The organism is Kutzneria sp. CA-103260, assembly GCF_018263855.1.
GTDB lineage: Bacteria > Actinomycetota > Actinomycetes > Mycobacteriales > Pseudonocardiaceae > Kutzneria.
The window spans coordinates 8,936,827-9,392,004 of sequence record NZ_CP073318.1 but is presented as its reverse complement, the minus strand read 5'-3'; the positions used below and the strand labels follow the sequence as shown (position 1 = coordinate 9,392,004).

441 protein-coding genes, 6 tRNA genes, 3 rRNA genes and 2 pseudogenes (2 of these 452 cut by a window edge) are annotated in these 455,178 nt (G+C 69.7%); 194 read left to right on the top strand and 258 right to left on the bottom strand.

Features of this window, described 5'->3' with window-relative positions:
• Both JJ691_RS41815 and JJ691_RS41810 read right to left on the bottom strand, forming a co-directional pair.
• A protein-coding gene (locus JJ691_RS41815; protein ID WP_249227363.1) for a GntR family transcriptional regulator crosses the window boundary here: on the bottom strand, positions 1-582 show its 5' portion. The gene continues 183 nt to the left of window position 1, outside the view; 582 of the gene's 765 nt are visible here — the first part of the coding sequence; the start codon lies at positions 580-582; its stop codon lies beyond the left edge, outside the window.
• A 149-nt stretch (positions 583-731) separates the two neighbouring features.
• Positions 732-881 (bottom strand): hypothetical protein, encoded by a 150-nt coding sequence (locus JJ691_RS41810; RefSeq protein ID WP_211764979.1) that lies wholly within the window; start codon positions 879-881, stop codon positions 732-734.
• Positions 882-976: 95 nt separating this feature from the next.
• Here JJ691_RS41810 and JJ691_RS41805 point away from each other — a divergent pair, with 95 nt between their 5' ends.
• Positions 977-1,186 carry a hypothetical protein gene (locus JJ691_RS41805; protein WP_211764978.1) on the top strand — a complete coding sequence of 70 codons (210 nt, stop codon included), beginning with the start codon at positions 977-979 and terminating at the stop codon, positions 1,184-1,186.
• An 18-nt stretch (positions 1,187-1,204) separates the two neighbouring features.
• On the opposite strand, the gene JJ691_RS41800 is transcribed toward JJ691_RS41805, so the two are convergent.
• A complete protein-coding gene (locus JJ691_RS41800; RefSeq protein WP_249227362.1) occupies positions 1,205-2,149 on the bottom strand; it encodes an NAD(P)-dependent oxidoreductase in 945 nt (314 codons plus the stop codon).
• Positions 2,146-2,985: a GntR family transcriptional regulator gene (locus JJ691_RS41795; protein ID WP_211764977.1), complete on the bottom strand. Its 840-nt coding sequence runs from the start codon at positions 2,983-2,985 to the stop codon at positions 2,146-2,148. The genes JJ691_RS41800 and JJ691_RS41795 overlap by 4 nt, the downstream gene beginning before the upstream one ends.
• 893 nt (positions 2,986-3,878) lie before the next feature.
• Between JJ691_RS41795 and JJ691_RS41790 the strand changes: the two genes are divergently transcribed.
• The 16 genes from JJ691_RS41790 (at position 3,879) to JJ691_RS41715 (ending at position 15,410) form a co-directional block, all read left to right on the top strand.
• Positions 3,879-4,190 (top strand): hypothetical protein, encoded by a 312-nt coding sequence (locus JJ691_RS41790; RefSeq protein ID WP_211764976.1) that lies wholly within the window; start codon positions 3,879-3,881, stop codon positions 4,188-4,190.
• The gene (locus tag JJ691_RS41785) at positions 4,190-4,654 is read left to right on the top strand and encodes a DUF3307 domain-containing protein (RefSeq protein ID WP_211764975.1); all 465 of its coding nucleotides are present in this window, start codon (positions 4,190-4,192) and stop codon (positions 4,652-4,654) included. The genes JJ691_RS41790 and JJ691_RS41785 overlap by 1 nt, the downstream gene beginning before the upstream one ends.
• Positions 4,654-5,097 carry an RRQRL motif-containing zinc-binding protein gene (locus JJ691_RS41780; protein ID WP_211764974.1) on the top strand — a complete coding sequence of 148 codons (444 nt, stop codon included), beginning with the start codon at positions 4,654-4,656 and terminating at the stop codon, positions 5,095-5,097. The genes JJ691_RS41785 and JJ691_RS41780 overlap by 1 nt, the downstream gene beginning before the upstream one ends.
• Positions 5,094-5,261, top strand: a complete 168-nt coding sequence (locus tag JJ691_RS41775) for a hypothetical protein (RefSeq protein WP_211764973.1) — start codon at positions 5,094-5,096, stop codon at positions 5,259-5,261. Before JJ691_RS41780 ends, JJ691_RS41775 begins: the two co-directional genes overlap by 4 nt.
• Positions 5,262-5,371: 110 nt before the next feature.
• Positions 5,372-5,617 (top strand): hypothetical protein, encoded by a 246-nt coding sequence (locus JJ691_RS41770; protein ID WP_211764972.1) that lies wholly within the window; start codon positions 5,372-5,374, stop codon positions 5,615-5,617.
• Positions 5,614-5,874: a hypothetical protein gene (locus JJ691_RS41765; protein ID WP_211764971.1), complete on the top strand. Its 261-nt coding sequence runs from the start codon at positions 5,614-5,616 to the stop codon at positions 5,872-5,874. Before JJ691_RS41770 ends, JJ691_RS41765 begins: the two co-directional genes overlap by 4 nt.
• Positions 5,871-6,200: a hypothetical protein gene (locus tag JJ691_RS41760; RefSeq protein ID WP_211764970.1), complete on the top strand. Its 330-nt coding sequence runs from the start codon at positions 5,871-5,873 to the stop codon at positions 6,198-6,200. Before JJ691_RS41765 ends, JJ691_RS41760 begins: the two co-directional genes overlap by 4 nt.
• A complete protein-coding gene (locus JJ691_RS41755) occupies positions 6,197-6,568 on the top strand; it encodes a hypothetical protein (protein ID WP_211764969.1) in 372 nt (123 codons plus the stop codon). Before JJ691_RS41760 ends, JJ691_RS41755 begins: the two co-directional genes overlap by 4 nt.
• Positions 6,565-7,473, top strand: coding sequence for an ABC transporter permease (locus JJ691_RS41750; RefSeq protein ID WP_211764968.1), 909 nt, complete (start codon positions 6,565-6,567; stop codon positions 7,471-7,473). The genes JJ691_RS41755 and JJ691_RS41750 overlap by 4 nt, the downstream gene beginning before the upstream one ends.
• Before the next feature lie 11 nt (positions 7,474-7,484).
• Positions 7,485-9,704: a hypothetical protein gene (locus tag JJ691_RS41745; RefSeq protein WP_211764967.1), complete on the top strand. Its 2,220-nt coding sequence runs from the start codon at positions 7,485-7,487 to the stop codon at positions 9,702-9,704.
• Positions 9,705-10,043: 339 nt separating this feature from the next.
• On the top strand, positions 10,044-11,261 hold the full coding sequence (locus JJ691_RS41740; RefSeq protein ID WP_211764966.1) for a hypothetical protein: 1,218 nt from the start codon (positions 10,044-10,046) through the stop codon (positions 11,259-11,261).
• 89 nt (positions 11,262-11,350) lie between these two features.
• Positions 11,351-11,794, top strand: coding sequence for an NUDIX domain-containing protein (locus JJ691_RS41735; RefSeq protein ID WP_211764965.1), 444 nt, complete (start codon positions 11,351-11,353; stop codon positions 11,792-11,794).
• Between the two features lie 123 nt (positions 11,795-11,917).
• Positions 11,918-12,373 carry a DUF2742 domain-containing protein gene (locus tag JJ691_RS41730; RefSeq protein ID WP_306291338.1) on the top strand — a complete coding sequence of 152 codons (456 nt, stop codon included), beginning with the start codon at positions 11,918-11,920 and terminating at the stop codon, positions 12,371-12,373.
• Positions 12,374-12,401: 28 nt separating this feature from the next.
• Positions 12,402-13,670, top strand: a complete 1,269-nt coding sequence (locus JJ691_RS41725; protein ID WP_211764963.1) for a DUF3631 domain-containing protein — start codon at positions 12,402-12,404, stop codon at positions 13,668-13,670.
• A 172-nt stretch (positions 13,671-13,842) separates the two neighbouring features.
• Positions 13,843-14,031 (top strand): helix-turn-helix transcriptional regulator, encoded by a 189-nt coding sequence (locus JJ691_RS41720; protein ID WP_211764962.1) that lies wholly within the window; start codon positions 13,843-13,845, stop codon positions 14,029-14,031.
• Positions 14,031-15,410 carry a tyrosine-type recombinase/integrase gene (locus JJ691_RS41715; RefSeq protein ID WP_211764961.1) on the top strand — a complete coding sequence of 460 codons (1,380 nt, stop codon included), beginning with the start codon at positions 14,031-14,033 and terminating at the stop codon, positions 15,408-15,410. The genes JJ691_RS41720 and JJ691_RS41715 overlap by 1 nt, the downstream gene beginning before the upstream one ends.
• 122 nt (positions 15,411-15,532) lie before the next feature.
• On the opposite strand, the gene JJ691_RS41710 is transcribed toward JJ691_RS41715, so the two are convergent.
• A tRNA-Tyr gene (locus JJ691_RS41710) sits at positions 15,533-15,613 on the bottom strand.
• Between the two features lie 130 nt (positions 15,614-15,743).
• On the opposite strand from JJ691_RS41710, the gene JJ691_RS41705 reads away from it, so the two are divergent.
• Together JJ691_RS41705 and rfbA are read left to right on the top strand one after the other, a co-directional pair.
• A complete protein-coding gene (locus JJ691_RS41705) occupies positions 15,744-16,235 on the top strand; it encodes a YajQ family cyclic di-GMP-binding protein (protein ID WP_211764960.1) in 492 nt (163 codons plus the stop codon).
• 12 nt (positions 16,236-16,247) lie between these two features.
• Positions 16,248-17,135, top strand: coding sequence for a glucose-1-phosphate thymidylyltransferase RfbA (gene rfbA, locus JJ691_RS41700; protein ID WP_211764959.1), 888 nt, complete (start codon positions 16,248-16,250; stop codon positions 17,133-17,135).
• Positions 17,136-17,263: 128 nt separating this feature from the next.
• Here the strand turns inward: rfbA and htpX are convergent, their stop codons facing one another.
• The 4 genes from htpX to JJ691_RS41680 are packed head-to-tail and all read right to left on the bottom strand — an operon-like array spanning position 17,264 to position 19,768.
• Positions 17,264-18,130, bottom strand: coding sequence for a zinc metalloprotease HtpX (htpX, locus tag JJ691_RS41695; RefSeq protein WP_211764958.1), 867 nt, complete (start codon positions 18,128-18,130; stop codon positions 17,264-17,266).
• A 5-nt stretch (positions 18,131-18,135) separates the two neighbouring features.
• On the bottom strand, positions 18,136-18,768 hold the full coding sequence (locus JJ691_RS41690) for a 4Fe-4S binding protein (RefSeq protein WP_249227361.1): 633 nt from the start codon (positions 18,766-18,768) through the stop codon (positions 18,136-18,138).
• Positions 18,765-19,346: an NADH-quinone oxidoreductase subunit C gene (locus JJ691_RS41685; RefSeq protein ID WP_249227360.1), complete on the bottom strand. Its 582-nt coding sequence runs from the start codon at positions 19,344-19,346 to the stop codon at positions 18,765-18,767. The genes JJ691_RS41690 and JJ691_RS41685 overlap by 4 nt, the downstream gene beginning before the upstream one ends.
• Positions 19,343-19,768, bottom strand: a complete 426-nt coding sequence (locus JJ691_RS41680) for an NADH-quinone oxidoreductase subunit B (protein WP_249227359.1) — start codon at positions 19,766-19,768, stop codon at positions 19,343-19,345. Before JJ691_RS41680 ends, JJ691_RS41685 begins: the two co-directional genes overlap by 4 nt.
• Positions 19,769-19,826: 58 nt before the next feature.
• Here JJ691_RS41680 and JJ691_RS41675 point away from each other — a divergent pair, with 58 nt between their 5' ends.
• Positions 19,827-20,210: a hypothetical protein gene (locus JJ691_RS41675; protein ID WP_211772279.1), complete on the top strand. Its 384-nt coding sequence runs from the start codon at positions 19,827-19,829 to the stop codon at positions 20,208-20,210.
• Between the two features lie 108 nt (positions 20,211-20,318).
• Positions 20,319-21,767: a hypothetical protein gene (locus tag JJ691_RS41670; protein ID WP_249227358.1), complete on the top strand. Its 1,449-nt coding sequence runs from the start codon at positions 20,319-20,321 to the stop codon at positions 21,765-21,767.
• Positions 21,768-21,807: 40 nt separating this feature from the next.
• Here JJ691_RS41670 and JJ691_RS41665 read toward each other — a convergent pair whose 3' ends face one another.
• From JJ691_RS41665 to ddaH, 3 genes are all read right to left on the bottom strand, one after another.
• Entirely contained in the window at positions 21,808-22,524 is a 717-nt protein-coding gene (locus JJ691_RS41665; protein WP_211764956.1) for a polysaccharide deacetylase family protein, read from the bottom strand.
• A 36-nt stretch (positions 22,525-22,560) separates the two neighbouring features.
• On the bottom strand, positions 22,561-22,863 hold the full coding sequence (locus JJ691_RS41660) for a HEAT repeat domain-containing protein (RefSeq protein ID WP_211764955.1): 303 nt from the start codon (positions 22,861-22,863) through the stop codon (positions 22,561-22,563).
• Between the two features lie 72 nt (positions 22,864-22,935).
• Positions 22,936-23,805 (bottom strand): dimethylargininase, encoded by an 870-nt coding sequence (gene ddaH, locus JJ691_RS41655; protein WP_211764954.1) that lies wholly within the window; start codon positions 23,803-23,805, stop codon positions 22,936-22,938.
• 75 nt (positions 23,806-23,880) lie between these two features.
• On the opposite strand from ddaH, the gene JJ691_RS41650 reads away from it, so the two are divergent.
• The 4 genes from JJ691_RS41650 to JJ691_RS41635 all read left to right on the top strand — a co-directional run bounded on the left by JJ691_RS41650 (position 23,881) and on the right by JJ691_RS41635 (position 28,369).
• Positions 23,881-24,327: an Lrp/AsnC family transcriptional regulator gene (locus tag JJ691_RS41650; RefSeq protein WP_211764953.1), complete on the top strand. Its 447-nt coding sequence runs from the start codon at positions 23,881-23,883 to the stop codon at positions 24,325-24,327.
• Between the two features lie 9 nt (positions 24,328-24,336).
• Complete coding sequence (locus JJ691_RS41645) at positions 24,337-25,083, top strand: enoyl-CoA hydratase (RefSeq protein ID WP_211764952.1); 747 nt, start codon at positions 24,337-24,339, stop codon at positions 25,081-25,083.
• A gap of 252 nt (positions 25,084-25,335) precedes the next feature.
• Positions 25,336-27,219, top strand: a complete 1,884-nt coding sequence (locus JJ691_RS41640) for a 2-oxoacid:acceptor oxidoreductase subunit alpha (protein ID WP_211764951.1) — start codon at positions 25,336-25,338, stop codon at positions 27,217-27,219.
• A gap of 76 nt (positions 27,220-27,295) precedes the next feature.
• A complete protein-coding gene (locus JJ691_RS41635; protein WP_211764950.1) occupies positions 27,296-28,369 on the top strand; it encodes a 2-oxoacid:ferredoxin oxidoreductase subunit beta in 1,074 nt (357 codons plus the stop codon).
• A gap of 58 nt (positions 28,370-28,427) precedes the next feature.
• On the opposite strand, the gene JJ691_RS41630 is transcribed toward JJ691_RS41635, so the two are convergent.
• Both JJ691_RS41630 and JJ691_RS41625 read right to left on the bottom strand, forming a co-directional pair.
• The gene (locus JJ691_RS41630) at positions 28,428-30,410 is read right to left on the bottom strand and encodes a sunset domain-containing protein (protein WP_442912805.1); all 1,983 of its coding nucleotides are present in this window, start codon (positions 30,408-30,410) and stop codon (positions 28,428-28,430) included.
• 112 nt (positions 30,411-30,522) lie between these two features.
• Positions 30,523-31,545: a polyprenyl synthetase family protein gene (locus JJ691_RS41625; RefSeq protein ID WP_442912519.1), complete on the bottom strand. Its 1,023-nt coding sequence runs from the start codon at positions 31,543-31,545 to the stop codon at positions 30,523-30,525.
• A 276-nt stretch (positions 31,546-31,821) separates the two neighbouring features.
• Between JJ691_RS41625 and JJ691_RS41620 the strand changes: the two genes are divergently transcribed.
• Positions 31,822-32,106: a helix-turn-helix domain-containing protein gene (locus JJ691_RS41620; RefSeq protein ID WP_211764948.1), complete on the top strand. Its 285-nt coding sequence runs from the start codon at positions 31,822-31,824 to the stop codon at positions 32,104-32,106.
• Positions 32,107-32,170: 64 nt separating this feature from the next.
• Here the strand turns inward: JJ691_RS41620 and nuoN are convergent, their stop codons facing one another.
• From nuoN to JJ691_RS41545, 15 genes are all read right to left on the bottom strand, one after another.
• Positions 32,171-33,691 carry an NADH-quinone oxidoreductase subunit NuoN gene (gene nuoN / locus JJ691_RS41615; protein WP_211764947.1) on the bottom strand — a complete coding sequence of 507 codons (1,521 nt, stop codon included), beginning with the start codon at positions 33,689-33,691 and terminating at the stop codon, positions 32,171-32,173.
• 1 nt (position 33,692) lies between these two features.
• Complete coding sequence (locus JJ691_RS41610) at positions 33,693-35,261, bottom strand: NADH-quinone oxidoreductase subunit M (RefSeq protein WP_211764946.1); 1,569 nt, start codon at positions 35,259-35,261, stop codon at positions 33,693-33,695.
• Entirely contained in the window at positions 35,261-37,246 is a 1,986-nt protein-coding gene (gene nuoL, locus JJ691_RS41605) for an NADH-quinone oxidoreductase subunit L (protein WP_211764945.1), read from the bottom strand. The genes JJ691_RS41610 and nuoL overlap by 1 nt, the downstream gene beginning before the upstream one ends.
• A gap of 16 nt (positions 37,247-37,262) precedes the next feature.
• Positions 37,263-37,562, bottom strand: a complete 300-nt coding sequence (gene nuoK / locus JJ691_RS41600) for an NADH-quinone oxidoreductase subunit NuoK (protein WP_043721411.1) — start codon at positions 37,560-37,562, stop codon at positions 37,263-37,265.
• Positions 37,559-38,386 carry an NADH-quinone oxidoreductase subunit J gene (locus JJ691_RS41595; protein ID WP_211772054.1) on the bottom strand — a complete coding sequence of 276 codons (828 nt, stop codon included), beginning with the start codon at positions 38,384-38,386 and terminating at the stop codon, positions 37,559-37,561. Before JJ691_RS41595 ends, nuoK begins: the two co-directional genes overlap by 4 nt.
• A gap of 20 nt (positions 38,387-38,406) precedes the next feature.
• Positions 38,407-38,931: an NADH-quinone oxidoreductase subunit NuoI gene (gene nuoI, locus JJ691_RS41590; RefSeq protein WP_211764944.1), complete on the bottom strand. Its 525-nt coding sequence runs from the start codon at positions 38,929-38,931 to the stop codon at positions 38,407-38,409.
• Positions 38,918-40,267 (bottom strand): NADH-quinone oxidoreductase subunit NuoH, encoded by a 1,350-nt coding sequence (gene nuoH, locus JJ691_RS41585; RefSeq protein WP_211764943.1) that lies wholly within the window; start codon positions 40,265-40,267, stop codon positions 38,918-38,920. The genes nuoI and nuoH overlap by 14 nt, the downstream gene beginning before the upstream one ends.
• Positions 40,264-42,744, bottom strand: a complete 2,481-nt coding sequence (locus JJ691_RS41580) for an NADH-quinone oxidoreductase subunit G (protein WP_211764942.1) — start codon at positions 42,742-42,744, stop codon at positions 40,264-40,266. Before JJ691_RS41580 ends, nuoH begins: the two co-directional genes overlap by 4 nt.
• A gap of 3 nt (positions 42,745-42,747) precedes the next feature.
• Positions 42,748-44,049 (bottom strand): NADH-quinone oxidoreductase subunit NuoF, encoded by a 1,302-nt coding sequence (nuoF, locus tag JJ691_RS41575; RefSeq protein WP_211764941.1) that lies wholly within the window; start codon positions 44,047-44,049, stop codon positions 42,748-42,750.
• Positions 44,050-44,059: 10 nt separating this feature from the next.
• Entirely contained in the window at positions 44,060-44,794 is a 735-nt protein-coding gene (gene nuoE / locus JJ691_RS41570) for an NADH-quinone oxidoreductase subunit NuoE (RefSeq protein ID WP_211764940.1), read from the bottom strand.
• Entirely contained in the window at positions 44,791-46,113 is a 1,323-nt protein-coding gene (locus JJ691_RS41565) for an NADH-quinone oxidoreductase subunit D (protein ID WP_211764939.1), read from the bottom strand. Before JJ691_RS41565 ends, nuoE begins: the two co-directional genes overlap by 4 nt.
• Complete coding sequence (locus JJ691_RS41560) at positions 46,110-46,874, bottom strand: NADH-quinone oxidoreductase subunit C (protein WP_211764938.1); 765 nt, start codon at positions 46,872-46,874, stop codon at positions 46,110-46,112. Before JJ691_RS41560 ends, JJ691_RS41565 begins: the two co-directional genes overlap by 4 nt.
• Positions 46,875-46,883: 9 nt before the next feature.
• A complete protein-coding gene (locus tag JJ691_RS41555) occupies positions 46,884-47,495 on the bottom strand; it encodes a NuoB/complex I 20 kDa subunit family protein (RefSeq protein ID WP_249227357.1) in 612 nt (203 codons plus the stop codon).
• A 16-nt stretch (positions 47,496-47,511) separates the two neighbouring features.
• Positions 47,512-47,913: an NADH-quinone oxidoreductase subunit A gene (locus tag JJ691_RS41550; protein ID WP_211764937.1), complete on the bottom strand. Its 402-nt coding sequence runs from the start codon at positions 47,911-47,913 to the stop codon at positions 47,512-47,514.
• Positions 47,914-48,342: 429 nt separating this feature from the next.
• Complete coding sequence (locus JJ691_RS41545; RefSeq protein WP_211764936.1) at positions 48,343-49,623, bottom strand: geranylgeranyl reductase family protein; 1,281 nt, start codon at positions 49,621-49,623, stop codon at positions 48,343-48,345.
• Between the two features lie 139 nt (positions 49,624-49,762).
• Between JJ691_RS41545 and JJ691_RS41540 the strand changes: the two genes are divergently transcribed.
• On the top strand, positions 49,763-50,716 hold the full coding sequence (locus tag JJ691_RS41540; RefSeq protein ID WP_211764935.1) for a hypothetical protein: 954 nt from the start codon (positions 49,763-49,765) through the stop codon (positions 50,714-50,716).
• A gap of 251 nt (positions 50,717-50,967) precedes the next feature.
• Here JJ691_RS41540 and JJ691_RS41535 read toward each other — a convergent pair whose 3' ends face one another.
• Genes JJ691_RS41535 through JJ691_RS41525 form a run of 3 tightly spaced genes read right to left on the bottom strand, consistent with a single transcriptional unit; the run spans position 50,968 to position 53,899 of the window.
• Positions 50,968-51,660, bottom strand: a complete 693-nt coding sequence (locus JJ691_RS41535; protein WP_211764934.1) for a demethylmenaquinone methyltransferase — start codon at positions 51,658-51,660, stop codon at positions 50,968-50,970.
• Between the two features lie 14 nt (positions 51,661-51,674).
• The gene (locus JJ691_RS41530) at positions 51,675-52,784 is read right to left on the bottom strand and encodes a glycosyltransferase (RefSeq protein ID WP_211764933.1); all 1,110 of its coding nucleotides are present in this window, start codon (positions 52,782-52,784) and stop codon (positions 51,675-51,677) included.
• Positions 52,775-53,899 (bottom strand): glycosyltransferase family 4 protein, encoded by a 1,125-nt coding sequence (locus JJ691_RS41525; protein ID WP_211764932.1) that lies wholly within the window; start codon positions 53,897-53,899, stop codon positions 52,775-52,777. Before JJ691_RS41525 ends, JJ691_RS41530 begins: the two co-directional genes overlap by 10 nt.
• Positions 53,900-54,076: 177 nt before the next feature.
• Between JJ691_RS41525 and JJ691_RS41520 the strand changes: the two genes are divergently transcribed.
• On the top strand, positions 54,077-54,946 hold the full coding sequence (locus tag JJ691_RS41520) for an inositol monophosphatase family protein (protein WP_211764931.1): 870 nt from the start codon (positions 54,077-54,079) through the stop codon (positions 54,944-54,946).
• On the opposite strand, the gene JJ691_RS41515 is transcribed toward JJ691_RS41520, so the two are convergent.
• Complete coding sequence (locus tag JJ691_RS41515; protein WP_249227356.1) at positions 54,879-55,385, bottom strand: DUF3592 domain-containing protein; 507 nt, start codon at positions 55,383-55,385, stop codon at positions 54,879-54,881. The two genes, JJ691_RS41520 and JJ691_RS41515, sit on opposite strands and share 68 nt — an antisense overlap.
• 66 nt (positions 55,386-55,451) lie before the next feature.
• Here JJ691_RS41515 and JJ691_RS41510 point away from each other — a divergent pair, with 66 nt between their 5' ends.
• Entirely contained in the window at positions 55,452-56,687 is a 1,236-nt protein-coding gene (locus tag JJ691_RS41510; RefSeq protein ID WP_249227355.1) for an isochorismate synthase, read from the top strand.
• On the opposite strand, the gene JJ691_RS41505 is transcribed toward JJ691_RS41510, so the two are convergent.
• From JJ691_RS41505 to menD, 3 genes are all read right to left on the bottom strand, one after another.
• Complete coding sequence (locus JJ691_RS41505; RefSeq protein ID WP_211764930.1) at positions 56,684-58,096, bottom strand: alpha/beta hydrolase; 1,413 nt, start codon at positions 58,094-58,096, stop codon at positions 56,684-56,686. The two genes, JJ691_RS41510 and JJ691_RS41505, sit on opposite strands and share 4 nt — an antisense overlap.
• Positions 58,097-58,375: 279 nt before the next feature.
• Positions 58,376-59,860, bottom strand: coding sequence for a M1 family metallopeptidase (locus JJ691_RS41500; RefSeq protein WP_249227354.1), 1,485 nt, complete (start codon positions 59,858-59,860; stop codon positions 58,376-58,378).
• Positions 59,861-59,951: 91 nt separating this feature from the next.
• Positions 59,952-61,595, bottom strand: coding sequence for a 2-succinyl-5-enolpyruvyl-6-hydroxy-3-cyclohexene-1-carboxylic-acid synthase (gene menD, locus JJ691_RS41495; protein WP_211764929.1), 1,644 nt, complete (start codon positions 61,593-61,595; stop codon positions 59,952-59,954).
• A gap of 18 nt (positions 61,596-61,613) precedes the next feature.
• On the opposite strand from menD, the gene JJ691_RS41490 reads away from it, so the two are divergent.
• From JJ691_RS41490 to JJ691_RS41475, 4 genes are all read left to right on the top strand, one after another.
• The gene (locus tag JJ691_RS41490; RefSeq protein ID WP_211764928.1) at positions 61,614-62,525 is read left to right on the top strand and encodes a 1,4-dihydroxy-2-naphthoyl-CoA synthase; all 912 of its coding nucleotides are present in this window, start codon (positions 61,614-61,616) and stop codon (positions 62,523-62,525) included.
• A 2-nt stretch (positions 62,526-62,527) separates the two neighbouring features.
• A complete protein-coding gene (gene menE, locus JJ691_RS41485) occupies positions 62,528-63,688 on the top strand; it encodes an o-succinylbenzoate--CoA ligase (protein WP_211764927.1) in 1,161 nt (386 codons plus the stop codon).
• A gap of 128 nt (positions 63,689-63,816) precedes the next feature.
• Positions 63,817-64,779 (top strand): hypothetical protein, encoded by a 963-nt coding sequence (locus JJ691_RS41480; protein WP_211764926.1) that lies wholly within the window; start codon positions 63,817-63,819, stop codon positions 64,777-64,779.
• 44 nt (positions 64,780-64,823) lie between these two features.
• On the top strand, positions 64,824-65,702 hold the full coding sequence (locus JJ691_RS41475) for a 1,4-dihydroxy-2-naphthoate polyprenyltransferase (protein ID WP_211764925.1): 879 nt from the start codon (positions 64,824-64,826) through the stop codon (positions 65,700-65,702).
• 57 nt (positions 65,703-65,759) lie between these two features.
• Here JJ691_RS41475 and JJ691_RS41470 read toward each other — a convergent pair whose 3' ends face one another.
• Genes JJ691_RS41470 through JJ691_RS41460 form a run of 3 tightly spaced genes read right to left on the bottom strand, consistent with a single transcriptional unit; the run spans position 65,760 to position 68,368 of the window.
• Positions 65,760-66,704 carry a Gfo/Idh/MocA family protein gene (locus JJ691_RS41470; protein WP_256449447.1) on the bottom strand — a complete coding sequence of 315 codons (945 nt, stop codon included), beginning with the start codon at positions 66,702-66,704 and terminating at the stop codon, positions 65,760-65,762.
• A 28-nt stretch (positions 66,705-66,732) separates the two neighbouring features.
• Complete coding sequence (locus JJ691_RS41465; protein WP_211764923.1) at positions 66,733-67,401, bottom strand: DUF899 family protein; 669 nt, start codon at positions 67,399-67,401, stop codon at positions 66,733-66,735.
• 1 nt (position 67,402) lies between these two features.
• The gene (locus tag JJ691_RS41460) at positions 67,403-68,368 is read right to left on the bottom strand and encodes a TIGR03086 family metal-binding protein (protein WP_211764922.1); all 966 of its coding nucleotides are present in this window, start codon (positions 68,366-68,368) and stop codon (positions 67,403-67,405) included.
• A gap of 87 nt (positions 68,369-68,455) precedes the next feature.
• On the opposite strand from JJ691_RS41460, the gene JJ691_RS41455 reads away from it, so the two are divergent.
• Positions 68,456-68,782: an ArsR/SmtB family transcription factor gene (locus JJ691_RS41455; protein ID WP_211764921.1), complete on the top strand. Its 327-nt coding sequence runs from the start codon at positions 68,456-68,458 to the stop codon at positions 68,780-68,782.
• Positions 68,779-69,231, top strand: a complete 453-nt coding sequence (locus JJ691_RS41450) for an SRPBCC family protein (RefSeq protein ID WP_211764920.1) — start codon at positions 68,779-68,781, stop codon at positions 69,229-69,231. The genes JJ691_RS41455 and JJ691_RS41450 overlap by 4 nt, the downstream gene beginning before the upstream one ends.
• 9 nt (positions 69,232-69,240) lie before the next feature.
• Here the strand turns inward: JJ691_RS41450 and JJ691_RS41445 are convergent, their stop codons facing one another.
• Entirely contained in the window at positions 69,241-69,906 is a 666-nt protein-coding gene (locus tag JJ691_RS41445; RefSeq protein ID WP_211764919.1) for a GAF domain-containing protein, read from the bottom strand.
• 348 nt (positions 69,907-70,254) lie between these two features.
• Here JJ691_RS41445 and JJ691_RS41440 point away from each other — a divergent pair, with 348 nt between their 5' ends.
• Positions 70,255-71,019 (top strand): STAS domain-containing protein, encoded by a 765-nt coding sequence (locus JJ691_RS41440; RefSeq protein WP_211764918.1) that lies wholly within the window; start codon positions 70,255-70,257, stop codon positions 71,017-71,019.
• 30 nt (positions 71,020-71,049) lie between these two features.
• Here the strand turns inward: JJ691_RS41440 and JJ691_RS41435 are convergent, their stop codons facing one another.
• The 3 genes from JJ691_RS41435 to JJ691_RS41425 are packed head-to-tail and all read right to left on the bottom strand — an operon-like array spanning position 71,050 to position 72,859.
• Positions 71,050-72,126 carry a PLP-dependent cysteine synthase family protein gene (locus JJ691_RS41435; RefSeq protein ID WP_211764917.1) on the bottom strand — a complete coding sequence of 359 codons (1,077 nt, stop codon included), beginning with the start codon at positions 72,124-72,126 and terminating at the stop codon, positions 71,050-71,052.
• On the bottom strand, positions 72,123-72,380 hold the full coding sequence (locus JJ691_RS41430; RefSeq protein ID WP_249227352.1) for a DUF4229 domain-containing protein: 258 nt from the start codon (positions 72,378-72,380) through the stop codon (positions 72,123-72,125). Before JJ691_RS41430 ends, JJ691_RS41435 begins: the two co-directional genes overlap by 4 nt.
• Positions 72,381-72,391: 11 nt before the next feature.
• Positions 72,392-72,859, bottom strand: coding sequence for an Lrp/AsnC family transcriptional regulator (locus JJ691_RS41425; protein ID WP_211764916.1), 468 nt, complete (start codon positions 72,857-72,859; stop codon positions 72,392-72,394).
• Positions 72,860-73,097: 238 nt separating this feature from the next.
• Here JJ691_RS41425 and JJ691_RS41420 point away from each other — a divergent pair, with 238 nt between their 5' ends.
• Together JJ691_RS41420 and JJ691_RS41415 are read left to right on the top strand one after the other, a co-directional pair.
• Positions 73,098-73,331 carry a BldC family transcriptional regulator gene (locus JJ691_RS41420; RefSeq protein WP_043721356.1) on the top strand — a complete coding sequence of 78 codons (234 nt, stop codon included), beginning with the start codon at positions 73,098-73,100 and terminating at the stop codon, positions 73,329-73,331.
• A 62-nt stretch (positions 73,332-73,393) separates the two neighbouring features.
• The gene (locus tag JJ691_RS41415; protein WP_211764915.1) at positions 73,394-73,585 is read left to right on the top strand and encodes a hypothetical protein; all 192 of its coding nucleotides are present in this window, start codon (positions 73,394-73,396) and stop codon (positions 73,583-73,585) included.
• Positions 73,586-73,795: 210 nt separating this feature from the next.
• Here JJ691_RS41415 and JJ691_RS41410 read toward each other — a convergent pair whose 3' ends face one another.
• From JJ691_RS41410 to JJ691_RS41395, 4 genes are all read right to left on the bottom strand, one after another.
• Complete coding sequence (locus JJ691_RS41410; RefSeq protein ID WP_211764914.1) at positions 73,796-75,094, bottom strand: MinD/ParA family ATP-binding protein; 1,299 nt, start codon at positions 75,092-75,094, stop codon at positions 73,796-73,798.
• 87 nt (positions 75,095-75,181) lie between these two features.
• A complete protein-coding gene (gene ccsB / locus JJ691_RS41405) occupies positions 75,182-76,141 on the bottom strand; it encodes a c-type cytochrome biogenesis protein CcsB (protein WP_211764913.1) in 960 nt (319 codons plus the stop codon).
• Positions 76,141-77,649: a cytochrome c biogenesis protein ResB gene (gene resB / locus JJ691_RS41400; RefSeq protein WP_211772049.1), complete on the bottom strand. Its 1,509-nt coding sequence runs from the start codon at positions 77,647-77,649 to the stop codon at positions 76,141-76,143. The genes ccsB and resB overlap by 1 nt, the downstream gene beginning before the upstream one ends.
• 64 nt (positions 77,650-77,713) lie before the next feature.
• Entirely contained in the window at positions 77,714-78,493 is a 780-nt protein-coding gene (locus tag JJ691_RS41395; protein WP_211764912.1) for a cytochrome c biogenesis CcdA family protein, read from the bottom strand.
• Between the two features lie 107 nt (positions 78,494-78,600).
• On the opposite strand from JJ691_RS41395, the gene JJ691_RS41390 reads away from it, so the two are divergent.
• Positions 78,601-79,113 carry a DUF1990 family protein gene (locus JJ691_RS41390; RefSeq protein WP_249227351.1) on the top strand — a complete coding sequence of 171 codons (513 nt, stop codon included), beginning with the start codon at positions 78,601-78,603 and terminating at the stop codon, positions 79,111-79,113.
• A gap of 79 nt (positions 79,114-79,192) precedes the next feature.
• On the opposite strand, the gene JJ691_RS41385 is transcribed toward JJ691_RS41390, so the two are convergent.
• The 12 genes from JJ691_RS41385 to JJ691_RS41330 form a co-directional block, all read right to left on the bottom strand.
• Positions 79,193-81,232 carry a phosphocholine-specific phospholipase C gene (locus JJ691_RS41385; RefSeq protein ID WP_211764911.1) on the bottom strand — a complete coding sequence of 680 codons (2,040 nt, stop codon included), beginning with the start codon at positions 81,230-81,232 and terminating at the stop codon, positions 79,193-79,195.
• Positions 81,233-81,336: 104 nt separating this feature from the next.
• Positions 81,337-81,918, bottom strand: coding sequence for a TlpA family protein disulfide reductase (locus JJ691_RS41380; protein WP_211764910.1), 582 nt, complete (start codon positions 81,916-81,918; stop codon positions 81,337-81,339).
• Entirely contained in the window at positions 81,915-82,520 is a 606-nt protein-coding gene (locus JJ691_RS41375) for a histidine phosphatase family protein (RefSeq protein WP_211772047.1), read from the bottom strand. The genes JJ691_RS41380 and JJ691_RS41375 overlap by 4 nt, the downstream gene beginning before the upstream one ends.
• Positions 82,521-82,694: 174 nt before the next feature.
• On the bottom strand, positions 82,695-84,017 hold the full coding sequence (gene hemL / locus JJ691_RS41370) for a glutamate-1-semialdehyde 2,1-aminomutase (RefSeq protein ID WP_249227350.1): 1,323 nt from the start codon (positions 84,015-84,017) through the stop codon (positions 82,695-82,697).
• A 72-nt stretch (positions 84,018-84,089) separates the two neighbouring features.
• Entirely contained in the window at positions 84,090-85,580 is a 1,491-nt protein-coding gene (locus JJ691_RS41365; protein WP_211764909.1) for a sensor histidine kinase, read from the bottom strand.
• Positions 85,577-86,281, bottom strand: a complete 705-nt coding sequence (locus JJ691_RS41360) for a response regulator transcription factor (RefSeq protein WP_211764908.1) — start codon at positions 86,279-86,281, stop codon at positions 85,577-85,579. Before JJ691_RS41360 ends, JJ691_RS41365 begins: the two co-directional genes overlap by 4 nt.
• A gap of 41 nt (positions 86,282-86,322) precedes the next feature.
• Positions 86,323-87,969 (bottom strand): efflux RND transporter periplasmic adaptor subunit, encoded by a 1,647-nt coding sequence (locus JJ691_RS41355; protein WP_211764907.1) that lies wholly within the window; start codon positions 87,967-87,969, stop codon positions 86,323-86,325.
• A 55-nt stretch (positions 87,970-88,024) separates the two neighbouring features.
• On the bottom strand, positions 88,025-88,885 hold the full coding sequence (locus tag JJ691_RS41350) for a DUF5666 domain-containing protein (protein ID WP_211764906.1): 861 nt from the start codon (positions 88,883-88,885) through the stop codon (positions 88,025-88,027).
• Positions 88,886-88,899: 14 nt separating this feature from the next.
• Positions 88,900-90,057 carry an ABC transporter permease gene (locus tag JJ691_RS41345; RefSeq protein ID WP_249227349.1) on the bottom strand — a complete coding sequence of 386 codons (1,158 nt, stop codon included), beginning with the start codon at positions 90,055-90,057 and terminating at the stop codon, positions 88,900-88,902.
• A gap of 68 nt (positions 90,058-90,125) precedes the next feature.
• Positions 90,126-90,857 carry an ABC transporter ATP-binding protein gene (locus JJ691_RS41340; protein WP_211764904.1) on the bottom strand — a complete coding sequence of 244 codons (732 nt, stop codon included), beginning with the start codon at positions 90,855-90,857 and terminating at the stop codon, positions 90,126-90,128.
• A gap of 15 nt (positions 90,858-90,872) precedes the next feature.
• On the bottom strand, positions 90,873-92,201 hold the full coding sequence (locus JJ691_RS41335; protein ID WP_211764903.1) for an efflux RND transporter periplasmic adaptor subunit: 1,329 nt from the start codon (positions 92,199-92,201) through the stop codon (positions 90,873-90,875).
• Positions 92,202-92,344: 143 nt separating this feature from the next.
• On the bottom strand, positions 92,345-93,505 hold the full coding sequence (locus JJ691_RS41330; RefSeq protein WP_211764902.1) for a substrate-binding domain-containing protein: 1,161 nt from the start codon (positions 93,503-93,505) through the stop codon (positions 92,345-92,347).
• Between the two features lie 99 nt (positions 93,506-93,604).
• On the opposite strand from JJ691_RS41330, the gene JJ691_RS41325 reads away from it, so the two are divergent.
• Positions 93,605-94,231, top strand: a complete 627-nt coding sequence (locus tag JJ691_RS41325) for a TetR/AcrR family transcriptional regulator (RefSeq protein ID WP_211764901.1) — start codon at positions 93,605-93,607, stop codon at positions 94,229-94,231.
• A 90-nt stretch (positions 94,232-94,321) separates the two neighbouring features.
• Here the strand turns inward: JJ691_RS41325 and JJ691_RS41320 are convergent, their stop codons facing one another.
• From JJ691_RS41320 to JJ691_RS41260, 13 genes are all read right to left on the bottom strand, one after another.
• Complete coding sequence (locus JJ691_RS41320) at positions 94,322-94,642, bottom strand: hypothetical protein (protein ID WP_211764900.1); 321 nt, start codon at positions 94,640-94,642, stop codon at positions 94,322-94,324.
• 283 nt (positions 94,643-94,925) lie between these two features.
• Positions 94,926-95,342 carry a DUF3093 family protein gene (locus JJ691_RS41315; RefSeq protein ID WP_249227348.1) on the bottom strand — a complete coding sequence of 139 codons (417 nt, stop codon included), beginning with the start codon at positions 95,340-95,342 and terminating at the stop codon, positions 94,926-94,928.
• A complete protein-coding gene (locus JJ691_RS41310; protein ID WP_211764899.1) occupies positions 95,339-95,791 on the bottom strand; it encodes a hypothetical protein in 453 nt (150 codons plus the stop codon). The genes JJ691_RS41315 and JJ691_RS41310 overlap by 4 nt, the downstream gene beginning before the upstream one ends.
• Before the next feature lie 129 nt (positions 95,792-95,920).
• Positions 95,921-96,436 (bottom strand): hypothetical protein, encoded by a 516-nt coding sequence (locus JJ691_RS41305; protein ID WP_211764898.1) that lies wholly within the window; start codon positions 96,434-96,436, stop codon positions 95,921-95,923.
• Complete coding sequence (hemB, locus tag JJ691_RS41300; RefSeq protein ID WP_211764897.1) at positions 96,433-97,407, bottom strand: porphobilinogen synthase; 975 nt, start codon at positions 97,405-97,407, stop codon at positions 96,433-96,435. The genes JJ691_RS41305 and hemB overlap by 4 nt, the downstream gene beginning before the upstream one ends.
• Positions 97,408-97,500: 93 nt before the next feature.
• Positions 97,501-99,033 carry a uroporphyrinogen-III synthase gene (locus tag JJ691_RS41295; RefSeq protein WP_211764896.1) on the bottom strand — a complete coding sequence of 511 codons (1,533 nt, stop codon included), beginning with the start codon at positions 99,031-99,033 and terminating at the stop codon, positions 97,501-97,503.
• A gap of 14 nt (positions 99,034-99,047) precedes the next feature.
• Positions 99,048-99,986, bottom strand: coding sequence for a hydroxymethylbilane synthase (hemC, locus tag JJ691_RS41290; protein WP_211764895.1), 939 nt, complete (start codon positions 99,984-99,986; stop codon positions 99,048-99,050).
• The gene (locus JJ691_RS41285; RefSeq protein ID WP_211764894.1) at positions 99,983-101,311 is read right to left on the bottom strand and encodes a glutamyl-tRNA reductase; all 1,329 of its coding nucleotides are present in this window, start codon (positions 101,309-101,311) and stop codon (positions 99,983-99,985) included. The genes hemC and JJ691_RS41285 overlap by 4 nt, the downstream gene beginning before the upstream one ends.
• A gap of 43 nt (positions 101,312-101,354) precedes the next feature.
• Positions 101,355-102,077 (bottom strand): redox-sensing transcriptional repressor Rex, encoded by a 723-nt coding sequence (locus JJ691_RS41280; protein ID WP_249228337.1) that lies wholly within the window; start codon positions 102,075-102,077, stop codon positions 101,355-101,357.
• A 147-nt stretch (positions 102,078-102,224) separates the two neighbouring features.
• A complete protein-coding gene (locus tag JJ691_RS41275) occupies positions 102,225-103,742 on the bottom strand; it encodes a molybdopterin-dependent oxidoreductase (protein WP_211772043.1) in 1,518 nt (505 codons plus the stop codon).
• Positions 103,743-103,866: 124 nt separating this feature from the next.
• Positions 103,867-105,081, bottom strand: a complete 1,215-nt coding sequence (locus JJ691_RS41270; RefSeq protein ID WP_211764893.1) for a cytochrome P450 family protein — start codon at positions 105,079-105,081, stop codon at positions 103,867-103,869.
• 87 nt (positions 105,082-105,168) lie between these two features.
• A complete protein-coding gene (locus JJ691_RS41265) occupies positions 105,169-105,408 on the bottom strand; it encodes a glutaredoxin family protein (protein WP_211764892.1) in 240 nt (79 codons plus the stop codon).
• A 14-nt stretch (positions 105,409-105,422) separates the two neighbouring features.
• Entirely contained in the window at positions 105,423-106,907 is a 1,485-nt protein-coding gene (locus JJ691_RS41260) for an AMP-binding protein (RefSeq protein WP_211764891.1), read from the bottom strand.
• Positions 106,908-107,074: 167 nt separating this feature from the next.
• On the opposite strand from JJ691_RS41260, the gene JJ691_RS41255 reads away from it, so the two are divergent.
• The 3 genes from JJ691_RS41255 to JJ691_RS41245 all read left to right on the top strand — a co-directional run bounded on the left by JJ691_RS41255 (position 107,075) and on the right by JJ691_RS41245 (position 109,759).
• A complete protein-coding gene (locus JJ691_RS41255; protein ID WP_211764890.1) occupies positions 107,075-107,677 on the top strand; it encodes a sigma-70 family RNA polymerase sigma factor in 603 nt (200 codons plus the stop codon).
• 100 nt (positions 107,678-107,777) lie between these two features.
• Positions 107,778-108,806 (top strand): DUF5667 domain-containing protein, encoded by a 1,029-nt coding sequence (locus tag JJ691_RS41250; RefSeq protein ID WP_211764889.1) that lies wholly within the window; start codon positions 107,778-107,780, stop codon positions 108,804-108,806.
• 98 nt (positions 108,807-108,904) lie between these two features.
• Positions 108,905-109,759 carry an HAD family hydrolase gene (locus tag JJ691_RS41245; protein WP_211772042.1) on the top strand — a complete coding sequence of 285 codons (855 nt, stop codon included), beginning with the start codon at positions 108,905-108,907 and terminating at the stop codon, positions 109,757-109,759.
• A gap of 427 nt (positions 109,760-110,186) precedes the next feature.
• On the opposite strand, the gene JJ691_RS41240 is transcribed toward JJ691_RS41245, so the two are convergent.
• Positions 110,187-110,645 carry a YbjQ family protein gene (locus JJ691_RS41240; RefSeq protein ID WP_211764888.1) on the bottom strand — a complete coding sequence of 153 codons (459 nt, stop codon included), beginning with the start codon at positions 110,643-110,645 and terminating at the stop codon, positions 110,187-110,189.
• Between the two features lie 71 nt (positions 110,646-110,716).
• Here JJ691_RS41240 and JJ691_RS41235 point away from each other — a divergent pair, with 71 nt between their 5' ends.
• Positions 110,717-111,676 (top strand): FAD-dependent oxidoreductase, encoded by a 960-nt coding sequence (locus JJ691_RS41235; RefSeq protein WP_249227347.1) that lies wholly within the window; start codon positions 110,717-110,719, stop codon positions 111,674-111,676.
• A gap of 216 nt (positions 111,677-111,892) precedes the next feature.
• Here JJ691_RS41235 and JJ691_RS41230 read toward each other — a convergent pair whose 3' ends face one another.
• The 6 genes from JJ691_RS41230 to proC all read right to left on the bottom strand — a co-directional run bounded on the left by JJ691_RS41230 (position 111,893) and on the right by proC (position 116,266).
• Entirely contained in the window at positions 111,893-112,381 is a 489-nt protein-coding gene (locus tag JJ691_RS41230) for a hypothetical protein (protein WP_211764887.1), read from the bottom strand.
• A 57-nt stretch (positions 112,382-112,438) separates the two neighbouring features.
• Positions 112,439-113,416 carry a lysophospholipid acyltransferase family protein gene (locus JJ691_RS41225; protein WP_211764886.1) on the bottom strand — a complete coding sequence of 326 codons (978 nt, stop codon included), beginning with the start codon at positions 113,414-113,416 and terminating at the stop codon, positions 112,439-112,441.
• A gap of 17 nt (positions 113,417-113,433) precedes the next feature.
• Positions 113,434-114,477, bottom strand: a complete 1,044-nt coding sequence (locus tag JJ691_RS41220; protein WP_211764885.1) for an NAD-dependent epimerase/dehydratase family protein — start codon at positions 114,475-114,477, stop codon at positions 113,434-113,436.
• Positions 114,478-114,679: 202 nt separating this feature from the next.
• On the bottom strand, positions 114,680-114,781 hold the full coding sequence (locus JJ691_RS41215) for a 30S ribosomal protein bS22 (RefSeq protein WP_015105422.1): 102 nt from the start codon (positions 114,779-114,781) through the stop codon (positions 114,680-114,682).
• A 182-nt stretch (positions 114,782-114,963) separates the two neighbouring features.
• Entirely contained in the window at positions 114,964-115,182 is a 219-nt protein-coding gene (locus JJ691_RS41210) for a helix-turn-helix domain-containing protein (RefSeq protein ID WP_211764884.1), read from the bottom strand.
• 274 nt (positions 115,183-115,456) lie between these two features.
• Positions 115,457-116,266: a pyrroline-5-carboxylate reductase gene (proC, locus tag JJ691_RS41205; RefSeq protein WP_211764883.1), complete on the bottom strand. Its 810-nt coding sequence runs from the start codon at positions 116,264-116,266 to the stop codon at positions 115,457-115,459.
• Between the two features lie 111 nt (positions 116,267-116,377).
• Here proC and JJ691_RS41200 point away from each other — a divergent pair, with 111 nt between their 5' ends.
• Together JJ691_RS41200 and JJ691_RS41195 are read left to right on the top strand one after the other, a co-directional pair.
• The gene (locus tag JJ691_RS41200) at positions 116,378-116,782 is read left to right on the top strand and encodes a YciI family protein (RefSeq protein WP_211764882.1); all 405 of its coding nucleotides are present in this window, start codon (positions 116,378-116,380) and stop codon (positions 116,780-116,782) included.
• Positions 116,779-117,924, top strand: a complete 1,146-nt coding sequence (locus JJ691_RS41195) for an RNA polymerase sigma factor (RefSeq protein WP_211764881.1) — start codon at positions 116,779-116,781, stop codon at positions 117,922-117,924. Before JJ691_RS41200 ends, JJ691_RS41195 begins: the two co-directional genes overlap by 4 nt.
• Positions 117,925-117,952: 28 nt before the next feature.
• Here the strand turns inward: JJ691_RS41195 and JJ691_RS41190 are convergent, their stop codons facing one another.
• From JJ691_RS41190 to JJ691_RS41150, 9 genes are all read right to left on the bottom strand, one after another.
• On the bottom strand, positions 117,953-118,786 hold the full coding sequence (locus JJ691_RS41190) for a glutamate ABC transporter substrate-binding protein (RefSeq protein ID WP_211764880.1): 834 nt from the start codon (positions 118,784-118,786) through the stop codon (positions 117,953-117,955).
• Positions 118,787-119,035: 249 nt separating this feature from the next.
• Entirely contained in the window at positions 119,036-119,881 is an 846-nt protein-coding gene (locus JJ691_RS41185; RefSeq protein WP_211764879.1) for a thioesterase family protein, read from the bottom strand.
• Positions 119,878-120,804, bottom strand: coding sequence for a proline dehydrogenase family protein (locus tag JJ691_RS41180; protein ID WP_211764878.1), 927 nt, complete (start codon positions 120,802-120,804; stop codon positions 119,878-119,880). Before JJ691_RS41180 ends, JJ691_RS41185 begins: the two co-directional genes overlap by 4 nt.
• A 49-nt stretch (positions 120,805-120,853) precedes the next feature.
• A complete protein-coding gene (locus tag JJ691_RS41175; RefSeq protein WP_211764877.1) occupies positions 120,854-121,645 on the bottom strand; it encodes a sugar phosphate isomerase/epimerase family protein in 792 nt (263 codons plus the stop codon).
• A complete protein-coding gene (locus JJ691_RS41170; RefSeq protein ID WP_211764876.1) occupies positions 121,646-122,905 on the bottom strand; it encodes a hypothetical protein in 1,260 nt (419 codons plus the stop codon).
• The gene (locus tag JJ691_RS41165) at positions 122,902-123,888 is read right to left on the bottom strand and encodes a Ppx/GppA phosphatase family protein (protein WP_211764875.1); all 987 of its coding nucleotides are present in this window, start codon (positions 123,886-123,888) and stop codon (positions 122,902-122,904) included. The genes JJ691_RS41170 and JJ691_RS41165 overlap by 4 nt, the downstream gene beginning before the upstream one ends.
• A gap of 85 nt (positions 123,889-123,973) precedes the next feature.
• Positions 123,974-124,654, bottom strand: a complete 681-nt coding sequence (locus tag JJ691_RS41160) for a response regulator transcription factor (protein WP_211764874.1) — start codon at positions 124,652-124,654, stop codon at positions 123,974-123,976.
• Entirely contained in the window at positions 124,651-125,928 is a 1,278-nt protein-coding gene (locus tag JJ691_RS41155; RefSeq protein ID WP_211764873.1) for a sensor histidine kinase, read from the bottom strand. Before JJ691_RS41155 ends, JJ691_RS41160 begins: the two co-directional genes overlap by 4 nt.
• 210 nt (positions 125,929-126,138) lie before the next feature.
• Positions 126,139-127,008 (bottom strand): oxidoreductase, encoded by an 870-nt coding sequence (locus JJ691_RS41150; protein WP_211764872.1) that lies wholly within the window; start codon positions 127,006-127,008, stop codon positions 126,139-126,141.
• Between the two features lie 77 nt (positions 127,009-127,085).
• On the opposite strand from JJ691_RS41150, the gene JJ691_RS41145 reads away from it, so the two are divergent.
• The gene (locus JJ691_RS41145) at positions 127,086-127,730 is read left to right on the top strand and encodes a helix-turn-helix transcriptional regulator (RefSeq protein WP_211764871.1); all 645 of its coding nucleotides are present in this window, start codon (positions 127,086-127,088) and stop codon (positions 127,728-127,730) included.
• Between the two features lie 34 nt (positions 127,731-127,764).
• Here the strand turns inward: JJ691_RS41145 and JJ691_RS41140 are convergent, their stop codons facing one another.
• The gene (locus JJ691_RS41140) at positions 127,765-128,502 is read right to left on the bottom strand and encodes a phosphoglyceromutase (RefSeq protein WP_211764870.1); all 738 of its coding nucleotides are present in this window, start codon (positions 128,500-128,502) and stop codon (positions 127,765-127,767) included.
• 72 nt (positions 128,503-128,574) lie between these two features.
• Between JJ691_RS41140 and JJ691_RS41135 the strand changes: the two genes are divergently transcribed.
• Positions 128,575-129,759 (top strand): hypothetical protein, encoded by a 1,185-nt coding sequence (locus tag JJ691_RS41135; protein ID WP_211764869.1) that lies wholly within the window; start codon positions 128,575-128,577, stop codon positions 129,757-129,759.
• 3 nt (positions 129,760-129,762) lie between these two features.
• Here JJ691_RS41135 and JJ691_RS41130 read toward each other — a convergent pair whose 3' ends face one another.
• On the bottom strand, positions 129,763-129,963 hold the full coding sequence (locus tag JJ691_RS41130; RefSeq protein ID WP_211764868.1) for a hypothetical protein: 201 nt from the start codon (positions 129,961-129,963) through the stop codon (positions 129,763-129,765).
• Between the two features lie 420 nt (positions 129,964-130,383).
• On the opposite strand from JJ691_RS41130, the gene JJ691_RS41125 reads away from it, so the two are divergent.
• The 4 genes from JJ691_RS41125 (at position 130,384) to JJ691_RS41110 (ending at position 133,121) form a co-directional block, all read left to right on the top strand.
• Positions 130,384-130,575, top strand: coding sequence for a hypothetical protein (locus JJ691_RS41125; RefSeq protein ID WP_211764867.1), 192 nt, complete (start codon positions 130,384-130,386; stop codon positions 130,573-130,575).
• A 3-nt stretch (positions 130,576-130,578) separates the two neighbouring features.
• Positions 130,579-130,983, top strand: coding sequence for a PIN domain-containing protein (locus JJ691_RS41120; RefSeq protein ID WP_249228336.1), 405 nt, complete (start codon positions 130,579-130,581; stop codon positions 130,981-130,983).
• A gap of 185 nt (positions 130,984-131,168) precedes the next feature.
• Positions 131,169-131,402 (top strand): hypothetical protein, encoded by a 234-nt coding sequence (locus tag JJ691_RS41115; protein ID WP_211764865.1) that lies wholly within the window; start codon positions 131,169-131,171, stop codon positions 131,400-131,402.
• A gap of 621 nt (positions 131,403-132,023) precedes the next feature.
• A complete protein-coding gene (locus JJ691_RS41110; RefSeq protein ID WP_211764864.1) occupies positions 132,024-133,121 on the top strand; it encodes a DNA-methyltransferase in 1,098 nt (365 codons plus the stop codon).
• A gap of 340 nt (positions 133,122-133,461) precedes the next feature.
• On the opposite strand, the gene JJ691_RS41105 is transcribed toward JJ691_RS41110, so the two are convergent.
• A complete protein-coding gene (locus JJ691_RS41105) occupies positions 133,462-134,154 on the bottom strand; it encodes a hypothetical protein (protein ID WP_211764863.1) in 693 nt (230 codons plus the stop codon).
• A gap of 1,754 nt (positions 134,155-135,908) precedes the next feature.
• On the opposite strand from JJ691_RS41105, the gene JJ691_RS41100 reads away from it, so the two are divergent.
• The gene (locus JJ691_RS41100) at positions 135,909-136,382 is read left to right on the top strand and encodes an HDIG domain-containing metalloprotein (protein ID WP_442912804.1); all 474 of its coding nucleotides are present in this window, start codon (positions 135,909-135,911) and stop codon (positions 136,380-136,382) included.
• Here JJ691_RS41100 and JJ691_RS41095 read toward each other — a convergent pair.
• Both JJ691_RS41095 and JJ691_RS41090 read right to left on the bottom strand, forming a co-directional pair.
• Positions 136,370-136,840: an NUDIX hydrolase gene (locus JJ691_RS41095; protein ID WP_211764861.1), complete on the bottom strand. Its 471-nt coding sequence runs from the start codon at positions 136,838-136,840 to the stop codon at positions 136,370-136,372. The genes JJ691_RS41100 and JJ691_RS41095 overlap by 13 nt on opposite strands.
• A gap of 9 nt (positions 136,841-136,849) precedes the next feature.
• On the bottom strand, positions 136,850-137,599 hold the full coding sequence (locus JJ691_RS41090) for a DUF5919 domain-containing protein (protein ID WP_211764860.1): 750 nt from the start codon (positions 137,597-137,599) through the stop codon (positions 136,850-136,852).
• Between the two features lie 201 nt (positions 137,600-137,800).
• On the opposite strand from JJ691_RS41090, the gene JJ691_RS41085 reads away from it, so the two are divergent.
• Genes JJ691_RS41085 through JJ691_RS41075 form a run of 3 tightly spaced genes read left to right on the top strand, consistent with a single transcriptional unit; the run spans position 137,801 to position 138,430 of the window.
• The gene (locus JJ691_RS41085) at positions 137,801-138,037 is read left to right on the top strand and encodes a hypothetical protein (protein WP_249227345.1); all 237 of its coding nucleotides are present in this window, start codon (positions 137,801-137,803) and stop codon (positions 138,035-138,037) included.
• On the top strand, positions 138,021-138,260 hold the full coding sequence (locus JJ691_RS41080; RefSeq protein ID WP_211764859.1) for a hypothetical protein: 240 nt from the start codon (positions 138,021-138,023) through the stop codon (positions 138,258-138,260). Before JJ691_RS41085 ends, JJ691_RS41080 begins: the two co-directional genes overlap by 17 nt.
• Positions 138,257-138,430, top strand: coding sequence for a hypothetical protein (locus JJ691_RS41075; RefSeq protein ID WP_211764858.1), 174 nt, complete (start codon positions 138,257-138,259; stop codon positions 138,428-138,430). Before JJ691_RS41080 ends, JJ691_RS41075 begins: the two co-directional genes overlap by 4 nt.
• 350 nt (positions 138,431-138,780) lie before the next feature.
• On the opposite strand, the gene JJ691_RS41070 is transcribed toward JJ691_RS41075, so the two are convergent.
• A complete protein-coding gene (locus JJ691_RS41070) occupies positions 138,781-139,137 on the bottom strand; it encodes a GntR family transcriptional regulator (protein WP_211764857.1) in 357 nt (118 codons plus the stop codon).
• 130 nt (positions 139,138-139,267) lie between these two features.
• Between JJ691_RS41070 and JJ691_RS41065 the strand changes: the two genes are divergently transcribed.
• The 11 genes from JJ691_RS41065 (at position 139,268) to JJ691_RS41015 (ending at position 146,356) form a co-directional block, all read left to right on the top strand.
• Positions 139,268-139,624: a hypothetical protein gene (locus JJ691_RS41065; protein WP_211764856.1), complete on the top strand. Its 357-nt coding sequence runs from the start codon at positions 139,268-139,270 to the stop codon at positions 139,622-139,624.
• 262 nt (positions 139,625-139,886) lie between these two features.
• Complete coding sequence (locus JJ691_RS41060) at positions 139,887-140,150, top strand: hypothetical protein (protein ID WP_211764855.1); 264 nt, start codon at positions 139,887-139,889, stop codon at positions 140,148-140,150.
• A gap of 1 nt (position 140,151) precedes the next feature.
• A complete protein-coding gene (locus JJ691_RS41055; RefSeq protein WP_211764854.1) occupies positions 140,152-140,337 on the top strand; it encodes a hypothetical protein in 186 nt (61 codons plus the stop codon).
• Between the two features lie 178 nt (positions 140,338-140,515).
• Positions 140,516-141,778, top strand: coding sequence for an FtsK/SpoIIIE domain-containing protein (locus JJ691_RS41050; RefSeq protein ID WP_306291337.1), 1,263 nt, complete (start codon positions 140,516-140,518; stop codon positions 141,776-141,778).
• The gene (locus JJ691_RS41045) at positions 141,778-142,041 is read left to right on the top strand and encodes a hypothetical protein (protein ID WP_211764852.1); all 264 of its coding nucleotides are present in this window, start codon (positions 141,778-141,780) and stop codon (positions 142,039-142,041) included. Before JJ691_RS41050 ends, JJ691_RS41045 begins: the two co-directional genes overlap by 1 nt.
• Positions 142,038-142,226, top strand: coding sequence for a hypothetical protein (locus tag JJ691_RS41040; RefSeq protein ID WP_211764851.1), 189 nt, complete (start codon positions 142,038-142,040; stop codon positions 142,224-142,226). Before JJ691_RS41045 ends, JJ691_RS41040 begins: the two co-directional genes overlap by 4 nt.
• A 73-nt stretch (positions 142,227-142,299) precedes the next feature.
• Positions 142,300-142,653 (top strand): hypothetical protein, encoded by a 354-nt coding sequence (locus JJ691_RS41035; RefSeq protein ID WP_211764850.1) that lies wholly within the window; start codon positions 142,300-142,302, stop codon positions 142,651-142,653.
• Positions 142,654-142,687: 34 nt separating this feature from the next.
• Positions 142,688-143,323 carry a DUF2637 domain-containing protein gene (locus JJ691_RS41030; protein WP_211764849.1) on the top strand — a complete coding sequence of 212 codons (636 nt, stop codon included), beginning with the start codon at positions 142,688-142,690 and terminating at the stop codon, positions 143,321-143,323.
• A gap of 90 nt (positions 143,324-143,413) precedes the next feature.
• Positions 143,414-144,739: a replication initiator gene (locus JJ691_RS41025; RefSeq protein WP_442912803.1), complete on the top strand. Its 1,326-nt coding sequence runs from the start codon at positions 143,414-143,416 to the stop codon at positions 144,737-144,739.
• Between the two features lie 4 nt (positions 144,740-144,743).
• Complete coding sequence (locus JJ691_RS41020) at positions 144,744-144,950, top strand: helix-turn-helix transcriptional regulator (protein WP_249227343.1); 207 nt, start codon at positions 144,744-144,746, stop codon at positions 144,948-144,950.
• Complete coding sequence (locus tag JJ691_RS41015; RefSeq protein WP_211764848.1) at positions 144,947-146,356, top strand: tyrosine-type recombinase/integrase; 1,410 nt, start codon at positions 144,947-144,949, stop codon at positions 146,354-146,356. Before JJ691_RS41020 ends, JJ691_RS41015 begins: the two co-directional genes overlap by 4 nt.
• A 223-nt stretch (positions 146,357-146,579) precedes the next feature.
• Here JJ691_RS41015 and JJ691_RS41010 read toward each other — a convergent pair whose 3' ends face one another.
• The 6 genes from JJ691_RS41010 to JJ691_RS40985 all read right to left on the bottom strand — a co-directional run bounded on the left by JJ691_RS41010 (position 146,580) and on the right by JJ691_RS40985 (position 153,515).
• Positions 146,580-148,151 carry a 4-coumarate--CoA ligase family protein gene (locus JJ691_RS41010; RefSeq protein ID WP_211764847.1) on the bottom strand — a complete coding sequence of 524 codons (1,572 nt, stop codon included), beginning with the start codon at positions 148,149-148,151 and terminating at the stop codon, positions 146,580-146,582.
• Positions 148,152-148,547: 396 nt separating this feature from the next.
• Positions 148,548-149,330, bottom strand: a complete 783-nt coding sequence (locus JJ691_RS41005; protein WP_211764846.1) for a DUF4349 domain-containing protein — start codon at positions 149,328-149,330, stop codon at positions 148,548-148,550.
• Positions 149,331-149,520: 190 nt separating this feature from the next.
• Positions 149,521-150,036, bottom strand: a complete 516-nt coding sequence (locus tag JJ691_RS41000; protein WP_211772037.1) for a YbjN domain-containing protein — start codon at positions 150,034-150,036, stop codon at positions 149,521-149,523.
• A gap of 8 nt (positions 150,037-150,044) precedes the next feature.
• Positions 150,045-151,331, bottom strand: a complete 1,287-nt coding sequence (gene mshA, locus JJ691_RS40995; RefSeq protein ID WP_211764845.1) for a D-inositol-3-phosphate glycosyltransferase — start codon at positions 151,329-151,331, stop codon at positions 150,045-150,047.
• Position 151,332: 1 nt separating this feature from the next.
• A complete protein-coding gene (locus tag JJ691_RS40990) occupies positions 151,333-152,142 on the bottom strand; it encodes an alpha/beta fold hydrolase (RefSeq protein WP_249227341.1) in 810 nt (269 codons plus the stop codon).
• Between the two features lie 185 nt (positions 152,143-152,327).
• On the bottom strand, positions 152,328-153,515 hold the full coding sequence (locus tag JJ691_RS40985) for a L,D-transpeptidase (RefSeq protein WP_211764844.1): 1,188 nt from the start codon (positions 153,513-153,515) through the stop codon (positions 152,328-152,330).
• Positions 153,516-153,642: 127 nt separating this feature from the next.
• Between JJ691_RS40985 and JJ691_RS40980 the strand changes: the two genes are divergently transcribed.
• A complete protein-coding gene (locus JJ691_RS40980; RefSeq protein WP_211764843.1) occupies positions 153,643-154,380 on the top strand; it encodes an SDR family NAD(P)-dependent oxidoreductase in 738 nt (245 codons plus the stop codon).
• Between the two features lie 10 nt (positions 154,381-154,390).
• Here the strand turns inward: JJ691_RS40980 and JJ691_RS40975 are convergent, their stop codons facing one another.
• Together JJ691_RS40975 and JJ691_RS40970 are read right to left on the bottom strand one after the other, a co-directional pair.
• The gene (locus JJ691_RS40975; protein WP_211764842.1) at positions 154,391-155,398 is read right to left on the bottom strand and encodes a hypothetical protein; all 1,008 of its coding nucleotides are present in this window, start codon (positions 155,396-155,398) and stop codon (positions 154,391-154,393) included.
• A gap of 110 nt (positions 155,399-155,508) precedes the next feature.
• Positions 155,509-156,639: a UDP-N-acetylmuramate dehydrogenase gene (locus tag JJ691_RS40970; protein ID WP_211764841.1), complete on the bottom strand. Its 1,131-nt coding sequence runs from the start codon at positions 156,637-156,639 to the stop codon at positions 155,509-155,511.
• Between JJ691_RS40970 and JJ691_RS40965 the strand changes: the two genes are divergently transcribed.
• From JJ691_RS40965 to purU, 4 genes are read left to right on the top strand one after another with little or no spacing between them, the layout of a single operon-like run.
• On the top strand, positions 156,626-157,135 hold the full coding sequence (locus JJ691_RS40965; RefSeq protein ID WP_211764840.1) for a DUF2505 domain-containing protein: 510 nt from the start codon (positions 156,626-156,628) through the stop codon (positions 157,133-157,135). The two genes, JJ691_RS40970 and JJ691_RS40965, sit on opposite strands and share 14 nt — an antisense overlap.
• Positions 157,136-157,143: 8 nt before the next feature.
• Positions 157,144-157,968, top strand: coding sequence for a class I SAM-dependent methyltransferase (locus tag JJ691_RS40960; RefSeq protein WP_211764839.1), 825 nt, complete (start codon positions 157,144-157,146; stop codon positions 157,966-157,968).
• Between the two features lie 10 nt (positions 157,969-157,978).
• A complete protein-coding gene (locus JJ691_RS40955) occupies positions 157,979-158,689 on the top strand; it encodes a maleylpyruvate isomerase family mycothiol-dependent enzyme (protein WP_211764838.1) in 711 nt (236 codons plus the stop codon).
• A gap of 21 nt (positions 158,690-158,710) precedes the next feature.
• Positions 158,711-159,586 carry a formyltetrahydrofolate deformylase gene (gene purU, locus JJ691_RS40950; protein WP_211764837.1) on the top strand — a complete coding sequence of 292 codons (876 nt, stop codon included), beginning with the start codon at positions 158,711-158,713 and terminating at the stop codon, positions 159,584-159,586.
• A gap of 10 nt (positions 159,587-159,596) precedes the next feature.
• Here the strand turns inward: purU and JJ691_RS40945 are convergent, their stop codons facing one another.
• The 5 genes from JJ691_RS40945 to JJ691_RS40925 form a co-directional block, all read right to left on the bottom strand.
• Complete coding sequence (locus JJ691_RS40945; RefSeq protein ID WP_211764836.1) at positions 159,597-160,148, bottom strand: YbaK/EbsC family protein; 552 nt, start codon at positions 160,146-160,148, stop codon at positions 159,597-159,599.
• Between the two features lie 9 nt (positions 160,149-160,157).
• Entirely contained in the window at positions 160,158-160,916 is a 759-nt protein-coding gene (locus tag JJ691_RS40940) for an alpha/beta fold hydrolase (RefSeq protein WP_249227339.1), read from the bottom strand.
• On the bottom strand, positions 160,913-161,209 hold the full coding sequence (locus JJ691_RS40935) for a DUF2516 family protein (RefSeq protein WP_256449316.1): 297 nt from the start codon (positions 161,207-161,209) through the stop codon (positions 160,913-160,915). The genes JJ691_RS40940 and JJ691_RS40935 overlap by 4 nt, the downstream gene beginning before the upstream one ends.
• A gap of 87 nt (positions 161,210-161,296) precedes the next feature.
• Positions 161,297-161,923, bottom strand: coding sequence for a hypothetical protein (locus JJ691_RS40930; RefSeq protein ID WP_211764835.1), 627 nt, complete (start codon positions 161,921-161,923; stop codon positions 161,297-161,299).
• Between the two features lie 5 nt (positions 161,924-161,928).
• Positions 161,929-162,342 (bottom strand): helix-turn-helix domain-containing protein, encoded by a 414-nt coding sequence (locus tag JJ691_RS40925; RefSeq protein WP_211764834.1) that lies wholly within the window; start codon positions 162,340-162,342, stop codon positions 161,929-161,931.
• A 107-nt stretch (positions 162,343-162,449) separates the two neighbouring features.
• Between JJ691_RS40925 and JJ691_RS40920 the strand changes: the two genes are divergently transcribed.
• The 3 genes from JJ691_RS40920 (at position 162,450) to JJ691_RS40910 (ending at position 166,191) form a co-directional block, all read left to right on the top strand.
• Complete coding sequence (locus JJ691_RS40920) at positions 162,450-163,601, top strand: methyltransferase domain-containing protein (RefSeq protein ID WP_249227338.1); 1,152 nt, start codon at positions 162,450-162,452, stop codon at positions 163,599-163,601.
• Positions 163,602-163,646: 45 nt separating this feature from the next.
• Positions 163,647-164,090: an RpiB/LacA/LacB family sugar-phosphate isomerase gene (locus JJ691_RS40915; protein WP_211764833.1), complete on the top strand. Its 444-nt coding sequence runs from the start codon at positions 163,647-163,649 to the stop codon at positions 164,088-164,090.
• Between the two features lie 94 nt (positions 164,091-164,184).
• Positions 164,185-166,191: an NACHT domain-containing protein gene (locus JJ691_RS40910; RefSeq protein ID WP_211764832.1), complete on the top strand. Its 2,007-nt coding sequence runs from the start codon at positions 164,185-164,187 to the stop codon at positions 166,189-166,191.
• Between the two features lie 74 nt (positions 166,192-166,265).
• Here JJ691_RS40910 and JJ691_RS40905 read toward each other — a convergent pair whose 3' ends face one another.
• From JJ691_RS40905 to JJ691_RS40895, 3 genes are read right to left on the bottom strand one after another with little or no spacing between them, the layout of a single operon-like run.
• Positions 166,266-168,605, bottom strand: a complete 2,340-nt coding sequence (locus JJ691_RS40905; RefSeq protein WP_211764831.1) for an FtsX-like permease family protein — start codon at positions 168,603-168,605, stop codon at positions 166,266-166,268.
• The gene (locus JJ691_RS40900) at positions 168,602-169,300 is read right to left on the bottom strand and encodes an ABC transporter ATP-binding protein (protein WP_211764830.1); all 699 of its coding nucleotides are present in this window, start codon (positions 169,298-169,300) and stop codon (positions 168,602-168,604) included. The genes JJ691_RS40905 and JJ691_RS40900 overlap by 4 nt, the downstream gene beginning before the upstream one ends.
• Positions 169,297-169,818: a PadR family transcriptional regulator gene (locus tag JJ691_RS40895; RefSeq protein WP_211764829.1), complete on the bottom strand. Its 522-nt coding sequence runs from the start codon at positions 169,816-169,818 to the stop codon at positions 169,297-169,299. The genes JJ691_RS40900 and JJ691_RS40895 overlap by 4 nt, the downstream gene beginning before the upstream one ends.
• Positions 169,819-169,975: 157 nt before the next feature.
• Here JJ691_RS40895 and JJ691_RS40890 point away from each other — a divergent pair, with 157 nt between their 5' ends.
• Positions 169,976-170,509 (top strand): CGNR zinc finger domain-containing protein, encoded by a 534-nt coding sequence (locus JJ691_RS40890; protein WP_211772032.1) that lies wholly within the window; start codon positions 169,976-169,978, stop codon positions 170,507-170,509.
• A gap of 232 nt (positions 170,510-170,741) precedes the next feature.
• Here the strand turns inward: JJ691_RS40890 and JJ691_RS40885 are convergent, their stop codons facing one another.
• Complete coding sequence (locus JJ691_RS40885) at positions 170,742-171,941, bottom strand: DUF445 domain-containing protein (protein WP_211772031.1); 1,200 nt, start codon at positions 171,939-171,941, stop codon at positions 170,742-170,744.
• Between the two features lie 153 nt (positions 171,942-172,094).
• Here JJ691_RS40885 and JJ691_RS40880 point away from each other — a divergent pair, with 153 nt between their 5' ends.
• Positions 172,095-173,258, top strand: a complete 1,164-nt coding sequence (locus JJ691_RS40880) for a pyridoxal phosphate-dependent aminotransferase (RefSeq protein WP_211764828.1) — start codon at positions 172,095-172,097, stop codon at positions 173,256-173,258.
• A gap of 237 nt (positions 173,259-173,495) precedes the next feature.
• Here the strand turns inward: JJ691_RS40880 and JJ691_RS40875 are convergent, their stop codons facing one another.
• Positions 173,496-174,077: an RNA polymerase sigma factor gene (locus JJ691_RS40875; RefSeq protein WP_211764827.1), complete on the bottom strand. Its 582-nt coding sequence runs from the start codon at positions 174,075-174,077 to the stop codon at positions 173,496-173,498.
• A gap of 283 nt (positions 174,078-174,360) precedes the next feature.
• On the opposite strand from JJ691_RS40875, the gene JJ691_RS40870 reads away from it, so the two are divergent.
• The gene (locus JJ691_RS40870; protein WP_211764826.1) at positions 174,361-175,203 is read left to right on the top strand and encodes a hypothetical protein; all 843 of its coding nucleotides are present in this window, start codon (positions 174,361-174,363) and stop codon (positions 175,201-175,203) included.
• Between the two features lie 639 nt (positions 175,204-175,842).
• On the opposite strand, the gene JJ691_RS40865 is transcribed toward JJ691_RS40870, so the two are convergent.
• The 15 genes and pseudogenes from JJ691_RS40865 to JJ691_RS40800 all read right to left on the bottom strand — a co-directional run bounded on the left by JJ691_RS40865 (position 175,843) and on the right by JJ691_RS40800 (position 189,554).
• Positions 175,843-177,189, bottom strand: a complete 1,347-nt coding sequence (locus JJ691_RS40865; protein WP_442912802.1) for a glutamate-1-semialdehyde 2,1-aminomutase — start codon at positions 177,187-177,189, stop codon at positions 175,843-175,845.
• A gap of 93 nt (positions 177,190-177,282) precedes the next feature.
• Positions 177,283-177,738 (bottom strand): annotated as a pseudogene (locus JJ691_RS53495) (GNAT family N-acetyltransferase); the annotation flags it as partial.
• A 336-nt stretch (positions 177,739-178,074) separates the two neighbouring features.
• The gene (locus JJ691_RS40860) at positions 178,075-179,202 is read right to left on the bottom strand and encodes a glycosyltransferase (RefSeq protein ID WP_211764824.1); all 1,128 of its coding nucleotides are present in this window, start codon (positions 179,200-179,202) and stop codon (positions 178,075-178,077) included.
• 10 nt (positions 179,203-179,212) lie between these two features.
• Complete coding sequence (locus JJ691_RS40855; protein ID WP_211764823.1) at positions 179,213-179,968, bottom strand: WecB/TagA/CpsF family glycosyltransferase; 756 nt, start codon at positions 179,966-179,968, stop codon at positions 179,213-179,215.
• 75 nt (positions 179,969-180,043) lie between these two features.
• Entirely contained in the window at positions 180,044-181,507 is a 1,464-nt protein-coding gene (locus JJ691_RS40850; protein WP_211764822.1) for an oligosaccharide flippase family protein, read from the bottom strand.
• Entirely contained in the window at positions 181,504-182,322 is an 819-nt protein-coding gene (locus tag JJ691_RS40845) for a glycosyltransferase family 2 protein (RefSeq protein WP_211764821.1), read from the bottom strand. Before JJ691_RS40845 ends, JJ691_RS40850 begins: the two co-directional genes overlap by 4 nt.
• Positions 182,319-183,272, bottom strand: a complete 954-nt coding sequence (locus tag JJ691_RS40840; RefSeq protein ID WP_211764820.1) for a glycosyltransferase — start codon at positions 183,270-183,272, stop codon at positions 182,319-182,321. Before JJ691_RS40840 ends, JJ691_RS40845 begins: the two co-directional genes overlap by 4 nt.
• Complete coding sequence (locus tag JJ691_RS40835; protein WP_211764819.1) at positions 183,269-184,594, bottom strand: O-antigen ligase family protein; 1,326 nt, start codon at positions 184,592-184,594, stop codon at positions 183,269-183,271. The genes JJ691_RS40840 and JJ691_RS40835 overlap by 4 nt, the downstream gene beginning before the upstream one ends.
• Positions 184,591-185,394: a Wzz/FepE/Etk N-terminal domain-containing protein gene (locus JJ691_RS40830; protein ID WP_211764818.1), complete on the bottom strand. Its 804-nt coding sequence runs from the start codon at positions 185,392-185,394 to the stop codon at positions 184,591-184,593. Before JJ691_RS40830 ends, JJ691_RS40835 begins: the two co-directional genes overlap by 4 nt.
• A 58-nt stretch (positions 185,395-185,452) precedes the next feature.
• Positions 185,453-186,409, bottom strand: a complete 957-nt coding sequence (locus tag JJ691_RS40825; protein ID WP_211764817.1) for a glycosyltransferase family 2 protein — start codon at positions 186,407-186,409, stop codon at positions 185,453-185,455.
• Between the two features lie 142 nt (positions 186,410-186,551).
• Positions 186,552-187,328 (bottom strand): glucose-1-phosphate cytidylyltransferase, encoded by a 777-nt coding sequence (locus tag JJ691_RS40820; protein ID WP_211764816.1) that lies wholly within the window; start codon positions 187,326-187,328, stop codon positions 186,552-186,554.
• Between the two features lie 34 nt (positions 187,329-187,362).
• On the bottom strand, positions 187,363-188,883 hold the full coding sequence (locus tag JJ691_RS40815) for a sugar transferase (protein ID WP_211772030.1): 1,521 nt from the start codon (positions 188,881-188,883) through the stop codon (positions 187,363-187,365).
• Positions 188,884-189,287: 404 nt separating this feature from the next.
• Positions 189,288-189,361 (bottom strand) — tRNA-Phe (locus JJ691_RS40810).
• 30 nt (positions 189,362-189,391) lie between these two features.
• Positions 189,392-189,465: transfer RNA gene (locus JJ691_RS40805), tRNA-Asp, on the bottom strand.
• 16 nt (positions 189,466-189,481) lie between these two features.
• A tRNA-Glu gene (locus JJ691_RS40800) sits at positions 189,482-189,554 on the bottom strand.
• 534 nt (positions 189,555-190,088) lie between these two features.
• Here JJ691_RS40800 and JJ691_RS40795 point away from each other — a divergent pair.
• Positions 190,089-191,033, top strand: coding sequence for a DUF222 domain-containing protein (locus JJ691_RS40795; RefSeq protein ID WP_211764815.1), 945 nt, complete (start codon positions 190,089-190,091; stop codon positions 191,031-191,033).
• A gap of 111 nt (positions 191,034-191,144) precedes the next feature.
• Here the strand turns inward: JJ691_RS40795 and JJ691_RS40790 are convergent, their stop codons facing one another.
• Positions 191,145-191,384 carry a hypothetical protein gene (locus JJ691_RS40790; protein ID WP_211764814.1) on the bottom strand — a complete coding sequence of 80 codons (240 nt, stop codon included), beginning with the start codon at positions 191,382-191,384 and terminating at the stop codon, positions 191,145-191,147.
• Between the two features lie 1,843 nt (positions 191,385-193,227).
• On the opposite strand from JJ691_RS40790, the gene JJ691_RS40785 reads away from it, so the two are divergent.
• The 5 genes from JJ691_RS40785 (at position 193,228) to JJ691_RS40765 (ending at position 199,191) form a co-directional block, all read left to right on the top strand.
• Positions 193,228-193,545 carry a hypothetical protein gene (locus tag JJ691_RS40785; protein WP_211764813.1) on the top strand — a complete coding sequence of 106 codons (318 nt, stop codon included), beginning with the start codon at positions 193,228-193,230 and terminating at the stop codon, positions 193,543-193,545.
• A gap of 78 nt (positions 193,546-193,623) precedes the next feature.
• The gene (locus JJ691_RS40780; RefSeq protein WP_211764812.1) at positions 193,624-195,285 is read left to right on the top strand and encodes an NAD-binding protein; all 1,662 of its coding nucleotides are present in this window, start codon (positions 193,624-193,626) and stop codon (positions 195,283-195,285) included.
• Positions 195,286-195,524: 239 nt separating this feature from the next.
• Positions 195,525-196,688: a L,D-transpeptidase gene (locus tag JJ691_RS40775; RefSeq protein ID WP_211764811.1), complete on the top strand. Its 1,164-nt coding sequence runs from the start codon at positions 195,525-195,527 to the stop codon at positions 196,686-196,688.
• A gap of 234 nt (positions 196,689-196,922) precedes the next feature.
• Complete coding sequence (locus tag JJ691_RS40770; protein WP_211764810.1) at positions 196,923-197,924, top strand: YbaB/EbfC family nucleoid-associated protein; 1,002 nt, start codon at positions 196,923-196,925, stop codon at positions 197,922-197,924.
• Between the two features lies 1 nt (position 197,925).
• Complete coding sequence (locus tag JJ691_RS40765; RefSeq protein ID WP_211764809.1) at positions 197,926-199,191, top strand: ADP-ribosylglycohydrolase family protein; 1,266 nt, start codon at positions 197,926-197,928, stop codon at positions 199,189-199,191.
• 102 nt (positions 199,192-199,293) lie between these two features.
• Here the strand turns inward: JJ691_RS40765 and mihF are convergent, their stop codons facing one another.
• A complete protein-coding gene (gene mihF / locus JJ691_RS40760; protein WP_184868828.1) occupies positions 199,294-199,605 on the bottom strand; it encodes an integration host factor, actinobacterial type in 312 nt (103 codons plus the stop codon).
• A 176-nt stretch (positions 199,606-199,781) separates the two neighbouring features.
• Complete coding sequence (locus tag JJ691_RS40755; protein ID WP_211764808.1) at positions 199,782-200,045, bottom strand: hypothetical protein; 264 nt, start codon at positions 200,043-200,045, stop codon at positions 199,782-199,784.
• A 41-nt stretch (positions 200,046-200,086) separates the two neighbouring features.
• On the opposite strand from JJ691_RS40755, the gene JJ691_RS40750 reads away from it, so the two are divergent.
• From JJ691_RS40750 to JJ691_RS40695, 12 genes are all read left to right on the top strand, one after another.
• Positions 200,087-201,379, top strand: coding sequence for an O-acetylhomoserine aminocarboxypropyltransferase/cysteine synthase family protein (locus JJ691_RS40750; protein WP_211764807.1), 1,293 nt, complete (start codon positions 200,087-200,089; stop codon positions 201,377-201,379).
• Positions 201,376-201,855 (top strand): CoA-binding protein, encoded by a 480-nt coding sequence (locus JJ691_RS40745; protein ID WP_211764806.1) that lies wholly within the window; start codon positions 201,376-201,378, stop codon positions 201,853-201,855. Before JJ691_RS40750 ends, JJ691_RS40745 begins: the two co-directional genes overlap by 4 nt.
• A gap of 348 nt (positions 201,856-202,203) precedes the next feature.
• Complete coding sequence (locus JJ691_RS40740; RefSeq protein ID WP_249227336.1) at positions 202,204-203,349, top strand: L,D-transpeptidase; 1,146 nt, start codon at positions 202,204-202,206, stop codon at positions 203,347-203,349.
• A gap of 475 nt (positions 203,350-203,824) precedes the next feature.
• Positions 203,825-204,100, top strand: coding sequence for a hypothetical protein (locus JJ691_RS40735; RefSeq protein WP_442912511.1), 276 nt, complete (start codon positions 203,825-203,827; stop codon positions 204,098-204,100).
• Between the two features lie 10 nt (positions 204,101-204,110).
• Entirely contained in the window at positions 204,111-205,928 is a 1,818-nt protein-coding gene (glmS, locus tag JJ691_RS40730) for a glutamine--fructose-6-phosphate transaminase (isomerizing) (RefSeq protein WP_211764804.1), read from the top strand.
• Positions 205,929-205,968: 40 nt separating this feature from the next.
• Positions 205,969-207,270, top strand: coding sequence for a DUF2786 domain-containing protein (locus tag JJ691_RS52695; RefSeq protein ID WP_249227335.1), 1,302 nt, complete (start codon positions 205,969-205,971; stop codon positions 207,268-207,270).
• Positions 207,271-207,312: 42 nt separating this feature from the next.
• Complete coding sequence (locus JJ691_RS40720) at positions 207,313-207,666, top strand: nucleotide pyrophosphohydrolase (protein WP_249227334.1); 354 nt, start codon at positions 207,313-207,315, stop codon at positions 207,664-207,666.
• A gap of 318 nt (positions 207,667-207,984) precedes the next feature.
• Positions 207,985-214,653, top strand: a complete 6,669-nt coding sequence (locus tag JJ691_RS40715; protein WP_211764803.1) for a type I polyketide synthase — start codon at positions 207,985-207,987, stop codon at positions 214,651-214,653.
• Positions 214,654-214,658: 5 nt separating this feature from the next.
• Positions 214,659-218,705 carry a beta-ketoacyl synthase N-terminal-like domain-containing protein gene (locus tag JJ691_RS40710; protein ID WP_211764802.1) on the top strand — a complete coding sequence of 1,349 codons (4,047 nt, stop codon included), beginning with the start codon at positions 214,659-214,661 and terminating at the stop codon, positions 218,703-218,705.
• Entirely contained in the window at positions 218,702-219,004 is a 303-nt protein-coding gene (locus tag JJ691_RS40705) for a phosphopantetheine-binding protein (RefSeq protein WP_211764801.1), read from the top strand. The genes JJ691_RS40710 and JJ691_RS40705 overlap by 4 nt, the downstream gene beginning before the upstream one ends.
• A gap of 1 nt (position 219,005) precedes the next feature.
• Positions 219,006-219,857 carry an alpha/beta fold hydrolase gene (locus tag JJ691_RS40700; protein ID WP_211764800.1) on the top strand — a complete coding sequence of 284 codons (852 nt, stop codon included), beginning with the start codon at positions 219,006-219,008 and terminating at the stop codon, positions 219,855-219,857.
• Positions 219,854-221,029 (top strand): glycosyltransferase, encoded by a 1,176-nt coding sequence (locus JJ691_RS40695; RefSeq protein WP_211764799.1) that lies wholly within the window; start codon positions 219,854-219,856, stop codon positions 221,027-221,029. Before JJ691_RS40700 ends, JJ691_RS40695 begins: the two co-directional genes overlap by 4 nt.
• Here the strand turns inward: JJ691_RS40695 and JJ691_RS40690 are convergent.
• Positions 220,912-222,762 carry an AfsR/SARP family transcriptional regulator gene (locus JJ691_RS40690; protein ID WP_211764798.1) on the bottom strand — a complete coding sequence of 617 codons (1,851 nt, stop codon included), beginning with the start codon at positions 222,760-222,762 and terminating at the stop codon, positions 220,912-220,914. The two genes, JJ691_RS40695 and JJ691_RS40690, sit on opposite strands and share 118 nt — an antisense overlap.
• Positions 222,763-222,995: 233 nt before the next feature.
• On the opposite strand from JJ691_RS40690, the gene JJ691_RS40685 reads away from it, so the two are divergent.
• Positions 222,996-223,439, top strand: a complete 444-nt coding sequence (locus tag JJ691_RS40685; RefSeq protein WP_211764797.1) for an SRPBCC family protein — start codon at positions 222,996-222,998, stop codon at positions 223,437-223,439.
• Between the two features lie 182 nt (positions 223,440-223,621).
• On the top strand, positions 223,622-225,706 hold the full coding sequence (locus tag JJ691_RS40680; RefSeq protein WP_211764796.1) for a putative bifunctional diguanylate cyclase/phosphodiesterase: 2,085 nt from the start codon (positions 223,622-223,624) through the stop codon (positions 225,704-225,706).
• Between the two features lie 13 nt (positions 225,707-225,719).
• Here the strand turns inward: JJ691_RS40680 and JJ691_RS40675 are convergent, their stop codons facing one another.
• The 15 genes from JJ691_RS40675 to JJ691_RS40605 form a co-directional block, all read right to left on the bottom strand.
• Entirely contained in the window at positions 225,720-226,280 is a 561-nt protein-coding gene (locus JJ691_RS40675; RefSeq protein WP_211764795.1) for a hypothetical protein, read from the bottom strand.
• Between the two features lie 62 nt (positions 226,281-226,342).
• Entirely contained in the window at positions 226,343-227,404 is a 1,062-nt protein-coding gene (locus JJ691_RS40670) for an alpha/beta hydrolase (protein ID WP_211764794.1), read from the bottom strand.
• An 80-nt stretch (positions 227,405-227,484) separates the two neighbouring features.
• On the bottom strand, positions 227,485-230,730 hold the full coding sequence (locus tag JJ691_RS40665) for a S8 family serine peptidase (protein ID WP_211764793.1): 3,246 nt from the start codon (positions 230,728-230,730) through the stop codon (positions 227,485-227,487).
• A 60-nt stretch (positions 230,731-230,790) separates the two neighbouring features.
• The gene (locus tag JJ691_RS40660) at positions 230,791-232,041 is read right to left on the bottom strand and encodes an MFS transporter (RefSeq protein ID WP_211764792.1); all 1,251 of its coding nucleotides are present in this window, start codon (positions 232,039-232,041) and stop codon (positions 230,791-230,793) included.
• Positions 232,042-232,160: 119 nt separating this feature from the next.
• Positions 232,161-233,669, bottom strand: a complete 1,509-nt coding sequence (locus JJ691_RS40655; RefSeq protein ID WP_211764791.1) for an LCP family protein — start codon at positions 233,667-233,669, stop codon at positions 232,161-232,163.
• Positions 233,670-233,832: 163 nt separating this feature from the next.
• Positions 233,833-234,747, bottom strand: coding sequence for a hypothetical protein (locus tag JJ691_RS40650; RefSeq protein WP_211764790.1), 915 nt, complete (start codon positions 234,745-234,747; stop codon positions 233,833-233,835).
• A 30-nt stretch (positions 234,748-234,777) separates the two neighbouring features.
• Positions 234,778-235,488 carry a polysaccharide deacetylase family protein gene (locus JJ691_RS40645; RefSeq protein WP_249227333.1) on the bottom strand — a complete coding sequence of 237 codons (711 nt, stop codon included), beginning with the start codon at positions 235,486-235,488 and terminating at the stop codon, positions 234,778-234,780.
• A complete protein-coding gene (locus tag JJ691_RS40640; RefSeq protein ID WP_211764789.1) occupies positions 235,485-237,194 on the bottom strand; it encodes an MGDG synthase family glycosyltransferase in 1,710 nt (569 codons plus the stop codon). The genes JJ691_RS40645 and JJ691_RS40640 overlap by 4 nt, the downstream gene beginning before the upstream one ends.
• 91 nt (positions 237,195-237,285) lie before the next feature.
• A complete protein-coding gene (locus JJ691_RS40635; protein WP_211764788.1) occupies positions 237,286-238,140 on the bottom strand; it encodes an alpha/beta hydrolase in 855 nt (284 codons plus the stop codon).
• Positions 238,141-238,198: 58 nt separating this feature from the next.
• Entirely contained in the window at positions 238,199-240,949 is a 2,751-nt protein-coding gene (locus JJ691_RS40630; protein ID WP_211764787.1) for a helix-turn-helix transcriptional regulator, read from the bottom strand.
• 125 nt (positions 240,950-241,074) lie between these two features.
• The gene (locus JJ691_RS40625; protein ID WP_211764786.1) at positions 241,075-241,620 is read right to left on the bottom strand and encodes a type VII secretion system-associated protein; all 546 of its coding nucleotides are present in this window, start codon (positions 241,618-241,620) and stop codon (positions 241,075-241,077) included.
• Complete coding sequence (locus JJ691_RS40620) at positions 241,617-242,072, bottom strand: hypothetical protein (RefSeq protein WP_211764785.1); 456 nt, start codon at positions 242,070-242,072, stop codon at positions 241,617-241,619. The genes JJ691_RS40625 and JJ691_RS40620 overlap by 4 nt, the downstream gene beginning before the upstream one ends.
• 9 nt (positions 242,073-242,081) lie before the next feature.
• Complete coding sequence (locus JJ691_RS40615; RefSeq protein ID WP_211764784.1) at positions 242,082-244,196, bottom strand: putative T7SS-secreted protein; 2,115 nt, start codon at positions 244,194-244,196, stop codon at positions 242,082-242,084.
• Positions 244,197-244,200: 4 nt separating this feature from the next.
• On the bottom strand, positions 244,201-244,773 hold the full coding sequence (locus JJ691_RS40610; protein WP_211764783.1) for a hypothetical protein: 573 nt from the start codon (positions 244,771-244,773) through the stop codon (positions 244,201-244,203).
• Positions 244,770-245,075, bottom strand: a complete 306-nt coding sequence (locus tag JJ691_RS40605) for an SseB family protein (protein WP_211764782.1) — start codon at positions 245,073-245,075, stop codon at positions 244,770-244,772. The genes JJ691_RS40610 and JJ691_RS40605 overlap by 4 nt, the downstream gene beginning before the upstream one ends.
• Positions 245,076-245,236: 161 nt before the next feature.
• Here JJ691_RS40605 and JJ691_RS40600 point away from each other — a divergent pair.
• Positions 245,237-245,309, top strand: a tRNA-Lys gene (locus JJ691_RS40600).
• A gap of 36 nt (positions 245,310-245,345) precedes the next feature.
• On the opposite strand, the gene JJ691_RS40595 is transcribed toward JJ691_RS40600, so the two are convergent.
• From JJ691_RS40595 to JJ691_RS40585, 3 genes and pseudogenes are all read right to left on the bottom strand, one after another.
• A complete protein-coding gene (locus tag JJ691_RS40595) occupies positions 245,346-245,540 on the bottom strand; it encodes a hypothetical protein (RefSeq protein WP_211764781.1) in 195 nt (64 codons plus the stop codon).
• A 37-nt stretch (positions 245,541-245,577) separates the two neighbouring features.
• Positions 245,578-245,769 (bottom strand): annotated as a pseudogene (locus JJ691_RS53490) (GH25 family lysozyme); the annotation flags it as partial.
• A 79-nt stretch (positions 245,770-245,848) separates the two neighbouring features.
• The gene (locus JJ691_RS40585) at positions 245,849-246,163 is read right to left on the bottom strand and encodes a hypothetical protein (protein WP_211764780.1); all 315 of its coding nucleotides are present in this window, start codon (positions 246,161-246,163) and stop codon (positions 245,849-245,851) included.
• Between the two features lie 335 nt (positions 246,164-246,498).
• On the opposite strand from JJ691_RS40585, the gene JJ691_RS40580 reads away from it, so the two are divergent.
• On the top strand, positions 246,499-246,714 hold the full coding sequence (locus JJ691_RS40580; RefSeq protein WP_211764779.1) for a hypothetical protein: 216 nt from the start codon (positions 246,499-246,501) through the stop codon (positions 246,712-246,714).
• On the opposite strand, the gene JJ691_RS40575 is transcribed toward JJ691_RS40580, so the two are convergent.
• The gene (locus JJ691_RS40575) at positions 246,669-246,950 is read right to left on the bottom strand and encodes a hypothetical protein (protein WP_211764778.1); all 282 of its coding nucleotides are present in this window, start codon (positions 246,948-246,950) and stop codon (positions 246,669-246,671) included. The genes JJ691_RS40580 and JJ691_RS40575 overlap by 46 nt on opposite strands.
• Positions 246,951-247,093: 143 nt before the next feature.
• Between JJ691_RS40575 and JJ691_RS40570 the strand changes: the two genes are divergently transcribed.
• Both JJ691_RS40570 and JJ691_RS40565 read left to right on the top strand, forming a co-directional pair.
• Entirely contained in the window at positions 247,094-247,432 is a 339-nt protein-coding gene (locus JJ691_RS40570; RefSeq protein WP_211764777.1) for a hypothetical protein, read from the top strand.
• Between the two features lie 174 nt (positions 247,433-247,606).
• Positions 247,607-248,572, top strand: a complete 966-nt coding sequence (locus JJ691_RS40565; protein WP_211764776.1) for a helix-turn-helix transcriptional regulator — start codon at positions 247,607-247,609, stop codon at positions 248,570-248,572.
• 97 nt (positions 248,573-248,669) lie between these two features.
• Here JJ691_RS40565 and JJ691_RS40560 read toward each other — a convergent pair whose 3' ends face one another.
• Positions 248,670-249,584, bottom strand: a complete 915-nt coding sequence (locus JJ691_RS40560) for an SDR family oxidoreductase (RefSeq protein WP_211764775.1) — start codon at positions 249,582-249,584, stop codon at positions 248,670-248,672.
• 163 nt (positions 249,585-249,747) lie between these two features.
• On the opposite strand from JJ691_RS40560, the gene recD2 reads away from it, so the two are divergent.
• On the top strand, positions 249,748-251,928 hold the full coding sequence (recD2, locus tag JJ691_RS40555; protein ID WP_211764774.1) for an SF1B family DNA helicase RecD2: 2,181 nt from the start codon (positions 249,748-249,750) through the stop codon (positions 251,926-251,928).
• A gap of 139 nt (positions 251,929-252,067) precedes the next feature.
• Here the strand turns inward: recD2 and JJ691_RS40550 are convergent, their stop codons facing one another.
• Positions 252,068-254,278, bottom strand: coding sequence for an ATP-binding protein (locus tag JJ691_RS40550; RefSeq protein ID WP_211764773.1), 2,211 nt, complete (start codon positions 254,276-254,278; stop codon positions 252,068-252,070).
• 83 nt (positions 254,279-254,361) lie between these two features.
• On the opposite strand from JJ691_RS40550, the gene JJ691_RS40545 reads away from it, so the two are divergent.
• The 10 genes from JJ691_RS40545 to JJ691_RS40500 all read left to right on the top strand — a co-directional run bounded on the left by JJ691_RS40545 (position 254,362) and on the right by JJ691_RS40500 (position 269,445).
• Complete coding sequence (locus tag JJ691_RS40545; RefSeq protein ID WP_211764772.1) at positions 254,362-255,531, top strand: ROK family protein; 1,170 nt, start codon at positions 254,362-254,364, stop codon at positions 255,529-255,531.
• A gap of 172 nt (positions 255,532-255,703) precedes the next feature.
• The gene (locus tag JJ691_RS40540) at positions 255,704-257,122 is read left to right on the top strand and encodes an aldehyde dehydrogenase family protein (RefSeq protein WP_211764771.1); all 1,419 of its coding nucleotides are present in this window, start codon (positions 255,704-255,706) and stop codon (positions 257,120-257,122) included.
• On the top strand, positions 257,119-257,769 hold the full coding sequence (locus JJ691_RS40535) for a ThuA domain-containing protein (protein WP_249227332.1): 651 nt from the start codon (positions 257,119-257,121) through the stop codon (positions 257,767-257,769). The genes JJ691_RS40540 and JJ691_RS40535 overlap by 4 nt, the downstream gene beginning before the upstream one ends.
• A 20-nt stretch (positions 257,770-257,789) precedes the next feature.
• Entirely contained in the window at positions 257,790-259,085 is a 1,296-nt protein-coding gene (locus JJ691_RS40530) for an ABC transporter substrate-binding protein (protein ID WP_211764770.1), read from the top strand.
• Positions 259,085-259,957, top strand: a complete 873-nt coding sequence (locus tag JJ691_RS40525; protein WP_211764769.1) for a carbohydrate ABC transporter permease — start codon at positions 259,085-259,087, stop codon at positions 259,955-259,957. Before JJ691_RS40530 ends, JJ691_RS40525 begins: the two co-directional genes overlap by 1 nt.
• Positions 259,954-260,790, top strand: a complete 837-nt coding sequence (locus tag JJ691_RS40520) for a carbohydrate ABC transporter permease (RefSeq protein WP_211764768.1) — start codon at positions 259,954-259,956, stop codon at positions 260,788-260,790. Before JJ691_RS40525 ends, JJ691_RS40520 begins: the two co-directional genes overlap by 4 nt.
• Positions 260,791-260,799: 9 nt before the next feature.
• On the top strand, positions 260,800-262,560 hold the full coding sequence (locus JJ691_RS40515; protein ID WP_211764767.1) for a helicase-associated domain-containing protein: 1,761 nt from the start codon (positions 260,800-260,802) through the stop codon (positions 262,558-262,560).
• A complete protein-coding gene (locus JJ691_RS40510) occupies positions 262,557-263,483 on the top strand; it encodes an endonuclease/exonuclease/phosphatase family protein (RefSeq protein WP_211764766.1) in 927 nt (308 codons plus the stop codon). Before JJ691_RS40515 ends, JJ691_RS40510 begins: the two co-directional genes overlap by 4 nt.
• 82 nt (positions 263,484-263,565) lie before the next feature.
• A complete protein-coding gene (locus JJ691_RS40505; RefSeq protein WP_211764765.1) occupies positions 263,566-265,617 on the top strand; it encodes a DNA gyrase/topoisomerase IV subunit B in 2,052 nt (683 codons plus the stop codon).
• 39 nt (positions 265,618-265,656) lie between these two features.
• Complete coding sequence (locus JJ691_RS40500) at positions 265,657-269,445, top strand: DNA topoisomerase (ATP-hydrolyzing) (protein ID WP_211764764.1); 3,789 nt, start codon at positions 265,657-265,659, stop codon at positions 269,443-269,445.
• 49 nt (positions 269,446-269,494) lie between these two features.
• Here the strand turns inward: JJ691_RS40500 and JJ691_RS40495 are convergent, their stop codons facing one another.
• The 3 genes from JJ691_RS40495 to JJ691_RS40485 form a co-directional block, all read right to left on the bottom strand.
• Entirely contained in the window at positions 269,495-269,989 is a 495-nt protein-coding gene (locus JJ691_RS40495) for a hypothetical protein (protein ID WP_211764763.1), read from the bottom strand.
• A gap of 127 nt (positions 269,990-270,116) precedes the next feature.
• On the bottom strand, positions 270,117-271,301 hold the full coding sequence (locus JJ691_RS40490) for an FAD-dependent oxidoreductase (RefSeq protein WP_211764762.1): 1,185 nt from the start codon (positions 271,299-271,301) through the stop codon (positions 270,117-270,119).
• Complete coding sequence (locus JJ691_RS40485; protein WP_249227331.1) at positions 271,298-271,891, bottom strand: PadR family transcriptional regulator; 594 nt, start codon at positions 271,889-271,891, stop codon at positions 271,298-271,300. The genes JJ691_RS40490 and JJ691_RS40485 overlap by 4 nt, the downstream gene beginning before the upstream one ends.
• Positions 271,892-272,084: 193 nt before the next feature.
• On the opposite strand from JJ691_RS40485, the gene lysA reads away from it, so the two are divergent.
• Both lysA and JJ691_RS40475 read left to right on the top strand, forming a co-directional pair.
• Entirely contained in the window at positions 272,085-273,422 is a 1,338-nt protein-coding gene (gene lysA / locus JJ691_RS40480; protein ID WP_211764760.1) for a diaminopimelate decarboxylase, read from the top strand.
• Positions 273,423-273,701: 279 nt separating this feature from the next.
• A complete protein-coding gene (locus JJ691_RS40475) occupies positions 273,702-274,214 on the top strand; it encodes a macro domain-containing protein (protein WP_211764759.1) in 513 nt (170 codons plus the stop codon).
• Here JJ691_RS40475 and JJ691_RS40470 read toward each other — a convergent pair.
• A complete protein-coding gene (locus JJ691_RS40470; RefSeq protein ID WP_211772278.1) occupies positions 274,172-274,393 on the bottom strand; it encodes a hypothetical protein in 222 nt (73 codons plus the stop codon). The genes JJ691_RS40475 and JJ691_RS40470 overlap by 43 nt on opposite strands.
• Positions 274,394-274,712: 319 nt before the next feature.
• Positions 274,713-275,960 (bottom strand): ATP-binding protein, encoded by a 1,248-nt coding sequence (locus JJ691_RS40460; RefSeq protein ID WP_211764758.1) that lies wholly within the window; start codon positions 275,958-275,960, stop codon positions 274,713-274,715.
• Between the two features lie 164 nt (positions 275,961-276,124).
• On the opposite strand from JJ691_RS40460, the gene dusB reads away from it, so the two are divergent.
• The 5 genes from dusB (at position 276,125) to phoU (ending at position 282,430) form a co-directional block, all read left to right on the top strand.
• On the top strand, positions 276,125-277,252 hold the full coding sequence (gene dusB / locus JJ691_RS40455; RefSeq protein WP_211764757.1) for a tRNA dihydrouridine synthase DusB: 1,128 nt from the start codon (positions 276,125-276,127) through the stop codon (positions 277,250-277,252).
• Positions 277,253-277,289: 37 nt separating this feature from the next.
• On the top strand, positions 277,290-277,727 hold the full coding sequence (locus JJ691_RS40450) for a hypothetical protein (RefSeq protein ID WP_211764756.1): 438 nt from the start codon (positions 277,290-277,292) through the stop codon (positions 277,725-277,727).
• Between the two features lie 145 nt (positions 277,728-277,872).
• Entirely contained in the window at positions 277,873-278,700 is an 828-nt protein-coding gene (locus tag JJ691_RS40445) for a GGDEF domain-containing protein (RefSeq protein WP_442912510.1), read from the top strand.
• A 1,237-nt stretch (positions 278,701-279,937) separates the two neighbouring features.
• A complete protein-coding gene (locus JJ691_RS40440) occupies positions 279,938-281,677 on the top strand; it encodes an LCP family protein (protein WP_211764754.1) in 1,740 nt (579 codons plus the stop codon).
• Between the two features lie 84 nt (positions 281,678-281,761).
• Positions 281,762-282,430, top strand: a complete 669-nt coding sequence (gene phoU / locus JJ691_RS40435) for a phosphate signaling complex protein PhoU (protein ID WP_211764753.1) — start codon at positions 281,762-281,764, stop codon at positions 282,428-282,430.
• A gap of 65 nt (positions 282,431-282,495) precedes the next feature.
• Here phoU and pstB read toward each other — a convergent pair whose 3' ends face one another.
• The 6 genes from pstB to JJ691_RS40405 form a co-directional block, all read right to left on the bottom strand.
• On the bottom strand, positions 282,496-283,272 hold the full coding sequence (gene pstB, locus JJ691_RS40430) for a phosphate ABC transporter ATP-binding protein PstB (RefSeq protein ID WP_211764752.1): 777 nt from the start codon (positions 283,270-283,272) through the stop codon (positions 282,496-282,498).
• Between the two features lie 8 nt (positions 283,273-283,280).
• Positions 283,281-284,192, bottom strand: a complete 912-nt coding sequence (pstA, locus tag JJ691_RS40425; protein WP_211764751.1) for a phosphate ABC transporter permease PstA — start codon at positions 284,190-284,192, stop codon at positions 283,281-283,283.
• Positions 284,189-285,154 carry a phosphate ABC transporter permease subunit PstC gene (gene pstC, locus JJ691_RS40420; RefSeq protein WP_211764750.1) on the bottom strand — a complete coding sequence of 322 codons (966 nt, stop codon included), beginning with the start codon at positions 285,152-285,154 and terminating at the stop codon, positions 284,189-284,191. The genes pstA and pstC overlap by 4 nt, the downstream gene beginning before the upstream one ends.
• Positions 285,155-285,254: 100 nt before the next feature.
• A complete protein-coding gene (gene pstS / locus JJ691_RS40415; protein WP_211772024.1) occupies positions 285,255-286,376 on the bottom strand; it encodes a phosphate ABC transporter substrate-binding protein PstS in 1,122 nt (373 codons plus the stop codon).
• A 223-nt stretch (positions 286,377-286,599) separates the two neighbouring features.
• Complete coding sequence (mshD, locus tag JJ691_RS40410; RefSeq protein WP_211764749.1) at positions 286,600-287,481, bottom strand: mycothiol synthase; 882 nt, start codon at positions 287,479-287,481, stop codon at positions 286,600-286,602.
• Positions 287,482-287,499: 18 nt separating this feature from the next.
• The gene (locus JJ691_RS40405; protein ID WP_211764748.1) at positions 287,500-288,264 is read right to left on the bottom strand and encodes a winged helix-turn-helix transcriptional regulator; all 765 of its coding nucleotides are present in this window, start codon (positions 288,262-288,264) and stop codon (positions 287,500-287,502) included.
• Between the two features lie 178 nt (positions 288,265-288,442).
• On the opposite strand from JJ691_RS40405, the gene JJ691_RS40400 reads away from it, so the two are divergent.
• Positions 288,443-289,309, top strand: coding sequence for an LmeA family phospholipid-binding protein (locus JJ691_RS40400; protein WP_211764747.1), 867 nt, complete (start codon positions 288,443-288,445; stop codon positions 289,307-289,309).
• Positions 289,306-289,719, top strand: coding sequence for a TlpA family protein disulfide reductase (locus JJ691_RS40395; protein WP_211764746.1), 414 nt, complete (start codon positions 289,306-289,308; stop codon positions 289,717-289,719). The genes JJ691_RS40400 and JJ691_RS40395 overlap by 4 nt, the downstream gene beginning before the upstream one ends.
• A gap of 23 nt (positions 289,720-289,742) precedes the next feature.
• Here JJ691_RS40395 and JJ691_RS40390 read toward each other — a convergent pair whose 3' ends face one another.
• Positions 289,743-290,699, bottom strand: coding sequence for an Imm1 family immunity protein (locus tag JJ691_RS40390; protein WP_211764745.1), 957 nt, complete (start codon positions 290,697-290,699; stop codon positions 289,743-289,745).
• Between JJ691_RS40390 and JJ691_RS52985 the strand changes: the two genes are divergently transcribed.
• The 9 genes from JJ691_RS52985 to JJ691_RS40355 all read left to right on the top strand — a co-directional run bounded on the left by JJ691_RS52985 (position 290,660) and on the right by JJ691_RS40355 (position 297,725).
• On the top strand, positions 290,660-290,791 hold the full coding sequence (locus JJ691_RS52985) for a hypothetical protein (protein WP_256449453.1): 132 nt from the start codon (positions 290,660-290,662) through the stop codon (positions 290,789-290,791). The genes JJ691_RS40390 and JJ691_RS52985 overlap by 40 nt on opposite strands.
• A 257-nt stretch (positions 290,792-291,048) precedes the next feature.
• A complete protein-coding gene (locus tag JJ691_RS53485; RefSeq protein WP_442912801.1) occupies positions 291,049-291,123 on the top strand; it encodes a putative leader peptide in 75 nt (24 codons plus the stop codon).
• Positions 291,124-291,202: 79 nt separating this feature from the next.
• Entirely contained in the window at positions 291,203-291,631 is a 429-nt protein-coding gene (locus JJ691_RS40385; RefSeq protein ID WP_211764744.1) for a DUF4395 domain-containing protein, read from the top strand.
• 36 nt (positions 291,632-291,667) lie between these two features.
• On the top strand, positions 291,668-292,510 hold the full coding sequence (locus JJ691_RS40380; RefSeq protein ID WP_211764743.1) for a sulfurtransferase: 843 nt from the start codon (positions 291,668-291,670) through the stop codon (positions 292,508-292,510).
• 2 nt (positions 292,511-292,512) lie between these two features.
• Positions 292,513-292,824, top strand: coding sequence for a DUF1416 domain-containing protein (locus JJ691_RS40375; protein ID WP_211764742.1), 312 nt, complete (start codon positions 292,513-292,515; stop codon positions 292,822-292,824).
• Positions 292,825-292,988: 164 nt separating this feature from the next.
• Positions 292,989-293,618 (top strand): FABP family protein, encoded by a 630-nt coding sequence (locus tag JJ691_RS40370; protein ID WP_211764741.1) that lies wholly within the window; start codon positions 292,989-292,991, stop codon positions 293,616-293,618.
• Between the two features lie 3 nt (positions 293,619-293,621).
• Positions 293,622-294,233 (top strand): 5-oxoprolinase subunit PxpB, encoded by a 612-nt coding sequence (gene pxpB / locus JJ691_RS40365; protein WP_211764740.1) that lies wholly within the window; start codon positions 293,622-293,624, stop codon positions 294,231-294,233.
• Entirely contained in the window at positions 294,230-295,096 is an 867-nt protein-coding gene (locus JJ691_RS40360; protein WP_211764739.1) for a biotin-dependent carboxyltransferase family protein, read from the top strand. The genes pxpB and JJ691_RS40360 overlap by 4 nt, the downstream gene beginning before the upstream one ends.
• A gap of 61 nt (positions 295,097-295,157) precedes the next feature.
• Positions 295,158-297,725 carry a glycosyl hydrolase family 18 protein gene (locus tag JJ691_RS40355; protein WP_211764738.1) on the top strand — a complete coding sequence of 856 codons (2,568 nt, stop codon included), beginning with the start codon at positions 295,158-295,160 and terminating at the stop codon, positions 297,723-297,725.
• Between the two features lie 134 nt (positions 297,726-297,859).
• On the opposite strand, the gene JJ691_RS40350 is transcribed toward JJ691_RS40355, so the two are convergent.
• The gene (locus tag JJ691_RS40350) at positions 297,860-298,702 is read right to left on the bottom strand and encodes an aminodeoxychorismate lyase (RefSeq protein WP_211764737.1); all 843 of its coding nucleotides are present in this window, start codon (positions 298,700-298,702) and stop codon (positions 297,860-297,862) included.
• A gap of 41 nt (positions 298,703-298,743) precedes the next feature.
• Here JJ691_RS40350 and JJ691_RS40345 point away from each other — a divergent pair, with 41 nt between their 5' ends.
• From JJ691_RS40345 to JJ691_RS40330, 4 genes are all read left to right on the top strand, one after another.
• Positions 298,744-299,190 (top strand): Fur family transcriptional regulator, encoded by a 447-nt coding sequence (locus tag JJ691_RS40345; RefSeq protein WP_249227329.1) that lies wholly within the window; start codon positions 298,744-298,746, stop codon positions 299,188-299,190.
• On the top strand, positions 299,187-300,194 hold the full coding sequence (gene ygfZ / locus JJ691_RS40340; protein ID WP_249227328.1) for a CAF17-like 4Fe-4S cluster assembly/insertion protein YgfZ: 1,008 nt from the start codon (positions 299,187-299,189) through the stop codon (positions 300,192-300,194). The genes JJ691_RS40345 and ygfZ overlap by 4 nt, the downstream gene beginning before the upstream one ends.
• Positions 300,195-300,406: 212 nt before the next feature.
• Positions 300,407-301,261, top strand: a complete 855-nt coding sequence (locus tag JJ691_RS40335; RefSeq protein ID WP_211764735.1) for a 3-keto-5-aminohexanoate cleavage protein — start codon at positions 300,407-300,409, stop codon at positions 301,259-301,261.
• 52 nt (positions 301,262-301,313) lie between these two features.
• On the top strand, positions 301,314-301,883 hold the full coding sequence (locus tag JJ691_RS40330) for an RsiG family protein (RefSeq protein ID WP_211764734.1): 570 nt from the start codon (positions 301,314-301,316) through the stop codon (positions 301,881-301,883).
• A 169-nt stretch (positions 301,884-302,052) separates the two neighbouring features.
• Here the strand turns inward: JJ691_RS40330 and JJ691_RS40325 are convergent, their stop codons facing one another.
• Complete coding sequence (locus JJ691_RS40325) at positions 302,053-302,946, bottom strand: hypothetical protein (RefSeq protein ID WP_211764733.1); 894 nt, start codon at positions 302,944-302,946, stop codon at positions 302,053-302,055.
• Between the two features lie 184 nt (positions 302,947-303,130).
• On the opposite strand from JJ691_RS40325, the gene JJ691_RS40320 reads away from it, so the two are divergent.
• Positions 303,131-303,319: a DUF3073 domain-containing protein gene (locus tag JJ691_RS40320; RefSeq protein WP_211764732.1), complete on the top strand. Its 189-nt coding sequence runs from the start codon at positions 303,131-303,133 to the stop codon at positions 303,317-303,319.
• Between the two features lie 63 nt (positions 303,320-303,382).
• Here JJ691_RS40320 and JJ691_RS40315 read toward each other — a convergent pair whose 3' ends face one another.
• Positions 303,383-303,808, bottom strand: coding sequence for a hypothetical protein (locus tag JJ691_RS40315; protein WP_211764731.1), 426 nt, complete (start codon positions 303,806-303,808; stop codon positions 303,383-303,385).
• A gap of 50 nt (positions 303,809-303,858) precedes the next feature.
• Between JJ691_RS40315 and JJ691_RS40310 the strand changes: the two genes are divergently transcribed.
• Positions 303,859-305,076: an ATP-binding protein gene (locus JJ691_RS40310; protein WP_211764730.1), complete on the top strand. Its 1,218-nt coding sequence runs from the start codon at positions 303,859-303,861 to the stop codon at positions 305,074-305,076.
• Here JJ691_RS40310 and iolD read toward each other — a convergent pair.
• The 9 genes from iolD to JJ691_RS40265 are packed head-to-tail and all read right to left on the bottom strand — an operon-like array spanning position 305,070 to position 314,405.
• Positions 305,070-306,917: a 3D-(3,5/4)-trihydroxycyclohexane-1,2-dione acylhydrolase (decyclizing) gene (gene iolD, locus JJ691_RS40305; protein WP_211764729.1), complete on the bottom strand. Its 1,848-nt coding sequence runs from the start codon at positions 306,915-306,917 to the stop codon at positions 305,070-305,072. The two genes, JJ691_RS40310 and iolD, sit on opposite strands and share 7 nt — an antisense overlap.
• The gene (gene iolB / locus JJ691_RS40300) at positions 306,914-307,801 is read right to left on the bottom strand and encodes a 5-deoxy-glucuronate isomerase (protein WP_211764728.1); all 888 of its coding nucleotides are present in this window, start codon (positions 307,799-307,801) and stop codon (positions 306,914-306,916) included. The genes iolD and iolB overlap by 4 nt, the downstream gene beginning before the upstream one ends.
• Positions 307,798-308,721, bottom strand: a complete 924-nt coding sequence (locus JJ691_RS40295) for a Cgl0159 family (beta/alpha)8-fold protein (protein ID WP_211764727.1) — start codon at positions 308,719-308,721, stop codon at positions 307,798-307,800. The genes iolB and JJ691_RS40295 overlap by 4 nt, the downstream gene beginning before the upstream one ends.
• Entirely contained in the window at positions 308,711-309,658 is a 948-nt protein-coding gene (gene iolC / locus JJ691_RS40290) for a 5-dehydro-2-deoxygluconokinase (protein WP_211764726.1), read from the bottom strand. Before iolC ends, JJ691_RS40295 begins: the two co-directional genes overlap by 11 nt.
• Positions 309,655-310,434 carry an ATP-binding cassette domain-containing protein gene (locus JJ691_RS40285; RefSeq protein WP_211764725.1) on the bottom strand — a complete coding sequence of 260 codons (780 nt, stop codon included), beginning with the start codon at positions 310,432-310,434 and terminating at the stop codon, positions 309,655-309,657. The genes iolC and JJ691_RS40285 overlap by 4 nt, the downstream gene beginning before the upstream one ends.
• Positions 310,431-311,477, bottom strand: coding sequence for an ABC transporter permease (locus JJ691_RS40280; RefSeq protein ID WP_211764724.1), 1,047 nt, complete (start codon positions 311,475-311,477; stop codon positions 310,431-310,433). Before JJ691_RS40280 ends, JJ691_RS40285 begins: the two co-directional genes overlap by 4 nt.
• On the bottom strand, positions 311,474-312,472 hold the full coding sequence (locus tag JJ691_RS40275; protein ID WP_211764723.1) for a sugar ABC transporter substrate-binding protein: 999 nt from the start codon (positions 312,470-312,472) through the stop codon (positions 311,474-311,476). The genes JJ691_RS40280 and JJ691_RS40275 overlap by 4 nt, the downstream gene beginning before the upstream one ends.
• 29 nt (positions 312,473-312,501) lie before the next feature.
• Positions 312,502-313,395 carry a TIM barrel protein gene (locus JJ691_RS40270; RefSeq protein ID WP_442912800.1) on the bottom strand — a complete coding sequence of 298 codons (894 nt, stop codon included), beginning with the start codon at positions 313,393-313,395 and terminating at the stop codon, positions 312,502-312,504.
• A 5-nt stretch (positions 313,396-313,400) separates the two neighbouring features.
• Positions 313,401-314,405 carry a Gfo/Idh/MocA family protein gene (locus JJ691_RS40265; RefSeq protein ID WP_211764722.1) on the bottom strand — a complete coding sequence of 335 codons (1,005 nt, stop codon included), beginning with the start codon at positions 314,403-314,405 and terminating at the stop codon, positions 313,401-313,403.
• Positions 314,406-314,531: 126 nt separating this feature from the next.
• Between JJ691_RS40265 and JJ691_RS40260 the strand changes: the two genes are divergently transcribed.
• From JJ691_RS40260 to JJ691_RS40245, 4 genes are all read left to right on the top strand, one after another.
• On the top strand, positions 314,532-315,536 hold the full coding sequence (locus tag JJ691_RS40260; protein WP_211764721.1) for a LacI family DNA-binding transcriptional regulator: 1,005 nt from the start codon (positions 314,532-314,534) through the stop codon (positions 315,534-315,536).
• A complete protein-coding gene (locus tag JJ691_RS40255; protein WP_211764720.1) occupies positions 315,533-317,020 on the top strand; it encodes a CoA-acylating methylmalonate-semialdehyde dehydrogenase in 1,488 nt (495 codons plus the stop codon). Before JJ691_RS40260 ends, JJ691_RS40255 begins: the two co-directional genes overlap by 4 nt.
• 120 nt (positions 317,021-317,140) lie before the next feature.
• Positions 317,141-318,796, top strand: a complete 1,656-nt coding sequence (locus tag JJ691_RS40250; protein WP_211764719.1) for a plasmid pRiA4b ORF-3 family protein — start codon at positions 317,141-317,143, stop codon at positions 318,794-318,796.
• 23 nt (positions 318,797-318,819) lie between these two features.
• Complete coding sequence (locus JJ691_RS40245; RefSeq protein WP_211764718.1) at positions 318,820-320,340, top strand: hypothetical protein; 1,521 nt, start codon at positions 318,820-318,822, stop codon at positions 320,338-320,340.
• 79 nt (positions 320,341-320,419) lie between these two features.
• Here the strand turns inward: JJ691_RS40245 and arfB are convergent, their stop codons facing one another.
• The 5 genes from arfB to JJ691_RS40220 all read right to left on the bottom strand — a co-directional run bounded on the left by arfB (position 320,420) and on the right by JJ691_RS40220 (position 324,439).
• Positions 320,420-320,848 (bottom strand): alternative ribosome rescue aminoacyl-tRNA hydrolase ArfB, encoded by a 429-nt coding sequence (gene arfB, locus JJ691_RS40240; RefSeq protein WP_211764717.1) that lies wholly within the window; start codon positions 320,846-320,848, stop codon positions 320,420-320,422.
• 39 nt (positions 320,849-320,887) lie between these two features.
• Positions 320,888-321,958 carry a phosphoribosylformylglycinamidine cyclo-ligase gene (gene purM, locus JJ691_RS40235; RefSeq protein WP_249227326.1) on the bottom strand — a complete coding sequence of 357 codons (1,071 nt, stop codon included), beginning with the start codon at positions 321,956-321,958 and terminating at the stop codon, positions 320,888-320,890.
• A gap of 34 nt (positions 321,959-321,992) precedes the next feature.
• Positions 321,993-323,507, bottom strand: a complete 1,515-nt coding sequence (purF, locus tag JJ691_RS40230) for an amidophosphoribosyltransferase (protein WP_211764715.1) — start codon at positions 323,505-323,507, stop codon at positions 321,993-321,995.
• 119 nt (positions 323,508-323,626) lie between these two features.
• On the bottom strand, positions 323,627-323,980 hold the full coding sequence (locus JJ691_RS40225) for a hypothetical protein (protein ID WP_211764714.1): 354 nt from the start codon (positions 323,978-323,980) through the stop codon (positions 323,627-323,629).
• A 108-nt stretch (positions 323,981-324,088) separates the two neighbouring features.
• Positions 324,089-324,439, bottom strand: a complete 351-nt coding sequence (locus JJ691_RS40220) for a sterol carrier family protein (RefSeq protein ID WP_211772021.1) — start codon at positions 324,437-324,439, stop codon at positions 324,089-324,091.
• Between the two features lie 141 nt (positions 324,440-324,580).
• On the opposite strand from JJ691_RS40220, the gene JJ691_RS40215 reads away from it, so the two are divergent.
• The 3 genes from JJ691_RS40215 (at position 324,581) to JJ691_RS40205 (ending at position 329,026) form a co-directional block, all read left to right on the top strand.
• On the top strand, positions 324,581-327,232 hold the full coding sequence (locus JJ691_RS40215; RefSeq protein ID WP_211764713.1) for a glycoside hydrolase family 2 protein: 2,652 nt from the start codon (positions 324,581-324,583) through the stop codon (positions 327,230-327,232).
• Between the two features lie 139 nt (positions 327,233-327,371).
• A complete protein-coding gene (locus JJ691_RS40210) occupies positions 327,372-327,956 on the top strand; it encodes a type VII secretion system-associated protein (protein ID WP_211764712.1) in 585 nt (194 codons plus the stop codon).
• Positions 327,957-327,976: 20 nt separating this feature from the next.
• Positions 327,977-329,026, top strand: a complete 1,050-nt coding sequence (locus JJ691_RS40205; RefSeq protein WP_249227324.1) for a glucose 1-dehydrogenase — start codon at positions 327,977-327,979, stop codon at positions 329,024-329,026.
• Here the strand turns inward: JJ691_RS40205 and JJ691_RS40200 are convergent, their stop codons facing one another.
• The 3 genes from JJ691_RS40200 to JJ691_RS40190 form a co-directional block, all read right to left on the bottom strand.
• On the bottom strand, positions 329,027-331,135 hold the full coding sequence (locus JJ691_RS40200) for a putative bifunctional diguanylate cyclase/phosphodiesterase (protein WP_249227323.1): 2,109 nt from the start codon (positions 331,133-331,135) through the stop codon (positions 329,027-329,029). It lies immediately after the preceding gene.
• 41 nt (positions 331,136-331,176) lie between these two features.
• Positions 331,177-331,971: an SAM-dependent methyltransferase gene (locus JJ691_RS40195; protein ID WP_211764710.1), complete on the bottom strand. Its 795-nt coding sequence runs from the start codon at positions 331,969-331,971 to the stop codon at positions 331,177-331,179.
• A 241-nt stretch (positions 331,972-332,212) separates the two neighbouring features.
• On the bottom strand, positions 332,213-333,097 hold the full coding sequence (locus JJ691_RS40190) for a LysR family transcriptional regulator (protein ID WP_211764709.1): 885 nt from the start codon (positions 333,095-333,097) through the stop codon (positions 332,213-332,215).
• A gap of 104 nt (positions 333,098-333,201) precedes the next feature.
• On the opposite strand from JJ691_RS40190, the gene JJ691_RS40185 reads away from it, so the two are divergent.
• Positions 333,202-334,062 (top strand): aldo/keto reductase, encoded by an 861-nt coding sequence (locus JJ691_RS40185; protein WP_211764708.1) that lies wholly within the window; start codon positions 333,202-333,204, stop codon positions 334,060-334,062.
• Here JJ691_RS40185 and JJ691_RS40180 read toward each other — a convergent pair.
• Complete coding sequence (locus tag JJ691_RS40180; RefSeq protein ID WP_211764707.1) at positions 334,059-336,410, bottom strand: CapA family protein; 2,352 nt, start codon at positions 336,408-336,410, stop codon at positions 334,059-334,061. The genes JJ691_RS40185 and JJ691_RS40180 overlap by 4 nt on opposite strands.
• Positions 336,411-336,479: 69 nt before the next feature.
• On the bottom strand, positions 336,480-337,880 hold the full coding sequence (locus JJ691_RS40175; RefSeq protein WP_211764706.1) for a glutamate decarboxylase: 1,401 nt from the start codon (positions 337,878-337,880) through the stop codon (positions 336,480-336,482).
• A 108-nt stretch (positions 337,881-337,988) separates the two neighbouring features.
• Here JJ691_RS40175 and JJ691_RS40170 point away from each other — a divergent pair, with 108 nt between their 5' ends.
• Both JJ691_RS40170 and JJ691_RS40165 read left to right on the top strand, forming a co-directional pair.
• Positions 337,989-338,804, top strand: coding sequence for a lysozyme (locus JJ691_RS40170; RefSeq protein ID WP_249227322.1), 816 nt, complete (start codon positions 337,989-337,991; stop codon positions 338,802-338,804).
• Between the two features lie 246 nt (positions 338,805-339,050).
• Positions 339,051-339,908 (top strand): lysozyme, encoded by an 858-nt coding sequence (locus tag JJ691_RS40165; protein WP_211764705.1) that lies wholly within the window; start codon positions 339,051-339,053, stop codon positions 339,906-339,908.
• A 54-nt stretch (positions 339,909-339,962) separates the two neighbouring features.
• On the opposite strand, the gene speB is transcribed toward JJ691_RS40165, so the two are convergent.
• The 4 genes from speB to purS form a co-directional block, all read right to left on the bottom strand.
• On the bottom strand, positions 339,963-340,973 hold the full coding sequence (gene speB, locus JJ691_RS40160; protein ID WP_211764704.1) for an agmatinase: 1,011 nt from the start codon (positions 340,971-340,973) through the stop codon (positions 339,963-339,965).
• A gap of 178 nt (positions 340,974-341,151) precedes the next feature.
• Positions 341,152-343,443, bottom strand: coding sequence for a phosphoribosylformylglycinamidine synthase subunit PurL (gene purL / locus JJ691_RS40155; RefSeq protein ID WP_249227321.1), 2,292 nt, complete (start codon positions 343,441-343,443; stop codon positions 341,152-341,154).
• Positions 343,440-344,117 (bottom strand): phosphoribosylformylglycinamidine synthase subunit PurQ, encoded by a 678-nt coding sequence (purQ, locus tag JJ691_RS40150; RefSeq protein WP_211764703.1) that lies wholly within the window; start codon positions 344,115-344,117, stop codon positions 343,440-343,442. Before purQ ends, purL begins: the two co-directional genes overlap by 4 nt.
• Positions 344,114-344,353, bottom strand: a complete 240-nt coding sequence (gene purS / locus JJ691_RS40145) for a phosphoribosylformylglycinamidine synthase subunit PurS (RefSeq protein WP_116172073.1) — start codon at positions 344,351-344,353, stop codon at positions 344,114-344,116. Before purS ends, purQ begins: the two co-directional genes overlap by 4 nt.
• Before the next feature lie 189 nt (positions 344,354-344,542).
• Between purS and JJ691_RS40140 the strand changes: the two genes are divergently transcribed.
• On the top strand, positions 344,543-345,541 hold the full coding sequence (locus JJ691_RS40140) for an NAD-dependent epimerase/dehydratase family protein (protein ID WP_211764702.1): 999 nt from the start codon (positions 344,543-344,545) through the stop codon (positions 345,539-345,541).
• A 31-nt stretch (positions 345,542-345,572) separates the two neighbouring features.
• On the top strand, positions 345,573-346,214 hold the full coding sequence (locus JJ691_RS40135; protein ID WP_211764701.1) for an MBL fold metallo-hydrolase: 642 nt from the start codon (positions 345,573-345,575) through the stop codon (positions 346,212-346,214).
• Here JJ691_RS40135 and JJ691_RS40130 read toward each other — a convergent pair.
• Entirely contained in the window at positions 346,185-346,898 is a 714-nt protein-coding gene (locus JJ691_RS40130; protein WP_249227320.1) for a DUF2334 domain-containing protein, read from the bottom strand. The genes JJ691_RS40135 and JJ691_RS40130 overlap by 30 nt on opposite strands.
• A gap of 65 nt (positions 346,899-346,963) precedes the next feature.
• Positions 346,964-347,833 carry a phosphoribosylaminoimidazolesuccinocarboxamide synthase gene (locus tag JJ691_RS40125; protein ID WP_211764700.1) on the bottom strand — a complete coding sequence of 290 codons (870 nt, stop codon included), beginning with the start codon at positions 347,831-347,833 and terminating at the stop codon, positions 346,964-346,966.
• 94 nt (positions 347,834-347,927) lie between these two features.
• Here JJ691_RS40125 and JJ691_RS40120 point away from each other — a divergent pair, with 94 nt between their 5' ends.
• From JJ691_RS40120 to JJ691_RS40110, 3 genes are all read left to right on the top strand, one after another.
• Positions 347,928-348,452 (top strand): hypothetical protein, encoded by a 525-nt coding sequence (locus JJ691_RS40120; RefSeq protein ID WP_211764699.1) that lies wholly within the window; start codon positions 347,928-347,930, stop codon positions 348,450-348,452.
• Positions 348,449-348,886 (top strand): hypothetical protein, encoded by a 438-nt coding sequence (locus JJ691_RS40115; RefSeq protein WP_211764698.1) that lies wholly within the window; start codon positions 348,449-348,451, stop codon positions 348,884-348,886. Before JJ691_RS40120 ends, JJ691_RS40115 begins: the two co-directional genes overlap by 4 nt.
• Positions 348,887-348,975: 89 nt before the next feature.
• Positions 348,976-349,413, top strand: a complete 438-nt coding sequence (locus tag JJ691_RS40110) for a hypothetical protein (RefSeq protein ID WP_211764697.1) — start codon at positions 348,976-348,978, stop codon at positions 349,411-349,413.
• Here JJ691_RS40110 and JJ691_RS40105 read toward each other — a convergent pair.
• Genes JJ691_RS40105 through JJ691_RS40085 form a run of 5 tightly spaced genes read right to left on the bottom strand, consistent with a single transcriptional unit; the run spans position 349,388 to position 353,526 of the window.
• Positions 349,388-350,230 carry an MOSC domain-containing protein gene (locus JJ691_RS40105; protein WP_249227319.1) on the bottom strand — a complete coding sequence of 281 codons (843 nt, stop codon included), beginning with the start codon at positions 350,228-350,230 and terminating at the stop codon, positions 349,388-349,390. The two genes, JJ691_RS40110 and JJ691_RS40105, sit on opposite strands and share 26 nt — an antisense overlap.
• Positions 350,227-351,660 carry an adenylosuccinate lyase gene (purB, locus tag JJ691_RS40100; RefSeq protein ID WP_211764696.1) on the bottom strand — a complete coding sequence of 478 codons (1,434 nt, stop codon included), beginning with the start codon at positions 351,658-351,660 and terminating at the stop codon, positions 350,227-350,229. Before purB ends, JJ691_RS40105 begins: the two co-directional genes overlap by 4 nt.
• Before the next feature lie 11 nt (positions 351,661-351,671).
• Positions 351,672-352,253: a TetR/AcrR family transcriptional regulator gene (locus JJ691_RS40095; protein WP_211764695.1), complete on the bottom strand. Its 582-nt coding sequence runs from the start codon at positions 352,251-352,253 to the stop codon at positions 351,672-351,674.
• Positions 352,254-352,274: 21 nt separating this feature from the next.
• Positions 352,275-352,985, bottom strand: a complete 711-nt coding sequence (locus tag JJ691_RS40090) for a hypothetical protein (protein ID WP_211764694.1) — start codon at positions 352,983-352,985, stop codon at positions 352,275-352,277.
• 22 nt (positions 352,986-353,007) lie between these two features.
• Entirely contained in the window at positions 353,008-353,526 is a 519-nt protein-coding gene (locus tag JJ691_RS40085; protein ID WP_211764693.1) for a SigE family RNA polymerase sigma factor, read from the bottom strand.
• Positions 353,527-353,640: 114 nt separating this feature from the next.
• Here JJ691_RS40085 and JJ691_RS40080 point away from each other — a divergent pair, with 114 nt between their 5' ends.
• Positions 353,641-354,678 (top strand): threonine aldolase family protein, encoded by a 1,038-nt coding sequence (locus JJ691_RS40080; RefSeq protein WP_211764692.1) that lies wholly within the window; start codon positions 353,641-353,643, stop codon positions 354,676-354,678.
• Positions 354,675-355,280 carry an HAD family hydrolase gene (locus tag JJ691_RS40075; RefSeq protein ID WP_249227318.1) on the top strand — a complete coding sequence of 202 codons (606 nt, stop codon included), beginning with the start codon at positions 354,675-354,677 and terminating at the stop codon, positions 355,278-355,280. Before JJ691_RS40080 ends, JJ691_RS40075 begins: the two co-directional genes overlap by 4 nt.
• On the opposite strand, the gene JJ691_RS40070 is transcribed toward JJ691_RS40075, so the two are convergent.
• The 9 genes from JJ691_RS40070 to purD form a co-directional block, all read right to left on the bottom strand.
• A complete protein-coding gene (locus JJ691_RS40070) occupies positions 355,258-355,419 on the bottom strand; it encodes a hypothetical protein (RefSeq protein WP_211764691.1) in 162 nt (53 codons plus the stop codon). The two genes, JJ691_RS40075 and JJ691_RS40070, sit on opposite strands and share 23 nt — an antisense overlap.
• Before the next feature lie 272 nt (positions 355,420-355,691).
• Positions 355,692-356,846: a pyridoxal phosphate-dependent aminotransferase gene (locus JJ691_RS40065; RefSeq protein WP_211764690.1), complete on the bottom strand. Its 1,155-nt coding sequence runs from the start codon at positions 356,844-356,846 to the stop codon at positions 355,692-355,694.
• 9 nt (positions 356,847-356,855) lie between these two features.
• Complete coding sequence (locus tag JJ691_RS40060; protein WP_211764689.1) at positions 356,856-358,004, bottom strand: transglycosylase SLT domain-containing protein; 1,149 nt, start codon at positions 358,002-358,004, stop codon at positions 356,856-356,858.
• Entirely contained in the window at positions 358,001-358,306 is a 306-nt protein-coding gene (locus JJ691_RS40055) for a hypothetical protein (protein ID WP_211764688.1), read from the bottom strand. Before JJ691_RS40055 ends, JJ691_RS40060 begins: the two co-directional genes overlap by 4 nt.
• Positions 358,307-358,376: 70 nt before the next feature.
• Positions 358,377-359,141: an ESX secretion-associated protein EspG gene (locus tag JJ691_RS40050; protein WP_211764687.1), complete on the bottom strand. Its 765-nt coding sequence runs from the start codon at positions 359,139-359,141 to the stop codon at positions 358,377-358,379.
• 6 nt (positions 359,142-359,147) lie between these two features.
• Positions 359,148-360,332, bottom strand: coding sequence for a hypothetical protein (locus JJ691_RS40045; protein WP_211764686.1), 1,185 nt, complete (start codon positions 360,330-360,332; stop codon positions 359,148-359,150).
• Positions 360,333-360,345: 13 nt separating this feature from the next.
• Positions 360,346-360,921 carry a DUF3558 domain-containing protein gene (locus JJ691_RS40040; RefSeq protein WP_211764685.1) on the bottom strand — a complete coding sequence of 192 codons (576 nt, stop codon included), beginning with the start codon at positions 360,919-360,921 and terminating at the stop codon, positions 360,346-360,348.
• Between the two features lie 23 nt (positions 360,922-360,944).
• On the bottom strand, positions 360,945-361,355 hold the full coding sequence (locus tag JJ691_RS40035; protein WP_211764684.1) for a hypothetical protein: 411 nt from the start codon (positions 361,353-361,355) through the stop codon (positions 360,945-360,947).
• A gap of 108 nt (positions 361,356-361,463) precedes the next feature.
• Positions 361,464-362,723 carry a phosphoribosylamine--glycine ligase gene (purD, locus tag JJ691_RS40030; RefSeq protein ID WP_211764683.1) on the bottom strand — a complete coding sequence of 420 codons (1,260 nt, stop codon included), beginning with the start codon at positions 362,721-362,723 and terminating at the stop codon, positions 361,464-361,466.
• 79 nt (positions 362,724-362,802) lie between these two features.
• Between purD and JJ691_RS40025 the strand changes: the two genes are divergently transcribed.
• The gene (locus JJ691_RS40025; RefSeq protein WP_249227317.1) at positions 362,803-364,053 is read left to right on the top strand and encodes a cation:proton antiporter; all 1,251 of its coding nucleotides are present in this window, start codon (positions 362,803-362,805) and stop codon (positions 364,051-364,053) included.
• 33 nt (positions 364,054-364,086) lie between these two features.
• Here the strand turns inward: JJ691_RS40025 and JJ691_RS40020 are convergent, their stop codons facing one another.
• The 6 genes from JJ691_RS40020 to JJ691_RS53480 form a co-directional block, all read right to left on the bottom strand.
• Entirely contained in the window at positions 364,087-364,995 is a 909-nt protein-coding gene (locus JJ691_RS40020; RefSeq protein WP_211764681.1) for a zinc-binding dehydrogenase, read from the bottom strand.
• Between the two features lie 69 nt (positions 364,996-365,064).
• On the bottom strand, positions 365,065-366,201 hold the full coding sequence (locus tag JJ691_RS40015; protein ID WP_211764680.1) for an LLM class flavin-dependent oxidoreductase: 1,137 nt from the start codon (positions 366,199-366,201) through the stop codon (positions 365,065-365,067).
• A gap of 2 nt (positions 366,202-366,203) precedes the next feature.
• On the bottom strand, positions 366,204-367,166 hold the full coding sequence (locus tag JJ691_RS40010) for an ABC transporter substrate-binding protein (protein WP_211764679.1): 963 nt from the start codon (positions 367,164-367,166) through the stop codon (positions 366,204-366,206).
• Entirely contained in the window at positions 367,153-367,857 is a 705-nt protein-coding gene (locus JJ691_RS40005) for an ABC transporter ATP-binding protein (protein ID WP_211764678.1), read from the bottom strand. The genes JJ691_RS40010 and JJ691_RS40005 overlap by 14 nt, the downstream gene beginning before the upstream one ends.
• Entirely contained in the window at positions 367,839-368,666 is an 828-nt protein-coding gene (locus JJ691_RS40000; RefSeq protein WP_249228335.1) for an ABC transporter permease, read from the bottom strand. The genes JJ691_RS40005 and JJ691_RS40000 overlap by 19 nt, the downstream gene beginning before the upstream one ends.
• Before the next feature lie 65 nt (positions 368,667-368,731).
• Positions 368,732-368,806 carry a putative leader peptide gene (locus JJ691_RS53480; RefSeq protein ID WP_376776002.1) on the bottom strand — a complete coding sequence of 25 codons (75 nt, stop codon included), beginning with the start codon at positions 368,804-368,806 and terminating at the stop codon, positions 368,732-368,734.
• A gap of 93 nt (positions 368,807-368,899) precedes the next feature.
• Here JJ691_RS53480 and JJ691_RS39995 point away from each other — a divergent pair, with 93 nt between their 5' ends.
• Complete coding sequence (locus JJ691_RS39995) at positions 368,900-370,429, top strand: cation:proton antiporter (protein ID WP_211764677.1); 1,530 nt, start codon at positions 368,900-368,902, stop codon at positions 370,427-370,429.
• A gap of 3 nt (positions 370,430-370,432) precedes the next feature.
• Positions 370,433-370,996, top strand: a complete 564-nt coding sequence (locus JJ691_RS39990) for a Uma2 family endonuclease (protein WP_211764676.1) — start codon at positions 370,433-370,435, stop codon at positions 370,994-370,996.
• Between the two features lie 21 nt (positions 370,997-371,017).
• Here the strand turns inward: JJ691_RS39990 and JJ691_RS39985 are convergent, their stop codons facing one another.
• Positions 371,018-372,307, bottom strand: a complete 1,290-nt coding sequence (locus JJ691_RS39985; protein ID WP_211764675.1) for an adenylosuccinate synthase — start codon at positions 372,305-372,307, stop codon at positions 371,018-371,020.
• 68 nt (positions 372,308-372,375) lie between these two features.
• Between JJ691_RS39985 and JJ691_RS39980 the strand changes: the two genes are divergently transcribed.
• Both JJ691_RS39980 and JJ691_RS39975 read left to right on the top strand, forming a co-directional pair.
• Positions 372,376-373,059, top strand: coding sequence for a hypothetical protein (locus tag JJ691_RS39980; protein WP_211764674.1), 684 nt, complete (start codon positions 372,376-372,378; stop codon positions 373,057-373,059).
• Positions 373,056-373,301 carry a hypothetical protein gene (locus JJ691_RS39975; RefSeq protein WP_249227316.1) on the top strand — a complete coding sequence of 82 codons (246 nt, stop codon included), beginning with the start codon at positions 373,056-373,058 and terminating at the stop codon, positions 373,299-373,301. The genes JJ691_RS39980 and JJ691_RS39975 overlap by 4 nt, the downstream gene beginning before the upstream one ends.
• A gap of 81 nt (positions 373,302-373,382) precedes the next feature.
• Here the strand turns inward: JJ691_RS39975 and JJ691_RS39970 are convergent, their stop codons facing one another.
• Both JJ691_RS39970 and JJ691_RS39965 read right to left on the bottom strand, forming a co-directional pair.
• Positions 373,383-374,456, bottom strand: coding sequence for an FUSC family protein (locus JJ691_RS39970; protein ID WP_249227315.1), 1,074 nt, complete (start codon positions 374,454-374,456; stop codon positions 373,383-373,385).
• Between the two features lie 6 nt (positions 374,457-374,462).
• The gene (locus JJ691_RS39965; protein ID WP_211764673.1) at positions 374,463-374,879 is read right to left on the bottom strand and encodes a DUF3151 domain-containing protein; all 417 of its coding nucleotides are present in this window, start codon (positions 374,877-374,879) and stop codon (positions 374,463-374,465) included.
• 294 nt (positions 374,880-375,173) lie between these two features.
• On the opposite strand from JJ691_RS39965, the gene JJ691_RS39960 reads away from it, so the two are divergent.
• Both JJ691_RS39960 and JJ691_RS39955 read left to right on the top strand, forming a co-directional pair.
• Entirely contained in the window at positions 375,174-376,316 is a 1,143-nt protein-coding gene (locus tag JJ691_RS39960) for a hypothetical protein (protein ID WP_211764672.1), read from the top strand.
• Between the two features lie 510 nt (positions 376,317-376,826).
• Entirely contained in the window at positions 376,827-379,541 is a 2,715-nt protein-coding gene (locus JJ691_RS39955; RefSeq protein ID WP_211764671.1) for an AfsR/SARP family transcriptional regulator, read from the top strand.
• Between the two features lie 10 nt (positions 379,542-379,551).
• Here JJ691_RS39955 and fbaA read toward each other — a convergent pair whose 3' ends face one another.
• The 3 genes from fbaA to JJ691_RS39940 all read right to left on the bottom strand — a co-directional run bounded on the left by fbaA (position 379,552) and on the right by JJ691_RS39940 (position 383,446).
• Positions 379,552-380,583 carry a class II fructose-bisphosphate aldolase gene (gene fbaA / locus JJ691_RS39950; protein WP_211764670.1) on the bottom strand — a complete coding sequence of 344 codons (1,032 nt, stop codon included), beginning with the start codon at positions 380,581-380,583 and terminating at the stop codon, positions 379,552-379,554.
• 131 nt (positions 380,584-380,714) lie between these two features.
• The gene (locus tag JJ691_RS39945) at positions 380,715-381,938 is read right to left on the bottom strand and encodes a GGDEF domain-containing protein (protein ID WP_211764669.1); all 1,224 of its coding nucleotides are present in this window, start codon (positions 381,936-381,938) and stop codon (positions 380,715-380,717) included.
• A gap of 272 nt (positions 381,939-382,210) precedes the next feature.
• On the bottom strand, positions 382,211-383,446 hold the full coding sequence (locus JJ691_RS39940; RefSeq protein WP_211764668.1) for an MFS transporter: 1,236 nt from the start codon (positions 383,444-383,446) through the stop codon (positions 382,211-382,213).
• A gap of 528 nt (positions 383,447-383,974) precedes the next feature.
• On the opposite strand from JJ691_RS39940, the gene JJ691_RS39935 reads away from it, so the two are divergent.
• On the top strand, positions 383,975-384,898 hold the full coding sequence (locus JJ691_RS39935) for an SDR family oxidoreductase (protein WP_211764667.1): 924 nt from the start codon (positions 383,975-383,977) through the stop codon (positions 384,896-384,898).
• A gap of 141 nt (positions 384,899-385,039) precedes the next feature.
• Here JJ691_RS39935 and JJ691_RS39930 read toward each other — a convergent pair whose 3' ends face one another.
• A complete protein-coding gene (locus JJ691_RS39930; protein ID WP_211764666.1) occupies positions 385,040-385,321 on the bottom strand; it encodes a YciI family protein in 282 nt (93 codons plus the stop codon).
• Positions 385,322-385,385: 64 nt separating this feature from the next.
• Between JJ691_RS39930 and JJ691_RS39925 the strand changes: the two genes are divergently transcribed.
• Complete coding sequence (locus JJ691_RS39925; RefSeq protein WP_249227314.1) at positions 385,386-385,943, top strand: SigE family RNA polymerase sigma factor; 558 nt, start codon at positions 385,386-385,388, stop codon at positions 385,941-385,943.
• Here JJ691_RS39925 and JJ691_RS39920 read toward each other — a convergent pair.
• Complete coding sequence (locus JJ691_RS39920; protein WP_211764664.1) at positions 385,940-386,704, bottom strand: DeoR/GlpR family DNA-binding transcription regulator; 765 nt, start codon at positions 386,702-386,704, stop codon at positions 385,940-385,942. The two genes, JJ691_RS39925 and JJ691_RS39920, sit on opposite strands and share 4 nt — an antisense overlap.
• 75 nt (positions 386,705-386,779) lie before the next feature.
• Here JJ691_RS39920 and JJ691_RS39915 point away from each other — a divergent pair, with 75 nt between their 5' ends.
• From JJ691_RS39915 to JJ691_RS39880, 8 genes are all read left to right on the top strand, one after another.
• Complete coding sequence (locus JJ691_RS39915) at positions 386,780-387,667, top strand: SIS domain-containing protein (protein WP_249227313.1); 888 nt, start codon at positions 386,780-386,782, stop codon at positions 387,665-387,667.
• Positions 387,668-387,682: 15 nt separating this feature from the next.
• Positions 387,683-388,603: an ROK family protein gene (locus tag JJ691_RS39910; RefSeq protein ID WP_256449315.1), complete on the top strand. Its 921-nt coding sequence runs from the start codon at positions 387,683-387,685 to the stop codon at positions 388,601-388,603.
• 3 nt (positions 388,604-388,606) lie between these two features.
• Positions 388,607-389,749 carry an N-acetylglucosamine-6-phosphate deacetylase gene (nagA, locus tag JJ691_RS39905; protein WP_249227312.1) on the top strand — a complete coding sequence of 381 codons (1,143 nt, stop codon included), beginning with the start codon at positions 388,607-388,609 and terminating at the stop codon, positions 389,747-389,749.
• Positions 389,746-390,582 (top strand): class II fructose-bisphosphate aldolase, encoded by an 837-nt coding sequence (locus JJ691_RS39900; RefSeq protein WP_211764662.1) that lies wholly within the window; start codon positions 389,746-389,748, stop codon positions 390,580-390,582. The genes nagA and JJ691_RS39900 overlap by 4 nt, the downstream gene beginning before the upstream one ends.
• Positions 390,583-390,592: 10 nt before the next feature.
• The gene (locus tag JJ691_RS39895; RefSeq protein WP_211764661.1) at positions 390,593-391,342 is read left to right on the top strand and encodes a hypothetical protein; all 750 of its coding nucleotides are present in this window, start codon (positions 390,593-390,595) and stop codon (positions 391,340-391,342) included.
• Positions 391,343-391,379: 37 nt separating this feature from the next.
• On the top strand, positions 391,380-392,135 hold the full coding sequence (locus JJ691_RS39890; RefSeq protein ID WP_249227311.1) for a DedA family protein: 756 nt from the start codon (positions 391,380-391,382) through the stop codon (positions 392,133-392,135).
• A 108-nt stretch (positions 392,136-392,243) separates the two neighbouring features.
• Complete coding sequence (locus tag JJ691_RS39885) at positions 392,244-393,620, top strand: FAD-dependent monooxygenase (RefSeq protein WP_211764660.1); 1,377 nt, start codon at positions 392,244-392,246, stop codon at positions 393,618-393,620.
• Entirely contained in the window at positions 393,593-394,204 is a 612-nt protein-coding gene (locus JJ691_RS39880; RefSeq protein WP_211764659.1) for a TetR/AcrR family transcriptional regulator, read from the top strand. The genes JJ691_RS39885 and JJ691_RS39880 overlap by 28 nt, the downstream gene beginning before the upstream one ends.
• Here JJ691_RS39880 and JJ691_RS39875 read toward each other — a convergent pair.
• On the bottom strand, positions 394,194-395,576 hold the full coding sequence (locus tag JJ691_RS39875) for an FAD-binding oxidoreductase (protein ID WP_211764658.1): 1,383 nt from the start codon (positions 395,574-395,576) through the stop codon (positions 394,194-394,196). The two genes, JJ691_RS39880 and JJ691_RS39875, sit on opposite strands and share 11 nt — an antisense overlap.
• A gap of 135 nt (positions 395,577-395,711) precedes the next feature.
• Between JJ691_RS39875 and JJ691_RS39870 the strand changes: the two genes are divergently transcribed.
• The 5 genes from JJ691_RS39870 to JJ691_RS39850 all read left to right on the top strand — a co-directional run bounded on the left by JJ691_RS39870 (position 395,712) and on the right by JJ691_RS39850 (position 400,365).
• The gene (locus tag JJ691_RS39870) at positions 395,712-396,209 is read left to right on the top strand and encodes a MarR family winged helix-turn-helix transcriptional regulator (RefSeq protein ID WP_211764657.1); all 498 of its coding nucleotides are present in this window, start codon (positions 395,712-395,714) and stop codon (positions 396,207-396,209) included.
• On the top strand, positions 396,206-398,803 hold the full coding sequence (locus tag JJ691_RS39865) for an MFS transporter (protein WP_211764656.1): 2,598 nt from the start codon (positions 396,206-396,208) through the stop codon (positions 398,801-398,803). Before JJ691_RS39870 ends, JJ691_RS39865 begins: the two co-directional genes overlap by 4 nt.
• Before the next feature lie 76 nt (positions 398,804-398,879).
• Positions 398,880-399,533: a DedA family protein gene (locus tag JJ691_RS39860; protein ID WP_249227310.1), complete on the top strand. Its 654-nt coding sequence runs from the start codon at positions 398,880-398,882 to the stop codon at positions 399,531-399,533.
• A 41-nt stretch (positions 399,534-399,574) separates the two neighbouring features.
• Positions 399,575-400,024 (top strand): MarR family winged helix-turn-helix transcriptional regulator, encoded by a 450-nt coding sequence (locus tag JJ691_RS39855; protein ID WP_211764655.1) that lies wholly within the window; start codon positions 399,575-399,577, stop codon positions 400,022-400,024.
• Entirely contained in the window at positions 400,021-400,365 is a 345-nt protein-coding gene (locus JJ691_RS39850; protein ID WP_211764654.1) for a hypothetical protein, read from the top strand. The genes JJ691_RS39855 and JJ691_RS39850 overlap by 4 nt, the downstream gene beginning before the upstream one ends.
• Here JJ691_RS39850 and JJ691_RS39845 read toward each other — a convergent pair.
• The 6 genes from JJ691_RS39845 to JJ691_RS39820 are packed head-to-tail and all read right to left on the bottom strand — an operon-like array spanning position 400,348 to position 405,048.
• Positions 400,348-400,737 carry a CoA-binding protein gene (locus JJ691_RS39845; RefSeq protein WP_211764653.1) on the bottom strand — a complete coding sequence of 130 codons (390 nt, stop codon included), beginning with the start codon at positions 400,735-400,737 and terminating at the stop codon, positions 400,348-400,350. The genes JJ691_RS39850 and JJ691_RS39845 overlap by 18 nt on opposite strands.
• Positions 400,734-401,360, bottom strand: a complete 627-nt coding sequence (locus tag JJ691_RS39840; RefSeq protein ID WP_211764652.1) for a nucleoside/nucleotide kinase family protein — start codon at positions 401,358-401,360, stop codon at positions 400,734-400,736. Before JJ691_RS39840 ends, JJ691_RS39845 begins: the two co-directional genes overlap by 4 nt.
• Complete coding sequence (locus JJ691_RS39835) at positions 401,354-402,190, bottom strand: PfkB family carbohydrate kinase (RefSeq protein WP_211772007.1); 837 nt, start codon at positions 402,188-402,190, stop codon at positions 401,354-401,356. Before JJ691_RS39835 ends, JJ691_RS39840 begins: the two co-directional genes overlap by 7 nt.
• Positions 402,191-402,195: 5 nt before the next feature.
• On the bottom strand, positions 402,196-403,059 hold the full coding sequence (locus JJ691_RS39830; RefSeq protein ID WP_211764651.1) for an ATP-binding cassette domain-containing protein: 864 nt from the start codon (positions 403,057-403,059) through the stop codon (positions 402,196-402,198).
• Positions 403,056-404,036 (bottom strand): ABC transporter permease, encoded by a 981-nt coding sequence (locus JJ691_RS39825; RefSeq protein ID WP_211764650.1) that lies wholly within the window; start codon positions 404,034-404,036, stop codon positions 403,056-403,058. Before JJ691_RS39825 ends, JJ691_RS39830 begins: the two co-directional genes overlap by 4 nt.
• Before the next feature lies 1 nt (position 404,037).
• A complete protein-coding gene (locus JJ691_RS39820; protein ID WP_211764649.1) occupies positions 404,038-405,048 on the bottom strand; it encodes a substrate-binding domain-containing protein in 1,011 nt (336 codons plus the stop codon).
• 127 nt (positions 405,049-405,175) lie between these two features.
• Between JJ691_RS39820 and JJ691_RS39815 the strand changes: the two genes are divergently transcribed.
• Positions 405,176-406,177 (top strand): LacI family DNA-binding transcriptional regulator, encoded by a 1,002-nt coding sequence (locus JJ691_RS39815; RefSeq protein ID WP_211764648.1) that lies wholly within the window; start codon positions 405,176-405,178, stop codon positions 406,175-406,177.
• A gap of 130 nt (positions 406,178-406,307) precedes the next feature.
• On the opposite strand, the gene JJ691_RS39810 is transcribed toward JJ691_RS39815, so the two are convergent.
• On the bottom strand, positions 406,308-407,144 hold the full coding sequence (locus tag JJ691_RS39810; RefSeq protein ID WP_211764647.1) for an NmrA family NAD(P)-binding protein: 837 nt from the start codon (positions 407,142-407,144) through the stop codon (positions 406,308-406,310).
• 695 nt (positions 407,145-407,839) lie between these two features.
• On the opposite strand from JJ691_RS39810, the gene JJ691_RS39805 reads away from it, so the two are divergent.
• From JJ691_RS39805 to JJ691_RS39790, 4 genes are read left to right on the top strand one after another with little or no spacing between them, the layout of a single operon-like run.
• A complete protein-coding gene (locus tag JJ691_RS39805; RefSeq protein WP_211764646.1) occupies positions 407,840-408,277 on the top strand; it encodes an XRE family transcriptional regulator in 438 nt (145 codons plus the stop codon).
• 56 nt (positions 408,278-408,333) lie between these two features.
• The gene (locus tag JJ691_RS39800) at positions 408,334-408,840 is read left to right on the top strand and encodes a hypothetical protein (RefSeq protein WP_211764645.1); all 507 of its coding nucleotides are present in this window, start codon (positions 408,334-408,336) and stop codon (positions 408,838-408,840) included.
• Complete coding sequence (locus JJ691_RS39795) at positions 408,833-410,044, top strand: MAB_1171c family putative transporter (protein ID WP_211764644.1); 1,212 nt, start codon at positions 408,833-408,835, stop codon at positions 410,042-410,044. The genes JJ691_RS39800 and JJ691_RS39795 overlap by 8 nt, the downstream gene beginning before the upstream one ends.
• A 52-nt stretch (positions 410,045-410,096) precedes the next feature.
• Entirely contained in the window at positions 410,097-411,332 is a 1,236-nt protein-coding gene (locus JJ691_RS39790) for an amidohydrolase family protein (RefSeq protein ID WP_249227309.1), read from the top strand.
• Positions 411,333-411,430: 98 nt separating this feature from the next.
• Here the strand turns inward: JJ691_RS39790 and JJ691_RS39785 are convergent, their stop codons facing one another.
• From JJ691_RS39785 to JJ691_RS39760, 6 genes are all read right to left on the bottom strand, one after another.
• Positions 411,431-412,474 (bottom strand): glycoside hydrolase family 76 protein, encoded by a 1,044-nt coding sequence (locus JJ691_RS39785; RefSeq protein ID WP_211772005.1) that lies wholly within the window; start codon positions 412,472-412,474, stop codon positions 411,431-411,433.
• A gap of 81 nt (positions 412,475-412,555) precedes the next feature.
• Positions 412,556-413,212 carry a TrmH family RNA methyltransferase gene (locus JJ691_RS39780; protein WP_211764643.1) on the bottom strand — a complete coding sequence of 219 codons (657 nt, stop codon included), beginning with the start codon at positions 413,210-413,212 and terminating at the stop codon, positions 412,556-412,558.
• The gene (locus JJ691_RS39775) at positions 413,209-413,727 is read right to left on the bottom strand and encodes a LemA family protein (protein ID WP_211764642.1); all 519 of its coding nucleotides are present in this window, start codon (positions 413,725-413,727) and stop codon (positions 413,209-413,211) included. The genes JJ691_RS39780 and JJ691_RS39775 overlap by 4 nt, the downstream gene beginning before the upstream one ends.
• A 9-nt stretch (positions 413,728-413,736) precedes the next feature.
• On the bottom strand, positions 413,737-414,288 hold the full coding sequence (gene pyrE / locus JJ691_RS39770; RefSeq protein ID WP_249227308.1) for an orotate phosphoribosyltransferase: 552 nt from the start codon (positions 414,286-414,288) through the stop codon (positions 413,737-413,739).
• A 14-nt stretch (positions 414,289-414,302) separates the two neighbouring features.
• The gene (locus JJ691_RS39765) at positions 414,303-415,082 is read right to left on the bottom strand and encodes an SDR family NAD(P)-dependent oxidoreductase (RefSeq protein ID WP_211764640.1); all 780 of its coding nucleotides are present in this window, start codon (positions 415,080-415,082) and stop codon (positions 414,303-414,305) included.
• A gap of 52 nt (positions 415,083-415,134) precedes the next feature.
• The gene (locus tag JJ691_RS39760) at positions 415,135-415,848 is read right to left on the bottom strand and encodes a hypothetical protein (RefSeq protein WP_211772004.1); all 714 of its coding nucleotides are present in this window, start codon (positions 415,846-415,848) and stop codon (positions 415,135-415,137) included.
• 77 nt (positions 415,849-415,925) lie between these two features.
• Here JJ691_RS39760 and JJ691_RS39755 point away from each other — a divergent pair, with 77 nt between their 5' ends.
• The gene (locus tag JJ691_RS39755) at positions 415,926-417,116 is read left to right on the top strand and encodes a cytochrome P450 (RefSeq protein ID WP_211764639.1); all 1,191 of its coding nucleotides are present in this window, start codon (positions 415,926-415,928) and stop codon (positions 417,114-417,116) included.
• Here the strand turns inward: JJ691_RS39755 and clpB are convergent.
• The 4 genes from clpB to JJ691_RS39735 form a co-directional block, all read right to left on the bottom strand.
• A complete protein-coding gene (gene clpB / locus JJ691_RS39750; protein ID WP_211764638.1) occupies positions 417,106-419,697 on the bottom strand; it encodes an ATP-dependent chaperone ClpB in 2,592 nt (863 codons plus the stop codon). The genes JJ691_RS39755 and clpB overlap by 11 nt on opposite strands.
• 232 nt (positions 419,698-419,929) lie before the next feature.
• Positions 419,930-420,379 (bottom strand): MarR family winged helix-turn-helix transcriptional regulator, encoded by a 450-nt coding sequence (locus JJ691_RS39745; RefSeq protein WP_211764637.1) that lies wholly within the window; start codon positions 420,377-420,379, stop codon positions 419,930-419,932.
• Positions 420,379-420,828, bottom strand: coding sequence for a MarR family winged helix-turn-helix transcriptional regulator (locus tag JJ691_RS39740; RefSeq protein ID WP_211764636.1), 450 nt, complete (start codon positions 420,826-420,828; stop codon positions 420,379-420,381). Before JJ691_RS39740 ends, JJ691_RS39745 begins: the two co-directional genes overlap by 1 nt.
• A gap of 62 nt (positions 420,829-420,890) precedes the next feature.
• Positions 420,891-421,634 (bottom strand): pyridoxamine 5'-phosphate oxidase family protein, encoded by a 744-nt coding sequence (locus tag JJ691_RS39735; protein ID WP_249227307.1) that lies wholly within the window; start codon positions 421,632-421,634, stop codon positions 420,891-420,893.
• Between the two features lie 302 nt (positions 421,635-421,936).
• On the opposite strand from JJ691_RS39735, the gene JJ691_RS39730 reads away from it, so the two are divergent.
• On the top strand, positions 421,937-423,040 hold the full coding sequence (locus JJ691_RS39730; RefSeq protein WP_249227306.1) for an FAD-binding oxidoreductase: 1,104 nt from the start codon (positions 421,937-421,939) through the stop codon (positions 423,038-423,040).
• Between the two features lie 101 nt (positions 423,041-423,141).
• On the opposite strand, the gene JJ691_RS39725 is transcribed toward JJ691_RS39730, so the two are convergent.
• Genes JJ691_RS39725 through dnaK form a run of 4 tightly spaced genes read right to left on the bottom strand, consistent with a single transcriptional unit; the run spans position 423,142 to position 427,219 of the window.
• Positions 423,142-423,570, bottom strand: coding sequence for a heat shock protein transcriptional repressor HspR (locus tag JJ691_RS39725; protein ID WP_211764633.1), 429 nt, complete (start codon positions 423,568-423,570; stop codon positions 423,142-423,144).
• The gene (gene dnaJ / locus JJ691_RS39720) at positions 423,570-424,751 is read right to left on the bottom strand and encodes a molecular chaperone DnaJ (RefSeq protein ID WP_211764632.1); all 1,182 of its coding nucleotides are present in this window, start codon (positions 424,749-424,751) and stop codon (positions 423,570-423,572) included. The genes JJ691_RS39725 and dnaJ overlap by 1 nt, the downstream gene beginning before the upstream one ends.
• A 24-nt stretch (positions 424,752-424,775) precedes the next feature.
• Positions 424,776-425,372 (bottom strand): nucleotide exchange factor GrpE, encoded by a 597-nt coding sequence (grpE, locus tag JJ691_RS39715; protein WP_211764631.1) that lies wholly within the window; start codon positions 425,370-425,372, stop codon positions 424,776-424,778.
• Positions 425,369-427,219 carry a molecular chaperone DnaK gene (dnaK, locus tag JJ691_RS39710; RefSeq protein WP_211764630.1) on the bottom strand — a complete coding sequence of 617 codons (1,851 nt, stop codon included), beginning with the start codon at positions 427,217-427,219 and terminating at the stop codon, positions 425,369-425,371. The genes grpE and dnaK overlap by 4 nt, the downstream gene beginning before the upstream one ends.
• A 232-nt stretch (positions 427,220-427,451) precedes the next feature.
• Here dnaK and JJ691_RS39705 point away from each other — a divergent pair, with 232 nt between their 5' ends.
• Positions 427,452-429,659 (top strand): (Fe-S)-binding protein, encoded by a 2,208-nt coding sequence (locus JJ691_RS39705; protein ID WP_211764629.1) that lies wholly within the window; start codon positions 427,452-427,454, stop codon positions 429,657-429,659.
• Between the two features lie 55 nt (positions 429,660-429,714).
• Here the strand turns inward: JJ691_RS39705 and JJ691_RS39700 are convergent, their stop codons facing one another.
• Positions 429,715-430,740: an LPXTG cell wall anchor domain-containing protein gene (locus JJ691_RS39700; protein WP_211764628.1), complete on the bottom strand. Its 1,026-nt coding sequence runs from the start codon at positions 430,738-430,740 to the stop codon at positions 429,715-429,717.
• A 175-nt stretch (positions 430,741-430,915) separates the two neighbouring features.
• On the opposite strand from JJ691_RS39700, the gene JJ691_RS39695 reads away from it, so the two are divergent.
• Positions 430,916-431,899 (top strand): cation diffusion facilitator family transporter, encoded by a 984-nt coding sequence (locus JJ691_RS39695; RefSeq protein ID WP_211764627.1) that lies wholly within the window; start codon positions 430,916-430,918, stop codon positions 431,897-431,899.
• On the opposite strand, the gene dcd is transcribed toward JJ691_RS39695, so the two are convergent.
• Positions 431,896-432,477: a dCTP deaminase gene (dcd, locus tag JJ691_RS39690; RefSeq protein ID WP_211764626.1), complete on the bottom strand. Its 582-nt coding sequence runs from the start codon at positions 432,475-432,477 to the stop codon at positions 431,896-431,898. The two genes, JJ691_RS39695 and dcd, sit on opposite strands and share 4 nt — an antisense overlap.
• A gap of 69 nt (positions 432,478-432,546) precedes the next feature.
• On the opposite strand from dcd, the gene JJ691_RS39685 reads away from it, so the two are divergent.
• Positions 432,547-432,617 (top strand) — tRNA-Gly (locus JJ691_RS39685).
• Positions 432,618-433,005: 388 nt separating this feature from the next.
• On the opposite strand, the gene JJ691_RS39680 is transcribed toward JJ691_RS39685, so the two are convergent.
• The gene (locus tag JJ691_RS39680; RefSeq protein WP_211764625.1) at positions 433,006-433,872 is read right to left on the bottom strand and encodes a LysR family transcriptional regulator; all 867 of its coding nucleotides are present in this window, start codon (positions 433,870-433,872) and stop codon (positions 433,006-433,008) included.
• A 126-nt stretch (positions 433,873-433,998) separates the two neighbouring features.
• Between JJ691_RS39680 and JJ691_RS39675 the strand changes: the two genes are divergently transcribed.
• The gene (locus JJ691_RS39675) at positions 433,999-434,601 is read left to right on the top strand and encodes an ester cyclase (protein ID WP_211764624.1); all 603 of its coding nucleotides are present in this window, start codon (positions 433,999-434,001) and stop codon (positions 434,599-434,601) included.
• A gap of 16 nt (positions 434,602-434,617) precedes the next feature.
• Positions 434,618-435,688 carry a hypothetical protein gene (locus JJ691_RS39670; RefSeq protein ID WP_211764623.1) on the top strand — a complete coding sequence of 357 codons (1,071 nt, stop codon included), beginning with the start codon at positions 434,618-434,620 and terminating at the stop codon, positions 435,686-435,688.
• Here the strand turns inward: JJ691_RS39670 and JJ691_RS39665 are convergent.
• From JJ691_RS39665 to JJ691_RS39655, 3 genes are all read right to left on the bottom strand, one after another.
• The gene (locus JJ691_RS39665; RefSeq protein ID WP_211764622.1) at positions 435,685-436,047 is read right to left on the bottom strand and encodes a VOC family protein; all 363 of its coding nucleotides are present in this window, start codon (positions 436,045-436,047) and stop codon (positions 435,685-435,687) included. The two genes, JJ691_RS39670 and JJ691_RS39665, sit on opposite strands and share 4 nt — an antisense overlap.
• Before the next feature lie 183 nt (positions 436,048-436,230).
• Positions 436,231-436,962, bottom strand: coding sequence for a VOC family protein (locus tag JJ691_RS39660; RefSeq protein ID WP_211764621.1), 732 nt, complete (start codon positions 436,960-436,962; stop codon positions 436,231-436,233).
• Positions 436,963-436,993: 31 nt separating this feature from the next.
• Positions 436,994-438,370, bottom strand: a complete 1,377-nt coding sequence (locus tag JJ691_RS39655; RefSeq protein ID WP_249227305.1) for a sugar porter family MFS transporter — start codon at positions 438,368-438,370, stop codon at positions 436,994-436,996.
• A 309-nt stretch (positions 438,371-438,679) separates the two neighbouring features.
• Between JJ691_RS39655 and JJ691_RS39650 the strand changes: the two genes are divergently transcribed.
• The 3 genes from JJ691_RS39650 to JJ691_RS39640 all read left to right on the top strand — a co-directional run bounded on the left by JJ691_RS39650 (position 438,680) and on the right by JJ691_RS39640 (position 441,943).
• The gene (locus tag JJ691_RS39650) at positions 438,680-439,381 is read left to right on the top strand and encodes a response regulator transcription factor (protein WP_211764619.1); all 702 of its coding nucleotides are present in this window, start codon (positions 438,680-438,682) and stop codon (positions 439,379-439,381) included.
• A gap of 10 nt (positions 439,382-439,391) precedes the next feature.
• Positions 439,392-440,018 (top strand): LysE family translocator, encoded by a 627-nt coding sequence (locus JJ691_RS39645; RefSeq protein WP_211764618.1) that lies wholly within the window; start codon positions 439,392-439,394, stop codon positions 440,016-440,018.
• Positions 440,019-440,107: 89 nt separating this feature from the next.
• Positions 440,108-441,943: an acyl-CoA dehydrogenase gene (locus JJ691_RS39640; protein WP_211764617.1), complete on the top strand. Its 1,836-nt coding sequence runs from the start codon at positions 440,108-440,110 to the stop codon at positions 441,941-441,943.
• A 58-nt stretch (positions 441,944-442,001) separates the two neighbouring features.
• Here JJ691_RS39640 and JJ691_RS39635 read toward each other — a convergent pair whose 3' ends face one another.
• Positions 442,002-442,139: a hypothetical protein gene (locus JJ691_RS39635; RefSeq protein WP_211764616.1), complete on the bottom strand. Its 138-nt coding sequence runs from the start codon at positions 442,137-442,139 to the stop codon at positions 442,002-442,004.
• Positions 442,140-442,277: 138 nt separating this feature from the next.
• Between JJ691_RS39635 and JJ691_RS39630 the strand changes: the two genes are divergently transcribed.
• On the top strand, positions 442,278-442,616 hold the full coding sequence (locus JJ691_RS39630; RefSeq protein WP_211764615.1) for a PLDc N-terminal domain-containing protein: 339 nt from the start codon (positions 442,278-442,280) through the stop codon (positions 442,614-442,616).
• Here the strand turns inward: JJ691_RS39630 and JJ691_RS39625 are convergent.
• The 9 genes from JJ691_RS39625 to JJ691_RS39585 form a co-directional block, all read right to left on the bottom strand.
• On the bottom strand, positions 442,613-442,906 hold the full coding sequence (locus JJ691_RS39625; protein WP_442912799.1) for a GroES family chaperonin: 294 nt from the start codon (positions 442,904-442,906) through the stop codon (positions 442,613-442,615). The two genes, JJ691_RS39630 and JJ691_RS39625, sit on opposite strands and share 4 nt — an antisense overlap.
• Positions 442,907-442,943: 37 nt before the next feature.
• Positions 442,944-444,791 (bottom strand): NHL domain-containing thioredoxin family protein, encoded by a 1,848-nt coding sequence (locus JJ691_RS39620; protein ID WP_442912509.1) that lies wholly within the window; start codon positions 444,789-444,791, stop codon positions 442,944-442,946.
• Between the two features lie 61 nt (positions 444,792-444,852).
• The gene (locus JJ691_RS39615) at positions 444,853-445,227 is read right to left on the bottom strand and encodes an NTP pyrophosphohydrolase (RefSeq protein WP_211764612.1); all 375 of its coding nucleotides are present in this window, start codon (positions 445,225-445,227) and stop codon (positions 444,853-444,855) included.
• Positions 445,228-445,310: 83 nt separating this feature from the next.
• Positions 445,311-445,427, bottom strand: a 5S ribosomal RNA gene (rrf, locus tag JJ691_RS39610).
• A 102-nt stretch (positions 445,428-445,529) separates the two neighbouring features.
• Positions 445,530-448,644: ribosomal RNA gene (locus tag JJ691_RS39605) — 23S ribosomal RNA — on the bottom strand.
• 353 nt (positions 448,645-448,997) lie between these two features.
• A 16S ribosomal RNA gene (locus JJ691_RS39600) occupies positions 448,998-450,514 on the bottom strand.
• Together the 16S, 23S and 5S rRNA genes form the textbook arrangement of a ribosomal RNA operon.
• A gap of 504 nt (positions 450,515-451,018) precedes the next feature.
• Positions 451,019-451,618, bottom strand: coding sequence for a hypothetical protein (locus tag JJ691_RS39595; protein WP_211764611.1), 600 nt, complete (start codon positions 451,616-451,618; stop codon positions 451,019-451,021).
• A gap of 291 nt (positions 451,619-451,909) precedes the next feature.
• On the bottom strand, positions 451,910-452,056 hold the full coding sequence (locus tag JJ691_RS39590; RefSeq protein ID WP_211764610.1) for a hypothetical protein: 147 nt from the start codon (positions 452,054-452,056) through the stop codon (positions 451,910-451,912).
• A gap of 178 nt (positions 452,057-452,234) precedes the next feature.
• Positions 452,235-453,428 (bottom strand): AAA family ATPase, encoded by a 1,194-nt coding sequence (locus tag JJ691_RS39585; protein WP_211764609.1) that lies wholly within the window; start codon positions 453,426-453,428, stop codon positions 452,235-452,237.
• Positions 453,429-453,552: 124 nt separating this feature from the next.
• Here JJ691_RS39585 and JJ691_RS39580 point away from each other — a divergent pair, with 124 nt between their 5' ends.
• Both JJ691_RS39580 and JJ691_RS39575 read left to right on the top strand, forming a co-directional pair.
• Positions 453,553-454,377 (top strand): transcriptional regulator, encoded by an 825-nt coding sequence (locus tag JJ691_RS39580; RefSeq protein WP_211764608.1) that lies wholly within the window; start codon positions 453,553-453,555, stop codon positions 454,375-454,377.
• 52 nt (positions 454,378-454,429) lie between these two features.
• Positions 454,430-455,178: the 5' portion of an APC family permease gene (locus tag JJ691_RS39575; RefSeq protein WP_249227304.1), read on the top strand. It continues 1,054 nt past the right edge of the window; only the first 749 of its 1,803 coding nucleotides appear in the window; it begins with the start codon at positions 454,430-454,432; its stop codon lies off the right edge, out of view.

The window sequence follows — 455,178 nt, the reverse complement described above, 5'->3', positions numbered from 1 at the left end:
CTCGAACGGGGCGAACTCGTGGCCAGCGTCTTCCAGACGGGCGTACGCGCCGCCAGGTCCGGTGTTGGTCTCCTCGATCAGCGTCCCGCGCGTGAACTGGCGCGGCAGCCGGGACACCGCGAGCTGGACGGCCAATCCGTCGGCGCGCATGACGCGGTCCCGGACGGTGACCTCGGTGCCGGGGTCGATGCCCAGTAGTTCGGCGGTGCGTTCGTCGGCCGACTCGAACCGAATCTTGACCGTCGTGGACGGCGTGAACCCGCCGGCTGCGGCGTCGCCGAGGAACGCACCCTTGTTCTCCTGCCGGGCGGCCTTGGACAACCGGCTCCGGGACAAGCGTTGCACCGTGCGCGGCGGAGTCACGAACACGCCCCGGCCATGCTGGGCGTACACGACACCTTCGGCGCGCAGCAGTCCAACGGCGTCGCGGATGGTCGGGCGGCTGACGTCGTAGGTGGCGGTGAGGTCCTGCTCGCTGGGTAGCTGAGCACCGGGCGCGTACTCGCCGCTGTTGATCCTCTCGCGGATGTCGGCCGCGATCTGCCGGTATGCGGGCACACCGGACCGCTTGTCGATGACCACGGTGGCACCTCCCTGGTCAGCATGTCTGGACGTCCTCACAAGCCTACGTCTACCCGCGACATGCGGGTTGACGCGTCTTGACCGGTTTCGGGCATGGTGCCAAGCTGGTCAGAACTTGTAAAGACGAGTACACGTTCTGACAAGTGGAGTCAGACATGGATGCCGGAGCTGGGGCCGTACTGGTCGTGATGGGCATGGCCGCCCTGATCGCGGTTGTTGGCGCGCTGGTCGAGTTCGGCCGCCGACGGCGCGAACGCCGACAGGTCGTGTCTGCCCAGCTCAGCAAGGTGAAACGGCACCGCGTGGCACCCACCAAAGCAGCCGCCGACCCGGGGTGCGGCTCCCCGGACGCCTCCGGGTCGGCGGCACCCCACCACGACCACAGGGACGCGCGATGAGCCACGACCAGGTGCAGACCGAGCAGCGAGCGCGGCAGCAGCGGGCGCTGACGCACTTTCACTTCGCCATGGCGTACTTGTCCGTCGGCGACGTGCCCTCTGCGGACGACTACTTGCTAGACGTGCGGTCCCGCGACGGCGACGAGATGTACCGGTCCGTTCTCGACATGATCGCCATCCACACGAACACGCCTTTGGAACCGTGACGAGCAGTCACGGTGTGATCATCGCGAAAAGGCGACGTTCGACGGCGTTTCCCCGCGAGCGAGCATGGCGACTTGCTTGGCAGCGACTTCGTAGCAGAGCCGGTTAGTCCCCGGGACGGTTCGCGCAGAGTGCGGGCTGACGATGATGCCCGGGCAGCTCCACAGCGGGTGGTCCGCCGGCAAGGGCTCAGGGTCGGAGACGTCGAGCGCGGCGCGCACGCGCTGAGTGCTCAGCTCCGCAACCAAGGCATTGGTGTCGACGATGCGGCCCCGGCCGGCGTTGACCAGCAGTGCGCCGTCCGGCATTGCGGCCAGGATCTTGGCGTTGATCAGGCCCTCGGTATCGGGGGTGAGCGGGCAGATGACGACCACGATGTCGTGCTCGCTGACAAGGTCGGGAAGGTCGTCGACTCCGTGCACGCCGGTGCGGGCGGTCCGACCAACCAGGGTGGCGGTCGCACCGAACGGCGGAAGCAACTGGGCAACCGCCAATCCAATCGCGCCGGCACCGAGTACGAGCACTCGTTTGCCGCTCAGCGTCTCAAAGTCTGTACCGGGAAGCCGGTGAGCCCAGGTGCCTTGGTCCTGGTAGCGAATCAGCGCAGGCCAGCGACGATAGGTAGTCAAAATCGCCGAGAGGATCCACTCGCTGACCGGGGCGGCATGGGCGCCCCGGGCGTTCGCCAGCATCACGCCGGGCGGGACATGCGGACTCCACTCGTCGATCCCGGCGCTGAGCAGCTGCACGAGCCGGAGGTTCAGCAACTGCTTGACCAGTGGGATCGGGCGTTCGCTGCCACGGTAAGGCGGCAGGAAGACTTCGGCGGTGCGCTGCTGGTCAGACAGGCCTGCGGCGGTCGGGTCGTATGGGACGACTTCGATGCCGGGCACCTGGCTAAGCAGGCTGACGCCGACCTGGTCATCCGCCTCGCCGCTGACCAGCACGCGCAACATGGTGCTCATGCCGTCACGGTAGCCAGCAGCTGCTCAGCCTGTTCCTGCAACGGTCGAGCGTTTGCGGAGTTGCTGATGATCGTGTGCTCGATCGCCGGCTCAAACGCCAGGTTGAGGCCCTTGACGTAATCGTCCCAGTTCGCGAGCTTGGAGGCGTCGCGCGCTGCTCCGCGATGCCGGATATACCGGCGCATGGACTCGGCGTCGCAGCGGACCCAGATTACGTGCAGGTCGGCACCCAGGCGAGCAAGGTTGGCGGCAGTCCGGTCACACCAGGTGCGGTCCGCAAGTTCGAGCGCAAACGGCGCGGTGACGATGGCAGAGGTCCCGCATTCGACGTTCTCCATCATGCCGGCGATCAGCGCTTCATACTCGGCGGGCCGGATGGACTCCCGGTAGAGCGTCGACTCCCGATCGTGCGGTGACTTGCCAAGCAGCTCCAACGCCTGCTCCACCACCGGACGCGTAGTGGTGTCCTTGTCGAGCATCGGCCAGTGCGTAAGCCTCGCCAGAATCCTGCCCAGCTCCGTCTTTCCGCTTCCCGCGTAGCCGCCAACGAGCAACACCTTCGGCCTGCTGGGAACGCTGAGATGGACACGTGGCGGGAAGTTGACGATGCGGCCCGCCCGTGGCTTGCTGATGATCAGCTCATCGTCCGCGAGTATGTCCATCGCGCGACTGATCATCGCTGGCGACACACCCCACTCAGCCGCGAGTTCCTTCGACGTTGGTAGCGGCTGACGGTGAGCGAGCCGACCAGCCTCAATCTCCGTCCGGACGTGGTGCGCGATGGCAGCCGCGGTTGGCTTCGCGGACCTTGGGACGTCCCCGAGGTTCGAATCCATCTGAGCCAGCGCTCCCTTCAGTAGCGAGTCAACTTGACCCAAACCGTACCAGGTGGGTCGCAGATCAGGCCAGGTCAAGCCTGCCTACATGGTCATTTTGCAGGGCAAACGCGACCAGTTTCACAACCACTGTTGACTCAAGTTGACTCGCGTTGGTACGTTCTGACTCACGTTGAACCGGAGTGAACCGGATCACCTCACTGGAGGAGATCCACCGCCCCGGCCGTTCTTTGAGAACTGCATACGTTCCTGGATTCAGCGACTGGGCATAGGGGCTGACAACGGGGACGGACCGCACGGCGAACACGGCCGGCGACCACACCGAGTGGCCCGCCGCTGTACTCGCTAGGTCCGTCTAAACCGGAGGGACATCCCGACACGTTCGGGCCGGTCCCACAAGGTGCTTAAGCCTTGCCGCACAGAGCTTTCTGTGCGTTGACAAGCGGTTGCCCAACTCGCTGCGTGTGCATGGTCCCGACGGGAAACCGTCGCGACACCCCAACCCGTGCGCCTGTCCGAAGTGGACGTATCGCAGCTGTTCTTTGAGACCTCCATAGCGTTCAAGCGGCCTGCCCGTCAGTCCCGCCAGCCGCCCCCACCTCGGGGGCAGCCGCCCCCATCTCGGGGGCTGGCTGTTCAGCCTCCACCGTGCACGTAGGGGCTGGCGGGCCGCCGCTCCAGCCGCGATTGCGGCTGGCTCTCCGGTGAGCCGAACCGGCGGCAACTACCGCCGGAGAGCACTCCAACACCAGACGCACCCGTTGGGTGCCGTTCCTCCGCACCACACCCGCCCTCGCGGGTCGCCCGCCGGCTCGCCGGCCGGGACTGCGGAGGTTCGGGAACCAACGGCACCGCCCGGTTCCTGTCCCCTTCGACGCAAGGAGCTCCAACCCATGCACGCCAACGACTTCCCCGGCATCGACGACATCGCCGAGCCGACCGACGCCGACATCGCCGCCATCGACGACTCCGGCACCCTGACCACCCTGGACGCCGAGTTCCACCACCTGATCAGCCACCCGAAGCTGTCCGCCGAGTTCGCCCAGCTGCACGAGCCGCAGCCGGTGAAGACCACCGCACTGCTGGACGGCTCCGCCCGCGCCCGCCGTGACCGCCGCATCGCCAACCGCGCCCTGGACAACACCGTCCGCGTGCTCAACGTCCACCACGAGCCGCCCGCCGTGACCGGTGAGGCGGCCGCCTGATGAACATCACCGCCGCTGTCACCTTCGCCGTGGTGCTGGTCGCCCTGCTGGTGACCCACAACGTGGCCGACCACTGGATCCAGACCCATCACCAGGCCTGCACGAAGGGCATGGAGGGCTGGGTTGGCCGGTGGTCCTGCGTCCGTCACGTGGCCACCTACACTGCCGCCACGGCCGGCGTGGTCGCCGTGCTGGCCGCGCTGCACCTGGCCGAGGTCACCCCACTCGGGTTCGTGCTCGGTCAGGTCGTGTCCGCCGTGACGCACTACTGGGCCGACCGGCGCAAGCCGCTGCTGGTGCTGGCCGTGCTGGTCGGCAAGCGCGACTACTACCACTTCGGCGCACCCCGCCCGGGCCACGACGACAACCCCGGCGTCGGCACCGGGGCCTACACCCTTGACCAGGCCTGGCACTGGCTGTGGCTGCTGGTCGCCGCGCTGCTCACGGCGCTGGTCGGTGCGTGATGGCCCGCAAGGTCCACCCCATCGTGCAGATGCCGGTGGCGTGGTCGCCGTATCCGGAGTTCACCCACGGCACCGAGGGCGGCTTACCGCTGCTCCCGTACGGGTGGGCACCCCCGACGCTGCTGGCCACGTTCCGGCAGCTGCGAGCGATGGACCTGCGACCCGACGGCGCTGACCCGGTCGCAATGCTCTACGGCTACAGCAAGCGTGGCGGCCGGCAGTGGTTCGCCAAGCTCTACCTGATCGCCGCGGCGAAGCCCGTGCGGCCGATGACTCCGGCCCGCTGGCACGCGCTGAACCTGGCCAACCTCGCCCGCCGCGAGTGCCCGGGCTGCCACCGCGCCCGCGACTACGTCATCCCACCCACGTTCGGCAAGTGCTTCCCCTGCGTGGAAGCCGCCGAGAACCCTTCCACCACAACAGATTCAGGAGTTGCAGCATGAGCGGCAAGTGCAGGTGTGGAGACACCGCCACCCACGCCTACGGCTCGCTGAGCGTCTGCGCCGGCTGCTACCAGACGCACGCGGCCATCGACGACAGCCCCAACCGCATCCCGCGTGACTACGACTGGTCGACCGAGATGGACGCCCGCCAGCTCAACGACTGAGTGCCCCGGCCCGGCAGTCCTCCGGCCAAGAAGTGCCTGCCGGACCGGGGTTCTCACACCCCCACCGATCACCTGATCAGAAGGGACACCTAGTGTCTCGCACCCTCGTCATGCCCACGACGCCTGTCCGGTCGGACGGCCTGTGGTGGGGCACCTGCCCCCGCTGCCTGGAGATCCACTACACGCTGACCACGGACGGCCTGTTGCCGGAGCACCCGGTGCCCGGCTGTGGCCCCGGCCGGCCGACCTGCGTCGGCTCCTACGCGCTGCCGCTGCCGGGCAGCGTCGAGCCGGCCCAGACCTGCTTCAACGCCACCGGCAACTACGGCGTCGTGCAGATGGGAGCGGCCGCGTGAACACCCGCGCATCCTTCGCCGGCCTGACCACCCCGGCCGTGATCGTCTACGGCTTGCTGACCCTGCTGACGCTGCTGGTGCGGGCGCTGACCACCGGCGCGGCGCTGGCCACCGAGCTGGGGGAGCGGTTCGTGCAGGCCGGTGAAGCCGCCTGCGCCGCCGCCAAAGCCTCCGGCGCCCGCCCACCCCAGTCGCAACCCGGGTTCCACGGCACCACGACGCGCGCCTACAACGCCGCGGCTGGGGGTGCCCGATGACCCCACACACCATGCTGCCGGTCCTGCTGGTGGCCGGTCTGGTCGTGCTCGTGCTGGTCGTGGTCGTCCGGCTGGTGTGGCGACGTGCCCGCGCCGCGGCGATGCGGTCGATCGTGACCGGCCGGTCCGGCGGTGGCTCGCTGCTGGGCACGCTGCTGGTCGCCGCCGTGGTGGTCGGTGTGCAGTGGGCGGTGGCCGTCCACGACCCCAACCCTCGGGTGCTGCTGGCCGTGTTGGCCGTGCCCGCGCTGTTCGCCGGAGCCTCGCTGGCCCGGCTGGTGTCCGGCTCGACCGTCCGTAGTGGACGGAAGGGGGCGCGGCGATGACTGGGCTCAAGCTCGCTGCTGCCGGTGTCCTGGTTGCTCTCGCCGTCGGCGGGGCCGCGAACAGCTGCGCCGTGCTCGACGCAGCCACGCCGACGCCGGCCGCACCGACCACGACCGGGGGCAAGCCGACCTGCACGCAGGCCAACAGCTTCGTCGACTTCTTCACCCGTGACTGCGTCGAGCCGGCACCGGACCCGGCCAAGCCTTACCCGACTACCGAGTTGGACAAGAGCGACGGCGGCCAGGTGCCGGAGTTCCTGCCTGGCGGGTACGAGGCCTTGTGTGACCCCGCCACCGGCTCCATTCAGGAGCTCCGTCCCGACACCCCGGACACCCGGGCCAAAGCCGCTAAGGAGTGTGCCCGATGAGCAGCGCCTTCCCGCGCCCGGTTGACGAGTTGGTGCCCGCCGTCCAGAAGTGGGCCACCGAGCTGGGACAGCTCCCGTCCCGCAACAAGATCAAGCAGCGGTTCCGGATCGGTGCGGACAAGGCCAACGCGGTGTTGGCGGTCCTGTCCGAGACCGGGTTCGATCCCACCGGCCCGACCGGGCACGCCGGTCCGGCTGCAACCGCAGGGGCGGGGCTGCACCTGGTCCCGTCGCCGGCCGACACCGAGCCGACCGCCGACGCCGGCCATGGTGAAACCGAGCCTGACTCGGATCTCTCTCCGGTTGCAGCCGAGACGGAGCCCGCCGCCTCGGCCGAGCCCGACCCGGTCACCGACACCCCATCCACCCCCGAGGCCGTGCCGGTGGCCGATGGGCAGGTCAGCGACGCCACAGACCCGGGTGTCACGTCCCCTCCCACCACGGCGCGACCGGGCGGCAAGGGCAGGAAGTGGCTGCGCCAACTCGCGCTGCTGCCCATGGCGCTGTCCGCGTTCGTGGCCATCTGGGGCGGCTGGGTCGGACTCGGCGAGATGACCGGGTTCGGCATCATCCACCCCCTGCCCGGCATCGCCGATTCGGTCCAGCTCAACAGCGCGATCACGCTCCCGCTGGGCGTGGAGGCCTACGCCGCCTACGCCATGCGCGTCTGGCTGGCCCGGATCGGCAGCAAGCGGGCCCAGAAGTTCGCCCGCGCCTCCGCGATCGGCTCGCTGGTCCTCGGCGGACTCGGACAGGTCACCTACCACCTGATGTCCGCCTCCGGGATCACCCAAGCCCCATGGGAGATCACCACGTTCGTCGCCTGCCTGCCCGTGGTCGTGCTCGGCTTCGGCGCGGCGCTGGCCCACCTGCAACACGACACCACCGAGACCACCCAGCAGTAAGGACACCCGCGATGAGCACCACCACCGTGACCGGGTTCCCGACCCCGGACGACAACGACACCCCGGACAACGTCCGGGTGCTGCGGCCGCAGGTCAGCGGTGCCGCAGACCCGGGCAAGGCACTGGCCCCGAAAATCTACGACGCTGAGGTCGTCGACGAGACCGCCGACGCCGAGACCGCCACGGACACCGCGTCGGGCGGGACGCTGGAGACCCGCCCGGCCGGCACCATGGTCGCCCGCCAGGACAAGACCCGGGCCGGTGACCCGCTGGGCAAGGCCGCCGCCCGCGTGGTCGGCCGCGCACTGTGGCAGTTCGGCAAGGGCCACGTGCACTGGGGCCGCCAAGCGTGGGCCGGCATGACGTTCGCCGTGATGCGCGAGCAGATCGCCACCGCCAAGGCCACAGGCAACCAGGAGGCGCTGCGGGAGTGGGTGGATCGCTTGGAGCACGCCAAGGCCGCGCGACGCGCCCGGTTGGTCGGTGCCCCGGCCGCGATCGCCGCCGCCGTGCGGGCGGTGCTGCTGACCGTGGTCATCCTCGCCGGTCTGCTGCTGCTGTCCGGGATCGCCTTGACTCTGTGGGCTGATTGGACCTGGGAGGACTGGTACACCGTGTTCATCGTGACCGGCGGGCACGTCGTGGTGCTCTCGGTCATGTCCGCGCTGATCGCCGGGCTGGTCGCCGCGCCGGTCACGTGGGCGATCGCCGCCTACCGCACGGGCGGGCGGGGCGAGCTGCCGCAGTGGGCGGTCTCTCCGGCCAAGCGTGAGGCTGAGTCCGCCATCGTCACCCCGGTCGGCATCGCCCAGGCGTTGGCGCACCTGGGAATTCCCGCGCTGTCCAAGGCCATCAAGGACGGCTGGTCGGTGCAGTTCTCCACGCCTCCGGTGCGGGTGAACAACCGCGGCTACCAGTGCGTGTTCTCCCTGCCCATGGGCGTCACCGCTGACATGGTCATCAACAAGCGGGAAGTGTTGGCCCGCAACCTCAATCGCGCCGTGATGGAAGTCTGGCCGACCGAGTCCGAGCAGGCCGGTTACCTCGACTTGTGGGTGTCCGACCCCGGCTCTGCCGGCAAGGGAGCGCCGGAGTACCCGCTGCTGCACGCCGGCACCTGCGACATCTTCGCCGGAGTCCCGCTCGGTGTGTCCCAGCGGGGCGACCAGATCAGCCCCGCGCTGGTCGAGGCCAACATCGTGTTCGGCGGCATGATGGGCCAAGGCAAGTCCAACGCGGCCCGGGTCAAGATGGCCGGCGCGGCGTTGGACCCGTTGGCCGAGCTGTGGGTGTACGTGTTCGCCGGCAACGGCGACTTCGACGCCTACCAGCCCCGGCTGTCCCGCTACGAGCGCGGCACTGGCGACGACGTGGCCGCCGCCGCACTGGACGCCTTGAAGGAGCTGTACGAGGAGGTCGGCCGGCGTGAGGCGCGGCTGGCCGAGCTGGGGGCGAAGAAGGTCACCCGGGGCGTGGCCGAGAAACACCACGACCTACGGCCGATCGTCGCGCTGTTCTCCGAGTGCCATGAGCTGTTCGGGCACCCGGAGTACGGCAAGGAAGCCGCGGACTACGCGGTGCAGACCCTGCGTCGCGCCCGCAAGACCGCCATCATCCTCGGCTTCGACACCCAGTCGTCGAGGGCGGACGCGATCCCGCCGAAGATCGTGGAGTTGGTCAAGCTCAACGCCTGCTTCGCCGTGAAGACGTGGCGCAGCAACGACGGCTTCCTGGGTGACGGCTCGTTCCAGGCCGGGATCCGGGCGACCGAGCTGCGCCCCGGCAAGGACCGAGGCACCTCGGTGCTCACCGGCGCGACCGAGGAGCGGTTCGAAATCCTGTCCTGGTACTACATCCCAGCCGACGACGAGTCCGGTTGGGACGCCGCCACGGACCTGATCGCACGGGCGATGCAGACCGTGCACCACTCGGTGCCGCTCGGTGTGACGCGGGCGGAGCGGCCGGCGATCGAGCAGGCCGACCACCTGGCCGACATCAACGCGGTGATGCGCGGGGAGAAGCGCGTCCGCACGCAGATCGTGCTGTCCCGGCTGGCCGAGCTGCACCCCGGCGTGTACGAGGGCTGGTCGTTCGGCGACCTCGCCGAGGCGTTGTCCGAGCACGGCATCGAGCCGCGCAAGTCCGACGGCGTCAAGGTCGTGCGGCTGGAAGACGTCCGCGATGCGCTCACGCAGCGTGACACTCGTGAGAGTGACGGCGAAGGGATCTAGTCAGGGACCACGCAGGGTGGCAGGGACCTCTCCCTCATGGGGTCCCTGCCGCCGGGTCCCTGCCCTCACCAGCGACGACACCGTTCAGGGATCCTTTGCAACGTAGGTCTGCGACCTGCGAAAACACCCCGATTCCAGCAGGGTGCGACTCGTCTGCCGGGTCCCTCCCTGGCGCCCGCGCACCCACAGGTGGCTACACGCGGTTACTTCTCGGCGGGGTGTCGGGTGCTCATCCCAGACAGCTTTTCCCGCACCCGTGTTGGCGCTGCGGTCGACCAGGGCGGGCAGGAAACCCTTGCCCGGCAAGGGGACGTGACAACTCCACAGAGGAGCCACGCCATGTGCAGGACAGGAGGCCGCCGCTGCCCCGGCAGCAGCGGCAAGGCGAAGAGCAAGCTGCGCCAACAGATCCACCGCGCCCGCCGCGCGGTCGACACCGCCCGCGCGGCCGGCGACACCGCCGCCGTGGCCGCTGGTGAAGCGCGGATCGAGGCAGCCACGGCCGCGTTGACCAAGCTCAAGGAGCACGACAAGCGGGAGCGGGAATCCGCTGCCCAGCGCGGGGACCTGACACCGCCCCCGACCACGCGCCACCACGACACCGAGCACGTCACGGTGGTCAACACCGCCTACGGCGGCACCGTCGGCATCCAGGCCGGAGTGGTGATCGGTGGCGTCACGACCAGGGGAGGCGTCCACATCGGACCCGGCGGGATCACCGTCGCCCCCGGTCAGCCGGGGGACGTGACGGGAAACCACACGGTCATCAACACCAACCACGGCGGCACCGTCGGCATCCAGGCCGGAGTGGTGAAGGGCGCAGTCACAGTCACGGCAGGAGGCGTCCATATGGGATCCGGCAACCGCAACGACAACACAGAGCCATTCGGCGACATCACCCGCAACACCGGCATCGTCATCGGATCCAGCAGCGGCTTCACCTTCAACCACGCCAGCAGCGACCACGACACCGAACACCAGGACGCGATGGACGCCGACCGGGCCGAACGCAAGGCAGCCAAGCAGGCACGCAAGCAAGAAAAGGAGGCACGACGCCAGGCCAAACAGGCACGACGCGCCGCCATGGGGGACGTGACCGACAACGCCGGCAGCACCGTCCGGTTCGGCGACATTACCGACAACACCGGCGTCGTCATCGGCGTCAACAACAGCAGTTTCCGCATCACCCCCAACACCGGCCCCGCCGCCGACGCCCAGCAGTCGACCCCACGACGCGACGCCAGCAAGGAGCAGGCCAAGGCCGAGAAGAAGGCCAGGAAGGCCCAGCAGGGCCGGCGAGTCAGCGGCGGCTTCGGCGACGTCACCGTCGGCTACAACCAGGGCAGCGGGGTCATGCAGGGCAACGGCTACACCGTGATCGGCGGCAGCGTCTACCGCCACCCCGGCCGAACGGTGACCGTCCGCGGCACCGAGGTCACCGACGCCGCCACCGGCCAGCGGATCGAGCCGACCCGCACCCTGCCCAACCCGCGCGGCGGCCACTCCGTGAGCTACCGCGACGGGGTTCTGTACGTCAACGGCGAACGCATCGACTAGCCGCCCGCCGGATTTTCCCAGCACAGCAAGGGGACGTGACACGTCCCCTGACTTCGCCGTGCCCTCCAACAGGAAGAGAGCAGTCCACCGTGGACTACATCGACACCGCCGACGCCGTCATGTTCGCCTACGACTACCAGCACACCGTGCGGGTACTGACCATCCTGCGACGCTGGGACCCCTACCAGGGCCGCCGCGCGCTGCCGGGCGGCCACGTCGACCCCGGCGAGGACACCCGCGTCGCCGCCGCCCGCGAGCTGGCCGAGGAGACCAGCCTCATCCTCCCGGACGAGGCGCTGACCCAGGTCGGCGTCTACAACGCGCCCGGGCGTGATCCGCGGGGCCCGTATCGCACCTTCGCCTACACCGCACTGCTGCCGACCATGCCCAAGCCGGTCGCCGCCGACGACGCGGCCGCCGCCGAGTGGACGCCGGTCCTGCTGATCCGCGCCGACGTAGACAGCATGGCGTTCGACCACCGCGCGATCGTGCTGGACGCCGCCGCCGCGCTCGGCCTGATCCGCGCTGTCTGACCCGTCCGCCAACACCCCACACGCGGGGCACTGTCCACACCGGACAGTGCCCCGCGTTGTTTCACGACGTCGTCCCGGGGACGTGACGCGTCTGCCGCGCACGATCGAAAGGGCTGACCAGCCGTGCCACACCACCACCTCCCGACCGATCGCTCACCGCACGTCGTGCGCCAGTGGGCTGGCCCGCTGTTGACCGACGCCAGACAGGCAGGGCCGATCCCCATGGCCGGTAGCCCTGACTGGTGTCGACTGGCTGACGACGACCCGCGCAAGTGGGCCGCCGTCGTGCGCGCGGCGCTGGCATGGATCAGCGAATCCACCCCGGCCGCGACCGCCCACCGAGTGCGGGCCGAGCTGGACGGGATCGACCGGGCAGTTGCCGAGCGGTTCAAGGCCGCTGCCTCCGACCTGTCCACCACCTGCACGTGGGCGGCAATCGGACCTGCGCACGCCGAACTCGAACGCCGCCGCGCCGCCCCGCCACTTCGGCCGCTCCCGCCGTTCGACCCCGACGCCGCCGCCCGATGGGTCCACACCGGCTACAGCGGCACACCAGTCGAACGCGCGGCCGCCGCGTGACCGCCCACATCGAACAGGAGACCAGCCCATGACCGCCGCTCTACGGATCGTGCCACCCGGCGCACCGCAGCTGGGCCACGAGATCCTTGACGACGTTCGGGACTTCGTGGCGCGGTTCTCCGCGTTCCCGTCGCTGCACTGCGCCCCGACGCTGGCGCTGTGGTACGCCCACACGTGGGCGGCGGAGCACTTCTACATCACGCCCCGGCTGGTGTTGTCCTCGGCGGAACCGGAGTCGGGCAAGACCCGCGTGCTGGAAGTCGGCAAGCACTTCACCCGGGCACCGGAGCTGACCACGGCCGGATCCGCTGCTGCGATGGTGCGGATGATCGCCGCCGGTCCGATCACGCTGCTGTTCGACGAGGTGGATGCCGTGTTCACCGCAGGCGGGTCGGGCAATGAGGAAGTCCGCAACATGCTCAACAGCGGATACAAGCGGGGCGCGACGATCCCGAAATGCAAGGGGGACAGCGCATCGGGCATCGTCGTGGAACGCCTTCCCGTGTTCGCCCCGACCGCCCTGGCGGGTCTGTTCGGCTGCATTCCCGCCACCGTCACCACGCGGGCGATCACGATGCATCTACGGAAGCGCCGGCACGACCAGCACGTTGAACCCTACAACGAGAAGCGCGCCGAGAAGGAAGCCGAACCGACTCGGGACGCGTTGGCCGGTTGGATCACCGGTATCGGGGAGGAGCTGGGTGATGCCGAACCGGTGATGCCGGAAGGCGTGGCAGACCGGGCGGCGGAAATCTGGGAACCGCTGTTGGCAATCGCCGACGCGGCCGGCGGGCATTGGCCGGACACGGCTCGTGCCGCGTGTGTCGATTTCGTGCACACCAGCAAGCAGGCCCCGACATCGCTGGGCGTGCAGTTGCTCGCCGATCTACAGGTGATATTCGAGGCCCAGAGGACGGATAGGATCCCAACCGGCGTGCTGCTGGCGGAATTGACTGGGATGGAAGAGGCTCCATGGGGTGAGATGGAAACCGGGAAGCCGTTGACAGATCGGCGGCTAGCGAAGGAGCTGCGCAAATACTTCGTCGCCCCGACCACGTTCAGGACCGGAACGGGCGGCCGCGCGATCAAGGGCTACGTCACGTTCCCGACCCATGACAGCGCGGGCGAACAGGTGCAGGTGGGGCTTGCTGACGCGTGGTCCCGGTATGTCCTCTCCAACAGCCGTAACAAGCGTAACAGCCGTAACCATGCAGGTCAGACGGTTACGGCTACGGACTCGGTTACGGCTACGGAGCCGCAACCGACCGCCCAGCCACCGCTGACGGGGATGCCATGACCAGCCGCCACGGGCGCCCGTCGCCGGTGATTACCGGTAACCGCAACGCTAGCCGTAACCGTCTGACCAGGGCGGTTACGGCTGTTACGGATGTTACGGCTACTGGGAAGACACCCTCCGCCCTTCCTTACCACCCATCAGGCGATCAACCATCTCACGAGGGGGACGCACGATGACCACACGCCGCGAGCTGCTGAAGGTTGAAGAGTTCTGCGAAGAAGTCAAGATTGCGCGGTCGACCTTCTACGAGTGGAAGGCGAAGGGACTCGGACCACGCTGCCGGAAGCTGCCCAACGGCCAACTCCGAATCGACCGGCGAGACATTGACGACTGGTACGACTCGTGCGAGGTGGCCGCCTGATGGGAACGAGTTACAAGGTCACCATCCGCAAGACGTTCGTCTACAAGGGCCAGCGCAAGACTACTCACTACGTTCGGTGGACGGTCGACGGCAAGGAGTTCAAGGAGCCGTTCACGACGAACGCTCTCGCCGAGAGCTTTCGTTCGAAGTTGGTCACGGCTGCGCGTGATGGCGAAGCGTTCGACACCACCGAGGGGCTTCCCCTCAAAATGCTCCGCACCGAAACACCGAGCATGTCCTGCTACGACTTCGCTTCCGGGTACATGGATACGCGATGGTGGGAGTTGGCCCCAAAGTCTCGACGAAGCACCGTGGACTCCCTCATCCCGATAACGCGCGCCATGGTGTCGACCGAACGTGGCGCACCGAGCATCGATGCGCTCAACCGGGCACTGCGTTGGACACTCAACCCACAGAACGCCGGTCTTGAGACTCCAACGGATTTCGCGGCGGCAACCGCCTGGCTGAAGCGAAACAGTCGGCCAGTCGGGGACCTAGGCAACCCAGATGTACTCCGAAAGCTACTCGCCTCATTCGAGCTGAACGTGGATGGAGCAAAGGCATCGCTCAACACGATTCGCCTGCGACGCACGACACTGCGGAACATGATCGGAATCGCGATCGAGCAGAAGCTGTTGGGCAGCAATCCGTTGGATGAGGTGAAGACAAAGAAAACCAAGGCGACGCTCGCGCAGGTCGACCGGCGATCCGTAGCCAACCCTGTGCAGGCTCGCACACTCCTACGTGCAATGGAGGAGGTGGACAAGCGTCTCGTAGCGTTCTTCGGCGCTGTCTACTTCGCTGGCCTCCGGCCCGAAGAGGCCCTGAACCTGCGGGAAGAGGTTCTCACGCTACCTGAGGGGCACTGGGGCACCATCCACCTTGAGAAGGCCGCTCCGGAAGTTGCGGCCCAGTGGACGGATAGCGGCACGGCGAACGAAGAACGGAGCTTGAAACACCGTGCAGAGACCGATAGTCGGACAGTCCCGTGTTGTCCCGAGCTGACGGACATGCTCCGGCGGCACATTAGGCGGTTCGGCACGACTGAGGAGGGCTACCTGTTCCGTGGGGCGCGCGGCGGCCGGCTTGGCAGCACGGTCTACAGCAACGCGTGGGCAAAGGCACGAGAGAAGGCGTTCACCGCTGAGGTGTTCGCGTCACCTCTGGCCAAGCGGCCGTATGACCTCCGTCACGCGTGTCTGTCAACGTGGCTCAACGCCGGCGTTGAGCCGACCCGCGTAGCCCAGTGGGCGGGCAACAGCCTGCGGGTACTGCTGCACACCTACGCGAAGTGCTTCGACGGTGGCGAACAGGCAGCGCTCGACCGGGTCGAGGCGCTGCTCACGCCCAAGCCACAGGGCGGCAACGACGCCCGTTGAACTTGGGCAGGTATTTGGCAGAACCAGCCGTAGACGGCCGGACTCCGGCGGACACGGCCGGACAGTAAGAGAACGGCCCGGTGACCTGTTGTCGCAGGTCACCGGGCCGTTCTCAGTGCACGTGCCAGGTGAAGGATTTGAACCTCCGAAGCTTTCGCGGCTGATTTACAGTCAGCTCCCTTTGGCCGCTCGGGCAACCTGGCTCGGCTTCACGGACCCGTGGTGGCGTCCGATGGCTGAACTATACATAACCCGTGGGGGCGGTCTCCAACGGGTATCCCTACGGGTAGCCTCCGTGGGTCTACCAGACCGGTGTGCGGAGGTGCAGGACTCGTGGCGGACCCGTCGTTCGACGTGGTGAGCAAGGTCGACCGGCAGGAGGTCGACAACGCGGTGAACCAGGCCGGCAAGGAGCTGTCGACCCGCTTCGACTTCCGGGGCACAGGGGCGTCGGTGGCCTGGGCGGGCGAGGAGGCGATCACGATCCAGGCGGAGACCGAGGAGCGCTGCACGGCGGCGGTCGAGGTCTTCAAGGAGAAGCTGATCAAGCGCAACATCTCGCTGAAGGCGTTCGAGGTGGGCGAGCCCGCGGTGTCCGGCAAGATCTACAAGGTCACGGGCAAGCTGGTGCAGGGGATCGAGTCGGACAAGGCGAAGAAGATATCCAAGGCGATCCGCGACGAGGGCCCGAAGGGCGTGCAGGCGCAGATCCAGGGCGACCAGCTGCGGGTGTCGGCCAAGAAGAAGGACGACCTGCAGACGGTGATCGCGCTGTTGAAGTCCAAGGACTTCGAGATCGCGCTCCAGTTCACGAACTACCGGTAGGGAGAACGGGCCATGAAGGGAATCGTGCTGGCCGGGGGCAGCGGCACCCGGCTGCATCCGATCACGCAGGCGGTGTCCAAGCAGCTGCTGCCGGTCTACGACAAGCCGATGATCTTCTACCCGCTGTCGGTGCTGATGCTGGCCGGCATTCGCGAGGTGCTGATCATCTCCACGCCCACGGACCTGCCGAACTTCCGCCGGCTGCTCGGTGACGGCAGCCAGTTCGGGCTGTCGCTGAGCTACGCGGAGCAGCCGCAGCCGAACGGGCTGGCCGAGGCGTTTGTCATCGGCGAGAAGTTCGTCGGCGACGACAGCGTGGCGCTGGTGCTGGGCGACAACATCTTCTACGGCCAGGGCTTCGCCTCGATGCTGCAGAAGCACGCCGTGGGCATCGACGGCTGCGTGCTGTTCGGCTACCCGGTGCGGGACCCGGAGCGCTACGGCGTCGGCGAGGTGGACGCCACCGGCAAGCTGGTGTCGATCGAGGAGAAGCCGGCCAAGCCCCGCTCCAACAAGGCGATCACCGGCCTGTACTTCTACGACAACGATGTGGTGGACATCTCCAAGAACCTGAAGCCGTCGCCGCGCGGCGAGCTGGAGATCACCGACGTCAACCGGATCTACCTGGAGCAGGAGAAGGCTCGCCTGGTGGACCTGGGCCGCGGCTTCGCGTGGCTGGACACCGGCACCCACGACTCGCTGCTGGAGGCCGGTCAGTTCGTGCAGGTGCTGGAGCACCGGCAGGGCGTGCGGATCGCCTGTCTGGAAGAGATCGCGCTGCGCATGGGCTACATCGACGCCGACTCCTGCTACGCGCTGGGCCAGAAGCTGGCGAAGTCCGGCTACGGCCAGTACGTGATGGACGTCGCGGTCTCGGCGGGCGCCACCCCAGCGGGCTGATCCCGCGGGTTCGCGCCGGTCTCTGGAGCCGCGGGCCGGGAAATCGCATCTGTTCAGCGATTTTCCCGGCCAAGGCGAAGAGACCGGTCACGAGCGAACCCGCCCCGCGCGGCACGCGCGGCGAAGACTCAGTAGTGGCCGCCGCGGGCCATTTCCTCCAGCCGGCGAATCCGTTCCTGGATCGGCGGGTGGGTGGAGAACAGCCGGGCGCCGGCCTCGCCGGCCCGGAAGGGGCTGGCGATCATCAGGTGCGACTGCGACACCAGCGCCGGCTCGGGGGGCAGGGGTGCGGCCTGGGTGCCGTGTTCCAGCTTGCGCAGCGCGGCGGCCAGGCCGAGGGGGTCGCCGGTGAGCTCGGCGCCGGACTGGTCGGCCTGGAACTCGCGGGAGCGGCTGACCGACATCTGCACGATGGCGGCGGCCAGCGGCGCGACGAGGGCGATCAGGAGCAGCGCGACGGGGTTGGGCCGGTCATCGTCGTCGCCGCCGAAGATGCCGGCGAACATGGCCAGGTTGGCCAGCACGGTCACCACGCTGGCCAAGGCACCGGCCACGCAGGAGATGAGGATGTCGCGGTTGTAGACGTGGGACAGCTCGTGCCCGAGGACGGCTCGCAGCTCACGCTCGTCGAGCAGCTCCAAGATGCCGGTGGTGCAGCACACGGCGGCGTTGGCCGGGTTACGGCCGGTGGCGAACGCGTTGGGGGCCAGGGTGGGGCTGATGTACAGCCGCGGCATCGGCTGCCGGGCCGACGTGGCCAGCTCACGCACGATCCGGTACATCGCGGGCTGCTCGACCTGCGACACCGGGCGCGCGTGCATGGCGCGCAGCGCCAGCTTGTCGGAGTTGAAGTAGGCGTAGGCGTTCATGCCGAGGGCCACCACCAACCCGATCAGCAGTCCCAGTCGGCCGAAGAACTGGCCGATCAGCAGGATCAGGCCGCTGAGCGCGCCGAGCAGCAGCGCCGTCTTCAACCCGTTGACGTGCTTGTGCACCTTGCTCAGCCTCCGGGTCGTCGCGTCCTTCCTGACAACGTTCCCGGCCTGGTCCCAGTTCCGGGAGCGCCGCGCGCCGGGCGGCCCGGCGCGGCCTCGGGCGCGGCGTCGGCGGCCGCGTCCAGCGGTGGGGGCGGCGGCACCTGGGAGACCCATTTGCCCAGGTCGGCCCGCTCGTGCACGAGTTCCGCGACGGCGTGCTCGCCGGTGCCGGGGTAGTCGTGCTCGGGCGCCCAGTGCAGCGCGTCGAACGGGCAGACCTCGACGCAGATGCCGCAGTAGAGGCACTGGCCGTAGTCGATGGCGAACCGGTCCAGCACGTTCTGCTGCCGGGGCCGGGCCGCCCCCTCCGGTCGCACGGTCTCGGTGTGCGAGTCGATGTGGATGCACCAGTCGGGACACTCACGTGCGCAGATCATGCACACCGTGCAGTTGGCCTCCAGCAGCGCGATCACACCGCGGGTGCGGGGCGGCAACTGCTCGGCGTCCGCCGAAGAGGAGAGGTGATCCAGCTCGATCGGCGGGCTGGAAACGCGATCTGGCCCGGAGGGGCGACTCGGCTCTGCCGCGGCACGGGACAGACCGTCTGGCTCAGCCGTGAGATGGGCAACGCCGTCCGGCTCGGGCGGCTGGCTCATGACGGATCCTCCTCTCGGCGCGGGCCCCAGGACGGGTCGGGCACGCCGGGCGGCGCCAGCCGGCGGCGGCTGGGAGCGGCGGTGGACTCGCCGGGTTCCAGGGCGCCGGGCCAGGGGCGCACCACCCGGGACGCCAGCACGAAGTCCTTGCGGAGTGGGTGCCCTGTGAACGTCTCGGACAGCAGCAGGTGCGCGGGTGGCGGGCCGGCGAGGGTGAGACCGAACATCTCGGCCGCCTCGCGTTCGTGCCAGCCGGCGCCGGCCCACACGTGCGCGATGCTCGGGAGTTCCTCGTCCGCGCCCACCTCAGTACGCAGCAGGAGACCGTTGTGGTTCGCGGGATCGACCACGTGCAGCAGCACGGTGTGCCGTTCGCCCACCGAACCCGGGCGGCCGGCGTCCTCGGCGCCGAGCCAGTCGAACAGCGCGCAGCCGAGTTCGTCACGCGCCAGCAGCGCGGCGTTCACCCAGTCATCGAGCGGGACCGTGACGACGGACTGCGCGAAGGCGGCCTTGGTGGCCGCGGACGACAGCACATTCGCCATTCGTGCCGCGAGTTCGCCGGATGCGGCGGTCATGCGGTCACCATCCGGTGCAGGGCGCGCATGCCGTCCAGCAGCGCCTCGGGCCGCGGCGGGCAACCCGGCACGGCGACGTCGACCGGCAGCATCTGGTCGATTCCCTTGGTGACGCAGTAGGAATCCCAGTACGGGCCGCCGGTGTTGCTGCACGCGCCGACCGACAGCACGTACTTCGGCTCCGGCATCGCCTCGTAGCTCGCGACCACGGCCGGCAGCATCACGTCGGTAACGGTTCCGGAAACCACGAGCACGTGCGCCACCTCGGGACCGCCGTCAGACACCGGTTCCGGGGCGTCCTCGCCCCGACCGTGCAGCGCGGCCATCACCTCGACGCCACAGCAGGCCAGGCCCAGGTCGAGCACCGTCACCTCGTATCGGGTGCCCCAGTTCAGCCGAACGGTCGACGTCGTCGTGGTCACGAAGCGCAAGCCTAGACGTGCCAATGGCAGGGCTTGTGCCGACGGCGATGATGGGCGCGTGAGCTTCTGGGAGGAACTCGGGCCCGAAGAGTACTGGGTCATGATCAACACAATTGAGGAGGCCTACCTCAACGGGGTGATCTCCGATTTCCTCGGACACTCCGAGCGGTGCGGCACGGTCTGGATCCCGGGCACCGACGAGGAGGCGATCAGGGAGCTGATCCCCCGGTTCCGTCAGGTGGTCCGCGACCTGATCGACCGGGACCTCGTGGAGATCAGGGAGCCCTGCAACGCGATCTGGGAGGACGCCCCCGAACTGGGCGACCAGGAGGTCGACGAGGTGCTCGCCGACCCCGGCACCTGGCTCAAGGCGCACGGCAGCGTGAACCGGATGGTGATGTTGATGCCGACCGCCCGAGCGGACCGCCTGATTTCGCACTGAGGCCTCAATACCGTTGCCAGACCGTGCTTCTGGCCGCCCGGCGGCGGGCTCTATGCTTCGGAGCATCCGGCGCTCGCCGGCCTCAAGGCACTTCAGCTAAGTGAGTCCATGACTATGGATCATCAGTTTCGTGCGCTCTCCGAGCGCCTCCGTGGTCTGTTCGGCGGCCGCAAAGTCGTCCTCGCCGGCGGTACCCGGCTGCCCAGGCGCGTGCAGGAGCTGCAGCATCTCGGTGCTGATCGCACGCTCGTGATCAGCACCGATGATTCCGCGCCGCTGTACGACTCGGAGGTGGCCACCTGGCTGCCGCTGGGCATCAGCGGTCTGATCGCCACGGAACAGATGGGCCTTGAGGAAGCGCTGAGTAGTCCCGCCCCGGAGCTGGCCGGGGCGCTGCGCGAGTTCGACCCGGCCGGCGACGCGCTGGTGATCGGATCGCACTACATGACGCTGCCCGAGGTCGGCGGCCGTCCCGTGCTCAACTGCCGGCAGCCCGAATGGGTGGCGCTGGAGAACAAGACCACGATCGACTCGCTGTGGCGGGACCTGTCGGTGCCGCACGCGCCGGCCGCCGTGTTCGACGCCGACGGCGAGTCGTTCGACGCGCTCTGGGAGTCGTCCACGCTGCTCGACAGCGGCTGGGGCGTGGTCTGGTCCGGCGACGGGCCGGCGATCAACGGCGGGGCCAACTTCGTGCGTCGGGTGCGGACCCGATCCGAGGCCCGGCGGGTGTTCCGGCACCTGGCGCCCAAGTGCGACTTCATCCGGGTGATGCCGTTTTTGGAGGGGATCCCGGTTTCCGTGCACGGCATCGTCTTCCCGGACGGCACCGCCGTGCTGCGTCCGATCGAGATGGTGGTGCCGCGCCGCACCGAGTCGGCCCGTTTCCTGTACGCCGGGTGCGCCAGCTTCTACGACCCGCCCGCGCACATCCGCGACGAGATGCGCAACCTGGCCCGTCGGGTCGGCGAGCAGCTGCGCACGACCGTCGGCTACCGCGGCACGTTCACCCTGGACGGCGTGGCCACCGAGGACGGCTTCCGGCCCACCGAGATCAACACCCGCTACGGCGGCGCGATGACGTGCTTCGAGGACGCGTTGCCGCAGGTGCCGATCGCCCTGGTGCAGGTGGCCCTGGTCGCCGGGTACGACATCGGCATGGGTTCCATGGAGTTCGAGGACCTGCTGGTCGGCGCGGCCGACAGCAACCGGATCACCTCCATCGGGGCCAATGTGAAGGCCGTGTCGCCGACCCACGAGATCGAGCGGCCGGTGGTGTGGACCGAGTGGGCGTGCCGCTGGGCGCACGAGGACGAGGTTCCACACGGGACGCTGCGGCTGCGGCCCGGGCGCATCGGCGGCCGGCTGGAGCTGGACCTGTTCCAGGACATGGTGCGTCCCGGCCGGGCCGCCGCACCGCTGGTGGTGTCCGCGTTCGCCCTGGCCGACCAGGACTGGTGCACCGGTCTCGGCCGGCTGGAGCCCGCCCTGGCCGTCGCCGAAACCGATGTGGACGAGCTGATCTCTGTCGTGGAGCAGGCCGCCGTCACCGCCTGACCGCCACCGGTGGACGGCGCCCCGGCGCCGTCCACTGTGGTCAGTGCGTGGTCAGCAGCTCGTTCACCGTGACGAAGCGATAGCCCTTGGCGCGCAGGCCGTCCACGATGCCGGGCAGCGCCGCCAGGTCGGCATCGTGGTCGGCGTTCCAGGGGTGCAGCAGGATGATCGAGCCTGGGCGCACCTGGTCCAGGGTCGTGCGCACGATGGCCTTCGGGTCGTCCGACGCCGGGTCGCTGGAGTCGGAGTCCGGCTCCACGTCCCACGTGATCGTCTTCCGGCCGTGGTCGGACAAGTAGCGCGGCAGCTGGTACAGCTTCTTGCTGTACGGCGGCCGGAACACGATGTCGCCTGGAAAGCCCGCCTTGCGGATCAGGGCATCGGTCCGCTCGATCTCCGCGGCCACGAAGTCCGCGCCGACGAACACCATCCGGCTGTGCGTGTACGAGTGGTTGGCCAGCTGATGTCCCTGCGCCACCAACTGCTCGGCCACGCCGGGATGCTTCTCGATCTCCGAGCCGATGAGGAAGAACGTCGCCGGCGCCTTCAGGTCGGCCAACCCCTGCTCGATCGACGGGGCCTTGTCGGACGGTCCGTCGTCGAAGGTCAGCGCCACCACCTTCTGCTCGGTGTCCACCCGATACGTCAGGCCGCCGAACAGCTGGAAAGTCCGGGCGTTCATCAGCACATACAGCCCGACACCGCTGCCGACGAGGACCAGCACCACCACCGCGGCGACGATCAGCCACTTACGCATGCCCGGCCGACGCCCCACCCACCGCCCGGGTTGCCGTCAGCGCCGTGACTCCTTGCTAACCAACAACTCCAGGCCGCGCTCAGCCCAGCCACGGAATGCCTCGTCCTCATCGGTGAGCAGCTCCATCAGCACCGGCCGAGCTGCCTCCGACCGGGCCTCGCCAATCAACTCCAGCAGCCAACACCGCAGGCCGTGATCATCCCGCTCGGCCTGGAACTCGGCGACCAACGCATCCACGTGCTCCGCCGCGTGCGGGCGCAGCAAGTGAAAGCCGTCCTCCTGAAGTTGCGGATTGTGCTTGCGCATCAGACGCATCGCGTCGCGAAAGGTGTCCCCCACGGGAACAGCCTGCCACGGGTGGAAACGCCGACGCCGGAGCTGATCGGGGCAGCACCGGCGCCGGCGGGGCTGTCAGTCGCGGAGTTCCATGGTGCAGCACTTGGGGCCGCCGCCGGACTTGCGGAGCTCGGAGATGTCGACGTGGACGGGCTGGTAGCCGCGGGCGGCGAGGCGGGAGCCGAGGGCAGTGGCCTCGCGGGGGAGCACGACGTTGTGGCCGTCGGAGACGGCGTTGATGCCGAGGCACTCGGCGTCGGTGGCGGTGGCGATGACGGCGTCGGGGAAGAGGCGACGCAGGACGCGCTGGGAGCCGGGCGAGAAGGCCTCGGGGTAGTAGCAGATCTCGGGCCGGGCAGAGCGGTCGTCGAGGACGAAGAGCGCGGTGTCGAGGTGGTAGTAGCGAGGGTCGACGAGGCGCAGGGAGACGAAGGGGACGCCGAGGACTTCCTGGGCTTCGGCGTGGGCGCCGGGGTCGGTGCGGAAGCCGGTGCCGGCCAGCAGCACGGTGCCGGTCCAGGCGAAGTCGCCCTCGGCCTCGTTGACGCAGGTGGGCATGACGACGTCGCGGTAGCCGTTGCGCAGGAACCAGCGGCGGAAGTGGTCGGCCTCGGCGGCCCGCTGCTCGGCCCGGAAGCGGGAGCCGAGCACGACGCCGTCGATGACGGTGCCGGAGTTGGCGGCGAACACCATGTCGGGCAGTCCGGGCTCGGGCTCGATGAGTTCGACCTTGTGCCCGAGGCCCTCGTAGACGTCCTTGAGGGCGGTCCACTGCTCGACGGCGAGGGATGTGTCCACGGGACGCTCGGGATCCATCCACGGATTGATCGAGTACTCGACGGTGAAGTACTCCGGCGGGCACATCAGGTAGCGGCGCGTCGTGGGCACCCGGACCTGGGCGATCTGCTCCGAAGACGGGAGCGGCGCGTCGAGCGTGGCGGACATGGATCGAAATGTAAGTGGTGGGGGGACCATCGATCAACGCCGCTGCATTGCGTCTGTTGGTGCAGAATGTTGCGCATGGACGCCATCGACCAGCGAATCGTTTCGTGCCTGGTGACCGATGCCCGGTCGAGCTACGCGGAGATCGGCAACACGGTCGGCCTGAGCGCCCCGGCGGTGAAGCGGCGGGTGGACCGGCTGCTGGACTCGGGTGTCCTGCGCGGCTTCACGGCGGTGGTGGACCCGGAGGCCCTCGGCTGGGGCACGGAGGCCTTCGTGGAGGTGCACTGCGCGGGCAACATCACGCCGTCGGAGATCCGCGGCCGGCTGGAGCCGCTGCCGGAGGTGGTGGCGGCCTACACGGTCTCGGGCGCGGCGGACGCGATCGTGCACCTGCGGGCGGCGAACATCCACCACCTGGAGACGGTCCTGGAGCGGCTGCGCGGCCTGGACATCATCGACCGGACCATCTCCACGGTGGTGCTTTCAACGCTTCTGGATCGTCCTCCGACACCGGAGCACTAGCCTTCGGCCATGAGCCAGATCCTTGTCGACCGCCGTGACCGGGTCGCGGTGCTGACGGTCCACGACCCGGACCGCCGCAACGCCCTGAACCTGACCCTGGCCGCCGAGCTGGCCGAGGCGGTCCGGGCGTGCGAGGCGGACAAGCAGGTCGGCGCGGTCGTCGTGACCGGGACGCCGCCGGCGTTCTGCGCGGGCGCGGACCTGACGGCGCTGGGCGAGGCCCGCGAGAAGGGTCTGCGCGACATCTACGCGGGCTTTCTGGCGGTGGCGAACTGCTCGCTGCCGACGGTGGCTGCGGTCAACGGGGCGGCGGTCGGGGCGGGCCTGAACCTGGCGCTGGCCTGTGACGTGCGGCTCGCCGGCGACAGCGCGCGGTTCGACGCCCGGTTCCTGCAGCTGGGCATCCATCCGGGCGGCGGCATGACGTGGATGCTGCAACGGATCGTCGGCCCGCAGCAGGCGGCGGCGATGACGCTGTTCAGCCAGGTGTACGACGCGAAGGCGGCCCTGGCGGCGGGACTGGTGCTCGACGTCGTCGACGACGTGGTCGAGCGGGCGGTGCAGGTGGCGGGCCAGGCGGCGCAGGCGCCGCGGGAGCTGGTGGTCGCGACCAAGCGCACCATGCGGGCGACGGCGACGACGACCGCCCATGCCGACGCAGTGGAGTTGGAGATCGTCCCGCAGCTGGCCTCGATGGACTCGCCGGCGTTCGCGGAGCGGCTGGCCGCGCTGCGCCGGCGCATCAGCGGCAATTGAGGGCCTGTCCCACATATCGGACAGCGACGCACATTACTGTGACGTGCACCGCACATCCGCGTTTCATCTTACTGCCGGTAAGTACCGTTAACAGCAGGTGGGAGCGCCGCGCCGAGCCGACGGTGAACAGGGATCACCAAGAACTGGGACTGCACCGGTTGCCCGACGACTACGCTCGTGAGATAGCGCCGGGCCGGCGTCGCCAGCCGGTCGAGGCGTGACGTGGCCGAGGAGAAAGGCACTGTCGAGCCCATGAGTATTGACGTGGGTAGGGGGACGCGCACCACGGACGTCCGCAAGGTTGATCGAGTTGTGATCCGTTTCGCCGGTGACTCCGGTGACGGCATGCAGCTCACCGGTGACCGGTTCACCTCGGAGGCCGCGGCCTTCGGCAACGACCTCGCGACGCTGCCGAACTTCCCCGCCGAGATCCGGGCGCCACAGGGCACCCTGCCGGGCGTGTCCAGCTTCCAGCTGCACTTCGCGGACTACGACATCCTCACCCCCGGCGACCGCCCCGACGTCCTGGTCGCGATGAACCCCGCCGCGCTCAAGGCCAACATCGCCGACCTGCCCGCCGGCGGCACCCTGATCCTCAACACCGACGAGTTCACCAAGCGCAACCTGACCAAGGTCGGCTACGCCTCCAACCCGCTGGAGGACGAGTCGCTCGCGCAGTACCAGGTGCACCAGGTCGCGATGGCCAGCATCACCCGCGCCGCCCTGGAGCCCACCGGCCTGTCCAAGAAGGACGCCGAGCGGGCGAAGAACATGTTCGCGCTCGGTTTGCTGTCGTGGATGTACCACCGCGAGACCGCCGGCACCGAACGCTTCCTGCGCGAGAAGTTCGCCAAGAACCCGGCCATCGCCGAGGCCAACATCCTGGCCTTCCACACCGGCTGGAACTACGGCGAGACCACCGAGTCCTTCGCCGTCACCTACGAGGTCGCCCCGGCCAAGCTGGCGACCGGCACCTACCGGCAGATCACCGGCAACACCGCGCTGGCGTACGGCATCGTCGCGGCCGGGCAGTGCGCCAAGCTGCCGGTGTTCCTCGGCACCTACCCGATCACGCCCGCCTCCGACGTGCTGCACGAGCTCGCCAAGCACAAGAACTTCGGCGTGACCACGTTCCAGGCCGAGGACGAGATCGCCGGCATCGGCGCCGCCCTCGGAGCCGCCTTCGGTGGCGCGCTCGGCGTGACCTCCACCTCCGGGCCCGGCATCGCCCTGAAGTCCGAGACCATCGGCCTGGCGGTGATGACCGAGATGCCGCTGGTGGTGCTGGACATCCAGCGCGGCGGCCCGTCGACCGGTCTGCCGACCAAGACCGAGCAGGCCGACCTGCTGCAGGCCATGTTCGGCCGCAACGGCGAAGCCCCGGTCCCGATCATCGCCCCGCGCTCCCCGGCGGACTGCTTCGACGCCGCCCTGGAAGCCACCCGCATCGCGTTGACCTATCGCACGCCGGTGCTGCTGCTGTCGGACGGCTACATCGCCAACGGCTCCGAGCCGTGGATGATCCCGAACGTCGAGGACCTGCCGGACCTGTCCGTGCAGTTCGCGACCGAGCCCAACGCGACTGATGGGTCCGGGGAGTTCTGGCCGTACCTGCGGGACCCGGAGACCCTCGCGCGGCCGTGGGCGGTGCCGGGCACGCCGGGGCTGGAGCACCGGATCGGCGGTCTGGAGAAGGCCGACAAGACCGGCAACATCTCCTACGACCCGGACAACCACGACAAGATGGTCCGGGTCCGCCAGGCCAAGATCGACGGCATCGCCGTGCCGGACGCCGAGATCGACGACCCCTCGGGCAACGCCCGCGTGCTGGTGCTGGGCTGGGGCTCCTCCTACGGCCCGATCGGCGCGGCCTGCCGCCGCGTGCGCCGGCTGGGCATGGACATCGCCCACGTGCACCTGCGCAACCTCAACCCGTTCCCCAAGAACCTGGGCGAGGTGCTGGGGCGCTACGACAAGGTCGTGATCCCGGAGATGAACCTGGGCCAGCTGGCGATGCTGGTGCGGGCCAAGTACCTGGTGGACGCCATCTCCTACACCAAGGTCGCCGGCCTGCCGTTCAAGGCCGAGGAGCTGCAGGACGTGCTGATCGACTTCGTGAAGGGACTGGACGCGTGAACGAGCTCGCGAGTTCACCATTCAACACAGCACGGCTTGGCGGGCGCGCGGCCGCCGAGCGAAGCGAGGTGGACGCGTGACGGCCATCGACCTCGGGCTGCCGCAGCTGGGTGGTCTGGCTGGGGTGCCGACCTTTGACGGCAAGCAGTCCGCCAAGGAGTACAAGACCGACCAGGAAGTCCGCTGGTGCCCGGGCTGCGGCGACTACGCCGTGCTCGCCGCGGTCCAGTCCTTCCTGCCCGATCTGGGCCTCAAGCGCGAGAACATCGTGTTCGTCTCGGGCATCGGCTGCTCCAGCCGCTTCCCGTACTACATGAACACCTACGGCATGCACTCCATCCACGGGCGTGCGCCGGCCATCGCGACCGGCCTGGCCACCTCCCGTGAGGACCTGTCGGTCTGGGTGGTCACCGGCGACGGCGACGCGCTGTCGATCGGCGGCAACCACCTCATCCACGCGCTGCGCCGCAACGTCAACCTGAAGATCCTGCTGTTCAACAACCGGATCTACGGTCTGACCAAGGGGCAGTACTCGCCCACGTCCGAAGAGGGCAAGGTCACCAAGTCCACGCCGATGGGCTCGCTGGACCATCCCTTCAACCCGGTGTCGCTGGCCTTGGGCGCGGAGGCGTCGTTCGTGGGCCGGGCGCTGGACTCCGACCGCAAGCAGCTCACCGAGGTCCTGCGGGCCGCGGCCGAGCACCGCGGGTCGGCGCTGGTGGAGATCTACCAGAACTGCCCGATCTTCAACGACGGCGCGTTCGACGTGCTCAAGGAGGCCGGCGAGCGCGAGGAGCGCCTGGTGCCGCTCAAGCACGGCGAGCCGATCCGGTTCGGTTCCGAGGGCCAGCACGGCGTGGCCCGCGACCCGAAGACCGGCTCGCTGAAGATCGTCGAGGTGGCCGAGGTCGGCGAGGACAACCTCGTCGTGCACGACGCCACCATCGAGGACCCGTCCTACGCGTTCGCGCTGTCCCGGCTGGGCCACCACAACCTGGACCACACCGTCACCGGCGTGTTCCGCAACGTGCAGCGAGCCACCTACGACGACCTGGCCCGGCACCAGGTCGAGCAGGCCAAGGCGGCGAAGCAGGCGGACCTGGGCGCGCTGCTGCGCGGCAAGGACACCTGGACCGTCGCGGCCGACTGACCGACGCACGACACAAAACGGCCCCCGGCGAGATCGCCGGGGGCCGTTTTGTGCGGTGCTAGTCGGCGGGGCTGAAACCGGCCCGCTCGGCCTCCTCGGAGTTGCGGAACCAGACCTCGGCCCGCACCGCGTCGAAGCCGCCGCTGCCGGCCGGGTGATAGGTCCGGGAGCCGATCATGGCCTTGACCTGGTAGTCGTCCGACGGGGCCGAGCCGTCCGGCTTGGGCAGGGCCGAACCCGGGCCGAACGGGGTGCGCGGGCCGCCGCTGGACGGCCGGCGGATCGGCGCCGCGTCGGTGTTGCGCGGCATCGGGCTGAACGCCTGGCGCGGCCGGAACGGGGCCGGGTCGAACGGCTGCGGGCCGGCGCCGAGGCCGTTGCCGCCGCGCGGCCACGAGTTGCTCACGGTGCGCTTGGGCAGGCCGGCCGGGGTGGACACCGGGGGCTGCGGCTGCTCGTTGGCCAACAGCTCCGGGGCCAGGATCGGGGTGAACGGCACCGAGTCGGTGGACGAGAACGACCGGGTCGTCGGCTCCTGGATCGGCTGGAAGCCGTCCAGGTCCTCGTACGGGTCCTCGCCGTCGGGGTCCAGCACCGGCTCGAACAGGGAGCGGGAACGGGCCACCGCCTCCATCGGGGCCGGCTCCGGCCGTGCCGGCTGCGGTCGGGTGGGCAGCGGCGACGCGGACTCGGCCGGCTCCGGCGGGGTCACGCTGCCGGGCGGGGTGAGGGCGCCCGGCGGGATCGGCTTGCCGAACTGGTTCGGGTCCAGCCGGATCGGCTGGGACAGCTCCTCCAGCTGCACCTGGCCCGGCTCCGGTTCGGGGGCCGGCTGCTCGAAGGCCTGGATCGGCTCGAACGGCTGCGGCTCCGGGGTGAAGGCGTGGTCCGCCGGCAGCGACTCTTCGGCAAACGCTTGCGGCTCGTGTGCGGGCGGCTCCGACTCACGTGCGGGCGGCGCGAAGGACTGGGCAGCGGACTCGGCGTACGAGTGGTCCGCGGGCTCCGGATCGGCGGGCTGCTCCTCGACCAGGCCGTGCCGGACGGAGTCGTGGCGGACCGGCTCCTCCTCGACCCGGCTGTGCCGGGACGGCGGCTCCGACTCCTCGTCCTGGGCCAGCGCGCCGGCCAGGCGGCGCTCCTGCACGACCTTCTCAGCCGCGGCGATCACCGACACCGCGACCGGGCCGGTGGTCTCGGCCGCGGCCTCGCGCTCGGACGCGGTCAGCTCCTCCTCGACGACGTCGTCGACGAAGTTCTCGTCCTCCAGGTCGTCGGCCGGGACGTGCGCCAACTGGCCGTGCTGGGAGCTGGCCGGGCCGTGGTCGGCCAGCTCCATGTCCTCGTGGTCGTCGATGGCGGCCGGCAGGACGCTGGTGGTCTCGGTCGCGTTGGCCTCGCCGGCGATCCGGTTGATCACGGCCGTCATCTCGGCCGGGCTCGGGTTGCGGATCGGCGGCGCGGCCGGGATCGGCGCCTGCACCTGGGTCGGCCGGTCGTCAGCCGGCGGCTGCGGCGGCTCAGGGGCCTGGACCTGGGCCGTCGCGGGCACCGAGGGCTCGGGCTCTTCTTCGGCGACCGGCTCCGGCTCGACGACCTGGGTGGGCTCCGGCGCCGGCTCGGCGTCGTGCTCGGCCTGATAGTCGTGCTCAGCGGGCGCATAGGGCTGGTCGATGACCGGCTCGGCGTCGTAACGCGGCTCAGGGCGGTCGTAGCCGAGGTCGTGCTCGGGCGTCAGGGCGATCAGCGTGCGCGGCGCCTCCGCGACCGGATCGTGCTCCTGATCACGTTCCCAGGAGGGCAGCCGGTCCGGGTCCCAGCCCGGGCTCGACGTCGGCGGGTGCCCGTCCACGATGCCGGTCCGCTCGACGTCGATCTCCGGCGGCGGCGGTAGGGCGTCGGCCCGCTTGGCCTTGGCGAGTTGGATCTCGAGCTGCCGGACCTGCTTGCGTAGCGGTCGTGTGAACAGCAACTGGTCCAGCACCGCGCCGATCACGAACGCAAGCAGGCAGAGCAACCACACCTGCCCGAACACCCACATCACCGGACTACACCCTCCTAGTGCCTGCTTGCCCTTGCGGCAGGCTAACGGCCGCCGGCCCGTTCGGGGGCCTTACCCGTTCAGGGCAGCATGACACTAACGGGTGAGCTGTTCAGTATGTGCGAGCGACCACATAGTCGGTCAGCGAGTCCAGCGCGTCACGGGCTGGACCTGCGGGAAGAGCCTCCAGCGCGGTCCGGGCGCGGTCCGCGTAGCCGGCCAGGGTCTGCCGGGCCTGCTCCAGACCGGCCGACTCGCGCAGCAGCTTGAGCGCCTCGTCCACCAGGTTGTCGTCGGCCAGCGGGCCGGCCAGCAGCTCGCGCAGCCGGTCGCCCTGCGGATCCGGGTCGGCGATCGCGTACAGCATCGGCAGCGTGCGCACCCCCTCGCGCAGATCCGTGCCGGGCGTCTTGCCCGATTCGGTCGCGGGTGAGGCGATGTCGATGATGTCGTCCGAGATCTGGAACGCCGAGCCGAACGCGTCCCCGTACGTGCTCAGGGCCTGCACCTGCTCGGGCGTCGCGCCGGCGAACATGCCGCCGAACCGCCCGGCCGTGGCGATCAGCGAGCCGGTCTTCTCGTCGATCACCTTCAGGTAGTGGGCCACCGGGTCCTGGCCGGCCGCTGGGCCGACCGTCTCCCGCATCTGGCCGGTGACCAGCTGGCTGAAGGTGCTGGCCATGATGTGGCCCGCCTCCGTGCCCAGGTCGGCCACCAGCTTCGAGGCGTGCGCGAAGAGGAAGTCGCCGGTCAGGATGGCGATCGTGTTGTCCCAGCGGGCGTTGGCGCTGACCGCGCCGCGGCGCATCGTCGCCTCGTCCATCACGTCGTCGTGGTACAGCGTGGCCAGGTGGATCAGCTCCACCACCGCCGCCGCCTTGGTCACGTCCTCCCGGCCCGCGTCCCCGAACTGGGCCGCCAGCAGCGTGAACAGCGGCCGAAACCGCTTGCCCCCGGCGTCCACCAGGTGCAGCGAGGTCTCCGTGACGAACTCGAGGTCGCTCTGCACCACCGAGCGCAGCAGGTTCTCGACTCTGGTCAGGCCCGCACGCACCGCGTCGGCCAGCGCCGGATCGGCGAAGTCGAATCGGATGCCCCGCTCCGAGGCGGTGTGCGTGTGCTGGTTGCCCGTCACGTGGATGTGTCCCCTACAGCGGCCCGGCTGCTGGTTGTTTCCCCAGCAGTAGTGTCACGTCCCCAGCAGCGTAATCGCCGCGAGATCGGTCGCGCCCGGGTAGTGGTGCGGAGAACTCCAGGATGGTTCCCACACCACGCACCGCAGCCGGCCCATCACCCTGGGGCTATAGCATCAATGCTATACCCACAGGCACCGTCGGGCTGGCACCGGAAGTACTCGACCGGCTGGAGAATCTTGCCCGACGAGCAGTTCGAGGACGCGGGAGTGACACCGATGGCTGAGCTGAGCAACTGGCAGGAACTGCGCGACCGCCGCATGGCGAGGCCGGGAGCCAAGGAGGGGTACGCGGCCGCTCGGCTGGCCTACGAACTCGGCAAGGCCGTGCGGGAGCGGCGTGAGCAGAAGGGCTGGACCCAGGGGCAGCTGGCGGCGGCGGCCAACATGACGCAGTCGGCGGTGGCCAGGTTCGAGGCGGGTGGCACGGTGCCGACGATCCCGGTGCTGGACCGGCTGGCGCAGGCGCTCGGAGCGAAGCTCGTGGTCAAGCTGGCGGCCTGAGCGTGAGACGGCGCAAGGGGGCGGTCCCGGGTCGGGACCGCCCCCTTGCGTGTGGAGAAGCTCCTCAGCCGAGGAAGCCGCCCTTGGCCCAGTCGAGGACGAAGCCGGGGACGACGCCGAGCAGGAGGGTGATGAAGACGCCCAGGGAGATGGCGACGGTGGTGAAGGCGCCGGGCACGGTGACGGTGGGGCCGTCCTCGGCGGGTTCGCTGAAGTACATCAGGACGACGACGCGCAGGTAGAAGAAGGCGGCGACGGCGCTGAAGACGAGGGCGATGACGACGAGGGGGGCCATGCCGTCGCGCAGGGCGGCGGAGAAGACGACGAACTTGCCGACGAAGCCGCTGGTGAGCGGGATGCCGGCGAGGGCGAGCAGCAGGAAGGTGAAGACGGCGGCCAGCAGTGGGGAGCGCTTGGCCAGGCCGGCCCATTCGGACAGGTCGGAGGCCTCGCCGTTGCCCCGGCGCACCAGGGAGATCACGCCGAAGGACGCGATCGTGGTGAAGCCGTAGGCCACCAGGTAGAAGAGGGTGGACTGGAGGCCGTCGGTGTTCAGGGCGATGGCTCCGACCAGCAGGAAGCCGGCGTGTGCGACCGAGGAGTAGGCGATCATGCGCTTCACGTCGGTCTGGGTCAGACCGAAGATGGCGCCGATGGCCATGGACACGATGCACACGGCCCACAGCACGCCCCGCCACTCCCACTGGGTGGACTGGAACGACACGGTGAGCACCCGCAGGATGCCGCCGAACGCGGCGACCTTGGTGCAGGCGGCCATGTAGGCGGTCACGGGAGTGGGAGCGCCCTGGTAGACGTCGGGGGTCCAGGTGTGGAACGGACCGACGGCGGCCTTGAACAGCAGGCCGACGACCAGCAGGCCGAGACCGCCGAACAGCAGCGTGTCGGACCGGTCGGTGCCGACGGCGGCGTTGGTGATGTCGGACAGCCGCACCGAACCGGCGTAGCCGTACAGCAGTGCGGTGCCGTAGAGGAAGAACGCCGAGGCGAACGCGCCGAGCAGGAAGTACTTGACGGCGGCTTCCTGCGAGATGAGCCGACGCTTCCGGGCCAGCCCGCACATCAGGTACAGCGGGAGGCTGAGCACCTCCAGCGCGATGAACATGGTGAGCAGGTTGTTCGAGGCGCTGAACACGAGCATGCCGCCCAGCGCGAACAGGAACAGCGGGAACGCCTCGGTCTGCAGCGCCCCCTCCGGGTCGACCGTCCGGTCGGCCAGCAGCAGCAGCGCCAGCAGGCTCAGGGCCAGCAGCGTGCCCCACAGGAACAGCGCGGGCTGGTCGATGGAGATGACGTTGGCCAGTGTGAGCACACCGGTGTGCCCGGCGACCCCGCCCTTGGCGGCATCGCTGTTCATGTACAGGATCAGCGCGACCCCGGCGGCCAGGATGGCCACCACGCACAGGGCGACCTGCCAGGCCCAGCGGCTCTCCTTGGCCAGGAAGGCCTCGAACAGCACGCCGACGCAGGCCGCGCCGAGAATGATCAGGATCGGGGCGATCGCCGCGTAGGACACGTCCGGCGGACTGATCTGGCCCTGGGCCTGCGCGAGGAACTGAGAGAGCACGTCACTTGCCTTCCTGCGCGGGCACCGGGTCGGTCGCGCCCACCGCGCTCATGGTCGCCGACACCGACGGCCCGACAATGTCCAGCACCGGCTTCGGATAGACGCCCAGCACCACGATCAACAGCACCAGCGGAGCCAGCACCACCAGCTCGCGCTTGTTCAGGTCGGTCACCGCGGCCTTCTCCGGCGTCACGGCCGCACCGGGCCCGCCGGACACGCCGACCAGGGCGTTGCCCCGGACCGGCCCCTGCATGACCCGCTGGTACAGCCACAGCACGTACAGCGCGGCCAGGATCATGCCGATGGTCGCCAGCACCGAGTACACCGGCTGCGTCGGGTAGGAGCCCAGCAGCACCAGGAACTCGGAGACGAACGAGTTGGTGCCGGGCAGCGACAGCGTGGACAGACCGGCCACCAGGAACAGCCCGGCCAGCACCGGGGTCAGCTTCGACATGCCGCCGTAGTCGGCGATCTTGGTCGACCCGCCGCGGGCGATCACCATGCCGATCACCAGGATCAGCATGCCGGTGGCGATGGAGTGGTTGACCATGTACGACACCGCGCCGACCTCGGACTGCGAGGTGAAGGCGAAGATGCCGATCGCGATGAAGCCGAAGTGCGCGATCGACACGTACGCGATCAGCCGCTTGAGGTCGCTCTGCCCCACCGCCAACAGCGAGCCGTAGAGCACGCCGATCACGCCGAGCACCAGCACCAGCGGCGCGAGGGCCTTGCTGGCGTCGGGGAACATCGGCAGCAGGTAGCGCAGGAAGCCGAAGGTGCCGACCTTGTCCAGCACGCCGACCAGGATGACGGCGACGCCGATCGGCGCCTGCTCGGCGGCGTCGGGCAGCCACGTGTGCAGCGGCACCAGCGGCGCCTTGATGGCGAAGGCCAGGAAGAAGCCGAAGAACAGCCACACCTGGGTGCCCAGCGGCGCGTCCCGCACCACGGTCACCAGCGTCGCCCAGTCGAACGTGCCGGTGCCCAGCTTGTCGGCGGCCAGCGAGTAGCAGCCGATCGCCGAGGCCAGCATGATCAGGCCGCCGAGGAACGAGTACAGGAAGAACTTCACCGCCGCGTACTGCCGGCGCGGGCCGCCGTAGCCGCCGATCAGGAAGTACATCGGGATCAGCATGATCTCGAACAGCACGTAGAACAGGAACACGTCGGTGGCGGCGAACACGCCGACCATCAACGCCTCCTGCACCAGGATCAGCGACAGGAAGCCACCGGCCGACCGGCCGGCGGGCAGCTTGTCGGCCCAGCCGGCGCCGACCACGATCGGCACCAGCAGGGCGATCACGCCGATCATCACCAGCGCGATGCCGTCCACGCCGAACGACAGGTGGATGCCCAACTGCCCGATCCAGTCCACCGAGGAGGAGAACTGGATGCGGTCGCCGCCGGGCACGTAGCTGATCCACAGCAGCACGGCGAGCACGAACTCGACCAGCGTCACCGCGAGCGCGGTGAGCTTGGCGGTCCGGTCGTCGTTCTTCAGGAACGCCACCACCAGCGCGCCGACCAGCGGCAGCACCAGCAGGGCGATGAGCAACCCAGTTCCCATCAGGAGAACCTCACCATCAGCAGTGCGGCGACGATCAGGACGGAACCGCCCAGCATGGTCAGCGCGTAGGACCTGACGAACCCGGTCTGGGTGCGTCGCAGCAGCGAGGACAGGAAGCCGAGAATGCCGGCCAGCCCCGTGACGGCGCCGTCGACGCCCTTGTCGTCCATCACCACCAGGCCGCGGGTGAGCACCTCACCGGGCTTGGCGAACAGGGCCTCGTTGACGGCGTTGCCGTACAGGTCGGCGCGGGCGGCCCGGACCGGCCAGGCCACCTTGGCCGGCCGCTCGACCGGAACGTCCTTGCGGCCCACGAACAGCCACGCCAGCCCGGCGCCGATCACCATGAACGCCAACGAGATCACCGTCAGGCCGATCTCCGGGATCGGGCCGGCGGCGTGCTCCTGGAGCTGGCCCAGCGAGGGCTCCAGCCAGTCGGCCAGCCGGTTGCCGATCGAGAAGTACGCGCCGGCGCCGATCGAGCCGACGGCCAGGATGATCATCGGAACGGTCATCACCAGCGGCGACTCGTGCGGGTGGAAGTCCTTGCCGTCTGCGGACTTCAGGTCCTTCCAGCGCTGCTTGCCGAAGAAGGTCATCAGCATCAGGCGGGTCATGTAGAACGCGGTCAGCGCCACGCCCAGCATGGCGCAACCGCCGAACACCCAGCCGCGCCAACCCTCCTGGGAGAACGCCGCCTCGATGATGGCGTCCTTGGAGTAGTAGCCGGACAGGAACGGGAAGCCGATCAGCGCCAGGTAGCCCAGGCCGAAGGTGACGAAGGTGATCGGCATCTTCCGGTACAGGCCACCGAACTTGCGCATGTCGACCTCGTCGTTCATGCCGTGCATGACCGAGCCGGCGCCGAGGAACAGCCCCGCCTTGAAGAAGCCGTGGGTGAGCAGGTGCACGATGCCCAGCGCGTAGCCGACCGGGCCGAGGCTGACCGCGAGGATCATGTACCCGATCTGGCTGACGGTGGAGTAGGCCAGCACCTTCTTGATGTCGTCGTAGGCGCAGCCGACGATGCACCCGATCAGCAGCGTGATCGTGCCGATGATGGTGACGACCAGCCGCCCGTCCGCGGTGAGGTTGTAGATCGGGTTGGACCGGGCGATCAGGTACACACCGGCGGTGACCATGGTTGCCGCGTGGATGAGGGCGGAGACCGGGGTCGGGCCCTCCATCGCGTCGGGCAACCAGGCCTGCAGCGGGAACTGGCCCGACTTGCCGCAGGCGCCGAGCAGGAGCAGCAGGCTGATGGCCAGCACGGTGCCGGGCGGCAGGGTGCCGATCTTCGCGAACACCTCGGTGTACTGCGTGGTGCCGAGGTTGGCGAACATCAGGAAGATGGCCACCGCCAGTCCGACGTCGCCGACCCGGTTCATCAGGAAGGCCTTCTTGGCCGCGGTCGCCGCCGACGGCCGGTTCTGGTACCAGCCGATCAGCAGGTACGACGCGAGACCCACGCCCTCCCAGCCGAAGTACAGCGTCACGAAGCCGTTGCCCAGCACCAGCAGCAGCATCGCCGCGACGAACAGGTTGAGGTAGGCGAAGAACCGCCGCCGCCCGTCGTCGTGCGACATGTAGCCGATCGAGTAGATGTGGATCAGCGAGCCGACACCGGTGATCAGCAGCACGAAGGTGATCGACAGCGGGTCCAGCCGCAGGCCGAAGTCGACCTGCAGGGCCTGCACCGGGATCCAGGAGAAGATGTGCAGCTCCGTGACCCGGTCCGCGGCGGCCTTGCCCAGGCTGTCGAAGAACAGGATCAGGCCGTACACGAAGGACACGATCACCGTCGCGCAGCCGAGCAGATGGCCCCACTTGTTGGCGGCCTTGCCGGCGAGCAGCAACACAATCGCGCCGATCAGGGGCAACGCGAGCAGCAGCCAGGCGGACTGCCCCACCCCGGAGGCAGCGCCGACCCCGTCAGCGCTGATGCTTGACCCCGCGAGCGGGTCTGCGGCGAGATGTACCAGCATTTTTCCCGGTCGCCCCTTAGTACTTGAGCAGGTTCGAGTCGTCGACCGAGGCCGAGCGACGGGTCCGGAAGATGGCCATGATGATCGCCAGGCCGACCACGACCTCGGCGGCCGCCACCACCATCACGAAGAACGCCATCACCTGGCCGTCGAGCTGGCCGTTGATCCGTGAGAAGGTGACCAGCGTGAGGTTCACCGCGTTGAGCATCAGCTCGATGCACATGAACACCACGATGGCGTTGCGCCGCACCAGGACGCCGATCGCGCCGATGCTGAACAGCAGCGCCGACAGCAGCAGGTAGTACGTCGGCGTCATCGCGTCGCCTCCTCGGGCTCGCCGGTCAGCGCGTGCGCGTCGGCGTGGTGCTCGGTCCCGGCGACCTCGGACCGGTCGTGGTCGAACTCCTCGGACTCGGTGGCCTCGATCAGCTCGGACAGCGACTCCGGCGCGACCGAGCCGTCGGGCAGCAGCGCCGGGGTGGCCACCGAGTTGGCGGTGGCGAACACGCCAGGGCCGGGCAGCGGCGAGGGCCGGTTGCCGCGGAACCGCTCGATCACCAGCTCGCGCTGGGTCTTGCGGGCCTGCTTGCTCTTGCCGACGAAGGCCAGCACCATCGCGCCGACCGCGGCGGTGATCAGCAGCGCCGAGGTCAGCTCGAACGGGAACAGGAAGTCGGTGAAGATCAGCTTGCCGACGTTGGTCAGGTTGCCGCCCTGGTTGGCCTGGGCCAACCCGACCGACGGGGCCTGGCTGACCGCCCGCACCAGCGCGGACACCACGACGCCGGCGAAGCCGATGCCGAAGATCGCGGCGATGACCCGCTGCCCGCGCAGCACTTCCACCACGGAGTCGGAACTGTCCCGGCCGACCAGCATCAGCACGAACAGGAACAGCATCATCACGGCGCCGGTGTAGACGATGATCTGCACGAAGCCCAGGAACGGCGCCTGCTGCAGCATGTAGAGCACGCCCAGGCTGAGCATCGTCAGCACCAGGAACAGCGCCGAGTGCACGGCGTTGCGGGCGAACAGCATGCCCAGGCCGCCGAGCAGGGCCAGCGGACCGAGGATCCAGAAGCCCACCGCCTCGCCGACGGTGATCACGTCCGGTGGCGGCGGCGCGGTCTGCTGCTGTTGCATGACGAACTGCACGAGCGCGCTCACTTGGCCGCCTCCCCTCGGGCCAGCTCAGGACCGTTGACGTAGTAGTCCTGCTCGTTCTCGCCCAGCCGCATCGGGTGCGGCGGCTGCTCCATGCCGCCCAGCAGCGGCGCCATCAGGTCTTCCTTGGTGAAGATCAGGCGCTGCCGGTCGTCGTCGGCCAACTCGTAGAAGTTGGTCATGGTCAGCGAGCGGGTCGGGCAGGCCTCGATGCACAGGCCGCAGCCGATGCACCGCAGGTAGTTGATCTGGTAGTCCTTGCCGTACCGCTCGCCGGGCGAGTAGCGGGCCGCGTCGGTGTTGTCGCCGCCCTCCACGAAGATCGCGTCGGCCGGGCAGGCCCAGGCGCACAGCTCGCAGCCGACGCACTTCTCCAGCCCGTCCGGGTGCCGGTTGAGCTGGTGCCGGCCGTGGTAGCGGGCGGCGGTCGGCCGGTAGTCCTCCGGGTACTGCTCGGTCACGACCTTCTTGAACATCGTCGAGAAGGTGACGCCGAAGCCCTTGAGGGGATCAAGAATCCCCATCGCTGGCCTCCTTCGGGGTGGACGACGCCGCCACGGCAGCGGGCTCTTGCGGTGCGGCCGGGGTGGCCACGGCCTGGCGGCGCTTGGGCGCCTTCGGGACCTTCAGGTCCAGCGGGGGCAGCGGATAGCCGCTGCCGGTGACCATGACCCGGTCCGGGTCGGAGGCCTGCTTGCGTTCGGGGATCAGGGCGACGACCACGAGGATGCCCAGGATGATGATGGCGATCAGCACGATCCGGCCGACCGTGCCGAAGCTGTCGGCCTGCGAGCCGGCCAGCGCGCGGATGCAGACCACCAGCACGATCCACACCAGGCTGACCGGGACCAGCACCTTCCAGCCCAGCCGCATGAACTGGTCGTAGCGCATGCGGGGCAGCGTGCCGCGCAGCCACACGAAGACGAACAGCAGCACCATCATCTTGCCGACGAACCAGAGCGGGCCCCACCAGCCGGTGTTCAGGTAGCCGTTGGCGATCAGCTCCAGGCCCCACGGGGCGTGCCAGCCGCCGAGGAACAGCGTGGTGGCGAAGGCCGAGACGGTGACCATGTTGATGTACTCGGCCAGGAAGAACAGCGCGAACTTCAGCGAGCTGTACTCGGTGTGGAAGCCGCCGACCAGCTCCGACTCGGCCTCGGCCAGGTCGAAGGGGGCTCGGTTGGTCTCGCCGACCATGGAGATCAGGTAGATCAGGAAGCTCGGCAGCAGCGTGATGATGTACCACAGGCCCTGCTGCGAGTTGACGATCTCGGCGGTGGACAGCGAGTGCGACAGCAGGATCACGCCGACGATGGACAGGCCCATCGCGATCTCGTAGGAGATCACCTGCGCGGCCGAGCGCAGCGCGCCCAGCAGCGGGTAGGGCGAGCCGGAGGACCAGCCGGACAGCACGATGCCGTAGACGCCGATGGACGAGCAGGCCAGCACCACCAGCACGCCGACCGGCAGGTCGGCCAGCTGCAGCGCGGTGTCGTAGCCGAAGATGTTGACCTCGCCGCCGAACGGCATCACCGAGAAGGCCAGGAAGGCCGGCACCGCGGAGATCACCGGGGCCAGGAAGAACACCCACTTGTCGGCCAGGACCGGCCGGATGTCCTCCTTGAAGGCCAGCTTCAGGCCGTCGGCCAGGGATTGCAGCAGGCCGGCCGGGCCGACCCGGTTGGGACCGGGCCGGTGCTGCATCCGGGCCACCACCCGGCGCTCGAACCAGATCATGAACAGCGTCATCACGACCAGGAAGACGAAGATCGCCAGGGTCTTGATGATCACCAGCCACAGCGGGTCGCCCGCGAGCAACTGGCCCGTGTTCGGGCTCGGTGCGGATGCGAGATACCTCATGCGTCACCTCCGCCAGCGTGCAAGGTCACCGCGGCGCCGTGCCCGACGCCCAAAGTCCGCCGCAGCCTGGAGCCGCCGGAGTTGCCCGGCAGCCACACCACGTCCTCCGGCAGGTCGGCCAGCTCGACCGGCAGCGTCACGCTGCCCCGGTCGGTGACCACCGTGGCCGCGTGGCCCTCGACGACGCCGAGCCGGTCGGCGGTCGCCGGCGACACCCGGATCACCGCGGTGCGGGCCGTACCGGCCAGGTTGGGCTCGTCGTCCTGCAGCGAGCCGTTGTCGATCAGCTGCCGCCAGCTGGCCAGCAACACCTCGCCCTCGCCCGGCTTGGGGGCCGGCGGGGCGGGCACCGCGGGCGCCTCGGCCCGGCGGCTGGTGCGCGGCTCGCCGAGGCGGGCCAGGTTGGCCGCCGCGGCCGCGGGCGTCTGCGTGAACAGGTCCGCGTCCATCTCCACGGCCAGCGTGTCCAGCACCCGGCAGTCGGGCAGGGCGCCGGTGCCGTCCAGCGTGGTGCTGAACGCCCGGTCCCGGTTCTCCCAGTTGCGGTAGCTGCCGGACTTCTCCGATGACGGCGCGATCGGCAGCACCACGTCGGCCCGCTCGGTGACGGCGCTGGGCCGCAGCTCCAGGCTGACCACGAAGGCCTGGTCGAGGGCCCGCAGCGCCAGCTCCGGGTCGGCCAGGTCGTACGGGTCGACGCCGCCGACCACCAGGCCGGCCAGCTCGCCGGCGGCCGCGGCGGCCAGCATGCCGTCGGTGTCACGGCCCGGCTCGGCCGGCAGCGCGCCGGCCTCCAAGCCCCAGGCCTGCTCGACCTCGGTCCGCTGCGCCTTGTCGGTGACCAAGCGCCCGCCCGGCAACAGGTTCGGCAGCGCGCCGGCTTCCAGGGCGCCACGCTCGCCGGCCCGCCGCGGGATCCAGGCAGCGCGGGCGCCGGTGCGCTCCGCCAGCCGCAGCACCGACGAGAACAGGCCCGGCACCTCGGCGGCGCGCTCACCGACGAGGATCACCGCCCCGCTGCCCGACAGCGCCTCGAACGCCTCCGCGGTGGTGGAGTTGAAGAACAGGCCCTCGATCGCCGCCGGCTCGCCGCCGGGAACACAGCGCAGCAGCACGCCGTTGGTTTTCTCGATGGCAGCACTCGTGTGCTGGCCCAGGTGGAACACCTTCGTCTTGCCGGTGCGCGCTGCCTTGCGCAGCCGCAGGAAGACGATCGGCGACTCCTCCTCGGGCTCGAAGGCGACGCACAGCACGGCCGGCGCCTTCTCCAGGTCGGCGTAGGTCACGCCGCCGTTGTCCGGGGAGGTGCCCACCACGTGCGAGGACAGGAAGTCCAGCTCCTCGGCGGAATGGGCCCGGGCCCGGAAGTCCACGTCGTTGCTGCCCAGGGCGACCCGGGCGAACTTGGCGTAGGCGTAGGCGTCCTCGACGGTCAGCCGGCCGCCGGCCAGCACACCCGCGCCGCCGTTGGCCCTGGCCGCGGCCAGGCCCTCGGCGGCCGCCCGCAGCGCGTCGGTCCAGGAGGCCTCGACCAGCTCACCGGTCTCCGCGTCCCGGACCATCGGCCGCAGCACGCGGTCGGTGGCCACGGCGTAGCGGAAGGCGAACCGGCCCTTGTCGCAGTTCCACTCCTCGTTCACGGCCGGGTCGTCGCCGGCCAGCCGGCGCGTCACCTTGCCGCGCCGCCAGTCGGTGCGCTGCGCGCAGCCGGACGAGCAGTGCTCGCAGACGCTCGGCGTGGACACCAGGTCGAACGGGCGGGAGCGGAACCGGTAGGCGGCGCTGGTGAGCGCGCCGACCGGGCAGATCTGGATGGTGTTGCCGGAGAAGTAGCTCTGGAACGGCTGCTCCTCGGCGATGCCGATCTGCTGCTCGGCGCCGCGCTCCAGCAGCTCGATGAACGGGTCGCCGGCGATCTGCTTGGAGAACCGGGTGCAGCGCTGGCACAGCACGCAGCGCTCCCGGTCCAGCAGCACCTGGCTGGAGATCGGGATCGGCTTGGGGAAGGTCCGCTTGGTCTCCACGAACCGGGAGTCCGCGCGGCCGTGGGCCAGCGCCTGGTTCTGCAGCGGGCACTCGCCGCCCTTGTCGCAGATCGGGCAGTCCAGCGGGTGGTTGATCAGCAGCAGCTCGATCACGCCCTGCTGGGCCTTGTCGGCCACCGGCGAGGTGTGCTGGGTCTTGACCACCATGCCGTCGGCGACGGTCATGGTGCAGCTGGCCTGCGGCTTCGGCATCGGCCGGCCGCCCATCTCCACCTCGACCAGGCACTGCCGGCAGGCACCGGCCGGGTCCAGCAGCGGGTGGTCGCAGAACCGCGGGATCTCGATGCCCAGCCGCTCGGCGGTGCGGATCAGCAGCTCTCCCTTGGGAGCCACCACTTCCAGGCCGTCGATGGTGAGCTTGACGTGGCCCTCGGGAACGACCAGCTCGGAAGAGGAGCCAGAAATAGATACAGTTTCAGGTGCGACAGTCATGTCTCAGTGCGCTCCTGCCAGTGCGTGCTTCCCGGTGCTGGCCGCGTTCTGCTCGCACAGCGCCAGGAACTCGTCCTTGAAGTACTTGATGCCGCTCTGGATCGGGCTGACCGCGCCGTCACCGAGCGCGCAGAACGAGCGCCCCAGCACGTTGTCGCAGATGTCCAGCAGGGTGTCGATGTCGGTGGGCGTGCCCTCGCCCCGCACCATGCGCTGCAGGATCTGCACCAGCCAGTAGGTGCCCTCCCGGCACGGGGTGCACTTGCCGCAGGACTCGTGCTTGTAGAACTCGGTCCACTTCATCACGGCCCACGGCACCGACACCGTCTCGTTGAATATCTGCAGCGCGGTGGTGCCCAGCATCGAGCCGGCCTCGGCCGCGCCCTCGAAGTCCAGCGGCACGTCCAGGTGCTCGGCCGTGAACAGCGGGGTGGAGCTGCCGCCCGGCGTCCAGAACTTCAGCGGCACGCCGTCCTTCATGCCGCCGGCCAGCTCCAGCAGCTCGCGGAGCGTGGTGCCCATCGGGGCCTCGTACTGACCCGGGTTGGTCACGTGGCCGGACAGCGAGAAGATCTTCGGCCCGGGCGAGCGGTCGCGGCCCATGGTGCGGAACCAGTCCGAGCCGCCGTTGACGATGAACGGCACGCTGGCGATGGTCTCCACGTTGTTGACCACGGTCGGCGACTCGTAGAGACCCGAGGTGGCCGGGAACGGCGGCTTGAGCCGCGGCTGGCCGCGCAGGCCCTCCAGCGAGTCCAGCAGCGCCGTCTCCTCGCCGCAGATGTACGCGCCGGCGCCGGAGTGGATCACCACGTCCAGGTCGAAGCCCGAGCCGAGGATGTCCTTGCCCAGGTAGCCCGCCTCGTAGGCCTCGCGGACCGCGGCCTGCATTCGGCGGATGCAGTGCAGGGCCTCGCCGCGCACGTAGACCGCGGCGAAGTTGGCCCTGATCGCGTACGAGGTGATGATGATGCCCTCGACCAGCGAGTGCGGGTCGGCCATCATCAGCGGGATGTCCTTGCAGGTGCCCGGCTCGCCCTCGTCGGCGTTGATCACGAGGTAGTGCGGCTTGCCGTCGCCCTGCGGGATGAAGCCCCACTTCATGCCGGTCGGGAAGCCGGCGCCGCCGCGGCCGCGCAGCCCGGAGTCCTTGCACAGCTGGATGAGCTGGTCCGGGTGGGCCTTGAGCGCCTTGCGCAGGGCGGTGTAGCCCTCCAGCTGCTCGTAGGTCCGGATCGTCCACGACCTCGGCGACAGCCACCGCTTGGTCAGCACCGGGGTCAGTGGTTTGACGTCGTTGCTCACTGCCGCCCCCTCACTTCTTCTCCGGCAGAGCGGGGAAGGAGACCGAGTCCGGCATCGCCGGCGCGGTCCACCCCTTCTCGTGCGCGATCTGGGCTCCACGCACCGTCTCCGGCGCGGCCGACGGACCGTCCACATCGGACTCGCGGCCGTCCAGGAAGCCGGCCAGCTGCAGCTCCACCTGACGGAAGTCGGTCAGCGGCGCGCCCCGGGTGGGGTCCGGCTTCTTGCCGGCCTGCAGCTGCTTGACCAGGTCGAGCGCCGACTCCGGGGTCTGGTTGTCGTAGAACTCGTAGTTGACCTGGAGCACCGGGCCGAGGTCGCAGGCGGCCAGGCACTCGGCGTGCTCCAGCGTGATCGAGCCGGGCTCGCCCGGCTCGCCGGAGGTCTCCTCGTGGCCCAGCGGCTTGCCGCCCGTGCCCAGGGCTTTGCGGAGCCGGTCGTAGATGTCGTCGCCGCCCAGCGCCGCGCACAGCGTGTTGGTGCACACGCTGACCAGGTGCTCGCCGCAGGGCTTGCGCTTGTACATCGTGTAGAAGGTGGCCACCGCGCTCACCTCGGCGGTGGTCAGGTCCAGCTGGTCGGCGCAGAACTCGATGCCGTCCACGCTGACGAAGCCCTCGACCGACTGCACCAGGTGCAGCATCGGCAGCAGCGCCGAGCGGGCCCGCGGGTACCTGGCGATGATCGCCTTGGCCTTGTCCGCGAGCTCCGCGCCGAACAGGTCGTCGGAGAGATCAGAGGTCACCGGTCACACCCACCCATCACCGGGTCGATCGAGGCCACCGCGGCGATGACGTCGGCGACCATGCCGCCCTCGCTCATCGCCGGCATCGCCTGGAGGTTCACGAAACTTGGCTCCCGCACGTGCACCCGCATCGGCCGGGTGCCGCCGTCGGAGACGACGTGGTAGCCGAGCTCGCCGCGCGGCGACTCCACCGGCACGTACACCTGCCCGGCCGGCACCGCGAAGCCCTCGGTGACCAGCTTGAAGTGGTGGATCAGGGACTCCATGGACTGCCCCATGATCTTGCGGACGTGCTCCAGGGAGTTGCCCATGCCGTCCGGACCGATGGTCAGCTGGGCCGGCCAGGCGATCTTGGCGTCCTCGACCATGACCGGGCCGGGCTTGAGCCGCTTGAGGGCCTGCTCGATGATCCGCAGCGACTGGTGGATCTCCTCCACCCGCAGCAGATAGCGGGCGTAGCAGTCGGCGTCGGTCGAGGTGGGCACCTCGAAGTCGTAGGTCTCGTAGCCCAGGTACGGCTCGACCTTGCGCATGTCCCAGGCCAGGCCGGCCGAACGCAGGATCGGGCCGGTGATGCCCAGCGCCAGGCAGCCGTCCACCGGCAGCACGCCGATGCCGGACAGCCGGTTCTTCCAGATCGGCTGGCCGGTCAGCAGCTTGTCGTAGTCGGGCAGCCGCTTCTTCATCAGCTTGACGAAGTCGGTGATCTTCTCGACCGCGTCGGCCGGGAAGTCCTGGGCCAGGCCGCCGGGCCGGATGAACGCGTGGTTCATCCGCAGGCCGGTGAGGAACTCCAGCAGGTGCAGGACTTCCTCGCGCTCGCGGAAGCCGGCGGTCATGCCGGTCAGCGCGCCCAGCTCCATGCCGCCGGTGGCCAGGGCCACCAGGTGCGAGCCGATGCGGTTGATCTCCATCAGCAGCACCCGGCCGACCTGCGCCCGCTCCGGGATCTCGGCGCCCAGCAGCTTCTCGACCGCCATGCAGTACGCGGCCTCGTTGAACAGCGGGGCCAGGTAGTCCATGCGCGTCACGAAGGTGACGCCCTGGGTCCAGTTCCGGTACTCGACGTTCTTCTCGATGCCGGTGTGCAGGTAGCCGATGACGGTGCGGCCCTGGGTGACGGTCTCGCCCTCCAGCTCCAGCACCAGCCGCAGCACGCCGTGCGTCGACGGGTGCTGGGGGCCGAGGTTCATCACGATGCGCTCGTTGCCGAGCGCGTCCTCGACGACCTCGTCCCAGTCACCGCCGAAGACGTTGAAGACCGTGCCCTCGGTGGTTTCCCGAGAACTCGCGTAGATGTCCTCTTCGGTGCTGCTCATGAGTACGACCTCCGCTGGTCGGGCGGCGGGATCTCGGCGCCCTTGTACTCGACCGGAATGCCGCCGAGCGGGTAGTCCTTGCGCTGCGGGTGGCCGTCCCAGTCGTCCGGCATCAGGATTCGGGTCAGCGCGGGGTGGCCGTCGTAGACGATCCCGAACATGTCCCAGGCCTCGCGCTCGTGCCAGTCCGCGGTCGGGTAGACCTCGACCACGCTGGGCATGTGCGCGTCGTCCACGTCGACGCAGACCTCCAGCCGGATCCGGCGGCGGTAGGTCATCGACGTGAGGTGGTAGACGGAGTGCAGCCGCTGCGGCACGTCGGCGCCGTAGTCCACGCCCGACACCGAGCTGCACAGCTCGAAGCGCAGCGCCGGGTCGTCCCGCACGATGCGGGCCACGTCCAGCAGCTGCTCGCGCTGGATGTAGAAGGTGATCTCGCCGCGGTCCACGGTGATCTGCTGCACCGTGTCGGCCGGCAGGTCCGCGTCGTTGATCGCGGCCAGCAGCTCGTCGGCGACCTCGTCGAACCAGCCGCCGAAGGGCCGCTCGCTGGGCGCGGCCACGTGGGCCGGCAGCCGCAGGCCGCCGAAGCCGGACGTGTCGCCGGAGCCGGAGATGTGGAACATGCCCTTGCGGGCCCGGCCGGTCACCAGCGGCGCGGCCGGTTCCGATCCCTGCGGCTCGAGTCCGCCGGCCGGGCGGTCGGCGCTGGAGTGCGCGCCGCCGGGCTCGGGAGTGGTGGTGGGCTTGTCGTCAGTCACGGGAACGCGTCACTCCCCGGCGGTGAGCATGTGTCGATGGCTGGGGTCCACCGGGCCCTGGAACTTCTTGCTGCCGGGCTTGCCGTAGTGGACCGAGGACGGCACCAGCTCGGTGCGGTGGCCCGAGGCCACCAGCTGCGCGGCCCGCTTGGCGCCGAGCGGCTCGTCCATGATCTTCTGGTGGATCTTGAGGATGGCGTCGATGAGCATCTCGGGGCGGGGCGGGCAGCCCGGCAGGTACATGTCGACCGGGACCACGTGGTCGACGCCCTGCACCACGGCGTAGTTGTTGAACATGCCGCCGGACGAGGCGCAGACGCCCATCGCCAGCACCCAGCGCGGCTCCGGCATCTGGTCGTAGATCTGACGCAGCACCGGGGCCATCTTGTTGGTCACCCGGCCGGCCACGATCATCAGGTCGGCCTGGCGGGGCGATGCCCGGAAGACCTCCATGCCGAAGCGCGCCAGGTCGTAGCGGGGCGCGCCGGTGGTCATCATCTCGATCGCGCAGCAGGCCAGGCCGAAGGTGGCCGGCCACAGCGACGACTTGCGCGTCCAGTTGACCAGCTTCTCCACGCTGGCCAACAGGATCCCGTTGGGGAGCTTCTCCTCAAGACCCATCTCGCCGCTCCCTAGGTCAGTTCCAGTCCAGGCCGCCGCGGCGCCACACGTAGGCGTAGGCGAACCCGACGGTTGCGATGAACAGGACGATCTCCACGACCCCGAACAGCCCCAGGGCGTCGGAGTTCACCGCGAACGGGTAGAGGAAGACCATCTCGATGTCGAACAGGATGAACAGCATCGCGGTGAGGTAGTACGCCACCGGCATCCGGCCGCCGCCGACGATCGGCTGCGGCGAGGGTTCGATCCCGCACTCGTAGGCGTCCAGCTTGGCCCGGTTGTAGCGGCGGGGTCCGGTGAACGGCGCCGCCGTCACCGAGAACAACGCGAATGCGGCCGCCAGCACGAACAGGCACACCAGCGGGACATAGGCCCCCAGAGCCGAGGGGGCCGCTGCGGCTTCAGCGACGTTCAGCACCTTTTCGTCTCCTCCGTGTGGGGCCGATCACCGGCCTCGTGACGGAACCCTAGGGGTGACGTTCGCCGCACCTTCGGTAAGGCAGACCTAACCTCAACCGCCCCGACCTGCGCGTTCACCGGCACCTCCGACCGCCGTCATTGGCCGTCCTTGTGAAATTCTTCACAAGCTTGTGAACCAGTTCACAAGCGAGGCGAGTGTATGCCCCCCTCCCCGGGGTCGCCCAGGGGGTTGACAACCGGGCATCTTCAAGATCATGTCGGGTGACGTTCGACTACGCCGATCGGGTGTTTTCAAGAATTGCCGGACAATGGCCGGAAAATGAAAAATCCCCTCGTGCGAGGGGATTTTTCCGGGCTCCGACCAGGGTGGATGTCCGATCACCCAGCGTGATCGACCAGGCCGGTTCGGCCAGGTGTGATCATCATCTCAGACCGCCGGCGCGAGCCTGGTGGCCAGCGTGATCACCCGGTCCATGGCGTCGCCGTCCTTCTCGTCGTACAGGCCCGCGAGCAGCTTCAGCACCAGCTTCATCAGCGTCGCCTGCGGCATGCCGTAGCGGGTCGCCGTGCGCATGATGGTCGGGTTGCCGATCAGCTTGGAGAAGATGTTGCCCAGCCGGTAGTAGCTGCCCAGCGCCTCGCGCAGGCGGGTCGGGTAGGCGTAGAGGGCGTGCTCCCGGGACATGCCCTCCGGGCGGGCCATCGCCTGCACCACGCACTCCGCCGCCAGCTTCGCCGACTCCATGGCGTAGCCGATGCCCTCGCCGTTGAACGGGTTCACCGTGCCGCCCGCGTCGCCGACCAGCAGCAGGCCGTCGCGGTAGTGCGGGGTGCGGTTGAAGCCCATCGGCAGGGCCGCGCCGCCGACCTTGCCCAGCGCGTTCTGGTCGCGGAAGCCCCACTCCTCCGGCGTGCCGTCCAGCCAGGTCTTCATCAGGGCCCGGTAGTCCGTGCTGCCGAAGGCCTTCGAGGTGGACAGGATGCCCAGGCCCACGTTGACCGTGCCGTCGCCCATGCCGAAGATCCAGCCGTAGCCCGGCATCAGCACCGGCTTGGCTGGGTCCGTGCGGTCCCACAGCTCCAGGTGCGACTCCAGGTAGTCGTCGTGGGTGCGGGGGCTCCTGTAGTACCGGCGGACCGCCACCCCCATCGGGCGGTCGTCCCGCTTCTCGATGCCCATCGACAGCGCCAGCCGGGCCGAGACCCCGTCGCAGGCCAGCACCACCGGGGCGCGGAACTCCTTGCCGCCCTTGGACTTCACGCCCTTGATGCGGCCACGGCGCTCGTCCCGGATCGCCTCCGTGACGGTGACGCCCTCGTGCAGCCGGGCCCCCGACTTCTGCGCGTTGCGGGCCAGCATCTCGTCGAAGTCCTGCCTCGGCCGCACCACGCCGTAGGGCGGGAAGCTCGCCAGCTCCGGCCAGGGCAGATCCAGCTTCGTCCTGCCGGCGATCACCCGCAGACCCTTGTTGTGCAGCCAGCCGGCTTCTTCCCGGGTGTCGATGCCCAGGTCGATCAGCTGCTTCACGCCGCGGGGCGTCAGCCCGTCCCCGCACACCTTCTCCCGCGGGAACGTGCTCTTCTCCAGCAGCAGCACATCCAACCCGGCCCGCGCCAGATACGTCGCCGCGGTCGAACCGGCAGGCCCGGCCCCCACCACGATCACGTCGGCGTCGTCGCCGGCCTGGCCTCGGCTGGGCGTGCTCATGCCGGACTCCCTCGTGAATCGGCTCAACTGCAGGTCCAACCGAGTCTAACTGTGGACATCCGTCACCCCTGTCGCCGAGTTGTCCACAGGTGGCATCGGGGTGGTTGTGCCGACCCGATCCATGCCCACCATGGAGTAGGTGACCCGACGCAGCACACGCGACCTGGCCGCCCTCTCCGACATGTTCCCCGACGCCGTCGCCACCTGGCCGGACTTGGTGCGTCTCGGCGTGCACGAGGCGCTGCCGTCGCACAAGTGCCGGCCGGGAGGCGGCTGGACCCGACTCCTGACCGGCGTCTATCTCTTGACCGGCGGCTCGCCGACCAGACGCCAGATGGTCCGAGCCGCGCTGCTGCGTGCCGGTCCAGGTGCGGCTCTCACCGGTGTCGAGGCAGCCCGCCGGCACGGCGTGCGACGGCTTCCGCCCAATGATTCGGTGCACGTGCTGGTGGCCAATTCCCGCTCCTTGGCCAGCCAGTCGTTCATGGTGGTCGAGCGATCCCGTCGACCGTGGCGCACCTGCGTGGTCGATGGATTTCCACTGGTCAGCGTGGAACGGGCCCTTGTCGACGCGGCACGGAGAGAGCAGCGGCTGGATGTCGTCAGAGCCATGCTCGCCGACGGCGTTCAACGCGGGCTGTGCACGGCTGCCTCGCTGACCCATGAGCTTGTGGTTCGCCGACTTCGTGGCACCGCCATCGTGCGGAGCGTCATGGCGGAGGTCAGCGATGGCGTTCGGTCAGCGGCCGAGGCGTGGGCCCGGTCCCTGGTCCACGGTAGCGGCCTCCCGAAGCCGGCTTGGAATGTCGCACTGCACACAGCGGACGGTCACAGTCTCGGAGTGTTGGACGCCTGGTGGGACGACGTGGGGCTGGGGTGGGAGATCGACTCGCTGGAGTTCCATCTTGCGCCCGAGTCATACGCGCAAACGATGCGGAAGCATTCAGCCTTGGCTGCCGCCGGTGTCGTCGTGGTGCACACCGTGCCCTCCCAACTGCAGCACGACACCGCCGCTGTGCTCCGTGACCTCACCGCCGCTCACGCCAGCGCCGCCTCCCGCCCTCGCCCTCCCGTCAGGGCGACTCGCGGCTAGCGGTTTCATGTGAGTGGCTCACTTGACCTCCGGGGAGCCAGCCACTGCCATGGTTTTCACGCGAGTGGCTCACTTGACTCCTGGAGCCATCTAAGCCACCCACATGCAGCAAACACCGCACGTCGCGGGGCATGTGAGTGGGTTGGGTGGCTTCCGAGGTCAAGTGAGCCACTCAGGTAGACGGGGGGTGGCTGCTGGGAGTCAAAGTGAGCCACTCACGTAGCTGAGGCCGGGGTTAAGCCGGGGAAGGGTCAGGCCTCGGGTTTGGTGGCGCGGTGGAGGGCGGCCATGCCGCCGGTGAGGTTCATCCAGGCGACGTCCTCCCAGCCGGCCTCGGCGATGAGCGTGGCGAGGGTGTGCTGGTCGTGCCAGTCACGGATGGACTCGGCGAGGTAGGTGTAGGCGTCGGAGTTGGAGGCGACGGGGCGGGCGATGACGGGCAGGGCCCGGAGGGCGACGTTGCTGTAGAGCTGGCGCAGGGGCTTCCAGGTGGGCTTGGACAGCTCACAGATGACGAGGCGGCCGCCGGGGCGGACGACGCGGGCCATCTCGCGGAGGGCGTCGACGGTGCCCTGGAAGTTGCGCAGGCCGAAGGAGACGGTGGCGGCGTCGAAGACGCCGTCGGCGAAGGGCAGGTGCAGGGCGTCGGCGGCGATCTTGGGGACGGAGCGGCGGGCGCCGCTGCGGAGCATGCCGAGGGAGAAGTCGGCGGCCACACACCACGCGCCGGCGCTGGCGAACTCGACGGTGGACACGGCGGTGCCGGCGGCGAGGTCGAGGATCTTCTCCCCGGCCTTGGCGTCGAGCACCTTCCTGGTCCACTCTCGCCACCGCCGGTCGAACCCGAGCGTCATGACGGAGTTCGTCAGGTCGTAGCCCCTGGCCACGCCGTCGAACATCTCGGCGACCTCGCGCGGGTTCTTGTCCAAGCCGGCTCGCGACATGGACGGAGCCTATGTCACCTGGCCCGCAGCGCCGCCAGCATCCCGTCGACGGCGGCCGGCCAGGGGAACTCCTCGGCCCGGGCCCGGGCGGCGGCCCGGCGGTCGGCCTCGGGATCGGCGAGCAGGGAGGTGACGGCGGAGGCGAACGCGGGGGCGTGGTCGTCGACGGCGGCGCCACAGCCGGGGGCGACGATCTCTCGCAGTGCGGAAGAGGCGGACACGACAACGGGCGTCCCGGAGGCGAGGGCCTCCAGCGCGGCCAGCCCGAACGTCTCGTGCGGGCCGGGCGCCAGCGAGACGTCGGCCGAGGCGAGCAGGGTGGCGACCTGGGGTCGTGACGACACGAAGCCGAGGAACGTGATCGGCAGGCCCGCGGCCCGGCGTTCCAGGGCCTCCCGGCGGGGGCCGTCGCCGGCGATGACCAGCCGCACGTCGAAACCGGATTCGTGCAGCTCAGCGACGGTGTCGACGCTGCGTTCCACGTGCTTCTCGGGCGAGAGCCGGCCGCAGTGGACCATGAGGGCCCCGGCCCCGCGGGCCAGGTCGTCGCGGACGGCCCGGTCGCGCCGGCGCGGGGTGAACTCCCGCAGGTCGACACCCAGCGGGACGCGACGGACGTTGGTGGCGCCGATGCGGTCGAACTCCTCGCGGGCGAAGTCGGTGGTGCAGACCACGGTGTCGTAGCTGGCGGCCATCCGCCGGTTCGCCCAGTCCGCGCCCCGCACGGCCGGCCGGTGCGGCACCAGGAACTGCTCCAGCAGCCGGTCCAGCCGCTCGTGCGAGATCACGACGCTGGGCACGCCCCGCTCCCGGGCCCAGTGCCCCATACCCCGCAGCGTGAGCCGGTCGGAAACCTCCAGCCGGTCCGGCCGCAACCGGTCGAGCAGCGCGTGCACCCGCCACGGGTCGACGGCCCGATAACCGCCCGTACCAGGTATTACCGGCGCGCGGAGGGTGATCCGCTTGACGCCGCTCGCGAGCGTTTCGCACGAAGGGCGGCGGCCGGGGACGACGAGGAACACCTCGTGCCCGTGCAGCGCGTAGCCGGCGCCGAGATGGTGCAGCGCGGTGCGCAGTCCGCCAGATCGTGGTCCGTAGAAATTGGCGAGCTGGACTACGCGCACCGAGACTCCGGCTGGTCGAGCAGCTCGGCGTAGTGCCCGAGCAGCTCGTCGCAGACCGCGGGCCAGGTCCTGGCCTGCACGGCCCGCCGGGCGGCCGCACCGAAGGCGGCCCTGGTGTCGCAGTCGCGCAGCAGGTCGATGCTTCGCCGCAGGCCGGCGGCGAACTCCTCGTCGGCCCAGGGCGGCAGCAGGAAGCCGGTGCGGCCGTCGTCGATCAGGTCGGACGGCCCGCCGGCGTCGGGCGCGATCGCCGGCACGCCGGAGGCCAGCGCCTCCTGCACGGTCTGGCAGAACGTCTCGTGCGGGCCGGTGTGCACGAAGACGTCCAGGCTCGCGTACACGCGGGCCAGCTCCTCGCCGGTCTTCATGCCCAGGAACGCGGCCCCGGGCAGCTTGTCCCGCAGCACCTGCTCGTCCGGCCCGGCGCCGACGACGACCAGCCGCACGCCCGGGGTGTTGTTCAGCGCGGACAGCCGGTCCACGCGCTTCTCCGGCGCGAGCCGGCCGACGAAACCGACCAGCAGCTCGCCGTTGGGCGCCAACCGTCGGTGCAGGGACTGGTCCCGCTTGCGCGGGTCGTAGCGCTCGACGTCCACGCCCCGACCCCAGCGGTGCACCCGCGGCACGCCGCGTTCCCGCAGCTCACGCACGGCCCAGGTGGACGGCGCAAGCGTTCGCGTGGCCAGCGAGTGCAGCCGCTTGGTCCACCGCCACGCGGTCCGGGCGCCGAGTCCGAGCCCGTACGAGCCGGCGAAGCCGGCGATGTCGGTCTGGTAGACGGCGATCGTCGGCAGGCCGAGCTTGCGGGCGGCGGACAGGCCACGGGCGCCGACCACGAAGGGTGACGCCAGGTGGACGAGGTCCGGCTTGAAGTCGGCCAGCGCGGTCAGCACCTTGCGGGTCGGCAGGCCGACCGGCATGGAGCTGACGAACGGGAACTCGACGGCCGGCAGCCGCACCACCGGGGTGTCCTCGTGCTGGTCAGGGCCCGGCCCGGGCGCGACGACCAGGCTTTGGATACCGTACCGGCGCAGGTGCGCCAGTACCTGGACCACGGAGTTGGTCACCCCGTTGACCTGCGGCAGGAAGCTCTCGGTGACGATCGCGACGCGCACCCGCCCAGCGTCCGCGTCCATCCCGTACGCAGGGTGACCGGATGGCGAACGCTGTCCGAAATCCTCAGGTCAGCCATTGGCGCGTGACCCCGCGGTCCGCAGACTTGATCTGGTGATCTCCGGGACGTCACCTCTGATTCTCGTCGGCGACACCGAGCGCGTTCACGCTCGGGTGGCGTGACCCTCTTGTCCTCCCGATCGATTCAGCCGGTGGATCCCGGGCTGCTGTCCCGGGCACTGGAGGTCGCCGGCCGCCTGGCCAACGACGCCTCCGACGTGATCACGGCGACCGCCGGCCGGGGCGCTCGGCCGGAGTCCAAGGACTCTCCGTTCGACTGGGTCACGGACACCGATCGCACCCTGGAACGCCACACCCGCCGGGTGCTGGCCAGCGAGTTCCCCGGCATTCCGGTGCACGGCGACGCCTTCGGCGCCGACGAGGAGATCAGCGCCGCGCCCTACCGCTGGGTGGTGGACCCGGTCGACGGCACCACCAACTACGTGGCCGGCATCCCGTGGTGCGCCTACAGCCTCGCGCTGCTCGACGAGCACGGCCCGGTGGTCGGCGTGGTGGCCGACCCGTACCGGGCGCAGATCTACGCCGCCGCCCGCGGCCGCGGCACCCGGGCCAACGGCACGCCGGTCAAGCTGGTCGACAAGACCGAGGTCGCCGGGGCCGTGATGTGCACGGAGTGGACCAAGACCGGCCCGTGGCCGGGCATGGACAGCTTCATCGCCCGCGCCGCCAAGGCCCGGGCCGGCGTGCGGGTGCTCGGCTCGGCCGCGCTGTCGGTGGCCCAGGTGGCACTGGGCCATGCCGCCGCGGCCGTGCTGCACAGCTATCACGAGTGGGACGTGGCCGGCGCGGTCGCGCTGGCCGTGGAGTCCGGCGCGGTGGTGCTGGACCGGCGCGGCTCCGGCGATCCGCTGCCGCTGGACGGCCTGCTGGTCGCGGCCCCGGGCGTGGCCGACGAGGTGCTCACGTGGTGGCAGGAGTCCTTGGACGTCGCAGCCACCAGATCAGTCCCGCCGCGACTGCCCATGTGATGCCGACCAGCATCCCGAACGGCAGGAAGGTCAGGCGGTAGTCCCGCCCGGCCACGCGGACCAGGTCGTCCGGGTCCGTGGTGTCGTACTCGACCTGCACCCGCTGCCCGGCCTGGAGGTCCTGCGGGTAGAGCACGCCCAGCGGCGGGCTGTGGCTCCCCCCGTCGGGAGTTGTGAACCTCACCACCGTGCGGTCGAAGCCCGCGTAGAGCACGTCGGCGTCGGTGTGGCCGAGATTCGATTCGATCGCCCGGTCGTCCCGCCAGGCCCCGGCGATCAGCAGCAGGCTCATCGCGGTGATCAGCACTGCCGCCGTGACCACGGCAATCAGCCAGACGCGGCGGCGCGGCGCGAGCTTGTCCAGGCCGAGGAACGCCCAGCGTGACCGCTGCGGCTCGGCCGGCTCACCCGGTCGGGTCACGACTGCGTTCTCCACCACAGCGCCCGAGTGTAGGCCTGCTCGGAGTCACGTTCCGGTGGAGTGCGCTCTACGCTCGGAGGCGTGATGACCGCTCCGAATGCCCGCGCCACCGGTCTCCAGGCCCGCAGCCGGGTGGTTGCGACCGACGAGGACCTGCTTCGGCTGCTGCCGTCCGCAGAGGGTGCGCTCGCCTGGGTGATGCGGGGCGAGGGGCTGGTCGGCTGGGGCGAGGCCGCTCGGTTCGAGCCGTCCGGGGCGGACCGGTTCGAGCAGGCCGACCGCTGGTGGCGGGAGTACTCGGCCGGCATCGACTGCGTGGACGAGGTCGGACTGCCCGGTTCCGGACCGGTCGCGTTCGTCAGCATGGCGTTCGCCGACGACCCCGGCTCGTCGGTGCTGGTCGTGCCGCGGGTGCTGGTCGGCCGGCGGGACGGCATCACGTGGGTGACGGAGATCGGCGAGCCGGCCGAGGTGCACCAGGTCGAGCCGGTGCGCAAGCCGACCACGATCGCGTACTCCGAGGGCGAGCTGCCCGTCACCGAATACCGGGACGCGGTGGCCCAGGCGGTCAAGCGGATGCGGGCCGGCGAGCTGGCCAAGGTGGTGCTGGCGCACGACCTGATCGCCAGCACCGACGAGGACGTCGACCCCCGGTTCCTGCTGCACGGGCTGGCCTCGAAGTATCCGAGCTGCTGGGTCTTCTCGGTGGACGGCCTGGTCGGGGCCACCCCGGAGATGCTGATGCGGCGGCAGGACTCACGGGTCTACTCGCGGGTGCTGGCCGGCACCATGTGGCCGCACGCCGGCGTGGACGCCGACGAGCTGGCCCAGGAGCTGCTGGCCTCGGCCAAGAACCAGGGCGAGCACACCTACGCCGTCGAGTCGCTGGCCGAGGAGCTGCGGCCGTTCTGCTCGGCGATGTCGGTGTCGCCGCGGCCGCACGTGCTGCGGCTGCCCAACGTCATGCACCTGGCCAGCGACGTCGCCGGCGAGCTCGCGGGCGAGTCCTCGCTGTTGCGGCTGGCCGGTGCCGTGCACCCCACCGCCGCCGTCGGCGGCACCCCGCGGGCCAAGGCTGTCGCCACGATCACCGAGCTCGAGGGCATGGACCGCGGCCGCTACGCCGGGCCCGTCGGCTGGGTCGACGCCAACGGCGACGGCGAGGTCGGCATCGCCCTGCGGTGTGCCGAGGTCTCCGGCTCGACGGTGCGGCTGTTCGCCGGCGGCGGCCTCGTGCCCGACTCCGATCCCGACACCGAGGTGGCCGAGGCCGCCGCGAAGATGATCCCGATCCGGGACGCCCTCGAGCGGGCCGACTAGCAGCGCACGTCGTTGTCCGGCCGGGTCCCGTCGGTCAGGAACGCCGTGACGACGCCGTCCAGGCAGGCGTTTCCCGTCATCCGGTAGGCCCCGTGGCCGCCGGCGTTCGCCGTCACCATCCGGGCTCGACTGCCGAGGGCCTTGCGCATCTCCAACGCCCCTCGCAGCGGCGTCGCCGGGTCGCGCTCGTTCTGCGCCAGCAGGATGTTCGACGGGCCGTGATCGGTGATCCTGGTGACCGGTTCGGCCGGCCGGTACGGCCAGAACGCGCACGGCTCGATGCCCGCCGGCATACCGGCGGTGAGCGGGTACTGCTGCCGGTTGCGGAGCACGTCCCGCTGGTAGGCGGCGATGTTCCGGGGCCACTCCGCGTCGTTGCACCAGATCGCCGTGGCGCCGGACAGGATCACCTGGAGCGACGGGTTGATCTGCACCGCGTCGGCGTCGCCGGTCTTGACCGCCTGCCACAGCTGCGCGAGGTCCGGGAAGGTGACCGTGTTGTAGAGGTATTCGCGGGTCTGTTCGCGGAAGGTGTTGCCGGACACCGGACCGGCCTTGGTCGGCAGCGGCGTCTGGTCCAGCTGGGCCGCGAGCCCCAGGTAGGTGGCCCGGACCGCGTCCGGTGTCGCGCCGAGGTGTAGGGCCGCATCCTGCGCCGCCGCCCAGCTCGCGAAGTCCGGGAAACGGTCCGCCATGCCCTGGCCGAAGTTCAGGAACGTGCCGCGCCACAGGTCGTTCGGGGTGTTCACGCTGTCCAGCACGATCCGGTCCGACCGCTGCGGGAACATCGTCGAGTAGACCGCGCCGAGATAGGTGCCGTACGACGTGCCGTAGTAGGAGATCTGCTGCTCACCGAGCGCCGCTCGGATCCGGTCCATGTCCCGGGCCGTGTTGTTCGTCGTGATGTACGGCAGGTCCGGGCCGGAGTCCTGGACGCACCGCTGGGCCACCGTCCGCGCGTGGTCCACGCTCGCCGCGATCGAGCCGTCCGGTGACGGGTAGCCGCCCATCGCCCCCAGGTCGATCTGCCCCGGCGTGAAGCCGCAGTCGACCGGCGCGCTCCGGCCCGTGCCTCGGGGATCGAAGCCGATCAGGTCGTACTCGTCCGTCACGCTCTTCGGCAGCGATTGCGCCATCTGCAACGGCATCTGGATGCCCGGTGAACCCGGCCCGCCCGGGTTCATCATCAGCGCGCCCCGGCGCCGGCCCGTGGCCTTGACCCTGGAGACCTCGATGCTGATCTTGGACCCGCCGGGATTTCCGTAGTCCATGGGCACTTGCACCGACGTGCATTCCAGCGGCGCGGGCAGCCCGCCCGGACATCCCTGCCACTGCGCCGTATCCGACATTCCCCCCGTGGTCAGGCCGGCCGTCATCGCCAGCGTGACCAGCATCTTCGTGAAGATCACATCTTCGACAGTGCCAGACGAACACCGTCCTGGTCCGGGCCCTCCGAGAGGGAAACACCAACCCGGGCTCGCCAATTCGACCACGCGTCGGGCGAACCACAACCCCCACCACTCCCGGGGTGGCCGCCCCGAGCCCATCGTATCCACGGGTGGCCGTTGTGGATCAGATTGTGGGTAAGCCTGTGGATAACTGTGTGGACAACTCCGCAAGCTGTGGATAACCGGTGGATGGAGCGGCGCCCGCCCGGGACCGACGTCCGGGCGGGCGCCGCAGGCTGCTCAGTGCTGGGCGAGCAGGGCGTTGGTGCGGTCGATCTCGGCGACGGACTTGGGGGTCGTCGCAGCGACGTGGGCGGCGGCCACCGAGGCGGGCAGGGCGGGCCGGGAGGGGGTGAACAGCCACTGCTGGAACAGGTCGTGCAGGGGCTTGCCGGACACCTTCTCGGCGACGCCGATGAACTGGTCGATGGTGCCGTCGCTGTACTTCCGGGCGGAGACCCAGGCCTTGAGGATGGCGAAGAAGCTGTCGTCGCCGACGGCGGTGCGCAGGGCGTGCAGGGCCAGGGCGCCGCGGGTGTAGACGGCGAAGTCGCTGAACTGGTTGTCGGGGCCGGGGTCGCCGGGGAGAACGGACCACTGGGGGTCGGACGCCGGCACGGAGTTGTAGTAGTAGTCGAACAGCTGCTGGGCGGTGCCCTCGCCCTGCTTCTCCGACCACAGCCACTCGGCGTAGCTGGCGAAGCCCTCGTTGAGCCAGATGTCGCTCCACCGGTGCACGGAAACGGCGTCGCCGAACCACTGGTGGGCGTTCTCGTGCACGATCACCGACATGTTGTCGCCAGCCCGGAAGAACCGGGGCGTGTAGACGGGCCGGGTCTGGTTCTCCAGGGCGAAGCCGAAGTCGACGGACGGCACGACACCGCCCTGAGCCTCGAACGGGAAGGCCCCGAACAGGGTGGACTCCCAGGCCAGCACCTCGGGGGTGCGTTCGACGCTGGCGACGGCGGCATCGTGGTTGGCGCCGATGTTCGCGCCGTAGGCGGTGAAGACGGGCTCGCCGTCGGGGCCGGTGGCCTGGCGGATGTCGTACTTGCCGATGGCGATGAACGTCAGGTAGGTGGCCTGCGGCTTGGTGCTGCGCCAGTTCCACCGGGTCTGCCCGAGCTTGCTGCTGGAGCTGACCAGCACGCCGTTGGACACGACCTGGGTGCCGTCGGGCACGGCCACGGACACGTCGTAGGTGGCCTTGTCGGTGGGGTGGTCGTTGGCCGGATACCAGAACGCGGCGATGTGCGGCTCCTGCACGGCCTGCGCGCCGTCGGGGGTGCGCAGCCAGTCCTTCTCGCCGTTGATGGTCACCTGCGACGGAATCCCGTCGTACTGCACGACCACGGTGATGGGGCTGCCCTTGGGCAGGGTGGCGGCCGGCGTGACCACCAGCTTGGACCCGGTGCTGCTGTAGGTGGCCGGGAAGTTGTTGACCAGCACGGAATCGGTGTGCAGGCCGAAGTCGAACGAGAACTGTGACAGGTCCTGGGTGGCGGTAGCCAGAATGGTCGCGGTGCCGCTGAGCTTGTCGGTGGACGGCTGGTACTGCAGGCGTAAGTCGTAGTGGCCGACGTCGTAACCGGTGTTGCCGTCGGTGGGGTAGTACGGGTCGCCGACGGTCTGGCCGCCGGCGGTACCGGTGCCGGCGGCCGCGGTGCCGGCCAGCAGCAGTCCGGCGACCGTGGTGGCCAGCGCGACAAGAGCGGTGGATCTCAAGGCAAACCTCCCCAATCAGGCCTAGGGCCCGAACCTAGGAGAGTCACCGGAACGGCACTACCCAACGTTAGTAGGTTCCTACGGAACGAGATCACCACGCCTCGGCGACTACACTGCGCAGCCGCGAGTGCAGATCCCGCAACCGGGTGCGGTCGGCACGGACCTCGACGATCCGGATCCCGTCGGCCGGAGCGAGGGCCGCTCGGAATGCGGCGGCGTCCCGCACGAGCGTGTGCGGCACGCCGTAGCCGGCGCACAGCGCGCCCAGGTCGGCGCCGTGTGGGGTGCCGAAAACGCGTTCGAATGAGTCGGCGTGCTCGGGGGATCCCTGCTCCAGCAACGAGAAGATGCCGCCACCGTCGTCGTTGAGCACGACAATGGCCAGGTTGGGCCGAAGTTCGCCGGGGCCGATCAGCAAACCGTTGATGTCGTGCAGGAACGTCAGGTCGCCGACCAGGGCGTAACCGTGTTCGGTGTCGAGGCTCGCGCCGACGGCGCAGGACAGGGTGCCGTCGATGCCGGCCAGGCCTCGGTTGGCCAGCATCCGAAGATCGGACCGGTGCGGCGCGACCAGGTCGACGTCCCGGACGGGGTTGGACGAGCCGAGGAAGAGCGTTGCCCCGTATGGCAAAGCGTCCAACAGGAGCTGGGCGACGTGCAGGCCGGTCGGCCACGGCTCGTCAGCCAGGAACTTGTCCACAGCGGACTTGACGCTCACGTCGGCGTCCTGCCACCGGGACAGCCACGCGTCACCGAAACTCGGCGGCTCAACAGCCAGCGGACCGGTGACGAAGTCAGCCTGGTGTTGCGGATCAGTCCACTGTGGATGTTCGGAAATCACGTGCACGACCGGGGTTTCGCGAATGACCCGTTGCACGCCGCGGCTCAGCGACGGATGCCCGACGACCAGCAGCGACTCGGGCCGCAGCGCGGAAGGCAGACCGGCGGCCAGCATGAGCGAGCCGGTGGCGACGGTGTCCCCGGCGGCGAAGCCCAGCGGCTCGACGATCACCGGCCAGCCGGCGGCGGCCGCGAAAGCGGCCGTGGCCCGGGCGACCGAGGGCGGGGCATCGCCGACGACGACCAGGGTGCGCTCGCCGAGGTGCCCGATTTCCGTTGCCCCGGAACGGCTTTCCGCGATCTGGGCGACCACCGTCCACGGGCGGCCGCCGTCCCGCCCGGCAAGGTCCTCGGGCCAGTCGTCGCCGTCGTCGGGCACCAGCGGCTCCCGGAACGGCACGTTGAGGTGCACCGGCCCATCGGCCCGCAGCGACCGGCCGACCATGCCCCGCCACACGGCGTTCTGACCGGCCCGGCGCTCGGCCATCGGGAAGTCCACAGTGGAGACCAGGGCGCCGAAAATCCCGTGCTGCACGGTGGTCTGACTGGCCCCTGAGCCGACCAGCTCGACCGGACGGTCGGCGGTGAGGGCGATCAGCGGCAGGTGGCTGTGCGCGGCCTCCAGCATCGCTGGGTGCAGGTTGGCCACGGCCGTCCCGGACGTGCAGACGACGGCCACCGGCCGGCCGCTGCCCCGGACCAGGCCGAGCGCGAAGAAGGCGGCCGACCGCTCGTCGATTCGGACGTGCAACACAAGCTGTCCGGCCACGGAAGCCCGGTGCAGGGCCATCGCCAGTGCGGCATTGCGTGATCCAGGACACAGCACAACCTGCCGCACGTCGTGACGCACGAGTTCGTCGACCAGGACACGGGCCTGCGCGGTGGACGGGTTCACCGGCCTATTCTCCCAGGCGTGCCTGATGAACACGTGTCCGACTTGTTCGACCCGACCGCGTGGCGCGCCGTCGAGGGCTTCGAGTTCACCGACATCACCTACCACCGGGCGGTGGACCAGGGAACGGTGCGCATCGCCTTCAACCGGCCCGAGGTGCGCAACGCCTTCCGCCCGCACACCGTGGACGAGCTCTACCTCGCCCTGGACCACGCCCGGATGTCCGCGGACGTCGGCTGCGTGCTGCTGACCGGCAACGGACCGTCCCCGAAGGACGGCGGCTGGGCCTTCTGCTCCGGCGGCGACCAGCGCATCCGCGGCCGCGACGGCTACCAGTACGCCAGCGGCGACACCGCGGACACGGTCGACAGGGCCCGGGCCGGCCGGCTGCACATCCTGGAGTGCCAGCGGCTGATCCGGTTCATGCCCAAGGTGGTCATCGCGGTGGTGCCGGGCTGGGCCGCCGGCGGCGGGCACAGCCTGCACGTGGTGTGCGATCTCACGCTGGCCAGCGCCGAGCACGCCCGCTTCAAGCAGACCGACGCCGACGTGGGCAGCTTCGACGGCGGCTACGGCTCGGCCTACCTGGCCCGCCAGACCGGCCAGAAGTTCGCCCGCGAGATCTTCTTCCTCGGCCGGTCCTACACCGCCGAGCAGGCCCACCAGATGGGCGCGGTCAACGCCGTGGTGCCGCACGAGGATCTGGAGGCCACCGCGCTGGAGTGGGCCCGCGAGGTCAACGGCAAGTCGCCGACCGCGCAGCGCATGCTCAAGTACGCCTTCAACCTGATCGACGACGGCCTGGTCGGCCAGCAGATCTTCGCCGGCGAGACGACCCGGCTGGCCTACATGACCGACGAGGCGGTCGAGGGCCGCAACGCCTTCCTGGAGAAGCGCGACCCGGACTGGTCCGACTACCCGCGCTACTTCTGACGATGAGCCGCGAGCTGCGGGCGCTGCCCGTCCCGACCCGGCCAGCCGAGGTGCTCGCGCTGCTGCCGACGCTGGCGGCGGCGCTGGCCGGCGACGGCCCGGCGCTGCTGCCGGTCACCGACCAGGAGCCGGATCTGCCGGCGGCGCTGGGCGTGGACCGGCCCGTGGCCGACCGGATCGCGCTGGTGATCGGCACCTCCGGGTCGACCGGCGCGCCGAAGGGCGCATTGCTGGCGTCTGAGGCCGTCAAGGCGTCCGCCATGGCCACCCACGCCCGGCTCGGCGGGCCGGGCACCTGGCTGCTGGCGATGTCGGCCCGGTACATCGGCGGCCTGCAGGTGCTGATCCGCTCGCTGCTCGCGGGCAACGAACCGGTGGTGGCCGACCTGACCGAGGGTTTCCGTGCGGAGAACTTCACCAAGGCGGCCTTCACGGCACTGGAGGCACCAGGGCGGCACTACACGGCCCTGGTGCCGACCCAGCTGGGCCGGCTGATGAGCGGCGACGCGCTGGCGGCGCTGCGCGGCTTCGACGCCATCGTGATGGGCGGCGCGGCCATGCCCGAGGCCCTGCGGCAGCGCTGCCGGGACGAGGGCGTCAACGCCATCCCCTCGTACGGCATGAGCGAGACGGCCAGCGGCTGCGTGTACGACGGCGTGCCGCTGGACGGCGTGGAGATCCGGCTCAGCGACGGCCGGATCGACATCCGGGGTCCGATGCTGGCCGACGGGTACCGCAACTTCGACGGCGAGTCGCCGTTCGTGGACGGCTGGTTCCAGACCAGCGACCTGGGCCGCCGGCTCGACGACGGCCGGCTGGAGGTCATCGGCCGGCTCGACGACGTGATCAACACCGGCGGCGTGAAGGTGGCTCCGCTGTTGGTGGAGCGGGCCCTGACCGCGGTCGACGGCATCACCGACGCCTGCGTGGTCGGGCTGCCGGACCCGGAGTGGGGCCAGGTCGTGGCGGCGGCCGTGGTCACCGAGCTCGCGCCGAGCGAGGAAGAACTGCGCGAGGCCGTGCGGGCCGCCGCCGGGCGGGCGGCTGCGCCCAAGCTGATTCGGTTCGTGCCGGCGCTGCCACTGCTCGGGCCGGGCAAGGTGGATCGGGCGGCCGTCAGAAAGGCGCTCGGCGGCTCCGCGAGGAGCTCTCGCCCGAGCTGAGAACCGAGCCGCCGTCGCCCTGGGCACTCGGCCGACCGGCGGTCCGCCGCGACGGCAAGGTGAGCAATTCACGGGCACATTGCCATATCGTGTTGAGTAGTCACGAAACCGTCGTTTCGCTACCGGGCATGCGAAACACACCCCTGCACGCGGCGCTGCTACTGGCGGCGGCCACCGTCCTGCCCCTGACGGTGGCCGCCCCGGCCACGGCTGCGACCACCACCTGGACCGCCGACCTGGCGTCGCACAACGAGGACAACAGCAACATCGCCAACGCCGACGGCGTGGTCCGCCTGGCCGGCGGCCCGGCGCACGCCGCCACCGACCAGCTGGACCTGGAGACGGGGATCATCATGTTCGATCCCCACCAGCTGCCGGCCAAGGCCAACACGGTGTCGGCCACTGTGGACGGCAGTGTGCCGGCCGATTCGGAGCTGGCGGTGGACGTCCGCGGACTTCGAGCCGACGGGCAGTGGACCGAGTGGACGGAGGCCACCCCGGACGCGCCGGCGGTGCTGCCGGAGGCCAGCGCGACCGTCCAGGTCCGCATGATGCTGACCGCCCCGACCGGCGCCACCGGACCGCAGGCCCGCCGGCTGACGCTGTCCGCCGGCACCTCGATGGCCCCAGCTGCCGTCCAGCCGCAGGCGGCCCGCTCGTACAAGGTGTTCGCGACCAGGGAGGGTCTGGTCGGGGGCACCACCGCCAACGGGCACAAGATCGCCTCGCACGACCACTTCGTCGCCCTGCCGTCCGGGAAAGCGTTGTCCCCCAACGGCAAGAAGACCTACCAGGTGAAGGTGTGCGCGGCCAACGGCCGCTGCGAGACGGCCCCGGTGTGGGACGTCGGCCCGTGGAACACCAAGGACGACTACTGGAACCCGAGCGCCACCCGGCAGTCCTGGAAGAACCTGCCACAGGGCAAGCCGGAGGCCCAGGCGGCGTACCAGAGCGGCTACAACGGCGGTAAGGACCAGTTCGGCCGCAAGGTGTCCAACCCGGCCGGCATCGACCTGGCCGACGGCACCTTCCTGGACGGCCTCAAGCTCACCGACAACGCCTGGGTGACCGTGACCTACCTCTGGACGTAACCCCTGGTTGACGGGCGACCGTGGCCGTGTCGGAAGATGGCGGCATGGCCACGGTCGCACAGTGGATCGAGGGTGCCCGACCGCGCACCCTGCCCAACGCCATCGCCCCGGTGCTGGTGGGCAACGGCGCCGCGTTCGCGCTGGGCGGGTTCGACCCGACGCGCGGCGTGCTCACGCTGGTGGTGGCGCTGGCGCTGATCATCGGCGTGAACTTCGCCAACGACTACTCCGACGGCGTCCGCGGCACCGACGACGTGCGGGTCGGCCCGCTGCGGCTGGTCGGCTCGAAGGTCGCCAAGCCGCAGACGGTGCGCCTGGCGGCGTTCGTGTGCTTCGGCGTCGCGGCGGTCGCGGGCCTGGTCGTGACGGTGCTGAGCGGCTCGTACTGGCTGATCGCGGTGGGCGCGCTGTGTATCGCGGCGGCCTGGTTCTACACCGGCGGCAAGCGCCCGTACGGCTACGCCGGCCTGGGCGAGGTGGCCGTGTTCATCTGCTTCGGCCTGGTCGCGGTGCTGGGCACGCTGTACGTGCAGGCCGGCCAGTTCAGCGGCTACGGCATCGGCGGGGCGGTGGCCATCGGCTGCTTCTCCAGCGCGGTGCTGGTGGCCAACAACCTGCGGGACATCCCCACCGACACCGAGTCCGGCAAGCGCACGCTGGCCGTGCTGATCGGCGACCAGGACACCCGCAACCTGTACCTGGCCCTGATCGTGGTGCCGTTCCTGGTCAGCATCGTCGGCAGCTTCCGCGACGGCTACCTGCTGCTGGGCTTCCTGGCGCTGCCGCTGCTGGTCGGCAGCGCCCGCAAGATGATCAAGGGCGCCACCGGCAAGGCGCTCATCCCGGTGCTGCGGGACACCGGCCTGGCCATGCTGGTGTGGGCCATCGCCACCGCCGCCGCCCTGGTCCTCGGCGGCTCCTGATTCCCCACATGTGGTCCACATTCGACTCCTGGAGTCGAATGTGGACCACATGTGGCGTTAAGACTGGGCCAGGACGGTGTCCATGGTGGCCATGATCGAGATGGTCTCGTCGAGGGGCATCAGGGGGCTCTCGGTGTCGCCGGCGGCCAGTCGGCGGGCCACCTCGTCGGCCTGGTGCCGCAGCCCACGGCCGGCGTCCTCGAAGGCGAACACCGTCGGCTCGCCGACCCGCGGCACGAGGGTGACCGTGGTCGGGGCGTAGAAGTCGCTGTCGATCTCGATGCGGGCCTCGGTGCCGACGATGACCGCCCGGACCGGGCTCTTGGCCCGCAGCGTGCAGGTCAGCACGGCCTGCGCCCCGCTGTCGTAGCCGAAGATCATCGAGGTCTGGCCGTCGACGCCGGTGAAGGCCGAGTCGACCATCGACACGATCTTGCTGGGCGCGCCGAGCACCATGGACGCGAACGACACCACGTAGACGCCGAGGTCCAGCAGCGCGCCGCCGCCCAGGGCCGGCGCGAACAGCCGGTGCTCGGCGTCCTCGGCGAACCACTGCCCGTGGTCGGCGGTCACGGTGACGATGTCGCCGACACCGCCGATCAGCTCACGGACGCGGTGGATGTGCGGCAGGAACCGGGTCCACATCGCCTCCATCAGGAAGACGTTGTTGTCCCGCGCCACCTGCACCAGCTCACGGGCTTCGGCGGCGTTCATGGTGAACGGCTTCTCCACCAGGGTCGCCTTGCCCGCGCGCAGGGCGAGCAAGGCGTTGCCGTGGTGCATGGGGTGCGGCGTGGCCACGTAGACGGCGTCGATCTCGGGATCGTCGGCCAGGTCCTCGTAGCTGGCGTGGCGACGTTCGACGCCGAGCCGGTCGGCGAACTTGTCGGCGCCGGCCTGGCTGCGGGAGCCGACGGCGGCCACCGTGCCGGAGTCGGTCAGCTTCAGGTCAGTCGCGAACGTCTCCGCGATCCCGCCCGTGCCCATGATTCCCCACCGCACCGGATTGCTCACCGCGCGTGCCCTCGTCTCAGGTTCGGCTCCCACTGACGAGACGACCGTAGTCGAGCCCCGCGTACCAGTCGCCCCGGCCGGCCGGCGACAGGTCCAGCAGGTGCCAGACCGGGGCCAGCAGGTCGATGCCGCGCTCCTGGATGTCCTCGCCCATGCGCGGATGCGCGGTGTAGTGATGGCGGATCGCGCCGTCGGCGTCGCGGGCGAACACCGAGACCGTGGAGTCCTGGTTGCCGTCCTCGTCCTCGCTGCGCAGGTCGAGCTTGAACGTGCTGTCGCCGGCCGAGAGCAGCCGCAGCTGGTCCCAGCCGCGGTCACGGCCGTAGCGCAGCAGGTCGTCCGGCTCGGCCGCGGCGACCACGGCGAAGTCGACGTTGCGGGCGATGTGCTGGGCGACGCCGTTGAAGCCGTCGATCCACATCGTGCACATCGGGCAGGGCGAAGTCTGCTTCTTGCCGTACATCAGGTGATAGACGATCAGCGGCCGGTCGGTGACGAGCTCGTCGAACGTCACTTCCCCGTCCCCGTCACGGAAGACGTAGTTCGGCAGCACCGGCCCCGGCGGCAGGTCGCGGCGCTGCTGGGCCACGCGTTCGCGGTGCCGCATCAGCTCGATCTCGGCCAGCCGCAGCTCTTCGCGGGCGGCCAGGTACTCGTCGGACTCGGTCAGGTTCGTGTGTCGCATCTCAGGCGGCCCTCCCGGTGAAGGCGATCAGCCTCTCGAGGGTGCCCGCGTCCGGGCCGACCCGCACCTCGGCGGCGAAGGTCACGCCGTCCCGCAGCTCCGGCGCGATGATCTTCCGCGACAGTTCGAGCACGTACGCGCTGAGCTTGTCGTCGGCGGTGACGTCCACGCCCGCGGCGGCGGCGAAATCCCAGGCGTGCACGAGAAATTCGATGGAGAGGATGCCCGCGGCCAGCTCGGCCGGCAGGTCGATGCCGGCGAGCCGCACATCGCCGTCGAGGCCCCGCGCCCGCCAGGCCTCGATCGCCCGCAGGCCACCGTCGGCAACGCGCTCCTCCGGCGTGCCGTCGACGGCCTCGAACGACCCACCGGCGGCGCTGGTGAGGCCGTCGAGGGAGCCCATCAGGTGGCCGAGCAGGTCGTCCACGGTGAACTCCTTGCACGGCGTCTGCGCGCTGCCGTGATCGGCGCCCAGGGTCCGCAACACGCGGAGGCAGACGGCCAGCGACGCCTCGGCCGCGGCCAGCGGCTCCGGCTCGCTCAGCGCCGAGAACTCGTCGGGGCCGGCGTCGCCGGTGGTCGTCACGGCGCGCAGGCGCTGCAGGAAGTGCTGCCAGCCCTCATGGTGGCCCTTGGCCTGCTCGTCGGAAAGGCCTTGGTGCACAAGGCGAACCGTGACGCCGTCGGCCGCCGGTTCGATCGTGACGTCCACGGTGGACGACCCGGGCGGCACCTCCTTGTCACCCTCCCAGCCCCAGGCCAGCGCCAGCCGCCGGCCCGGCTCGGCCGCGGTGACCGTGCCGACCGCGGTGTGGGTCGGCGCCACCAGCCATCGAAACTCGCCGCCGACCCGCAGGTCGGTGCGGCCGGCGATCAGCTGCCACTGACGCAGCCGGGCCGGCTCGGTCAGCCACGCGTAGGCCTCGTCGGCGCTCGTCGACACCGACACGCTCACGTCCACGCTCATCTCGATCTCCCATCTATTTTAGCGACGGCTAAAGCTAGCCCCGGGGACCGCTCGCCCGCAAGCTTTAGTCGGAGCTAAACTGCCGGCGTGGACGCGCTGCACGCGGTCGCCGAACCGCGCCGGAGGGAGATCCTGCGCCTGGTGTGGGACGCCGAGCGCTCGGCCGGCGACGTCGCCGCCCACTTCGACGTGACCTTCGGCGCCGTGTCCCAGCACCTGGCCGTGCTGCGCAAGGCCGGGCTGGTCAGCGTGCGCAAGGACGGCAACCGGCGGCTCTACCGCGCCGACCGCGCCGCGCTCGGCCCCCTGGCCGCGTGGCTGGAATCGATGTGGACCGCCGAACTGGACACCCTCGCCGCCCTGGCCGAGCAGGCCGAGCGGGACACCGCCGAACAGGAGGGACGGACGGCATGACCGAGCCGTCGACACAGGCCCCGGAACTGGTCGTGGAGCGGCGGATCAACGCCCTGCCCACGACCGTCTTCTCGTTCTTCACCGACGCCGACCGCTGGATGTCCTGGCAGGGCGAGGACGCCGAGATCGACCCCCGACCCGGCGGCGTGCTGCGGATGAACGTGCGGGAGGGCAACGTGGCCGCCGGCCAGTTCGTCACCGTCGAGCCCTACCACCGCATCGTGTTCACCTGGGGCTGGGAGACGCCCGGCAACCCGCTGCCGCCCGGTGGCTCCACAGTGGACATCACCCTGCGCCCCGACGGCGCCGGCACCCTGCTCACCCTCACCCACCGCGGCCTGCCGCTGGAACTGTTCCAGTCGCACGGCATCGGCTGGAACCACTACATGGACCGCCTGCTCACCCGAGCCGAAGGCGGCGACCCCGGCCCCGACGAGGGCCCGGAGTAGGCGGTTGGATCAGCGCGTGTCACCGCCACGCGCGTCCGGCGTGAACCGGACCTCGCCGGACACCACCAGTTCGGCGAGGCGGCCCAGGGCGCTGTCGGTGGCAAAGGCCCGCGCCCGCAAACTCAGGTACGCCTCGACCAAACTCGTCTCCAGCTGAGCCGCCACGGTGCCAACCGCCTCATAGATGCGCATCCACCGGGCCGCGAACGGACCGTCCAGCACCCCCGGCCACCGATTCCGACCGCTTTCGGCGTCGTTGACCATTATTGCCAGGGCGGCGTCGGCGAACAGCTGGGCGTCAGCCAATTGCTGGCCGGCCAACACGTGCGGACCCGCGCGGTAGAGCTCCAGCACACCCACCGCGGGCCCGCCCGCAGTCAGCGGTAACGCGTACAAGGCAAGCGCGCCGGCAGGGACGGCGGTCGGCGCCAGCACGGGCCAGCGCCGCAGGCTGTGGCTGTCTGTCAGGTCCTCGGCCAGCACGGCATCGGACGTTCTCAGCGCTTCGACGCCGGGCCCCTCGCCGAGGGTGATCTCCAACTCGGCGACATACGCGCTGACGGCGTCCGTGGCGTACATCGGTTCGGCCGGCCCGAGGTCACCGGGGAGGCAGAGGCTGACTCCGTCGATATCCAGCCAGGAAGCGCACGCCCGGCAGACGTGGCTGAATGCCACCGGAACGCCTTCCGTACCAGCCAGGTCACTAATGGCAACCGCGACCTGGACGTGTCTATCCGCCTGCATCCGCCCGCCTCAGTCCCCGATGACGGGCCATTGTTCACCCGGACACCGAGTTCATCGCCTCCTACTCGGCGCTGATTGTACGAAACTGCGCGCCTCACGGACACATAAGCTTGCCCGGCGGGTTCGCCGTTACACGTGGATCGACACATCACCCGATAGAGTGACCACGCCGGTGACATTGCCGTCACCAATGGTCATCGGCGTAGGGTTGCACTGCTTCGCCTCCTGGATTTGGCGGGCAGTTCCCCGGACACGATCAGCGGTCGAGGCCGAACACATATGGCTAGCCAAGGTGCGCAGGGAAACGATCCCCTCACCTGCGAGGTGTCCGACCAGCATGGAGTGCTGGTGGTCCGCCCCGTGGGCGCACTCACCATCCGCACCTATGGGTATCTGCGGGACTTTCTCCTCAAGTGCGTAGCCGATCAGCCGCGTGCGGTGATCGTCGACCTCGCCACGCTGACGATCACCAGTGATTTCCTGACCAGTGTGTTCGTCACAGTGTGGATGCGCACCACACAGTGGTCCACGGTGCCGTTCGTGGTCGTTCCCGGGCCGGCGAACGCGACACGGTTCAAGCACAGCCCGACGCAAAAGTTCCTGACCGTCCGCCCGACGGTGAGTGACGCGTTGCAGCGGCTGACCGAGCCACCAGCGGTTCGCCGTACGGTGCTGTGGCTGCCGCCCTCCGCCCTGAGCCTCTACGCGACACGGCAGTTCGTGGCTGAAACCTGCCGCAACTGGCAGGTTCACATGCTCGCGGCGGATGCCGCCGCGGTGGCCGCCGAGCTGGTGACCAATGCCATCCAGCACACCGCGTCACCGGCCACGCTGCGTCTGGAACTGTGGCGCGGCAGGCTGACCGTGGCGGTCACCGACGATGACTCTCAGCCGGTGCACTGGCCGCACGACAACGCGAAGTCAGCCCCGGTTGACGGTGGACTTCAACTGGTCGTTCATCTCGCGCGGGCATGGGGCTGCACGCCCGCGTGGTCGGGCGGCAAGGTCACGTGGGCGGTGCTGGATGTGCCCGCCCGCCGGTGATCAGCGCCAGGGCGCCGCACCGCGCGAATGTCATGGCGTCCACTCGCCGGTGGCGAAGAACTTCTCCAGGGTCTGGGTGTACGGGCGCAGGTCAAGACCCTGGGCGGCGACCCAGTCGTCGTCGTAGTAGGTGTGCGCGTAGCGCTCGCCGCCGTCGCACAGCAGGGAGACGACGCTGCCGGGGCGGTCGTGGCGGCGCATGCCGGCGATGATCTGGAACGCGCCCCACAGGTTGGTGCCGGTGGAGCCGCCGACGCGACGGCCGAGCAGGTCCTCGGCGAAGCGGATGGTGGCGATGGAGGCGGCGTCCGGGACCTTGATCATGTGGTCGATGACGTCGCCGACGAAGGACGGCTCGACCCGGGGCCGGCCGATGCCCTCGATACGGGAGCCCTTGCAGCCGGTCAGCGTGGGCGAGACCGACTGCCACGCGTCGTAGAACACCGAGTGCTCGGGGTCGACGACAGCCATCCGGGTGCACAGCCGGCGGTAGCGCACGTAGCGGCCGATGGTGGCGCTGGTGCCGCCGGTGCCGGCCCCGACGACCACCCAGGCCGGCTCGGGATGCTGCTCGGCGGCCATCTGGTCGAAGATCGACTCGGCGATGTTGTTGTTGCCGCGCCAGTCGGTGGCCCGCTCGGCGTGCGTGAACTGGTCCATGAAGTGGCCGCTGAGCTCGCCGGCCAGCCGCCGCGACTCGTCGTAGATGGCCCCGGGCTCGTCCACGAAGTGACATCGCCCGCCCTGCCGCTCGATCAGGGCGATCTTCTCGGTGCTGGTCGACCGGGGCATCACGGCGATGAACGGCAGCCCCAGCAGCCGGGCGAAGTAGGCCTCGGACACGGCGGTCGAACCGGACGACGCCTCGATCACCGGTGTGCCCTTGGTCACCCAACCGTTGCAGATGGCGTACAGGAACAGCGATCGGGCCAGACGGTGCTTGAGAGAACCGGTCGGATGAGTTGACTCGTCCTTGAGATAGAGATCCACACCCCACTCCCGCGGCAGCGGGAAGGTCAGCAGGTGCGTGTCAGCGCTGCGGTTGGCGTCGGCCTCGATGATGCGGACAGCCTCGCGGACCCAGCCACGGGTGGCGTCGAGGCTCACTCCGACCCCTCGCCGCGCAGCTCGGCCCGCATCTTCAGACGCTCGGCCCGACGCTCGGTGAGGGCGGCGGCGATCCGCGCGTTCAGGCCGCGCAGCAGCACCAGGGACAGCGGCCAGGCCAGCACCAGGCCGACCGCGATCGCGATCAGCAGCGGCACGTGCGCAAGCGTCAGCAGGAACGCGATGACCGCGAGCAGCCCGATCCGGGCCCCCGTGTACAGCGCGATGTCGCGGCCGAAGGTGCTGGTCTCCACGGCTGCCCAGGTTACTCGGCCCGGGCCGCCAGCTCCTCCGGGCTGTTCGGCCGGCCCTCGAACCGGGTGGACAGCACCACCGTCGAGTTCGTCCTGGCCACGCCGTCGATCCGGCGCAGGCGGCGCAGCGTGCGCTCCAGATCGTCCACAGTGGCCACCCGGACCTTCACCACGAACGCCTCATCGCCGGCGACCGCGTAGCAGGACTCCACCTCGGGCAGCCGGGCCAGCGCCGCCGCCACCTCGTCGTCGTCGCCCGTGTCGGACACGTGGATGCCGACCAACGCGGTCACGTCCAGGCCGACCAGCCGGGGATCGACCACCGCGTGGTAGCCGGTGATCACCCCAGAGGACTCCAGCTTGCCGACCCGCTCGTGCACGGCCGAGGCCGACAGGCCCACCTGCCGCCCGAGGTCGGCGTAGGTCGCCCGCCCGTTGGCGCGCAGGGCGGCGATGATCTGACGATCCAGGGCGTCCATCCCGAAGATCCTAGAACTTAACGGGGTCCGCACCGGCGGCGGCGTAGAACGGGTGGCCATTGGTGCACGCCTCGTCGGGCTCCGCGGGGGCCGCCTGTGCAAACGTCTGCATCCATGCCCGTTTTTGCACCTTTTGCGCCTTACTACCTCTTTACCTCCACCCAAGCGTTCGAGTACCCGCAGGGTGAGATGCCACGATGCGACCGGAACGCCCGAACCAGTGACTGGGAGGTCGAGAGTGACCGCGACCGTGCCGCACCCCCGCCAGCACGCCGGAGAGCGCCTGCTCACCCCCGGCGAAGTGGCCACCCTGTTCCGCGTCGACCCCAAGACGGTCACCCGCTGGGCGACCGCCGGCCGGATCGGCTCCATCCGCACCCCCGGCGGCCACCGGCGGTTCCGCGAGTCCGAGGTGAAGACCCTGCTGGCCGAGCTGACCACCGAGGCCACGGAGCCGGTGCGTAACGCCTGAGCGGCACACCCCGAACCCACTGTTCACGAGATAGTCTCGGAGCAGTTGACCGGAGGTGCCGAATGGTCTACCTGCTCGCGGTGATCGGGGCGATAGCCGTGGCCTACCTGCTCTGGCGCGCGTTCGGGCCGGATCGGGTCCACGCCGGCAGCCGCGCCAAGAAAGGCGTGGGCCCCGACGACGACCCCGAGTTCCTGCGCAAGCTGGCCGAGCAGGCCAAACGTCATCGCGAAGACGGCAACCCGCCGGGCTGACGGCGCAGGTGCTCGGCCGCAACCAGCAGGATCACCACCGCGGTTGGCACGGCGAGCTGGGCGACGGCCGACTCGGTCGTCCCCACCACCGTGCTGGCCGCGGCGAGGCACCGGGTCCAGGTCGACCCGAGTGCCGAGCGATGGAACACCAGGACCCGGCCCGGCCGGCAGTAGCGCCGGCCCGACCGGGTCCAGTTCGTGCGAGCGGGCCTAGCGCGTCGGAAAGTCGTCGGCGACGGTGGCCGCCAGCTCCAGCAGCGCCAGGCGGGTGTCCGGGCTGAGCCGGTCCAGCTCGATCTCCGCGCCCTCCTCCAGGTGCGGGTCGAACGGGATGCGCACGACCGCGCGGCAGCGGCTGGCGAAGTGCTGGGACAGCTTGTCCAGGTCCACCTTGCCGGCCCGCGGCCGGACCGAGTTGATCACGGCTACCGAGCGCCGGATCAGGTCGCGGTAGCCGTGCGCCTCCAGCCAGTCGATGGTCGCCGAGGCGCTGTTGGCCCCGTCCACCGAGCCGGAGGAGACGATCACCAGCGAGTCGGCCAGGTCGAGCACGCCGGCCATGGCCGAGTGCATCAGGCCGGTGCCGCAGTCGGTCAGCACGATGTTGTAGAAGTGCTCCAGCAGGTCGACCACGCGCCGGTAGTCGTCCTCGCTGAACGCCTCGGAGACGGCCGGATCCTGTTCGCTGGCAAGGACTTCCAGCCGGCTCGGGCCCTGCGAGGTGTAGGCCCGCACGTCGCTGTAGCGGGTGATCCGCTTGGCGTCGCGCAGCAGGTGCCGCACGGTCGCGGTGGTCTCCAGCGGGATCTTCTGGGACAGCGTGCCGCGGTCCGGGTTGGCGTCCACCGCGATCACCCGGTCGCCGCGCAGCGAGGAGAAGGTGGAGCCGAGCGTGGTCGTGGTGGTGGTCTTGCCGACGCCGCCCTTCAGGCTCAGCATGGCGATCTTGTAGCAGCCGCGCAGCGGCTGGTTGATCCGCGTGATCAGCTCGCGGCGGCGCACGTCGGCCGGGCTCTCGCCCAGGTTGACCAGCCCGCCGGAGAGCTGGTGCAGGCTGCGCCGCCAGCCGGACTGCGGCGGCCGCTTGTTCTGCTTGATCAGCTCCTGCGCGGACAGCGCGTTGGACTGGCCGGGCTGCTGCTGCGGCTGCTGCTGCCCCTGGGGCTGGCCGTAGGGCTGCTGCGGCTGCTGGCCGTAGGCCTGCTGGGGATAACCACCCGGCTGGGCGTAGGGCTGCTGCTGGTACCCCGGCTGCTGGGTCCCTTGTTGCTGGGCCCCTTGCTGCTGGGACGGGTCCACCGGGTACGGGCCGGACTGGCCGCCGCTGACCTGATAGGGCCCTGACTGGCCGCCGCCGACCGGATACGGGCCGGACACACCGGGGTTCTGACCCCCGCTGACCTGGTACGACCCCGAGGACGACGGATCGACCTGGTGCGGACCGGACTGGACGGCCTGATCCTGGCCGGGCGCCTTCCAGCCCTCGGACTCATCAAAACGACCGGTCACCGCTGGGGTCCTCCCTGCGCTAGAGGATCGAGACCTCCCCGTCCGTTGACGAAGGTAGTAGGCGTGCTCCGCCGGGTCGACACGGGGTCAGGCGACCCCGGCGTAGGAGTGCAGGCCCGATGTCACCAGGTTGATGAAGAAGAGGTTGAAGACCATCGCCGCGAAGCCGAGAACGTTGATCACCGCGGCCCGGCTGCCGCGCCAGCCGGCGGTGGCCCGGGCGTGCAGGTAGACGGCGTAGATCACCCAGGCCACGAAGGCGGTGGTCTCCTTGGGGTCCCAGCCCCAGAACCGGCCCCAGGCCGACTCGGCCCAGATGGCGCCGCAGATGATGGCGAAGGTGAACAGCGGGAAGCCCACGATGGTGACCCGGTAGGCGAGCCGGTCGAGCACCTCGGCCTTGGGCAGGCGGGCGGCGAACTTCCCGAACCGGTTGCCGTCCTTCTCGTAGGCCGCGCGGAACAGGTACAGCACGCTGGCCACACCTGGCAGCAGCAACAAGCCCGAGGCGATGGACACCGCCGTGACGTGGATGGCCAGCCAGTACGACTGCAGCGCGGGCTGGACCGGGGAGGCCGGGGTGTAGAGCACGGTGCCGCCGAGGAAGAGCAGCACCACGATCGGCAGCAGCACCCACACGCTCAGCCGGCGGATGTCGAAGCGCTTGGCCAGCACCAGCCAGCCGATCACGGCGAACAGGCAGACCGCCGAGCCGTACTCGTACATGTTGCCCCACGGCACGCGGTCCGTGGCCAGGCCGCGCAGCACGACCGCGAGGGCGTGCAGCATCACGCCGAGCACGTTGAGCGCGAAGCCCATCCGGCCGATGCGCTCGGCCCGGGGCGAGGACGTGACAACGACCGAGGACTCGGCCGGGGCCGCGTCGGACTCGCCGCCGCCGACCGCCGCCAGCTCCCGCGCGACCTGCCGCTTGGTCTTGGTCATGGCCTGCTCGACCAGGTAGAACACCATGGCCAGGACGTAGATCACGACCGCGGAGGCGTAGCTCCAGTCGCTGTAGCGGGCCAGCGTCTCGTTGACCGGCATCAGGCGTCCCTCTTCCCTGTCGTCGGCTCTGATCCCGAAATGAGCACTGTCGAAAGCCTGGTGAATTCCTCGCCGTAACCGGCTTGGTCCGTGCGGGCCAGGCCGCCGACCTCGACAACCGTACCTTCACTCGAAGGTGTCGCCCGCAGCCAGAGCCGGCGGCGCTTGATGCTCAGCGAGCCCATCAGCCCGACCAGCAGCAGGATCGCGAACACCAGCACGTAGCCCTCGCTGGGGTCGTGCGAGACCTGGAGCCCGACGAACTGCAGCGCCTTGTCAAACTTGATCTTGGTGCCGTCGTCGAGGGTGATCTCCTGGCCCAGCTTGATGTTCTTCATCGCCTTCTGCACCAGCCGGCCCTGGTCCACCATGGACTGGTCGATGGTGAACAGGTTGTGCGCGTAGCCGGAGTTGTTGCCCAGGTCGCCCACGTACACCTGGACGGCGACGGCCGGGTCGTTCGGGGCCGGGAAGACCGAGGACAGCAGCGTGCCGTCGAACACCGCGGTCGGCGCGAACAGGCCGGTAATGGCGATCTGGTGCTTGCGCAGCTGCGTCTCGTCGGTGGTGTTCGGCGGGTCGAACGTGGTGGTGCCGCTGGACAGCATCGTGGTCAGGTCGCTGGGGTTCCACTGGATGGCCTTGGTGCGGGTCTGGCCGTCCGGGAAGGTGACCGTGAACTCGGGGGCGTAGCCGTGGCCGAGCAGGTAGACGCTGTCGCCGGCGATGCGCAGCGGGTGGTTGGACTGCAGGTTGTAGTCCTGCCACTGGTCCGAGTTCAGCTCGGCGCCGGACTGGTGCTGCACGTCGGTGTCGAAGCTGTTGGCCTGGCCGTCCGGCAGGTAGGTGGCCTTGAAGCTGTTCACCTTGATGCAGAACGGGTCCAGCTCGGTGCCGTCGACCTTGAGGCCGGGTGTGAAGCTGTCGTAGGCGAACAGGCCCGAGTTGCAGAACTGCGAGCCGTCGGCGATCACCGCGACCTGGCCGGAGTAGCCGAACAGCTTGCCGAAGGCGAAGGCCACGATCAGGCCCAGCAGCGCGAAGTGGAACAGCAGGTTGCCGGTCTCGCGCAGGTAGCCCCGCTCGGCGCTGATGGTGCGGGCGCCGTTCTCCTCGTCCCGCACGACCGTCCGCCAGCCCCGCAACCGCTTGCGGGAGGCCTCGACCACGTCGTCCACCTCGACGTCCACAGTGGACGTGGCGTGGTGCGGCAGCCGGGACAGGTTGCGCGGGGTGATCACCGGCTGCTGCCGGGACTGCTTGGCGTACTCGAACATCCGCGGCGTCAGGCAGCCGACCAGCGAGATGAACAGCAGCACGTAGATCGCGGAGAACCAGACGCTGGAGTACACGTCGTAGAACTGGAGCGTGTCCAGCAGCCGGCCCCACCAGCCGTGCTGCGTGATGTAGTCGCTGACCTTGCCGGCGTTGAGCTGCCGCTGCGGCAGCAGGGCGCCGGGCAGCGCGCCCAGGGCCAGCAGCGCCAGCAGGATCAGCGCGGTGCGCATGGCGGTCAGACCGCGCCAGGTGTTGCGCAGGTACGCCAGCAGGTTCCTCACGAGCTGATTCCCCTCATAGGGGCACCGGCGCGTTGCTCACGAAGTGCTCCTGGATGATCGCGAGCAGCTGGCCCCACAACCCGGTGACCAGCAGCACGCCGACGACGATGAGCAGCCCGCCGCCGGTCAGCTGGACCGCGCGGACGTGCCGGCGCAGCCAGCCGGTGACCCGCACCGCCCAGCGCGCGCCCATCGCGATCAGCACGAACGGCACGCCGAGACCGAGGCAGAAGACCAGCATCAGGAAGATGCCGCGCAGGGCGATGGAGCCGACCGGGGTGCCCGCGGTCAGCGACAGCACGCCGCCCAGGGTCGGGCCGACGCACGGCGACCAGCCCAGCCCGAACACCGCGCCCAGCACCGGCGCGCCGAGCAGGCCGACCCGGGGCTTGCGGTGCAGCCGCAGGTCACGTTGCAGGGCCGGCACGAGGCCGAGGAACACCAGTCCCATCAGGATCGTCACGACGCCGCCGATGCGCTGCAACAGCTCCTGGTTGAGCAGCAGCAGGTCGGTCAGGCCGAACAGGGTGACGGTGCCGATGGTGAACACCACCGTGAAGCCGAGCACGAACAGCCCCGACGCCCCGACCACTCGCCAGCGACCGGTCTTGGCCGGCTCGTCGGTGCTGACCGCGGGCGCGTCCGCGCCGACCAGTCCGGCCAGGTAGGCCAGGTAACCGGGCACCAGCGGCAGGCAGCACGGGGAGGCGAAGGACACCGCGCCGGCGAGCAGGGCAACCGCCGCGGCCAGCAGAAGCGGCCCCGACGCGGCTAGCTCTGCCAGCGGGTTCACTCGTCCGAGAGTAGGTAGTGTCCCAGGTCACCGAGCAACCGGGTCGGGCTGCGGCCCCGTTTGCCGTCCTTGCCCTTGATGAGATCGAAGTGTGGTCGGATGGCCCGGTGACCGTGGAACTGCTGGATCCCGCCCGTGCCACCGCGCTGCGGTCGGCCCCGTTCACGTACGCCGAGGTCGGCGCGACCAGGGGCGCGCTGCCGGCCGGGTACCGGACGATCAGCCGCCGGGTGCGGCTGTCCATCGGCTTCGACGATGCCGCGGACCAGCTGTTCGAGTGGCGGGCCCAGTTGGCCACCGGGCTGCGCGTGCTGGCGTCGTCGCCCCGGGTGGAGGCCCAGGCAGTGGTGGTGCTGCGGCTGGGGCCGGTGGAGGTGCCGTGCCGGATCGTGCACGTGCTCGACGAGCCGGCACGGCAGGGCTTCGCCTACGGGACGCTGCCCGGGCACCCGGTCAGCGGCGAGGAGGCGTTCGTGGTCGACCGCAACGCCGACGGCTCGGTGTCCTTCACCGTCACGGCCTTCTCCCGCCCGGCAACGCTGCTGGCGAAGCTCGGCGGGCCGGTCGGTCAGCTCGCGCAGAACCTCCTCACCGACCGCTACCTGAAATCCCTCACCTAACCCACCCCAAAACGCCACATGTGGACCACATTCGACTTCCAGCGTCGAATGTGGTCCACATGTGGCGAAAAAGCGGGGGTCAGCCGGTGACGCTCGGGCGGCCGTTCTCGATGTGGCCGGTGTAGCGGCGCAGGAAGGCCGGGTCGGCGTCGATGGTGACGCTCAGGTCGTACCAGCCTTCGCACGGCGTGAAGGTGTGGTCGACGGTCTTGCCTGCGGCGACGGTGAAGGCCTGCTTGCCGTTGCCGTAGTGGTTGGTGGTGACGGTGAACTTGACCGCCTTGGCCGACGGGTTGGTCAGGGCCAGCTTGAGCTTGAAGTCAGCCGTGTAGCTGGCGACCACGTCGATCGCGCCGGCGGCGTTGACGTCGGCGGCGAACTGCCACAGGAAGCGGTTGGGGCCGTGCACGGCGACGTTGTACTTGTAGCCGTACGTGTAGATCTTCCACTGGTCGCTGACCTGCTGGCCGGCCGGCACGTCGTAGGGCCACGGGCCGTCCAGCTTGCCGTCGGCCCGGAAGGCCCACAGCTGCAGCTGCGCGGTGCCGTAGTTGGCGAACGTGGTGGTCAGCGTGCCCTTGTCGGCCGACAGCGAGGTGGTGACGGCCGGCTGGTAGGGCAGCGGCCGGGCCGGGCGGGTGCCCTGGTCCTGCAGCGGCGTGACCTGCTTGCCGGTGGCCGGCGGGGCCGGCTTGGGCAGCTTGGTCTGGGTGTCGTCGGCGATCTGGCGCAGCTTGGCGGTGTCCGGCAGCAGCGGGATCGACACGTTCTTCGCGCCGAAGTCGAAGGCGCTGGTCAGGTCGCCGCAGATGGCCCGCCGCCAGTCGGTGATGTTCGGCTCGTGCACGCCGGTCCACTGCTCCAGGAAGCGGATCACCGAGGTGTGGTCGGAGACCTCGGAGTTGATCCAGCCGCCGCGGCTCCACGGCGAGATCACCGTCATCGGCACCCGCGCGCCGAGGCCGATGGACTTGCCGGAGATGAACTCGCCGGGGGTGCCGGCCGGGGCCATCGCCGGCGGCACGTGGTCGAAGAAGCCGTCGTTCTCGTCATAGTTGATCAGGACGACGGTGTTGTCCCAGAGCTTCTTGTTGGCCCACAACGCGTTCAGCACGCCCTGGGTGTAGGCGGCGCCGTCCACCGGGCGGGCCTCGGGGTGCTCGCAGTAGCCGTAGGGCGCGACGATCCAGGACACCTTGGGCAGCGTGCCGGCGGCGCAGTCGGCGACGAACTCCGACAGCACGTGGTTGACGTCCTTGCCCTGGCCCGAATCGGGCTGCCAGGTCTCGAACACGCTGGCCCGCTTGGACAGCTCGCTGTTGTAGTCCTTGTGGTAGTTCTCGAACAGCCACAGCGGGTTGTCGCCGTAGTCGCCGACGAACGGGTGCGCCCCGTCGTCGCCGACCTCCTTGTTGGCGTACACCTTCCAGGACACGCCGGCGTCCTGCAGCCGCTCCGGGTAGGTGGTCCAGCGCAGCACGCCCTTGTAGTCGTCCGGGTTGTAGTTGACCGGGCCGCCGTACTTGCCGTCGGCGTCGATGGTGCCGGAGAACAGGTAGAGCCGGTTGGGCGTGGTCGGACCCTGCACCGAGCAGTGGTAGGCGTCGCACAGCGTGAAGGCGTCGGCCAGCGCCCGGTGGAACGGGATGTCCCGCTCGGTGAAGTAGCCCATGGTCATCTCGCCCTTGGCGGTGATCCACGAGTTGTTGGCGCCGCCGTTCATGGCCAGGTGCTGGTCGTCCCAGCCGTGCCCGAGGTCGCCGAGGTCCTGACCGTCCACCTTGGACGTGTCCACGTGGAACGGCAGCAGCGCGTTGCCGTCGGTGCGCAGCAGGTCGAACTGGTTGTAGATGTCCTTGCCGTTGGGCTGGATCACCGCGGTGCGGTCGGCGTAGCCGCGCACGCCGCGCATGGTGCCGTAGTAGTGGTCGAACGACCGGTTCTCCTGCATCAGGACGACGACGTGCTGGACGTCGCTGATCCGGCCGCGGCGGCGCGGCTCGGCCAGCGCCTCGGCCATGCCCGGCGGCAGCGCGCCGAGGGCGCCGGCGGCGGCGACCGTGCCGGCGGCGGCGCCGAGGAACCGGCGGCGCGTGAGTCCTGAGTTCGAGTCGGCCATGACGCGTGCTCCATCCGTGGTGGGCGGGACCGCACGCGAGGTTAATTGAGCGAAAGCGCGCGGAACACCCGTCATACGAACGGAAACTGATGGTGAATTCGGCTCTACTTCTCGGCGATGAGTTGCTTCACCTTGGACAGCAGCTCGTCCTTCTCAACGGGCAAAAGCGACACCCAGGCGACCCGGTGCTGGCGGTCGAGCACCAACGTGGACGGCGTTGTGGTGCGCGGATAGCCCTGTAGGACCAGCAGCGACCGGCCGGGCGGGTCGAAAATCGACGGATAGTCCAGTTTCGCGTTGTGGTAGAAGTCCAGCGCCGCCGATTTGTCGTCGCGCACGTCCACGCCCATCACCTGGACGCCCTGATCCTTGGTCTGGTCGTAGACCTGTTGCAGCTGCGGGGCCTCGGTCCGGCACGGCCCGCACCAGGCGCCCCAGATGTTGATCACGACAATCTTGCCCGAATAGTCGCTCAGCTTCACCTGCTTGCCGTCCTCGAGCAGGCTGTCGCCCTGCATCTCGGTGAGCGGCTGGCGTTGCTTGCTGGTGTAGTCGATGTGGGTCTGCCCGCCGGGCGCGGTGAACTGGAACGTGCCCTGGCCCTGCACGACCGCGTCCTTGCCGGTGGAGCAGGCCGCGAGGGTGGCGAGCAGGGCGGCGGCGATGGCGACGCGCGTGGTTTTCATGCCCCCGTCACCCTCGGGTCGGTGCCCCCGGCCGGCTCCGCGTAGCTGATCCGCACCAGCATCTCGTCCTCGAACGTCAGCGTGGTCAGCGAGGCCAGCGAGCACTGGCGCTTGCGCGGGTCGTGCCACATGCGCTTGCCCTCGAGGAAGCGGCGGATGGTCCACACTGGCAGCTGGTGCGAGACGCAGACCGCCTCGTGGCCGGCCGCGGCCGCACGGGCCCGCTGCACCGCGCCGAGCATCCGGTGGGCGATCTTCAGGTACGGCTCGCCCCAGGACGGCTCGAACGGGTTCCACAGCTTGGGCCAGTGCTGCGGCGAGCGCAGCGCGCCGTCGCCGACTGCCACCTTCAGGCCCTCGAACTTGTTGTCGGCCTCGATCAGCCGGTCGTCCGTGACCAGCTCCAGCCGGTGCGAATCGACGATCGGGCCGGCGGTCTGCTGGGCCCGCTCCAGCGGCGACGCGACAACGTGCACGATGTCGCGGTCGGCCAGGTGCTCGGCGACCCGCAGCGCCTGCTTCTCGCCCAGCGCGGACAGCCGGAACCCGGGCAGCCGGCCGTACAGGATGCCGGTCGGGTTATGCACCTCGCCGTGGCGCATCAGGTGCACCAGAGTGCGGGTCACAGTCCCACCTCGCTAGCGCTCGCCGAGTCTGCGACCAAGGCCGCTGTGCTCAATGGTGCCCTCGCAAGCTCGGTCACAGTCCCACCTCGCTAGCGCTCGCCGAGTCTGCGACCAAAGCCGCTGTGCCGAATGGTGCCCTCGCAAGCTCGGTCACTGACCGTCCTCCTTGGCCGCGGCGGCCGCGGCGGCGGCGTGCGGCAGCGCCTGCTCGATGACCTCGAACGCGTCGTCGTCCATGGCGGCGTTGACGAACCACGCCTCGTACGCGCTCGGCGGCGGGTAGACGCCGCGCTCCAGCAGCGCGTGGAAGAACGGCGGAAAGCGCCAGGTCTGGGTGGCCTGCGCGCCGGCGTAGTCGCGCACCGGGTGCTCGCCGAAGAAGACGCTGACCAGGTTGCCGGCGAACTGCACCTGGTGGGCCACGCCCTCGGCGGTCAGCGCGTCGGCGAACAGCTCGCCCAGCAGCCGGGCGTTGCGGTCCAGCTTCCGGTACACCTCGTCGTCGGCCAGCTTGAGCTGGGTCAGGCCGGCCGCCACCGCCACGGGATTCCCGGACAGTGTGCCGGCCTGGTAGACCGGGCCGCTCGGGGCCAGCTTGGCCATCACGTCGGCGCGGCCTCCGAACGCCGCCGCCGGCAGGCCGCCGGACATCACCTTGCCGAACGTGTACAGGTCGCCCGGCACGCGCTCCAGGCCGTACCAACCGGCCTTGCTGACGCGGAAGCCGGTCATCACCTCGTCGATGATCAGCAGCGCGCCGTCGGCGTGGCAGGCCTCGCGCAGCGCCGCGTTGAAGCCCGGATCCGGGGCCACCGCGCCCATGTTGCCGGCCGCCGCCTCAGTGATGATCGCCGCGATCTCGCCCTGATTGGCCTCGAAGGCCGCCTTCACCGCGGCGAGGTCGTTGTACGGCAACACGATCGTGTCGGCCGCCTGTGCACCGGTGACGCCCGGCGTGGTCGGCAGGCCCAGCGTCGCCACGCCCGAGCCGGCCTGGGCCAGCAGCGCGTCCACGTGCCCGTGGTAGCAGCCGGCGAACTTCACGATCTTGCGCCGGCCGGTGAAGCCCCGGGCCAGCCGGATCGCACTCATCGTGGCCTCGGTGCCGGAGTTGACCAGCCGCACCTGCTCCACCGGCTCGACCCGGGCGATCAGCTCCTCGGCCAGCAGCACCTCGCCCTCGGTCGGCGTGCCGAACGACAGGCCGCTCTGGGCCGCCCGCTGCACCGCCGCGACCACCTCCGGGTGGGCGTGGCCCAGGATCATCGGGCCCCACGAGCTGACCAGGTCGACGTAGCGGTTGCCGTCGGCGTCCCACAGGTGCGGGCCCTCGCCGCGGACCATGAATCGGGGCGTGCCGCCGACCGAGTGGAACGCCCGCACCGGCGAGTTGACCCCGCCCGGCGTGGCCTTGGCCGCTCGGTCGAACAGCGCACGCGAGGTGTCCACACTGGCTGCCTGCTCGATCGTCACGAAGCCAGCCTATGCGCCACCGGCCGCCGGTATCGGCCGGCCCCGACTCCCCATGGCCGTTCTCACAGGAAGTCAGGCCTGCTGCGGGAGCAGGACCCGGAAGGTGGCGCCGTCGCCGGGCGCGGTGTCCAGTTCCACCCGGCCGCCGTGCGCGGCCACCAGGGCGGCGACGATGGCCAGGCCGAGGCCGGTGCCGCCGTTCTCCCGGCTGCGCACCGCGTCGGCCCGGTAGAACCGCTCGAAGATCCGCTCGCTCTGCTCCCCGGTCAGCCCCGGTCCCTGGTCGCTGACCTCCAGCACGGCCAGCGGCAGGCCGTCCTCCTCCCGGTGCGAGAGCCGGACGTCGACCGGAGTGCCGGCCGGGGTGTGGGTGATGGCGTTGCCGACCAGGTTGCTGACCACCTGCCGCAGGCGGGCCTCGTCGCCGAGCACGGCCAGCGCGCTGCCGTCCTCCTCGTCCGCGTCGAGGTCCATGGCCACGTCCAGATGCAGCCCGATCTTGCGGTCGGGGTCGAGCACCCGGGCGTCGTGCACGGCATCCACGGCGATCACGGTCAGGTCCACCTCCCGCTGCTCCAACGGGCGCTGCTGGTCCAGCCGGGCCAGCAGTAGGAGGTCCTCGACCAACAGCCCCATCCGGGCGGCCTGGTCCTCGATCCGGCCCAGCACCTCGGAGACCTCGCCCGGCGAGGTGACCGCGCCCTGCCGGTACAGCTCGGCGTAGCCGCGGATCGAGGTCAGCGGCGTGCGCAGCTCGTGCGAGGCGTCGGCGACGAACTGCCGCATCCGGTTCTCCGACCGCCGCGCCGCCTCCTCGGACTTGCGCCGGGCGTCGAAGGCCTCCTCGATCCGGCCCAGCATCACGTTCAGCGAGTTGGCCAGCCGCCCGACCTCGCTGCCGGGCCGCCGCACCGGCACCCGCCGGGACAGCTCGCCGGTGGTGATCACGTCGGCGGTCTGCTCGACCTCCTCCAGCGGACGCATGCTGCTGCGCACCAGGGCGTAGCCCAGCCCGGCCACCAACACCAGCGCGCCAAGGCAGATCACCAGCGACCGCAGCCGCATGTCGGTGACGGCGGCGTCCACCTCGCGCTGGTCGGTGGCCACCACGATCTCGGCGCCGCCCAGCCGCAGCGCCTGCACCCGCCACTGCGGCCCGGAGCCGCCCTGCGACGGCAGCGTCACCGACACCCCGGACGGCAGCTGGCCCATGGGCGGCAGCGCCGGCCGGCTGTCGCCGTCGTCGGTGGGCCGGCTGAGCTCCCGGCTCTGGGTCGCCGTACGCACCAGGACCAGGCTGCGCCCGGGCAGGCGGAACGGCTGCCCGCCGCGGTTGGGCCGTGGCCGGTCGATGCCGGCCTCCACCTGCCGCTGGGTGGACACCACCATGTTGTGCAGCCGGGTGTCGGTCTGTCCGATCAGGTAGTTCTCCAGCACGGCCGAGGTGATGAACCACGCCCCGAACAGCGCCACCGCCACCAGCAGCACCAGCCCGGAGACCAGGTGCACCCGCAGCGGCATGCGGCCGACCCACTCCCGGACCCACCTGATCGGCCGTTTCACGACGTGGACTGCCGCAGCACGTAGCCGACGCCGCGGACGGTGTGGATCAGCCGCGGCTCCACGTCGTCCACCTTGCGCCGCAGGTAGGAGATGTAGGACTCGACGACCCCGGCCTCGCCGTTGAAGTCGTAGTGCCACACCTGGTCCAGGATCTGCGCCTTGGACAGCACCCGGCCGGCGTTGCGCAGCAGGTAGTGCAGCAGCTTGAACTCGGTCGGCGACAGCTGCACCAGCCGGCCGGCCCGGCGCACCTCGTGGCTGTCCACCTCCAACTCCAGGTCGGCGTAGCGCAGCCGGTTGTCCGGCGGCTCCGGCTGCGCCTTGGTCCGCCGCAGCACCGCGTTCACCCGGGCGATGACCTCCTCCAAGCTGAACGGCTTGGTGACGTAGTCGTCGCCGCCGATGGTCAGCCCGGTGATCTTGTCCTCGGCCCCGTCGCGCGCGGTCAGGAACAGCACCGGCACGCCTAGACCGCCCGACCGCAGCCGGCGCACCACTTCAAAGCCGTCGCGGTCGGGCAGCATCACGTCGAGCAGGATCAGGTCCGGCCGCTCCCGCTCGACGCTGCGCAGCGCGTCGGTGCCGGTCGACGCCGTGTCCACGTCGAAGCCGGCGAACCGGAGGCTGGCCGCCAGCAGCTCACGGATACTCGGCTCGTCCTCGACGACGAGCAGCCGGCTGCGCTTGGTTGGCTCGGGCATGGGGACATAGTCCTCCACCCCGGACCCGAACGTGTCAGGCGTCACCCGCCGGCCCGGCCTCCGGTCCCCCCGCCGCCACCAGCGCCCCCGCCCTGACCTGCGCGGAAGCCTCCGCCGCCGCCTGTCAAGCCGCGAGCCCCGGCGCCGGTCGTCGAGGACGGCAGGGGCTGGCTCAGGTCGGCCAGCACGACCTGGTCGCCGGCGTTGAGGCCCTGGGTGATCTGGGTGACGGTCGCGCCGACCACTCCCACCGTGACCCGCTTGGTGGCCGGCTTACCGTCCACCAGCGCGCTCACGAAGCTGGTCGCGCCGACCGTGTGCACCGCCGAGGTCGGCACCGTGACGGCCGCCTTGGCGCTGCCCAGGGTGATCGCCACCGACGCGGTCGAGCCGGCGAACAGCGCGGTGCCGCCGCCGTCGAGGGAGATCGTCACCGGGAAGCTGGCCGATCCGCCGGAGGTGGTGCTGGCCAGCGCGCCGATGGAGACGACCTTGCCGGCCAACGGCTTGCCCGCGCCGTCCGGCGTGACCGTCGCCGCCTGGCCCGGCTTGACGTTGCCGACCTGGTTGTCGTTGACGGCGGTGGTGACCTGGTTGCCGCCGGGGCCGATGACCACGATCTTGGCGGTGCTGGAGTTGGCCGAGGCGTTCTGGCCGGCCACGATGTCGACCTGGGCGACGGTGCCGTCGATCGGGCTGACCAGGCTGGCCGCGGCCATGTTCTGCTGGTTGGCGGCCAGCTGCGCGTTGGCCGCGTCCACCGAGGCCTGGTCGGCGGCGATCTGGTCGGCCGAGGGCGGCGTCGAGCTCCCCCCTCCGGCCCCACCGCGGCCGCCGCCACCCGTCGGGGTGGACGTCTGCGGGGTGGACGAACCGCCACCGCTGCCGCTCGATGACGAGGTCGACGACTGCTGCACAGCGGTCGCCGCCTGGCCCAGCGCGGTCGAGAGCGTCGCCTCGGCCTGGCTCAGCGCCGTCTCGTCAGCTGCGGTCTTCGACTGCGCGTCCTGGACCTGCTGCAACAGGTCGGTGCAGTCGCTGACGTCAACCGGCGGCGTCGTGGGCGGTGGCGTGGTGGTGGGAGGCGGCCCGGAGGTGGTCGTCGGCGACGGGTCGGTGGTGCCGGCCGGCGGGTTGCCGAGCTGCTTGATGATGTCCGGGCAGGTCGTCTGGGCCTTCTTCAGCGCCGCACCGGCCAGCTGGAGGTCGGCGTCCACCTTCTGCTGTGCGCCACGCACCGCGTTCTGCCCGGCGGAGATGGACTTCAGCAGCGCCGTGAGCTTGGCCGAGCTGCCCGACGACTTGCCGCCGCCCGAGGACGACTGCGTGGACGTCTGCGTCGGCGTCGCGGCGGGGGTCTGGCTGCTCTGGTCGGCGGCCAGCTTGGCCTGCGCGGTGGCCAAAGTGGACTGTGCGGAGCTGACCTGGCCGGCCAGGGTCGTCGTGTTCAGCTCGGCCAGCACCTGACCGGAACTCACCTGGTCACCCTGCTTCACGGTCACCGTCGCGACCTGGCCGCTCACCGGGAAGGTGACCGTCGCCTGGGACACCGGCTGCACGGTGCCGATGCCGTTGAGCACCGATGTCACCGAGGCCGGGCCGGCGATCGCCGTCCGGTACGAGGGATCATCGCTTCGGGTCGCGGCGAACGCCGCCGCCCCGCCGCCGAGCACGACCAGCGCCACCACACCGATCACCACTCGGGAGCGGCGGAATCCCCTTCTACGGGTGTCTTTTTTGTGCTCAGCCATTGCCGCCACCGGTCCCGCCACCGTTCCCGCCGCCCTGTCCACGACCGCCGCCGAAGCCGCCGCGTCCGCCGCGGAAGCCGCCGGTGCAGCCGTTCGGGCCGGCCTTGCTGACCGCGATCGAGGTGGCCGCCACCGCGCCGGTGTCGTCCGCCTTGCCTTGCGCCGCAACACATGCGCCGACAACCAGCGCGCTCGCGTCAGCGGTCACGGTCTTGGTGTACGTCGTCGCCGACGTGACGTTCACGGTGATGTCGGAGGCATTGGCGCCGAACGTCGAGTGCACGGTGAAACCGTTGGCCGACACCGCGGTCACCGCGCCGAAGGCTCGCGGGCCGCCCGCCGGGTTGTTGCCGGTGCTGGGCCGGGGGCCGTTGCTGCCGCTGGGCCGCGGCCGGTTCGAGCCCGACGGCCTCGGCGTGTTCGAGCCGGACGGCCGCTGGCCGCCGTTGCCGAAGCTGCAGCCGTTCGAGCCGGCCTGGGTGATCGTCACGGCCGTGGCGCTGACCGGCTGGCCCTGGCCGCTGGAGGTGCCGTTCACGGTCACGCACGCGCCGGTCGTGACGTCGGCGAGCGTGCCGGACACCGAGTTGGTGATCTTCGTCGAGCCGTCGTAGCTGACCGCGGTCTGGCCGCTCTGCGGGTTCTGCACCTGCAGCGTCTGGCCGGACACCGCGGCGATGCTGCCGAACACCCCGGGCGGGGCGCCGCCGCCGGGGCGGTTGGCGCCGCTGGGCTGGCCGCCGCCGCTGTTGGCGGCCGGTGCGGGCGACGAGCCGCCGCACGCGGCCAGCGTGAACGCCATCGCGCCGGCGACAACGCCGAGGAGGGCGGCTTTGCGGATCTGCACGGACATCGTTGGGCTCCAGCTCATTCGCTTCGGAGAGCGTCGATCGGGGCGAGTCGGGCGGCCCGGCTGGCCGGGTACACGCCGAACGCCATGCCGATGGCGATCGAGGTCAGGATGGCCAGCGCGGTGGCCGTCGGCGACACGGTGATGGTGGACGAGATCAGCCCCGGCAGCACCAGCGCGCCCACGATCCCCAGCAGCGCGCCCAGTATGCCGCCGGACAGCCCCAGCACCGACGCCTCCACCAGGAACTGCCGGCGGATCACCGTCGGGCTCGCGCCCAGCGCCTTGCGCAGGCCGATCTCGCGGATCCGCTCGGTCACCGACACCAGCATGATGTTCATCACGCCGATGCCGCCGACCAGCAGGGACAGCGCGGCGACGCCGCCGAGCAGGATGGTCAGCGTGCGGCTGACCGAGGTCGCGGTGGACAGCAGCGACTCCTGGCTGGCGATGGTGAAGTCGGCCGCCGTCGGGTCGGTGACGTGGTGCAGCGTCAGCAGCTCCTGGTTGGCCTCCTGGTAGGCGGCCGACAGGGTGTCGGCCGTGGTGGCCTCCACGTAGATCGACTGCACCGAGGTCCGGGTGGCTCCGCCGAACAGCCGGTCGGACGCCGTGCTGATCGGCACCACCGCCTGGTCGTCCTGGTTCTGCGCCGAGGACGTGCCCTCGGTGGCCAGCACACCGACCACGGTGAACGGGATGCTGTTGATCGTCACCGAGCGGCCGACCGGGTCGGCCCCGCCGAACAGCTCCTGCGCCGTGGTCGTACCCAGCACCACGTTGGCTGTCTCGCCGCTGATGTCCTGATTGGACAGGAAACGGCCCTCGGAGATGGTGCGGGCCCGCACCCCCAGCCAGTCCGGCGTGGTGCCGACCACCGAGGTCGTCCAGTTCGTCGAGCCGGCGGTCAGCGACTCGGACCGGCTGTTGCTCGGCGCCACAGCCTGGATGTCTGGCGCCACCGACTTGTCGCCCAGCGCCGTCGCGTCGCTCGCCGTGAGCGAGGACGCCGTGCCGGAACCGCCGCGCACGCCCGCGGTCGTGGTGCTGCCCGGCGTGACCACGAGCAGGTTCGTGCCGAGGGCGTTGATGGCACTGCTGACCGACTGCGAGGCACCCTCACCAAGGCCGACGGTGAGGATGACGGCCGCGATGCCGATCAGGATGCCGAGCATGGTCAGACCAGACCGCAGACGGTGCGATCTGATTGCGTCCCAGGAAGTTCTGAGGGTTTCGAGCCAACTCACGCGGCACCCCCGACGTTCATCGTGTCCGACTCGATCAGCCCGTCCCGCAGCCGCACCACGCGTTGCGCGTGCGCGGCGACGTCCTCCTCGTGCGTGATGAGCACGATGGTGTGGCCCGCGCGGTGCAGATCGTCGAAGACGCCCAGCACATCGTTGGTGGACTTGGAGTCCAGCGCGCCGGTCGGCTCGTCGGCCAGGATCAGCGCCGGCTTGTTCACCAGCGCCCGGGCCAGCGCCACGCGGGACTGCTGGCCGCCGGAGAGCTCCGTGGGCTTGTGCTCCACGCGGTCGCCGAGACCCACCCGCTCCAGCTCCTCGATGGCCCGCTGCTTGCGCTCCGCCTTGGCCACGCCCGCGTAGCACAGCGGCAGCTCCACGTTGCGCCACGCGGTCAGCGAGGTGAGCAGGTTGAACTGCTGGAACACGAAGCCGATGCGCTTGTTGCGGATCACCGCCAGGTCGTTCTCGGTCATGCCGCTGACGTCGTCGCCGGCCAGGAAGTAGCTGCCGGCCGTGGCCACGTCCAGGCAGCCGATGATGTGCATCAGGGTGGACTTGCCCGAGCCGGACGGCCCCATGATCGCCACGTACTCGCCCTCGTCGATGCGCAGCGAGACGCCGCCCAGCGCGGCCACCTCCACCGAGCCGGTGCGGTAGATCTTGGTGACGTCCTGGATGCCGATGACCGTCTTCGGGCCGCCGATCACCGGGGGGATCGGCGTGGTCATGTCGAGGCTCATCGCTCAGCCGCCGTTCGCCTGGCCGCCCGTGGCCGCGCCGCCACCGCCGCCTCCGCCGCCACGCCCGCCGCCGAAACCGCCCGCGCCGCCGCCGAAGCCCCCGGTGCCACCGCCGAAGCCGCCGCCCCCGAAGCCGCCTGTGCCGCCGCGGCCGCCGGTCGTCCCGGTGCCGCCGCGCGTGGTGCCGGTCGTGCCGGTGCCGCGGCTGGGGATCACCACCTGGTCACCGTCGGACAGGCCGCTGACGATCTGCGTCTGGCCGCCCGAGGTCATGCCCGTGGTGACCGGCTTGGAGACCTGCTTGCCGTTGGACATCTGGTAGACGACGGCGTTGCCGTTCTCGTAGTGGATCGCCGCGGTCGGCACCACCACCGCGTCGGACACCTGCTTGACCGTGATCGCCACCGTCGCGCTGGCCCCCGGGTGCAGGCCGGTCGGCGTGCCGGTGACGCCGATCGTCACCGGGTAGCTGGGCACCGTGGACGAGGAGCTGGCCAGCATCGCCACCGAGGTGACCGTGCCGTAGGCCGGCTGGGTGCTGCCGTTGGCGGTGATCGTGGCCTGCTCGCCGTTCTTGATCAGGCCCACCTCGGTGTCGTCCACGCTGGCGTTGACGACGTAGGAGTTGGTGGAGATCACCACCACCTGCGCGGTGCTGGAGCTGCTGGACGAGCTCGACGACCCGGTCGACCCCGAGCCGCCGCCGGCCCCGCCGCCCCCACCTCCGCCGCCACCGCCGCCTGAGCCGCCGCTCGAACCGCCGGAGCCGCTGCTGGTGGACGTGCTGCCGGCCGACACCTGCTGGCCCGTCGTGAGGTTCACCGACGCCACCGTGCCGTCGATGGGCGAGGTCAGCGTCGCCTCGCTGAGAGCGGTCTGGGCGTTGTTCACGGAGTTCTGCGCGGCGGTGACCGCGGCCTGGTCGGCCGTGATCTGCGCGCTGGACGCCCCCGCCGTCTGGTCGGAGCTCAGGCGGGCCTGGTCCGTGGACAGCGTGGCCTGTGCCTCCGCCACACTGGCGGCCAGAGCGGCTGAGTTCACCGTGGCCAGCGCCTGGCCGGCGGTGACCTGCTGGCCCACCGTCGCCGTGACGCCCGTGACCTGACCGGAGACCGCGAAGTTCAGGTTCTCCTGCTGGGCCGGCTCGATCGTGCCGGACGAGGAGACCGTCTGCTTCAGCGTGGCGGTGGTCGCCGTGGCGAACGACGTGGTCTGGGCTTCGGCGGCCGGGCGGGTCGCCGCCCAGGCCACGCCACCACCGGTGGCCACCACCACCGCGGCCACGATGATGATCACCCGCCGTCTGGTCAGGCGCAGTCGAATTCTCGACAACACAGGGTCCTCACTCCGCTCGCATCCCTGGCCTGGGGGAGCGCGGCAGCCTCAAGGCCCCAGGGCGGTTGTGTACACCCCGAATCCTCTGTGTTCAGCCTGTCATCAGACTGGACGCAGCCTGTGAGTTACCTGAAGGCGACTCAGCCGGCCCTTCCCCACACGGTCCGATATGCCGTACGGAAGTCGATTGCCGGTTTGTACGCGTTGTTCGACGGCGGGTTCACCTCGTCGTCGATGAGCTGCCAGCCCAGTCCCGAATCGGCCGGCTCCTGACCGATGAACAGGCTGTTCACCGTGTCCACCGCCGCCCAGCCGTACCAGTCGGAGGGAATGATCGTCACCGCCGAGACGCCCTGGTGCTTGCGGATCAGGTCCAGCTCCGGCTCGAATCCCTCGCCGCCCATGACATAGAGCGAGGCCGCCCGGTTGGCCTTCATCACCGCCGGGCTCACCGCCGCCAGCGTCGCCGCGGTGTAAGGGCTCTTCACCGCGTTGGCCTCCGGATGGTCCTGCAACGCCTTGAGCACCGCCTCCGCCGCTGTCGGCGTGGTCAGGTCGGCGGCCTTGATGTCCACCTCGCCGACGATGGAACAGGTGGCGCACTTGGCGATCGTCTGCCGGAAGCCCTCCACGACGTGTCGGATCGAGGTGAACTCGTTGTCCGTGACCAGGATGACCTTGGCCTTGCCGTTGGTCTGCGCCACCACCGTGTTGGCCTGGTCGGCGCCGTAGAGGTCGGAGAAGTCATCGATGTTGCGGTTCACCGGCGGGCCGAAGTCCACGTAGGAGCTGAACAGTGCCGGCCCGTTGCCGCCGAAGAGCGGGTCGTTGCAGTCGAAGGCGAAGATCCCGACGATCTTGATGCCCTTGGCCTTGGCCTCGGCCAGCGGCTGGGCCACCGCCGGACAGTCCACCGCCACCAGCACGATGCCCGCCGCGCCGGCGGCCACCGCCTGCGTGACCAGCCCCGGCCAGGACTTCGGGTCCAGCTTGCCGTCGTAGAGCTGGGCGTCCCAGCCGATCGCCTTGGCCGCCTCCATCACCGAGTTCGCCGGCACCAGCGAGCTGATCGCGTTCTGGCCGGACGAGATCACCGCCAGCTTCTTGCCAGCGGCCGCCGGCCGGGGCTGCTGGGATGGCTCGTGATAGGTGCCGCTGATCGCGGCCTGCGTGGCTTGCATCGCCTGGGCGCTGTAGTCCACCGCCGACTTCGTCGGCGCCGGCGTGCCGGTCAGGCCGGAGCAGGCGGTCAGCGCGAGGGCGAGCACGGCGGTCAGGGCGACGAGTCGGGTGGAGGACAACGCTGGCCTTTCACGTTCGTACGGTAAATGACCGTTCATATACCCCCGGCTGTCCTACCGCCTTCTCGCCGCCGCGGTCAAGTGGGCGAGTATTGACGGGTGACGAGTGTCGAGACCCGATCCCGGGACAGACTGCTGGCGGCGGCCACCACGCTGTTCTACGAACGCGGCTTTCTCGCCACCTCAGTGAAAGAAATCACCCAGGCCTGCGGTTTCACCCAGGGCGCGCTGTACAACCACTTCGCTTCCAAGGACGAGCTGCTCTACGAACTCGTGCTCGACATCCACACCGAGCTGGAAACCCACACCCTCCGGGCCCGCTCCGCCGCCGGCCCCGACCCCGTCGACCAGTTCGCCGCCCTCGTCGCCGTCCACGTCGCGGCCCACGCCCAGTTCCGCGAACGCTCCCGCGTCGGCAACCAGGAATACCGTTCCCTCACCGGCGACCGCCTGGCCCACGTCCTCGCCATCCGCCGCCGCCTCCGCGACCAGCTCGCCGACGTCCTCGCCGCCGGCGCCCAGTCCGGCGTCTTCCACCTCGTCGGCGGCTCCGCCCCCGGCACCGCCCGGGCGGTGCTCGACATGTGCGGCCTGATCAGCGAGTGGTTCCGCGACGACGGCGTGCTCACTCCCACCGAGATGCACCGCCGCTACGTCGAGCTCGCCCTCCGCATGGCCGGCGGCCCCGCCGCCCCCCGAACCTGGCCCGTCCTCCCCGAGGTCTAGGCAGCCGGAGACCCAGCCAGATTTCCAGGCAGCCCGAGTTCCTGGCAGTCAGGTTTCCGGGCCGCCAGAGATCCTGGTAGTCAGCGTCGGTCAGACGGCGGGCGGCGGCTCAGCCGTCTGGATCGGTGGCAGCGGGTTGCTGTTCCGGGTGCGCACCGCCAGCAGCACCTGCCGGCCCGCCCCCACCAGCAGCAGCGCCGCCAGCGTGCCCAGCCCGATGGCGATCGCCATCCAGCTGCCGATGAACCGGGTCGACACCAGTTCCGGCGTGCCTTGGCTGGCCGGGATGTCGTACCGGACGATGCCGTTCTGCCAGCTCCACACCGCGGCGAACACCGCGAGCACGGCGACGACCACCAGGCCGCCCGCCACCGCGGCACGCCATGGCTGGTTCAACCGGGGGCTGCTCATGCCCTCCACCTTCTCACGCCGCCGACCGCCACCGTCGGCAACCGCCTCCAACCCGCCGCTCCAACGCCGACCCACTGCTCAACCGCCGCATCCGCGCTCGAACGCCGCAGCGCTGCACCAACGCGCACGCAATGCTCCAATGCTCACGCACTCCGGCAAAGCAGCAGCATTGCTCCAAAGCTCGCGCAATGCTCCAACGCCGCAGCACAGCACCAACGCGTGCGCAATGCTGCAAAGCTCGCGCGTTGCTCCGGCGCGGCGGCGGAGGTCAGGGGTCGAGGGGTCAGAGGAGCGTGCGGAGGGCGGTGGCCAGGGCGTCTGGGCGGCGGGCCCACGCGAGGACGAGGGTGCCGTCGTGCAGGCGCAGGGGAACGGCACCGGTGCCCTTGGGGGTTGTCCAGCCGCCGCCGAGCACACGAGCGGCGTCGGGCTCGTCGTCCTCGACGGCGGCGATGTCGGAGACGGGCAGCTCCTCCTCACCTAGGCGAAGGGTGTCGTCGGTGAGGAGGACGGATCGGAGCCGCCGACGCGCGAGCACCCACAGGGCCCAGATGCCGGCGAGGACCAGGGCGGCGAGTATCCATCCGAGCACATGGACGGCGCCGCTGAAGGCTTCGACGGCGGCGCCGACCAGGGCGAAGGCGGGTGCCCAGAGCACGGGCCAGAACGACGAGCCGGGCTCGGCGTAGCGCACGGTCACGCGAGCCGTTTGAGCCCGGCGAAGTAGGCGTTGGCAGAGGGCAGGAACAGCAGGGCCAGGCCGACGAGCCCGAGCAGGGTGCCGGCGGCGACGGGCACGATGCCGATGCCGAACAGCAGCTGGCAGACGAGCTGGATCAGGGCGGCCAGCACGAGCAGGATCCGGGCCCAGCGGTTGCCCCGCAGCAGCAGGTACACGAACACCACGACCAGCACGCCGACGCCGAGCGAGGCGAACTCCTCGAAGGTGAGCTGCCCGTTGATCTGGTCCCGGGTGACGTCCTTCGGGGCGGTCTTGGCCAACGAGTCGACGATGGCCGAGTGCGTGCCCATCACCAGCGCGGCGCCGCCCAGATAGGCGATCGCGTCCAGCGCCCACAGCACGATGGCGGCGGTGACGAGCTTGGGTCGGACGACCACGTCCTGCTCGTCCGATTCGTCAATGGTCACGGGCGGCACGCTACACGCGCGAGGCCCCACCGGTACCTCGACCGTTGTCACATCTTGATCGCCCGCCATCCGGCGCTCCCACCGCAGGAACCGACGCGGGCAATCGAAATGCGCCGCGGGAAGGCCTCGTCAGCGTGGGAACTGGTCCTGGCGGGGCGGTGGCAGGGCGAACTGGGCGGCGGTGGCGCGGAAGTAGGTGTTGGAGGACGGCAGCCACATCGCGGCCAGGGCGATGACCTCGACGACGAGGCCGACGGCGGACAGGGCCACCTCGGCCGGGTCGACGCTGAGGCCTTGGGTGGCGGCCAGCCCGTCGGCGACGCCGACCATGCCGAGACCGCCGAGCAGCACGAAGATCACCCCGAAGAAGGTGAGCAACACTCGGGCCCAGGCCCGGCCGGCGACCATCTTGTTGGCCACCAGCACATACAGGCCGACGATGCCGACGGCGATCAGCACCGCGAGAATGATCTCGCCGTTCACCACGGCCTCGACCTGCTGCATGGGCAGTGTGGGCTCGACGGAGGTGACCTGGTCCCGAAGGCCCTGTCGGTCGGCGAGCACCAGATAGGTGCGCACGGCCGACAGCAGCGCGCTGGCGATCCACAGCCAGCGCGCCACGTCGACGGCTCTGGGAGGGGTCACGCGGACAGCCAGTGCGAGGCCTCGACGGCCCAGTAGGTGAGGATCATGTCCGCGCCGGCCCGGCGGATGGAGGTCAGCGTCTCCAGAATCGTGCGCTGCCGGTCCAGCCAGCCGTTCGCGGCGGCGGCCTCGACCATGGCGTACTCGCCGGACACCTGGTAGGCGGCGACGGGCACCTCTGAGTTCTCCGCCACGGCCCGCAGCACGTCCAGGTACGGCAGCGCCGGCTTGACCATGACGGCGTCCGCGCCCTCGGCCAGGTCCAGCGACAGCTCGCGCAGCGCCTCCCGGGCGTTGGCCGGATCCTGTTGGTACGTCTTGCGATCGCCCTTGAGCTGCGACTCGACGGCCTCGCGGAACGGCCCGAAGAAGGCGGACGCGTACTTGGCGGTGTAGGCCAGGATCGAGGTGTCCAGGTAGCCGGCCTCGTCCAGCGCTTCCCGGATGACGCCGATCTGGCCGTCCATCATGCCGCTGGGACCGACCATGTGAGCCCCGGACCGGGCCTGCTCGATGGCCATGTCGGCGTAGATGCGCAGGGTGGCGTCGTTGTCCACGGCGCCGTCGGAGTCGAGCACGCCGCAGTGGCCGTGGTCGGTGAACTCGTCCAGGCACAGGTCGGACATCAGCACGGTGTCGTCGCCGAGTTCGGACCGAAGGTCGCGCAGGGCCACGTTGAGGATGCCGTTGGGGTCGGTCGCGCCGGAGCCGACCGCGTCCCGGGTCTGCGGCACGCCGAACAGCATCAGGCCGCCGACACCGGCCTGCACGGCCTCGACGGCGGCCTTGCGCAGGGTGTCCCGGGAGTGCTGGACGACGCCGGGCATGGAGGCGATCGGGATCGGCTCGGTGGCGCCTTCCTTGACGAACATCGGCAGGATCAGCTGGCGCGGCTCGACGCTGGTCTCGCTGACCAGGCGGCGCATGGCCGGGGTGCGGCGCAGCCGGCGGGGACGGTGGGTGGGGAACACGACGAGTACTCCCTTTTGTGGTCAGAACGCTGTGAAGGGGGCATTCCTGGCGTTCAACGCCAGGAATGCCCCCTTCCGAGCAACATCAAGACATCACGACCGGCGCAGGCGCTTGGTCTTGCGCGGCGGCGGCAGCGCGCCCTCGGCGCGGAGCCGGGCGGCGTGCTGGGCCAGCGCGTCCACCAGGGCGGGCACGGTGGCGAACTCGGGCTGCACGTCGACGCGCAGGCCGAACTCGCGGGCGGTCTCGGCGGTCTGCGGGCCGATGCACGCCACCAGCGTCCGGGTGTGCGGCTTGCCGGCGATGCCGACCAGGTTGCGCACCGTGGACGAAGACGTGAAGCAGACCGCGTCGAAGCCGCCGGACTTGATCATCTCGCGGGTGTCGGCGGGCGGCGGGGCGGCCCGCACGGTGCGGTACGCCGTCACGTCGTCGATCTCCCAGCCGCGCTCGCGCAGCCCGGCCGCCAGGGTCTCGGTGGCGATGTCGGCCCGCGGCAGCAGCACCCGGTCCACCGGGTCGAGAATGTCGTCGTAGGGCGGGAAGTCGGCCAGCAGGCCCTCGCTGGACTGCTCCCCGGACGGGATCAGCTCGGGAATGATGCCGAAGGACCGCACCTTGGCCGCGGTGCTCTCGCCGACGCAGGCGATCTTCACGCCGGAGAAGGCGCGGGCGTCCAGGCCAAACTCGCGGAACTTCTCCCACACCGCGCGCACCGCGTTGGTGGAGGTGAAGATCACCCACTGGTAGCGGCCGTCGACCAGGCCCTTGACCGAGCGCTCCATCTGCGCCGGGCTACGCGGCGGCTCCACCGAGATGGTGGGCACCTCCACCGGAATGGCGCCGTGCTCACGCAGCCGCTCGCTCATCGCGCCGGCCTGCTCCTTGGTCCGCGGCACCAGCACCCGCCAGCCGTACAGCGCGCGTGACTCCCACCAGGACAGCTTGGACCGGCCGGCGACGGCGCTGCCCACGGTGACCACCAACTGCCCGCCGAGGTCGCCGGCGTCGGCGGCCAGCGAGGCCAGCGAGGTGTCCACGGTGCGCTGCCCGAAGGCGGTGCCGCCGGCGGTCACCGCGACCGGGGTCTGCGGGGCCAAACCGTTCTCCACCAACGAGGACGCCGCCTCGGCGAGGTGGGAACCGGTGGCGTGCAACACGAGCGTGCCGGGCGCGGACGCCAGCCCGGCCCAGTCCACAGTGGACCGAACGTCGGCCTCGGTGTGCACGGCGCCGAGCGCCACGCCGGCATAGGCCGGAACCGCGGTGCCGCTGGCCACTCCGGGTACCACATCGAAGTCCACAGTGGACTTGGCGACGCACTGAGCCTCGCTCACGACCGCGTCCAGCGTCAGCGGGTCGCCGGCCACCAGCCGGACCACGCTGCGCCCGTTGCGGGCCTCGTTGACCAGGTCCTTGGCGACGTCCCCGGCCTCACCGACGGCGGGACGCACCTCGGCGCCCCCGGCGAGGGCGACAACCTCGCTCGGCACGTCCGGATCGGTCACCACCAGCTCGGCCCTGGCCAGCAACTCGGTGGCCCGGACGGTCAACAGCCCGGCGTCGCCTGGGCCGGACCCCACGAACGCGACGCGTCCGGGGGTCTTACGTGCGCGGGTCGTCATCAGGGCACTCCCCATCACTTGCTCCCCGGGCCACTGAGCACGGTGGCGCCGAGATCAAGCAGTTCGGCCGCGAGCGCCCGACCCAACTGCTCTGCTGTGGTCAAGTCACCGGTGGCCGACGCGCGCAGCAGCTCGTTCTGCGGCGTCGCGGCGACCCCGCGCAACGACAGCCGCAGCACCGTGCTTCCGTCGTCGTCGAGGTCTTCCACCACATCGGCCAGTGCGCCGACGGGCGCGCTGCACCCGGCCTCCAGCGCGGCAAGCATCGCGCGCTCGGCGGTGACAGCGGCCCTACTGGCCTGATCATCCAGGCAGGAGCGAAGCAGGTGTTCGGTGTCGAAGTCGTCGACCCGGCACTCCACCGCCAGCGCCCCCTGCGCGGGGGCGGGCAGCATCTGGATCGGGTCGAGCAACTCGGTCACCACGTCGAGCCGGCCGAGCCGGGACAGGCCCGCGGCGGCCACCACGACGGCGTCGAGCTCGCCGTCGAGCACCTTGCGGATCCGGGAGTCCACGTTGCCGCGGATCGGCACCATCTCCAGGCCGAGGCCCAGGGCCTCGAGCTGGGTGACCCGACGGGCCGCGCCGGTGCCGACCCGGGACCCGGCGGGCAGCTCGCCCAGCACCATGCCGTCCCGCGCGACCAGGGCGTCCCTGGGGTCCTCGCGGGTGGGCACGGCGGCCAGCACGAGCCGCGGGTCGGGTGCCGTGGGCAGGTCCTTGTACGAGTGGACGGCGATGTCCACCTCGTCGTTGGCCAGCGCGTCACGCAGGGCCGAGGTGAACACCCCGACGCCGATCTCGGCGATCGGCGCGTGCGACCGGTCGCCCGGGGTGGTCACGGTGACGATCTCCACCGTGGCGCCCGCGCGCTCCAGCCGCTCGGCCATCATGCCGGTCTGCGCCAGTGCGAGGGCACTGCCTCGGGTTCCGATCCTCAACGTCCGGTTCACCGATCTCCACCGCCGTGTTCGGTCTCTACAGTGCGTGGCGAGCTGACCACCCTCGGTGCCTGCGGATCGAGCTCGAAGAGCTCCCGCAGCGCGTCCGCGTAGCCGGCCCCGCCGGGCGACGAAGCCAGTTCCTTGACGCGGACGGTCGGGGTGTGCAGCAGCTTGTCCACCACCCTGCGGACCGTCCGGGCCAGCTCCGCACGGATGGAATCATCCAGGTCCGGCAGCCGCGAGTCCAATCGCAACAGTTCGGCGTCCACGACCTCGGCGGCCCGGCGGCGCAGCGCGGTGACCGTCGGGGTGACCGCGGCGGAGCGCTGGCCGGCCAGGTAGTCGCGCACGCCGTCGGCCACGATGCCCCGCGCCCGCTCGGTGTCCAACGCGGACGGTGTGGTGGCCAGGCGGTGCTGCAACGTCTCCAGATCGACCAGCGTGACGCCGTCGATGTCGCCGACCGCGGGGTCCACGTCGCGGGGCAGGCCCAGGTCGCAGACGACCAGCGGGCCGCGCCGGGCACCCTCGCTGAATCGATCCACCCCGACCACGACGTCCATCGCGCCGGTGCAGGCGAGCAGCACGTCCGTGGCGGAAATCTCATCGTCGAGCCGGTCGAGGCCGATAGCGCGGGCCGGCACGCCCTCCGTGGTCAGCGACGCGGCCAGCCGGTCCCCATTGGCCGGGGTGCGGTTGGCGATCACGATCTCGCCGATGCCGGCGCGGCGCAGGTGCGCCGCGGCCAGGCCACCCATCGAGCCGGCGCCGACCAGCAGCGCCCGCCGCCCGGCCAGGCCGTCCAGCACGCGGTCGGCGTCGGCCAGCGCCTCGGACACCACCGACGCGCCCGCGTGGTCGATGCCGGTCTCGCTGTGCACCCGCTTACCGACCCGCAGCGCCTGCTGGGCCAGCTCGTGCAGGGTCTTGCCGACGGTGCCGGCCTTGTCGGCGTCGGTGTACGCGCCGCGCAGCTGGCCGAGGATCTGGGCCTCGCCGACGACCATCGAGTCCAGCCCGGCGGCCACCGAGAACAGGTGCTCCACCGCGGCCGCGGCGTAGTGCACGTAGAAGTGCTCGCACAGCTCGTTGACCTCGATGCCGGAGTGCCGCGAGAGCACCGAGGTCACGTCGGCCAGACCGCCGTGGAAGGCGTCGACGACCGCGTACACCTCGATCCGGTTGCACGTGGACAGCAGCAGCGCCTCGGTCACGTTCTCCTGGCCGAGCAGCTCGTCGAGCAGCTTGGCCATGCCGTCCGAGGACACCGCCAGCCGCTCCAGCGTGCGCACCTCGGCCGTGCGGTGGGACACACCTACCGCGAGCAGGCTCATTCCGACCACCCCCCAGCTAGAACGGTCGAGCCGGCCGTCGAGTTCACCCGGGCACCACCATTCCGCGCTCGTCCGCGTTCGCCGCCTCGTCGGCGCGGCGCGCCACGTGGAACGACAAGATCTGCATCTCCACCGCCAAGTCGACCTTGCGCACCTCGACGTGGTCGGGGACCTGGAGCACGACGGGTGCGAAGTTCAGGATGCATTGCACGCCCGCGGATACCAAACGGTCGCAGACCCCCTGCGCGGCGGGTGGCGGCGTGGCGATCACCCCTATCGACACCTCCCGCTCGGCGCACACCCGGGGGATGTCGTCGACGTGGCTGACCAGGATTCCTCCGACCGGCACGCCGATCAGGTCCTCGTCCACGTCGAACAGCGCCGACACCGGGAAACCCCGGCCGGGGAAGCCCGCGTAGTTGGCCAGGGCGTGACCAAGGTTACCGATCCCGACCACGCAGACCGAGTGTTTCCGGGTGAGTCCGAGGATTCGCTCGATCTGGTCGACGAGGACTTCCACCTCGTATCCGACACCCCGCGTGCCGTACGAGCCGATGTAGGACAGGTCCTTGCGCAGCTTGGCCGAGTTGACCCCGGCGGCGGCGGACAGCTCCTCGCTGGAGATGGTCGTCACGTCCTGCTCGGCCAGGCCCGACAGCACCCGCAAATAGACCGCGAGGCGGGCGACGGCGGCCTCGGGAATGGCCCGGGCCCGCTCGCGCACGGCCCGCTCGTCGCCACCGGGAAGCCGGCCGGGGGCGGTCACGACCTCGACGTCCTCACCCCGCCGTGCACCCACGCTGGTAGCTCCCTCGATTGGTGTGATGCGTCAACCGTAGCGCTTGTGAACGTGTGCACAAAGTCGGCCGGTCGGCGCCGGGGCCGCCTCGCCCGTTCGGGCGACCGGGTCCGGTCAGGCGGCGGTGAACACCACCGAGTGCAGGCCGGTGGCCCCGTCCGGGACCGGATCGGCCAGGTCAGCGGTCTGCGTGTAGCCGGTCGCGTCGGTGGCCCGCACCACCACGGTGTGTGTGCCCGGCCGCACGTCGAAACTGTGCCGCCACATCCGCCACGCCTCCTTGGTCGGCTGGGTGGCGAGGTCGGCTTCCTGCCACTGGCCGCCGTCCATCTGCAACTCGACCTTGGCGATGCCCTTGGTCTGTGCCCACGCGATGCCGGCCACGGTGACCTTGCCGGCCGGCACCGAGGACTGGCCGCGCGGGCTGTCGATGCGGGACTCGGTCTTGATCGGGGCCTTCGCCGAGTAGCCGCGGGGCACCCAGTACTGGGTCTTCGCCGCGAACGTGGTCAGCTCGATGTCGGTGACCCACTTGGTCGCCGACACATAGCCGTACAGGCCGGGCACGACCAGCCGGACCGGGAAGCCGTGCTCAGGCGGCAGCGCCTCGCCGTTCATGCCGACGGCCAGCATCGCGTTGCTCCCCTTGTCCATGATCACTTCGAGCGGGCTGCCCGCCGTGTAGCCGTCGACACTGGTGGAGAACACCTGGTCGGCGCCCGGCTTGACGCCGGCCTTGGCCAGCAGGTCACGCAGCAGCACGCCGGTGAACGGCGCGGTGGAGATGTACGGCCCGCCGACCTCGTCGGACACGCAGGTCATGGTGACGGTCCTGGTGATCAGGTCCATGTCCATCACGTCGTCGAAGGTGAGCGTGAGCTCCCGGTCCACCAAGCCGTGGATGCGCAGCGACCAGTCCTCGGCCCTAAGTCGCGGCACCGACAGCGCGGTGTCGATCCGGTAGAAGTTGTCGTTCGACGTCAGGTACGTCGGCGTGCCGTCCTGGGCGAAGTCGGCGCCGGGGGCCGTGGCCTGGTCCCGGTACCTGGCCAGCCGCTGCGTCACCATCGCACGGGAGCCCTCGACGTCGACGCGAGTGCCGATGAGCTGACCGGCCAGCCCCGCGACGCCGGCCCCGGCGGCCACGCCCACGGAGCCGAGCAGGAAGGTGCGCCGGTCGTGGCCAAGGGAATCAACACTGTCCGGGGCGTTGCCGGCCGCCTGCACCCGCAGGGCGGCGGCGTGCAGGCGGCGAAAGGTCATCACGCCGGCGACCAGGCTGGCCAGCGGGGCGAGGGTCGCCAGCTGGCCGAGGTCGGAGCGGCTGAACACGGCGACGATCGCCGCGCCGCCGAGCACCACCGCGAGCGCCGCGCCCGGGATCGGGTTGCGCCGCGACAGCAGTCCAGCAACGCCGGCGACCACCAGCAGGAACACCGCCATGCCGGTGAGCAGCACCAGTTTGTCGGCGGTGCCGAAGGAGCTCACCGCGAACTCCTTGAGCCACGACGGCGTCAGGTCGATCGCGGCGTTGCCGACGGCCAGGAACGGCGACGCGTTCGGGTCGATGAACGCGGCGACGAGATGGCCGGCGGCCAGTGCGGCGGCCACGCCGAGCACGCCGATCAGCATCGCGACGCCGGCCGGGATTCTCACCTCGGCGACGTGCTGGGCGGGCTCGGGCGTGGCGGTAGTCGTTGGTGCACCCACACCACAGATTCGTTCCGCCGACCCGAAAGGTTCAAGCCGCGGGTGCTTACGAATTCGTGACGACCGCCCGTGCGCCAAGCAAAACCGGCATTTCCGAATAGCCGTTCATGATCGCCGCGCGGCGGTGCGGCAGCTGGTCGACGGGCACCGCGAGCCGCGCGTCCGGGAACTGCCGGGCCAGCGCCGTCAGCGCCACCTCGCCCTCCAGCCGGGCCAGCGGGGCGCCGAGGCAGTGGTGCAGGCCGTGCCCGAACGCGACGTGCCCGCGCCCACCGCGGTCGAGGTCGAACCGGTCGCCGTGCTCGAACCGGGCGGCGTCCCGGTTGGCCGAGCCGACCGACAGCTGGACGAGCTCGCCCTTGGGGATCGCGACCCCGCCGATCTCGATGTCCTCCACGGTGAAGCGGAAGGTCGCCAGCATCACCGGCGAGTCCAGGCGCAGCAGCTCCTCCACCACCGCCGGCGCGTCGGACAGCAGCTGGCCGGCCAGCCCCGGTTCGGTCAGCAGCCGCCGGATGCCGGCGCTGATCAGGTTGGCCGTCGTCTCGTGGCCGGCGACCAGCAGCAGCACCGCAGCCGACAGCAGCTCGTCCGCCGACAGCCGGTCCTCCTGCTCGCTGGCCAGGGTCATGGCCGACAGCAGGTCCTCACCCGGCTGCTCGGACTTGGCCCTGATCAGCTCCTTGAAGTACGCCTCGATCTTGGCGTTGGCCGGCATGGACAACCGCGGGTCGCCGCTGAGCAGCGCGCCGGTCCAGCCCTGGAACTCGTGCCGGTCCGCGCCGGGCACGCCGAGCAGCTCGCTGATCACCAGCGCCGGCAGCGCGACCGCGAAACCGTCGGCCAGGTCCACCGGGCCGTCCTGGCCCTCGTAGGCGGCCAGCAGCTCATCGGTCAGGCGCTCGGTGAACGGCCGCAGCCGCGCGATCCGCCGCGCGGTGAACTCCTTGGCCAGCAGCAGCCGCAGCCGGCTGTGGTCCGGCGGGTCGGCGTTGAGCATGTTCGGGCCGAGCAGGGTGCCGATCTCCGGCTTGTGCCCGGCCTCGACCAGCTTGGCCCGCAGAATCTCCCCCAGCTGCACGGAGTCCTTGCGCAAGCGGTCGTCAGTGAGCAGCGCGCGGACGTCGTCGTAGCGCGTGACCACCCAGGTCGGCACCCCACTCACCTGCCGGGTCAGGAACACCGGCTCCTCGGCGCGGGCGGTCTCCATGAACTCGTGCACGCGCGCGAAGTACTGGGCCGTGAACATCTCGCGGGTCATGCCTACAAGTAAGCACTGAATCGGCCTTCAGCGTTTGCGCAACGCACAAAAAGGAAGTAGCTCACACCCCGCCGGGCGGCCGTGCGGTCAGCGCGCCAGCGCCGCGCGCAGGCGCGGCTCCTCGACCTTCCAGTAGCCGTGCTCACGGCCGTCGACCAGGATCACCGGCACCCGGTCGCCGTACTCCGCGCGCAGCTCCGGGTCGGTGTCGACGTCCTCCGCCGACCAGTTCACGCCCAGCTCGTCGCAGATGCGGCGGACGTCCGCCTCAGCCTGCACGCAGTGGTCGCAGCCGACCCTCGTCATCACGGTCACCGTGTGGCTCACGGCGTCCACCCTAGTCAGGCTTGCGGCAGACGTAGGCGGCTGCGCACCAGCTTGCCCGTCGGCGAATGCGGCAGCACGTCCGTGAACTCCACGCTCACCGGGACCTTGAACTTCGCCAGCCGCTCCGCGCAGTGCGCGACCACGGCGTCCTCCGTGAGCTCGGCACCCTGACCCAGCACCAGCACCGCCTTCACGGCCTCGCCGGTGGTCTCGCTCGGCACCCCCACCACCGCCGCCTCGGCGACCTGCGGAAGCTCGACGATCACCCGCTCGACCTCGTGCGGGTACACGTTGAAGCCGTTCACGATGATGAGGTCGCCGGCCCGGTCCACCAGGTGCAGGTCGCCCTCGTCGTCCAGGTAGCCCACGTCGCCGGTGCGGAACCAGCCCTCGGCGTCGGGGCCGTGCGCGCCGTCCGGCCAGTAGCCGCTGAACAGGTTCGCGCCGCGCACCGACACCAGGCCGGCGTCGTCGTCGGGCAGCACGAAGTCCTCGTCGTCGGCGAACGGCTGCCCGTCGGTGTCCACCAGGCGCAGCTCGACGCCCGGCAGCGGCCGGCCCACCGAACCCGGCTTCACCTGGCCGCCGACCAGCGTGGACGTGAGCACCGGCGCCGTCTCCGTGAGGCCGTAGCCCTCGAATACCGGCAGACTCGTCGCCTGCTGCACCGCCGACAGCAGCGAGGGGCTCAGCGGCGCCGCGCCCGAGGTCAGCAGCCGCACAGTCACCAGCGCCTCACGTAGCCGCGCGGGGTCCACGTGCAACAGCGCCTGATACATGGGGGGCACGCCGACCAACGTCGTCACCCGGTGCTGCTCAATGGCGTCAACTGCTGCCTCGGCGTCGAAGCGTTGCAGCAGAACAGCGGTCGCGCCGGCGGCCGCGACCTGGAACAGTCCTGGGCCAAGCCCGTAGGAGTGGAACAGCGGCAAGGCGAGCAGCACGCGGTCGGCGGCGGTCACCGGCGCCGGACGCAGCGCCGCGCACTGCGCCACGTTCGCCAGCAACGCGCGGTGCGACAACATCGCCCCGCGAGGCACACCGGAGGTACCCGACGTGTACGCGAGCACCGCCACGTCCTCGCCGCCGCGCACCGACTCGCCGGTGAGGCCGCCGTCGACACGCAGCTTCGGCGCGGCCAGCGCCGTCGTGGCGGCGCCGCTGCCGTCGCCGACGAGCAGCGAGGCGCCGCTGTCGTTCAGCACGCGGGTCAGCTCACGGACTGGGCCGCCGTTGCTCACCGGCACCACCACACCACCGGCGCGCAGCGCGCCGAACACGGCGACCGCGAACTCGGCGGAGGTGGGCAGCCGCACCGCCACCCGGTCGCCCGGCTGGAGACCGGCGTCACGCAGCCGGTGGGCCTCGACGTCGGTGGCGGCGTCCACCTCGGCCCAGGTCAGCGTGTCCCCGGTGGCCGCGTCGATGAACGCGGGGTGATCCGGGCCACGGACCGCGGCGGTCCGGACCAGATCCGCCACGTTGCTGACACCGGTCATGCGAGACCTCCCCATCGAGCCGATCGAAGGATTTTGTCACGGTGGTCCCGCGTCACGCAGGACCTGGTACATCCGTCTCACCAGGGTCCGCCCGCGAGCGCTACCTACTTGCAAGTAACAACACGTATGCTGCCGCTACGCCGACCAAGGGAGGTGCTGCTGGACCCATGAGCAGCCCTGCCCGCCCCAAACAGCCCAGTGGCCCCACCCCGCCCCCCGACGAGCACGCCGAGGCGTGGCAGCTTGTGGACAAGGCGCAGAACGGCGACATCGAGGCGTTCGGCCTGCTCTACGACCAGTACGTCGACCAGGTGTTCCGGTACGTGCTGTTCCGCGTCGGCGACCGCTCCCTGGCCGAGGACGTGACGTCCGAGACGTTCCTGCGGGCGCTGCGCCGGATCACCACGGTCAGTTACCAGGGCCGTGACGTCGGGGCCTGGTTCGTCACCATCGCCCGCAACCTCGTGCTCGACCACGTCAAGTCGAGCCGGTACCGGCTGGAGGTCACCACCGCCGAGCTGGACGACAATCGCCAGGTCACGGCCGGTCCCGAGCAGGCCGTGCTGGACGAGGCGACCTCCCACGAGTTGTTGCGCTGCGTGAGCGAACTCAACGACGACCAACGGGAGTGCATCGTGTTGCGCTTCCTGCATGGTCTGTCGGTGGCCGAGACGGCGCAGCAGATGGGCCGGAACGAGGGCGCGATCAAGGCTTTGCAGCATCGCGCCGTACGCCGGCTGGCCCAACTGCTGCCGGCCGAACTGCGCTAGCTGTGCTCGATCGCTGACGCAATGCTCTTACGCGTAACCGATGCAGTGCCGCCGTCGTTTCCTCGATTGGGAGCGGACAGGTGGTGAGGTGGAGACCCGGATGGAGCACGAACGCGTCGCGGATCTGCTGCGGCGCTCGGCCGACGCGGTGGGGCCGACCCAGCGTGAGCGGGAACGCATGCGGCTGCGGGTGCTCGCCGAGTTCAAGAACGTCGACTTCGACTCGCCCCCGAGCCCGGGCGGCCCGGTCCGGAACTTAGCCGGCCGATCCACCGCCCCCGGCCGCCTCATGGTGGCCCTGGCCGCCGCCCTGTGCCTGATCCTCAGCCTCGGCGCGATGAGCCTGCTGCTCAGCCGGGACGCCCTGCCCGGCGACCCGCTCTACGCGATCAAGCGGACCGCCGAGTCCGCCTCCTTCGGCCTGGCCTTCGACGACGCCGCCAAGGCGCGCAAGCACCTCGAGTTCGCCACCGCCCGCATCGACGAGATGGACGGCATGGTCGCCCGCGGCAACACGCCCGTCGGCTCCTATCTCACCGCGCTCACCGACTTCGACGCCGACGCCGCCGCCGGGTCGCGGCTGCTCACCGTGCTCAGCACCAACGGCGACGGCTCCGGGCTCACCTACCTGCGGGACTGGGCCAAGTCCCAGTCCCAGCGGCTCAAGACCCTGCGCCCGTCGCTGCCCGAGCGGACCGACACCAGCGCCGACCTGCTCACCGCCATCACCGACCGGGCCAACGCCCTGATCGCGCGGCTGAACTGCTACGCGATCACCACCGGCGCCACCGACGACGTCGGCGCCCTGCCGGCGACCGGGCCGTGCGCCACGCGTCCACCCGTCGAGCAAAGCTTCGGCAATGCTCCAACGCCGACGCTTCGCCCCGGTGTTTCGGCACCCGGCGGCGGCGGGCCGAACGGTGGCGGCACGGTGACTCCCACCACCGGCACGCCGACCGTCACGTTCACCACGCCGACCGTCGCCCCGCCCGTGACCACCGGCTCCAAGGGCTCGTCGCCCACCACGACCAGTGACAGGCCCGCCGGCCTCACCGTGCCGCTGCCCGTGCCGCTCGGCAGCCTGCCGCCGCTGCTGCCCGGACTGCCGAGCATTGTGCTCGGTGGCTGATCGCTACCCTTGCACGATGAGGAACCGGCAGCAGCGGAGCGGGAGGCGCGGCGGTGCCACGCTGGCGTGACGAGGCGGAGCACGCGGAACTCGACCGGATGGCCGAGCTGGCCGGCGAGGCGTCGGCGGACGCCGCCGTGGCGGCCGCCGCCGACCTGGAGGCCGCCCTCGCGGTGCCGCCGGACCTGACCGCCGCGGCGTTCTTCGACGTCGACAACACGATGATGATGGGCGCGTCGATCTTCCACTTCGCCCGCGGCCTGGCCAGCCGGAAGTACTTCACCACCGCCGACCTGGCCGGCTTCGCCTGGAAGCAGCTCCGCTTCCGGCTCGGCGGCAAGGAGAACCCCGAGAGCGTGCGGGCCAGCCGCGAGCAGGCGCTCGGCTTCGTGGCCGGCCGGTCCGTGCAGGAGCTCGTCGACCTCGGCGAGGAGATCTACGACGAGCTCATGGCGGCCAAGATCTGGTCCGGCACCCGGGCCCTGGCCCAGATGCACCAGGACGCCGGTCAGCGGGTCTGGCTCGTCACCGCCACCCCCGTCGAGCTGGCCTCCATCATCGCCCGCCGGCTCGGGTTGACCGGGGCGCTGGGCACCGTCGCCGAGTCCAAGGACGGCGTCTACACCGGCCGGCTCGTCGGCGATCTCCTGCACGGCAAGGCCAAGGCCCACGCCGTCCGGGCCCTCGCCGCCCGTGAGGGTCTCGACCTGCGCCGCTGCACCGCGTACTCGGACTCCATCAACGACGTGCCCATGCTCTCCACCGCCGGCACCGCCGTCGCCGTCAACCCCGACCCCGCCCTCCGCGATCTCGCCCGCCGCCGCGGCTGGGAGATCCGCGACTTCCGCACCGGCCGCAAGGCCGCCCGCATTGGCGTCCCCACCGTCCTCGGCGCCGGTGCCCTGGCCGGTGCCGTAGCCGCCGGCATCGCCTACCGCCGCCGCTCCTCCTGACCCACAGGCCCTCGGGCGCTGGCGCCTCCCAGGGCCTGTCGGCCATCAGGCTCCAGCACCCAACGGCCTGCCGGCACCAGCAGCTCTTGGGGCCAGCTTGTTCTCGGCCGGGCCCACAACGTTGCGCCGGGCCTCCACAACCTCTCGCTGCCAGCAACCGTCCAACGCCGCGGCGGCCCGGCCTCATCCGCTGAGGGTCCAGTGCCTCCCAGACCATGGCGGCCACCCGGCCGCACATTCCTGGGGCCTGGGCCGTTCTTGGCCCGATCCCCTCTCCACCCGGCCGTTTCTTGGCCCGGTCTCCTCTCGGCTCACCCCTCCTCGGGCCCACGCGCCTTTCCCGTTTCCCAGGCCGGATTCTCGGGTCCAACGCGAAACGGACCACTCCCGGTGAGGAATGGTCCGTTCACCACGTGGGGCTGTCCCGTCAGCGCTGCTGCTGCTGTTGCTGCTGCTGGGGTGCGTACTGCTGCTGCTGTTGTTGCGGTGCGGGCGGCTGGTGAGCCTGCCCTGCGTGCTGCTGCGCCTGCTGGTCGTTCGGCACAATGAAGACCGCGGTGCCGTAGGCCGCCACCTCGCTCATCGTCTGTGCGATCTCGTTGCAGTCGAAGCGCATGGCCAGCACGGCGTTCGCGCCGTAGCCCATCGCCATCTGGCAGAGGCGGCCGATCGCCTCGTTGCGGGAGTCGGTGAGCATCTGGGTGTACTGGGTCACCTCGCCGCCGCCCAGGGACTTGAGGCCGGCCATGAAGTTCACGCCGATCGCGCGGCTGCGCACGGTCAGGCCGAAGACCTCGCCGAACACGTGCGTGACCCGGCAGCCCGGGACGTCGTTCATGGTCGAGATCAGGATGGGGAACTGCGGGGGTGCGCTTGGCTGGGACATGTCCGCGAATCGTAGCCGCACTGTCCCTTTCGGACTCGGTAATCCCAGTCCGATGCCCTACCGTGACGGACGTGAGTGACGACGTGCTCGTCATCGGGGCCGGCGTGATCGGCCTGACCACCGCGGTGTGCCTGGCCGAGGCCGGCGTGCGGACCAGGGTGATGAGCACCGAGCTGCCGCGGCAGACCACCTCCGCGATGGCCGGCGCGATGTGGGGCCCCGCCTTCGCCGAACCCGCCGAGCGGGTGCTGCGCTGGAGCCGCCTGAGCCTCGCCGAGTTCACCGCGCTGGCCCACGACCCCGCCACCGGCGTCCGCCTCACCCGTGGCCGTATGGCCAGCCGCACCACGCTGCCCATCAACGATCTGCCGCCCCAGGTGACCATGGTCCCCGGCCTGGTCAACTGTGGCCGCGCGGAGCTGCCACCCGGCTTCGTCAGCGGCCAGTGGGGACGTGTGCCACTGATCGACATGCCCCGCTACCTCGGCTATCTCACCGGCCGCCTGACCGCTGCCGGCGGACGCCTGGACATCAGGGGCGTCGCCCGCCTCAGCGAGGCCGTCGACGAGGCTTCCGTGCTGGTCAACTGCAGCGGCATGGGCGCCCGCCGCCTCGTGCCGGACCTCACCGTCCGCGTCTCTCGCGGCCAGCTCGTCGTCGTAGCCAACCCCGGTGTGGAGGAGTTCTTCGTCGAGATCACCACCGAGGCCGAGTCCACCAGCTACTTCCCCCATGGCGACCAGGTCGTGCTCGGCGGCGTGTCCGCCGTCGGCGACTGGCGCCTCGAACCCGACGCCGCCATCGCCGAAGGCATCCTCGACCGCTGCGCCGCCGTCGAACCCCTCCTGGCCGGCGCCCCCATCCTCGAACACCGCGTCGGCCTGCGCCCCGAGCGCACCCCCATCCGCCTCGAAGCCCGCGAGATCGCCGGCCGCCCCATCGTCCACTGCTACGGCCACGGCAGCCTCGGCGTCACCCTCTCGTGGGGCTGCGCCCGCGAGGCCGCCCAGCTAGCCGCCGACCTGATCTGAGCCCCGCTCGAACGCGCGGGCACCCCTCCACCGCCGCGGCATTGCTCCAAAGCTCACGCACTCCTCCAGTGCCGCGGCGCTCCTCCACCGCTGCAGCTTTGCTCCAAAGCTCGCGCGCTTCTCGAATGCTGCAACTTTGCTCGAAGGCGCGCGCAATGCTCCAGAGTTCGCGCACTGCTTGAGTGTGGCGGCGGTGGTCGTGGGCCGCGGCCGAGCTCAGGTGTTGACGTTGAGGGTGAAGTTGATCCGGTCCGGAGTGGGGTAGCTGATCGAGCCGTCCCCGCGGGCGTTGGCGTACTGGCCAGTGCCGCCGACGATGGCGACGGGGTTCTGCACCGGGGACGGCACCACCATGGCGTGCATGGAGCTGAGGTGCAGTTCGCCCTGGGCGGCCGCCGAGAGGCGGAGCACGAGCTTCATCTGGACGATCAGCTTCGCCGGGTTGTCCACGGTCACGTTGACCACGGTGCCGATCATCGAGCCGTCGCCGGCGGCGGCCGAGGTGGAGTCGAACAGGGTGAGCAGCGCGGCGAAGGTGGTGCCGACGGCGGCGTTGTCAAGCGAGGAGCTGGTGGCCCGCGAGGCGACGAACGTGAGGGCGTCCGACATCGCCGCCGACGCGGGGGACGCGCCGACGACGACCAGCCCGCCGGCGGCCATCGCCGGCGCCGCGAGCAATGCGGATCTCCGCGACCACAGCGCCATCGGACCACGGTAAGCACCGCGCCCCGTTGACGCAGGTCAGCGCCACCTTCGGGTGAATCAGCCGAGCCAGACGCTGCGACGCTGGGTGAGCAGGCGGTAGAGGGTCTGCTGGATGGTCTCCCGCACCTGGTCGGTGAGGTTGAACACCAGCATCGGGTCCTCGGCGGCCCCGGGCTCGTACTGGTCGGTGCGGATCGGCTCGCCGAACTCGATGTACCACTTGGACGGCAGCGGCACCGCCCCCAGCGGACCGAGCAGCGGCCAGGTCGGTGTCACCGGGAAGTACGGCAGGCCGAACAGCCGGGCGATCAGCTTGATCTCGCCGATCTTGGGGTAGATCTCCTCGGCCCCCACGATCGACACCGGGATGATCGGCGTCCGGGTGCGCAGCGCCGCCGACACGAAGCCGCCGCGGCCGAACCGCTGCAGCTTGTACCGGTCCTTGTACGGCTTGCCGACGCCCTTGAAGCCCTCCGGCCACACGCCGACCAGCTCGCCGCCGCGCAGCAGCCGCTCCGCGTCGGGGTTGCAGGCCAGGGTCTGCCCGGTCTTGCGGGCGATGGAGCTGATCATCGGCAGCCGGAACACCAGGTCGGCGCCGAGCATGCGCAGGTGACGGTTGGCCGGGTGGTGCTCGTGCACCGCGACGGCGGTCATCACCGAGTCCATCGGCAGCGTGCCCGAGTGGTTGGCGACCAGCAGCGCGCCGCTGTCGGCCGGCACGTTGTGCAGGCCGATTGTCTCCACCCGGAACCACTTCTCGTACAGCGGCCGCAGCAGCGGCATCATCACGTTGTCGGTCAGCTCCCGGTCGAAGCCGAACTCGTCGACCTGGTAGTCGCCGGTGATGCGGCGACGCAGGAACGCGAGCGTGTCGGCCAGCCGGCGCTCCCACTCCGGGGAGGCCTCGACAGCCGCCGGCACAGCGGTGTCGGCGGGTGGCGGCACCTGCTCCATCCGGGGTCGTGACGGCGGCGCCGTCCGTGGCGCCGGACGGTCGGCGCCGTGCAACGGGATCACGCGTGCGTCGGGCATGGGTTCCACCTCCTCACTCACCTGATCGGAATCCGGGCGGCGAGGTCGAGAATGCCCCGCTCCGCCGCCGCCAGGGTGTCCACGTCGATGGTCGGGCGCAGCGCCCGCCCGCTGACGTAGTCGTCGAACGCCTGTGTGGTGGTCCACCGCGGGGTGAACCCGAAATCGCGCTGCAGCAGCGTTGTGTCCACGACGCGGCCGAAGTTCAGGAACCGCATCTGGTCGGGCGAGAAGTCGACCAGGCGGGCGCTGCGCACCAGCCGGCCGACGGTGGGCACGGCCACGCTCGGCACGGGCAGCGCGACCCGGCCGGCGCGGCGGATGGCCTGGGACAGCATGAGCACGCCGTCGCCGCCGACGTTGAACACGCCGGGCAGGTCGTGCAGAGTGGCCCGCTCCATCACGGCCAGCGCGTCCTCGGAGTGCAGCAGCTGCATCCGGGCGTCGTAGCCGAGCACGGTCGGCACCACCGGCAGGGCGAAGTACCTGGTCAGCACGGTGTCGATGCGCGGGCCGATGAAGTTGGTGAAACGGAGCGTGGTGACCGCCACGTCGGGACGGCGCCGCGAGAAGCCGCGGACGTAGCCCTCGACCTCGACGGCGTCCTTGGCGTAGCCGCTGGACGGCAGCTCCTTGGGCGCCATGTCCTCGGTGAACATCGCGGGGTCCCGCGAGCTGGCGCCGTACACGGCGCTGGTGGACTTCACCACCAGCCGGCGCACCACGGCCGACCGCTGGCAGGCGGCCAGCAGCTGCATGGTGCCGATGACGTTCATCTCCTTCATCGCCGTGCGGCCGGTGGGTCCGGCCGGGTTGGCGGTGACGGAGGCGTGCACCACGGTGTCCACCTTGGCGCTGGCGATGACCTTGGTGATCAGCGGGTTGCGGATGTCGGCGCGGACGAACTCGGCCCGGCCCATCCGCCGGAGCAGGTCGCGCGGCGGCGGCACGGTGTCCACGCCGAGCACCCGTTCGATCGAGGGGTCGGCGGCCAGGCGCGCGGCGAGATGGCCGCCGAGGAAGCGGCTCACTCCGGTGACGAGGACGACATTGGGCGCCATGCGACTCCCTGCATAGGCGGCGACGCGAGCGATGCTACTCGTCGTGACGGCCCGCGACAGGGGCCAGGCACACCGCATTGACGCAGGTCACGCGGGTTTTACCGCGGTCTCACCCGATCGGCGGGATCTGGTGTAGCCCCCGTAACAAACGACGGCACCCGCGCGATCGCGCGGGTGCCGTACGGGCTTCAGGCCGAGCGCCTCACTTACCGCGCTTGCGTCGCTGCACCCTGGTCTTGCGAAGCAGCTTGCGGTGCTTCTTCTTCGACATGCGCTTGCGGCGCTTCTTGATGACCGAGCCCATACGGGATCCTTAGGTGTAGACGGTGTGGTCTCTAGGTGGTGCCCTCGTGCTGCCCAGGGCTGCCGAGCCCCTGCCGCCGCGTGGGGACGCGGCCATGGCACCGAGCACGAACGACCTATCACTTTACCCGCATGACCGAGCCCGGCTGGCACAGGTACCAGCCGGGCGCTCGATCGGCTGTCTCATCCCGCGTCGTAGTACGCGTTCTCCAGGTAGTCCTGCACCGCGTTCTCGGTCACCCGGAACGACTTGCCCACCCTCACGGCAGGCAGCTCGCCCGAGTGCACGAGGCGGTACACGGTCATCTTCGAGACCCGCATCACCTTCGCCACCTCGGCGATGGTCAGGAACTGGACCTGTGCGAGCCCGGGATGTGCTGTCTCCTTCTGCTGCGCCGGCATACGTCACCGCGTCCTTAAACACGTGTCGCGCCGTCGGCTTCCCCACCGGCGGTATCGACACGCACGTGCTCACCCGAGCGTAGCGGGACGCATGGGGCTGCTGCGACGTCCGAGCCGGCCTGTGCGCCCAGTGGTGGCGGGATCCACCCGAAGGCACCACGCCACCGCCCCGGTTCGACCATTCGGCCGGCCGACGCCGTCGCTCGCCGATCGGATCGGCCCCGCGGGCCGTCCTGAGCTCGGCGAACCGGCCGGCCGACGCCCCGGCGGACGATCAGCCGTGGTGGGCCTGCCCGAGCTCGACCGACCGGTCCCGGGCGGCCTCGATGGCGGCCAGCAGGGCGGCGCGCACGCCGTGCTTCTCGAGCTCGCGGATCGCCATGATGGTGGTGCCCGCCGGTGAGGTGACGGCCTCACGCAGCGTCACCGGGTGCTCCCCGGAGTCGGCCAGCATGGTCGCCGCGCCGACCGCCGACTGGATGATCAGCTGGGCCGCCGTGGCCCGCGGCAGGCCGAGCAGGATGCCGGCGTCGATCATGGCCTCGACCAGGAAGAAGAAGTAGGCCGGCCCGGAGCCGGACAGCGCCGTGACGGCGTCCTGCTGGGCCTCCGGCACCCGCAGCACCTTGCCCACGCTGCCGAGCAGCTTCTCCACCAGGTCCATGTGCTCGGCCGTGGCGTGCGCGCCGGCCGAGATCGCGCTCATCGCCTGGCCGACCAGCATCGGCGTGTTCGGCATGACCCGCACCACCGAGGTGCCGGCCGGCAGCTCGCGCTCGTACAGCGCCGTCGGCAGGCCCGCGCACAGCGACACGATCAGGGTCTCCGGCTTGAGCAGCGGGTTCAGCTCGGCCAGCAGCGGGTCGATGTCCTGCGGCTTGACCGCCACCACCAGCACGTCGGCTGTCTGGGCCGCCTCGGCCACCTGGACCGCCCGCACGCCGTACCGCTCCGTCAGCTCCTGGCAGCGCTGCTCATAGCGCTCCGTGAACATCAGGTCGCCCGGCCCCCAGCCGGCGTCGAGCAGCCCGGACAGCAGCGCCTCACCGATCTTGCCTGCCCCCAGCACCGCGATCGTCGTCATGCTGACAGCCTGCCAGCACGCGCCACGAAAATTTCCCCGCCCCGGTTGTCGAGAATGGGTCGACGGCTCCGTCCCAGGGGTGCCGGACGGACCGAACGAAGGAGAACCGCCATGAAGTACCTGCTGCTCAAGCACTACCGCGGCGCCCCGACCCCGTGCAACGACGTGCCGATGGACAAGTGGACGCCGGCCGAGGTCGACGCGCACATCCAGTACATGCGGGACTTCGCCGCCGAGCTGGAGAAGACGGGCGAGTTCGTGGACGGCCAGGCGCTGGCCCCGGAGGGCGCGTGGGTGCGGTCCGACGGCGCGGGGCGCCCGGCGGTGACCGACGGGCCGTTCGCCGAGACCAAGGACCTCATCGCCGGCTGGATGATCATCGACGTGGAGTCCTGGGACCGGGCCGTCGAGCTGGCCGGGGAGCTGTCCGCCGCGCCCGGGGCCAACGGCGAGCCGATCAACGAGTGGCTGGAGGTCCGGCCGTTCCTGAGCGAGCCGTCCACGGTGACCGAGTGAACGAGTCGCTGCTGCGGGAGCTCGTGCCCGCGGTGATCGGTGTCCTCGTCCGGCGCGGAGCGGACTTCGCGTCGGCCGAGGACGCCGTGCAGGAGGCCCTGATCCGGGCGCTGGAGACCTGGCCTTCGGATCCGCCCCGGGATCCGAAGGCCTGGCTCGTCGCGGCCGCGTGGCGGAAGTTCCTCGACGCCGTGCGGTCGACCGCGTCCCGCCGGGACCGGGAGCTGGCCGTCGAGGTCGAGCCGGCGGCCGGCCCGGTGCCGGCCACGGACGACACGCTCCGGCTCTACTTCCTGTGCACCCATCCGACGCTGCCGCCGGCCTCGGCCGTCGCACTGACGCTGCGCGCCGTCGGCGGCCTGACCACGCGGCAGATCGCCAACGCCTACCTCGTCCCCGAGGCGACGATGGCCCAGCGGATCAGCCGGGCGAAGCGGAAGATCGAGGGGCAGCGGCTGGACCAGCCCGGCGATCTCGGCACCGTGCTGCGGGTGCTCTACCTCGTCTTCAACGAGGGCTACGGCGGCGACGTGGACCTGGCGGCCGAAGCGATCCGCCTCACCCGCCAGCTCGCTGCCCTGACCGACGAGCCCGAGGTCGCCGGGCTGCTCGCGCTCATGCTGCTGCACCACGCCCGCCGGGCGTCCCGAACCGGCCCCGGCGGCCGCCTGGTTCCGCTGGCCGAGCAGGACCGCTCCCTGTGGGACACCGGCGTCATCGCCGAGGGAGTTCTGATCCTGCAGGCCGCGCTGGCCCGCGACCGGCTGGGCGAGTACCAGGCCCAGGCCGCGATCGCCGCCCTGCACGCGGACGCCCTCAGCACCGCCGAGACGGACTGGGTGCAGATCGTGGAGTGGTACGACGAGCTGCTGCTCATCACCGACAGCCCGGTGGTGCGGCTCAACCGAGCCGTCGCCGTCGGAGAGGCCGACGGACCACAGTCCGGCCTGGCGGCGCTGGCCGACCTCGACCCCGGCCTGCCGCGCTACGCCGCCGTCACCGCCTACCTGCGCGAACGCGCCGGCGATCTGGAGCGCGCCGCCGACCTCTACGCCGAAGCCGCCCGCGCCGCCGCCAGCGTGCCGGAACGCGACCACCTCACCAGGGAGGCCGCCCGGGTACGGCAACTGCTCAAGCCGTGAGCACCGCGATTCGCCACCACAATTCGATTCAGCGCTCGGTGATGGCGGGCGGCGGCGGCAGCCGATAACCGGAGGCGCCGAGATTGGCCTGCGCGGCCGCCTGCCAGGCTCCGCTGGAGATCATTTTCTGCAGCGCGGCGTTCACTTTCGCCTTGCCGGCCGGATCGCCTTTGCGTAGGCCGATGCCGTAGGCGTCCTTGGTGAACGGCTTTCCCACCACTCTGAGCAGCTCGGGATTCTGCGCCGCGTAACCGGCCAGGATCACGTCGCCGGTGGTGATCGCGTCGACTATGCCGGCCAGCAACGCGGTGAGGCATTCGGAATACCGGTTGTACTCGACCAGTTTTGTCTGCTGCGCGAACTGGTCCTTCACCGCCTGCGCCGAGGTGGTGCCGGCCACCGTGCACAGCCGCCGGCCGTTGAGCGACTGCGGGCCGGTGATCGCGGTGTCGCTGGACCGGACCAGCAGGTCCTGGCCGAGGGTGAAGTACGGCCCGGCGAAGTCGACCAGCTTCTCGCGGTCGGCGCTGATGGTGTACGCGGCCACCATCATGTCCACCTGGCCGCTGGTCAGCAGCTTCTCCCGGTTGGCCGGCTCGACCTCCTTCCAGGTGATGTCCTGCGCGCCGACGCCCAGCTCGTTGGCCACGTATTTGGCCACGTCCACGTCGAAGCCCTCGTACTGGCCGTTGAGCGTCTTCATGCCAAGGCCGGGCTGGTCGTAGCGGATGCCGATGACCAGTTTTCCGGAGGCGGCCGACGCGCTGAGCGAACCGGGCGGGCCGGCGTCCGCGCCGCAGGCGGCGAACAACACCAGCACGGCAATTCCGACGGTCGCTCGTAACACGCCTCGCACGCCCATGACCGGTCCCCTTTGACTCGATCCGAATTGGGTAACCAACCCCGACTTTCCGAACCTAATTGGGCAGACCTGAAATTTGACACACTGTACTACGGGCAAGCTTTCTCGATGGCTCAACCGAGCAGGCGATTCCCTGAATCAATATGTAAAGCATTTCATCGGACTTCTGACGCATTAAGGGGCCCTGAACAGCACAAAGCCCGGGTCCCACGACACCGTGGGCGACCCCGGGCTCACTGTGCGAACCGGTCAGGAGCTGTTGGTCTCCTGGGGACTCAGCGCCAGCTGGCGGGCCTGGCAGACCAGGCGGCCGGACGCGTCGAGGATGGTGGCGTCCTGGTCGAACCACTGCCCGTGCACGGCCCGGCACTCGACCTGGGCGCGCAACCAGCCTGGCTCGGGACGGGCCCGCACCAGCCCGGTCAGCTGCACGGTGGGTGACCACCCGAAGCGACCGAGGTTGAAGGTCAGCGGCATGGCGATGTCGCCGGCAACCAGTGCGAAGAACGGGTCGGGCTGTTCGCCGCCGCGGGGGCGGACCCACATACGCAGGCGCAGAGGGTCGCCGGTGCGGCGTTCGAGGAAGCCGGCGCCGAGCGGGTCGACCAGGACCTCGCAGGCGCGGGCCAGTTTGAACACGCCGACTGCGTTGGGCAGGGAGCCGAGGTCGATGGCGTTGGCCGGCGGCAGCACCGGGAGTTCGGGCAGGTCACGCCAGGCGGGCCGCTCCTCGGGCAGCCGCCCCACGGTGACCATGGCCTCGACGCAGGCGGAGCCCCGCTGCTCAAGGCTGACGCGCACGACCACCACGGTGCGCCCGGTCTTGCGGACCTCGGTGCGCAGCATCACCGGCCCGACGGACGGCGCGCGCAGGAACTGGGCGCTGACGGCGAGCGGATCGAGCAGTTCGCTGCCGGAGCTTTCCAGCACCTGCACCGCGGCTCTGGCCAGCAGCGCGAGGAGGAAGCCGCCATGGGGCTTGGTGCCGACCGTCCAGTCGGACGGCAGGTCCGCGATGGCGGTGCCGTCCCCGAGCGGGCGCACGGCGGACGCGGCCGAGAACAGCCGGATCGCCGCCGCCTGTCCGGCGCTCATGATCGCCCGGCCAGGGAGCGGAGGAAGAACGCGGTGTTCGCGGGGCGCTCGGCCAGCCGCCGCATCAGGTAGCCATACCACTGTTCGCCATAGGGCACGTAGACCCGCACCGCCTCACCTGAGTTGACGAGCCGTCGCTGCTCGTCGGGTCGGATTCCGTACAGCATCTGATATTCGTAGCTACCTGGTTTACGGCCGTACCACAGCGCGCGTTCGGCGATCACCGCGACAAGTCTCGGGTCGTGGGTCGCGAACATGGGATAGCCGCGGCCGGCCAGCAACGCGTTCGCGCAGCGTACGTAGCTGAGATCGACCTCGTGCGGGTGCGCGAACGCCACCGAAGCCGGCTCCGCGTATGCCCCTTTGCACAGCCGAACACGGGACCCGCTGCCGGCCAGCGCCACGCAGTCGTCGAGGGTGCGCCGCAGGTAGGCCTGCAGCACGGCGCCGACCCACGGCCAGGTCCGCCGCAGTTCGGCGAGCACCCGCAGCGTGGAGTCGGTGGTGCTGTGGTCCTCCATGTCCAGCGTGATCGTGGTGCCGCACTGCTCCGCCGCGGCGGCGATGCGCGACGCGTTGTCGAGCGCGAGGCGCTCGTCCAAAGCTTGACCAATGGAGGAAAGCTTCACACTTGCTTCAGCGTGCGCGGACAGCCCGTCAGTGTGCAGACGATCGAGCAAACGCAGGTACGCCTGCACGTTCTGCTCGGCGACCAGCTCGTCGGAGGTGTCCTCGCCCAGGTAGTCCAGCGACACCGACAGCCCGTCGTCCACCAGTCGTGCGGTTACGGCGACGACGTCGTCGGTGCTCTCACCCGCGACGAACCGGCGCACCACGTCCCGGCTCACCGGCGCGGTCGCCACGAGCCGGCGGACGGCGTCGTTGGCGCCGGCCGCGAGGATCAGGGTTCGCAGCGGGTGCACGGCGTGACTCTACGTCCCAGCGGACGATCACGGTTACCGAAGTTACCGATCAGTTCTGCCCAAGGTTGAGCCGCGCGAAGAGCAGCGCCTCAGCGAGTTCGGCGGCCCGCTCGCCGGGACCACGCGCACGCCGGGTGTTCACCTCGAGCACGACCTGCCCGGCGAAGTCGGAGGCGGCGAGCTGTTCACAGAACGTCGCGCAGGGCTGAATCCCTCGACCGGGGACGAGGTGTTCGTCGCGCGCGGCACCGCTGCCGTCAGCCAGGTGGACGTGCACGAGTCCGTTGCCCATGCGCTGCGCCATCGCCAGCGGATCCATCTGCGCGGCGGCGGTGTGCGACAGATCCAGCGTGTAGTGCGCGTGCCCGACGTCGGTCGGGTCCACGGACGGCTTGAACGCCGACAGCTCGGTGCCGCGCAGCCGCACCGGGAACATGTTCTCCACGGCGATCGCCACATCGCTGGTCTCGTCCAGCTCGGCGACGAGCTCGGTGAACCGCTCGGCATAGCGCCGCTGCCAACGGAACGGCGGGTGCACGACGACCGTCGGGGCGTCCAGCACCTGCGCGGCGGTCACCGCGCGGCGCAGCCGGATCACCGGGTCGGGCGACCACACGCGCTGGCTGATCAGCAGGCACGGCGCGTGCACGGCCAGCACCGGCACGCCGTGCCGGTCGGACAGGTCGAGCAGGGCGTCCATGTCCTGGCTGACCGGGTCGGCCCAGACCATCACCTCGACGCCGTCGTAGCCGAGCTCGCCGGCCAGCTCGAAGGCCGTGCCGACGGGTTCCGGGTACACCGAGGCCGTGGACAGCCCGACCGGGATGTGTCGAGCGGACAACTAGTGCCCGATCAGCCGCAGCGCGGCCGGCGACACCGTCACGATCAGACCGACGAGCACGGCGAGCACCATGGTCTGGAGGTCGTCGGCCTTGCGGATGCGCCGCACGACGATCACCAGCGCGACGATGACGACCACCGCGGCGGCCAGCGCGGCCGCCGGGATCCAGTTCCACAGGAACTGGAAGCCCAGCCAGAGCGCGGCGCCGCCGACGACGCCGACGGCGAGCTGGGCGATCATCATCAGCCACTGCCTGCCCGGGGAGCCCTCGGCCTCCTCAGCGGCGTCCTCGTCCTCGACGGCGAGCGCGCCGCCGACGCCGGCGGGCGCCGCGTCGTGGTCCACCGAGTAGGACAGGGACTTGGCCGCCTCGTAGTCGTACTCGTACTCGTCGTCGTCCTCGTCGACGTACGGGCCGGCGTGCGCCTGGGTGCTCTCCATGGGCGGCGCCGGCACGGCCGCACGTGGGACCCCGAAGTCGTCATCGTCGTCGACGAGCGGCCCGGGGTGGGCCTGCGTGCTCTCCCCGACCGCGGCGGCCGGGATGCGCGGCAGCTGCTCGGTGACGCCCTCCTGCGGCGGCGCGCCGGCCAGCCGGTTGGCCAGCGAGTTGCCGGGCGGCGGCGTGTCAGGCGTGATCGGCCGCAGGTGCGTGGTGTCCGCGGTGGCGTCCACCGGCGGCGGCGTGCCGGGTGGCACCGGGCGGAAGTAGCCAGTGGGCTGCGGCTGCTGCTGCGACGGCCGCGGCAGGTCAGCCCGCGACAGGTTGGTGCGGGACGACTCGATACGCGGCGGAGGCGGCGGTGTTCGTCCGGCAGCGGGTGCCCCGGGGCGCACCGGCGGCGGGCGCATGCCGGTGGCGGTCGACTGCGGGGCGGCCGCGGGCGGCACCGGGGCCTGCTGCTGGGGGCCGGCTTGCGGCACGGGCGGCGGAGGCGGAGCCTGCGGGCCGGGCTGCGGCGGCTGCTGCACCGGCCGCTTGGGCAGCTGCTGCGATGTCGCGGCGGGCGGCGTCGGGGGCTGCTGACGGACCGGCGGCTGGGTGCCGACCGTCGTCTCCTCGGCGTCGTCCCGGATCGCCCTCAGGTTGCCGCTGTCCGACAGCACCCGGTCGATGATCGCCTGGGGCGCCGTGTCGGTCGGCTCGTCGGCCCGGCGCCGACGACGTCTGGGCGCACTGTCCTCGGAGTTGGCCCCGTACTGGGCGAGCAACTCCGCGACCGTGCGCTGACTGCGCTCGGAACCGCTTTCTCGACTCATTGATTCCACCGTGCCCCGAAGTGCGCCGTCCGTCCAGTCTCGCCGGCCGGCTGCGCGCCGTCCGTGTGGTCCAGTCGACGAAGGATGACACCTTCGCGCAGCGCCCAGGGGCAGATCTCGAGTTCTGTGAGTGACAACGCTCGCATGGTGGCCTCCGCCACGAGTGCGCCGGCGACCAGTTGCGCCGAACGGCCGGCGCTGACGCCTTCCAGTTCGGCGATGTCCCCGGCGGACATCCGGGAAATGAACGCGATCAGCTGGCGCAGCCCCGAGTGGGTGAGCACCCGGCGCACCCGCGGCCCCTGGCCGGACGGGGCGGCGCCGGTCAGCCGGGCCAGCGTGCGGAACGTCTTCGAGGTGGCGGCGACCAGGTCCGGCTCGCCGAGCCGGAGCACCCGCTTGGCCACCGGCGCGATCTGCTCGTCGATCCACTCGGTGGTGTCGCGCAGCTCGTGCCGGCTCGGCGGGTCGTGCCGGAACCGGGTCCTGGTGACGCGGCCCGCGCCCAGCGGGATCGAACAGGCCAGGTCCGGGCTCTCGTCCCGGCCGACGGCGATCTCCAGCGAGCCGCCGCCGATGTCCAGGTTCAGCAGCCGGCCGGCGGACCAGCCATACCAGCGGCGCACCGCGAGAAAGGTGTACCGGGCCTCGTCCTCGCCACTGAGCACCTGCAGCTCGACGCCGGTCTCCTTGCGCACGCGCTCCAGCACGGCCGCGGAGTTGCCGGCCTCTCGCACCGCGGAGGTGGCGAACGCCATCAGGTCCTCGCAGCCGAACTGCGCCGCGGACGCCTTTCCGTCGGCCACCGCCTTGACCAGCGAGTCGGCCCCGTGCTTGGACAGCTGGCCGCTGCCGGTGAGCTGCTCGGCCAGCCGCAGCACCGACTTCTCCGACGACATCGGCGTCGGATGGGCACCACGATGCGCGTCCACCACCAACAGGTGGACAGTGTTAGACCCGACGTCAAGCACCCCTAGGCGCACGCGGAGCACCGTACCTGGCGGGCGTGACAATCCCGTAATCCCCCATCCGGTGAAGTGCTTCCACCGGATGGGGCACGTGTCGGGATCAGGACTCGAACTTGTAGCCGAGCCCGCGCACGGTCACCAGGTGCTGCGGGGCGGACGGATCCGGTTCGATCTTGGACCGAAGCCGCTTGACGTGCACGTCGAGCGTCTTGGTGTCGCCGACGTAGTCGGCGCCCCACACCCGGTCGATGAGCTGGCCCCTGGTCAGCACCCGTCCAACGTTGCGCAGCAGGTACTCCAGCAGGTCGAACTCCTTGAGCGGCAACGACACCTCGCCGCCGTCCACGGTGACCACGTGCCGCTCCACGTCCATCCGGACCGGGCCGGCCTCCAGGACCTGCGGCAGCAGCTCCTCGGACTCGCCGCCGCGGCGCAGCACGGCGCGGATGCGGGCGATCAGCTCGCGGGCCGAGTACGGCTTGGTGACGTAGTCGTCGGCGCCCAGCTCCAGGCCGACCACCTTGTCGATCTCGCTGTCCCGGGCCGTGACCATGATCACGGGCACCGCCGAGCGCTGGCGCAGCGCCTTGCACACGTCGGTGCCGCTCATGCCGGGCAGCATGAGGTCGAGCAGCACGATGTCGGCGCCGTTGCGGTCGAACTCCTCGAGCGCCTCCTGGCCGGTCCCGGCCAGCGCGGCGGTGAAGCCCTCCTTGCGCAGCAGGAAGGCGAGCGGATCGGCGAAGGACTCCTCGTCCTCGACGATGAGCACCCTGGTCACGGCTTTCCTCCATGATCGCTGCTGACGCCGTCGCCGGCGTCCACACCATCCGCCCCGGTCGGGACGAGTCTGGTGTCTCCGGTCGGGACGTGCCCGTTGTTCCTGTCGGTCACGGCCTCGGGCCGCGTTCCTTCCGGTTCGTCACCCGACCGCGGCGCGGGCGCGCCGTGGGCCGGGATCCGCAGAGTGAAGGTCGACCCGGTGCCGGGTTGACTCCACAGCTTCACCTCGCCGCCGTGGTTGGCGGCGACATGCTTGACGATGGCCAGCCCCAGCCCGGTGCCGCCGGTCATGCGCGAACGCGCCGGGTCGGCCCGGTAGAACCGCTCGAACACGCGGTGCTGCTGGTCGGGGGCGATGCCCATGCCGCGGTCGGTGACCGCGACCTCCACGAAACCGTCCTCGGTGCGGCGGCTGACCGACACCGGGCTGCCCGGCTGCGAGTAGGCGATGGCGTTGTCCAGCAGGTTGCTCAGCGCCGTGACCAGCAGCGTCCGGTCGCCGTCGACGACCAGGTCGCTGTTGTCGTCGGTGGTGATCTCGATGCCCGCGGACTCGGCGGCCAGCCGGCTGCGGCCGAGCGCCTCGCGCACCACCTCGTCCACCCCGATCGGGGTCATCTCCGGCAGCTGCTCGGCCCCCTGCAGCCGGGACAGCGCGATCAGCTCGGTGACCAGCCGGCCCAGCCGGGTCGCCTCGTGCAGGATCTTGCTGCTGAACCGGCGCACCTCGACCTGGTCGTCGGCGGCGTCCAGGACGGCCTCGGCCAGCAGCGCGAGCGCGCCGACCGGCGTTTTGAGCTCGTGGCTGACGTTGGCCACGAAGTCACGGCGGATCGCCTCCAGCCGGACGGCCTCGGACTCGTCGTTGGCGTCGACCACGGTGAAGCCGTCGCCGAGCGGTCTGACCTCGCCGCGCACCGCCTCCGGCTGCCGGCCGCCACGCGACTGGAGCGGCGAGAGGTCGACCTCCATCACCTCACCGGAGGCGGCGACCAGCTCCGCTGCTTTGCGCGCGCGGTCGTCGACCTGCGTGCCCCGGACCACGCCGAGGGCCGCGGCGCGCGGGTTGTGCAGCACCACGTCGCCGAAGTGGTTGAGGACGACGACGCCGTTGTGCGAGGAGTGCACCACGCGCTGGACGAGATCGGAAACGGTGAGGACAACCGGCTGCGACGCGGCCCGTCTGGCCGTCACGCGGCCGATGAGGGAACCAACCAGCAAGCCGATCACCAGTAGGCCGATCGACAGGGCGAGATAGCCCGATGCGGTCACATCCGCATCGTAAGCAGGTCAGGGGCCCGCCGGCCTACCCCTCGACCGCCAACCGTGATACCGGCGACACCTCCGCACGCGACTGTTCCACGCCACGTCAGCTCCCGTTCACCCAGCTGTGTCCTGGGAGTGTCACATGCGCTTCCCGGGTGGCATGGGGCCACACATGGGAAGCGCACGTGACAACAGGGCCACTCGGCGGAGTGAACGTCAGGCGATGCCGTCGAGCACGGCGACATCCTCCGAGGAAAGCCGCAGCGATGCTCCGGCGATGTTCTCCTCGAGGTGCGCGACCGACGACGTGCCCGGGATGGCCAGCAGGTTGGGCGAGCGCTGGAGCAGCCAGGCCAGCGCCACCTGCGGCACTGTGGCGTTGTGCTGGTCGGCGATCGTCTTGATGCGGGGGTCGTTCACCAGCTCGAAGCCGCCGAGCGGGAAGAACGGCACGTAGGCGATGCCCTGGTCGGCGCAGGTGCGCACCAGAGCCTCATCCTGCCGGTTGGCGATGTTGTAGAGGTTCTGCACGCAGACCACCGGCGCGATCCGCTGCGCCTCGGCGAGCATGTCTGTGGTGACATTGCTCACACCAAGCTGTCCGATCAGGCCTTCCTCACGGAGCTGGGCCAGCACCGTGAACGGCTCCTCGACCGAGCGCTGCTCCGGGCCGGCGAAGCCCGGCATGCGGAGGTTGACCACGCCGATCTGGTCCACGCCCAGCCGCTTGAGGTTGTCGTGCACGGCCTCGCGCAGCTCGTCCGGGCTCAGCGCCTCCGGCCAGCCGCCGTCCGGCGTGCGCCGCGCGCCGACCTTGGTGACCAGCACCAGGTCGTCGGTGTACGGGTGCAGCGCCTCGCGCAGGATCTCGTTGGCCACGTACGGGCCGTAGTAGTCGCTGGTGTCGATGTGGTTGACGCCCAGCTCGACGGCGCGACGCAGCACGGCGACCGCCGCGGCGCGGTCCTTCGGCGGGCCCATCACCCCCGGGCCGGTGAGCTGCATGGTGCCGTAGCCCAGGCGCGCCACCTGGCGGCCGCCCAGGTCCCAGTGCCCGGACTTCGTCGCGGAGATGTTCGATGTCATGACCCAAGCCTCGTCTTCGCGCCGGGCGAACGCTCGCGGTTGGCCAGAAGTGTCCACGATGGCGGAGACTTTCCACCGTGGACCAAGTCGTCGTCCTTCGTGGAGAACACGAGCTGCGCACCAGGGCACAGCACCTGTTCATAGCCCGACACGAGTTCACCGTCGCCGCGTCGGACACCGCGACCTGGTCCGCGCTCGAGACGACCGACGGCCTCGTCGACCGGATGCGGGCGCGGATCGAGGCCGGCGTGCGTGTGCGCAAGGTCTACAACGCCCGCATTCTCGACGACCGTGAAACCGCCGCGCGGCTGTCCGTGCTGGCCGGGGTCGGGCTCGGGGTGCGGCTGTGCCACACGCCGCTGTCCCACGAGACGATCGTGGTCGACCGCCGGATCGCGATCACCGCCGGTCCGCCCGTGGACGGCGTGCGCAGCTACACGGTCGTGCAGGCGCCGGACGTCGTGGCCGGGCTGGCCATGCTGTTCGAAGTGAGCTGGGACGCCGCCACCGACCTGGCCGAGTTCGAGGGACCGGCGCTGGACGAGCGCAGCCGCGAGGTGGCCGCGATGCTCGGCAGCGGACTCACCGACGAGGCCTCGGCGCGCAAGCTCGGGCTGTCGCTGCGGACCTACCGGCGGCGGGTGGCCGAGCTGATGGAGCTGCTGGAGGCCGACTCCCGGTTCCAGGCCGGTCTGCGGGCCCGCGACCTGGGCGTTCGATAAGGGGCAGGGCCGACGCCGTTGGCGGCCCCGATGCTCAGCGTCCCTGGTTGGCGACGGCCTGGATGGCGTCCGCGGCCGCGTTCGGGTCGAGGTAGGTGCCGCCGGGCGTGATCGGCTTCAGGTTCTCGTCCAGGTCGTAGCGCAGCGGGATGCCGGTCGGGATGTTCAGCTTGGCGATCGCCTCGTCCGAGACGCCGTCCAGGTGCTTGACCAGGGCGCGCAGCGAGTTGCCGTGCGCGGCGACCAGCACCGTCTTGCCGGCCTTGAGGTCCGGCACGATCGCCGACTCCCAGTAGGGCAGCAGCCGGGTGACGACGTCCTTCAGGCACTCCGTGCGCGGCGCGGTCGGGCCCAGGTCGGCGTAGCGCGGGTCGGTGTCCTGGCTGAACTCGCTGCCCAGCTCGATCTCCGGCGGCGGGGTGTCGTACGAGCGGCGCCAGAGCATGAACTGCTCCTCGCCGTACTGCTCCAGGGTCTGCTTCTTGTTCTTGCCCTGGAGCGCGCCGTAGTGGCGCTCGTTGAGACGCCAGTCGCGGCGGACCGGGATCCAGTGCCGGTCGGCGGCGTCCAGCGCGATGTTGGCCGTGGAGATCGCGCGGCGCAGCAGCGAGGTGTGCAGCACGTCGGGCAGCAGGCCGGCGTCCTTCAGCAGCTCACCGCCCCTCTTCGCCTCCGCGAGCCCCTTGTCGGACAGGGGGACGTCTACCCAACCGGTGAACAGGTTCTCGGCGTTCCAGACGCTCTCACCGTGACGCAGCAGGACAAGGCTCATGGCGGCAAGCCTGCCAGACGCGCTCCGGTGATCCGCTACGGTCACCTCGGACATCCGGGAAACGGGGGAGTCATGAGGCTTGTGCCGGTTGTCGCGGCGCTGATGCTGGTCACCGCAGGCATCGCCCAGGCCGCACCCGCCCCCGGTTCCGCCGGTGTCACCGGTTTCGCCGACGAGCACGTGCTGGGCACCGCCGAGCACTACGAGGTCGGCGGCACCACGCTCCGTGTCTACGGTGCCGACGGCAGCGTCGCCGTCGAGGACAACCGAGTGTCCCGCACCTTGCGCTTCGGGACCGCAGTCAGCTCCGCGACCATGGTCAGCGGCGCCTCTCGCGCCGGCTCCCGGTTCCTCTTCGACGGGATCGACCTGGACGTCGACAATGCCGACGGCACAAGGACTCTCACCCTCGGGATCGGCGCGGCCCAGGCGTCGTGGGTGGCTCCGCTGCGGCTGACCGTGCACCACGCCGAGGTGCCCGTCGACCTCACCCCGTCCGGCGCCGAGATCATCACCATGGAGCCGGTCGACGGCGTCGGCATCGTGCTCCGCGGTTACCCGGCGTCGCCGTTCACCCGGCCGCACGTGCTGGCCACCTATCCCGCCGCCCTCGGTGGCCTCGGCGCGCTGCCGGCGCTCCAGTACGAGGGCGCCCTTCGCTTCGGTAGCTCCGACCTCGGCTTTCCGCTGGCCTACGGCGACGACCGGCTCTACTCCGTCACCGAGTCCGGCACCATCGTCTCCGCTGCTCGCGGCGGGCGGTTCTCGCCCGTGCAGGCCCCCGACGGCAGCATCGCCGACGGTCTGCAGCTCAGCGCCGACGGTGTTGGCCTCGTGCACACCTTCGCCGGCTACTGGCTGGTCAAACGGGGTCAGTTCACCCTGCTGCCCGATGCCTGGTTCGACGGTCTCAGCCTCAACGCCAGCGCCCTGTCTCCCGGCGGTCGCGCCTTCGCCTTCGGCATCTCGGCCCCCTTGCCCTCCGTGCCGACGCAGGTGATCACCGTCGACCTGACTTCCGGTGCCCGCCGGACCTACTCACTGCTCGACGTCAAGCTGCCGTCCATCGCCGGGCTCGCCTACTCGGTGCGGCACCCCGGGCAGCTCTACCTGCTGCGGAACAGCCACCCGATCAGCATCCACCAGCCCGTGACCACCCAGTTGCAGGCCTTGGACCTGGGCGCCGGCACGCCGGCGGCGATCGGCTCTGCCATCCCCGAGTTCGCGCCGCGGCTGTTCTCCGCCGACGTCTTCTAGTCCCTAGAGCGGCGGGCACTGCCCCGGCAGCGCCGAGTCGCCCTCACACAGGTAGCAGACCCGGCCCGCGTTCACTGTTCGCGGCACGCCGCCGAGAACACCGAGCACCGGATGCGCGATCTCGCCCACGCCGCCACAGAGGTGGCACACCGTGCGTGGTTCGCGGTGGTCCGGCAGCTCCTCGTCGTCCTCGTCGCCGCCCATGCACGGCACCGTACAACGTGTTGATCAGCAGCGATACCGGCAACCGCGCGCCGATCCGGTGAAAGTCGTACCCTTGTCGGCGCACGCCCCGTCCATCCCCCCATGACGGAGGCGGGCACCGACTGCCCCGGCACCCACCCCCCTGGTCCGGGGCAGTCCTCTTTCTCCAGCAGACCGACGGCCCTCGGCTCCAGTGCCGAGGGCTGTCGGTCGCGAACCAGGCTCAGCTCGCGGTCTCCCGGGCACGCAGGTCCTTGCGCAGGATCTGTGTGTTCGAACCTCGATAAGCCGGTGACCAGGTCGAATAGGTGGGTCTTGCCGCCAAGTCTGTGGATCTGTTCCGTGGTGGTTCCGCCAACACGCGGGCGCGTGCCCAAGCCCGAGGTGGCACACTGGGTACGCCGGTCCAAGGAGGTGGCCATGACCACGAGCAGTGCCGACCAGCCCAGCAGGCAGCGCCCGACGACCGAGAAGCTGTTGGATGACCTGCTGCACAGCAAGCCGGCCATGACCATCGACGACCTGGCATGCGATGGCATCTTCGAGACCGACGAGGAGGTGGACGAGTTCATCGCGTTCACCTACGCCGAGCGGCGTCGGAACCTCGCCTGAGTGATGGCGTCGCCGGTCGTACTGGACACCGATGTGGTGTCGAAGAGGCTGAAAGGCCAGTTGCCGCACACGCTGACGGCGAGCCTGGAGGGCCGCCGGGCGCTGATTACGTTCATCACCCTGGGCGAGCTGACCAAGTGGGCCGAGATCCACGGCTGGGGTCCGGCGCGCTACCGGCGGCTGAACCAGCTCCTCGACAGGATGTCGGTCCTGCCCTACCACGACGACGTGGCGCACACCTGGGGCCTGATCTCCGCGCACGCCCACCAGCGCGGCCAGCGCAGCGACGATAACGACTCGTGGATCGCGGCCAACTGCCTGTCCTACGGGCTGCCGCTGGCCACCCTCAACACCAAGCACTACACAGGGTTCGTGACACACGAGCGGCTGGAACTCGTCACTGCCTGAGGCTCCAGCACTGCGAGCAATACCAGGTTGGAAGGACGGCGGATGCGCACCGTCACCGCGCTGAGCTGCGTCCGGTTTCGGTTCCTGAGTGACCGTGATTGCCCCTCTTGACCAGCGCCAATAGCTCTGCGTACTGCTGGCAGAAGTAGGTCGACCTCTGGCCGCCAGGCTGACATTGTCTCCACGTGATCAGACTCCTCGCCGAAGGTCGTGAGCTGGCGCTGTCCGAGCAGCAGGTCTCCAGGGTCAAGTTCTGGCTCTGCGAGGTTCTGTCCACCGCCCGCTGCCGCGTCACAGCGGGACCAGGTGTGGGGATCGTCGTGCTGGACAGGGAGCCCGACGACCTAACGCCCTGGTTGCAACGCCATGTCGAAGAGGTCATCGGTTGTGAGCTCGCACCGGATCCCGGATCCTTCTGATCAAGGGTCGGCCACTGCGGACACTTGTCATCGCTTGTTCGTACCTGCCGTGAGCTGCACTGCCTGCGACATGCAGCTGACCGCCCGCCATGGACGCACGCGAACGTTTGTCGTTGATTACTGGCAATAAACTGGCGTTTTGGCTTTGAAGCCTCTCCCTACAAGGAAGGAGCCTCGCGCCATCCCGTCGACCTGGCAACGCCCGATCATGCATGTCAAGGGGGCACCTTCGCACTCGACCGGCGGCTCAAGGTGTCCTGCCCCTCCCCGCATAACAGGGCCTCGTGTCACCCCGTCGACTTGGCGCAACCTGATCGCACGTGTTAAGGGGGCACCTTCGAGCGTACCGGGGCTGCGCTGGGTCGCCGCCCCCTTGACGCGTGTGACTGCCCTTGGAGAGGTCGATGGGATGGCGCGGTTAAGGCCGCTCCCGAACCTCAGCGTGCCGTGTCCCTGTCCATCCTGTTGGCCTGCTCGTCCGGCGACGACAATGATCGTTGTTGTGTAGCACGGGCTTGACCCTGCCGTAGTGCTTTAGATGATCCGCGACACGCCGGCACCCGTTCCCGGTGTCGTACGGAGTGTGTACTAAAATTATCCCAAGCGTCTAAGGAGAGAAGAATGGTCGACCTTCAAGGCTTGCTTGACACTATAGAACTTGGCAATTGCCTTCCTTGGCTTAAGTCTCTCCCATCAGGGACGGTTGACTGTATTATCTCCTCGCCGCCGTACAACATCGGAAAGAAATATGAGACCCGCCAGGCTCTCGATAGCTATCTGGCACTCCAGACGGAAGTGCTTGCTGAATGTGCGCGCGTCTTGAAAGATACTGGTTCCATCTTCTGGCAAGTTGGATCGTACTCGCTTGCTGGAACACTAATACCTCTCGACGTAAAATTCTTCCCCATCCTCGAGGATCTTGGGCTTATTCCGCGTAATCGCATAATGTGGGTGCGTCAACACGGTCTTCATGCGAAGAATAAGTTCTCCGCTCGACATGAGTCAATCCTTTGGTTCACAAAGTCTGATTCGTACAAGTTTGAGCTCGACAATATCCGGGTTCCGCAAAAGTATCAGAACAAGAAATCATGGCGAGGTGACAACAAGGGCGAGTTGACCTGCAACCCTCTCGGGAAGAATCCGGGTGATATCTGGGCTTTTCAGAATGTTAAGCACAATCATGAAGAGCAGACAATCCATCCTGCCCAGTTTCCTGAGGCTATGGCCGCAAGGATGGTTCTTGCAACCACAGACTCGAAAGATGTAGTCCTTGATCCTTACATGGGAACCGGAACTGTCGCGGTTGTTGCACGTGACCATGACAGGCACTTCCTTGGTGCAGAAATATCGCCAGAGTATCACTCGGTCGCTCTTAGGCGGATTTCTGGAGAGCCCGACGCTTATGGAAAATTCCCTAATCTGAAGACTCTTCGCGAATACTGTTCTAGAAATAATGAATCTCCGGAAAAATATAGCTTTGATGTTCAGGTTGGAAAGGTGGCTACCAGCCGCGAGAAAGCGAAGATTTTTTCGGAAGAGTTCCATCTTGAGCAGCTAGAGGAACGTCTTGCGCTGGAGGAAGGTGCCTTCAGTGAACGACTTACCACAGGCGCGTCCTCGCACTACATGGACCCTGCTGATCTTGTAGCCAAGCCGCGAGATCTGCCAACCTTGTTTGATGATTCCATAACTGCAGAAGGGGGTGAAAAAACAGCATAAGTTAATAAGGTGATATCTCATAACTCGATCACGGGTGCCGCGCCTTGATCGTTGATGGCGACGGATACAGGTCATTTCGGTATCGTGTTCGGAGCCGATCGATCGCACTGTTCGCGAACCTTCAGCCAGGCCAGTTCCGCATTCTGGCCTGGCTGAAGGTCCAGCGTGTGGCGATGAGATCACAGATGGACGCGCCGGCAGGCAATGGTGGCTGGATCCGGTCGAGGGGTCCCGCCTACGGCGACCCGCTCGGCGATCGATCATTTCCATAATACTGCTTACGCGGCGTGAAGCGTGATCAGATCATCGACCAACGTCAAGATCCGTTACGAGGCACTCTTTAGAAGAGGCCATTAGATGGAGTTGAGAAAATAGCCACCCTGTTTCCATATTGTGCAGGCTTGTTCCATCGTATGTCGAAAGTTCGTACTTCCGTATCAAGGACATCGCGGCCGTACCTCTCTGCGTATGTGTTCCACTTTACTTGCACTTGCGTGGTTCCTGGGGGGATCGTGAGGCCGACGAGTCGGATCGGAATATCGAATACACCCAAACTGGTAACTGTATTTAGTTGCGCTTTTGCCTGTTCGTAGTACAAGGTACTATTTGACGCAGGAAAAGACCCACTCTTTGTTACGATGATCAATGCGCCAATAGGAAGCATGCCCGAAAGGGCTTGCTTTGAGCTGTAGACCGCTTCGCTACGGATTACATTATTCCAGAGAAAAGGATAGTTGGAGAACTGCCACTCAACTAGCACACTCCCCTTTCCTGCATCCCAGTCCGCACCAAACTCCTTTAGAGAGTCGGGAACTGGGACTTTTTTCCACCCTTTTTTAAGGGCATTTATTGTTAGCTTGGCGTTTGTTGCTTTAGGGTCAAATATGGGAGTTCCCGTTTTACCCTTTTGGCCACTTGGCTGCAATTGAATCTCAACTTGGTTGATTACTTCATCGATTTCACTCCATGAGGCAGCTCCTAAGGTTTGAAAGTACTCTGCAGCGCCGTTGAAATCGGTTGACTCGTAGAACATGTCCGCCAATCAGTCGACTTACAGGTTCTTGACAGCTTATCGGGGGACTGTGTCTACCGATCACGAGCCTCTAGATCCGCCTGACCTGCGCAAACCGGTTCTACACGTGAAGTTTGGTCGGCGAGTTGGCCTCCACGAGTCGTTTGTGCTACATGCCGTTGGCGGCTGGCAGACATGCGCACAGGCTGGCCGCTGCCAGAAGGGTTGCGCGGGGCCGCCGAAGGCAGGGGCCCCGTCGCGCGCCCTTCCGGGCTTGCGGCCACACCATGAGCTGCCAAGGTGACCAAGGCGCGCCGCCGCCAGCGGCGCGCGCCTTGATGCGAACTGGGCGCAGGCAGGTTTTTGCAGTTCAGTGAGGGTTTCGACCAGCCGCTAACGGCCACTGCTGGTCGCGGTGGTTGCTGTACTTTGCTGCTGTACAGCAACCGGCAACGCTGCTGGTCAGAGCGCTCCGCCCACGTCTTGAAGTCTTCACCCACAAGGGAGGGGCCTCACGCCATCCCGTCGACCTGGCAACGCCCGATCACGCGCGTCAAGGGGGCACCGTCGCGCGGTCCGGCGGCTGAGGCTGGAACGGCCCCCTTGACGCGTGTGATTGCCCTGCGGGAGGTCGATGGGATAGCGCGGTCAAGGCCCCACCCGAACGCAAGTAGCCCGTGTTCTTGGCCATCCTGTTGGCCTGCCCGTCCGGCGAGGACATCTCTTTTACTTCAACGCGGCTCGCGGGGGGCGCCGGACGGCGGTGGGGTGGCCAGCGGCCGGGGCCCCGCCGATCGGCCGAGCGGCCCCCGCAAGGGGGCCGCCTTGAATGAAGAGAAGAAAGTGTGAACACGTGCATGCAGCCCCCGACACGCCAGGTCAGTCAGGGCTGGGCAGCCCAGGTCATGGCGCATGATTGTCTGCATGACTGACGCCGTTTTGACCGTGCTAATTTCGGCGCTGACGTCGGGATCTGTAGCTCTAGGCATAGAGTGGTTAGCGAAACCCAGACTCGAAGCCCGAAAGGAGCGAATATTAAGCCTATACAGACATAGGCGAGAATTTGAAGGAAATCTAAGAACCGTAGCCATAACCTCGCTTCAGTGGGTAAAATACAGGCCCAGCCTGGAGACGAGAACTTGGACGAAGGTTGGCATGGAGGGAGATGTTGATAGCGCTTTCAATAGAATAGACGCCGCCACCAAGGCTATGTCGAAGAATCTTGGAGACTTTACGCTGACTTACTGGCCCACCAACCTTCAGAACTTAATAGTGCGATACATTGGAGCGACACGAGGGATTCAGCTGTCCGCGCGCACACGAGCAGAGAAGATGGAGGTACTAATCGAGCTGACGGCTCCGATGATGACTGCAATATCGGGCGGCAATCGGCACTTTATTCAACGCGGTCGCACACTCCTTGAACTTAACAGAGTTCTGACAAAGTACGCCCCGGACGATGTCGAATAGGCTTCTTTAGTGACGGATGCGGGGACGTCGATTCTAGTCCGACATAGCAGGCATTAGCGCACCGGACACGTCCAAGAATTCGCGGACGGCGGGTGAGCCGCCGTGGTCGCGGAGTCGTAGCCGTAGGTCGGTCCCCGCTTCCACCGATCGGGAGGACTTCGCGGTGGCGGCAAGCTTGGCTGCGGCGGCATGGGCGCGAAGCCAAGGCGGGGCGGCCCTAGGCTGGGCGCGTGCTGCTGAGCGAGTGGGCGACGGATCTGGCGCGTGATCGACTGGCGGAGTCACTGCCTCGGCGCTGGGCTCACGTGCAGGGGGTTGACGCGAAGGCTAGGCACGCTGCGGACTTGTTCGGGGAGGACGGTGACCTCCTGGTCGCGGCGGCGGTGCTGCACGACATCGGGTACGCCCCGGACCTGGCGACAACGCGATTCCACCCGTTGGACGGCGCACGGTATCTGCGGACCACGGATGCGCCGGCGCGGTTGGTGAACCTGGTGGCGAACCACTCGTGCGCGCCCCTTGAGGCGGAGCTGCGCGGGCTGTCGGCGGAGCTGGCGGAGTTCGAGGACGAGAAGACGGCGCTGCGGGACGCACTGTGGTGGGCGGACATGACGACCACGCCGGACGGGAAACCGACCACCGTCACGGCCAGGGTTGAGGAGATCCAGAAGCGCTACGGCCCTGAGGACATCGTGTCCTGCTTCGTTCGATGGGCGTGGCCTGAGCTGCTGGGCGCTGTCGAGCGGACCGAACGGCGGCTGGCCGATCAGGTGAAGTAGGGCTCCTGGCGCCCATCAAACCCGTGCTCGATGCGCAACTGGATCGACGGGTGGATGTTGAGTTCGTCCAGGCGCTCGCGGGTGACCCATTCGACTTCGCTGGATTCGCTGCTTGTACGCGGCTGGCCGCCGGTGGGAGTGGCACGGAAGCAGATGGAGAACTCCTGGCGGACCTCGCCGTCGTCGTAGGCGATCACGTGGGCGGGGTTGGAGTAGATGCCGATCACGCCGGTCACCTCGACGTCGATGCCGGTTTCCTCCGCCACCTCGCGGACCACTGCTTGGGCCACGGTCTCCCCCACCTCGTGCCCACCGCCGGGGATGGCGTACCGGTCGTTGTCGGTGCGGCGGATCATCAAGAGTCGGCCGGCGTCGTCCAGGACGAAGGCGCTCACGGCAACGCGCAAGCTGTTGGCCTGGGGAGCGTTCGGGTCGTTGTAGTGGTCGACGCGCGACAACTCGGCTCCTCAGAAGGTGGCGGGCTTGCCTGCGGCCCAGACGGTTTCGAAGCTCTCGGCGTAGGTCTCGAACAGGTCGCCAGAAGACAGCCGGCGTAGATGCAGCGCGGGCGCGTGCGCTCCGGGGAAGCCGTACACGTGGGTGTTGACGACCATCTCGTCGTCGAAGCGGAACACCGAGTTGTACAGCGTGGTCTTGTGGAACCTGATCTGGACGTCGGCAACCGCGGTGAGTGGGCGAACGAAGGCCAACGCGTTGCGGATACGGGCGGCCACCGTGCCCTTGCCCAGCTGCTCCTCTTCGCTGCGCTTGGCGGCTTCGCGTGCTGCGGGGTCTCCGAACAGAAGTCGGATCTTGGCTCCGTCGGCGGCCTTGCGCGTGATCTCCTTGGCGAAGGTCGGGCGCTCGACGAGAAAAAGTCCTGCGAGGACAAGGATGTCGACGTGCTCGGCGGCGTCGCTGAGCAGGCGGTCCCACAGTTCCGCAGGCACTGAGTTGCGGTGCGGGTAGACCCTGACCACCTCGGACTCGGCTATCTCGGTCTTGCGCTCGGGCGCGACGGCGTCCGGCCAGAGGTAGTTCTCGGTCTCGCGGACCATCGACGCGATGGTGTGCCGGTGACGCGGGTATGGCGTGCGACCCGAGGTGATCCACCGTTCGACCGTCTTCGGGTCGACTCCCGTGGCCTTCGAGACGTGCTCCAGGTTCAGCCCGTTGCGCAGTAGTGCGTCTCGTAGCCGGTCGTTCGCCTTCGCCACAGCAGTCCTCTCAGACGAGTAGGGACGACTTCAAGCTACCCGAGACGTCCGTAGATGTCCCGCCGTGCGGTGCTCCTGTCCTCGCTTTCCGTCGAAAGTGGTTGTTGTCAGAACGACCCTGAAAGCAGGAGGCAACATCATGAGTAGCAGAGAGACACAGCAAAGCGGGTCCTTTATCCCCGAGGCTGCGCGTGAGGAGCTGTGACCGGCGGCAAGCGGGACCTGGTGCACGTCCACATCACGGACGATCTGCCGATCCGTGCACAGGCGCTGCCCTACGCGGACCGGGTTGAGATCCGCCTCGGCAACGCGTTCCCGGTCGCTCTGATCATCGACTACGCCGCGCTGGGTGTCCTTGAGCGTGCGATCCAGCAGGGTTGGTCTGAACTCGATGCGGCAGGACGCAGCAAAGGGGGCTCCGATGCTGGTCTTCGTTGACGGCCTTGGAGGTCCGCCGCTCGTCGCCGAGCTGGCCTCGCCGAAGGCGACGCTCACCGTTGAAGAGATCAGCAAGCACCACGTCGCGCTGCTGTTCCAGGAGGGCGAAGCGCAGTTTCGGCTTCTACTCGGCACTGAGGTCGCGGCACTGCTGACGCTGCGGCTGACCACGCTGTTTGGTGATCGCGTGGCGTGGATGCGGCGGAACGGAGTGGAGCGATGACCGGCTTCCTGCTCGGTTCGGCGCTCGGACTCGTCGTCGGCTTGCCGGGCGCGCGGTGGCTTCAGGTGCGTTGGGCGGGCTTCGGTCACGAGGCTGCCGACCCGTGCGCGGCGTGTCCGCTGCTTCCACTGTGCGAGCGGCTGGTGCCGTTCCCGAGTGAGCGAGGCTGAACTAGCCGAAGAACTGTCCAAACTGGACTTACCACGGGCCTTGGGTCACGTGGCGGGGAAACACGTCCCCGAACTGAACTCTGTCACCAGGCGCAGAAGCGGAGCCTTGGCTACCAACCATTCCGCTCCTGCGCTGGCCACCCACTCGGAGTGAACCAAGATGAATGTACCGCCAGCAAAGGACTCTCCGCCACCCCGTGACGACCAGGCCGCCGCGACTGGAGCGAAACGCGTACCAGCTCAGCGAAAGTGCGACGAGTGCAGCGAGGGTCTGCGCGTGGTGACCACGAGGCTGCGACAGCTCACCAGCCAGGTTTCCGAGCTGGCGGCGCGGATAGAGCGGGTCGAGGTCAGTCGGAGTCAGGGCCCTCAAGGCGCTGCACGCGCTGATCAAGGGCCGTAACTGCTTGCTGGAGCCGATCGAGCTCGCGCATGACGTCGTGAAGGCCTACCGGCCGGTCCCCTGACGCGTCGGGCGCACTGTCGGCGACGAAGATGCCCAGCCCTTGCACCGTGGTGACAACCCCGTCGTCGGTGAGCCGCCTGACCGCCTTCTGCGCGGTTGCGGTAGTGACGCCGTACTCCTTGGCGAGAGCACGCACGGACGGGATCTGGTCTCCAGGCTTCAGGTCACCGCGCTCCACCTTCGCGGCAATGGTGTCCGCGAGCACCCGGAACGGGTGGGCTGGCGTGCGCGAGTTCTCCATGTACGCACTGTATCTAGCTCGACCTAGCCCGTGCTAGCTCGGTTCACCCGATCAGAGCAAACGCCACTGTACTAGCACGTGCTACCTTGGTTAGTAGAACGAGCTAGTACGAGCTAATACGGAGGACGTTGTGCAGCAGATCCCGGTGAACCTCGGTGGGTACAAGCTGACGGTTGTTGACGCCCCCGCGATGAAGACCCGCACGGTCGACGGACGCGAGGAGTTCGTCACCGACCGGCGGACCGGCGCCACGATGTTCGAGGTGTCGCTGTTCGCCAAGCAGCGCGTGACGGAGGCCGGTCAGAAGGCTCCCAAGGGCGAAGAGATCAAGGTGACCCTGGCGACCGACCCGGGCGAGGGGTTCGAGGAGGACACCCGCGTCGAACTGGTCGGCGCGACGGTGAGCCCGTACTCGTTCAAGAACGACAAGGGCGAGACCGTCTCGGGCATCGCGTTCAGGGCGCTGGGCCTCAAGCCCGTCGACTGACCCGAAGCCCCGCCCTGTCAGGCAGGCGGACCCGTTCGAGTCGGGCCGGGGCACGAAACGAAGCAGGCAGGAATGGCACACGCAAGATCGGTGTGCGCGCCGGAAGTCCTGTGATCGCTTGTTCTTTGAGAATTTCACAGTGGGCCGAACTATGCCTTTTTGAGCTCGCGTGTTGCCTGACACGCGGGGTGCTCCATCCCTTGCCCCCGTGGGGGATGGGGTGCCCGGTAGGTCAGGAACACAAGGAAGGTAGGTGAGAGTTATGGCGCTCGGGTTCCTCAATCAGCGCGCGGTCAAGCGCTACGGGGCGTTCGTTGGCGCGATGGACATGGCCGCTGAGGCGTTCGACACCGTACGCAAGGTCATCGACCGGGTGGATGACTCCCAGGGCTCCAGTGGCTACACGCTGCCGACTCAGGATGAGCTGATCGCGTTGCACGCCAAGGCCTTCGCGGCGCTAGACACGTTGCGCATCAAGGGAAAGAAGCATGAAGCGGACCTGGTGTCCCGAGACTGGGCGGTGTGACATGTCGATCGCAGTAGACAACGCCATCGAGGAGATCGAGGGCGCGATGCGGCACCTGCGAGACACGATGAAGGGAATCCCTGCGGACGTTCCGGGGTTCCGTGCCGCGCACGAGAAGGCACGCAAGTTGGTTGGTGAGCTGACAGTGTGGCTGACCGACGCACAGTCCAAGGTTGTTGACAGCTAGGCACTTCCCCTCGTCCGCGCGGTCGACTCCCAAACATCCGTTGGGAGTCGGCCGCTTGCGGTTTCTGGAGGTTCACGTCATGGGAAATTCGACACGGAAAGCAGGCCGAGAGATGCGGGCACTCAAGTGGACAGCACGACACCCGGGAAGCCTCCTGGTACCCGGGATTCCCGCCGGCGTGGCGGCGAGTGCGCTTGGGTTGGGCACGACAACCACGGGCGCGGCGCTGGGTGCGGGCGCGCTGGGCATGGCCGCTTGGTACCGGGGTCACCCCGACTCGTTTGACGCGCTGATCGCTCCTCGGGTGCGTGCGTGGCGTCGTCGGTGGTGGTCGCGATACACCGGGGCACGGTGGCGAGACACGCTGCTCGCCTGCGACCTGGTCACCACCGACCGGAAGACGGGCGAGCTCCGGGTCCCTCGAATCCTGGGAGTCACCTCGCCGTCGCCGTCGATCGACCTTGTGCGGGTTCGGCTGTACCCCGGGCAGCACTCCCAGCAATGGATGGACAAGCTGCTCGTGCTGGCCGATGCGCTCAAGGTCGAGCGGGTGGCGGTCGAGCGGGTCAAGCCGCAGGTGATCGCCCTGGTCGTTGAGCGGTCGGAGCCGTTCACGGAGGTCATTGACGCTCCGGAGATGCCGTGGGACTCCGACGCCGTGGATCTGGGGTCGCTGTACCTGGGTGACACGGAGTACGGCACGGATTGGTGTGAGGGCCTGGCGGAGCAACACCTGTTCGTCGCCGGCGCTACTGGCTCCGGCAAGGGGTCTCTCGCGTGGGGACCGCTGCGGGGCTTGGCTCCCCTGATCCGGGACGGGATCGTCCGGCCGTGGGTGCTGGATCCCAAGCGGATGGAGCTGGCCAAGGCAGAGGCGTTCGCGCACCGGTACGCGGCTGAGCCGGCCGACTGCCTCACCGTCGCGAAAGAGTTCGTCGAGGACTGCATCGACGTGCAGAAGCGGTTGGCGGCACAGGGAGTCCGGAAGTTCACCCCCTCAAGGGAGACGCCGCTGAACCTGCTGCTGGTCGATGAGATGGCGGCGTTGACGGGGTTCGCTGAGATGGCGCTCGCCCGGGAATTCCGCCGGCTGTTCAACATCGTGGGCACGCAGGGCCGGGCCACCGGGCATTCGATGCTCGGCTACGTCCAGGAACCGACGAAGGACAACGTCGCGATGCGCGACCTGTTCACGGTCCGGGTGTGCCTGCGGGTCACCTCCGCCGGACACGTCGACATGACGTTGGGCGACGGTGCCCGGCAGCGTGGTGCGTTGGCCGACGAGATCCCCAACGACGTGTCGACGGCGGGCATCGGCTACGTGATCCGGCAACGCTCCCGCGTCCCGATGCGGGTCCGCGCCGCCTACGTGAACGACACGGAGATCGACGAGTTGATCCAGTTCGTCACCGGCGGGCCTGGGCTGCGGGTGGTGGCGTGATGAGCGTCGACACCCTGGAGTTCAGCACCCCGGAGCCTGCGCCGGATGGCTCGGTGTGGGCGCTGTGCCAACGCGGCACCGAGCTGATCGACGCGCGGATGGTCGTCGACACCGATCACCCGGCGCTGCCGTTCCTGCTGCCGGCGTCGGCGGTGTGGGACCTGAACGCCTCACAGCCGTTGGGAGACAACAACTCTGAGCACTGCCCGTCGTGGCGCTGGGCCACTGCCGGGGACTTGACGAACTGGAGGGTGCAGTCATGAAGCCGTTGGTCATCGTCAGTGTCGGGTGGCGCAACGTCTCCCGCCTGCTCAAGTACGGGGCGCTCGCCTTGCTCGGCCTGGGCGTCACCTACCTCGCGTTCGGCGGTGTGATCGCCCTGGCGGCGGCAACCGTGCTGGGCCTGATCGTGTGGGGCCTGGTGCGCATCCTGAGGGCCGCGTCGTGAACGGGGCGACATCAACCGCGGCTACGCCTGGGCGGCGGTGATGGCTCGGCGGGTGGATCCCCACCAGGGGGAGTTGTTCGCCGATCAGCCGGAGGTCGTCGTGGCGACGGTCGACCCCGTGCCGGTGCAACCGTCGGGGCTCGGCGGCAGCGTCGATCAACTGGCCTTGCTGCTCAACGAAGTCCACGACGGCCGGTACGGGTTACTGGACGCGACGGGGCGGGCAGTCGAGGTTGACGGCGACCAGCGTTGCCGCCACACGGAAGCGGAAGCGACGCTGGATTGCCTGCTGCGGCAGCGTTACCTCAAGGAATCCGATCAGGTCGAGTGCCGGCACGGCGTGATCGCGCGGCCGGTGACCCTGCGGTTGACCCCGGCCGGCGAGAGGCTGCGCCGGCGCTGGTCACATCTGCGAGTGGTGCGGTAGCCGCTCTCACGAGAACGGAAAGGAGAGGGCCGCCGTGTCCACTCAGAAGCTGTCCAACGGCATCCGGCTGCTGGTCGCGGCCGTGCTCGGCCTGATCGGCGCGGCGGCCGGCTTCACCCACACCCACAACTGGGCCGCGCACCATGGACAGACGGGTTGGCTGGCGTGGGCGGACGCGGTGGTGATCGAGGGCATGGCGCTGGTGGCCGCGTTCGAGATCCATCGCGACCGCCAGACCAGTCGAGCAGGCCGGGTATCGTTGCCGGTCGTGGTCCTGGTGGCCGGGTTCCTCGTTCAGATGGCCGCCCAGGTCGCGGAAGCCGAACCGACTCCGGCGGGCTGGCTGCTGGCCGCGATGCCGGCGCTGGGCTTCCTGACCGTCGTCAAGCTGCTGATGAGGCGCCTACCCCACAAGCCACCGGCCACGCCGCCAACACCAGCAGCAACCGAGCCGGAACCTGCGGCACCGGTTCGCCAGGCATCCGCCACTCGGCTGCGACTTCCGGCGCCCATGGTCGAGAAGATCACCGGCGCGGTTCGTGCTGCACAGGCGGACGGCCGTGAGCCGACCATCGCTGACGTCCAACTGGCGGCCAACGTCTCCGACGACATGGCCGCTCAGATCCTCACCGACTTGACGATCCACAACGGACACTCCGTCCAACGCTGACGCACACATCAGGGGCCAGGCACGGCAAAACGTCGTGCCTGGCCCTTTTTTTGCCCGAAAAAAGTTGATCAAGGGAGGTTGACCGTGGATGTGACCGCGTTGACCCTGGATGAGCGGATCTCTCGCCGCATCCGGGCTACCGACTTCAAGGCATGGCGGGCCAAGGTCGAGTCGGTCAACGGCTGCCTCCACCCGGTTCACATGTCCGGTGCGTGGCAGGTGCAGGACCAGGCGGGCACCGTGCTGGCCAAGCGGTCCGGGCACGTCTTCGCCCCGTGCGGCAACCGGCGTGAGTCGGTGTGTCCGTCGTGTTCAGATCGGTACGCGGCGGACGCGTTCCACCTGATGCGGGCGGGCCTGTCCGGCGGGGACAAGGGCGTGCCGGTGTCGGTCGCCGAGAAGCCCCGGGTGTTCGCCACGCTGACGGCTCCGTCGTTCGGGCCGGTGCACAACCGGCGGACCTCGGCGCGTGGCCGGACGATTCCCTGCGCGTGCGGGGAGCGTCATCATGAGGCGGACCCCCGCATCGGCTCGCCGCTGGATGTCGACGCCTACGACTACGTGGGGTCGGTGCTGTGGCAGGCGCACGCGGGCAAGCTGTGGCACCGGTTCACCATCGCCCTGCGGCGCAAGCTCGCGCACGCTGCCGGGCTCACGGTGCGCGAGTTCAAGGACCACGCCCGTCTGTCGTATGCCAAGGTCGCCGAGTACCAGCGGCGGGGCCTGGTCCACTTCCACGCGATGGTCCGCGTTGACGGACCCGGGGGACCGACCGATCGGACCCCGGCGTGGGTGACGGCGGAACTGCTGACGGACGCGATCACGGCGGCGGCCGGCTCGGTCCAGCTCGACACGGCTCGACCGGACGGCACCGCCTTCACGATGGTGTGGGGCCGGCAGGTCGACGTCCGCCAGATCAGGCCGGCGTCGGCGGCGGAGGTCGAAGACGACCAGGGCGAGATCTCCGAACAGCGGCTGGCCTCCTACGTCGCGAAGTACGCCACCAAGGGCACCGGCAAGAGCGAGGCAGCCGACCGGCCGATCCGCGGGCAGGTCGACATCGACCACCTGGCCGTCACGCCGCACCACCGCCGGATCATCCAAACCTGCTGGGACCTCGGCGGCCTGGCCGACTACGAGGAACTGAACCTGCGGCGCTGGGCGCACATGCTCGGCTTCCGGGGCCACTTCCTGACGAAGTCGAAGCACTACAGCACCACATTCAAGGCCATTCGCGGCGAACGCTCCGCGTTTCAGGCTGAGCAGGCGCTCGAACGTCTCGGCGTCGATCCGGACTCCGTGGTGGTCGTCAACCACTGGGACTTCGCCGGCATCGGCTACGCCAACGACGCAGAGATCGAGCTGGCACAAGGCATCGCCGAACGAAAGCGGCAGCAACGAAAGGAGGGGAGGTAGCGACATGGGCAAGCTGAGCGAAACCCGGGACGAGCTGATGACGGTTCTTGAGGTGTTGTCCGCGTTGGGAGGTGTGTCTCGGTACACGTTCTACCGGTGGCGTCGGACGGGCGTCGGCCCGCCGTGCTTGAAGCTGCCCAATGGTGATCTGCGGATCCGCCGTGGCGACTTCGCGGACTGGTTGGAGACGCTGAGGAGCGATGCCGCATGAGTGAGAGGGGGACGACTCTTCAGGTCCGGATGTGGGCTTTGAAGGTGATGAAGGGCCGGCGACGGAAGTACGGCGTCCGGTGGGTCACGGCGTCGGAGGAGCACTCGGAGTGGTACGAGCACCGGCCGCAGGCGGAGAACCGACGGTCGGATCTGCTCCAGGCGATGCGGCGTGGCGAAGAGTTCGACATCGAGACGGGTCTGCCGGTGTCGGAATTGCAGGCGAAGGGTGGTGAGCAGTCGCTTCTGACATACGCCCAGGAGTTCGTCGATCGGATCTGGAAGAAGGCCCCGCCGCAGACTCGGAAGACGACCGTGGACAACCTGGCGAGCGCGGTCGCCGGCTTCATCAAGCCGTTGGACAACCCGCCGAAGAGTCAAGTTCTGCGGCGGGTGCTCACGACCCGGGTGCTGCCGTCGAACACCCGGGAGTTGGACATGTCGTTGGACCTGCGGGCAGCGGCCAGTTGGATCGGCCGGGCGTCGCGTCCGATCACGGAGTTGTCGACGCGGTCGGAAGTTCGGCAACTCCTGGAGTCGGCTCCGATGACGTTGTTGATGTCAGGGAAGCCGGCTGCGCCGTCGACTGTGGAGAAGCGGCGGCTGGTACTGCACCGCCTGGTGGCGGATGCCGTGGAGCGGGAGGTGCTGACGTTCAATCCCATGGCAGGGCTGACCGGGCGGGCCTCGCTGGGTGATGACGTGGCGGTGGACGAGGTCGATCCGCGAACGGTGGTGAATCCCCGGCAGGCACGGCAGTTGTTGGCGGCCTGCACGTACGTCTCTGATCGCCAGAGCCGTGATCAGGGGCAGCGGCTGCATGCGTTCTTCGCCTGCATGTACTTCGGCGGCCTGCGACCCGGTGAGGCCCTCGGACTGCATGGTGAGGATTGCGTGCTACCCGATGCGGGCTGGGGTGAGCTGGTCCTGTGCCGGTCGTTCTCCGCGTCGAATGCCCGATACAGCGATGAGGGCAGGGTGCATGAGGAGCGGGCGTTGAAGCGGCGAGCTCGGCGGGAGATTCGGCGGGTGCCGATCCCTCCGGAGCTGGTGGCGATCCTGCGGGAACACCTGGAGGTCTACGGGACGGCGTCGGACGGCCGACTGTTCCGCGGTTCGAAGTCGGGGCAGGGCGTGCCGGTGTCGGTCTACACGCGGGCATGGAAGAAGGCTCGGGTGATCGGGCTTGCGCCCCATCAGGTCGGCACGTCGCTGGCGGCTCGGCCGTACGACCTGCGGCACGCGGCGGTCAGTACGTGGTTGAACGGCGGGGCCGATCCGGCGGAGGTGGCGGCGCGGGCGGGGCACTCGGTTGCGGTGCTGCTCAAGATCTACGCGAAGTGCGTCGACGGGAACCGAGAGGTGATCAACCAGAAGATCGATCGGGTCCTGCGTGATGAGCACTGATAGCGTCGGTGAGCGAGTGAGGACGACCCTCGGACCTTGGGCCAGGTCCGAGGGTCGTCCCTCGTTCTATGGCCTGCTGCGGCTCCCGCGCGGAACGTTCCGCGACTGTTCCGCGAGCCGTGGCATCCGGCGCCCCTCAGCCGCACCCAGTGACACCCACCCGACTACGCCTGGCACGGTCATTTGCGCTGGTAAGAGGCTTGTTTGCAGGGGCTCGGCCGGCTCAATTCCCGGCTGCCTCCCGGGCACGAAGGTCCTTGCGCAGGATCTTGCCGGAGGCGGATTTCGGGATGGCGTCGAGGAATTCCACCACGCGAACCTTCTTGTGCGGGGCGACCCGCTCGGCGACGAAGGTCATCACGTCGTCCGCGGTGACGTCGTCGGCGCCGGCCTGGCGCACCACGAAGGCCTTCGGGACCTCCTCGCCCTCGGCGTCGTGCACGCCGATGACGGCGGCGTCGGCGATCCGCGGGTGGGTGAGCAGCAGCGCCTCCAACTCGGCCGGTGGCACCTGGTAGCCCTTGTACTTGATCAGCTCCTTGACCCGGTCGACGATGCTGACGATGCCGTTCTCGTCGATCACGGCGACGTCGCCGGTGTGCAGGAAGCCGTCGGAGTCGAGGGTGGCGGCGGTGGCCTCGGCGTTGTTCAGGTAGCCCTTCATCACGTTGGGCCCCTTGCACCACAGCTCGCCGCGTTCGCCGACGCCGAGCTCCTCGCCGGTGGCCAGGTCGACGACCTTGTTCTCCATGTTCGGCACGATCAGGCCGACGGTGCCGATGGCGATGTCGTCGCGGTGGTCGGGAATGGTGTGGCTGACCGGGCTCATCTCGGTCATGCCGTAACCCTGCTTGACCTTGCAGCCCAACCGCTTGTGCACGGCCTCGGCCAGCTCCTCGTCCAGCGGCGCGGCGCCGGAGAACAGCACCTTCAGCGCGGACAGGTCGTAGGAGTCGACGATCGGGTGCTTGGCCAGCGCGACGGCGATCGGCGGCGCGATGTAGACCCGGTCGGTGCGGTACTCGGCGATGATCCGCAGGAACTCCGGCAGGTCGAACTTGGGCATGGTGATCACGGTCGCGCCGATGGCCAGCGCGTGGTTGAGGGTGACCTGCATGCCGTAGATGTGGAAGAACGGCAGCACCGCCAGCACCCGGTTGACGTTCGCGGTGTCCATCATCGCGTCGGTCTGCACGATGTTCGCCACCAGCGCGCGGTGCGTGAGCATGACGCCCTTGGCCCGCCCGGTGGTGCCCGACGAGTACGGCAGCACGGCCAGGTCCTCGGCCGTGTCGAACTCGATCTCCGGCGCCGGGGCGGTGCTGGCGAGCAGGTCGGACAGGCTGGTGTGGCCGTCCGCCTTGTCGAACACGAACACGTCCTCGATGCCCGCCAGCTTTGCCGCAGCGGTCGCGCGTTCGAGGAACGCCGACACCGTGAACAGCATCTTCGCGCCGGCGTCGGTGAGCTGGCTCGCGACTTCCTCGGCGGTGTACAGGGCGTTGGCGGTGGTGGCGATCGCGCCGGCGCGCAGGACGCCGTGCAGGGTGATGGCGTACGCGGGCGTGTTGGGGGCGAAGATGCCGATCACGTCGCCCTTGCCGACGCCGCGCTCGGCCAGCGCCGCCGCGAGGCGGTCGACAGCGGTGGCGAACTCGCCGTAGGTGATCGTCAGGCCGCTGATGCCGTCGATCAGCGCGGGCCGGTCCGCCTTCTCGGCCAGTCCCCGGAAGATCAGCTCGTGCGCCGGCAGCGCGGGGATGTCGACATCGGGGAAGGAACTGCGAAAGACCATGGCGACCCTGCCTTGCTCGCTTCGGTACCTGCGACCCCGTGGACGATGCCACGCCGTACCGTCGGCGAGCGAGCCCACACGCGAGTCGACCGTGATGTTGTCCCGGCAAGGACCGTCGTTACGACACCCCATCGTGATTCACTCTTATGGAGTAGCGAATCTACTTGTGGTAGGCATAATCGGTCTGCAAAGTTGTCATCGCCCACCGGATCGGCTCTCACACACTCCCCGATCCGGCGAGCTGAGTGCGGTTCGTCCCCCCGTCGGACCGCCGCCCCGCCTTCGGCCCCCTGCGGCACCCCCTCGCCCAGGAACGCCGCCGCGGCGGGTGAATCGACGTGGGACGGCCCGGGGCCTCGACTCCCCTTCGACCCGGGACCGTCCCACGGTTCACGCTCAGGGTGTCTGCGGCCGGGCCCTCCGCCGCCGGACCAGCACGTACACCGCGGTCGCCGGAATGCCGATGACCAGCACAAACGGCAACACCGCGCCGAGGGCGACGCCGATCCCGTTGGCCGTGGCGATCAGCGCGTGCCAGCCCGCGCCGAGAGCGCTGAGGAAGCTCGGCTGCTCCTCCTGCGGGGGTGGCGGCGCATCGGTCTTGCTCACGTCGACCGTGACCGTGGACATCGCGACCTGCGCGGCAAGAGCGTCATGGCGCTGCTCGAGCGATTCGAGGTCGGCCTCACGCTTGGTCAGTTCGCTCTCGATCTGGGTGACATCACTCAGTGACGTCGCCTTGTCCATCAGCGCCCGCACCCGGTCGACGCTGGCACGCTGCGTAGCCAGCCGGCTGGTCACGTCGACCATCTCGTCGGTGACGTCCTCGGCGTGCTCGACCCGGGAGGTGACCCGGCCGTACGAGCCGATCTTGTCGAGGACCGGCTCCAACTTGTCCGCCGGCACCTTCAGCGTGAGGGTGCCGTGGTCGTCGCCGGAGTTCTCGTCGCTGGAGTAGCCGCCGACGTCGGTCGCCGCTTTGCGGATCTTCGTGACCGCGTCGGCAACGTCCGTCGCCTTCAGGTTGATCGTCGCCGTGCGCACGATCTGTCGGCCGTTGCCCGCGGGCGTCGACGCCGACTGCCCGCTCGCCGGAGCACCGGTGGCCTGCGGCGCCTTGCCGACGTCGGCCCCGTTCGAACCACCCGCCGGCCCCGAGGCTGTGCCGTTGCTCGGCACGCCGGGTGCGACCGCCGACGTGCCCGCGCTGTTCGCACCAGCGGAGCACCCCGCGAGCAATGCGCACGCAATGGTGATGAGCGTCAGCGTTCTTCGAGTGTGTGAGCGTGCCATCCCTGCGCCTCCCCATCTCGGATTCGCCCGGAGGACGGGAGGGCACGGGCCCGGCGTTGCGGTCAGAACGTCACGATCAGGACTCGTCGGCCACTGCCGGCCGGTCGCCCGCCGAGCCGACGAGATGCTGGAAGGCGCTGAGGTTGGCCAGCGACTCGCCCCGTGAGACCCGCCAGTCCCACTCCCGGCGGATGGCGCCGGCGAAGCCGATCTCCAGCAACGGGTTGAAGTCACCGTCCGCCGCCTCCAGCACCTGCCCGAGCAGCCGGTCCAGCTCCTCCGGGGTCACGGCGTGCAGGCCGATGCGGCCGACGAGGTAGATGTCGCCGCGGTCGTCCAGGGTGTAGTGCACGCCGTAGAGCCGGGCGTTGCGGCGCAGCAGGAAGCGGTAGACCTCCTCGAAGGCCTCGTCCGGCTTGCGGCAGACGAAGGCCTCGACGAGCAGCGCGTGGTCGGTGACGATCAGCCAGCAGTTGGTCTGCAGCTTCTTCGTGCCCGGCAGCGACAGGAAGTAGCGCCCCGGCCCGCGGCGGTCGTATTTGATCTCGTTGTCCCGCAGCGTCCCGGCGATCAGGCCGTCCAGCTCGTCCAGCGTGGCGGTCACACCGTCACCTCCCGTCGTCGCACCTCCGACAGGAAATCACGCCGAGCATTGGCGTACCCGTCCAGGAGCGCGTCGGTCGTGCGGTCCCATGAGAACCGTCGAGCATGGCCGACGGCATTGCGCGCGAGTTCCTCGCGTAACGACGGACGCAGCGCCACGTCGCCGAGCACGCGTGCCCAGTTCCCGGGATTGTGGTCCCCCACCAGACGACCGGTCACGTTGTCGACCACCGCGATCGGCAGCCCGCCGACCGCCGCCGCCACCACCGGCGTGCCGCAGGCCTGCGCCTCCAGCGCGACCAGGCCGAACGACTCGTTGTGGCTCGGCACGGCCACCACGTCCGCGGCGCGATACACCCGCGCCAACGCCTCGCCCCGCTGCGGCGGCATGAACCGCACGACGTCGAGAATGCCCAGCTCGACCGCCAATTCCTGGAGCGCCTTGGGCTGCTCCAGCCCTGATCCGGACGGGCCGCCGACCACAACCACCACCAGCTTCGAGCGCAGCTCCGGACGCTCGACGAGGAGCTCGGCGGCGGCGCGGAGCAGCACGTCCGGCGCCTTGAGCGGCTGGATCCGGCCGACGAAGGTCAACACCACTGCGTCGAGCGGCAGGTCCAGCGCCGCCCGGGCGGCGGCCTGGCTGCCCGGCGTGAAGCGACCGAGGTCGACGCCCGGCGGCACGGTCAGGACCTTGGTCGGATCGGCGTCGTAGAGGGAGACCAGCTCGGCGGACTCGACATCGGTGTTCGCCACCAGCCGGTCCGCCTCGGCGACGACCTGCTCCTCGCCGATGACCCGCATCCTCGGCTCCGGGGTGTCGCCCTCGGCGAGCGCCGCGTTCTTGACCTTGGCCAGGGTGTGGGCCGTGTGCACCAGCGGCACGCCCCAGCGTTCGCGCGCCAGCCAGCCGACCTGGCCGGACAGCCAGTAGTGGGAGTGGACCACGTCGTAATAGCCGGGCTCGTGGTGCGCCTCGGTGCGCAGGACGCCCGCCGTGAACGCGCAGAGCTGGCCCGGCAGCTCGTCCTTGGCCAGGCCCTCGAAGGGGCCGGCGACGATGTGCCGGACGGTGACCCCTGGCGCCAGCTCGGCGACCGGTGGCAGGTCGGAGGAGGTGGCCCGGGTGAACACCTCGACGGCGATGCCCCGGTCGGCCATGCGCTTGGCCGTCTGGGCGATGTAGACGTTCATGCCGCCGGCGTCGCCGGTGCCCGGCTGCTCCAGCGGCGACGTGTGCACGGAGAGGACTGCCACCCGGTGCGGTGCTCGCTCTGGGGTCACGTCAGGATCCTGCCTTCGTCGTTGCCACGGACTGCGCGAAAGTGACTAGATCGGCGGTGAAATCCTCGACACATTCCAGGAAGGGCATGTGCCCGATGTCCTCGTACCAGCGGGTGTCGGAGGCCCCGATGAGGCCGGCGGCGTACTCGGTGGCCCGTGGATCCACGACGGCGTCAGCGGTGCCGTGGATGAGCAGAGTCGGCACATCGATCGAGCGCAGCAACTCGGCGCTGTCGACGTCGCGCTGGAACATCGCCGCCCGCACGCTCGGCGGCACACGCAATGGAGCAGAGAGCGCGCTTTGCAGCATCGCGCCGGCCATCGGCGTGGCGGTCATCCTCCTGGTCAGTTCCAGCAACGCTGGAACGGCGACGTCCGCGTCCTCCGACAGCGCCGCCGGCAGGGCCGCCCGCATCGCCGGCCCGACATGACCGCCGGGGTGACCGCGCCCGATCTCCGTGATCGCACCGACCAGCACGATGCCGGCGACGCCGGCCGTCCCGTGGTGACGGAGGTAGTCGGTGATGACGAGCCCGCCGTACGACCAGCCCACCAGCACCGCCGGTGCGCCAACACACCCAAGCACGGCAGCGATGTCGCCCGCCCACGTTTCCGAATCGCGGTAACCGTCGACCGGCCGGCCGGAGTCGCCGTGCCCCCGCAAGTCGACCGCAATCGTTCGCAACCGGTCGGCCCCGACATCGCCCCAGCTACTCGCCGCTGCCGCCCAGCCGTGGACCAGCACCACAGGTGGCGCATCCTCCGGTCCCGACACGTGGCAGGCGAGCTCGGTCCCGTCCGCAGCCGTCACCCTCACAACGTGGTCAACGCCCCGCTGGCCCCTCCTCTTCCCGCCACCGAGGACCAGCCGTTGCACCAGCGCGTTCCCCCAGGAGCAACGCCGCCGCACTGGAGCAGCGCTTCAGCATTCGAGCTACGCCGCCGCTTTACACGAAGGCAGAAGATGTCAAGCAGCGACGCTGCCGTCGACGATGGTCAGCGCAGCGCGGAGAGGGCCTGCCACTGGTCCCAACCCATCGCCCAGTCGTAGAGGTCGCCGTCGGCGGACGACAGGGCCACGTCGGAGCCGGTGACCTCGACCGGGTCGCCGTACATGGCGGTGCCGAAGTAGGCCTGGGCGTCCGCGGTCGACAGGTTGATGCAACCGTGGGTGACATTGCTGTTGCCCTGATCACCGACCGTGTTCGGGTTGGCGTGGATGAACTCGCCGTTGTTCGAAATCCGCACCGCCCAGCGCTCGTGGGCGTGCTCGTAGTACGGCGGGTTGGACATGTCCTTGTCCTGCCACTTCTCGGTCACCACGTGCGTGCCCGACCGGGTCACCCGGTCCTGGCTCGCGCCGGACCCCATGCTGGCGTCGTAGGTGGCGACCTCCTTGCCGTCCCGCAGCACGGTCATCTTGTGCGTGTTCACGTCGGCCCGGACGATCTGCGACCGGCCGATGGTGAACGCCAAAGTCAGGTCGGCCTTGCCGTAGGCGTTGCCGCCGTAGGACACCCCGTACAGGTTGGCGGTCACGTTGATCTTGCTGCCGGGCGCCCAGTACTCCTTCGTCCGGTAGTGGATCCGCGAACCCTGGTCGCTGTCAGGCAGCCACCCCCACGAGCCGGTGTTGGGCTGATCCGACTGCACGGACAGCGCCTTCTCCACCGCGGCCCGGGCCTTGTCATCGATGTGCCCGCTGAACTGGAGCACGATCGGCGCGGCGACGCCGACCTCGCCGCCGTCGTCGATGTTGAGCATGCCGCGCACGAGCGTGCCCGGCGCGACAGTGCTGAAGCTGCCGTGCAGGTTGGTGGGCTTGCCGTCGGCGTTGAGCGCCTTCGCGTCGTACGTGTAGGTCTGCCCGAAGTCCAGCTGGCCGGTGCTGCTCCACGTCTTGCCGTCCGCCCCGGGCTTGCCGGCGACGGCCTTGCCGGCCCCGTCCACCAGGGCGACGTCCTTGATGGTGCCGCCGTCGGCGGTGAGGGTCACCGGCGTGTTCACGGTCACGCCCTTGGTCCCGTCGACCGGGGCACCCGTCAGTTTGGCGGCCGGGGCGGCCGGTTTGCTCGACGTCGTCGTGGCCCCGATGGGCGTCAGACCGCCGCCCGAGCATCCCGCGAGCACCAGCGCCGCCGCGATCACCAACCCCGCCTTCACGCGGGTCCCCGTTGCCACCATCGCCTCCTGACGTTTCTCCCCATCTTGGGGACGTCTGACCAGGTGAATCAGTAACAACCGAAGCCTGTGAGCTTGCTCACCGACCAGCAGTGGCGGGCGGGCGCGGACAGGCGAGAGGATCGGTGCCGTGAGCACTCAGTCCCCCATCGCAGTTGTCACCGGCGCCAGCTCGGGCATCGGCGAGGCCACCGCCCGCCGCCTGGCCGCCGAGGGTTTCCACGTCGTGCTCGGCGCACGCCGGTTCGACCGGATCAAGGCGATCGCCGCCGAGATCGACGGCACGCCGCTGGCACTGGACGTGACCGACGTCGATTCCGTCGCGGCGTTCACGGACGGCATCGCCGAGGCCAATGTCCTGGTGAACAACGCGGGCGGGGCCTTCGGCCTGGAACGCGTCGACGCGGCGGACGAGGACAACTGGCGCCGCATGTGGGAAACCAACGTGATCGGCACGCTGCGGCTGACGAAGGCGTTGCTGCCCAAGCTGATCGCCTCCGGCAACGGCCACGTGGTGACGGTCACCTCGATCGCCGCGCAGGAGCTCTACGACGGCGGCGCCGGCTACACCTCAGCCAAGCACGCCCAGTCGGCGCTACACCGCACCCTGCGCACCGAGGAGCTGGGCCAGCCGGTCCGCTTCACCGAAGTCCTGCCGGGCATGGTCGAGACGGAGTTCTCGGTGGTCCGCTTCGACGGCGACGCCGAACGGGCCGCGAACGTCTACCAGGGCCTGAAGCCGTTGGTGGCCGACGACGTCGCGGACGTCATCGCCTTCGCGGTGACCCGACCGTGGCACGTCAACCTCGACCAGATCGTCATGAAGCCGCGGGCGCAGGCCTCGGCGACGCGGGCGCACCGCGACTGACGCACCGGGACTAGTCGGTGATCAGGTCGACGTCCAGCTCGTCAAGCACTTTGCCGATGGGACTGGCGAAAGCGACCGTGCCCGAGGGATTGCCGGCCACGTAGAGGCCGACCACCCGGTTGTCGGGATCGACTACGGCGGATCCGGAATCGCCGTAGTCGCCCATCAGCCCGCCGCCGACGGCTTCGATCCGCAGCTGGTCCCGCAGCACGCGCACGCCGAGTCCGTCGCGATAGTCCATCAACACAGTGGTGTCGACGGACGTGATGCGGCCGGTCGTCAGCCCGCTGGTACGACCACGTTTGCGCACAACGGTTCCCCTGGTGGCGACAGCGGTTCCGGTGACAGCACCGATGTCCACAATGGATGGACGGTGCAAACGTCGTGGTGTCAACAACACCGCGGCGCCGTCGACGGAACCGGACAGCGCCGCACGGCACAGGGTGCCGACCACATCATCCGGACTGACCCCATTGTCCACACGGGACGGATGCACCATCTCGTCGCCGACCGACCACGCGTCGTCGACGCACGCGGCGTGAAACGTGGTCAGCCCCATCACCTGCCCGTTGCCGGTCCGATCGGTGACCAGGGCGCCCAGGGTGCCGACAATCGCGTACTCGCCGGGACGCGGCGCCTCCGGCGGCGCGAGCAACACCGTGCGCCACGGGCCCATGCTGATGCCACCGAGAACATCACGATGCCGCTCCGCACCGCGTGCCGGCGGGAACTCCGCATCCCGGGCCAGCAAAGCCCGATGCAGCACAACGTCATCCGCGACGACGTCCGTGGCGATGCCCTCGATCTCCGCCGGCACCAGGTCCGCCGGCCGCACCCGACCCGCCGGGTGCTTCTGCCGGACGTACACGACGATGCCGACCTGGCCGGTGCGCCGCCCCGCGGTGACCTTCTCGCCGATGTCGACGCCGACAACACCCCGGCGGGACAGCAGATCGACCTCGACGCGCCGCTTGACCGGCCGAATCCCGGACCGCACCAACTCGTCCGCGCTGGTCATGGCGACCTCCTCCGCGCGTGTTTCCCCCTACAACCCATGAAAACACGCGGGGTGAGTGTCAGATGACTCACTGTCACTCGTTCAGCTGCGGCCGAACGGGTTGTTCCTGTTCAGAGACTGCAGCCCACCATCACCGGCTCCGCGACGAGCCGAACGCCAAACGCCGTCAGCACGCCGTCGCGCACCTCGCGGGCCAGTTCCAGCAGGTCCGCGGTGGACGCCTCGCCCCGGTTCGTCAGGGCGAGCGTGTGTTTGCCGGACAGCGACACCCGCCCGTCAGCGGCCTGATAGCCCCGGCTGAACCCAGCACGTTCGATCAGCCACGCCGCCGACAGCTTGGTCCGCCCCGGTCCACCCGGGTACTGAGGCACCGTCGCCTCCGGGCCGACCCGCTCCGCGACCTTGGCCAGCACGTCCGGCAGCTGCTCGTCGTCGACGATCGGGTTGGTGAAGAACGAACCCGCGCTCCACGTGTCGTGGTCCTCGGCGTCCAGCACCATGCCCTTGCCGCGACGCAGTTCGAGCACGCCCTCGCGAGCCGCCGCGACGGGCACCCGGGCACCGAGCTCGACACCGAGCAGGCGAGCCAGTTCCGCGTACCGGATCGGGGCGGACTGCCCGCCGTCCTGGAGCCCGAACCTCGCCCGCAGCACCACCGCCGAGTCGGTCCCCTTGAGCATGCTCGACCGGTACGTCAGCCCGAGGTCCTCGGCCTGCACCTGGTGCACCCGGCCGCTGCGGCGGTCGAGCAGGTCGACGGAGGTCAGCAGATCGGCGATCTCCACGCCGTAGGCGCCGACGTTCTGCACCGGAGTCGAGCCGACCTGGCCGGGGATGCCGGACAGGCACTCCAGGCCGCCCAGGCCCTGCTCGGCGGAGAACGCGACCGTCCGGTCCCAGTCCTCGCCGGCCTCGATGGTCAGCTCCACCCGGCCGTCGGCGAGCCGGTCGAACGACCGCCCCTCGGTCGCCACCCGCACCACCAGGCCGTCGAAGCCCTCGTCCGCGATCACCAGGTTGGAGCCGCCACCGAGCAGCAGCAGCGGCTCACCGGCCTGATCGGCGGCCCGCACCGCGTCGACGACGTCGGATGCGCTGGTGGCCGGCAGGAAACGGGCAGCCGGACCGCCCAGACGCAGCGTCGTGTGCCCGCGCAGCGGGACGGACGTGCGTACTTCGGTGCTGGACAGGGGGGTGGTCACAGACGTCAACGGTAGCCTCCGCGACATGGCACGCCGCATTGAGCACCAGGCGACTACCCGCTGGACCGCCGACCAGGTCCACACCGCCCTGGTCGATCCGACCTACCTGCGCGCCCGCCTGAGCAAGCTCGGCGGCACGAACGCCACCCTGCTGGAGCACGTCGTCAACGGGGAGAAGGTGAACCTGCGGCTGCGGCACGGGGTGCCGGCCAGTGAGCTGCCGTCCGCGGTCCGCACCTTCCTCAAGGGCGATCTCGTGATCGAACGCACAGAGGAGTGGGACCGCAACGGCGACGGCGGCTGGCTCGGCCGCGTCCAGGCGGGCATCCCGGGTGTGCCGGGTCACATCAAGGGCGCGATGCGGCTGTCCGACGAGGCGGCCGGCGGCAGCACGATGCTGATGCGCGGCGAGGTGGCGGTGAACATCCCGTTCGTCGGCGGCAAGGTCGAGGAGGTCGTCTCCGGCCAGATCGTGAAGCTGCTGTCGCGGGAGTTCGAGCACACCACGGAGTGGCTGGCCGAGCACGAGGGCTGACGGGTCAGATGGCCAAGCAACCACGGCTGGCGGCCGGCCGCGCCCGCGCACTGGGGCTGCCGACCCGAGGCACGACCAACCCGAACCGACTGCGCCGCGTCGACCGCTGGATGGTCGGCAGCGCTGCTGTTCGGCGCGCGCTTTGCAGCAATGCCGACGCATTGCTCGTGGACCTCGGCTACGGAGCTACGCCGGTGACCACCGTGGAAATGGCGGCACGGCTCCGGGTTGTGCGCCCCGACCTGCGGATGGTCGGTCTTGAGCTGGATCCGGAGCGGGTGGCGGCCGCCGAGCACGCCGCCGATCCGCCGCTGCTGACGTTTCGGCGCGGCGGCTTCGAGCTCGCCGGTCTCCGTCCGGTGCTGGTGCGCGCGTTCAACGTGCTGCGGCAGTACTCGGAAGCGGACGCCTTGCAGGCGTGGGACGGCCTTCGAGGTCGGCTCACGCCCGGCGGACTGCTCGTCGAGGGCACGTGCGACGAGATCGGCCGTCGGTGCTGCTGGGTGCTGCTCGACGAGACCGGTCCGCTGACGTTCACGATCGCGTGCAAGCCCTCGGACATCGCGACGCCGTCGGATGTCGCCGAGCGGCTGCCCAAGGCGTTGATCCACCGCAATGTACCCGGCGAGCGGGTGCATGATCTGCTGCTGGCGTTGGACGACGGCTGGGCGACCGCCGCGCCGTACGCGCCATTCGGACCGCGTGCCCGGTGGGTCGAGACCTGTCGGCTCCTGGCCGAGCGTGGCTGGCCGGTGCTCGACGACCGACGGCGCTGGCGGCTCGGCGAGATCACGTTTCCCTGGTCGGCGGTGGCACCGGTCGAGGTGGGCTAACGTCGGGCTGATGCGCTACGCCGAGTTGATCGACGCGCTCCGTGAGCAGGGCGCCGCCTTGCGGGAGTCCGCGGTCCAGGCCGGCCCGGACATTCCGGTCGCCACCTGCCCGGATTGGCGCGTGCACGATCTGATCGCGCACCTGGGTGCCGTACACGACTTCATCCTGCAGGCCACTCGCGGCGAGCAGCCGACGTTCGAGCGCTCCTCGGGTTCGTGGACGGATGTCGTCGACCGCTGGGACCGCGTCTTTCGAGCATTGCTGCAGCACATGAGCAATGCGCACGCCGATGAGCAGGTCTGGGCGCCTCCAGGCCTGCCGCCGGTGATGCGGTCGCTCGCGCGACGGGCCGCGCACGAGACGGCGATCCACCGGCTGGACGCCGACAGCGCCGTCAAGGATCTGAAGACGCTGGTGTTCAGCACGGAGTTCGCCGCCGACGGTACGGACGAGTTCCTCGGCGGCATGCTGCCCGCACGCGGGCCGTCGACCGTCGCCGGCACTGTCCTCTATCACGCTGCCGACGCCGGACGGGTCTGGCAGCTGCGGCTGGACGTGGGCAAGCCGGTCGTCACGACGGAGCCGACCGACTCCGGTGTGGACGCCGACCTCACCATCGTGGGCACGGCCGACGCCGTGTACCGGTCGGTCTGGGGCCGGCCGAGCACCGCCGTCGTCACCGGTGACCGGTCGATTCTGGCCGCCTTCAAGTCCCCCTGACATCTGTCAGAATCACCGGTTGTGTCCTCCACCGAACGCCGCTATGTGATCAGCCTCGGCTGCCCCGACCGCACCGGCATCGTCGCCAAGATCGCCGGTTTCCTTGCCGAGTTCGGCGGTTGGATCGTGGAGGCCGCCTACCACACGGATCGGACCACAAACTGGTTCTTCACCAGGCAGGAGGTGCTGGCCTCCTCGCTGCCGTTCGACGCGCGGGAGCTGAGCGCCCGGTTCGCCGGCGTCGCACGTGAGCTGGGGCCGCTGGCCGACTGGCGGGTCACCGACACCGGCGAGCGCAAGCGGGCCGTGATCCTGGTGTCGAAGGAGGGGCACTGCCTGTACGACCTGCTCGGCCGGGTGGCCTCCGGCGAGCTGGACATCGAGATCACCTCGGTGATCGGCAACCACCGGGACCTCGCCGGCATCACCGAGGCGCACGGCATCCCGTTCCACCACGTGCCCTTCCCGGTCGGCGACCCGGAGAGCAAGGCCGGCGCGTTCGCGCAGCTGCGGCAGCTGGTCGACAGCCACCATCCGCACGCCATCGTGCTGGCCCGGTTCATGCAGGTGCTGCCGAACGAGCTGTGCATGGCCTGGGCCGGTCGCGCGGTGAACATCCACCACAGCTTCCTGCCGTCGTTCGCCGGCGCGAAGCCGTACCACCAGGCCCACACCCGCGGCGTGAAGCTGGTCGGCGCGACCTGCCACTACGTGACCGCCGAGCTGGACGCGGGGCCGATCATCGAGCAGGACGTGATCCGGGTCAGCCACAGCGACTCCGACCGGGACATGGTCCGCAAGGGCCGCGACATCGAGAAGGTGGTGTTGGCCCGCGGGCTGCGCTGGCACCTGGAGGACCGGGTCCTCGTGCACGGCAACCGCACGGTCGTCTTCTGACCTGCGCCGGTCAGCCGGCCAGGCCCTCGATCACCTCGGCGCCGGCGAGCTTGGCCAGCAGGTCGCCCGGCACGAGCAGCTTGCCGCCACGGATGCCGCTGCCGATGACCAGCTCCGGCGCGGCGGCCACGCGGGTGTCCAGCAGCAGTGGCCAGTCGGCAGGCAGCCCGATGGCTGTGATCCCGCCGTACTGCATGCCGGTCAGGCCGACGGCGTCGTCCATCGGCGCGAACGACGCCTTGCGAACGTCGAGGCGGCGCTTGACCACGCCATTCACGTCGGCCCTCGTCGTCGCCAAGATCATGCAGGCGGCATAACGAAGCTCGCCGGCCCGCTTGCCTGCGACGACCACGCAGTTGGCCGACGCCTCCAGCGACGCGCCGTAGTGCTCGCAGAACGCCGCCGTGTCCGCCAGTTCCGGGTCGATCTCCGTGACGCCGACGCGCTCGACATCGGCGGCGTCCATCGCCCGGATCGCGGTCAGGACCGGCTCGGCGAGCAGTTCCGGTCGGGAAAGGGCGGGCTCCACGTGCAAAGTGCCAGCAATGCTCCACTGCGCCATGGCGTCACATTAGTCAACGAAGAAGTCGACGAGCAGCGAGCGCACCTCGCGACGGTGCGTGAGCAGCGGCGCGGGCGAGTCGATGAGCTCCAGCCGTCCGTTCGGCAGCGCTGCCGCGACTTCCCGGGCCACCTGCTCGGGATGCATCGGATCGCCGACAGCGCCGATGACCAATGCCGCAGCGCTGACGCGTTGGAGCAAAGCTGCATCATTCGTCGGCGTCTGCTCCGGCAGCGTTCGCAGAGCGCCGCCGAGTCGGAGCAATGCGTCAACTCTGCTCGAAATGTGCTCCCCCACGGCAACGCCGGCGGGCACCTCAGCGGTGACGAGTCCGCGCAAGCCGTCCACATCGCCGGCCTCGACGGCATCGGCGAGCTGCTCGAACGCCCACATCGCCGGCGTCGTCCGCGGTTTGTCGAGCGCGGCCGGCAACAGCAGGGCGACCCGGTCGAAACGGTCGGGGCGCCGCGTCAGCAATGCGGTGAGGCCGCCAGCACCCATCGACACACCGACCGCCCGGGTAGCGCCGACCTCGTCGGCGACACGCTCCAGGTCGGCGCTGATAGTGGGATACGTCCAATAGTCAGCGGGCGCGTCCGCCGCCTCGCCGTGCGAGGGAAAGGTGGCAACCACTCTCGTACCGGACAATCCGGATGCGGGAATGCGTGCCTCACCCGGAGTCGCGCCGAGACCGGGGGCCACCAGCGTGACCGGGGTTCCGCTGCCGAAGCCCTGCCAGCGCAGGCCGCTCGACAGCGAGCCGGTCACCACCGGTTGCCGCGCTGGACCTCGTTCAGCTTCGGCCGCACGTCCACGATGTAGACCAGCACCGCGACCAGCGCCGCCATCCACAGGATGAAGGTGCTGCCCTGCGGGCGGAACAGAAAGAGCGCGACCAGTCCGCCGCCGGTGATCAGCGACCAGGCGAGCTTGGTCATGCGGTCCGCGGCGGTGTAGGCGTCCGCGCGCTGGACCAGCGCATGCAGGAACGCGAAGGCGCCAACTGGCATGCCTGCGCACCAGATCGCGAACAGGATCCAGTAGTCGAGCCCGTACGTCACGGTCCCACCCTACGTCCCGGAGGGGACACTCGGGAATGACGGCGCCCGGTCACGCCCCGGCGGACGTGACCCGGCGACGGCGTCGAATCAGGCCTCGGTCGTCTCGTCGGCCGGCTTCGCGGCCTTCTCGGCGGCGGGCTTGCGCGTGGCGGACACCTTGTCAGCGGCCTTGCGGGTGGCGCTGCGGGTCTCCGCGGCGACCTCGCCACCGGCGTCGACAACGGCCTCGGCGAGGTCCTCGGTCGCCTGCTCCACGTCCTCGGCGGCCTTCTCGCCGGCCGCGCGGGTGCGGCGGGCGATCTGACCCAGCACGTCGTCGGCACGGTTCTGCAGGTCGCCGACCTGGTCCAGCACGACCTTGACCTGCGGCTGCTCGCGCAGCTTCTCCAGCGTCTCCTCGCCGTGCTCGGCCAGGTAGCTGTACAGGTTCGAGGCGGCGGTGGTGTAGGTGTCGACCAGCTTGCGCAGCTCCGACGGGTCCAGCTTCTCGCGCAGGCCCGGCAGCTCGTCGACCGCGGTGCGGGCGGCCTCGGCGCGCTCGTTGACCTGGACGCGAGCCTTGGTCAGGGCCTCGGTCAATGCCTTGCCGGCGAGGTCGCCGGCGCCGAGCGCGGCCAACAGCGGCGTCTTGGCCTGCTCCAGGACGGCGGTGAAAGCGGCGGAAACCTGCTCGCCCGCCTTGCGGACGTCCTCGGTAGTGGGAAGGGTCGGCATCTGGATCACTCCTCGGTGTCCTCGGTTGCGTCGGCGGGGCGCTTGCTCGCGTTCTCCCGCCGGAAGGTCTCGTAGACGTCGAGCAGCACCTGCTTCTGCCGCTCGGTGAGCTCGGTGTCGGCGAGCACGGCGTCCACCACCGCGCCGCCGACGCGCTGCTCAAGGATTCCGGCCTGCACGTACAGCGCCTCGGCCGAGATCCGCAGCCCCTTGGCGATCTGTTGCAGGATCTCCGCGCTGGGCTTGCGCAGGCCCCGTTCGATCTGGCTGAGGTAGGGGTTGGACACGCCGGCGAGCTTGGCCAGCTGGCGCAACGAGATCTGCGCGTTGTTGCGCTGCTCGCGGATGTAGTCGCCGATGTCCCGCCCCAGGTCGGCGACCGCTTCCACGGCCTGGTCGACGCTGCTCTTCTTGTCCATCCCCGCCTCCCTTCGACAACCACGCTACGCCCGAGTGCTAGCTGCTGCAAGCGCAGTGCTTGCAGTTGTCGCGTGCTTGCTGTCACACCGGACTACCGTGTCGACCTGTGCGTGCCGACCTCGAACGCGAGGCGCGCAGGCTTCGCGGCGGCATGGTGGACGAGCTGGTCGACGAGGGTCTGCCGCTCGATCCCGGCTGGCGTGCCGCGTTCGAAGCCGTGCCGCGACACGTCTTCCTGCCCTGGCTGTTCGAGCAACTGGACAACGGCTCGTGGAAGCTGATCACCGACTCCGACCCGGAATGGCTGCGATCCGTCTACCGCAACCGGGTCGCGGTCACCCAGCTCGACGGCGACGAGTCGCGGCGGGAGTCGGCGCTGGCCGGACCCGTTCACGGCACGCCGACCTGTTCGTCCAGCGAACCGGCGATCATGGCGATCATGCTGGCCGCACTGGACGTGTGCACCGGCAACAGCGTGCTGGAGATCGGCGCTGGCACCGGCTACAACGCCGCGCTGATGTGCCATCGACTCGGCGAGCACCGCGTCACCACCGTCGACGTCGACCCGGCAAACGCCGCCCGCGCGGCCGAACATCTTGCGGCGTGCGGATTCCACCCGACCTGTATCGCCGCCGACGGCGCACGGGGCTATCCGGTCAACGCGCCCTACGACCGGGTGCTGGGCACCTGCTCGGTGTCGACGATCCCGCTGGCCTGGCTGGAACAAACCGCGCCCGGCGGACACATCGTGACGACGCTGAACCGACAACTCGGCGCCGGTCTGGTCAAGCTCACGCCCGACGGCGAACGCCGCGCCACTGGTCGAGTGCTCGCCGAGGACGGGCGTTTCATGCCGCTGCGCGCGCATCGCGGCCCGAAGGCGAGCGATCTCGTCGACAGGCTGCGCGGCGCCCAAGCGCGGCAACGTCCGACCGATCTGTCCGCGACCCGGCTGCTGCGGCCGGCCGAACGGTTCGAGTTCTTCGCCGGACTATCGCTTCCGCACGTCATGGCGTGGTCGGGCGCGCATGGCGAGACGTGGCTGGCTCATCCCGACGGCTCGTGGGCGCGCTACTCGCACCACAGCGTGCGCCAAGGAGGACCGCGGCAGCTTTGGAGCATTGCGGAAGGCGCACACGAGGAGTGGCTCGCCCTCGAACGGCCACCCCGTGAGCGCTTCGGGCTGACCGTCAGCCCGGCGGGACAGGAGTTCTGGCTGGACCGCCCGGACTCGCCGCACCGATGGCCGTTGGACTAGCAGGACGCGTTCCCGGCGTCCGGCGGGGTGAGTAGCGTGTGCCCGGTGAAGATCTCGGTTTCCGCGGACATGCTCGACGGAATCGGCGCTGACATCGCCGAGGAACTGCGCAAGCGCGGCCACGAGGTGGCTGTGCACGGGGCGCTCAACGACGACGAGTCCAACGACTGGGCCCGGGCCAGCGAGGCGGCGGCCCGCGACGTGGCCGAGGGTCGCGCGGATCAGGGCGTGGTGTGCTGCTGGACGGGCACCGGCGCGTCGATCGCCGCGAACAAGGTGCCCGGTGTGCGGGCAGCGCTGTGCACCGACGCGTACACCGCGCAGGGCGCCCGCCGCTGGAACGACGCCAACGTGCTGGCGCTGAGCCTGCGCACGACTTCGCTGCCGCTGCTCGACGAGATCCTCGACGCGTGGTTCGCCGCCGACGTCACCGACGACGAGGACGACCTGGCCAGCATCGACCACGTCGCGAAGATCGGCCGGGGCTGAAATCACCGTGCGTGCCTAACAATTCAGCATGAGAGGTGACGACGCGCCACCGGATCCGGACACGCGGTAACAACGGGTCGGTCATCATGCTGTTGTGTCCATCTACCGGCAGCGTGCCGTCGTCATCGCCTGTGTGCTGATCGCCCTGCTGGCGACGGTCGGCCTGGTGTGGACGCAGGACGGCGTGAACCCGACCACCTGGCTGGGCGCGGTGGTCGTGCTGTTCATCGTGTTGATCGGACTGCTCGACCCGTGGTTGCGGCATTCCGGCGCGACCGCGCCGAGCACGACCGGTCAGCTGACGGCCGCCACCCGCGCGCTCGCCACCGCGACGACCAGCCAGCTCAGGGTCGAGGCGGAACTGCGGGAACTGCTCCGTCCGTGCCAGCTGAATGTGACGTGGTCGGCGGCGGCATCCGAGCTCGCCGACCCGAAGTGCCAGCCGGCGGCACTGAGCGGTTCGATCGACGGACTCGTTCCTTGGTACCGCCGTCTGCCGAGCCGGCGGCTGGTGGTGCTCGGTCCGGCGGGCTCGGGAAAGAGCTCGGTGGCGACGCTGCTGGCCCTCGGTCTGCTTGAGGACGCAGCGCCGAACGACCCGCTGCCGTTGGTGCTGCCGTTGGGCGCGTGGAACCCGCGGGTGGATCTGCGCACCTGGATGACCCAGCGGTTGCGCGACGACTATCCGGCGCTGCGCAACATCGAGCTGTACGGCAGCTACGCCGCCGACCTGCTCATCGAGCAGCGCCGCATCCTGCCGATCCTGGACGCCTTCGACGAAGTCCCGGCCAATCTGCGGATCTCGGCGCTACAGGGCATCGACCGTGCGATGCCGCCGGCCACGCCGGTGGTGCTGACGTCCCGCCGCCGCGCCTACACGTCGACCGTGGCGAAGACCGGCCCCCTGCGCAACGCCCACGTTGTCGAGTTGGAATCCGTCGCCGAGGAAACCCTCGCCGAGGTGCTGCGCGGCAGTTCTAGCCGAGTCGGGGCGTCCCGCTGGGAACCGCTGCTGCTGCAACTGCGGCACGATCCGAACGGCCCGTTGGCCGCGGCGCTGGGCAGCCCGCTGATGGTGTGGTTGACCAGGACCAAGTACGCGGACGTCGCCACCAATCCGACCGAACTGCTCGACCCCAACCGGTTCCCCGACCGCACGACCATCGAGGAGTTCCTGCTCGACGAACTGGTGCCGACGCTGTTCCCGGAGGAGGACGCCGAGCACCTGCCGATGACGTCGGATCATTGGCAGCCGGAGCAGGCCAAGATGTGGCTGGAGTTTCTCGCCGCGCGCATGCAGCAGCGTGAACTGCCGTGGTGGGAGCTCCGTCGGCTGGTGCACCGCTACTGGCTGACCGTGCTCGGCGCCATTTCACTGGGACTGCTGACGGCTCTGAGCGTCGGCATGATGGTCGCTCTGGTGAACAAGTTGACGGTGTTGGACGTCGCCTCCTGGACCGGGGCCAGCGCCGGCTGTCTGGTCAGCATCGGGACATTGGTGAACGCGACATCCAAGGGGCGCAACGCCTCGGCGGCGGTACGGTTCGGCGCGGCGCGCAGCATGCTGGTGGTAAGTCTGGTGAGCGGCACGGCGGTCGGCTTGGTGTTCGGCGCGATGTTCGGCGCAGATCCGGGTCTGATCTCCGGGCTCAGCGTGGCGATCGCGACGGCGCTGCGGTTCTCGCTCGGCAGCCCGGTGGAGTTGAGCCGTCCACCGAGTCCGGAGGCGACGATGGCCCGGGACCGTGCGCTGGTCGGTCTCGTCTGCCTCGTGTTCGGCGTCGGCGTCGGCTCCGCCGCGGCGCTGCTGTTCGGCGCCGGCCGCACCGGAATGGTGTGGCTCGGGTTCAGCTCCGGCGCACTGCTCGGTTTCGTGCTCGCGGTGATGTCGCGCAACTGGTGGTGGTTCACCGTCGCCCGGGCGTGGCTGGCGATGCGCGGCCGGCTGCCGTACCGGCTGTTGGAGTTCCTGGAGGACGCCCACAAGCTGGGCGTTCTGCGCCAGGTCGGCGCCCGCTACCAGTTCCGCCACGCTCGAATCCAGGATCATCTCGCCAAAGATTCCGCGCTCGAGCAGAGCCGCAGCAATGCACTTCGCTGATCGCAAAGTGCATTGCTTACGCCCTGCTGCAATGCTGGCGCGCTGGTGCAGCGCGTCAGCGCACGACCACTGCGTCACTCGTCGCGCAGGCCTTCAGCGTTGGCGGCCCGCCATAGCGATGGCAGAGTGCAGCCGGTGCTGACCAGCACCGCGACAACCGCCGTGGCCACGAAGATCGCGATCGTGGCCCAGTCGAATGAGATCGGCTGCTTGGTGACGTACAGCAGCAGGCCAGCCAGCACCAGGCCCGACGCCAGGGCGACGACTACCGCCACGGCGATCGGCACCGCCGTCTGCCACAGCAACGACCGTGCCAGCACGAGGCGCTGAACGCCGTTCGCGGCGAGAACCGCGAACGCTCGTCGTCGTTCGCGGATCTGCTCCAGCGCCACCACCAGCAGGCTCGCGGCCGCGAGCAGCAGCGTGATCACCGAGCCGATCATGAGCACCCGACCGATCAGTGCGAAGGTGCTGTCGATCCCGCTCGTCGCCACGAACGCGTACGCGCTCCACCCGAACGGCGCCAGAGCATTGCGCACGTACTCGACGAAGTCGGCGTCGTTCGACTTCGGCTGCACATACGCGTTCGCATCGGCTACCGGCTCCGTCATGCCAGCGAGCGCGGCCGGCGTGGCATAGACGGCACCGGTGTCATTCGTGAGCGACGGGGTCGGCCGCACGGAGGCCGGCACCGTCCATTCCACCGACTTCCGTTGCTGCTGCCCCGCCACGTCCGAGGCGACCAGGACACGTTCACCGGCGGTCGGCACGAATTCACCAGTCTCCGGCTTGGTCGTGGTGAACAGATCGCCGTCGTGACACTGCGCGATCGCGGTCTGCCGCCGCAGTTCGTCACAGGTCCCGACGTGCACACTGGTCCCGTTGCGACCGTCGGCGCTCCGCATCTGGACAGTGATGGAGCCGGTGACCGTGTCCGTTCCCGGCACCTTGCGCAACGCGGCGTCGAGGGCCAGCGCCCGCGTGAGACTGACGCCGGGCATGGTGACCGATACCGGCGTCGGCCGCGCGTCGGCCGGCTGATATCGGCTCTCGGCGGGGATGAACATCGTCTGCAACGCGATCGCGCCGGCCAGCACCACCGCGACGCCGCCGACCACCCGGGCCGGGGTTCCGCTGTCCACCTGCAGCCGCCGGATCGCCAGCTGCCACGCGGGCGATCCGCCGCCCAGTTTCGACACGACGCGTTCCACGATCCACGGCAACACCAACGGCACCGAGGACAGCAACAGCACGATGCCCGCCGTAACCGGCAGCTGCGAACCGCCCTCCAGCGCCTCCCCGAGCCGGCCGGCCTGGGTGGCCAGCAACGCGATGCCCAGCACCGGTGGCACCAACCGCCACCACAGCTTGCGTCGCTGGTTGCGGGCGCGCCGCACCACGCCCAAAGGCTCGATCATGACCCGCCGCAACGAGAACACCGCGATCGCGACCGCGAGCAACGGCACCGCGACGACGATCAGCGCCACGAGCGTCCATTCGGGACGGATGTCCTCGGCGAAAATCCCGCCCTGCAACGCGGCGACGCTGATGCTGGGCACTATCGCCCGACCGGTCAGGAAAAGCGCCACTCCGACGAACAGCCCGACCAGTGCGCCGACGAAGGCCTCACCGGCGGCGATCCGCCGCACCTGTTCACCGTTCGCGCCGACCAGGCGCAGCGCCGCCAGCCGGCGATCCCTTGCCGCGGCCGCAAGTCTGGTGCTGGTCGCGACGAAGACGACCACCGGCAGGAGCAATGCCACCGAGCCGAGCACGACCAGCAGCCACAGCAACCCGTCCAGGATTCTCGGCGAGCTGGGCACGCCGAACCGATACACCTCCGCCGCCCCGGACTGCGTCGAGACCGTCGGCACGCCGACGTAGAAGAACAGCTCGTGGGGACCGGCCAACCCGACAGGATCGATGGTGCCGACGACGTGTTCGGTGAACCGCGGCCGCAACAGCCCACCGGCCGGTGAGCTCAGCAAATCCGACAGCGCCGGGGAAAGCACGACCTCGCCGACGTCCGGGAGCCGGTCGACACCGGGCGGCAGCGGTGCGTTCGGGCCGGTCTTCTGCACGATGTACCCGTTGAGCTCACGACCGTCGAACTGTCCGTCACGCAGGGCCGCGTACACCGGGTCGACGCCCGGGATGACCGTCGGTTTCGAGCCGTCATGAGGGATTCCCCGCGCGTAGCCACGATCGTCGCGGGCCTGCAGCATGTGACTCACCGAGGTCGCGGCCAGCAACACGGCCACGCCCAGGCCCACCCCGATAGCCGTCAGCGCCAGCCTTCCCCAACCAGCTCTGCCTCCGCCGACCGCGAGACGCACCCCCAACATCAGGTCGTTCCACCACTGGAGCATTCGGCTGGGCAGACTCCGATGCCGCCGCAGTCGCGGTTCGGTCACCGAGCCAGCTCCACCCGACGGGATTTACCGTCACGCACGACGACCTCACGGTCCGAGTAGGCGGCGACGCGCGCCTCGTGCGTCACGAGCACAACCGCCGCGTTCGTCTCCTTGGCCGCGTTGACCAGCAGCTTCATCACGCGTTCGCCGTTGAGGGAGTCGAGGGCGCCCGTCGGCTCGTCCGCGAAGACCACCTTCGGCCCGGTGACCAGCGCCCGCGCCACGGCGACGCGCTGCCCCTGGCCGCCCGAGGTCTCGCCCGGCCGCTTGTCCGCGACGTCGGCGACCTCCAGTCGCGCCAGCCATTCGGTCGCGGACCGCTCAGCCTCGCGGCGGCGCAATCCGCCCAACCGCAGCGGCAACGCCACGTTCTCCAGGCAAGTCAGCTCCGGGACGAGCTGACCGAACTGGAAGACGAAGCCGAACTCTGTACGCCGCAGTTCACTCCGTGCGACATCGGGCATCGAGCTCAACTCGTTGCCGCGGTAGAGCACGGTGCCGCTGTCCGGCCGGATGATGCCGGCCAGGCAGTGCAACAGCGTCGACTTGCCCGAGCCGGACGGCCCCATCACGGCGACCACCTCACCCGGCCACAACTGCATGCCGGCCCCGTCCAACGCGGGCGTCGGCCCGAAGGACTTGTGCAGATCCGCCGCCTCCAGCAGCGGGCCGGCGTCAACGTCCGCGCTCGTCACCGAACCTCCTCCGCCAGTTGGTCGAGCCGGGCCGCAGTGAGCTCCAGCCAGCGCAGATCAGCTTCCAGATGGAACAAAGCGTGGTCGCAGATGAGCTGGTCCGCGAGATCACCGGCCAACTTCCGGCGCGTCAGCGCCCGCATCGTCTCCAGGTGCGAGGCCCGCTGCACGTCGAGCACCTCGGCCGCGCTGCGGCCGGACATCAGCGCCAGCACCACCTTCGTGTAGAGGGTGCTGTGCAGGTATGGCTCCGGCCGCTCCGGCGTGACCAGCCATTCGTTGACGTCCGTGACACCCGCCGCCGTGATCGCGTACCGCTTGCGCTCAGGCCCGTCCCCCGCCTCCACGCCGTTCACCTCGACGAGGCCGTCTCGCAGCAGGCGGGACAGCGTCGAGTACACCTGGCCGTAGTGCAGCGGCCGGTCCTGGCCGAAGTGCTCGTCGTAGGCCCGCTTGAGGTCGTAGCCGTGCCTCGGTCCCGTCTCCAGCAGGCCCAGCAGGGTGAGTCCGATCGACATGCGCCAACTCTACATCGGGTGTATACCTCTGGTCTATACACCTGAGTTATACGCTGTGACCTGCAAGTATCGTAGTATTTATCTCCTCCAGGTGCCGTATCCGACACAAGCTCGGCCCCTCGGCCGATTTGCCGCATACAGTGGAGTGGTGACTGGTATGGCCGCCGGCGCTCGCGCCGTGCAGGAAACCGGTTGGGACGCCGAGCGGGATGTCGAACTGCTGCTCGCCTTCCTGAACACCGTGAACATGACCGAAGCCACCGACGTGCTCGACGACGAGCTCACCTGGCGACAGTGGGCGGCCGAGCGTGGACTGGGCGCCGCCGGGGCGAGCCACAAGGCCCGGGCCAGCAGAGACGCCCTACGGGCCGTCGCGCTCGCCCATCACGGCGTCCAGGCCGCGACGGCACCTCCCGACGGCCTGCCCCACGGATCCATTCGGATCGAGCTCAGCGCCGGTGTCCCCGTCCTCACCGCCGGCGACGCCCTCGGCGCTGCCCTCGCCGCCGCTGCCCGGCTCGCCGTGCTCGGCTACTGGGAACGCATCAAGATCTGCCCAGCCGACGACTGCCGCTGGGCGTTCTACGACCGCTCCCGAAACCGCTCCCGCACCTGGTGCTCGATGCGGGTCTGCGGCAACCGCGAGAAGGCCCGCAACTGGCGCGAACGCGCCCGCAGCGCCGCCTCGTGACACCGCTGCGCTGATTCGCCCGACCCGACGGCACCAGGGCAACGGCAGATCTCGACGCGGTCGCAGCCGAACTCGAACAACCCCTCTGTGAGGGGCGTCCACACCCCATACCCCCACCCAACCCAGGGGGGCGCTCCCAGCTCCACCCTACCGACGCCCACCGGAGTCGACCCGACCGATCACCAGCCTGTGGACAACTCCGTAGCCCTGTGGACAAACGCTTGCCAACGCCTCAGAACAGGTACTGCGAGCAGGCGTAGATGACCAGCCCGGCCAGGGCGCCGACCACGGTGCCGTTGATCCGGATGAACTGGAGGTCCCGGCCCACCTGGAGTTCGATCTTCCGGGACGTCTCCTCGGCGTCCCACCGCTCCACTGTGTCCGTGATCAGGGTCAGGATCTCCGCCCGGTAGTGCGTGACGACATAAGCCGCCCCGCTCTCCAGCCAACCCTCCACCTTGTCCCGCATCGAGTCGTCGGTCTCCAGCCGCTCACCGAGCGAGATCAGCCCCTCCAGCACCCGCTTGCGCAGCTCGCTCGACGGGTCCTCGGCAGCGTCCAGCAGCATCCGTTTGGCGTTCTCCCACGTGGTGCCGATCACGTGCTGCACTTCCGGATGGGTCAGCACCTGGTGTTTCACCTGCTCGGCCCGTTCCATGGTGAGCGGATCGGTCTGGAGGTCGCCGGCGAAGTCGATCAGGAACCGGTCCACCGCCTCCCGCATCGGATGGTTCACGTCGGTCTTGACCGACCAGGCGAACCCGAGGATCTCGTTGTAGACGCGGTCGGCGAGTAGCGAGTCGACGAACTTCGGCGACCACGACGGCGACCGGTCCGACACCACCCGCTGCACGGCCGCGTGATTGTCACGGACCCACTCGTACGCCCGGTCACACAGCAGGTCGACCAGCTTGTGGTGCGACCCATCAGCGAGCACCTGCCCCAGCAGTTTGCCCAGCGGAGGCCCCCACGGGATGGCCATCAGCCGCTGCACGATGGCGTGCTCGACCACGGCCTGCACGTCCTCGTCGCGCAACACGGTCACCACGCCACGGGCCACGTTCGCCAGCTCGGAGGTGATCCGCAGGGCGTTGTCGCGCTGCGACAGCCACACCCCGACCCGCTTGCTGATCTCGGCCCGCCGCAGCCGGCCCCGCACGACCTGTTCGGACAGGAAGTTGTTGCCGACGAAGTCGCCGAGACTGGCGCCGAGCAGGTTCTTCCGGTTCGGGATCAGGGCGGTGTGCGGGATCGGCAGCCCGAGCGGCCGCCGGAACAGGGCCGTGACGGCGAACCAGTCGGCCAGGGCGCCGACCATGCTGGCCTCGGCGGCGGCGTGCACGTAGCCGAGCCACACCGGTCCGGCGAAGATGCCGGAGAGCACGTACACCACGGTCGCCAGGACAAGGAACCCGGCGGCCACCATCTTCATCCGACGCAGCGCACGGCGCTTGACCGTCTCCGCAGCGGTGAGTCGCTCCACAGCTCCATTCTCCCCAAGCACGAGAGTTGCCGCCCCGCTCGACGGCGGAGATCCGGGACCGGCCGGGTGACATTTCGGGGGCGGATCGGCAAGGATCCGGATGTGCGTACACCTGCTCTCGTGCCGCGCCTGCGGCCGTTCACCTCGACGATCTTCGCGGAGATGACCGCGCTGGCCACCCGCACCGGCGCGGTCAACCTCGGCCAGGGCTTCCCGGACACCGACGGGCCCGCCGAGATGCTCGCGACCGCGCAGCGCGCCATCGCCGACGGCGTCAACCAGTACCCACCCGGCCCCGGACGGCCGGAGCTACGGCAGGCGATCGCCGAGCACCGCACGCGCTACGGCACCGAGTACGACCCGGACAGCCAGGTGCTCGTGACGGTCGGCGCGACCGAGGCGATCGCCGCGTCGCTGCTCGCGCTCGTCGAGCCCGGTGACGAGGTGCTGCTCGTCGAGCCGTACTACGACTCGTACGCGGCGTCGGTCGCGCTGGCCGGTGCGACCAGGAAGGTGGTGTCGCTGGTCGAGGACGGCGGGCGCTTCGCGCTCGATGTCGACGCACTTCGAGCAGCGGTGACGCCACGCACGAAAGTTCTGCTGCTCAACTCGCCGCACAACCCGTCCGGCACAGTGCTCACCAGGCAGGAGATGGAGGAGGTCGCCCGGCTCTGCCAGGAGCACGACGTCGTGGCGATCACCGACGAGGTGTACGAGCACCTCATCTTCGACGGCCGCGAGCACGTCACGCTGTCGTCGCTGCCCGGCATGTACGAGCGCACCCTGGCCATCTCCAGCTCGGGCAAGACGTTCAACAGCACCGGCTGGAAGATCGGCTGGGTGTGCGGCCCGGCCGAGCTGGTCGCCGCCGTCCGGGCGGCCAAGCAGTTCCTGACGTTCGTGGGCGGCGCGCCGTTCCAGCCCGCGGTCGCGTACGCGTTGCGCAACGAGATGGCGTGGGTGGACCAGCTGCGCGACGATCTCCAGCGTAAGCGTGACCGGCTGTCCGCCGGCCTGGCCGATGCCGGCTTCGACGTCCGCTCGGCCGCCGGCACCTACTTCGTGTGCGCCGACGTGCGTCCGCTCGGCTTCGCCGACGGCGCCGAGCTGTGCCGGCAGCTGCCGGAGCGCATCGGCGTGGCCGGCGTGCCCGTGCAGGTGTTCACCGATCATCCCGAGCAGTGGCAGCACCTCGTGCGCTTTGCGTTCTGCAAGCGTGACGAGGTAATCGACGAGGCGATCGCGCGGCTGCGCAAGCTCGGCTGAGCACACAGGACGTAACAATGGGGTCTCGACGCGTTTCGAGACCCCATTGCCGTTTAGCCGATCAACTCGCGTGCGCCATTACCCTCCGACACGACGCAATGCGCTGACCGAGTGAATCGGCGGCCGTTAGTACCTCTTGTGGAACAGGGTCGATTCCACTCAGCAGCACCCGCAGTTGGTTCAGCACGACGCGATCCGCCTGGCCGAGCAGCCCCCACACCGACACATGCGCACGCCTCATCGCACACCCTCCTGGAACAGACCGGCCAACGCCGCCTTTCGCCGGAGTTCGCTCAGGCATCTCCCTCTTGTCGGACCGACGCTGCCCGGCGCAATGCCGACCGCCGCGGCGACCTGCTCATACGACAGTTCCGGCGAGTGCACCAACACCCGCAACACCCGCTGGCAGTGCTCGGACAACTGGGTGAACGCCTTCCACAGCGCGGCGTTCCAGGCTTCCCACACGACCCCGACGTCGGCCGCCTCGGTGACCAGACTGTCCGATCGTGGCTCGTCAACCGGTATCTCTCGACGCCGGGCCGCGATCGCGCGCAGCGAGTGCCGCCGCGCGGTGGTGGACAGCCAGGCCGACAGCCGCGCCGGATTATGAATTCCTTTCATATTTTCCATCAATGTCACCCAGGTGTTCTGCACGACATCGGCGGCATCGACACGACTGAGCCGATGCGCCCTGGCAACAGCCCAGACGGTTGGCGTGTACCTGGCCACGAGTTCGCTCCACGCGGCCCGATCCCCTTGTTCGGCGGCGCTGAGCAGATCGGCCGTGGCGACCGTCCCTGACGATGTGTCGACTTGCACTCGGTCCTCCCCGTGGGCGAGTTGGTCAAGGGTTAGAAGCGGCGGTGGCCGGACCGGATCCGCCGCATGGCCGAAAACCCTCAAACGAGTGGCGGGCCGCAGATGGCGACACACAGTTGCCACGTTGTGCGAGACTGAACCCGGACAGCGACGGACCTGCCGCCTATCCGGGTGGTCGGTGACGAGTACATGTGCAAATCGAGATCACGGTGCTAAACATGTCTCAACGCCGAGTCCGACAACTTCACGTTTTCGGCCGACAGGGCGGACGGTGGTGGTGACAGTGGCCAGCACGAGTGCGGTGCGGTGCACCGGCACCGCGCTGCGCGCTGCCGTCATCCGCGTCGCCGTCACGGGTGGGCTGACGCTGCTGGCATGCGTGTTCGGCTCCGCCGTCGCCAGCGCGGCCACCTCGTCGGACGCGCCCCAGGCGAACGCGATCGCCAACACGCTCCAGACGGACATGTCCGACCTGGTCAACAGCCTGCTCGTCGGGCTCGGCGGCCAGCACCACATCGGATTGCCGGGCGGGGTGTCGGTCAGCCAGCCGCCCGCGGGCAACACCGGGAACAGCGGCTCCACCACCGGCACCGTGAACCCGGGTGGGCCGCCGCAGTCGTCCTCATCTGGCAGCGGAGGCTCCGCCTCGTCAGGACAAGGCACGTCCAGTACCAGTTCCGACTCGGGTAGCGACGACGTCTGGACGGGCTCGACGACCGTCACTGTCCCGACCAAGACCACACCTCAGGCGCCGGAGCCGCCGACTCCGGCCGCTCCACCGCCTTCCGCCCACGTCGCCCAGCCGGCCGCATCGCCGGTAAGTCGCACCGAAATTCAGCAGGTCTCGAAGTCGACCGCGCCCGCCATGGGGGCACCCACCGGCGTCGTTCCCGACCTGCCGCGCAACCCCGTCGAGCTGCCGCTTCAGCAGCCGGCTTCGCAGCCGGTCTCCACGCCGTCCACGGGCGGCACGGCCAGCCATGACCTCGGCAGCGCCAATGGCATCGCCGACGTCACTCCGCCAGGAGCCGGCTTCCGGCCCAGCCCCGGCTCCACGACCGACCAACACAGCGCCAAACGCGTCAGCGACGGCGTTCCCGGCCTCCCCAGCACGTCGCCTGACTGACCGCGCCCACGGTCGCAGGGCACCTTTGTGCCTTCTTGCGGCCGCGCCGAGCTGATCCGGGCCCGGGGATGCCCCCAACAGTGGGTCACCGCCGCGCATGGCGATCGCGTCGAGCACGTCCTCCCGGTTTTGTCGTGCCGCGGGCGACGATCCTCCCCCGATGTCCCGGATCTTCCCGACCTGCCGACCGCGCCCGGTCAGGTCGGGGGCTGGCCCCGGCGTCGCGTTGCCCCCGTGGCGTCGGGGCTCCCAAAACTTGGTCACCGGTGAACGTTCCCCGGCACTACGAGGGGCAGAGCCGGAGAAACGTCAGCGGTGGTCAACCGAGGGCGCTGGTCGGTACCGGATCTCCCGGTCACCGTCCAGCGCCCTCATTTCTGCCCACGGTCGGGTGTGTCACCGCCTGAGCACGGCGACAGTCCATGAGCACGGCGTCGGCCCATGAAAGGCGGCGCCAGCCGATGAGGACCGCGTCGGCACCCGAGCATTGCGTTCACATTCGAGCAAAGCTTCAGCACTCGAGCAGTGCTGCATCACTCGACCAAAACAGCAGCGCTTAGGCAGAGCCGCGGCGCTCAAGCAGGGACGCAGCACTTGAGTAGAGACGCAGCGTTCCAGCAGAGATGCGGCGTTCGACCATCACAGCTGACGTGGCGAGGCGAGTGAACGTAGGGCAGGTGCTACCGGTCGTCCCACGAGAAACCGATCGACGCCGCCGTCCTCGAGTGCGCGGCGGTAGATGACCAGCGCCTCGCGAACGGCCTGCACGGTGTGCTCGACGTCGGCGACCGTGTGCGCCGCCGAGATGACAAACGACTGCCCCAGCACGCCACGGCGGAGCATCTCCTGCAGGAACAGCGTCCGATACGGCTGCGATGGACGGCCGTCCTCGTCGCGGGTGGTGAACACCAGGCACGACGGCCGGCCGATCGCGGCGACGTAGTCTGCTACGCCCAGCTCGCGGGCGGCGGCGTTCACGCCTTCCGCCAACTCCGTGCCGCGGCGCTCCATCACGCCGATCGGGTCACTCTCGGTGTACGCCCGGACCACGGCTCGGAACGCGGCCAGCGACACGGTCTCCGGACCGTGGGTCGTTGAGAGCAGGAACACCCTCGGCGAATCCGTCCGAAGGCCGCCCAGCTCCATCAGATCCCGGCGGCCGGCCAGCGCGGAGATCGGAAACCCGTTGCCCATCGCCTTGCCCCAGCACGACAGGTCCGGCCGCACTCCGTACACGGACTGGGCGCCGCTCGCCGACCAGCGGAAGCCCGTGATCATCTCGTCGAAGACGAGCAGCGCCCCGTGGGCGTCACACAGCGCGCGGACTCCTTCGAGGAAGCCTGGCTCCGGCTCGGCCAGCGCGGTCGCCGCCTCCATCACCACACACGCGATCTGACCGCCGCACTCGGCGAACCGCAGCCGCAGCGAATCAAGATCGTTGAACTGGAACCGGACGGTCTGGCCGCGGGTGCCCTCCGGCACGCCGGCGTTCATCTCGACGGCGCCGATGAACCAGTCGTCCGCCGAGAAGAACGGCTGGTCGCACACCGCGACCATGTCACGCCCGGTAGCCGCGCGGGCCAGCCGGATCGCGGCGGTCGTGGCGTCCGAGCCGTTCTTGGCGAACTTCACCATGTCCGCGCCGGGCACCAGACTCAGGAAGTCCTCGGCCGCGGCCACCTCCAGCTGGGTCGGCCGCGAGAAGTTCACGCCATCGGCCAGTGCCCGCTGCACGGCGTCCAGCACCGGACGGTAACCATGACCGAGGGTGACCGAACGCAGGCCCATGCCGTACTCGATGAAGCAGTTGCCGTCGGCGTCCCAGACCCGGCTGCCGTCGCCGCGAACGAGGATCGGCGCCATGTCTTCCGGATACTGGTCGGAACCTCGCGCGTAGGTGTGCGCACCGCCGGGCACCAACTCGTGCAGCCGCCGTTGCAGCGCGCTGGAGCGCTTGAAACCCCTACCGCTACCCGGAACGTCCATCGCCGACACTATAGGTAAGTCCGAAATGGACTCATCAGGCTGGTCCGTCGCCAGCAGCGACCACAGTTCGTAGTCAGCGGTTCGCCGGTATCCGCGCAACAGACCCTCGCGGTGAAAACCCGCGCGGCTGAAGAGCGCAGCAGCACTGCGGTCGCCGACGGGGATCGCCGCGGTCAAGCGCCGCAGCTCGTATTCGCCGAAGGCATGGTGCAGCAACAGCCGCAACGCGGAGGCCGTGATCGAGGTGCCCTCGCGTGCTTCGGAGATCCACACCTCTACCTCGGCGGAGCCACGCTCGCGGTCGACCCGGTCCAACAGCAGTTCGCCGGCGATGCCGCTGTCGACGGTGATCAGGAAGGGCAGCGCCATCCCCTCTTTGGCCGACCGGCGCAGCTCCGCGCACCGGTCGCGCCAGGCGGCCGCACTGGTACGCGTCACCCAGTCGAGGTCACTGTCCGCCCATCGAGGCTCCAGCCGATCACGCTCCGGACGCACCAGCCGCGACCACTCGTCGGCATCGGCGGCGACCGGCGGCCGCAGCTCGACCACCTTTCCCCTGGTCACGACCGGACCGAGCGTGACGAGCCCAGCCGAACCCAGTGATGTCACACGGAAACGCAGCGCCTGACGGATCAGACCGGGCACCCGGACCTCCTCACCGTCGACACGACCACCGTGCCGCACATCCTCATACGGGCCGGTCGCACAGCCAACCCCGTGTATGACAAACCACAGTCGAGATAACCCTTACGGGTGATCGTCTAGCACTATCCGTAAGCACAATTCAGTGCGTCACGCGCGACATGAGCACCCAGGTGAGTATTGCTCCGCTCCCGATCGGATCGTTACGCGGCGGCAACGGCGCCGACACGTCGCAGTCGGCGGTCAGGCGAAAGCGTTGCGCAGCAGGGCAGCGGTGCGGGCCGCGTCCTGTTGGCGAGCCCAGCCGGCGGCGTCGGGGGCCTGTTCACCGGATCGCCACCGCCGGATCGCCTCGGCCACCTCGTCGGTGCTCTCCGCGACCAGCCAGGGGCCGTCGGGATCGATCGCCTCAGCCAGGGAACGCGGCAGCACCGACGGAACGCCGAACTCGGCCGCCTCCAAGACCTTCACGCTGACGCCCGTGCTGGAGCCGAACCTCGGCACCACGGCGACGCCCACCTGTGCGTAGAAGTCGGCGACGTCGGTCACCGATCCGGAGGCGACGACCCTCGGGTGCTCGGCGTACCGCTCGGTTCCCTTGCCGGCCAGCACGAAGTCCACGTCGACACCCATGGCAGACAGTCGGTCGTGCACCGGCCCCAGCAGCACTTCCAGCGCCCGTTCGTTGGGCGGCCAGCTCGCCTTGCCGATGAACCCGACCGTGCGACCGGCCGAGGCTACGGTCGGGGCTGAGGACAGTGGCACCGGCAGCGCGGTCGCGGCGACATCCAGCTCAGCGGCGTCCGTACGAGACAACGCGAAGACATGGTCGGGAATCCCGAGCAGCCGCCGTTCCATCCGGCGCAGGCGCGGGATCTCACCGAGCATCCGCAGCGCCCGAGGGGAGTGCTCGACGGCGATCGTCGACTCCACGTTGTGCGCCACGTGCGCGGCAACTGGGACCGCGGCGGCGGCCCCGAGCACCAACCCCGGCCATCCGCTGGTCACAACTCGTCGCCCGGCCGCCCGCTGACGCAACAGCTCGACCGCCTTACGCCAGCCCGGAAACACTGAGAACTTGCGCGCCAGATAGGGCTCTGGGCTGACCAACATGCCCGCGGCGACGCGGGCGAGGGCACCCCGATCGCCCCTCAGCTCCAACGGAACCGCACCGGCCGCACGGGCCGACACCTCGTGCTCGCCGACCCGCTCCGACCAGCGTCCCTCGGGGCCGGTGACACACACCACCTCGAGGTCGTCGGACAACCCGGCGAGCACCGGGAGCAGCCGACGATCCACCCAGCCACTGCCCCCAAGGTCCTGACGGGACAACGGGTAGCTGGTCACGAAGCAGATTCTGGGACCGGACATGGCGGTCAGACTAGCGACTGGTCGCCAAGACCCGGTCGGCCAGCACCCGCGCCACGAACAGCGGGTTGCCGACGACGTAGCGCGCGAAGAGGCGGCGCGGTTCCCGGCTGAGCCGGTAAAGCCACTCGATGCCGGCATCCCGCATCCACTTGGGGGCGCGGGGAACCCGTTCGGCGGCGAAGTCGAGGAACGCCCCGACCGCGACGCCCAGCTCGGCTCCGGTGGCGTGCAGGTGCTCGGCCATCCACAGCTCCTGCCGCGGATTGCCCATCGCCACCAGCACGAGATCGGCCCCGCTCTGCTTGATCTGCTCAGCGACCTCGCGGCCCTGGTGGCCGGCGACATAACCGTGGTGATGGCCGACCACGCGAAGCCCGGGCACGATCTCGCGCAGCCGGTCCGCGGCCCGGGCGGCCACCCCGTCACGACCACCGAGCAGGTAGACGCCGAGGCCGCGTTGAGCGGCCAGCCGCAGCACCTCAGGCGTGAAGTCCGTGCCGTTGAGATTGGCCGGGAACCGATGGCCACGCACACGGGCCGCCAGCGCCACGCCCGATCCGTCGTTGAGCACCAGGTCGGCGCCCGCCAGGCAGGCCCGGTACCGGTCGTGGGACCGGGCCAGGTTCACCGAGTGCGCGTTGACGTAGACCAGCGTCTGCGGTCCGGGCTCGGCGAGCAGCCGGGACACTTCGGCGATGGCCTGCCGCGCCGTCAACGCGGCGACCGGCACACCGAGAACGGTGATGGTGGGAACACCCGCTCGCATGGGCCGAACCTTATCCCTTGGTCATCAACATGGTTCGATCGGGAGGGACCGTCACATCGTCCACTTTGTACGGATCTAGGACTCTGCCGGCGCGTCAAGTGCCGCTGCCAAGCGATCCCGGCCACCGAACCAGCCCGCGGCCACCGCGACGGCGGTGATCAGCATGCCGGTGATCAGGTACAGCAGCGAGTGATGCAGGACAACCGCAGTGGCCTCCAGCGCGACCATTACCGCCACCGTCGCCAGCAGTGGAACCGCGAATCCGCGCAACAGGGCCGGAACGTGCACGCCGGCCCGCCACAAACCCCAGGCGTGCACAGGAAGCGCGACGAGGCAGGCCACCGCGGCGACCGCCCAGCCCATGCCGACCAGCCCCCACTTCGCCGTCGCGAAAATCGCCGTCGGCACCAAAGCGACCAGCCAGATCACCTGCACCAGCACCGACGACAGCGCCGAACCGGCAGTGATCATCAGGTTGAAGACGAGGTCGGCCAGCACCCGGGCGATGGTGGCGACGGACAAGCCCGCCAGCACCGGCGCGGCCGGCGCCCACTTGTCCCCGTAGACCAGCTCGACGATCTGCGGGGCCAGCAGTGCCAGGGCGGCGCCCCCTGGCAGCACGGCCATCGCAACCATGCCGATCACCGCGGAGGCGGCGCGGTCGAGATCGACGCCGGCGTCCCGGGCCCGCGAGAACGTCGCCAGGCCAACCCGTTCGACCGTGGTCGTGATGACCGACGCCGGCCAGCTCGACACATTCGACGCGAGGTAGAAGAAACCCAGCGCGGTGGCGCCGAGCATGCGGCCGGTGATCGTCTGCGGCGCGTACTGGAGCAGCACCATCACCACCGAGGACACCACAACGGCGCCGCCGTACCGGGCGACTTCGTTGACGTGTCGGCGATTGATGCCGAACCTCGGCAGTTGCTTCGTCACGATCAGCAGTAGCAGCGTGACCACCGCCGTGCCGCTGACATGGCCGATCACCAGTGCCCACGCACCGAAACCGGTCACCGCGAGCGTCGCGGTCAGAACGAGGTTGACCACCAGCCCGGCCGCGTCGGCGACAAGACGCCTGCCCTGCAGCAGATTCCTGGTCAGCAGCGCACCCGGCACGGCTGCGAACCCGTCGAGCAGGACGTTGATCGACAAGGCCCGGACCAGATCGGCGGCCTGCGGTGAACCCAGGCCGGTGGCGAGCGCCGGTGCCGTGAACAGGCACAGCAGGTAGACCATGGTCGCGCCGCCGACGGAGATCGTCCACACCGTCGGCAGCATCGGCCGCACATCGCCCTTGTGGCGGACAAGGGCGGTGGCGGTGCCGAAGTCGTTGAACGTGAGCAGGAGCGTCTGCACGACAAGCGCGGTCGTGTAGAGGCCGAACTGCTCGGGCACGAGCAGACGGGCCAGCAGCACGCCGACGGCGAAGGTCGCCAGCCTGGAGAACACCGTGTTGATCAGGCTGAACCGGAGGCCGTCCTTGAACCGCCCCGACAGTGCACCGTCGGATTCCTGCGAGTCCTCGACGACCTCGCTCACGTGGAAACTCCGATCGCCGACGCGTCCCAGTCTGTGAAGTAGCTGCCACTGTGCACCGAATAGTCCACAGTGGCCACTGGAAGGTGGCGGACGCGTAACTTGGCGGAAACGCGGTGAACGAACTCCCAGTCCTCGCGTGGATGCACCCAGCGGGGCCGCGCCCATGGATCGAACCGAATGCCGGCGAAACGGCGCAGTACCACCGCGTTGATGTCGACCCACTCGCCGTCGCGGTGTGCCGCCCGGTCGAAGGGCCGGCTGAGCACGTCCAGCTCGCTGCCGTCCTCGCGGAGCCGTCGCAGTGCCGTGTAGACCATGCCCGCGCCGGACTGGAGCGCCGCGAGCGAGCGCTCCAGATGGTCCGGGCACCAGGTGTTGTCATCGTCGAGGAATGCTACGTACGGTGATCGGCTCAGTCGGAGGGCGACGTTGCGCGCGAGCCCCGGGCTGCCGTGGTTCCGTGACAACCGGTGCACTGCCAGCCGCGGGTCGTCCGGCAGGCCGTCGACCTCGCCGCCCCCGTCGTCGACGACGATCACCGCGATGTCACGCACTGTCTGGTTGAGCGCGCTGGTCACCGCGGCGAACAGACGTTCCTGCCGGCGGTAGGTCGGCATGACGACGGTGACGGTCGCGGACGGCACTCGGTCCAATCCGGCCGTGAGCGCCGAGACTTCCGTGTGTTCGGCCCGCTCCGCGTCGAACCGCTCGGCCGCGAAGCGAACGCGCCACCAGTTCTCGCCGACCACGTTACGGCCGACCGACTGCCGGAGCAGGTCCTTCACCGGCCTCGGCAGCAGGGCGTAGTCCTTCAAGCACGGCCTCCAATCGCCCCGGTCACCGGGATGCGGCGGCGGAACTCCGGCGGTGCGGCCGGGTTGGTCGGCACGCCGTTGAGCAGCGCCCGCCGGCCGCGCCACAGCTCAAGCAGTGCACGACGGTGAGTGCGTCGGCGCAACGGTAGTCGGATGAGCTGGGCCATCAGCAGGGTGGCCCACACAACCTCAGCGGCCGCGCGGCCTTCCCAGCGGGCGACGTGCACGACCTTGTTGGTGACGAGCTGGGCCCAGAGCAACGGCGATGCGGCAACTTCGCCGCCCCGGTGCATTGCGCGCGCATTCGAGCATTGCCGCACCCGCCAACCGGCGTCGACGACTCTGCGGCAGTAGTCGACTTCCTCGGAGTAGAGGAACAGGTCCTCCTGCCACTTGCCGACGCGCGAACGCACTTCCGCAGGGATGAGCAGCACGGCGCCGTTCGCCCAGTCCACGTCGATTGTCCGCGGCGGCACCGGCGCAGCGACCCGTTCCCCCCACGGACCGGAATGCGCGCCGAGCAACGCGTCGGCCAGCACACGGCCCGCCGTGGGCCGCCGGCGCAAGGTCGGCTCGACAGTTCCATCCGATCGGGTGACGAGCGGGACGGCGACGCCCACCTCGCCTTTCGAGCAAGTCTGCAGCAATGCTCGAACGCAACCGCGTTCCAGCATGACGTCGGCGTTCAGGACGAGCAGCGCCTCGTCGGGTTCGGCCAGCTCGGCGCAGACGTTGATGCCGGCCGCATACCCCAGGTTCGCGCCGGTCTCGACAACCATCGCTTCTGGAGCAATGCGTCGGATCACCTCGACGGTGTCGTCGCTGGAGCTGTTGTCCGCGACGATCAGACGCCAGTCGACGCCTTCAAGACCGGCCGGCAGGCTCGCGACGAGCTGCGGCAGATCGGCGGCGGAGTTGTACGTCACGACCGCGACCAACACCCGGCTCATCCGGACGCCTCCGTTCTGCGGGCAATCCTGAACAAGGCGCCGGCGCAGCCGGCGAGTATCAGCGCGATCCCCGCGAACTGCGGGAAGGAGAGCCCGTCGTAGGTGCCGAAGCTGAGCGTGCACACCAACAGGGCCACCGCGACCGCCCAGGCCGCGTCCCGTACCTGCGGCGGCGAATCGATCTTCTTGGACGCCCAGATCCGGAAGGCCCACCACAGCGGCACCACCAGCAGCAGGATGAAGCCGACCAGTCCCGGCAGGCCCGACTCGACCGCGGTGAGCAGATACTGGTTGTCGAGGTACGGCTGGATCGGGGCCACATAGGTGCCGAAGCCCTGGCCACCGATCGGCTTGGCCAGGAAGTGCGTCCACACGTACTCGTATTTCGTCAGCCGCGACCAGATGCTGCTGTCCTTGCTCGACCCTGCGACCGTGTTGACCAGGACGTCGATCAGCTTGGGCTCCACCACCCCGGCGCCGAACACGGCGCTGGTGATCAGTCCTCCGGCGAGCAGCCACCGGACCAGGCCGTGCCTGGGCACCATGAAGATCGCGACCACGGCGAGGCCGAGCAGGCCCGTGCGCGAGATCGACACCAGCGGACCGCCGACCAGCAGAACAGCGCACGCCCACCAGAAGGCCTTGAACCGTCCGTACCTCGCCAGATGCAGGGCGAGCGGCAGCATCGCCACCGTGGTCGCGGCCAACTCGATCGGGTGACTCGCGAAGCCAAGCGAACGAGCCAGACCGCCTCTGGGCAAGATCAGCCCGGCAAGCGGCTGGGTGACGAGCCCCGGCAGCACGGTCAGCTGCCGCAGATCAGTGCCGCTGGTGAACTGGAGGATTGCCGCAACCGATGAGCAGGTGAACCCGACAACCGCACCGGCGAAGACGGCGCGCATCGCACGGGTGCTGCTGAGTCCGTCGCACACGAGCAGCGCCGCACCCATCGCCAGCACGAACACCAGTGCGCCCCGGTCCGCGCCCGAGATCCGCGAATCCGCCACACCGCCGATGAACGCCACGGCGTCTGCGGCAGCAAGCAGCCCCAACGCGACCAGGAGCACTCGACGCACCGGATTGGGGCCGACCGCCAGCTTGAAACCGCCGGCGAAGCGAGCGACCAACCACCACAGCAGACAACCGCCGGCCACGATGCGCGCCGGCGTGATCGCCCCTCCACCACCGGCGAGCACGTTGTTCTGGGGCAACGCCAACAGCAGCAGGTAGACCGACAGGATGACGTGCGGTGAGACCCGGAACAGCGCTTGGGCCGCGACGGTGGCGGCCTGCGTGCGTCTGCCGGCCGCAGCCACCGTCATCGACGGCTTCCCTTGCCCTGCTTCTCCTCACCGCGCACCGGGGAGAACTTGATAGTCGGCGATTCGTCCTTGGGCGCGGCGATCGGACGAAATTCGGGCAGCACTCCTTGACGGCGGTCGCCGACGCCGTTGACCTTCTCGACGGCCGCCACCGGAGCCGAGGGCGCCGGAGCCGGGGTCGCCGACGCCTTGCGAGCCGTGAGCACGCGGTCCGCGACAACCACGCCCAGCACGCCGAGCACGAGCCCGAGCGCAGCGACCAGGCCCACCGCCCTGAGCTGGGAGGCGTGCGTCGTGGTCGGGTCGGCCGCCGGCAACACGTCGGTGAGAACCAACCGCTGGGCGTCGGTGACCTTCGCCGCGTCCTGCCGGTTCTTCAGCTCGTCGATGGCCCGCTGACGCACCACCTGGGCGCCGCGCACGGCACCGTCCGGCACCTTGTCGGTCACGGTGATCGTGATGAACGGGCTGTCGGTCTGCGAGGTGTCGGTGACGCCGTTGGCATTGGTCACCTCGACAGTGCCGTTCACCCCCTGCGAGGCATAGCCGTCGGTGACCCCCGGCGAGGTCAGCACGGTCACCAGCAACGCCGCCATCTGCGACTGGGCCTGTTGGGCGACCGTGTACGGGTTCTGCACGTCCGAGTTGTTGTTGGGCGTGACCAGGGCGATCGCCGTGACCTTGTACTGCTGGGGCACCAGGAACAACACCGCGCCGACCAGCACGACGAGCACAGCGCCGACCATTGCGGTGATCCTCCACCGCCGTCGCAGCACCCGCAGGATGTCCAACGCGTCCACGTCCGTGTTCCCTTTCGCCTCACTCGGGCTCCGCGGGCGCCAAACCCGCGGACCAGTCTCACTTGCGTAGCAGCCGGCCGGAGGCCGAGGCCGCGATCCGGGCCCCGTCCACCGCGGCCCGGGCCACGTTGAGCGCCATCGGCCCCGCGTTCTCCCTGATCCACGGCCGCAGTGCCAACAGTGCCAGCGCCCGCTGCTGCCGCCCCAACGGAGCCCCCGCGATCGCCTTCAGGTACCAGCCCGCCTCTTCGACGTTGGGCATGACCAGGCGCTTGCTGTCGGTGCGCTGCGTCCGGTACCAGTCCCTGGAGGAGACCGACTGCGTGAGCCGGCGCTCGTGCAGGCGGTGCAACAACAGTTCCTCGCGGATCTCGACGAACCGGCCGTACAACGCCAACTCGGCGATGAGTATGCGGTCGTTGTTCTTCACCGGTGGCAGCAGGTGGGTCCTGGCCAGCACGTCCCTCAGGTACAGGCCGTAGCAGTGGTAGTTCTCGTGCGGCAGGCCGATCAGGTCGCGGATGCGGACGACCGGGTCGGCGTGGTCGGTGCGGCACGGATTGTTCCAGTGCCCGATGGTCCGCTCATCGGCGTCGATCTGACGCGCCGACGTGAACGCCAGCACCGCGTCGGGACGGTCGCTCAACGCGTCGAACATCTTCCGCAGACGGTCTGGCTCGTAGGCATCGTCCGAGGCGGCCCAGGTGAAGAACCGCGCATTCGCCTCGTGCACGAGGCGGTTGTGGTTGCCGGTCGAGCCGAGGTTGCGCTCACGTCTGCGGTACCGGATGCGCTCGTCCTCCCGAGCAGCATCGCGGCAGATCTCCTCGGTGCCGTCGGTGGAGCAGTTGTCGCCGATCCACAGCTCGAAGTCGACGTCCCGCTGCTCCCGGAGGCTCGTCAGCGCCCTGGTCAGATAGGGCTCTCCGTTGTACACAGGCAGCCCGACCGCGATCGGCGCACTCGCGGTGCCGATCAGCGTCGGCGCCACCTTGGCCGCGGCCTTCCTGTTCACCTGACCTCCTGTGCTGACGGCGGGATCACCGGTACAGGTTCGGCCACCGCCCGGCGATCGGCAAGGTCCGGCGTCGCCGTACTCAGGACCAGCAGTTTTCCAGCCGAACCCGCGCCGACCAATTCGGACAGAAAGCCACGTCTCATGCCCGCTCCCAGAGCATCCAAGGGCGATCACCAGACCGGTAGGCCTGCTCAAGCGCGACGCGTTCCTTCACCGTGTCAGCCGGTTGCCAGAACCCGCGATACGGATAGGCCAGGAGTCGGCCGCGCTTCGCGAGATCACCGCACGCGTCCTCGACGAGGTCGCTGCCCGCCGGCAGGTGCTCGAAAATCTCCTGCCGCAGCACGAAGTAGCCGCCGTTCTCCCAGAGCGGCAGTTGGCTGACCGGGGTGATTCCCGTCGCATTGCCGTGCTCGCCGAGTTCCACACAGTGGAAAGAGGACTGCGGCGGCACGACCATCAGCGACGCGGCGGCGTCCGACGCGACAAACCGGTCGACCATGTCGCCCAGCGGCGCGTCCGTGAGCACGTCCGCGTAGTTGGCGAGGAATACCTCCTCGCCATCGAGCAGATGCCGCACACGGCGGAGTCGCTCGCCGATCGGCGCGTCGATGCCCGTGTGCGCGAAGGTGATCGACCAGTCGAAGATGTCGGACGAGAGCAGCTCGACATCGCCGTTACTCAGCACGAAATCGTTGGACGCCGTCTCACGGTAGTCGAGGAAGAAGTCCTTGATGTGGTGGCCGCCGTGCCCGAGGCACAGCACGAAGTCGGTGTGCCCGAAATGCGCGTAGTAGCGCATCACATGCCACAGCAGCGGCCGCGGTCCGACCAGTTGCATCGGCTTCGGGATGTCGTCAGCGGCGCCGTCGCGCATGCGCATTCCGTAACCACCGCAGAACAGCACGACCTTCACGAGGACCCCTCGGCGTTGTCACGTCGGAACAAGGTCAGTACGCCCCTTGGCCGCGCAGGACCGCACGCACCGTCTTCCACAGGATCAGCGCGTCCAGGGCGAGCGACCAGTCCTCGACGTATCGGAGGTCGAGCCGAACCGACTCGTCCCAGGGAAGATCGCTGCGGCCGCTCACCTGCCACAATCCGGTCAGCCCGGGCTTCACCAGCAGGCGCCGGAGCATGTCCGGGCCGTAGGCCTCGACCTCTTTGGGCAGTGGCGGCCGCGGACCGACCAGCGACATGGTTCCGAGCAAGACGTTGACCAGCTGGGGAAGTTCGTCGATGGAGAACCGGCGCAGCACCGCGCCGATCGGCGTCACCCGTGGATCACGGCGCATCTTGAACAACGGTCCGGCCGCCTCGTTGCCAGCCAACAACTCGGCTCGATGCCGGTCGGCGCCGACCACCATGGTCCGGAACTTGAGGATCGTGAACGGCCTTCCGTCCTTGCCGACGCGCTGCTGCCGGTAGACGGCGGGCCCGCGGTCGCCGACGCGGATCGCGGCTGCGATGCCCAGCAGAACCGGCAGCAGGATCGTCAGTAGCAGGAGTGCCCCGACCTTGTCGACGATCTCCTTCACCACACGTCTGGCGCCGGTGAAGGTCGGCGCGCTGACACGGAGCAGGGGCAAGCCGAGCACACCCGTGATGTGCACGCGCGGACCAGCCACCTCCATGAGGACCGGTGCCACGACCATCTCGGTCGAGGTGCCCTCGAGTTGCCAGGCCAGGTGCTGCAGTCGAAGCGGAGTCCAGTACGGATCCGGCGTGATGGCGACGACCCGGTAGCCGCCTCGGCGAACGCGGTCGGCGAGCTGGTCCAGATGGCCCACCACCGGCACGCCCTCGACGTCTCCGTGTCCGATCGGTTCCGACACCCCGCCGGCGCACACCGCTTCGACTCGCCAGCCGTTGTGGGGCTCACGACGAGTGCGCGCGATCAAGTCGGTTGCGGTCGCGACGCTGCCGGCCACCATCACCGGCAGCAGGCACCGTCCGGCTCGACGTCGACGGTGCAGAAGCTGGCGAAGGATGTAGCGCAACGGGAACGCGACCAACGCGATCGCCGGGACCACCACGAAGATCCAACCGCGCACGCCCGGCACACCCAGGCCGAGACTGGCCACGGCCAACACCACGGCCGCCGCGACCACGGCCTTGCCCAGCCTGCGGAACTCCTCGGCCTCCTGGCCGAGCACGGCGGTGCTCCAGGCTCGACAGGCCGTCAACGATGCGACAACGGTGATCACTGTGGCCACCGCTAGGAGCAGAGGCGGAAAGTCAGCCGCCGTAGAGGAGTGTGCGACGAGACTCCCCACCAGCAAGACGACTGCGACGATCGAGCCAAGGTCGCTGGCCATGACCACACGGCGGTACTTGACTTCCCACATCGCAACGGGACGTGGCGTGGGAAGGTCGTCGACCTGCTGCCGTGGCAGGAAGCCGAGGGGCTCCGGGATAGACACCGCGCCTGCGGCATCTCCCCGTCTGAGCTGTCTCACCCGCACCCGCATCCCGTCTCCCAAGATCAACTGACTCGGAGCATGAAGGGCCATCCGAAGACCCGCGGCCGTGCTCGAAGGGCAAACCGGGTCGGCGAGGACAATATCCGAACCTCGACCTCGACGATTCGGCAGCAAGGCTATTGCGTGTGCCGCCAAACGGTTCCATCGGCGTGGCCGAATATCCCCCACTTGAGTGATAGGTAACTCTATAGAGCGTTCGATGCGGGAAAGTTACCCAGATAGTTGAACCGAACGTAACGGCAATCCGTGGGCAGTACGACCGAGCGGCCACTCGGACGAGTGGCACACACAGGAGCGTCACGAAACACACCATGACGGCAAATAGCACAAAGGCCGCGGAACATCTGAGATGTTCCGCGGCCTTTGTCAGCTTCGAACGCTCATGGGCGTCGTGGCCAGGGGCGGGGTCGAACCGCCGACCTACCGCTTTTCAGGCGGTCGCTCGTACCAACTGAGCTACCTGGCCAGGAAGACCGGAAGCCCGATCGTACTCCTGCGACCCAGACGGGACTTGAACCCGCGACCTTCGCCGTGACAGGGCGACGCGCTAACCAACTGCGCCACTGGGCCTTGCTCTTCAGTTTCGTGCCCCCAACGGGATTCGAACCCGTGCTACCGCCTTGAAAGGGCGGGGTCCTAGGCCGCTAGACGATGAGGACTCGGCTTCCTTGGACCTCCTACGAGGGACCTTGGCATCCGGGCCCTCCAACGGCCGTCCGCTGGAAGCTCCGCAAGCATAGAACACGTCGGGGGCAACTTCCAAAACCGGGGTCCCGAAACGCTCCTACCTGCGCTTTCGCCAGGCCAGGCCACCCGGGACAGCCGATCGACGCCTGATCAGAGCCCTGTCGAGCGCCTCAGCGGCGCCAGACTCGTTGAAGTGTGCTGCGCCACACCCGACGCCAGCCGAGGCGCGTGACGCTTGACAGCGGCTTCACAGGCTTCTCATGGCAATCCACCAGCGCATTCATCCGCAGCCGATTCTCGCCGAAGGCGGCCGAATGGATCATGCTCCGATGGAGCTCTCGCATTCGGAGTAGCGTCAGCCGCGGACGCGCTCGCTCACATGTTGATCAGTCACTGTGATTACCCGCCACCACGAGCGTCGATCCAGCATCCCGCTTCGAAGTGATCGAGCTCGCGCCGGTTCAGTTACGCGGCGCTCAGAATCCACATCCAACCAGGAGGACCCCATGAAGGAACTCATCCAGCTGGCGTCCGCCGTCGACCAGGTCCTGGACCTCGACCCCGCGGCACAGGGCAGCCAGACCCCGACGGCAGTCCTGAAGTTCCTGGTCGCACAAGCGAATCGACTACAAGCGGCCATAGTCATCAACACATCTGCGGCTCGGGCGTCCGGCGACGTCGCAGAGTTCCTCACCCGCGAGTGCCATTACTCCGGTCGCGAAGCCGCCAGACTAGTCGCGGTGGCGGAGCGACTCACGACGACGCTCCCCAACACGCTCGCCGCGCTGGCCAGCGGGCATATCACGTGGGCACACGCCACAACCCTCGCCCGCGCGGAGAAGGCGCTGGGCCAGACGCACGTGTCCGACCACGAGCAGGTCTGGATCAGCAACGTCGCCAACCAAGCCGGGCCGGAGCGGCTTCAGCGCATGGTTCGCGCACTCGCCGACGAGCGGGGCATCGGACGCGAGGGCACTGCCAAGGTCACGGAACAACCCTGCGGACCGGATCAGTCGTCGGCGCCGCAACCTGCCGCTGCGGCAACAAAGCCCTCTACTTCGAATCACGAACCGGGTCAAGAGCCTGTGGATGGCTCGGGTTCTCAGGACACGGCACCAAGCCAGGCAGTTCGACTCCGCAGTGTCGTCGATGACGACGCGGATCCCCGACAGTCACAGCCGGAGAGCTCGACCCCCGCTCCCCCGACGAGCGTCACGCCGCCAGACATGACAGATACTCATGCGACTACCGGCCGTTGCGTTCAACCCGGTTGCACCAACGACGCAGAGCACCATCAGCTCGCCTGCACGATCAGGCTGCTGCCAGCAGTCGATGCGATCGTGACGGTGGGCATGCTTCTCTGCGACACCCACTTGGCGAGCGTCGAACCCCGAGTTGTCGCCACCCAGCTCGACCTGGTGCTCAACAAGCCGGCCGGCATCGCGGCCTGACGTCGAAGGCAAGGGGGACGACGGCAAGGAGGAGGATGACCGACCGTCGGGCAGCGCCCCGACGCCTTGGATCCCGACGACCGGTCTGGTCGATGAACGTCGCAGATGTCGTCAGCGACGTACTGGCGGCACTCCATCCTCGCCGGGCGCGAGCCCGAGCATGTCGAGCAGCTGCCGACAGTCGTCGACGTCAAGGGCGCCGCGGGCCACCGCGAGGCGGGCCCGGTGCACTTGCTCGGCCGAGATCTTCGACGGCTCGTCGCTGCGTTGGACCGGCACGTTCGTCGAGCCACGCGGCATCGAGTCGTCGTGCTGCCAGAGGAACTTTCGGACTTCAAGGGACCCGCTCATGGTGCCTCCCCGACTCAGCTCTCGGCGGCGAGGCTAAGCGAGGCGCGGCGCGGGTTGCAGCCCCCCGGAGAGTGATTCCCTTCAGACGGAGAGTAACCGTGAGTTATGCACCAGATCGCGCACTGATCAACATCGAGGAGGCCGACACCGGTCAAGCTCCCTGCTCGTGAGCGATATCGGATCTCATACGACTACCCAGTAGGGGTAATTGATCTTGGCCTTGGGGGCGACACGCCGAGCGGCACTCTGCCCAAGCCCGTCGAGGGGAGCGCACCAACCGGGCGCACGGTCGTACCGTCGAGCTTCACACCGGCGTCGATCGACCGAAGGACTCGACCGCGATGGATCTAGCCGCCCTCGCGCCCATCCGGCTGGACAGCGGACCTGAGACCGCCGCGGCCACCGGCGACAGGGATCCGACACAGGACCCAGGCCGACGCCCGGGTTGGCTTGATCAAACGCCGGGGTGGGCTTGATCAAAACCTGGGCCGCTGTCACGTTCGCGCAGCCGCGCCATAGCAAGCGGCGAAATGCCACAGGCATCTGCCTCCAGCCGCCTGGGCACGCCAGGTCGAGCATGCTGCCAGTTCTCAAGGAACGACGACGACCGGAACCGAACATCCGATCGGGAAGGCGATCACACACGGGGTTAACAAGCCGATGCCCACTTTGCTCAGACTGAGGCCTTCCATAGTTCGGAAGGCTTGACATATCCAGGGGCATGACATGTACGGAGTGCTACGGGCCACCCGCGCACGTGCGACGATCTTTGGAGCCGACCACCACCGAAGGTCCAGCGGAGGCGACGGGACGACATGGTCCACTCAACTGGGACACCACTCCACGATTGTCTGCGGTTACAACTTCGAGGATCCGGACACGGTGCCCATTGGACGCGACCAAGCCACCCCGTTCAGTGATCGATGGAACCACCAACGTACAAGGCCACAGCGTTCGAGGAGCGCTTCAGTCCCGCCAGTGTGACCGGACTGCGGGATAACTACCGCCTACATCACATCCGGACTCCACGGACGCGACTTCCACTCAAGCACAGCCCGAACGATGGCGACGCGCCCGATCGTGCACATCTCCGCAGACCAGGAGGCACCTTCGGTCGCTCACCGAAGTGTTGGGCCGACGTCGGAGCCGTGAACCAAACCTTCTCTTACAGCCGAGAACCGGGCACCTCACGCGACCTTGACAAGAGCGAGGGCAACCAAACCTTGACCTCCGCTCGACGCATTGCCGGTTTGGCCGCAGCCGAGCAACTCGGACACCGCCGTCTGGCGCATCGACCAGCCGAGAAGGTGCCGTTCGATTGCACGGGCACAGAGGACGGTCACCACTCGGTCTCCAACTCACCACGTATACGACGCCTCTGCAAAAAGTCCACGTGCCGCGACGGCAAATCTCGTCACTCATAGTCGCGACACTGATCGAAAGCGACGAAGAGTAACGAGTCACCAACCCGGTCACACTCCGTGCACTTCATAGCCGGCTGCGATCTTCGCCGTTTCCGACCGCCCTAGCGGTTGAACGCTGTCGAACGCAAGCGCTGACCGGAGCAGCCCCACTCAGCCGTGCCGAGCAGTGATCACCTGCACCGGTCTCCACTACCTGGTTTTCAAGCACGAAATTCCGACATGAATCCGGCCCGAAACCCTCGCACGCGGCAACGACCCATGCCACAATCGCATTGCTGACATACCCCCGGTCAGCGCCTGTGGAGATCCCCTCCGGCCCCCGCGTTCCTCCCCCTGGCGCGGGGGCCTCTCTCTGTCGACGCCGTGTGGCGGCGGACACACCCGACACCCTCCCGCAACCGAACCGTTATCCTCTTCCGGTGCCTCTTCCCTCGCTTGGACGGAAAAAAGACGGTAGACACCGCGAACCGGCCCGTGAGCAGCAGGAAGCCGCTCCGGACCACGAGCTGGAGAACTACCTGGCGGCGCTCGCCCCGGAGGGCGACGTCGAGACCACCGGGTCCGGCCGCCGCTTCGGCAACGCGCAGGTCTACCAGCTGCGGCTGTCGCTGACCGCGAACGAGCAGCTCCGCGAACTCGCGGCTCTGCACCAGACCTCCCCGCTGGCCCTGGCCCAGGAGTGGATCACCCAGCGCCTGGCCTGGGAGGCCCAGAACCAGGAGCACGGGCGCTACTGACCCGTCTCACACAGTCGAACGTGACCTCTTCCCCGGTAACGCATCTCCCGGCGGACACCACTCGCATACGATCAAGACGTGCCGACGCTCCAACTCCGTAGGAACGACCGGCGTCGTCATCTGGTCGTGTGCGGTGACTCTCCGCTCGCGTTCCGGCTGGTCGACGAGCTGATCAATCGGTACGACGAGGACGTCACCGTCATCCTGCGGTCGAAGCAGGAGAACTACGGACCGCGGATCGCCCAGCTCACTCGGGTCAAGGTCATCGAGGCCACGGCGCCCGACAACAACGCGTTCCAGCAAGCGAAGCTGGGAACGGCTCGGGCGCTGGCCCTACTGGGTTCCGATGACGCCGGCAACATCCACGCCGCGTTGCTGGCTCAGGACATCAACCCCGACCTGCGGCTCGTGCTGCGCCTGTTCAACACGAGCCTGGGCCACCGGGTCCGCACGCTCTTCACCGACTGTGCGGTGCTCTCTGACGCCGCGATGGCGGCCCCATCGTTCGTCGCGGCGTCCCTCGGCCGCGAGGGCCCGACCCACATCCGGGTGTCCGGCCGCACCTTATATGTGGTGCGTCGCGACGAGGTCGAGGCGCAGCGGATCATCTGTGGCCTGGCCGACACCAGCGACCAGGCCCATCCGGATCTGCTGCCGGTCGACGAGCACTCGACCGACCTGGTGCTGGCCTTCGCCAACGGCTCCGACGTCGAGAAAGCCGTGACTCCCCGGCGCCGCAAGTGGCTCACCGCGCTGCGCCGCAACCTCGGCTCGGTGTTCAACCGGCGCGTCGGGGTCGCCGCCCTGTCGCTGTTCGTACTCCTGGCCATCGGCACCACGATGTTCGCCACGTTCGGCGGTTACACCTGGTGGAACGCCATCTACGAGACCGCGCTGGACGTGGCCGGCGCGGCCCAGCCACTGGACAGCCTGCCGGTGATCAACAAGATCACCCAGGTGATGGTGACGATCGTCGGCATCTCGATCATCCCGATCATCACGGCGGTCGCGCTGGACGCGGTGGTCAGCGCCCGACTTGCCGCCGCGGCCGGACCGAAGGGGCCGTTCCACGACCACGTCGTGGTCATCGGGCTGGGCCAGGTCGGCGTGCGGGTCATCGCCCAGCTGCACGACCTGGGCGTGCCGGTGGTCGGCATCGACCGCAACGAGAGCGCTCGCGGCGTTCCGCTGGCCAAGCGGCTGGGCATCCCGGTGGTCATCGGCGACGCCAGCCGGGACGACACGCTGCGGGCGGCCTACATCGGCACCAGCCGGGCCCTGGTCACGCTGAGTTCGCACGACGTGGTGAACCTAGAGGCGGCGCTGACCGCGCGCGCCATCCGCCACGACCTGACTGTGGTCCTCCGACTGTTCGACAACGACTTCGCCCGACTCGTGGAGCGCCGCTTCAACATCAACGTGTCCAGGAGCGTGTCCTCCCTGGCCGCGCCGGCCTTCGCCGCCGCCATGGTGGAGCGGCAGGTCATCGGCACGATCCCGGTCGGCCGGCGGGTGCTGCTGATCGCCGAGGTGCCGGTGGGCGACGGGACCGGGCTCAACGGCATGACCGTGCGCCAGGTCGAGCAGCGGTGCGAGGTTCGGGTGATCGGCCTGCAACGCCGCACCGAACAGCGCCTGGACTGGCAGTCGGCGGCCGATCACCAGCTCGTGCCGCGGGACCGTCTGATGGTGGTCGCCACCAGGAGCGGTCTCGGGCAGATCCTCGCCAGCAGCATCTAGGCCGACGTCGGACGGCCGCACACCTCGGCATCTTGATCAGATTGAGAACGTTCTTGTCGGTCGCCGGCGGTACCGTTCAAGAACTCAGTCGTCAACACCTCTCATATTTGTGACGTGAATCACGTTTAATGAGGTCAACGTTGGCCGGAGCTGCGACGTCGATTGAGTGCAGGAAGTGATGAGGGGTTTCGGGGGAAGGGGTTGTCGTGCGGCGATCGGTCGGAGGTACGCGGTGGGCCATGACAGTGGGCGTGGTCGCCACCGCGCTGGGTTTAGCGGCGTGTAGTTCCACCGGCGCGCAGGGCCCCCAACCGACCCAGACCGAACAGAAGGTCTCGCCGGCGGCGGTCTCCAAGCCGGCCAAGGTCACGCAGATCCCCGGCGACACGGCGCAGAATGTCTCGCCGGCCGACCCCGTGCAGGTCACGGTCGCCGATGGCGCCCTCACCGACGTTCACCTGGTGAACGACCAGGGTCGGGAGGTTACCGGCCTGGTGTCGCCCGACAAGCACAACTGGACCGCGACCGAGTCGCTCGGCTACGGCCGCAGCTACACCTGGTCCGGCTCGGCACTCGGCGCCGACGGCAAGCAGGTGCCGCTGGGCGGCACGTTCCACACGCTCAGCCCGGCCCGGCAGATCAGCGCGCAGATCAACATCGCCGACAACGACACCGTGGGCGTGGCCGAGCCGATCGTCCTGACCTTCAGCGCGCCGGTTCAGGACAAGGCCTCGGTGGAGCGGGCGCTGACCGTGCAGAGCACGAACCCCGCCCCCGGCTCGTGGGCCTGGCTGGACGACAAGACCCTGCACTACCGCACAAAGGACTACTGGCCGGCCAACACCAAGGTCACGCTGATGGCCAAGCTGTACGGCACGTCGTTCGGCAACGGGGCGTACGGCGCGGAGGACATGTCGCTGAACTTCACGGTCGGCCGCAACCTGGTGATGCGCGGCAACACGCAGAACCACCACCTGCAGGTCTTCCAGGACGGCAACATGATCGCCGACTACCCGGCGAGCTTCGGCCTGGACTCCGACCCGGGCCGGGTGACCAACAGCGGCACGCACATCGTGATGTCCAAGAGCGCGACCTACTCGATGAGCAACCCGAAGTACCACTACGAGAACGTCGTGGTGCCGTGGGCGGTGCGGATCTCCAACAACGGCGAGTTCATCCACGGTTACGCCCCCAGCATCTGGGCGCAGGGCAACACCAACGTCTCGCACGGCTGCGTGAACCTCGCGCCGGCCAACGCGCAGATCGTCTACAACGAGGTGCTGCCGGGCGACCCGGTGGAGATCACCGGCTCCACCCAGCAACTCGGTCCCAAGGACGGCGACTACTACGACTGGGCCGTCGGCTGGGACCAGTGGGTGGCCAAGTCCGCGCTGCACGGCTGACGCGCCGGACCATCGTCGTCGCGCGGAGCTGACGCACAACTTCATTGCTGACGCAGTTCTCGTCGCCCCTGGACCACGGCCAGCGCCGAAGTCCAGGGGCGACGTCGTCGGTGGTGTATGTCACGCGGCGGGTTCGGGCAGTTCAGTTGCGCTTACCGCAGGTCGTTACGTCAACTTCGCTGTGTCGCGGGATGGCTCTGGGTACCGTCCTGTCTGCCGATAAGAGAGGCGAGGATGACCGACTCGGAGCAGATGGCGGAGCTGCTGGCGCGCAACGCGGCGATGCTGGACTCGATGAGCCAGTTGCTGGCCAGCGCGCAGGAGCAGTTGGCCCACGTGCAGCAGCTCAACCGTGATCTGCGTACGCGCACGTGCATGGCGCAGTCGCCGGACCAGATGGTGACGGTTGTCGTCGACGGTGTTGGCGGACTGCGCCAGCTTTCGTTCGACCGTGACGCGTTCGAGCACCACACGCCGGCGAGTCTCGCCGACGCGGTCGGTCAGGCCGTTCGTGACGCGATACAGCAATCGAGCAATGCGTCAGCTTTGCTCGAAGGTGACGACGCTGCTCCGACGCACGCGGAGTCGCCCTCCGCTCGGCATGGGGCCGGTCCACCGCCGATCCTCGAGTCGAACACCGCCGAGGAGCCCCTGTTCACCACGCAGCCCGAAGTCGTCGAGCGGCCAGCCGCCGACGAGGAGCCGCTCGAAGCCGAACAATTGGTGCCGGTAGCCGCCGTAGAGCCGATCTTCGATTCGGACCCGATTCCGGTGCAGGTGCCGATGCCGGAACCAGCGCCGATGCCGGTGTCAGCGCCGGTCATGATTCAGGACCCGGCCCCGCCCGCGGCGGATCAGTCCGCCAGCGGCAGCCAGATCGAGCACGTCATGACTGCCCTGAGCAAGCTCCAGTCCTACACCGGGATCGTGACCCGGGTGCTGGGCGTCCGCGACCCGGAGCGGGCAGCGGCCATCGCGGCCGAATACCAACTGGGCGACACGATCATCGAACGGACCTTCCTGAGCACCTCGGCCAACCCGGCCTACACCGGTGACGGCCTGGTCCGGTACACCATCGACGCCCGCCACGACGGCAAGCTCATCGGGGCGATCTCCGAGGACGGCGAACAGTTCGGCGAGGTGGTGTTCGGACCGGGCTCCGCCTTCCGGGTCACCGGCAAGCGGTACTACCCGAGCATCAGGGGCTGGGACATCGCGCTGGAGGAGCTGGGCTGACATGGCGATGAGCGAGTGGGAATGGGCACCCGGCACCAGCCAGGAGCACGTCGACCGGATCACCCGGTTCCACATGGACAGCCTGGCCGTGCCGGTCGAGCAGCGGATCCGCCCGTCGGATCCGGGCCGGCACGACTTCCCGATCGGGTTGGACGAGAACGGCCGCAAGTTCCCGGTGCCGCCGACCTGGGCCGATCGTGTGCTCGGCTGCGTGCTCGCCGGCGCCGTCGGCGACGCGCTGGGGGCGTCGATCGAGTTCCTGCCGATCGACATGATCCGACGTCAGCATGGTGAGCAGGGCGTGACGGGTTTCGGGCCGGCTGGCCCGGACGGCACGATCACCGACGACACCCAGATGACGTTGTTCACCCTCGAAGGCCTGATCCGTGCTCATGTGCGTGACCGCATCTCGAACGCGGGCGATCCGGTGCCAGTCGTGCAGCACGCCTATCAACGCTGGCTGCACACGCAGGGTTTCGACTGGTCACAGGCCGGCGGTCCGTTCGCCGAGGGCCGGGCCCAGCCTGACGGCTGGCTGATGACCGAGCGTGGACTGTTCGCCCGCCGAGCGCCGGGCAACACGTGTGTGACGGCGCTGCGCGTGTTCGCCGCCGGCAATCCCGCGGGATCGATGGCGAACCCGGTGAACGACTCGAAGGGGTGCGGCGGCGTCATGCGAGCCGCACCGGTGGCGCTCTGGTCGACGGATGCCGAGGTGGTCTTCGCCCTCGGCGCCGCGACCGCCGCGCTCACGCACGGTCACCCGAGCGGCTACCTGTCGGCGGCGTCGCTGGCATACCTCGTGCACGGCCTGCTCACGGGAACGTCGCTGCCGGACTGCATCGCGGCGCTCACACCTGTGCTGACCAGGTGGCAAGGGCATGAGGAGCAGTTGGCACGGCTGACGACCGCGGTCCGGCTGGCGGACGAGGGGCTGGTCAGCGGCGAGCGGCTCGCCGACGAGCTGGGCGGCGGCTGGGTTGGCGAGGAGGCGCTCGCCATCGCGGTGTACGCGATGCTGGTCACCGACAGCCTGCCCGAGGCACTGCGGATCTCAGTGAATCACTCAGGCGACAGCGACTCGACCGGCTCGGTCTGCGGGAATCTCGCCGGGGCGCGCTACGGCGTGGCCGCGATCCCGGCCGACTGGCTGGAGCAGCTTGAACTGAGGCCAACGATCACCTCGCTGACCAGGGACGCGCTGGCCGAGTTCGGCCCGACGCCGCCCGTCGACGACGCGTGGCTGCAGCGCTACCCGGGGTGGTGAGCTAGTAGTTTCGGTCCGACCCGGCGCGACAGCTGCGCCGGGTCGGACTGACTCGATATCGGTCAACTGGACCTTTATCGGTCTCCGAGCACATGGCTGTGCTCAGCCGATCGCGTCGAGCAGCGCCTGGCGCTGCCGGTCACCGAGGCCGGCGGCACGGCGGTCGGCGTCGATGCCGGTCTCCTCGAGCAGCTTGGCGACCTTGACGGCGCCGAGCCCGGGCACGGCCTTCAGCAGCTGGGCGACCTTCGTCTTGCCGACGGTCTTGTCGTCCTTGGCGCGCTTGAGCACCTCACCGAAGGTCGTCTCACCGGACTTGATCGAAGCAAGCAGCGCGGTGCGGGCCTTGCGGGCCTCCGCAGCCTTCGCCAGCGCTTCCGCACGCTGCTCAGGGGTCAGTGTGGGCAGAGCCAACTTCATGGTCCTTTCTTGCGACGAGGGGTTGCTCGACCGCCATCATGCACGCTGACCACGACTTTCGTCAGCGTTCGCGCCTGTTGGCGCGTCGCGGCAACCCCGTGAGTGACGCTACGCCAGCCTTAGGAGTGACACCTGGCGAGCGAGAGAAGTTCATCCAGGTGAAGCCCCCCTCACGCGGAGTTCACGTGTCGCACGCCCACCAACTGGGAGCCAAACGCCGCCTGTTGACGCCTCCCGGACGACGTGAGCACCATGGTCACATGCCCTCTGTACTGCTGAAACGTCCTGGACGACAGCACCGGGGCGACATCGGGCCAGGTCAGCGACAGCGGGCCGGAACCGATCCAGTGCGTGGCCTCGCCGTGGCCGAGCTGTCCACAGCCCCACGTGGCGGGGCCACCCCATCTGGCGACCACGAGAGTGTTGTACGCCACCTGATCGACTTGACCCCTCTGACCTGGACGGACCAGTTCGCATGACCGATCGACCGTGGGGATTCCGGACCCGGGCGCTGCACGCCGGCGGCACCCCCGACCCGACGACCGGCGCTCGCGCGGTGCCGATCTACCAGACCACGAGCTTCGTGTTCGAGGACAGCGCGGACGCCGCGAGCCTGTTCGCGCTCCAGAAGTACGGGAACGTCTACAGCCGGATCGGCAATCCGACGGTCGCGGCGTTCGAGGAGCGCGTCGCCAGCCTCGAGGGCGGCATCGGCGCGGTCGCCACGGCCAGTGGCCAGGCCGCGGAGTTCCTCACGTTCACGGCACTGGCCGAGAACGGCGATCACATCGTCTCGGCGGCGAACCTCTACGGCGGCACCGTGACCCAGCTGGACGGCACGCTGCGGCGCTTCGGCGTGGACACGACGTTCGTGGCCGCGGACGACATCGACGCCTACGCGGCGGCGCTGACGCCTAGGACCAAGCTCATCTACACCGAGGTCATCGGCAACCCGAACGGCGACATCGCCGACCTCGAAGGCCTCGCCGACCTGGCCCGATCGGCCGGAATCCCGCTGGTCGTGGACGCCACGCTGGCCACCCCGTACCTGTGCCGACCGCTGGAGCACGGCGCCGACATCGTGCTGCACTCGGCCACCAAGTTCCTCGGCGGTCACGGCACCACGCTCGGGGGTGTCGTGGTCGAGTCCGGAAGGTTCGACTGGGGCAACGGCAAGTTCCCGCGGATGACGGAGACGGTGCCCAGCTACGGCGGCCTTCGGTATTGGGAGAACTTCGGCGAGTACGCGTTCTGCACCAGGTTGCGCGCCGAGCAGCTCCGCGACATTGGCGCAGTGCTCGCCCCGCACTCGGCGTTCCTGCTGCTCCAGGGAGTGGAGACGCTTCCGCATCGGATGGACGCGCACGTGCGCAATGCTCTGGAGATCGCGCGCTGGTTGGAGGCGGACGAGCGCGTCTCGTGGGTGAGCTACGCCGGGCTGGAATCGCACCGCCACCATGATCGCGCCGCCAAGTACCTGCCGAAGGGGCCGGGCGCGGTGTTCTCGTTCGGCGTCCGCGGTGGGCGGGCAGCCGGGCAGCGGTTCGTCGAGTCCGTCGAGCTGTGCAGCCACCTGGCCAACATCGGCGACGTCCGCACGCTGGTGATCCATCCGGCGTCCACGACGCACCAGCAGCTGTCGGACACCCAGCTGGCCGACGCCGGCGTGACGCCCGACTTGATCCGGTTGTCGGTGGGTCTGGAGGACGTCGAGGACGTGTTGTGGGACATCGATCAGGCTCTGGCGGAGGCGGTGAAGCAACGGTGACCTGGTCCAGCCCGTCGGCTCGGGAGCGCAGGGACATCCTGCGGGGCACCCGGTCGGTGGCCCTCGTCGGCGCGTCGAACAATCCGTCGCGGCCGAGCTACTTCGTCGCCACCTACCTGCTCGCCTCGACCGACTACGACGTCACCTTCGTCAATCCACGGCTCACCGAGTTGCTCGGCCGGCCGGTCTATCCGTCGCTGGCCGACCTGCCGTCGAAGCCGGACCTGGTCTCGGTGTTCCGCAAGCACGACGACCTGCCCGGGGTCGCCGACGAGGTGATCGCCGCCGGAGCACGCACGCTGTGGCTGCAGCTGGGGCTGTGGCACGAGGCCGTGGCCGAGCACGCCACCGACGCCGGCCTGAACGTGGTGATGAACCGCTGCGTGAAGATCGAGCACGCCCGCTTCGCCGGCGGCCTGCACCTGGCCGGATTCAACACGGGCGTGGTGTCCTCGCGCCGTCACGCCAATCTCTGAGGCAATTTTCAGCAAATCCACCATTAGCACGCACAGTAATCACCCATACAGAGCAATAACGCCCGTTCCGGGGATACGTAGCACGGCGGAACGGCCCCGATGGGTGCGCTACGCGGACCAAACGTCACCGAATCGCGGATCACCTCAAGGCGGGAGGCAACGTCAGGCCACCCACCACGTCTTATCCGTTGTGAGGCCGCCGCCTACTCTTCTGTGGGGCGAGGTCGGCCACGAATGGGTCTGGGCTGATCCGGGACACGGGCCGTGAGCGAAGAGGGTTACATGCTGGTCGGAGGAAGCGCGGGGCGTCGTCGACGCCTGGGGTCCGCGGGAGTCGTTGGACTCGCTGTGGCGGCACTGGCACTGAGCGCCTGTTCATCGGGCACCGAGGGGTCGGCCAGCGCCCCCACGACAACCAAACCGCCCGTGCCGGCGGCGCAGGTGACGATCTCCGCCGGCGACCAGGCCAGCCCGACGGCGCCGATCACCGTCAAGGCGACCGGCGGCAAGATCACCAACGTCGCCGTGACGAACACGGCCAAGGGCAACGCGGTCAAGGGCGACCTGTCCGCGGACGGGCTGACCTGGACCACCAGTGAGCCGCTGGGCTACGGTGCCAGCTACAGCGTGGTCGCGGACGTGACCAACGCCGACGGCAAGCAGACCGAGCAGAAGAGCACCTACACCACGCTCACCCCCAAGGATCAGGCGTACCCGTCGCTCATCCCGGCCCCGCCGGGCGCGGGTGCGACCTTCGGCATCGGCCAGATCATCGGCGTGTCGTTCGACAAGAACGTCACGGACAAGGCCGCCGCCGAGAAGGCGCTGGCCGTGACCACGAACCCGCCGCAGCAGGGCTCCTGGTACTGGATCGACGCCAAGACCGCGCACTACCGGGCCGCGTCGTACTGGCAGCCCGGCACCACCATCACGCTCAACGCCAACGTCTACGGCGTCAACCTCGGTGGCGATGTGTACGGCAAGGCAGACCGCACGGTCACGTACAAGATCCACGACTCCTGGGTCTCCAAGGCCGACGGCAACACCAAGCAGATGCAGATCCTGCACAACGGCGCCGTGGTGAACACCATGCCGATCAGCCTCGGCAAGGACACGACGCCCACCCACGACGGCCCGCACGTCATCTCGGACAAGCAGCAGCAGGTCGTGATGGACTCGGCGACCTACGGCGTCATGCCCGGCCAGCCCGGCTACTACAAGTCGACCGAGTACTGGGACGAGCGCATCTCCAACGACGGCGAGTTCGTGCACGAGAACCCGAACACCGTCAACCAGCAGGGCAACTCGAACGTCTCCCACGGCTGCATCAACCTGAGCCCGGAGAACGCGCAGTGGTTCTTCAACAACTTCAACCTCGGCGACGTGGTCGAGGTGGTCAACGCCGGCGGCGGCAAGCTGCCGCTGTGGGACACCTACGGTGACTGGGAGCTCAGCTGGGCCGACTGGCAGAAGGGCAGCGCGCTCAACGGCTGATCCCCCGCACCACGGCTTCACCAGTCCGCCACGAGGGCCGCGCTCCATCTGGGGTGCGGCCCTTGTGCTGTGTCGACACTTTGCTCGAACGCGCGCACCGATGAGGTGTGCGGACCCGCCGCTTTACATCCCGAGCCGTTGTGTAAAGCGACATCGGTGGCGGTCGGCGGCGGCAGTGCACCAGCTGCGTCCCTGCTCGACGGAAGCGCCACTGCGCGAGGGCCGCGCTTTGCCCGAAGGACGCAGCTCTGCTCAGAGGCCGGGCCGTGCTCGAAAGGCGGTGCTCTGCTCGACGGGGACGCTCTGCGCAAGGGCGGTGCCTCTGCTGGATGGCGGCGGCCTTGCGTGAGAGGTGACGCGGTGGCCGTAGGGCTTGTCGCTGCTCAGCAGCGGTTCGCTACACAGTCACGTGATCCTGCCCGATTTCGGGCAGGATCGTTGCCTTTGGGTCTCCGGGCGGGCAGCATCGCTGCTCGTGTCGGCCAGTAGTCACCCGTTCGGGGATCTCGTTTCGCACCTGATGCGCACCACAGCGCTCGGTCCGGGCGAGGCGGCGCGGGTGGTCGCCGACGTGCTCGCCTACTTCGACGAGTCGGCCGAGGCGGTCGTGCGCCGCCGGCATGCCGAACTCAAGTCGGCCGGGCTGACCAACGACCAGATCTTCGAGCGCATCGCCGCCGAACTGCCGCAGCGCCGCGTCGCTGCGCCAGAGCTGTCCCTTCGGCAGCTGCGACGCATCGTCTACGGGTGAGGGAACGACCATGTGCGGAATCGTTGGATATGTGGGGTCGCGTGACTGCGTCCCGATCCTGTTGGAGGGCCTGGCCAGGCTGGAGTACCGCGGCTACGACTCGGCCGGGGTCGCGGTGGTCGGCCGCGGCAAGCTCCGGGTCCGCAAGGTCAAGGGCCGGGTCGGCCAGCTCGCGCAGGATGTGCCGGCTCGCCTGGCCGGCCCGGTCGGGATCGGCCACACCCGGTGGGCGACGCACGGCGTGCCGAGCGAGCAGAACGCGCATCCGCACGTCGACAGCAGCGGACGCGTCGCGGTCGTGCACAACGGCGTCATCGAGAACGCCGAGGAGCTGCGGGCCAAGCTGAGCGCGGACGGGGTCGTCTTCAGCTCGGAGACGGACACCGAGGTGCTGGCCCACCTGATCGCCGCCGTCCAGGTCGACGACATCGAGGAAGCGGTGCGGCGGGTGCTGCCGGACATCGTCGGCACGTACGGCATCGCGGTCGTCGACACCCGCCAGCCGGACCGCATCATCGCGGCCCGCAACGGCAGCCCGGTGATCCTGGGGGTCGGGGACAAGGAGCTGTTCGTCGCCTCCGACGTGATGGCGCTGGTCCGCCACACCTCACAGGTCGTCCATCTCGAGGACGGCGAGGTTGCCGTGCTCACCGCCGACGGGTTCAGCACCCGGACCCTGGACGCGACCGTCACCACCAGGCCGCCGACGACCGTGGACGTCGAGGACGCCGACTATCAGGCCGAGGGCTACGGCCACTTCATGCGCAAGGAGATCCACGACCAGCCGACCGCGGTCGAGCGGACCCTGCGCGGCCGGCTGGACGATCGCTTCGGCACCGCTCACCTGGGTGGCCTCAACCTGACGCCACGCGAGTCGCGGGAGTTCAAGCGGGTCAAGATCCTCGGCTGCGGCTCGGCGCACTACGCGGGCCAGATCGGGGCGCAGCTGATCGAGGAACTCGCCCGCGTGCCGGCGGACTCCGAACCAGCCTCGGAGTTCCGGTACCGGAACCCGTTGATCGACCCGGACACGCTTTATGTGGCGGTGAGCCAGTCCGGCGAAACCTACGACACGCTCGCGACGGTGCAGGAGATCCAGCGCAAGGGCGGCCGGGTGCTCGGGGTGGTGAACGCGGTCGGCAGTTCGATCGCGCGCCAGTGCGACGGCGGCATCTACCTGCACGCCGGCCCGGAGATCTCGGTGACGTCGACGAAGGCGTTCACCGTGACCACGGTCGACTTCGCCTTGCTGGCGTTGCATCTGGCTCGAGTGCGTGACCTGTCGCCGGCTGACGGTCAGCGGCTGGTCCGCGGCCTGCGCGCGCTGCCGGCCCAGATCGGCGAGATCCTCCAGCTGGAGGATCAGATCGCCGGGTTGGCGCAGCAGTACGGCACGTGCCCGAACGTGATGTTCATCGGGCGGGTACGGGGCTGGCCGGTCGCCCGCGAGGGCGCCCTGAAACTGAAGGAGGTCTCCTACGTGCACGCGGAGGCCTACCCGGCTTCGGAGCTCAAGCACGGTCCGCTGGCCTTGATCAGCCCGGAGACGCCGACCGTCGCGATCGTTCCCGACGACGAGCTGTACGACAAGAACCTGACCACGCTGGGCGAGATCAAGGCCCGCGGCGGCCGGATTCTCGCGTTGGCGCACCGTGAGCTGCCGCCAGGACTGGCCGACCACACGATCGTGGTGCCGAAGGCCGAGGCGGAGCTGGACCCGATCTTGCTGGGCATCCCCTTGCAGATGCTGGCCTACCATGCCGCGGTGCTGCTCGGGCACGATGTCGATCACCCCAGGAACCTGGCCAAGAGCGTGACTGTGGAGTGACCTCCGGGCGTTGCCAGGATCGGTCGCTAACCTCATGCACGTGGGGAGCTCAGACCGGACGAGGCGTGCTGCCAGGCAGCAGGCACGCGCCCGACACACGCAGCGGACCGCCGATGGCGTCGACGCAAGGTCGCTCGACGCCAACGGCGTCGCGGCGCGGTTGTGGGCGACGGCCAACGACTACTCGTACGGCCAGCGGCAGACCGCCGCGGCGGACGCCGCGTTCCTCGCCGACGCCGATGACCGCCAACTCGGTCTCGCCGTGGCCGGTGTGTTCGAGCGGGCACTGAACTTCCTGTGGCCGAACGGATGGCTGCCCTACGACCTGGTCCAGGCGACCAGCCGGGAGTGCGACGGGTTCGCGACGAGCCTCGTCGTCGATGTGATCGCCGCGGACATGGCCCGGCACGCTGAGGCCACTCTCCACGAACGTTGGCGTGACCAACTCCGCCAGATCGAGGCGCGGCAGTGGTGGCGCCACGACCGGCAGCACTTCGAGCAGTGGCTGGCCAAACACATCCTGACCAAGGAGGAGGGGCTGGAGGCGGTCATCGCCGCGCTGGCGACGTTGATGGCGCTGCCCAAGCTGCCGCTGATCCTGCCCCTTCCGGGGAAGTCGACGTCGGCCGACACCGGGCCGGTCACGGGCGTCGACCAGAAGGTGCTGGCCAAGGTGCGAGGATTGCTCGCAAAAGCGGAGTCGACGGAATTCCCCGAGGAAGCGGAGGCGTTGTCCGCCAAGGCGCAGGAGCTGATGAGCCGGCACGCCTTCGAGCGGGCGCTGCTCGACGCCGACGAGCACGTGCCGCAGACGGCGAGTTCTCGGCGGGTCTGGCTGGACACGCCGTATGTCGGGGCGAAGGCACAGTTGGTGGCGGCGGTCGCCGCCGCGAACAGGTCACGCGGCGTGGTCTACGAGAAGATCGGCTTCATCGCGCTCATCGGGGCGGATCTCGACCTGGAGATCACCGAGCTGCTGTCGACGTCGCTGTTGTTGCAGGCGACGAGGGCGATGGTCGCGGCCGGGGCGTCACGGACCAACGGCATCGAGGCCCGGAGCCGGACCTATCGGCAGTCGTTCCTGCTCGCGTACGCCACGAGGATCGGCCAGCGGCTCCACGCCGCCGCCGAGGAGAGCGACGACCTGACGGCCGACGACCGGCTGCTTCCGGTGCTCGCCGACCGGGAGAAGGCGGTGACGCAACTGTTCGAGGAGCTCTACCCGGCCACGGTGAAGAAGTCGTACACGGTGGGCAGCGCCGCGGGCTGGGACGCCGGCACCGCGGCCGCGGATCTCGCCGACATCGGGCTCGATCGGCAAAAACTGACGCCCACTCGCTAATTCTGGCCAACGGCTCGACTGCAACGACTACCGTACGGGACCGTGACCGACATCGAGGACCTGACGGCCCGGATTCGCGCCTTCGCCGACGCACGGTCCTGGGAGCCGTTCCACACGCCGAAGAACCTCGCGATGGCCCTGGCCGGCGAGGCCGGCGAGCTGCTGGCCGAGCTCCAGTGGCTGAACGACGAGCAGATCAGCGCGGGAATGTCCGGATCGGACCTGCGGGAGCGGGTCCGGATGGAAGTCGCCGACGTGTTCATGTACCTGGTCCGTTTCGCCGATGTGACTGGCATCGATCTGGCGCAAGCGACGTTGGACAAGTTGGCCCGCAACGAATTGCGGTACCCGGTCGAGAAGTCACGGGGAAACGCGAGCAAGTACGACGAGCTTTAACTTGATGACCAGCCAATTCATCTGAACTATACGGTTGGGCAACGGTGACGACATCCCCGAAGGCTGTTGCCGGCCACCTCGATCGGTCGCGACCCGATCAGCCCAGCTGGGCAGGTCAGCAGGGTTGTCACCTAGGCTCAGCAGCTACCAGGAGGCTTGAGCCACGCTGAACTTCCACGCAAACTTTCCTGAACTCGCCAGTACCTCAATTGACGAAATTCCGGCTTAGCCATAACCTTTCCGTTCGGATCCACCCATTAGGGTGTGGCTACACCGATGTGCGCACCCATAGGTCTCGTATCCCCCTGCGGAGGCTCGATGGCTGCGCACTCCTCCTGCCCCGGATTCACACAGAATCTTGTGCTTGGAGTCAGCCCGTTCAACGTTCCCGATGCGCGATTGGTTACCGCGGTCTGCCGGGCCGGTGGCGTCGGCATCCTCGATCTCGGCGCCGGCGACCGACACAGCCGGGAAGCGCTCGACCTGCTGCTGAGCTGGGCCGGCGGCCCGTTCGGCGTGCGCGTGACCGGCGCGTGCGCGTTGCTGCCCGGCGACCTCCCCCGTGATCAGGTTCACACCGTCCTGATTGGTCACGGCGCGGAGTGGTCTATTCCAGAACTGGCCTCGCACCACCGAGTTCTGGTGGAGGTCTCGAGCAAAGCGGAAGCATTGCTCGCAGTCGAGCGCGGTGCACACGGGATCATCGCTCGTGGACACGAGGCCGGCGGGCCGGTAGGTGAGCTGAGCACGTTCGTGCTGCTCCAACAACTTGTCGACGCTGTGGACGTGCCCATCTGGGCCTGGGGCGGGATCGGCGTGCACACGGCTGCGGCGGCCGTGGTCGGCGGCGCCGCCGGCGTTGTCCTCGACACACAACTGGCGTTGCTCTCGGAGTCCGATGTGGACAACGAGATCGCCGCGGCGATCCGGCCGATGGACGGTTCGGAGACGACCGTCGTGGACGGCGAGCGGCTGCTCGTCCGCAGGGGCGCAGGTCAGGGGCGGATTCCGGTTGGGCAGGACGGTTTCCTCGCCGCGCGGTTCGCGAACGAGTTCGGCACGGTCGACCGGGTCGTGCGAGCGATCAAGGAAAGCGTCGCCGCCGCACTGGAGCAGGAGCCCTCGGCACCGAGTCTGATCGCCCAGGGACCGATGACGCGGGTGAGTGACCGCGCGAGGTTCGCGGCGTCGGTGGCGGAGAACGGCGGCCTGCCGTTCGTCGCGTTGGCGCTGGCGACCAAGGAGCAGACCCGAGACCTGCTGCGGGAGACAAGGGACTTGCTCGGCGACCGGCCGTGGGGCGCGGGAATCCTGGGCTTCGCGGCCGAGGAGGTCCGGACCGGGCAGCTGGAAGTCATCGAGGAGCTGCGTCCGCAGTACGCGATCATCGCCGGTGGACGGCCCGCGCAGGCTGCGGCGCTGGAGCGGCTCGGCATCACGACGTTTCTGCACGTGCCGTCGCCGGGTCTGCTCAAGCAGTTCCTCGATGCCGGGGCGCGGCGGTTCATCTTCGAGGGGTCGGAGTGCGGCGGTCACGTCGGTCCGCGGTCGAGCTTCCCGCTGTGGGAGTCCCAGCTGGGCGTGCTGCTTGACTTCCTCGGCGCGAATCCCGAGGCCGAGCTGGACGTGCTCTTCGCCGGTGGCATCCACGACGAGCGCTCGGCGGCGATGGTGAGCGCGATGGCTGCTCCATTGCGTGCGCATTGCTGCAACGTCGGCGTCCTGATGGGGACCGCGTACCTGTTCACGGAGGAGTGCGTACGCGATGGAGCAGTGCAGCCGCTCTTCCAGCGGCAGGTGGTCGACGCCGAGGCGACTGCGCTGCTGGAGACGGCTCCCGGTCACGCGACGAGGTGCGTGACCAGCCCGTTCGCGGAGGACTTTCTCGCGCTGCGTGACGACTTGCGCGCTCGTGGCCTGCCGGACCGCGAGGTCTGGGAGGAGTTGGAGCAGCTCAACATCGGTCGGCTGCGGATCGCGAGCAAGGGTGTGGAGCGCAGTGGCGCGGAGTTGCTCGACGTCGACGAGAACCGGCAACTTGCCGAAGGCATGTTCATGGCCGGCCAGGTTGCCGTGCTGCGTGACGCCGTCACCACGGTTGCGGCGCTGCACGAGAGCGTGAGCTTTGGAGCAATGCGCTACCACTCCGCCAGGGCGCAAGCTCTCGGCGTCGGCAGCAGCACTGCGCCAGAGCCGGAGCCCGAGCCGTTGGACGTTGCCGTCATCGGCATGGCTTGCATGTTCCCCCAGGCCCCCGACCTGCCGACCTTCTGGGCGAACGTGCTCGCCGGGGTCGACGCGGTGACCGAGGTGCCGTCGGAGCGCTGGGACGCCAACGTCTACTACTCCGCGACCGGAGGGACGGACCGCACGCCGTCGAAGTGGGGTGGCTTCCTGCCGGAGATCCCGTTCGACCCGCTGCGCTACGGCATTCCGCCGGCGTCGCTGGCGAGCATCGAGCCGGTGCAGCTGCTCGCCCTGGAAGCCGCGTACCGGTCACTGGTGCATGCGGGCTACGGCGACCGGGCCTTCGACCGGTCGACGACGAGCGTGGTGTTCGGCGCCGAGTCCGGCAGCGACATGGCCAGCGCGACCACTCTGCGCACGGTGCTGCCGTCCTACCTGGGCACGCTGCCCGAGGAGCTGGACCGCCAGCTGCCGAGGCTGACCGAGGACACGTTCCCCGGGGTGCTGGCGAACGTCATCGCCGGCCGGATCGCCAACCGCCTTGACCTGGGCGGCGCGAACTACACGGTCGACGCGGCGTGCGCCTCCTCGATGGCGGCGGTGGACGTGGCCTGCAAGGAGCTGGTCACCGGAACGAGCGACATGGTGCTGTGCGGTGCCGCGGACCTGCACAACGGCATCAACGACTACCTGATGTTCAGCTCGGTCGGCGCGCTGTCGCCGTCCGGCCGCTGCAAGACGTTCGACAGCAGCGCCGACGGCACGACGCTCGGCGAGGGTGTCGCCTGCGTGGTGCTCAAGCGGCTGGCCGACGCCGAGCGCGACGGCGACAAGATCTACGCGGTGATCAAGGGCATCGGCAGCGCGAGCGACGGCAAGTCCCTCGGCCTGACGGCGCCGAGGCCGGAGGGCCAGCGCAGCGCGGTGGAGCGGGCGTACCGCAACGCCGGCCTGTCGCCGGCGCAGGTCGGACTGGTCGAAGCACACGGCACGGGCACAGTGGTCGGCGACCGCACGGAGCTCGGCTCACTGGCCAAGGTGTTCGTCGAGCACGGGGCCCAGCCGGCCAGCTGCGCGATCGGCTCGGTGAAGTCGCAGATCGGCCACACGAAGTGCGCTGCCGGCCTGGCCGGCCTGATCAAGACGGCCCTGGCCCTGCACAACGGGATCAAGCCGCCGACGCTGCACGTGGAGCAGCCGAACTCGGCGTGGGACACCGAGGGCAATCCCTTCGTCCTGCACGCGGAGGCCGCGCCATGGGCGGCGCCGGCCGCGGAGCGGATCGCGGCCGTCAGCGCCTTCGGCTTCGGCGGCACGAACTTCCACATGGTGCTGTCGGCCTACAACAAGGCACCGACCCCGAGGCACAGCAACGACGAGTGGACGGCCGAGCTGTTCACGTTCCGCGGCGCGGATCACGCGTCAGCGGCGCGTTCCGTCGAGTGGCTCCTCGACCTCGTTGCCAAGAACGAGGCGAGCGGCCGCACGTGGCGGCTGCGTGACCTGGCCAAGACCGCGTCACGGCGGGCCGAGCAGCGCAGCGAGCCGACGCAGATCGCCGTCGTCGCGCGGAACATCGACGAGCTGCCGCAGCGGCTCCGCGACGGGGCGGCCGGGCAGCACGATCCGAAGCGTGGCATCTTCGTTGCCCGGCAAGGCGTCGACGGCAAGGTTGCCTTCCTCTTCCCCGGACAGGGCAGCCAGCGGCCGGGCATGCTCGCCGAGCTCTTCGTCGCGTTCCCGGAGATCCAGCACCTGCTACAGCTCGGACAGGAGTGGGCCGACACGCTGTTCCCGCCGGCCGCGTTCGACAAGGAGGCCGAGCAGCGGCGCACGGCCAGGATCACCGACACTCGCGCGGCCCAACCGGTGCTGGGGATCACCGGACTCGCGGTCAACCAGCTGCTGAACCGGCTCGGTGTGCAGCCGGATCTGTTGGCTGGCCACAGTTACGGCGAGCTGGTCGCGCTGAGCGCCGCGGGTTCCTTCGGTCCGGCAACGCTGTTGGCAATGAGCCGGGCCCGCGCGGACAGCATCCTCGGCGCGGCCGGCGAAGATCCCGGTTCGATGGCCGCGATCACCGGAACGGCCGAGGACATCGCATCGGTCCTCACCGAAGACCTGGTGCTGGCCAACCACAACGCCCCGAAGCAGGCGGTGATCTCCGGGCCGACCGAGCAGGTCCGCCAGGCCGTGGAGGCGCTGCGGGCCAAGGGAATCTCGGGCAGGCAGATCCAGGTCGCCTGTGCCTTCCACAGCCCGCTGGTGGCCGACGGCGGCAAGGCGTTCGGCGAGTTTCTGTCCACACAGGACGTTCGTGAGCCGGAGCTGCCGGTCTGGTCGAACCGGACCGCCGCGCCCTACCGCGGCGATATCCGAGCGGAGTTGGCGGCACAGATCGGGTCGTCCGTCCGGTTCGTCGACGAGATCGAGTCGATGTACGCGGCGGGGGCGCGGGTGTTCGTCGAGGTCGGCCCGGGCAAGGTGCTGACCCGACTGGTCGACGCCATCCTAGGCGACCGGCCGCACGTCCGCGTGACGACCGACGGCGGCGTGCGCGGTTTCCTCGCCGCGACCGCGCAGCTCGCGGTGTCCGGCGTGAACGTCCGCACGAGCTGGCTGTTCCACGGCCGCGACGCCTTGGACGTCAGCACTTCCACGCCGCCGAAGCGTCCCGGATGGACGATCGACGGCCAGCTGGTCCGCACCGCCGACGGGCAGTACCTGAACGGCGGGCTCGTCCCCGCCCGACGAGTGGAGTTGTCGATGTCCCAGCCGAGCGCCGGTCAGGACGCGTTGATCAGCGAGTACCTGCGCACCAGCCGCGAGATGATCGCCGCGCAGCGGGACGTGCTGCTGAGCTACTTCGGCGGCGTGGCCAACGCGCCGACCCGCGTGGTCGAGCACATCGCGCCCCCGCCGGTTGTCGAGATCCCCAAGGCGGTCGCGGCGCCGGCGCCGGTCGCGGAGCCCGAACCGGTCGTCGCCGACGTGTTGACGACGGTGCTGGAGGTCATCAGCCAGCAGACCGGCTACCCGACCGACATGATCGACCCGACGCTCGACCTCGAGGCCGATCTCTCCATCGACTCGATCAAGCGCACGGAGATCGCCGGCACCCTGGTCACCAAGCTCGGCGCTGCCACCACGTCGGACATCGAGGAGCTCACGAAGGCCCGCACGGCGCAGCAGATCGCCGACTTGTTCGGTGGTGGAACGACAACCGCCGAGCCGAGCGCGGCGGCGACCGAGAGCACTCCGCTCGACCTCGTCGCAGCGGCCGGCAACGGAGGCACGCCGCTCGCAGCCGCCACCGACCTGGTCGCGGCGGCCGCGACTGCCCGCCCCGACGCCGGGTCGGCAGTGATCAGCGGCGGCCGAGCGCCGCGGCGCTTCGAGATGGTGCCCACCGAGGTTGGCACCGCACGGCCGCTTGACTCGTCCACGTTGTCCGGCAAGGAGTTCCGCATCATCGGCGGCCAGCCGGAACTCGTGGCCGAGGTCACGGCCGCGCTCGGCGAGCAGGGCGCGACCGTCACCGAGAACGCCGACAACCTGCTCTACCTCGGCGCACTCTCGCCCGGTGACGACCCGGTCCTGCCGGGCGCGTTCGCGGAATTCAAGGCAGCGCTGGCTCGTGGTCCGCGCTGGGTGATCGCGGTGTCCCCCGTCGCGGAGCACGCCGACGACCGCGTGGCCGGCCTGCGTGGCTTCTTCCGGACCATCTCCCGCGAGTACCCGGAAACCGCGGCCAAGCTGATCGAGGTCGACACCACGGCGGTGACCGAGGGCCTGCTCGACGAGTTGCTGGCCGACGACCGGCACCCAGTTGTGTTGCGGGGCAACGGGACGCGCAAGACCATCGACATGCTTCCAGTCGACCTGGGTTCGCTCGGCACCACCGGCGCCGGCCCGGCGGGCGACGGCACGGCTGAGGCGCAGGCGATCGGCCTCGACCGGGACTCCGTGGTGCTGCTGGTTGGCGGCGCACGCGGCATCACCGCCCAGTTCGCGACCAAGCTGGCGATGACCAGTGGGTGCCGCATCGAACTGATCGGCCGTACGCCGCTGCCGACCGACGCCGAAGACCCCGCCACCGCGTCGGCGCTGGACAAGACGGCGTTGCGTGCCGCGCTGATCGCCCAGGGCCACCGCTCGCCGGCCGAGATCGAGCGCATGTCGGCGAAGATCCTCGCGGCGCGCGAGGTCCGGGCGACCCTGGACGAGCTGCGGGCACTGGGCAGCACGGTCGGCTACCACTCGGCGGACGTCCGCGACCAGGAGGCGTTGCACCGCATCATCAAGGAGATCTCCACGGACCACGGTCGGATCGACGGCGTCTGCTACGCGGCCGGTGTGATCGAGGACAAGCTGATCGCCGACAAGGACGCCGACTCGTTCCGCCGGGTCTTCGACACGAAGGTGGACGGCGCCCGGGCGTTGCTGTCCGCAGTCGAAGAGCTGCCCACCCCGCCCCGATTCGTGACGCTGTTCGGCAGTATCGCGGCGGCACTGGGCAACCGTGGCCAGATCGACTACTCGGCGGCCAACGACGCGCTCCAGACCTTGGGCGCCCTCTGGGCTTCCCGCACCGGAACCCGCGCACTGACCGTCCACTGGGGACCGTGGGCGCCGGACGCCCGGCACGGCGGCATGGTGACACCGGAGCTGCAGCAGGAGTACAGCCGCCGCGGGATCGAGCTGATCGACCCCGAGGAGGGCACCATGGCCCTGCTGCGGGAACTCGCCTTCGGCGACCACGACGTGCGGGCCGTGGTCTACACCGCGTCGGGCTGGTGACGCCGATGTCCGATGTCGCGATCGTCGGCATGTCCGTCCTGCTGCCGGGGGCGCCGGATCTCCAGACGTACTGGCGGAATCTGGTCACCGGCGTGGACGCGATCACCGACGTGCCCGAGCACCGCTGGGACCCCGGCTACTACGATCCCGCTGGCTCGGCCCGGGCCGACCGGTTGTACTGCCGGCGCGGCGGATTCGTCGACGAGTACGCCGACGTGGACCCGGCCCGGTTCGGGATCATGCCGAACTCGGTCGCCGGCGCGGAGCCGGATCAGCTCATCGCCATGCGCGTCGCCGCGTCGGCGATCGCCGACGCCGGTGGCGACGAGCGACTGCCGGCCCGCGACCGGATCGGCGTGATCCTGGGCCGCGGCGGCTATCTGACGCCCGGCGTGGTGCGGCTCGACCAACGCGTGCGCACCGCCGTGCAGTTGGTGCGCACGCTCGGCGAGCTCGTTCCGGGTATCGGCGCCGCCGAGTTGGAGCGCGTGCGGGTGGCCTTCACCGAGCAACTCGGTCCGGAGCAGCCGGAGTCGGCGATCGGTCTGGTGCCCAACCTGGCCGCGTCACGCGTGGCGAACCGGCTCGACCTTCGCGGCCCGGCGTACACGGTGGACGCTGCCTGTGCGTCCTCGCTGATCGCCGTCGATCACGCCGTGCACGAGTTGAGCAGCGGGCGATGCGACGTGGTGCTCGCCGGCGGTGTGCACCACTGCCACGACATCACGTTCTGGAGCGTGTTCACGCAGCTGAAGGCGCTCTCGACGAGCCAGCAGATCCGGCCTTTCCATCGCAACGCGGACGGCATCCTCATCGGCGAGGGCACCGGAGTCGTGGTCCTCAAGCGACTGGCCGATGCGGAACGGGACGGCGACCGGATCTACGCGGTGGTGCGCGGAACGGGCGTGGCCAGCGATGGGCGCAGCGCCAGCCTGTTCAATCCCGATCCCGGTGGGCAGGTGCTCGCGGTCCGCAAGGCCTGGGCCGCAGCGGGATTGGATCCCTCAGCGGAGGGCGCCATCGGTCTGTTGGAGGCGCACGGCACGGCGACGCCGGCTGGCGACTCCGCGGAACTCGCCACCCTGGCAACGGTTTTCGGCGCCCCGACGCGCAAGCCCGCGGTGATCGGCTCGGTGAAGTCGATGATCGGCCACACCATGCCGGCCGCCGGGATCGCCGGCCTGGTCAAGGCGGCGCTGGCGGTGCACCACGGCGTGCTGCTGCCGACGTTGCACTGCGACGACCCGAATCCCGCGTTGAATGCCACCAGGTTCCGGCCGATCGACAAGGCCGAGGTGTGGGCGGACGACGTGCGTCGCGCCGGCGTGAACGCCTTCGGGTTCGGCGGCATCAACGCGCATGTGGTTTTGGAGCAAGCACCTTCGCCGAAGCCTGCGCCGTCCGCGATTGTCGTCAACGAGCCGGTGCGGGTGCTGCGCGTCGCGGCGGACACGCCCGACGAGCTGCTGCGCCGTCTCAACCAGGATGAACAGCATGAGAGCGGCCGACTTCGACTGGCCATCGTGGACCCGACGCCCAAGCGGGTGGCGCTCGCCGAGAAGACTGTCGCCAAGGGCGTCGCGTGGCGTGGGCGCAGCAACTTCTGGTTCAGCCCGGAGCCCCTGCTGCCCAAGTCGGGCATAGCCTTCGTCTTTCCCGGGCTGGAGGCCGAGTTCGACCCGCGCGTGGAGGACGTGGCCGACCATTTCGGGCTCATCCGTAGGTCCGTCGGCAACGGCGATCTCGGCCGGCACGGGATGAGCGTGCTGGGCGTCGGGCGGTTGCTGGACAGTGCGTTGCGGCGCATCGGCGTGACGCCGACAGCCTTGGCCGGGCACAGCATCGGTGAGTGGACCGCGATGTCGGTGAGCGGGATGTTCTCCGACCGCGCGGTGGAGGACTCCCTGGCGAGGTTCGACCCGACCTCGGTCGAGGTGCCGGGGGTCGAGTTCGCCACCATCGGCTGCGGCGTCGACCGGGTCGCTGAGGCCATCGCCGACCGGCCGAACATCGTTTTGTCGCACGACAATTCGCCGAGCTCGACGATCGTCTGCGGACCGCCGGAGGAGATCGCCGAGTTGGTCGCCGAGTTCCGCAAGCGCGCGGTGATCAGCCAGGTCCTGCCGTTCCGGTCCGGTTTCCACACGCCGATGCTGAAGCCGTACATCCAGCCTTTCGTAGACCTGGCCGACCGCCTGGAGATGGGCCGGGCAGCGCTGCCGATCTGGTCCGCCACCACAGCTTCGCCGTATCCGACGGACCCGGATGCCGTGCGAGACCTCTACATTCGGCATCTGGTCGAGCCCGTCCGCTTCCGCGAGACGGTGTCGGCCATATACGCCGCCGGCATCAAGGTGTTCATCCAGGTCGGCGCCGGGCAACTGGGTTCGTTGATCGACGACACGCTCAAGGGCGTGGATCACCTGACGGTCGCGGCGAATTCGGCCCATCGGGGCGGCGTGGACCAGCTCCGGCTCGTCGCCGCGGCGCTGTGGGTCGAGGGTGGATCGCCGGACTTCTCGCTGCTGGAACCGACTCGTCAGCCGGTGACGCTGCAGCTGGGCTCGCCGTTGGTGTCCGTCGACACGACGATCAGCACCGGTCCGTCCCGTTTGGACTCGCTGACCGCGGACTTCCCCATCGCGGCTGAGCTTGAGGCTCTGCTGCGGGAGACCGCCGAGTCGGCCGCCCAGGTGATCGCCAGCCGGCGGGCGCCCGCGATCCGGTCCCTGACCAAGCGGATGACGATCTCGACCGAGTCGATGCCGTTCCTGCTGGACCACTGCTTCGCGCCGCAGCGGGAAGGGTGGCCGGACCTGGCCGACCGGCGTCCCGTCGTGCCGGGCACGACCTTGATCCAGATCATGATGGACGCCGCCGAGGAGGCCGCGCCGGGACTTCGCGCCGTGCGCGTGCACGATGTGAAGTTGTTGCGGTGGCTCATCGGCGCGCCGGCCGAAGAGGTGACCATCACCGTCGAGCCGATCGGACCGGATCGGGTTCGGGTCGCGGTCGGCGATCACTCGCAGGCCGTTGTGGAATTGGCGTCGGATTGGGCGCCCAGGCCGCACCGGAGTTGGTCGATCGCCGCCGGCGAGCGCACAACGCCGGGCATGACGGCGCGGGAGTTCTACGAGCGGCGGGTGATGTTCCATGGCCCGGCGCTGCAGGGGATCACGGCCTTGACCAGCGTTGGGGTCAACCACGTCAGTGGTGTGATCACGACGCCGGACGTGCCCGGCGGTCTGCTCGACAACGTCGGCCAGCTGCTGGGGTACTGGATCTGGGAAACCCAGACGACCAAGCGGATCGCCTTCCCGGTGCAGATGGGGCGGATCGAGTTCTTCGGCCCGCACCCGGCGCCCGGCACGCCGATCGACTGCCTGATCAAGGTGGTCGACGTGAGCGACCGGCTCTATCAGGTGGACGCCCAGCTGACCGTGAACGGCGTGGTGTGGGCGGAGATCAGCGACTGGCGGGACCGCAGGTTCGACAGCCACATGGAGTTGGACGAGGCGTGGCGGTTCCCGGAGCGGAATTCGCTGTCGCAGCGGCAACCCGGCGGCTGGGTCGCGGTCGCCGAGCGCTGGCCCGACCTGGCATCCCGTGAGCTGTACCTGAGCAAGTACCTCAGCGGCCGCGAGCGCGCCTGCTACGACCGGTTGCCGCCACGCAACCGACGGCACTGGCTGCTCGGCCGCATCGCCGTCAAGGACGCGGTGCGCAGCCTGTTGTGGGACAACGGATCTGGGCCGATCTTCCCGGCGGAGATCCTCGTCGACGACGCCGGCGACGGTCGCGTGACGGTCTCCGGGAACAACGGCTTCCCACTGCCGGAAGTCACCGTTTCCCTGGCGCACAAGGACGAGCTCGGGGTGTCGATCGCCCGGTTCGGCCGCGGTCCGGTGAGCATCGCGATCGACGACCCGACAGCCGGCATCGCCGCCGGTGACGGCCGACAGCGTGTCGCCGTCAGCAATCCAGCAGACCTGCCGGCCCGGCAGTACGTCGTCGCGTGGACCGCCGGTCCCGCCGATCAGGAGGACGAATGACCACCACCGAGGCGTCGCGCGACGTCGTGTTCGACGAGATCGCCGGCATGCTGCGCAAGGTGCTCGCCGAGCTGGGCGTGGACGACGTGGAGATCACCGAGCTGACCTCGTTCAACGAGGACCTCGAACTGGAGAGCATCGACCTGGTCACGCTGACCGCGCTGGCCACCGAGCACTGGGGCGAGCCGGTGAACCTGGCCGAGTTCCTGGCGGACAAGGACCTCGACGAGGTGATCGCGCTCAAGGTCGGCGATCTAGTCGACTTCGTGGTCGCGGCCCTGGCCCGCGCGGGAGGCTGACGTGGGCAAGATCCTGGCCAACGGCGTCAACACGCACTACCAGCGGATGGATGCCAAGGGCGTCGACCCGGAGTCGGCGCCGACGGTCGTGTTCATCCACGGTCTCGGCACGGACAGCCTGGCCAGCTTCTATCTGACGCTGGCCGCGCCGGTCGCCGCCGCGGGAGTCAACGTGCTCGCCTACGACCTGCGCGGGCACGGCCGCAGCGACTGCCCGACCACCGGCTACACCTTCCAGCACTTCGTCGAGGATCTCGGCGCGTTCCTGGACGCGTTACCGGTGCGCGGACCGGTTCACCTGGTGGGCAACAGCTTCGGCGGCACTGTCGCGTTCGGACACGCGTTCGCCCGGCCCTGGCAGGTGGCGAGCATCGTGTCCATCGAGTCGGAGCCGCCCACCCAGCCGTGGTCGGACCGGATGGTGCAGGCCATGGACTACATGGGCGAGCAGCTGTCCAACGAGCAGACGTTCCTGGACCTGGAGGCGCAGAACGGGGCGCACCACGCGAAGCTGGCCCGCAAGGCCGCGGCCAAACTGTTCGCCACGACGATGATGGCGGAGGTGTCGCAGGGCCGGTTGATGTCGGCCGAGGACCTGTTGGCGCTGCCGACACCGGTGCTGCACATCCTCGGCGGCGACGGGCTGCAGGGCGAGGACCCGCGGGCGTTGGAGCGGGCGTTGTCGAACTGCCGGACCGTGGTGTTCCCCGGGCAGGACCACTCGGTGCTGGTCGACGCCCACCGCAAGGTGCGTGAGCTGCTGATCCCGTGGGTGCGCGGCATTCACACCGATGTGCCGTGGATCGACGCGGCCGACGAGGCCCGGCTGCTGACCGTGGAGCCCGTCGCGTGAGCCGGTTCCTCTTTGTCGTCCCTCCGCTCGTCGGGCACATCAACCCGACGGTCGGGGTGGCGGCCCGGCTGGCTGCCGCCGGGCACGAGGTCGGCTGGGTCGGGCCGAACGCCGCGCTGGCCCCGCTGGCCGGCCCGGGCGCGACGTTCTATCCGACGGGCCGTCCGCTGTCGGAGTTCGCGCTGGTGGGTCGGCCGCCGCAGCTGCGGGGGTTCGCGTCGCTGAAGTTCCTGTGGGAGGAGTTCCTGGTTCCGCTCGCGGAGGGCATGGCTCCGCTGGTGGACGCCGCCGTGGACGAGTTCGCGCCCGACGCGATGCTGGTCGACCAGCAGGCGGTGGCCGGCGCACTGGTCGCCGAGCGGCGGGGGATCCCGTGGGCGACGTCGGCGACGACGTCGGCGGAGCTGGTGCAGCCGCTGTCGGAGATGCCGAAGGTGGCGGCGTGGCTCGACGACCTGCTCGCTGGGCTTCGGCGTCGGCACGGCTCGACGGCTGCGACACACGACCTGCGCTTCTCCCCTCATGGCGTGCTCGCGTTCAGCACGGCGGAGCTGGTCGGCCCGGTCGGCGGCAACGTCGTGTTCGTCGGGCCGTCCATCGCCGAGCGGCCGGACGACACCCCGTTCCCCTGGTCGTCGCTGGACGGGCGACCGGTCGTCTTGGTCTCGCTGGGTACCGCCAACGCCGATGCCGGCGGCCCGTTCCTGGCCGCGGCGGTGGAGGCGTTAAGCGGGCTGTCGGAGCTGGTGCAGGGCGTCGTCGTTGATCCAACGGGTGAGCTTTGCTCGAAAGATGACGTCTTGGTCGTGCGCCGCGTCCCTCAACTGGCGCTGTTGCCGAGGTGTGCGGCCGTCGTCTGCCACGGCGGACACAACACGGTGTGTGAGGCGCTCAGTCACGGGGTGCCGCTGGTCGTCGCCCCGATCCGGGACGACCAGCCGATCGTCGCCCAGCAGGTGGTCGAGGCGGGTGCCGGCGTGCGGGTGCGGTTCGGCCGCGTCGGAGCAGAGCTGCTGCGTTCGAGCATTGCGTCAACTTTGGACGAGAGTTCCGGCTATGCAGAAGGGGCGCGGCGGATCCAGAAGTCGTTCGCCTCGGCCGGCGGCGCCGACGCCGCGGCGAACTGGCTCAGCGAGCTCGCCGCCACCCGCACGAGCGGGCTGAAGCGGTAGTGGAACTGTCCGGGGAAGGCCTCGGGCCCGCGGTCGACCGCGGCGAGCTGGTGCTCGACGAGCGACTCGAGGATCGCCTCCGCGGTGCGCTGGTCGCACCCGAGCACCGCGGACGCGCCCCTCGTGGTCAGTGGCTCGCTGGCGGCACCGGCGAGCCGGAAGAAGGCATCGCGGTGCGCCGGCGCGAGCGACCGGCAGCTCAGCTCGATGCTGTTGAGCAGGTCGACGCGGGCGTTGACCAGCTCGTCGAGCCAGTCCCGGCGATGTCGGAGCCGGTCGAGCAGCACCGCGATGGTCCAGTGCGGCCGGATGGCGAGCCGGTTGGCCGCGGCGACCAACGCCATCGGCGACGCTTCGAACAGCCGGATCAACCGGCGGGCCTGCGGCAGCTCGGCCCGCAAGCGGCGCCAGCCGATCACGGAGCCCAGCAGTTCGAGGGCCTCGTCCTCGGCCGGCGGGTGCAGGTCGACGGCGAGGCTCGTGCCGCGTAGCGGCAGCCTCGTCCGGCAGCTCACGATTACCGCGCACCCGCCGCCGCTGGGCAGCAGCGGCGCCAGCTCGACGGTGCTCACGGCGTTGTCGATCAGGACCAGGACGCGTCGCTCCGCGGTCCAGCCCCGGAGCAGGTGGCTGCGCTCCTCGATGCTGTCCGGCAGCTGCGCGCCGGTGCCGCGGATGGCGCGGAGAAAACCGGTGAGCGCCTCGACCGGGGTCTGTTCGGCCAGGTCGGCGTGCAACTGGCCGTGTGGGAAGCGGGCTCGGACGCGGTGCGCGAGGTGCGTGCAGAAGGCGGTCTTGCCCGATCCCGGCGGTCCGACGACCGAGACGACGGCGGGCGCGGAGCGCGACGGCTGCTGCAGCTGGCCCTCCGCCGCGGCCAGCTCAACCGTCCGTCCGACGAACACCGGCAGGTCGGGCGGCAGCTGCGCGGGCGGCTCCAGCCAGCTGCCGCTGCGCAGCGCGCTGGTCGGCGTCAACGCGTCGATCTGTGGGTTGCCGACCAGCAGACCGCGGTGGACCTGCTGCAACTGCTGCCCCGGTTCGAGGCCGAGGTCGTCGATGAGGGTGGACCGGATGCGCTGGAACACGTGCAGCGCCTCGGAGCGGCGGCCGAGTAGGTGCAGCGCCATCATCAGCTTGACGTGCAGGCCCTCGTGCGCCGGGTAGTCACGGACCAGCGTGCTCAGGTCGTTGATGACCTCGTGGTGGTGGCCGAGCATGAGCTCGACCTCCATACGCTGGTCGATGACGCCGACCCTGGTCTCCTCCAGGCTGCGGATGTGGTGTTCGAGCACCGGGCCGGCGTCGACGTCGCTGAGCGCCGAGCCGCGCCACACCGCCAGCGCCGTCCGGAAGACCTCGGACGCCGACTCGACGTGCCCACTGTCCAACTCGGACCGTCCACGTGCGACGAGACCGGCGAACCGACCGGCGTCGACGTCCTGTTCCGGCAGCGTGAGGGCGTAGCCGACGTGCCGGGTGTGCAGCAGGGACACCGTGGCGTCGTCGGCGGGGAGCAGGCGGCGCAGGTGTGACATATATGTCTGGAGCGTGCCGGTCGCCTTGCTCGGCGGCTCCGGGCCCCACAGCTCCTCGATGAGCTGCTCGGCGCGCACCACGTTGTTGGCGTTGAGGGCGAGCAGGGCGAACAGCTGGCGCAGCTTCGGCTGCGACGGGGTGATCCGCTCCTCGCCGCGAGCGACCTCGAACTGCCCGAGCACCCGCACCCGCATGTCCAAACACCTCCCGCCAGAGGTTGTCCCCCGTGCGCAGTTCCTATCGCGCCATGGCGGTCGCGTCTAGCCAGTGTGAACGGACAGTCACGCACCGTGCCCAAACGCGCGCGGCACATGGGTCAATCGTCCCGGCGCGTTCACTCGCCGTGACCTGTGTGACGCATCTCGTTGATCACTGTTCACGCCCGGGTGATGCGCCCCGGCCGCGTGACACTGCGAGAATCGGCGGCATGGCAGAGGTGAAGGCAACCGCCGAGCGGGTCATCGACAAGCCCTCGGACACGGTCTACGCGGCGCTGGCGGACTACGCCGGCGCCCGGGCGGGGATCCTGCCCGAGAACTACAGCGAATACGAGGTGCTCGCGGGCGGCAAGGGCGCGGGCACCAAGGTGCACTGGAAGCTGCAGGCGACCAAGAAGCGGGTGCGGGACTGCCTGCTCGAGGTCACCGAGCCGGCGCCGGGCACGCTGGTCGAGTCGGACCAGAACTCGACCATGGTGACCACCTGGACGGTCAAGGCCCAGGGTGAGGGCGCCAGTTCCGTGCACGTGCAGACGACCTGGCAGGGCGCCGGCGGGGTGGCCGGTTTCTTCGAGGGCACGTTCGCACCGCTTGGACTGCGCCGCATCCACACAGCGACGCTGGACAAGCTGGCCGCAACCGTTCGCAGCTAGTTTCCGTGGGTCCCCCCTCGGCCTTGTTCGCTCGATCGAGTGAACAAGGCCGAGAGATCATGAGGGGCTACGAGCAGCCGGTACGCTTCCGCCACCGCGAGTATGGCAACGGCGAGGTGAACCCGAGTGCTGTCGGCAGTCCATCACGGAGACGGGGGCGGCACAGGCGCGGGCCGAGCGGCATGAGCGTCCCGCAGCCACGTCAACCGCTCAGCTCGCGCGAGCGAATCAGGCTCACCAAGAAGTGGGCCTACCTGGTCGCGCAGTCCAACTACCTGCCGCTCACCCAGGGTGAGATCGAGGCCCAGTTCGGCACCATGCTCGACCAGCTGGTCCGGGCGGCCGAGGCGGAGCCGATGGACACCGGGGCCGCCGCCCGTGTCGGACGGCAGCTGGTTGCCCTCAACTGCGTCAGCAAGGACACCCTGGCCTCCACTCTCGAGGTGCTCGGCGGTGGCCTGCTCGTCCAGCCCGAGTTGCGCGGACGCCGCCAGGTGGCGGAGCGGGTGGTCACCGTGCTCGGCGCGCTGGCCGCCGGCTACTCCGACTCGACCAAGCAGTCGATCTTCGAGCAGCAGCAGAACCTCACCAAGTCGCTGTTCGCCGCGGCCAAGGAGACACAGCAGAGCCTGATCGCGGCGATGGCCCGGTTCGACGAGGTGGTCGCTGCCTCGGCCAGCGGCATCGGCATCACCGACCGGACCGGCCGCTTCCTGCGCAGCAACGAGGTGCTGCGCACCGTCCTGGACGTCAGCGAGAACGAGCTGTCGGGCCTGACCCTGTTCGACGTCATGCCCAAGGAGGAGGCGCTGCGGATACGGACCGCGTGCGCCGAACTGACCGACGGTCGGACCGACCGGATCCGGCACCGGCGCACCACACTGCTGTCCGGCGGCGAGCCGGTGCGGCCGCTGCTGTCGATCGCGCCGATCCGCGGCGGCCAGGAACTGATCGTCATCCTGGACGACGACTCCGAGCTGGCGCTGCTGCGCAACCAGCTCAAGCATCAGTCGCTGCACGACGTGCTGACCGGCCTGCCCAACCGGCAGTACCTGAGCACCCGGCTGGAGGCGTTGCTCAACCAGGCCGACCGGGACACCGGGACCACGCTGTACCAACTCGATCTGGACGCGTTCTCGGTGATCGCCGACGGCCTCGGGCGGCAGGCCGGCGACCACGTGCTGTGCAGTGTCGCCGATCGGCTGCGTGCGGCTTTCCTCGGCGAGCGGGCGATGATCGCGCGCCTCGGCAACGACGAGTTCGCGGTGCTGGTGGAGAACTCGCGGGCCACGCCCGACGTCCTGACGATGATCGAACAGATCAAGGACGAGCTGGCCGAGCCGATCTACCTGGCCGACGGGCGGGGCGTCGCCGCGCCCGCGACCATCGGCGTCGTGCATCGGCCGCCGGCCGAGATGTCGATGGAGGACGTGCTGCGGACCGCGGACCTCACGCTGCGGCGGGCGCGGCGCAAGGGCACGCAGTGGGAGCTGCACGACGCCCGCCTCGACACCGATGACCGGGAGCGGTGCGGCATGGCCGCGGTGCTGCCCGGGGCGTGGGAGACCGGCGAGGTCGGGCTGGTCTTCAACCGCCAGGTGGAGTTGGCAACCGGCAGCACGCATGCCGTGCAGGCCCTGCTGCGCTGGGATCGGCCGGGGCACGGCGTGGTCGACCACCAGCAGTGCGTCGATCTGGCCGAGCGGACCGGGCTGATGCTGCCGCTGGGCGGCTGGCTGCTGCGCAGCGCCTGTGAGCAGGCCGCCGAGCTGGCCGAGGCGCCGCCCGTCGAGATCAGTCTGCCGGCGTGTCTGGCCAACGACGAGGACCTCGTCGCCCGGGTGCTCCGCGATGTGGAGCAGACTGGCCTGTCGTTCTCGCGGCTGAGACTCGGGCTGCCCGCCGACGCGCTCGGCGGCACCGCCGCCGACAACCTCGCCGTCCTGGTCGAGACCGGCGTCGACGTGGTCGTCGAGGAGTTCGGCGTCGGGCCGCTGGACCTCGCCTACCTCGAGGATTTGCAACTCCACTCCGTGCGGATCGCCCGGTGGCTCGTCGAGCGGCAGGCCCGCCCGGAAGGTCTCGGCCCTGTTGTGCTGCGGTCGCTGACCCAGCTCGTGGCCATGGCCCACGAGGCCGGAGCGAGCGTCGCCGTGGACGGGATCAACTCGGCCGCCCAGGCCGATTGGTGGCGTGACCTGGGCTGCGACATCGCCGCCGGCCGTCACTTCGGGCCCACGGGCTCGTTCCCCGCACTGTCGACGTAGTCGCACGCCATCGTCATCGGCGGAGAGGCCACACCCAGGCCAGGCATCGCGGCGGCCCGAACGCCAGCGAGTAGACCACCACGCAAGCGATGAGCACGCCGACGCCGGTCCAGGCCAGGCCGGCGCCCCAGAGCGGCTCGACCGAGACGCCCTCGTCGTAGTGGGGGCGGCGGGACTCGGGCACGGTCGCGGCGAAGCCGTCGACCATCCGCTGGATCTGCTGCTGCTCGGCCGGGCACAGCCCCTCCGCGCCGAGCTGGGCCGCGAGATCGGTCACCTGTCGGTCCTGCTCGTCGGTGAAGCCGGGGAAGTTCGCCCGGCTGGGCCCACCCGCCGGGATGGCGGCCGGCTCGCAGCCCAGCGGCGCGCCGTCCACGACGTCGAAGCTCACGGCTTCGGGGCCGCAGTCGTCGCCGGTGTGCGCGAAGCCGACGACGTAGGTGTTGTCGGCGGCCCGCTGTTCGCCGAAGCCGGCGATCACGGCCACAAAGGCCACCGGCCCCGCCACGAGCATGCCGAAGATCGCCATGAGCAACAGCGGTGTCTCCAGCGCTGGTGGAATCCGTTTCGCCATGACCCGGATGCTGGCCCGCCGGTCCGGGGCCCGGTCCCCGCGCGGCAGGGACAGGCCAAGGTTCAGCAGCGGGGTGGGGCACCGGTAGGGGCCAGGACGTGGATGGCCCAGGCGAGGACAGCGGTGAACCAGTCGGGGGCGCGTGGGGAGAGGTTGAGGTCGTGGCCGGCGTCGGGCTGGAGGTGGGTGGTGACGCACGGGGAGTGGGGGTAGTGCGCGGCCTCGTGGGCGAGGGCGGCGGCATAGGCGAGGTCTTGTTGGCCTGCGGCGACGAGGACGGGGACGGTGATGTCGTCGGTGGTGGGGGCGGCTTGGGCTACGAGGGTGTCGGCCAGCTCAGCGGTGGTGACCGTGTCCTTGGTGGCCTCGTCGGCGGAGATGACGGCGGGGTCGTCGTGGTCGCCGTGCCAGAAGACCTGACGGGCACCGGGGCGGGTGGTGAGGTAGGTGAGGTCAAGGGGCCGGGCGGCGAAGTGAGGGTCACTCGATTGGGGGACGAGGGAGGCGGCCACGGGGATGGCAGCCGCGGGTTGGACCTCGTGGGCCATGCCGCTGATGAGCAGTGCGTCGACGTCGGAGTAAGTGGCGGCCTCGTACCAGGCGACAACGGAGCCGTAGGAGTGGCCGGCGAGTAGGACGCGCGTGAACGCCGTCGAGGAGAGCTTGCCCAGTCGAGCGGCGTTGACGACTTGGTGGACCGCGCTGGCCTCGGTGGCGTTGGTGAGCAGTGCGCCGGAGGGGTGGGAACTGGCGCCGGTGCCGGGGCGGTCGAGGGCGAGCGTGGTGTAACCGGCGGCGACGGCGCGGCGGACGTAGGAGTAGACGTCCGGCTGCTGTGGGAAGTCCCAGTACGAGCGGTTGTACGTGGCCCCGGCGAGCAGGATCTGCACGGTGGGCGAAGGCGTGGCGCCGGACCAGCAGAGAGAGCCGGCGACGGTCTGGGTGCCGGCCAGCGGCATGGTCACCGGGATGACGACTTCGCGGCAGGTTGGCGCAGTCGAGATCGGTGCGAGCGTTGCGGCAGAGGTGCGCGCGGCTGGGGTCGGCAATGCCTGCGCACTGGAGATGGGCGCGAGCGTTGCAGCAGAGATGACGCCGACGAGCAGAGCCGCAGCCTTGGACACGGGCGGAGTTTAGGTAAAGCAGGTGGCATGGGGTGTCATCGCCGCACCGGCGTGGCCGGTGCGGCGATGACTTCACTCGATCAGCTGACGGTGTAGCTGTAGGGGATGCCGGTCAGTTCGGAGCCCTGACCGATGAGCGGGTTGAAGGTGTCGACGTACACGGTGCCGCGCACGGCGGTGCCGGCCGGGCCGGTCGGCTTGAGGGTGATCTTGATGGTGCGGGTGGCGCCGGCCGGGATGAAGACCGGCGTGGCGGCGGGGCCGGCGACGGTGTGCTGCCAGAAATCACCGGTCTCGGACGAGAACCACGGGTCGAAGGGGGCGGTGACGGCGTTGGCGGAGATCTTCGCGGTGCCGGCGGGCGAGCCGTTCGGGAAGGGCCCGATGGCCTGCACGTCGGTGCCCCACGTCCCCGTCGCCAGCTGGTTGGCCGACGCGGTGTCGGTGACGGCGTGGTCGGGCCGGTTGGTGGCCAGGGCCAGCTTCTCCGGCGCGCCCTTGATGGCGTAGATGTCCAGGTCGACCGGGAGCGAAGCGGTGACGGTCGAGGACAGCTTGCTGGTGTGCGGCGGAACGAGGTAGCTCGGCGGCGCGGTGTCGCTGGTGTGCAGCGGCAGCTTCAGCGAGGTGACACCGTCGGTCGGGGTGAGGTCGACCTTGGCCTGGCCGGCGAGCCGGGGGTCGAGGAAGAACCACTGACCGGTCAGCCCGGTGTTGGTGACGTCTACGGACGCGGTCACGGTGCTGCCGGACTTGATCGAGCCGCCGGCGGGCAGGCCGCTGGCCTTGGCGGTGCTGGCGTCGAAGCGGACCTTGCCGCTGACCTGCTCGCTGAACTCCTTGCCGCTGACCGGGTTGGTGAGGATCACCAGCAGCTGCCAGCGGCCGGCGAGCGGCTGGTCGACGGTGAGGCTGCTGCCGCCGTTGGCGGTCCGCGTCGAGGAGTCGTTCCACGTGCCCTCGGTGGCGTTCACGTCGCCGGAGAGCATCTGCCCGTCCGGGCTGACGAGGTAGAACTCCAGCGGGGTGCCGGAGTCGGGGGCGGCGAGGTCGACGGTGAGGCTCTTGTGCCCGCCGGGCACGTCGAGGTAGAAGCCCTGCCCGCCGCCGAAGCCGCGGCCGACGCCGCCGATGACGTTGACGGAGAACTTGTTGTCCTGCCCCGGAACGGCCGGGATGAGGGCCCGGGCGTTGACCGGCACGCTCAGGTGCGAGCCGCCGAGGGAGTCGAACTGGACGGACGAGGTCACGTCGCCGGCGGTGGCGGGCAGCGGCACGGTGAAGTCGAACCGGGCCGAGCCGCCGGCCGGGATGACCCGAGCCGGGGTGCCGGTGATGCCGGCGGAGGCGAACTTCTTGCCGACGAACTCGATGGATGCGTTGCCCCGGAAGGAACCCGGGGTGAGCGGGGGCTCCTGGAGGTGGGCCCGGCCGTTGCTCCACACGATCTTCGCGGTCCACTTGCCGGGAACCGGGTCGTGCACGGTGATGTACTGGTTGTCGGCGAAGCCGTAGTCGTAGGACTGCTGCACGTACTTGCCGGCCGGGTCGACGAGGATCACCGACAGCTGGCCGGAGCTCTGGGTGCCGGGCCACACCATGGTGGCGTCCAGCAGCGGCGTGCCGGGCGGCACGGTGAAGGTCACGGGCGCGGCGGCCAGGGCGCCCTCGGCCGGCAGTTTGTCCGAAGAGGACGGCGCCGTGATGCCGATGGTCCGGGCGTCGGTGAAGGTGGTGGCGCCGACGGTCCGGGACGTGTCGGTGACGACCTGGGGCCGGTTGCTGGTGTTGGTCAGGGTGATCGAGGTGTGCTGACTGGTGCCGGCCTTGCCGCTGAGGCTGACCTGGTCCACGGACGGCACGAGACCGCCCTGGCCGAGCGCGGCCTTGACGGCGGCGTCGCTGTTGAGCAGCCCGGCGCCCTGCTGGTCGGCGGGCACGTTCAGGTCGGTGGCGGTGCCGGTCAGCAAACGCTTGACCAGGTCGGGCGACGGCCGGGTGCCGTGGTGGGCCTGCTCGTAGGCCTGGATCACCAGGGCGGCGGCGCCGGCGACGAAGGGCGCGGACTGGCTGGTGCCGCCGAAGGCCTCGGTGGCGCTGGTGCAGTCGTCCCAGCGGGGGTCGACGGTGCACGCGGCCATACCGCCGTAGCCGGGGGCGACCAGGTCAGGCACCTTGCCGTTGAAGGTGGGGCCACCGGAGGACAGACCGGTGATGTTGTCGCTGGTCCAGCCGGGATAGCCGTAGGCCTGGGCGTTGAGCCGCATGGCGGTGGTGGCGCCGACGGCGATGATCTGCGTGCTGCTGGCCGGCGAGCCGATGGTGCCGGAGATGCCGGAGTCGCCGGAGGAGGCCACGACGGTGACGCCCGCGGCCACGGCGGCGTCATCGGCCAGCGTCACCGGGTCGGTGGTCGGGTCCGGGTACGGGTTGCCGCCGAAGGACTCGCTGAGGATGTCCACCTTGTCGTGGTTCACCGCGTAGTCGATGCCGCGCAGGATGGACGAGGTGGAGGTGCCGGTCTGGCCGAAGATCTTGATGCCGACCAGCGACACGTCCGGCGCGAAGCCCCGGATCTTGATGTCGCAGCCCTTGGGCAGGCCGGAGTAAGGGAGCTCGGTCGACAAGTCGTAGGTGCGAGTGCCTTGCGCGGCAATGGAACTGGCGTCGCCGAAGGCCTCGCCGCCGCCGCTGGAGTCGTGCACGCCGTCACCGGAGAAGTCCTGGTAGTCGGTGAAGACGTGGCTGCCGTCGGGGCGGATGAACTCGGGGTTGTTGGTGTCGATGCCGTCGGCGAGGAACGCGACCTTCACGCCCTTGCCGGTGACGGTGGATTGCGCCTGGGTGGTGTGGGTGAGGTCGAGCGCCTCCGGCTCCAGCAGCGGCTTGCTCGGGTCGGCCGGGCAGATCTGCTGGCTGGGCTTGAGATCGGTGGCCGTCTGCTGTGGATAGAACGTCATGTCCGGCACGACGGCGGCGACGTTCGGGTTGGCCCGCAAGCGATCTGCCTCGGACGGCTTGACCTTGGCGGCGACGGCGCTGACGGTGTCGAACTGCTTGACGTCGGTGGCGCCGTGCGTGGAAAGGTCCTGCACGACCGGGTTCTGGTCGCTGCTGACGGCGGCGGAGCGCTGGTCGGTCTGCACCTTGGGCTTGAGGTCCGGGTGCTGGTCGCGCATCACCACGATGACGTTCTGCGGCGCGGCCTGGTCGTCGGCGACGGCGGCGGCGTTGGCCGCGATGGCCTGGGCCGGCGCGATCATCGCCACGAACACCGCGGCGGCCGCCGTCACTACGGCGGGCGCGACGGCTCTGCTCGTTCTCACGTGAGCCTCCCCAATCTACGCTTAGAGAGCCGCATCCTCTGCTGCCGCGCGTCGGCCCGTCTACCCCCGATCGACTGGCGCGATGGACTCCTGCCCGTTCGGCCAGGCTTTTTCGTCGTATCGGATGAATCCGGACAGTCCCGTCGAACAGAGCACGGCGGCGACGCAGGCGAGGCCGCCGGTCCAGATCGCGGGGCGCACGCCGATCAGCGCGGCGACGCCGCCGGCGCGGATCTGCGACAGCTGCGGGCCGGCGGTGTAGCTGAGCAGTTCGATGCCGGCCAGCCGGCCCCGCAGGTTGTCCGGAATGGTCTGATTCCACATGGTCATACGGAAAAGGCCGCTGACGCAGTCGGCCGCGCCGGCCAGAGCCAGGAAGAACAGGACGAGCCAGACCGGTCCGGACCAGCCGGCGCCGGCCATCGCCAGGCCCCACGCTCCGGCCGCCAGCGCGACGGCCAGCCCGTGACGGTGCACTTTGGACATCCAGCCGCTGGTGACGGTCACGACCAGGGCGCCGACAGAGGTGGCCGCGTACATCATGCCCAGTGCCCACGGCGCGCCGAGTTCGTCGGCCAGGAAAGGGAAAACGGCGTTGGGCATGGCCAGCACCATGGCGGCGATGTCCACAAGGTACGTTCCCAGCAGCTCGGGCCGGCTGCCGGCGTACCGCAGGCCCTCCAAGATGCCGGCCAGCGACGGTTTGTCCGCATCGGACGGTGGCGGCACGGCTTTCAGCCGCCACAGCAGGGAAACCGCCAGGGCGAACGACAGCACGTCACATCCGTAGGCGACGGACACGCCGAACGTGGCGGCGATCAGGCCGCCGATCGCGGGCCCGATGATCGCGCCGACGCTGAAACGGACGGAGCTCAACGCGAGCGCGGCACTCATCTGCTCACGGGGCACGACCCGTGGCAGCAACGCGTCCAGCGCCGGCCGCTGTATCGCGCCGAGCGCGGCGGCCCCGGCGCCGACGACATAGACCAGCCACAGCATCGGGTTCGGCAGCAGGGCGTTGACCAGCAGCAGCAACGACAGCAGGCCGAGCCCGATCTCAGTGAGCAGCACGATCCGGCCCCGGTCGAACGCGTCGGCCAGCGCGCCGCCGTAGAGTCCGAACACGATCATCGGCACCAGCTCGACCACGCCGATCACGCCGACCGCGATGTACGAGTCGGTGAGCTGCTTGACCTGGAGCGGCACCGTCACGTACGTGATGAAGCTGCCCAGCATCGAGATCGCGCCCGACGACCACAGCAGTCGGTAGTCGCGCGAGGTCCGCCACGGACTCAGGTCGAGAACAGTCACAGTCCCACCTCGCTAGCGCTCGGCGAGTCTGCGACCAAGGCCGCTGTGCTCAATGGTGCCCTCGCAAGCTCGGTCACAGTCGACCATGGTGACCGTGCCGGCGGCGCGAACGCCACCGATTAAGGGATGCAGGTGACTCCGCTGGCGTCGATCTGCGGGCGGTCCGGCGTCGCGGTCGTGGTGGGAGTGGACGGCGCGAGCTTCATCTGGGCGCCGCCGGCCAAGCCCTGGGAGGCGCTGGACCCCGGCCCGTGGTAGGCGTTGCCGAGCAGCACGAGCACGTGTCCGGGCGACACCGTGGAACTGACCGCAATCGGCAGGTCACCGAGCGCGGTGGCGACCTTCTGCGCGGAAGCCTTGTCGGCGGCGGAGTACTCGACCAGCGAGGTGGCACGCTTGGCGTTGGCGGTGAGCACGTCGCCCTTGCCGTAGCCCTGCCCGACGAGCAGCTCCGACACCCGGCCGGCGAGCCCGCTCTGGGAGCTGGCGTTGCTCACGTCGACGAGGGTCGACGCGTTGGCGTTGGGCGCGGTTGTCGTGGTCGGCCCCGTGGTGCTGGTCTCCGGCTGCTTGCCGACCTTGCTGAACAGCGCCTTGACCCAGTTCTGCACGTCGTTGGGCGAGACCAGCACGACGTTGTCGCCGTTGCTGAGGCGGCCGTCGACGTTGGCCACGGGCATGGTGTTGAAGGTGATGCTGCCGCCGGTCAGGCCCTGCATCTCGCCGGCGAACTCGAGCAGCTGCCAGCCGGAGTCGACGACGACCGAGTTGGTCACCGCCTTGATGATGTCGTTGAGCTTGGCCGGGTTGGTGAGCACGCCGGTGGACAGCATCTGGTGCGCCAACGAGGCCAGGAAGGCCTGCTGCCGGTGCTCGCGGTCCAGCTCGTTGATCAGGCCGTGCCGCTGCCGGACGAACTGCAGCGCGGTCAGGCCCTGCACGGTCTGCGGGCCGGCCTTGAAGTTGGCGCCGGACAGGTCGTCGGACGTGTCGTGCAGCAGGCACACCGGCACGCCGCCGATGGCGTCGCTGATCTGCGCGAAGCCGAACAGGTTGACCTCGGCGTAGTGGTCGATGCCGACGCCGGTGAGCTGTTCGACGGTCTTGATGGTCTTCTGGCGGCCGCCGTCCATGGCGCCGAGCGTCAGCTTCTGCTGGTCGGTCACGCCCTGCTTCTTCAGGTCGGCCTCGGCTTCGTGATAGCCGTAGCCGAACGCCGAATTGATTTTGCTCTTGACGTTCTCGCCGGCGATCGAGACGTACGAGTCACGGGGAATGGAGAAGGCCGACGCGGCTGTGCCATCGCCGGGCACGTGCACCACGATCAGCGTGTCGGTCTCGATCTCGCCGTCGTCGGGGCCCGCGTGCAGCGAGTCGAGCAGGTTCTTGGCCAGCGGCAAGCCGTGCGCGTCGGTGCGGCTGTCCATGCCGACGAGCAGGATGTTCATGTCCTGACCCGGCGTCTTGGGCGTGGCCGTTTTGTCGATCACGTCCGCGTGCGAGACGCTCGCTTCCGCGTTGGAGATCGTCGACCAGCCGTAATACGTGGCCCCCAGCACCAGCAGCGACACCGCCGCGACCACGCTCTTGCCTCCGATGAGGGCAATCCGCGCGCCTACGCCCGCCATGCGACCAACCACCTCCTGACGCCCACGCCCGCACCACCGGAACTGTTCCGGTCCCCGAATGCTGTTCAGACGCCGTCAGGACCAGGCTGGTTGCAATGGCCCAGGCTACATGGCGGGCAGGACGCCCCCTGCCCGTCGACGACGGCGGTGTGAACCGACTCTCTCACTGCGAGGGTACAGAGGTGTGGACCACAGCCGCGGTGGCGAGGTCCGCGATCGCCGTGCCGATCGACTTGAGCAGCGTGACCTCGCCCTCCTCCTGACGCCCCACCGCCAGGCCCGCGCACAGGTCGAACAGGGTGCCGCGGATTTTGGCGACGACGCCGGCGGCGGCCGACTGGGCCAGGTCACCGGATTCGGTCAGGGCCGTTGACGTGTCGAGGAAAACCGACGCGTCGGCGATGAGGGCATCATCGCCTTCCCTTGTGTACGGGGTGAAACTTCCCGCGAGGTGCACGAAAGTGCCCGGTTTGACCCACGCCCCGGGCAACACCGGCGTCGAGGTGGCCACTGTGGCGCACACCACTGCGTCGGCGGCAGCAAGGGCCGCTCGGAGATCTGTGACCGCCGCCACCATCACGCCGTCGCAGACGAAGCCCAGGGTGTCCCCGAGCACGAGCAGCCGTTCGAGCTCGAAAACCGCCTGGTACGCCTGGGCCGCCGCCCGAGCGAAGCGGTCTTCGCCGATCACCAGCAATGTTTTGGTGTCCGGCCGGGCCAGGTAGCCGGCGGCGAGCGCGGACACACCGGCGGTGGCGCGCCGGGTCAGCTCGCCGCCGTCCATCACCGCCAGTGGGTGCCCGGTTCTCCCGTGTGACAGCAGATACGTCGACGAGAACGACTCCAGGTCGGCGATCACGTTGCGGGGAAAGACAGTGCTCACCTTGACGCCGAGGTAGTTGCGGGTCCAGGAGGCGCCGAGCAGCATGGTGGCGTCGAGTTCGTTGTCCACCCGGTGCCGGTGCACCTGCGGTGCGACGGTGGCCCGCTGCCCGTGCGCGAACGCGGTGCGCAGGGTCGGCACCAGCACGTCGAACGACAACAGCTCGCCGATCCTTGCGGCGTCAACGGTCAACACCGGTCGGTGACCCCCCGGTTCCGGGCGTCCTCAGTTCACCTGGTGTGACCGCAGCGGCCCGACCTTCAGGCCTCGATGGTCGCATTCGGCGAGGATGCGCGGCAACGCGCCCAGGGTCGCCGCCCACGAACCCGGCACGGAGGTGCAGTCGGAGTCGTGCAGCAGGATGGTGCCCCCGCCGTGCAGGCCCTTGACGACAGTGTCGTAGACGTGGTCGGGGTTGGCGCGTTTTTCCCAGTCCCGGCCCCAAGCCGTCCACAACACCGGTGTCAGGCCGAGTTCACGGGCGGTCAGCGCGGCGGCCGTGGTCAGCACGCCGTAGGGCGGCCGGTACCAGCGCGGCGTCACGCCGGTGACCTCAGCGATGTGCTCATGGGCTCGTGTGATGTCTCGCCGGGTGCTGATCGGCCCACGCAGCAACAGCATCCGGTGCGTCCAGCCGTGCACGGCGATCTCGTGCCCGGCGGCGACGATCTCCTTGCCCAGCTCGGGGTGGCGCACGAGCTCCTGGCCCAGCAGGAAAAACGTGGCGTGCACGCCACCCCGGGCCAACACGTCGAGAAATCGTGGCGTGGCAACGGGATGCGGTCCGTCGTCGATGGTCAGCGCGATCCGGGACGGTTCGCCGATCCCGCTGAGCCCGGGCGCGATCCGTTCCCGCACCGGGCGGAACGTGGTGACCGCGGGCAGCGCGTGCGCCGCGAGCGCGACGGCCGCGCCGGCGAGCACCGGCCGGATCACGCCGCCAGCTCCTCGATCGAGGCCTGCCGCACCGAGTGCCGGCTGGCCATCGCCGAGAGGGCGTCCAGCGTGGCCTCGAGGTCGCAGTCGCCGGTGGACTCGACCAGGATCACGCCCTTCATGCCGTGCCCCATGGCCGCGCCGCAGTGCACCGTCGCGGCCGGCACGATGATGCGTTCCCGGTGCATGGCAACGATTCCCACGTCGATGGCGTCCAGCTCGCCGTTGCTGACCATCAGCCGCGGCGACCGGCCGGTGACCGCGGCGACGCCGGCGGCGACCTGTCCGATGGAGGCCCGACCGGTGAACACGCCGGTCTCGTACGGGGCGCCGTCGGCCGCGTTCACAATGGTCACGCCGGCTTTCGCCAGGTCCCGCACGGTTGCCGGCTGCGCGCGCAGCGCCTTGGTGCTCACCGCGGCGGCGCCGTGCACGGCGGCCAGCTTCTCGATGGTGGAGCGGGACATCGGCTTGGTGCTGTCCATCGCGACCAGCACGTACACCGAGCCGCCGCGGCGGCTGGCCGGGCCGACCGACTGGAAGCCACCGGCGACCGCGAGGCTCACGCCGACGGTGGCCAGCCACAGGAAGGCCACCGTGGACGCGGCGACGATCGCGAGCCGCCGACGACGACGCGAGCGGGTGACCGGAACCGTTTCGCGGTGGGTCATTTCCCCGTCCAGGGCCACAGTCGGGCACAGCGTCGACAGCGGGGCGCGGACCGGTTCGGCGGTCAGCGCGGCGGTGAGGCCGTCGCGGTCGCGGATCCACGGCACCAGGCCGGCGTCGTCGAGCGCGGCGGCGTTGGTGCGGCCGTGGCCGGCCAGGCAGCGGTAGGTGATCACCGGCAGTCCGGTGGCCAGCGCCTCCAGCGAACTGAGGCCGCCGGCGTTCTGCACGACGACGTCGCAGGCGCGCATCAGCGTTGGCATGTCGTCGATCCAGCCGAGCGCGATGCCCTCGCCGCTGTCGGCCAGGCGGCGGCGCACCGTCTCGTTCTGGCCGCACAGCACCACCGGGGTGGCCAGTCCGATCCGGGCGATATCCCTTGCCGTGTCAGCGATGTCGCCGACGCCCCAGGAGCCGGCGACGACCAGCGCGAGCCGGCCCTCGAACGGAAGGCCGAACTTCGCCCGGGCCAGCCGGCGTTCCGCGGCGTTCATGACCGGGCGGAACGCCGGGCCGACCGCCGGGCCGGTCACGGCGATGCGGCGGGCGCCGAGCCGCCGGGCCTGCTCGGCGGCGACGCCGTGCAGCGCGATGTGCAGGTCCACGTTCGGCGCGACCCAGAGCCGGTGCACCGACATGTCGGTGAGGTAGGTGACCACCGGCGCCGTCACGCGGCCCTTGGCCTTGAGGCGGCTCAACGTCTGGCTGGGCATCGGATGCGTGGACACGATCAGGTCGGCGGACCGGACCGCGTGCAGCATGCGGCGGCCGGCGATGGCGAACAGCAGGCACACCAGGGCCGCGAACGGGCGGGACAGCTGCAGCGCCCGCAGCAGGATGTCCCACGTGCGCGGCGCGGCCTGCAACTGGCGCAGATAGGCCGCGCCCAGCGTCCGTCCGGCCGAACCCGGCAGCATGTCCAGGTAATCGTGGATGTCCACAGTGTGACCGTGATCGGTCAAGCGGCGCGCGAGTTCCCGCGCCGCGCCGTCATGGCCGGCGCCGACGCTGGCGGACACTATGACGACCCGGTTCACCTATCTCCAGCCTCACAAGGAAACCCGGTCGCGCCCGACCGGACGCGTGGAGACTAGCGAAGTCCGGATCTCCGGTTGAGCTGGCCTCGTCTCAGCCGGCGGCGGCGCGGCTGTGGTCCACAGTGCTCCACCACGTGTCGAGGTGCCGTCTCAGCACGCCGTTGAACAGCCCGGTCCACCGCTGCACGTTGTGGCCGGCCGGTTCGACCGGCACCAGCCAGCCGTCCACCGCCTCCACCAGCACTTCTGCCGTCCGCCACAGCGCGCCGCCGAACACGGTGCGCTCGCCGGGATCGTGCTGCGGGCCCTCGCGGCCGCCGATCACCACGGTGGTCATCGTCTGGGCCGCGGCGATGGCCTCCAGGTCCAGCGGGGCCTGGCAGGCCGGCGTCTCCTTGCGGGCCGCCTCGGCGCAGCGCTCCGGCACGTCCAGCCGCGGCGGTTCCAGATAGCCCAAGGTTGTCTGGTACTCCCGCAGGAACTCCTCGCCCGCCATCTGCGGACTCCGGTCGTACAGGTCGACCAGGCTGCCGGCCAGATCCTCGACCAGCGAACTCCCTTCCACCAATTGGAACAACGGCGGTTCCACCAGGACGACCGAGGACACCAGGCTCGGCGCGAGCTGCGCGGCCAGCAGCACGCCGGCCGCCGAACAACCGTGCGCCACCAGGTGCGCGGGGCCGTTGCGGTCGAGCACGTCCAGCAGCATCCGGGCGTCCGAGGTCCAGCCGGCGGTGGAGGCCCGGTCGGTGATCGCGTAGCCGGGCCGGTCGATGATGCCCAGCGACAGGTCGTCGGCCATCCGCAGCTGGCCCAGCCAGCTGGTGGAGCCGGTCATCGCGATGTCGTGCAGCAGGAGCACGCGGTGGTGGTCCGATGAGCCCAGCCAGAGCACGGCGCCCGGGTCGTCAGCCAACGAGCCGGGATCGGGTTCCGCGTGGCGCACCGCCCACCTCCTGTCCGCGTTGTCCTGCCGGTGAATACCGCTGGCAGGGGCGAGGAGTTCAATCCTCGGCCTGGCTGGCCAGCACCCGGGCGACGCCGGCCCGGTTGGTCACGCCGAGCTTGGCGAAGATGTGCGTCAGGTGCGTCTCCACGGTTCGCACGCTCAGCACCAGCTTCTCGGCGATCTGCTGGTTGGTGCTGCCGGCGCAGACCAGCTCGGCGACGTCCAGCTCACGCGGCGACAGGGTGTTGGCCAGGGCCCCGGTGTGCGGGACGCGGACCCCGAGGCGGCGCTGCTCCCGCACGGCGTTGGTGTGCAGCTCCGTCGCCTCGCAGACGTTGAAGATCGCCGAGGCCGCCTGGAGCTCGCGCAGCGCCTGGTCGCGGTGGCCGTCGCGGGCCAGGCAGGTGCCGGCCAGCAGGCGGGCCGTCGCCTCCCACAGCGGCATGCCGATCCGTTCCGCGGCGGCCGCCGCGGTCAGCGCCTTGTCGGCGTCGCCGTCGGCGTAGGCCCAGGCCAGGTCGGCGAAGACGAGGTCGAGATCGAGGCGTTCGTCGGCGAGGCGGCCGGCGCTCTGCGCCCACTGCCGGGCCCGGGCGTGGTTGCCGTCCAGCGCGTCCGCCTTGGCCAGCAGGGCGTAGCTGACCAGCCGGGTGAACGGGTCGATCGCCGGCAGCTCCGGCCCGCCGGCGGCGGCCAGGGTCTCCTCAACGGCGGTGGCGTAGTTGCCGGCGTGCACCTGGGCCAGCAGCAACTGGTTGCGGGCGAAGGAGGCGAACATCAGGTTGTCGGTCTTGGCGACGGCGCGGCGGCCAGCTCGGATCGCCGACGCGTGCTGCCCCCGCCAGCTGTTCAGCTGGCACCACACGCCCTGGAGGACGCCACGGCTGCCGACCTGCGGGAGTGTGGACTCCAGGGCCTCGTCGGCGGCGGCCAGGCCGTCGGCCGTGCGGCCGGCGATGACGTAGGCGAAGGACTGGCCGTGCAGCAGCTGCGGCATGAAGTAGAGGTGGCCGTTTTCCCTGGCCAGCGTCACGGACTTGGTGAAGTGGCGCAGCGCCAGCCGGTGCTCGCCGATCAGCACCTCGGCCCAACCCAGCATGTGGATGGCCGGCAGCCAGCGCAGGAACTCGTCGTCGTCGCTGGCGTCGACCAGGCGTGCGGCGGCGAGCACCGCCGGCACGGCCGCGAAGCGGTTGCCCTCGGCGGTTTTGACGTACGCGTCCAGCGCCGCGAACGGAACCGTCCAGCGGTCGCGGTCATCGCTCGGGGCCGCGTCCAGGAAGGGCTTGGCCGACTGGACATCGCCACGCAACGCCGCGTCCAGCACGAGTTGCAGGCGCAGCGGGGCCGCCGCCTCGGAGTCGGGATCGGGCTGCCGGTTCAGCTCGGCGGTCAGCAGCAGGCGCGCCCAGTCGTACTCGCCGCGCAGGTGCGCCAGCAGCGACGCGAAGGAGGCCGCCCAGGCGCGGTCGTCCGGTGGCAAACCCCGCAGGGCGGTGCCGAACGTCTCCAGCGCGGGCATGATCCGGCCGCTGATTCCTTGGCAGAAGGCCAGCTCCGCGCGGACCCGGACGTCGTCGTCGACCGAGAGGTGCAGCGCCGCCTCGAACCAGGCGGCCGCGGTCGCCGGCTGGTGCGTCGCGACCGCCCGGGCCGCCGCGGTGAGCGTGTCCACCGCCTCTTGGTCGCCGTACTTCGCCGACCGCAACACGTGTTCGGCCCGCCGCGCCGCTGGTGCGCCGACCTTCGCCAGGTAAGCGGCGATGCGGGCGTGCGCACCATGCCGCCAGCCGGCCGCCGCCGAGTTGTAGGCGACGTGGCGCACCAGGCTGTGCCGGAAGCGGAACCGGCCCGAGCCCTCCACCTCGCGCAGCACGTCCCGGGCCACCAGGTCGTCGAATGCTTGCAGGACAACGTGTTCCGGCACCTCGGCGACGTGCGCGATGAGCGAGGGCTCGAACGTGTCACCCACGACCGCGGCGGACTTGGCCACCAGGGCCTCCGTCTCGGCCAGGCCGGCCAGCTCCGCCGCCAGCGTCGCGCGGGCCGGCTCCGGCAGCTCCACGTGATCGTCCTGAGTGCGCATGCGAGCCAGCGTGTCCAGGTAGAACGGGTTGCCGCCGCTGTCCTCGTACAGGCGATCCCTGGCGTGCTGGCTCAGCATCGGGCCCAGCAGCTGCTGGGCGTCGGCCGCCGACAACGGGCCCAGGTCGACGCGGACCGCGTGCTCGGCCAGCGCCTTCGACAACCGGAACGACACCTGGTGCGGGCGGTGGGCGACGACCAGCAGCACCGGCGCCGGCAGCGGGTGGCGGACCAGGTAGTCGACCAGTTCCACCGTCGACTCGTCGGCCCAGTGCATGTCGTCCAGCACCACGACCGTCGGCGCCACCGCCAGGGCCCGCAGCAGCGACCGCATCGCCCGGTACAGCCTGGCCTTCGGGATGTCCGTCGCCGGCTTCTTCGACAACACCGGGAAGACCGTGGCCAGCAGCTGCGCCTCCGGCTCGCTCAGCCGGTCGGCCAGCGTGGCGTCCACCTGGTCGACCAGGGCGTCGACCAGCGGCGCGAACGGCACGTCCTGCTCCTGGGCCGCCGCCCGACCTCTCAGCGCCGGGCGGGACGCCGTGAACTCCGCGAGCAGTCTCGACTTGCCCGTTCCCGGCTCCCCCACCACCTCCACCAGCCGGAACTCGGTCCTCGCCTGCGCCGCCGCATCCGTCAGCTGGGCCAACTGGGCCGCTCGCCCGACCAGCGGCCGGGCCGGGACACGGTGCGGGACCAGGTGGGGTTCGAGGTGGTCCATGCCAACCTCCGTCCGCGCCGATCGGTCCTCTCAGCCAGTCAAGAGCCGCCGGCGGCCGGCTGGATACCCAGCCGCGAATGCTCGTGCAGATGCACGCCTGCCTCCAGCATGGTCCTCGCCGGCCGTCAGGACAACGGGATCGTCAGCGACACCGCCCCCCGGACGTCCGGGTTCAGCCTGACCGCCGCCCGTCCCAGGTTCGCGTTCAGCAGGTCACGGCCCGTGGCCAGCTGCCAGTGCGACCAGTTGCCCGGCAGCCAGCGCTGGGACGTGAACGCGTGCAGCAGGTTCGAGCCGTCCGGCTGCGGCAGCACATGCAACTGCCGTGGTCGCTCCGGATGCTCCGGCAGGATCAGCTGCGCGTCCGGCAGCGCCTGGAACATCGCCTCGTCCGTGCCGTACCCCGTGGCCAGCAGCTCGATCGCTCGTTCCAGCCGGTTCTCCGGCATCGGGTAGTTCAACGTCCGCGGCCCCGGCCGGAACTTCGGGTTCGGCAGGAACTCGGCCAGCTGCCCCCGCTCGTCCACCCGGTACCCGCCGCGCACCCCCCAGCCCGGCACCTCGCCCCTCGCGTCGAACTCCGGGTCGACGACGTACAGCCACTGCCCTGGCTTGGTCCGCGCCTCCGCGACCATGTCCGGCGTGATCGGCGGCGCCGGCAGCTGGGTCATGCCTTGCTCTCCTGCCATTTGACGAGTGCCTGTTCCATTCTTTCCCGCTCGGTGTCGGCCTTGATGCCGCTGAAGTAGTAGTCGAAAAACTCGTCCTGCCCGGCGACGTACCAGACCAATTTCGGGTCGGCCCGCCCGAACAGGTGGACGTACGGATCCTCGCTGTCGTCGCCCATCACCGTGACGTACATGCCGTTGGTGAAGTTCATGATCGTGCCGAAGCAGTACACGTCATAGCGGGCGCCGTTGACCGACAGGTACCAGCCCAGTTCCTCCAGCTTCAGCCGCAGCGCCCGCAGCGTGTCGAAGCCCATCCGGCCCTCGGCGGTCACCTCGCCCCACGGGCCTGTCGCGGTCATCGTCGAGCCGTAGCCGCCGACCCGATACGCGATCTTCGCGTCAGCCGCCTCCGAGGTGGAGAACGCGACGACGGTCGCCTCGCCTATCGCCATTTCGCCTCCTCAGCGGACGCCGTAGTGCGGATTGTCCACGAATTTACCCGTTCTCTCCCAATTCATGGCCTCCGGATTCCATCTGACCTCTTCCGCGCCGCTGATGTAACTCCGGTCGACCCCACCGAGGAATGCGACCTCGGCCTCCTGATCGACGCTGCGCACCACGCCTTCGGGGGCGCTCAGCAACACATCCACGCCGCCCGGCGGATCCAGGTGGTAGATGTAGCGGACCTCGGCGATGTTCGGGTCGTCCGGCGGCCGGAACTGGTCGTGCAGCTCGGTGTTGCGGGTGGTGCTGACGTAGTCGCCCTGGTTCTTGTTGACCTGGTTGGCCAGGTCCGTGCCGGAGCCGACCTTCTCCTCCGGCACCCGGAAACCGTCGCCGAAGATCTCGTCCGGCTTGCGTGAGTCGAGCCGGAACAGCTTCTCCATGGTGCGACGCCACACCGTGGTCGCCGGCATGTCCTCCGGTAGATGCGCACCTTCCGGGGCGGCCTGCGTGCCGTGCTCGTAGGCCTCCCTGGAGCGGTGGTCGAGTGGGCCCTGCTCGCGGTCGGCGTTCTGCTGGAGCCGTTTGGCCTCGTCGGTCCACTTCGTGTTACGGCGGACCGTGATCTTGCCGAGTTCCTCCGCCTTCGCGATGTCCGGCTCGATCTCGAGCTTGCCCGAGACGCTGTCGAAGACGTGCGTCTCCACCGGTGGCCTCGGGACCGCCGAGACCGGCGGGGCCTGCACTGCCGCCGACTGGACCTGCGTGGCCGACGGCGCGTCACCCCCAACCTTCGGCAGCGCGTCGATCTTCGCTGAGGCGGCGTCCTGCTGGGCCAGGGCGGAGTCGAAGACGTGCGGGTCGATGTTCTCCGGGGAGCGCTCGCCGATCTCGGCCGGCCCGCTGTCGACCGCCCGGTCCCAGCCGCCGCTCTCGAAGACGCTCGGCTGGAGCTCCTCGAAGTCTTCGGGCATCGACCTGGGTTGCGGTTCGTAGTGCTGCACCGGCGGTTCCGGTGGCGTCCTCGACTCCCAGCTCGGGTACTGGTGGTGGGAGGCCATTCCGGCCGCGTCCGTGCCGGTGGATTCGGCCGCCTCCGCGGTCGCCTTGGTGGCAGCGGACTCGGCGGCCGTCGTCGCGCCGCGTTCCGCCGCGCTCTCGGCTGCCTTGGCGGCGACCGATTCCGCCGTCTCGGCCGCGGTGCCGGCACCGTCGGTGACCACGCCGAGAGCGAGGTTCGGCAGCAGCTTGCCAAGAGCCTCGGCCGGGTCCGAGCCCCAGCCGGTGCCGACGAGGCCCTTGACCAGGTCCACCGGGTGCGCGACCGAATGCAGCAGTCCGGTGGCCGTGTTGGACAGGCCCTCGATGTAGGACGCCGGGTGCGTCACGTTGTAGGAGTCCATCGGGTTGAGCGAGCGGGCGAACTTGACGACGCCCTCGACCGCTTCGAACGCGCCGCCGACCATGTGCACCACGCCGTCGCCGAACTCGACGGACTGGTCGGTGACGTCGTCGAGGAATCGCTCCATGGCCGACGGCTCGGCCGGGGCCTTCGCCGTCGCCGCCTCGATCGCGCGCTGCGCCTGTTCGGCCGCCGAATCCCGCTGCCTGCGGGCCGCCGAAAGCATGTCCTGCGCCTTGGCGCGGTCGGCCGCACCGGGATCACTGAACGGCGGCAACGGTTCCGTCGCCTGCGCCGCCTGCTGGTTGTAGCGGTCGGCCGCCTGCTGCGAGGTCTGCCTGGCGTGCTCGAACAGGTCGATGGCCTGTTTGGCCTGGCCCTGCGCCCATTTCACGACACCGCCGTAGGCGACGAAGGCATCGCCGGCCAACTCGAAGGCGTCGGCGGCGGCCACCCACTGCTTCGGCGAGTCCTGGAACTTCGCGCGAAACGCGTCCGCGGCGTCGCCGGTCCAGTGCTGGACGTCGATCTCCGAGAAGCCCCTGGCCGTCTCGCCGAACGCCGCCCCCAGCTTCGACAGGTGGGCCGCCGTCTCCGCGATCGTGTCCGGCTCGCCGTTGACCAGCAGCTTCGGATCGTCGGTCTGGCCCAGTTGGGCCTCGATGCCGAGCAGGTCGTCGACCTTCTCGTTCACCCAGTTCTGGGCGTCCTTGACGAAGTTGAACACCATCGGGTCAGTTCACGATCTCCCGCAGGCCGCCCAGTTCCTCGCCGATGACGTCCTCGCCGTTCATCATGCGGCCGAGCTGCGAGGCGGTGTTGTTGCGCGCCAGGTCCTCGCCCGTGCGCTCCCAGGTCTGGCCCATCTCCTGCTGCGCCTTCTGGAAGGAGTCGGCGCTGAGGTCCGGCGTCAGCTGGTCGCCGATCTGCTGCCAGGACATGTCCGCCGCGCGGCCCGAGTCCGCGTGCGGATCGCCGATCGCGTCGAACGCCACCCGTTTGAGCGCGTCCACCGCGAACTGCTCCGCCTTCGCGTACAGCGTGCCCGTGCCCTCCAGGTCGTCCGCGATCACGCTGCCCGTCTGGATCAGGTCCCGCACGCCCCACTCCCAGCGCTCGCAGAAGTCGCTGAACGCCTTCGCCACGCCCGCGTGGCCCGCCGTGCCGTCGCCCATCTCCATCGACGTGATGCCCCGGCCCGAGTCCGCCAGCTCCGCGTTGCCGATCGACTTCAGCTCCGCCATCGCCTTGCGGATCCCCTCCGCCGCCTCCTTCAGCGCCGCCGGGGAGACCTCGTAGCCCGTCACGTGAACGCCATCGGGCGCTCGCCCGCCGCGTCCACCATGATCGCCGCGTTCCGGCCCTTGATCGCCTGCAGCAGCCGCTCACCGCGGGTCTTGACGTACGACCACTCCCGGTCGCCCTCGCCCCGGGCCCGCGCGAACATCGCCAGTTCCCGCTCGTCCGTGAAGGCGTGCCACCACCTCAGGCCGCCGTGCTCCGTCTCCACCTCCGGCACCAGCACCAGGGCCTCCCGGAACGCCGCCAGCAACGCCTCCGGATCACCCCTCCGCTCGTGATACGCCGTGATCTCGCCGACCAGTGCCACCACAGACCCCCGTCTGGTTCGCTACCCAGCGGATCCTATCGGTAACAGCAAGTGACCGCTCTCACATCGCCCCAGTTCACCCCACCGAGACCCCACTGTGGCCCGCCCGACAGCCCGGTATGCCGGCGAGCCCCCACCCGGAGGCGCTATCGTGTGGCCACGGGCCGTTAGCTCAATTGGTAGAGCTGCGGACTTTTAATCCGTAGGTTCTGGGTTCGAGCCCCAGGCGGCCCACACACCAGCCCCTGACCAGGGAGATCCCTTCCCAGGTCAGGGGCTTTTGCTGGCCTGCTGAGGCTTGCACAGCTCGGACCTGCTGGCGGTGCTCCTTTCGTTGTGGGGCGGGAGGTTGTCCAGCCACGTGTAGAGGCGGACGATGGCGATACCGGCGGCGACGCAGGTCCAGGCGATCAGGACGCCGAGGTAGAGCAGGGCCGACGCCGGTCCGGTGCTCGAACAGGTCACGGAACGCGCCGATCCAGATGTTAGCGTCGCCGGGCCGGGCGAAGTGGTAGCCGCCGGCCGCAATACCCACGCTGCGGGCACCGTCGGCCTGGGCGGTGGCGTAGGGGTCGGTGTAGTCGGTGTCTTCGGTGACCTTGACCGAGACGAACGAGATGTTGTTGCCCTCAGTGGCGTTCCAGTCGATGGCGGTGCCCTGGTAACTGGCGATGTCGACGCCGGAGCCGGTCAAGCGGAGCCTCTCCGATTGCGGGCAGAACTACGCCGGCCCCCCTGGGGTGGGGCTGGCCGGCGTCGGGGCGTTGATGGGCTTAGGTGCGGCGGGCTGCTGCCGCTTCATCTTCGGCGGCTCGGCGGCAGGCGCTTTCGCGATCGAGTTCGGTGCCCAGGTCGCCGATGCGGCTTTTCAGGGTTGCGACGCAGCGGCGGAGACTGACGAGCTCGGCGCGGTAGGCGTCGCGGATCGCGGCCAAATCGTTGGCGTGGCTGGCTTCGCGGACAGCGAGGACTTCGAGATAGGCGGCGCGGTTAGCCGATAGCAGCCGGTAGTTCGCGCTGGGGAGGTAGCCGACGACGATCACTAGTGCGCCGACCACGCCCAGCTCAGGCAGCGGAGCCCCTTCCATACCGCACACCCCCACAAGATCGTTCCCTGCTGCCGCAAGGGAATTGACTGGACTGTTGTCAGACCAATCGGCTCCAGAAGCGCGCTGTCGGTGGTAGACTGCGGACACTTCGATCTGGACGACGGAGGCGGGGGACCGATGAATAACTTGGCAGGCGTGACGGGCCAACGGTGCCCGATGCCGAGTTCTTCCGGCCTCCCTGTCAGCTGAACCGAAGCGCTGATCTTCAGTTACCCGAGCCAGGGTGGCCGCGCATCCGATACGAAACACTCTTTCATCGACCGCTACCGATGTAGGTGGCCGATGCTCGGGTCGGACGCCGGCTGGAGCGTGTCATGAACGTTGTCGGCGTTGTCGTGGTGTCGGTGTCTGTCCTGACCTTGGTCTGGATGCTGCTGCATTACGGCAAGGGAACCACCTTCTCCATTGGAACGAAGGTCTGGAAACTACTGGAGATAGACCTCCGATTCGGCGAACGGACCAACGGGTTCGAGCCGGAACGAGGTCAGCCGGATCGTGAGAGCCTGGAGCGTTCGGGCGGCCGTAAATGAGTCTTGCTCCAATTGAATGTCCCATTACCCGGCATGTCGACCGGTCCTGGTGCGATGCCGTCCTTCTCAAACTTCACGCGGATAGCACGGTGTTCGAGGAACACCTCGATCGGCACCGGCTCGTGGTTGCGCAGCCGCAAGCCGTGGACGCGGGCGTGCGCGGCGACCTGCTGGATGACGTCGCGGAACTCGGGCGAGTGCAGGAGCTCGGCGAAGCCGTCGTAGTCGACGGTCACGCACTCGATGAAGGACAGCTCCGACTCACCCGAAACGGCCATGTCTCGCAGAGGTCCAGTCGTTGGCGAGGTGGCCGGGAGAGAGCGTCCGCGAGACTTCCTGGTGGGCTGGGACGGGAGGATGGTGAGAAGATGGAGCTCCGATGAACGACGACCGCAACCGGCACCAGACCGAGATCAACATAGAGATGGCCGTGTCGGTGGCGTTGCACGCACAAGAGGCCGAGTGGGACAAATGGCGCTCCGCGGCGCTTCATGAGGACCAGGCCAACCACGACCGACGCGAGGGTGGACTGGACGCCCGAGAGCGCGAATTGGACGAGCGCGAGTGGGCACTGGACCAGCGCGAGGATGACCTGGACAAGCGTGCGATGAGGGCCGATGTCCGGGACCGGGTCGCCGATCAACGTGAGATCGACGCCGAGTTGGGTTACTGCCCCGCGGCCGAGCTCAGCCAATGCGTCATCCCTCCACGTGGATGAGGTGGGGCGTATCGAAGTTCTTGGACAGGGACTCCTGATCCGAGAGGATGTGGAACGCGCCTCAACGTCGCCGACGGTTCAGTCCGGGCTGCCGACCGACGCCGATTTTGGCTGATGCCGGCGGCGTTACGATCGCCGGGCGTGGAGTGACCGCGAGCGGGAAGGCCGGGGCTGATGCGGGCGGAGCGGCTGGTCGCGTTGCTGTTCACGTTGTACAGCAAGCGAAGTGCGACGGTGGCGGAGCTGGCCGAGGCGCTGGGCGTGTCGGAGCGGACGATGCATCGGGACATCGCGGCGTTGCGGGACGCAGGAGTTCCACTGTGGACGGAGGCGGGGCGGCACGGTGGCGTGCGGCTGGTGGAGGGCTGGCGCACGCAGCTGGACGGCCTGACGTCGAGGGAAGCGGTGGCGATCTTCGCGATGGGGGTGCCGCAGGCGCTGGCGGAGCTGGGCCTGGGCACGGCGATGTCAGCGGCGCACGCGAAGCTGTTCGCAACGTTGCCGCCGGCGTTGCGGGAGCAGGCGCAAGGGATGTCGCAGCGGTTCCACCTGGACGCGCCGGGCTGGTTTCGGCCGGCGGATGACACCGAGCACCTGGCGGCGATCGCGAGGGCGGTGTGGGAGCAGCGGCGGCTGAGGATCGGCTACGGCCGCCACGGCCGGGTGGTGCAGCGGACGTTGCAGCCGTTGGGAATCGTGCTCAAGGCCGGCGTCTGGTACCTGGTCGCCGAGGTCGACGGGGATTTCCGGACCTACCGGCTGGCCCGGATCGACGAGGTGGAGGAGACCGGCGAGCGCTTCGAGCGGCCGGCGGGCTTTGACCTGGTGGGGTGGTGGCAGCGCTCGTCGGCGCAGTTCGAGCAGTCGCTGCGGACGGTGCCGGTGCAGATCCGGTTGAGCCCGTTGGGAGTGCGCGCGCTGCCGGCCGTTCTGGACGCCGACGGGGCAGTGCAGGCGCTGGAGCAGGCTGGGCCGCCGGATCAGGACGGCTGGACCTGTGTCACGGTGGAACTGGAGGAGCCGGCCATCGCCGCGACCCAGCTGATCGGGCTGGGAGATGAGGTGGAGGTGCTCGCGCCTCCCGCAGTGAGGGCGGCCTTCGTGGCGATGGTGCAGCGAATGGCGGACCGACATCGGTAGCGAGAAAGTGCCAGGCTTGCCGGGAAACGAAGGCGGCGTTTGTGGTGCCGACGGCTGCGAGGGCCGCCTTGGTGGCAGCCCTCGCGAAGGTGGTCGGTCAGCGGTAGCCGGTGGGGTCGGCGGGTTTCCCGGTGCCGGCGACCTCGACCATGTACCGCCAGGCATCGGGTTGGCTGCCGTCAACGTCGGTGAAGTCGTAGACCTGGGCCAACTGCCCACTGTTGAGGGTCTGGCCGGTGAAGCGGGCGCGATCGGGGTCGGCGGCCAGGGCGGCGACGCCGCGGCCGACGTAGGTGGGGGATTCGGAGATGCAGAAGTGCGGCTCCTTGACGAGAGCGTCCCGCCAAGTGGCCTCGGTGACGCCGTAGTGGTCGAGCATGGCCTCGGAGCGCAGGTAACCGGGGGTGAGCGCGACGCAGGTGCAGTCGAAAACCTTGGCCTCGAAGGCCTCCCCTATGGCGAGCTGGTGGGCGGCGGACTTGGCCAGGTAGAAGGCGAGGGTGGTGCCCTCGCGGTATTGGGCGTTGTACTCGGCGGTGCCGTCGGTCAGCTCGACGACGAGCCCGCCAGGGTGGCGAATGACCAGCGGCAGCAGGAAATGGCTGGTGATGAGGTGGGCGTCGATGCCGAGCCGGATCATGCGGAGGCTGTCGACGAGGGAGTGCTCCCAGACCGGTTTGGCCCACTCCATCAGGGAATCGCCGCCCCAGAGGCCGTCAACGAGAATGTCGAGACGGCCCTGCTCGGCGTCGACACGGTCGGCGAGCGCCTGCACCTGGGCCGGTTCCAGGTGGTCGACCTGGACGGCGGCGCCGGAGCCGCCGGTGCCGACGACGAGGTCGACGGTGTCCTCGATGGTTTCGGCACGGTCCACTTCGGACCGTTGTGCCCGGGTGCTGCGACCGGTCACGTACACGTAGGCGCCGCGGCGGCCGAGTTCGACCGCGATCGCCCGGCTGGCGCCGCGAGTCCCGCCGGCGACCAGCGCCACCTTGCCCTTGAGATCGTCCATGTCGACCACTGTGCCGGCGAACCCTGTCAGGACATGGCAGGGTTCGCCCCAATCGCCTTGACACGGCGGTACGCGCTGGTCGGCGGGCACATCGACGACATCAACATCAACCTTGGTTGACAAAATCAGGGCGTCAACCAAGATTGACAACTACGATGGGTGCATGGCCGTCGCAGAGGGTGTGGTCGACCGTCTCGTGTATGTCGGGGCGGACGGCTACACGGTCGCGATCCTCACCACCGGCGAGCGCAGCGAGACCAAGATCGCCGGCACGGTGCTGCACGGCCTGCAGCCCGGCGAGACGGTCCGCGTGGACGGGGACTGGACCACCAGCGGCACACTGCGGGTCGGCGAATGCGAGCGCGTGCTGCCGGCGACAGTGCACGCGATCCGCCGCTACCTCGGATCCGGACTGGTCCGCGGCATCGGCCGCAAGCTGGCCGACGCCATCGTGGACACGTTCGGCGCGGACACCCTGGACGTGATCGACCGCGAGCCGAAGCGGCTGCTGGAGGTGCACCAGATCGGCCGTGACCGGATGGCGAAGATCATCGCGGCCTGGGCCGACCAGCGTGCGGTGCGCGAGGTGATGGTGTTCCTCCAGGGCGTCGGCGTGAGCCCGGCGCTGGCCGTGCGCATCCACCGCAAGCTGGGCGAGCACTCGCTCCAGGTGGTGCGCGGCGAGCCGTACCGGCTGGTCGAGGAGGTCTGGGGCATCGGCTTCGCCACCGCCGACACGATCGCCATGGCGGCCGGCATCCCGGAGCAGAGCCCGGAACGCATGCAGGCGGCGGTGCTGCACACGTTGCTCCAGGCCAGAACCATGGGCGGCCACTGCTTTCTGCCGGTGGCGGAAGTGCTCACGCACACCACGGCGATGGTGGAGCAGGACGAGGAGCTGATCCGGGCGGCACTGCATGCGTTGCGGCGTCGGCGAAAGATCGTGCAGGAGCAGATCGGCGGCCGGGACGTGGTGTTCCAGGCCCACCTGCACCAGCAGGAGACCATGTTGGCGGACAACGTGATCCGTCTGCTGCACACACCGTCGTCGTTGCCGGGCAAGCCGAAGCTCGACGACGCGGAGCTGGACGACACCCAGCGGCAGGCGCTGCGGATGGCGCTGACCAACACCGTGTCGATCCTGACCGGCGGCCCGGGCTGCGGCAAGAGCTTCACCGTGCGGCACATCGCCAAGACGGCCAAGGCGGCCGGTGCGAAGATAACCCTGGCCGCGCCGACCGGCCGGGCGGCGCGGCGGCTGTCCGAGCTGGCCGGGATGCCGGCCATGACCGTGCACCGGATGCTGGGCCGCAGCGTCGAGCCGGAGGACGACGGCGGCCTGTTCGACGTGAACGATCCGATGTCGGCCGACCTGATCGTGGTGGACGAGAGCTCGATGCTGGACGTCGGCCTGGCCGACGCGCTGGTGGACAAGATCCCGGCCGGCGCGCACCTGCTGCTGGTCGGCGACGTGGACCAACTGCCCAGCGTGGGACCGGGCTCGGTGCTGCGGGATCTCCTCGACGTGCCGGACATTCCGCGCACGCACCTGAGCCGCGTGTACCGGCAGGGCGCGGGCAGCGGCATCACGGCGAACGCGGTGAGCGTGCGGGACGGCGTGGTTCCGGTCAACAACCCGGAGTTCTGGTTCGTGCCGGCCGAGGACGCCAAGGACATCGCCGAGACGGTGGTGGACATCGCCACCCGCCGGCTGCCCGCCGCGTACGACATCGAGCCGGGGCAGATCCAGGTGCTGTGTCCGGGGCGAGCCCGGGAGGTCGGGGCGCTCCACATCGGACGGTTGCTCCAGGATGTGCTGAACCCGCACCGGGAGGGCGATCCGCAGTACTGGTCCGACGACCGGGCCTTCCGCGTCGGCGACCGGGTGATGCCGATCCGGAACAACTACGACAAGGGCAAGAACGGGGTTTTCAACGGCACCGCCGGCACCGTGACCGCACTGTCCCTTGAGGACCGGCTGCTGGAGGTCACCCTGGAGGACGGCGAGGCTGTCGAGTACGACTTCGACGAGCTGGAGGAGCTCGCGCACGGCTACGCCATCACCGTGCACCGGTCGCAGGGCAGCGAATACCCGTATGTCGTGGTGCCGCTCAGCACGAGCGCCGGGCTTTTGCTGCTGCGCCGGAACCTGCTCTACACCGCGATCACCCGCGCGAAGAAGATGGTGGTGCTGGTTGGGCAGCCCCGGGCGCTGCGGATGGCCGTCGAGCAGACCGGAGACCGCCGGAACACCGCCCTGACCTGGCGGTTCACCGGGGAGGACCTGGCGGCGGCGGTGTTGCCGCCGCTGAAGGAGGACCACGGCCAGGTGGCCGCCTTCTAACCCAGCGCTCCGCCCCGCATTTGCCACCTGCGCTTCCCACTTGGCATCAGGGCGCAAGTGGGAAGCGCATGTGGCGAATTGGCGGGTACCGTGTGCCGGAACTCGACATTCGGTTGCCTGAGAGCGGGACTCGCGGGGGTTAGAGGGTGGTCAGGCGGGTGCGGATGTCGGCGGCTTGGGTGTCCTCGTCCTCGCCGCGGGATTCGAGGATGACCAGGGCCTGGTGGTAGGCCTGGCGGGCCTCGTCGGGGCGGCCGACGGTGACGAGCAGGTGGGCGTAGGAGCTGAGGGCGGAGACCTCGGCGACGGAGTCGCCGGCCTGGCGGGCGGCGTTGGCGGCGGCGACGAAGTCGGTGAGGGCGGCGTCGTGGTCGCCGAGAGAGCGGCGCACCTCGGCGGAGCGGGTGAGCATCTGGGCGACGCCCTGGAGGCTGCCCAGCTCGGTCATGAGCTCGACGGCCTCGGTGAAGACGTCGAGTGCGGCGCGGTGATCGCAGAGGGCGTCCTGCATGTCGCCGAGGACGCCGAGCAGCAGGGCCCGGCCCTCGGAGTTGTCGGTCTCGGCGAACAGGCCCACGGCGGCCTCCGAGAAGTCCTTGGCCTGGGCGATCTCGCCGAGATCGATGGCCAGTAGGGCGGAGCCGGCCAGGGACCAGGCCAGGCCGGGGCGATCGCCGCAGCGTTCCCGGAGCTCGCGGCCCATGGCGTAGTAGTCGCCGGCCCGGTTGCGGTCGCCCATGCGCCGATAGCCCTCGGCGAGGTTGGTGGCGACCCAGCCGTGGGCGTAGTCGTCGCCGAAAGAAGCCGAGAGGGCGAGCTGGTGGCTGGCGATCCACACGCCCCAGGGCTTGGCCAGCAGCAGGTAGCTCCACAGCTCCAGGGGCAGGTGCCAGGCGGCCTCACGGTTCCCGTGCCGAAGGGCCAGCCGCAGCACGGGCAGCACGTTGGGGAGCTCGGCCCGGCACCAGGTGATGGCGTCCTGTTCGGACGTGAACGAGGCCGGTTCCACGTCGGGCAGCAGGGCGGCGACCTGAAGCGGGTTGTCCCGGTACGGCGCGAGGGCCTTGCCGGCCCGCGAGTAGCCGTGCAGGTACCAGCTGGCCAACCGGGCGGCCGCAGCAGACGCCTCCGGATCCGCCGAAGCCAGCTCGGCGGCGTAGTCGGCGACCAGGTCGTGGAACCGCCAGTGCCCGCGCCGGGGGTTGTGGATGAGGTGGGCGCCGGCGAGCCGGTCGAGGAACCGCCGGGCGGCGCCGACCCGGATCCCGGCCAGCGCGGCAGCGGCGGCGACGCTGAGATAAGGCCCCCGATGCAGGCCCAGGAGGCGGAACATGCGGGCGCTGCCGGCGTCCAGCCGCCCGTACGACCACGAGATGATGGTCCGCACCGGCATGGCGTCGGCGACGTCCAGGGCGTCCAGCCGGGAGTCGTCCAGCTCCTCGACCACGTCGGCGACCTCGGACAGGGCGACCCGCTCGGCGGCGATGCGCAGGGCCAGCGGCAGGTGCCCGCAGCGCCGGGCCAGCTCGACCAGCAGCGCGGAGTCCACCGAGCCCCGGTTGCCGATGATGGTGGTGAGCAGCCGCACCGACTCGGCCGAGTCCATCGCGGACACGGTGACACGGGCGGCCCCGGTGCGCATGGCCATCCCGGACAGCCGGTCGCGGCTGGTGACGATCACCGCGCACTCGCCGGCCCCGGGCAGCAGGTGCAGCAGCTGGTCGGAGTCGGCGGCATTGTCCAGCAGGATCAGCGTCCGGGTCGGGGCCAGGGCCGAGCGCAGCAGGCTGGCCCGCTGCTCCAGCCGGGCCGGCAGGCTCTCGCACTCCACGCCGAGCGAGGTCAGGAACTCCTCCAGCACGTCGTTGGGGTCGGCCGGGTCGCCGGAGGAGTGTCCACGCAGGTCGGCGTAGAGCTGGCCGCCGGGATAGTCGTGCGCGATGGAGTGGGCGAACCGCAGCGCCAGGGCGGTCTTGCCGGCGCCGGGCGGGCCGTCGATGGTCACCACGATCGGGCCGCCGGTGTCGGCGAACTCCCGCACCGAGGCGGCGAGCGCGGTCAGTTCGGCGTCCCGACCGACGAACCGGGCCGGCGCGGCCGGCAGCTGCGCCGGGGACCGCGGCAGGGCCCGGCGGGCGAGGTTGATCAGCTGACCTTCGGCCCCGAGCGCGCTGTCGAGTGCACGTGCATGCTGCTCGGTCGGTTTGCGGCGGCCGTTCTCCAACCGGGACAGCAGCGACTTGTCGTAGCGCACGACGTTGGCCAGGTCGGTCAACGACCAGCCCAGCGCCTCCCGACGGGTGCGCAGGGCGTGGCCGAAGCCCTCGCCGATCTGCTCCCGCGTCGTCATGTGCCCACTCTCCCGCATCCCGCGACTGCGCCCAACAGGTGCGATGTGGACGCTTTCCGCGGGAAGTTTGGCAAGATCGGTCCGTGGCAGCGAAACAGACCACCCGTGAGCTGCGTCGACGCAACCGCTCGGCGCTGCTGTCGCGACTGTATCTGCAGGGCCGGGGCAGTCGGCTCGAACTGGTGGACTCGTCCGGGCTGAGCTCGTCGACGGTGAGCAACGTGATCTCGGACCTGATCGCCGACGGCGTGGTCGAGGAGGCCGGTTCGGCCGAGTCCGACGGCGGCCGGCCGCGCACGGTGCTGCAGGTCCGCCGCGACTACGGCCACGTGATCGGCGTGGACATCGGCGAGACGCACATCGAGGTCGGCCTGTTCGACTGCGCCCTGAACACGGTGGCCACCGCGACCTACCCGATCGCCGGCAACCTGGAGCCGGCGCACGTCGCCGAGCTGATCCTGGCCGGCATCGCCGAGGTGAGCGCCAACCCGGTGTCCATCATGGGCATCGGCGTGGGTGTGCCGGGCGCGGTGGAGAGCGACGGCCTGGTGCACGCGCCGACCTTCGGCTGGAAGGGCGTGCCGCTGGCCAAGATGCTGGCCGACAGTGTGAGCGCCCCGCTCTACGTGGACAACTGCGCCCGCACGCTGGGCCAGGCCGAGATGTGGCGGGGCGCGGGGCGCGGCGCGACCCGGGCGGTGATCGCGCTGCTGGGCGTGGGTGTCGGAGCAGCGCTGGCCGTCGAGTCCGACTCCTACCAGGGCGTCTCCAGCACGACCACGGAATGGGGCCACACTGTCGTGCACGCGGGCGGTCTGCCCTGCCGGTGCGGGTCGCGCGGCTGTCTTGAGGCCTACATCGGGGCCGAGGGCATCCTGGAGCGCTACCTGGCGGTGCCGGGCAGCCTGCCGTTCATGGCGGAGGACACCGAGGCCCGGATGCGGGAGCTGGCCGACCGGGCCGAGCGACCGGGGCCGGCGGCCGACACGCTGGCCACCACCGCCGAGTACCTGGGCATCGGCATCGCGAACCTGATCAACCTGGTCACCCCGGACTGCGTGGTGCTGTCGGGCTGGGTGAGCCTGTCCATCGGGCACACCATTCTCGACGCCGTGCTGGACGCCGCCAAGCGGCATTCGCTGAGCTACCTGCACAACCGCACCCGCATCGAGCTGGGTCAGCTGGGTCCGGAGGCGGTCGCGCTGGGCGCCGCCACACTGCCGGTGATCCACTTCCTGGCCAACGGCGGGTAAGTGGGTCTCCAAGACCTACAAACCCCCTTCGGAACACGTCGCTAACGACCCCAAACCTCTGCCGGGTTTGGGGTCGTTAGCGACATTCCAGGGCGGGTTTGTGGGTCTTGGAGACACTCAAACCCCGAAACAGCCTATTGACCCCTCGTTCATCCGCGACTTACCTTAAGACATGGATAAAGTCGCGGACGGTCGGCTGTACGTGGGTGGATCCTTCTGCGCGGCGGAGTCCGGCAGAACCGCGCCGGTGTACGAGAAGGCCACCGGCGCCCAGATCGGGACCTACGCCCTGGGCACGGCCGCCGACGTCGACAAGGCCGTCGCCGCCGCCCGCGCGGCCCAGCCGGCCTGGGCAGCGCTGGCCGGCGCCGAACGGGCCGCCTACCTGCGCAAGTTCGCTGACTACCTCCAGGCCAACTACGACGACCTGGTCGAGCAGAGCATCCGTGAGACCGGCGGCGTCCGCTACAAGGCCGAGGACGAGGTCGGCACCAGCATCCGGCAGCTGGCCATCTCGGCCGTGCAGGCCACCCAGACCGCCGGCGACATCCTCCAGCCGTACAAGGCGGGCAAGCTCTCGTTGTCCCGGGCGGTGCCGCTGGGCGTGGTCGGTCTGATCACGCCGTGGAACTACCCGATGAACCTGGCCATGCGGGCGGTCGCGCCGGCGCTGGCCTTCGGCAACACCGTCGTGCTCAAGCCGGCCGAGCTGACCCCGTTCATCGGCGGCCTCGCGCTGGCCCAGGCGGCCGACGCGACCGGCTTCCCGCCCGGCGTGTTCAACGTGGTCACCGGCGACGGCCTGGACGCCGGCAAGCCCCTGGCCGAGCACCGCGGCCTGGACCTGATGGACTTCACCGGCTCCCGCGAGGTGGGCCTGGAGATCGCCGCCGCGGCCGCCGTCGACCTGCGGCCGATCCGGCTGGAACTGGGCGGCAGCAACGCTTTTGTCCTCCTCGACGACGCCGACGTGGAACTGGCCGCGTCCTGCGCGATGATCGCCTCGTACGAGTTCCAGGGCCAGACCTGCATCAGCGCCAGCCGGCACATCGTGCAGCGCGCGGTGGCCGACGCCTACCTGGAGGCCCTGGTCGCCCGGGCCTCGAAGCTGCGGGTCGGCGACCCGATGGATCCGGCCACCGACCTCGGCCCGCTGATCAGCGAGCGGCAGCGGGACCGGGTGCACCAGAAGATCGTGCAGCCGTCGATCGACATGGGCGCGAAGGTGCTGACCGGCGCGGAGTACGACGGCCTGTTCTACCGGCCGACCGTGCTCACCGACGTCACGCCGGAGATGCCGGCGTTCAGCGAGGAGATCTTCGGCCCGGTGGTGCCGGTGACCGTGGTGGACACCGAGCAGGAGGCCGTCGCCCTGACCAACGGCTACCCCATGCTGATGAACTCCGTGTTCTCCCAGGACATCGTCCGCGGCATGGACGTGGCCGAGCAGTTGCAGGCCGGCGAGGTGCACGTGAACGACGCGCATGCCCGGCACGGCGCGGAGAACCAGATGCCCGGCTTCACCAAGCGCCAGTGGATCGGCGTGCAGCGGACCCCGCTGACCGTGCCGGACTGGACGGCTCGCCGGTGAAACGGGCGCTGATCGTCCGCGGCGGCTGGGAGGGGCACAGCCCGGTGGAGGCGACGGAGATGTTCATCCCCGGGCTGTCCGACGCCGGCTTCGAGGTGGACATCGCCGAGGACCTGGACGTCTACACCGACGCCGAACGGCTGCGCGCCACCGACCTGATCGTGCAGTGCTGGTCCATGGGCACACTGACCCCGCAGCAGTGCGACGGCCTGGTCACCGCGGTCCGCGACGGCACCGGATTCGCCGGCTGGCACGGCGGAATCGTGGCGACCTTCCAGGACAGCCCGGACTACCTGCGCATGGTCGGCGGCATGTTCCTCTACCACCCGCCGGAGTTCCTGGACTACGAGGTGCGGGTCAACCGGGAGCAGGCCCACCATCCGATCGTGGCCGGGCTGCCGGACTTCACCGTGCACACCGAGCAGTACTGGATGCTCAGCGATTCGCTGAACACGGTCCTGGCCACCACCGAGTTCGGGCCGCCGGAGCAGCCCGCGACGATGCCGGTGGCATGGACAAGGAACTGGGGCGCGGGAAGGATCTTCTTCTCCGCGATCGGGCACCGCACCGAGGATCTGTGGGATCCGGCGGTGTACACGCTGACCCATCGCGGTCTGGTCTGGGCGAGCCGACAGGTAGTTCAGTGAGAGTGAGCGGAGACAGGGCTATGCGGAGTCAGTGGCGACTCGCCGGCGCGTTACTCGCCGGCGCTCTGCTTGTGACCGGCTGTGGCGGCGGCGGGGGCGACCAGCCGGCCGCCGACGGCAAGGTGAACCTGACCTTCTGGGACTGGGATCCCAACATGGACAAGGTGGTGGACATCTGGAACCAGGCCCACCCCGACATCCACGTGACGCTGTCCAATCCGGCCGGCGGCGACCAACTGGTCAGCAAGATGATCACCGCCCACCAGGCCGGCAACGGCCCGGACATCGCCAAGGTGGAGTACCAGTCGCTGCCGGCGCTGGTGTCCGGCGGTGTGGTCAGCGACATCACGCAGTACACGGGCGACACCGTCAAGGACTTCGACGACACCACGCTCAAGGCGACCCGGTTCGACGACAAGGTGTACGGCGTGCCGCAGGACGTGGCGCCGCTGATGTTGTTCTACCGCACCGACATCTTCGACCAGTACGGCCTCAAGCCGCCGACCACCTGGGACGAGTTCACGCAGACCGCGCAGCAGCTGCACGCCAAGGCCCCGCAGGTGGCGATGACCAACTTCGACGCCGCCGACCCGGGCTGGATCACCGGCCTGATGCAGCAGGGCGGCGCGGACTGGTGGTCGTCCAAGGACAACAAGACCTGGCAGGTGGCCATCAACAGCGCCGCCGCCAAGAAGGTCGCCGACTACTGGCAGGGCCTGGTCAACGCCGGCACCGTGGCCAAGAACCCGTCGTTCTCGCCGCAGTGGAACAAGCAGATGAACGAGGGCCAGCTCGCCACCTGGATCTCCGGCGCGTGGGCCCCGGCGCAGCTGGGCGGCATCGCCCCCAACACCAAGGGCAAGTGGGCGGTGGCGCCGCTGCCGGCGTGGACCGCGGGTGACAGGACCACCGGCATCTGGGGCGGCTCGGCCACCACCGTGACCACCGACTCCAAGCACGCCGCGCAGGCCGCGCAGTTCGCGTCCTGGCTGAACACCGACGACAAGGCGGTGACCGCCCAGATCCAGAACATCAACGTCTACCCGGCGGCCACCTCCGGGCGCTCGCTGCCGATCCTGTCCTCGCCGCCGGCCTTCTTCCCCAACCAGGCCAACTTCTACGACCTGGTCAAGCAGGTGGCGCCGAGCTCGCGCAGCTTCTCCATGTGGGGTCCGGACGTGACGGTGACCTTCAGCGGCTACACCGACAAGTTCGGGGCGGCGTTGCAGAACAACACCTCGTTCGCCACGGCGCTGGACGACATCCAGAACGCGACCGTGGCCGATATGAAGAAGCTCGGCTTCACGGTCGGCTGATGGCCGCGCGCAACCGGGCCAAGCTGCCCTATCTGCTCGTCGCCCCGGCAGTCGCGCTGCTCACGCTTTTTGTGGTGGCGCCCGGCGTCTACGCCCTCGTGCTCAGCTTCCAGGCGCGCAAGGTCGTGGGCGGGCTGCTGGGGGGCGGCAGCAGCAAACTGGTCTTCGTCGGGCTCGACAACTACGGCTTGGCGCTGGCCGATCCGGAGTTGTGGTCCAGCATCGTGCGGATGTTGTTGGTGGCGCTGCTGTTCATCCCGGCCACGGTCGGTCTGGCGCTGCTGTTCGCGCTGCTGCTGGACGTGCCGCGGGTCAGGTTCGCCCGCAGCACCCGGCTGGCGATCTTCCTGCCGTACGCGGTGCCGGGGGTGATCGCCTCGCTGATGTGGGGCTTCATGTACCTGCCGGCGACCAGCCCGATCGGCGGCGACCACATCGACTTCTTCGGCTCCACCACGGTGTTCTTCTCGGTGGCCAACGTGGCGGTGTGGGGCTCGGTCGGCTTCAACATGATCGTCATCTTCACGGCGCTGCGGTCGCTGCCGGCCGAGCTGTACGAGGCGGCCCGCATCGACGGCTGCTCGGAGCTGCGGATGGCGTTGCGCATCAAGGTGCCGCTGGTGCTGCCGGCCGTCGCGATGTGCACGCTGTTCACGGCGCTGGCCTCGCTGCAGCTGTTCAACGAGCCGAACACGTTGCGGCCGCTGTCCAACGCCGTCTCCTCCACGTGGGTGCCACTGATGAAGATCTACGAGGACGCGTTCGTCAACTCGGACGTGAACAAGGCGGCCGCCACCTCGGTGCTGTTCGTCATCGCCGCACTGGCCGTGTCGTTCGTGGCCTCCCGAACAGTGTCGAGGGTGAACCGATGACCGCCCGCCTGAGGATCCTCCCGACCGCGGCCCTCATCCTCGGCGCGGTCTACTGCATCGTGCCGACGCTGTGGATTCTCATCGCCGCCACCAAGTCCAAGACGGACCTGTTCTCCACGGCCACCTACCTGCCGTCGTTCGGGGCCGGCATCTGGCAGAACATCGTGGACCTGTCCACCTACCAGGGCGGCATCTTCTGGCAGTGGATGCTGAACAGCTTCGGCTACGCCCTGATCGGCGGGGTGGCCGCGTCCCTGGTGTCGGCGGCCTGCGGCTACGCGATCGCGCTGTACGAGTTCCGCGGCCGCAAGGTCGTGTTCAACGTGATCCTGGCCTGCGTGCTGCTGCCGCAGATCGTGCTGGCCATCCCGCAGTACCTGCTGCTGTCCAATGTGGGCCTGACCGACAGCTATCTCGGGGTGCTGCTGCCGCAGCTGTTCAACCCGTACGGCATCTACCTGTGCCGGATCTACGCCGCGTCCTCGGTGCCGCAGTCGCTGCTGGAGGCCGGCCGGATCGACGGGGCCTCGGAGTGGAAGCTGTTCCACTCCGTCGGCCTGCGGCTGATGGGGCCGGGGCTGATCACCGTGTTCCTGCTCCAGTTCATCGCCATCTGGAACAACTTCCTGCTGCCGTTCGTGATGGTGAACTCCGACAGCAAGTTCCCGCTCACGGTCGGCTTGTACAGCCTGCTGCGGCACGGGGCTGCCGAGGCCTCGCTGTACTCGCTGGTGATCACCGGCACGCTGCTGTCGGTGCTGCCGGTGATCGCGCTGTTCCTTTCCTTGCAACGCTACTGGCGGCTCGATCTGGTGACCGGCGCGCTCAAGTAGGTTGGCCGGGTGGAGTTCGACCAGCACCTGGCCGGGCTCGGCGAGACGGCCCTGGTCGCGCTGCTGGCGGCGCGCCCGGACGTGCTCGTCGAGCCGGCCCCGCGTGGCTTCGCCGAGTTGGCGCAGCGGCTGTCCAGTGCGTCCTCGCTGGTCGCGGTGCTCCAGACGCTGAACCGGGACCAGTTGGTGGCCGGCGAGGCGATCACCGCCGGCCGGCAGCACCAGCTGGACCGGCGGCTGTTCCCGCCGGTGTTGGCCCAGCTCACGGCACTGGGCCTGGTCTGGGGCACGGACCTGCGGCTGCCGCCGCTGCTGGCCCAGCACTGGTCGCTGGACGCCGGCCACGGCACGGTCCTGACCGGCCGCCCCGAGCTGCCGTTGGCCCGAACGGACGCAGGTGCCGTGCGCCGAGCCGCCCAAGCTGCCGCGGCAGCGCTGCTCGACGGCGTCACATCGCTGCTGGACAGGGCAACCGTCCAACCGATCACAGCGTTGAGAAAGGGTGGCATCGGTTCCAGGGAGCTGTCCCGGCTGGCCCGCGAGCTGTCGGCCGAGCCGGGGGTGGTCACGCTGTGGCTCGGGCTGGCCGGCACGGCCGGACTGCTGGGCGAGGTCGACGCGGGCTTCGCGCCCACCACGGACTACCCGCGGTGGCGAGACGGCGACCCGGCCCGGCGGTGGGCGCAACTCGCCTTGGCCTGGCATTCGCGCCCCCAGAGCGATCAACCCGAGGGCGGTCCGGTGCGGCGAGCTCTCCTGACCGCCGCGGCCGGCGGCTTCTCGGTGCGGGCCGCCGTCGCGGAGATCGACTGGTTCTGCCCGTCCCGGGACGATGAGGACATCGCCGACGTGGTGCGCGAGGCGGAGCTGCTGGGGACGATCGCCGCCGACACGGTGACCGAGCTGGGCGATCACCTCATCGGCCGGTTCGAAGACATCGACGCCGTGCTGCCCAGGGTTGCGGCCGGCGTGATCCTGCAATCCGATCTCACGGCCGTCGTGTCCGGGTTGGCGCCGCCGGCGATCGAGGCGGCGGCCGTGCGCGAAGCCGGTGCGGTGTGGCGGTTTTCCGCGGCCAGCGTGCGGTCCGCCCTGGACACCGGCTGGCGGGCCGAAGACCTGCTGCGGGAACTGGGCGACGTGCCGCAGCCGCTGGCGTACCTGATCAAGGACGTGAATCGGCGGCACGGGCACATCCGGGTCCGCGAGGTCCGCTGCTGTGTGCTGGCCGATGAGGCGACCGCGGCCGAGATCGCCCACCGGCTGCCCAGGTTCACCTTGCTCGCGCCGACGGTGCTGTCCAGTTCGGACAGTCCGGCCACGGTGTTGGCACAGCTGCGAAAGGCCGGCTACGCGCCGGTGGCCGAGGACCGTGCCGGCCAGATCGTGGTGGAACGCCCGGCGGAGCACCGCGCGGCGGCGGACCCGGCCGAGGCCCGGATCACCGCCGAAGAGCTGGCCGCCCGGCTGATCGCCGAGCCGCACGTGCCGATCAGGCGCGGCCCGACGTTCCGGCGGCTGGCCGAGCAGAACCAGACGTTGAGCCAGGTCGAACTGGGGCTGCTCGCGGACGCCCTCGACCACGAGGGGGACGTGGTGATCGGATACCGGGATCGCAAGGGCAAGCGCACGGTTCGCCGGATTCGTCCGGAACAGCTGCTGGGCGACTGGCTGGACTCGTGGTGCTACCTGCGTGCGGACGAGCGGAACTTCGCCGTGGCCAACATCGAGTCGGTCGAGGCCGCCCAGATCACTGAGGCCGGTCGGTGAACCGTGGCCGTCTGGCGGCGCTGATCAGCTGCGCCGTCCTGCTGACCGGTGTCCTGGTGCTGGCCGTCACCCGGATCTTCGGCTTCGACGACGGCACCTACCTGGCCGTGCCGATCGCGCTGCTGCCCTACGCCGCACTGCTCACCGCCGGCCTGCTGGTGACGCTGCTCGCACTGCGCGGCCGCTGGCTGACCGTGGCGGCGGCCGCGCTGCTGGTGCTCCAGCTCGCCTGGATCGTGCCCCGGTTCGTGCCCGATCGGCCACTGATTCCGGCCGACGCCGTGCACATCCGGGTCGGCACCGTCAACACCCACCGCGGCCAGGTCGACCCGCTGGCCCTGGTGTCGATGGCCAAGGACGAGCACCTGGACGTGCTGGCCGCCGAGGAGCTGGACGCGCCGGCGATCAAGGCCCTGGACGCCGCCGGCATGGCCCAGTACATGCCCTACCGGGAGCTGCACCCGGAGAACGACACCTCCATCTTCTCCCGGGTGCCGATCGTGTCCGGCGGACCCACGTCCCTGCCGACCACCTGGCCGCAGACCCAGGTCACAGTGACCGTGTCCGGCCATCAGATCCCGGTGGTCGGGGTGCACACGTACTATCCTGTCGGGGGCCCGGGGCTCTGGGCCCGGGACATGTCGGCGCTGCGGGCCGTGGCCGGCCGGGACGTGATCGTGCTCGGCGACTTCAACGCCACTGTCGATCACTCGCCGCTGCGCTCGCTGCTCGCGGCCGGGCTGGTCGACACGCACGCCGAACTGGGCCGGGGCTGGGCGCCGACCTGGCCGGCGCAGTTCCCGCTGGTGCAGATCGACCACGTGCTGCACGGTCCCGGCCTGGCCGCGGTGTCGGCGAGCGAACACCTGCTGCCGGGCACGGACCACCGGGCGGTGGTGGCCGAGCTGGCACTGCCGGGCTGAAGTGTCGGGCTGAAGTGTCGGGCTCGGGGGCTACCCTCGGGCCCGAGGACGACCGTTGAACACGATCTGGGAGAAAGACCCTGTGACCGCTGAGACTCTTTACGGGGCCGACGACCTCACGCACCTGGAGGGTCTGGAGGCGGTCCGCAAACGACCCGGCATGTACATCGGGTCGACCGACAGCCGCGGCATCAACCACCTGTTCACCGAGGTCGTCGACAACTCGACCGACGAGGGCATCGCCGGCTTCGCCACCCGCGTCGTGGTCACCCTGCACGCCGACGGCAGCGTGCAGGTCGACGACGACGGCCGCGGCATCCCGACCGGGGTGCACGCCAAGTCCGGCCTGTCCGGCGTCGAGCTGGTGCTGACCCGGCTGCACGCCGGCGGCAAGTTCGGCGGCTCCGGCTACAAGACCTCCGGCGGCCTGCACGGCGTCGGCGCGTCCGCGGTCAACGCCCTGTCGCACCGGTTCGACGTCACGGTGAAGCAGCAGGGCAAGGTGCACCAGATGTCCTTCGCGCACGGCGTGCCCGGCGTGTTCGACGCGCCCGGGCCGAAGGCCAAGTTCACCCAGCAGTCCGGCCTCCAGCTGACCGGCAAGATGAAGCGCGGCGAGTCCAGCGGCACCTCGATCCGGTACTGGTACGACGCGCGCTACTTCGAGAACGGCGCCGCGCTGGACCGCGAGGCCGTGAAGGCCAAGCTGCGCAACACCGCGTTCCTGGTGCCGGGCGTGACCTACGTGCTGCGGGACGCCACCGAGGGCTCGATCGCCGAGGAGTCGTTCCACTACCCGCACGGCCTGTCCGACATGGTGGACTTCCTGACGCCGTCGGGCGAGAAGCCGGTCTCCGGCACCCTGCTGGTCAACGGCGAGGGCACCTACTTCGAGAACGCCGCCGACGAGAACGGCGTGATGCGGTCCAAAGTGGAGCGTCGCGCCGAGGTCGAGGTGGCGCTGCGCTGGGGCACCGGCTACGAGCGCACCGTGGAGTGCTTCACCAACACCATCCGCAACATGCACGGCGGCACCCACCGCCGGGGCTTCGACCGGGCCGTGACCAAGGCCGTGCAGGACGCGATCTCCAAGACCCGCGGGCTGTTGAAGCCCAAGGAGGACATGCCCACGCTGGAGGACGTGCTGGAGGGCATGACCGCCGTCATCCACGTGCGCATCCCGGAGCCGCAGTTCACCTCGCAGACCAAGGACGAGCTGTCCACCGCCGGCATCACCAAGGTGATCCAGGGCGTGGTCGAGCGGCACGTGAAGGCGTGGAGCGAGGACCGTCGCACCAAGACCGAGGCCAAGACCGTGCTGCAGAAGGTGGTCGACGCCGCGCGGGTGCGGCTGACCCAGAAGCAGCAGAAGGACGCCGCCCGGCGCAAGACCGCGCTCGAGGGCGCGGCCATGCCGCCGAAGCTGGTCGACTGCCGCACCACCGGCGTCTCCCGCAGCGAGCTGTTCCTGGTGGAGGGCGACTCCGCGCTGGGCTCGGCCCGGATGGCCCGCGTCTCCGAGTACCAGGCGCTGCTGCCGCTGCGGGGCAAGATCCTCAACGTGCAGAAGGCCAACCTGGCCGACACCCTGCGCAACGCCGAGATCGCCTCCATCGTGCAGGTGCTCGGGGCCGGCACCGGGCGCACCTTCGACCTGGCCGCGATGCGCTACGGCCGGGTGATCCTGATGGCCGACGCCGACGTCGACGGCTCGCACATCCGGACCCTGCTGATCACCCTGTTCGCCAAGTACATGCGGCCGGTGATCGAGGACGGCCGGCTGTACGCCGCGATGCCGCCGCTGCACAAGCTCACCACCAAGGGCCGCAACTCGGAGACCATCTTCACCTTCACCCAGCGGGAGATGGAGACCAAGCTGGCCGCGCTGGAGAAGGCCGGCAAGCAGGTGGTCACCCCGGTGCCCCGGTTCAAGGGCCTCGGTGAGATGGACGCCGACGAGCTGTGGCACACCACCATGAACCCGGCCACCCGCTCGGTGCGCCGGATCACGCTCAGCGACGTCGAGGCCGCCGAGCAGACGCTGGAACTGCTGATGGGCGAGAAGGTGGAGCCCCGCCGCAACTGGCTGGTGGAGTCGGCCGCCCGCGTCGACCAGTCCGCGATCGACATCTGACCGGTCCGCTTCCTTCCGGAGTAGGAGAACAGGCAAGACATGGCACGCCGCAGCAAGGGCTCCGTGACCAAGGTGGACCCGTCGGCCTTCGACCGCGCGGGCGCCTCCGTGCTGGACACCCCGGTGACGACGGAGATCGAGGACTCCTACCTGGAGTACGCCTACTCGGTCATACACTCCCGGGCGCTGCCCGACGCGCGGGACGGCCTCAAGCCGGTGCACCGCCGGATCCTGTACTCGATGCACGAGCAGGGATATCGCCCCACGCACGCATACGTGAAGTCCTCACGTGTCGTCGGCGACTGCTTCGTTCGTGGCACCCTCGTGTCCACGCCGACGGGGTTGCGCCGCATCGAGGACATCGAGGTCGGCGAGCTGGTGCTGGACGCCGCCGGCGTTCCGGTGCCCGTGGTCGCCGCCTACGAGAACCCGACCTCAGAGCTGGTCCGGATCACGTGGTCCAACGGGCACAGCATGGTTGTCACGCCCGGCCAGCGCTTCCGCACCGTCGCCGATGACCTGACCGTCGAGTGGACGGACGCCCGGGATCTGTCCGGTCGGCAGACGCTCGGCTACGGGCGCGGCCGGACGGCGAACGAGCCCACCGGCGGCGACACGTACAGCTACGTGCTCGGTCTGCTCGTCGCCGAGGGCTTCCCGGTGGACCGCGCCCGTGAGGCGGACGGTCGCGTGCGGATCCACATGTGTGATCCGGAGCCGATCGACGTCGCCCATGGCTGGGCGATCGAGGCCGGCCTGAACGTCTCGCGGGGCAAGCGGGTGGCGAAGAACCCGCGGCACCGGGACCAGCACATCCTCACCTTCGCCCGGCACGACGGCCTGCTCGATGCCACGACTCCGCTCAGCGACAGCAAGTCCGTGCCGGCGAGCGTGCTCGCGGACCGGTCGCAGTGGGCGCCGTTCCTGGCCGGGCTGTACGACGGCGACGGCTACGTGCGCAAGCGCAACCGGGAGATCGTCTACGTCAGCACCAGCGAGCAGCTGATCCGTCAGGTCTACTCGATGCTGGCTGACATGGGGATCCACGGCCACCATTGGTCCCAGGCGAAGCCGAGCGGGCACAAGACGGTGTTCGGTCTGTCGGTCTCGGGCGGCGACGCCGCCGTGCTCGCCCGGTTCCTGCAGCGCTGGTCGAAGATCGGCTACAAGCACGACGACCTGTGGCGGCTGACCGAGATCGCCTACCGCTACAACGGCAAGCAGGGCAACGACCGGTTGCCGTATCGAGCGGTGACAGCCGAGTTCTCCGCGGCGCATGCCGGCGGCGGCTGGTTCCGTGACACCGAAAGTGTCGCGTTCCGCGCCTCGCTGCACAGCACGACCGGCGTGCCGGTCAGGTACGGCAAGGACCGGCACGGCAACACTCTCGCCGAGCGGTATTTCTCGCTGGGCCGCGCGCGGACCGATGGTTGGCTGGACAAGCTGCGTCGGATCGGCTCACCGCTGGCCGGCCGGCTCGACGAGCTCACCGGTTTCTCCTTCCTCACGGTCGAGTCGGTCGAGCCGGTGGACTCCGACACGACTTACGACATCCAGGTCGGCAGCGAGGAACACGCCTTCGTGACCGAAGGCTTCGTCGTGCACAACTGCATGGGCAAGTACCATCCGCACGGCGATCTGGCCATCTACGACGCCATGGTCCGCATGGCCCAGGACTTCTCGCTGAACGCGCCGCTGATCGACGGGCACGGCAACTTCGGTTCCCCGGACGACGGCCCGGCCGCCTCGCGATACACCGAGGCGCGCATGTCCAACGAGGCCATGCTGCTGGTCGGCGAGCTGGGCGAGGAGACGGTCGACTTCCGGCCCAACTACGACGGTTCGCTGGAGGAGCCGTCGGTGCTGCCGGCGGCGTTCCCCAACCTGCTGGTCAACGGCACGTCCGGGATCGCGGTGGGCATGGCCACCAACATGATCCCGCACAACCTGGGCGAGGTCGTGGCGGCGGCCCGGTGGCTGATCAACCACCCGGACGCGTCGCTGGACAAGCTGATGGAGTTCGTGCCGGGGCCTGACCTGCCGACCGGCGGCATGCTGCTGGGCCTGGACGAGGTGCGCAAGGCCTACGAGACCGGCCGCGGCGTGGTGCGGATGCGGGCCCGGGCCGAGACCGGTCCGCTGGAGGGCTCGCGGGGCCGGCAGGCGATCACCGTGACCGAGCTGCCCTACGGCGTCGGGCCGGAGAAGATCATCGAGAAGATCACCGACGAGGTGACGAAGTCCAAGCGCCTCACCGGCATCGCCGACGTGAAGGACCTGACCGACCGGGAGAACGGCACCCGGCTGGTGATCGAGTGCAAGGTCGGCGTGAACCCGCAGGCGCTGCTGGCCGACCTGTACCGGCTGACCCCGCTGGAGCAGTCCTTCGGCATCAACAACCTGGTGCTGGTGGACGGCCAGCCGCAGACGCTGGGCCTCAAGGCGCTGCTGGAGGTGTTCCTCAAGCACCGCTACGAGGTCGTCACCCGGCGCACCCGCTACCGCAAGCGCAAGCGCGAGGAGCGGCTGCACCTGGTCGAGGGCCTGCTGAAGGCGTTGCTGGACATCGACAAGGTGATCCGGCTGATCCGCAACAGCGACAACGCCCAGGCCGCCCGCGACGGCCTGATGAAGCAGTTCAAGCTGTCCGAGATCCAGGCCACCTACATCCTGGACACGCCGCTGCGCCGGCTGACCAAGTACGACAAGATCGAGCTGGAGTCCGAACAGGACAAGCTGACCGGCGAGATCGCCGAGCTGGCCAAGATCCTCGACGACCCGGCGGTGCTGCGCAAGGTCGTGTCCACCGAGCTGTCCAAGGTGACCAAGGACCTGACCTGGGAGCGCCGGACCGCGCTGATCGACGGCGACCTCAAGGAAGTGCTGGCCGCGTCCAAGCCGGCCGGGCCGCTGGAGGTAGCCGACGACCCGTGCCAGGTGCTGCTGTCCGCGACCGGCCTGGTGGCCCGCACCGCCGCCGAGTCGGAGGAGGCGTCGGAGGCCCGCCGCCGCAACGGCCGGGCCCGCAACGACGCCGTGGCCGCCGTCGTGCACACCACCGCCCGTGGGCAGATCCTGGTGGTCACCAGCAAGGGCCGGGCGTTCAAGACCGACGTGCTGCCGCTGCCGGTGCTGCCCGAGCAGGTGGGCACCGTGTCGCTGAGCGGCGGCATGGCCGCCAGCGAGCTGGTGCCGCTGGACAAGGGCGAACGCGTCATCACCATCGCGCCGCTGTCCGACACCGAGTCCCCAGGGCTGGCCGTCGGCACCCGGCAGGGCGTGGTGAAGGTGTGCTCGCCGGAGTGGCCGGTGCGGTCGGACGAGTTCGAGGTGATCACCCTCAAGGACGGCGACGAGCTGGTCGGCGCCACCTGGCTGGCTGACGGCAGCGAGACCCTGGTGTTCGTGTCCAGCGACTCCTCGCTGCTGCGCTACGAGGCCTCGCTGGTCCGGCCGCAGGGCCTCAAGGGCGGCGGCATGGCCGGCATCAAGCTCGCCGCCGACGCGCACACCGTGTTCTTCGGGGCCGTGCGCACCGACGACGAGGAGCACGGCGAGCCCATGGTCGTCACCGCCACCGGCAACACCGTGAAGGTCACGCCGTTCACCGAGTACCCGGCCAAGGGCCGCGCCACCGGCGGCGTGCGGACTCACCGTTTCCTCAAGGGCGAGAACGCTTTGCGCCTGGCCTGGGTCGGCCAGCGGCCGGCCGGTTCGACCGACACCGGCTCCTCGGTGGAACTGCCCGAGGTGGACACCCGCCGCGACGGCTCCGGGCACGCGCACCCGGGTCCGGACGTGGTCGGGCACCTGGTGGAACGGGGCTAGCTTTTGTTGGGGCGCGCCGGTTTCCGGCCGGCGCGCCCCAACTCGCGGCTCAGGAGACCTTGCCGTAGGGGTCGCGGGTGGGGTCGTCGACAGTGGGGAGCCGGCCCTCTTTGTGGGCCCGGCGCACGTCGTCGATGTAGTCACGGCTGACCATCGCGGCGACTATGGCGAGGCCGCCGCGGCGAACGCGAACCTCGCTGTTGCGGGAGGCGCCGACGAGCCGGATCACACGCGAGGTCGGGCCGGTGGGAGCCTGACTGTCCTTGACCTTGCCCCTGCCCTCCCAGTCGAGGCCCCATTGGTCGATGGTCGCGTCCTCCGGGACCAGCAGCTTGACCATTGACCGCTGCATGTCCAGTCGCACCTCGACCGAGTCGGGGATGTCCGGTGACCGCAGATCCACCACGACCTGCGCCGCCCGGGCCTTGATCTCGAAGATGCCGGCGCTGGTCCAGTTCCCCAGACGCTTGGTGGCGTCGTGGTCGACCAGGATGCGCTCCACCGGAACGGTCGGGGCGCTGCCGATGATGTCGTTGTCGCTCATGGTGGATTCCTTCCGGTGGGCGCGCGTGGTCACGCCCTGAAGACGATTGGTGTGTTCCGATTCGGCGCCGCGGATTCGGACACCGGCTCAGGCCGCGGTTCGGGAGGCTCGGTTCGGGAGGCCTGGTCTAGGCGATGACTTCGGCGTCCCAGTCGATCTCGTAGCGGTGCAGCCAGCCGAACATCTTCTCCGGCTTCATGAACAGCTTCATCGCGACCGGTGCCAGCACACTGGTGACCGCCTGGCTGATGCGGCCGTTCACCTTGTCCTGGTTGTTGCGCTCGCCGTACTCGGCGACCTTCTCCACCCGCGGCCGGCGCAGCTTCTCGAACACCGCGAACGCTTGCGGCACCGGCAGATCGCGCAGGCAGCGGGCCAGCTCGACCGCGCTCTCGATGGACATCGACGCGCCCTGCCCGGTGCTGTTGGACGGCACGTGCGCGGCGTCACCGACGATCACCATGCGGTCGGTGTGCCAGCGGGGCGCGCTGGGCATGATGTGCATCGCCCCCAACACCAACATGGTGTCCGGCGTGGCCGCGGCCAGGATCTCGCGGGCCGGGTGGTCGTCGCCGTAGAGCTCACGCATGCGGCGCAGCCACTCCGCCGCCCCGATGCGGCGCGCCTCGGGCCCGGCGATCGGCTCCGCGCTGGGCACGTTGGTGAACCAGCCGGTGTCGCCGTCCTCGGTGAGGCTGTAGCCGAGGAAACCTCGCTTACCCTGGGCGAAGTAGAACTCGTCCCGGCCAAGGCCGAGGTCGTTGCCCGGCACCTGCCCGCCGAAGCCCAGCAGTCCGGTGTAGCGCGGGGCCGGCGCGTTCGGGTCGATCAGCTTGCGGACCGCCGAGTGGACGCCGTCCGCGCCGATCAGGATGTCGCCGGTGACGCTGCTGCCATCGGCGAAGTGCGCGGTGACGCCGTCCGCGGTCTCGGTGGCGTCGACCAGCCGCCGGCCGTGGTGGATCTTGATGCCGGCCGCCGCCGCGCGCCCGGCCAGCACCCGGTAGAGGTCCGGCCGCAACACCAGCTGACTCGGGTTGTTGTCGTCGAGCTCGTCGATGGCGGCGAACCGCTTGCCGCGGCCGTCGGTCATCACCATGCGGCGGTTGGGCCGGCCGATGCCGCGCACCGGCTCGGCCAGGCCGACCACGCCCAGCGCGTTGACGCCGTTCGGCGCGATCATCAACCAGCCGCCGACGTCGTCCGGACTCGTCTGGTACGCCTCGAAGACCTCCGACTCGATGCCGGCCTTGCGCAGCGCCAGGGCCGTCACCGGTCCGGTGACGCCGCTCCCGATGATCAGTGCTTTCATGTTCTCCCCCTGAAGAATTCGTGCCACATGCGGTGGTAGTCGGGGCCGGCCAGCCGTTCGGCCAGGCTCGCGACGTAGCCGCGCTCCGCCTCGCGCATCGCGAGGCGGTACTCCTCCTCGATCAGGAACCACCAGTCCAGGCCCTGCTCGGTGTTCTGCCGGATGGTGTCGCCGATCTCGGCGACCTCGGCCGTCAGCGCTTCCAGCCGTCGTCCGAGGAGCTGGACCGTCTCCTCCGGCGGCAGCACGACCAGCAGCGACAGCGCCACCCCGAAGCTGGGGTACTCGTGCACCGGCGTCGCCACCAGCTCGCGCATCCAGTCGTACAGCTCGGTCCGCCCGGCGTCGGTGATCGCGTAGATCGTGCGCTCCGGGCGCTGGGTGTCGCGGACCGTCTCGTGCTCGGCGATGAAACCCGCCTTGGTCAGCTGCTCCACAACCATGTAGAGCGAGCCTCGGTTGTACTTGATGTCCCGGTCCTTGCCGTGTTCCTTGAGCCGCCGTCCCATCTCGTAGGGATGCATGGGCTCCGCGAACAACTCCGCCAGCACGGCCAGCGCCAGCGGGTTGGACACCTTGCGTCGTTTCACCGTCACTCCAATTGGTCAGTTCTAACTATCCATGTCTGACTAGTCAGTGTCAACTATGTGCTCGGGGCCACCCGGGCGTCACCATCGCGACAACGTGGCCGCCCGGGCCGTCATGACCGCGTACACAACCCTGCCCACCTGCGGTTTCGGGAGTGTTCTTGGAGTCGACGGACCGATCACGTGGGAGGACACGATGACCCTCGCCGAGCTGATACCCACGCTGGGTGAGTCGCTGCGCGGGCAGCTGGAACCCGGGATCTGGCCGCGGTCCGTGTGCCACGGCACCGACGGGGACCTGCTGCTCGGCGGGGTGCCGCTCACCCAGCTGGCCGCCCGTTTCGGCACCCCGGCCTACCTGCTCGACGAGCTGACCGTCCGGCAGCACTGCCGCGAGTACCGGTCCGCGCTGCCCGACGTCGAGATCGCGTACGCCGGCAAGTCGATGACCAGCCGCGGCGTGCTGCGCTGGATCGCCGAGGAGGGCCTCTCGCTCGACGTCTGCTCGGCCGGCGAACTCGCCGTCGCCCGCTCCGTCGACTTCCCCGCTTCCCGTATCCTCTTCCATGGCAACGTGAAGACCCCCGAGGACCTCAAGGCCGCCATCGCCTACGGCGTCGACCGGATCGTCGTCGACTCCCTCGACGAGATCGAGCAGCTCGGCGCCCTGGCCCGCTATCCCCAGAACGTCCTCGTCCGTGTCACCCCCGGCGTCGACGGGCACACCCACAAGGCCATCGCCACCGGCGTCGAGGACCAGAAGTTCGGCTTCTCGCTGCGTTCCGGCGCCGCCCTGGAGGCCGTCGCCCGCGTGCTGGCCCAGCCCAGCCTCCGGCTCGTCGGGCTGCACTGCCACATCGGCTCCCAGGTTTCGCGGGTCGCTTCCTTCGAGGAGGCCGCCCGGCTCATGGTCGGACTCATGGCCGCCGTGCACTCTCGCTTCGGGCTCACCCTCTCGCAGCTCGACCTCGGCGGTGGCCACGCCGTGCCGTACCGGTGCGGCGACTCCTCCTTCGACCTCCAGGGCTACGCCGACCGCATCCTCCGCGCCGTCAACTTCGAGTGCTCCTCACACCGACTTCCCTTGCCCCGCCTCACCATCGAGCCCGGCCGGGCCATCGTCGGCTCCGCCGGCGTCACCCTCTACCGGGTCGTCACCGTCAAGCACGGCGTCTCTCGCACCTTCGTCGCCGTCGATGGCGGCATGAGCGACAACCCCCGGCCTTCCCTCTACGGCGCCCGCTACTCCGTCCGCCCCGTCGGCCGCCGCTTCTCTCCCACCGGCCATCCCGTCACCGTCGTCGGCCGCCACTGCGAAGCCGGCGACGTCCTGGCCGAGGACGTCGTGCTGCCTTCCGACCTCCGCGCCGGCGACCTCCTCGCCGTGCCGTGCACCGGCGCCTACCACCACTCCCTCGCCTCCAACTACAACATGGTCGGCCGCCCACCCGTCGTCTCCGTCCACGACGGCGTCGCCCGCCTGCTGGTCCGCCGCGAAACCGAAGAGGACCTCCTGTCCCGCGACCTCGGCTGACGCCTCTGTCCACAGCCCCCGCCTGGCCATGCCGTCTGTCCACAGCAACACCGCCGCCAAGATCCACGTGCCGCGAGCGGCGATAGGATGGGCCTGGGACGCCACCCCAGGGATCGGGTGGGGGCTGTTTACCGTTGACGAGGCCGTGGCCATATTGAGCTGCACAGCGTGAGGCCGCGGGCTGTCCCTCCTCGCGAAGCGCTGATCCTTTTCGCCGGCAAGGTTCCGCCCTCGGCGTAGCCGCTGCCAGGGTTGCCCCGCTGCCACCAAGATTCGGTCATGGCCGTGATCGAGGTTGTGCTCGGGGACATCACCCAGGAACGTGTCGACGCCATCGTCACCGCCGCCAACGAGTCGCTGCTCGGCGGCGGTGGCGTCGACGGCGCCATCCACCGCGCCGCCGGTCCGCGCCTAGCCGCCGCCGGCGGCGCCATCGGCCCTTGCGACCCCGGCGACGCCATGGCCACCCCGGCCTTCGACCTCGACCCGCCCGTCCGACACGTCATCCACACCGTCGGCCCCGTCTGGGACGGCGGCGCCTACGGCGAAGCCGACATCCTCGCCTCCTGCTACCGCCGCTCCCTCGAAGTAGCCGACTCCCTCGGCGTGCGCAGCATCGCCTTCCCCGCCATCGCCACCGGCCTCTACGGCTACCCCGCCCGCCCCGCCGCCCGCATCGCCCGCGCCACCCTCTCCGCCACCCCGACCAAGGTCGACCTCATCCGCCTGGTCGCCTTCGACGAGGAGACCTACGAAGTACTCACCGACTTCGCTGACTCAGCCTCATCCTGATCGGGGCCGCGGTACCGGATCTCGATGCGGGGCGGCAGTACTCGGATGATTACGTCATCACCCTGCCGCGGCGGCCGCTTGGAGATCACCAAGCGCACCAGCATGTGGACCCCGAACAACAAAACACCGATAGCGGCGACCAATGACCAGCCGGACAGCCGCTCGATGGCGTCGACCATGTCCTTACACCCGCCTGCGCCGTTCCGGGGGCCGATCGCGGTCAGGTGGCCACTGCCAGTCGCTGACGGGATATACGTCGAGGCAGGCCACTGCCCGGAACAGGGTCTCAAGACCCCTGCGGGACGCGACCACCATGCACATGATCACGTTCCACCCGGACGAGCGGTCCAGGTCGCAGTAGCTGTACGGAGTGGATCCGGTGACCATGGGCAAGGCCGTGCAGATGATCGTGGACATCGACATGAACTTCGGCTGCCCGAAGTCAACCCGCTGGCAACTCACGCTCCAGCGGGTCAACTCGTGAGCAGCTGAGCCGACTCACTCGTCCGACGCGGTCCACAGCGCACTGATCGGGAGGCAGGCGAGGTTCTCACCGAAGGGGAGTTGTTGGTCTCCGCAGTAGAGGACAAAGCCAGCACGGAAGCGGTCGCCGAGACGTCGCTGGAGAAGTCGAAGGGAGCGAAAGTCGTCGGTGCGAACGGTCTCAGCGGCCTTGACCTCGATGGCGATCACCCGCCCCGCGTTGTCCTCCAGCACCGCGTCGACCTCGTAGCCATCGCGGTCCCGATAGTGGTACAGGCGGGGCATCGTCTGGCTCCAGGTGATCTGACGCGCGAGTTCGCCCATGACGAACGTCTCGACGAGTCCGCCTGTTGTGGCGTCGTTGGTGACTCCGGAGACCAGGTGGGCAGCCAGGCCGACATCGTTGAACACCAGTTTCGGTGTGGCGACGGCCCGAGCTGTCGCGTTGGGCGCCCATGCCGGAATCAACCGGATCAGATAGATCAGTTCGAGGAGTCCCACGTAGTCACGGACAGTCGACGCGGGAAGCGCCAAGTCCGATGCCAGGCGGTTGTAGTTGAGCAGTCCGCCGGACTGCGCGGCCAGCGTTCCGATGAGGCGCCGCATGTCGGAGACACGCTGGATGTCCGCAACCTGATGGACATCCCGACTCATGATGTCATCGAGGTACGACCTGAAGAACTGGGTACGCCGCCGGGGGGACGTACGACGAACAGCTTCGGGATACCCGCCGCAGGACACGAGAGTCAGATAGTCGCGACGACGCAGTTCCGAGGGCTTTGCCTGAAGTCGCGTGCCATGGGTGAACGCGGCATCGACAAAACCGTCGGGCTCGTCGTTGATCTCACCCTGCGAAAGCGGGAAGAGTTCGATCGTCTCCGAACGTCCGGGTAGGGCATCGGGGAGTTCGCTCAAGCCGAGCAGACGCGCCGAACCGGTCAGCAGGAATCGCCCTGGGCGAGGGTCGCGGTCAACGATGTGCTTGATCGTCAACCACAGCTCGGGAACACGCTGGACCTCATCGATGAGCATCGTGCCGCAGGAGTCCAGAAACGCCACCGGATCGGCGACGGCCGAGGCCCTGGTCCGAGGATCGTCCAAATATCGCCGCACACTGTCCGGACGGCCACGCAGGCACAACTCGGCAAGCGTGCTCTTGCCCGTCTGACGTGCTCCGTTGATGATGACGACACGCGTGTCCGCGAGCGCCTCCTCGACCAGGTCAGCGGCTCGACGTGGTAGGTACTCGCGAGTTCCGGGCACCACCCGATGATACCGGTGTGTCGTGGATCTGCCGAAGGTAGCGTCGTGGATCTGCCGAAATTGGCATCGTGGATCTGCCGAAGATTGCGTCGTGGATCTGCCGAGCAGCCGGTCGCCGCACCGAGGTGACGCGTGTCGCCGGTTAACCTAGGTGCGTGCCTGCCATGACGACTCCATCCCTGCGGATCGGACCCCATACGGTCGACCCGCCGGTGGTGCTCGCGCCGATGGCGGGGATCACCAACACCGCCTTCCGGCAGCTGTGCCGGCAGTACGGGGCGGGCCTGTACGTCTGCGAGATGATCACCAGCCGGGCGCTGGTGGAGCGCGACGCCACCACCATGCACATGATCACCTTCCACCCGGACGAGCAGCCCCGCTCGCTCCAGCTGTACGGGGTGGATCCGGTGACCATGGGCAAGGCCGTGCAGATGATCGTGGACGAGGATCTGGCCGACCACGTGGACATGAACTTCGGCTGTCCGGTGCCGAAGGTGACACGCAAGGGCGGGGGCGCGGCGCTGCCGTACAAGCGGCGGCTGTTCGGGGACATCGTGGCGGCGGCGGTGCGGGCGGCGGAGCCGGCGGGGATTCCGGTGACGGTGAAGTTCCGCATCGGCATCGACGACGAGAACCTGACGTACCTGGACGCGGGCCGGATCGCGGAGGCGGAGGGGGCGCAAGCGGTTGCGCTGCATGCCCGGACGGCCTCGCAGCGGTACTCGGGCAAGGCGGACTGGTCGGCGATCGCCCGCCTGAAGGAGACGGTCACGACCATCCCGGTGCTGGGCAACGGCGACATCTTCAAGGCCCAGGACGCGCTGGACATGGTGGCGGCGACGGGCTGCGACGGGGTGGTGGTGGGCCGGGGCTGCCTGGGCCGCCCCTGGCTGTTCGGGGAGCTGCAGGCGGCGTTCCGGGGTGAGCCGCTGCCGAAGGGCCCGACGCTGGGTGAAGTGGCCCAGGTGCTGCGCCGCCACGCGGAGCTGTTGACGGACCACTACGACGAGCACAAGGGCCTGCGCGACCTGCGCAAGCACATGGCCTGGTACCTGCACGGCTTCCCGGTGGGCTCGACGGTGCGCCGGGGGTTCGCGATGGTGTCGAGCCTGCAGGAGCTGGACGACCTGATCGGCCAGCTGGACCACGAGGTGCCGTTCCCGGCGGACGCGGAGGGGCCGAGGGGTCGGCAGGGCTCGGCGGCGAAGGTGGTGCTGCCGGAGGGCTGGCTGGACGACCCGGAGGACGCGAGCGTGCCGGCGGGCGCCGAGATGATGCACTCGGGCGGCTGACGAAGCCGGCAAGCGACACCGGAAGGGGCGGGCTGAGGTGGCGGACGGAAGGCTGATCCTGGCACTGACCGGCTGCCTGGCGCTGACGGGGTGCTCGGTGGCCGGCACGGCCCAGCCGTCGCCGGATCCGGGGCTGGTGACGGCGTACTTCAACGAGCTGGACACGGCGGCGGCGCAGGGCGTGCAGCAGGAGCAGAAGTTCCTGACCGCGACCCAGGTGCCGGCGTTCGCGGATCGGGTGTGCGACCTGAACGGGGTGACGATCACGATCACGCCGGCGCTGCCCACGCTGCGGGCGGAGTCCGGATGGTCGCCGCCGGGCTCGGACAAACGACCCAGCGGACAGGTCTATGTGGTGGCGGTGACGCTCACCATCCGTCAGGGCAACTCGGTGGTGGGCACGCAGATCGGCTCGCAGCGGGTCGTGGTCGACGGTGGCCGGGCGTACAGCTTCGCCCCCTGTCCGGCCCAGTGACGGTACTCACATACGCCCATCCGTGTTACTCAGGGTCAGCGTTTTGGGCCACGGCTCGGTCAGCCAGTAGAGGGAAATGAGGCCCGGCCAGGGTGTCGGATCTCAAGCCGCGCCGCCGCGGGGACGACACCACCTTCGTGAGGAGGTGAGCGCGGTGACCGCGTCATCACAGCCCGACGTCTCTGAGGAACCGGACGGCCAGCAGGCCGACGGCGGACTGGTGAACCTGCACGAGAAGCTCGCGGGCCTGCTCGCCTCCCGCGGCCAGTGGCGCGAGGCCTACGACCACCTGCGGTCCGCGCTCGACCTGATCTACCAGGACGGCGACGGCCACGTCCCGGCGGTGCCGGAGCAGCTGCGCCGCGAGGTGGACCGGCTGCGCCGCGAGCACGCCGAGGCTCACGAGCAGAGCATCAGGGACAGCCTCACAGCCAGCTACAACCGCCGCTACCTGGACCAGAGGCTGGTGGCGATGCTGGCGGACCAGGCCGGCGCGCTGGCGGTGGCGCTGGTCGACCTGGACTGGTTCAAGCAGGTCAACGATCGCTACGGGCACCTCGTAGGGGACCGGGTCCTCCAACAAGTCGTGGAACTTCTGCAGGTGGAGCTGCCGGAGCCGGCGTTCTGCGCCCGCTACGGCGGCGAGGAGTTCGTGCTGGTGCTGCCGGAAACCGAGCAGGCGCGGGCGGTGGAGATCGCCGAGGCGGCGCGGGACCGGGTGGAGCGGCACGACTGGTCGGCGATGGCCCCTGGCTTGCGGGTGACGGTCAGCGTCGGCGTCGCCCACGAGGAGGGCGGCAGCTGCGAGAACGGGGCCGAGCACCAGCTGCTGCAGGCCGACAGCCTGCTCTACTCGGCCAAGCAGTCGGGGCGCAACGCCGTCGCCTACCGCGAGAACGGTCGGGTGCGGCTGGCCGGTCCGGCCTCGGGCCGCCGGGCGATCGCCGACGTTCGGGTCGCCGAGCACTACTGACAGCAACCTCACCCAGCTCAAGTGCCCATTCGGCCTAACGCGGTGGGCGGTTTCGAGTACGAACCGTGTCAGAATTCCGGCTGCCTGTCGCTAGAACTAGCGGTCGTCCGTACTATCGCGTGCGCTGGGTGCCGCGCCGCGATGTGCAACCACTGTGGCCGCACTGACGTCAACTCGTGATGAACAGCCCGTATGGGCCGTGAGCCGGAAGGGAGCCTGGGTGCCCGACGATCCCCGCTTCGGCGGCACTGGTCCCGACGGCGCCCCGGACCCCGACGAGGAGCCGACCGGGCGCCGCGGCCGTCGACGCAGGTCGATGGAGGCCTCCGGTGGCCTGAGTGTGTCCGACCTGGTCCAGCGGCACACGGGCTCGCGCCCGAACCTGCCCCGGCCGACCCCGCCGGCGGCCGAGCCGCCGCCTTCGCAGCCGAGTGGCCGTCGCCGGGCGGCGCCGGCCGAGCCGCCCGTTCCGCCCACGTCGCGGGCTGGACGGTCCAACCCCGGAACGGGTCAAGTTTCCGGTCAGCACCCGGTCGTGCCGCAGAACGACCAGCCGACCGGTCGACGGGCCCTGCGTGAGCCGGGCCCGGTAGCCGGCACGCGCCCTGGGGAGTCCACCGGCCGCCGCGCCGCCGTCACGCCGCCAGGAGAGTCGACCGGCCGCCGCGCGGCCGTGCCGCCGCCGCTGGACGACGATGACGACGACGAGACCACCACGCTCCGCCGCGGTGATGCCGCGGGCCGCCTCGCGGGCCCTGGAGAGGCCCCTGGACGCCGCGCGGCCGTGCCGCCGCCGGGGGAGTCCACGGGCCGCCGCGCGGCCGTCACACCGCCCGCTGAGGCCACGGGCCGCCGCGCCATGGTTACGCCCCCGCCCGGGGAGTCCACGGGCCGCCGCGCCGCCATCACGCCGCCGGGAGAGTCCACGGGCCGCCGCGCGGCCGTGCCGCCCCCCGGTGAGGCCACTGGGCGCCGCCAGATGCCGCCGGCTGGGCCGCGCCCGGGCGAGTCGAGCCTGTCCAACATGCGCCGGCCGATGCCGCCGGGCGGTCGCCCGCCCGTGCCACCGCCCGGCGAAGCCACTGGCCGCCGTCCGGTCGTACCGCCCCCCAACGGCGCGCCTGGTCCCAATGGAGCACCGAACGGAGCGCCCAACGGCGCCCCGCGCCCGGGCGAGTCCTCGGGCCGCCGCCCGATGCCACCACGGCCCGGTGAGGCCTCCGGTCCCCGTCCGGTCATGGACCGGCCGGGCGAGAGCAGCGGCCCGCGCCCGGTGCTGCCGCCCAACGGCCGCCCGCCGGCGCCGCCCCGGTCCCCGTCGCAGGACAGCCTGCGGACGCGACTGGAGCCCGAGGCGGGCCTGGCGGAGCCGTCGGAGGAGCAGCTGCTCGACGCGGACGTCGACGAGCCCGAGGCGCCGCCGCTGCCGGAGCGCCGCGAGGACATCGAGCTGGCCGCGCTGACCACGGAGATGGAGCCGATCGGCGAGGAGGTGCAGCGCCGCCGCAAGGTGGACCAGACGCTGGCGCGCTTCTCCGCGGTGCACGACGAGATGGCCATCGAAGAGGCCAAGCGGCGCAACCGGCAGAAGAAGTACATGCCGTGGATCGACACCGAGGACGGGGTTCCGCAGGAGCCGCCGGCCTCGGCCGAGGAGCCGGTCGAGGACGATCCCGAGTTCGACATGGATCCGGCCGAGATCGAGCGGGCCCGCGAGAAGCGCCGCATGATCGGGTTGGTGATCAAAGTGGTGGCCATCGCCGCCGCCGCGATAGTGCTGATCGTCTGCGGCATCGCCTGGGGCTCGGTCAAGCAGTGGAGCGGCGCGGACATCAAGCAGGTGGACGCGCTGGACACCAGCTCGTCGGCGATCCAGGCCGCCGACAAGCAGCGAGGCGCCGACAACTTCCTGTTCGCCGGCTCGAACATCGTGCTGGTGGCGCACGTGCCGGCCGACCGCAAGCGGATCGTGTTCGTGTCCTTCCCCAGCGGCCTGCAGCTCAGCCAGCCGCCGTGCGGCCCGGCCAGTCTGGCCGGCGCGCTGGCCGCGGGCGGCCCGCAGTGCGTCACGCAGGACGTGCAGAAGGTCTCCGGGCTGCTGATCAACCATTTCATGACGATGAGCTCGGACGGCCTCAAGGGCATCGTCAACGCCATCGGCAACGTCGAGCTGTGCGTGAAACAACCGTTGCAGGACGGGCAGTTGGGCACGCTGCTGTCCGGCACCGGGCCGCAGCCGATCGACGGCGACACCGCGGTGAAGATCCTGCAGGCGCGCAACGTTTCCGGTGACGCGTCGCCGGACCTGGGCCAGATCCAGCGGCAGCAGCGGCTGATGGGCGCGCTGCTGCGCTCGGCGGTGCAGAACCAGGTGCTGCTCGACCCGACCAAGCTCAACAGCCTGCTGAGCGCGGTGTCCAAGAACGCCTCCGGCGACAACGTCGGCGTGGACCAGCTGTCCTCGCTGGCCCAGTCGGTGCAGGGCGTCGGCCCGGACCAGGTGGTGTTCACCAGCGTCCCGGTGGGTGGCACGCCGGAGGCCATGAAGTCCTTGTTCACCGCGGTGATCAACGGCACGCCGCTGCCGTCGGAGGGCGCGGCCGGCAGCGGTCCGCTGGTCGACCCGAAGTCGATGAAGATCCAGGTGATCAACGGCACCGGCAAGGGCGAGCTGCCCACCAACACCTCGACTGCCTTGGGGCACCTGGGTTTCCAGGTTGTGTCGCTGGACAAGGCGGCGAACCCGATCGACAAGACCGCCGTCCGCTACGCCCCGGGCCGGGAAGCGCAGGCGCGCACGCTGGCCGCCGCCGTGCCGGGTTCGAAGCTGGTCGAGGACTCGTCGCTGGCCGGCGCGGTGCAGCTGGTGATCGGGCCTGAGTTCGACGGCAATGTCGCGACGCCGCAGGCCTCGCAGAACAGCCAGCAGGCGACCGACGTGTCCACGATCAGTGGCGCCGACGGCTCCTGCCAGTGACGATGCCGGTTCGTCGCCCGTGGTTCACGTCCGGTTCATCCGGCGATGCCGTCGGCGCGACCCCGTGCACGTAGGCTGTCGGCCATGCGTGAGGCTTACCACGACCAGCTCGGCGAGCTCGCTGACCAGCTGGCGAGCATGTGCGGTTTGGTCGGCGACGCCATGGAGCAGGCGACCAAGGCGTTGCTGGACGCGGATCTCGGCATCGCCGAGCGAGTGATCAGCGGCGACCAGAAGATCGACGACGCGCGGGCCAAGTGCGAGGAGGACGCCTACGCGCTGCTGGCGCTACAGGCTCCCGTCGCCACCGACCTGCGCACGGTGCTGTCGGTCATCCACGCAGCGGAAAGCCTGGAGCGGATGGGCGATCTGGCGCTGCACGTGGCCAAGGCGGCCCGCCGCCGGCACCCGGCGGCCGTGCTGCCCGAGGAGGTGCGGGGCTACTTCGCCGAAATGGGCCGGATCGCCGTCGACCTGGCCCGCAAGGCGGAGCAGGTGATCCGCACCCAGGATGTCGACCTGGCCCGTCGCCTCGACAACGAGGACGACGCCATGGACGACCTGCACCGGCACCTGTTCTCGGTGATCATGGACAAGGAGTGGGGTCACGGCGTGCCCTCGGCCGTGGACATCACCCTGCTGGGCCGGTTCTACGAGCGCTTCGGCGACCACGCCGTCTCGGTGGCCAAGCGGACCGTCTTCGTGGTCACCGGCCGCATGCCCGGCTACTCCAGCGGCGCCGACGACCTGTAGACACCACAACAAGAACAGCGGCCCCGCCGGAGAGATCCGGCGGGGCCGCTGTCGCATGTGGACGATCAGCCGAAGCGGCCGGAGATGTAGTCCTCGGTCGCCTGCTGGCCGGGGTTGGAGAAGATCTTCTCGGTGTCGTCGATCTCGATCAGCCGCCCGGGCTGGCCGACGCCGGCCAGGTTGAAGAAGGCGGTCTGGTCGCTGACCCGGGCCGCCTGCTGCATGTTGTGGGTGACGATGACGATCGTGTAGTCCTTCTTCAGCTCGCCGATCAGGTCCTCGATGGCCAGCGTGGAGATCGGGTCCAGCGCGGAGCAGGGCTCGTCCATCAGCAGCACGTCGGGCTGCACGGCGATGGCGCGGGCGATGCACAGACGCTGCTGCTGGCCGCCGGAGAGGCTGCCGCCGGGCTTGTCCAGGCGGTCGGCGACCTCGGCCCAGAGGTTGGCCCCGCGCAGCGAGCGCTCGGCCACCTCGTCGAGCTGCTTCTTGTTGCGCACCCCGCCCAGCCGCAGCCCGGCCACCACGTTGTCCCGAATGGACATGGTGGGGAACGGGTTGGGCCGCTGGAACACCATGCCGATGGTGCGGCGCACCTCGACCGGGTCCACAGTGGACGCGTAGATGTCCTCGCCGTCCAGCAGCACCTTGCCCTCGACGCGAGCGCCGGGGGTGACCTCGTGCATCCGGTTCAGCGAGCGCAGCACGGTGGACTTGCCGCAACCCGAAGGACCGATGAAGGCGGTCACGCTGCGCGGCGGCACCGCGAGCGCCACCCCGTCCACGGCGTGGAACTTGCCGTAGAAGATGTTCAGGTCCTTGACGTCGATCCGCTTGGCCATTTGTCAGCTCACTTCGTCTTGATGGCCGAGAACCGCGACACGAGGGCGGCCACGAGATTGAACAGCATGATCAGGATGATCAGGGTCAGCGCCGCCCCCCACACCCGCAGCTGGCCCGCGGGGTTGGGGTTGTTCAGCTCGTTGTAGATCAGCAGCGGCAGCGAGGTCATGTTGCCGTCGAAGATGTTGAAGTTGATCGACTTCGAGTAGCCGACCAGCACCAGCACCGGCGCGGTCTCGCCCATCACCCTGGCCATCGCCAGCATCACGCCGGTGACCACGCCGGACAGCGCCGTGGGCAGCACGATCCGCACGATGGTCTTCCACTTGGGCACGCCCAGCGCGTACGAGGCCTCGCGCAGTTCCTGCGGCACCAGCCGCAGCATCTCCTCGGTGGACCGCACGACCACCGGCAGCATCAGCAGCACCAGGGCCAGCGACACGGCGAACGCGCTCTGGCCCAGCCCGATGGTGCCGATCCACAGCGCGAAGATGAACAGCGCCGCCACGATGGAGGGCACACCGGAGAGGATGTCCACCATGAACGTGGTGAGCCGGGCCAGCCGGCCCCGGCCGTACTCCACGAGGTAGATCGCGGCCAGCACGCCGATCGGCACCGCGATCACCGCGCACACCAGCGTCTGCAGCAGGGTGCCGATGATCGCGTGGTACGCGCCGCCGTCAAACTCCTTGGGCAGCACGCCCTTGAGCGAGTGCGTCCACCAGTCGGCCGACAGCAGGGCCTGGTAGCCGCGCAGGATCACGGTGATCAGCAGCCACACCAGCGGCACCAGCGCGACCAGGAAGGCCAGCCCCACCAGCACGGTGGCGGTCATGTTCTTGAACTTGCGGGCGCCGCTCACGGGCTGGAACGCCGGCGGGCTGGCCGGACGGTCCAGAGTGGACTCGGTGGTGGTCATTTCGCCGCCTTCCCGCCCGCGATGGACCGGGCCAGCGCGTTGACCAAGAAGGTCAGGATGAACAGCACCAGGCCGGCCGCGATGTAGGCGCCGGTGGGCAGCGGCTGGCTGAACTCGGACGCGGCCGAAGCGATCTTGGACGCGAACGTGTAGCCGCCGTCGAACAGGCTCACCCCGGACGGGGTGGGCGAGGCGTGCAGGATGAGCAGCACGGCCACCGTCTCACCGAGCGCGCGGCCGAGGCCGAGCATGGAGGCGGCGATGTAGCCGCTGCGGCCGAACGGGAGCACCGTGGTCCGGATGACCTCCCACTTGGTGGCCCCCAGCGCCAGCGCGCCCTCGATCTGCATCACCGGGGTCTGCCGGAACACCTCGCGGCTGACCGAGGTGATGATCGGCAGCAGCATCACCGCCAGCACCACGCCGACGGTGAAGATGGTGCCGGCGCCGGCCAGCGGGATGTTGCCCTTGGCGAACAGCGGGAACCAGCCGAAGGTGGCGTTGAGCCAGGTCTCGAACGGCTCCAGGGCCGGGCCGAGCACGAGGATGCCCCACAGGCCGTAGACGATCGACGGCACGGCCGCCAGCAGGTCCACGACGTAGGCGAACGGGCGGCTCAGCCGAGCCGGCGCGTACTGGGTGAGGAACAGCGCGATGCCCAGCGAGACCGGCATGGCGATGATCAGCGCCACCAGCGAGGTCAGCACCGTCACGATGAGCAGGTCCCTGATGCCGAACATCAGGTTGTTCGGGTCGAGGGTGACGAAGTTGGCGCTGGTGAGGAAGTTGTCCTTGTTGACCAGCAGCGACGGGACTGCCTTGATCAGCAGGAAGATCCCGATCAGCGCGATCGCGATCACGATCGCGAGGCCGGCGCCGGTGGTCAGCGTGCGGAAGATCGTGTCGCCCGGGCGGCGCACGGCCGCGGTCCGGGCACCTGGTTGACCGCTGTCGGAGGTCATGGCACCAATCATGCGGCTACCGCCCCGATCGTCCAGAGCGGGCTCTGGACGATCGGGGCGGACGCGCGTCGGTCGGGTGTCGCTCATCTGGGTGCTGCGGTCAGCTGATGGCGTCGATGGCCGCGGCCAGCTTGGTCTTCAGCGAGTCGGGCAGCGGCGCGTAGCCGTTGGTGGCCAGCTGGGCCTGCCCCTGGTTGATGGCGGTGGTCAGGAAGGCCTTGACCGCCTTGCCGGTGGCCGCGTCCGCGTACTTCGAGCAGACGACCTCGTAGGTGGCCAGCACGATCGGGTAGGCCCCGGCCGCGGTGGTCTTGTGGATCGAGCTCAGGTCCAGCGACAGGTCGTTGCTGCCCGGGTTCTTGAAGGCGGCGCTGGAGATGGCCTTGCCGACGCTGTCCGCGCTGACCTTGACCGGGGTGCCGCCGGCGGTGGTGGCGATGGAGGCGATGTTCAGCTTGTTGGCCTGCGCGAAGGACCACTCGACGTAGGCGATGCCGCCGTCGGTCTGGCCGAGCGCGGTGGCCACGGCCGGGTTGCCGGACGCGCCGGAGCCCACGCCGCCGTTGAAGGTCTTGCCGGCGCCCTTGGTCCAGCCGCCCGCGTTGGTCAGGTACTGCTGGAAGTTGTCGGTGGTGCCGGACTGGTCGGACCGGTAGACCACGCTGATCGCGGTGCTGGGCAGCGTCGCGCTCGGGTTCAGCTTCTTGATCGCGTCGTCGTTCCAGGTCTTGATCTCACCGTCGAAGATCTTGGCGGTGGTGGCGGCGTCCAGGTTGAGGTCGGACACGCCCTTCACGTTGTAGACCACGGTGATCGGGCCGAAGACGGTCGGCAGGTCCCAGGCCGGGCTGCCGCAGGCCTGCGCCGCCTTGTCCGGCTCGCCCTTCTTCGGGTCCAGCGCGGAGTCGGAGCCGGCGAAGTCGGTCTGCTTGCCGGTGAAGTCCGAGATGCCGGCGCCGGAGCCGTTGGCCGTGTAGTTGACGTCGTTGCCGTCGCACGCGTCGTTGTACGCCTTGACGAACAGGTCCATCGCGTTCTTCTGCGCGGTGGAGCCGCTGGCCTTGAGCGTCTTCTTGCCCGAGCAGTCGACCTTGGGGGCCGAGGAGCTGGAGCTGGTGTTGGTGGAGCCACCCGTCGCGCCGGTGTTGTTGTCGCTGCCACAGGCGGTGAGCAGGAGGGCGCCTGCCGCCATGATGCCCAGCGCGACGCCGTGCCGCTTCATGTTCACCTGGATCCTCCGTTTGGAGACTCGACTTCGAGCGCGACGGGTCCCGTCGCTCGTTTGCCGACCGTAGGCAGCCCGAGTGGACGACAGCCCTTGGGTAGGTGAACGAAAGGTGAACAGGGCACACGAAGTGACGACAACTACTCCGATAGGGTGGTATCGCGACCCCAGCGTGACCCGGTTGATGAGAGTTCGTGACGCAGCGCAGCGTAACGCGGGATCAGCGCCCGTACTGCACGTCCGCGTCCCAGACAGTGAATCCCAGCTTGCTGTAGACCGCCACCGCGGGTGCGTTGTCGGACTCCACATAGAGCATCACGCTGCGTAGTCCCGCCGCGCGCAGATGCTCCATCCCGATCACGGTCAGGGCCTTGCCCAGCCCGCCGCCCTGCGCGTCCGGATCCACCCCTACTACGTAAACCTCGCCAATCGCCTCGGGCGGGCCGGCGTGGACTTTCGTCCAGTGGAATCCGAGCAGCCGGTCCGAAGCGTCCACGGCGAGGAAGAAGCCGGCCGGGTCGAACCAGTCCTCCTGCTCGGTGGCGACCAAGTCCTCGACCGTGAGCGCGCCCTGCTCGGGATGCCAGGAGAAGGCCCGGTGGTTGACGGCAACCACCGCCGCCTCGTCCTGACCGGGCACGAAGGTGCGGATCCGCACGCCCTCGCGCAACTGCGGCTGCGGCACGTCGCCGGTCATCCAGCGCATCCGGCGCAGCTCACGGACCCGGTGCAGGCCCAGCTTGGCGGCAATGGCGGCGGCCGCCGGGTGGTCCCCGTGCGACCACAGCCGCGCCGACCGGTCCCCGGCCAGCGTCAGCAGCCGCTCCACCAGCTGCGTACCGACGCCGCGGTCGCGGGCGGCGGGGTGCACCAGCGTCTCCCCGACCAGGTGGCCGAAGGAGTCGCCGACGGTGTCGAGATGGGCGTAGCCGACCAGCCGCCCGTTGTCCTCGGCGAGCACGTGCGTGCCCGGCTGGGCGACGAACGACGGCAGGTCACCGGCGCCGGTCCGCTCGTCGGCCAGGCGGGCCGCCTCGAAGATGCCGGCCACCCCGTCCACTTCGACCGCGGTCAGCCGGTCCCGCCCAGTCAGCTCAGCCACAACACCCGACGCTAGCGGTCAGCGGAACTGCTTGGCCAGCGCGGCGAAGGCGTCGGACTCCGAATCGTCGTGCGCGTCGTGGTCCATGTGGCCGCCGGTGCGGGCGCCCGGCCGGGACGGGCGGACGAACTTGTAGCCCACGTTGCGCACGGTGCCGATCATCAGCTCGTGCTCGGGGCCGAGCTTGGCCCGCAGCCGCCGCACGTGCACGTCCACCGTGCGGGTGCCGCCGAAGAAGTCGTAGCCCCAGACCTCCTGGAGCAGCTGGGCCCGGGTGAACACCCGGCCCGCGTGCTGGGCCAGGTACTTGAGCAGCTCGAACTCCTTGTAGGTGAGCTCGAGCGGGCGGCCCTTGAGGCGGGCGGTGTAGGTGGCGTCGTCGATGACCAGCTCGCCGAGCTGGATCGCGCCGGCCGTGCCGGGCTGGTCGGTCTTGCGGCGGGAGCCGACCAACCGCAGCCGGGCGTCCACCTCGGCCGGGCCGGCGGTGGGCAGCAGGATCTCGTCCACGCCCCAGTCCGCGGTGACGGCGACCAGGCCGCCCTCGGTGACAATGGCCACAACCGGCACCTCGACACCGCTGCTGGACAGCAGCCGGCACAGCGACCGGGCCCCGGCCAGGTCGCCACGCGCGTCGACGAGCACCGCGTCGTGCGGGCCGGCCTCGAGCAGCGCCGAGACCTCCGGCGCCAGCGGCCGCACCACGTGTGGCAGCAGGGACAGCGCCGGCAGCACCGACGACGGGTCCGGATCCCCGGTCAACAGCAGCAGATCGACACCCATGGGCAAGCCGCCTCCTCTCGCGCGCCGCGGCCTGGCCACCGGCGGGCGGGATAATCGGCGTACGGTGGCCAGGCCCCGTTGCCTGCGGATGTCCGGGACAATACCGGTCGTGACCAGCCCCGAGGGCAGCCGAAACACGCGCGTCACACGAATTAACACAGGTGGGGAGATATCGGCGATGACCACCACTACCCGGCCGCGGCGCGGCCGACGGTGGAAGATCCTGGTCGCGGTGCTGCTGGTGCTGGCCGCGATGCTGGTGGCCGCCGACTTCGCCTTCGCCGCGATCGGCGAGTACCAGGTGTCCAAGAAGATGCGCACCGAGCTGAAGCTGACCGACGACCCGTCGGTGACCATCCACGGCTTCCCGTTCATGCTGCAGGCCGCCCGCGGCGACTACCAGGACATCGAGATCGAGGCCAACGGCATCCCGATCGGCGACACGCTGCGTGACCTCCAGGTCAAGGCCCACCTGTACGACGTGAAGGTGCCGCTGTCCGAGCTGGTCTCCGGCTCGGCCCACTCGGTGCTGATCAGCCAGGTCGAGGGCCAGGTCCAGATCAGCGCCGCCGACGTGAACCGGGCGTTCAACGCCACCGACGTCGGCCAGGCGCTCGGGGTGTCCAACCTGACCATCGGCCCCACCCCGCCGGACACGCTCTACGACACCCCGACCCCCACGCCGACGCCCACCCCCACCACCAGCCCCTACACCGACACCAGCATCGGCGTGCGGCTGTCGTTCAACATCACCGTCGCCGGCCATCCGCTGAAGATCAACGCCTACGGCCTGCTCGGCCTGTCCGGCACGAAGATCCAGGTCCAGCCGACCCGGCTGGAATTGGTGGACGGGGTCACGACGTTGAAGGTGCCGGACACCTTGCAGCAGCCGATCTTCGCCGCCCTGTCCACCGAGCTGGACCTGGGCAAGGCGCTGCCGTTCACGGTGGTGCCGACCAAGGTCGGGGTGGACAGCAACGCCTTCTCGGTGAGCGGCAAGGCCACCAACGTGCAGCTGGGCAGCGGGAGGAGCGGACTGGGATGACCGGGCTGTGGGTGTTGCTCGCGGTGCTGGCCGCCGCCACCGTCCTGGGTTTCCTGCTCCGCGGACGGGATGGACGCGTGCAGCACCGCAAGCCGGTCGCCGACCTGCCGGCGCAGGTCCGGGACCTGATCGACCCCGCCTCCCCGGTGACGCTGGTCCAGCTGTCCACCACGTTCTGCGCCCCGTGCCGGCACACCCGGGTGCTCCTCTCCGACCTGGCCTCGAAGACCGACGGCCTGGAGCACCGCGAGCTGGACCTCACCGACCTGCCCGAGGTCGCCACCTCGCTGAAGGTGCTGCGCACCCCGACCACCGTGGCCTTCACCCCGGACGGCGCCGAGCTGCTGCGGGTCGGCGGCGTGCCCAAGCGGGACGTCCTGGCCGAGGCTCTCCGCCCCCACCTGGCCTGACTCAGGCCAGTCGCGCTCCAGACTCAGGCGGCGTGCACCGGCGAGGCCGGAGTCAAGGCCTGAGTGATGCGGCCGTAGTAGTCGCCTGTCACCCACTGGACGTTCGCCGGTCGTTGCCCGCCACTGGTCACGAACTGCTTCAGCGCGGTATGCGCCTGGCTCAGCGGAATCGCAGTGAAACGATCGTGGTAACGGGCGGTGTCAACGTCGCTGGCCAGCCACGGGTCCTCCAGCGGTGGCTGCGGGTTGTAGGACACCCACAGCTCGGCATCGGCTGAGTTGAGGAACCACAGCAGCGCCGCCATCCCGGCCTCCGGGTTGGCACTCACCCGGAACAGCTGAGCCGGGTAATCCACGGAAGCGTCGTCAAAGGGCGTGTCCGCGAGCACCACGTCGCTCGGATGGCGCGGGTCGGCCCGGTAGACCAGTTCGTGCAGGAGCGACTCAATCTCGTCAGGCGTGCTGGCGTGCTTCCACTGGCCATCGTGCACCGCGCTGAGAATCATGCTCGCTGCCTCCCTTCGAGCTCTGAGGGTACCTTGGCACCCCGCGTCCATACGGTGAGTGAGCAACCTTCGGGCAAGACAGCGGCCACCGCGCGGGGGGCAGCCGAGGACCCCGCGGCAGATCCTGTCGTTATTGATCACGAGGGTGGCATGGGTGAGGCCGCGCTCGCGCATGATCATCGCCGCATGGACCTCAACATGGCTGGCAGAGGGCACAGCCGCCAGCCGAGGGTTGCGCACAGCCGGCGCCTGCAGGTGTTCACGCAGGTAGGTGTCGGCTTTGACAAACCACTCGCTGTTTTCGCCGCTGACCAGTGGCTCGTCGAACCGGTGGCCGTCGTCGTCCACCAAAACTCCGGTGGTGACGTGAGTGCGCGGGTCAGTGGCGTCCGGGTCGATGTGCTTGCCGACCTCTGCGGCCCAGGCAGCGTCACGTGACCATGGCGGCCTTTCGGGCCCTGAAGTCGGTAGCACAGGGTGACCGTATCGGCAGGCATGACCAGCAGGTCGGCGGCGTGCCCAAGCGGGACGTCCTGGTCGAGGCCCTGCGCCCGCACCTGGCCTGACGCCACCATCAGCTGGCCCGGACGCCAGCACCAGAGAGCGCGAGGCCCCGCCGGTGTTTCGCACGGTTGCCGGATTTCGCCCGCCGCCACCCGACGCGCACCGCATCCGAGCCGGATGCGGCGGGCTAAATCCGGCAAGGGCGAGACACCGGCTACCCGGGGGGCCGAGCCGCGACGCCGAAGGCGGCGCCAAGAACACTGTTCCATCTGGTGGACGACCCTCCCACGAGCAGGGATCGGCGGGTACTCTCCGCCGTATGGCCCAGCTGCTGACGAAGCGACGCGCGGTGGATCTCTGCCGCGTGCGCAGCAGCCTGTGTCGGACTTTCTGACCGGACGTCCCAGGCCCGACGCCTGACGTCCCGCTGGACCCGTCGTGTCCGCAGGTCCCCCAGGTCAGGAGGTCTTTCCATGTCCGCACCCCAGATCGATCCCCGAGGTCCGCGCTTCGGCGCCTGGATCACGACGGTCGTGCTCGCGGTCGTGCTGGCCACCGGTTGGTGGCCGCTGCTCGCGCTGCAGACCATCGTCTTCGCCATCGGCGGCTTCCTCGGGCTCCAGCACGCCCCGTACGGCCTGCTCTACCGACGTTTCGTCGCGCCACGGCTGGGTCCCACCGACGAGCGCGAGGACGCGGCCCCGCCGCAGTTCGCGCAAACCGTCGGCTTCGTCTTCGCCCTGGTCGGCACGCTCGGATACCTGTCCGGCCTGACCGTCCTGGGCACCGTGGCGACCGCGCTGGCCCTGGTCGCCGCGTTCCTCAACGCCGCCTTCGCCTTCTGCCTCGGCTGCGAGATGTACCTGGTCATCCGCCGGTTCGCGCCGGCCACCGGCAAGTAAGTCAGTCAAACCCCAACCCGGCGAAGGAGCCGATCGATGAGTCGCGAGAACGTGCTGGTCTCGGCGCAGTGGGCCGAGGACAACCTCGAGACCCCGGGCGTGGTGTTCGTGGAGGTGGACGAGGACACCAGCGCCTACGACGGCGGCCACATCCCCGGCGCCGTCAAGGTCGACTGGAAGACCGACCTGCAGGACCCGGTGCGCCGGGACTTCGTGGACCGGGAGGGCTTCGAGAAGCTGCTGTCGGCCAAGGGCATCGGCAACGACAGCCAGGTCGTGCTCTACGGCGGCAACAACAACTGGTTCGCCGCCTACGCGTACTGGTACTTCAAGCTGTACGGCCACGACAAGGTGCAGCTGCTCGACGGCGGCCGCAAGAAGTGGGAGCTGGACGGCCGCCCGCTGGTCAAGGACGAGGTGAGCCGCCCGGCCACCGACTACAAGGCCCAGGAGCAGGACCTGTCGCTGCGGGCCTTCCGTGACGAGGCCGTGGCCGCGATCAGCACCAAGAACCTGGTCGACGTGCGCTCGCCCGACGAGTTCAGCGGCAAGCTGCTCGCGCCGGCCCACCTCCCGCAGGAGCAGGCCCAGCGGGCCGGCCACATCCCGAGCGCGATCAACGTGCCGTGGAGCAAGGCCGCGAACGAGGACGGCACCTTCCGCTCCGACGACGAGCTGCGCGAGATCTACGGCGAGGCCGGCCTGGACGGCTCCAAGGCCACCATCGCCTACTGCCGCATCGGCGAGCGCTCCTCGCACACCTGGTTCGTGCTGCGCGAGCTGCTCGGCCACGCGGACGTGAAGAACTACGACGGCTCCTGGACCGAATACGGCTCGCTGGTCGGCGTGCCGGTCGAGCTCGGCACTGGAAAGGACTGACCATGACCGCAGCAGGGTGTGGGGCTCCGGAGCAGGGCGCGGCGCTGCCGGCCAACATCGACCCGGGCAAGGAGGTCGTGCTGTCCGGCACGGTCTCCGCGGGCGGCCAGCCGGTCGGCGGGGCGTTCGTGCGGCTGTTGGACTCGACCGGCGAGTTCACCGCCGAGGTCGTCTCCTCCGAGCAGGGTGACTTCCGCTTCTTCGCGGCGCCGGGCGCCTGGACGGTGCGCGCGCTGCACCGCAGCGGCACCGGCGAGGCCCAGGTGACCGCCGACGGTCCGGGGCTGCACCAGCTCCAGGTCGCGGTGGCCTGAAACACGGCGTGAGAGGGGCCCCAGCCTCTGCTGGCTGGGGCCTCTCGCCGTATTCTGACCCGGTGGAACTCTTCTTCACCCTCCTGATGGTGCTGGTCTGCGTGGCCATCGCCTGGTTCTCGGTGTACGTGGTGTACCGCCTGCTGCAGGACCACCGCTGAGTCATGACGAAGCCTGAGTTCGGCAGCGGTGACGCCGCGGTCCGCGCCGCCGAGCAGCGCGCGGAGTCGACGCGCGACCGCAACCTGCCGCAGTTCGACGACCTGCCGATCCCGGGCGACACCGCCAATCTGCGGCTGGGCCCGAACCTCAACGACGCCTGCCTGGCGCTGCTGCCGCTGGTCGGCGTGTGGCGCGGCGAGGGCCAGATCGTCTACCCGACGATCGAGGGCCCGTTCCGCTTCGGCCAGCAGATCACCTTCGCCCACGACGGCCGGCCGTTCCTCACCTACGAGGCCCGGTCCTGGCTGCTGGACGAGCACGGCAAGGTGATCCGGCCAGCGGCTCGCGAGTCGGGCTTCTGGCGGCCACAGGCCGACGACACCATCGAGGTGCTGCTCACGCACGCAACCGGGGTCGTGGAGATCTACTACGGCACGCCGCTGTCGCAGACCTCGTGGGAGCTGGCCACCGACATCGTGATGCGCACCTCCACGGCCAAGGAGGTCACCGCGGCCAAGCGCCTGTACGGGCTGGTCAACAACGGCGACCTGGCCTACGTGGAGGAGCGGGCGATGGTCGGCGAGCCGCTCCAGCCGCACGTCTCGGCCCAGCTCGAACGCGTCGTCGGCTGACACGTGCGGCTGCGGCGGTGTGGCCGGCACGCGATGCTGGTCGAGCTGGACTCGCTGGCCGAGGTGGAGGCGCTGCACGGCGCGCTGCTGGTCGCCGACCTGCCTGAGGTCGTCGAGCTCGTGCCGGCGGCCACCACCGTGCTGGTCGAGGTGCGGCCTGGTTCGGACGGCTTGGCCAAGGCGCGGGCCGTCATAGAGGCAGCCGACCTGTCGCATCCGCCGGACCGCACGCCGCGCCAGGTCCGGCTGCCGATCTTGTACGACGGTCCGGACCTGCCGCTGGTCGCGGAGACCGCCGGGTTGAGTGTCGACGAGGTCGTCGCGCTGCACTGCGGCGCGGAGTACACGGTGGCGTTCTGCGGCTTCGCGCCGGGCTTCGGCTACCTGGTCGGGCTGCCGGAACCGTTGCGGCAGGCCAGGTTGGACAACCCGCGGACCAAGGTGCCGGCCGGATCGGTTGGCATCGCTGGGGAATTCACCGGCGCGTACCCGACGTCCTCGCCGGGCGGCTGGCGGCTGATCGGCCGTACGACCGCGATCCTGTTCGACGCCAAGCGTTCCGAGCCGGCGCTGCTGGCCCCGGGTGATCATGTTCGGTTCGAGGTGGCCGGGTGAGCCGCTCGCTGACCGTGGTGCGCACCGGCCCGCAGGCACTGATCCAGGACCTCGGCCGGCCCGGCCACGCACATCTGGGCGTGCCGCCCTCGGGCGCGCTGGACGTGCCGGCGCTGACCCTGGCCAACCGGCTTGTCGGCAATCCCGGTTCGGCCGCCGGCATCGAGGCGCTGCTGGGTCGGATTCAGTTGCGCGCCAACTGTTCCTGCACCGTCGCGGTGACCGGGCCGAGCATCCTGGTGTCCGTCGGCGATCACCTCGCTGACTCCCATGCCCCGGTGCACCTGCGCGCCGGCGACGTCCTGACCCTTGGTGCCCCGACCGGCGGACTTCGTTGCTACATAGCGGTTTCCGGCGGCATCGACGTGCCGCCGCAGATGTCCAGCCGGGCCACCGACATTCTCTCCGGCATCGGGCCGGATCCGTTGCGCGCCAACGATATCCTTCCGCTCGGTGAGCCGTGCGGGCTGCCGGTCGGCGCCGACGTGCTGTCGCCGACGGTCGCCCCGGCCGAGCTGGTGGTGCCGGTGCTGCTCGGCCCGCGTGAGGACTGGTTCGACGATCCGGCCGGGCAGCTGGCGGCCGGCCGGTGGACGGTTTCCCAGCAGAGCAACCGGGTCGGGCTGCGGCTGGACGGCGACGCGCTGCGCCGGGCCGCCGCCTTCGAGTCGCGTGAGCTGCCCAGTGAGGGCGTGGTCACCGGATCGGTCCAGGTGCCGGCCAACGGGCGGCCGGTGCTGTTCCTCGCCGATCACCCGGTGACCGGCGGCTATCCGGTGATCGGCGTAGTGACCGCCGAGTCGTTGCCCCTGCTGGCCCAGGCCCGCCCGGGAACACCCGTTCGGCTGCAGCCGCTCCGTTGACGCAGTGGTCTAGGCCACTTTACTGTTCAGCACGGGCCGCCACCCGGACCGTAGGAGCACCATGCGCAAGCTTGCACTGCTCTCGGCAACCCTGTTCACGTTGGGCGCGGCGGTCGCCCTCGCCCCCGAAGCGGCCGCGACCACCGGCCTGACCGCCACGTTCACCGCGTCGGCGGGCGGCGGCAAGTACGTCGTGGCCAACTCGACGGCCGCGGCGATCACCGGCTGGTCGATCAGCTTCGACCTGCCCGCCGGCGTCACCGCGAGCAGCCCGCAGAACGGCACCCTCACCCAGACCGGCACCCACGTGACGGCCACCCCCGCGTACTACATCAACACCGTTGCCGCCCATGGCAGCACCGAGCCGTACAGCCTGTCGTTCTCGCTCAGCTCGGCCGTCTCCCCGGCCAACTGCCTGCTCAACGGCGTCAACTGCGACGGGTCGGGCGGAACGACCCCGCCGCCGGTGACAGCCGCGGTGACGGCGCAGTACTCGCAGTCCGGGTCCACCGGGAAGTACGTGGTGGCCAACAACTCCGACACCGATCTCAAGTTGTGGTCGCTGGCCTTCGACCTGCCCAGCGGGACCACGGTCAGCAACGGCCAGAACGGCACCGTGACGCAGACCGGCACCCATGTGGTGGCGACACCGGCGTACTACAACACTGTGGTGAAGGCCCATGCCACCACCGAGCCGTACAGCCTGACGTTCACGGTCAGCGGCTCCGGCAGCCCGCAGAACTGCCGCGTCAACGACAGCAAGTGCGACGGAACGGCTGACGCGCCACCGGGTGCGCCGACCAACCTGCACTCCACCGCCAAGACCACCAGGACCGTGCTGCTGGCCTGGAATGCCGCCACACCAGGGGATCTGCCCATCGCCGGCTACGACGTCTACAACGGCTCCGCGCTGGCTGTGTCGGTCACCGGCACCACCGCACAGATCACCGGCCTGACGCCGAAGACGTCCTACACCTTCACCGTGAAGGCCAAGGACACCCATGGCACCTCCTCGGCTGCCAGCGCACCAGTCAGCGTCACCACCAACGACCCCTCCGCCGACACGCAACCTCCCACCGCACCAACGAATCTGGCCGTGACGGGCAAGGACTCCGTGACGGTTTCCCTGAGTTGGTCGGCCTCCACCGACAACACCGGCGTGGTGTCTTATGACGTGTTCAACGGATCTGCTGTCGCCACAACGGTGACTGGCACCACGGCGACCGTCACCGGCCTCAGTCCGTCCACTCAGTACACCTTCACGGTGCAGGCCCGGGACGGCTACGACAACGTGTCCGCGGCCAGCAATGCCGTCACCGCAACGACTTCCGACGTAATCGGCAACGGCTACGCCAAGGTCGGTTACTTCGTGCAGTGGGGCATCTACGGCCGCCAGTACTTCGTGAAGAACCTCGTCACCACTGGCGCCGCGGCCAAGCTGACGCATCTGTTGTACGCGTTCGAGAACATCGACCCGGTCAACCTGACGTGCCTGTCCGGCGCCACCTTGGGCACCACCGCCGATCCCGAGGACCCCAGCCAGGGTGACGGCGCTGGCGACGCCGACGCCGACTACGGCCGCCCCTTCTCTGCCGCCCAGGCCGTCAACGGCGTGGCCGACGACGGCTTCGCGCCGCTGCGCGGAAACCTCAACCAGCTCAAGGAACTCAAGGCGCTGTACCCGAACCTGAAGATCCTGGTCTCCATCGGCGGCTGGACGTACTCGAAGTACTTCTCCGACGTGGCCAAGACCGACGCGTCCCGGAAGAAGTTCGTCGCCTCCTGCCTCGACACCTGGATCAAGGGCAACCTGCCGGTCACCGAGGGCGCGGGCGGCGCGGGTGTGGCCGCCAACATCTTCGACGGCATCGACCTGGACTGGGAATGGCCCGGCGACGCCAACGGCCACCCCGGCAACCACTACAGCGCGTCCGACAAGGCCAACCTGACCGCCCTGCTGGCCGAGTTCCGCACCGAACTGGACGCCCTGGGCGCGGCCAACGGCAAGCGGTACCAGCTGACCGCGTTCACTCCCGCCGACCCGACCAAGGTCAGCGAGGGCTGGGACCTGCCGCAGACGTCGAAGTCCCTGGACATCTTCAACGTGCAGGGCTACGACTTCCACGGCTCCGGCAGCGACAACTCGTGGGAGCCCAACCGGACCGGCGACCAGGCCAACCTGTACCCGGCCAGCAACGACCCGTACTCGTTCCACTTCAGCGTGGACGGGGCCGTGCAGACGTACCTGTCGGCGGGGGTGAATCCACGCAAGATGACCGTGGGCATTCCGTTCTACGGCCGAGGTTGGCAGGGCGTCACCGACGGTGGCGCCCATGGCGAGTGGCAGGCGGCCAACGGGGCCGCGCCGGGGCAGTTCGCCGAGGAGGCCGGCACCCGGGGCTACAGCAACCTGCTGAGCGCCTTGCCGAACATGACCGTCTACCACAACACACAGGCCGTGGCCACGTACGGCTATGACGGCAGCCAGTGGTGGACGTTCGACGACACCTGGTCCATCGGCCAGAAAATGGCCTACATCAAGAGCAAGGGCCTGCTGGGCGCGATGATCTGGGAGATGTCCGGCGACACCGGCACCCTGATGACCGCCGTCGACACCGGCCTGAAGTGAGGTGATGGGGTTCGGGTGTCTCCAAGACCCCCAAACCCCAGCCCGCCCTACCGCTAACCGCCTCAAACCCCGGCGGTTTGAGGCGGTTAGCGACCATCACGAACCTGGTTTGTAGGTCTTGGAGACCCACAAAGTCAGTACTCCGACTCGTAGAGGGCCGTCAGCTCGCGGTGCAGGGCGCTGGAGTCCTTGAGCTGCTTGCCGTCCAGCGTGTGGATGCGGGTCACGCAGCGCACGCTGGAGACCAGGAACAGGCCCTCGGCCCCGGGCAGGTCGGCGGCCGGGATCGGCTCCACCTTCACCGACCAGCCGGCCCGCTCGGCCGCGCGGAACAGCGCCGCCTGGGTGGTGCCGGGCAGGATGCCGACGGTCGACGGCGGCGTCACCAGGGTGCGCTCGCGCACCAGGACCAGGGTGGAGGTCGGACCCTCCAGCACCGAGCCGTCGGCCGCCGTGAAGACCACGTCGTCCGCGCCCTCGCGGGCGGCGTAGCGGACCGCCGCCATGTTCACCGCGTACGACAGCGACTTGGCGCCCAGCAGCAGCCAGGGGGCGCGCTGGGCCAGGCCCGGCTCGAAGCCCCGCTCCAGGGTGATCGCCGCGATGCCGTCGGCCCGTTGCTGGAGCACCTTGTCGGCGATCGGCAGGCCCATCGCGAACGCCGTCGGCGTGCCGTCGCCGTACTCGTTGCCGCGGGTCAGGACCAGCTTCAGGGCCATGTCCTTGCCGCCGGTCCAGTTGTTGATCACCGCGTCGACCGCGCGCTCCCAGCCGGCCCGGTCCGGCTCCGGCAGTTCGAGCATGGCCGCCGAGCGGTCCAGCCGGTCCAGGTGCGGACCGAGCTCTCTCGGCTTGCCATCGATGACCAGGATCGTCTCGAACACACCGTCGCCGCGGAGCAGTCCCAGGTCGTCCACCCGCAGCAGCGGGGCTTCGGGATCCGCGGTCGTTCCGTCCAGAAAGGCCAGCACGCGCATGGGCCGAGCCTACTCAGGGGTCCGCGTCCTATTCTGGGGGTGTGGAGACCGTGAGCCCCGAGGAGGCCGCGCGGCTGCGCCGCACGCTGCACGAGCGTGGGCTGCGGATGACCCCTCAGCGTCAGTTGGTGCTGGACGCCGTCCGTGAGCTCGAGCACGCCACGCCGGAGCAGATCTGCCAGCGGGTGCAGCGCGTCACGCCGACCGTGAACATCACCACCGTCTATCGGACCCTGGAACTGCTGGAGAAGCTGAACCTGGTCCGGCACACCCATCTCGGCCATGGCGCGCCGTCGTACTCCGTGGACGAGCACGAGCACGTGCACCTGGTCTGCCACAGCTGCGGCCGGGTCGACGAGGTGCCGTGCTCGCTGCTGGACGGGCTGGCCGAACGGCTCGACCAGGGCCGTGGCTTCCGGCTGGACGCCAGCCATCTCGCGCTGTCCGGCACCTGCCGGGAGTGCATCGCCGAACAGGAGAAGTCGTGAGTTTCGTCGAGGCCCCCGCCGGCTCGCCCGACGCCGGCGTGCCGTGGCACTACGGCGACCCCTTCGCCGAGCAGCGCGCCGCCGCCCGCTCGGCCGCCGTGGTCGACCGCTCCAACCGTGAGGTCATCGCCGTTCCCGGCGAGGACCGGCTGACCTGGCTGCACAACCTGACCAGTCAGCACGTGCTCGACCTGCGGGACGGCGAGACCACCGAACTGCTCGTGCTGGATGTGCAGGGCCGGGTTGAGCACCATGCCGTGCTCACCGACTTCGAGGGCACGGCCTGGCTCGATGTGGAGCCCGGCTCCGGCAAGGCCCTGCTGGCCTACCTGGAGTCGATGAAGTTCTGGTCCAAGGTCGAGCCCCGGGACGCCACGTCCGAGATCGCCGTGCTGTCCGTTGTCGGTCCTGACACGCCGAAGCTGGTCACCTTCGGCGGCCTTGTCCGCCCCATGCCGTGGGGCGCCGACCTGCTCGTTCCCCGTGCGTCGAAGGACGCGGAATTCACCCGCCTGGTTGACGCCGGCGCCCGCCCCGCCGGTTCCCTGGCCTTCGAGGCGCTGCGCGTGGAGCTGCTTCGTCCCCGGCTCGGCGTCGACACCGACGAGCGCACCATCCCGCACGAGGCCCGGTGGATCGGCACCGCCGTGCACCTCAACAAGGGCTGCTACCGGGGGCAGGAGACCGTCTCCAAGGTCGAGAACGTCGGCCGGCCGCCGCGGCGGATGCTGCTGCTGCACCTCGACGGCTCCCTCGACGCCCTGCCCGAGACCGGCGACCCCGTGCTGCTCGACGGCAAGGCCGTCGGCCGCATCGGCTCCGCCGTCCGCCACCACGAGCTCGGCCCCATCGCCCTGGCCCTGATCAAGCGCTCCGTGCCGCTGGACGCGTCCTTGGTCACCGGGCCGGCGGAGGAGCCCATCGCCGCCTCCATCGACCCGGACTCGGTGCCCCCGGACAACGCCGCCCTGGGCCGGGAGGCCGTCCGCAACCTCGGCCGCTGAGTTGTCCACAGGCCCCGAGTTGTCCACATCTGGATCTTCACCCCACCCCGCGCCCGGCAGCCGCCGATAGGCTGGCGATGGGCACGCCCCCCGGGAGTGGTGGGTGGTGAGATCCATTAGGTCGGCCGACGAATTTCCGTGGCATGCGGGTTCGGCCAGAAAATCTTCCGGCGGACGCCCTTTGGGTCGGGTGGACGTGCGAGGATCGGGCCATGTCACCGTCGACGCCGCGCCCCGGTTCTCACGGCACTCTGATCACGGTCGCCCCCACCGGGGCCGAGCATGCCAAGGCGGACGTGCCGAATCTGCCGGTGAGCCTGGACGAGCTGGTCAGCACGGCCAAGGACTGCGAGCGGGTGGGCGCGTCGATGATCCACGTGCACATCCGCGGCGCGGACACACGGCCGACGCTGGACCTGGGGCTGCTGAAGGAGACGGTGGCGGCGCTGCGGGCGGAGACGGACCTGGTGGTCCAACTGTCGTCCGGCGGCGCGGTGACGGACCCGGAGGAGCACCGGCTGCGGGTGCTGGAGGCCGGCCCGGACTCGGCCTCCTGCACGATGGGCACGGTCAACTTCGGCGACGACGTGTTCATGAACCGCTGGGAGTTCATCGTCGAGCTGCACAAGCGGATGCAGGACCGGGGCATCGTGCCGGAGTACGAGATCTTCGACCTGGGCCAGCTGACCAGCCTCCAGCGGCTCCTGGACCAGCACGGCCTGCCGGCCGGCGGGCACGTGCACGTGGATCTGGTGATGGGCGTGCCGGGCGGCATGCCGGGCGACACGGAGACGCTCGCGGCGGCGCTGCGGGCGATCCCGGATGGCGCAACGTTCTCGGCCACCGGGATCGGGCGCTCCTCCATACCGGTGATGTTCGCGGCGCTCTCGGCGGGCGGGCATCTGCGGGTCGGGATGGAGGACACGATCTCCTACGCCCGGGGCGAGCGGGTCCGCGACAACGCCCAACTGGTGGCCAGGGCCAGTGGCCTCGCCCGGATAGCCCAGCGGCCGCCGCTGCCCGCGGACGAGGTCCGCAAGCTGCTCGGAGTGCAACGGTCCGGTTGAAACCGACTCTCAGGTGTTGGCGGGTGATGGCAGTGTGCTTCAGGATGGCGGTGTGATCGAGGTCCGTCCTGGCGGGCGGCGGCGCATCGACCGGGTGCTCGCGCCGGACTACACGGCCGGTGTCGAGCAGCGCCCGCTTGATGAGGTCCGCGCGCTGCGCGACGAGGCGGCGCAGGAGGAGACCGACCTGTCTTACCTGCGTCGGTTGCTGCACGCCCGAATCGACATCGTGAAGGCGGAACAGCAGCGCAGAGTCGAGGGCAGCGGCGCCTCCGTGGTGGACCGGCTGGTCTCGATCCTGTCCGAGAACGCGGTCGGCCCGGCCACCGGCCTCGGCCGCTACCAGACGCTGGAGCCGTCCCGCGCCGAGGCGCATCGCCGGCACGTGGAGGCCCTCGTCTCCGACGTCGACCTGTCGGACGTGGCGTCGCTGTCGGACGACAAGCTGGACCAGGCCCGTCAGGCGTTCGCCGCCGAGGAGGCCTCGGTGTCGGCGCGGCGGCGCGAGGTGCAGACCGTGATGGACAAGCTCAACGCCGAGATCGCCGGCCGCTACCGCAGCGGCAGCGCCTCGGTCGACGAGCTGCTGGCCAACGAGCGAACCAGGCGTGAAGCGGAGTAGCTAGCCCAGGCCCTGCGAGGCCCCGCCGGTGCTTCGCCTGGTTGGCGGATTTCGGCCGCCGCCACCCGACGCACCCCACCACCCAAGCCGGATGCGGCGGGCGAAATCCGGCAAGGGCGAGGCACTGGCTACCCGGGGGCCGAGCCCCGCGCGGAACGCGCGGCAAAACTCAGCCCAGGCGTTCCTTGCCGGCGAGCTCGCCCCAGAAGTCGCGCAGCTGCTCGTAGCGGGAGGCGACCTGCTCGGCGTCGCCGGACTCCATGGCGTCGACGATGGCGTGCACGTCCTGGGCCGAGGTGTCCTCCAGCAGCTCCTGGTCGTCGAGCAGCTGGACCAGGCCGCCGTAGTCGAGCTCGACGGCGGAGTGCGGGTGGAAGTGCTCCAGCCAGCGGCCGGTGTCCTTGAGCACCCGGGCCGGGCCGTTGTCGCCGAGCGTCTCCCGGACCACGGAGTGGGCCCGCGCGACCCGGCGGCGGGCGTCGGCCATGGCGATCCGCCACGCGACCTGCCGTTCGCCGTCCTCGCGGGGCGCGAGGATGATGTGCCGGCTGTCCGGGTCGACCAGCGAGAACCACGGCAGCGGCACCGTCCACGTGGTGGACACCACATGCACCGCCCCGCCGGACAGTTCGGCCATCACCGCGCCGGCCCGGGTCCGGGCGGTGTCGGCCGGGATGGTCAGGGCGGCGGCCTTCAGCACGCCCGAGGAGGTGCTCAGGAAGCCCACCAGGGCCGCGGCGGAGCGGGCGCGCATGTCCAGCGGGCAGATCAGGGGGCCGGGGCCTACGGCGGCGCTCTCGCTGGTCGGGACCTCGGCCGGGTCCAGCACCAGCACGTCGAGCGGGGCGTTCGGGGCTGGACGGCCGTCGGAGAGCTCGCCGGGTAGCAGCCGCGGCGGGGTCGCCAACTGTGACCGGAGCCACAGTTCCCGCTCTCGATCTCCGGCTTCCGCCCTGGTCAGAGGGCCGTCGTCGACGGCCTTGCGCAACCTGGCGGCCAACTCAGCGTCGAAGGCCGACAACGGTTCGTACACTCGAAGGTAAGCGGAGAACGGGCGGGGCACACCCGAATCGTGCCACGATCGGCAGCCCGACCGGGCGTCGGTGAGGTGTCGCGCGGTCCACAAGCAAGCCGCGTCGCATCGAACCCCATCGACACGGTACGGTAGTTACCAGGAACCAGTTGTCGTGACGAGTGGGGCCGCCGATCCCCCGGCCGCCCCCGTCCCTGTGCGAGGGGGTCGAGCCATGGGGCGCGGCCGAGCGAAGGCCAAGCAAACGAAGGTGGCCCGAGAGCTCAAGTACAGCTCCCACAACACGGACTTCGATGCCCTTCAGCGTGAGCTGTCGGGCTCGGGACAGTCCCATGTGGGCCCGCCGGACGATGAGCAAACGGAAGACCCGTACGACGATTACGACGACGACTACCGTCGTTGACGCGTCGGCAACGTGGTGAGGGTTGAGCTGCCGGGTCACCGGCCGCTCAGCCCTCCCTTTTGCCTACCCAGCGACCTGGTAGTCACCGATCCGGCAGGACCAGTGACCCGGGTCGTTCGGGCATTGCCACACCGCGACCTCGCGCACCTCCGGCACCAGCGGATGCTCGTGTCCCGGGCACGGCGGCAGCGGCCGGCCGTACTCCTCGACGAACGCGTCCTGGAGCCGTTCGGCCAGGTCCCGGCGTAGCTGCTCCACGTTGGCCTTCAGCATGCGCACCGGCAGCCCGAACGCCGCGCGCCGGACGTGGTCGAACCACACCGTGAAAGTCAGCAACGGCTTGCCGGTCGGATCCCCCACCACCACCCGCAGCTCCGGGTGCAACACGGGCAGCGCCGCCGCCACGTCGTCGACGATCCGTTCCACCATCCGGCGGAAGCCGTCCGGGAAGTGGTCCGGACACAACACCGGGACCCGCGCGCCAAACATCGCCCTCGACGATAGCCGTAGTTGATCAGTGGTGCCCGGATAATCGACTCGTGGCGGACACGCACAACGACTTCCAGGGCAAGGCCGAGGGCACTGTTGTCCAGGCTGACACCGTCAACATCGGTTCATCCATGCGCGCCGCCCTGGCCGGCCTACCTCCGGTGCCGTCAGGCTTCACCGGCCGCGAGGAGATGCTGGCCGTCCTCCACGACGCCCTCCAGGAGACCACCCCTACACCCGTTTGGGTGGTGGCCGGCCTGGCCGGCGTCGGCAAGACCACGGTCGTCCTCAAAGCCGCCCACGACGCCGCGGCCGACTTCCCCGGCGGTGTCTTGTTCGTCGACCTCCAGGGCTACGCCGAGCAGCCGATGGATCCACTTAGCGCGTTGTCGACATTCGTACGGGCCCTTGGTGATGAGCCGCCGGACTCCCAAGCGGCCTGCGAGCAGGTTTACCGCTCACGGCTGGCTACCAGCGACCGAATGCTGATTGTTCTGGACAACGCTTCGTCCCGGGAGCAGGTGCGCCCACTGCTCCCCGGTTCGACAAAGCACAAGGTCCTCATCACCAGCCGGCACACCCTGGCCGACCTCGATGCGCAGTTGGTGGATCTCACCATCCTCACGGTCGAGGAAGGCATCACCCAGCTGATCAAAGCCTTGAATGACGATCGAGTAGCCACCGAGCCGAAAGCGGCACGGGAGCTGGTCAATCTGTGCGGACGCCTGCCGCTGGCACTCGGCATTGTCGCCGCGCTATTGCGATCCGACCCCGAACTCACTATCAGCGAGCTGGCCGATGACCTCCTCGACGAACGCGAGCGCCTGGACGACCTCAGCTACGGGTCAAGTACGGTGCGCCGGGCATTCGACCTGTCGTATCAGCGGTTGAGCCAGGACGAGGCGCGCCTGTTCAGGATGATGTCGATGCTGCCGACACAGGTCAGCACCGACGCCGTGGCCTGCGTGGCAAACGTTTCCGTCAAGCAGGCTCGACGCCTGTTGGCCGGGTTGTGCCGGGCACATATGGCCGAGGTGGGTTCGCCGCGAGGCTGGTATCGCCTGCACGACCTGGTCAGACTGTACTCGGCCGAACGCCTCGAACTCGAGACGGACGAGGAAGAACAGCACGCTATCTGGGAGTGCGCGCTGAACTTCTACGCCAGGAGCACGACGGAATTACGCCGGCCGAAATCCGACAATGCCACGGCATTGCCGGCCAGGACTGGAGGGCAACCCGAACATCCCGGATGCCCCGACAGTCAGTGACCCAAATACCGGACCTGCTTGGCCTTGGCTTCGTCGAGCTCGGCGCGGGCGGCCAGGACCTCGGGGCGGTGTGAGGTCTGGGGAACGCCGACCTCCCACCAAGCGCCGGCCTCGGTCCACGACGACGGGTGGGTCTTGACCGTGACCACAGCGACCTTGCCCTCTGCGGCGGCGGAGCGGGCGGCGGCGTATTGGGCGGCAAAGGAGCTGTCGTCGGCCTCGAAGACTGAGCAACCAAGGGCCGCGGCGTGGGCGACGAAGTTGACGCGAGGGGGTTCGGCCAGGGAGCTACGGCAGTCGGAGTACATGTTGTTGTAGCCGGCGGCACCTTGACCGGTCTGCAAACGATGGATCACGGCGTAGCCGTCGTTGTCGCAGACCACCGCGACGAAGCCGTGGCCGGCGAAGGCGGCGCTGAACAGCTCGGAGTTGAGCATCAGGTAAGACCCATCACCGAGCAAGGTTGTTACAACGCCGGAGGTGTGGGCCATGGCGGCCCCCCAGGCGCCGGCGATCTCGTAACCCATGCAGGAGAAGCCGTACTCGACGTCCATGGTGGCGGGGCCGGAAGCACGCCAGCCGCCGATGAGCTCGCCGGGGAGGCCGCCGGAGGCGGTCATGACGTAGTCCAACGGACCTGACTGGTCGTTGACGAGGCCGACGACCTGGGCGTACGTGAGCTCGGCGGACGGGGTCCGGAGCTTGTCGATATGGGAGTCCCAGACGGCGCGGGCGGAAGCAGCACGAGCGGTCCAGGAGGCAGGAGCGGACCAAGAACCCAGCAACGGCTCAAGATCGGCCAGCCCGGCCAGGGCGTCGCCGACGACGGCGACGGCGCCGTGTTTGACGGCGTCGAAGGGGGCGGCGTTCAAGGCGACCAGGCGGACGGAAGGCGAGAAGACGGTCCACGAGGCGGTGGTGAAGTCCTGGAGCCGGGTGCCGACCGCGAACACCACGTCGGCCTCGGCGGCGAGCTCGTTGCCGGAGCTGGAGCCGGTGATGCCGAGGGGGCCGGCGTGCAGGGGGTGGTCGTGGGTGACCAGGGTGCGGCCGGCGGTGGTCTCGGTGATCGGGATACCGAAGCGTTCGGCGAAGGCGATCGCCTCAGCACCGGCGCCGGAGTAACGGACGCCGCCGCCGAGGACCAAGAGGGGCCGAGAGGCGCCCTGAAGCACGGCGGCGGCCTCGGCCAGGGAGCGAAGGTCAGCCCGGGGGCGCTGGATGCGATGCACGACGGGCTCGAACAGCGTCTCGGGGAAGTCGAAGGCCTCGGCCTGCACGTCCTGCGGCAGCGCGAGGGTGACCGGACCACAGTCGGCGGGGTCGGTGAGCACCCGGGCGACCTGCGGCAAGGCGGCCAGCAGCTGCTCAGGCCGGGTGATGCGGTCGAAGTAACGGCTGACGGCCCGGAAGGCGTCGTTGACGCTGGCGGTGCCGTCGTGGAACGGCTCGATCTGCTGGAGCACGGGATCGGGGGCACGGCTGGTGAAGGTGTCGCCGGGCAGCAGGAGCAGCGGCAGCCGGTTGGCGTGCGCGACACCGGCGGCGGTCACCAGGTTCAAAGCACCGGGCCCGATGGAGGTGGTGGCGACGCCGACCTGCCGGCGGTGCGTGGCCTTGGCGTAGCCGACGGCGGCCAGCGCCATGCCCTGCTCGTTGTGCCCGCGCCACACCGGCAGCTCCGACCGGTGCTCCTCCAAGGCGGTGCCGAGACCAAGCACGTTGCCGTGCCCGAAGATGGCGTACACGCCGGGGAACAGCGGGGCCTCGGTGCCGTCGAACAGCTCCGTCCGCTGGGCGATCAGCCAGCGAACCAGGGCCTGGGCGGTGGTCATCCTCATCGCACACGTCCCTTCGCAGACGTCACGGGGCAGCGCGGGTCCAGCGGCGTGGTGGCCCAGGTGTCACGGATCCAGCCGTGCGTGGGGTCGTCACAGAACGCCATCGAACGGTCGTCGGCCGGCCCGGCCAGGACGTTCAGGTAGTACATGGGGTAACCGGGCGCGGCCACGCACGGACCGTGATAGCCGCGCGGAATCAGGAAGACGTCGCCGTCGCGGACGGCCACGTCCTCGTCGATGGAGCCGTCGGCGGTGTAGGTGCGGTGCAGGCCGAAGCCGTCCCGCGAGGTGCGCACGCCGTCGCGGCCGGCGATGCGGAAGTAGTAGATCTCCTCGTTGACGACCTCGCACTCGCCTCGCTCGTCGTGCTTGTGCGGCGGGTACGAGGACCAGTTGCCGTCAGGCGTGATCAGCTCGCAGGCGTTGAGCTTGTCGGCGTGGTCCCACACGCCGGGAACGCCGAAGTTGGTGACCTGGCGGGTGGCGTTGCCGGCGCCGCGGGTCTCGACCGGAACATCCTCGGCCGGCCCGTACCTGGGCTCCAGCCGCCGGGTGCAGCGCGCCATCGGCAGGGCGACCTCGACACCATCCCTCGTGGACAGGGTGACAGTGGCATCCCTTGGCACGTAAGCGAAGTCAGTGACCCGACTGAACACGGAGTCCCGGCCGTCGAGCTCGAAGCGCAGGCCGTCGACCTCGACGACGCAGCCGCCGGACAGCGGCAGCACGAACGCCTCGAACTCGCCGGTCTCGATCACGCGCGAGGTCCCCGGGTGCAACAGCAGCACCCGCAGCCCGGTGTACGCCCAACCGGCGTCCTCCGGCGCGAGCCGAACCGGGTCCTCGCCGTCCGAGAGTGTCCCGAGTGGCCGGTGCAAAGTCACGACGCGCCTCCTTCGATTCTCGCCCCCGCGAGCGGGACTTCGGCTAGAACCTTCGCGGCGGCTTGCACGGCGGCGGCGACGTCGCCGTCGGGCGGGTAGAGCAGGGCGCGGCCGACCACCAGCCCACGCACCACCGGATGCGACAGCGCACTGCCCCAGGCGGCGAGGTCGTCGGCAGGGTTGCCGGACGGCACACCGCCGAGCACGACAACCGGCAGCGTGGTGGTGTCCAGCACCTTCAGATCACTGGGCGCGGGCAGCTTGAGCCAGGTGTACGCCGAGGTGACGCCCAGGGCCGAGGCAACAGTGACGGCTCGCGCCAACGACTGGGAGTCCTTCTGCAGCACCAGCTTGCCCGCGGCGTCCCGCGTGTACGGCAGCGGCTCGACCATGGCCATCAGCCCCTGCCCGGCCAGATCGGTCACGGCGTCGGCGCAGCCCTGCAGGGTCGGGATGGTGCCGGCGTCGGAGTCCACGATGCGCAGCAGCATCTTGCCGCCGTCCAGCCGATTGTCCGAAATGGACTGACCGTCGTAGCCGGTGAACCGGTCGTCGATCTCCCAGTCGGCTCCGGCCAGGCCGCCGCGGTTCATCGAGCCGATGACGATCTTGTCGTGCAGCGCGTCGAGCAGCAGCAGCTCCTCGACGATGTCCGGGGTGGCCAGCAGGCCGTCCACCGCCGGGTTGGCCAGCGCGGTGAGCAGCCGGTCCAGCAGCTCGCGGCGGTCGGACATGGCCAGCGGGTCGCCGCCGACACCCAGCGCCCCTCGTGCCGGGTGATCGGCGGCGATCAGGAACAGCGTGCCCTTGTTGGACAACAGCGTGGGCCGGCGCCGCCGAGTGGCGTAGGCGATCGCCACCGCGTTCGGGTCGGTCGCCCTGGTGTGCAGCAGACTGGCCCACTGCGCGTCAGTCAACACGGGAAAGCAACTCCTCGATCTCGCCGGCGTCGGGCATGGCGTCGGCGCAGGCCAGCCGGGAGGCCACGATCGCACCGGCCGCGTTGGCCTGCCGGGCGATGGTCACCGGGTCCAGTCCGGCCAGCAGGCCGTTGATCACCGCGCCGCCGAACGCGTCGCCGGCCCCCAGCCCGCAGACCACCTCGACCCGTTGCGGCGTCACGGTTTCCCGGTGCTCGGGGGTGGCGACGAGCACGCCGTCCGCGCCCTTCTTCACCAGGGCCAGGGAAATCCCCCGGGCCAGCAGCCGGTCGGCGGCCTCGTCCGGGTCGGCGGTGCCGACCGCCACCTCGACCTCGGCCCGGTTACCCACGGCCACTGTGACGTGGTCGAGCATCCAGCCGATCTCGGTCCGCGCGGTGTCCACGTCGGACCAGAACATCGGCCGGTAGTCCAGATCCAGCACGGTGTGCCCACGCCGGGCCCGCCGCTCCAGGATCTTGCGCTGGGTGGAACGGGCCGGCTCGGTGCACACGCCGGTGCCGGTCACCCACAGCAGCGGCACGTTCTCGACGACGTCCCACGGCACGTCGTCCTCGGTCAGCGTGAGGTCCGGCGCGATCGGCAGGCGGTAGAACAGCAGCGGCGGATCGGCCGGCGGGTTCAGCTCGCAGAACACCACCGGCGTCAGCAGATCCGGCGCGGTGCCGACGAACTCCGGCGAGACGCCGAAGCCCGTCAACGCCTGCCGCACGTACTCGCCGAAGCCGTCCGGGCCGACCTTGGTCAGCACGGCCGTGCGCCGGCCCAGCCGGGCGGCGGCCACCGCGACATTGGTGGCCGTGCCGCCCAGGGACTTCGCGAAGGTGCTCACGCCGGCGAGCGGCACGCCGCTCTGCTCCGGGTACAGGTCGACCCCGACCCGGCCGATCGTGAGCGCCTCCAGTGGGGTGTTCACGATGCCGCACCACGGAGTTCGTGTTGCAGCGCCTCGAGTTCCGCCCCGCCGGCCATCTGCCGGGTGAGCTCTTCGAGGCTGATGTCCTTCTTGTCGAAGCAGCCCAGGCTGCGGCCCCGCTTGAGCAGCAGGAACCGGTTGCCCACCGGGTAGGCGTGGTGCGGGTTGTGCGTGATCAGCACGACGCCGAGGCCGCGATCACGGGCCTGGGCAACGTACTTGAGCACCACACCGGCCTGCTTCACGCCCAGCGCCGCGGTCGGCTCGTCCAGGATGAGCACCTTGGCGCCGAAGTGCACCGCCCTGGCGATGGCCACGCACTGCCGTTCACCGCCGGACAAAGTGCCCACCGGCTGCTCCACGTCTCGCAGGTCGATGCCCATGTCGGCCAGCGCCCAGCGGGTCTCGTCCCGCCCCTTGCGCCGGTCCAGCATCCGGAACGGGCCGAACCCCTTCGTCGGCTCGGAGCCGAGGAAGAAGTTGCGCCACACCGACATCAGCGGCACCACGGCCAGGTCCTGGTACACCGTGGCGATGCCGCGGTCCAGGGCCTCACGCGGCGAGGCCAGCTTCACCGGCCGGCCCTCGATCAGGAACTCGCCGGCGTCGTGCTGGTGCAGCCCGGCCAGGATCTTGATCAGGGTGGACTTGCCCGCGCCGTTGTCGCCGAGCACACAGGTGACCTCGCCGACATTGACCACAGTGGACACTTCGCGCAGCGCGATCACACTGCCGTACGTCTTGCCGACGTCGCGGACCTCCAGCAGTGAGCTCATCGCCGCACCCTTTCCGCCCTGGCCCGGAAGCCGTTGTTCACCAGCACCGCGGCCAGCAGCATGATGCCGAGGAACAGCTTGAACCAGTCGCTGTTCCAGTGCGCGTAGACGATGCCCTGGTTGGCCATGCCGAAGATCAGCGCGCCGATCGCGGCGCCGATGGCCGAGCCGAAGCCGCCGGTCAGCAGGCAGCCGCCGATGACCGCCGCGATGATGTACTGGAACTCCAGGCCGATGCCCTGGTTGGCCTGCACGGTGGTGAACCGCAGGATGTTGATCATGCCGACCAGCCAGGCCGCGCCCGAGGTCATCATGAACAGCAGGATCTTGCTGCGGCCCACCGGCACGCCGACCGCCCGGGAACTGGGCGCGGAACCGCCGACAGCGAAGATCCAGTTGCCGAAGCGGGTCCGCACCAGCAGCCAGGAAGCCAGCAGCGTGACCACGATCCACCACACGATGGAGATCGGGAAGGTCGTGGTGCCCACCGTGAAGGTGGAGGCGAACAGGTAGCCGGCCGTGGCATAGCCCGGCGCGGCGGCGATGCCCGACACCTGGACGGTGCCGGTCACCAACGTCGTGACGCCGAGATTGAGGCCCTGCAAGGCGAAGAAGGTGCCCAGCGTGACGATGAAGCTGGGCAGCTTCGTGCGCATCACCAGCCAGCCGTTGAACGCGCCGACTCCGAGCGAGAACACCAGGGACACCAGGATGGCGATCCAGACGTTCACGCCCAGTTTCACCGACAGCATCGCCGTGACCAGCGAGCTGGACGCGGTCATCACGCCGGCGGACAGGTCGAACTCGCCACCGATCATGAGCAGCGCCACGGCCACCGCCACGATGCCCAGGGTGGCCGAGGTGTCCAGCCACGTCGAGATCCCGGCCGGCGTGATGAACTGGCTGGTGATCACCGTGAAGAAGACGAACACCACGAGCGCGCCGATGAGCGCGCCGATCTCCGGCCGGACGGCCAGTCGGGTGAGCAGGCTGGGACTCGAGACGCGCTCGTCGGTCGTCAGCGTGCCCGAGAAATCACTCATCGGGTGCCCCTGGCCGCGTACTGCGCCACCTTGTCCACATTGGACTTGTCGACGAAGCCGGGACCGGTGAGCACCGGCTGGCCGCCGCCGACGGTGTTGGCGTTGTCGCGGTAGAGCTTGAGCATCACGATCGGCAGGTAGCCCTGCTCGTACTGCTGCTGGTCGACCGCGAAGGAGATCTGGCCGGCCTTGATCGCGCTGACCACGTCCGGGTTGAGGTCGAAGGTGGCCACGGTGGCCTTGGAGTTGGTCTCCTTGGCCGCGTTCACCGCGGACAGCGCGATCTGCGGGTTGAGGGTGAGCACCGCGTCGATCGAGGAGTCGGTCTGCAGCGCGCCCTTGATCTTGGCCTCGACGTCGGTCGGGTTGTTGATGTCCACCTGCAGGTTGGTGGTCTTGCCGAAGCCCTGCTTGGCGCCGTCGCAGCGCTGGGCCAGGCCGACGTTGCCAGCCTCGTGGATCACGCACAGCAGGTTGGTCTTGCCGGCCGCCTTGAGCTTGGCCCCGGCCTGCTGGCCGGCGATGCCCTCGTCCTGGCCGACGTGCGCGATGGCGCCGAAGGCGGCGCTCTGCGACTGGCCGGAGTTGATGGTGATGACCGGAATGCCGGCCTTGACCGCGTTCTGGATGGACGTCTTGAGCGCGTCCGGGTTGGCCATGGACACGACCAGGCCGTCCACGTGCTGAGCGACCGCGTTGTCGATCAACTTCGACTGCGCCCCAGGATCGCCGTCGGAGTTGTAGGTGACGTTGACGCCCAGCTGCTTGCCGGCGTCGGTGGCGCCGTTCTTCACCACGTTCCAGAACGAGTCGCCGGCCGAGCCGTGGGTGACCACCGCGACGCTCATCGGGCCGCCGCTGGTCGCCGAGCCGTTGGCCGGCGCGCCGCCGCTCGACGACGAGGAGGAGGCGGGCCCGCTGCACGCGGCGAGCACCACCGCGCTCGCCGCGGCCGCCATGCCAAGCAGGATCCTCTTGGACTTCTTGGACAACATTGTCGCTCCTGGGGAAGTGCGGTCGCCGGTTACAGGTCCCGGACGACCGTGTCGAGGTAAGCGATGCTCCGAGCGGTGTCACGCAGGGGTTTTCCAGAAGAAATGGATACTGTCCCGTCGGTGCCATCCTCGGGAAGGGCGGTGTCCTGCTCCAGGACGTACCACCCGCCGTAACCCGCCTCGTGGAGGAAGCGCACGATCGCGCCGACTTCCACATCGCCGTCGCCCAGCGGCACATACATGCCCTGCGAGACCGCGTCGGCGTACCCGAGCCGGCCCGACCGAACCTCGTCGGCGAGCGCGGCGCGGACATCCTTGAGGTGCACGTGGCTGATCCTGGCGGCGTGGCGCTTGGCCAGCTCGACCGGGTCCGTGCCACCGATCAGCAGGTGCCCGGTGTCCAGGCACAGCGGCAGATCCGAGTCGGCCAGGAAGCGCTCGACCTCGGGGCCGCGTTCGACGTGCGTGCCCACGTGCGGGTGCAGCACCGTCGCCAGGCCGTGCCGGGCAGCGACATCCCGGATCGCGGCACAGGTGGAGATCAGGGTCGCCCACTGCTTGTCTGTCAACTGTGGACGTTCGTCATAGCCGTCCAGGCCGGTGGCGGCGGCCAGCACCAGGACTTCGGCGCCGCCGGCGGCCAGCACCTCGGCCGAGTGCTCGGCCTCGGCCAGGGTCTGCTCGGTGCGCTCGTCGTCGTGCAGGACTACGGCGAGGAAACCGCCGACCAGCGTAAGTTCGTGCTCGGCCAGCGTGTTCTTCAGAACATCGGGGTCCTCGGGCAGGTAGGCCGGCGGACCAAGCTCGGTCGCGGTCAGTCCCAGCTCGCTCATCTGCGACAACACGGTCTGCGGGGGCAGCATCCGGCCCCAGCCGGGAACCTCGCACACACCCCAGGAGATCGGCGCTCCGGCGACCTTCAGCTCGCTCACGCGCCCACCTCCGACAGCAGCCGGACCGGGTTGCCCGAGCGGCGCGACGCCTCGCACGCCTCGGCCAGCCGCAGGCTGACCAGGCTGTCCCTGACCGGGGAGGGATTGTCGGCACGACCGGCCACCACGTCGACGAACACCGCCATCTCGTTGAGGTACGCGTTGCGGAATCGTTCCGGGAAGCCTGGGTAGGCGTCAATGCCGACCTTAGGCCCATCCGGTTCGAGCGAGGTCAGCGGCGTCCGAGGGTCTAGACCAACGGTGAGGGAGTCACGGCTGCCGAGGACCTCGATGCGGTGGTCGTAGCCCAGCGGGTCGTGCCGGCCGCCGGCGATCAGCGCGTGCGCGCCACCGGCGAACTTCAGCGTGATCACCGCGTTGTCCACGTCGTCGGCGTCGGCGAAGGCCTGGTCGACCAGCACCGAGCCGGAGGCGTAGACCTCGACCACCGGCTCGCCGACCAGCCACGGCACAGCGTCCAGGTCGTGCACGAAAAGGTCACGGAAGATGCCGCCGGAGGCCGGCAGGTAGCCGAAGTCCGGCGGTTGGGCGTCGTTGCCCAGGGCGCGGACCAGGTACACCTTGCCCACTTCACCCGCACGCATCCGGCGGTGCAACTCGACGACGGCCGGGTCGAAGCGGCGCTGGAAGCCGACCAGCACGGTCGCGCCGGCCGATTCCACCTCGTCGACCAGGGCCTGCATGGTCGCCAGGTCGCCGGCGATCGGCTTCTCGCACAGCGCCGGGACGCCCGCGCCGACGGCGCGGCGCAGCATCTCCGGGTGGGTGTCGGTCGGGGTGGCCAGCAGCACGCCGTCCGCGGTGAGCAGCGCGTCGAGATCGTCGACGTGGCTGACGCCCTCGCCCAGCTGGCCGGCGGCCTGTTCGGCGCGGCCGGGCACCGGATCGAACAGGACGACCTCGTCCACCTGGTCCAGGGAGGCGAGGTTGGCGGCGTGCATGGCGCCGATCCGCCCGACGCCGGCAACTCCGATGCGCATGTGCGGGTTCCCCTCCGTTAGAGCGCTCTATTGGTTGGAGCGCTCCAACCCTGTATGGTGCGTCACACCGATGTCAAGGGCTGGTTTCGCCCTTGTGACCTTGGATCGGTCAAGCCGGGAGGTGCGATGGGCCGTCCGACCATGGAGGACGTGGCCGCGCGGGCCGGGGTGTCGCGCGCGCTGGTCTCGCTGGTCATGCGCGGCTCGCCCAAGGTCAGCGAGCAGCGGCGCAGCGCCGTGCTGCGGGCGGCCGAGGAGCTCGGCTACTCGCCGCACCTGATGGCCCGGTCGCTGGCCAGCGCCACGTCCACGGTGCTCGGGGCGATGGTGTCCGACCTGAACAACGCCTTCTTCGCCGAGGTGGTGGACGGCTTCGACGCCGCCGTCACCGAGCAGGGCTTCGACCTCATCATCAACACCGGCGGTCGCAGTCCGACCCGGGAGCGCCGGGCCGTGGACAACCTGCTGTCGTTCCGGCCGGCCGGCATCGCGCTGCTCGGCCCGGTGGTGCCGGCCTCCACCATCGCCAAGGCGGCCGAGCAGTCCCCGCTGGTGCTGGTCTCCCGCGCCTCACGTTTGTCTACTGTGGACACTATCAACGACGACGGCGAGGTCGGCTCCGGGCTGGCCGTGGACCACCTGGTCGAGCTCGGGCACCAGCACATCGCGCACCTGGACGGCGGCGGCGGTTCGCAGGCATCCTTGCGGCGCAAGGGATATGTCGCCGCCATGCAGCGGCACGGGCTGGACCCCCTGGTGGTGCCCAGCGAGTACACCGACACTGCCGGCGCCCGGGCCGTGCGCGGCCTGATCGCCGAGGGCGGCCCGATGCCGACCGCGATCGTGGCCGCCAACGACTACAACGCCGTCGGGGCGATCTCCGCCCTGGAGGATGCCGGGCTGCGCGTGCCGCAGGACGTTTCCGTGGTGGGCTACGACAACACGTCGCTGGCCGCGCTGCGGCACGTGTCACTGACCACTGTGGACCAACCACGACATGAGATGGGCCGGCTGGCCGCGCAGGCCCTGATCGACCGGGTGCGCGGCACGCGGACCGATGCCGTGCACCAGCTGCTACACCCGTCACTTGTGGTCCGCGCGACCACCGCGAGCAGGAGGATTTCGACGTGAGTGTGACACCGCACTGGATCGACGGGGCCCGCACCACCGGCTCGTCGACCCGCACCGGTGACGTTTTCCGGCCCAGCACCGGCGAGGTGGCCCGCCAGGTGGCGCTGGCCGGTCAGTCCGATGTGGACCTGGCTGTGTCGTCGGCGGTGAAGGCCGCGCAGTCGTGGTCGGACTCGTCGCTGGCCACCCGCAGCCGGGTGCTGTTCGCGTTCCGGCAGCTCGTGCACGAGCACATCCAGGAGCTGGCCGAGATCATCAGCGCCGAGCACGGCAAGGTGGTCTCCGACGCCGCTGGCGAGGTGCAGCGCGGGCTGGAGGTGGTCGAATTCGCCTGCGGCATCCCGCATCTGCTCAAGGGCGAGCACTCCGAGCAGGTGTCCCGGGGCGTGGACGCGTACTCGGTGCGTGAGCCGCTCGGCGTGGTCGCCGGCATCACGCCGTTCAACTTTCCCGTGATGGTCCCGATGTGGATGTTCCCCGTGGCCATCGCCGCCGGAAACGCCTTTGTGCTCAAGCCTTCCGACCGTGACCCGTCCGCTTCAGTCCGGCTGGCCGAGCTGTTCGGTGAGGCCGGCCTGCCCGACGGCGTGCTGAACGTCGTACAGGGCGACGCCACCGCCGTGAACGCGCTGCTCGACCACCCCGACGTTTCCGGTGTTTCCTTCGTCGGCTCCACGCTGATCGCCAAGCACGTCTACGCCCGCGCCACCGCCAACGGCAAGCGCGTGCAGGCCTTGGGCGGGGCCAAGAACCACATGGTCGTGCTGCCCGACGCCGACATCGACGTGGCCGCCGACGCCGCGGTGTCCGCCGGCTACGGCAGCGCCGGCGAGCGGTGCATGGCCATCTCCGTGGTCGTCGCCGTCGGTGACGTCGCCGACCGCCTGGTCGAGGCCATCGCCGCGCGTACCCGTGATCTGATCACCGGCCCCGGCGACGACACGTCGTCGCAGATGGGGCCGCTGGTCACCGGCGCGCACCGGGACCGCGTCGTGTCCTATGTGGACGCCGGCGTGACCGAGGGCGCCCGGCTCGTGGTCGACGGCCGCGGCCACGCCCCCGCCGGCTTCGAGAACGGCTTCTGGGTCGCGCCCACCCTGTTCGACCACGTCACCCCGGAAATGTCGATCTACCGCGACGAAATCTTCGGCCCGGTCCTGTCCGTGGTCCGCGTCGACACCTTCGAGGACGCCGTCCGCCTGGTCAACGCCAACCCCTACGGCAACGGCACCGCCGTCTACACCGGCGACGGCCTGGCCGCCCGCGAGTACCAGCGGCGGGTGCACGTCGGCATGGTCGGCATCAACGTGCCCATCCCGGTGCCGATGGCCTACTACTCCTTCGGCGGCTGGAAGGACTCCCTGTTCGGCGACACCCACGTGCACGGGGCCGAGGGCGTCCGCTTCTACACCCGGGCCAAGGCCGTCACCGCCCGCTGGCCCCGCCAGTCCGGCATCGACCTGGGCTTCCCCACCCACGGCTGATGGACCTGCCCGTGTGGACGGCCGACGAGCCGTGGCTGCACGTGCCGCCCGCCGACGGCAGTCGAGGCACAGCGCTGATCGAGTTGGAGGCTGCCCGGGCTCCTGCCACGATGTGGTGGCATGAGCCCGGTCAGCCGCAGCCGCAAGCCCAAGAAGAAGAACACGAAGCCACGCCGCCGGCGGGCGTCGGGCTTCGACATGGTCTTCACGCATGCCGCGCAGCTTTCCTCGCTGCTCGAGGCGCGGACCTGGGCATCGGGCGTGTTGGGCCTGCTCCGGTGGCGGGCGTGGGAGAGCCAGGACGAGCCGGAGCAGGTCATGCACACGGCCGTCTCGGAGCTGCTGGACGAACTCGGGCGGGTGGGCGGAACCGCGGGGATGGCCGCCGCTCGCGCGTTCAGCCTCGTCGGCGACGAGGAGCAGCGCGCGGACTTCCACCACGTGGCCGAGGACCTCGCGCTCGCCGGCGTGCCGGAGCCCGAGTGGTTCCCGGGCTACCGGCCGGCGGGTCTGGCCGGCGCGTACTCGGTGACCGACTCGGCGGGTGACCTCGAGGTGATCGTCCTCGACTACCGGGACCACTTCGTCGGCGCGGTGGTCGACCACCTTGGGATCGTCAACGTCCCGGAGATCAGGGTGGGGACGTCGGCCGAGACCAACGGACCCGATTTCGCGAAGGAGCTGGCTTCGATCATCTGGCCCGATCCGACACCGGTCCGCGTGAGCGCTGCGCAGGTGCGGGAACGGATCGTGGGGCCGCTCACCCAGTTGCTCCTCAACGGACCGACGGCACACGCCGAGCTCATCGAGGGCGAACAGGCCAACAACGCCACCATGGGCCTCGCCCTGTTGGAAGCGGTGGTCGACGAGCTGCCGGAGGAGCCACCCGCGGCCGACGAGCCGGACCTGGTCGAGCTCTTCGTCGCCGGCGACGTGCCCGACAAGGACCTGGCCCGCAGTTGGGCGTTGTTCGTCACCGACGACGCGTTGGCCAACGGCCGTGCCGACGACAGCTTCAGCGTCCGGTACGCCGAAGCCCTGCTGTTCGACCGTATGGTGCCCACCTACCGGCTCGACGACGCGGACCTCGCGCCACTGGCCGAGGTGGTCCGCGCCTGGGCCCGCTTCGTTCACATCGACTCGGACGACAAGCTGCCGGAACTGCTTGACGAATTCGCCACCGCCTATCGCACGTACGACGTACCCGACCAGCGGTTGGCGGACTTCCGGTCCTACCATCAGTTCCGGACCGTCACCCTCGACGACATGGCGTTCGGGCCGGTTGACGGAGAGCCGCTGCCGGTGGCCGACCTGCCACCACTGCCCGCGTCCGCCACCGATTCCGCGCACCGCCTCAAGATCAAGCTCGTGAACGGATCGCCGCGGGCGTGGCGGCGGGTCGAGGTGCGTTCGACGATCACCCTCGGCGAGTTGCACCAGGTCATCCAGCGTCTCTTCGGCTGGGACGACGACCACCTGTGGAAGTTCGCCACCGACGCGTACCACTTCGGCCCCATCGACCACGATCCGTGGCAGGCCAGCCTGGGCCAGGTCGCCGACGCGGGCGACATGGTGGGCTACGTGTTCGACTTCGGCGACAACTGGACCCACCGGATCGACGTGGAGGCCGTCGTGCCCGCGGGCGGTAGCTACCCGAGGTGCACCGGCGGCGCACACGGCGACCCCGAGCAGTATCCGGACTGGGACGACGACCATCCGCCCCGCCCGGGCAAGTTCGACCTCGCGGCCGTCAACGCCCGGCTCACCGGTCGCTGACTTCGCATGCGACGATTCGCCGCATGAGCCCGGTCAGCCGTAACCGCAAGCCCAAGCGCAAGGGGCAGCAGCGCCCGCGTCCGCAGTCCCCGGTCCAGGCGGCGGTGGCCGCCGCGGACGATCTGCTCGGCATGAAGTCGCTGTACGAGGCGCAGCTGTGGGCGGCGGGGCTGGTCGGCGGGTTCTGGCGGGCGGCGTGGCGGCAGGACGGCGACCCGGACGAGACGATGGACCGCTCGGTGGAGCGGCTGGTCGAGGCGCTGGTGGAGCGGGGCAGCCCGGCGACGCTGGCGGCGCTGCTGGCGTTGGGCTCGGTGGGCTACGACGAGGAGCGGGAGTTCTTCCTCGACGCGGCGACGGAGCTGACGGCGACGGGTGTCCCGGCGCCGGACTGGTACCGGCAGGAGCAGCCGGAGCTGGTGGACACCTGGTCGGTGGCGGACCTGTTCGGCGACATCGAGCTGATCACGCTGGGCTACCCGGACATCGTGATCGGCGTGCTGGTGGACCACGCCTCGGCGTTGCACATCGTGCAGATCGCGGTGGTGGAGCGGTCGGAGACCGACGCCCAGTCGCTGGCCCGGGAACTGGGCGTGAACATCGACCCGAAGCCGAAGCCGGTGAAGCTGACGGCGGTGCAGGCGCTGGAGCGCATCGACGGCCCGCTGGGACTGTTCCTGGTGGACGGCCCGGAGGCGCACGGCGAGTTGGTGGAGATGTCCGACGACACCAACCCGGCGATGGAGTTCGCGCTGCTGCAGGCCCGGGTCGCGGGCCTGTCCGACGACCTGCCGGAGATCGAGGACTTCGAGCCGTCGGTGGCGGAGTTCCTGGCCACCGGCAAGTTCGCCGACGTGGAGCTGGCCCGGTCCTGGGCGGTGCTGGTGGCCAGCTCGGCTTCGTCCAACGGCCGCCGGGTCCGCCAGCTCGGGCCGGCCTCGCTGGACTACCTGCTCAGCGTGAGCGTGCCGGCCAACATCGAGATCTCCGACGAGGACCTGGCCCGGCTGCCGGAGATCATCACCGCCTGGGTGCGCTTCACCGCCTCGCCGGAGCAGCGCGAGGTGTGGGACGAGCGGCTGCCCGAGCTGCTGGACCGGTTCGCCGAGGCCTACCACGACGAGGAACTGGTGGAGTTCCGCGCCGAGAGCGACGAGCTGGTGGCGCTGCGGGACATCGAAGAGGCTCTGGAGGCCGACTACGACGACCTGCTGCCGGTGCCTGAGGACGTCGACAAGACGGCGCACGTGCTGAAGATCGTGGTGGGGGACCAGGAGAAGCAGGTCGAGGTGGAGTCGGCGACGCCGCTGGACGAGCTCAGCGACGTCATCCAGCAGGCGTTCGATCTGGAAGCCGACCCGGCCTGGGACTTCGTCACCGTGTCGGGCGGGCTGATCGGCCCGGAGTCGGAGGTGATCGTCGCCGAGCTCGGCGTCGAGGGCCTCGGCTTCGGTTACGCCGTCGGCGCGCTGGACACCGTGGAGGCCCGAATCGACGTGCTGCGGGTGCAGCCCAAGGACGGCAAGTACCCCCGAGTCAACTAACCCCGCGAGTCCCGCTCTCGGGCAACTGAAACACCGGTTCGAAACTCGACATTCGGTTGCCTGACAGCGGGACTCGCGGTTAGTCGTCGGAGACGCTTCGGCGGTTCCGCTTGACCTGGCTGCGCTGGTGCTTGGCTTCCAGGCGGCGTTCCTTGGCACCGCGAGAAGGCTTGGTGGGGCGGCGCTTCGCGGGCGGCGGGGCGGCGGCGGTGCGCAGCATCGACACCAGGCGTTCCCGGGCGGCGTTGCGGTTGGCCAGCTGCGAGCGGTACTCGCTGGCGGCGATGGTGAGCACGCCGTCGACCAGGCGGGTGGCCAGCCGGGCCAGCAGGCGCGGGCGTAGGTGCTCGGGGATGGACGGGGAGCGGGCGAGGTCGAAGGACAGCTCGACCCGGCTGTCGGTCGTGTTCACGCCCTGGCCTCCCGGTCCGGAGGACCGGGAGAACCGTTCGCGCAGTTCCGCGCCGGCGATCACCAGCGACGGCGTCACCTGGAGTTCGTCGGCCATGGCCCCAAGATTACGTGGGGAGTCCACCGAGTTCCGAGCTCAGAACCGGGGGTGGTCGCCCCGCAGCACGGTCCGCTCGCCGGCGGCCGGGCCGATCTCGCCGAGCACCCAGGCCGGCACATGCCGGGCGGTGAGCACGGCCAGCGCCCGGTCGGCGTCCTCGGGCGAAACCACGGCCACCATGCCGACGCCCATGTTGAACGCCTTCTCCATCTCGTCCCGCTCGACCCGCCCGCGCTGGGCGATCAGCGCGAACACCGGGGCCGGGGTCCAGGTGCCGCGCTCCAGGGTGGCGGTCAGCCCGTCCGGGATGACCCGGGCCAGGTTGGCCACCAGCCCGCCGCCGGTGATGTGCGCGAACGTGCGCACGTCGGCCTCGGCGGCCAGCGCCAGGCAGTCCTTGGCGTAGATCTTGGTCGGCTCCAGCATCTCCTCGCCGAGGGTGCGGCCGAACTCCTCGACGTGCCCCTCCAGCGGCATCCGGGCGATGTCCAGCAGCACGTGCCGGGCCAGCGAGTAGCCGTTGGAGTGCAGGCCGGTGGAGCCCATGGCGATCACCACGTCGCCGTCCCGCACCCGCTCCGGGCCGAGGATCTTGTCGGCCTCGACCACGCCGACGCCGGTGGCCGACACGTCGTACGCGCCGTCGGACATCAGCCCCGGGTGCTCGGCGGTCTCGCCGCCGAGCAGCGCGCAGCCGGCCTGCACGCAGCCCTCGGCGATGCCCTTGACGATGGCCGCGACCTTCTCCGGCACGACCTTGCCGATGGCGATGTAGTCCTGCAGCAGCACCGGCTCGGCCCCGCACACCACCAGGTCGTCGACCACCATGGCGACCAGGTCGACGCCGATGGTGTCGTGCACGTCCATCGCCTGCGCCACCGCGATCTTGGTGCCGACGCCGTCGGTGGAGGCGGCCAGCACCGGCTCCTTCCACCGGTCCAGCTTCAGCTTGAACAGGCCGGCGAAGCCGCCGATGCCGCCCAGCACCTCGGGCCGGTTGGCCTTCGCGGCCCACGGCTTGAACTGCTCGACCGCCTCCTCACCCGCGGCGATGCTGACGCCGGCCGCCGCGTAGGTGGCCTTCGGGCTGTTGGTCTCCGTGCTCACGGTCGAGAAGCTCCGTAACTGGTCTGGGGGATGATCAGGGGCGACGCAGGGCGTCCTCGGCACCGTACCCGTTGGCGAGCACGGGTGCGGCGGAGCCCGAGACGGCCTTCTCCTCGATGCCCTCCAGCAGGTGCTTGCCGATCATCGTCTCCTCGGGCAGCGGGATCGGGTAGTCGCCGTCGAAGCAGGCGCTGCACAGCCGGGTCTTGGGCTGCTCGCTGGCCGCCACCAGGGCCTCCAGCGACACGTAGCCGAGCGAGTCGGCGCCGACCGACCGGCGGATGCCCTCGCTGTCCAGGCCGTTGGCGATCAGCTCGGCCCGGGAGGCGAAGTCGATGCCGTAGAAGCAGGGCCAGCGCACCGGCGGGGAGGCGATCCGGATGTGCACCTCGATCGCGCCGGCCTCCCGCAGCATGCGCACCAGCGCCCGCTGGGTGTTGCCGCGCACGATGGAGTCGTCCACCACGACCAGCCGCTTGCCGCGGATCACGTCCCGCAGCGGGTTCAGCTTGAGCCGGATGCCCAGCTGCCGGATGGTCTGCGAGGGCTGGATGAAGGTCCGGCCGACGTAGGCGTTCTTGACCAGGCCGGAGCCGTACGGGATGCCGGAGGCCTGGGCGTAGCCGATGGCGGCCGGGGTGCCGGACTCGGGCACCGGGATGACCAGGTCGGCTTCGACGGGGTGCTCGGCGGCCAGCCGGCGGCCGATGTCGACCCGGGTGGCGTGCACGGACCGGCCGCTGATGGTGGTGTCCGGCCGGGCCAGGTAGACGTACTCGAAGATGCAGCCCTTGGGCTCGGGCGTGGCGAACCGGGCCGACCGCAGGCCGTCGGCGTCGATGGCCAGCAGCTCGCCGGGCTCCACCTCGCGGACGAAGGAGGCGCCGACGATGTCCAGCGCCGCGGTCTCGCTGGCCACGACCCAGCCGCGCTCCAGCCGGCCCAGCACCAGCGGCCGCACACCCTGCGGATCGCGCGCCGCGTACAGGGTGTTCTCGTCCGACCACACCAGGCAGAACGCGCCGCGCAGGGTGGGCAGTAATTCCATCGCCGCCTGCTCCAGGCCCTTGTCCGCGGCGGTCGCCGCGAGCAGGCCGGACATCAGGTCGGAGTCGGTGGTGGCGCCGCCGCGCATGTCCACGCCGAGGTCCTTGGCGCGGGCCAGCAGTTCGGCGGTGTTGACCAGGTTGCCGTTGTGGCCCAGCGACATGCCGCTGCCGGTGGCGGTGGTGCGGAACACCGGCTGCGCGTTCTCCCACGTGGTGGAGCCGGTGGTGGAGTAGCGGCAGTGGCCGACGGCGACGTAGCCGTGCAGCGAGGACAGGATCTGCTCGTCGAACACCTGGCTGACCAGGCCGAGATCCTTGAACACCACGATCTGCTTGCCGTCGGCGACCGAGATGCCGGCCGCCTCCTGCCCGCGGTGCTGGAGGGCGTAGAGCCCGTAGTAGGTGAGCTTGGCCACGTCTTCGCCTGGGGCCCAGACCCCGAAGACGCCACACTCCTCACGCGGCTCGCGCTCGGATTCGTCGGACACAGAGTCGGGCACTGACCGGTGGGTGGGCACCGAGAACTCCCTAGGGACGGCGTCGGACCAACCTCAGTGTAAGTGGCGAAAGGGCCAACGCAGGGTGTCCGTGACCTGCGGGAGTGGCACAACCCACACCCTTACGAGTGACAGTCGTCGACTCTGGTGACCGCGTCGGAGCTGTCGATGGCCACGTCCTGCTGGTGCACGTGGCAGAGCAGAAGATCACCGACGCGGATGCCGGCCGGCAGGTTCCAGGCCTCGATGGCGACCGAGTCGACGTTGGCCAGCGGCGCGTCGGCCGGGTCCGCCGGCTGCTGCTCAAGCAGGGCGCACGTGGGATGGTTGTCGTGGGCGTCGCACAGCTGGGCGACGGTGAAGTCGAGGTTGCCGTCCCATTCGCGCGGGGTGACGCCGTAGACGAAGGCGGTGGCCACGCCGACCAGTCCGAGGCACGCGAGCACCCCGGTGGCGATCAGCGCGAGCCTGCGCATCGCCGTCACCGGGTCCCGATCCGAACAAATCGCCCGAGATCGTTCGTACGTGCGAAAACGGACACGAGTGAATGGTACTTGCCAGCCCACTCGATGGTAAAGGGGCGGTCACGAACCCGCACGCAGTAGCGGCAGCAGCGCGGACAGGTCGGCGCGGCTGCCGGACGCGGCGACACGATCGCCGGCGAGGGCATCGACCCAGGTCAGACGGCCAGTGGCCAGTTCGAGCCAGGTGCGGGCGTCCATCTCGATGACATTGGGCGGCGTGCCCCGGGTGTGGCGAATGCCCTGCACGCACTGCACGGCGGCGAACGGCGGCACCCGCACCTCGACGCTCTTACCGGGGGCGTCCTGGGCCAGCGTGCGCAGGCTGAGCCGCACGGCGGCGGCGAGTTTCGGCCGGTCGAGAGTGTCTTCCACGCCGTCCAGCCAGGGCAGCACCGCCTCGACGGCGGCCATCAGGTCACGCGGATCCACGGTCGGCGGCACCCGCCAACCGTAGCGTTACGACCATTTGGAGCATTGCGGGTAAACGTTCCTTAAGGAAACCTTCTTTACTATTCCGCCGCCGCCCCAGAACTCCCCGTGAGGAGGCGGTCCATGCTCCGCAAGAGCCAGGTCCCCTGGCTTGTCTCCGCGCTCGGCCTGGCACTGGTCCTGCCGGCCGGCGTGTCCGACGCCAGCGCCCAGCCCAGAGTCGACCAGCTCCGGGTCGCCGCGCCGACCATCCCGGGTCAGACGGTCACGGTGCCCGGCTGGAAGCTCCAGACGAGCAAGACCGCGACCCAGGGCGGCGCCACGCTGTCCGCGCCGACCTACGACGACAGCGCCTGGACCTCGGTGCCGGCCCGGTCCACCGTGATGGGCGGTCTCATCTCGGCCGGCAAGTACGGCGACCTCAACTACTCGACCAACCTGAAGAACGTCGACAAGTCGGCGTTCTCGGTGCCGTGGTGGTACCGACAGACCTTCAGCGCCACCCCCGCCGCCGGCAGGCACACCTTCCTGCGGCTGGACAACGGGATCATCGGCGGCTCGGAGATCTGGCTCAACGGCACCAAGATCGGCACCACCGACACCGGCGCCTACCCGGCCCACGAGTTCGACGTCACCGGCGTGCTCAGGTCCGGCACCAACGCGCTGGCCGTCAAGGCGTCGCCGGCCGACCCGAAGAAGCAGCTGTCCATCTCCTGGGTGGACTGGACGCAGCTGCCGCCGGACAACAACATGGGCATCTGGCGGGATGTGCAGCTGGCCGAGTCCGGCTCGGTCACGGTTCGCAACACCCGGGTCGTGACCTCGCTGGCCGGGGATCTCAAGAGCGCCGATCTGACGATCAAGGCCGAGATCACCAACAACACCAACGCATCCGCCACCACCACGGTGGCCGGCACGGTCGACTCGACGCCGTTCAGCCAGCAGGTGACGCTGACCGCCAACCAGACCAAGACCGTCAGCATCGCCCAGCACCTGGTCAACCCCAAGGTCTGGTGGCCCTACGAGATGGGTGACCAGCCGCTGTACCACCTGGCGCTCAACGCTTCCGTGGACGGCCAGGTCTCCGACAGCGCCGCCACCGACTTCGGCGTGCGCGACGTGAAGTCGTCGATCAAGGACGGCGGCATGGCGTTCACCGTGAACGGCAAGCCGTTCCTGGTGCGCGGCGGCGGCTGGGCCTCGGACCTGTTCCTGCGCTACGACAACCAGAAGCTGACCGACCAGCTGGACTACGTGCGCGACCTCGGGCTGAACACGATCCGCCTGGAGGGCAAGGAGGAGAACGACGAGTTCTACCAGCTCGCCGACAAGCTGGGCATCATGGTGATGCCGGGCTGGGAGTGCTGTTCCTACTGGCAGAGCTACAGCAGTTGGAAGGACGCCGACCACACGGTGGCCAAGGCGTCGGCCACCACTGAGGGCCTGCGGCTGCGCAACCACGCCAGCGTGCTGGGCTTCTACATCGGCAGCGACACCGCGCCGCCGGCCGCGGTGGAGAAGGACTACCTGGACGGGCTGAAGGTCTCCGACTGGCAGGCCCCGATCATCTCCTCGGCGGCCAAGGCGTCCAGCCCGGTGACCGGCGCGTCCGGCAACAAGATGGACGGCCCGTACTGGTGGATCCCGCCGAACTACTGGTACGGCGGCCAACTCGGCGGCGCGTTCGGCTTCGCCTCCGAGGTTGGCCCCGGCCCGACCATCCCGGACAGCGACGCGCTCAAGAAGTACCTGTCCCCGCAGGAGCTCTCCGACCTGTGGCAGAACGGATCCAAGGCGCAGTACCACCTCTCGCCCAGCGGCGAGTTCTCCAAGCTGGGCTCGTTCCTGACCGCGCTGGGCAAGCGCTACGGCACGCCCAAGAGCCTGGACGACTTCGTGGCCAAGGCCCAGCTGACCAACTACGAGGTCAACCGGGCGCAGTTCGAGGCGTTCGGGCGCAACCAGTCCAAGTCCAGCAAGCCGGCGACCGGCGTCATCTACTGGATGCTCAACAACCCTTGGCCCACGCTGTACTGGCACCTGTACGACTACTCGATGCAGCCCAGCGGCTCGTACTTCGGGGCCAAGACCGCGTTGCGGCCGCTGCACGTCCAGTACTCCTACGACGACCGGTCGGTGGCCCTGGTGAACACCGGTCTGTCGGCGCAGTCGGGTCTTTCCGTGCAGACGACGATCTTCAACGCCGACGGCACGGTGAAGTCCGACACGACGCAGTCCGGCGTCACCGCCAAGGGCAACGGCTCGACCACGCTGGACAAGGTGGCCACGCCGAGCGGCCTGTCGGCGACGTACTTCGTGCGGCTGCTGCTGAAGGACTCCAGCGGCACTGTGGTGGACCGCAACGTGTACTGGCTGTCCACCAAGGCGGACACGCTGAACTACGGCGGCTCCACCTGGTACGACACGCCGCAGACCGGCTACGCCGACCTGAGCGGGCTGCAGAACCTGGGCGCGGGCAAGGTCGACGTCACCGCGAGCACCACCACCGCCGGCGACCGCTCCACCACGTCGGTGAAGCTGAGCAACAGCGGCAGCAAGGTGGCGTTCTTCCTGCGGGCCACCATCCGCAAGGGGGCGTCCGGCGAGGAGCTGGCACCCATCACGTGGAGTGACGACTATGTCACGATCTGGCCCGGTGAGTCCGTGACCCTCAAGGCCGACTACCGGACCGCCGACCTGAGCGGCACTACGCCGAACGTGCAGGTCGGCGGGGTCAACGTGGCCGCCAAGACGGTGGCCGCCGGCCCGAGGTAGGCCCATGGGTGAGCTTTTCCGCGGTGCGCGGGTGTCGGAAAAGCTCACCCATGTTGGTTACAAAGAGTGGTTCGGGGACCCCTGGATGTTATGAGAGGGTGAAGTGGCCCGAACGGCACTTTCGAGGGGCCTGAACACCTTGTCTGATAACACCCACCTGCTGACGATCACGCAGGAGATGCGCGAACACGCGAAGTCCAACCCGCACACCTGGCTGCACATCCTGGATCCGGCGTTCCGCCCGGACGACGAGGTGCCGCCGTGGGGCGTCATCGGCTCGTTCCGGGTCGACGAGGACGGCGTGATCGACGAACGCTTCGAGCCCAACCCGAACTGGCGGCCCTCGCCGGTCTCGGCCGGCATGCCCGCGCCGGAGACCCAGCTGGAGCGGGCCATGCAGCAGGCCCGCACCGGTTACGCGCCCGAGGAGTCGGTGCTGGGCGGCGTACTGAACTCGACGCTGCTGGTGTACGCCAAGAGCCCGGAGGACCGGGAACTGCAGGGCTTCCAGGACCAGATGACCGGCCAGATCCTGGTGGCCGCCTGCACCTCCAGCCGGTTCGTGCCGGAGGCGTGGCCGCACGCAAGGGCTATTGCCGGCGCCGACCTGGTGGCCAAGCTGGCCGGCTGCCCGCTGCTGATCAATCCGGGCAGCAAGCCAGGCGCGCTCATCCCGGCCGAGGCACTGCTGGCCGCCGCGGGAGTTCGGCCCGCGGTGAATTGATCGACGCTAGGGTCGATCGTGTGGCGAACACGATGAGGGCCGCGACCGTGACCCCGGGCCGGCCGGACGACCTGCGGGTGTCGGAGTGGCCGGCACCCGTGGCCGGGCCGGGGGAACTGGTGGTCGAGGGCCTGCTCGTCGGGCTGTGCCACACCGACCTGGAGATCATCAACGGCCGCATCGACTCACTGCCGCCGGGGCAGGACCGCATGGTGCTGTTCCACGAGTCGCTGGGCCGGGTGCTCGACGCCCCGGCCGGCAGCGGCTTCGCCGCCGGGGACCTGGTGGCCGGCGTGGTGCGGCGGCCGGATCCGTTGCCGTGCCCGCCTTGTGCGGCCGGCCGCTCCGACTTCTGTCAGAACGGCGACTACACCGAACGCGGGGTCACCGGTCTGGACGGCTTCGGCTCCGAGCGCTGGACAGTGCCGGCGCAGTACGCCGTGCGGCTGGCGCCCGAGGTCGGCGACTGCGGCGTGCTGGCCGAGCCGACCTCCATCGTGGCCAAGGCCTGGGACCAGGTCGACATCGTCGGTGGCCGGACTTTCCATGCGCCGCAACGGGTTCTGGTCACCGGGGCCGGGCCGATCGGCCTGCTGGCGGCGCTGCTGGGCGTGCAGCGGGGGCTGGAAGTGCATGTGCTGGACCGCATCGAGGCCGGCGTGAAGCCGGAGCTGGTGCGGGCCCTCGGCGCGACCTACCACCTCGGGCTGGACACGGTTCCCGTGGTGGACGTCGTGATCGAGTGCACCGGGGCCGGGCCGCTGATGTTCGACTCGGTGCTGAAACTGGGCCGCAACGCGGTGGCCGTGCTGGTCGGACTGTCCACTTCGGACAATTCGGTGCCGCTGTCGCCGGGCAACCTCAACGACACCTTGGTGTTCGGCAACGCCGCCGTGGTCGGCAGTGTGAACTCGGCCCCGACCCACTTCCGCACGGCGGCCGAGGCGCTGGCCAAGGCCGACCAGGAATGGCTGCGCCGCCTGCTCACCCGCCGGGTCCCGCTGTCGGACTGGCCGCGAGCCTTGGAGCTCCACGACGACATCAAGGTCGTCGTGGAGCTTTCGCGCTAGCTAGAAGAGGGTCTCGATCTGGTCGGGGCGGCCGGGGCGGGCGAACAGCCAGCCCTGGCCGGCGTCACAGCCGATCTTGCGCAGCCGCTCGGCCTGCGACGGCGTCTCCACGCCCTCGGCGGTCACGGTCAGCCCGAGCGCGTGGGCCAGCGAGACCAGGGTGCTGACGATCTTGGCGTCCACCGGGTCGGCCCCGTCGGCGGCGCGCATGCCCTCCATGAACGAGCCGGCGATCTTCAGCTCGTGCACCGGAAGATGCTTGAGGTAGGCCAGGTTCGAGTACCCGGTGCCAAAATCGTCGATGGCGATGCGCACCCCCATGCCGGACAGCTGGCGCAGCGCCTCCAGCGGCTCGTCGGCGGTGCCCATGATCGCGCTCTCGGTCAGCTCCAGCTGCAGCAGGTGCGGCGGCAGCGCGAACTCCTCCAGGATCGACTTCACGTCGTTGACCAGCGCCGGGTCGCGGGACTGGCGCACCGCCAGGTTCACGCTCACGAACGGCGTGGCGTCGCCGAAGGCGTCCAGCCAGCGCCGGGCCTGCTGGCAGGCCTTGCGCAGCACCCAGCGGCCCAGCGGCACGATCAGGCCGGTCTCCTCGGCCAGCTCGATGAAGCGGTCCGGGGCCAGCCGCCCGAACTCCGGGTGCTGCCAGCGAACCAGCGCCTCGACGCCGAGAACCTTGCTGTCCTCCAACCGAACCAGCGGCTGGTAGTCGACGTAGAACTCGTCGCGCTCCAGCGCCGCCGGCATAGTGGCGGACAGCGTGAACCGGGCCACCTCGCGGGCGTTGCGCTCCGGGTCGTACATCGCCCAGCGGCCCTTGCCGTCGGCCTTGGCCCAGTACAGCGTGATGTCGGCGTCGCGCATCAGGTCGGCCGAAGTGGTGCCGTTGATCTCCCGCTCGACCAGGCCGATGCTGGCCGACACGGACAGCTCGTGCCCGTCGATGCGGATCGGGCCGGTCAGCGAGTCCAGCACCCGGTCGGCGATGTCCACAATGGACTGCGTGCCGGTCGAGCCCTCGATCAGGATGACGAACTCGTCGCCACCCATCCGGGCCACCAGCCGGCCGTCGCCGGCCACTGACTCGTCCAGCCGGTTGGCCACCGAGACCAGCAGCTGGTCGCCGATGTCGTGGCCGAGGCTGTCGTTGATCACCTTGAAGCCGTCGAGGTCCAGGTAGCACAGGCCGATCCGGGTGCCGGCCGAGCCGCCGTCGAAGGCCTTGCTCAGCCGCTCCAGGAACAGCGCCCGGTTGGGCAGCGTGGTCAGCGGATCGTGCAGCGCCTGGTAGCGCAGCCGGTTCTGCAGCAGGTGTCGGTCGGTGACGTCCTCGACCATGGCCACCTGGTACGCGGGCTGCCCGTCGTCGTCCCGCACGAGCGAGATGGTCAGGTGTGTCCACACCGCCTCGCCGTCACGGCGGTTGAAGCGCTTCTCCACGCGGAAGTGGTCGCGCTCGCCGTGCAGCAGCTGCTCGTAGAAGCCCCACACGCTCTCCGCGTCGGCCGGGTGCATCAGCGAGCGCAGGTTGCGCTGCCGCAGCTCCGAGGCCGGGTAGCCGAGCATGTCCTGAAGCGACTGATTGACCTCGAGGATGTTGCCGTCGGTGTCGGAGATGCCCATGCCGATGGCAGCCTCGGCGAACACCGCGCGGAACCGGGCCTCACTGGCCCGCAGCGCCGCCTCGGCGTGGTCGCGGGCGTCCAGCACGGCCTCCCGGATCGCCTCCTGCTCGTCCAAGGTCCGCTCCCGCAGGCTCTGCGCGTACCCCGCGGACAGCGCGCCCTGCAGCGCGGCGATACGCGAGCGCAGGTGCGGCTCGGTGTCCCGGCCCAGCTCGGTGAGCAGGTCGTCGCCCATCAGCTGCACGGTGCGGTCCAGCGTCTCGGTGCCGGTGAAGTGGGCCTCCACCAGCCGGATGCCCACCTCGTGGGCGGCCGAGGTGCGGAAGGTGTCGGCCAGCAGCGCCTCGACCAGCAGCTCGGTCAGCCCGCGCAGGTGGTCGACGACCTCGGCCTTGGTCATCGGCACGTAGCTGGTGCCGATGATCGCCGAGGCCCAGGACTGCGCGAAGGCCTCCATGCCGGCGGCGACGGGCTCAGTCACGGCCGACCGCGCCCGGGGTATGTCCTGCCTGGTCCACCCCGTCATGGCTTGCGCCCCACCGCGACGTAGGCCGCGCTGCGCTTGGGATGCTCATCCAGGTCCTCCAGCACCGCCTCCGGACGCCACAACGACACGTCCACCACTCCAGGTTCCGCCAGTTCGAAGCCGGCTAACAACTCGGTCACCTCCGCCGCGCTCCTGGGGTGGAAATCGATGGTCGTGTTGTCCCGATAGAGCTGCTCGGTGCGCTGGTAGTCCTCGAGGCCGCCCTCCACGGAGAAGTTGGTGAGCACGATGTGGCTGCCGGGCACCACCCGGTCCCGGTAGCGGGCCAGCACCCCGGGCAGGTCGACGTCGTTGCCGACGAAGTCCAGCACGCCCACCAGCAGTAGGCCGATCGGCCGGTCGAAGTCGAGCACTCGACGGGTTTCCGGGTGGTCCAGGATGGCGTCCGGCTCGCACATGTCGCCGACCACCACGGCCGAGTCGGCCGCGCCGAGCAGGCTCTTGCCGTGCGCGCCGACCACCGGGTCGATGTCCACGTGCACCACGCGGGCGAACGGGTCCAGCCGGCGGGCCACCTCCAGCGAGCCGCCCGGCGTGGGCAGACCCGAGCCGAGGTCGAGGAACTGAGTGACCCCCTGCTCGACGACGTAGCGCATGGCACGCGCCAGGAACCGCCGGTGCAGGTGCATCATCCGCGGCAGCTCGGGCATCAACTTCGCCGCAGCGTCGGCCAGCTCGCGGTCGACGGCGAAGTTGTGCGCGCCACCGAGGTAGTAGTCAAAGATCCTGGCCACGCTCGCGCTGCGCAGGTCGATCTCCGGGCGCTCCACGCGGCCACCTCTCGTCCCTGGCGTCTGCCCACCCGAGTAGGACCGCTGGCGAGCATACGACCGGGCCGGCCGGGCGTCTAACGTCACGTTTTCTCCCTGCGGCCGGACGACACCCGGTGCCAGGCGGAGTAAACCCCTTCACTGTGAAAACCAGGTGCCATGGGTTCCTCCCCCCGTCGCCGCGGCGGCAGCGCTCCAGTGGACCACTCGTTTGGCGGACATGGTGTCAGCTTGAGGCGAATCACACAGGCTGGAGACGGGCCGGCGGGGCAACCATGTCCAACAGCACGCTCGCCGCTGCACTGAGCGACGCCGGCGTGACGATCGCGGTGTCCCAGGTGGGCGCCGGGCCGTCCAGCGGCACGAACCGGGCGCGGGAGCCCTTGTGCACGAAGTTGCCGGGCAGGATGGCCACCCCCAGGCCGTTGGCGACCAGGTCCAGCAGCGAGTGCACGTCGTTGACCTCCAGGGCCACGTGCCGGTCCACGCAGCCGGCGGCCAGCAGCCGGTCCACGGTGTCCCGGGTGCCCCAGTCCGGGTGGTAGTCGACGAACGGCAGGCCGTCGAGTTCCCGCAGGTCGACGCGGTCGCGGCCGGCGAACGGATGGTCCGGGCCGCAGGCCAGCATCATCGGCATGGTGTCCAGCGGGGTGACCATCACCTCGTCCGGGATGCGCGGCGGCCGGGCCACGAAGGCCACGTCCAGCCGGCCGGCCCGGACCTGTTCGACCAGGGCGCCGGAGCTGTCGTGGCGGAGCTGGATGTCGACCCCGGGATGAGCCTTGCTGAATCGAGCAAGAACACCGGGCAGGTCCACGGTGCACAGGCACTGGATGGTGCCGACGGCCAGCCGGCCGCGCAGCAGGCCCTGCACCGCGGCGACCGCGTCCTTGGCCGCCGCCACGTTGGTCAGCGCCCGGCGGGCCTCGACCAGCAGCGCCCGGCCGGCCTCGGTCAGCTCCACCTGCCGGGTGCTGCGTAGGAACAGGGTCGCGCCCAGCTCACGTTCCAGCGTGCGGATGGAGGCCGACAGGCCGGACTGGGCCACGTGCAGGCGCTGGGCGGCGCGCGTGAAGTGGCACTCCTCGGCGACCGCGACGAAGTACTCGAGCTGGCGCAGTTCCACGATTGAGCATCCCCAGTGATCGGGCGAATCACTTTCTTCTGTTGGACAGCTTAATACCGGGTCAGCAGGCTGGTGTCGGGTCAACAACCGACGAAAGGACCACGATGCAGACTCGCCGCATCGGCGACGCCCAGGTCAGCGCGATCGGGCTCGGCGGCATGCCGATGTCCATCGAGGGGCGGCCGGACGAGGCGCGCAGCATCGCCACCGTGCACGCCGCGCTGGACGCCGGCATCACCTTCTTCGACACGGCCGACGCCTACTCACTGGGCGGCCCCGAGGTCGGGCACAACGAGACGCTGATCGCCAAGGGCGTGGCCAGCTGGGGTGGCGACCGCTCCGACGTGCTGATCGCCACCAAGGGCGGGCACCTGCGCCCCGGCGACGGCAGCTGGACGCTGGACGGCCGCCCCGAATACCTCAAGCAGGCCGCCGAGGCCTCGCTCAAGCGCCTCGGTGTGGAGGCCATCGGCCTCTACCAGTTCCACCGGCCCGACCCGCGCGTCGACTACGCCGACTCGGTCGGCGCCATCCGGGACCTGCTGGACGCCGGCAAGATCCGCTACGCCGGCATCTCCAACGCCGACCCGGAGCAGATCAAGCTGGCCGACGAGATCCTGGGCGGCCGGCTGGTGTCGGTGCAGAACCAGTTCTCGCCGGCCTTCCGGTCCAGCGAGCCCGAGCTGGAGCTGTGCGACGAGATGGGCGTGGCCTTCCTGCCGTGGAGCCCCTTCGGCGGCATCACCAAGGCCGCCGAGCTGGGCAACCGGTTCGCGCCGTTCGCAGAGCTGGCCGCCGACAAGGGCGTCAGCCCGCACGTGCTGACGCTGGCCTGGATGCTGGCCAAGTCGCCGGTGGTCGTGCCGATCCCCGGCGCCAGCCGGCCGGCGAGCATCCAGGACTCGGCCACCGCCGTCGACGTGAAGCTGACGGCCGAGGAGATCGCCCGGCTCGACGCCGCCTAGTAGGCGTAGCCGCTGAAGGTGAGGGCGACCGGCTCGGCGCCGGCGTTGCGGACGAAGTCGTATGCGCCGGCCTCGGCCGGCACGGCGGCGGCCGGTCGCCACTCAACGAAGGACACGTCGTCGAAGTCGACCCCCTGCCCGGCGACGGAGCCGGCCCGGCTGGCCGCCAGCCCCAGGCGCAGCAGCACCATGTTGCCGCCCAGATCCTTCGGGGTCAGATCGATCGACACGTCGTGCCACTGGCCGTCCGAGGGCACCGTGACCGGCCGGTTCACGTCCCGCAGCGGCGTGGACTCCGGGTCCTCGGTCGGATCGGAGTCGTCGAAGTGGTACGGCGTCAGGCGGATCAGCGGGGTCGCGCCGCCGGTCACCCGGACCCGGGCCGTCAGCGTGTAGGTCGGATCCGGGTCGATCGGCGTGCCGTCGGCCGCCTCCTCGCGGTGCTGCGGCAGGGCGATCCGGGCCACCGGCCGGTCCAGCCGCTCGTCCCCGCCCGCGGCCTGGACGTGCAGGTAGCCGCCGTCGCCGAGGGCCCCGTCGCCGACGACGTCGGCCGACCAGTGGGTGTCGCCGTCGGGCTTGCCGTCCACGGTGTCGTCCTCGAAGCTGCCCCAGCCGAACAGGTCCCGTCCGATGTCGATGTTGGGCGCGGCCTGACGGGGATCGACCAGGCCGGCAAATCCGATCTTGCTGATGGCGTGTGGGGCGACCGTGACCTTGACCGGCGTCGACGGCGGCGGATCAGCCGTGATCAAGGCCGTGCCGTGGTCGGCGTGGAACTGCGCCGGCCGTGTGTCGGGATCCTGAGGCGTCGGCACCGTCAGCACCGCGCCGCCGGGGCCACGCTGGGTCTGCACCGGCCGCCGGCTGTTCGCCCAGACGCCGAGCACCGTCCGCTGGGCCGCCGCGCCAGTGGCCAACTCCGGCTTGTAGCCGTCGATCTCCACCGGCACCAGGCGGGCCTCCACCAACTGGTCGCCGTCCCAGACCGTGCGCAGGAAAGCCGACGAGAACGTGGACATGAAGTCCTGGTCGAACACGAAGTTGCCCATGCTGTAGGCGATCAGGTGGCCCTTGTACCACTCCATGCCCTGCAACACGTGCGGATGGTGGCAGATCACGATGTCCGCGCCGGCGTCGATGGCCGCCCGCGCCATGGCCCTGGTGTCCTCGGCGCTCGCGGTCTGGAACTGGAAGCCGGTGTGCATCTCGACGATCGTGAGCTTCGACTGCTGGGCGACGTCGTGGATCTGCGCCGGGGACGCGGTGTTGTCCCAGCGGGCCGCGCCGGCGTGGCCGCGGCGGGCCACCCAGTCCTGGATCTCCGGGTAGACCTTGGTCAGCGAGTCCCAGGCCGCGGCCTGGTCGGCCTTGCTCAGCTTCAGGTAGGCGGCCCAGGCCTGGCCGATGGTCCGGTTCTGCGTCGCCACCCGGCCGTAGCCCCAGGACCGTTGCTCGTACTGCCAGGCGTCGGCGGCGCTGGTCGGGGAGCCGCCCTTGGGATAGGAGTCGTTGACGTACGAGCCGTCCACGCTGGTGTAGGCCAGGACGGCCACGTCGGTGCCGTGCACCTTGGTCTGGAACGGCTTCTCCGGCTCGTCGCCGACAGTCGTGCCGACCACCGGGAAACCGGCCGCGGTGAGGGCTTTTTCCGTGTCGGCGACGCCGCTGTCGAGGAAGTCTCGGGTGTGGTTGTTGGCCAGCAGCGGGACGGTGACGCCGAGCGCCTTCAGGCCGTCCATGCTGGCCGGCGGCGACTCCAGGATGAACCGCTTCTTCGGGTAGGCCTGGCTGGCCGCCGCCGAGCTCACCACCGTCTCCAGGTTCACGGTGCTCAGGTCGGCCATCCGGAACGCCGGGGCCACCGCGTCCACGACCGCCTTGGCGCCGTTGGCCGCGTCACCGGCCGGGATCAGCGAATCGCTCTGGTAGCGGCGGCCGAACATCACATCGCCGGCCGAGTTGACCACGAACCGCTTGCCGCCGTCGTCCGACAGCAGCCGGACGTCGATGGTCCGGCCCGCGTCCGCCAAGCCCAGCAGCACCGGCTCGGCGATGTGGCCGGGGGCCTGGGCGACCGCCATCGTCGGGCCGTTGGCCAGCGACACCGTCTGCGGATCCCCCAGCGGCCGGCCGTTCTCGTCCACCGCCCGCACGGTCACCGCCCGGGTGGCGGCCGCCGCGGCGACCTCGCCGTCGCCGGGACAACGCCACAGGCAGCCGCCGACCAGGTTGGGCACGATCGCCACCCCTCCGACCACCAGCGCGAGGATCAGCACCAGGCTCAGGCGCTTGCCGACCGCCGCGATCCACCGCCGGCCATCCCGCTCATCCCCAGCAGCCGCCATGACGCGCCTCCCATTTGTTAGGAAACTTTCCTAATAGTGGGAGCACGCCCCGCGTTCGTCAAGACACACTCAGCGATGTTGGCCGTGGTCGAAGCCGGCCGACTCCGGTCCGCGCAGTGGCCGCTCCAGACGCTCCAGCACCGGCAGCGCCCGGCGCAGGTCGTCCAGCAGCAGCTCGGCCAGATCCCGGGTGAAGCCGTTGCGCACCACGACGCGCAGCGCCGCCAGGTCCGTGCGGTCCTCGGGGAACGTGTAGGCCGGCACCAGCCAGCCGGCCTGCCGCAGCGCCGCCGACACGTCGAACACCGAGTACCGGGTCACCTCGTCGGCCAGCGTGAACGCGAACACCGGCAACTGGTCGCCGTGGGTCAGCAGCCGGAACGGCCCGATCTTGCCGATCTCGGCGGCCAGCCAGGTCGCCACCTCCCGGCAGGCCAGCTGCACCCGCTGGTAGCCCTCGAAGCCCAGCCGCAGGAAGTTGTAGTACTGGGCGACCACCTGCGAGCCGGGGCGGGAGAAGTTCAGCGCGAAGGTCGGCATGTCGCCGCCCAGGTAGTTGACCCGGAACACCAGGTCCTCGGGCAGCGCGTCGGCGTCGCGCCAGACCGCCCAGCCCACGCCCGGGTAGACCAGCCCGAACTTGTGGCCGGAGGTGTTGATCGAGGCCACCCGGGGCAGCCGGAAGTCCCATTCGAGGTCGGGATCGCAGAACGGGGCGATCATCGCGCCGGACGCGCCGTCCACGTGCACCGGGATGTCGTGGCCGGTGCGCTGCTGGAACTCGTCCAGGGCGGCGCAGATCTCGGCCACCGGCTCGTACGATCCGTCGAAAGTGGACCCCAGGATCGCCACCACGCCGATGGTGTTCTCGTCGCAGCGAGCCACCGCCTCGGCCGCCGACAGCGTGAACCGGTCACCCGCCATCGGCACCAGCCGGGCCTCGACGTCCCAGAAGTTCGCGAACTTTTCCCAACATATCTGGACATTGATGCCCATGACGATGTTGGGGCGATCGACCGGTTCGCCCGCGGCGCGCCGTTTGTGCTGCCACCGCCGCTTCATCGCCAGGCCGGCCAGCATGCACGCCTCACTGGAGCCGGTGGTGGAGCAGCCGACGGCCCGGGCCGGATCCTCGGCGTGCCACAGGTCGGCGAGCATCCGCACGCAGCGCGACTCCAGGTCGGCGGTGCGCGGGTACTCGTCCTTGTCGATCATGTTCTTGTCGAACGTCTCGGCCATCAGCCGGGTCGCCTGCGGCTCCATCCAGGTCGACACGAAGGTGGCCAGGTTGAGCCGGGCGTTGCCGTCGAGCATCAGCTCGTCGTGCACCACCTGGTAGGCCAGCTCAGGATCGACACCCTCGGCCGGCAGCACATCGCGCGGGATGCTCACCGGCTCACGGGTGAACACGGGATTGACCGAGACGTCGCTGTGCCGGCCCGCGTTGTCGGCCGGATGCCTGAGACCCATGTCGGACAACGCTAGCCCCGGACACGCGGGGGCGCCTACCGCGAGATATTAGGCCATTCAGTCTAGTGTAGTAGTCCGTTCGGTCCCCAGCGGGGAAGGAATTCGCGCATGGAGTCGAAGACACGAACAGGTGTGCGGGCGTTGCTGGCCGGCGCGCTCCTCACGGCGATGCTCGCCGCCCCGACGCCCGCGTCCGCCCAGCCGCTGGCCCACCCGGAAGACGACTACGCCGGCTCGCAGATCGCCCGACACGAGGGCACCGGCACCGGCGCCGCGCCGCTGCTGGACGTCCGGGCCAACGACGACGCCATGGGGCTGGACGTGGCCAGCTATCAGGGCAATGTGGACTGGGCCGCGGTCGCCCGCAACGGCGGCTCCTTCGCCTACTCGAAGGCGACCGAGGGCGTCACCTACACCAACCCGTACTTCGGCCAGCAGTACAACGGGTCCTACAGCGCCGGGCTGGCCCACGGCGCGTACCACTTCGCGCTGCCCGACGTCTCCGACGGCGCCACCCAGGCCAACTACTTCGTCGACCACGGCGGCGCCTGGTCGCGCGACGGCCGCACGCTGCCGCCGGCGCTGGACATCGAGTACAACCCCTACGGGGACACCTGTTACAAGCTCACGCCGGACCAGATGACCGCCTGGATCAAGGCCTTCAGCGACCAGATCTGGTACCGCACCGGCATCGCGCCGGCGATCTACACCAGCTACACCTGGTGGACGAAATGCACCGGCAACACCAACGTGATGCGTGGGAATCCGCTGTGGATCCCGCACTACGGCACGGATGTCGGCACCCTGCCGGCCGGCTGGACCTCGCAGGCGATCTGGCAGTTCGCTGACAAGGGAACGTTCCCGGGCGACCAGAACCGGTTCAACGGCAACGCGAGCCGGCTGCGCGCCTTCACGCTCGGCTGACGTGTTCGTGAGTTCTTAACCGGAAGCATGGCGCCAGGGTTGACACATGGCGCAGACTAGCGATTGACGGCAAGGCGACAAGGCTGTCAGGCCAACGTGTTCACTCCGACGACGTAATACCGCTACTCCGTATACGTGAGAAAATCACCGTCAATCTGGCACAACTGTGAATACTCGTTCACACTTCACGTAACGTGTAAGTCCCACGTGATCCGCTTCCCTGCGAGCAGATCGAGAGGTTCCACCATGAACACTCGGTTACTCCCGGCGGGCCGCGGCCGCCGCATCGCGGCCCTGACCGCCGCTGTTGTCCTGTCCGTGGCCTTCGGCGCCACCACCCCTGCCGGCGCCGCGACCACGGGTGGCAATCCCCCCGATTCCGTTCAGGACGCGTTGCACAACCACACCATGGGCTCCCAGGTCGCCCGGCACCTCGGCCACCGCACCGCCACCGTGCCCGTCTCCTTCGGACCACTCGCCGCCGTCTACGGCATGGACGTCAGCTCGTACCAGGGCAACGTCGACTGGCAGACCGCGTGGAACAACGGCGGCCGGTTCGCCTACATCAAGGCAACCGAGGGAACCTACTACATCAACGGTTACTTCACCCAGCAGTACAACGGTTCCTACAACGTCGGCATGATCCGCGGCGCCTACCACTTCGCCACCCCCAACACCACCAACGGAACCACCCAGGCCAACTACTTCGTCGACCACGGCGGCGGCTGGTCCGCCGACGGCAAGACCCTGCCCGGCGCGCTGGACATCGAGTGGAACCCCAGTGGCGCCGAGTGCTACGGCCTGTCCCAGGCCGGCATGGTGCAGTGGATCCTCGACTTCAGCAACACCTACCACGCCCGCACCGGGGCCTGGCCCGTGATCTACACCGCCCAGCAGTGGTGGCAGGACTGCACCGGCAACCGCGGCGACTTCACCTCCACCAACCCCCTATGGGTCGCCAAGTACGCCACCAGCCCCGGCACCCTGCCCTATGCCTGGACCTTCTACACCTTCTGGCAGTACGCCGACTCCGGCACCTTCCCGGGCGATCAGGACGTCTTCAACGGCGCCTACGACCGCCTACAGGCCCTGGCCACCGGCTGACGAGCCGCTCCGATCCCAGTGGCGTCAAGGAACACCTTGGCGCCACTGGGAAGACTAGCGTCCGTCCAGCAGGGGCCGGGCCGGATCCCAGGTGTCGCCGGTCGCGGCGTCCTTGCGGCGGCGGGCGATGCCGGACAGTGCTTCCAGCACAACACGATTGCCCAGGGCGGCGGTGATCTCGGCGTGGTCGTACGGGGGCGAGACCTCGACGATCTCCACGCCCACCACGGGAAGCTGATAACAGATGCGACGGACCGCGTCGAGCAGCTGGCGGGCGGAGAGGCCGCCGGGCTCTGGGGTGCCGGTGCCTGGAGCATGGCCGGGATCGCAGACGTCGACGTCGACGGACAGGTACACGCCGTCGCAGTCGTCGAGGGCGATGGCGGAGGCCTCGACGAGGCATTCGTCGAAGCCGCGGGTGACGATCTCGGTCATCTCGTACGAGCGCATGTGCTGCTGGGCCATCCAGTCCAGGGTCTCCGGCTCCGGCCAGTAGCCGCGCAGGCCGAGCTGGAGGAACCGGTCGCCGCGGATGGCGCCGCACTCCAGCAGGCGGCGCATCGGCTGGCCGTGGCCGTAGAGGTGGCCGAACTCGATGTCGCCGGTGTCGGCGTGCGCATCGAAGTGGATCATCGAGACGCGACCGAAGCCGTGGTGGCGGGCCACACCCCGGGCGTCCGGGAGGGCGATGCTGTGGTCGCCGCCGAGGATCACCGGGATGGCGCCGGAGGCGGCGATCGTGTGCACCGCCTTCTCGATGGCGGCGTGGCTGGCCATCTCGTCGGCGGCGTACATCTCCACGTCGCCGGCGTCGAGCACCCGAAGATCCCTCAGGGCGTCCACCCGCAGCGCCAGGCTGGGCCGGGATCCGTTGTGCCCCAAGTAGTCCGTCGTGCGAATGGCCTGCGGCCCGAAACGCGTGCCGGGCCGGTGTGACGTGCCGCCGTCGTAGGGAGCTCCCACGATGACAACATCGGCCTCCGCGAAGGAGGCCGGCTCGGCGAGATCACAGCGATCCACGCCGAGGAACGTCACATCCGGCCCGTACATCGCCCCATATCGCATGGGGCGAAACTAAGACTCACGAACACTTCGGGCAAGGTGCCCAAGAGTCGCGAGGCCGCCGCCGGTGCCTGGACCGCGGCGGTTTCTCGATCGAGTCTGTCCATCGATCGAGAAACCGCAAGGGAAGGCACCGGCCGCGTTGGGCGGCCGAGCCCCGCGCGGCACGCGCGGCAACAGCTCAGTCGAACAGGGCGGGCAAGGTGCCTTCCCAGGCCTCGCGCAGCTCGTCCAGGGAGTACGTCGCGACGCCCTGGAACTCCAGCTCGCTGGACTCCTTGTCCACCACGCCGATCCGCGTCCACGGCAGTTCACGCGCAGTGCACATCTCGGTGAAGCGGAGCTCCTCGCTGCGCGGCACGGCGACGACAACCCGGCCGGCGGACTCGGAGAACAGCTGCACGAACGAGTCCACGCCCTCGGGCAGGATGATGCGCGCGCCGGTCTCGCCGATCAGGCAGGACTCGACGATCGCCTGCGCCAGACCGCCGTCGGACAGGTCGTGCGCGGCCGACAGCATGCCGTCCCGCGAACCAGCCACCAGGATCTCGGCCAGCAGCCGCTCCCGCTCCAGGTCGACCTGCGGCGGCCGGCCGCCGAGGTGGCCGTGCTCGACGTGGGCCCACTCGGAGCCGCCGAACTCGTCCCGGGTGTCGCCGAGCAGCAGCAGCGTCTCGCCCGGTTCGGTGCCGAAACCGGTCGGGATGCGCCGGGCGACGTCGTCGATCACGCCCAGCACACCGACTACCGGCGTGGGCAGGATCGCTGTGCTGCCGGTCTGGTTGTAGAAGCTGACGTTGCCGCCGGTGACCGGGATGCCCAGCTGCGCGCAGCCGTCGGCCAGGCCCTTGATGGCCTGCTCGAACTGCCACATCACGGCCGGGTCCTCGGGCGAGCCAAAGTTCAGGCAGTCGGTGACCGCCAGCGGCGTCGCGCCGGTGGCCGCCACGTTCCGGTAGGCCTCGGCCAGCGCCAGCTGCGCGCCCTGGTACGGGTCGAGCTTGCAGAACCGGCCGTTGCAGTCGGTGGCCAGGGCCACGCCGCGGCCGGTCTGCTCGTCGACCCGGACCATGCCGGAGTCCGACGGCTGGGCCAGCACGGTGTTGCCGCGCACGTAGCGGTCGTACTGCTCGGTCACCCAACGCTTGGAGGCCAGGTTCGGCGAGGAGACCATGCGCAGCAGCAGGGCCCGCAGCTCGTCGTTGCCCGACGGCCGCGGCAGCGACTCGGGACCGTTGGCTTGCAAGGCATCCTGGTCGGCCGGCCGCTCGATCGGCCGGTGGTAGACCGGCCCCTCGTGGGCCACCGTGCGCGGCGGCACGTCCACCACGACCTGGTCATGCCAGGTGATGATCAGCCGGTCGCCGTCGGTCACCTCGCCGACCTCGGTGGCGATGACGTCCCACTTGCGGCAGACCGCCATGAAAGCGTCCACATCGGACGGCTTCACCACGGCCATCATGCGTTCCTGGGACTCCGAGGACAACACCTCGGCCGGCGTCATTCCCTTGGCGCGCAAAGGAACCCGGTCCAGCCAGACGTGCATGCCGCCGTCGCCGGCGCTGGCCAGCTCGCTGGTCGCGCAGGACAGGCCGGCGCCGCCGAGGTCCTGGATGCCGACCACGATGCCCTCGCGGTAGAGCTCCAGGCAGCACTCGATGAGCACCTTCTCGGTGAACGGGTCGCCCACCTGCACGCTCGGCAGCTTCTTGCGGCCGGAACTGCCCTCGTCGCCGGAGAAGGTGTCGCTGGCCAGCACCGACACGCCGCCGATGCCGTCGAGGCCGGTGCGCGCGCCGAACAGGATGACCTTGTTGCCGGTGCCCGAGGCGTGGGCCAGGTGCAGGTCCTCCACCCGCAGCGCGCCGATGCAGCCGGCGTTGAGCAGCGGGTTGCCGGCGTAGCTGGCGTCGAAGACCAGCTCGCCGCCGATGTTGGGCAGGCCGAGGCAGTTGCCGTAGCCGCCGACACCGGCGACCACACCGTGCAGCACGCGGCGGGTGTCCGGGGCGTCGGCCGGGCCGAAGCGCAGCGGGTCCACCACGGCGATCGGGCGGGCGCCCATGGCCATGATGTCGCGGACGATGCCGCCCACGCCGGTGGCCGCGCCCTGGTAGGGCTCCACGTAGGACGGGTGGTTGTGGCTCTCCACCTTGAAGGTGACCGCCCAGCCGTCCCCGATGTCCACCACGCCGGCGTTCTCGCCGATGCCGGCCAGCATCTTGGCCCGCATCTCGTCGGTGGTGGTCCTGCCGAAGTAGGCCAGGTGGATCTTGGACGACTTGTACGAGCAGTGCTCGCTCCACATCACCGAGTACATGGCCAGCTCGGCGTCCGTCGGCCGGCGGCCGAGGATGTCGCGGATGCGCTGGTACTCGTCGTCCTTCAGGCCCAGCTCGCGGTAGGGCTGCGCGTGCTCCGGCGTCGAGGCCGCGTGCTCGACGGTGTCGATCAGGTGCTCAGTCGTCGTCACGCCGCCACCAAAGTGTCGAGAGCGGACAGGAACAGGCCGAGGCCGTCGTCCGACGGGCCGGTCAGCGCGTCGATCGCGTGCTCCGGGTGCGGCATCAGGCCCACCACCCGGCCGTTGGCGCTGGTGATGCCGGCGATGTCGTTGAGCGCCCCGTTCGGGTTGCCGCCCACGTAGCGGAAGGCCACCCGGCCCTCGCCCTCCAACTCGTCCAGGACGTGCTGGTCGGCCACGTAGCAGCCCTCGCCCGACTTCAGCGGGATCAGGATCTCCGCGCCCTGGTCGAACCGCGTCGTCCAGGCCGAGGTGGTGTTCTCCACCTTCAGCCACTGGTCGCGGCAGACGAAGTGCAGGCCCTTGTTGCGGATCAGCACGCCCGGCAGCAGACCGGCCTCGCACAGGATCTGGAAGCCGTTGCAGATGCCCAGCACCGGCAGGCCCTTCTTGGCCGCCTCGACCACCTCGGTCATCACCGGCGCGAACCGGGCGATCGCCCCGGCGCGCAGGTAGTCGCCGTAGGAGAAGCCGCCCGGCACCACCACCGCGTCCACGCCCTTGAGGTCGGCGTCCGCGTGCCACAACGGCACCGACCGCGCGCCCGACCGGTCCACCGCCCGGGCCGCGTCCTGGTCGTCCAGCGTGCCGGGGAAGGTGATCACCCCGATCCGGGCGGTCACGACTCCACCCGCCGGACCACCCAGTCCTCGACGACCGGGTTGGCCAGGAAGGTCTCGGCGATCTTGGCGAGGGTGGCGTCGTCGACCGAGTCGTCGACGTCCAGTTCGAAGTGCTTGCCTTGGCGGACGCTGCCGATGCCGTCGAAACCGAGACGGGGCAGCGCGTTGGCCACCGCCTGACCCTGCGGGTCGAGGATTTCGGGCTTGGGCATGACGTCGACGACGACTCGGGCCACTGAGGATGCTCCCGGTGTGGAAGGGTCGCGGTACCGCCAAAGCCTACCTGACCTGGGTGAAGTCGATGGACACCCGCCGAACGCCTGGTGAACGGGTCGATTCGGCCCGGGGCGATGACGTGGGTCACTGCCGTTCGCCCAGCGCGAGAGGGGTGGCGAGGGGGCGGGAAGCGGGAAATGGTGTGAGCCATGCGACTACTGGTGCTGGGTGGGACGGTGTTCCTCGGTCACACGGTGGCGGCCGAGGCGCTGCGCAGGGGTCACGAGGTGGTCTGCGCGGCCAGGGGGACGGGTGGGGAGGTGCCGGCGGGGGCGAGGCTGCTGCGGCTGGACCGGAACGAGCCGGACGGGTTGGCGCCGCTGCGGGACGAGCGGTTCGACGCGGTGGTGGACGTGGCGACGGTGTCCTACCCCTGGGTCCGGGACGCGGTGCGGGTGCTGGGGCCGAACGCGGGGCACTGGACGTTCGTGTCCACGGGCAACGTGTACGCGGACGCGGTGACGCTGGGGCAGACGGAGGCGGCGCCGCTGCTGGCGCCGCGGCAGGTGGACGGCTCGACGCCGGACGGGGATCCGGATCTGTACGGCGCGGTGAAGGTGGCCAGCGAGAACGAGGTGCTGGAGCACTTGGGCGACCGGGCGTTCATCGTGCGGGCGGGTCTGATCACCGGGCCGAATGACCGCAGCGACCGGTTCGGGTACTGGCCGGGGCGGTTCGCCCGCGGCGGCCGGGTGCTGTTGCCGCCCACGGAGGGCCAGCTGACCCAGCACATCGACGTCCGCGACCTGGCGGCGTGGATCATCGACGCGGGTGAGCGGCGCGTCACCGGCGTGTACAACGGCATCTGCCCGCCCCGGCCGCTGACCGAATTCCTGGACGAGATCAGGGAAATCCTCGCGCCGGCGGACACGGAGACGGTGACCGCGACCGAGAAGCAGTTGCAGGACAACGAGGTTCAGTACTGGGGCGGCCCGAGGTCGATGCCGCTGTGGCTGCCGCCGACCCACCTGGGCTTCGCCGCCCGCGACGCCTCGGCGGCGATCGCGGCGGGGCTGCGGATCCGGCCGTTCGAGGACGCGGTGCGGGGTGCGCTCGCGGTGGAGGAGGAACTGGGCTTCGACCGGGAGCGCAAGTCCGGCCTGACGCCCGCACAGGAGAAGGAGATCCTGGACAAGCTCCAGGCATAGGGTGGAGGCAGACGTAGCGAAGGAGCCATCGATGCATATCGTCCACTTCGGACATTCGTGTGTGCTGCTCGACACCGGCTCGGCGCGGCTGCTGATCGACCCGGGCGCGTTCTCGACCGGTTTCGAGCAGACCGAGGGCCTGGACGCGGTGCTGATCACCCACCAGCACTTCGACCACGTCGACCCGAAGCGACTGCCGGCGCTGCTGGCGGCGAACCCGGGCGCGAAGTTGATCGTGGACCCGGACACCGTGGGCACCGTGCAGGAACTCGGCCTGGAGCACACGGTGGTCAACGTGGGCGACAAGCTGACCCTGGGCGGCGCGACGGTCGAGGCGATCGGCGGCCAGCACGCCACCATCTACGGCGACCTGCCGGGCATCACCAACGCCGCCTACCTGGTCGACGACGGCGCGTTCCTGCACCCCGGCGACTCGCTGGCGCGGCCGGGGCGGGACGTGGACGTGCTCGGCGTGCCGGTGGCCGCGCCGTGGCTGAAGCTGGCCGAGTCGATCGACTACCTGCGCGAGGTCAAGCCGCGCGTGGTGGTGCCGATCCACGAGGCCCTGTACACCGAGGTCGGCGTCGGCCTGACGGTGAACATGTTCAACCTGAACAAGGCCGACGGCACGGAGATCAAGCAGCTAACTCACGGCGAGTCGACGGCGGTGTAGTCCGGCGTAGGTCAGTGGTTCGGCGCCGTGGTGCAACGCGATGTCCACGGCGTCGAGCACGGCCTGCCGCGGCCCCGGCCGGTGCAGGTCGCCGGCGTCGACCGCGACCCGCACCAGGCCGCCGCGCCGGGCCGACCGCGCGACGCCGAGCACGAGCGCCCAGCACAGCCACTGTTCGCCGCGCTCGGTGCGGGCCAGCCCGTGCACCCGGCCCGGGATCACCGTGCCGTTGTGCAGGTCGCGCACCGCCGTCACGTCCGCGCAAAGCCGGAAACCGTGGCGGCGCAAGGCGATCAGCGTGCCGTTGGACGCCAGCCAGCGCGGCGGGGCGAAGTAGTCGGTGCGCAGGTCAAGCCGTTCCAACAGGGCCCGGGCCGCCACCAGGCGCAGGTTCGCCTCGTGCGCGGGCAGCGCGGCGAACTCGGCCTGGCGGCGGATCACCAGGGTCCGGCGGCACGGGTCGAGATCGTGGTCGAGGCCGTGCAGCACGACGGCGTCGCCGCCGGCGGCTCGGCTGCGGACCCACCGCAATGCGGGCGAGTCCGCCGACTGCCGCTCCACGCGGGGCGCGACCAGCAGCGACAATGGCACCCCGCGCGAATCCAGCTCGGCGGCCAGGCCGGTGGCCTGGGCGAGCGTTCGAGCGTTGATGCCGGACAGCGAGACAACCAGCCGGGAGCTCACCCGTTAAGTGCGCAGCACCGGCATTGCCCCGGCCTGACCGAAAGATGACGCGTCGGCGAACCCTGTCAGAACCGTTTGCCGGTCACCCGTTCGTAGGCCTCCACGTACTTGGACCTGGTCGCCGCCACCACCTCGGCCGGCAGCGGCGGGGGCGGGGTGTCGGACTTGCGGTCCCAGCCGGATTCCGGCGAGGTGAGCCAGTCGCGCACGTACTGCTTGTCGTAGGACGGCTGCACCCGGCCGGGCTGGTAGCCCTCGGCCGGCCAGTAGCGGGACGAGTCCGGGGTGAGCACCTCGTCGCCCAGCACGATGCGGCCGGACGCGTCGCGGCCGAACTCGAACTTGGTGTCGGCCAGGATGACGCCGGCCTTCTCGGCGATCTCGGCCCCGCGCCGATACACCGCGATCGTGAGGTCACGCAGCTCGGCGGCGGTCTCCTCGCCGGCGTCGGCCACCATGCGCTCGTAGGTGATGTTCTCGTCGTGCTGGCCGAGCGGGGCCTTGGTGGCCGGGGTGAAGATCGGCTCGGCCAGCCGGGACGCCTCGACCAGGCCGGCCGGCAGCTCGACGCCGCAGACCGCACCGGTGCGGTTGTAGTCGATCAGCCCGGAGCCGGTGAGGTAGCCGCGGGCCACGCACTCGAACTGGATCATGTCGAGGCCGCGCACCAGCAGCGCGCGGCCGCGCACCTCGGCCGGGATGCGCGGGTCGTCGTCGGCCACCAGGTGGTTGGGCACGATGTCGCCCAGCGACTCGAACCAGAACACGCTCATCGCGGTCAGCACCGCGCCCTTGTCCGGGATCTCGGTGGGCAGCACCCAGTCGAAGGCCGAGATCCGGTCGGAGGCGACCAGCAGCAGCAGCTCGTCGTCCACCCGGTAGAGCTCGCGGACCTTACCGGCGGCGATCTGCGCGTAGTCAGTGAGAGCGGGCACGGGCGGAAGCCTAACGTGCGCGGTTGATCGGCCGTTCGAGTGAACCCGACGGGGCCGGCATAACGGGTCCGGAGTGAACGCATATTCATCCCGCATGACCGTTCCCGCTGACCCGGAACCCTCGGCGCTGGCTCGCTGGTGGTGGCGAACACCGGTGTGGTCGCGGCTGCTCGCGTCGCTGGGCGGCGGCTTCACGGCGCTCCTGATCCTCACCGGCGTGTTCGGCCCGACGGTGCCGGCGCAGCAGCCGGGAGCCCAGCCCGTCGTCGCGACCCTCAGCACCACCACGACGGCCACCAGCACGACAACAACAACGCCCAGCAGCACAACGCCGACAACGACAACCGAGACCACGACCACCACCACGACAACGGAACTACCGACCACCACCACGGAGGCACCGGCTCCGCCGCCGGCCACGCACCAAGCGCCGCCGGCCACGCATCAGCCGGCTCCGCCACCGACCGAGAACCCGGCTCCGCCGCCGAGCGATGGCGGCACGGTCAAGGCGGGTGAGTTCTGCTCCACGGCAGGCGCGCTTGCCCACACCAGCAAGGGAACGCTGATGGTGTGCAAGCGAACGGCCACCGATTCGAGGCTGCGCTGGAGGGCGGCGTGACCATGCGACTTCCCCACGGCGGCGCACCACGTGGCCTGTGCCCCAACGGAATGGTGCGCACCACCGGCTGGCTGCAGATCGGCCGGACGCCGATCAGCTCCGGTCTGTGGGCGGTGCTGGCCGGGTTCTTCCTCACCATCCCGTTCGGGCTGCCGTGGCTGCCGTGGCTCGCCGCCGCGCTGGCATTCACCGGCTGGAAGGTGTGGACCCTGCGCGTGCAGCCGTCCTCCCGGGTCGTGAATCTGGAGTCCAAGCCGGTGGCGGAGCTGCTGCCCGGCGACTGGTTCCGCCCCTACGGCTCGGCCGGGCCGGTGGCCGAGGTCGAGGCGCTGCAACTGGATCGGAGCGGTTGGCTGCACGTGTGGGTGCACGGCGGCCGTGAGCTGACGATGGCCCCGGACTACCCGGTGCGGCGCGTGGAAATTCGCAACTGACGACGGCTGGGTGCACGGTCACCCGGCCATTCGAGTGAACCCGGCGCAAGCGGCGAAACGGCCCTTCGAGCGGCACGTATTCACCCCGCATGACCGCGCTACTCCCCGATGGCCGGACGCCGCGCGGCTTGCGTCCCAACGGCATGGTGCGAACCACCGGGTTCGCCCAGGTCGGCCGGGTGCCGATCAGCTCCGGCGTCTGGCCGGCACTGGCCTGCCTGCTGGCGGCGCTGCCGTTCGGGGTGCTGTGGCTACCCTTGCCCTGCGCCGCAGCGGGTTTCATCCTGTGGGAAGTATGGATCCATTACGTGCAGCCGTGTTCCCGGGCGGTGAACCTGGATTCCGTGCCGGCGTCGGAACTTCAGCCCGGTGACTGGTTCCGCCCCTACGGCGGCATCGGACCGGCCGCGCAGGTGGCGCTGACGCAGCCGGCCCCGGGCGACCTGCTGCACGTCTGGCTGCACGGCGGCCGCGAGCTGACGCTGTCGCCCAACTTCCGGGTCAGGCGGGTTCGGCTGCGCGACTAGACAGCTCGGCCCACCGCTCGACCAGCACCTCGTCGCCGACCAAGACCGAGCCGGGCCGCAGCACGACCGCCTTCATCCCGAAGGTCACGCCGCCGCCGGGGTCGCGGCGGTACTGCGCGAGCGACCGGATCGGCTCGGGGCCGGCGCGCTTGCCGGTGTCCTGGTCGACCATCGGCACCGCGCACCGCACGCACACCTTGGCGTAGCCGAACTCGGCGTCGCCGATGGCCATCCGGCGCACCTGGTCCTCGGTGTGCGGCTCGGGCCAGCCGCTGATCACGATGTTGGGCCGGAACCGGTCCATCGGCACCGGCTGCGCGCCCTTGGCCAGGATCCGCTCGTTCAGGCCGTCCAGCGAGGCCAGCGAGGTCACCAGCAGGGCGTGGGCGTCGGCGAAGCCGACCAGTCCCTCGTGCTCGCCGCTGGACGGCCGCACGTGCTCCGGCGGCAGGCCGACCAGCCGGGACGGTTCGCCGAGCACCTCGCTGAACCAGTCGGCGGCCAGGTCGCCCTGGTCGGCGCCGACGCCGTCCCAGACGTGCACCCGGACGGGCCGCCGCGGCCCGTCCGGCACGACGTCGAGCACCAGGTCCTCGATGCCGGGGGCCGACACCCGCAGCTGCCCGTCCGCGTACGAGGGCCGCACGACGGCCAGCCGGGGCTCGTTGCGCTGGCTGCGGAACACGCCGTCGCCGTCCACGACCATCCACGCCCGGTCGTATCGCAGACCGGTCGGCGTGACGGTGGCGGTGCGGGTCGGCGTGCCCGCGCAGCCCTTGATCGGGTAGCTGACCAGGGCCGACACCCGGGGGTTCACAGGATCGGCTCCGGCGCGTAGCCGACGGCCTCGGGGAAGCGCTCCAGCGTCTTGGCGATCTCCGCGGCCACCGCGTCCACCTGCGCCCCGGCCACCCCGGTGAACGACAGCCGGTCGGCCAGCAGCTCGTCCAGCTGGGCCCGGTCCAGCGGGATGCGCTCGTCGGCGGCCAGCCGGCCGAGCAGGTCGTTGCGCTCCGCGCCCTGCTCACGCATGGCCAGCGCGACCGCGACGGCGTGCTCCTTGATCGCCTCGTGCGCGGTCTCCCGGCCGACGCCGGCCCGCACCGAGGCCATCAGCACCTTGGTGGTGGCCAGGAACGGCAGGTAGCGGTCCAGCTCGCGGGCCACCACCGCCGGGTAGGCGCCGAACTCGTCCAGCACGGTCAGCATGGTCTCCAGCAGGCCGTCCAGCGCGAAGAATGCGTCCGGCAGCGCGACCCGGCGCACCACCGAGCAGGACACGTCGCCCTCGTTCCACTGGTCGCCGGCCAGCTCACCGGTCATCGCCAGGTAGCCGCGCAGGATCACGGTCAGGCCGTTGATCCGCTCGCAGGACCGGGTGTTCATCTTGTGCGGCATGGCGCTGGACCCGACCTGGCCCGGTTTGAAGCCCTCGGTGACCAGCTCGTGCCCGGCCATCAGCCGGATCGTCTTGGCCAGGCTGGACGGGGCCGCGGCCAGCTGCACCAGCGCGGACAGCACGTCGAAGTCCAGCGACCGCGGGTACACCTGGCCGACGCTGGTCAGCACCCGGCGGAAGCCCAGGAACTCGGCCACCTTGTGCTCCAGCTCGGCCAGCTTGGCCGCGTCGCCGCCGAGCAGGTCCAGCATGTCCTGGGCGGTGCCGACCGGGCCCTTCACGCCGCGCAGCGGGTACCGCTCGACCAGCTCCTCCAGCCGCGCGAAGGCCACGTTCAGCTCGTCGGCCGCGGTGGCGAAGCGCTTGCCGAGGGTGGTGGCCTGCGCGGCCACGTTGTGCGAGCGGCCGGCCATCACCAGGTCGGCGTGCTCGATCGCGAGCCGGGCCAGGCGGGACAGCACCGCCGCAGTCTTGCCGCGGACGAACTCCAGCGACTGCCGGATCTGCAGCTGCTCGACGTTCTCGGTCAGGTCCCGCGAGGTCATGCCCTTGTGCACCTGCTCGTGGCCGGCCAGGGCGTTGAACTCCTCGATCCGGGCCTTCACGTCGTGCCGGGTGACCCGCTCGCGGGCCGCGATGGAGGCCAGATCGACCTGCTCCAGCACCCGCTCGTAGTCGGCGACGGCGGTCTCGGGCACGTCGATGCCCAGCTCGGCCTGCGCCTTGAGCACGGCCAGCCACAGCCGCCGCTCCAGCACGACCTTGTGTTCCGGCGACCAGAGGCCGACCAGCTGGGCCGACGCGTAGCGGCCGGCGAGCACGTTGGGGATGAGCGGCTTGGTCGTCACGTATGAGGAGCTTAATGCTCGCCCAGGTCGGGCATGACCGACAGCAGCATCCGCCGGGCCGCCCCGCGCGGGTCGGGGTGCACCTCGATCAGGGCGTTCACCACGGCCCCGTCCACCACGGAGATCAGCTGGTTGACGCGTTCAAGATCCATTCTGAAGCCGCCGGCGGTGAGGATCTCCAGCAGCAGCTGGTGCAGCTCGGAGCCCATCTGGCGCATCAGCGGCCGCAGGTAGGGCCGGCGGCCGGTGCCGACCAGCCGCTCGTAGCGCAGCATCACGGCCTGGCTGTCGTGGTCGGAGACCAGCAGGTCCAGCGCGAACTCGATGACGTCGGTCGGCTCGCCGGCCAGCATCCGGGCCAGCCGCTCGCGGCCCTCGTCCAGCTCGGCCCGGCCGTTGAACTCGACGGCGGCCTCGATCAGCTCGTCCAGCGAGTCGAAGTAGTACGTGGTCGAGGCCAGCGGCAGGCCGGCGCGCTCGGCGACGGCGCGGTGCCGGATGGCGTCGAAGCCGCCCTCGGTGAGCAGGGCCGCGGCCGCGGCGACCAGCTCGTGGCGGCGGCGCTCCCCCTTGGGGGTGCTCGCGGCGGTCATGCCGTGCGATGGTGCCAGTGGTCAGTAGCGGGCCGCGAGCCGGGCCGCGATGTCGGTCAGCTGGCCGGCGTACGGCCCGCTCGTCGAGCCGTTCATCGGCAGGCTGGCCAGGGTCAGCGCCCCGCCGCCGCGGGTCTTCACCGTCACGCTGTTGCCCTTGCCGACCCCCACCGCGGGCTTGGCCCCGGTGCTCGGGTCGTTCGGCACGGACGCCGGCACCAGCACCAGCTCCACCTTGCCGGCGTTGCTGCCGTCGGTGAGCTGGAACATCACCGCGGCCGCGCCGGCCGGGCAGTTCACGTCGGCGGCCATCGTCTCGACACCGGTCGCACTGGGCAGCTCCGCCACCAGTGCGGCGGCCAGACCCTGGTCAGGGCCCCCGCAGTTGGCGGCGTTGCCCTCTTCGGTGTGGTTCGGGGCCATCTTGCCGCCGTTGGGACCGCTCTGGGCCGTGTCGTTCGGGCCCGCCGCCATCGGCGAGGTCGCGTTCGAGGCCGCGGCGCCGCCCGCGCTGCTCATGGTGTTGGCGCTGTCGCCGAACGGCCTGGTCAGCACCAGCACGCCGCCGATGAGCACCACGCCGAGGGCCACGCCGACGCCGGACTGCAAGCGCTTGCGGGCCCGGGCCGTCGCTCGCTTGGACGCGACCAGGACGTCCTGGGTGTCGAAGGACGGCGGCGGCACGTCGCCGACTGCGTCCCGGAACTTGTCCGCCAACTTGTTCTCGTCCATCACTCCCACCTCCCCGTCACGGTCACGTCGCCGGCCGCAAGTCGTCGAGCACGTCGCCCAGCTCCGCCCGCAGCGCCTCGAGCCCGCGCGCGGTCTGGGACTTCACGGTGCCCTCGGTGCACTTGAGGACCTTCGCCGCCGCGGCGACGTCCAGTCCCTCCAGGAACCGCAGCACCAGCACCGCCCGCTGGCGCGGCGGCACCTTGCGCAACCCGTCGAGCAGCACGTGCCTGGTGGCGACCTCGTCGCCGACCTCGGCGGCCGTGGTCGGCCGCTCCGGCAGCTGGTCGGTGAACCGCTCCCGCCGCCAGGGCCGGCGCGACTCATCGATCACCGCGCGCACCACCGTCCGGCGGACGTAGGCGTCCAGGGCCTCCCGGTCCCTGATCTTGTGCCACCGTCGGTGCAACGCGACGAACGCGGTCTGGGCAAGATCGTCCGCGCGGTGCCAGTCGCCGCACATCAGGTACGCCGTTCGGCGCACGGCATCGCGCCGGGCCGCGAAATACTCCGCGAACTCCTGCTCGTCGCGCTGCTCCACGCGGGCTCTCTCTGCTCTTCGTGTCGACACCTACCGGACGGAAAGGTCGGCTCCTACGGTTGCACGCCGCCCGTGACGTCCGCCATACGGGTGGGTGCAGGCCCGCCATACCCGATGTGGTGTGATCCGACCGTGACCCAGCAGCCGTTGCTCGACTTCCGCTCGGACACCGTGACCAAGCCGGACGAGGCGATGCGCGCCGCGATGGCCTCCGCCGAGGTGGCCGACGACGGACTCGACCACGACCCCACGATGCGCGCCCTCGAGGAGCGGGTGGCCGGTCTGCTCGGCACCGAGGCCGCGCTGTGGGCGCCCAGCGGCACCATGGGCAACCTGATCGCGCTGGTCATCCAGCTGCGCCGGGGCGACCGGTTCCTGGCCGCGACCGGGTCGCACATCCTGGACAACGAACTCGGCACCGCCGCGTGGATCGCCGGCGGCATGCCGCACGCGATGGACTGGGACGCGGGCCCCGGCCGGATGTCGGCCGCGGCCATCCACGACATCGCCGGCAGCGAGCCGCGCTACGACGGCCTGCGCACCACCTTGCTGTGCCTGGAGAACACCCACAACGCCGCCGGCGGGCGGGTGCTGCCGCTCGAGGCGCACATGCAACTCGTCGCCGCCGCCCGGGAATGCCGGCTGCGGGTGCACCTGGACGGCGCCCGGCTGTGGAACGCCGCCATCGCTCTCGGCGTCGCCCCGGCCGAGCTGGCCGTCGGCGTCGACAGCGTGCAGGTCTGCCTGAGCAAGGGTCTCGGCGCGCCGGTCGGCTCGGTCGTGGCCGGCACCGAGGAGTTCGTCGCCGAGGCCCGCCGGGTGCGCAAGATGCTCGGCGGCGGCGTCCGGCAGGGCGGCGTCATGGCCGCGGCCGGGCTGGTCGCGCTGGACCGTTTCGACGAGCTCGCCGACGACCACGCCAACGCCAAGCTGCTGGCCGAAGGGCTCACCGAGCTCGGCTGGAGCGTGCCGGCGCCGGAGACCAACATCGTGCTGGCCGACGTGCCCGATCCGCGCAACGCCATCAAGATGCTGGGCCGGCTGGGCATCCAGGCCTGGCCGATGGCCAGCCAGGTCCGCTTCGTCACCCACCGGGACGTCAGCACCGCCGACGTCAAGGACGCCCTGCACCGCATCGGGAGCGCGAGTTGAGCAACGAGCCCTGGCTGGTCTTCGACTACGGCGGCGTGATCAGCCTGCACACGCAGGCCGTCCCAGCGATGGCGGCCCGCGTCGGCGTGTCCGTCGAGGCGTTCGAGCCGTCCTACTGGCCGGCGCGGGTGGAGTACGACCGCGGCTGCCCGGACATCGACTACTGGCGGGCGGTCTGCGAGCCGGTCGGCGTCGAGGTGGACGAGCAGCTGTCGGCCGATCTGACCCGGATGGACATCGAGGGCTGGCTGCCCACCGACGACGACACCGTGAAGCTGCTCGGCCGGCTCGCCGGCATGGGCGCCCGGCTGGCGCTGCTGTCCAACGCCCCCAGTTCGTTCGGCCGGGTCGCCGAGCGCCAGCCGTGGGCCGAGCACTTCACGCACCTGGTGTTCTCCGGCGACCTGCGGCTGATCAAGCCGGACGCCGCGATCTACACCGCCCTGCTCGACACCGTGGGGGCCGAGGCGGCGGACTGCCTGTTCGTGGACGACCGGCAGGTCAACGTGGACGGGGCCTGCGCCGTCGGCCTGGCGGCCCACCTGTGGACCTCGGCCGACGAGCTGGCCCCGACCCTGATCAGGTTCGCGACCGGTTCTTGATCGCACCGTAGGCGGCGGTCGCGACGAACAGCAGGCCGCCGATGATGGCCAGCCAGAACAGGCCCTTGAGCACGGCGCCCAGCACCGTGATGGCCAGCCAGACGATCAGCAGCACGGCGATGATGCCCACGAACAACATGGCGGTCTCCTTCAGCGGTTTGCCTTGGCACCAGCCTGCCATCCAGGTCTGACGGTCGGCGGGTTTTCGGCCCCAGATCAGGGACAGATCAGGGTCGCCCTGAGTCTTTGCCGCGCGTTCCGCGCGGGGCTCGGCCCCTTTGGGGCCGGTGCCTTCCTTAGCCGGATTTAACCCGCCGCATCGGCTAGGTGGTGGGGCACGTCGGGTGGCGGCGGGTGAAATCCGGCGACAGTCCAGGCACCGGCGGGGCCTCGCACTCTCTTGTGTGGCGGTCAAGTGCGCTTGGCAAGCCACCCGCTGAGCCGGTCCAGGGCCCGCTCCATGTCCAGCATCGAGCCGGCGAAGGAGAGCCGCACGAAGCGGTCACCGTGCACCGGGTCGAAGTCGATGCCCGGCACGATGGCCAGCCCGGTCTCCGCCAGCAGGCGCTTGCACCAGGCCATCGAGTCGTCGGTCAGGTGCGAGACGTCGGCGTAGACGTAGAACGCGCCGTCGGCCGGGGCCAGCTTGTCGATGCCCAGCTCGCCGAGGCCCTTCACCAGCAGGTCCCGGTTGACCCGGTAGCGGGCCACGTGCGCGTCCACCTCGGCGTAGGACGCGGGCGTGAACGCCTCGACCGCCGCGTACTGGCTGGGCGCGGGCGGGCACAGGGTGAAGTTGCCGGTCAGCCGGTCCACCGGGCGCACCAGCTCGTCCGGGGCCAGCATCCAGCCCAGCCGCCAGCCGGTCATCGAGAAGTACTTGGAGAAGCTGTTCACCACGATCGCCTCGCGCGAGGTCCGCCAGGCGCAGTCCAACTGCTCGCCGTAGCTGATGCCGTGGTAGATCTCGTCGCTGACCAGCCGGACACCGTTGCGCTCGCACCAGGCGGCGATCTCGGCGAGCTTGGCCGCCTCCAGCACGGTGCCGGTCGGGTTGGCCGGGCTGGCGATGACCACGCCCTGGATCGGGCCCTGGGCCTCCAGCATCTCGACCGTCGGCTTGAAGCCGGTCTCCGGCCCGCACGGCAGGTCCACAACCTCGCAGCCCAGCGCGGCCAGGATGTTCCGGTACGCCGGATACCCCGGCCGGGGCAGGGCCACCCGGTCGCCCGCGTCGAAGGCGGCCAGGAACGCCGACAGGAAGGCGCCGGACGAGCCCGTGGTCACCACCACCGACTCCGGCGCCACGTCCAGGTCGTAGCGCCGCTTGTAGTGGCCGGCGATGGCCTGCCGCAGTTCGGGAATGCCCAGCTGCTCGGTGTAGCCGAAGGGCTGGGTCTCCAGCGCCCGGTGCGCCGCCGCCAGCACCGGGGCCGGCGCCGGCGTGGACGGCTGGCCCGCGGCCAGCGACAGCACGTCACCGTGGCTGCGCTGCCGTTCCGCGGCGGCGGACACCACGTCCATCACGTGAAAGGGCGGCACATCCGCACGCCGGGCGACGACCATGTCGACACCTTAATAGCCCTGGTAAGCGCCTCCGTGTGACATGGACCGGATGCCCGGCACGTTGGAGACCGAGCCGTAGCGGGCGATCGAGTAGCGGACACCGGCGATGATGTTGTCCACCGGGTTGTAGATGTCGTCGTGGCCGGGCAGCTTGTTCGACTGGAACGTGGAGTCGATGCACTGCATGAGGCCCTTGGACGGGTGGCCCGCCTTGGCGTTGGAGTCCCACAGGTTGATCGCGTGCGGGTTGCCGCCGGACTCGTGCTGGATGATCGCCCAGATGTCGTTCTCGCTCATCTTCGAGGTGTCGACGCCGTTCTCCTGGAGGATCTTGATCGCCTCGTCGATCCACTCCTTCACCTGGCCCTGCGGGGCCGGGCCGCCACCGCCGGCCGGCGGGCCGCCGCTGGGACCGAGGCCGCCGCCCCCACCGCCACCGCCGTCGTCGCCTCCGCCACCACCGCCGCCTCCGCCACCACCGGACTCGTGGTGCTGGGTGGCCGGCTGGTTCGCGCTCTGTGTGCCGGTGTTGGCCGGGCCGGGATCCGGCTTGGCCTGCCAGTCGATGCCGCGACCGGGGGCGGGAGTGAAGGACTGGTCGCCCGGGGCCGGCAGCGTGGAGAACTTCGTGCCGATGTTCGTGGCGCCCTTGAGCTGGTTGAGAGCGTTGCTCAGTTCGTTGTTGGCCGTGTCGACCGACTTCTGCACGTCGCCCTTGGCCGCGTCGCACAACGGTTTGATCGCCGCGTCGCGCTCGCCCGGCTGCGGCTGGGGATGCGCCGCGTCCCACTTGCGCACCTCGCCCAGCAGGCCCTCGCAGCGACTGTCCACAGCGGACTTCGCCTGCTCCAGCGCGCTGGCCGCCGACTCAAGGGCCGCCGCGCCGTTGTTCAACGCCTCCGACATGGAGGTGCCGGCCTTCGTGAAGTTGCCCATGTAGGCCGTGAAGGCGTCGGCCGAGCCGCCGGCCCAGGCGCCGTCAAGGGCATTCACCGCCGAAGTCACCGACTTGCCCTGGCCGTCGCATTTGGACGCCGCGTCCCGCCAGTGCGTCGCGGTGTCCCGGATGGACTGCGGCTGGGCGTTCTCCACCTTGCGGGCGATATCGGCGACCTCGCCGCCACCGGGCAGGCCCGCGACGTCGTCGGCAGCGCTCATGTCGCCGTCAGTCCCCTCGCGCTCTGCTTCTCCTGCTCCTGCACCGTCGTCTCGATCGAGTCCAGCGCGGCCTCGACCTTGCGCAGCAGGTTCTCCGCCGCCTGCAGCTCACCGTGCACCGTGCTCGCGAAGCCGTCGATCGCGCTGGCGAAGCCGGCCGAGGCGGTCAGCTTGCCGAACACGTCCGCGCTGGTCGCGCCGCCCTGGAAGCCGTCGCCCACGCCGCCGAACTGGCCGGCCTGGGTGCTCATGGCGCTGCGGCAGGCGTCGATGGCGTCCCAGTTGTACTTCGTGGCCGTCACGGTGCCCCCTTCTCGCGTAACTCTGACGGGCGCGGCCCGCTCGCGGTTCCGGATTCAGCCCGACGAGTGATCAGGCCTCGTCGAGCAGCTCCCAGACACTGGCCGCCAGCCGCTGGTTGTCCGCCGGAGTGATAGTGCTCCACTCCGTGCGGTCCGCGCTGGGTTTCACCAGATGCAGATAGCGCCCGTTCGGGGTGTCGTGGAAGGCCACCACCCGATCCGCCCGCCTCGGCCGCTCCGCGCCGCGGGCCGTCTCCACACCGAACTGGCCCCGGGTGGTCATGCCCGCCACCATGCTCACCAGCGCCTGGGCCTGGCCCAGCGGCACGTCCTCGTCGGCCAGCTCCAGCACCAGCCGCTGCGGGTCGCCGTGGGCTCGGCCGTCCGCGCTGGTCAGCACCTTCGTCGGCAGGCTCATCGACTGGCCGGGGCCCGGCGGCATCTCGCCCGCCACCGACACCGCCGCGTCCGCGATCGAGTCGTCACGGGTGCGGATCAGCCACACCTCGCCGCCGTCCACCACGCCCATCAGCGCGCTGCCGCCGTTCGAGGCGGCCAGCAGCGTGATCTTGCGGTCCGGGGCCCAGACGAAGCCGTAGACCGCTCGCCTCGGATAGGCCAGCAGGGCCAGGTCGTCCGACATGTCCGGGGTGGCCCGGCCGTGCTCGGCCAGGCCCCGCTGCTCCAGCGACCGCCACGTGTCCCGGACCAGCTGCGCTCGCTCCGTGTGCGTTTCTCCCGGGCTCGGCACCGTCAGCGCCACGTGCCGGCGGGGGAAGCGCTCGCTCTCCCACAGCACGTCGAAGTCCAGGAGGGACAGAACCGTCGGCTCCATCGCCGGCTACGCGTCCGGGTCCTCGCCGAGCACCGTCGGCGCCACCATCCGCTGCTCGCCGAACAGATCCTCCTCGACCGTGTACTTCCGGTCGTGCTCGCTGTCCTCTTCCTTCTTGCCCCGGCCGCCGGCCGCCCCCGGCTGCATCATCGACGCCCCCGGCTTGCCCGGCGCGATCCTTTCCGCCGCCCTCGCCTGCGCCGCCTGCTCCTCGTCGATCGCCCCCGCCGTGGCACTCGCCTTGCTCGGCGTGTTCGCCTTCTCGCCCGGCGCCGCGTTCGTCCCGCCGCCCCGCACGATCGTGTTCGGGTTGCCGCTCCTGGCGCCCGCCGCCACCGCTCCGGCCCCGCCGGCCAGCGCCGCGCCCAGGCCCACTTCCTCCGCCAGCAGCCCACCTGCCGCTGCCGCCGGCGGCATCGCCCCCGGCAGCCGGCCCATGCCCGGGCCCACGCCCGACACGCCACCCGGCCCCGGCACTCCGCCCGCACCGCCCCCCGGCACCGACCCCGGCGGCGCGTACCCACCGCCACCCGGGCCTCCCACCTGGGAGTAGCTGCCACCGGGGTAACCGCTGCCACCCGGGCCGTATCCGCCCCCGCTGGTGGGCAGGCCGCCGACCTGATTGACCGACGTCCCCTGCACCGGCTGCGCCGTCAGCCCAATCGTCGGCGGCGCACTCATCGGTACTGTGCTGGCAATCGCGTCCTGGGAGTTCGACTGGTAGGCGTTCAGCTGCTGGATCGCCTGATCCCGGTCCGCCTGCGCCTGCTCAACTTCCTTGGAGTGGTCGGTCTGGTATCCGAAGAACCCCGCGGCATTGTCGACAAAGCTCTTCTGCGTATCCGTCGACGGCGCCGGCGCACTCTGTGCCACCGTGTGCGAATCCGCCTGCGTGGTCAACGCATTGTTCGTGCCAGTGATGTTGTACTGCGAGTCGTCGCCGTAGTTCACGGTCGAGTTCATGGTGTTCGTCGCGCCCTGCCCGGCCACGCTCTGCCAGTCGATCCCGAGCTTGCCGAGCTGCGTGTGCAGGATGTCATTCGTCGCCACAAGATCCTGAGCGACGCCGTGCAGCACGTCCATGACCGGCTGCAACGCGGCGGCACCCTGCCCTTGCTTGAGCTTGTTGACCTGGTCGGCGAGCTGCCCGTTGGAGAAGCCGTCGAACCGGATGTCGCCCAGTTGCCCCATGGTCGCCTCCGCCTTAGTTCTTCGCCTGCAACGTCGCCAACGCCAATGTCGCCGCTTGCTTCGACACATCGCACAGCTGTGTCATGCTCAGGTCCCGGTTGGAGGGAAGTGTTCCCGCGGACAGCTCCTGCCCATCGGCGATGCTCACCAGCGTCCGACAGAGCGTGCCGTCGGCACCATTCCAGTCCTCACCCTTGGAGATGATCTGCACTGCGGGGTAGGACGACACCGTGGTCTGTCGGTCCTGCCAGGTCCCCGTGTAGGTCAGCCAGTAATCGATACCGCGCTTCGGCTCGATTCGCACATTGATCGTGTACGGCACGGGCTGCGAGACCTGGTACGAACAGCTCGACGTGGTCCCTGAAGCGGGTTCGCCGGGCCCCGGTTTGCCCGCCTTGGCATTGAGCTGCCCGACCTGGCTGTCGGTGATCAAGGTGCAGGGGTCGACGTTCGCCGCGTTCAGGTTTTTCGGACGCGGCGGAATGGACGCCGACGGGGTGGTCGCTGATCCGCCCGACGTGGGGCCGGGGGTGCCTGGATCCTGCGACGTGCAGCCGGTCGCCACCAGGGTCACCAGGACGGTGGCCACGCCGATGCGGGTGCCAGCTCGCACTACTTGTCTCCAAACGCGGCGGTGATCTCTTCCTCGGTGAACCCGTACTGCTGCGCGGCGGTCTTCAGCTGATCCGCCAACTTCCCGAGGCCGTCGATGTACTGCGCGATCCGCTTGCTGTACGAGTCGTCGTTGCTGACCAGAATCTTGGCCCACTCACCCGTGGCGGCCTGGCTGACCAGGTCCTGGCCGAGCACTCCGAGCTGCATGTCCTGCAGTTTGGGCAGAGTGATCTCGAGCAGTTGCTGCCACTGGTCGTGGATGATCTTGCCGGCTTGCAGCACGGTGTCGTGGTTGACCGTGATCTGGCCGCCGCTGATGCCGGCGTACTCGCTCTGCACGCCGGCGAACGGGGCCGTGATGGCGCCGATGAGGCCGAGGTCGGCGCCGACCTGTTCCGCCTTTTCCATGAAGACCGCCCCCGCACGCTTCGTGACTAGTCGGACCCGGTTCGCAGGCTACCAACGATGGTGTGTGCCGTGCCTGTGTTCGACGCGGGCGGGGGCGGGACGGTTCCCCTACGAGGGGATGTGGACGTCGCCGTCGACGGCCTTGAGGGCGATGTCGGAGCGGTGGTGGGAGCCGGTGAGTTCGACGCGGTCGACCAGGCGGTAGGCCTCGGCGCGGGCGGCGGCGAGGGTGGGGCCGGTGCCGACCACGGAGAGCACACGGCCGCCGGAGGAGACGACGGCGCCGTCGTCGCGGCGGCGGGTGCCGGCGTGGAGGACGCCGTCGAGCTCGGCGCCGGTGATGACGTCGCCGGTGCGGGGCCGGCCGGGGTAGCCCTCGGCGGCGATGACGACGGTGACGGCGGCGCCGTCCTCCCACTCGAGGGCGGGGTGCGTGGCCAGGCGGCCCTCGGCGGCGGCCAGGAACAGGCCGGCGATGGGGGTCTTGAGCAGGGCGAGCACGGCCTGGGTCTCGGGGTCGCCGAACCGGCAGTTGAACTCGATGACCTGGGGACCATCAGAGGTCAGGGCCAGGCCGCAGTAGAGGAGGCCGGAGAAGGTAGCGCCCCGGGCGGCGAGCTCGTCGACGACGGGCTGCACGATGCGGGCGACGACGTCGTCGACGAGGTCGGCGGGGGCCCAGGGCAGCGGGCTGTACGCGCCCATGCCGCCGGTGTTGGGCCCGGCGTCGTTGTCGCCGACGCGCTTGAAGTCCTGGGCGGGCAGCAGCGGCACGACGGTGGAGCCGTCGACGACGCAGAACAGAGAGGCCTCGGGACCGTCGAGGAAGGACTCGAGCAACACGGGGTGCCCACCGTCGAGCAGGTGCATGGCATGGGCCCGGGCGACGTCGTAGTCCTTGGTGACGACCACGCCCTTGCCGGCGGCCAGCCCGTCGTCCTTGACGACCCAGGTGGGCCCGAACCGGTGCAGCGCGGCGTCGAGCCGGGCGGGGGTGTCGACGATCTCGCTACGGGCGGTCGGCACGTCGGCGGCGAGCATGACGTCCTTGGCGAAGGCCTTGGAGCCCTCGATCCGGGCGGCCTCCTTGGACGGCCCGAAGCACGGGATGCCGGCGTCCCGGACGGGGTCGGCGGCCCCGGCGACCAGCGGCACCTCGGGCCCGATCACCACCAGGTCGGCGTTCCACTCCTTGGCCAGGGCGGCCACGCCGGTCGGGTCGGTGAGGTCGACACCGTACGTCTCGGACACGGCTGAGGTGCCGGCGTTGCCGGGGGCGCAGGCCAACGCGGTCACGGCCGGGTCTTTGGCCAGCGCCAGCAACAGGGCATGCTCCCGGGCACCAGACCCGATGACGAGGACGCGCACGACCGAACAGCCTAGACGAGCCGCTCGGGCCGGAAACACCAGAGCCACGAATCGCCCCGCCCCGAATACGCTCCCCGCAGTGCAAGGTGTGCAGATTCTCCTGCTGCTGGCCGGCTCGCTGGCGGTGACGGCGGTGGCCCGCCGGCTGGACTGGCCGGCGCCGCTGCTGCTGGTGGCGGTGGGCCTGGCGGTGTCGTTCGTGCCGGGCATGCCGGACTTCCGGCTGGAGCCCGAGCTGGTGCTGGTGATCGTGCTGCCACCGCTGCTCTACTCCTCGGCTCTGGACAGCTCCTACGTCAACATCCGCCGCAACATCCGGCCGATCGGGCTGCTGGCGATCGGCCTGGTGCTGGCCACGACGCTGGGCGTCGGCCTGGTGGCGCACCTGGCGATCCCGGCGCTGCCGCTGCCGGCGGCGCTGGTGCTGGGGGCGCTCGTGGCTCCGCCGGACGCGGTGGCGGCGGTGGCGATCGGCCGCAAGCTGGGCCTGCCGCGGCGGATCATGACCTTGCTCACGGGCCTGTACCTGGGCCACAACGCGCCGCGCGCCGGTTACGCGACCCGGTTGCAGGAAACGGCGGTATGGCGTGCGGTGGACCTACTGCTGGAGTCGTGGGTGTTCGGGCTGATCGGCTTGCAGCTGCGCTTCGTGCTGGCCGACAGCGGCGCGACCTGGCCACTGTTCGGCTCCGCGCTATTGGTGTTGCTGGCGGCGATGGTCATCCGGATCGTGTGGGTGTATCCGGGCACGTACCTGCCACGTCTGCTGTCGCCGAAGATCCGCGCACGGGAGGAGTTCCCGACACCACAGGGCGTGTTCATCGTGGCCTGGACCGGCATGCGCGGCGTGGTGTCGCTGGCGGCTGCCTCGGCGCTGCCGCTGGACATGCCCGGCTGGGACGTGATCGTACTGTGCACGTTTGTCGTCACGGTGGGAACCCTGATGGTGCAAGGACTTTCGCTGCCGGGCTTGATCCGGTTGCTCAAGGTGCCCAGTGACGACGCGAGTTCTGACAGCGAGGCCGAGGCACGGGTGAAGTCCGACGCGGCCCGGGCCGCCATCGCCCGCCTGGAGCAGGCCAGCGATGGCAACGTGCCGGAGCGGGTGATCGCCCGGCTGCGGACGATGGCCGAGCACCGGGCCGACACCGTGGCACAGTCCGTGGACGAGGGTCCGGGCACGCGCTGGAAACGCCTGCGGCTGAGCATGTTGATGACGGAGCGGGAGGTGTTCCTGGCGGCGCGCGACGCTCGCGACATCGACGACGAGCTTTTCCACCGGGTGCAACGGGAACTGGACCTGGAAGAGGCCGCGCTCACCCGGGAGTGAGCGCGGCCCCCCGAAGGCCCGATCGGCGCAGTCTCAGGAGACGTCCAGCACGGCCTTGCCGACGACCTTGCGGCCGAGCAGCGCGGCGATGGCGTCCTCGAAGTTCTCCCAGCTGCCCTGGTAGCCGATCTCCACGTCGAGCTTGCCCGCGCCAACCAGCGAGGACACGTACGCGAGGTCCTCGCCGAGGCCGCCGCCCATCATGAAGCCCTCGACCCGGCCGTGCGGGCCGACGGTCGAGTACGGCGGGTACACGGCCGGCTCACCGGAGGTGGCGCCGATGGACTGGATCGAGCCGTCCTCGGTGAGCAGGCCGTAGGCCACGACCTGGTTCGGGCCGCCAACGTTGTCCAGCACGCCGTGCAGCGGACCTGCCAGACCTTCAACGCCGACAATGACTTCCGCCGCGCCGAGCTCCTTGAGTCCGTCGCCGCGCCCGGCGCTGCCGACCGAGGCGATCACGTGCGCACCGGACTGCGCGGCCAGCTGCACACCGAAGCGGCCGACGCCGCCGGCCGCACCGGTGATGAGTACCCGACGGCCGAGCACGGAGCCGAATCGACGCAGGGCACGCAGGGCAGTCACCGCGGCCACCGGAAGCGCGGCGGCCTGGGCGAAGTCGACGTTGTCGGGCAGCACAGCCAGCTCAGCGGTGTCGACGGCGCGCAGCTGCGCCCACCCGCCACCGCCGAAGCCGAAGGTCACCACGCGTGCGCCGACCTCGGGCCCGCTGCCGTCGGCGGCCGCCTTGACCACCACGCCCGCGGCATCCCAGCCGTTGACCTTGCCGTCCTCGACGCTGTAGCCGCCGGAGGCGTCGCCGTAGTTCAGGGAGATCGCCTTCACCTCGACGAGCACCTGGTTGGGCGCCGGTGTCGGATCGGCGACCTCACCGAGGCGGAAGCCGGCCTTCGCGGACGAGTCCACGAGCAGTGCGCGCATTTGAACACCCCATGTCGTTCGACTGCTGTCGCAGGGGACCAACGCTCGGACCAGTGGTCCGTATTTCCACTACAGCGCGGGAACCAGTTCGCGGCGAGCTGAACTGGACACGGTGTCGTCGATCAGACCGCGCCGGACCAACTCCGGCCGCACGCCCTCGCCGAACCAGTAGGCCTCCTCCAGGTGCGGGTAGCCGGAGAAGATGAACTCCTCGACGCCGAGCGAGTGGTACTCCTCGATCCGGTCGGCCACCTCCTGGTGGCTGCCGACCAGCGCGGTGCCGGCGCCGCCGCGGACCAGCCCGATGCCGGCCCACAGGTTGGGGTAGATCTCCAGCTTGTCCAGCCGGCCGCCGTGCAGGGCGACCATCCGCTGCTGGCCGACGGACTGGCTGGTCCCCAGCTGCGACTGGGCCCGGGCCAGGGTGGCCGGGTCGATCGCCGCGACGAGCCGGTCGGCCTCGGCCCACGCCTCGCGCGAGCTGTCCCGGCTGATCGTGTGCAGGCGGATGCCGAACCGCAGCGTGCGACCTCCTGCCTCGGCCAACTCCCGCACCCTGGCGATCTTCTCGGCCACCTGGGCCGGCGGCTCGCCCCAGGTCAGGTACACGTCCACATGCCGCGCGGCGACGGGCAGGGCGGCCGCGGAGGAGCCACCGAAGTAGACCTGCGGCAACGGGTCCGGCGGCGTCGGCACCAGCCCGCCGGCGATGCGCAGGTGCTGCCCGTCGAAGTCGACCGGAGCGCCGCTCCACAGCTTGCGCACGATGGCCAGGAACTCGTCGGTGCGGGCGTAGCGCTGGTCGTGCTCCAGCCAGTCGCCGAAGCGCTGCTGCTCGATCGCGTCGCCGCCGGTGACCACGTTGAGCAGCAGCCGGCCCCGGGAGATGCGCTGGTAGGTGGCGGCCATCTGGGCGGCCAGCGTCGGCGACACCGTGCCGGGCCGGAACGCGACCAGGAACTTCAGCCGCTCGGTCTGGGCGATCAGGGCGGCCGTGGTCAGCCAGGCGTCCTCGCACCAGGTGCCGGTCGGCGTGAGCACGCCGACGAAGCCGAGCTGTTCGGCGGCGCGGGCGATCTGGGCCAGATAGTCGATGTCCGGGCCGCGCTGGGCCGGCGCGCCGGCCTCCTGGGAGCCGTGGAACCGGTCGACGATGGTGCGGCCATCGCCCGAGGTGGGCAGGAACCAGTGCAGGACAACGCTCATCGTCAGCTCCCCGTGCTCTCGTACTGCTTGTTCACGAAGCCGGCGAACGCGACCTTGCCGGGGATGACCTTCGCGGTGGTGAACGCGTCGGCCAGCTGCTGCTCGGAGGCGATCACCTTGTCGTCCAACGGAATCGGCAGCGTCGCGCCGTCGTTCACCGACGCCTTGGCCACGTTCGGGTCCAGCCCGGTGACCTGCGACCACGCGGTGGCCCAGGCGTCCTTGTGCGAGTCGGACCACTTCTGGGCCTTGGCCAACCGGGCCAGGTAGTCCTTGATCGCGGCGACCTTGGCCGTGTCGCCCAGCGCGCTGGTGGCGGCCACCTGGAACGAGTAGCCGTTGGCGGTGCCGCTGCTGCCGTTGACGATAGACCGGGCGTGGGCCTGCAGCAGGGCCTGCGAGGTGTAGGGATCCCAGATCGCCCAGGCGTCCACGCGGTGCTGGGTGAAGGCGGCGTAGGCGTCCGAGGGCTGCAAGTAGTTGATCTTCACGTCGGACACCGCGATGCCGAACTTGTTGAGCACGGTCAGCAGCTGACCGTGGGCCGAGCTGCCCTGCGCCACCGCGATGGTCTTGCCCCTGAGCTGCTGGGGATCCTTGATCGGCGAGTCGTCCGGCACCAGGATCGCGTCGCCCGGCCCGGTGTGCTGGCCGGCCTGCACGATGGTGATCTTGGCGTTGGCCGCGGCCGAGAAGATCGGCGGCGTGTTGCCGACCGCGCCGATGTCGATCGCCCCGGCGTTGGCCGCCTCCAGCAGCGGCGGGCCGGAGGTGAAGGTGGACCACTCGATCTTGTACGAGGTGCCGTCCAGCAGCCCGGCGGCCTGCAGCAGCGCCTGCGAACCGCCCTTCTGGTCGCCGACCTTGAGCACCACCTGGCCGGACGCGGCCGACGCGCCGCCGCAGCCGGCCAGTGCCAGCACGGACACGGCCAACAGCGGTAACAGGGCCTTACGCAGCTTCATCGGTGGCTACTCCCAGGTCGGCGAGCACCCGGGCCCGCAGGTCGGTCAGGTCGGCGTGCCGGCGCGGCCGGCCGGCGGGCGGCGTGTGCTCGGCGATGATCCGGCCCTCGTCCAGCACGAGAACCCGGTCGGCGAGCGCCAGCGCCTCGTCGATGTCGTGGGTGACCAGCAGCACCGCCGGGCGGTGCCGCTGCCACAGGTCGTCGACCAGCCGGTGCATGGCCAGTCGGGTCAACGCGTCCAGCGCGCCGAACGGCTCGTCGAGCAGCAGCAGGTCGGGCTCGCGGACCAGCGCCCGGGCCAAGGAGACGCGCTGCGCCTCACCGCCGGACAGCGTCAGCGGCCAGGCCTGTGCGTGATCGGTGAGCTGCACCTCGGACAGGGCCTTCTCGGCGACCTCGCGGCCGTCGACTCCGTGCAGGCCAAGGGAAACGTTGCGCCAGACGCGCCGCCACGGCAGCAGCCGCGGCTGCTGGAAGGCAACGGAAACGGTCCCGTTGACGGAGATCTCGCCGTCGGCCTCCCGGTCGAGGCCGGCCAGAATGCGGAGCAGCGTCGACTTGCCGGAGCCGCTGCGGCCCAGCAGCGCGACGAATTCCCCTTGCTGGACAACAAGGTCCAGGTCGTCGAGCACGCGGCGCGGTCCGAACTGCCGGACCAGGCCGCGTACGGTCACCGTGCGTTGCGCCATCTGAGCGCTCTCCTCTCCAGCGCGCGGACCAGCGCGTCGGTGGCCAGGCCCAGCGCGGCGTACACCACCAGGCCGACCACAACCTGGTCCGTACGCAGGAAATCCCGGGCGTTGTTGATCAAGTAGCCGAGGCCGGCGTCGGCATTGATCTGCTCGCCGACGATCAGCGACAGCCAGGCCACGCCGAGGCCCTGCCGCAGGCCGACCAGCGCCTGCGGTAGCGCGGCCGGCAGCACCACGTGGGCCAGCCGCTCCCAGCGGGTGAAGCCCAGCACCGCGGTCGCCTCCAGCAGCTGCGGGTCGGTGTCCCGGATGCCGGCGTACACATTGAGGTACAAGGGAAAGGCGAACCCCAGGGCGACCAGGGCGATCTTGGGCTCCTCGCCGATGCCGAACCAGATGATGAACAGCGGGATCAGGCCGAGGAACGGCAGTGTGCGCAGCATCTGCACGGGCGGATCGACCAGCACCGCGCCCCAGCGGGACAGGCCGGCGACCAGACCCAGCGCGAGCGCGATCACCGCGCCGACTGCGACGCCGATCAGCACCCGGCGCAGCGACACCACGAAAGCGTCGCCGAGCTGCCCGGACGTGGCCAGGTCGAGGCCGGCGGCCAGCACCTTGGCCGGCGACGAGAGCTTGTCGTCGGGCAGGATCCCGGTGCTGCTGGCCAACTGCCAGGCCAGCAGCAGGCCGACCGGGCTGGCCCAGCGCCACAGTCCGGACAGCGGACGGCGGCGGGATCTGCGTTGGGGGGTGGCGGCGGCCGAGGACACGTCGTGCGTGCGGTCGGCGGCCAGGACGGGAATCGACACGATTCCTCCGACGGGGGTGGGCGCGCGAAGGTGAGGCTTTCTCAGCCGGTGAGAAGAAGTCAGCGAACCGGACAGACCGCGCTGGCCTGCCGGCGGAGGTCCACGTGGATACGTGCGACCAGTCGTTCACCCATGCGTGGGAGTCTTGGCGAGCCGTCAGCGGTGTGTCAACGCTGGTCGGCCAGGGTCCCGGATCCTGGGAGTCCGTCGGACAGGGAGGTTTTCGCATGCACGGAGCCCAGTTGCTGCTGCTGGTCGTCGGCTCGATCGCGGTCACCGCGTTCGCCCGCCGGCGCGACCTGCCGGCTCCGCTGCTGCTGGTGGTGGTCGGGCTGGCGATCTCGTTCCTGCCCGGGGCCGGCGGCTACCAACTGGATCCGCACATCCTGCTCGGCGTGGTGCTGCCGCCGCTGCTGTACTCGGCCTCCCTGGACAGCTCGTACCTGAACTTCAAGGCGGTCGCCGACCCGATCATCCAGCTCGGCGTGGTGCTCGTGGTGATCACCGCGTTCGTCGTGGGCTTCGTGGCGCACCTGCTGATGCCCGAGCTGCCGTGGGAGGTGGCGCTGCTGCTCGGGGCCGTGGTCGCGCCGCCCGACGCCGTCGCGGCCGTGGCCATCGGCCGCAAGCTCGGGCTGCCCCGGGGCGCGATGACCGTGCTGGTCGGGGAATCCCTGGTCAACGACGCGTCCGCGCTGACCCTGTACAAGGTGGCGCTGGCCGGTGTCGCCGGGGCCAGCACCGGCCTGTTCTCTCAGCTGTCGACGTTTGTCATCGCCGTGGTGGTCGGCATCGCCATCGGTCTGGTCATCGGCGTCGCCGCCCACTTCGCGCGGACCCACATGGACGACACCGTGCTGGAATCCGTGGTGGGCATGGTGGTTCCGTTCGCCGCCTACCTGGTCGCCGAGGAGCTGCAGGGCTCCGGCGTGCTGGCCGTGGTCGCCGCCGGGCTCTACCTCGGGCACAACTCCCCGAAGGCCGGTTTCGCCACCCGGCTGCAGGAGCAGTCAGTCTGGACCACTGTGGACGTTCTGCTGGAGTCCCTGGTGTTCGGCCTGATCGGCCTGGAACTTCCGTTCGTGCTCAAGGGAATCTCCAGCATCGATGTGCTGCCCACGGCGCTGGTCCTGCTCGCCGTGGTCATTGTCGTGCGGATCGCGTTCGTCTTCGGCCGCAACATCCTGCTGCGCCTGATCCGCCGCCGGCGCCGGCCGTCCTGGAAGATCAGCGCGGTGCTGTCCTGGACCGGCATGCGCGGCGTCGTCACACTGGCCGCCGCGGCCGGTATCCCCGAGAGCACGCCCGGCTGGGCCTACGTCCAGTTCGCCGCGTTCGTGATCACCGTCGGAACCCTGCTGCTGCAAGGGATCTCGCTGCCGTGGCTGATCCGGGCGCTCAAGCTGCAGCAGCCCGAGGACACCGCCCAGGAGCAGCGCGCCCGCAAGGTCGCCGCCAAGGCCGCGAAGGCCATGCTGTCCGAACTCGTGCCGGCCGAGATCCCCGTGGAGCAACGAAAGGTCTTCGGCCAGCGCATGCACCAGATGATGCAGATGCGCGACCGCATCATCGACCAGGACCCGTCCCAGGAGGGCGCGATCACCCGCGTCCGCCGGGAAATGCTGGCCCGGCAACGGGAAGTCCTCGTCGCCGAGCGCTCCGCCGGCCGCCTCGACGACGAGGTCATGCGCAAGGTGATGCGCGAACTCGACCTGGAAGAGGCAATGCTCACGGGCACGTGGCGGTCTAGGTTGTAGCACGTGACGGACCTGCTCGACCTACCGCGAAAGCTCTACACCATCGCCGAATACATCGCCCTCGGCGAGACGAACACCGGCTACACCGAACTGGTCGACGGCCGGCTGCTGCTGACACCCACCCCCGGTGTCGACCACGCCTTCGCGACCAGCGAGCTCATGTCTCAGCTGCACGACCAAGTGCCTCCGGAACTCGCGGTCGTTCACGCTGTCGACATTGACCTGGAGCTGTCGGCACCGGACCGGCCGGGCAATTCACGCCGGCCGGACGTGGTGGTCTTCCGGCGCGACGCGCTCAAGCGCGACCTGCTCTGCGCCCAGGATGTCCTGGTGGCGATAGAGATCGCGACGGCCGATTCGTCGCGCCTGGACCGGCGGGCCAAGCACCTGGAGTACGCCGACGCCGGCATCCCGAACTACTGGATCGTCGATATCACGGAACCGGTGTCGCTGGTCGAGTGCCACCTCGCCGGGGACTTCGGATACCAGGACCGTGATGCCGTGACCGGCGAGTTCACCACCGACATGCCGTTCCCGGTGGTCCTGCGGCTGGACCGGTTGCTCTGAGCCCAGCCGCAGGACCGACCGTCAGCTGACGAACTGGTGGCGGACGATGGTCTGCTCGCGGCCGGGGCCGACGCCGATGGCCGAGATGCGGGCGCCGGCGATGGACTCGAGGTACTCGACGTAGGCGCGGGCGTTGGCCGGCAGCTCCTCGAAGGTGCGGCAGTGGCTGATGTCCTCGAACCAGCCGGGCAGCTCCTCGTAGACCGGCACGGCGTGGTGCACGTCGGTCTGGGTCATGGGCATCTCGTCGACCCGCTGACCGTCCACTTCGTAGGCGACGCAGACCGGCACCTTCTCGTGGCCGGAGAGCACGTCGAGCTTGGTGAGGAAGTAGTCGGTGATGCCGTTGACCCGCGCGGCGTAGCGGGCGATGACGGCGTCGAACCAGCCGGTGCGGCGGGAGCGGCCGGTGGTGACGCCGAACTCGCCGCCGGTCTTGCGCAGCCGCTCGCCCATCTCGTCGTGCAGCTCGGTGGGGAACGGCCCGGAGCCGACGCGGGTGGTGTAGGCCTTGAGGATGCCGATGACGGTGGTGATCCGGGTGGGCCCGATACCGGAGCCGGCGGAGGCGCCGCCGGAGGTCGGGTTGGACGAGGTGACGAACGGATAGGTGCCGTGGTCGACGTCCAGCAGCGTGCCCTGGGAGCCCTCCAGCAGCACGTTCTCACCGCGGTCCAGCGCCTGGTTGAGCAGCAGCCGCGTGTCGGAGATGCGGTGCTCGAAGTCGCCGGCGTGCTTGAGCACGTCGTCGACGACCTGCTCGGGGTCGATGGCCTTGCGGTTGTACACCTTGACCAGCAGCTGGTTCTTGAAGTCCAGCGCGGCCTCGACCTTCTGCCGCAGGATCTTCTCGTCCAGCAGGTCCTGCACCCGGACGCCGACCCGGGACACCTTGTCCTGGTAGGCCGGCCCGATGCCGCGGCCGGTGGTGCCGATCTTGGCCTTGCCCAGGTAGCGCTCGCTGACCTTATCGATGGCCACGTGGTACGGCATGATCAGGTGCGCGTCAGCGGAGATCAGCAGCTTGCTGGTGTCCACGCCGCGGGCCTCCAGCCCGGCCAGCTCCTCCAGCAGCACGCCGGGGTCGACGACCACGCCGTTGCCGATCACGTTGTGCACGCCGGGCGTGAGGATGCCGGAGGGGATCAGGTGCAGGGCGAAGTTCTGCCCGTCGGGGAGCACGACGGTGTGGCCGGCGTTGTTGCCGCCCTGGTACCGCACGACCCACTGGATGCGGTCACCGAGCAGGTCGGTGGCCTTGCCCTTGCCTTCGTCGCCCCACTGGGCGCCGATGAGGACGATGGCAGGCATGTGAGACTCCCCGTGCTAGACGACTAAAGGCCGAATGCCGGTGCACGACTGTAGACCAGGAGGAAGCGATGGGTGCACTAGTGCTGGCCTGCGGAAAGGACGCAGGTCACGCTCAGTCACCAGCTCTTGCCGACCGTGACGATGTGGAGCTGTGCCCGGTGCCGGCCCGCCCCGGCAAGGACGATGTGGATCACCTGGTCAAGGGCCTGGACGGACGGCGGCTGGTGGTGATCGGCGGGGACGCCGACCTGGCCGCGGTCACCCTCCGGCTGCTGCGGACCGAGCGGCTGGCCGAGGTGACGGTCGGTTATGTGCCGACCGAGGCGGGCTCGACGGTGGCCTCGCTGTGGGATCTGCCACTCGACGCCGGTAGGGCACTGGACATTGCCCTCGAAGGGCAACCGGACCCGGTGCCGCTGCTGCGCGATGACAGCGGCGGCGTGCTGGTCGGCCGGGGCGTGATCGGCCCGGTTCGGGGCATGGCCTACTGCGACGAATCGGTGGTGCTGCGCGGCCAGGCCAGCCGCATTACGGTCAGTCCGGACCCGGACCGGGGCGCCGGCCTGCTCGTCCAGGTGACGCGGCGGACGCTGCTGGTGAAGCGGACCTCGGCGGCCACCGGCCGGGCCTGCCAGATCGGCTGTGTGCCGGCGATCGTGGAGCTGGACGGCGTGCCGCACCCGCGCCCGGTGACCAAGTGGACCTGGTACCGCAACACCGACGACCTGCGGCTGGCGAGGGGTTTGCTGTGACGCTCACGTCTCTGTTCAAGGCCGGGCCCGGCGGCGTGATGACCGACGACGTCGGCGTGGTCACCGGCGACCTGGAGCTGCGCACGACGCTGGCCGGGGGCACGGTGACCGTGGAGGTCCGCTACGAGGGCGCGGACGAGTGGTACCGGCTCTCGGCCGCCGACTGCCAGCTCGTGAACGACAAGGACCACGAGGCGGTGCACCACGCCCTGCTGGGGGTGCTCAACCGCCCGGAGGGCTGATCTCGACCTGCGTGAAAGCGCAATTCCGCTCGTTGGACGAGAGGAATGGTCCTTTCCAAGCGTCAAGGGATTGACAAATGGTCAGAGTGGGGGGAGGGCTGCTAGGGCGTCGGTGCGGCTGACGCCGCTGGCCACGAGCAGGTCGACGACGATGGAGCGGAGCTGGGCGACCATCACCCGCACCGAGAAGTCGTCGGCGGTCAGCAGGTGGTCGCTCTCGTCGGCGGTGGTGCGCAGCAGGGCCCGGGTGCGCACGGGATCGACGCCACGGGCCAGCTCGTCCCGGAGGACGTCGACGGCGTTGGCCAGGCCCGCCAGCACATCGGGCAGCTTGGCCGGCGGCTCCTCGTCGTCCCGCAGCACGGCCAAGGCCCGCCGGGCCAGCACCCGGGTGTTGCGGACGGCGAGGTCGATGGGCCCGGAGGCGCTGCGGTAGCGGTCCAGCTCGCTCCGGTTGCGCCAGCGCAGCGGGGCGATGGTGGCGACCTCGGCGCTGGTGACCAGGGCGGTCTTGAACTCGTCGATGGCCTTCTGGCTGGCCCGTGCCCGGCTCAGCGCGGCCGCGGCGGCGACGGTGTCCCGGTCCGGCACGGCCGCGGCGATGGCCCGCAGCACGCCGGCCAGCTCGCCCAGCACCACCCGGCCGTGCCGGTGGGCCAGGGTCAGCGGATTGGGTGGGAACAGGGCGATGGCGATCAGGCCCATGCCGCCGCCGATCAGGGCGTCGGTCATCCGGTCGAAGCCGCCGCCGGCGGACGGTGGCAGCAGGGTGGCCACCAGCACGGCCGAGGTGCCCGACTGCAGCGCGATCACCGCCCCGCCGTCGAGCAGCACGGCGGCGGCCATGGCCAGCAGCACCACCAGCACGATCTGCCAGGTGCCGGAGCCGATCCGGGAGATCAGCAGGTCGCCGACGCCGACCCCGACGCTGACCCCGACCACCAGCTCGATGACCCGGCGCAGCTTCTGGCCGAGCGCGACGCCGATGCAGGTGACGGCGGCCGTCGGCGCGAAGAACGGCCGGGCGTGGCCGACCAGGTCGGCGGAGACCAGCCACGCGCCGCCGGCCGCCATCCCGGCCTGGGCGATGGGCAGGGCCATCCGCTGCAACCGCCGCAGCCGGCGGCGCAGCTGCGCCCGCAGCCGTTCGAACACGTCAGATCAGGCCAGGCCGAGCGCGGCGGGCGCCTGCGGGTCGCTCTCGGCGAGGAAGGTGCGGCAGCGGTCGTACTCCTCGGTCTCACCGATCTCGCCGGCGGCCTTGGCCAGCGCGGCCAGCGCACGCAGGAAACCCTGGTTGGGGCGGTGCGACCACGGCACCGGGCCGAAGCCCTTCCAGCCGTTGCGGCGCAACTGGTCCAGGCCGCGGTGGTAGCCGGTGCGGGCGTAGGCGTACGCGGCGATGGCGTCGCCGTCGGCCAGCGCGCGCTCGGCGAGCGCCGCCCACGCCTCGCTGAAGTCCGGGGCGGTGCGCGCGACGGCCGCCGGGTCGGCGCCGTCCTCGAGCCGCGCCTGGAGCTCGGGGCGGTCGGGCAGCAGGGTGGGGCCGGGGCCGAGCAGGTTGTCGTTCAGGCTCATGGCCTTATCGTGCCCGACCCACAGCTCCTCCAAAAAAATCCAACGCAGGGAATCAGCTCAGCATGAGCCGGACGATGGCCCCGCCGGCCACCAACACCAGCGCGGTGACCACAACACCAGCGATGACACGCTTGTTCACTTCTGATCACTCCCGTACTCGGTTAGACCGGTGACATTGCCCACTCACCCCCGTCGGAGCAACGCGCGTCACCCACTCGATCGGGTGGTATGCGCCTGATCTCGGTTCGGTCGAAACGGTGGAATCGACGTGAACGAACGACCATGCTCGCTGGCATGAGCACCAAGGGCTGGTCCGTGGCACGCGTGCGCGACCTGTGGACGCTGTACTGGACCCGCGGCACCGCCGGCCGGCAGACCCCGGCCGAGCTGGTCTCGATCATGTACGGCTGGTGGTTCGTCGCCCTGGCGCTGAAGCTGCTCGGCGGCTCGTGGGACATCTCCTGGCACTTCTGGACCATTCGCGACAACCTCGCGCCGCCGCACGACCTGAACACCGTCGGCACCGGCATCGCGGTGGCCCTGGTGCTGTTCCACACCTACACCGGTTACGGCGCGGACAAGACCACGCTGCGCTGGATGCAGTGGGGCACGGGGCTTTTCCTGATCGCCATCCCGATCGACGTGGTCAACCACACCGTGAACGGGTTGGACATCACCACCTGGAGCCCGTCGCACTCGCTGCTGTTCATCGGCACCGCCGGCATGCTGATCGGCGTCGCCCTCGGCTGGCACCGCAACGCGGTCCGCGGCCGCTGGTTCGCGCCGGGCCTGGTCGTGTTGCTGACGCTGGTGTTCGAGGACTTCTGGTTCCCCAACGAGCAGCAGGAGTACGGCGTGCTGGAGATCGCGTCGTGGGACGCGAATCCCGGGCACCCCTACGCCAACCAGGAACTGCTGCAGTTCGCTTCGGACCAGATCCACCAGCCGATCGGCCGAGCCGGCATCGCGCACTTCTCGCTGCCGATGCCGGACTGGGTGTACCCGGTGTGGGGCCTGGGTGTCTGTGTGCTGCTGTTCGCCCTCGGCCGGCAGATCGTCGGCCGGCGCTGGACCGCGACCGCCATGGCCGGTCTGTACGTGGGCTTCCGCTCGGTGCTGTGGCTCGTGCTGACGGCGACGACCTTCCCGCCGTCGGCGGTGCCGTTCTTCCTGCTCGGCGCCGGCGTGGCCGTGGATCTCGTGTTCCTGCTGCCGGTGTCCCGGTGGCTGCGGCCGTTCGTCGGGGCCATCGCCGTCACGGCCGTGAGCTACGCGCTGTTGTTCGGGCAGTCCGTGCTGCTGGCCGCCCCGCCGCAGGCCGGCTGGACCGTCCCGATCAGCGCCGCCGTGCTGGCCGCCCTCTGGCTCGCCGCCACCGCCCTGACCCCGCGACTGACCGCTGCGAAGGCCGCGCCGGCTCAGACCCTGAGGGCCTGAGCCAGGGTTTCCCCCGGCTCCGAAATGGGGGCCATTACCTATTCACGACCGCCGCCGGACACGACAGGATCTGTGGTGCGAGGGGGACCACGGCGGACCAGCTTCCACTGTGGACGTTCGGCGGGGCCTGGGGAGGAGTCCGCCGCGCACATCCGGCTGGCTGCTCTGGCGTTCGGGGCGCCGGGGCAGCCAGCCGGATCGGCAAGATCGATCACTCCTCGTGTCCAGCCGTCGTGACCGGCCCGCGCCGCTGAGCGCCGCCGCGCCGAGCCGCCCAGCCACCCGGTTTCCGCCCTCGGAACGCCGTCGAGCCACCCCCGCGGCAGCCGGCCCGCCGTAGCCGGATTTGCCGGCGGCCACCCGTTCCCGGATCCACAACGCCGTGTCCAAACGGATTTCTCCGGCCGACGGTGATCAGCACCGATATCACCCGCCGAATTCGCCCCTCCGGCATTACACTGCGAGGTCAGCGATGAACGGGGGGTCATGGCTTCAGGCTTCGATTACCGAGTGCTGGGACCGTTGGAAGTCGGCTACAACGGCGTCGCGGTCACGGTCGGCGCGGCCCGCCAGCGCACCCTGCTCGCCGTCCTGCTCATGCACGCCAACCAGGTCGTTTCGCTCGACGAGCTGGTGCGCAACGTGTGGGAGGAACACCCGACCGCCGGCGCCCGCACCACCGTGCAGAACTATGTGATGCGACTGCGAAACGCTTTGCGCGGGGTCGCCGGAACATCACCGATCGTCACTGCTTCCGACGGTTACCTGATCGCCGTCGACGAGTCCGAACTCGATGTCGGGCGGTTCCGCCAGCTGGTCGAGCAGGCTCGCGGCAGCGAACCGGAAATGGCCGCGAAGCTTCTCACCGATGCCCTCTCACTGTGGCGCGGAGACCCGCTGGCCGATGTCCAGTCCGAGACGCTGCGGCGGGAAGTGGTCCCCCGACTCACCGAGCAGCTGCTGTCCGCCGCGGAGCTGCGCTTCGACGTCGAACTGGGCCTCGGCCGGCACAACGGGATCATCGGGGAGCTGCGTGACTTCACCGCGCGTAACCCCCTGCGGGAGCGGTTCTGGGCCCAGCTGATCACCGCCCTGTACCGCTCCGGCCGCCAGGCCGAGGCGCTGCAGGCGTTCCAGGACGTGCGCGCCGTGCTCGCCGACGAACTCGGCATCGACCCCGGTCCCGAACTCCTGGAGCTGCACCGGCAGGTGCTGGCCGGCGACCCCGCGCTGGCCGCCCTCACCACCCGCCAGCCGCTGCCCCGCCAGCTGCCGCCGCCGGTGGGCGGCTTCGTCGGTCGGGCCGCCGAACTCGACGCCCTCGACCAGCTGCTCGACCGCCAGCCGGCCATCGCCGTGATCTCCGCCGGCGGCGGCTTCGGCAAGACCTCCCTGGTGCTGCGCTGGGCCCACGACCGGATCGACCGCTTCCCGGACGGCCAGCTGTTCGTGAACCTGCGCGGCTTCGACCCCGCAGGCCCGCCGATGCGTACCGACAGCGCGGTCCGCGGCTTGTTGGAGGCGTTCGGCGTGACGTCTGTGGCCGTGCCGGCCGAGCCGGAGGCACAGGCCGCGCTGTACCGCAGTCTGGTGGCGGACAAGCGAATGCTGATCGTGCTGGACAACGCGTCGGACTCGAACCAGGTGGCGCCGCTGCTGCCCGGCAGTGCCACCTGCACGGTGATGGTGACCAGCCGCAACCAGCTCAGCGGCCTGCTCATCTCCCATCAGGCGACCCACCTGGCGCTGGACGTGCTCAGCGATCACGAGGCGTACGAGCTGCTGACGGCCCACCTGAGCACGCGGCGCGTGCTGGCCGAGCCGGCGGCGGTCGCCGACCTCGTCCGCCTCTGCGCCGGACTTCCGTTGGCGCTCAACATCGTCGCGGCCCGGGCGGCCATCCACCCGGACTTCCCGCTGGCCACACTGGCCGCCGAGCTTTCCGACGCTCGGCTGGACGCGCTGGACGCGGGCGAGTTGTCGGCCAACCTGCGCGCCGTGTTCGCGTGCTCCTACAACGCCCTGGGCAGCGCCGCCGCCGAGGTCTTCGGCCTGCTGGGCCTGACGACCGGGCCGGACATCAGCCTGCCGGCCGCGGCGTCGCTGACCGGGCTGCCCGCGCAGCGGGTGCGGAACCTGTTGCGGGAACTGGAGAACTCGCACCTGGTCAGCGAGCACGTCCCCGGCCGCTACCGGATGCACGACCTGGTCCGGCTCTACGCCGCCGAACGGGGCATGCCCGGACCCGTGCGCCGGGCGGCGATCACCCGGCTGCTGGACTTCTACCTGCACACCGCGCACTGCGGCGAGCTGAGGCTGTACGAGCAGCACGCCCAGCCGATCCAGCTGCTGCCACCCGAGCCTGGCGCGCAGCCGCTCACGCTGGCCGACCACAAGGCGGCGACGGCCTGGTTCGACGCCGAGTACGCCAATCTGGTCGCGACGATGCGCAACGCCGTGCAGCAGGAGCGACACCGGGCGGTCTGGGGGCTGGCCTGGTCGATGAACAGCTACCACTGGCGGCGCAGCCGGCTGACCGAGGATCTCGCGTTCTGGCGGGCGGCGTTGACCGCCACCGAGGCGATCGGCGAGCACGTCCTGATCGCCCGCCGTTTCCTCGGTCGTGCCCTGACGCGCGTCGGCACGTATCCGGAGGCGCTGGAGCAGCTGACGCTCGCCGCCGAGAACGACGATCCGTACGAGCGCGCGCACGCGTTCCACACGTTGGCCTGGTACTGGGAGCGCAGCGGCGACGACGAGGCGGCGCTGGCCGCCGCGAAGCGCGGGCTGGCGTTGTTCCGGCAGGTCGGCAGCTGGGCGATCTCGTTCAAGGCCCTCAACGCGGTCGGCTACTACCAGGCCCGGCTGGGCCAGTACGAGCAAGCACGGCAGAGCTGCGAACAGGCGGTGGAGCTGGCCCGGGACCTCAATCCCGAGGTGGTCTACGGGCTGTACGACAGCCTGGGCTTCATCGCCTACTCACTGGGCGACGACGAGGCGGCGCAGGGGTACTTCCTGCATGCCCTCACCCTGATCCGCCAGATGGGCAACATCTACGAGGAGCCCAACATCCAGGTGCACCTCGGGCTGATCAGCCAGCGGATGGGCAACCGGGACGCGGCCCGGCTGACCTGGCTGGAAGCCCGGCAGAGCTATGCCGCGCAGGCCCGCCGAAACGACGTCGAGCGCGTCCAGCGGCTGCTGGACGCGCTCGACGGGGACTGAGAACCCGGACTCAGCCGGCGATCATGCGACCGCTGGACTTGAGGTGCTCGGCGGCCTGCGCGATGCGGGCGGCCATGCCGACCTCGGCGGCCTTGAGGTAGCTGCGCGGGTCGTAGACCTTCTTGTTGCCGACCTCGCCGTCGATCTTGAGCAGGCCGTCGTAGTTCTTGAAGAAGTGGTCGACGATCGGCCGGGTGAAGGCGTACTGGGTGTCGGTGTCGATGTTCATCTTCACCACGCCGTAGCTGACCGCCTCCTGGATCTCCTCGGGCAGCGAGCCGGAGCCGCCGTGGAAGACCAGGTCGAACGGCTTGCTGCCGGCCTTGCCCAGCTTGTCGGCCACCACGTCCTGGCCGGCCTTGAGGACCTCGGGGCGCAGCTTGACGTTGCCCGGCTTGTAGACGCCGTGCACGTTGCCGAAGGTGGCGGCCAGCAGGTAGCGGCCCTTCTCCCCGGCGCCGAGCGCGTCCAGCGTCTTCAGGAAGTCCTCGTTGGTGGTGTACAGCTTGTCGTTGATCTCGTTGGCGACGCCGTCCTCCTCGCCGCCGACCACGCCGATCTCGACCTCGAGAATGATGTTGGCCTTGGCCGCCTGGTCCAGCAGCTCGGCGGCGATCTTGAGGTTCTCGTCCAGCGGCACCGCGGAGCCGTCCCACATGTGCGACTGGAACAGCGGGTTCTCGCCGCGGGCCACGCGCTCCTGGCTGATCGCCAGCAGCGGGCGGACGAAGCCGTCCAGCTTGTCCTTGGGGCAGTGGTCGGTGTGCAGCGCGATGTTGACCGGGTACTTGGCCGCCACCACGTGCGCGTACTCGGCCAGCGCCGACGCGCCGGTGACCATGTCCTTGACCTTGGTGCCGGACAGGAACTCGGCGCCGCCGGTGGAGACCTGGACGATGCCGTCGCTCTCCGCCTCGGCGAAGCCGCGCAGCGCCGCGTTCAACGTCTCCGAGGAGGTCACGTTGATCGCCGGGTAGGCGAACTCGTTCGCCTTCGCCCGGTCCAGCATCTCGGCGTAGACCTCGGGGGTCGCGATCGGCATCGGTGGTCACTCCTCGGGATTTCGACGTTTCCGCGCACCATCCTACGAGGGGGCCCGCCGGCGGCGAACCGCCGAGCGCACCCGCCCGCTGGAACGATACAGTCAGCGTCGCCCGAGCGACATGCCCGGTTTCAGGCGGCGATGGCCAGCACCGGTTTGCGTAGGCCGGTCCAGCCGACCACGCGATTTCGCCCGGTGTTCTTCGCTTCGTAGAGCGCGGCGTCCGCGGCCAGCAGCAGCGGCTCGATGTCGTCGCCGGCGGCGGGGAAGGTCGAGACGCCGATCGACGCCGACAAGTTTCGGATCAGGGTCGTGCGGCCTTCGACCGGAGCCTCCACGACCAGCTGCGTCACCGCGTGCCGGATCCGCTCGGCCACGCCGATGCCGTCGTCCTCGTCCATGCCCGGCAGCAGCACCACGAACTCCTCGCCGCCGAACCGGCCGACCGAGTCGTAGTCGCGCACCTCGCCGGAGATGGCGTCCGCGACCGCCTTCAGCACCGCGTCCCCGGCCACGTGGCCGTAGGTGTCGTTGACCTTCTTGAAGTGGTCCAGGTCGACCATCAGCACGCCGAAGCCCTCCTTGGCGCGCAGCGCCCGAGAACGCTCACGGTTGGCGTTGCGGTGCCAGCCCTCGCTGTTGAACAGGCCGGTCTTGCTGTCCTTGCGGGACTTCTCCTCGACCTGCTTGAGCAGCACCGAGCGGTGCAGCATCAGCACCGGCGGGAAGGCCAGCACCGCCAGCGTCGGGCTGTAGCCGACGGCGAAGGCCAGCAGCGAGCCGTAGAACAGGGTGGAGATCTCCAGCATGTGCTTGCTGGGATCGCCGAAGACCTTGCGCACGGTCACGCCGGGCGCGCCGTAGAGGTGCACGCGGGTGGCGATCAGCGCGACGTCGACGCTGGTGTAGACGACCAGGGCCAGCAGGATCACGCCCACCGTGGTGCTCACCGAGGCGCCGAACAGATGGCCGGGGCCGCCGATCAGGGCGAGCACCTGCTGCGCAGCCAGCGCGGACAGCACCAGCACGGCGATGGAGAAGATGCGCCGGTGCAGCGCGATGAAGGTGCTGCGCCACTGGTAGTGCCCGTACACGAGCACCAGCAGCAGGCCGACCAGCGGCAGCGGCAGCAGCAGCGCGCCGGCGAACAGCCACACGGAGCACAGGTCGACGTGGCCGGGGCCGGACACCTCGCGGCGGCCCCGCTCGATGCCCCGGGCCAGTTCGTTGTGCGCCACCGCGCAGAGGACGAGCACCCCCAGGGTCAGCCACTGGGACTGCTCGACCGTGGCGGTGGTCATCGACCACGCCAGGGCGCCGAGCGCGAGAAAGACGACCAACAGCTGGTAACGCATGGCCCGCACCGGAACAGTCAGCAGTGAACCGCGCTCACCGATGATCTGCCTAGCTGTTTTGCCCGCCATTGTCGTCCCCTCTGTCGCGCTCGAGCACGAATAGGCATCTACCCTTGTCCTGACCCTGGTATGGGCCGCATTGCAAGTGCAGACTGTGCACGGAAGTTTGTCCCGAGTTGATCTGGGAGGGGGCCTCGCCCATGACCGTATCCAAGAGACGCAGCAGCTGGGAGTAGTCGGCCCCGTAGGCGGGTCGGTTACTTCCGGCCCGCCTAAGCTGCGGTTCCCGCAGGTCCATGGCTCACCTCCGCGAGGTTGACCCGCTGCCAGGCGACGGTCAGCACCGCCCCCAGCACCAGCGCGACCGCGCCGGCCACCCCCAGGGCCCCACCGGGCCCCAGCCGGTCGGCGACCACGCCGCCGAGCGCCAGACACACGCCCTGTGACGCGATGTAACCCGAGGTCATCAGCCCGACGACCTGGCCACGGGTGGCCTGCGGCGAGCGCTGGATGAACGTCGCGGGCGCCACCACCATGTAGGACGCCGCCGCCCCGGACAGGGCGAACAGCACGCACGCGACGATCAGGTTCGACTGCCACACGCAGAGCACCAGCGGCAGTCCGGACAGGCCGGCCAGCGGCGCCATGAGCTTCAGCCGAACCGCCGGCTGGAGCTTGGTGATCAGAAAGGCGCCGATGATGGCGCCGACCGGGGACGCCGCCAACAACCAACTACCGGCCGTCGGATCCGCGCTGATCCGGGAAGCGAACGGAACGGCGAGACCGTCCGCGGTGACCGGCAGCCCGATCATCCAAATGATCCAGATAAGGGTGCGCAGCTGCCGGTCGGCAAAGACCAGTCGCGCTCCGCGACGAGTCGACTCCAGAAGTGATATCGACTTAGCGTCACTATTCGCTGCCGGACGGTGACGAACGCCGACGAAAAGGACCGCGGCGGACACGAAGAAGCTCGCCGCATTCACCGCGAGTGAGCCGTAAGGGGTCAGCAGGGTCGTCAGGAAGCCGCCGACGGCGAAGCCGCCCACTTGGGCGATCTGTCCGACGATTTGCCGCAGGCCCTGACCGACCGTGAGCATGTCGCCCGCAAGAACGTCGGCCAACAAGGCTCCGCGCGCCGCGTTCGACGGCGAACTAAGCAGTTGAGCGACGAAAATAAGGGGAAACATGGCCCATAGCGGAACGAACGGCAACGCCATCACGGTCATCACCGCGCCGCGGGACAGATCGCAGACAATCATGACCTCGCGCCGCGGATACCGGTCGGCCAGACCGGCGAGCAGCGGCCCGAGCAAGGCGGGCAGGAAGGTCAGGGCGAACGTGAACGCGGTCAGCGCCGCGGACTGCGTCCGCACGTAGACCAGCACCGACAGGGCGACCCGAGCCACCTGGTCGCCGGCACTGGAAACGAGCTCGGCCAGCCACAAGGCCCGGAACTCGCCGTTGGCGAAAACATCCCGGTACCTGGCAGCGCGCCCGGTCCCCTCCAACTTGCGCCCCTCGTCCCCCGTACCCCGCCCTCCCAGTAGCGGAGACAGTTCGTTTCCTTGTCGATTGGTCCGGCAGCCCGTCACCCCTGGCAGGCTCTTCCTCTCTCACCGTAGCCAGCGATATCCCGGCAACCCAGCTCGTTCAGATATCGATCGCGTCATTCACAGTTGACTTTCCGTGATCGTACGGTCGCAGCGGCGATCCGCAAAGGGGTGACCGAGAGTTCGGGTCAGTCGGCCATGCCCGGCCGATCATCCCCGGCTGGACGGGGTGGTTCAGGACTGTGTTCGAATGCCGCGAAAGATCGGAACATCCGACCTTGACGCCGGCCCTCTTCGACCGAACGGCCCGCGGGAAACGCCGTTCTCGACCAGTGGCCCCTTATCTGGATCAAGGGGGCGACTTCGGGGCACGACCTGGTGCCCGTTCGGTCCGCACCGACCGGGACAGCTGATTGAACTCGCCAGTAGCTTACTGACGGTAGGTTGCGTTACCGTGCTCGGGGAAGCCGTCCTGAGGAGGCGCACGTGGGCACGAACAACACGCTGGCCGGCAAGGTTGTGCTGATCACCGGCGCGGCCAGGGGGATCGGGGCCGAAACGGCCCGGCGGCTGTCCGCGCTGGGGGCCAAGGTCGCCCTGGTCGGCCTGGAGCGTGAGCTGCTGGAGGCCACCGCCAAGGAGTGCGGCCCGGAGGCCGGCGCCTGGGAGGCCGACGTCACCGACTGGGCGGCGCTGGAGGCGGCGGCGGCCGGCGTGGTGGCCCGCTACGGCCGCATCGACGTGGTGATGGCCAACGCCGGCATCGCGGCCACCGGCTTCGTCCGGTCCATCGACCCGGCGGCCTTCGAGCGGACCATCGAGATCAACCTGCTCGGCGTGTGGCGGACCGTGCGGGTCTGCCTGCCGCACCTGATCGAAAGCCGCGGCTACTGCCTGGTGGTGTCGTCGCTGGCGGCCATCTCGCACGCCCCCGGCATGGCGGCCTACGCGGCGAGCAAGGCCGGCGTCGACGCGTTCGCGGACAGCCTGCGCGCCGAGGTCCGCCACCTGGGCGTGGACGTGGGCACGGCCTACTTCTCCTGGATCGCCACGGACATGGTCAACAGCGCCGACCAGCACCCGGTGTTCGGCAAGATGCGCAGCCGGCTGCCCGGCCCGATGGGCCGCACCTATCAGGTGTCCGACGTGGGCAAGGCCGTGGTGCTGGGCATGAACCGGCGGGCCGCGGCGATCCACGTGCCGGGCTGGGTCGGCGGCCTGAAGCTGTTCCGCGGCATCGTCAACCAGCTGTCACTGCCGGTCACCGCGATGGGGGCGAAGGACGCCGACCAGGCGGCCCTGGACGACATCAAGGCCCGCGGCACGGAGGCGTCCCGGCCGGTCGGCCCCGGCGGCGCCGCTGCTGTGCTTTCGGCGCCGCCTTCGGCGTCGCGGCTCGGCCGCTCGTGACCGCTGCCTTCCCTGGCCGGATTTAACCCGCCGCATCGGCTCAGGTGGTGGGTTGCGTCCGGTGGCGGCGGGTGAAATCCGGCGACGGTCCAGGCAGCGGCGCGGCCGAGCGCTCTCCTGGGTTGGCGGCCGAACGCGCAGTCAGCTGACCCAGGAGCCGAGGACCGGGGTCCACTCGGTGACCCGGGTCGCGGAGATCACACCGGCCGCCTTGTACGGATCGTTGTCCAGGAAGCCCTTGACTTCGGCCTCGTCGGCGGCTTCGAACACCAGCAGCGCGCCGTCGTCCGCGGCCCACGCGCCGGCGGCCAGCGCCTTGCCCTCGGCGGCGAGCTTGCCCAGGTAGTCGCGGTGAGCGGGGCGGACGGCGTGCCGCCGCGGCACGTCCTCGATGTAGCTGTACTCGACCGCGAACTTGGGCACGACGTACCTCCTTAGTGGGTGTTCGACAGTCAAACTAATCCACCGGTTGGGTATTCTCGCCGCCGTGGACGTGCAGCCGAGCAGTGTTGAGCGGACCCTCTCCAGCCTCCGAGCGGTAGACGGCCCGGAACCCTCCACGGTTGCGCCGCTGACCTTGGAAGATCTCTACCGCCAGCACCGGATGCGCCTGGTCCGGCTGGCGATCCTGCTGGTCGACGAGCCGGCGACGGCCGAAGACGTGGTGCAGGAGGCCTTCGCCGGCCTGCACCGCAACTGGGGTGGCCTGCGCGACGCCCAGGCGGCCGTCGGCTACCTGCGCACCGCCGTGGTCAACGGCAGCCGCTCGGTGCTGCGCCGCCGCAAGACGGCCCGCGACTACACGCCGCCGCACACCGCCAACGCGCGCTCGGCGGAGAGCCTGGCCATGCTGACCGCCGAGCACCAGGCCGTGGTCAACGCCCTGGCCAAGCTGCCGCCGCGGCAGCGTGAGGTGCTCGTGCTGCGCTACTACGGGGACCTGTCCGAGGCCGAGATCGCCGACGCCACCGGCATCTCCAAGGGCACCGTGAAGTCCACCGCCAGCCGCGCCCTGGACGCCCTGCAGAAGGCGATGGCCAACTAGACCTGGAGCACGTCGACGCCATGGTCGCGGAACTCGCGGACCACGGCCTCGTCGGCGTCGGCGTCGGTGATCAGGCCGCTGATCTGCTCGGTCGGGCAGATCCGCACGAACGCGGAGCCGCCCAGCTTGGACGAGTCGGCGACCACCACGACCCGGCCGGACCGCTCGGCCAGCAGCCGGTTGATGGCGGCCTCGCCCTCGTTGCGGGCCGACGCGCCGGCCGTGGGATCGACCTGCTCGACGCCGAGGAAGGTGACGTCCAGGGTCAGCTCCTCGGGGATGAGCCGGGCCAGCGGGCCGATCAGCTCGTAGGACTGGGGCCGCACCACGCCGCCGGTGACCACCAGCTTGATCTGCTGCCGGACGGCCAGCTCGTTGGCGATGTTGAGGGCGTTGGTGACGATGGTCAGGTCCAGGTCGGCCCGCGCGGCCAGGGCCCTGGCCACCTCGGTGGCGGTGGTGCCGCCGTTCAGCCCGACCACGGCCCCCTTGTCGACCAGGGTGGCGGCGGCCCGGGCGATGCGCAGCTTGGCGTCGGCGTGCCGGGCCGTCTTGTAGCGCAGCGGCAGGTCGTAGGAGACCGCGTGGGCCACCGCGCCGCCGCGGGTGCGGGTCAGCAGCTGCTGCTCGGCCAGGTGGTCGAGGTCGCGGCGGATGGTGGCGGCCGACACCGCCAGCTCCTCGGCGATCTCCTCGACCTCGATCCGGCCCCGCTCGGCGAGCAGCTCCAACAGGGCGGTGAGCCGCTCGTACCGGTTCACGATTGACCCTTTCAGTGCGTATTTGTGCACCAGTATGCTTGGTTTCAGACAGTAATGAGCAGTCGAGGGAGCACCGTGAGCGCACACTTCGTGGAGACGGAGATCATCTCGCAACCGGACTGCTGGCGGCGGGCCGCCGCGCTGGCGCCCGACAGTCTGCCAGCGGCGGGCGAGCGCGTCGCGGTGGTCGGCTGCGGCACGTCGTGGTTCGTCGCCCAGTCCTACGCCCAGCTGCGGGAGTCCGCCGGCCAGGGCGAGACCGACGCGTTCGCCGCCTCGGAGTTCCCGTTCTCCCGCCGCTACGACCGGGTCGTGGCCATCACCCGCTCCGGCACCACCACCGAGGTGCTGGACCTGCTGGACCGGCTGCGCGGCACGACGCCGACGCTGGCCCTGATCGGCGACCCGGAGACGCCCATCGTGGGCAAGGCCGACCAGCTGGTGGTGCTGGACTTCGCCGACGAGCGCTCGGTGGTGCAGACCCGCTTCGCCACCTCGGTGCTGGCCCTGCTGCGCAGCAGCCTGGGCGAGGACCTGGGCCGGGCGATCGCCGACGCCGAGCTGGCCGTGGTCGAGCCGCTGGCCGACGAGCTGGTCGGCGCCGAGCAGTTCACCTTCCTCGGCCGGGGCTGGACCAACGGGCTGGCCCTGGAGGCCGGCCTGAAGATGCGGGAGGCCGCCGGCGCGTGGACCGAGTCGTACCCGGCGATGGAGTACCGGCACGGCCCGATCAGCATCACCGGCCCGAACCGGGTGGCCTGGATGTTCGGCACCGCCCCGGAGGGGCTGCCGGAGCAGATCGCCGCGACCGGCGGCGTGTTCCGGGCCGGCGACCGGGACCCGATGGCCGAGCTCGTGACCGTTCAGCGACTGGCCGTGGCGATCGCCCTGGGCAAGGGCCTCGACCCGGACCAGCCGCGGCATCTGACCCGCTCCGTTGTCTTGCGAGGTGTAGACCAATGATGCTTACCTCCGCTCGTGGCTCGCACTAGGTACGTGGTGGCCGTCGACGTCGGCGGCACTGACATGAAGGCCGCCCTGGTCGCCGGGACGTCGACCGAGGCGGCCGTGGTGACCAGCCGGCGCCGCGCCACCCCGCGCGGCGAGGACGGCACGACCACCGCGCACGCGGTGGTCGACGCGATCGTCGAGCTGGTGGCCGAGCTGAGCGGGGCCGTCGACCACGCCGTCGACGCGGTCGGCGTGGTGGTGCCGGGCGTGGTCGACGAGGACAACGGCATCGGCGTGTTCTCGGCCAACCTGGGCTGGCGGGACTTCCCGTTCCGGCTGCTGCTGGCCGAGCGGACCGGCCTGCCGGTCAGCTTCGGCCACGACGTGCGGGCCGGCGGCCTGGCCGAGCACCGGCTGGGCACCGCCAAGGGCCTGACCGACGTGGTGATCATGCCCATCGGCACCGGCATCGCGGCCGCGCTGATGATCGGCGGCCGGCTCCACGTGCACGGCGGCGAGCTGGGGCACGTGGACGTCGGCCACGGCGAGCCGTGCGGCTGCGGACAGCGCGGCTGTGTGGAGACCGTGGCCTCGTCGGCGGCCATCGCCCGCCGCTACTCGGCGCGTACGGGCAAGCAGGTGGACCGGGCCTCCGTGGTCGCCGACCTGGTGCGCCAGGGCGACCCGGACGCCGTCGCCGTCTGGCACGACGCCGTCGACGCGCTGGCCAAGGGCATCCTGATCGCCGCCACGCTGCTCGGGCCGGAGGCCGTGGTGCTCGGCGGCGGGTTGGCACTGGCGGGTGATCTGCTCATCGAGCCGTTGCGCAAGCGGCTGACCGAGCTGATCGTGTTCCAGCGGCAGCCCGAATTGCTGCTCGCCGCCCTCGGCGATGAGGCAGGCTGTCTGGGTGCCGCGCTGATGGCGATAGACGCCGTGGAGGGGTGACGAGTGGCGGACCTGGTGCTGGCCAACGGACGGGTGCTGACGCCCGACGGCGTGCTCGACCCCGGCTGGGTGTCGGTGACCGACGGCCGGATCGACGCCGTCGGCGCTGGCCCGCGGTCCACAGTGTCGATCGACCGGGGCACCGTCGACCTCGGCGGCCAGTGGCTGGTCCCGGGTTTCGTCGACATTCACGTCCACGGCGGCGGAGGCCGGGCCTTCACCGGCCACGACCCGGGTCTGGCGATCGCCGCACACCGCCGGCACGGCACCACCACCACGATGGCCAGCCTGGTGTCCCGGCCGATCAAGGAGCTGGCTCGGCAGGTCAGCGAGCTGGCCGAGCTGGTCCGCGGCGGTGACATCGCCGGCATCCACCTGGAGGGCCCGTTCCTGTCGGCGGCCCGCTGCGGCGCGCACGATCCCCGGGTGCTGCGGCCGCCGGACCTCGACTCCGTGCGCACGCTGCTCGCGGCCGGCGGCGACACGATCCGGATGGTGACCATCGCCCCCGAGCTGGAAGGCGCGGTGGAGGCGACGAAGTTGTTGGTGGACAACGGAGTCATCGTCGCGATCGGACACACCGACGCGGCCGAGGCCCAGGTGGCGCCGGCGGTGGACGCGGGCGCCTCGGTGGCCACCCACCTGTTCAACGGCATGCGCCCGCTGCACCATCGCGAGCCTGGGCCGGTCGGGGCCCTGTTGGACGACGAGCGGGTCACCGTCGAGCTGATCTGCGACCTGGTGCACCTGCACCCGACCGCCGTCCGGCTGGCCGCGCACCACGCCGGGCCGTCCCGGACGGTGCTGATCACCGACGCGATGGCCGCCGCCGGCATGGGCGACGGCGTGTACGACCTGGGCGGGCTGGAGGTCACCGTGCAGGACGGGGTGCCGACGCTGGCCGGCGGCTCGCTGGCCGGCAGCACCCTGACCATGGACCTGGCCTTCCGCAATTTCGTGCAGCAGTGCGGGCTTTCGATGGCCGAGGCGGTCGCCGCGACCGCCGGCCGGCCCGCCCAGCTGCTGGGCCTGGCCGACCGGGTCGGCGCGATCGCGGTGGGCCTGTTGGCGGACTTTGTCGTGCTGGACGAGAAGCTGCGGGTGCTGGACGTGTACCGCAGGGGTTTTCGGGAGGACCGTTCGTGACGCTCACACCGACCGGCGAGATCGTCGACGCCGCTGCCGCCGCGGGCCGTGGCGTGGGCGCGTTCAACGTGATCCAGCTGGAGCACGCCGAGGCGCTGGTCGCCGGGGCGGAGGCGGCGGGCGCGCCGGTGGTGTTGCAGATCAGCGAGAACGCCGTGCGCTACCACGGTTCGCTGGCCCCGATCGGCCTGGCCACGCTGGCCGTGGCCCGGCAGTCCTCGACCCGGGTGGCCGTGCACCTCGACCACGCGGAGAGCGCCGACCTGGTGGCCGAGGCGGTCGAGTTGGGCTTCACCAGCGTCATGTTCGACGCGTCCAAGCTGGACTACGGGGACAACGTGCGGGCCACCGCCGAGGTGGTGCGCCGCTGCCACGCGGCCGGCGTGCACGTGGAGGCCGAGCTGGGCGAGGTCGGCGGCAAGGACGGCGTGCACGCGCCGGGCGCGCGGACCGACCCGGACGAGGCCCGCCAGTTCGTCGAGGCCACCGGCGTGGACGCGCTGGCGGTGGCCGTCGGCAGCTCGCACGCCATGCTGACCCGGGACGCCGCCCTGGACTTCGACCTGATCCGGCTGCTGCGGGAGAAGGTCGGCGTGCCGCTGGTGCTGCACGGCTCGTCCGGCGTGGCCGACGCGGACCTCACCCGGGCGGTGGAGGCCGGCATGACGAAGATCAATATCGCCACCCATCTGAACAACGCCTTCACCACCGCGGTGCGGGCCTATCTGACCGAGAATCCCCAGGTCGTGGACACCCGCAAGTACCTGGCCCCGGGTCGGGCGGCCGTCGCCGCCGAGGTGACCCGGCTGCTCGGCGTGCTCAGAAGCAACTAACGTGGTCACCGTGAGCAAGTCGGACGATCCGGAGCGGCTGCTGGCCGAGGCGCTGCGCGCCCAGGCGGTGAGCACGCCGGTGACGATGCCACCGCTGCCCGCCGTGCTGACCAAGGCCGCCGAGCAGGCCCCGGATCAGCCCGAGGCGACCGCCGAGGACGAGCCCGCGGCGCCGGACGAGGCCGCCGAGGCGGAGTCCGTCACGGATCAGGCGGACGCCGAAGCGGATCAGGCCGAGCCTGCGGTCGACGCCGAGAAGACCGCCGACCCGAAGCCGGCCGGTCCGGAAGCCGAGGCCAAACCCGAGGCCGAGCCTGCGGCCTCCCCGCAGCCGCCCACGCCTCCGCAGCGGTCCGGGGACAGCCCGTTCACCGAGGAGATGGTGCTGCGGGAGCTGTCGTCCGGCCAGATCACCGGCGAGGTGGCCACGCTCCGGATCAACAACGCCCAGCAGCACTACGAAACCGAGCGCTTCTCGCCGCTGGAGAACCTGTACGGCTCGGCCGGCGGCCCTGGCTTCGGGCTGATCTCCGGCAGCGAGGTGGGCAGCACCGTCGGCCCGCCGGTCGGCGAGTTCGACCACCTGCTGATGGAGCCGCCGACCAGCCCGGTGACGCCGGACGCGGTGGCCACCAACGCCGTGCCGACCACCAAGATGCGGGCCGAGCGGGGGCAGGTCCCGGGTTGGCTGATCCTGCTGTTCGCGCTGGTGTTGGGGCTGGCCGGTGGGGCCGTGGCCGGGCTGCTGAGTATGCTCTGAACCGGACACACAGGCGGCACCTGTACCTTGGGGAATCGTGAACACCGCGTTCCTCGCGAGCACGACCACCACTGTCGCCCTGCCGGGTTGGCTCGACGCCAACACGATCCTGCAGGGCTTGGGGCCGTACGTCTTCCTGGGCGTGGCTCTGCTGATCTTCGCCGACTGCGGCATCCTGATCGGCTTCCTGATTCCGGGCGACACGCTGCTGTTCACCCTCGGGCTGCTGATCGCCCAGCGCGTGGTGGACATGCCGATCTGGCTGGCCTGCGTGATCCTCTCGGTGTGCGCGGTCGTCGGCAACGTGACCGGCTACTACATCGGCGCCGCCGTCGGCCCGAAGCTGTTCAGCAACCCGGATTCCAAGATCTTCAAGCGCAAGCACATCGAGCACACGCACGAGTTCTTCGAGAAGTACGGCGCCCGGGCGATCATCCTGGCCCGCTTCGTGCCCATCGTGCGCACGTTCATCACCGCCGTCGCCGGCATCAGCAAGATGGACCAGCGCAAGTTCTTCACCTACTCGGCCGTCGGCGGCGTGGCCTGGGCGGTGATCGTGCCGCTGCTCGGCTTCTTCCTCGGCCAGGTCCCGCTGGTGCACGACCACCTGGAGATCTTCCTGATCGCCATCCCGGTGCTGTCGGTCATCCCGATCGTGTTCGAGGTGATCAAGGGCCGCCGCGAGCGCCAGGCGAAGGAGGCCGCCGGCGAGACGCCCATGGAGGCCACCCAGCAGTTCGACATGCGGGGCGAGGACATGGACGCCACCCAGCGCATCGACCGGATCCGCTGAGCCGCGACTTCAGTTTCCGGTAGCGAGGACCGCCCCTCGACAGGGGCGGTTTCTTCTGCTCCAATTTGTAAACAGTTCTGTACTGTTTACAAACCCTGGGGAGGGGTCATGACGGTGCTGATCGTGGGCGCGGGGCCGACCGGGCTGACGGCGGCGTGCGCGCTGATGCAGCGGGGCGTGCCGGCGCGGGTGCTGGACGCGGCCGAGGGACCGGCCACGACGTCGCGCGCGCTGGGCGTGCAGCCGCGGGGAGCGGAGGTGATCAACCGGGTCCGGGCGCTGGGCGACCTGCCGGCGCGGGGCATGAACATCGGCTTCGTCAAGGCGATGGCCGGCGGCCGCGCGCTGATGACGCTGCGTCTGGAGCACCTGAAGGGCCAGGGCGTGCTGATCGGTCAGTCGGAGATCGAGAAGTCGTTGCGGGACCGACTTTCCGAACTCGGCGGCAAGGTCGAGTGGGGCACCCGGGTCACGGACATCGCCCAGGACGCGAACGGTGTGACGGTGCGGGCCGGGGAGCCGATCGAGGGCGACTGGCTGCTCGGCTGCGACGGGGCGCACAGCGCGGTCCGCAAGATCGCCGGCATCGACTTCCCGGGCGTGCCGCTGACCGAGCGCTTCCTGCTGGCCGACGTGCACATGGACTGGCCGCTGGACCGCGGCGGCGTGACGACCTGGCTCGGACAGTCCGGCATGTTCGCGGCGTTTCCGTTGCCGGGCAAGGATCTCTGGCGGATCCAGGGCGACTTCCCCGGCACCGGCGAGGTGGATGTGCTGGCCGAGCTGGAAAAGATGCTGCCCGAGCGGACCGGCCTGACCGCCCGGATCACGTCCTGCGACTGGACCTCGTCGTTCACCATCCACCGCCGACTGGCCGGAACCTACCGCCACGGCCGGGTTTTCCTGGCCGGGGACGCGGCCCACGTGCACAGCCCGTTCAGCGGCCAGGGCATGAACACGGGCATCGGCGACGCCGAGAACCTGGCCTGGAAGCTGGCCATGGTGGTCAACGGTCGGGCCGGTGAGCAGCTGCTCGACACGTACGAGAAGGAGCGGCGGCCGATTGCCGAGGAGGTGTTGAGCGGCACCACCGCGCTGACGTCGTTCGTGCTGGGCATGGGCGCCTGGCGTCGGATCCTGCGGGACACCGTGCTCCTGCCGCTGATGAATCTCCCTGCGGCGCAACGGAAGTTGTTCGACCGGACCAGCCAGCTGGCCATCACCTACCGCCGCGGCCCGCTCGGCCCGCACGGGGACCGCGACCCGGAGATCGCGCCCCGCTGGACCAACGGCCGCTGGGTGATCACAGTCCCCTCCGAGAACGACCCACACGTGGCCGTGGCCCAGAAACACCTCGGCGAAGACCTCCTGGTGGAGACCGGTCCCACGGTGAAACTGGTCCGCCCCGACGGCCACCTGGCTTGGCAGGGACGGCCGTCACCGGCAAGGCTGGAGGCGTGGCTGCGCGCAACACTGACGACCTGAAGTCCGCCGGTCGGCCCCGGGACCCCGAGGCCGACACGGCGATCCTGCGGGCGGCGCTGGACCTGTTCGCGGAGCGCGGGGTCGACGGCACCAGCATCGAGCAGATCGCCAAGCGGGCCGGCGTGGCCCGGCTGACCGTCTACCGGCGCTGGTCGTCCAAGGAGGAGCTGCTGGCCCAGGCCATCGTCTACGGCCGCAACGCGCCGGACCTGACCGACGAGGAGTACGACACCCTGCCCTACCCGGAGGTGCTGGCCCGAATGGTCGGCTCGATGGCCGACGCCGTCGCCGACCGCAATCTGGCCCCGCTGCTGGCCCAGCTGATGGGCTCCACCTTCAGCCACCCGGAGCTGTTCGACGCCTTCTGGGCGGCGTCCGGGGCCCGCCGCCGGGAAGGCGGGGTCCGCCTGATCGAGCGGGCCGTACGGGAGGGCCTGCTGCCGGCGGACTCCGACCCCGAGGTGGTGGTGGACATCATCATCGGCGCGCTGTTCTACCGGCTGCTGGTGCCGCCCCGCCACGACGACGTGCACGAGTTCGTGCTGCGGGTACTGCGCCAGGTCGGGTTCCGGGCTATTCCATAGCGAACATCGAGCCCGGGTTGAACAGGTTGCCCGGGTCCAGCGCCTGCTTGATGGACCGGTGCACGGCCAGCCCCACCGACCCGATCTCGCGGGCCAGCCACTCCTGCTTGATCCGGCCGACGCCGTGCTCGCCGGTCACCGTGCCGCCCAGGCCCAGGGCCAGCGCCAGGATCTCGTCGAAGGCGACCCGGACCCGAGCGAACTCCTCGGCGTCGGCGGGGTCGTAGACCAGCGTCGGGTGCATGTTGCCGTCGCCGGCGTGCCCGACCACAGCGATCTTGACCCGGTTCCGCTCGCCGATGGTCTGGCAGCCCGAGATCAGGTCGGCGATCGCGGTCCGGGGCACGCACAGGTCGTCGGTGAGCCAGGTGCCGTAGATCTCCAGCGCGGTCAGCACGGCCCGCCGGGCGGCCAGCAGCATCTTGCCCTCGGCCAGATCGGTCGTCACGTAGGTCAGGTCGGCGCCGGCGGCCTGGCAGGCCAGTTCCACCTTCTCCAGCTCCAGCCGGGCCACCTCGCCGCCGGCGTCGGACTGGCACAGCAGCAACGCCTCACAGCCGGGCGGGCCGACCTCGGTCTTGAGGTACTGCTCGGCGGCCTTGATGGAGACCGCGTCCATGATCTCCATCAGGGACGGCACGACGCCGGCGCGCACGATGCTGGTCACCGCCACGCCGGCCGCCTCGGTGGTGCTGAACGCCGCCATCAGGGTGGCGGGCACCTGCGGCAGCGGCCGCAGCGCCAGCACCGCCTTGGTGATCACGCCAAGCGTGCCCTCGCTGCCGATGAACAGCTTGGTCAGGTCGTAGCCGGCGACACCCTTCACGGTGCGGCGGCCGGTCTTGAGCAGCGAGCCGTCCGCGAGCACGACTTCCAGTCCCAGCACGGAATCCGTGGTCACGCCGTACTTCACGCAGCACAGGCCGCCGGCATTGGTGGACAGGTTGCCGCCGATGGAGCACCAGTCGTAGCTGGACGGGTCCGGCGGGTAGAACAGGCCGTGCTTCTCCACGGCGTCGCGCAGGTCCAGGTTGACCACGCCCGGCTCGACCACAGCCAGCCGGTTGTCCTGGTCGATCTCCAGGATGGCCTTCATCCGGGTGGTCACCAGCAGCACGCAGCCGTCGATGGCGTTGGCCGCGCCGGACAGGCCGCTGCCGGCGCCGCGCGGCACGATCGGCACGCCCGCCCCGCCACAGATGCGGACCACGGCCTGCACCTGCTCGGCGTTCTCGGGAAACACCACGGCCAGCGGCTGCCCGACCGGGGCCAGCGGCATCATGTCGCGGCTGTAGGAGGCGGTGACGTCAGGGTCGACCCGGACCGAGTCGGATCCGAGCGCGTCCCGCAGGGCCTGAACGACGGCGTTCATGCAGTTCACGTTAGTCACCCGGTCGAGTGTTGAGTCTCACAACGATTGGACTTGCCCACTACTCTGTTCGGACAGATGCTTGTACTATCCAACTGATTGGTTGAAGCAACCATCGATCTTCGAGGGAGGTAGGACATGGAGACGACCCAGGAGCGGCTGGACAACGCCGACCAGCTGGGGCTCCAGCTGGTCCGCTTCCTTCGGCTGCTGGAGCGGGCCCACCACCAGTTCAACGACAAGCCGCACGGCGTCGAGAAGGCCGGCTACATGCTGATGGCCAACCTGGTACTCAACGGCCCGCAACGGACCAGCGCGCTGGCCGACGCGGTCCATTCGGACCCGTCCACGGTCAGCCGACAGGTGGCCCAACTGGTCCGTGCCGGCCTGGTCGAACGGCGGGCCGATCCGCTGGACGGGCGCGCCTGCCTGCTTGCCGCCACCGACGCCGGCACCCAGCTCTTCGACGACCTGCGCGCCGAGCGCAACCACCACATCGACCAGATGCTGGGGACCTGGTCGATCGCGCGCCGCCAACAGCTCGTGGAGCTGTTCGACGCGCTCAACACCGACATCGAGAACTACCGACCGCAGTTGGCCACCGCGATCGCCGAGCAGCGAAAGGCAACACGATGACGAGCACGGCCGCTCCGGTGGCGGCGCCCACCAGCAAGGCGGAGCACGTCCCGGGGACATTCACCCACCGACAGATCCTCACCATCCTGTCCGGCCTGATGCTGGGCATGTTCCTGGCGGCGCTGGACCAGACCATCGTCTCCACCGCCATCCGCACCATCGCCGACCAGCTGCACGGCCTGGACGAGCAGGCCTGGGCAACCACCGCCTACCTGATCACCTCGACCATCGCCACGCCGCTGTACGGCAAGCTGTCCGACATGTACGGCCGCAAGCCGTTCTACCTGGCCGCGATCCTGATCTTCGTGGTCGGCTCGCTGGCCTGCACCTTCTCCACGTCGATGTACGAACTGGCCGCGTTCCGCGCGTTCCAGGGCATCGGCGCCGGCGGCCTGATGTCGCTGGCCCTGGCCATCATCGGCGACATCGTGCCGCCCCGCGAGCGGGCCCGCTACCAGGGCATGTTCCTGGCCGTGTTCGGCACCTCCAGCGTGCTCGGCCCGGTCATCGGCGGCGCCCTGGCCGGCCAGTCCAGCATTCTGGGCATCGACGGCTGGCGCTGGGTGTTCCTGGTGAACGTGCCGATCGGCATCGCCGCCTTCGCGGTCGTGGCCATCGTGCTCAACCTGCCGCGCCGGGCCAGCAACGTGAAGCGGCGCATCGACTGGCTGGGTTCGGCGTTCATCTCCATCGGCCTGGTGCCGCTGCTGATCGTGGCCGAGCAGGGCCGCGACTGGGGCTGGACCTCGCAGAACGCCTGGATCTGCTACATCGTCGGCGCGGTCGGCCTGATCGCCTTCGTGGTCGCCGAGCACTACGCCAAGGACGACGCCCTGATCCCGCTGCGGCTGTTCCGCAGCTCGGTGTTCAGCCTGACCTCGATCACCGGCGTGCTGGTCGGCGTGGCGATGTTCGGCGGGATCGCGATGATCCCGCAGTACCTGCAGATCGTGAAGGGCAACACCCCGACCCAGTCCGGCCTGCTGATGCTGCCGTTCGTGCTGTCGATGATGATCGCCTCGCTCGGCTCCGGCATCATCACCTCGCGCACCGGCCGGTACAAGGTCTTCCCGGTCATCGGCACCGTGCTGCTGATCGCCGGCGCCGTGCTGTTCGCCACCCAGCTGCACTGGGACACCAGCCTGGTCGAGGTCGACATCTACATGGCGATCTTCGGCATCGGCCTGGGCCTGTGCATGCAGACGCTGACCCTGGCCACCCAGAACGCGGTGCCGCCGCGGGACATGGGTGTGGCCACCTCGTCGGCGACCTTCTTCCGGTCGATGGGCGGCACCGTCGGCACCGCGGTCTTCCTGTCGCTGCTGTTCAGCACGGTGGGCGACAAGATCGCCGACGCGTTCAAGGCGATCGTGCCGACGCAGGCGTTCCAGACCGCCATCCACACCCCGTCGGTGGTCCAGAACCCGGCCAACGCGCCGCTGTTCTCGGCGCTCAAGGGCGGCGGCGCCGGCGGCGCGCTGCAGGACTCCTCGTTCATCCAGCAGCTCAACCCGGCGGTCCTGGCCCAGCCGTTCCAGGAGGGCTTCACGAACGCGATGCACATCGTGTTCTTCGGCGCCGCGATCGTGGCCGCCGTGGCCTTCGTGCTGACGGTGTTCACCAAGGAGGTGCCGCTGCGCACGCAGTCCGGCATCCAGGCCCAGGCGGCCGAGGACGGCGTGCTGCTGACCGCCCCGGAGCCCGAGCCGGTGCCGGCCGCGGTGGCCACCGCCACCGAGCCGTTCGACACCAACGGCCGGCACGCGCTGAACGGAAACGGCAGTGTCAATGGTTCTGGGGGAAACGGCCACTCGCACCTGGAGGGCTCCCTCCTGGTCGGCACCCCGGTCCGCGGTTTCGTGCGGCGGCCCGACGGCAGCCCGGTGGACGCCGCCGCGCTCACCGTGATCGACCTGAACGGCAAGCAGGTGGGCCGGACCGTCAGCGGGCAGGACGGCGGCTACGACCTGGCCGCGCCGGCCAACGGCACGTACGTGCTGATCGCCTCGGCCGGCTCGCACCAGCCGCAGGCCTCCACCGTCGTGGTCAACGGGGCTCCGGTGGACTTCGACGTGGTGCTGGCCGGCACCGGCGGGCTGGTCGGCGTGGTCACCGCGCTCGGCGGCGCCCCGGTGGTCGAGGCCACCGTCACGCTGGCCGACACCCGCGGCGAGGTCGTGGGCTCGCGGTCCACCGACGCCGGTGGCTCCTACCAGTTCCGTGAGCTGGTCGGCGGCGACTACACCCTGGTCGTCAGCGCCGCCTCGCACCGGCCGACCGCGCTGCCGGTGAGCATCGGCGACAGCGGCACCACCCGGCAGGACGTCGAACTGACCGGCGGCGCGACCCTGGAGGGCGTGGCCCGTGGCCTGGACGGGTTGCCGCTGGCCGACGCCCGGGTGACCCTGGTGTCACCGGACGGGCAGGTCGTGGCGGTCGCCACCACGGGTACGGACGGGCAGTACAACTTCGGTGATCTGTCCGAAGGCGACTACACGGTCATCGCCAGCGGATACCCGCCGGTGGCCGCCGCGCTGCGCGTCACCGCAGGTCAGGAAGCCGTCCACGACGTGGAGCTGGGCTACCCGGAGTAGCACTCACCAACGCGGCGGCTGTCCCCTTCACACGGTTCGGGGACAGCCGCCGTGGCGACGACATAGGGTGTCGAGCGTGCCCACGCACGAGATGGCCTTCGGTTCACTGGACGCCGTCGGCCCCGTAGTGCTGACGGTGATCGCTCTCGTGTGCATTTTCGTCGAGTGCGGCTTCCTGATCGGCCTGCTCTTCCCTGGCGACTCACTGCTGTTCACCGCCGGCATCTTCTTCGCCCAGCAGCACCACTGGGGCCAGGCGTGGCTGTTCGCCGGCCTGGCCTGGGCCGCCGGCGTCGGCGGCGGGCAGTGCGGCTACCTGTTCGCCCGCAAGACCGGCCACAAGTTCGTGGCCCGGCGCGACGGCAAGATCCTCAACCGGCGCAACCTGGAACGGGCCCAGCGGCTCCTGGACGGCTGGGGATTCTGGGCCGTCACCCTGGCCCGCATGGTCCCGTGGGTGCGCACCGTCGTCCCCACCATCGCCGGCGCGGCCCGGATGAACCCGGTGAAGTTCCTGCTCGCCTCCGTCGTCAGCACCGGCGCGTGGGTCGGCGTGTTCATGACCATCGGCTACTTCGGCACCGGCCTGCTCGACCAGGTCCCCTGGCTCAAGACCGCCGCCCTGGTCGTCGCCGTCGGCGTCGTGCTCACCACCACCGTCATCGGCGTCGTCCAGTACCGCCAGGACAGCCGCCGGCCGGCCGAGGAAGAGTCGCCCGTCGACGCCTGACCGTACGGTCCCGAAGAGTTCAAGCCCCATACCATCGAGGCATGCACAACCCGCCGTCGACCGCGCTCGAAGCCGTGTGGGAAACGATGATGGAGACGACCCACGGCGCCGAGGCCGATCTCGACCGGCTGGGGCTGACCCTCGCCACCGCCTACGCGCTGTGGGCCATCGACCCGGCCGAGCCGCCGCCCACCATGGGCGTGCTGGCGCAACGCCTGCGCTGCGCCGCCTCCAGCCTCACGTTCATCTCCGACCGGCTGGTGAAGCTCGACTACGTCACCCGCGCCGAGGACCCGAGGAACCGCCGCTACCGCGTGCTGTCCCTCACCGATGCCGGCCGGGCCGCCCGCCAGGAAGTGATCACGGCCTTCACCCACGCCTCGCCGGTCTCGAACCTGAGCGCGGAGGACCAGCAGGAGCTGGTCCGGATCCTGGGGAAGGCCCTCGCCGGCGGAAAACCGCTCGACCGGGTCGGGAGACTGCAAGCGTGATCCCCCAGGACTGGCTTCCGCATCACCGTGACGAGGACGGCGAACTGCTCGGCTACCTGCGGCCGGGCGAGGCCGGCTTCGTGCCGGTGACGCTGTTCGGGCACCCGCTGGGCGAGGCCGGCGACGAGCACGACGCGGCGGCGGTGCTGGACGAGATCGGCCTGAGCTACCTGGCCGGGCGCTGGCTGCTGACCCTGCCGGACCGGGCGGAGCCGATCGCGGTGCAGGTGATCGAGGCCGATGCCGACCACGTTCGGGTGAAAAGCATCGACTACGCGGCCGACATCGGCGCGCTGTTCACGCTGCCGGTGCCGACCGATCGGCTACACGCCCAGCCTTGACCGTTCGACGGCGATGCAGCGGTCCTCGACGTAGGGCAGGCCGGCGGCGTCGGCGATCTCCCGGGCCTGCGGGCTGACGATGCCCAGTTGCAGCCACAGTGCGCCGGCCTTGATCTGCACGGCCTGTTCGGCGATGGCCGGAGCCTCGGCGGCGGGGCGGAAGACGTCCACGATGTCGATCTTGTCCGGGATGTCGAGCAGGCTGCGGTAGGCCTTCTCACCGAGGATCTCCTCGGCGCTCGGGTGCACCGGGATCACCCGGTAGCCGGCGGCCTTGAGCGAGGCCGGCACCGAGTGCGCGGCCTTCCACGGCTGGGTCGACAGCCCGACAACGGCGATCGTCCTGGCCGAGGTCAGCAGTTCCCTGATCACGTCAGCTCCTCCTCAGCGATGACCAGGTCGGCTCGCCCCGAAGTGGCGTCGACCCGCACCGCGTTGGCCTGATCGGAGCCTAACGCGCGACCGCGGGCCTGCTCGGGCGGGCGACCGAACGCCTCGTGACGGGCGATCAGCCGGGCAATCCGGACCGGCTCGGCCGGGGCCAGGAACCAGGCCTCGTCCAGCAGCGGCCGGACCCGGTCCCACGGATTGTCGGTCAGCAGCAGGTAGTTGCCCTCGGTGACGACGAGCGGGACCTCCCGGGGCACCGGCACGGCGCAGGCGATCGGCTCCTCGATCTCGCGCCGGAACTCGGGGGCGTAGACGGTGTCGGGGCCGTGCCGGCGCAGGCGGTCGAGCAGGTCGACGTAGCCGGCGGCGTCGAAGGTGTCGGGCGCGCCCTTGCGCTCGGCCCGGCCCAGCCGGTTCAGCTCGCGCTGGGCCAGGTGGAAGCCGTCCATGCCGACGAGCACGGCCCGGTAGCCGAGCGCGTCGACGACGCGTGCCGCCAAGGTGGACTTGCCGGCGCCGGGCGCGCCGCAGATGCCCAGCACCGATCGCCGGCCGGTGACCGCCAGCCGTTCGGCTCGGGCCACCAGGTCGTCGAACCTCACCAAGTTCCCCCTCGCACCTCGTCGACCCAGCCCCGCGGGCCGACGTGTCGCACCTTGACGCTCGCGACCCGGTTGGCCAGGTCGATCAGGCCCGGCAGCTCGTCGGCGGTCGGCACCCGGCCGAGCCGCCCGATGCCGAAGGTCAGCGCCCCGTGCCAGACGTCGCCGGCGCCGGACGTGTCCCGGGCCGCGACCCGCTGGGCCACGACCTCTCCGGTCCGGCCGCCGCACGACCACTCGACCGCGCCGGGGCCGTGCGTGCGGATCACCACCGGCACGCCGCGGTCGTGCAACTCCCTTGTGCCGAGCGGATAAGCGGCCGAGCAGGCGCAGACATCCACCAGCGGCAGCAGTTCGGAGTGCACGTCCTTGAGGCTGCCGGCGTCCAGCACCACCGGGGCGGTCGCCTTCGCCACCCGCAGCGCCAGCGCCGGATGGTGCCCGTCGACCAGCACGGCGTCCGAGCCCAGGATCTCCACCGGCGGCAGAAGCGTTGTGCCGGCGGCATTGTGCGACACCACGGTCCGTTCACCGTCCCGGTCCCGCACCGTCACGGCGCTGACCGTCGGCGGATCCTGCTTGGCCGGCAACAGATCCACCACCGTCACGCCGTGATCATCCAGGTCCCGCAAGGCAAGCAGGGCCAGCGGATGGGCGCCCAGCGCCGTCATCAGCGTCGGGATGCCGCCGAGCGCGGCGACCGCGACAGCGGCGTTGGCCGCGGGTCCACCCGCGGCCAACGCCACCGTCTCCGACTGCACCTTCTGGCCGGCGGCCGGGATGTCGTCAACCCGCTGCACGACGTCCACAGTGCACAGTCCGGCAAGCAGGATCCTGGTCACTCGGCCGACTTCCGGTGACTGCCCAGGCCCGCTGTCACAGCGTTTCGCACTTCTTCCACCACACCATCATCACCCATGCGCAGCGCGCCGGTGAGCAGGCCGACCACCTCGTTCATGCTGCTCTCACCCGGCTTGACCAGCGCCACCCGCTTGCCCAGCCGGTGCACGTGGACGCGGTCGGCGATCTCGAACACGTGCGGCATGTTGTGGCTGATCAGCACCACCGGCAGGCCGCGGTCGCGGATCCGGCCGATCAGCTCCAGCACCTTGGCCGACTCGGCCACGCCCAGCGCGGCGGTCGGCTCGTCCATGATCACGACCTTGGTGCCGAACGCCGCCGCCCGAGCCACCGCGACGGCCTGCCGCTGGCCGCCGGACAACGTCTCCACCAGCTGCGTGATCGACTTGATGTTGATGCCCAGCTCGTCGAGCACCTTCTGGGCCTCGGCCCGCATGGTCCGGGCGTCCAGGGTGCGCAGGAACTGGCCACGCCAACCGGCCAGCCGGCGCTCCCGGCCCATGAACAGGTTGGTGGCGATGTCCAGCGCCGGCGCGAGCGCCAGATCCTGGTACACGGTCTCGATCCCGGACCGGCGGGCGTCCAGCGGCCCGCGGAAGTGCACGCTCTCGCCGTCCACCTTGATCTCGCCGGCATCCGGCACCAGCGCGCCGGACAACGCCTTGATCAGGCTGGACTTGCCGGCGCCGTTGTCGCCGACCACGGCCAGCACCTCACCCGGCAGCAGGTCGAAGTCAGCGCCGTCGATCGCCGTCACCCGGCCGTACCGCTTGACCAGGCCCCTTGCTTGAAGGATCGGCGCAGGATCAATGCTCGACCCGGCGAGCAGGTCTTCGGTCATCGCTGCCTCCCTCGCGTGAACCGGTCGAGCGCGACGGCGGCGATCACGAGGATGCCGGTCGCCACGTTCTGGTACAGGTCGTCGATGCCGGCCTGGGTCAGGCCGCTGCGCAGTACCGTCACGATCAGCGCGCCGACGAGCGTGCCCAGCACGCTTCCCCGGCCGCCGAACAGACTCGTGCCGCCGATGACCACCGCGGTGATCGAGTCCAGGTTGGCCGTCTGGTAGGCGTTCGGGTCCGCGTTGGGCACCCGGCCCAGCGCCTGCCATGCCGCGATGCCGTAGATCAGGCCGGCGATGACGTAGACGCCGATCACCGTGCGCTGCACGTTGATGCCGGACAGCCGGGCCGCCTCCGGCTCGTTGCCGACCGCGTAGACGTGCTTGCCCCAGGCCGTTTTCGTCAGCGCGTACCAGACGACGAGGAACATCACGAGCGCCACCGTCATGCCGTAGGTGACCTCGATGCCGCCGAACAGGTAGCGCCGCGTGCCCAGCCAGGACAGCAGTCCGTCGTTCACCGGCACGCTCTCGCCGGTGTAGATCCGGCTGACCGCGGTGAGGATCGTCAGCAGACCCAGCGTGACGATGAACGGTGGCAGCTTGATGTTGATGACCAGCACGCCGGTCAGCGCGCCGATCAGGGTGGCCGCCGCCACGCCGACGATCAGCGCCAGCCAGGCCGGCGCGCCGCCGACCACCAGCTTGGCCATCAGCAGCGTGGCCAGCACGGTGTTGGCCGCGTTGGCCAGGTCGATGCCGGCGGTGAGGATGATCAGCGTCTGCCCGAGGGCCATCGTGCCGACCACCAGCGACTGCTCGACCACCAGCGAGAGGTTGTCGAGTTCGAGAAATGTGCTGGTGGACAAGGAGAACACGACAACCGCGACAACAAGCGCGATGGTCGGGCCGACCGCGGGCGTGCGCAGCACGTACTCGCCGAAGCTGGCCCGGGTTCCGTTCGCGGTGGTGGCCATCTCACTTCCCCCAACAGTTCTTGAGGCCCCAGGTGGTGTCCTGAGAGGTGATGCCGGGCACCGGCTTGTCGGTGATGACCATGGAGCCGGTGTTCTGGAAGCCGCTGGGCTTCTTGCCGGACTTGGCGTACTCGACCGCCGCGTCCACCCCCAGCGCCGCCATCTTGGCCGGGAACTGCATGACGGTCGCGCCGTACTTGCCGTCCTTGACGTCCTGCACGCCCTGGCAGCCGCCGTCGATGGAGCCCATCACCACCTGGCCGGTCAGGCCGCGGGCCTGCAACGCCGCGTAGGCGCCGCGGGCTGTCGGCTCGTTGAGCGTGTAGACGGCGTTCACCGTGGTGGCCCGCTGCAACAGGTTCTCCATGCCCTGCTGGGCCTGGCTCTGGTCGCCGTTCACCGACTGGTGGCCGATGATCGCCGGATCACCGTCCTTGAGCCCGAACCCCTGCAGGAACCCGGTGTGCCGCTGCGTGTCCACTGTGGATCCGGGCGTGCCGTCCAGCATCAGCAGCTGCGGCGGCTTGTCGCCGAGGACCGCCTTGACGTACTGGCCCTCCTGGCGGCCGGCGGCGGTGTTGTCCGTCGCGTACGTGGCGTCCACCGCGCTGGCCGGGTCGGTCTCGGTGTCCAGGGCGATCACCATGATGCCCTTGTCCCGGGCCTGCTTGATCGCGCTGAGCACGCCGGTCGCGCTGTTGGGCGTGATCAGGATGGTGTTCACGCCCCGCTGGACCAGGTTCTCGATGGCCGTGACCTGGCCGTCGTTGTCGCCGTCGAACTTGCCGGCCAGGGCCGTGAACTGCGCCCCGAGCCGGCTCGCCTCGGCCTGTGCCGACTGCCGCAGCGCCACGAAGTACGGATTGGTGTCTGTCTTGGTGACCAGTCCGATCTTCGCCTGCGTGTTGTTGCCGACCGCGGTGGAGCCACCCCAGTAGCGTTGCGTCGTGCAGCCCGTGGCGGTGACGGCCAGGATGGCGGCGAGCGCCCCCATCGTCAGGCCCATTCTCATGGTGGCCCCTCCTGATCAGCGACGGTGCTGGTTGCGGCGAAGCTAATTGCGGGTAAGGTCCACCAGCAAGCGTTTGCGCAAACGCTTGCACCTTTTTCGATCACGAAGCGTCGCAAGGAATGCTGCCATGGTCACGATGAAGGACGTCGCTCAGCTGGCCGGCGTGTCGATCACGACGGTCTCTCACGTCGTCAACGGGACCAGGGCCGTGGCCGCCGAGACCAAGGAGCGGGTGCTCGACGCCGTGGCCCGGACCGGCTACACCGGCGACGTGATCGCCCGGTCCCTGGTCACCGGCGGCACCCGATCACTCGGCGTGGCCATCTCGCTGGTCGCCAACCCGTACTTCGCCGAGCTCATGCAGGCCATCGAGAGCGAGGCCACCGCCGCCGGCTACACCCTGCTGCTGGTCGACACCCACGACGAGGCCGAAACCGAGCAGTACTCCGTCCGGATGCTGCGGGCCCGCCGGGTGGACGGCCTGCTGCTCACCCCTTCGCCCGGCGCCGTCACCACCGTGCTGCCCGAGCTGCGGCGGCTGGGCATCCCCACCGTGCTCGTCGACCGCCTGCCCGGCAACCAGCCCATCGACCAGGTCGGCCCCGAGAACGTCCAGGCCATGTCCGCCCTCGTGCAGCACCTCGGCGAACTCGGACACCGGCGCATCGGCATGATCAGCGGCGCCTCCGGCCTCACCACCTCGTCCGAGCGCACCCTCGGCTACCGCCTCGGTCTCGGCCGCGCCGGCCTGCCCTGGGACCCCGAGCTCGTCGCCGCCGGCGAGTCCTCCTCAGCCCAGGGCGCGGTCGCCCTCGCCCAGCTGCTCGCCCTGACCGCCCCGCCCACCGCCGTCGTCGCCGGCAACAACAACATGATGGTCGGCGTCCTGCACGAGGCCCGCCGCCGCCAGCTCAAGATCGGCACCGACCTGGCCGTGGTCGGCTACGACGACGTCGAATGGGCCGACCTCGTCGACCCGCCCCTGACCACCATGGCCCAGCCCATCGCCGACATCGGCCGCACCGCCGTCCGCATGCTGCTGGCCCGCATCCAGGATCCGTCCCGCGAACCCCAGACCGTCCGCCTCCCGGCCAAGCTCATGCACCGCCAGTCCTGCGGCTGCGCCTGACGCAAACAGCCCCCGCCCTATCCCGGGGTGGCGTCCCAGGCCCAGTCTACCAGCGACAACGGCTAGTCGATCTTGATGGACGGTCGCCTGTGGACAACGCGGAGGCGGGCGGGTCTCCTGTGGATGGACGTCAGCGGAAGTCGGACGCGTGGTCGGTGGCCCACTCGGCGAAGGTGCGGGCGGAGCGGCCGACGAGGTGGGCGACGGTGTCGGTGACCAGCTCGGGCCGCGTGACGAAGGCGGCGTGGGCGGCCAGGAGGCCGTCGACGACAGGAGTGGGCAGCCCGGGGAAGAGCTCGCGACGGACGGCGTCGGCGTGGAGTTCTTCGAAGCGGACGGGACGACCGATGGCCTGGCCGATGGCGTGAGCCTGTTCGAGCTGGCTGATCGCGGCGGGCCCGGTGAGCACGGGGCGTTGGCCGAGGAGGCGGTCGGAGGTCAGGGCCAGCGCGGCGACGGCGGCGATGTCCTGCTCGTGGATCAAGGAGCGGCGGGCGGCGGGGTGGAACCAGCGGACGACGCCGTCGGCGCGGATGCCGGCGGCCCAGCCGAGGGTGTTGGCGGCGAAGCCGGTGGGGCGCAAGAAGGTCCACTCGATGTCGGCGTCCGAGATCAGACGCTCGATCATGGCGTGGGAGCCGAGGATGCCTTCCGTGGCAGCCGAGGAGACGCCGTTGGCGGAGAGGTAGACGACGCGACGAGCCCGCTGGGCGATCTGAGCGATCACCGCAGGGGCGGCGTGGTCGGCGGCGATGGTGGGCCACACCAGGAACACGGAGTCGACACCGTCGAGGGCGGGGCCGAGGCTGGCGGGATCGGCAAGATCGCCGGGCACGACGTCGACGCCGGAAGGCAGCGCGGCTAGTCGCGGATCACGGACCAGGGCGCGCACGGCAACACCCTTGTCCAGCAACGAGGTCAGCGCGCTGCCGCCGACCTTCCCGGTCGCTCCGGTCACCAAGATCACGACTGACTCCTCACCCCGACGGCTGCTTCGATCACGATGCAACCTCGACCTTGGTTGAGGTCAACGGGAGGTGTCCGGGCGATCGCCACACCCCTCTAGTGGCGATCGCCCGAACGTCGCGAGGCGAACCAGATCACCAGGCCCTCGGGGCGGCCTGGCCTTCCTCGCACGGACGGCAGGTCCCGCGCGCGTTCCCTCCGAACTCGGGTTTCGGAGAATCCCCTCTCGACGCGCGCGAGGCCGGCCGACACTGAAGTCGCCTCTGGCGGGAGGACTTCAGAGCATCAGGCGGGGACGAACCACGACCGGCCAACAGGCGGCACGGATCGCAGTAATGGCGCATGGACTGAAAGCAGCACGGCGGGTAGCGTTCAGACTCGCGTCGAGACACCCGCGCCGGCTGACCCGACCCCCCAAGGACGGAACCTGATTACGGGCGAGACCAGAAAGATAGTTGCCCACAGCCAAACATTTCCCCCACCGGTTTGTTCAATCTAGTGGACGTCGATCTACGGTCAGACTTGCACAGCCCCCGGAAGCTTGTCAACCGGTTCGAAAAACCGACAATCTGCTGGTCGTTGACCGAGAGGAACGTCACGTCACGGCAACCGATCTCGCCTTATCATGGCCGCCACAGCGCCCATCCGACGGGCGAAACATCACCCGTTTGGATCAGACAGGAGGGGTTGCGTCCCATGGGCACGCCCGAGCCGCACACGCCGGCAAGGCTCAAAGATAAGATCAACTACCTGATTCAGGAAAGGTGGCGGGACTCACATCACATTCCCGGCAACGCGGCCATCGCCAGTTCGATTCGCGAGGAGACCGGGCACCAGATCTCCACCGGCTACCTGTGGGCGCTGCGCAATGGACAGCGGGACAATCCGACCGGAGAGCGACTCAAGGCTCTCGCCAAGTTCTTCAACAAGCCGACCACATACTTCCTGGACGATGCCATCGCCACCGAGGACAAGAAGTTCGTCCCGGTGGACACCGAAGGCGCGCGGCTGATCGCGCTGCGCTCGGACGGCCTGTCGGAACGCAGCCAGAAGGCCATTCTCGAAATGATAGAACAAGCCCGCCTGGCCGAAAAACTCGACACCCCGGACGACGCCAACGATGGAACACCGTGACGGTCTGCACCCAATTCCATCGATGCCAACTGGACCCACACTTGGACGAGTGTGAGATGAGCCTGCGCAAGCTGCGAAACGAATGCGAAGGAATCCTGGACGGGGTGCCGCTGCCGAACCCGTTCTCCGTCGAGGCGCTGTGCCGGGCGATCTCCGAGATGCGCGGTCGCCGGCTGTACCTGCACGTGCTGACCGGACAGTCCGGCCAGGGCGCGGCCTGTGGCGCCTGGATCGCGACGGAAAAAGCGGACCACATCTTCTACGAGCCGCAGACCAGCGAATACCACCGTGACCACATCATCCTGCACGAGATCGGGCACATGCTGTGCGGGCACGACTCACCGGGCGCCCGCGGCGGATTCAACCCGGACAGCCTGAACGGCGTGCTCGACATCAACACGGCCAAGAAGTTCCTGTTCCGAACCGACTACACGACGCGTGAGGAGCAGGGCGCCGAGATGGTGGCCACGCTCATTCGCGAACGCGCGAGAACACTGCTTCCCGCACCGACAGAGCCGCAGGACAGATGGCTGCGGTCCGCCCTGGGGGTCGACGATGCTTGAGGAAATCAACAGGTACTTCCTGATGTGCCTGTCCTGCGGGGTGGTGCTGCTCCGGCTGCCCGCGCTGCGCTCGCCGCAGCAGCGGCCCATCTGGTTCACGCTGTTCTTCCAGGGCTTCGGCTCGGTCATCCAGATCCCCGCCGTCGCGGCCGCCCTCAACAGCGCGATCGGCATCCCCAAGGTGGTCAGCCTCATCTCGGGGATCAACTCCGTCATCGTGGTGACCGCGATCCTCACCTTCGCGATCCGCCTCGACAAGGCCGACAAGCCCGATCTCGCGCCGTGGCGGCGACCGCGGCTGATCTACGCCGTGCTGACCGTCGTCACCATGGCCGCCGCCTTCCTCACCGCGCTGGCCCACTCGACGCCGGCCCGCGACCGCTTCCTGCCGGCGGTGGGGACGTTCACGCCGCTGACCGTCTACTGGATCGCCTACCTGCTGTGCATCACCGTGGCGTCCGCATGGGCGACGGTGCTGTTCTGGCGGCAACTCCCGAAGCTCCAGACCAAGACGCTCCGCTACGCCGTCCTGATGCTCGCCGTGGCCAGCAGCGACATGCTCGTCTACACCGCCAGCCGCACCGGCGCGGTGCTGTCCACGAATCCGGTTTTCATCAACGTCGGCTCGTTCACGTCGTCGGTCTACTTCATCCTCGTCACCGTCGGCTGTTCGGTGTCGGTGACCGCGCCGCTGATCCGGAAGATCGGGGTCTGGCGGGACTGCAACCGGCTCTACTCGTTGTGGAAGCCGCTGTGCGAGGCCGAACCCAAGATCTCGCTGGAGGGCTCGCGGTCCCGGATCTCCGACCTGCTGAGCATTCAGAACATCGATTTCCGGCACCACCGCCGCATTGTGGAGATCCGCGACGGTCTGCTCGTGCTGCGGGAGTGGATCTCCACACCGCTGTTGGCCCGGATCGAGAGCGAACTGACCCGCGAGAACGTGGGCGGCCTGGACGCGAAGGCGGCCGTCACCGCGTGCTGGCTGCAGGTGGCGCTGCACCGACACGACAAGGGATTCGAGCGCGAAGAGGTGCCGCTGGACCTGGTCGGCGACGGCGGCGCGGACGCCGACGCCGAGCTGCGCTGGCTGCGCAAGGTCGCCAAGGCGAACCGCTCGGCCGCCGTGCGCCGGTGCGCGGCCGCGGTGATCAGCTCGACCGGTCCCGAGCCGGCCGAGCGCGAGAACCTGCCGACCGCGTGACCAGTCCTATAATCGATCGAACCTCATCATCGAGGTGCACTGGGGAGTGTGTGTGAACATCAGCAAGTCGGCCGGCAGCGATCAACTCTGGGGGCTGCGGGCAACGCGTCTGTTCGATGGCGAACGATTCCACCCGGGGTCGCCACTGGTGTTGTTCCGCGGCAACACAATCGAGGCAGTCGATCTCAGCGGAGCCGACCCGGCGGACTCGATTCCCGTCGAGGACCTCGGTGACGCCACGATCCTGCCCGGTCTCGTCGACGCGCACACGCACCTGGCGTTCGACCCGGCCCAGGACGCCTTCCACCAGGTGCAGGCCGACGATGACGCCGCGCTGCTGGCACGGATGCGCCGGCACGCTCAACAGGCGCTGAGGGCCGGCATCACCACGCTGCGCGACCTCGGCGACCGGAACTACCTGGCGCTGGATCTGCGGGACCAGTTCACCGCCGACGCGTCGGGGCCGGAGATCCTGGTGGCAGGCCCGCCGATCACGCCCACGCGCGGGCACTGCTGGTTCCTCGGCGGCGAAGCCGACGGTCTGGACGGCGTCACGGCGGCCGCGCGGGAGCGGATCGCCCGCGGCGTCGACGCAGTCAAGATCATGGCCACTGGCGGCGCGACCACACCCGGCACCGCGCTGCACGAGTCGCAGTACACCCTCGCCGAACTGCGCGCCGTTGTCGAAGTCGCCCATCAGGCCGGCACTCTGGTCACCGCGCACGCCCATGGCGGCGGCGGCATCGCGGACGCGGTCGCGGCCGGCGCCGACGGGATCGAGCACGGCTTTTTCCTCACCGGGGACACTCCCCGCCGGGCCGAGCCGGACTGGGCCACGGTGGCGGCGCTGGCCGAGCGCGGTGTTTTCGTCGGCACCACCACCGCCCGGCGGCCGCCGGCGGAGCCGGTGCAGGGCACGACCCTGCGGGTGCGCACGAACTTCGCCCGCATGCACCGGGAAGGCGTGAAGCTGGTCTGCTCCTCCGACGCCGGCGTGGGCCCGCTCAAGACCCATGACTGCCTGCCGTACGGCATTCTCGAGTTCAGCACCTTGTTGGAGCACACCAACACCGAAGCCCTCGTCGCCGCCACCAGCCTGGCCGCGGAGTCCTGCGGGGTCGGCGGCCGGAAGGGCAGGATCGCCGCCGGCTACGACGCGGACGTCTTGGTGGTGGCCGGTGACGTCCAGCGCGACCTGACGTCGATCCTGGACGTGCGGGCGGTGTATCGCGCCGGCGCGCTGACCAGCGGTGTTCTGGACGAGTCGACTCAGACAGCCGGCCGATAGCGCGGACAGTGGCAACCACGGGCAGTGGACCGCTAAACTGATGTCGTGGTCCCTGGCACCCCTCCCCCCTGGTGCCAGGGACCGCCCTTCGTTTCGCGTCAGGTGAAGTGGGGATGCACCTCGTTGCGCTCCAGGACCGCCGCCGCTTCCAGGAGCATCCAGCCCGACAGCTGCACCGAGAGATCCCGTTCGGGACGGTGGCGGCCGCTGGTGGCCGGCATGACCCACTCGGGGCCGAACAGCGGCCCGCCGCGGGCCTCGAAACGGTTGCGCCAGGCGGAGTCGGCCGACAGGTAGACAATCTGGGCGGCCTCCTTGTCACCGAGGACGACGGCCGCCTGGGCCAGGTAGCGGGCGAGGATGCCGGCGAACAGACCGCCGTCGCCACCGCCGTTGCCGGGCAGCACACCGCCCTCGCCGACGAGGTGTTCGGCGACGGCGAGCACGGTCCGGCGGGCCAGTGAGGCGTAGAGCTGGTTGCCGGTGGCCAGCCACAGCTCGACGCAGGCGCCGATGAAAACGCCTTGGCAGTAGGTGAAAATCCACTCGACGACGCCGGAGACCTCGCCGTCGGGGTCGACCCGCAGCCCGTCGAGCACGAGCCCGGTGTCCGGGTCGACCAGCCACTCGTCGATCCAGTCCACAATGGACATCGCCCGCTGGAGGTCGATCCGGTCGCCGAGGCGGGTGAACAGCATCGCGGCCGGGCCGTTGGCCGGCACGTTCTTGAGATTGTCCTTGGTGCGCCACCAGATTCCGCCGCCGCCATGGTCGGTCCAGCCGGCCCGCAGCCGCTGCCGGATCTCCTCGAGGGCGTCGGGCCGCCGCAGGTCGAGCTCCTCACCGGCCCGCCACAGCGCCAGCCCGAGCCAGGCGATGTCGTCGTAGTAGCGGTTGAGCCAGCGCCGCCCGTTGCGCAGCCGGATGGTGTCGACGAGCTGCTCGATGTCACGTCGCCGAGCCGGCGCCGGCGCGCGCAGCTGGGCGTCGATCAGACAGTCGAGCAGGTGCGCCTGCCACCAGTAGTGCCAGGACGCATGGAACCGGCGGCCCCCGGCGGGCCAGCCGGTGACGGCGATTCTGGTGCCGGGAAGTCCCCACAGCCGTCGCAGATGTCTGGTCCGCACGGCCCGTTCGGCCATGGCCGCCCGTGCGGCCCACAACGCGGGGGTGTCCGTCACCGCCTCATGGTGCGCACTTGATCGATTCCGGTGACGCGGCTGTCACCAGGACGTATGAAGGTCGGCGTGTTGCGCCACCCACGTGTGCATCACGATGCCGGCGGCGACCCCGGCGTTGATGGACCGGGTGGACCCGAACTGGGCGATCGACACGACCAGGTCGGCGGAGGCCTGCGCGGCGGCGGAAAGCCCGGGCCCCTCCTGGCCGAACAGCAGCACACAGGCCCGTGGCAGGGCACAGGTCTCGACCGGCACCGACCCGGGAGTGTTGTCCACGGCGATGATCTCCAGCCGCTCCGCCCGGGCGAACGCCACCAGCGACTCGACGTCCTCGTGGTGGTGCAGGTGCTGGTACCGGTCGGTGACCATGGCCCCGCGCCGGTTCCACCGCCGCCGCCCGACGATGTGCACGGCCCGGGCGGCGAAGGCGTTGGCGGTCCGCACCACGGTGCCGATGTTGTGGTCGTGCTGGAAGTTCTCGATGGCGACGTGGAACGGGTGCCGGCGCCGGTCCAGGTCGGCGACGATCTCCTCGCGCCGCCAGTACCGGTAGTGGTCGACCACGTTGCGCCGGTCGCCCTCGGCCAGCAGATCCGGGTCGTAGCGGTCGTCGTCGGGCCATGGCCCCGGCCACGGCCCGACGCCCACCTCGGTTCCGGCCGCGACCCACTCGGTCGGGCCCAGCTCCTCCTCGGTCACCGGGTTCGACCGCCCGGCAGGAAGTACTGCGCCCGGGCCACCTTGGTCGCGCCGGCCACGATGTTGCTGGGAAAGGCGACGATCCGGTTGTTCAACGCGTGCACGCTGTTGTTGTAGCCACGCGACTCCGCCGCCACCCGCTCGTCGCTCTCACCCATCCGATCCCACAACAGCCCGAAGTCCCGCCCCGCCCGCAGCCCCGCCGGCAGGTCGGCCAGGAAGCTGGTCAGCTCCTGGTTGAGCATCTGCTCGGCCCGTCCCTGCGCCTCCGGCCCCGCGCCCCGGCTGGCCATCGCCTGCGACCGCGCCTGCACGATCTTGCTCACGTTCACGCCGCCCGCCTTGGTCACCGCGACCAGGCCACCGATCAGGTCGTGCCGGCGCTGCAACTCGGCGTCGACCCGCCGCCAGGTCCGTTCGACCGCCACCCGCTGCGCGGTGAACCGGTTGTGGCTCAACGTGACGGCGAGCGCGATGAGCAGCAGGACCACCACCACACACAGGGCAGTGACCAAGGACGCCTCCTACAGACCGAGATCCGCGAGATCGAGAAGGTACCGGTAGGGCAGGCCGGCCTCCGCGATGGCTTCACGTACCCCGGTGTCGCGGTCCACAACCGTCGCCACGCCGACCACTGTCGCACCGGCCTCGCGCAACGCCTCCACAGCGGTCAGCACGCTGCCGCCAGTGGTGGAAGTGTCCTCGACGGCGAGCACCCGCTGCCCGGCGACCTCGATGCCCTCGATCCGCCGCTGCATGCCGTGGGTCTTGGTCTCCTTGCGCACCACGAAGGCGTCCAGCACCGCGCCCTCGCCCGCGGCGGCGTGCATCATCGCGCAGGCCACCGGGTCGGCGCCGAGGGTGAGACCGCCGGCGGCGACGTAGTCCCAGTCGGAGGTGAGCTGCCGCAGCAGCTTGCCGATCAGCGGCGCCGCCGCGTGGTGCAGCGTCGCGCGCCGCAGGTCGACGTAGTAGTCGGCCTCCTTGCCGGAGGACAGGGTGACACGGCCGTGCACGACGGCAAGCTCGGAGACAAGACGGGCCAGTTCGGACTTCGCCGGAGATTCCACTCGCACGGGTCCACACCTTCTCATGTTCGGCCGCGGCCGGCGGCGACCCGCCCGGCGATGCGGCGCACCAATCCGCGCGGGACCAGCCGTGACAGCCCGACGACCGCCTTGTACTGGAGGCCGGGAATGCTGACCGACTTGCCCTGGCCCAGATCGGCCAGGCACTCGCTGACGACCTGATCGGCGTCCAGCCACCACAGTTCGGAGGTCTTGGTCATGTCGATGCCGGCCCGCTCGTGGAACTCGGTGTGCACGAAGCCGGGGGCCAGCGCGATCAGCCGCACGCCGGAGCCGGTCAGCGCGATGGACAGCCCCTCGGTGAACGAGGTGACGTAGGCCTTGCTGGCCGAGTAGGTGGAGCCGCGGCCGGGCATGAAACCGGCCACGCTCGACACGTTGATGATCACGCCGGCCCCACGCGACACCATCGTTTCCAGGGCGGCGTGGGTGAAGCGCATCACCGCCGTGACATTGACGTCCAACTGCTTCTGCATGTCCTCGACGTCGGAGGTCCAGAACTCGCCGGAGGTGCCGAAGCCGGCGTTGTTGACCACCACGTCGACCGGCCGCGCGGCGTCCCGCAGCCGGGCCTCGACGGCCGCCCGCCCCTCGACGGTGGCCAGGTCGGCCGGCAGCACCTCGGACTCCACGCCGTAGCGGCGCTTGAGCTCCGCGGCCTGCTCCTGAAGCCGGGACGTGGTGCGGGCGACGAGCACGAGGCGGTCGCCGTCGGCGGCGAACCGCCGCACGAAGGCGGCGCCGATGCCGGAGGTGGCTCCGGTGACGAGACATGTGGCCATGCCTCGAACGTTACCGGCGAGTCAGCCCCGGCCGTATCCTTCGGCCTCGGCCTCAGGCCGGGTTGCGGCCGCCGAACGAGGGCCGGTAGACCTCGCCGCCGGGGTTGTCGTCCGAAGGCTCGTCACTGGGCGTGTCGGCCTCGAAAGGGTCGACCACGTCGGCCAGCTCGCCGACGTCGCGCAGCAGCCGCTCCAGCCGGGCCGGGGTGGCCCCGGGCGGCGCGGCGGCCAGCACCCAGTCCTCCTCCAGCCAGACCACGGTGACGTCGCCGCCGATCTCCTCGGCCGCCTCCACCAGATCGGGCGTGATGAGCATCCGGGCGGCGGTCAGGTCGGACACGAAGGCGTAGCGCTGGCCGACCGGGCCGAGCAGGTCCGGCATCTGTTCCCGCTGGAAGGGCACGCTGGGCAGCCACAGCTCGACGACTACCGGGTGGGTCCGCCGACACCGGATGCCGACCAGCACGGAGTTGACCTTGCCGCCGTTCTCCAGGTCGAGCACGTACACCTGGCGGCGTCCGTCCGCGGTGAACGTGGACCCGGCGACCACGTCGCGGGCCACCCCGCTGCCGTAGTAGGCGATGGCCCCGTGGTGCCAGCGGGTGGGCAGCACGTGGTCTGTCTCGGCGAACTGCCAGCCGCGCAGCCCCGCCCAGCGCCGTCGCTCTCGGTTACGAGCGGTGCGCTGGGCACGGTCTGTCGCCAGCAGTGCCAGCCCCGCCACTGCCAGAACGACGAACGCCGTGAACCAGACCCACGCAGGTATCACAACAGGCAGGGTAGCGGCCGCCCGGCCGATTACGAAGATCACTAGTGGGTCAGTTCTCCCGAGAAGGAGTAACCATGGGCCTCCCCGTCATCCCGTTCGGCACGCCGCAGTCGCTCGACACCGACCCGGCCGCCCTCGACCTGCTGGCCAGGGGCCCGGTGGCCCGGGTCCGGTTCGGGGCCGACGGCCCGGAGGGCTGGCTGGTGCTCGGCTACCAGGCGGCGCGCCAGGTGATGACCGACCCGAGATTCAGCCGCGAGGCCGCGATGACCGCTGCGACGCCGAAGTCCAGCACCGCCAGCGACGCCCCGGACGTGCTGTCCAACCAGGACGCGCCCAACCACACCCGGGTCCGCCGGCTGATGGCCAAGGCCTTCACGCCGCGCCGGGTGGACGCCTTCGCGCCGACCGTGCAGCGGATCATCGACCAGCTGCTGGACGACGTCGAGGCGCACGGCGCGCCGGCCGACCTGCTGGGGCTGTTCGCCGCCCCGCTGCCGATCAAGGTCATCTGCGAGCTGATGGGCGTGCCGGACATGGACGTCACCCGGATGCGTGACTGGGCCGAGAAGCTGATGGCGGTCTACCTGTATTCGCCCGAGCAGATCCTGGCCGCCCAGGACGACCTGCAGGCGTACCTGAACGAGTTGATCGAGCACAAGCGGGCCAACCTGGCCGAGGACGTGACCACCGCGCTGGTGCAGGCCCGCGACGAGGGCGACCGGCTCAGCCACGCCGAGCTGGTGATCAACCTCCAGTCGCTGCTGGTCGCCGGCCACGAGACCACGGTCAACCAGCTGGCCAACGGCATCGTCACGCTGTCCCGGCACCCCGAGCAGTTCGACAAGCTCAAGGCCGATCTGGACCTGGTGCCGGGCGCCGTGCACGAGATCATGCGCTACGTGAAGTTCTCGAACGCGGACCTGCCGCGGACCGCGGTCGAGGACGTGGAGCTGGGCGGCCAGCTGATCAGGGCCGGCGACACGGTGACGCTGCCGCCGCACATGCCCAACCGCGACCCCGAGGCCTTCGAGAACCCCAACGTGTTCGACGTGACCAGGGCCAACGCCGACGACCACCTCAGCTTCACCTACGGCCCGCACTACTGCCTGGGCGCGCATCTGGCCAACACCGAGCTGCGCCTGGCGTTGCGCTCGGTGTTGGCCAGATTCCCGAAACTCCAGGTCGCGGTCCCGGACGACCAGCTCGTCTGGAAGGACGGCATGATCGTCCGGGCGCTGCGGGAGCTGCCGGTCAGCTGGTGAGGGACCGCCCGACCATCAGGCCGGAGTTGTCCTCCACCACGTCGACCAGCACGGTGTCGCCGTCCCGGATCTCGCCGGCCAGCAGCTCCTTGGCCAGCTGGTCGCCGATCGAGGACTGCACCAGGCGGCGCAGCGGGCGGGCGCCGTAGACCGGGTCGAACCCGTTGAGCGCCAGCCAGTCGCGGGCGGCCGGCGAGACCTCCAGCGTCAGCCGGCGCTGGGCCAGCCGCTTGCCCAGCCGGTCGACCTGGATGTCCACGATCGAGGTGAGCTCCTCGGTGGCCAGCGCGTGGAAGACCACCAGGTCGTCCAGCCGGTTGAGGAACTCCGGCTTGAAGTGCCGCTGCACGGTCGAGAGCACCGCGTCCTTGCGCTGCCGCTCGGTCAGCACCGGGTCGGCGATGGCCTGCGAGCCGAGGTTGGAGGTGAGCACCAGGATCGTGTTGCGGAAGTCCACCGTGCGGCCCTGGCCGTCGGTCAGCCGACCGTCGTCCAGCACCTGCAGCAGCACGTCGAACACGTCCGGGTGCGCCTTCTCGACCTCGTCGAGCAGCACCACCGAGTAGGGCCGGCGGCGCACCGCCTCGGTCAGCTGGCCGCCCTGGTCGTAGCCGACGTAGCCGGGCGGGGCGCCGACCAGGCGGGCCACCGAGTGCTTCTCGGCGTACTCGCTCATGTCGATGCGGATCATCGCCCGCTCGTCGTCGAACAGGAACTCGGCCAGCGCCTTGGCCAGCTCGGTCTTGCCCACGCCGGTGGGGCCGAGGAACAGGAACGAGCCGGTGGGACGGTCCGGGTCGGCCACGCCGGCCCGGGTCCGGCGCACCGCGTCGGACACCACGCGGACCGCCTCGGCCTGGCCGACGACCCGCCGGCTCAGCTCGTCCTCCATCCGCAGCAGCTTGGCCGTCTCACCTTCGAGCAGCCGCCCGGCCGGGATGCCGGTCCACGCGCTGACCACGTCGGCCACGTCGTCCGGGCCGACCTCCTCCTTGAGCATCACGTCGCCACTGGGCGTGTTCGCGGTGGCCGCGGCCAGGTCCTTCTCCAGCGCCGGGATGCGGCCGTAGCGCAGCTCGGCGGCGCGGCCCAGGTCGCTGTCCCGCTCGGCCCGCTCGGACTCGCCGCGCAGCTGCTCCAGCTGCTCCTTGAGCTCGCGGACCTTCTCGATGGAGCCCTTCTCGTTCTGCCACCGGGCGGTCAGCGCGGACAGCTGCTCGCGCTTCTCGGCCAGCTCGGCCCGCAGCGTGTCCAGCCGGTCCTTGGAGGCCTGGTCGGACTCCTTCTCCAGAGCCATCTCCTCGATCTCGAGACGGCGCACGGCCCGCTCCACCTCGTCGATCTCCACCGGCCGGGAGTCGATCTCCATCCGCAGCCGGGACGCGGCCTCGTCGACCAGGTCGATGGCCTTGTCCGGGAGGAAGCGGGCGGTGATGTACCGGTCGGACAGGGTCGCGGCGGCCACCAGCGCGGTGTCGGTGATGCGGACACCGTGGTGCACCTCGTAGCGCTCCTTGAGGCCGCGCAGGATGCCGATGGTGTCCTCCACGCTCGGCTCGCCCACCAGCACCTGCTGGAACCGGCGCTCCAGCGCGGGGTCCTTCTCGATGTGCTGGCGGTACTCGTCCAGCGTGGTCGCGCCGACCATGCGCAGCTCGCCGCGGGCCAGCATGGGCTTGATCATGTTGCCGGCGTCCATCGCGCCCTCGCCGGTCGCGCCGGCGCCGACGATGGTGTGCAGCTCGTCGATGAAGGTGATGACCTGACCGGCGGAGTCGGTGATCTCCTTGAGCACGGCCTTGAGCCGCTCCTCGAACTCACCGCGGAACTTCGCGCCGGCGACCATGGAGCCCAGGTCGAGCGAGATGACCCGCTTGCCGCGCAGCGACTCCGGCACGTCGCCGGCGACGATGCGCTGGGCCAGGCCCTCGACGATGGCGGTCTTGCCGACGCCGGGCTCGCCGATCAGCACCGGGTTGTTCTTGGTGCGCCGGGACAGCACCTGCACGACACGGCGGATCTCGGCGTCGCGGCCGATCACCGGGTCGAGCTCGCCGTCACGGGCGCGCTGGGTCAGGTCGACGCCGTACTTCTCCAGCGCCTGGAAGGTGCCCTCCGGGTCCGGGCTGGTGATCCGGGCCGAGCCGCGGACCTTGGTGAAGGCCTCCCGCAGCGCGTCCGGGGTGGCGCCGTGCCGGCGCAGCAGGTCGGCGACCTGCCCGCCCTCGGCGGCCAGCCCCACCAGCAGGTGCTCGGTGGACACGTACTCGTCGCCCATCTCGGTGGCCAGCCGCTGGGCGTGCGTGATCACCCGCAGGCCGTCGCGGGACAGCTGCGGGGCGGACATGGTGGCGCCGGTCGCCGACGGCAGCGAGTGCGCGAGCTTCTCCAACTCGGCGCGCACCTGCGCCGGATCGGCCCCGACCGCGGTGAGCAGCGGGGCGGTCAGACCGTCGCCCTGGGCCAGCAGCGCGGCGAGCAGGTGCACGGGCGTGATGTCGGGGTTACCGGCCATCGTCGCGGCCTGGGCCGCCTCGGACACCGCCTGCTGCGTCTTCGTGGTCGGGTTGAACTGGTTCATCTCCCACCTTCGGGCGAGACTCGGGGACACTAGCTTCAACGTCAGAAAAGTTGAGTCTGTTCCGCTCAAGTCAAAGCATACCCGAGTGAGCCGGCTCACCCCACGCTGTCACGGCCGGTCAGCCGCCACACCCGCGGCGTTCACCCACATGCGAACCAGGCTTGTCCACACCGGTACCCCGGTTATCCACAATCCCCAGGTGACGATCCACAGGGCTGGGCCGTCCGGGTGGTCACGCTTCCAGCGTGCCGCGGATGGCTGCCACCAGGTCGCGCAGCACCCCGTTGGCCGAAGCCAGCCGCTCGTCGTCCCAGCCGTCCAGCGCGCCCCGGATCAGGTCGGCCTGCTTGCGCTTCCAGCCGGCCAGCACCTCGACGCCGCGCTCGGTCGGGCTGATCAGGGCCACCCGGCCGTCGCTGGGCGAGGGCCGGCGGTTGACCAGGCCCACCTTCTCCAGCTGGGCGATCTGCCGGCTGACCACCGAGGTGTCCACCACCCGGTGCTCGGCCAGGTCCGACACCCGGCACTCACCCCGGGCCACCACGTCGGCCAGCAGCGCGCCGGCCGCCGGGTGCAGGCCGAAGTCGTCGTCCCAGAACCGCATCCGCACCGCGTTCTGGATCTGGTTGAGCATCCGCAACTGGCGGATCAGCTCCAGCGACTGCTCTTCCGACGGCCCCATCACAACACCTCGTTCAGCCGCTCCAGCAGCGCGGAGAAGGTATGCATGTCCTCGGTGGACCAGTGCGACAGCCGCTCCCGCAACAGCGTGCGGCGGTCGTTGCGGACGGCGTCGAGCCGGTCGTGGCCGATGGCCGTGAGCTGCACGATCCGGGCCCGGCCGTCGGCGCTGTCCACGGCCCGCTCCAGCAGCCCGAGCTCCTCCAGCCGAGCGATCTGCCGGCTCACCGTCGACTTGTCCAGGCCGGTGCGCTCCACGATCTCGGCGGCACGCACCGGGCCGGTCTCGTACAGGTGCACGAGCAGCGCGTAGGACGCGGTGTCCAGGCCGGGGTGGACCTGTTTGGCGACCTGCAGGGAGAAGCTGCGGGCCCGGCCGAACAGCACCGAGAGCGACCGCTCCACGGCCTGGGCTGCCTCCCGGCGGTCAGCCTGCTCGTGCTCGTCCACCCTGGTCCTCCATCCGCGTCACACGAACGTCAAACCGTAGTGGGCGGGGTGTCCGATCCCTGCTAGTGGGCCGCAGTTCTCGCCGATCGGACGCCGAAGTAGTCCCCGCCCTTGCGGCGACCGTCGTCGGTGCCCCAGTCCCGGGTGCGGTCCACCGGCACCAGCCGGGGGATGTGCTTCCGGCAGTGAATGTAGGCCTCGACCACTTCCAGCACCACCCAGCGTTCAGGGGTCCGGCCGCGGTCGAACTCGGCCGGCAGCTCGGGGTGCACGGCCCGCAGCTCGGCGTCGTCGACGATGCGGGCCCGGCCGTTGACGTGCAGGCCGATCAGGTCGTCCACGAAGTCGACCAGCAGCATGGCCACGTGCGCGTTCTCGCTGATGTTGCCGAGGCTGGCCATCACGCCGTTGCCGCGGTACTCGGGGTAGGCCAGCCAGCGCTCGCCCAGCACCCGCACGAAGCCGGACGGGCCGGCGCGGAAGGACACGTCGCACTCGCCGCCCGCGTCCGAGGTGCCGATGAAGGCCATGTCCATGCGGGCGACGAAGGCCCGCATCTCGTCGTTGAGGTGGTCCAGGACCTGGTCGCGGTAGAACCGGTTGGCCCGGTCGGCCGTGCCGAAGGCCCGTTGCAGCAGGTGCTCTCCTCGGGAGCCGGGTAAGTCGTCGTCCCCGGGGTGGGGTCCGAGCAGTTCATCGGGGTGCAGGGTGATGTCGGTCACCGCGGGGGACGGTGCGTCCGACAGCTCCAGTTGGAGCAGCTCTGGACCGGCGGTACCGGTCGGAGCAAGGTGGACGGGGGTCACGGTGGCCCACCGTGCCATGCCGGACGCGTTCTGCACACCCCCGGCGGCTTGTTCGCCCGTTCGTAGGGCGGTCTGTCAACGGTTAGTGACTCCGGTCCACCCGAACGAGGCATCAAGTCCCACAAACTCCCGATGTCGAGTTAGGGTCCACCCTGTCGGGGGACGGATGCTTGACCACGGAGCGCCTTGCCAGGTGCCCCTGACTACGTGGAGACTGCGCCCGGACCATGACAGCCAACGCCGTGTTGAATCCCTTGCCTTCGACCACTCCTCACCGCGAACCGCCACCGGGTGTCACCGCGATGGTGCGGATGATTCGCGAGAGCTTCGCGGTCGTTGAACCGTGCGCTGACGAAGTGGCGAAATTCTTCTACGGGATGCTGTTCAGCCTCGCGCCGACCACCCGCGACATGTTCCCGGTGAACATGGAGGTGCAGCGCAGTCGGCTGCTGCGGGCCCTGGTGCACGTCGTGCAGATGGTCGACCGCCCCGACGACCTGATCCCGTTCCTGCGCCAGCTCGGCCGCGACCACCGCAAGTTCGGTGTGGTGGCCAGTCACTACGAGGCCGTCGGCACGGCGCTGCTGGCCGCCATCAAGAAGTTCGCCGGCAAGGCGTGGACGCCGCAGGTCGAGCGGGCCTGGGCCGAGGCCTACACGATCATGGCCCGGTCCATGCAGGAGGCCGCCGCGGCCGACGAGGGCCCGGCCTTCTGGCCGGCCACCGTGGTCGAGCACAAGCGGCTGAGCTGGGGCCTGGCCATGGTGCGGGTGCAGCCCGACTACCCGGTGCCCTACCAGCCCGGCCAGTACGTGAGCGTGGAAACCCCGCAGCGGCCCCGGCTGTGGCGCTACTTCAGCCCGGCCAACGCGCCGCGCGAGGACGGCACCATCGAGTTCCACATCCGCGCCGTCAACAGCGGCTGGGTGAGCCGCTCGATCGTGGCCCACACCCAGGTCGGCGACCAGTGGCGGATCGGCGCGCCGATGGGCCGGCTCGCCGTGGACCGCGAGGCCGGCAAGGACGTCCTGATGGTCGCCGGCGGCACCGGCGTCTCCCCGATGCGGTCGATCCTGGACAACCTGGCCCAGTGGGGCGAGAACCCCCGCGTGCACCTGTTCGTCGGCGGCCGCACCCGCGAGGACCTCTACGACCTGGAGAACCTGCAGCGCATCGCCCAGAGCAACCCGTGGCTGACGGTGGTGCCGGTGGTGGAGTCGGAGCCGGGCCTGCAGGGCTACGAGCACGGCTCGCTGGCCGACGTGGTCACCCGCTACGGCTCCTGGTCCGACCGCGAGGTCCTGGTCTGCGGCTCGCCGGCGATGATCCGGGCCACTGTCTCCCGGATGCTGGTGGCGGGCACCCCGTTGGACCACATCCGCTACGACCCGTTCACCCTGGACTGACCCCACAAACACCGCGAGTCCCGCTCTGGGGCAACTGAATGTCGAGTTCGGAACTCGACACATGGTTGCCCGAGAGCGGGACTCGCGGGTTTTCAGGATGGCTACTTTTTCGGCTTCCAGACCACGATCTGCTGTTGCTGGCGGACCGGGACCAGGTCCCGGCGGTAGGAGGCGTGCACCGCGGCCGCCGCCTGCTCGGCCGCCGCGTGGGCCGCGGCCAGCTCCTCCAGCACCTCGGTCAGCCGGGCCTTGAGCGCGTCCACCTGGTTCTCCAGGTCGATGATGCGCTTGATGCCGGCCAGGTTGACGCCCTCTTCCTGGGACAGCCGCTGCACCTCGCGCAGCAGCGAGATGTCCCGGGCCGAGTAGCGGCGACCGCCGCCGGTGGCCCGGCCCGGAGACACCAGACCGAGCCGGTCGTAGCTGCGCAGGGTCTGCGCGTGCAGCCCGGACAGCTGGGCCGCCACCGAGATCACGAAAACCGGGGTGTCCTCGTTGGCTCCCGGCGGGAACGAGAACGGGTTGCCCATCACGCGTCACCCTTTCCCAGCAGATCGTCCAGCTCTGCCCTCGGGTCGTGGCCGGCGGTGGCCTCGGCGTACGCCTTGAGCGCCTCCTCGGCCTTGCCGTCCAGTCGCGCCGGCACCGCCACCTGGAGCGTCACCAGCAGGTCTCCCGTGCGGCCGTCGCGGCGCTCGATGCCCTTGCCGCGCACCCGCAGGATCCGGCCGCTGGCCGTGCCCGGGTGCACCTTCACGTTGACCTTCGAGTCCAGCGTCGGCACCGTCAGTGTGGTGCCCAGCGCCAGCTCGGGGAAGGTCACCGGGACCGTCACGGTGAGATCGTCACCGGAACGTCCGAACACCGCGTGCGGCGCGACGTGCACCCGCACGAACAGGTCGCCGTTGGGTCCGCCGTTGCGCCCGGGCTCGCCCTGGCCGGCCAGCCGGATCCGCTGACCGTCGTCGACGCCGGCCGGGATCCGCACGGTCAGGGTGCGCACCTTGGTGCTCACGCCCTCGCCGCCGCACTCCGGACACGGGTCGTCGATGATCTTGCCGGTGCCCCGGCAGTCGCGGCACGGCTCGCTGAACGCGAACGCGCCCTGGCTCCGGCTGACCAGGCCGGCGCCCTTGCAGGTCGGGCAGGTGCGTGGCGTGGTGCCCGGCTTGGCCCCCGACCCGTGGCAGGTGCCGCAGGTCGACGGGCTGGACAGCCGCAGCGGCACGGTCGCGCCCTTGACCGCCTCCACGAAGTCGATCCGCACGTCGGTCTCGACGTCGTCGCCGCGCTTGGCCCTGGTGGCCGACGACGCCGCCGCGCCACCCCGGCCGCGACCGCCGAACAGGCCGCCCAGCAGGTCGCCGAGGCCACCCTGGGCGCCACCGGCCTGGGCCCCGCCGAACAGGTCGCCGAGGTCGAACGAGCCGGAGCCGCCGCCGAAACCGCCACCGCCGGGCCGGAACCCGCCGGAGCCGAACAGCCGCCGCGCCTCGTCGTACTGCTTGCGCTTCTCCGCGTCCGACAGCACGCCGTAGGCCTGCGAGACCGACTTGAAGCGGGCCTCGGCCTTGGCGTCGCCGGGATTGGCGTCGGGGTGCAGCTCCCGGGCCAGCTTGCGGTACGCCTTCTTGATCTCGTCGGCCGAGGCGTCGGAGGAGACGCCCAGGTCGCCGTAGAAATCCTTGTCGATCCAATCCCGCGCGCTCACCGGGCGTCCCTCCCTTCGTTCGTGTTACTCAGCTGCTGCCGGCTCATGGTCGGTGACCGCGACCAGCGCCGGCCGCAGCAGGCGCTCGCCGTACCGGTAGCCGCGGCGCAACACCGCGGTCACGGTCGGTCCGGTCACCTCGGCCGAGGTGTTGTGCTGCACCGCCTCGTGCACCGAGGGATCGAATTCCTCGCCCTCGTGGCCGAACGGCTCCAGGCCGCTGGCCTGGAGCACCGCGACCAGCTTGTCGCTGACCGACTTGAACGCGCCGGTCAGGTCGCCGTGCGCGGCCGCCCGCTCCACGTCGTCGAGCACGCCCAGCAGCTCGGTGACGATCTGCCCCTTGGCGGCCAGGGCGTTGACCTCGCGGTCGCGCTCCACCCGCTTGCGGTAGTTGGCGTACTCGGCCTGCAGCCGCTGCAGGTCGGCGGTGCGCTCGTCCAGCTGCGCCTTGAACTCCGCGGCCGGGTCGGCCACGGCGTCCTCGGCGGCGTGCCGGCCGGCGGACTCGAGAGTCTCGTCGGCCAGCTCGCCCGGCTCCGGCTCGCGGAGCTGGCCCGTCTCCGGGTCGATCCGTCGGCGGTCGTTCACGACCACCGGCTGCTCCTGCTCGTCGCTCACTTCTTCGGGTCCTCGTCCACGATCTCGGCGTCAACCACGTTGTCGGCCTGCGGGCCGGCCTGCGCGCCCGGGGCGTCGCCGGCGGCCGCGCCCTCGGCGCCCGGGGTCGCGTTGGCGTACAGCGCGGAGCCCAGCGCCTGGGACTCGGAGGCCAGCTTCTCCACCGCGGACCGGATGACGCCGATGTCGGTGCCCTTGAGGGCCTCCTGGGCCTCGGCGATGGCCGCCTGCACCTTCTCCTTGGTGTCGGCCGGCAGCTTCTCGTCGTTGTCCTTGATGAACTTCTCGGTGCTGTAGACCAGCGTCTCCGCCTGGTTGCGGGTCTCGGCCTCCTCGCGGCGGCGCTTGTCCTCCTCCGCGTGCTCCTCGGCGTCGCGGACCATGCGGTCGATGTCGTCCTTCGGCAGCGCCGAGCCGCCGGTGATGGTCATCGACTGCTCCTTGCCGGTGCCCAGGTCCTTGGCCTGGACGTGCACGATGCCGTTGGCGTCGATGTCGAAGGTGACCTCGATCTGCGGCACGCCGCGCGGGGCCGGCGGCAGCCCGGTCAGCTCGAACATGCCGAGCTTCTTGTTCTGCGCCGCGAACTCGCGCTCGCCCTGGAAGACCTGGATCTGCACGGACGGCTGGTTGTCGTCGGCCGTGGTGAAGATCTCGGACCGCTTGGTGGGGATCGTGGTGTTGCGCTCGATCAGCTTGGTCATGATGCCGCCCTTGGTCTCGATGCCCAGGGACAGCGGGGTGACGTCGAGCAGCAGGACGTCCTTGACCTCGCCCTTCAGCACGCCGGCCTGCAGCGCGGCGCCGACGGCGACGACCTCGTCCGGGTTCACGCCCTTGTTCGGCTCGCGGCCGCCGGTCAGCTCCTTGACCAGCTCGGTCACGGCCGGCATGCGGGTGGAGCCGCCGACCAGCACCACGTGGTCGATGTCGGAGATCTTGACGCCGGCGTCCTTGATCACGTTGTTGAACGGCGCGCGGCAGCGGTCGAGCAGGTCAGCGGTGATCCGCTGGAACTCGGCGCGGGTCAGCGTCTCGTCCAGGAACAGCGGGTTCTTGTCGCTGTCCACGGTGATGTAGGGCAGGTTGATGCTGGCGGTGGAGGAGGAGGACAGCTCGATCTTGGCCTTCTCCGCGGCCTCCCGGATCCGCTGCAGCGCCATCTTGTCCTTGGTCAGGTCGATGCCGCTGGCGGTCTTGAACTTCTCCACCAGCCAGTTGACGACGCGCTGGTCCCAGTCGTCGCCGCCGAGGTGGTTGTCACCGGAGGTCGCGCGGACCTCGACCACGCCGTCGCCCAGCTCCAGCAGCGAGACGTCGAAGGTGCCGCCACCGAGGTCGAAGACCAGGATGGTCTGTTCCTTCTCGCCCTTGTCCAGGCCGTAGGCCAGGGCGGCGGAGGTGGGCTCGTTCACGATGCGCAGCACGTTGAGGCCCGCGATCTGGCCGGCCTCCTTGGTGGCCTGCCGCTGCGCGTCCTCGAAGTAGGCCGGGACGGTGATCACCGCGTCGGTGATCTCCTCGCCCAGGTAGGCCTCGGCGTCCCGCTTCAGCTTCATCAGCACCCGCGCGGAGATCTCCTGCGCGGTGTACTTCTTGTCGTCGATCTCCTGGGTCCACGACGTGCCGATGTGCCGCTTGACCGAGCGAATCGTCCGGTCGACGTTGGTGACGGCCTGGTTCTTGGCCGGCTGACCGGTCAGAACCTCGCCGTTCTTGGCGAACGCCACGATGGACGGGGTGGTACGCGAACCCTCGGAGTTGGCGATCACCGTCGGCTCACCGCCCTCAAGGACGGCGACGACGGAGTTGGTCGTCCCCAGGTCGATGCCGACCGCACGCGCCATTGAACTGCCTCCCGATACTGGTGCCCCGCTGCCGGTTGAGCAGCGTCGACTCAAGTTTGCCAGGCCGACCGGAGTTGAGTCCATTCCGCTCAAGCTTCCTGCTCGTCCAACGCGAGACCCGGCTCGGATGTTCCCACCGCTGTGCGATCCCGGCCACGTCAAGTAGTTACTGGCCAGTAACATCGTTTAGGCTTCCCGGACGACTTGTCCGTAACGGAAGGGCGAGGGAGCAATGGGTGCTCTACAGGTCACGCTCGGCGTGATCGGTGTTGCCGTCAGCCTGGTCGCGTGGGGGATGTTCGTCGCGGCCGTGCTGCGCCAGGTGCGGACCATCCGGCTCGGGCAGCCCGATCCCACCCGCAACGGCCCGTTCCTGCCCAGGCTCGGCACCCTGGTCAAGGAGTTCGCCGCGCACACCAGGATGGCCAAGGTGCGCACCGTCGCGCCGTGGCACTGGCTGGTGATGTGGGGCTTCCTGATCGGCTCGCTCGTGCTGTTCGAGGCCTACGGCGAGGTCTTCGTGCCGGCCTGGCACTGGCCGATCATCGGCGACTGGGCGGTGTGGAACTTCGTCACCGAGGTGCTCGGCGTGGGCACCGTGGTCGGCGGCGTGGCCCTGGCGGTGATCCGCCAGCTCAACCACCCGCGCCGGGCCGACCGGCTGTCCCGGTTCGCCGGCTCCAACTTCAGGCAGGCCTACTTCGTCGAGGCCGTGGTCATCATCGAGGGCCTGGGCATCCTCGGCGTGAAGGTCTTCAAGGAGGCCAGCGGGCTGGAGGACCAGCCGCTGTGGGCCAACTTCGTCACCGCGCCGCTGGGCCACCTGCTGCCGGCCAACCCCGACCTGGTGTCGGTGATGGCCGTGATCAAGCTGCTGTCCGGCATGATCTGGCTGGCCGTGGTCTCGAAGAACCTGACCATGGGCGTGGCCTGGCACCGGTTCAGCGCCTTCTTCAACATCTACTTCAAGCGCGAGGACGACGGCGCGGTGGCGCTGGGCGCGCTGCGGCCGATGATGAGCGCCGGCAAGCCGCTGGACTTCGAGGAGGCCGACCCGGAGAAAGACGTCTTCGGCGCCGGCAAGGTCGAGGACTTCAGCTGGAAGGGCTGGCTGGACTTCAGCACCTGCACCGAGTGCGGCCGCTGCCAGTCCCAGTGCCCGGCCTGGAACACCGGCAAGCCGCTCTCGCCCAAGCTGGTCATCACCCAGCTGCGCGACCACGCCTACGCCAAGGCCCCGTACCTGCTGGCCGGCGGCCGCAAGGACATGGCCGGCGACGAGATCGGCATCGTCGGCGACGACGCCGAGGCCCGGCTGGCCAAGATCGACGTGCTCGCCCTGGCCGAGTCCGGCCGGCCGCTGATCGGCGGTCCGGAGGAGATGGGCGTCATCGACCCCGACGTGCTGTGGTCGTGCACCAGCTGCGGCGCCTGCGTCGAGCAGTGCCCGGTGGACATCGAGCACGTCGACCACATCGTCGACATGCGCCGCTACCAGGTGCTGATCGAGTCCAACTTCCCCACCGAGCTCGGCGGGATGTTCAAGAACCTGGAGAACAAGGGCAACCCCTGGGGCCAGAACGCCAAGGACCGGCTGGCCTGGACCGAGGGCCTGCCGTTCGAGGTGCCGGTGTTCGGCGGCGAGCTGGCCGCCGACGTCGAGTACCTGTTCTGGGTCGGCTGCGCGGGCGCGTTCGAGGACCGGGCCAAGAAGACCACCCAGGCCGTGGCCGAGCTGCTGCACAACGCCGACGTGAAGTTCACCGTGCTCGGGCCGGAGGAGACCTGCACCGGCGACCCGGCCCGCCGCGCCGGCAACGAGTTCCTGTTCCAGATGCTGGCCCAGCAGAACGTCGAGGTGCTCAACACCGTCTTCGACGGACGGGAGCCGGGCAAGCGCAAGATCGTCGTCACCTGCGCGCACTGCTTCAACACCCTGGCCAACGAGTACCCGCAGCTGGGCGGCATGTACGAGGTCGTGCACCACACTCAGCTGCTCAACCGGCTGGTGCGGGAGAAGCGGCTGGTGCCGGTGGCCCCGATCGCCGAGGACGTCACCTACCACGACCCGTGCTACCTGGGCCGGCACAACAAGGTCTACGACGCGCCGCGCGAGCTGGTCGGCGCGACCGGGGCCGAGCTGCGGGAGATGCCGCGGCACGGTGACCGGTCCATGTGCTGCGGGGCCGGCGGCGCGCGGATGTGGATGGAGGAGCGGATCGGCAAGCGGATCAACGTCGAGCGGGTCGACGAGGCCCTCGGCACCGCGCCGACGAAGATCGCCACCGGCTGCCCGTTCTGCCGGGTCATGCTCAGCGACGGTCTGACCGCCCGGAAGTCGGAGCAGGCCGCCGGCGAGCACGTCGAGGTCGTCGACGTGGCGCAGCTGCTGCTCGCCGCCGTGAAGCGTGGCGACGAGCAGCCCGCGGCTCAGGTGTAGATCCGCACGTTCGAAGGGGGCGGTGCCTGCTGGCACCGTCCCCTTTCGTTTTGCCTCAGGCGCGGCGGCGGCGGGCGAGGAAGATCGCCCCGGCCCCGCCGGCCAGCAGTGTCAGGCCCGCGACCAGCGGCCACACCGGGTCCACGCCGGTGTTGGCCAGCGCCGCCGGCTTGGGGGCCGCGTAGCCAACCGGCTGAGCATTGGGGCTCGTCGGCGCCGGGGTGGTCGTGACGGTCGGCGCCGGGGTGGCCGTGGTCGTGCTCGGCGGCGTGGTCGAACCGGTGTCGACCGCGGTGACCTGCACCGACTTCTCGTTGTTGATCGGGTTCACGTCACCCTGGGTGTCGACCAGCTCAGCGGTGACCTTGCCGCTGGTCGGCTTGGTCACGGTGGCGGTGACCGTCCGGGTGATCACCGAGCTCGGGTCCTGGTTGTGGGTCGGCAGCAGGTCGACCGTCTGCGGGTTCGGGAACTCCACCCCCACACCCGGCGTCTCCTGGACCTTGTCCGGCTGGATGCCGTCCGGGAAGGCCACCCGCAGGTGGTAGTAGCCCGGGAAGTCGTTGGTGGTGACCGTGACGTCGTAGGTGAGGTGGTCGCCGACGTGCACCGGGTTGGCCTGCTCGGGCGTGAGGGCCTTCAGCCACGGGTCGGACTTGGCCGGCATGTAGCCCACGTCCATGTTGTCCAACACGCCGTCCACCGGCGGGTGGTCCACGTTCAGCCAGCCGTTGACCCAGTCGAAGTCGGAGTCGGTCGCGGCCGGGCCCTGGTGCGGGCGGGTCAGCGTGAACTTGCCGCCCTCGATGCTGAGCTGGCTGGCCTGCACCCGCGGCGAGTCGGCCTGGCCGGTGCCCATGTACGGCACGTCGGTCAGCGTGTAGCGACCCATCGCGTCGGTGGTGGTGTCGCCGATCTTGATGCCCGGCAGCACCGGCTCGTCGGCTTGGCGGATGCCATCCCCGTTCAGGTCCTTCCAGGCGACGCCCGAGATGGTGACGGTGCTGGTGTCGGCGTGCGCGGTCGCGACGGACAGTAGCGGCAGACCGAGTGCAAGAGCCGCGACGGCGAAGCGCTTCATAATAATTTCCCCCCTGCGGTGGTGTTGTCTCCGAGCAGGAGACGTGCCGCCAGTTGCACGGGTTGCCTTGCTACACAAGGGAAATCGACCGTCCATCATCGACTGTTCAGGTGAACGTCAAAGGACGCGCCAACTCTTAGCCTGGTTGCGCGCGAATTCGGTTACGGTAATTCCCGTGGCGGATGAAAGCAGCGGCGAGAGCACACTCACCGTGTTGGTGGCGCTTGGCATCAACGTCGGGATCGCCCTGATGAAGGCGGTCGCCGGCGTGCTCAGCGGATCGGCCGCGATGCTGGCCGAGGCCGGCCACTCGGTGGCCGACACCATCACCGAGGCGCTGCTGCTCACGGCGCTGCGCCGATCCGAACGGCCCGCCGACCGCCGGCACCCCTTCGGCTACGGCAAGGAGCGCTACTTCTGGTCGCTGCTGGCCGCCGTCTCGATCTTCACCTCCGGCGCCGTGTTCGCGTTCATCCAGGGCTACGACGCCCTGACCGGCGACGCCGCCGACGAGGGCAACCCGACCGTCGCCTACATCGTGCTGGCCCTGGGCTTCGTGCTGGAGTCCGTGTCGCTGTCGCGGGCCGTCGTCCAGATCCGCCGGGAGGCCGCCGAGGAGGGCACCTCCATCGTCAAGTACCTGGCCGACATCGACGACCCCACCGCCAAGACCGTGTTCTTCGAGGATGCCGCCGCCCTCATCGGCCTGCTGCTGGCGTTCTTCGGGCTGCTGCTGCACCAGCTCACCGGCTCCGTCGTCTACGACGGCGTCGCCTCGCTGCTCATCGCCGTGCTGCTCGCCGTGTGCGCCTACGTGCTCGGGCGCACCAACCGGGGCCTGCTCATCGGCCGGCAGGCCGACGTCGCCCTGGTCCGAGCCGTTCGCGCCCGCCTCGCCGCCGCCCCCGAGGTCGAAGTCGTCGTCGACCTGCTCACCATGCTCACCGGCACCGACCGGGTCCTGCTCTGCGCCCGCCTCGACTTCGACGACAACCTCGGCGCCGCCGACCTCGAACGGGCCTGCGTGCGCATCGCCGCCGAACTCACCGCCGAGTTCCCCTCGCTCGACGAGATCTTCCTCGAACCCGTGCCCCGCGAGGACCAGGACCTCCGGGCCCGTGTCCTGGCCCGCTACGGCCAGGAGTTCGTCGCCGACTAGCGGCTCGTGTCCGTGCGCTGGAAGTTCAGGTACGACCTCGACGGCGTCGGCCCCCGCTGGCCCTGATACCTCGACCCCGCGCGCTTCGACCCGTACGGATGCTCCGCCGGGCTCTCCAGCCGGAACAGGCACAGCTGGCCGATCTTCATGCCCGGCCACAACGTGATCGGCAGATTCGAGACGTTGGACAGCTCCAACGTGATGTGCCCCTCGAAACCCGGGTCGATGAAGCCCGCCGTCGAGTGCGTCAGCAGCCCCAGGCGCCCCAGCGAGGACTTGCCCTCCAGGCGGCCCGCCAGATCGTCCGGCAGGCTCACCCGCTCGAACGTCGCCCCCAGCACGAACTCCCCCGGATGCAGCACGAAGGGCTCATCGCCCTCCGTCTCCACCAGCGTCGTCAGGTCATCCTGCTGCTGACTCGGATCGATGTGCGTGTACTTCGTGTTGTTGAACACCCGGAAGAACCGGTCCAGCCGCACGTCGATGCTCGACGGCTGAACAAGATCCACCTCCAGCGGCTCCAACACCAGCCGCCCGGCCTCGATCTCTTTGCGCAGGTCCCGGTCACTCAGCAGCACCCGGACAGCGTAGCCGCCCACCCGGGTGCTGGACGCCCACGCCCCGTCGTGTAAGCTACGGACGATCATGCGGGTGTAGTTCAATGGTAGAATGACAGCTTCCCAAGCTGTAAACGCGGGTTCGATTCCCGTCACCCGCTCGGTGCTGAGGGGTCTGCGTTCGCGGAATGCGCGAACCTGGGCCCCTCGCAGTGTTTTCTGGGGCTCTCGCCCCAGACCCCAAGCAAGGGGGCTTCGCCCCCTTGACCCCCAAACTCCGGGTTGAAGGCTCCGTTTGGGGGGCTTCGCTTCGCTCGCCCTGGGTCGCCAGGTAGGGCTTCGCTTCGCTCGGCCGGAGGCTTGGCTGCTGGTCCCTGACTGCCGCTGTGGTTTGCCTGGGCCGTTTTGATGTCTCTTGCGGCCCTCAACTTTCTCAGCTGCCGCTTGCGGTTGCTGTGGCCTTCCTTCGCTGATCTCGCTTCGCTTCCATCCCCCTCGCGCTCTGCCTGCCCGATCCCACGGCTGGGCCGTCTCGCTCATTCCTTCCTCTCAGGCCGTGGCCAGGAGGGCGTCGAAGACGGTTTTCAGGTGGGGGCGGGATTGGCGGCCGCGGCGGGTGGCTAGGTAGATGGGGTTCAGAACGGGGGCGGGAGGGCGGTGGAGGATCGCGAGGCGGCCGGCGTCCAGGGCGGCGCGGGCGTGGTGGATGGGGACGACGGAGAGCAGGGTGCTGTCGGCGGCGTAGGCGAGGATCGAGGTCATGTCCGGGATGGTGACGGCGGCGTGCGGGGCGGGGAGGTCCCAGCAGGAGCGGAAATAGCGGCGCAGCATGGGCATGGCCTCGGAGTAGCCGACGAAGCGGCGTGAGGTGAGGTCCTCGATGCGGAACGGGGGCTGGTCGGGGCGGCCGATGAGGACGAACTCCTCGTCGAACCAGTGGCGAAGGTGCAGCCGGGTGCGGGGAGTGCCCTCGATCTTGGTGATGACGGCGATGTCGAGGCGGTCGTCGAGCAGGGCGGCGATGAGGTCGTCGGACAGGCCGACCCGGTGGCGGAGGCAGACGCCCTGGTCGACCAGGGGGCCGAGGGCGGTGGCGATGTGGTGGTCGAACTGGGCGGCGGGGGCGCCGAGGAAGACGGGGCCGGCGTCGAGGGTGCGACGGCCGTCGATGACGAGGTCGAGACCGTCCAGGTGCGGGGCGACCTCGGCGGCGAGGACGTGGCCGGCCTCGGTGGGGGCGATGCCCCGGCCGGACCGGGCGAACAGGGGCCGGCCGGTGAAGGTCTCGACGGTGCGCAGGTGATGGGACACCGCGGGCTGTGACAAACCCAACTGCTCGGCGGCCCGGGCCACGCCGCCCGTCCGGTAGACGGCGAGGAACGAGCGGAGTGCGACCAGGTCCTGGGCGGTGGACACGACCACAGCTTATCGGTGGCTGCCATGCCATAAACCTGATGAATGAGTCGGGCCACAGCAGGCGATGGCCCGGCGCGAAGGCCGGACGTTTCATGAGGGCCGCCACCATCTTTCGAGGAGGACCCCATGATCGACCGCCGGACCCTGATCTGCAGCGGCGGCGCCGCCGTCTTCGGCGCGCTGGCCCTGACCGCAGTCGCCGACGGCACGGCCTTCGCCGCCGACGCGCACCCGAACCTGTTGCCGGACCCCGCATCGACGCCCGTGCCCAACCCGCCCTACCCGTCCAACCTGAGCGCGCAGGAACGGCAGCACCTCAAGACGTTCGACGAACTGGACTTCGTGGTCTTCTCCCAGGCCGACTGGGCCCGCCTGCACGAGAGCCACGCCCGCACGATCCGCGTGCACTGGCCCGACGGCCACTACACCGACGGCATCGACAAGCACATCGCCGACCTGGCCGCGATGTTCGTCTGGGCCCCCGACACCCACATCCACAGCCACCCGCTCCGCGTCGCGAAGGACAACCTGACCGCGGTCACCGGTGTCATGCAGGGCACCTTCACCCGCCCCATGCCGGACGGCAAGGGCGGCGTCATCGCCCCCACCGGCCGCAAGTACTCCATCAACATGGCCACCGTCGGCATCTGGAACCGCCAGGGCACGATGGACGAGGAATTCCTGTTCTGGGACAACACGAACTTCTACCAGCAGATCGGCCTGGGCTGACCGCTAGCCTGTCCGGATGGCTCTGGGGGACCTGACGCGCGCGGACGTTCTGAAGGCGGTGGCCGAGTTCGACGAACTCGGTCGGGACGAGTTCCTCCGGAGGTACGGCTTCGGCAAGGCGAAGTCGTACTTCCTTGAGGTTGAAGGGAAGCTCTACGACTCGAAGGCGATCGCCGGGGCCGCGCTGGGCATGGCCGCGGGGGACTTCTCCGGTGGCGACCAAACGGTTGCGCGGCGGATGGCGGCGCTGGACTTCACGGTGAAGTACTTTCCGGTGCGACCGTGGACCCGCGAGGAGACCATCCTCGCCTGCGTGGTCCTGGCGGCCAACAGTTGGCGGCAGCTGCCCGACGCCGAGCGCGACCCGCGAGTCATCGAGCTGTCGGAACTCCTTCAAACGGCGGAGTTCCACCCCCTTGAGGAGCACGGCCCAGACTTTCGCAACATCAACAGCGTGGCGAGAAAGATGGCGGACATAGCGGCCAACCATCTCGATCACAGAGGCAAGCAGACGTGGGGCAGCAGGCTGGATGCCTCGGTCGCTCGGGAGTTCGTCGACAACCCCACGGAAATGATGGCGGAGGCACGCGCGCTGCGAGCGAAGTTGCTCGGACTTCGACCAGAGCAGGTGAAGACACCGGATGTGGCGAGCCGCAACGCGTTTCCGGTGGTCTTCGACATGCCGGTTGAGGCACACCGCACGAGGACGTTCCCCGTGAGCGGGACCTCCAAGCGGAACGCGAGCCGGGTCGAGGCAGAGCTGGTGAAGCGCTTCCGGGAGTGGCGGCGGAAGGACGAGCACAGCGTCATCGCGAAGGGAATCCTGCTGCCTGGCGAGACAAGGCCCCTTCGGGTCGACCTGTACGACGTGGACCGGGCCGAGCTGATCGAGGCGAAGGGGTCGGCGGAGCGGGAGTACGTCCGGCTGGCTTTGGGACAGGTGCTGGACTACGCCAGGTACGTGGAGCACGAGCACCTCGCGGTGCTGTTGCCGGAACTCCCGAAGGCCGACCTCGTCGACTTGCTGTCCAGGCATGGCGTCCGCTGCATTTACGAGGTGGCAGAAGGCAAATTCGGCCGCAACTAGGCGAACTGGGTCAGGGACAGGGTGTTGCCGTCGGGGTCGCGGAACCAGGCGATCTGGGAGCCGTCGGGCGTGGTCCAGATGCCGAGGGAGTCCTGGCCCATGCCGTCGTAACGGGTGAAGGCGACGCCGCGGGCGGTGAGGTCGGCGACGGTGGCGCGGATGTCGGACACGGACCAGCCGAGCACGGTGAAGGGCTGCGGCTGCAAGGACTCGACCTTGGTCACGCGGAGCATGACGGGGCCGGCGCGGAAGACGGCGGCGAAGGGGGTGGTCTCCTCGTGGGTGAGACCGAGGACGGAGCCGTAGAACGCGACGGCGCGGGCCAGGTCGGTGGCGGGGGCGAAGGCGATGAGCTCCATGACGGTCACCGTCCCGGCTCGACGATCGAATGTGAACGACGAGCCGGCAGGTGAGCGCGGCTCGGCGGATGGCTCGTCCTGCGTCGGGGGGCGTCCGCAGGACGAGTTCTCCACACGTGCGCGGATCGCCGCGCGATCAGCACGGTACGCAGCCCCGCTGGCGGTCCGCAGAGTCGTAAGGCCCTAATCGCCCGTTCGGATGGATGAGCCCGCCGGGCGGAGCACACAGAACTCGTTCTCTTCGGGGTCGGCGAGCACCACCCAGGGCGCGTCGCCCTGCCCGACATCGGCGGTCACGGCGCCGGCGGAGCGCAGTCGGGCCACCTCGACGGCGTGGTCGTCGCCAGCCAGCGGGCGGACGTCGAGGTGTACGCGGTTCTTGCCCTCCCAGAGGGACGGACTGGCGATGAATTCCAGCCAGGCGCCGACATCGGCGGGCAGGGAGGCCCAGTCGGACCTGATTCGGCTCACCGGCCGGCCGGTCGCCTCCGACCAGAACCGGGCCAGCGCCAAGGGATCCCGGGCGGCGACGACAACCGCGGCCACGGGCCCGATGCCGCGATACTCGTCCCGCGGCTCCAGCACACAGAACTCGTTGCCCTCGGGATCGGCGAGCACCACCCACGGCACGTCGCCCTGGCCGATGTCGATGTGCCGGGCGCCCAGCCCGAGCACCCGGTCCACGATCGCCGCCTGGTCCTCGGCCGAGTCGCTGGCCAGGTCCAGGTGCACTCGGTTCTGCCCGGTCTTGGGCTCGGCCACCGGAACGAAAACGAGGTCGAAGCCGGGCAAGCCGACGTCGACCTCGTTCTCATCCTGATGGGTGATCGTGCGGCCGAGGGCGGCCGACCAGAAGCCCGCGAGGGCGACCGGGTCGACCGCGTCCACGACCACGTTGTCCAGTCGGGTAGCCATGCCGCCGACGCTACCCAGGGGGTCCGACAGTTCAGACGTTCACGCGCTCGCGCAGGTCCAGCTCGATCTGCTCCAGCGTGCGGCCCTTGGTCTCGGGCACGAACTTGGTCACCAGCAGCACCAGCACGATGCAGACCGCCGCGAAGATCCACGCCGAGGTGGCCAGGCCGAGACCGGTGTACATGACCGGGAACACGAAGGTGATGGTGAACGTCGCCGCCCACAGCACGACGCTCGCGGTGCCGGTGCCGATGCCGCGCACCCGCAGCGGGAACACCTCGCCGATCATCACCCACACCACCGCGCCCCAACCCAGCTCGTACCCGGCCAGGAACAGGATCAGCAGCACCAGGGTGATCGGGCCGATGACGCTGGTGTTGGTGATCAGGGTGACGCACAGGCCGAGCACGATCAGGGTGCCGGCCATCAGCAGACCGCCGACCCGCAGCAGCGGACGGCGACCCCAGCGGTCGACCACGAACATCTCGCCCACCGTGAACAGCACCTTCACGATGCCGAGCACGACCGAGGCCAGCAGCGCGGCGGACGCGCCGTAGCCCAGGTTCTGGAACATGATCGGGGCGTAGGTGTTGACCGCGTTGACGCCGGAGAACTGCTGGCCGATGGCCAGGATCAGGGCCACGACCAGGGCCGGCCGGGCCCACTTGGCGGTCAGGTCCTTGAGCGTGCCCTTCGCCTGCTGGCCGTCGAGGCGAATGACTTCCTTGATCTCGTTGTACTCCTCGTCCACGCCCTGGCCCTGCAGCGTGCTGTTGAGCACCGCCCGGGCCTCCTCCTCGCGGCCGTTCTTGAGCAGCCAGCGCGGCGTCTCCGGCATGCGCAGCATGCCGACCAGCAGGACCACCGCCGGAATGATCGCCGCCGCGATCATCGCCCGCCAGTTGGCCGAGTCGGCCAGCACGTCGTCGACGATGTAGGCGATGAGGATGCCGCTGACGATCATGAGCTGGTTCAGCGACGAGAGCAGGCCGCGAACCTTGCCCGGGGCCAACTCGGCCAGGTAGGTGGGCACGGTCGCGGAGGACGCGCCGACCGCGATGCCGACGATGAACCGGAACGCCACCAGCACCTCGAACGACGGCGCGAAGGTGCAGCCGATGGTGCCGAGGGCGAACACGCTGGCGGCCACGATGATCGTGCGCCGCCGGCCGAGCGAGTCGGCCAGCTTGATGACCAGGAGCGCGCCGATGATGGCGCCCGCCGCGAGTGCTCCGTTGACGAAGCCCTGCTGGAGCGCGCTCAGCGACCAGATCTTCTTGATGAACAGCAGGACACCTGAGATGACGCCCAGGTCGTAGCCGAACAGGATGCCGCCGAGGGCACCGAAGAAGAACAGCGTTCCTCTGTTGATGTTCCGCCGTGCCGGCAGACCCTCCGTTTGCTGCACGCCAGATCGCCTCGTTTCTCTGCGCCGACCCGGTGCGAGTCGGTTCCACGCGGAAGACCGCGATCCGGCGGCGGACGGACCCGGCATCCACTCAGGATGTGTGACGTAGGTCCTACGTGCGTATTTCAACCGGCGCCACCCCCTCCCGAGCTATTGAGTCACATTTGTGACTGACTTTCAGGTAGGTGAACATCCGGCCCGATCGTCACCCACTTGGGGGAGAAACGCGCTGCTCCGACCGCCATGGCGTCAGCGCCGCTCGGCGCCGGCGTCCCCTCTACCCCGAGGGAGGAAAGATCGGAGCCCCGCATGACCGCACCCCACATCGCGGGCCAGCGCACCGCCCCCGTCCAGCGGCGTCGCAACGCCACCATCGGCGTGGCCCTGCTCGACCAGGTGCCCCTGTTCCGCGAGGGACTATCCACGCTGGTCACCCGGACTCCGGGACTGCACTGGAGCGGTGCCGCCCGCGACCACCGCACGGCCGTGCAGCTGCACGAGCGGCTCCAGCCCGACGTGCTGCTCATCGACTCCGCGCTGGACCCGCTGGGCCACTTCACCCGTGTGCTCACCGAACAGGACGAGCGCCTGGTCGTGCTGACGCTGCTGCGCGAGGCCCACTGCACCGCCGAGTTCGCCCAGCGGGCGTTCCGCCGCGGCGCTCGCGGCGTGGTGGCCAGACACGCCGAGCCGGGGCAGGTCGTCCAGGCCATCCACAACACGCCGATCAGCCGCCGCTACGTCGACGCGGCGCTGGCCCCGCTGCTGGCCGCCACCGACGCCGACGCCCCGCCCGGCTCCGGCCTGCTGACCCGTCGTGAGTTCGAGGTGCTCCAGCTGATCGCCGACGGCCTGGAGAACCGGGCCATCGCCACCGCGCTGTTCGTGTCGGTGGAGACCGTGCGGACCCACATCAAGGGGATGCTGCGCAAGCTCGGGGCCCGTGACCGGGCACACGCCGTGGCCATCTCCTACCGAATCGGGTTGCTGGTGGCCGGCACGGACAGGTGAACTAGAGGCCGTGATCTCCCTGGCCTTCGTCGTCACCTGCTTATTGATGATCATCGCCCCGGGTCCGTCGCTCGCGGTGATGCTCACGCAGTCGCTGCGTTCCGGCCGGGCGGCCGGCCTGGCCACTGTGGCCGGCAACACCATGGGCCTGATCGTCTGGGCCACCGCGTCCGCGTTCGGCCTGACCGTGCTGGTCCGCACCTCCGAGATCGCCTTCGTGGTGCTCAAGGTGGCCGGCGCGGTCTACCTGTGCTGGCTGGGCGTCCAGTCGTTGCGCCGGTCCCGGCGCGAGCCGGCCGACCTGGTCGAAGCCGCGGGCGTGCGGCACAGCCCGCTGGCCTCGCTGCGGGCCGGCTTCATGACCAATGTGACCAACCCCAAGGCGGCTGTGCTCTATCTCGCGTTGCTGCCGCAGTTCCTGCCGCCGGACGGCAACCCGCTGCTGGACACGTTCGTGCTCGCGGCCGTGCAGATGGCGCTCAGCGCGAGCTACTACACCCTCGTGGTGCTGGCGATCGGTCTGGCTCGGCGGGTGCTCAGCCGGCCGGTGGTGCGCCGCTGGCTGGACCGGGTCAGCGGGCTGGTGCTGGTCGGTCTGGGTATCCGGATGGTCACGCTCAGCCGGGCGGCACTCTAAGGATCAGCCACAACCGGGCGAACGGCCTTGCCGGGGTTACTGGCAGGTAATATCCTGTTGTTACCGGCTAGTAGGGGAGCAAGGAAGCCATGGGCCACTACAAGAGCAACGTTCGTGACCTGGAGTTCAACCTCTTCGAGGTGTTCAACGTCCAGGACAGCCTCGGCACCGGGCCGTTCGAGCAGGCCGACGAGGACACCGCCCGTGGCGTCCTGTCGGAGCTGAACAATCTGGCCACCGGTCCCCTGGCGGAGTCGTTCGCCGACGCCGACCGCAACCCGCCGGTGTTCGACCCCAAGACGCACTCGGCCACGCTGCCCGAGTCGTTCAAGAAGTCCTACCAGGCGCTGTGGGACGGCGAGTGGTACCGCCTGTCCCTGCCCGACGAGCTGGGCGGCTTCGGCATCCCGCCGTCGGTGCAGTGGGCGGCCGCCGAGCTGATCCTGGGCGCCAACCCCGCCGCCTTCATGTACATGGCCGGCGCCAGCTTCGCCGCGATCATGCACAAGAACGGCAACGAGGAGCAGAAGCGCTGGGCGCAGATCACCATCGACCGCGCCTGGGGCGCCACGATGGTGCTCACCGAGCCCGACGCCGGCTCGGACGTGGGCGTCGGCCGCACCAAGGCCGTGCTGCAGCCCGACGGCAGCTGGCACCTGGACGGCGTGAAGCGGTTCATCACGTCCGGCGACCAGGACATGACCGAGAACATCATGCACATGGTGCTGGCCCGCCCCGAGGGCCCCGGCATCGAGTCGAAGCCGGGCACCAAGGGCCTGAGCCTGTTCCTGGTGCCGAAGTTCCACTTCGACACCAACACCGGCGAGCTGGGCGAGCGCAACGGCGCCTTCGTCACCAACGTCGAGCACAAGATGGGCCTGAAGGTCTCCACCACCTGCGAGCTGACCTTCGGCCAGCACGGTGTGCCCGCCCAGGGCTGGCTGCTCGGCGACGTGCACGACGGCATCGCGCAGATGTTCCAGGTCATCGAGCACGCCCGGATGATGGTCGGCACCAAGGCCATCGCCACGCTGTCCACCGGCTACCTGAACGCCCTGGCCTACGCCAAGGAGCGCGTGCAGAGCGCCGACCTGACCCAGATGACCGACAAGACCGCGCCCCGGGTCACCATCACCCACCACCCCGACGTGCGCCGCAGCCTGATGCTGCAGAAGGCGTACGCGGAGGGCCTGCGCGCGGTCTACCTCTACACCGCGACCTTCCAGGACCAGATCACCGCGGGCGCCGGCGACGTCAAGCTGGCCTCGGCGATCAACGACCTGCTGCTGCCGATCGTCAAGGGCGTCGGCTCCGAGCGCGCCTACGAGCAGCTGGCCCAGTCGCTGCAGACCTTCGGCGGCTCCGGCTTCCTGCAGGACTACCCGATCGAGCAGTACATCCGCGACTCCAAGATCGACAGCCTGTACGAGGGCACGACCGCCATCCAGTCCCTGGACTTCTTCTTCCGCAAGATCATCCGGGACAAGGGCCAGGCGCTGGGCTTCATCAACAACGAGATCCAGAAGTTCCTGGACAACGAGGGCGGCAACGGCCAGCTCAAGGAGGGCCGCGCGGCCCTGGCCCAGGGCTTGCAGGACCTGCAGGGCCTGCTCGGCACGATGATCGGCTTCCTCACCTCGTCCCAGGAGGACGTGCGCAACGTCTACAAGGTCGGCCAGAACACGGTGCGGCTGCTGCTGTCCGCGGGCGACGTGCTCGTCGGCTGGCTGCTGCTGCGCCAGGCCGAGGTGGCGCTGGCCGCGCTGGCCGCCAACCCCTCGGCCAAGGACAAGGCGTTCTACGAGGGCAAGGTCGCGGTGGCGAACTTCTTCGCCAAGACCGTGCTGCCCGAGCTGACCGCCCGCCGCAAGGTCGCCGAGACCACCGACAACGCGCTGATGGACGTGGACGAGTCCGCGTTCTGAGCCGCTGACGACAAAGGGCCCCTCCGCTTGTGGCGGAGGGGCCCTTCGCGTTGCGGGATCAGACCTTCTTGAGGGTCACGACGGTCGTGGTGTCCGTGGTGACGTTGTTGCCGTAGTTCGGATCGGTGGCGCCGTCGTAGGTGCCGGCCGTCAGCGCCTGGCCGGTCGGGGCGGCGAAAACCGTGAGGCACCCCACCGGAAACCGCCGGACACAACAAGATCCACATGCGAGGATGCCCACCTGCCCGACGCCTGTTTTGCCGACTCTCGCGCGGATTGTCAGGGGTCCGTGCCAGTATCGGCGTCGACCGAAATCCGAGTGGGGGAGTGACCGGTGCTCTACTTCGACGGCGCCGTCGGCGTGGCGATCTTCTGTCTGTGGGTCTTCTGCCTGGCCGACGTGATCGTCACCGACGACTCGCTGTGCCGACATCTGCCCAAGATGTTCTGGCTGCTGGTGGTCCTGCTGGTGCCGCTGGTCGGCTCGATCCTGTGGCTGGCCATCGGCCGGCCGCGCGTCCGCTCGGCACCGTCGCGGCCGTCCCGGTTCCCGGAGTACGACCGACCCGGCCGACACGTCGCGGTGAACCCGGACGACGACGCGGAGTTCCTGCGCCAGTGCCGGGAGCGGGCCGAGCAGCAGCGCCGCCGGGCCAAGGAGCAGGGCCTCTAGAGGTAGAGGCCGGTGCCCGTCTCGGTCTCCTCGGTGGCGACCGCGTGGATGTCGCGTTCCCGCATCACCGTGTAGGTCTGGGCCTGCACCTCGACCTCGAGCTGGTCCTCGGGGTTGAACAGCACCCGGTCGCCGACCTTGACGTTGCGCACGTGCCCGCCGACACCGAGCACGTCGCCCCAGGCCAGCCGCTTCGCGACCTGCGCGGTGGCCGGAATGACGATGCCGCCGCTGCTACGCCGCTCACCGTCCTCCGGCGAAATCTTCACCAGCACCCGGTCGTGCAGCATCTGGATCTGGAGCTTCGACTCTGCCACGGCGGCAAGTCTACTTCGCCTGCTCGTCGACCCCGCCCATGACCAGGGCCAGCCGGGCCGGGCCGGCCGGCGAGACGCGGACCGGGACACCCCAGTCCTGTCGGGTCAGCCGGCACACCGGGTGCTCGACGCCCGGACCGTCGTCACAGCTGGCGGCCTGCGCGACGACGTGCAGCACGCCCTCGGTGAAGCCGGCCGCGATAGTCAACTTCCTTGTCAGGTCAGTGGATTCGCCGGCTCCGGCGGCGATCAGCTCCGGCGGCGAGGACGTGATCTCCAGTCGGGTGGACGGGCCGTAGCGGTCGTCCAGCTTCTGGCCGGGCGGCGGCGTGAACACCACGGCCAGTTCGAGCTCGCCGACGCCGATGTCCGACGGCGGCCGCCGCACCTGGTGCGCTTCGCCGGCGACCAGCTTCGCGGACACCCCCGGCGGCACCGGCCGCTCCAGCCGGTGCGCCGCCGAAGCCACCACCACCAGCTCACCGTCCACAATGGCCGCCCCGGACGGCTCGGCGACATCGGTCGCCAGCGTCGACACCTCACCGGTTTCCGGCTCGTAGCGCCGAATCGCCGAGTTGTACGTGTCCGCGATCGCCACACTTCCGTCGGGCAGCACCGCCACGCCGAGCGGGTGTTGCAGCAGCGCCTGGTCGGCCGCGCCGTCGCGATGGCCGAAGTCGAACAGTCCCTGGCCCACCGCCGTGTGCACCTCGAAGTCGCGGTCGATCCACCGCAGGGCCGAGGTTTCCGAGTCGGCCAGCCACAGCTTGTCGCCGTCCGCGGCAAGACCCGAGGTCTGCGCGAAAAACGCCTCCAGCGCCGGGCCGTCCTTCAGTCCCTCCACCGTCGTTCCGGCGAAGCGCCGCACCGTCCCCGCAATCGGGTCGAACAAGCTCAGCGTGTGATTTCCTGACATGGCAACAACAACACCGTTGGCCGGCGCCCACCAGGCCACGTCCCACGGGCTCGTCAGGTCGATCTTGTCCGCCGGCCCGTCGGTGTCGCCCATGCGCCACTGCTCGCCCGTGCCGGCCACCGTCGTGACGTCACCCGTGCTCAGGTCAATGCCGCGCAGCAGGTGGTTCACCGTGTCCGCGACCACCACGTCGTAGCCGACCTCCGCCGCGATTTCCTTGGGCAACAAGGCAATCCCCGCTGGCTCCGCGAATGTCGCCTCGTCCGGTCCGCCGTCCTCCCGCCCGCGCTCGCCCGTCCCGATGCGGCGCAGCACCGTCTCACCGTCGTTCGCCAGCTCCACCACGCTGTGGTGCGCCGAGTCCGTCACCAGGAGCGTGTCCCTTGGCGTCACAGCGATCTTCGCCGGGAACCTCAGCTCCGTCTCCTGCGGCTGCGGCGGCACATAAGGTCCGTCCCCGCGGCGCAGCGTCCCCTTCGCCTCGTGCTCGTCGATCAGCTCCGCGATGATCCTCCGCAGCGCCTCCACGTGCCCTTCGCCGGCGGCCACGTGCACCACGTACCCCTCCGGGTCCACCAACACCAGCGTCGGCCACGCCTTCACCGCATAGTTCTGCCACGTCGTCAGCTTCGGGTCGTCGAGCACCGGGTGGTGCACCTCGTACCGCTCCACCGCCGCCTTGAGCGCATCCGCGTCCGCCTCATGCGCGAACTTCGGCGAGTGCACCCCGATCGTCACCAGCACGTCCTCGAACTCCGCCTCCAACGGCCGCAGCTCGTCCAGCACGTGCAGGCAGTTGATGCAGCAGAACGTCCAGAAGTCCAGCAGCGTGATCCGCCCCCGCAGATCCGCCAGCGTGATCGCCTTCCCCCCGGTGTTCAGCCACCCACGCCCCACCAGCTCAGGAGCACGAACCCGGGCACGACGCTTCGCTGTGGTCACACCGTGAGTCAACACCAGCAGGGGAGTGCGGTGTTCCACGGTCCAGCATGTGAACGGGCGCTCAGCGCACGGTGTGTGGCCCGAGGATCTCGACGCCATAGACGGCGACTCGGCGTTGTAGGCCGCGGTCGGCGGTGACGACGTAGATCGGCCGGCCACTCGTGGACTCGTCGGCGACCAGTTCGACGATGGCGTCGTCACCGGAGTGCGGGGCGAGGTGCACCTGGACGGTGTCGGAGCTGGTGACGGTGCGGGCCTTGCCTTCGACGACGAGGATCACGTCGATGGGGTGGCCGGTCTGGGGGAGTCCGGTGGCGGCGAGGTCGGTGAGGGAGTCGCGCAGGCGGGTCGTGGCGCCGGCTCGGTCGCGCCACCAGCCGTCCGGCACGGATCCGACGACGTTGGCGGCGTCGATGACGAGCAGCGGCTTCGGCACGCTCACGAAGGTACAACGTGAAAAGGCCCGGTGCGGGTCGAGGAACCTGTAAGGCTCAACTCGACCCGCACCGGGCAAATTATGTTCGGCGGCGTCCTACTCTCCCACACCCTCACGAGTGCAGTACCATCGGCGCTGGAGGGCTTAGCTTCCGGGTTCGGAATGGGACCGGGCGTTTCCCCTCCGCTAACACCACCGAAACACTATGAAGATCACCACCACACACAACCCAGACCCGTCACCAGGCCCCGGTCATGCCGGTCGGTTCCTTCAGAACCACACAGTGGATGCGAAGCGTCTTTGTAGACAAGCCCTCGGCCTATTAGTACCAGTCAACTCCACCCCTTACAGGGCTTCCATCTCTGGCCTATCAACCCCATCGTCTATAGGAGGCCTTACCCTCTCAAAGGAGGCAGGAGATCTCATCTTGGAACAAGCTTCCCGCTTAGATGCTTTCAGCGGTTATCTTTTCCGAACGTAGCCAACCAGCCATGCCCCTGGCGGGACAACTGGCACACCAGAGGTCCGTCCATCCCGGTCCTCTCGTACTAGGGACAGCCTTCCTCAAATCTCCAACGCGCACGGCGGATAGGGACCGAACTGTCTCACGACGTTCTAAACCCAGCTCGCGTACCGCTTTAATGGGCGAACAGCCCAACCCTTGGGACCTACTCCAGCCCCAGGATGCGACGAGCCGACATCGAGGTGCCAAACCATGCCGTCGATATGGACTCTTGGGCAAGATCAGCCTGTTATCCCCGGGGTACCTTTTATCCGTTGAGCGACCACGCTTCCACAAGCCATGGCCGGATCACTAGTTCCGACTTTCGTCCCTGCTCGACCCGTCAGTCTCACAGTCAAGCCCCCTTGTGCACTTGCACTCAACACCTGATTGCCAACCAGGCTGAGGGAACCTTTGAGCGCCTCCGTTACCCTTTGGGAGGCAACCGCCCCAGTTAAACTACCCACCAGGCACTGTCCCTGAACCGGATCACGGTCCGAGGTTAGACACCCAGAACGACCAGAGTGGTATTTCAACGACGACTCCACCAGCACTGGCGTGCCAGCTTCACAGTCTCCCACCTATCCTACACAAGCCGAACCGAGCACCAATACCAAGCTATAGTAAAGGTCCCGGGGTCTTTCCGTCCTGCCGCGCGAAACGAGCATCTTTACTCGTAATGCAATTTCACCGGGCCTGTGGTTGAGACAGTCGAGAAGTCGTTACGCCATTCGTGCAGGTCGGAACTTACCCGACAAGGAATTTCGCTACCTTAGGATGGTTATAGTTACCACCGCCGTTTACTGGCGCTTAAGTTCTCAGCTTCGCCCCAAAGGACTAACCGGTCCCCTTAACGTTCCAGCACCGGGCAGGCGTCAGTCCATATACATCGTCTTACGACTTCGCATGGACCTGTGTTTTTAGTAAACAGTCGCTTCTCGCTGCTCTCTGCGGCCGAAAAACCCTAGCCCGCAAGGGGCTTCAAGTCCCTCGGCCCCCCTTCTCCCGAAGTTACGGGGGCATTTTGCCGAGTTCCTTAACCACAGTTCACCCGAACGCCTCGGTATTCTCTACCTGACCACCTGTGTCGGTTTGGGGTACGGGCCGCATAAACACTCGCTAGAGGCTTTTCTCGACAGCATAGGATCACTCTACTTCGCCTCAATCGGCTACGCATCACGTCTCAGCCTACACATCAGGACGGATTTGCCTACCCTGACAGCCTACACGCTTACACCAGTATTACCACTGACTGGCGGAGCTACCTTCCTGCGTCACCCCATCGCTTGACTACTACTAGATCGGATCCCGCGCACTCCCCACATCATCCGAAGACTCTATGGCTCGCGGGCGGTTAGCATCACTAGCCTCACCATGGACGCGTTTACACGGGTACGGGAATATCAACCCGTTGTCCATCGACTACGCCTGTCGGCCTCGCCTTAGGTCCCGACTTACCCTGGGCGGATTAGCCTGGCCCAGGAACCCTTGGTCATCCGGCGGACGAGTTTCTCACTCGTCATTCGCTACTCATGCCTGCATTCTCACTCGTGTAGTGTCCACGGCTAGGTTCCCCTGCCGCTTCATCCCCCACACGACGCTCCCCTACCCATCCACACAACTGGACTCCAGCAAACTGGAGCCGGTCACATGTGCGAATGACACAGCTTCGGCGGTGTGCTTAAGCCCCGCTACATTGTCGGCGCAGGACCACTTGACCAGTGAGCTATTACGCACTCTTTAAAGGGTGGCTGCTTCTAAGCCAACCTCCTGGTTGTCTGGGCGACCCCACATCCTTTCCCACTTAGCACACACTTTGGGGCCTTAGCTGGTGTTCTGGGCTGTTTCCCTCTCGACTACGAACCTTATCGCCCGCAGTCTCACTGCCGCGCTCTCACGTAATGGTATTCGGAGTTTGGTTGATTTCGGTAAGCTTGTAGGCCCCCTAGACCATCCAGTGCTCTACCCCCACCACGAAACACACGACGCTGCACCTAAATGCATTTCGGGGAGAACCAGCTATCACGGAGTTTGATTGGCCTTTCACCCCTAACCACAGCTCATCCCCCAGGTTTTCAACCCTGGTGGGTTCGGGCCTCCACACGGTCTTACCCGCGCTTCACCCTGGCCATGGCTAGATCACCCCGCTTCGGGTCTAGAGCACGCGACTAAAACGCCCTATTCGGACTCGCTTTCGCTACGGCTACCCCACACAGGTTAACCTCGCCACGTACCACTAACTCGCAGGCTCATTCTTCAAAAGGCACGCCATCACCCCTGCAAAGGAGGCTCTGACGGATTGTAAGCACACGGTTTCAGGTACTCTTTCACTCCCCTCCCGGGGTACTTTTCATCTTTCCCTCACGGTACTAGTCCGCTATCGGTCACCAGGGAGTATTTAGGCTTAGCGGGTGGTCCCGCCAGATTCACAGCAAATTCCACGAGCTCGCTGCTACTTGGGAATATTGTAAGGAAGACAGCATGTTTTCGCGTACGGGACTATCACCCTCTACGGTCCAGTTTCCCAAACTGGTTCCACTAACACACTGCTTTCTGACTTCCCGTCTGGTCAGCAGCCCAGACAAACAACATCCCACGACCCCACAAACGCAACCCCTGCCAGGTATCACACGTCCATGGTTTAGCCTCATCCGCTTTCGCTCGCCACTACTCACGGAATCACGGTTGTTTTCTCTTCCTGTGGGTACTGAGATGTTTCACTTCCCCACGTTCCCTCCACACGCCCTATATATTCAGGCGCGGGTGACCCCACATGACTGAGGCCGGGTTTCCCCATTCGGACACCCTCGGATCACAGCTCGGTTGGCAGCTCCCCGAGGCTTTTCGCAGCCTCCTACGTCCTTCATCGGCTCCTGGTGCCAAGACATCCACCGTGTGCTCTTCACAACTTGACCACAAAGATGCTCGCATCCACTGTGTAGTTCTCAAAGAACAACCAGGAAGCCCAACCTATTCGCGAGGCACCTTGCTCCACCATGCTGGTGGCCGGTTTGCACTCAGGTCGAACCCTGTGGTTTGAAGCAACACCACGATCGCGTGTTCCCTCAGGACCCAACAGCGTACTGACAACCCCAACCTCACCATCCGACAACCCGTTCCACGCTCCGAAGAGCAGTACTAGGCGAAGCGAACCGCAGGTTCTGTTGCTTCTAGCCAGCATCCACATCTATGAGCAACCGCTCTGAAGACGTTCGCTCCAGTAAGCGGTCCTCCGCAGACCCGAGGGCCGGCGTTGGGTGCTCCTTAGAAAGGAGGTGATCCAGCCGCACCTTCCGGTACGGCTACCTTGTTACGACTTCGTCCCAATCGCCAGTCCCACCTTCGACCGCTCCCTCCCTTACGGGTTGGGCCACGGGCTTCGGGTGTTACCGACTTTCGTGACGTGACGGGCGGTGTGTACAAGGCCCGGGAACGTATTCACCGCAGCGTTGCTGATCTGCGATTACTAGCGACTCCGACTTCACGGGGTCGAGTTGCAGACCCCGATCCGAACTGAGACCGGCTTTATGGGATTCGCTCCACCTCACGGCTTAGCAGCCCTTTGTACCGGCCATTGTAGCATGTGTGAAGCCCTGGACATAAGGGGCATGATGACTTGACGTCATCCCCACCTTCCTCCGAGTTGACCCCGGCAGTCTCCCATGAGTCCCCGCCATTACGCGCTGGCAACATGGAACGAGGGTTGCGCTCGTTGCGGGACTTAACCCAACATCTCACGACACGAGCTGACGACAGCCATGCACCACCTGTACACCGGCCACAAGGGGGCCAATATCTCTACTGGTTTCCAGTGCATGTCAAGCCCAGGTAAGGTTCTTCGCGTTGCATCGAATTAATCCACATGCTCCGCCGCTTGTGCGGGCCCCCGTCAATTCCTTTGAGTTTTAGCCTTGCGGCCGTACTCCCCAGGCGGGGAACTTAATGCGTTAGCTACGGCACGGAGGACGTGGAAGCCCCCCACACCTAGTTCCCACCGTTTACGGCGTGGACTACCAGGGTATCTAATCCTGTTCGCTCCCCACGCTTTCGCTCCTCAGCGTCAGTATCGGCCCAGAGACCCGCCTTCGCCACCGGTGTTCCTCCTGATATCTGCGCATTTCACCGCTACACCAGGAATTCCAGTCTCCCCTACCGAACTCAAGTCTGCCCGTATCGACTGCAAGCCCACAGTTAAGCTGTAGGTTTTCACAGTCGACGCGACAAACCGCCTACGAGCTCTTTACGCCCAATAATTCCGGACAACGCTCGCACCCTACGTATTACCGCGGCTGCTGGCACGTAGTTAGCCGGTGCTTCTTCTGCAGGTACCGTCACTCGCGCTTCGTCCCTGCTGAAAGAGGTTTACAACCCGAAGGCCGTCATCCCTCACGCGGCGTCGCTGCGTCAGGCTTTCGCCCATTGCGCAATATTCCCCACTGCTGCCTCCCGTAGGAGTCTGGGCCGTGTCTCAGTCCCAGTGTGGCCGGTCGCCCTCTCAGGCCGGCTACCCGTCGTCGCCTTGGTAGGCCACTACCCCACCAACAAGCTGATAGGCCGCGGGCCCATCCTGCACCGCCGGAACTTTCCACCACCGATCATGCGATCAGAGGTCATATCCGGTATTAGACCCAGTTTCCCGGGCTTATCCCAGAGTGCAGGGCAGGTTGCCCACGTGTTACTCACCCGTTCGCCGCTCGTGTACCCCGAAGGGCCTTACCGCTCGACTTGCATGTGTTAAGCACGCCGCCAGCGTTCGTCCTGAGCCAGGATCAAACTCTCCAATAAGGATTGTGTTGATCGAGACTAGTACAAACTGGCATCAATCCAGTTCAGTAACCATCTCAAAGGAACCCACTAAGGGGTTATTCATTGTTACTGGCTATTACAGTACGCTGTTGAGTTCTCAAAGAACACACGCACACCGTCACTAGGCTCTTTCAAGCCGCGTTCAGGGGCTTTGGTGTTTCTCTCGCTTGTGTTTGAAGCTTATCCGGTCCGGATTCTCCCTGTCAAATCGGCTTGTTCTCGCCGATTTCCTGGGGTTCGTCCCGGGCGTCACTGACTCTACCAGACTTTCTCAGTGGCTTTGTCGGTGACCCGCTGGCGTCCGTTTCCGTCCTGCCCTGCGGTACGTGGAGAACATTAGCAGCCGATCCAACACGCTTCCAAATCGACCCCCTGCGCGAGCACCCCAAGATCCATCGCCGCAGGTCAGCGCCGTGCGCGCCGACCCGCCAGGCCCCGGAAAACGGCCTCAAACACGATCACTATGACCGGCGTCACACCAGCTCATCGCAGCAGTAGGAACACCGATCCGCCGACAAGGAGTCCCAGAACGGCGCCGACAAGAACTTGGGTCGCGGTGTGGTCACGGAGTTCGACCCGCGACCAACAGACGATCGCCACCGCCGCGTAGGACACGAGCAACGCCGGCCCGTACGTCAGCGCGAGGATGGCGGCGGCGCCGCTGGCGACCGCGGCGTGCGCGGAGACCTTCCACCAGTGAGTGATCACGAGCGTGACGGCGAGCGCGACGAACATGGCCGTGACGAGGGCGAGCATTTCCCGCGGCGCGCCGGCGAGCGCGAGCACGGCCAAGCCGACGAGCACGGAGGCGAGCGCGATCAGCAGCGGAATCCGGCGTTGCTCGCGCCGGCCAACGTGGTGATCGCTCAGCTGGCCGCGGCGCACCCCGAGCAGGATCGCGCCGAAGGGAATGACGCTGGCGAACAGCGCCGCCAGCAAACCCCAGAGCAGGCCGGCGCCCACGGTGTCGCCGGCGTGCAGGCCGACGGCGAAGGAGACGGCGACCACGACCACTGCGGGGGCGAACACCTCGGTGGCGGTGCGGGCGGCCAACCGGCGGAAAGAGCGCGTCTGGACAGTCACGCGCTGAGTATGGGAAACCCCGCAGTGCTGCCAGGTCGGGGGTCCGACAGCACTACGGGGTCATTCGGCTCATCGCTGCCGTCACGGAACGCGTTACAGCGGTCCGGGCGTGTGACCTGAGTCACTTTCGAGTGAACCGTCGGGGACCCGGTGCGGAGGAGTCGCATCGGGGAGGTGATGCCGGTCGGCGCGGGCCCTGCATCCCGCACCGACCGGCGGTGGCTCGCAGCTGGGAGGGCACGCCCGGGTCGAATCGGGCGCGGCTGCGTTAGCCGGTCGGGAAATCTCGGGTCAGCGCAGGCCCTGCATCTGCGACTGGGCGAGCATCATCAGCTCGTGGCGCATGGCGGGCGTGGCAGCAGCGTCGATCGCCTTGCTCACAGCCCTGCGAGTACGGGCCTCGGCACGGCGGGCGCGGATCTTCGCGGCGAAGTTCATGGGGTTTGCATCCCTCTCAAGGTCTCGCTTCTGGTGCGGTAGTACCAGTATGCACCCGCATGACCCTGCGGACCACCACTTTGTCCGGTGATGTGCGGCACTTGCCGATGAATCATCGGCAGCCATCCCAGTGTCACCCCATGTTCATCCGGCCGGGTGACCGTCTGGGCCGAACGAGCTACTCCTCCCGTCCGAGCAGGAACCGGCCGAAGTGCGGCACCGTGAAGGCAATCCGGCCGCGCTCGGCCGAGTAGACGAGCCCCTTCTTGATCAGGTTGTCCCGGGCCGGCGACAGTGAGGAGGGCTTTTTGCCCAGGTAGACGGCCACATCCGTGGTGCCGACGGCCTCGTCGCGGCCCTCGGTCAGATCGGCCATGGCCCGCAGGTATTCGCGCTCGGCCGGGGTGGCGCGCTCGTAGCGGGAGCCGAAGAAGCCGACCGCCAGCTCGGCCTCGGCCTCGGGCGCGGCCATCGCCACGTCCTCCCGGGTGATCGGGTCGGCCGGTGCCGCGTCCCAGGCGGCCTTGGCGTACGCCTGCACGAAGTACGGGTAGCCGCTGGAGGCGTCGAACAGCGCGTCCAGCGCGTGCGGACTGATCTCCGCGCCCTCACGGGCCACCGGCGCCAGCACCGCGCGGTCGGCGTCCTCCCGGTCGAGCTGGCCGATCAGCACGTACCGGAACAGCCGCTCGGAGTACGACTTGCTGGCTGACAACAGCGCCGGCAGGTGCGGCAGGCCGGCGCCGACCACCACCAGCGGCGCGCCGGACTGGGACAGCTCGTGACAGGCGGCGCACAGCGCGGAGATGTCGTCGGGCTGCACGTCCTGCATCTCGTCGATGAGCAGCGCGACGCCGGTGCCGACGTCCTGGGCCAGCTCGGCGACGTCGGTGAACAGCTCCACCAGGTCGATCTCGATGTCGCCGGAGTCGGCGCGGCCCTGCGCGGCTGGCACGTCGATTCCCGGCTGCCAGCGCTCGCGCAGCTTGGTGCCGTCCGGGTTGGCCCGCAGCGCGAACGCCTTGAGCACGGCCAGCACCGCCTCCACCCGGTCCGGGTCACGGTGTCGCACCGCCAGGTCTCGGATCGCCCGGTGCAGGGCGGCCGACAACGGCCGGCGCAGCTCGGCGTCCGGCCGGGCCTCGATCTTGCCGGCGCCCCAGCCGCGCTTGACGGCCATCGAGCGCAGCTCGCCGAGCAGCACGGTCTTGCCGACTCCGCGCAGGCCGGTGAGCACGAGGCTGCGTTCCGGCCGGCCGCGGGCGACCCGTTCCAGCACCACGTCGAACGCGGCGAGCTCGCGGTCCCGACCAGCCAGTTCGGGCGGTCGTTGCCCGGCCCCGGGGGCGAACGGGTTGCGCACCGGATCCATCATCGGACCGTATCGGCGTGTCTAGCGCTGGCTCAATACACCGGAAGACTGCCCTAGCGGTTGCGGACTGTGCAGCACTTACGATTTGATAAGTGCGGACGAGGCGACGAGTTGAGGGGACCGGATGGACGCGCATCCCGCACAGCTACTGGACGACGTGGTCCACCAGCGGGTTCGGCTGGGCATTCTGACCGTGCTCAGCACCGAGCCGCGGATGGCGTTCACCGTGCTGCGAGACCTGCTCGGCCAGCCCGACAGCGGGCTGAGCCGGCACCTGCGGGTGTTGGAGGACGCGCGGCTGGTGGACACCGACAAGGTGATCGAGGACCGCAAGCCCCGCACCTGGATCTCGATCACCGAGGCCGGCCGGCACGCGCTGCGCCAGGAGTTGGCCGCGCTGCGCTCGATGATGGAGGCCATCGAGAACGGCGGCGCCGATCTGCGGGCGTTCGTCGCGCTGCTCGGTGACGAGCCGGGGGAGCGCGACCAGGAGCGGGCCGAACTGGTGGTCAGCGAGGTGCCGGCCGGCTTCGTGATGAGCCGGGAGTCGGCGGTGGACCGCAACTACCGGCTGGTGTCCATGCCGGCGGCGGCCTGGGGCAGCCACGGCGACCAGGCGCTGACCTTTCGCAGCCACGGCCTGCTCGGCGGCCACTTCCGCAGCTTCGCGTCGGCGGCCGCGAACGCCCACGTGATGTTGGTGGAGCTGGGCAACGAGGAGGGCCCGCTGGCCATCCTGCGCGCGCTCGCGCCGTCCACGCTGCGGATGGACGGCCTCGATCCGTACCGGGCCTTTCTCACCGACCGCGACAACGGCGGCAAGTTGGGGGTCTGCTGGATGGCCGCCGGCCGCTATCTGGTGTGCGTGTCAATGACCGGGGACGAGGAGGTGATCAGGGAGCTGCTGCCCCAGTTCGCAGCAGGTCAGCGCGCCAAACTCACACGTTAGGAAGCCGTCAAGGAGGGTGCGCGGCGGTCGAGCGCGGTCGCACAGTGCGGGCGTGACGACAACTGCGACCCGGCCGGCCCGCTTATCCGGCGGGGACGACCAGAAGCACCGGCTGACCGCGATCACCGGCATGGCCGGGCTCGGCCTGGACGCCATCGCGTCGGTGGCCTACGGGCCGGAGGCGATCGTGCTGGTGCTGGCCGCGGCCGGCTCCGCAGGCCTGGGCTGGACACTGCCGGTGACACTGGCGATCGTCGTGCTGCTGGGCGTGCTGATCGCCTGCTATCGCCAGGTGATCCAGGCGTTCCCGGACGGCGGCGGCGCGTACACGGTGGCCTCCAAGTACCTGGGGCGTCGCGCCGGCCTGGTCGCTGGCGCGTCGCTGGTGGTCGACTACGTGCTCAACGTGGCCGTCTCGGTGGCGGCCGGCGTGGCCGCGCTGACTTCGGCCTTCCCGGGGCTGCTGCCGTGGACGACCGAGCTGTGCGTGCTGGTGCTGCTGATCGTCACTGGCGTGAACCTGCGCGGCATCGTGGTCGGCGCCAAGGCGTTCGCCCTGCCGGCGGCGGTGTTCGTCGCCTCGGTGCTGGTGGTGATCGTGGTCGGGCTGTTCCGGCCGGAGGTCACCGCGCCCGTGTCACAGTCGACGACCGTCGGCGGTGTGGGTGTGCTGCTGGTGCTGGCCGCGTTCGGCAACGGGTGTTCGGCGCTGACCGGGGTGGAGGCCATCGCCAACGCCACGCCGTCGTTCCGGACACCGCGACGGCAGCGCGCCCGGCGCGCCGAAGCCGGGCTGGGCCT

What these genes read in the sequence shown, in the direction of transcription:
- JJ691_RS41805 (WP_211764978.1), top strand. Translation starts at nt 977, where the DNA reads ATGAGCCACGACCAGGTGCAGACCGAGCAGCGAGCGCGGCAGCAGCGG.
- JJ691_RS41800 (WP_249227362.1), bottom strand. Translation starts at nt 2,149, where the DNA reads ATGAGCACCATGTTGCGCGTGCTGGTCAGCGGCGAGGCGGATGACCAG.
- JJ691_RS41795 (WP_211764977.1), bottom strand. Translation starts at nt 2,985, where the DNA reads ATGGATTCGAACCTCGGGGACGTCCCAAGGTCCGCGAAGCCAACCGCG.
- JJ691_RS41790 (WP_211764976.1), top strand. Translation starts at nt 3,879, where the DNA reads ATGCACGCCAACGACTTCCCCGGCATCGACGACATCGCCGAGCCGACC.
- JJ691_RS41785 (WP_211764975.1), top strand. Translation starts at nt 4,190, where the DNA reads ATGAACATCACCGCCGCTGTCACCTTCGCCGTGGTGCTGGTCGCCCTG.
- JJ691_RS41780 (WP_211764974.1), top strand. Translation starts at nt 4,654, where the DNA reads ATGGCCCGCAAGGTCCACCCCATCGTGCAGATGCCGGTGGCGTGGTCG.
- JJ691_RS41775 (WP_211764973.1), top strand. Translation starts at nt 5,094, where the DNA reads ATGAGCGGCAAGTGCAGGTGTGGAGACACCGCCACCCACGCCTACGGC.
- JJ691_RS41770 (WP_211764972.1), top strand. Translation starts at nt 5,372, where the DNA reads ATGCCCACGACGCCTGTCCGGTCGGACGGCCTGTGGTGGGGCACCTGC.
- JJ691_RS41760 (WP_211764970.1), top strand. Translation starts at nt 5,871, where the DNA reads ATGACCCCACACACCATGCTGCCGGTCCTGCTGGTGGCCGGTCTGGTC.
- JJ691_RS41755 (WP_211764969.1), top strand. Translation starts at nt 6,197, where the DNA reads ATGACTGGGCTCAAGCTCGCTGCTGCCGGTGTCCTGGTTGCTCTCGCC.
- JJ691_RS41750 (WP_211764968.1), top strand. Translation starts at nt 6,565, where the DNA reads ATGAGCAGCGCCTTCCCGCGCCCGGTTGACGAGTTGGTGCCCGCCGTC.
- JJ691_RS41745 (WP_211764967.1), top strand. Translation starts at nt 7,485, where the DNA reads ATGAGCACCACCACCGTGACCGGGTTCCCGACCCCGGACGACAACGAC.
- JJ691_RS41740 (WP_211764966.1), top strand. Translation starts at nt 10,044, where the DNA reads ATGTGCAGGACAGGAGGCCGCCGCTGCCCCGGCAGCAGCGGCAAGGCG.
- JJ691_RS41725 (WP_211764963.1), top strand. Translation starts at nt 12,402, where the DNA reads ATGACCGCCGCTCTACGGATCGTGCCACCCGGCGCACCGCAGCTGGGC.
- JJ691_RS41720 (WP_211764962.1), top strand. Translation starts at nt 13,843, where the DNA reads ATGACCACACGCCGCGAGCTGCTGAAGGTTGAAGAGTTCTGCGAAGAA.
- JJ691_RS41715 (WP_211764961.1), top strand. Translation starts at nt 14,031, where the DNA reads ATGGGAACGAGTTACAAGGTCACCATCCGCAAGACGTTCGTCTACAAG.
- rfbA (WP_211764959.1), top strand. Translation starts at nt 16,248, where the DNA reads ATGAAGGGAATCGTGCTGGCCGGGGGCAGCGGCACCCGGCTGCATCCG.
- JJ691_RS41690 (WP_249227361.1), bottom strand. Translation starts at nt 18,768, where the DNA reads ATGAGCCAGCCGCCCGAGCCGGACGGCGTTGCCCATCTCACGGCTGAG.
- JJ691_RS41685 (WP_249227360.1), bottom strand. Translation starts at nt 19,346, where the DNA reads ATGACCGCCGCATCCGGCGAACTCGCGGCACGAATGGCGAATGTGCTG.
- JJ691_RS41670 (WP_249227358.1), top strand. Translation starts at nt 20,319, where the DNA reads ATGACTATGGATCATCAGTTTCGTGCGCTCTCCGAGCGCCTCCGTGGT.
- JJ691_RS41665 (WP_211764956.1), bottom strand. Translation starts at nt 22,524, where the DNA reads ATGCGTAAGTGGCTGATCGTCGCCGCGGTGGTGGTGCTGGTCCTCGTC.
- ddaH (WP_211764954.1), bottom strand. Translation starts at nt 23,805, where the DNA reads ATGTCCGCCACGCTCGACGCGCCGCTCCCGTCTTCGGAGCAGATCGCC.
- JJ691_RS41650 (WP_211764953.1), top strand. Translation starts at nt 23,881, where the DNA reads ATGGACGCCATCGACCAGCGAATCGTTTCGTGCCTGGTGACCGATGCC.
- JJ691_RS41645 (WP_211764952.1), top strand. Translation starts at nt 24,337, where the DNA reads ATGAGCCAGATCCTTGTCGACCGCCGTGACCGGGTCGCGGTGCTGACG.
- JJ691_RS41640 (WP_211764951.1), top strand. Translation starts at nt 25,336, where the DNA reads ATGAGTATTGACGTGGGTAGGGGGACGCGCACCACGGACGTCCGCAAG.
- JJ691_RS41630 (WP_442912805.1), bottom strand. Translation starts at nt 30,410, where the DNA reads ATGTGGGTGTTCGGGCAGGTGTGGTTGCTCTGCCTGCTTGCGTTCGTG.
- JJ691_RS41620 (WP_211764948.1), top strand. Translation starts at nt 31,822, where the DNA reads ATGGCTGAGCTGAGCAACTGGCAGGAACTGCGCGACCGCCGCATGGCG.
- JJ691_RS41610 (WP_211764946.1), bottom strand. Translation starts at nt 35,261, where the DNA reads ATGGGAACTGGGTTGCTCATCGCCCTGCTGGTGCTGCCGCTGGTCGGC.
- nuoL (WP_211764945.1), bottom strand. Translation starts at nt 37,246, where the DNA reads ATGCTGGTACATCTCGCCGCAGACCCGCTCGCGGGGTCAAGCATCAGC.
- nuoK (WP_043721411.1), bottom strand. Translation starts at nt 37,562, where the DNA reads ATGACGCCGACGTACTACCTGCTGCTGTCGGCGCTGCTGTTCAGCATC.
- JJ691_RS41595 (WP_211772054.1), bottom strand. Translation starts at nt 38,386, where the DNA reads ATGCAACAGCAGCAGACCGCGCCGCCGCCACCGGACGTGATCACCGTC.
- nuoI (WP_211764944.1), bottom strand. Translation starts at nt 38,931, where the DNA reads ATGGGGATTCTTGATCCCCTCAAGGGCTTCGGCGTCACCTTCTCGACG.
- nuoH (WP_211764943.1), bottom strand. Translation starts at nt 40,267, where the DNA reads ATGAGGTATCTCGCATCCGCACCGAGCCCGAACACGGGCCAGTTGCTC.
- JJ691_RS41580 (WP_211764942.1), bottom strand. Translation starts at nt 42,744, where the DNA reads ATGACTGTCGCACCTGAAACTGTATCTATTTCTGGCTCCTCTTCCGAG.
- JJ691_RS41565 (WP_211764939.1), bottom strand. Translation starts at nt 46,113, where the DNA reads ATGAGCAGCACCGAAGAGGACATCTACGCGAGTTCTCGGGAAACCACC.
- JJ691_RS41555 (WP_249227357.1), bottom strand. Translation starts at nt 47,495, where the DNA reads ATGGGTCTTGAGGAGAAGCTCCCCAACGGGATCCTGTTGGCCAGCGTG.
- JJ691_RS41545 (WP_211764936.1), bottom strand. Translation starts at nt 49,623, where the DNA reads ATGAGCACGCCCAGCCGAGGCCAGGCCGGCGACGACGCCGACGTGATC.
- JJ691_RS41535 (WP_211764934.1), bottom strand. Translation starts at nt 51,660, where the DNA reads ATGTCGCGAGCCGGCTTGGACAAGAACCCGCGCGAGGTCGCCGAGATG.
- JJ691_RS41510 (WP_249227355.1), top strand. Translation starts at nt 55,452, where the DNA reads ATGACCGCTCCGAATGCCCGCGCCACCGGTCTCCAGGCCCGCAGCCGG.
- menE (WP_211764927.1), top strand. Translation starts at nt 62,528, where the DNA reads ATGAGCCGCGAGCTGCGGGCGCTGCCCGTCCCGACCCGGCCAGCCGAG.
- JJ691_RS41480 (WP_211764926.1), top strand. Translation starts at nt 63,817, where the DNA reads ATGCGAAACACACCCCTGCACGCGGCGCTGCTACTGGCGGCGGCCACC.
- JJ691_RS41475 (WP_211764925.1), top strand. Translation starts at nt 64,824, where the DNA reads ATGGCCACGGTCGCACAGTGGATCGAGGGTGCCCGACCGCGCACCCTG.
- JJ691_RS41465 (WP_211764923.1), bottom strand. Translation starts at nt 67,401, where the DNA reads ATGCGACACACGAACCTGACCGAGTCCGACGAGTACCTGGCCGCCCGC.
- JJ691_RS41460 (WP_211764922.1), bottom strand. Translation starts at nt 68,368, where the DNA reads ATGAGCGTGGACGTGAGCGTGTCGGTGTCGACGAGCGCCGACGAGGCC.
- JJ691_RS41450 (WP_211764920.1), top strand. Translation starts at nt 68,779, where the DNA reads ATGACCGAGCCGTCGACACAGGCCCCGGAACTGGTCGTGGAGCGGCGG.
- JJ691_RS41440 (WP_211764918.1), top strand. Translation starts at nt 70,255, where the DNA reads ATGGCTAGCCAAGGTGCGCAGGGAAACGATCCCCTCACCTGCGAGGTG.
- JJ691_RS41425 (WP_211764916.1), bottom strand. Translation starts at nt 72,859, where the DNA reads ATGGACGCCCTGGATCGTCAGATCATCGCCGCCCTGCGCGCCAACGGG.
- JJ691_RS41415 (WP_211764915.1), top strand. Translation starts at nt 73,394, where the DNA reads ATGGTCTACCTGCTCGCGGTGATCGGGGCGATAGCCGTGGCCTACCTG.
- ccsB (WP_211764913.1), bottom strand. Translation starts at nt 76,141, where the DNA reads ATGCCGGTCAACGAGACGCTGGCCCGCTACAGCGACTGGAGCTACGCC.
- resB (WP_211772049.1), bottom strand. Translation starts at nt 77,649, where the DNA reads ATGCGCACCGCGCTGATCCTGCTGGCGCTGCTGGCCCTGGGCGCGCTG.
- JJ691_RS41385 (WP_211764911.1), bottom strand. Translation starts at nt 81,232, where the DNA reads ATGGCCGACTCGAACTCAGGACTCACGCGCCGCCGGTTCCTCGGCGCC.
- JJ691_RS41380 (WP_211764910.1), bottom strand. Translation starts at nt 81,918, where the DNA reads ATGAAAACCACGCGCGTCGCCATCGCCGCCGCCCTGCTCGCCACCCTC.
- JJ691_RS41375 (WP_211772047.1), bottom strand. Translation starts at nt 82,520, where the DNA reads ATGCGCCACGGCGAGGTGCATAACCCGACCGGCATCCTGTACGGCCGG.
- JJ691_RS41360 (WP_211764908.1), bottom strand. Translation starts at nt 86,281, where the DNA reads ATGCCCGAGCCAACCAAGCGCAGCCGGCTGCTCGTCGTCGAGGACGAG.
- JJ691_RS41350 (WP_211764906.1), bottom strand. Translation starts at nt 88,885, where the DNA reads ATGTCCGTGCAGATCCGCAAAGCCGCCCTCCTCGGCGTTGTCGCCGGC.
- JJ691_RS41345 (WP_249227349.1), bottom strand. Translation starts at nt 90,057, where the DNA reads ATGCTCGGCATCCTGATCGGCATCGCGGCCGTCATCCTCACCGTCGGC.
- JJ691_RS41340 (WP_211764904.1), bottom strand. Translation starts at nt 90,857, where the DNA reads ATGACCACGCCGATCCCCCCGGTGATCGGCGGCCCGAAGACGGTCATC.
- JJ691_RS41320 (WP_211764900.1), bottom strand. Translation starts at nt 94,642, where the DNA reads ATGAGCAGCCCCCGGTTGAACCAGCCATGGCGTGCCGCGGTGGCGGGC.
- JJ691_RS41295 (WP_211764896.1), bottom strand. Translation starts at nt 99,033, where the DNA reads ATGACGACCCGCGCACGTAAGACCCCCGGACGCGTCGCGTTCGTGGGG.
- JJ691_RS41285 (WP_211764894.1), bottom strand. Translation starts at nt 101,311, where the DNA reads ATGAGCCTGCTCGCGGTAGGTGTGTCCCACCGCACGGCCGAGGTGCGC.
- JJ691_RS41275 (WP_211772043.1), bottom strand. Translation starts at nt 103,742, where the DNA reads ATGCTGATCGGCGTGCTCGGCGTGGCCGCCGCACTGGCCGCCGGCCAT.
- JJ691_RS41270 (WP_211764893.1), bottom strand. Translation starts at nt 105,081, where the DNA reads ATGACCCGCGAGATGTTCACGGCCCAGTACTTCGCGCGCGTGCACGAG.
- JJ691_RS41260 (WP_211764891.1), bottom strand. Translation starts at nt 106,907, where the DNA reads ATGACCGGTGTCAGCAACGTGGCGGATCTGGTCCGGACCGCCGCGGTC.
- JJ691_RS41255 (WP_211764890.1), top strand. Translation starts at nt 107,075, where the DNA reads ATGAGCAGCCCTGCCCGCCCCAAACAGCCCAGTGGCCCCACCCCGCCC.
- JJ691_RS41250 (WP_211764889.1), top strand. Translation starts at nt 107,778, where the DNA reads ATGGAGCACGAACGCGTCGCGGATCTGCTGCGGCGCTCGGCCGACGCG.
- JJ691_RS41245 (WP_211772042.1), top strand. Translation starts at nt 108,905, where the DNA reads ATGGCCGAGCTGGCCGGCGAGGCGTCGGCGGACGCCGCCGTGGCGGCC.
- JJ691_RS41240 (WP_211764888.1), bottom strand. Translation starts at nt 110,645, where the DNA reads ATGTCCCAGCCAAGCGCACCCCCGCAGTTCCCCATCCTGATCTCGACC.
- JJ691_RS41230 (WP_211764887.1), bottom strand. Translation starts at nt 112,381, where the DNA reads ATGGCGCTGTGGTCGCGGAGATCCGCATTGCTCGCGGCGCCGGCGATG.
- JJ691_RS41225 (WP_211764886.1), bottom strand. Translation starts at nt 113,416, where the DNA reads ATGCCCGACGCACGCGTGATCCCGTTGCACGGCGCCGACCGTCCGGCG.
- JJ691_RS41220 (WP_211764885.1), bottom strand. Translation starts at nt 114,477, where the DNA reads ATGGCGCCCAATGTCGTCCTCGTCACCGGAGTGAGCCGCTTCCTCGGC.
- JJ691_RS41215 (WP_015105422.1), bottom strand. Translation starts at nt 114,781, where the DNA reads ATGGGCTCGGTCATCAAGAAGCGCCGCAAGCGCATGTCGAAGAAGAAG.
- JJ691_RS41210 (WP_211764884.1), bottom strand. Translation starts at nt 115,182, where the DNA reads ATGCCGGCGCAGCAGAAGGAGACAGCACATCCCGGGCTCGCACAGGTC.
- proC (WP_211764883.1), bottom strand. Translation starts at nt 116,266, where the DNA reads ATGACGACGATCGCGGTGCTGGGGGCAGGCAAGATCGGTGAGGCGCTG.
- JJ691_RS41200 (WP_211764882.1), top strand. Translation starts at nt 116,378, where the DNA reads ATGAAGTACCTGCTGCTCAAGCACTACCGCGGCGCCCCGACCCCGTGC.
- JJ691_RS41190 (WP_211764880.1), bottom strand. Translation starts at nt 118,786, where the DNA reads ATGGGCGTGCGAGGCGTGTTACGAGCGACCGTCGGAATTGCCGTGCTG.
- JJ691_RS41185 (WP_211764879.1), bottom strand. Translation starts at nt 119,881, where the DNA reads ATGAGCGCCGGACAGGCGGCGGCGATCCGGCTGTTCTCGGCCGCGTCC.
- JJ691_RS41170 (WP_211764876.1), bottom strand. Translation starts at nt 122,905, where the DNA reads ATGAGTCGAGAAAGCGGTTCCGAGCGCAGTCAGCGCACGGTCGCGGAG.
- JJ691_RS41150 (WP_211764872.1), bottom strand. Translation starts at nt 127,008, where the DNA reads ATGACATCGAACATCTCCGCGACGAAGTCCGGGCACTGGGACCTGGGC.
- JJ691_RS41140 (WP_211764870.1), bottom strand. Translation starts at nt 128,502, where the DNA reads ATGAGCCTTGTCCTGCTGCGTCACGGTGAGAGCGTCTGGAACGCCGAG.
- JJ691_RS41135 (WP_211764869.1), top strand. Translation starts at nt 128,575, where the DNA reads ATGAGGCTTGTGCCGGTTGTCGCGGCGCTGATGCTGGTCACCGCAGGC.
- JJ691_RS41130 (WP_211764868.1), bottom strand. Translation starts at nt 129,963, where the DNA reads ATGGGCGGCGACGAGGACGACGAGGAGCTGCCGGACCACCGCGAACCA.
- JJ691_RS41125 (WP_211764867.1), top strand. Translation starts at nt 130,384, where the DNA reads ATGACCACGAGCAGTGCCGACCAGCCCAGCAGGCAGCGCCCGACGACC.
- JJ691_RS41120 (WP_249228336.1), top strand. Translation starts at nt 130,579, where the DNA reads ATGGCGTCGCCGGTCGTACTGGACACCGATGTGGTGTCGAAGAGGCTG.
- JJ691_RS41110 (WP_211764864.1), top strand. Translation starts at nt 132,024, where the DNA reads ATGGTCGACCTTCAAGGCTTGCTTGACACTATAGAACTTGGCAATTGC.
- JJ691_RS41105 (WP_211764863.1), bottom strand. Translation starts at nt 134,154, where the DNA reads ATGTTCTACGAGTCAACCGATTTCAACGGCGCTGCAGAGTACTTTCAA.
- JJ691_RS41080 (WP_211764859.1), top strand. Translation starts at nt 138,021, where the DNA reads ATGCTGGTCTTCGTTGACGGCCTTGGAGGTCCGCCGCTCGTCGCCGAG.
- JJ691_RS41075 (WP_211764858.1), top strand. Translation starts at nt 138,257, where the DNA reads ATGACCGGCTTCCTGCTCGGTTCGGCGCTCGGACTCGTCGTCGGCTTG.
- JJ691_RS41070 (WP_211764857.1), bottom strand. Translation starts at nt 139,137, where the DNA reads ATGGAGAACTCGCGCACGCCAGCCCACCCGTTCCGGGTGCTCGCGGAC.
- JJ691_RS41060 (WP_211764855.1), top strand. Translation starts at nt 139,887, where the DNA reads ATGGCGCTCGGGTTCCTCAATCAGCGCGCGGTCAAGCGCTACGGGGCG.
- JJ691_RS41055 (WP_211764854.1), top strand. Translation starts at nt 140,152, where the DNA reads ATGTCGATCGCAGTAGACAACGCCATCGAGGAGATCGAGGGCGCGATG.
- JJ691_RS41045 (WP_211764852.1), top strand. Translation starts at nt 141,778, where the DNA reads ATGAGCGTCGACACCCTGGAGTTCAGCACCCCGGAGCCTGCGCCGGAT.
- JJ691_RS41040 (WP_211764851.1), top strand. Translation starts at nt 142,038, where the DNA reads ATGAAGCCGTTGGTCATCGTCAGTGTCGGGTGGCGCAACGTCTCCCGC.
- JJ691_RS41020 (WP_249227343.1), top strand. Translation starts at nt 144,744, where the DNA reads ATGGGCAAGCTGAGCGAAACCCGGGACGAGCTGATGACGGTTCTTGAG.
- JJ691_RS41015 (WP_211764848.1), top strand. Translation starts at nt 144,947, where the DNA reads ATGAGTGAGAGGGGGACGACTCTTCAGGTCCGGATGTGGGCTTTGAAG.
- JJ691_RS41010 (WP_211764847.1), bottom strand. Translation starts at nt 148,151, where the DNA reads ATGGTCTTTCGCAGTTCCTTCCCCGATGTCGACATCCCCGCGCTGCCG.
- JJ691_RS40985 (WP_211764844.1), bottom strand. Translation starts at nt 153,515, where the DNA reads ATGGTGGCAACGGGGACCCGCGTGAAGGCGGGGTTGGTGATCGCGGCG.
- JJ691_RS40975 (WP_211764842.1), bottom strand. Translation starts at nt 155,398, where the DNA reads ATGACCAGCGCGGACGAGTTGGTGCGGTCCGGGATTCGGCCGGTCAAG.
- JJ691_RS40965 (WP_211764840.1), top strand. Translation starts at nt 156,626, where the DNA reads ATGGCACGCCGCATTGAGCACCAGGCGACTACCCGCTGGACCGCCGAC.
- JJ691_RS40970 (WP_211764841.1), bottom strand. Translation starts at nt 156,639, where the DNA reads ATGCGGCGTGCCATGTCGCGGAGGCTACCGTTGACGTCTGTGACCACC.
- JJ691_RS40960 (WP_211764839.1), top strand. Translation starts at nt 157,144, where the DNA reads ATGGCCAAGCAACCACGGCTGGCGGCCGGCCGCGCCCGCGCACTGGGG.
- JJ691_RS40955 (WP_211764838.1), top strand. Translation starts at nt 157,979, where the DNA reads ATGCGCTACGCCGAGTTGATCGACGCGCTCCGTGAGCAGGGCGCCGCC.
- JJ691_RS40945 (WP_211764836.1), bottom strand. Translation starts at nt 160,148, where the DNA reads ATGGCGCAGTGGAGCATTGCTGGCACTTTGCACGTGGAGCCCGCCCTT.
- JJ691_RS40930 (WP_211764835.1), bottom strand. Translation starts at nt 161,923, where the DNA reads ATGCCGACCCTTCCCACTACCGAGGACGTCCGCAAGGCGGGCGAGCAG.
- JJ691_RS40925 (WP_211764834.1), bottom strand. Translation starts at nt 162,342, where the DNA reads ATGGACAAGAAGAGCAGCGTCGACCAGGCCGTGGAAGCGGTCGCCGAC.
- JJ691_RS40895 (WP_211764829.1), bottom strand. Translation starts at nt 169,818, where the DNA reads ATGTCGATCGGACTCACCCTGCTGGGCCTGCTGGAGACGGGACCGAGG.
- JJ691_RS40890 (WP_211772032.1), top strand. Translation starts at nt 169,976, where the DNA reads ATGGCCGCCGGCGCTCGCGCCGTGCAGGAAACCGGTTGGGACGCCGAG.
- JJ691_RS40885 (WP_211772031.1), bottom strand. Translation starts at nt 171,941, where the DNA reads ATGAAGATGGTGGCCGCCGGGTTCCTTGTCCTGGCGACCGTGGTGTAC.
- JJ691_RS40865 (WP_442912802.1), bottom strand. Translation starts at nt 177,189, where the DNA reads ATGGACGTTCCGGGTAGCGGTAGGGGTTTCAAGCGCTCCAGCGCGCTG.
- JJ691_RS40860 (WP_211764824.1), bottom strand. Translation starts at nt 179,202, where the DNA reads ATGTCCGGTCCCAGAATCTGCTTCGTGACCAGCTACCCGTTGTCCCGT.
- JJ691_RS40855 (WP_211764823.1), bottom strand. Translation starts at nt 179,968, where the DNA reads ATGCGAGCGGGTGTTCCCACCATCACCGTTCTCGGTGTGCCGGTCGCC.
- JJ691_RS40840 (WP_211764820.1), bottom strand. Translation starts at nt 183,272, where the DNA reads ATGAGCCGGGTGTTGGTCGCGGTCGTGACGTACAACTCCGCCGCCGAT.
- JJ691_RS40835 (WP_211764819.1), bottom strand. Translation starts at nt 184,594, where the DNA reads ATGACGGTGGCTGCGGCCGGCAGACGCACGCAGGCCGCCACCGTCGCG.
- JJ691_RS40815 (WP_211772030.1), bottom strand. Translation starts at nt 188,883, where the DNA reads ATGCGGGTGCGGGTGAGACAGCTCAGACGGGGAGATGCCGCAGGCGCG.
- JJ691_RS40795 (WP_211764815.1), top strand. Translation starts at nt 190,089, where the DNA reads ATGAAGGAACTCATCCAGCTGGCGTCCGCCGTCGACCAGGTCCTGGAC.
- JJ691_RS40790 (WP_211764814.1), bottom strand. Translation starts at nt 191,384, where the DNA reads ATGAGCGGGTCCCTTGAAGTCCGAAAGTTCCTCTGGCAGCACGACGAC.
- JJ691_RS40775 (WP_211764811.1), top strand. Translation starts at nt 195,525, where the DNA reads ATGACAGTGGGCGTGGTCGCCACCGCGCTGGGTTTAGCGGCGTGTAGT.
- JJ691_RS40770 (WP_211764810.1), top strand. Translation starts at nt 196,923, where the DNA reads ATGACCGACTCGGAGCAGATGGCGGAGCTGCTGGCGCGCAACGCGGCG.
- JJ691_RS40765 (WP_211764809.1), top strand. Translation starts at nt 197,926, where the DNA reads ATGGCGATGAGCGAGTGGGAATGGGCACCCGGCACCAGCCAGGAGCAC.
- JJ691_RS40750 (WP_211764807.1), top strand. Translation starts at nt 200,087, where the DNA reads ATGACCGATCGACCGTGGGGATTCCGGACCCGGGCGCTGCACGCCGGC.
- glmS (WP_211764804.1), top strand. Translation starts at nt 204,111, where the DNA reads ATGTGCGGAATCGTTGGATATGTGGGGTCGCGTGACTGCGTCCCGATC.
- JJ691_RS40715 (WP_211764803.1), top strand. Translation starts at nt 207,985, where the DNA reads ATGGCTGCGCACTCCTCCTGCCCCGGATTCACACAGAATCTTGTGCTT.
- JJ691_RS40710 (WP_211764802.1), top strand. Translation starts at nt 214,659, where the DNA reads ATGTCCGATGTCGCGATCGTCGGCATGTCCGTCCTGCTGCCGGGGGCG.
- JJ691_RS40705 (WP_211764801.1), top strand. Translation starts at nt 218,702, where the DNA reads ATGACCACCACCGAGGCGTCGCGCGACGTCGTGTTCGACGAGATCGCC.
- JJ691_RS40690 (WP_211764798.1), bottom strand. Translation starts at nt 222,762, where the DNA reads ATGCGGGTGCGGGTGCTCGGGCAGTTCGAGGTCGCTCGCGGCGAGGAG.
- JJ691_RS40685 (WP_211764797.1), top strand. Translation starts at nt 222,996, where the DNA reads ATGGCAGAGGTGAAGGCAACCGCCGAGCGGGTCATCGACAAGCCCTCG.
- JJ691_RS40680 (WP_211764796.1), top strand. Translation starts at nt 223,622, where the DNA reads ATGAGCGTCCCGCAGCCACGTCAACCGCTCAGCTCGCGCGAGCGAATC.
- JJ691_RS40675 (WP_211764795.1), bottom strand. Translation starts at nt 226,280, where the DNA reads ATGGCGAAACGGATTCCACCAGCGCTGGAGACACCGCTGTTGCTCATG.
- JJ691_RS40655 (WP_211764791.1), bottom strand. Translation starts at nt 233,669, where the DNA reads ATGGCGGGCGTAGGCGCGCGGATTGCCCTCATCGGAGGCAAGAGCGTG.
- JJ691_RS40630 (WP_211764787.1), bottom strand. Translation starts at nt 240,949, where the DNA reads ATGGACCACCTCGAACCCCACCTGGTCCCGCACCGTGTCCCGGCCCGG.
- JJ691_RS40625 (WP_211764786.1), bottom strand. Translation starts at nt 241,620, where the DNA reads ATGACCCAGCTGCCGGCGCCGCCGATCACGCCGGACATGGTCGCGGAG.
- JJ691_RS40620 (WP_211764785.1), bottom strand. Translation starts at nt 242,072, where the DNA reads ATGGCGATAGGCGAGGCGACCGTCGTCGCGTTCTCCACCTCGGAGGCG.
- JJ691_RS40615 (WP_211764784.1), bottom strand. Translation starts at nt 244,196, where the DNA reads ATGGTGTTCAACTTCGTCAAGGACGCCCAGAACTGGGTGAACGAGAAG.
- JJ691_RS40585 (WP_211764780.1), bottom strand. Translation starts at nt 246,163, where the DNA reads ATGGAAGGGGCTCCGCTGCCTGAGCTGGGCGTGGTCGGCGCACTAGTG.
- JJ691_RS40580 (WP_211764779.1), top strand. Translation starts at nt 246,499, where the DNA reads ATGAACGTTGTCGGCGTTGTCGTGGTGTCGGTGTCTGTCCTGACCTTG.
- JJ691_RS40570 (WP_211764777.1), top strand. Translation starts at nt 247,094, where the DNA reads ATGAACGACGACCGCAACCGGCACCAGACCGAGATCAACATAGAGATG.
- JJ691_RS40565 (WP_211764776.1), top strand. Translation starts at nt 247,607, where the DNA reads ATGCGGGCGGAGCGGCTGGTCGCGTTGCTGTTCACGTTGTACAGCAAG.
- JJ691_RS40560 (WP_211764775.1), bottom strand. Translation starts at nt 249,584, where the DNA reads ATGGACGATCTCAAGGGCAAGGTGGCGCTGGTCGCCGGCGGGACTCGC.
- recD2 (WP_211764774.1), top strand. Translation starts at nt 249,748, where the DNA reads ATGGCCGTCGCAGAGGGTGTGGTCGACCGTCTCGTGTATGTCGGGGCG.
- JJ691_RS40550 (WP_211764773.1), bottom strand. Translation starts at nt 254,278, where the DNA reads ATGACGACGCGGGAGCAGATCGGCGAGGGCTTCGGCCACGCCCTGCGC.
- JJ691_RS40540 (WP_211764771.1), top strand. Translation starts at nt 255,704, where the DNA reads ATGGATAAAGTCGCGGACGGTCGGCTGTACGTGGGTGGATCCTTCTGC.
- JJ691_RS40530 (WP_211764770.1), top strand. Translation starts at nt 257,790, where the DNA reads ATGCGGAGTCAGTGGCGACTCGCCGGCGCGTTACTCGCCGGCGCTCTG.
- JJ691_RS40525 (WP_211764769.1), top strand. Translation starts at nt 259,085, where the DNA reads ATGGCCGCGCGCAACCGGGCCAAGCTGCCCTATCTGCTCGTCGCCCCG.
- JJ691_RS40520 (WP_211764768.1), top strand. Translation starts at nt 259,954, where the DNA reads ATGACCGCCCGCCTGAGGATCCTCCCGACCGCGGCCCTCATCCTCGGC.
- JJ691_RS40500 (WP_211764764.1), top strand. Translation starts at nt 265,657, where the DNA reads ATGGCACGCCGCAGCAAGGGCTCCGTGACCAAGGTGGACCCGTCGGCC.
- JJ691_RS40495 (WP_211764763.1), bottom strand. Translation starts at nt 269,989, where the DNA reads ATGAGCGACAACGACATCATCGGCAGCGCCCCGACCGTTCCGGTGGAG.
- JJ691_RS40490 (WP_211764762.1), bottom strand. Translation starts at nt 271,301, where the DNA reads ATGAAAGCACTGATCATCGGGAGCGGCGTCACCGGACCGGTGACGGCC.
- lysA (WP_211764760.1), top strand. Translation starts at nt 272,085, where the DNA reads ATGACCCTCGCCGAGCTGATACCCACGCTGGGTGAGTCGCTGCGCGGG.
- JJ691_RS40475 (WP_211764759.1), top strand. Translation starts at nt 273,702, where the DNA reads ATGGCCGTGATCGAGGTTGTGCTCGGGGACATCACCCAGGAACGTGTC.
- JJ691_RS40470 (WP_211772278.1), bottom strand. Translation starts at nt 274,393, where the DNA reads ATGGTCGACGCCATCGAGCGGCTGTCCGGCTGGTCATTGGTCGCCGCT.
- dusB (WP_211764757.1), top strand. Translation starts at nt 276,125, where the DNA reads ATGACGACTCCATCCCTGCGGATCGGACCCCATACGGTCGACCCGCCG.
- JJ691_RS40440 (WP_211764754.1), top strand. Translation starts at nt 279,938, where the DNA reads ATGGACCGGCCGGGCGAGAGCAGCGGCCCGCGCCCGGTGCTGCCGCCC.
- phoU (WP_211764753.1), top strand. Translation starts at nt 281,762, where the DNA reads ATGCGTGAGGCTTACCACGACCAGCTCGGCGAGCTCGCTGACCAGCTG.
- pstB (WP_211764752.1), bottom strand. Translation starts at nt 283,272, where the DNA reads ATGGCCAAGCGGATCGACGTCAAGGACCTGAACATCTTCTACGGCAAG.
- pstA (WP_211764751.1), bottom strand. Translation starts at nt 284,192, where the DNA reads ATGACCACCACCGAGTCCACTCTGGACCGTCCGGCCAGCCCGCCGGCG.
- pstC (WP_211764750.1), bottom strand. Translation starts at nt 285,154, where the DNA reads ATGACCTCCGACAGCGGTCAACCAGGTGCCCGGACCGCGGCCGTGCGC.
- pstS (WP_211772024.1), bottom strand. Translation starts at nt 286,376, where the DNA reads ATGAAGCGGCACGGCGTCGCGCTGGGCATCATGGCGGCAGGCGCCCTC.
- JJ691_RS40405 (WP_211764748.1), bottom strand. Translation starts at nt 288,264, where the DNA reads ATGGGTGTCGATCTGCTGCTGTTGACCGGGGATCCGGACCCGTCGTCG.
- JJ691_RS40400 (WP_211764747.1), top strand. Translation starts at nt 288,443, where the DNA reads ATGACCACCACTACCCGGCCGCGGCGCGGCCGACGGTGGAAGATCCTG.
- JJ691_RS40395 (WP_211764746.1), top strand. Translation starts at nt 289,306, where the DNA reads ATGACCGGGCTGTGGGTGTTGCTCGCGGTGCTGGCCGCCGCCACCGTC.
- JJ691_RS40385 (WP_211764744.1), top strand. Translation starts at nt 291,203, where the DNA reads ATGTCCGCACCCCAGATCGATCCCCGAGGTCCGCGCTTCGGCGCCTGG.
- JJ691_RS40380 (WP_211764743.1), top strand. Translation starts at nt 291,668, where the DNA reads ATGAGTCGCGAGAACGTGCTGGTCTCGGCGCAGTGGGCCGAGGACAAC.
- JJ691_RS40375 (WP_211764742.1), top strand. Translation starts at nt 292,513, where the DNA reads ATGACCGCAGCAGGGTGTGGGGCTCCGGAGCAGGGCGCGGCGCTGCCG.
- JJ691_RS40370 (WP_211764741.1), top strand. Translation starts at nt 292,989, where the DNA reads ATGACGAAGCCTGAGTTCGGCAGCGGTGACGCCGCGGTCCGCGCCGCC.
- JJ691_RS40355 (WP_211764738.1), top strand. Translation starts at nt 295,158, where the DNA reads ATGCGCAAGCTTGCACTGCTCTCGGCAACCCTGTTCACGTTGGGCGCG.
- JJ691_RS40350 (WP_211764737.1), bottom strand. Translation starts at nt 298,702, where the DNA reads ATGCGCGTGCTGGCCTTTCTGGACGGAACGACCGCGGATCCCGAAGCC.
- JJ691_RS40335 (WP_211764735.1), top strand. Translation starts at nt 300,407, where the DNA reads ATGTCACCGTCGACGCCGCGCCCCGGTTCTCACGGCACTCTGATCACG.
- JJ691_RS40320 (WP_211764732.1), top strand. Translation starts at nt 303,131, where the DNA reads ATGGGGCGCGGCCGAGCGAAGGCCAAGCAAACGAAGGTGGCCCGAGAG.
- JJ691_RS40315 (WP_211764731.1), bottom strand. Translation starts at nt 303,808, where the DNA reads ATGTTTGGCGCGCGGGTCCCGGTGTTGTGTCCGGACCACTTCCCGGAC.
- iolD (WP_211764729.1), bottom strand. Translation starts at nt 306,917, where the DNA reads ATGAGGATGACCACCGCCCAGGCCCTGGTTCGCTGGCTGATCGCCCAG.
- JJ691_RS40285 (WP_211764725.1), bottom strand. Translation starts at nt 310,434, where the DNA reads ATGAGCTCACTGCTGGAGGTCCGCGACGTCGGCAAGACGTACGGCAGT.
- JJ691_RS40280 (WP_211764724.1), bottom strand. Translation starts at nt 311,477, where the DNA reads ATGAGTGATTTCTCGGGCACGCTGACGACCGACGAGCGCGTCTCGAGT.
- JJ691_RS40275 (WP_211764723.1), bottom strand. Translation starts at nt 312,472, where the DNA reads ATGTTGTCCAAGAAGTCCAAGAGGATCCTGCTTGGCATGGCGGCCGCG.
- JJ691_RS40265 (WP_211764722.1), bottom strand. Translation starts at nt 314,405, where the DNA reads ATGCGCATCGGAGTTGCCGGCGTCGGGCGGATCGGCGCCATGCACGCC.
- JJ691_RS40260 (WP_211764721.1), top strand. Translation starts at nt 314,532, where the DNA reads ATGGGCCGTCCGACCATGGAGGACGTGGCCGCGCGGGCCGGGGTGTCG.
- JJ691_RS40250 (WP_211764719.1), top strand. Translation starts at nt 317,141, where the DNA reads ATGAGCCCGGTCAGCCGCAGCCGCAAGCCCAAGAAGAAGAACACGAAG.
- JJ691_RS40245 (WP_211764718.1), top strand. Translation starts at nt 318,820, where the DNA reads ATGAGCCCGGTCAGCCGTAACCGCAAGCCCAAGCGCAAGGGGCAGCAG.
- arfB (WP_211764717.1), bottom strand. Translation starts at nt 320,848, where the DNA reads ATGGCCGACGAACTCCAGGTGACGCCGTCGCTGGTGATCGCCGGCGCG.
- JJ691_RS40225 (WP_211764714.1), bottom strand. Translation starts at nt 323,980, where the DNA reads ATGCGCAGGCTCGCGCTGATCGCCACCGGGGTGCTCGCGTGCCTCGGA.
- JJ691_RS40220 (WP_211772021.1), bottom strand. Translation starts at nt 324,439, where the DNA reads ATGGCCGCCGTCGAGGCGGTGCTGCCCTGGCTGGACGGCGTGGAAGAC.
- JJ691_RS40215 (WP_211764713.1), top strand. Translation starts at nt 324,581, where the DNA reads ATGCTCCGCAAGAGCCAGGTCCCCTGGCTTGTCTCCGCGCTCGGCCTG.
- JJ691_RS40185 (WP_211764708.1), top strand. Translation starts at nt 333,202, where the DNA reads ATGCAGACTCGCCGCATCGGCGACGCCCAGGTCAGCGCGATCGGGCTC.
- JJ691_RS40180 (WP_211764707.1), bottom strand. Translation starts at nt 336,410, where the DNA reads ATGGCGGCTGCTGGGGATGAGCGGGATGGCCGGCGGTGGATCGCGGCG.
- JJ691_RS40175 (WP_211764706.1), bottom strand. Translation starts at nt 337,880, where the DNA reads ATGGGTCTCAGGCATCCGGCCGACAACGCGGGCCGGCACAGCGACGTC.
- JJ691_RS40170 (WP_249227322.1), top strand. Translation starts at nt 337,989, where the DNA reads ATGGAGTCGAAGACACGAACAGGTGTGCGGGCGTTGCTGGCCGGCGCG.
- JJ691_RS40165 (WP_211764705.1), top strand. Translation starts at nt 339,051, where the DNA reads ATGAACACTCGGTTACTCCCGGCGGGCCGCGGCCGCCGCATCGCGGCC.
- speB (WP_211764704.1), bottom strand. Translation starts at nt 340,973, where the DNA reads ATGCGATATGGGGCGATGTACGGGCCGGATGTGACGTTCCTCGGCGTG.
- JJ691_RS40140 (WP_211764702.1), top strand. Translation starts at nt 344,543, where the DNA reads ATGCGACTACTGGTGCTGGGTGGGACGGTGTTCCTCGGTCACACGGTG.
- JJ691_RS40135 (WP_211764701.1), top strand. Translation starts at nt 345,573, where the DNA reads ATGCATATCGTCCACTTCGGACATTCGTGTGTGCTGCTCGACACCGGC.
- JJ691_RS40120 (WP_211764699.1), top strand. Translation starts at nt 347,928, where the DNA reads ATGACCGTTCCCGCTGACCCGGAACCCTCGGCGCTGGCTCGCTGGTGG.
- JJ691_RS40110 (WP_211764697.1), top strand. Translation starts at nt 348,976, where the DNA reads ATGACCGCGCTACTCCCCGATGGCCGGACGCCGCGCGGCTTGCGTCCC.
- JJ691_RS40095 (WP_211764695.1), bottom strand. Translation starts at nt 352,253, where the DNA reads ATGACCGCCGCGAGCACCCCCAAGGGGGAGCGCCGCCGCCACGAGCTG.
- JJ691_RS40090 (WP_211764694.1), bottom strand. Translation starts at nt 352,985, where the DNA reads ATGGACGAGAACAAGTTGGCGGACAAGTTCCGGGACGCAGTCGGCGAC.
- JJ691_RS40080 (WP_211764692.1), top strand. Translation starts at nt 353,641, where the DNA reads ATGTGGTGTGATCCGACCGTGACCCAGCAGCCGTTGCTCGACTTCCGC.
- JJ691_RS40070 (WP_211764691.1), bottom strand. Translation starts at nt 355,419, where the DNA reads ATGTTGTTCGTGGGCATCATCGCCGTGCTGCTGATCGTCTGGCTGGCC.
- JJ691_RS40065 (WP_211764690.1), bottom strand. Translation starts at nt 356,846, where the DNA reads ATGGTCGTCGCCCGGCGTGCGGATGTGCCGCCCTTTCACGTGATGGAC.
- JJ691_RS40060 (WP_211764689.1), bottom strand. Translation starts at nt 358,004, where the DNA reads ATGAGCGCTGCCGACGACGTCGCGGGCCTGCCCGGTGGCGGCGAGGTC.
- JJ691_RS40050 (WP_211764687.1), bottom strand. Translation starts at nt 359,141, where the DNA reads ATGGAGCCGACGGTTCTGTCCCTCCTGGACTTCGACGTGCTGTGGGAG.
- JJ691_RS40045 (WP_211764686.1), bottom strand. Translation starts at nt 360,332, where the DNA reads ATGGGGCAACTGGGCGACATCCGGTTCGACGGCTTCTCCAACGGGCAG.
- JJ691_RS40035 (WP_211764684.1), bottom strand. Translation starts at nt 361,355, where the DNA reads ATGGAAAAGGCGGAACAGGTCGGCGCCGACCTCGGCCTCATCGGCGCC.
- JJ691_RS40020 (WP_211764681.1), bottom strand. Translation starts at nt 364,995, where the DNA reads ATGCGCGCACTGCTCGTGGACTCGTCCGCGAAGGCCGGCTTCCGCCTC.
- JJ691_RS40015 (WP_211764680.1), bottom strand. Translation starts at nt 366,201, where the DNA reads ATGAGCGTTGTCCTGCACTGGTTCCTGCCCACCTCGGGCGATGGCCGC.
- JJ691_RS40010 (WP_211764679.1), bottom strand. Translation starts at nt 367,166, where the DNA reads ATGAAGCTGCGTAAGGCCCTGTTACCGCTGTTGGCCGTGTCCGTGCTG.
- JJ691_RS40005 (WP_211764678.1), bottom strand. Translation starts at nt 367,857, where the DNA reads ATGGCGCAACGCACGGTGACCGTACGCGGCCTGGTCCGGCAGTTCGGA.
- JJ691_RS39995 (WP_211764677.1), top strand. Translation starts at nt 368,900, where the DNA reads ATGCACGGAGCCCAGTTGCTGCTGCTGGTCGTCGGCTCGATCGCGGTC.
- JJ691_RS39985 (WP_211764675.1), bottom strand. Translation starts at nt 372,307, where the DNA reads ATGCCTGCCATCGTCCTCATCGGCGCCCAGTGGGGCGACGAAGGCAAG.
- JJ691_RS39980 (WP_211764674.1), top strand. Translation starts at nt 372,376, where the DNA reads ATGGGTGCACTAGTGCTGGCCTGCGGAAAGGACGCAGGTCACGCTCAG.
- JJ691_RS39965 (WP_211764673.1), bottom strand. Translation starts at nt 374,879, where the DNA reads ATGAGCCTGAACGACAACCTGCTCGGCCCCGGCCCCACCCTGCTGCCC.
- JJ691_RS39960 (WP_211764672.1), top strand. Translation starts at nt 375,174, where the DNA reads ATGAGCACCAAGGGCTGGTCCGTGGCACGCGTGCGCGACCTGTGGACG.
- fbaA (WP_211764670.1), bottom strand. Translation starts at nt 380,583, where the DNA reads ATGCCGATCGCGACCCCCGAGGTCTACGCCGAGATGCTGGACCGGGCG.
- JJ691_RS39945 (WP_211764669.1), bottom strand. Translation starts at nt 381,938, where the DNA reads ATGCGTTACCAGCTGTTGGTCGTCTTTCTCGCGCTCGGCGCCCTGGCG.
- JJ691_RS39885 (WP_211764660.1), top strand. Translation starts at nt 392,244, where the DNA reads ATGACGGTGCTGATCGTGGGCGCGGGGCCGACCGGGCTGACGGCGGCG.
- JJ691_RS39875 (WP_211764658.1), bottom strand. Translation starts at nt 395,576, where the DNA reads ATGAACGCCGTCGTTCAGGCCCTGCGGGACGCGCTCGGATCCGACTCG.
- JJ691_RS39870 (WP_211764657.1), top strand. Translation starts at nt 395,712, where the DNA reads ATGGAGACGACCCAGGAGCGGCTGGACAACGCCGACCAGCTGGGGCTC.
- JJ691_RS39865 (WP_211764656.1), top strand. Translation starts at nt 396,206, where the DNA reads ATGACGAGCACGGCCGCTCCGGTGGCGGCGCCCACCAGCAAGGCGGAG.
- JJ691_RS39855 (WP_211764655.1), top strand. Translation starts at nt 399,575, where the DNA reads ATGCACAACCCGCCGTCGACCGCGCTCGAAGCCGTGTGGGAAACGATG.
- JJ691_RS39830 (WP_211764651.1), bottom strand. Translation starts at nt 403,059, where the DNA reads ATGACCGAAGACCTGCTCGCCGGGTCGAGCATTGATCCTGCGCCGATC.
- JJ691_RS39825 (WP_211764650.1), bottom strand. Translation starts at nt 404,036, where the DNA reads ATGGCCACCACCGCGAACGGAACCCGGGCCAGCTTCGGCGAGTACGTG.
- JJ691_RS39820 (WP_211764649.1), bottom strand. Translation starts at nt 405,048, where the DNA reads ATGAGAATGGGCCTGACGATGGGGGCGCTCGCCGCCATCCTGGCCGTC.
- JJ691_RS39815 (WP_211764648.1), top strand. Translation starts at nt 405,176, where the DNA reads ATGGTCACGATGAAGGACGTCGCTCAGCTGGCCGGCGTGTCGATCACG.
- JJ691_RS39805 (WP_211764646.1), top strand. Translation starts at nt 407,840, where the DNA reads ATGGGCACGCCCGAGCCGCACACGCCGGCAAGGCTCAAAGATAAGATC.
- JJ691_RS39800 (WP_211764645.1), top strand. Translation starts at nt 408,334, where the DNA reads ATGAGCCTGCGCAAGCTGCGAAACGAATGCGAAGGAATCCTGGACGGG.
- JJ691_RS39795 (WP_211764644.1), top strand. Translation starts at nt 408,833, where the DNA reads ATGCTTGAGGAAATCAACAGGTACTTCCTGATGTGCCTGTCCTGCGGG.
- JJ691_RS39785 (WP_211772005.1), bottom strand. Translation starts at nt 412,474, where the DNA reads ATGGCCGAACGGGCCGTGCGGACCAGACATCTGCGACGGCTGTGGGGA.
- JJ691_RS39765 (WP_211764640.1), bottom strand. Translation starts at nt 415,082, where the DNA reads ATGGCCACATGTCTCGTCACCGGAGCCACCTCCGGCATCGGCGCCGCC.
- JJ691_RS39755 (WP_211764639.1), top strand. Translation starts at nt 415,926, where the DNA reads ATGGGCCTCCCCGTCATCCCGTTCGGCACGCCGCAGTCGCTCGACACC.
- clpB (WP_211764638.1), bottom strand. Translation starts at nt 419,697, where the DNA reads ATGAACCAGTTCAACCCGACCACGAAGACGCAGCAGGCGGTGTCCGAG.
- JJ691_RS39745 (WP_211764637.1), bottom strand. Translation starts at nt 420,379, where the DNA reads ATGGGGCCGTCGGAAGAGCAGTCGCTGGAGCTGATCCGCCAGTTGCGG.
- JJ691_RS39730 (WP_249227306.1), top strand. Translation starts at nt 421,937, where the DNA reads ATGGTGCGGATGATTCGCGAGAGCTTCGCGGTCGTTGAACCGTGCGCT.
- JJ691_RS39725 (WP_211764633.1), bottom strand. Translation starts at nt 423,570, where the DNA reads ATGGGCAACCCGTTCTCGTTCCCGCCGGGAGCCAACGAGGACACCCCG.
- dnaK (WP_211764630.1), bottom strand. Translation starts at nt 427,219, where the DNA reads ATGGCGCGTGCGGTCGGCATCGACCTGGGGACGACCAACTCCGTCGTC.
- JJ691_RS39705 (WP_211764629.1), top strand. Translation starts at nt 427,452, where the DNA reads ATGGGTGCTCTACAGGTCACGCTCGGCGTGATCGGTGTTGCCGTCAGC.
- JJ691_RS39700 (WP_211764628.1), bottom strand. Translation starts at nt 430,740, where the DNA reads ATGAAGCGCTTCGCCGTCGCGGCTCTTGCACTCGGTCTGCCGCTACTG.
- JJ691_RS39675 (WP_211764624.1), top strand. Translation starts at nt 433,999, where the DNA reads ATGATCGACCGCCGGACCCTGATCTGCAGCGGCGGCGCCGCCGTCTTC.
- JJ691_RS39670 (WP_211764623.1), top strand. Translation starts at nt 434,618, where the DNA reads ATGGCTCTGGGGGACCTGACGCGCGCGGACGTTCTGAAGGCGGTGGCC.
- JJ691_RS39665 (WP_211764622.1), bottom strand. Translation starts at nt 436,047, where the DNA reads ATGGAGCTCATCGCCTTCGCCCCCGCCACCGACCTGGCCCGCGCCGTC.
- JJ691_RS39660 (WP_211764621.1), bottom strand. Translation starts at nt 436,962, where the DNA reads ATGGCTACCCGACTGGACAACGTGGTCGTGGACGCGGTCGACCCGGTC.
- JJ691_RS39650 (WP_211764619.1), top strand. Translation starts at nt 438,680, where the DNA reads ATGACCGCACCCCACATCGCGGGCCAGCGCACCGCCCCCGTCCAGCGG.
- JJ691_RS39640 (WP_211764617.1), top strand. Translation starts at nt 440,108, where the DNA reads ATGGGCCACTACAAGAGCAACGTTCGTGACCTGGAGTTCAACCTCTTC.
- JJ691_RS39625 (WP_442912799.1), bottom strand. Translation starts at nt 442,906, where the DNA reads ATGCTGCACGACCGGGTGCTGGTGAAGATTTCGCCGGAGGACGGTGAG.
- JJ691_RS39590 (WP_211764610.1), bottom strand. Translation starts at nt 452,056, where the DNA reads ATGAACTTCGCCGCGAAGATCCGCGCCCGCCGTGCCGAGGCCCGTACT.
- JJ691_RS39585 (WP_211764609.1), bottom strand. Translation starts at nt 453,428, where the DNA reads ATGGATCCGGTGCGCAACCCGTTCGCCCCCGGGGCCGGGCAACGACCG.
- JJ691_RS39580 (WP_211764608.1), top strand. Translation starts at nt 453,553, where the DNA reads ATGGACGCGCATCCCGCACAGCTACTGGACGACGTGGTCCACCAGCGG.